This window comes from Nitrosopumilaceae archaeon AB1(1) (genome assembly GCA_033471095.1).
GTDB classification, from domain to species: Archaea; Thermoproteota; Nitrososphaeria; order Nitrososphaerales; family Nitrosopumilaceae; genus Nitrosoabyssus; species Nitrosoabyssus spongiisocia.
In genome coordinates this window covers 1-461,373 of sequence record CP136752.1, presented here as the reverse complement: position 1 = coordinate 461,373, position 461,373 = coordinate 1, and the positions used below count along the sequence as shown (strand labels likewise).

General features: G+C 34.3%; 525 protein-coding genes, 19 tRNA genes and 5 pseudogenes (1 of these 549 only partly in view). 299 read left to right on the top strand and 250 right to left on the bottom strand.

The genetic code is table 11. From position 1 onward, the window contains the following. A protein-coding gene (locus tag R1F52_02745; protein ID WOV93561.1) for a V-type ATPase subunit crosses the window boundary here: on the bottom strand, positions 1 to 604 show its 5' portion. Its footprint begins 428 nt before the window's first position; 604 of the gene's 1,032 nt are visible here — the first part of the coding sequence; its start codon is at positions 602 to 604; its stop codon lies beyond the left edge, outside the window. Between the two features lie 58 nt (positions 605 to 662). Further along, on the bottom strand, positions 663 to 1,295 hold the full coding sequence (locus R1F52_02740) for a hypothetical protein (protein ID WOV93560.1): 633 nt from the start codon (positions 1,293 to 1,295) through the stop codon (positions 663 to 665). A 128-nt stretch (positions 1,296 to 1,423) separates the two neighbouring features. Here R1F52_02740 and R1F52_02735 point away from each other — a divergent pair, with 128 nt between their 5' ends. Continuing rightward, positions 1,424 to 2,992, top strand: a complete 1,569-nt coding sequence (locus R1F52_02735) for an ammonium transporter (protein WOV93559.1) — start codon at positions 1,424 to 1,426, stop codon at positions 2,990 to 2,992. A 154-nt stretch (positions 2,993 to 3,146) separates the two neighbouring features. After that, on the top strand, positions 3,147 to 3,920 hold the full coding sequence (locus R1F52_02730; protein ID WOV93558.1) for a rhodanese-like domain-containing protein: 774 nt from the start codon (positions 3,147 to 3,149) through the stop codon (positions 3,918 to 3,920). Here the strand turns inward: R1F52_02730 and R1F52_02725 are convergent. Continuing rightward, complete coding sequence (locus tag R1F52_02725) at positions 3,913 to 6,018, bottom strand: V-type ATPase 116kDa subunit family protein (protein WOV93557.1); 2,106 nt, start codon at positions 6,016 to 6,018, stop codon at positions 3,913 to 3,915. The genes R1F52_02730 and R1F52_02725 overlap by 8 nt on opposite strands. A 136-nt stretch (positions 6,019 to 6,154) precedes the next feature. Here R1F52_02725 and R1F52_02720 point away from each other — a divergent pair, with 136 nt between their 5' ends. Genes R1F52_02720 through R1F52_02700 form a run of 5 tightly spaced genes read left to right on the top strand, consistent with a single transcriptional unit; the run spans position 6,155 to position 10,669 of the window. Continuing rightward, entirely contained in the window at positions 6,155 to 6,751 is a 597-nt protein-coding gene (locus tag R1F52_02720; protein WOV93556.1) for a V-type ATP synthase subunit E family protein, read from the top strand. A gap of 1 nt (position 6,752) precedes the next feature. Then, on the top strand, positions 6,753 to 8,528 hold the full coding sequence (locus R1F52_02715; protein WOV93555.1) for a V-type ATP synthase subunit A: 1,776 nt from the start codon (positions 6,753 to 6,755) through the stop codon (positions 8,526 to 8,528). Next, the gene (locus tag R1F52_02710) at positions 8,522 to 9,901 is read left to right on the top strand and encodes a V-type ATP synthase subunit B (GenBank protein ID WOV93927.1); all 1,380 of its coding nucleotides are present in this window, start codon (positions 8,522 to 8,524) and stop codon (positions 9,899 to 9,901) included. The genes R1F52_02715 and R1F52_02710 overlap by 7 nt, the downstream gene beginning before the upstream one ends. A gap of 35 nt (positions 9,902 to 9,936) precedes the next feature. Then, positions 9,937 to 10,548 carry a V-type ATP synthase subunit D gene (locus tag R1F52_02705; protein ID WOV93926.1) on the top strand — a complete coding sequence of 204 codons (612 nt, stop codon included), beginning with the start codon at positions 9,937 to 9,939 and terminating at the stop codon, positions 10,546 to 10,548. Next, positions 10,532 to 10,669, top strand: a complete 138-nt coding sequence (locus R1F52_02700) for a hypothetical protein (GenBank protein ID WOV93554.1) — start codon at positions 10,532 to 10,534, stop codon at positions 10,667 to 10,669. The genes R1F52_02705 and R1F52_02700 overlap by 17 nt, the downstream gene beginning before the upstream one ends. 22 nt (positions 10,670 to 10,691) lie before the next feature. Here R1F52_02700 and bluB read toward each other — a convergent pair whose 3' ends face one another. Next, entirely contained in the window at positions 10,692 to 11,399 is a 708-nt protein-coding gene (bluB, locus tag R1F52_02695) for a 5,6-dimethylbenzimidazole synthase (protein WOV93553.1), read from the bottom strand. 535 nt (positions 11,400 to 11,934) lie between these two features. Here bluB and R1F52_02690 point away from each other — a divergent pair. Further along, positions 11,935 to 12,237, top strand: coding sequence for an ATP synthase subunit C (locus tag R1F52_02690; GenBank protein ID WOV93552.1), 303 nt, complete (start codon positions 11,935 to 11,937; stop codon positions 12,235 to 12,237). A gap of 18 nt (positions 12,238 to 12,255) precedes the next feature. On the opposite strand, the gene pyrI is transcribed toward R1F52_02690, so the two are convergent. Beyond that, positions 12,256 to 12,717 carry an aspartate carbamoyltransferase regulatory subunit gene (gene pyrI / locus R1F52_02685; GenBank protein WOV93551.1) on the bottom strand — a complete coding sequence of 154 codons (462 nt, stop codon included), beginning with the start codon at positions 12,715 to 12,717 and terminating at the stop codon, positions 12,256 to 12,258. A 39-nt stretch (positions 12,718 to 12,756) separates the two neighbouring features. On the opposite strand from pyrI, the gene pyrB reads away from it, so the two are divergent. After that, the gene (gene pyrB / locus R1F52_02680; protein ID WOV93550.1) at positions 12,757 to 13,674 is read left to right on the top strand and encodes an aspartate carbamoyltransferase; all 918 of its coding nucleotides are present in this window, start codon (positions 12,757 to 12,759) and stop codon (positions 13,672 to 13,674) included. Here pyrB and R1F52_02675 read toward each other — a convergent pair. Together R1F52_02675 and R1F52_02670 are read right to left on the bottom strand one after the other, a co-directional pair. After that, positions 13,622 to 14,878, bottom strand: coding sequence for a PEFG-CTERM sorting domain-containing protein (locus R1F52_02675; GenBank protein ID WOV93549.1), 1,257 nt, complete (start codon positions 14,876 to 14,878; stop codon positions 13,622 to 13,624). The two genes, pyrB and R1F52_02675, sit on opposite strands and share 53 nt — an antisense overlap. Positions 14,879 to 14,968: 90 nt before the next feature. Further along, positions 14,969 to 15,835 carry an HNH endonuclease gene (locus tag R1F52_02670; GenBank protein WOV93548.1) on the bottom strand — a complete coding sequence of 289 codons (867 nt, stop codon included), beginning with the start codon at positions 15,833 to 15,835 and terminating at the stop codon, positions 14,969 to 14,971. Positions 15,836 to 16,015: 180 nt separating this feature from the next. Here R1F52_02670 and R1F52_02665 point away from each other — a divergent pair, with 180 nt between their 5' ends. Together R1F52_02665 and R1F52_02660 are read left to right on the top strand one after the other, a co-directional pair. Beyond that, positions 16,016 to 16,738: a hypothetical protein gene (locus R1F52_02665; protein ID WOV93547.1), complete on the top strand. Its 723-nt coding sequence runs from the start codon at positions 16,016 to 16,018 to the stop codon at positions 16,736 to 16,738. Between the two features lie 387 nt (positions 16,739 to 17,125). Further along, entirely contained in the window at positions 17,126 to 18,001 is an 876-nt protein-coding gene (locus R1F52_02660) for a Fic family protein (protein WOV93546.1), read from the top strand. Positions 18,002 to 18,060: 59 nt separating this feature from the next. Here the strand turns inward: R1F52_02660 and R1F52_02655 are convergent, their stop codons facing one another. Then, a complete protein-coding gene (locus R1F52_02655; protein ID WOV93545.1) occupies positions 18,061 to 20,832 on the bottom strand; it encodes a CopD family protein in 2,772 nt (923 codons plus the stop codon). A gap of 120 nt (positions 20,833 to 20,952) precedes the next feature. On the opposite strand from R1F52_02655, the gene cysC reads away from it, so the two are divergent. Next, a complete protein-coding gene (gene cysC, locus R1F52_02650) occupies positions 20,953 to 21,462 on the top strand; it encodes an adenylyl-sulfate kinase (protein ID WOV93544.1) in 510 nt (169 codons plus the stop codon). On the opposite strand, the gene R1F52_02645 is transcribed toward cysC, so the two are convergent. Beyond that, positions 21,463 to 21,672, bottom strand: coding sequence for a hypothetical protein (locus R1F52_02645; GenBank protein WOV93543.1), 210 nt, complete (start codon positions 21,670 to 21,672; stop codon positions 21,463 to 21,465). It lies immediately after the preceding gene. A gap of 46 nt (positions 21,673 to 21,718) precedes the next feature. Beyond that, positions 21,719 to 23,038, bottom strand: coding sequence for an ABC transporter substrate-binding protein (locus R1F52_02640; GenBank protein ID WOV93542.1), 1,320 nt, complete (start codon positions 23,036 to 23,038; stop codon positions 21,719 to 21,721). 157 nt (positions 23,039 to 23,195) lie between these two features. Here R1F52_02640 and R1F52_02635 point away from each other — a divergent pair, with 157 nt between their 5' ends. Further along, complete coding sequence (locus R1F52_02635) at positions 23,196 to 24,350, top strand: glycosyltransferase family 2 protein (GenBank protein ID WOV93541.1); 1,155 nt, start codon at positions 23,196 to 23,198, stop codon at positions 24,348 to 24,350. On the opposite strand, the gene R1F52_02630 is transcribed toward R1F52_02635, so the two are convergent. Beyond that, positions 24,347 to 24,790, bottom strand: coding sequence for a hypothetical protein (locus R1F52_02630; GenBank protein WOV93540.1), 444 nt, complete (start codon positions 24,788 to 24,790; stop codon positions 24,347 to 24,349). The genes R1F52_02635 and R1F52_02630 overlap by 4 nt on opposite strands. Positions 24,791 to 24,894: 104 nt before the next feature. Here R1F52_02630 and R1F52_02625 point away from each other — a divergent pair, with 104 nt between their 5' ends. Beyond that, the gene (locus tag R1F52_02625) at positions 24,895 to 25,536 is read left to right on the top strand and encodes a Snf7 family protein (GenBank protein WOV93539.1); all 642 of its coding nucleotides are present in this window, start codon (positions 24,895 to 24,897) and stop codon (positions 25,534 to 25,536) included. Positions 25,537 to 25,600: 64 nt separating this feature from the next. Next, complete coding sequence (locus R1F52_02620; GenBank protein WOV93538.1) at positions 25,601 to 26,308, top strand: 7-carboxy-7-deazaguanine synthase QueE; 708 nt, start codon at positions 25,601 to 25,603, stop codon at positions 26,306 to 26,308. Positions 26,309 to 26,538: 230 nt separating this feature from the next. On the opposite strand, the gene R1F52_02615 is transcribed toward R1F52_02620, so the two are convergent. The 3 genes from R1F52_02615 to R1F52_02605 form a co-directional block, all read right to left on the bottom strand. Further along, on the bottom strand, positions 26,539 to 26,709 hold the full coding sequence (locus tag R1F52_02615; protein WOV93537.1) for a hypothetical protein: 171 nt from the start codon (positions 26,707 to 26,709) through the stop codon (positions 26,539 to 26,541). Positions 26,710 to 26,797: 88 nt separating this feature from the next. Then, the gene (locus R1F52_02610) at positions 26,798 to 27,148 is read right to left on the bottom strand and encodes a nucleotidyltransferase domain-containing protein (protein ID WOV93536.1); all 351 of its coding nucleotides are present in this window, start codon (positions 27,146 to 27,148) and stop codon (positions 26,798 to 26,800) included. Between the two features lie 188 nt (positions 27,149 to 27,336). Next, complete coding sequence (locus R1F52_02605) at positions 27,337 to 27,777, bottom strand: hypothetical protein (GenBank protein WOV93535.1); 441 nt, start codon at positions 27,775 to 27,777, stop codon at positions 27,337 to 27,339. Positions 27,778 to 28,079: 302 nt separating this feature from the next. Between R1F52_02605 and folE the strand changes: the two genes are divergently transcribed. After that, a complete protein-coding gene (gene folE, locus R1F52_02600; protein ID WOV93534.1) occupies positions 28,080 to 28,655 on the top strand; it encodes a GTP cyclohydrolase I FolE in 576 nt (191 codons plus the stop codon). 12 nt (positions 28,656 to 28,667) lie between these two features. On the opposite strand, the gene R1F52_02595 is transcribed toward folE, so the two are convergent. The 7 genes from R1F52_02595 to R1F52_02565 all read right to left on the bottom strand — a co-directional run bounded on the left by R1F52_02595 (position 28,668) and on the right by R1F52_02565 (position 32,738). Further along, on the bottom strand, positions 28,668 to 28,922 hold the full coding sequence (locus tag R1F52_02595; protein ID WOV93533.1) for a hypothetical protein: 255 nt from the start codon (positions 28,920 to 28,922) through the stop codon (positions 28,668 to 28,670). Between the two features lie 3 nt (positions 28,923 to 28,925). Beyond that, positions 28,926 to 29,597: a 7-cyano-7-deazaguanine synthase gene (locus tag R1F52_02590; GenBank protein WOV93532.1), complete on the bottom strand. Its 672-nt coding sequence runs from the start codon at positions 29,595 to 29,597 to the stop codon at positions 28,926 to 28,928. Then, positions 29,594 to 30,502 (bottom strand): homoserine kinase, encoded by a 909-nt coding sequence (locus R1F52_02585; GenBank protein ID WOV93531.1) that lies wholly within the window; start codon positions 30,500 to 30,502, stop codon positions 29,594 to 29,596. The genes R1F52_02590 and R1F52_02585 overlap by 4 nt, the downstream gene beginning before the upstream one ends. Then, positions 30,499 to 31,257: an ATP/GTP-binding protein gene (locus R1F52_02580; protein ID WOV93530.1), complete on the bottom strand. Its 759-nt coding sequence runs from the start codon at positions 31,255 to 31,257 to the stop codon at positions 30,499 to 30,501. Before R1F52_02580 ends, R1F52_02585 begins: the two co-directional genes overlap by 4 nt. Positions 31,258 to 31,383: 126 nt before the next feature. After that, positions 31,384 to 31,617: a phosphoribosyltransferase gene (locus R1F52_02575; GenBank protein ID WOV93529.1), complete on the bottom strand. Its 234-nt coding sequence runs from the start codon at positions 31,615 to 31,617 to the stop codon at positions 31,384 to 31,386. A 33-nt stretch (positions 31,618 to 31,650) separates the two neighbouring features. Next, entirely contained in the window at positions 31,651 to 32,037 is a 387-nt protein-coding gene (locus tag R1F52_02570) for a hypothetical protein (protein WOV93528.1), read from the bottom strand. A gap of 8 nt (positions 32,038 to 32,045) precedes the next feature. Next, on the bottom strand, positions 32,046 to 32,738 hold the full coding sequence (locus R1F52_02565) for a DNA-processing protein DprA (GenBank protein WOV93527.1): 693 nt from the start codon (positions 32,736 to 32,738) through the stop codon (positions 32,046 to 32,048). 171 nt (positions 32,739 to 32,909) lie between these two features. Between R1F52_02565 and R1F52_02560 the strand changes: the two genes are divergently transcribed. Together R1F52_02560 and R1F52_02555 are read left to right on the top strand one after the other, a co-directional pair. Next, a complete protein-coding gene (locus R1F52_02560) occupies positions 32,910 to 33,932 on the top strand; it encodes a lysylphosphatidylglycerol synthase transmembrane domain-containing protein (GenBank protein ID WOV93526.1) in 1,023 nt (340 codons plus the stop codon). A gap of 31 nt (positions 33,933 to 33,963) precedes the next feature. Continuing rightward, entirely contained in the window at positions 33,964 to 34,740 is a 777-nt protein-coding gene (locus R1F52_02555; GenBank protein WOV93525.1) for an SDR family NAD(P)-dependent oxidoreductase, read from the top strand. Position 34,741: 1 nt separating this feature from the next. On the opposite strand, the gene R1F52_02550 is transcribed toward R1F52_02555, so the two are convergent. The 4 genes from R1F52_02550 to R1F52_02535 are packed head-to-tail and all read right to left on the bottom strand — an operon-like array spanning position 34,742 to position 37,897. Beyond that, positions 34,742 to 35,098, bottom strand: coding sequence for a hypothetical protein (locus R1F52_02550; GenBank protein ID WOV93524.1), 357 nt, complete (start codon positions 35,096 to 35,098; stop codon positions 34,742 to 34,744). Positions 35,099 to 35,104: 6 nt separating this feature from the next. Beyond that, complete coding sequence (locus R1F52_02545) at positions 35,105 to 35,512, bottom strand: hypothetical protein (protein WOV93523.1); 408 nt, start codon at positions 35,510 to 35,512, stop codon at positions 35,105 to 35,107. Between the two features lie 42 nt (positions 35,513 to 35,554). Then, the gene (locus tag R1F52_02540) at positions 35,555 to 36,778 is read right to left on the bottom strand and encodes a glycosyltransferase (GenBank protein WOV93522.1); all 1,224 of its coding nucleotides are present in this window, start codon (positions 36,776 to 36,778) and stop codon (positions 35,555 to 35,557) included. A gap of 6 nt (positions 36,779 to 36,784) precedes the next feature. Then, a complete protein-coding gene (locus R1F52_02535; GenBank protein ID WOV93521.1) occupies positions 36,785 to 37,897 on the bottom strand; it encodes a hypothetical protein in 1,113 nt (370 codons plus the stop codon). 74 nt (positions 37,898 to 37,971) lie between these two features. On the opposite strand from R1F52_02535, the gene R1F52_02530 reads away from it, so the two are divergent. From R1F52_02530 to R1F52_02520, 3 genes are read left to right on the top strand one after another with little or no spacing between them, the layout of a single operon-like run. Further along, positions 37,972 to 38,697: a phosphoadenylyl-sulfate reductase gene (locus tag R1F52_02530; GenBank protein WOV93520.1), complete on the top strand. Its 726-nt coding sequence runs from the start codon at positions 37,972 to 37,974 to the stop codon at positions 38,695 to 38,697. After that, the gene (gene sat / locus R1F52_02525; protein ID WOV93519.1) at positions 38,697 to 39,830 is read left to right on the top strand and encodes a sulfate adenylyltransferase; all 1,134 of its coding nucleotides are present in this window, start codon (positions 38,697 to 38,699) and stop codon (positions 39,828 to 39,830) included. The genes R1F52_02530 and sat overlap by 1 nt, the downstream gene beginning before the upstream one ends. A 32-nt stretch (positions 39,831 to 39,862) precedes the next feature. Next, on the top strand, positions 39,863 to 40,522 hold the full coding sequence (locus R1F52_02520) for a hypothetical protein (GenBank protein ID WOV93518.1): 660 nt from the start codon (positions 39,863 to 39,865) through the stop codon (positions 40,520 to 40,522). Here R1F52_02520 and nth read toward each other — a convergent pair. Beyond that, a complete protein-coding gene (gene nth / locus R1F52_02515) occupies positions 40,509 to 41,126 on the bottom strand; it encodes an endonuclease III (GenBank protein WOV93925.1) in 618 nt (205 codons plus the stop codon). The two genes, R1F52_02520 and nth, sit on opposite strands and share 14 nt — an antisense overlap. Positions 41,127 to 41,241: 115 nt before the next feature. Here nth and R1F52_02510 point away from each other — a divergent pair, with 115 nt between their 5' ends. Then, positions 41,242 to 42,399 (top strand): aconitase X catalytic domain-containing protein, encoded by a 1,158-nt coding sequence (locus R1F52_02510; GenBank protein ID WOV93517.1) that lies wholly within the window; start codon positions 41,242 to 41,244, stop codon positions 42,397 to 42,399. A 35-nt stretch (positions 42,400 to 42,434) separates the two neighbouring features. Continuing rightward, complete coding sequence (locus tag R1F52_02505; GenBank protein ID WOV93516.1) at positions 42,435 to 42,782, top strand: DUF126 domain-containing protein; 348 nt, start codon at positions 42,435 to 42,437, stop codon at positions 42,780 to 42,782. A gap of 9 nt (positions 42,783 to 42,791) precedes the next feature. Here R1F52_02505 and R1F52_02500 read toward each other — a convergent pair whose 3' ends face one another. Beyond that, a complete protein-coding gene (locus R1F52_02500; GenBank protein ID WOV93515.1) occupies positions 42,792 to 43,439 on the bottom strand; it encodes a Snf7 family protein in 648 nt (215 codons plus the stop codon). 107 nt (positions 43,440 to 43,546) lie between these two features. On the opposite strand from R1F52_02500, the gene R1F52_02495 reads away from it, so the two are divergent. Next, a complete protein-coding gene (locus R1F52_02495; protein WOV93514.1) occupies positions 43,547 to 44,314 on the top strand; it encodes a glutamate racemase in 768 nt (255 codons plus the stop codon). Here R1F52_02495 and cobM read toward each other — a convergent pair. The 4 genes from cobM to R1F52_02475 are packed head-to-tail and all read right to left on the bottom strand — an operon-like array spanning position 44,280 to position 46,883. Further along, a complete protein-coding gene (cobM, locus tag R1F52_02490; protein WOV93513.1) occupies positions 44,280 to 45,047 on the bottom strand; it encodes a precorrin-4 C(11)-methyltransferase in 768 nt (255 codons plus the stop codon). The two genes, R1F52_02495 and cobM, sit on opposite strands and share 35 nt — an antisense overlap. Then, positions 45,040 to 45,765 (bottom strand): precorrin-2 C(20)-methyltransferase, encoded by a 726-nt coding sequence (cobI, locus tag R1F52_02485; protein ID WOV93512.1) that lies wholly within the window; start codon positions 45,763 to 45,765, stop codon positions 45,040 to 45,042. Before cobI ends, cobM begins: the two co-directional genes overlap by 8 nt. Before the next feature lie 30 nt (positions 45,766 to 45,795). Next, a complete protein-coding gene (cbiT, locus tag R1F52_02480) occupies positions 45,796 to 46,410 on the bottom strand; it encodes a precorrin-6Y C5,15-methyltransferase (decarboxylating) subunit CbiT (protein ID WOV93511.1) in 615 nt (204 codons plus the stop codon). Beyond that, the gene (locus R1F52_02475) at positions 46,407 to 46,883 is read right to left on the bottom strand and encodes a hypothetical protein (GenBank protein ID WOV93510.1); all 477 of its coding nucleotides are present in this window, start codon (positions 46,881 to 46,883) and stop codon (positions 46,407 to 46,409) included. Before R1F52_02475 ends, cbiT begins: the two co-directional genes overlap by 4 nt. A gap of 91 nt (positions 46,884 to 46,974) precedes the next feature. On the opposite strand from R1F52_02475, the gene rqcH reads away from it, so the two are divergent. Further along, on the top strand, positions 46,975 to 48,927 hold the full coding sequence (gene rqcH / locus R1F52_02470) for a ribosome rescue protein RqcH (GenBank protein ID WOV93509.1): 1,953 nt from the start codon (positions 46,975 to 46,977) through the stop codon (positions 48,925 to 48,927). On the opposite strand, the gene glyS is transcribed toward rqcH, so the two are convergent. Continuing rightward, positions 48,911 to 50,368, bottom strand: a complete 1,458-nt coding sequence (gene glyS / locus R1F52_02465) for a glycine--tRNA ligase (GenBank protein WOV93924.1) — start codon at positions 50,366 to 50,368, stop codon at positions 48,911 to 48,913. The genes rqcH and glyS overlap by 17 nt on opposite strands. Before the next feature lie 31 nt (positions 50,369 to 50,399). Next, positions 50,400 to 51,239 (bottom strand): deoxyribonuclease IV, encoded by an 840-nt coding sequence (locus R1F52_02460; protein WOV93508.1) that lies wholly within the window; start codon positions 51,237 to 51,239, stop codon positions 50,400 to 50,402. Positions 51,240 to 51,336: 97 nt separating this feature from the next. Here R1F52_02460 and R1F52_02455 point away from each other — a divergent pair, with 97 nt between their 5' ends. From R1F52_02455 to R1F52_02435, 5 genes are read left to right on the top strand one after another with little or no spacing between them, the layout of a single operon-like run. Next, positions 51,337 to 52,383, top strand: coding sequence for a DNA primase (locus R1F52_02455; GenBank protein ID WOV93507.1), 1,047 nt, complete (start codon positions 51,337 to 51,339; stop codon positions 52,381 to 52,383). 1 nt (position 52,384) lies between these two features. Next, positions 52,385 to 53,503 (top strand): DNA primase small subunit domain-containing protein, encoded by a 1,119-nt coding sequence (locus R1F52_02450; GenBank protein ID WOV93506.1) that lies wholly within the window; start codon positions 52,385 to 52,387, stop codon positions 53,501 to 53,503. A 50-nt stretch (positions 53,504 to 53,553) separates the two neighbouring features. Beyond that, positions 53,554 to 56,406, top strand: coding sequence for a UPF0182 family protein (locus R1F52_02445; protein ID WOV93505.1), 2,853 nt, complete (start codon positions 53,554 to 53,556; stop codon positions 56,404 to 56,406). After that, positions 56,407 to 56,958 carry a gamma-glutamyl-gamma-aminobutyrate hydrolase family protein gene (locus tag R1F52_02440; protein WOV93504.1) on the top strand — a complete coding sequence of 184 codons (552 nt, stop codon included), beginning with the start codon at positions 56,407 to 56,409 and terminating at the stop codon, positions 56,956 to 56,958. 35 nt (positions 56,959 to 56,993) lie between these two features. Then, positions 56,994 to 57,953, top strand: a complete 960-nt coding sequence (locus tag R1F52_02435) for a tetratricopeptide repeat protein (GenBank protein WOV93503.1) — start codon at positions 56,994 to 56,996, stop codon at positions 57,951 to 57,953. 295 nt (positions 57,954 to 58,248) lie between these two features. Here R1F52_02435 and R1F52_02430 read toward each other — a convergent pair whose 3' ends face one another. Both R1F52_02430 and R1F52_02425 read right to left on the bottom strand, forming a co-directional pair. Then, a complete protein-coding gene (locus tag R1F52_02430) occupies positions 58,249 to 58,749 on the bottom strand; it encodes a hypothetical protein (GenBank protein WOV93502.1) in 501 nt (166 codons plus the stop codon). Further along, positions 58,736 to 59,572 carry a hypothetical protein gene (locus R1F52_02425; GenBank protein ID WOV93501.1) on the bottom strand — a complete coding sequence of 279 codons (837 nt, stop codon included), beginning with the start codon at positions 59,570 to 59,572 and terminating at the stop codon, positions 58,736 to 58,738. The genes R1F52_02430 and R1F52_02425 overlap by 14 nt, the downstream gene beginning before the upstream one ends. Before the next feature lie 683 nt (positions 59,573 to 60,255). On the opposite strand from R1F52_02425, the gene R1F52_02420 reads away from it, so the two are divergent. Next, entirely contained in the window at positions 60,256 to 61,338 is a 1,083-nt protein-coding gene (locus R1F52_02420) for a DUF362 domain-containing protein (GenBank protein WOV93500.1), read from the top strand. Here the strand turns inward: R1F52_02420 and R1F52_02415 are convergent. After that, a complete protein-coding gene (locus R1F52_02415; GenBank protein WOV93499.1) occupies positions 61,335 to 61,835 on the bottom strand; it encodes a dual specificity protein phosphatase family protein in 501 nt (166 codons plus the stop codon). The genes R1F52_02420 and R1F52_02415 overlap by 4 nt on opposite strands. Before the next feature lie 127 nt (positions 61,836 to 61,962). Between R1F52_02415 and R1F52_02410 the strand changes: the two genes are divergently transcribed. Further along, positions 61,963 to 62,868, top strand: a complete 906-nt coding sequence (locus R1F52_02410; protein WOV93498.1) for a lysylphosphatidylglycerol synthase transmembrane domain-containing protein — start codon at positions 61,963 to 61,965, stop codon at positions 62,866 to 62,868. A gap of 86 nt (positions 62,869 to 62,954) precedes the next feature. On the opposite strand, the gene R1F52_02405 is transcribed toward R1F52_02410, so the two are convergent. Next, positions 62,955 to 63,830 carry a UbiA prenyltransferase family protein gene (locus R1F52_02405; GenBank protein ID WOV93497.1) on the bottom strand — a complete coding sequence of 292 codons (876 nt, stop codon included), beginning with the start codon at positions 63,828 to 63,830 and terminating at the stop codon, positions 62,955 to 62,957. Positions 63,831 to 64,163: 333 nt separating this feature from the next. On the opposite strand from R1F52_02405, the gene R1F52_02400 reads away from it, so the two are divergent. The 9 genes from R1F52_02400 to infB all read left to right on the top strand — a co-directional run bounded on the left by R1F52_02400 (position 64,164) and on the right by infB (position 71,396). Further along, positions 64,164 to 65,831: a radical SAM protein gene (locus tag R1F52_02400; GenBank protein ID WOV93496.1), complete on the top strand. Its 1,668-nt coding sequence runs from the start codon at positions 64,164 to 64,166 to the stop codon at positions 65,829 to 65,831. A 158-nt stretch (positions 65,832 to 65,989) separates the two neighbouring features. Further along, complete coding sequence (locus R1F52_02395; GenBank protein WOV93495.1) at positions 65,990 to 66,409, top strand: hypothetical protein; 420 nt, start codon at positions 65,990 to 65,992, stop codon at positions 66,407 to 66,409. Next, positions 66,406 to 66,885 (top strand): hypothetical protein, encoded by a 480-nt coding sequence (locus R1F52_02390; GenBank protein ID WOV93494.1) that lies wholly within the window; start codon positions 66,406 to 66,408, stop codon positions 66,883 to 66,885. Before R1F52_02395 ends, R1F52_02390 begins: the two co-directional genes overlap by 4 nt. A gap of 103 nt (positions 66,886 to 66,988) precedes the next feature. Beyond that, the gene (glmM, locus tag R1F52_02385) at positions 66,989 to 68,335 is read left to right on the top strand and encodes a phosphoglucosamine mutase (GenBank protein WOV93493.1); all 1,347 of its coding nucleotides are present in this window, start codon (positions 66,989 to 66,991) and stop codon (positions 68,333 to 68,335) included. A gap of 69 nt (positions 68,336 to 68,404) precedes the next feature. Next, positions 68,405 to 68,785 (top strand): 50S ribosomal protein L7Ae, encoded by a 381-nt coding sequence (rpl7ae, locus tag R1F52_02380; protein ID WOV93492.1) that lies wholly within the window; start codon positions 68,405 to 68,407, stop codon positions 68,783 to 68,785. Then, on the top strand, positions 68,782 to 68,994 hold the full coding sequence (locus R1F52_02375) for a 30S ribosomal protein S28e (GenBank protein ID WOV93491.1): 213 nt from the start codon (positions 68,782 to 68,784) through the stop codon (positions 68,992 to 68,994). The genes rpl7ae and R1F52_02375 overlap by 4 nt, the downstream gene beginning before the upstream one ends. A 4-nt stretch (positions 68,995 to 68,998) precedes the next feature. Then, positions 68,999 to 69,202, top strand: a complete 204-nt coding sequence (locus R1F52_02370; protein WOV93490.1) for a 50S ribosomal protein L24e — start codon at positions 68,999 to 69,001, stop codon at positions 69,200 to 69,202. 1 nt (position 69,203) lies between these two features. Next, positions 69,204 to 69,605, top strand: a complete 402-nt coding sequence (ndk, locus tag R1F52_02365) for a nucleoside-diphosphate kinase (GenBank protein ID WOV93489.1) — start codon at positions 69,204 to 69,206, stop codon at positions 69,603 to 69,605. A gap of 6 nt (positions 69,606 to 69,611) precedes the next feature. After that, positions 69,612 to 71,396 carry a translation initiation factor IF-2 gene (gene infB / locus R1F52_02360; protein ID WOV93488.1) on the top strand — a complete coding sequence of 595 codons (1,785 nt, stop codon included), beginning with the start codon at positions 69,612 to 69,614 and terminating at the stop codon, positions 71,394 to 71,396. A gap of 1 nt (position 71,397) precedes the next feature. On the opposite strand, the gene R1F52_02355 is transcribed toward infB, so the two are convergent. Both R1F52_02355 and R1F52_02350 read right to left on the bottom strand, forming a co-directional pair. Then, a complete protein-coding gene (locus R1F52_02355) occupies positions 71,398 to 71,808 on the bottom strand; it encodes an archease (protein WOV93487.1) in 411 nt (136 codons plus the stop codon). A gap of 119 nt (positions 71,809 to 71,927) precedes the next feature. Continuing rightward, the gene (locus R1F52_02350) at positions 71,928 to 72,794 is read right to left on the bottom strand and encodes an FkbM family methyltransferase (protein WOV93486.1); all 867 of its coding nucleotides are present in this window, start codon (positions 72,792 to 72,794) and stop codon (positions 71,928 to 71,930) included. 238 nt (positions 72,795 to 73,032) lie between these two features. On the opposite strand from R1F52_02350, the gene hisS reads away from it, so the two are divergent. Continuing rightward, entirely contained in the window at positions 73,033 to 74,307 is a 1,275-nt protein-coding gene (hisS, locus tag R1F52_02345; protein WOV93485.1) for a histidine--tRNA ligase, read from the top strand. Here hisS and R1F52_02340 read toward each other — a convergent pair. Further along, positions 74,297 to 74,962 carry a translation initiation factor IF-6 gene (locus R1F52_02340; GenBank protein ID WOV93484.1) on the bottom strand — a complete coding sequence of 222 codons (666 nt, stop codon included), beginning with the start codon at positions 74,960 to 74,962 and terminating at the stop codon, positions 74,297 to 74,299. The genes hisS and R1F52_02340 overlap by 11 nt on opposite strands. 123 nt (positions 74,963 to 75,085) lie before the next feature. Between R1F52_02340 and R1F52_02335 the strand changes: the two genes are divergently transcribed. Next, positions 75,086 to 75,622 (top strand): ferredoxin family protein, encoded by a 537-nt coding sequence (locus tag R1F52_02335; GenBank protein WOV93483.1) that lies wholly within the window; start codon positions 75,086 to 75,088, stop codon positions 75,620 to 75,622. Between the two features lie 81 nt (positions 75,623 to 75,703). Next, a tRNA-Ser gene (locus R1F52_02330) sits at positions 75,704 to 75,787 on the top strand. 31 nt (positions 75,788 to 75,818) lie between these two features. Here R1F52_02330 and R1F52_02325 read toward each other — a convergent pair. From R1F52_02325 to R1F52_02315, 3 genes are all read right to left on the bottom strand, one after another. Then, positions 75,819 to 76,265, bottom strand: coding sequence for a hypothetical protein (locus R1F52_02325; protein WOV93482.1), 447 nt, complete (start codon positions 76,263 to 76,265; stop codon positions 75,819 to 75,821). A 98-nt stretch (positions 76,266 to 76,363) separates the two neighbouring features. Then, on the bottom strand, positions 76,364 to 77,017 hold the full coding sequence (locus R1F52_02320) for a hypothetical protein (protein ID WOV93481.1): 654 nt from the start codon (positions 77,015 to 77,017) through the stop codon (positions 76,364 to 76,366). Between the two features lie 83 nt (positions 77,018 to 77,100). Then, positions 77,101 to 78,057, bottom strand: a complete 957-nt coding sequence (locus tag R1F52_02315) for a replication factor C small subunit (GenBank protein WOV93480.1) — start codon at positions 78,055 to 78,057, stop codon at positions 77,101 to 77,103. Positions 78,058 to 78,162: 105 nt separating this feature from the next. On the opposite strand from R1F52_02315, the gene R1F52_02310 reads away from it, so the two are divergent. Next, on the top strand, positions 78,163 to 78,495 hold the full coding sequence (locus tag R1F52_02310) for a hypothetical protein (GenBank protein ID WOV93479.1): 333 nt from the start codon (positions 78,163 to 78,165) through the stop codon (positions 78,493 to 78,495). 9 nt (positions 78,496 to 78,504) lie between these two features. Beyond that, positions 78,505 to 78,735 (top strand): hypothetical protein, encoded by a 231-nt coding sequence (locus R1F52_02305; GenBank protein ID WOV93478.1) that lies wholly within the window; start codon positions 78,505 to 78,507, stop codon positions 78,733 to 78,735. On the opposite strand, the gene R1F52_02300 is transcribed toward R1F52_02305, so the two are convergent. From R1F52_02300 to R1F52_02285, 4 genes are all read right to left on the bottom strand, one after another. Next, positions 78,728 to 78,961, bottom strand: a complete 234-nt coding sequence (locus tag R1F52_02300) for a hypothetical protein (GenBank protein WOV93477.1) — start codon at positions 78,959 to 78,961, stop codon at positions 78,728 to 78,730. The genes R1F52_02305 and R1F52_02300 overlap by 8 nt on opposite strands. A gap of 4 nt (positions 78,962 to 78,965) precedes the next feature. Then, complete coding sequence (locus R1F52_02295) at positions 78,966 to 79,997, bottom strand: UDP-N-acetylglucosamine-1-phosphate transferase (GenBank protein ID WOV93476.1); 1,032 nt, start codon at positions 79,995 to 79,997, stop codon at positions 78,966 to 78,968. Positions 79,998 to 80,003: 6 nt separating this feature from the next. Next, positions 80,004 to 82,085: a minichromosome maintenance protein MCM gene (locus R1F52_02290; protein ID WOV93475.1), complete on the bottom strand. Its 2,082-nt coding sequence runs from the start codon at positions 82,083 to 82,085 to the stop codon at positions 80,004 to 80,006. Beyond that, on the bottom strand, positions 82,082 to 82,636 hold the full coding sequence (locus R1F52_02285) for a hypothetical protein (protein ID WOV93474.1): 555 nt from the start codon (positions 82,634 to 82,636) through the stop codon (positions 82,082 to 82,084). The genes R1F52_02290 and R1F52_02285 overlap by 4 nt, the downstream gene beginning before the upstream one ends. 107 nt (positions 82,637 to 82,743) lie before the next feature. Here R1F52_02285 and R1F52_02280 point away from each other — a divergent pair. The 3 genes from R1F52_02280 to R1F52_02270 all read left to right on the top strand — a co-directional run bounded on the left by R1F52_02280 (position 82,744) and on the right by R1F52_02270 (position 84,427). Beyond that, positions 82,744 to 82,828 (top strand) — tRNA-Leu (locus R1F52_02280). Between the two features lie 70 nt (positions 82,829 to 82,898). Continuing rightward, the gene (locus R1F52_02275; GenBank protein WOV93473.1) at positions 82,899 to 83,738 is read left to right on the top strand and encodes a formyltetrahydrofolate deformylase; all 840 of its coding nucleotides are present in this window, start codon (positions 82,899 to 82,901) and stop codon (positions 83,736 to 83,738) included. Further along, on the top strand, positions 83,708 to 84,427 hold the full coding sequence (locus R1F52_02270; GenBank protein ID WOV93472.1) for a creatininase family protein: 720 nt from the start codon (positions 83,708 to 83,710) through the stop codon (positions 84,425 to 84,427). Before R1F52_02275 ends, R1F52_02270 begins: the two co-directional genes overlap by 31 nt. A 350-nt stretch (positions 84,428 to 84,777) precedes the next feature. Here the strand turns inward: R1F52_02270 and R1F52_02265 are convergent, their stop codons facing one another. From R1F52_02265 to R1F52_02255, 3 genes are read right to left on the bottom strand one after another with little or no spacing between them, the layout of a single operon-like run. Continuing rightward, entirely contained in the window at positions 84,778 to 85,842 is a 1,065-nt protein-coding gene (locus R1F52_02265; protein ID WOV93471.1) for an SGNH/GDSL hydrolase family protein, read from the bottom strand. Beyond that, the gene (locus tag R1F52_02260; GenBank protein WOV93470.1) at positions 85,843 to 87,546 is read right to left on the bottom strand and encodes a carbamoyltransferase; all 1,704 of its coding nucleotides are present in this window, start codon (positions 87,544 to 87,546) and stop codon (positions 85,843 to 85,845) included. It abuts the gene before it with no gap. Then, positions 87,543 to 87,893, bottom strand: a complete 351-nt coding sequence (locus tag R1F52_02255; GenBank protein WOV93469.1) for a hypothetical protein — start codon at positions 87,891 to 87,893, stop codon at positions 87,543 to 87,545. Before R1F52_02255 ends, R1F52_02260 begins: the two co-directional genes overlap by 4 nt. 480 nt (positions 87,894 to 88,373) lie before the next feature. On the opposite strand from R1F52_02255, the gene R1F52_02250 reads away from it, so the two are divergent. Genes R1F52_02250 through R1F52_02230 form a run of 5 tightly spaced genes read left to right on the top strand, consistent with a single transcriptional unit; the run spans position 88,374 to position 91,082 of the window. Beyond that, complete coding sequence (locus tag R1F52_02250; GenBank protein WOV93468.1) at positions 88,374 to 88,604, top strand: LSM domain-containing protein; 231 nt, start codon at positions 88,374 to 88,376, stop codon at positions 88,602 to 88,604. A gap of 8 nt (positions 88,605 to 88,612) precedes the next feature. After that, positions 88,613 to 88,780 carry a 50S ribosomal protein L37e gene (locus R1F52_02245; protein WOV93467.1) on the top strand — a complete coding sequence of 56 codons (168 nt, stop codon included), beginning with the start codon at positions 88,613 to 88,615 and terminating at the stop codon, positions 88,778 to 88,780. Beyond that, positions 88,781 to 89,542, top strand: coding sequence for a hypothetical protein (locus R1F52_02240; protein ID WOV93466.1), 762 nt, complete (start codon positions 88,781 to 88,783; stop codon positions 89,540 to 89,542). A 2-nt stretch (positions 89,543 to 89,544) separates the two neighbouring features. Further along, entirely contained in the window at positions 89,545 to 90,219 is a 675-nt protein-coding gene (rpiA, locus tag R1F52_02235; protein WOV93465.1) for a ribose-5-phosphate isomerase RpiA, read from the top strand. 26 nt (positions 90,220 to 90,245) lie between these two features. Further along, positions 90,246 to 91,082 (top strand): hypothetical protein, encoded by an 837-nt coding sequence (locus R1F52_02230; protein WOV93464.1) that lies wholly within the window; start codon positions 90,246 to 90,248, stop codon positions 91,080 to 91,082. Positions 91,083 to 91,086: 4 nt separating this feature from the next. Here the strand turns inward: R1F52_02230 and R1F52_02225 are convergent, their stop codons facing one another. The 13 genes from R1F52_02225 to R1F52_02165 form a co-directional block, all read right to left on the bottom strand. Further along, positions 91,087 to 91,557: an amidohydrolase family protein gene (locus tag R1F52_02225; protein WOV93463.1), complete on the bottom strand. Its 471-nt coding sequence runs from the start codon at positions 91,555 to 91,557 to the stop codon at positions 91,087 to 91,089. Between the two features lie 9 nt (positions 91,558 to 91,566). Next, positions 91,567 to 92,484, bottom strand: a complete 918-nt coding sequence (locus R1F52_02220; protein ID WOV93462.1) for a dihydroorotase family protein — start codon at positions 92,482 to 92,484, stop codon at positions 91,567 to 91,569. Then, positions 92,485 to 93,255 carry an imidazole glycerol phosphate synthase subunit HisF gene (gene hisF / locus R1F52_02215; protein ID WOV93461.1) on the bottom strand — a complete coding sequence of 257 codons (771 nt, stop codon included), beginning with the start codon at positions 93,253 to 93,255 and terminating at the stop codon, positions 92,485 to 92,487. It abuts the gene before it with no gap. After that, complete coding sequence (gene hisA, locus R1F52_02210; GenBank protein WOV93460.1) at positions 93,252 to 93,956, bottom strand: 1-(5-phosphoribosyl)-5-[(5-phosphoribosylamino)methylideneamino]imidazole-4-carboxamide isomerase; 705 nt, start codon at positions 93,954 to 93,956, stop codon at positions 93,252 to 93,254. Before hisA ends, hisF begins: the two co-directional genes overlap by 4 nt. After that, positions 93,953 to 94,558: an imidazole glycerol phosphate synthase subunit HisH gene (gene hisH / locus R1F52_02205; GenBank protein ID WOV93459.1), complete on the bottom strand. Its 606-nt coding sequence runs from the start codon at positions 94,556 to 94,558 to the stop codon at positions 93,953 to 93,955. Before hisH ends, hisA begins: the two co-directional genes overlap by 4 nt. Next, complete coding sequence (hisB, locus tag R1F52_02200) at positions 94,558 to 95,145, bottom strand: imidazoleglycerol-phosphate dehydratase HisB (protein WOV93458.1); 588 nt, start codon at positions 95,143 to 95,145, stop codon at positions 94,558 to 94,560. The genes hisH and hisB overlap by 1 nt, the downstream gene beginning before the upstream one ends. 5 nt (positions 95,146 to 95,150) lie before the next feature. After that, positions 95,151 to 96,110: an HAD family hydrolase gene (locus R1F52_02195; GenBank protein ID WOV93457.1), complete on the bottom strand. Its 960-nt coding sequence runs from the start codon at positions 96,108 to 96,110 to the stop codon at positions 95,151 to 95,153. Beyond that, the gene (gene hisC / locus R1F52_02190) at positions 96,107 to 97,171 is read right to left on the bottom strand and encodes a histidinol-phosphate transaminase (protein ID WOV93456.1); all 1,065 of its coding nucleotides are present in this window, start codon (positions 97,169 to 97,171) and stop codon (positions 96,107 to 96,109) included. Before hisC ends, R1F52_02195 begins: the two co-directional genes overlap by 4 nt. Then, positions 97,168 to 98,418 (bottom strand): histidinol dehydrogenase, encoded by a 1,251-nt coding sequence (hisD, locus tag R1F52_02185; protein ID WOV93455.1) that lies wholly within the window; start codon positions 98,416 to 98,418, stop codon positions 97,168 to 97,170. The genes hisC and hisD overlap by 4 nt, the downstream gene beginning before the upstream one ends. After that, positions 98,415 to 99,392, bottom strand: coding sequence for an ATP phosphoribosyltransferase (gene hisG, locus R1F52_02180; GenBank protein WOV93454.1), 978 nt, complete (start codon positions 99,390 to 99,392; stop codon positions 98,415 to 98,417). The genes hisD and hisG overlap by 4 nt, the downstream gene beginning before the upstream one ends. An 84-nt stretch (positions 99,393 to 99,476) precedes the next feature. Next, positions 99,477 to 100,754, bottom strand: coding sequence for a hydroxymethylglutaryl-CoA reductase, degradative (locus R1F52_02175; protein WOV93453.1), 1,278 nt, complete (start codon positions 100,752 to 100,754; stop codon positions 99,477 to 99,479). A gap of 1 nt (position 100,755) precedes the next feature. Then, entirely contained in the window at positions 100,756 to 101,847 is a 1,092-nt protein-coding gene (locus R1F52_02170) for a PQQ-dependent sugar dehydrogenase (protein WOV93452.1), read from the bottom strand. Between the two features lie 112 nt (positions 101,848 to 101,959). Continuing rightward, complete coding sequence (locus R1F52_02165) at positions 101,960 to 102,691, bottom strand: class I SAM-dependent methyltransferase (GenBank protein ID WOV93451.1); 732 nt, start codon at positions 102,689 to 102,691, stop codon at positions 101,960 to 101,962. 1,160 nt (positions 102,692 to 103,851) lie between these two features. On the opposite strand from R1F52_02165, the gene R1F52_02160 reads away from it, so the two are divergent. Further along, positions 103,852 to 103,955 (top strand) — tRNA-Met (locus tag R1F52_02160). Positions 103,956 to 103,963: 8 nt separating this feature from the next. Here the strand turns inward: R1F52_02160 and R1F52_02155 are convergent. After that, complete coding sequence (locus R1F52_02155) at positions 103,964 to 105,295, bottom strand: tRNA(Ile)(2)-agmatinylcytidine synthase (GenBank protein WOV93450.1); 1,332 nt, start codon at positions 105,293 to 105,295, stop codon at positions 103,964 to 103,966. A gap of 81 nt (positions 105,296 to 105,376) precedes the next feature. Here R1F52_02155 and R1F52_02150 point away from each other — a divergent pair, with 81 nt between their 5' ends. Further along, positions 105,377 to 106,372, top strand: a complete 996-nt coding sequence (locus R1F52_02150; GenBank protein WOV93449.1) for a 2-(3-amino-3-carboxypropyl)histidine synthase subunit 1/2 — start codon at positions 105,377 to 105,379, stop codon at positions 106,370 to 106,372. Between the two features lie 63 nt (positions 106,373 to 106,435). Here R1F52_02150 and R1F52_02145 read toward each other — a convergent pair whose 3' ends face one another. Next, positions 106,436 to 107,110 (bottom strand): DM13 domain-containing protein, encoded by a 675-nt coding sequence (locus tag R1F52_02145; GenBank protein WOV93448.1) that lies wholly within the window; start codon positions 107,108 to 107,110, stop codon positions 106,436 to 106,438. 151 nt (positions 107,111 to 107,261) lie between these two features. On the opposite strand from R1F52_02145, the gene R1F52_02140 reads away from it, so the two are divergent. From R1F52_02140 to R1F52_02105, 8 genes are all read left to right on the top strand, one after another. After that, positions 107,262 to 108,506 (top strand): nucleotide sugar dehydrogenase, encoded by a 1,245-nt coding sequence (locus tag R1F52_02140; GenBank protein ID WOV93447.1) that lies wholly within the window; start codon positions 107,262 to 107,264, stop codon positions 108,504 to 108,506. After that, the gene (locus R1F52_02135; GenBank protein WOV93446.1) at positions 108,503 to 109,441 is read left to right on the top strand and encodes an NAD(P)-dependent oxidoreductase; all 939 of its coding nucleotides are present in this window, start codon (positions 108,503 to 108,505) and stop codon (positions 109,439 to 109,441) included. Before R1F52_02140 ends, R1F52_02135 begins: the two co-directional genes overlap by 4 nt. Further along, entirely contained in the window at positions 109,425 to 109,952 is a 528-nt protein-coding gene (locus R1F52_02130) for a DegT/DnrJ/EryC1/StrS family aminotransferase (protein WOV93445.1), read from the top strand. Before R1F52_02135 ends, R1F52_02130 begins: the two co-directional genes overlap by 17 nt. After that, positions 109,930 to 110,460, top strand: coding sequence for a DegT/DnrJ/EryC1/StrS family aminotransferase (locus R1F52_02125; protein ID WOV93444.1), 531 nt, complete (start codon positions 109,930 to 109,932; stop codon positions 110,458 to 110,460). Before R1F52_02130 ends, R1F52_02125 begins: the two co-directional genes overlap by 23 nt. Next, positions 110,441 to 111,214: an NAD+ synthase gene (locus R1F52_02120; protein WOV93923.1), complete on the top strand. Its 774-nt coding sequence runs from the start codon at positions 110,441 to 110,443 to the stop codon at positions 111,212 to 111,214. The genes R1F52_02125 and R1F52_02120 overlap by 20 nt, the downstream gene beginning before the upstream one ends. 85 nt (positions 111,215 to 111,299) lie before the next feature. Continuing rightward, entirely contained in the window at positions 111,300 to 111,551 is a 252-nt protein-coding gene (locus R1F52_02115) for a hypothetical protein (GenBank protein WOV93443.1), read from the top strand. Between the two features lie 293 nt (positions 111,552 to 111,844). After that, positions 111,845 to 112,285: a hypothetical protein gene (locus R1F52_02110; GenBank protein ID WOV93442.1), complete on the top strand. Its 441-nt coding sequence runs from the start codon at positions 111,845 to 111,847 to the stop codon at positions 112,283 to 112,285. Further along, complete coding sequence (locus R1F52_02105) at positions 112,278 to 112,763, top strand: DapH/DapD/GlmU-related protein (protein ID WOV93441.1); 486 nt, start codon at positions 112,278 to 112,280, stop codon at positions 112,761 to 112,763. Before R1F52_02110 ends, R1F52_02105 begins: the two co-directional genes overlap by 8 nt. 3 nt (positions 112,764 to 112,766) lie before the next feature. On the opposite strand, the gene R1F52_02100 is transcribed toward R1F52_02105, so the two are convergent. Further along, positions 112,767 to 113,780: an SIS domain-containing protein gene (locus R1F52_02100; protein WOV93440.1), complete on the bottom strand. Its 1,014-nt coding sequence runs from the start codon at positions 113,778 to 113,780 to the stop codon at positions 112,767 to 112,769. A gap of 349 nt (positions 113,781 to 114,129) precedes the next feature. Here R1F52_02100 and R1F52_02095 point away from each other — a divergent pair, with 349 nt between their 5' ends. Continuing rightward, the gene (locus tag R1F52_02095) at positions 114,130 to 115,110 is read left to right on the top strand and encodes a hypothetical protein (protein WOV93439.1); all 981 of its coding nucleotides are present in this window, start codon (positions 114,130 to 114,132) and stop codon (positions 115,108 to 115,110) included. A gap of 148 nt (positions 115,111 to 115,258) precedes the next feature. Here R1F52_02095 and R1F52_02090 read toward each other — a convergent pair whose 3' ends face one another. Further along, positions 115,259 to 115,507, bottom strand: a complete 249-nt coding sequence (locus tag R1F52_02090; GenBank protein ID WOV93438.1) for a hypothetical protein — start codon at positions 115,505 to 115,507, stop codon at positions 115,259 to 115,261. Between the two features lie 250 nt (positions 115,508 to 115,757). On the opposite strand from R1F52_02090, the gene R1F52_02085 reads away from it, so the two are divergent. From R1F52_02085 to R1F52_02060, 6 genes are all read left to right on the top strand, one after another. After that, positions 115,758 to 116,525 carry an alpha/beta hydrolase family protein gene (locus R1F52_02085; protein ID WOV93437.1) on the top strand — a complete coding sequence of 256 codons (768 nt, stop codon included), beginning with the start codon at positions 115,758 to 115,760 and terminating at the stop codon, positions 116,523 to 116,525. Further along, positions 116,500 to 116,862 carry a hypothetical protein gene (locus tag R1F52_02080; GenBank protein ID WOV93436.1) on the top strand — a complete coding sequence of 121 codons (363 nt, stop codon included), beginning with the start codon at positions 116,500 to 116,502 and terminating at the stop codon, positions 116,860 to 116,862. Before R1F52_02085 ends, R1F52_02080 begins: the two co-directional genes overlap by 26 nt. A gap of 67 nt (positions 116,863 to 116,929) precedes the next feature. Then, positions 116,930 to 117,169, top strand: a complete 240-nt coding sequence (locus R1F52_02075; GenBank protein WOV93435.1) for a hypothetical protein — start codon at positions 116,930 to 116,932, stop codon at positions 117,167 to 117,169. Between the two features lie 23 nt (positions 117,170 to 117,192). Next, the gene (locus tag R1F52_02070; protein ID WOV93434.1) at positions 117,193 to 117,840 is read left to right on the top strand and encodes an SDR family oxidoreductase; all 648 of its coding nucleotides are present in this window, start codon (positions 117,193 to 117,195) and stop codon (positions 117,838 to 117,840) included. 12 nt (positions 117,841 to 117,852) lie between these two features. After that, positions 117,853 to 119,670 (top strand): asparagine synthase (glutamine-hydrolyzing), encoded by a 1,818-nt coding sequence (gene asnB, locus R1F52_02065; GenBank protein WOV93433.1) that lies wholly within the window; start codon positions 117,853 to 117,855, stop codon positions 119,668 to 119,670. Between the two features lie 38 nt (positions 119,671 to 119,708). Further along, positions 119,709 to 120,248: a hypothetical protein gene (locus tag R1F52_02060; GenBank protein WOV93432.1), complete on the top strand. Its 540-nt coding sequence runs from the start codon at positions 119,709 to 119,711 to the stop codon at positions 120,246 to 120,248. A gap of 12 nt (positions 120,249 to 120,260) precedes the next feature. Here the strand turns inward: R1F52_02060 and R1F52_02055 are convergent, their stop codons facing one another. Together R1F52_02055 and R1F52_02050 are read right to left on the bottom strand one after the other, a co-directional pair. Beyond that, positions 120,261 to 121,760: an MBL fold metallo-hydrolase gene (locus R1F52_02055; GenBank protein ID WOV93431.1), complete on the bottom strand. Its 1,500-nt coding sequence runs from the start codon at positions 121,758 to 121,760 to the stop codon at positions 120,261 to 120,263. Between the two features lie 326 nt (positions 121,761 to 122,086). Next, positions 122,087 to 122,161, bottom strand: a tRNA-Val gene (locus R1F52_02050). An 83-nt stretch (positions 122,162 to 122,244) separates the two neighbouring features. Between R1F52_02050 and R1F52_02045 the strand changes: the two genes are divergently transcribed. From R1F52_02045 to R1F52_02030, 4 genes are all read left to right on the top strand, one after another. Continuing rightward, a complete protein-coding gene (locus R1F52_02045) occupies positions 122,245 to 123,549 on the top strand; it encodes an aspartate kinase (protein ID WOV93430.1) in 1,305 nt (434 codons plus the stop codon). Positions 123,550 to 123,746: 197 nt separating this feature from the next. Continuing rightward, a complete protein-coding gene (locus tag R1F52_02040) occupies positions 123,747 to 124,661 on the top strand; it encodes a branched-chain amino acid transaminase (GenBank protein ID WOV93429.1) in 915 nt (304 codons plus the stop codon). A gap of 51 nt (positions 124,662 to 124,712) precedes the next feature. Continuing rightward, a complete protein-coding gene (gene mtnA, locus R1F52_02035; protein ID WOV93428.1) occupies positions 124,713 to 125,759 on the top strand; it encodes an S-methyl-5-thioribose-1-phosphate isomerase in 1,047 nt (348 codons plus the stop codon). Positions 125,760 to 125,795: 36 nt separating this feature from the next. Continuing rightward, entirely contained in the window at positions 125,796 to 126,428 is a 633-nt protein-coding gene (locus R1F52_02030) for a PqqD family peptide modification chaperone (protein ID WOV93427.1), read from the top strand. 2 nt (positions 126,429 to 126,430) lie between these two features. Here the strand turns inward: R1F52_02030 and R1F52_02025 are convergent, their stop codons facing one another. From R1F52_02025 to R1F52_01995, 7 genes are all read right to left on the bottom strand, one after another. After that, the gene (locus tag R1F52_02025; GenBank protein ID WOV93426.1) at positions 126,431 to 126,583 is read right to left on the bottom strand and encodes a hypothetical protein; all 153 of its coding nucleotides are present in this window, start codon (positions 126,581 to 126,583) and stop codon (positions 126,431 to 126,433) included. Positions 126,584 to 126,612: 29 nt separating this feature from the next. Beyond that, positions 126,613 to 126,882, bottom strand: coding sequence for a Trm112 family protein (locus R1F52_02020; protein ID WOV93425.1), 270 nt, complete (start codon positions 126,880 to 126,882; stop codon positions 126,613 to 126,615). Further along, a complete protein-coding gene (locus R1F52_02015) occupies positions 126,879 to 127,817 on the bottom strand; it encodes a Gfo/Idh/MocA family oxidoreductase (GenBank protein WOV93424.1) in 939 nt (312 codons plus the stop codon). The genes R1F52_02020 and R1F52_02015 overlap by 4 nt, the downstream gene beginning before the upstream one ends. A gap of 1 nt (position 127,818) precedes the next feature. Continuing rightward, entirely contained in the window at positions 127,819 to 128,721 is a 903-nt protein-coding gene (locus tag R1F52_02010; GenBank protein WOV93423.1) for a branched-chain amino acid transaminase, read from the bottom strand. Positions 128,722 to 128,748: 27 nt separating this feature from the next. Then, positions 128,749 to 129,357, bottom strand: a complete 609-nt coding sequence (locus tag R1F52_02005; GenBank protein WOV93422.1) for a hypothetical protein — start codon at positions 129,355 to 129,357, stop codon at positions 128,749 to 128,751. A 42-nt stretch (positions 129,358 to 129,399) separates the two neighbouring features. After that, positions 129,400 to 129,473: transfer RNA gene (locus R1F52_02000), tRNA-Pro, on the bottom strand. A 47-nt stretch (positions 129,474 to 129,520) separates the two neighbouring features. Further along, positions 129,521 to 130,366 (bottom strand): FAD-binding oxidoreductase, encoded by an 846-nt coding sequence (locus R1F52_01995; protein WOV93421.1) that lies wholly within the window; start codon positions 130,364 to 130,366, stop codon positions 129,521 to 129,523. A gap of 88 nt (positions 130,367 to 130,454) precedes the next feature. Here R1F52_01995 and R1F52_01990 point away from each other — a divergent pair, with 88 nt between their 5' ends. Both R1F52_01990 and R1F52_01985 read left to right on the top strand, forming a co-directional pair. Then, positions 130,455 to 130,982: an isocitrate lyase/PEP mutase family protein gene (locus R1F52_01990; GenBank protein ID WOV93420.1), complete on the top strand. Its 528-nt coding sequence runs from the start codon at positions 130,455 to 130,457 to the stop codon at positions 130,980 to 130,982. A gap of 51 nt (positions 130,983 to 131,033) precedes the next feature. Then, positions 131,034 to 131,333 (top strand): hypothetical protein, encoded by a 300-nt coding sequence (locus tag R1F52_01985; protein WOV93419.1) that lies wholly within the window; start codon positions 131,034 to 131,036, stop codon positions 131,331 to 131,333. Between the two features lie 19 nt (positions 131,334 to 131,352). Here the strand turns inward: R1F52_01985 and R1F52_01980 are convergent, their stop codons facing one another. Continuing rightward, a complete protein-coding gene (locus tag R1F52_01980; GenBank protein ID WOV93922.1) occupies positions 131,353 to 131,610 on the bottom strand; it encodes a DNA-binding protein in 258 nt (85 codons plus the stop codon). A gap of 185 nt (positions 131,611 to 131,795) precedes the next feature. On the opposite strand from R1F52_01980, the gene R1F52_01975 reads away from it, so the two are divergent. Next, positions 131,796 to 132,347, top strand: a complete 552-nt coding sequence (locus R1F52_01975; GenBank protein ID WOV93418.1) for a HEAT repeat domain-containing protein — start codon at positions 131,796 to 131,798, stop codon at positions 132,345 to 132,347. A 101-nt stretch (positions 132,348 to 132,448) separates the two neighbouring features. On the opposite strand, the gene R1F52_01970 is transcribed toward R1F52_01975, so the two are convergent. The 3 genes from R1F52_01970 to R1F52_01960 form a co-directional block, all read right to left on the bottom strand. Further along, positions 132,449 to 133,219, bottom strand: coding sequence for a DUF3037 domain-containing protein (locus tag R1F52_01970; GenBank protein WOV93417.1), 771 nt, complete (start codon positions 133,217 to 133,219; stop codon positions 132,449 to 132,451). Position 133,220: 1 nt separating this feature from the next. Next, positions 133,221 to 133,979 (bottom strand): HipA family kinase, encoded by a 759-nt coding sequence (locus R1F52_01965; protein WOV93416.1) that lies wholly within the window; start codon positions 133,977 to 133,979, stop codon positions 133,221 to 133,223. Between the two features lie 637 nt (positions 133,980 to 134,616). Next, positions 134,617 to 134,690: transfer RNA gene (locus R1F52_01960), tRNA-Ala, on the bottom strand. A 110-nt stretch (positions 134,691 to 134,800) separates the two neighbouring features. Between R1F52_01960 and R1F52_01955 the strand changes: the two genes are divergently transcribed. The 4 genes from R1F52_01955 to R1F52_01940 are packed head-to-tail and all read left to right on the top strand — an operon-like array spanning position 134,801 to position 138,006. Continuing rightward, positions 134,801 to 136,516, top strand: coding sequence for an FAD-binding protein (locus tag R1F52_01955; GenBank protein WOV93415.1), 1,716 nt, complete (start codon positions 134,801 to 134,803; stop codon positions 136,514 to 136,516). Further along, positions 136,516 to 136,938 carry a succinate dehydrogenase gene (locus R1F52_01950; protein ID WOV93414.1) on the top strand — a complete coding sequence of 141 codons (423 nt, stop codon included), beginning with the start codon at positions 136,516 to 136,518 and terminating at the stop codon, positions 136,936 to 136,938. Before R1F52_01955 ends, R1F52_01950 begins: the two co-directional genes overlap by 1 nt. A 1-nt stretch (position 136,939) precedes the next feature. Then, the gene (locus tag R1F52_01945; protein ID WOV93413.1) at positions 136,940 to 137,284 is read left to right on the top strand and encodes a succinate dehydrogenase; all 345 of its coding nucleotides are present in this window, start codon (positions 136,940 to 136,942) and stop codon (positions 137,282 to 137,284) included. Further along, positions 137,284 to 138,006 (top strand): succinate dehydrogenase/fumarate reductase iron-sulfur subunit, encoded by a 723-nt coding sequence (locus R1F52_01940; GenBank protein ID WOV93412.1) that lies wholly within the window; start codon positions 137,284 to 137,286, stop codon positions 138,004 to 138,006. Before R1F52_01945 ends, R1F52_01940 begins: the two co-directional genes overlap by 1 nt. Here R1F52_01940 and R1F52_01935 read toward each other — a convergent pair. Next, on the bottom strand, positions 138,003 to 138,323 hold the full coding sequence (locus R1F52_01935) for an iron-sulfur cluster assembly protein (GenBank protein ID WOV93411.1): 321 nt from the start codon (positions 138,321 to 138,323) through the stop codon (positions 138,003 to 138,005). The genes R1F52_01940 and R1F52_01935 overlap by 4 nt on opposite strands. 63 nt (positions 138,324 to 138,386) lie before the next feature. On the opposite strand from R1F52_01935, the gene argH reads away from it, so the two are divergent. From argH to rdgB, 3 genes are read left to right on the top strand one after another with little or no spacing between them, the layout of a single operon-like run. Then, positions 138,387 to 139,871, top strand: coding sequence for an argininosuccinate lyase (gene argH, locus R1F52_01930; protein ID WOV93410.1), 1,485 nt, complete (start codon positions 138,387 to 138,389; stop codon positions 139,869 to 139,871). Beyond that, positions 139,868 to 140,482, top strand: coding sequence for a KEOPS complex kinase/ATPase Bud32 (locus tag R1F52_01925; protein WOV93409.1), 615 nt, complete (start codon positions 139,868 to 139,870; stop codon positions 140,480 to 140,482). The genes argH and R1F52_01925 overlap by 4 nt, the downstream gene beginning before the upstream one ends. Then, positions 140,466 to 141,035 carry an RdgB/HAM1 family non-canonical purine NTP pyrophosphatase gene (gene rdgB / locus R1F52_01920; GenBank protein WOV93408.1) on the top strand — a complete coding sequence of 190 codons (570 nt, stop codon included), beginning with the start codon at positions 140,466 to 140,468 and terminating at the stop codon, positions 141,033 to 141,035. The genes R1F52_01925 and rdgB overlap by 17 nt, the downstream gene beginning before the upstream one ends. On the opposite strand, the gene twy1 is transcribed toward rdgB, so the two are convergent. After that, on the bottom strand, positions 140,995 to 142,023 hold the full coding sequence (twy1, locus tag R1F52_01915; protein ID WOV93407.1) for a 4-demethylwyosine synthase TYW1: 1,029 nt from the start codon (positions 142,021 to 142,023) through the stop codon (positions 140,995 to 140,997). The genes rdgB and twy1 overlap by 41 nt on opposite strands. Positions 142,024 to 142,107: 84 nt before the next feature. Here twy1 and dusB point away from each other — a divergent pair, with 84 nt between their 5' ends. Then, positions 142,108 to 143,091, top strand: coding sequence for a tRNA dihydrouridine synthase DusB (dusB, locus tag R1F52_01910; protein WOV93406.1), 984 nt, complete (start codon positions 142,108 to 142,110; stop codon positions 143,089 to 143,091). On the opposite strand, the gene R1F52_01905 is transcribed toward dusB, so the two are convergent. Both R1F52_01905 and R1F52_01900 read right to left on the bottom strand, forming a co-directional pair. Next, entirely contained in the window at positions 143,062 to 144,072 is a 1,011-nt protein-coding gene (locus R1F52_01905; GenBank protein ID WOV93405.1) for a magnesium transporter CorA family protein, read from the bottom strand. The two genes, dusB and R1F52_01905, sit on opposite strands and share 30 nt — an antisense overlap. A 1-nt stretch (position 144,073) precedes the next feature. Further along, entirely contained in the window at positions 144,074 to 144,202 is a 129-nt protein-coding gene (locus tag R1F52_01900; GenBank protein ID WOV93404.1) for a hypothetical protein, read from the bottom strand. Positions 144,203 to 144,288: 86 nt separating this feature from the next. On the opposite strand from R1F52_01900, the gene R1F52_01895 reads away from it, so the two are divergent. Together R1F52_01895 and R1F52_01890 are read left to right on the top strand one after the other, a co-directional pair. After that, positions 144,289 to 144,361, top strand: a tRNA-His gene (locus R1F52_01895). Between the two features lie 67 nt (positions 144,362 to 144,428). Continuing rightward, a complete protein-coding gene (locus R1F52_01890; GenBank protein ID WOV93403.1) occupies positions 144,429 to 145,247 on the top strand; it encodes a class I SAM-dependent methyltransferase in 819 nt (272 codons plus the stop codon). On the opposite strand, the gene R1F52_01885 is transcribed toward R1F52_01890, so the two are convergent. Further along, positions 145,244 to 145,588, bottom strand: a complete 345-nt coding sequence (locus R1F52_01885; protein WOV93402.1) for a hypothetical protein — start codon at positions 145,586 to 145,588, stop codon at positions 145,244 to 145,246. The genes R1F52_01890 and R1F52_01885 overlap by 4 nt on opposite strands. Positions 145,589 to 145,830: 242 nt before the next feature. Here R1F52_01885 and R1F52_01880 point away from each other — a divergent pair, with 242 nt between their 5' ends. The 4 genes from R1F52_01880 to R1F52_01865 all read left to right on the top strand — a co-directional run bounded on the left by R1F52_01880 (position 145,831) and on the right by R1F52_01865 (position 154,753). Then, positions 145,831 to 153,072 (top strand): DUF5011 domain-containing protein, encoded by a 7,242-nt coding sequence (locus R1F52_01880; GenBank protein WOV93401.1) that lies wholly within the window; start codon positions 145,831 to 145,833, stop codon positions 153,070 to 153,072. Then, entirely contained in the window at positions 153,050 to 154,042 is a 993-nt protein-coding gene (locus R1F52_01875) for a hypothetical protein (protein WOV93400.1), read from the top strand. Before R1F52_01880 ends, R1F52_01875 begins: the two co-directional genes overlap by 23 nt. A gap of 55 nt (positions 154,043 to 154,097) precedes the next feature. Beyond that, a complete protein-coding gene (locus tag R1F52_01870) occupies positions 154,098 to 154,292 on the top strand; it encodes a DUF5011 domain-containing protein (GenBank protein WOV93921.1) in 195 nt (64 codons plus the stop codon). 230 nt (positions 154,293 to 154,522) lie between these two features. Beyond that, positions 154,523 to 154,753: a hypothetical protein gene (locus R1F52_01865; GenBank protein ID WOV93399.1), complete on the top strand. Its 231-nt coding sequence runs from the start codon at positions 154,523 to 154,525 to the stop codon at positions 154,751 to 154,753. Between the two features lie 139 nt (positions 154,754 to 154,892). Here R1F52_01865 and R1F52_01860 read toward each other — a convergent pair whose 3' ends face one another. From R1F52_01860 to R1F52_01845, 4 genes are all read right to left on the bottom strand, one after another. After that, complete coding sequence (locus R1F52_01860; GenBank protein ID WOV93398.1) at positions 154,893 to 155,657, bottom strand: class I SAM-dependent methyltransferase; 765 nt, start codon at positions 155,655 to 155,657, stop codon at positions 154,893 to 154,895. A 20-nt stretch (positions 155,658 to 155,677) separates the two neighbouring features. After that, positions 155,678 to 155,953 carry a UPF0147 family protein gene (locus tag R1F52_01855; GenBank protein WOV93397.1) on the bottom strand — a complete coding sequence of 92 codons (276 nt, stop codon included), beginning with the start codon at positions 155,951 to 155,953 and terminating at the stop codon, positions 155,678 to 155,680. Between the two features lie 6 nt (positions 155,954 to 155,959). Continuing rightward, a complete protein-coding gene (locus R1F52_01850) occupies positions 155,960 to 156,316 on the bottom strand; it encodes a non-heme iron oxygenase ferredoxin subunit (protein ID WOV93396.1) in 357 nt (118 codons plus the stop codon). 107 nt (positions 156,317 to 156,423) lie between these two features. Further along, positions 156,424 to 156,498: transfer RNA gene (locus tag R1F52_01845), tRNA-Arg, on the bottom strand. Between the two features lie 43 nt (positions 156,499 to 156,541). Here R1F52_01845 and R1F52_01840 point away from each other — a divergent pair. Further along, positions 156,542 to 157,714, top strand: coding sequence for an aminotransferase class I/II-fold pyridoxal phosphate-dependent enzyme (locus tag R1F52_01840; GenBank protein ID WOV93395.1), 1,173 nt, complete (start codon positions 156,542 to 156,544; stop codon positions 157,712 to 157,714). On the opposite strand, the gene R1F52_01835 is transcribed toward R1F52_01840, so the two are convergent. Genes R1F52_01835 through npdG form a run of 3 tightly spaced genes read right to left on the bottom strand, consistent with a single transcriptional unit; the run spans position 157,711 to position 158,994 of the window. Further along, entirely contained in the window at positions 157,711 to 158,109 is a 399-nt protein-coding gene (locus R1F52_01835) for a pyridoxamine 5'-phosphate oxidase family protein (protein ID WOV93394.1), read from the bottom strand. The two genes, R1F52_01840 and R1F52_01835, sit on opposite strands and share 4 nt — an antisense overlap. Beyond that, positions 158,087 to 158,326 carry a hypothetical protein gene (locus R1F52_01830; GenBank protein ID WOV93393.1) on the bottom strand — a complete coding sequence of 80 codons (240 nt, stop codon included), beginning with the start codon at positions 158,324 to 158,326 and terminating at the stop codon, positions 158,087 to 158,089. Before R1F52_01830 ends, R1F52_01835 begins: the two co-directional genes overlap by 23 nt. 2 nt (positions 158,327 to 158,328) lie before the next feature. Further along, positions 158,329 to 158,994 carry an NADPH-dependent F420 reductase gene (gene npdG, locus R1F52_01825; GenBank protein ID WOV93392.1) on the bottom strand — a complete coding sequence of 222 codons (666 nt, stop codon included), beginning with the start codon at positions 158,992 to 158,994 and terminating at the stop codon, positions 158,329 to 158,331. 53 nt (positions 158,995 to 159,047) lie between these two features. Between npdG and R1F52_01820 the strand changes: the two genes are divergently transcribed. From R1F52_01820 to R1F52_01795, 6 genes and pseudogenes are all read left to right on the top strand, one after another. Beyond that, the gene (locus R1F52_01820; protein WOV93391.1) at positions 159,048 to 159,671 is read left to right on the top strand and encodes a histidine phosphatase family protein; all 624 of its coding nucleotides are present in this window, start codon (positions 159,048 to 159,050) and stop codon (positions 159,669 to 159,671) included. 74 nt (positions 159,672 to 159,745) lie between these two features. Beyond that, positions 159,746 to 160,003 (top strand): heme transporter CcmC, encoded by a 258-nt coding sequence (locus tag R1F52_01815; protein WOV93390.1) that lies wholly within the window; start codon positions 159,746 to 159,748, stop codon positions 160,001 to 160,003. A 3-nt stretch (positions 160,004 to 160,006) separates the two neighbouring features. Continuing rightward, positions 160,007 to 160,438: pseudogene (locus tag R1F52_01810) on the top strand (hypothetical protein). 43 nt (positions 160,439 to 160,481) lie between these two features. Beyond that, positions 160,482 to 162,008 carry a cbb3-type cytochrome c oxidase subunit I gene (locus R1F52_01805; GenBank protein ID WOV93389.1) on the top strand — a complete coding sequence of 509 codons (1,527 nt, stop codon included), beginning with the start codon at positions 160,482 to 160,484 and terminating at the stop codon, positions 162,006 to 162,008. 11 nt (positions 162,009 to 162,019) lie between these two features. Then, positions 162,020 to 162,994: a plastocyanin/azurin family copper-binding protein gene (locus tag R1F52_01800; GenBank protein ID WOV93388.1), complete on the top strand. Its 975-nt coding sequence runs from the start codon at positions 162,020 to 162,022 to the stop codon at positions 162,992 to 162,994. A gap of 51 nt (positions 162,995 to 163,045) precedes the next feature. Beyond that, on the top strand, positions 163,046 to 163,435 hold the full coding sequence (locus R1F52_01795) for a COX15/CtaA family protein (GenBank protein WOV93387.1): 390 nt from the start codon (positions 163,046 to 163,048) through the stop codon (positions 163,433 to 163,435). Here R1F52_01795 and R1F52_01790 read toward each other — a convergent pair. Beyond that, positions 163,406 to 163,936, bottom strand: coding sequence for a hypothetical protein (locus R1F52_01790; GenBank protein WOV93386.1), 531 nt, complete (start codon positions 163,934 to 163,936; stop codon positions 163,406 to 163,408). The genes R1F52_01795 and R1F52_01790 overlap by 30 nt on opposite strands. A 180-nt stretch (positions 163,937 to 164,116) precedes the next feature. Between R1F52_01790 and R1F52_01785 the strand changes: the two genes are divergently transcribed. The 14 genes from R1F52_01785 to R1F52_01720 all read left to right on the top strand — a co-directional run bounded on the left by R1F52_01785 (position 164,117) and on the right by R1F52_01720 (position 179,935). Beyond that, positions 164,117 to 164,257: a hypothetical protein gene (locus tag R1F52_01785; protein ID WOV93385.1), complete on the top strand. Its 141-nt coding sequence runs from the start codon at positions 164,117 to 164,119 to the stop codon at positions 164,255 to 164,257. Beyond that, positions 164,233 to 164,532, top strand: coding sequence for a hypothetical protein (locus tag R1F52_01780; GenBank protein ID WOV93384.1), 300 nt, complete (start codon positions 164,233 to 164,235; stop codon positions 164,530 to 164,532). The genes R1F52_01785 and R1F52_01780 overlap by 25 nt, the downstream gene beginning before the upstream one ends. A gap of 268 nt (positions 164,533 to 164,800) precedes the next feature. Next, complete coding sequence (locus R1F52_01775) at positions 164,801 to 165,751, top strand: DNA double-strand break repair nuclease NurA (protein WOV93383.1); 951 nt, start codon at positions 164,801 to 164,803, stop codon at positions 165,749 to 165,751. Between the two features lie 5 nt (positions 165,752 to 165,756). Then, on the top strand, positions 165,757 to 167,259 hold the full coding sequence (locus tag R1F52_01770; protein WOV93382.1) for a DUF87 domain-containing protein: 1,503 nt from the start codon (positions 165,757 to 165,759) through the stop codon (positions 167,257 to 167,259). Then, positions 167,256 to 168,149 carry a metallophosphoesterase gene (locus R1F52_01765; GenBank protein WOV93381.1) on the top strand — a complete coding sequence of 298 codons (894 nt, stop codon included), beginning with the start codon at positions 167,256 to 167,258 and terminating at the stop codon, positions 168,147 to 168,149. Before R1F52_01770 ends, R1F52_01765 begins: the two co-directional genes overlap by 4 nt. A 126-nt stretch (positions 168,150 to 168,275) precedes the next feature. Beyond that, the gene (locus R1F52_01760) at positions 168,276 to 168,521 is read left to right on the top strand and encodes a hypothetical protein (protein WOV93380.1); all 246 of its coding nucleotides are present in this window, start codon (positions 168,276 to 168,278) and stop codon (positions 168,519 to 168,521) included. Then, complete coding sequence (locus tag R1F52_01755) at positions 168,508 to 171,024, top strand: SMC family ATPase (GenBank protein ID WOV93379.1); 2,517 nt, start codon at positions 168,508 to 168,510, stop codon at positions 171,022 to 171,024. Before R1F52_01760 ends, R1F52_01755 begins: the two co-directional genes overlap by 14 nt. Before the next feature lie 113 nt (positions 171,025 to 171,137). Beyond that, the gene (locus R1F52_01750) at positions 171,138 to 171,740 is read left to right on the top strand and encodes an SRPBCC family protein (GenBank protein WOV93378.1); all 603 of its coding nucleotides are present in this window, start codon (positions 171,138 to 171,140) and stop codon (positions 171,738 to 171,740) included. A 58-nt stretch (positions 171,741 to 171,798) separates the two neighbouring features. Next, positions 171,799 to 171,872: transfer RNA gene (locus R1F52_01745), tRNA-Lys, on the top strand. Positions 171,873 to 172,067: 195 nt separating this feature from the next. Next, complete coding sequence (locus tag R1F52_01740; protein WOV93377.1) at positions 172,068 to 173,027, top strand: Vms1/Ankzf1 family peptidyl-tRNA hydrolase; 960 nt, start codon at positions 172,068 to 172,070, stop codon at positions 173,025 to 173,027. Positions 173,028 to 173,086: 59 nt separating this feature from the next. Then, entirely contained in the window at positions 173,087 to 174,451 is a 1,365-nt protein-coding gene (locus R1F52_01735) for a zinc-dependent metalloprotease family protein (GenBank protein ID WOV93376.1), read from the top strand. A 38-nt stretch (positions 174,452 to 174,489) separates the two neighbouring features. Further along, a complete protein-coding gene (locus tag R1F52_01730; GenBank protein WOV93375.1) occupies positions 174,490 to 179,109 on the top strand; it encodes an FG-GAP-like repeat-containing protein in 4,620 nt (1,539 codons plus the stop codon). A gap of 60 nt (positions 179,110 to 179,169) precedes the next feature. After that, a complete protein-coding gene (locus tag R1F52_01725; protein WOV93374.1) occupies positions 179,170 to 179,592 on the top strand; it encodes a hypothetical protein in 423 nt (140 codons plus the stop codon). Then, positions 179,582 to 179,935: a reverse transcriptase-like protein gene (locus R1F52_01720; protein WOV93373.1), complete on the top strand. Its 354-nt coding sequence runs from the start codon at positions 179,582 to 179,584 to the stop codon at positions 179,933 to 179,935. The genes R1F52_01725 and R1F52_01720 overlap by 11 nt, the downstream gene beginning before the upstream one ends. Position 179,936: 1 nt before the next feature. Here the strand turns inward: R1F52_01720 and R1F52_01715 are convergent, their stop codons facing one another. The 9 genes from R1F52_01715 to R1F52_01675 are packed head-to-tail and all read right to left on the bottom strand — an operon-like array spanning position 179,937 to position 187,902. Continuing rightward, positions 179,937 to 180,797, bottom strand: a complete 861-nt coding sequence (locus R1F52_01715; protein WOV93372.1) for a fumarylacetoacetate hydrolase family protein — start codon at positions 180,795 to 180,797, stop codon at positions 179,937 to 179,939. Between the two features lie 5 nt (positions 180,798 to 180,802). Next, entirely contained in the window at positions 180,803 to 182,512 is a 1,710-nt protein-coding gene (gene gltX, locus R1F52_01710; protein WOV93371.1) for a glutamate--tRNA ligase, read from the bottom strand. Then, a complete protein-coding gene (locus R1F52_01705) occupies positions 182,509 to 183,468 on the bottom strand; it encodes a polyprenyl synthetase family protein (protein WOV93370.1) in 960 nt (319 codons plus the stop codon). The genes gltX and R1F52_01705 overlap by 4 nt, the downstream gene beginning before the upstream one ends. Further along, entirely contained in the window at positions 183,465 to 184,094 is a 630-nt protein-coding gene (locus tag R1F52_01700) for an NUDIX domain-containing protein (GenBank protein WOV93369.1), read from the bottom strand. The genes R1F52_01705 and R1F52_01700 overlap by 4 nt, the downstream gene beginning before the upstream one ends. Next, positions 184,091 to 184,837, bottom strand: a complete 747-nt coding sequence (locus R1F52_01695; GenBank protein ID WOV93368.1) for an isopentenyl phosphate kinase — start codon at positions 184,835 to 184,837, stop codon at positions 184,091 to 184,093. The genes R1F52_01700 and R1F52_01695 overlap by 4 nt, the downstream gene beginning before the upstream one ends. Before the next feature lie 23 nt (positions 184,838 to 184,860). Next, positions 184,861 to 185,793: a mevalonate kinase gene (mvk, locus tag R1F52_01690; protein ID WOV93367.1), complete on the bottom strand. Its 933-nt coding sequence runs from the start codon at positions 185,791 to 185,793 to the stop codon at positions 184,861 to 184,863. After that, complete coding sequence (locus R1F52_01685; protein ID WOV93366.1) at positions 185,790 to 186,425, bottom strand: 30S ribosomal protein S2; 636 nt, start codon at positions 186,423 to 186,425, stop codon at positions 185,790 to 185,792. The genes mvk and R1F52_01685 overlap by 4 nt, the downstream gene beginning before the upstream one ends. A 6-nt stretch (positions 186,426 to 186,431) precedes the next feature. Continuing rightward, positions 186,432 to 187,664, bottom strand: coding sequence for an enolase C-terminal domain-like protein (locus tag R1F52_01680; GenBank protein ID WOV93365.1), 1,233 nt, complete (start codon positions 187,662 to 187,664; stop codon positions 186,432 to 186,434). A 1-nt stretch (position 187,665) separates the two neighbouring features. Further along, positions 187,666 to 187,902, bottom strand: coding sequence for a DNA-directed RNA polymerase subunit N (locus tag R1F52_01675; protein ID WOV93364.1), 237 nt, complete (start codon positions 187,900 to 187,902; stop codon positions 187,666 to 187,668). 51 nt (positions 187,903 to 187,953) lie between these two features. Here R1F52_01675 and R1F52_01670 point away from each other — a divergent pair. Continuing rightward, a tRNA-Leu gene (locus R1F52_01670) sits at positions 187,954 to 188,038 on the top strand. A gap of 38 nt (positions 188,039 to 188,076) precedes the next feature. Here R1F52_01670 and R1F52_01665 read toward each other — a convergent pair. Further along, the gene (locus R1F52_01665) at positions 188,077 to 188,700 is read right to left on the bottom strand and encodes an RNA-binding protein (GenBank protein ID WOV93363.1); all 624 of its coding nucleotides are present in this window, start codon (positions 188,698 to 188,700) and stop codon (positions 188,077 to 188,079) included. A 547-nt stretch (positions 188,701 to 189,247) separates the two neighbouring features. On the opposite strand from R1F52_01665, the gene R1F52_01660 reads away from it, so the two are divergent. From R1F52_01660 to R1F52_01645, 4 genes are all read left to right on the top strand, one after another. Beyond that, positions 189,248 to 189,598 carry a hypothetical protein gene (locus R1F52_01660; GenBank protein WOV93362.1) on the top strand — a complete coding sequence of 117 codons (351 nt, stop codon included), beginning with the start codon at positions 189,248 to 189,250 and terminating at the stop codon, positions 189,596 to 189,598. Positions 189,599 to 189,746: 148 nt separating this feature from the next. Continuing rightward, a complete protein-coding gene (locus R1F52_01655; protein ID WOV93920.1) occupies positions 189,747 to 190,388 on the top strand; it encodes an NAD(P)H-hydrate epimerase in 642 nt (213 codons plus the stop codon). Next, complete coding sequence (locus tag R1F52_01650) at positions 190,385 to 190,990, top strand: MBL fold metallo-hydrolase (GenBank protein WOV93361.1); 606 nt, start codon at positions 190,385 to 190,387, stop codon at positions 190,988 to 190,990. Before R1F52_01655 ends, R1F52_01650 begins: the two co-directional genes overlap by 4 nt. Next, a complete protein-coding gene (locus R1F52_01645) occupies positions 190,983 to 192,050 on the top strand; it encodes a TIGR00303 family protein (GenBank protein WOV93360.1) in 1,068 nt (355 codons plus the stop codon). The genes R1F52_01650 and R1F52_01645 overlap by 8 nt, the downstream gene beginning before the upstream one ends. Here R1F52_01645 and glmS read toward each other — a convergent pair. Together glmS and R1F52_01635 are read right to left on the bottom strand one after the other, a co-directional pair. Then, positions 192,037 to 193,791, bottom strand: coding sequence for a glutamine--fructose-6-phosphate transaminase (isomerizing) (gene glmS / locus R1F52_01640; protein WOV93359.1), 1,755 nt, complete (start codon positions 193,789 to 193,791; stop codon positions 192,037 to 192,039). The two genes, R1F52_01645 and glmS, sit on opposite strands and share 14 nt — an antisense overlap. Positions 193,792 to 193,886: 95 nt before the next feature. Continuing rightward, on the bottom strand, positions 193,887 to 194,360 hold the full coding sequence (locus R1F52_01635) for a redoxin domain-containing protein (GenBank protein ID WOV93358.1): 474 nt from the start codon (positions 194,358 to 194,360) through the stop codon (positions 193,887 to 193,889). A 150-nt stretch (positions 194,361 to 194,510) separates the two neighbouring features. Here R1F52_01635 and R1F52_01630 point away from each other — a divergent pair, with 150 nt between their 5' ends. The 11 genes from R1F52_01630 to R1F52_01580 all read left to right on the top strand — a co-directional run bounded on the left by R1F52_01630 (position 194,511) and on the right by R1F52_01580 (position 204,764). Then, entirely contained in the window at positions 194,511 to 194,843 is a 333-nt protein-coding gene (locus tag R1F52_01630) for an NADH-quinone oxidoreductase subunit A (protein ID WOV93919.1), read from the top strand. A gap of 6 nt (positions 194,844 to 194,849) precedes the next feature. Then, on the top strand, positions 194,850 to 195,365 hold the full coding sequence (nuoB, locus tag R1F52_01625; GenBank protein ID WOV93357.1) for an NADH-quinone oxidoreductase subunit NuoB: 516 nt from the start codon (positions 194,850 to 194,852) through the stop codon (positions 195,363 to 195,365). A 7-nt stretch (positions 195,366 to 195,372) separates the two neighbouring features. Further along, entirely contained in the window at positions 195,373 to 195,939 is a 567-nt protein-coding gene (locus tag R1F52_01620; GenBank protein ID WOV93356.1) for an NADH-quinone oxidoreductase subunit C, read from the top strand. Continuing rightward, positions 195,936 to 197,078: an NADH-quinone oxidoreductase subunit D gene (locus R1F52_01615; GenBank protein ID WOV93355.1), complete on the top strand. Its 1,143-nt coding sequence runs from the start codon at positions 195,936 to 195,938 to the stop codon at positions 197,076 to 197,078. Before R1F52_01620 ends, R1F52_01615 begins: the two co-directional genes overlap by 4 nt. Next, the gene (gene nuoH / locus R1F52_01610; GenBank protein ID WOV93354.1) at positions 197,078 to 198,376 is read left to right on the top strand and encodes an NADH-quinone oxidoreductase subunit NuoH; all 1,299 of its coding nucleotides are present in this window, start codon (positions 197,078 to 197,080) and stop codon (positions 198,374 to 198,376) included. The genes R1F52_01615 and nuoH overlap by 1 nt, the downstream gene beginning before the upstream one ends. Continuing rightward, the gene (locus R1F52_01605) at positions 198,376 to 198,873 is read left to right on the top strand and encodes an NADH-quinone oxidoreductase subunit I (protein WOV93353.1); all 498 of its coding nucleotides are present in this window, start codon (positions 198,376 to 198,378) and stop codon (positions 198,871 to 198,873) included. The genes nuoH and R1F52_01605 overlap by 1 nt, the downstream gene beginning before the upstream one ends. Next, positions 198,866 to 199,378, top strand: coding sequence for an NADH-quinone oxidoreductase subunit J (locus tag R1F52_01600; GenBank protein WOV93352.1), 513 nt, complete (start codon positions 198,866 to 198,868; stop codon positions 199,376 to 199,378). Before R1F52_01605 ends, R1F52_01600 begins: the two co-directional genes overlap by 8 nt. After that, a complete protein-coding gene (gene nuoK, locus R1F52_01595) occupies positions 199,359 to 199,664 on the top strand; it encodes an NADH-quinone oxidoreductase subunit NuoK (GenBank protein ID WOV93351.1) in 306 nt (101 codons plus the stop codon). Before R1F52_01600 ends, nuoK begins: the two co-directional genes overlap by 20 nt. Then, entirely contained in the window at positions 199,664 to 201,205 is a 1,542-nt protein-coding gene (locus R1F52_01590; GenBank protein ID WOV93350.1) for an NADH-quinone oxidoreductase subunit M, read from the top strand. Before nuoK ends, R1F52_01590 begins: the two co-directional genes overlap by 1 nt. Positions 201,206 to 201,207: 2 nt before the next feature. Further along, positions 201,208 to 203,277: an NADH-quinone oxidoreductase subunit L gene (locus R1F52_01585; protein ID WOV93349.1), complete on the top strand. Its 2,070-nt coding sequence runs from the start codon at positions 201,208 to 201,210 to the stop codon at positions 203,275 to 203,277. Between the two features lie 2 nt (positions 203,278 to 203,279). After that, complete coding sequence (locus R1F52_01580; protein ID WOV93348.1) at positions 203,280 to 204,764, top strand: NADH-quinone oxidoreductase subunit N; 1,485 nt, start codon at positions 203,280 to 203,282, stop codon at positions 204,762 to 204,764. Between the two features lie 101 nt (positions 204,765 to 204,865). Here R1F52_01580 and R1F52_01575 read toward each other — a convergent pair whose 3' ends face one another. After that, on the bottom strand, positions 204,866 to 205,603 hold the full coding sequence (locus R1F52_01575) for a polyprenyl synthetase family protein (GenBank protein WOV93347.1): 738 nt from the start codon (positions 205,601 to 205,603) through the stop codon (positions 204,866 to 204,868). 57 nt (positions 205,604 to 205,660) lie between these two features. Next, a tRNA-Glu gene (locus tag R1F52_01570) sits at positions 205,661 to 205,758 on the bottom strand. Positions 205,759 to 205,913: 155 nt separating this feature from the next. On the opposite strand from R1F52_01570, the gene R1F52_01565 reads away from it, so the two are divergent. Continuing rightward, positions 205,914 to 207,002 carry a site-2 protease family protein gene (locus R1F52_01565; protein WOV93346.1) on the top strand — a complete coding sequence of 363 codons (1,089 nt, stop codon included), beginning with the start codon at positions 205,914 to 205,916 and terminating at the stop codon, positions 207,000 to 207,002. Here R1F52_01565 and R1F52_01560 read toward each other — a convergent pair. The 5 genes from R1F52_01560 to R1F52_01540 all read right to left on the bottom strand — a co-directional run bounded on the left by R1F52_01560 (position 206,997) and on the right by R1F52_01540 (position 210,174). Further along, entirely contained in the window at positions 206,997 to 208,073 is a 1,077-nt protein-coding gene (locus R1F52_01560) for a transcriptional regulator (GenBank protein WOV93345.1), read from the bottom strand. The genes R1F52_01565 and R1F52_01560 overlap by 6 nt on opposite strands. Before the next feature lie 682 nt (positions 208,074 to 208,755). Beyond that, positions 208,756 to 208,902: a hypothetical protein gene (locus tag R1F52_01555; GenBank protein ID WOV93344.1), complete on the bottom strand. Its 147-nt coding sequence runs from the start codon at positions 208,900 to 208,902 to the stop codon at positions 208,756 to 208,758. After that, a complete protein-coding gene (locus tag R1F52_01550) occupies positions 208,895 to 209,116 on the bottom strand; it encodes a type II toxin-antitoxin system HicB family antitoxin (protein WOV93343.1) in 222 nt (73 codons plus the stop codon). Before R1F52_01550 ends, R1F52_01555 begins: the two co-directional genes overlap by 8 nt. A gap of 312 nt (positions 209,117 to 209,428) precedes the next feature. Beyond that, positions 209,429 to 209,502, bottom strand: a tRNA-Ile gene (locus R1F52_01545). Between the two features lie 36 nt (positions 209,503 to 209,538). Beyond that, positions 209,539 to 210,174, bottom strand: a complete 636-nt coding sequence (locus R1F52_01540; GenBank protein ID WOV93342.1) for an iron-containing redox enzyme family protein — start codon at positions 210,172 to 210,174, stop codon at positions 209,539 to 209,541. A 126-nt stretch (positions 210,175 to 210,300) separates the two neighbouring features. Here R1F52_01540 and R1F52_01535 point away from each other — a divergent pair, with 126 nt between their 5' ends. Continuing rightward, positions 210,301 to 210,795 carry an N-acetyltransferase gene (locus R1F52_01535; GenBank protein ID WOV93341.1) on the top strand — a complete coding sequence of 165 codons (495 nt, stop codon included), beginning with the start codon at positions 210,301 to 210,303 and terminating at the stop codon, positions 210,793 to 210,795. A 39-nt stretch (positions 210,796 to 210,834) separates the two neighbouring features. Further along, the gene (locus R1F52_01530) at positions 210,835 to 211,056 is read left to right on the top strand and encodes a transcriptional regulator (protein ID WOV93340.1); all 222 of its coding nucleotides are present in this window, start codon (positions 210,835 to 210,837) and stop codon (positions 211,054 to 211,056) included. On the opposite strand, the gene R1F52_01525 is transcribed toward R1F52_01530, so the two are convergent. The 4 genes from R1F52_01525 to R1F52_01510 all read right to left on the bottom strand — a co-directional run bounded on the left by R1F52_01525 (position 211,053) and on the right by R1F52_01510 (position 218,025). Then, on the bottom strand, positions 211,053 to 211,871 hold the full coding sequence (locus R1F52_01525; protein ID WOV93918.1) for a class I SAM-dependent methyltransferase family protein: 819 nt from the start codon (positions 211,869 to 211,871) through the stop codon (positions 211,053 to 211,055). The genes R1F52_01530 and R1F52_01525 overlap by 4 nt on opposite strands. Before the next feature lie 56 nt (positions 211,872 to 211,927). Then, positions 211,928 to 214,048, bottom strand: coding sequence for a DEAD/DEAH box helicase (locus tag R1F52_01520; GenBank protein WOV93339.1), 2,121 nt, complete (start codon positions 214,046 to 214,048; stop codon positions 211,928 to 211,930). Next, positions 214,045 to 216,165 (bottom strand): DEAD/DEAH box helicase, encoded by a 2,121-nt coding sequence (locus R1F52_01515; protein ID WOV93338.1) that lies wholly within the window; start codon positions 216,163 to 216,165, stop codon positions 214,045 to 214,047. The genes R1F52_01520 and R1F52_01515 overlap by 4 nt, the downstream gene beginning before the upstream one ends. 78 nt (positions 216,166 to 216,243) lie before the next feature. Next, the gene (locus tag R1F52_01510; protein WOV93337.1) at positions 216,244 to 218,025 is read right to left on the bottom strand and encodes a ribosome biogenesis/translation initiation ATPase RLI; all 1,782 of its coding nucleotides are present in this window, start codon (positions 218,023 to 218,025) and stop codon (positions 216,244 to 216,246) included. A gap of 124 nt (positions 218,026 to 218,149) precedes the next feature. On the opposite strand from R1F52_01510, the gene R1F52_01505 reads away from it, so the two are divergent. Both R1F52_01505 and R1F52_01500 read left to right on the top strand, forming a co-directional pair. After that, positions 218,150 to 219,202, top strand: a complete 1,053-nt coding sequence (locus R1F52_01505; protein WOV93336.1) for a CFI-box-CTERM domain-containing protein — start codon at positions 218,150 to 218,152, stop codon at positions 219,200 to 219,202. A 56-nt stretch (positions 219,203 to 219,258) separates the two neighbouring features. After that, complete coding sequence (locus R1F52_01500) at positions 219,259 to 219,579, top strand: hypothetical protein (GenBank protein WOV93335.1); 321 nt, start codon at positions 219,259 to 219,261, stop codon at positions 219,577 to 219,579. On the opposite strand, the gene serS is transcribed toward R1F52_01500, so the two are convergent. Genes serS through R1F52_01480 form a run of 4 tightly spaced genes read right to left on the bottom strand, consistent with a single transcriptional unit; the run spans position 219,580 to position 222,896 of the window. Then, positions 219,580 to 220,836 (bottom strand): serine--tRNA ligase, encoded by a 1,257-nt coding sequence (gene serS, locus R1F52_01495; protein ID WOV93334.1) that lies wholly within the window; start codon positions 220,834 to 220,836, stop codon positions 219,580 to 219,582. It lies immediately after the preceding gene. Next, the gene (locus R1F52_01490) at positions 220,836 to 221,075 is read right to left on the bottom strand and encodes a KEOPS complex Pcc1-like subunit (GenBank protein ID WOV93917.1); all 240 of its coding nucleotides are present in this window, start codon (positions 221,073 to 221,075) and stop codon (positions 220,836 to 220,838) included. Before R1F52_01490 ends, serS begins: the two co-directional genes overlap by 1 nt. After that, positions 221,041 to 222,450: a DHH family phosphoesterase gene (locus tag R1F52_01485; protein WOV93333.1), complete on the bottom strand. Its 1,410-nt coding sequence runs from the start codon at positions 222,448 to 222,450 to the stop codon at positions 221,041 to 221,043. Before R1F52_01485 ends, R1F52_01490 begins: the two co-directional genes overlap by 35 nt. Continuing rightward, on the bottom strand, positions 222,450 to 222,896 hold the full coding sequence (locus R1F52_01480) for a 30S ribosomal protein S15 (GenBank protein ID WOV93332.1): 447 nt from the start codon (positions 222,894 to 222,896) through the stop codon (positions 222,450 to 222,452). Before R1F52_01480 ends, R1F52_01485 begins: the two co-directional genes overlap by 1 nt. 510 nt (positions 222,897 to 223,406) lie before the next feature. Between R1F52_01480 and R1F52_01475 the strand changes: the two genes are divergently transcribed. Beyond that, on the top strand, positions 223,407 to 223,742 hold the full coding sequence (locus R1F52_01475; protein WOV93331.1) for a hypothetical protein: 336 nt from the start codon (positions 223,407 to 223,409) through the stop codon (positions 223,740 to 223,742). A gap of 353 nt (positions 223,743 to 224,095) precedes the next feature. Here the strand turns inward: R1F52_01475 and R1F52_01470 are convergent, their stop codons facing one another. From R1F52_01470 to R1F52_01460, 3 genes are all read right to left on the bottom strand, one after another. Next, entirely contained in the window at positions 224,096 to 224,275 is a 180-nt protein-coding gene (locus R1F52_01470) for a hypothetical protein (protein WOV93330.1), read from the bottom strand. A 6-nt stretch (positions 224,276 to 224,281) separates the two neighbouring features. Beyond that, on the bottom strand, positions 224,282 to 224,440 hold the full coding sequence (locus R1F52_01465; GenBank protein ID WOV93329.1) for a hypothetical protein: 159 nt from the start codon (positions 224,438 to 224,440) through the stop codon (positions 224,282 to 224,284). Positions 224,441 to 224,635: 195 nt separating this feature from the next. Further along, a complete protein-coding gene (locus R1F52_01460) occupies positions 224,636 to 224,917 on the bottom strand; it encodes a hypothetical protein (protein WOV93328.1) in 282 nt (93 codons plus the stop codon). Between the two features lie 123 nt (positions 224,918 to 225,040). Between R1F52_01460 and R1F52_01455 the strand changes: the two genes are divergently transcribed. The 8 genes and pseudogenes from R1F52_01455 to R1F52_01420 all read left to right on the top strand — a co-directional run bounded on the left by R1F52_01455 (position 225,041) and on the right by R1F52_01420 (position 234,870). Next, the gene (locus tag R1F52_01455; GenBank protein ID WOV93327.1) at positions 225,041 to 225,463 is read left to right on the top strand and encodes a hypothetical protein; all 423 of its coding nucleotides are present in this window, start codon (positions 225,041 to 225,043) and stop codon (positions 225,461 to 225,463) included. Positions 225,464 to 225,784: 321 nt separating this feature from the next. Continuing rightward, entirely contained in the window at positions 225,785 to 227,206 is a 1,422-nt protein-coding gene (locus R1F52_01450; protein ID WOV93326.1) for a DUF2341 domain-containing protein, read from the top strand. An 81-nt stretch (positions 227,207 to 227,287) separates the two neighbouring features. Beyond that, positions 227,288 to 228,256: a LamG domain-containing protein gene (locus R1F52_01445; GenBank protein WOV93916.1), complete on the top strand. Its 969-nt coding sequence runs from the start codon at positions 227,288 to 227,290 to the stop codon at positions 228,254 to 228,256. Further along, a complete protein-coding gene (locus tag R1F52_01440; protein ID WOV93325.1) occupies positions 228,249 to 229,898 on the top strand; it encodes a DUF2341 domain-containing protein in 1,650 nt (549 codons plus the stop codon). Before R1F52_01445 ends, R1F52_01440 begins: the two co-directional genes overlap by 8 nt. Positions 229,899 to 229,902: 4 nt before the next feature. Beyond that, a complete protein-coding gene (locus R1F52_01435; protein ID WOV93324.1) occupies positions 229,903 to 231,012 on the top strand; it encodes a DUF5011 domain-containing protein in 1,110 nt (369 codons plus the stop codon). A 138-nt stretch (positions 231,013 to 231,150) separates the two neighbouring features. Beyond that, entirely contained in the window at positions 231,151 to 234,189 is a 3,039-nt protein-coding gene (locus tag R1F52_01430) for a DUF2341 domain-containing protein (protein ID WOV93323.1), read from the top strand. 249 nt (positions 234,190 to 234,438) lie between these two features. After that, positions 234,439 to 234,561: pseudogene (locus R1F52_01425) on the top strand (DUF5011 domain-containing protein). Continuing rightward, entirely contained in the window at positions 234,553 to 234,870 is a 318-nt protein-coding gene (locus R1F52_01420) for a DUF5011 domain-containing protein (GenBank protein WOV93915.1), read from the top strand. Before R1F52_01425 ends, R1F52_01420 begins: the two are co-directional and overlap by 9 nt. An 86-nt stretch (positions 234,871 to 234,956) precedes the next feature. On the opposite strand, the gene R1F52_01415 is transcribed toward R1F52_01420, so the two are convergent. Beyond that, the gene (locus tag R1F52_01415) at positions 234,957 to 235,181 is read right to left on the bottom strand and encodes a hypothetical protein (GenBank protein ID WOV93322.1); all 225 of its coding nucleotides are present in this window, start codon (positions 235,179 to 235,181) and stop codon (positions 234,957 to 234,959) included. 67 nt (positions 235,182 to 235,248) lie between these two features. On the opposite strand from R1F52_01415, the gene R1F52_01410 reads away from it, so the two are divergent. The 3 genes from R1F52_01410 to R1F52_01400 all read left to right on the top strand — a co-directional run bounded on the left by R1F52_01410 (position 235,249) and on the right by R1F52_01400 (position 239,336). Further along, entirely contained in the window at positions 235,249 to 238,758 is a 3,510-nt protein-coding gene (locus R1F52_01410) for a DUF5011 domain-containing protein (GenBank protein ID WOV93914.1), read from the top strand. Next, a complete protein-coding gene (locus R1F52_01405) occupies positions 238,709 to 239,068 on the top strand; it encodes a CFI-box-CTERM domain-containing protein (GenBank protein ID WOV93321.1) in 360 nt (119 codons plus the stop codon). The genes R1F52_01410 and R1F52_01405 overlap by 50 nt, the downstream gene beginning before the upstream one ends. Before the next feature lie 79 nt (positions 239,069 to 239,147). Continuing rightward, entirely contained in the window at positions 239,148 to 239,336 is a 189-nt protein-coding gene (locus tag R1F52_01400) for a hypothetical protein (GenBank protein WOV93320.1), read from the top strand. Positions 239,337 to 239,350: 14 nt separating this feature from the next. On the opposite strand, the gene R1F52_01395 is transcribed toward R1F52_01400, so the two are convergent. The 4 genes from R1F52_01395 to R1F52_01380 form a co-directional block, all read right to left on the bottom strand. After that, the gene (locus tag R1F52_01395) at positions 239,351 to 239,542 is read right to left on the bottom strand and encodes a hypothetical protein (GenBank protein WOV93319.1); all 192 of its coding nucleotides are present in this window, start codon (positions 239,540 to 239,542) and stop codon (positions 239,351 to 239,353) included. 60 nt (positions 239,543 to 239,602) lie between these two features. Further along, on the bottom strand, positions 239,603 to 239,812 hold the full coding sequence (locus R1F52_01390; GenBank protein WOV93318.1) for a hypothetical protein: 210 nt from the start codon (positions 239,810 to 239,812) through the stop codon (positions 239,603 to 239,605). 73 nt (positions 239,813 to 239,885) lie between these two features. Next, a complete protein-coding gene (locus R1F52_01385) occupies positions 239,886 to 240,110 on the bottom strand; it encodes a hypothetical protein (GenBank protein WOV93317.1) in 225 nt (74 codons plus the stop codon). An 86-nt stretch (positions 240,111 to 240,196) separates the two neighbouring features. Then, the gene (locus tag R1F52_01380) at positions 240,197 to 240,448 is read right to left on the bottom strand and encodes a hypothetical protein (protein WOV93316.1); all 252 of its coding nucleotides are present in this window, start codon (positions 240,446 to 240,448) and stop codon (positions 240,197 to 240,199) included. Between the two features lie 89 nt (positions 240,449 to 240,537). Here R1F52_01380 and R1F52_01375 point away from each other — a divergent pair, with 89 nt between their 5' ends. Then, positions 240,538 to 240,732: a hypothetical protein gene (locus R1F52_01375; protein WOV93315.1), complete on the top strand. Its 195-nt coding sequence runs from the start codon at positions 240,538 to 240,540 to the stop codon at positions 240,730 to 240,732. A gap of 116 nt (positions 240,733 to 240,848) precedes the next feature. Beyond that, entirely contained in the window at positions 240,849 to 241,148 is a 300-nt protein-coding gene (locus tag R1F52_01370; GenBank protein ID WOV93314.1) for a hypothetical protein, read from the top strand. A 402-nt stretch (positions 241,149 to 241,550) separates the two neighbouring features. On the opposite strand, the gene R1F52_01365 is transcribed toward R1F52_01370, so the two are convergent. Together R1F52_01365 and R1F52_01360 are read right to left on the bottom strand one after the other, a co-directional pair. Continuing rightward, complete coding sequence (locus tag R1F52_01365) at positions 241,551 to 241,739, bottom strand: hypothetical protein (protein ID WOV93313.1); 189 nt, start codon at positions 241,737 to 241,739, stop codon at positions 241,551 to 241,553. Between the two features lie 778 nt (positions 241,740 to 242,517). After that, positions 242,518 to 242,838 carry a hypothetical protein gene (locus R1F52_01360; protein WOV93312.1) on the bottom strand — a complete coding sequence of 107 codons (321 nt, stop codon included), beginning with the start codon at positions 242,836 to 242,838 and terminating at the stop codon, positions 242,518 to 242,520. 133 nt (positions 242,839 to 242,971) lie between these two features. Here R1F52_01360 and R1F52_01355 point away from each other — a divergent pair, with 133 nt between their 5' ends. Further along, positions 242,972 to 243,241 (top strand): hypothetical protein, encoded by a 270-nt coding sequence (locus R1F52_01355; protein ID WOV93311.1) that lies wholly within the window; start codon positions 242,972 to 242,974, stop codon positions 243,239 to 243,241. 67 nt (positions 243,242 to 243,308) lie between these two features. Here R1F52_01355 and R1F52_01350 read toward each other — a convergent pair whose 3' ends face one another. After that, a complete protein-coding gene (locus R1F52_01350) occupies positions 243,309 to 243,824 on the bottom strand; it encodes a hypothetical protein (GenBank protein WOV93310.1) in 516 nt (171 codons plus the stop codon). A gap of 261 nt (positions 243,825 to 244,085) precedes the next feature. Here R1F52_01350 and R1F52_01345 point away from each other — a divergent pair, with 261 nt between their 5' ends. Both R1F52_01345 and R1F52_01340 read left to right on the top strand, forming a co-directional pair. After that, complete coding sequence (locus R1F52_01345; GenBank protein ID WOV93309.1) at positions 244,086 to 244,658, top strand: methane monooxygenase/ammonia monooxygenase subunit B; 573 nt, start codon at positions 244,086 to 244,088, stop codon at positions 244,656 to 244,658. Between the two features lie 343 nt (positions 244,659 to 245,001). Then, positions 245,002 to 245,358, top strand: a complete 357-nt coding sequence (locus tag R1F52_01340) for a hypothetical protein (GenBank protein ID WOV93308.1) — start codon at positions 245,002 to 245,004, stop codon at positions 245,356 to 245,358. A 68-nt stretch (positions 245,359 to 245,426) separates the two neighbouring features. On the opposite strand, the gene R1F52_01335 is transcribed toward R1F52_01340, so the two are convergent. Next, positions 245,427 to 246,155, bottom strand: coding sequence for a hypothetical protein (locus tag R1F52_01335; protein ID WOV93307.1), 729 nt, complete (start codon positions 246,153 to 246,155; stop codon positions 245,427 to 245,429). A 142-nt stretch (positions 246,156 to 246,297) separates the two neighbouring features. On the opposite strand from R1F52_01335, the gene R1F52_01330 reads away from it, so the two are divergent. Further along, positions 246,298 to 246,948, top strand: coding sequence for an ammonia monooxygenase (locus tag R1F52_01330; protein WOV93306.1), 651 nt, complete (start codon positions 246,298 to 246,300; stop codon positions 246,946 to 246,948). A 181-nt stretch (positions 246,949 to 247,129) separates the two neighbouring features. On the opposite strand, the gene R1F52_01325 is transcribed toward R1F52_01330, so the two are convergent. Then, positions 247,130 to 247,203 (bottom strand) — tRNA-Thr (locus R1F52_01325). A gap of 99 nt (positions 247,204 to 247,302) precedes the next feature. Between R1F52_01325 and R1F52_01320 the strand changes: the two genes are divergently transcribed. Further along, positions 247,303 to 247,419, top strand: a tRNA-Leu gene (locus R1F52_01320). 20 nt (positions 247,420 to 247,439) lie between these two features. On the opposite strand, the gene R1F52_01315 is transcribed toward R1F52_01320, so the two are convergent. Further along, positions 247,440 to 247,835: a hypothetical protein gene (locus R1F52_01315; protein WOV93305.1), complete on the bottom strand. Its 396-nt coding sequence runs from the start codon at positions 247,833 to 247,835 to the stop codon at positions 247,440 to 247,442. Positions 247,836 to 248,085: 250 nt separating this feature from the next. On the opposite strand from R1F52_01315, the gene R1F52_01310 reads away from it, so the two are divergent. After that, a complete protein-coding gene (locus R1F52_01310) occupies positions 248,086 to 248,940 on the top strand; it encodes a prohibitin family protein (GenBank protein ID WOV93304.1) in 855 nt (284 codons plus the stop codon). A 207-nt stretch (positions 248,941 to 249,147) separates the two neighbouring features. After that, positions 249,148 to 250,029: a hypothetical protein gene (locus R1F52_01305; GenBank protein ID WOV93303.1), complete on the top strand. Its 882-nt coding sequence runs from the start codon at positions 249,148 to 249,150 to the stop codon at positions 250,027 to 250,029. A 3-nt stretch (positions 250,030 to 250,032) separates the two neighbouring features. Here R1F52_01305 and R1F52_01300 read toward each other — a convergent pair. Together R1F52_01300 and R1F52_01295 are read right to left on the bottom strand one after the other, a co-directional pair. Continuing rightward, positions 250,033 to 250,121: transfer RNA gene (locus R1F52_01300), tRNA-Ile, on the bottom strand. 33 nt (positions 250,122 to 250,154) lie between these two features. After that, the gene (locus R1F52_01295; GenBank protein WOV93302.1) at positions 250,155 to 250,706 is read right to left on the bottom strand and encodes a thioredoxin family protein; all 552 of its coding nucleotides are present in this window, start codon (positions 250,704 to 250,706) and stop codon (positions 250,155 to 250,157) included. 97 nt (positions 250,707 to 250,803) lie between these two features. On the opposite strand from R1F52_01295, the gene R1F52_01290 reads away from it, so the two are divergent. After that, positions 250,804 to 250,926 (top strand) — tRNA-Tyr (locus tag R1F52_01290). 12 nt (positions 250,927 to 250,938) lie between these two features. Here the strand turns inward: R1F52_01290 and R1F52_01285 are convergent. Next, a complete protein-coding gene (locus tag R1F52_01285; GenBank protein ID WOV93301.1) occupies positions 250,939 to 251,988 on the bottom strand; it encodes an alcohol dehydrogenase in 1,050 nt (349 codons plus the stop codon). Positions 251,989 to 252,064: 76 nt separating this feature from the next. Here R1F52_01285 and R1F52_01280 point away from each other — a divergent pair, with 76 nt between their 5' ends. Both R1F52_01280 and R1F52_01275 read left to right on the top strand, forming a co-directional pair. Next, positions 252,065 to 252,730 carry a chromosome segregation protein ScpA gene (locus tag R1F52_01280; GenBank protein WOV93300.1) on the top strand — a complete coding sequence of 222 codons (666 nt, stop codon included), beginning with the start codon at positions 252,065 to 252,067 and terminating at the stop codon, positions 252,728 to 252,730. Positions 252,731 to 252,765: 35 nt separating this feature from the next. Then, positions 252,766 to 253,293 carry an SMC-Scp complex subunit ScpB gene (locus R1F52_01275; GenBank protein ID WOV93299.1) on the top strand — a complete coding sequence of 176 codons (528 nt, stop codon included), beginning with the start codon at positions 252,766 to 252,768 and terminating at the stop codon, positions 253,291 to 253,293. Between the two features lie 10 nt (positions 253,294 to 253,303). Here the strand turns inward: R1F52_01275 and msrB are convergent, their stop codons facing one another. The 3 genes from msrB to R1F52_01260 are packed head-to-tail and all read right to left on the bottom strand — an operon-like array spanning position 253,304 to position 255,626. Then, positions 253,304 to 253,696, bottom strand: coding sequence for a peptide-methionine (R)-S-oxide reductase MsrB (gene msrB / locus R1F52_01270; protein WOV93913.1), 393 nt, complete (start codon positions 253,694 to 253,696; stop codon positions 253,304 to 253,306). 7 nt (positions 253,697 to 253,703) lie between these two features. Then, on the bottom strand, positions 253,704 to 255,314 hold the full coding sequence (locus R1F52_01265) for an FAD-dependent thymidylate synthase (GenBank protein WOV93298.1): 1,611 nt from the start codon (positions 255,312 to 255,314) through the stop codon (positions 253,704 to 253,706). A gap of 15 nt (positions 255,315 to 255,329) precedes the next feature. Beyond that, positions 255,330 to 255,626, bottom strand: a complete 297-nt coding sequence (locus tag R1F52_01260) for a hypothetical protein (protein ID WOV93297.1) — start codon at positions 255,624 to 255,626, stop codon at positions 255,330 to 255,332. Positions 255,627 to 255,746: 120 nt separating this feature from the next. Here R1F52_01260 and R1F52_01255 point away from each other — a divergent pair, with 120 nt between their 5' ends. From R1F52_01255 to lsrF, 4 genes are read left to right on the top strand one after another with little or no spacing between them, the layout of a single operon-like run. Beyond that, positions 255,747 to 256,556: a CdvA-like protein gene (locus R1F52_01255; GenBank protein ID WOV93296.1), complete on the top strand. Its 810-nt coding sequence runs from the start codon at positions 255,747 to 255,749 to the stop codon at positions 256,554 to 256,556. Positions 256,557 to 256,588: 32 nt separating this feature from the next. Further along, positions 256,589 to 256,882, top strand: a complete 294-nt coding sequence (locus R1F52_01250) for a V-type ATP synthase subunit F (protein ID WOV93295.1) — start codon at positions 256,589 to 256,591, stop codon at positions 256,880 to 256,882. A gap of 33 nt (positions 256,883 to 256,915) precedes the next feature. Continuing rightward, positions 256,916 to 257,935, top strand: coding sequence for a zinc-dependent dehydrogenase (locus R1F52_01245; protein WOV93294.1), 1,020 nt, complete (start codon positions 256,916 to 256,918; stop codon positions 257,933 to 257,935). A gap of 49 nt (positions 257,936 to 257,984) precedes the next feature. Next, on the top strand, positions 257,985 to 258,884 hold the full coding sequence (gene lsrF / locus R1F52_01240; GenBank protein ID WOV93293.1) for a 3-hydroxy-5-phosphonooxypentane-2,4-dione thiolase: 900 nt from the start codon (positions 257,985 to 257,987) through the stop codon (positions 258,882 to 258,884). Here lsrF and R1F52_01235 read toward each other — a convergent pair. The 7 genes from R1F52_01235 to R1F52_01205 all read right to left on the bottom strand — a co-directional run bounded on the left by R1F52_01235 (position 258,849) and on the right by R1F52_01205 (position 264,823). Further along, complete coding sequence (locus R1F52_01235; GenBank protein ID WOV93292.1) at positions 258,849 to 260,180, bottom strand: hypothetical protein; 1,332 nt, start codon at positions 260,178 to 260,180, stop codon at positions 258,849 to 258,851. The two genes, lsrF and R1F52_01235, sit on opposite strands and share 36 nt — an antisense overlap. Before the next feature lie 33 nt (positions 260,181 to 260,213). Beyond that, entirely contained in the window at positions 260,214 to 260,852 is a 639-nt protein-coding gene (locus R1F52_01230) for a hypothetical protein (protein ID WOV93291.1), read from the bottom strand. Beyond that, the gene (locus tag R1F52_01225; protein WOV93290.1) at positions 260,824 to 261,705 is read right to left on the bottom strand and encodes a hypothetical protein; all 882 of its coding nucleotides are present in this window, start codon (positions 261,703 to 261,705) and stop codon (positions 260,824 to 260,826) included. Before R1F52_01225 ends, R1F52_01230 begins: the two co-directional genes overlap by 29 nt. 24 nt (positions 261,706 to 261,729) lie before the next feature. Continuing rightward, positions 261,730 to 262,029 carry a hypothetical protein gene (locus R1F52_01220; GenBank protein ID WOV93289.1) on the bottom strand — a complete coding sequence of 100 codons (300 nt, stop codon included), beginning with the start codon at positions 262,027 to 262,029 and terminating at the stop codon, positions 261,730 to 261,732. 116 nt (positions 262,030 to 262,145) lie between these two features. Further along, the gene (locus R1F52_01215) at positions 262,146 to 262,553 is read right to left on the bottom strand and encodes a hypothetical protein (GenBank protein WOV93288.1); all 408 of its coding nucleotides are present in this window, start codon (positions 262,551 to 262,553) and stop codon (positions 262,146 to 262,148) included. Beyond that, complete coding sequence (locus R1F52_01210) at positions 262,553 to 262,939, bottom strand: hypothetical protein (protein WOV93287.1); 387 nt, start codon at positions 262,937 to 262,939, stop codon at positions 262,553 to 262,555. Before R1F52_01210 ends, R1F52_01215 begins: the two co-directional genes overlap by 1 nt. After that, on the bottom strand, positions 262,940 to 264,823 hold the full coding sequence (locus tag R1F52_01205) for an ATP-binding protein (protein ID WOV93286.1): 1,884 nt from the start codon (positions 264,821 to 264,823) through the stop codon (positions 262,940 to 262,942). Positions 264,824 to 264,947: 124 nt separating this feature from the next. On the opposite strand from R1F52_01205, the gene R1F52_01200 reads away from it, so the two are divergent. Beyond that, on the top strand, positions 264,948 to 265,118 hold the full coding sequence (locus R1F52_01200; GenBank protein ID WOV93285.1) for a hypothetical protein: 171 nt from the start codon (positions 264,948 to 264,950) through the stop codon (positions 265,116 to 265,118). A gap of 673 nt (positions 265,119 to 265,791) precedes the next feature. Beyond that, on the top strand, positions 265,792 to 266,001 hold the full coding sequence (locus R1F52_01195) for a hypothetical protein (protein ID WOV93284.1): 210 nt from the start codon (positions 265,792 to 265,794) through the stop codon (positions 265,999 to 266,001). A 274-nt stretch (positions 266,002 to 266,275) separates the two neighbouring features. Here the strand turns inward: R1F52_01195 and R1F52_01190 are convergent, their stop codons facing one another. The 3 genes from R1F52_01190 to R1F52_01180 all read right to left on the bottom strand — a co-directional run bounded on the left by R1F52_01190 (position 266,276) and on the right by R1F52_01180 (position 266,971). Further along, the gene (locus R1F52_01190; GenBank protein ID WOV93283.1) at positions 266,276 to 266,455 is read right to left on the bottom strand and encodes a hypothetical protein; all 180 of its coding nucleotides are present in this window, start codon (positions 266,453 to 266,455) and stop codon (positions 266,276 to 266,278) included. A 6-nt stretch (positions 266,456 to 266,461) separates the two neighbouring features. Further along, positions 266,462 to 266,620 carry a hypothetical protein gene (locus R1F52_01185; GenBank protein ID WOV93282.1) on the bottom strand — a complete coding sequence of 53 codons (159 nt, stop codon included), beginning with the start codon at positions 266,618 to 266,620 and terminating at the stop codon, positions 266,462 to 266,464. A gap of 195 nt (positions 266,621 to 266,815) precedes the next feature. Then, positions 266,816 to 266,971: a hypothetical protein gene (locus R1F52_01180; protein WOV93281.1), complete on the bottom strand. Its 156-nt coding sequence runs from the start codon at positions 266,969 to 266,971 to the stop codon at positions 266,816 to 266,818. Positions 266,972 to 267,439: 468 nt separating this feature from the next. Between R1F52_01180 and R1F52_01175 the strand changes: the two genes are divergently transcribed. The 5 genes and pseudogenes from R1F52_01175 to R1F52_01155 all read left to right on the top strand — a co-directional run bounded on the left by R1F52_01175 (position 267,440) and on the right by R1F52_01155 (position 272,177). Continuing rightward, a complete protein-coding gene (locus tag R1F52_01175; GenBank protein ID WOV93280.1) occupies positions 267,440 to 269,536 on the top strand; it encodes a DUF2341 domain-containing protein in 2,097 nt (698 codons plus the stop codon). Continuing rightward, positions 269,508 to 270,218, top strand: a complete 711-nt coding sequence (locus tag R1F52_01170) for a LamG domain-containing protein (GenBank protein WOV93279.1) — start codon at positions 269,508 to 269,510, stop codon at positions 270,216 to 270,218. Before R1F52_01175 ends, R1F52_01170 begins: the two co-directional genes overlap by 29 nt. Positions 270,219 to 270,254: 36 nt before the next feature. Next, positions 270,255 to 270,365: pseudogene (locus R1F52_01165) on the top strand (DUF5011 domain-containing protein). Further along, entirely contained in the window at positions 270,357 to 270,752 is a 396-nt protein-coding gene (locus R1F52_01160) for a DUF2341 domain-containing protein (GenBank protein ID WOV93278.1), read from the top strand. The pseudogene R1F52_01165 and the gene R1F52_01160 overlap by 9 nt, the downstream one beginning before the upstream one ends. 177 nt (positions 270,753 to 270,929) lie before the next feature. Beyond that, the gene (locus tag R1F52_01155; GenBank protein ID WOV93277.1) at positions 270,930 to 272,177 is read left to right on the top strand and encodes a LamG domain-containing protein; all 1,248 of its coding nucleotides are present in this window, start codon (positions 270,930 to 270,932) and stop codon (positions 272,175 to 272,177) included. On the opposite strand, the gene R1F52_01150 is transcribed toward R1F52_01155, so the two are convergent. Further along, positions 272,160 to 272,309: a hypothetical protein gene (locus R1F52_01150; GenBank protein ID WOV93276.1), complete on the bottom strand. Its 150-nt coding sequence runs from the start codon at positions 272,307 to 272,309 to the stop codon at positions 272,160 to 272,162. The genes R1F52_01155 and R1F52_01150 overlap by 18 nt on opposite strands. Between R1F52_01150 and R1F52_01145 the strand changes: the two genes are divergently transcribed. Together R1F52_01145 and R1F52_01140 are read left to right on the top strand one after the other, a co-directional pair. Beyond that, positions 272,296 to 273,840 carry a LamG domain-containing protein gene (locus tag R1F52_01145; protein ID WOV93275.1) on the top strand — a complete coding sequence of 515 codons (1,545 nt, stop codon included), beginning with the start codon at positions 272,296 to 272,298 and terminating at the stop codon, positions 273,838 to 273,840. The two genes, R1F52_01150 and R1F52_01145, sit on opposite strands and share 14 nt — an antisense overlap. Continuing rightward, the gene (locus R1F52_01140; protein WOV93912.1) at positions 273,821 to 274,075 is read left to right on the top strand and encodes a DUF2341 domain-containing protein; all 255 of its coding nucleotides are present in this window, start codon (positions 273,821 to 273,823) and stop codon (positions 274,073 to 274,075) included. The genes R1F52_01145 and R1F52_01140 overlap by 20 nt, the downstream gene beginning before the upstream one ends. Here the strand turns inward: R1F52_01140 and R1F52_01135 are convergent. Then, positions 274,072 to 274,221, bottom strand: coding sequence for a hypothetical protein (locus R1F52_01135; protein WOV93274.1), 150 nt, complete (start codon positions 274,219 to 274,221; stop codon positions 274,072 to 274,074). The two genes, R1F52_01140 and R1F52_01135, sit on opposite strands and share 4 nt — an antisense overlap. On the opposite strand from R1F52_01135, the gene R1F52_01130 reads away from it, so the two are divergent. The 4 genes from R1F52_01130 to R1F52_01115 are packed head-to-tail and all read left to right on the top strand — an operon-like array spanning position 274,154 to position 283,009. After that, on the top strand, positions 274,154 to 276,046 hold the full coding sequence (locus R1F52_01130) for a DUF5011 domain-containing protein (protein WOV93911.1): 1,893 nt from the start codon (positions 274,154 to 274,156) through the stop codon (positions 276,044 to 276,046). The genes R1F52_01135 and R1F52_01130 overlap by 68 nt on opposite strands. Then, positions 276,027 to 279,065, top strand: a complete 3,039-nt coding sequence (locus R1F52_01125; protein ID WOV93273.1) for a DUF2341 domain-containing protein — start codon at positions 276,027 to 276,029, stop codon at positions 279,063 to 279,065. Before R1F52_01130 ends, R1F52_01125 begins: the two co-directional genes overlap by 20 nt. Next, positions 279,046 to 279,684 carry a DUF2341 domain-containing protein gene (locus R1F52_01120; protein WOV93910.1) on the top strand — a complete coding sequence of 213 codons (639 nt, stop codon included), beginning with the start codon at positions 279,046 to 279,048 and terminating at the stop codon, positions 279,682 to 279,684. Before R1F52_01125 ends, R1F52_01120 begins: the two co-directional genes overlap by 20 nt. After that, on the top strand, positions 279,653 to 283,009 hold the full coding sequence (locus R1F52_01115) for a DUF2341 domain-containing protein (GenBank protein ID WOV93272.1): 3,357 nt from the start codon (positions 279,653 to 279,655) through the stop codon (positions 283,007 to 283,009). The genes R1F52_01120 and R1F52_01115 overlap by 32 nt, the downstream gene beginning before the upstream one ends. A gap of 193 nt (positions 283,010 to 283,202) precedes the next feature. On the opposite strand, the gene R1F52_01110 is transcribed toward R1F52_01115, so the two are convergent. Then, the gene (locus R1F52_01110) at positions 283,203 to 283,331 is read right to left on the bottom strand and encodes a hypothetical protein (GenBank protein ID WOV93271.1); all 129 of its coding nucleotides are present in this window, start codon (positions 283,329 to 283,331) and stop codon (positions 283,203 to 283,205) included. Between R1F52_01110 and R1F52_01105 the strand changes: the two genes are divergently transcribed. The 9 genes from R1F52_01105 (at position 283,291) to R1F52_01065 (ending at position 291,494) form a co-directional block, all read left to right on the top strand. Further along, positions 283,291 to 284,742: a DUF5011 domain-containing protein gene (locus tag R1F52_01105; protein WOV93909.1), complete on the top strand. Its 1,452-nt coding sequence runs from the start codon at positions 283,291 to 283,293 to the stop codon at positions 284,740 to 284,742. The two genes, R1F52_01110 and R1F52_01105, sit on opposite strands and share 41 nt — an antisense overlap. Then, positions 284,717 to 285,343: a DUF5011 domain-containing protein gene (locus tag R1F52_01100; protein WOV93270.1), complete on the top strand. Its 627-nt coding sequence runs from the start codon at positions 284,717 to 284,719 to the stop codon at positions 285,341 to 285,343. The genes R1F52_01105 and R1F52_01100 overlap by 26 nt, the downstream gene beginning before the upstream one ends. Next, positions 285,324 to 285,578, top strand: coding sequence for a DUF5011 domain-containing protein (locus R1F52_01095; GenBank protein ID WOV93269.1), 255 nt, complete (start codon positions 285,324 to 285,326; stop codon positions 285,576 to 285,578). Before R1F52_01100 ends, R1F52_01095 begins: the two co-directional genes overlap by 20 nt. After that, entirely contained in the window at positions 285,559 to 286,038 is a 480-nt protein-coding gene (locus R1F52_01090; GenBank protein ID WOV93268.1) for a DUF5011 domain-containing protein, read from the top strand. The genes R1F52_01095 and R1F52_01090 overlap by 20 nt, the downstream gene beginning before the upstream one ends. After that, entirely contained in the window at positions 286,019 to 286,957 is a 939-nt protein-coding gene (locus R1F52_01085) for a DUF5011 domain-containing protein (GenBank protein WOV93267.1), read from the top strand. Before R1F52_01090 ends, R1F52_01085 begins: the two co-directional genes overlap by 20 nt. Further along, a complete protein-coding gene (locus R1F52_01080; protein WOV93266.1) occupies positions 286,938 to 287,924 on the top strand; it encodes a DUF5011 domain-containing protein in 987 nt (328 codons plus the stop codon). Before R1F52_01085 ends, R1F52_01080 begins: the two co-directional genes overlap by 20 nt. Next, entirely contained in the window at positions 287,857 to 290,298 is a 2,442-nt protein-coding gene (locus R1F52_01075) for a DUF5011 domain-containing protein (protein WOV93265.1), read from the top strand. The genes R1F52_01080 and R1F52_01075 overlap by 68 nt, the downstream gene beginning before the upstream one ends. Next, positions 290,255 to 291,226 (top strand): CFI-box-CTERM domain-containing protein, encoded by a 972-nt coding sequence (locus R1F52_01070; GenBank protein WOV93264.1) that lies wholly within the window; start codon positions 290,255 to 290,257, stop codon positions 291,224 to 291,226. The genes R1F52_01075 and R1F52_01070 overlap by 44 nt, the downstream gene beginning before the upstream one ends. A 79-nt stretch (positions 291,227 to 291,305) precedes the next feature. Beyond that, entirely contained in the window at positions 291,306 to 291,494 is a 189-nt protein-coding gene (locus tag R1F52_01065; protein WOV93263.1) for a hypothetical protein, read from the top strand. A 14-nt stretch (positions 291,495 to 291,508) separates the two neighbouring features. Here the strand turns inward: R1F52_01065 and R1F52_01060 are convergent, their stop codons facing one another. After that, a complete protein-coding gene (locus R1F52_01060) occupies positions 291,509 to 291,700 on the bottom strand; it encodes a hypothetical protein (protein WOV93262.1) in 192 nt (63 codons plus the stop codon). A 343-nt stretch (positions 291,701 to 292,043) separates the two neighbouring features. Further along, positions 292,044 to 292,247: a hypothetical protein gene (locus R1F52_01055; GenBank protein ID WOV93261.1), complete on the bottom strand. Its 204-nt coding sequence runs from the start codon at positions 292,245 to 292,247 to the stop codon at positions 292,044 to 292,046. 529 nt (positions 292,248 to 292,776) lie between these two features. Here R1F52_01055 and R1F52_01050 point away from each other — a divergent pair. Then, complete coding sequence (locus tag R1F52_01050; protein ID WOV93260.1) at positions 292,777 to 293,046, top strand: hypothetical protein; 270 nt, start codon at positions 292,777 to 292,779, stop codon at positions 293,044 to 293,046. Here the strand turns inward: R1F52_01050 and R1F52_01045 are convergent. Continuing rightward, positions 293,043 to 293,300 (bottom strand): hypothetical protein, encoded by a 258-nt coding sequence (locus tag R1F52_01045; GenBank protein WOV93259.1) that lies wholly within the window; start codon positions 293,298 to 293,300, stop codon positions 293,043 to 293,045. The genes R1F52_01050 and R1F52_01045 overlap by 4 nt on opposite strands. Before the next feature lie 150 nt (positions 293,301 to 293,450). Between R1F52_01045 and R1F52_01040 the strand changes: the two genes are divergently transcribed. After that, entirely contained in the window at positions 293,451 to 293,843 is a 393-nt protein-coding gene (locus tag R1F52_01040) for a hypothetical protein (GenBank protein WOV93258.1), read from the top strand. On the opposite strand, the gene truD is transcribed toward R1F52_01040, so the two are convergent. Next, positions 293,840 to 295,021 carry a tRNA pseudouridine(13) synthase TruD gene (truD, locus tag R1F52_01035; GenBank protein ID WOV93257.1) on the bottom strand — a complete coding sequence of 394 codons (1,182 nt, stop codon included), beginning with the start codon at positions 295,019 to 295,021 and terminating at the stop codon, positions 293,840 to 293,842. The two genes, R1F52_01040 and truD, sit on opposite strands and share 4 nt — an antisense overlap. Positions 295,022 to 295,061: 40 nt before the next feature. Further along, positions 295,062 to 296,186 (bottom strand): NAD(P)/FAD-dependent oxidoreductase, encoded by a 1,125-nt coding sequence (locus R1F52_01030; GenBank protein ID WOV93256.1) that lies wholly within the window; start codon positions 296,184 to 296,186, stop codon positions 295,062 to 295,064. A 115-nt stretch (positions 296,187 to 296,301) separates the two neighbouring features. Between R1F52_01030 and pth2 the strand changes: the two genes are divergently transcribed. Continuing rightward, complete coding sequence (gene pth2 / locus R1F52_01025) at positions 296,302 to 296,655, top strand: peptidyl-tRNA hydrolase Pth2 (protein WOV93255.1); 354 nt, start codon at positions 296,302 to 296,304, stop codon at positions 296,653 to 296,655. A gap of 48 nt (positions 296,656 to 296,703) precedes the next feature. After that, entirely contained in the window at positions 296,704 to 298,275 is a 1,572-nt protein-coding gene (locus R1F52_01020; protein ID WOV93254.1) for a lyase, read from the top strand. Between the two features lie 317 nt (positions 298,276 to 298,592). Here the strand turns inward: R1F52_01020 and R1F52_01015 are convergent, their stop codons facing one another. The 6 genes from R1F52_01015 to R1F52_00990 all read right to left on the bottom strand — a co-directional run bounded on the left by R1F52_01015 (position 298,593) and on the right by R1F52_00990 (position 302,360). Continuing rightward, complete coding sequence (locus R1F52_01015; GenBank protein WOV93253.1) at positions 298,593 to 298,916, bottom strand: type II toxin-antitoxin system RelE/ParE family toxin; 324 nt, start codon at positions 298,914 to 298,916, stop codon at positions 298,593 to 298,595. Further along, positions 298,889 to 299,236 (bottom strand): hypothetical protein, encoded by a 348-nt coding sequence (locus R1F52_01010; protein ID WOV93252.1) that lies wholly within the window; start codon positions 299,234 to 299,236, stop codon positions 298,889 to 298,891. The genes R1F52_01015 and R1F52_01010 overlap by 28 nt, the downstream gene beginning before the upstream one ends. Next, complete coding sequence (locus R1F52_01005; protein ID WOV93251.1) at positions 299,236 to 299,727, bottom strand: hypothetical protein; 492 nt, start codon at positions 299,725 to 299,727, stop codon at positions 299,236 to 299,238. The genes R1F52_01010 and R1F52_01005 overlap by 1 nt, the downstream gene beginning before the upstream one ends. 134 nt (positions 299,728 to 299,861) lie before the next feature. Beyond that, positions 299,862 to 300,602, bottom strand: coding sequence for an ABC transporter permease (locus R1F52_01000; GenBank protein ID WOV93250.1), 741 nt, complete (start codon positions 300,600 to 300,602; stop codon positions 299,862 to 299,864). After that, positions 300,526 to 301,368, bottom strand: a complete 843-nt coding sequence (locus R1F52_00995) for an ABC transporter ATP-binding protein (protein ID WOV93249.1) — start codon at positions 301,366 to 301,368, stop codon at positions 300,526 to 300,528. Before R1F52_00995 ends, R1F52_01000 begins: the two co-directional genes overlap by 77 nt. Next, positions 301,365 to 302,360: an ABC transporter substrate-binding protein gene (locus R1F52_00990; GenBank protein ID WOV93248.1), complete on the bottom strand. Its 996-nt coding sequence runs from the start codon at positions 302,358 to 302,360 to the stop codon at positions 301,365 to 301,367. Before R1F52_00990 ends, R1F52_00995 begins: the two co-directional genes overlap by 4 nt. A gap of 96 nt (positions 302,361 to 302,456) precedes the next feature. Here R1F52_00990 and R1F52_00985 point away from each other — a divergent pair, with 96 nt between their 5' ends. The 14 genes from R1F52_00985 to R1F52_00920 all read left to right on the top strand — a co-directional run bounded on the left by R1F52_00985 (position 302,457) and on the right by R1F52_00920 (position 314,069). Further along, positions 302,457 to 303,638 carry an argininosuccinate synthase gene (locus R1F52_00985; protein WOV93247.1) on the top strand — a complete coding sequence of 394 codons (1,182 nt, stop codon included), beginning with the start codon at positions 302,457 to 302,459 and terminating at the stop codon, positions 303,636 to 303,638. Positions 303,639 to 303,646: 8 nt separating this feature from the next. Next, positions 303,647 to 303,811: an alpha-aminoadipate/glutamate carrier protein LysW/ArgW gene (lysW/argW, locus tag R1F52_00980; protein ID WOV93908.1), complete on the top strand. Its 165-nt coding sequence runs from the start codon at positions 303,647 to 303,649 to the stop codon at positions 303,809 to 303,811. Next, positions 303,811 to 304,668, top strand: coding sequence for a lysine biosynthesis protein LysX (lysX, locus tag R1F52_00975; GenBank protein ID WOV93246.1), 858 nt, complete (start codon positions 303,811 to 303,813; stop codon positions 304,666 to 304,668). The genes lysW/argW (R1F52_00980) and lysX (R1F52_00975) overlap by 1 nt, the downstream gene beginning before the upstream one ends. 50 nt (positions 304,669 to 304,718) lie before the next feature. Next, positions 304,719 to 305,765, top strand: a complete 1,047-nt coding sequence (gene argC / locus R1F52_00970; GenBank protein WOV93245.1) for an N-acetyl-gamma-glutamyl-phosphate reductase — start codon at positions 304,719 to 304,721, stop codon at positions 305,763 to 305,765. Beyond that, positions 305,765 to 306,565 (top strand): [LysW]-aminoadipate/[LysW]-glutamate kinase, encoded by an 801-nt coding sequence (locus R1F52_00965; protein WOV93244.1) that lies wholly within the window; start codon positions 305,765 to 305,767, stop codon positions 306,563 to 306,565. Before argC ends, R1F52_00965 begins: the two co-directional genes overlap by 1 nt. Continuing rightward, the gene (locus R1F52_00960) at positions 306,558 to 307,733 is read left to right on the top strand and encodes an acetylornithine/succinylornithine family transaminase (GenBank protein ID WOV93243.1); all 1,176 of its coding nucleotides are present in this window, start codon (positions 306,558 to 306,560) and stop codon (positions 307,731 to 307,733) included. The genes R1F52_00965 and R1F52_00960 overlap by 8 nt, the downstream gene beginning before the upstream one ends. Further along, positions 307,726 to 307,977, top strand: coding sequence for an Lrp/AsnC ligand binding domain-containing protein (locus R1F52_00955; protein ID WOV93242.1), 252 nt, complete (start codon positions 307,726 to 307,728; stop codon positions 307,975 to 307,977). Before R1F52_00960 ends, R1F52_00955 begins: the two co-directional genes overlap by 8 nt. A 91-nt stretch (positions 307,978 to 308,068) precedes the next feature. Further along, a complete protein-coding gene (locus R1F52_00950) occupies positions 308,069 to 308,545 on the top strand; it encodes a hypothetical protein (protein WOV93241.1) in 477 nt (158 codons plus the stop codon). A gap of 512 nt (positions 308,546 to 309,057) precedes the next feature. Continuing rightward, entirely contained in the window at positions 309,058 to 310,209 is a 1,152-nt protein-coding gene (locus tag R1F52_00945; GenBank protein WOV93240.1) for a 2-isopropylmalate synthase, read from the top strand. 30 nt (positions 310,210 to 310,239) lie between these two features. Further along, on the top strand, positions 310,240 to 310,410 hold the full coding sequence (gene lysW/argW / locus R1F52_00940; GenBank protein ID WOV93239.1) for an alpha-aminoadipate/glutamate carrier protein LysW/ArgW: 171 nt from the start codon (positions 310,240 to 310,242) through the stop codon (positions 310,408 to 310,410). Then, complete coding sequence (gene lysX, locus R1F52_00935) at positions 310,407 to 311,246, top strand: lysine biosynthesis protein LysX (protein ID WOV93238.1); 840 nt, start codon at positions 310,407 to 310,409, stop codon at positions 311,244 to 311,246. Before lysW/argW (R1F52_00940) ends, lysX (R1F52_00935) begins: the two co-directional genes overlap by 4 nt. A 3-nt stretch (positions 311,247 to 311,249) precedes the next feature. Continuing rightward, complete coding sequence (locus R1F52_00930; protein ID WOV93237.1) at positions 311,250 to 312,362, top strand: M20/M25/M40 family metallo-hydrolase; 1,113 nt, start codon at positions 311,250 to 311,252, stop codon at positions 312,360 to 312,362. Positions 312,363 to 312,396: 34 nt separating this feature from the next. Continuing rightward, positions 312,397 to 313,434 (top strand): diphthine synthase, encoded by a 1,038-nt coding sequence (gene dph5 / locus R1F52_00925; GenBank protein WOV93907.1) that lies wholly within the window; start codon positions 312,397 to 312,399, stop codon positions 313,432 to 313,434. A 56-nt stretch (positions 313,435 to 313,490) separates the two neighbouring features. Next, positions 313,491 to 314,069 (top strand): adenylyltransferase/cytidyltransferase family protein, encoded by a 579-nt coding sequence (locus R1F52_00920; protein WOV93236.1) that lies wholly within the window; start codon positions 313,491 to 313,493, stop codon positions 314,067 to 314,069. Here the strand turns inward: R1F52_00920 and R1F52_00915 are convergent. Both R1F52_00915 and dnaG read right to left on the bottom strand, forming a co-directional pair. Then, positions 314,066 to 314,734, bottom strand: a complete 669-nt coding sequence (locus tag R1F52_00915) for a DUF120 domain-containing protein (GenBank protein ID WOV93235.1) — start codon at positions 314,732 to 314,734, stop codon at positions 314,066 to 314,068. The two genes, R1F52_00920 and R1F52_00915, sit on opposite strands and share 4 nt — an antisense overlap. Before the next feature lie 5 nt (positions 314,735 to 314,739). Further along, complete coding sequence (gene dnaG, locus R1F52_00910; GenBank protein WOV93234.1) at positions 314,740 to 315,882, bottom strand: DNA primase DnaG; 1,143 nt, start codon at positions 315,880 to 315,882, stop codon at positions 314,740 to 314,742. A gap of 190 nt (positions 315,883 to 316,072) precedes the next feature. On the opposite strand from dnaG, the gene R1F52_00905 reads away from it, so the two are divergent. Next, the gene (locus R1F52_00905) at positions 316,073 to 318,106 is read left to right on the top strand and encodes a sodium-translocating pyrophosphatase (GenBank protein WOV93233.1); all 2,034 of its coding nucleotides are present in this window, start codon (positions 316,073 to 316,075) and stop codon (positions 318,104 to 318,106) included. Between the two features lie 42 nt (positions 318,107 to 318,148). On the opposite strand, the gene R1F52_00900 is transcribed toward R1F52_00905, so the two are convergent. The 3 genes from R1F52_00900 to R1F52_00890 form a co-directional block, all read right to left on the bottom strand. Then, positions 318,149 to 318,406, bottom strand: coding sequence for a DUF2024 family protein (locus R1F52_00900; protein WOV93232.1), 258 nt, complete (start codon positions 318,404 to 318,406; stop codon positions 318,149 to 318,151). 94 nt (positions 318,407 to 318,500) lie between these two features. Beyond that, positions 318,501 to 318,890: a M67 family metallopeptidase gene (locus R1F52_00895; protein WOV93231.1), complete on the bottom strand. Its 390-nt coding sequence runs from the start codon at positions 318,888 to 318,890 to the stop codon at positions 318,501 to 318,503. A gap of 1 nt (position 318,891) precedes the next feature. Further along, the gene (locus R1F52_00890; protein ID WOV93230.1) at positions 318,892 to 320,034 is read right to left on the bottom strand and encodes a plastocyanin/azurin family copper-binding protein; all 1,143 of its coding nucleotides are present in this window, start codon (positions 320,032 to 320,034) and stop codon (positions 318,892 to 318,894) included. 85 nt (positions 320,035 to 320,119) lie between these two features. On the opposite strand from R1F52_00890, the gene R1F52_00885 reads away from it, so the two are divergent. Continuing rightward, the gene (locus tag R1F52_00885) at positions 320,120 to 320,992 is read left to right on the top strand and encodes a heme o synthase (GenBank protein WOV93229.1); all 873 of its coding nucleotides are present in this window, start codon (positions 320,120 to 320,122) and stop codon (positions 320,990 to 320,992) included. Here the strand turns inward: R1F52_00885 and R1F52_00880 are convergent. From R1F52_00880 to R1F52_00860, 5 genes are read right to left on the bottom strand one after another with little or no spacing between them, the layout of a single operon-like run. After that, entirely contained in the window at positions 320,989 to 321,285 is a 297-nt protein-coding gene (locus R1F52_00880) for a hypothetical protein (protein WOV93228.1), read from the bottom strand. The genes R1F52_00885 and R1F52_00880 overlap by 4 nt on opposite strands. Then, positions 321,282 to 323,435: an AAA family ATPase gene (locus R1F52_00875; protein ID WOV93227.1), complete on the bottom strand. Its 2,154-nt coding sequence runs from the start codon at positions 323,433 to 323,435 to the stop codon at positions 321,282 to 321,284. Before R1F52_00875 ends, R1F52_00880 begins: the two co-directional genes overlap by 4 nt. 13 nt (positions 323,436 to 323,448) lie before the next feature. Then, complete coding sequence (locus tag R1F52_00870; GenBank protein ID WOV93226.1) at positions 323,449 to 323,730, bottom strand: elongation factor 1-beta; 282 nt, start codon at positions 323,728 to 323,730, stop codon at positions 323,449 to 323,451. Further along, a complete protein-coding gene (locus tag R1F52_00865; protein WOV93225.1) occupies positions 323,731 to 323,907 on the bottom strand; it encodes a zinc finger domain-containing protein in 177 nt (58 codons plus the stop codon). 47 nt (positions 323,908 to 323,954) lie between these two features. Next, positions 323,955 to 325,286, bottom strand: a complete 1,332-nt coding sequence (locus tag R1F52_00860) for a pyridoxal-phosphate dependent enzyme (protein ID WOV93224.1) — start codon at positions 325,284 to 325,286, stop codon at positions 323,955 to 323,957. An 83-nt stretch (positions 325,287 to 325,369) separates the two neighbouring features. Between R1F52_00860 and R1F52_00855 the strand changes: the two genes are divergently transcribed. Next, positions 325,370 to 325,744, top strand: a complete 375-nt coding sequence (locus R1F52_00855) for a hypothetical protein (protein ID WOV93223.1) — start codon at positions 325,370 to 325,372, stop codon at positions 325,742 to 325,744. A 182-nt stretch (positions 325,745 to 325,926) separates the two neighbouring features. On the opposite strand, the gene R1F52_00850 is transcribed toward R1F52_00855, so the two are convergent. After that, positions 325,927 to 326,235, bottom strand: a complete 309-nt coding sequence (locus tag R1F52_00850; protein ID WOV93222.1) for a hypothetical protein — start codon at positions 326,233 to 326,235, stop codon at positions 325,927 to 325,929. 220 nt (positions 326,236 to 326,455) lie between these two features. Between R1F52_00850 and R1F52_00845 the strand changes: the two genes are divergently transcribed. Next, on the top strand, positions 326,456 to 327,706 hold the full coding sequence (locus R1F52_00845) for a hemolysin family protein (GenBank protein WOV93221.1): 1,251 nt from the start codon (positions 326,456 to 326,458) through the stop codon (positions 327,704 to 327,706). On the opposite strand, the gene R1F52_00840 is transcribed toward R1F52_00845, so the two are convergent. Beyond that, positions 327,699 to 328,751 (bottom strand): type II glyceraldehyde-3-phosphate dehydrogenase, encoded by a 1,053-nt coding sequence (locus tag R1F52_00840; GenBank protein WOV93220.1) that lies wholly within the window; start codon positions 328,749 to 328,751, stop codon positions 327,699 to 327,701. The two genes, R1F52_00845 and R1F52_00840, sit on opposite strands and share 8 nt — an antisense overlap. A 112-nt stretch (positions 328,752 to 328,863) precedes the next feature. On the opposite strand from R1F52_00840, the gene R1F52_00835 reads away from it, so the two are divergent. Together R1F52_00835 and R1F52_00830 are read left to right on the top strand one after the other, a co-directional pair. After that, entirely contained in the window at positions 328,864 to 329,553 is a 690-nt protein-coding gene (locus tag R1F52_00835) for a thioredoxin domain-containing protein (GenBank protein WOV93219.1), read from the top strand. A 42-nt stretch (positions 329,554 to 329,595) separates the two neighbouring features. After that, on the top strand, positions 329,596 to 330,987 hold the full coding sequence (locus R1F52_00830; GenBank protein WOV93218.1) for a hydroxymethylglutaryl-CoA synthase: 1,392 nt from the start codon (positions 329,596 to 329,598) through the stop codon (positions 330,985 to 330,987). A 17-nt stretch (positions 330,988 to 331,004) separates the two neighbouring features. Here R1F52_00830 and bioD read toward each other — a convergent pair whose 3' ends face one another. After that, positions 331,005 to 331,652 carry a dethiobiotin synthase gene (bioD, locus tag R1F52_00825; GenBank protein WOV93217.1) on the bottom strand — a complete coding sequence of 216 codons (648 nt, stop codon included), beginning with the start codon at positions 331,650 to 331,652 and terminating at the stop codon, positions 331,005 to 331,007. Between the two features lie 223 nt (positions 331,653 to 331,875). On the opposite strand from bioD, the gene bioA reads away from it, so the two are divergent. From bioA to R1F52_00810, 3 genes are read left to right on the top strand one after another with little or no spacing between them, the layout of a single operon-like run. Next, entirely contained in the window at positions 331,876 to 333,192 is a 1,317-nt protein-coding gene (gene bioA, locus R1F52_00820) for an adenosylmethionine--8-amino-7-oxononanoate transaminase (protein WOV93216.1), read from the top strand. Positions 333,193 to 333,245: 53 nt separating this feature from the next. Beyond that, positions 333,246 to 334,223 carry a biotin synthase BioB gene (bioB, locus tag R1F52_00815; protein ID WOV93215.1) on the top strand — a complete coding sequence of 326 codons (978 nt, stop codon included), beginning with the start codon at positions 333,246 to 333,248 and terminating at the stop codon, positions 334,221 to 334,223. Beyond that, complete coding sequence (locus R1F52_00810; protein ID WOV93214.1) at positions 334,207 to 335,334, top strand: aminotransferase class I/II-fold pyridoxal phosphate-dependent enzyme; 1,128 nt, start codon at positions 334,207 to 334,209, stop codon at positions 335,332 to 335,334. Before bioB ends, R1F52_00810 begins: the two co-directional genes overlap by 17 nt. A 215-nt stretch (positions 335,335 to 335,549) precedes the next feature. Here the strand turns inward: R1F52_00810 and R1F52_00805 are convergent, their stop codons facing one another. The 3 genes from R1F52_00805 to R1F52_00795 form a co-directional block, all read right to left on the bottom strand. Next, the gene (locus R1F52_00805) at positions 335,550 to 335,675 is read right to left on the bottom strand and encodes a hypothetical protein (protein WOV93213.1); all 126 of its coding nucleotides are present in this window, start codon (positions 335,673 to 335,675) and stop codon (positions 335,550 to 335,552) included. Between the two features lie 72 nt (positions 335,676 to 335,747). Continuing rightward, positions 335,748 to 336,314: a DDE-type integrase/transposase/recombinase gene (locus tag R1F52_00800; protein WOV93212.1), complete on the bottom strand. Its 567-nt coding sequence runs from the start codon at positions 336,312 to 336,314 to the stop codon at positions 335,748 to 335,750. Positions 336,315 to 336,332: 18 nt separating this feature from the next. Continuing rightward, on the bottom strand, positions 336,333 to 336,863 hold the full coding sequence (locus R1F52_00795; GenBank protein WOV93211.1) for a hypothetical protein: 531 nt from the start codon (positions 336,861 to 336,863) through the stop codon (positions 336,333 to 336,335). An 83-nt stretch (positions 336,864 to 336,946) separates the two neighbouring features. Here R1F52_00795 and R1F52_00790 point away from each other — a divergent pair, with 83 nt between their 5' ends. The 11 genes from R1F52_00790 to R1F52_00740 all read left to right on the top strand — a co-directional run bounded on the left by R1F52_00790 (position 336,947) and on the right by R1F52_00740 (position 344,954). Next, on the top strand, positions 336,947 to 337,120 hold the full coding sequence (locus R1F52_00790; GenBank protein ID WOV93210.1) for a hypothetical protein: 174 nt from the start codon (positions 336,947 to 336,949) through the stop codon (positions 337,118 to 337,120). Between the two features lie 78 nt (positions 337,121 to 337,198). Further along, entirely contained in the window at positions 337,199 to 338,110 is a 912-nt protein-coding gene (locus R1F52_00785) for a site-specific DNA-methyltransferase (protein ID WOV93209.1), read from the top strand. Further along, complete coding sequence (locus R1F52_00780; protein WOV93208.1) at positions 338,094 to 339,182, top strand: hypothetical protein; 1,089 nt, start codon at positions 338,094 to 338,096, stop codon at positions 339,180 to 339,182. The genes R1F52_00785 and R1F52_00780 overlap by 17 nt, the downstream gene beginning before the upstream one ends. A 137-nt stretch (positions 339,183 to 339,319) precedes the next feature. Beyond that, positions 339,320 to 339,532: a hypothetical protein gene (locus R1F52_00775; protein WOV93207.1), complete on the top strand. Its 213-nt coding sequence runs from the start codon at positions 339,320 to 339,322 to the stop codon at positions 339,530 to 339,532. 344 nt (positions 339,533 to 339,876) lie between these two features. Further along, positions 339,877 to 340,278: a hypothetical protein gene (locus R1F52_00770; protein ID WOV93206.1), complete on the top strand. Its 402-nt coding sequence runs from the start codon at positions 339,877 to 339,879 to the stop codon at positions 340,276 to 340,278. Positions 340,279 to 340,574: 296 nt separating this feature from the next. After that, positions 340,575 to 341,048: a hypothetical protein gene (locus R1F52_00765; protein WOV93205.1), complete on the top strand. Its 474-nt coding sequence runs from the start codon at positions 340,575 to 340,577 to the stop codon at positions 341,046 to 341,048. Next, positions 341,015 to 341,545 carry a hypothetical protein gene (locus R1F52_00760; GenBank protein ID WOV93204.1) on the top strand — a complete coding sequence of 177 codons (531 nt, stop codon included), beginning with the start codon at positions 341,015 to 341,017 and terminating at the stop codon, positions 341,543 to 341,545. The genes R1F52_00765 and R1F52_00760 overlap by 34 nt, the downstream gene beginning before the upstream one ends. Positions 341,546 to 341,555: 10 nt before the next feature. Continuing rightward, positions 341,556 to 342,050, top strand: coding sequence for a hypothetical protein (locus R1F52_00755; protein WOV93203.1), 495 nt, complete (start codon positions 341,556 to 341,558; stop codon positions 342,048 to 342,050). Positions 342,051 to 342,345: 295 nt separating this feature from the next. Next, on the top strand, positions 342,346 to 343,077 hold the full coding sequence (locus R1F52_00750) for a cytochrome c biogenesis protein CcdA (protein WOV93202.1): 732 nt from the start codon (positions 342,346 to 342,348) through the stop codon (positions 343,075 to 343,077). Continuing rightward, the gene (locus R1F52_00745) at positions 343,074 to 344,219 is read left to right on the top strand and encodes a redoxin domain-containing protein (GenBank protein WOV93201.1); all 1,146 of its coding nucleotides are present in this window, start codon (positions 343,074 to 343,076) and stop codon (positions 344,217 to 344,219) included. The genes R1F52_00750 and R1F52_00745 overlap by 4 nt, the downstream gene beginning before the upstream one ends. A gap of 90 nt (positions 344,220 to 344,309) precedes the next feature. Then, the gene (locus R1F52_00740) at positions 344,310 to 344,954 is read left to right on the top strand and encodes a hypothetical protein (GenBank protein ID WOV93200.1); all 645 of its coding nucleotides are present in this window, start codon (positions 344,310 to 344,312) and stop codon (positions 344,952 to 344,954) included. On the opposite strand, the gene R1F52_00735 is transcribed toward R1F52_00740, so the two are convergent. Next, complete coding sequence (locus R1F52_00735; GenBank protein ID WOV93199.1) at positions 344,951 to 345,280, bottom strand: hypothetical protein; 330 nt, start codon at positions 345,278 to 345,280, stop codon at positions 344,951 to 344,953. The genes R1F52_00740 and R1F52_00735 overlap by 4 nt on opposite strands. 35 nt (positions 345,281 to 345,315) lie before the next feature. Further along, positions 345,316 to 345,636 (bottom strand): hypothetical protein, encoded by a 321-nt coding sequence (locus R1F52_00730; protein ID WOV93198.1) that lies wholly within the window; start codon positions 345,634 to 345,636, stop codon positions 345,316 to 345,318. 100 nt (positions 345,637 to 345,736) lie between these two features. Here R1F52_00730 and R1F52_00725 point away from each other — a divergent pair. Next, a tRNA-Met gene (locus R1F52_00725) sits at positions 345,737 to 345,829 on the top strand. Between the two features lie 44 nt (positions 345,830 to 345,873). Here R1F52_00725 and R1F52_00720 read toward each other — a convergent pair. From R1F52_00720 to R1F52_00705, 4 genes are all read right to left on the bottom strand, one after another. Next, positions 345,874 to 346,239, bottom strand: a complete 366-nt coding sequence (locus tag R1F52_00720; GenBank protein WOV93197.1) for a DUF6659 family protein — start codon at positions 346,237 to 346,239, stop codon at positions 345,874 to 345,876. 59 nt (positions 346,240 to 346,298) lie between these two features. Continuing rightward, a complete protein-coding gene (locus tag R1F52_00715) occupies positions 346,299 to 346,430 on the bottom strand; it encodes a hypothetical protein (GenBank protein ID WOV93196.1) in 132 nt (43 codons plus the stop codon). A gap of 118 nt (positions 346,431 to 346,548) precedes the next feature. Beyond that, on the bottom strand, positions 346,549 to 346,893 hold the full coding sequence (locus R1F52_00710; GenBank protein WOV93195.1) for a hypothetical protein: 345 nt from the start codon (positions 346,891 to 346,893) through the stop codon (positions 346,549 to 346,551). Between the two features lie 202 nt (positions 346,894 to 347,095). Continuing rightward, entirely contained in the window at positions 347,096 to 347,533 is a 438-nt protein-coding gene (locus R1F52_00705; protein WOV93194.1) for a GNAT family N-acetyltransferase, read from the bottom strand. A gap of 264 nt (positions 347,534 to 347,797) precedes the next feature. Here R1F52_00705 and R1F52_00700 point away from each other — a divergent pair, with 264 nt between their 5' ends. Beyond that, the gene (locus tag R1F52_00700) at positions 347,798 to 348,037 is read left to right on the top strand and encodes an Lrp/AsnC ligand binding domain-containing protein (GenBank protein ID WOV93906.1); all 240 of its coding nucleotides are present in this window, start codon (positions 347,798 to 347,800) and stop codon (positions 348,035 to 348,037) included. Positions 348,038 to 348,052: 15 nt separating this feature from the next. On the opposite strand, the gene msrA is transcribed toward R1F52_00700, so the two are convergent. The 3 genes from msrA to R1F52_00685 are packed head-to-tail and all read right to left on the bottom strand — an operon-like array spanning position 348,053 to position 349,753. Beyond that, on the bottom strand, positions 348,053 to 348,511 hold the full coding sequence (msrA, locus tag R1F52_00695) for a peptide-methionine (S)-S-oxide reductase MsrA (protein WOV93193.1): 459 nt from the start codon (positions 348,509 to 348,511) through the stop codon (positions 348,053 to 348,055). 36 nt (positions 348,512 to 348,547) lie between these two features. Next, positions 348,548 to 349,519 carry an NAD(P)/FAD-dependent oxidoreductase gene (locus R1F52_00690; protein ID WOV93192.1) on the bottom strand — a complete coding sequence of 324 codons (972 nt, stop codon included), beginning with the start codon at positions 349,517 to 349,519 and terminating at the stop codon, positions 348,548 to 348,550. A 3-nt stretch (positions 349,520 to 349,522) separates the two neighbouring features. Continuing rightward, entirely contained in the window at positions 349,523 to 349,753 is a 231-nt protein-coding gene (locus R1F52_00685) for an Lrp/AsnC ligand binding domain-containing protein (GenBank protein WOV93191.1), read from the bottom strand. Positions 349,754 to 349,839: 86 nt separating this feature from the next. On the opposite strand from R1F52_00685, the gene R1F52_00680 reads away from it, so the two are divergent. From R1F52_00680 to cysS, 3 genes are read left to right on the top strand one after another with little or no spacing between them, the layout of a single operon-like run. Continuing rightward, positions 349,840 to 350,142, top strand: a complete 303-nt coding sequence (locus R1F52_00680) for a Rieske 2Fe-2S domain-containing protein (GenBank protein ID WOV93190.1) — start codon at positions 349,840 to 349,842, stop codon at positions 350,140 to 350,142. 30 nt (positions 350,143 to 350,172) lie between these two features. Then, entirely contained in the window at positions 350,173 to 350,943 is a 771-nt protein-coding gene (gene nadE, locus R1F52_00675; GenBank protein ID WOV93189.1) for an NAD(+) synthase, read from the top strand. 13 nt (positions 350,944 to 350,956) lie between these two features. Next, entirely contained in the window at positions 350,957 to 352,345 is a 1,389-nt protein-coding gene (cysS, locus tag R1F52_00670; GenBank protein WOV93188.1) for a cysteine--tRNA ligase, read from the top strand. Here cysS and R1F52_00665 read toward each other — a convergent pair. After that, positions 352,342 to 352,683 carry a hypothetical protein gene (locus R1F52_00665; GenBank protein WOV93187.1) on the bottom strand — a complete coding sequence of 114 codons (342 nt, stop codon included), beginning with the start codon at positions 352,681 to 352,683 and terminating at the stop codon, positions 352,342 to 352,344. The genes cysS and R1F52_00665 overlap by 4 nt on opposite strands. Further along, a complete protein-coding gene (locus R1F52_00660) occupies positions 352,684 to 353,094 on the bottom strand; it encodes a CoA-binding protein (protein WOV93186.1) in 411 nt (136 codons plus the stop codon). A gap of 257 nt (positions 353,095 to 353,351) precedes the next feature. On the opposite strand from R1F52_00660, the gene R1F52_00655 reads away from it, so the two are divergent. Both R1F52_00655 and R1F52_00650 read left to right on the top strand, forming a co-directional pair. After that, on the top strand, positions 353,352 to 353,798 hold the full coding sequence (locus tag R1F52_00655) for a hypothetical protein (protein WOV93185.1): 447 nt from the start codon (positions 353,352 to 353,354) through the stop codon (positions 353,796 to 353,798). After that, a complete protein-coding gene (locus R1F52_00650) occupies positions 353,740 to 354,072 on the top strand; it encodes a hypothetical protein (GenBank protein ID WOV93184.1) in 333 nt (110 codons plus the stop codon). Before R1F52_00655 ends, R1F52_00650 begins: the two co-directional genes overlap by 59 nt. 28 nt (positions 354,073 to 354,100) lie before the next feature. Here R1F52_00650 and R1F52_00645 read toward each other — a convergent pair whose 3' ends face one another. The 13 genes from R1F52_00645 to R1F52_00585 form a co-directional block, all read right to left on the bottom strand. Beyond that, on the bottom strand, positions 354,101 to 354,430 hold the full coding sequence (locus R1F52_00645) for a hypothetical protein (protein ID WOV93183.1): 330 nt from the start codon (positions 354,428 to 354,430) through the stop codon (positions 354,101 to 354,103). 151 nt (positions 354,431 to 354,581) lie between these two features. Then, complete coding sequence (locus R1F52_00640) at positions 354,582 to 354,740, bottom strand: hypothetical protein (GenBank protein ID WOV93182.1); 159 nt, start codon at positions 354,738 to 354,740, stop codon at positions 354,582 to 354,584. 147 nt (positions 354,741 to 354,887) lie between these two features. After that, positions 354,888 to 355,061 carry a hypothetical protein gene (locus R1F52_00635; GenBank protein ID WOV93181.1) on the bottom strand — a complete coding sequence of 58 codons (174 nt, stop codon included), beginning with the start codon at positions 355,059 to 355,061 and terminating at the stop codon, positions 354,888 to 354,890. 72 nt (positions 355,062 to 355,133) lie between these two features. Beyond that, the gene (locus R1F52_00630; protein ID WOV93180.1) at positions 355,134 to 358,886 is read right to left on the bottom strand and encodes a hypothetical protein; all 3,753 of its coding nucleotides are present in this window, start codon (positions 358,884 to 358,886) and stop codon (positions 355,134 to 355,136) included. An 83-nt stretch (positions 358,887 to 358,969) separates the two neighbouring features. Next, positions 358,970 to 360,007, bottom strand: a complete 1,038-nt coding sequence (locus tag R1F52_00625) for a hypothetical protein (protein ID WOV93179.1) — start codon at positions 360,005 to 360,007, stop codon at positions 358,970 to 358,972. An 860-nt stretch (positions 360,008 to 360,867) separates the two neighbouring features. Then, entirely contained in the window at positions 360,868 to 361,080 is a 213-nt protein-coding gene (locus R1F52_00620) for a hypothetical protein (GenBank protein ID WOV93178.1), read from the bottom strand. Between the two features lie 880 nt (positions 361,081 to 361,960). Beyond that, positions 361,961 to 362,149: a hypothetical protein gene (locus tag R1F52_00615; GenBank protein WOV93177.1), complete on the bottom strand. Its 189-nt coding sequence runs from the start codon at positions 362,147 to 362,149 to the stop codon at positions 361,961 to 361,963. Between the two features lie 147 nt (positions 362,150 to 362,296). Next, positions 362,297 to 362,470 carry a hypothetical protein gene (locus R1F52_00610; GenBank protein WOV93176.1) on the bottom strand — a complete coding sequence of 58 codons (174 nt, stop codon included), beginning with the start codon at positions 362,468 to 362,470 and terminating at the stop codon, positions 362,297 to 362,299. Between the two features lie 72 nt (positions 362,471 to 362,542). Next, on the bottom strand, positions 362,543 to 364,693 hold the full coding sequence (locus R1F52_00605) for a hypothetical protein (protein ID WOV93175.1): 2,151 nt from the start codon (positions 364,691 to 364,693) through the stop codon (positions 362,543 to 362,545). A 9-nt stretch (positions 364,694 to 364,702) separates the two neighbouring features. Next, complete coding sequence (locus R1F52_00600; GenBank protein ID WOV93174.1) at positions 364,703 to 364,960, bottom strand: hypothetical protein; 258 nt, start codon at positions 364,958 to 364,960, stop codon at positions 364,703 to 364,705. 6 nt (positions 364,961 to 364,966) lie between these two features. Beyond that, positions 364,967 to 365,722 (bottom strand): hypothetical protein, encoded by a 756-nt coding sequence (locus tag R1F52_00595; protein WOV93173.1) that lies wholly within the window; start codon positions 365,720 to 365,722, stop codon positions 364,967 to 364,969. Between the two features lie 83 nt (positions 365,723 to 365,805). Then, positions 365,806 to 366,843, bottom strand: coding sequence for a hypothetical protein (locus R1F52_00590; GenBank protein ID WOV93172.1), 1,038 nt, complete (start codon positions 366,841 to 366,843; stop codon positions 365,806 to 365,808). Positions 366,844 to 367,702: 859 nt separating this feature from the next. Then, a complete protein-coding gene (locus tag R1F52_00585; protein ID WOV93171.1) occupies positions 367,703 to 367,894 on the bottom strand; it encodes a hypothetical protein in 192 nt (63 codons plus the stop codon). Positions 367,895 to 368,587: 693 nt separating this feature from the next. Here R1F52_00585 and R1F52_00580 point away from each other — a divergent pair. The 3 genes from R1F52_00580 to R1F52_00570 are packed head-to-tail and all read left to right on the top strand — an operon-like array spanning position 368,588 to position 370,429. Beyond that, on the top strand, positions 368,588 to 368,929 hold the full coding sequence (locus R1F52_00580) for a ribonuclease H-like domain-containing protein (GenBank protein WOV93170.1): 342 nt from the start codon (positions 368,588 to 368,590) through the stop codon (positions 368,927 to 368,929). Positions 368,930 to 368,972: 43 nt separating this feature from the next. Beyond that, positions 368,973 to 369,482, top strand: a complete 510-nt coding sequence (locus R1F52_00575; GenBank protein ID WOV93169.1) for a hypothetical protein — start codon at positions 368,973 to 368,975, stop codon at positions 369,480 to 369,482. Then, entirely contained in the window at positions 369,479 to 370,429 is a 951-nt protein-coding gene (locus R1F52_00570) for a biotin--[acetyl-CoA-carboxylase] ligase (GenBank protein ID WOV93168.1), read from the top strand. The genes R1F52_00575 and R1F52_00570 overlap by 4 nt, the downstream gene beginning before the upstream one ends. Here R1F52_00570 and R1F52_00565 read toward each other — a convergent pair. Together R1F52_00565 and R1F52_00560 are read right to left on the bottom strand one after the other, a co-directional pair. Then, complete coding sequence (locus R1F52_00565; protein WOV93167.1) at positions 370,419 to 370,703, bottom strand: hypothetical protein; 285 nt, start codon at positions 370,701 to 370,703, stop codon at positions 370,419 to 370,421. The genes R1F52_00570 and R1F52_00565 overlap by 11 nt on opposite strands. Positions 370,704 to 370,745: 42 nt before the next feature. Next, a complete protein-coding gene (locus tag R1F52_00560; protein WOV93166.1) occupies positions 370,746 to 371,573 on the bottom strand; it encodes a coenzyme F420-0:L-glutamate ligase in 828 nt (275 codons plus the stop codon). A gap of 33 nt (positions 371,574 to 371,606) precedes the next feature. On the opposite strand from R1F52_00560, the gene R1F52_00555 reads away from it, so the two are divergent. The 5 genes from R1F52_00555 to leuD (R1F52_00535) are packed head-to-tail and all read left to right on the top strand — an operon-like array spanning position 371,607 to position 375,350. Then, positions 371,607 to 372,560 (top strand): aconitase family protein, encoded by a 954-nt coding sequence (locus tag R1F52_00555; GenBank protein ID WOV93165.1) that lies wholly within the window; start codon positions 371,607 to 371,609, stop codon positions 372,558 to 372,560. Then, positions 372,547 to 372,861, top strand: coding sequence for an aconitase family protein (locus tag R1F52_00550; protein ID WOV93164.1), 315 nt, complete (start codon positions 372,547 to 372,549; stop codon positions 372,859 to 372,861). The genes R1F52_00555 and R1F52_00550 overlap by 14 nt, the downstream gene beginning before the upstream one ends. Before the next feature lie 15 nt (positions 372,862 to 372,876). Continuing rightward, on the top strand, positions 372,877 to 373,353 hold the full coding sequence (gene leuD / locus R1F52_00545) for a 3-isopropylmalate dehydratase small subunit (protein ID WOV93163.1): 477 nt from the start codon (positions 372,877 to 372,879) through the stop codon (positions 373,351 to 373,353). A 3-nt stretch (positions 373,354 to 373,356) separates the two neighbouring features. Beyond that, a complete protein-coding gene (leuC, locus tag R1F52_00540; protein ID WOV93162.1) occupies positions 373,357 to 374,763 on the top strand; it encodes a 3-isopropylmalate dehydratase large subunit in 1,407 nt (468 codons plus the stop codon). Further along, the gene (gene leuD / locus R1F52_00535) at positions 374,760 to 375,350 is read left to right on the top strand and encodes a 3-isopropylmalate dehydratase small subunit (protein ID WOV93161.1); all 591 of its coding nucleotides are present in this window, start codon (positions 374,760 to 374,762) and stop codon (positions 375,348 to 375,350) included. Before leuC ends, leuD (R1F52_00535) begins: the two co-directional genes overlap by 4 nt. Positions 375,351 to 375,501: 151 nt before the next feature. On the opposite strand, the gene R1F52_00530 is transcribed toward leuD (R1F52_00535), so the two are convergent. The 5 genes from R1F52_00530 to R1F52_00510 all read right to left on the bottom strand — a co-directional run bounded on the left by R1F52_00530 (position 375,502) and on the right by R1F52_00510 (position 378,032). Next, a complete protein-coding gene (locus R1F52_00530; protein ID WOV93160.1) occupies positions 375,502 to 376,041 on the bottom strand; it encodes a sugar phosphate nucleotidyltransferase in 540 nt (179 codons plus the stop codon). A 1-nt stretch (position 376,042) separates the two neighbouring features. Next, positions 376,043 to 376,486 (bottom strand): 30S ribosomal protein S9, encoded by a 444-nt coding sequence (gene rpsI, locus R1F52_00525; GenBank protein ID WOV93159.1) that lies wholly within the window; start codon positions 376,484 to 376,486, stop codon positions 376,043 to 376,045. Next, positions 376,486 to 376,947, bottom strand: coding sequence for a 50S ribosomal protein L13 (locus tag R1F52_00520; GenBank protein ID WOV93158.1), 462 nt, complete (start codon positions 376,945 to 376,947; stop codon positions 376,486 to 376,488). The genes rpsI and R1F52_00520 overlap by 1 nt, the downstream gene beginning before the upstream one ends. Then, positions 376,940 to 377,284, bottom strand: a complete 345-nt coding sequence (locus R1F52_00515) for a 50S ribosomal protein L18e (protein WOV93157.1) — start codon at positions 377,282 to 377,284, stop codon at positions 376,940 to 376,942. The genes R1F52_00520 and R1F52_00515 overlap by 8 nt, the downstream gene beginning before the upstream one ends. Before the next feature lie 106 nt (positions 377,285 to 377,390). Beyond that, on the bottom strand, positions 377,391 to 378,032 hold the full coding sequence (locus R1F52_00510; GenBank protein ID WOV93156.1) for a DNA-directed RNA polymerase subunit D: 642 nt from the start codon (positions 378,030 to 378,032) through the stop codon (positions 377,391 to 377,393). Between the two features lie 86 nt (positions 378,033 to 378,118). Here R1F52_00510 and R1F52_00505 point away from each other — a divergent pair, with 86 nt between their 5' ends. The 7 genes from R1F52_00505 to R1F52_00475 are packed head-to-tail and all read left to right on the top strand — an operon-like array spanning position 378,119 to position 381,826. Next, entirely contained in the window at positions 378,119 to 378,808 is a 690-nt protein-coding gene (locus R1F52_00505) for a ribosome assembly factor SBDS (GenBank protein ID WOV93155.1), read from the top strand. After that, positions 378,808 to 379,479 (top strand): exosome complex RNA-binding protein Rrp4, encoded by a 672-nt coding sequence (gene rrp4 / locus R1F52_00500; GenBank protein ID WOV93154.1) that lies wholly within the window; start codon positions 378,808 to 378,810, stop codon positions 379,477 to 379,479. Before R1F52_00505 ends, rrp4 begins: the two co-directional genes overlap by 1 nt. A 1-nt stretch (position 379,480) precedes the next feature. Further along, on the top strand, positions 379,481 to 380,212 hold the full coding sequence (rrp41, locus tag R1F52_00495) for an exosome complex exonuclease Rrp41 (protein ID WOV93153.1): 732 nt from the start codon (positions 379,481 to 379,483) through the stop codon (positions 380,210 to 380,212). After that, the gene (rrp42, locus tag R1F52_00490; protein ID WOV93152.1) at positions 380,209 to 381,015 is read left to right on the top strand and encodes an exosome complex protein Rrp42; all 807 of its coding nucleotides are present in this window, start codon (positions 380,209 to 380,211) and stop codon (positions 381,013 to 381,015) included. The genes rrp41 and rrp42 overlap by 4 nt, the downstream gene beginning before the upstream one ends. Position 381,016: 1 nt before the next feature. Beyond that, the gene (locus tag R1F52_00485; GenBank protein WOV93151.1) at positions 381,017 to 381,226 is read left to right on the top strand and encodes a 50S ribosomal protein L37; all 210 of its coding nucleotides are present in this window, start codon (positions 381,017 to 381,019) and stop codon (positions 381,224 to 381,226) included. After that, entirely contained in the window at positions 381,210 to 381,464 is a 255-nt protein-coding gene (locus R1F52_00480) for a KEOPS complex subunit Pcc1 (GenBank protein ID WOV93150.1), read from the top strand. Before R1F52_00485 ends, R1F52_00480 begins: the two co-directional genes overlap by 17 nt. Then, positions 381,464 to 381,826, top strand: a complete 363-nt coding sequence (locus R1F52_00475; GenBank protein ID WOV93149.1) for a PPOX class F420-dependent oxidoreductase — start codon at positions 381,464 to 381,466, stop codon at positions 381,824 to 381,826. Before R1F52_00480 ends, R1F52_00475 begins: the two co-directional genes overlap by 1 nt. On the opposite strand, the gene R1F52_00470 is transcribed toward R1F52_00475, so the two are convergent. Then, positions 381,819 to 382,523, bottom strand: a complete 705-nt coding sequence (locus tag R1F52_00470; protein WOV93148.1) for a hypothetical protein — start codon at positions 382,521 to 382,523, stop codon at positions 381,819 to 381,821. The genes R1F52_00475 and R1F52_00470 overlap by 8 nt on opposite strands. A 39-nt stretch (positions 382,524 to 382,562) precedes the next feature. After that, positions 382,563 to 383,036, bottom strand: coding sequence for a hypothetical protein (locus tag R1F52_00465; GenBank protein WOV93147.1), 474 nt, complete (start codon positions 383,034 to 383,036; stop codon positions 382,563 to 382,565). A gap of 84 nt (positions 383,037 to 383,120) precedes the next feature. Here R1F52_00465 and R1F52_00460 point away from each other — a divergent pair, with 84 nt between their 5' ends. Genes R1F52_00460 through R1F52_00450 form a run of 3 tightly spaced genes read left to right on the top strand, consistent with a single transcriptional unit; the run spans position 383,121 to position 385,008 of the window. Continuing rightward, positions 383,121 to 383,510: a prefoldin subunit beta gene (locus R1F52_00460; protein WOV93146.1), complete on the top strand. Its 390-nt coding sequence runs from the start codon at positions 383,121 to 383,123 to the stop codon at positions 383,508 to 383,510. A 34-nt stretch (positions 383,511 to 383,544) separates the two neighbouring features. After that, the gene (locus tag R1F52_00455) at positions 383,545 to 384,225 is read left to right on the top strand and encodes an ERCC4 domain-containing protein (protein ID WOV93145.1); all 681 of its coding nucleotides are present in this window, start codon (positions 383,545 to 383,547) and stop codon (positions 384,223 to 384,225) included. A 30-nt stretch (positions 384,226 to 384,255) separates the two neighbouring features. After that, on the top strand, positions 384,256 to 385,008 hold the full coding sequence (locus R1F52_00450; protein ID WOV93144.1) for a rhodanese-like domain-containing protein: 753 nt from the start codon (positions 384,256 to 384,258) through the stop codon (positions 385,006 to 385,008). Here the strand turns inward: R1F52_00450 and R1F52_00445 are convergent. The 4 genes from R1F52_00445 to R1F52_00430 all read right to left on the bottom strand — a co-directional run bounded on the left by R1F52_00445 (position 384,994) and on the right by R1F52_00430 (position 387,233). Further along, positions 384,994 to 385,509 (bottom strand): nucleotide-binding protein, encoded by a 516-nt coding sequence (locus R1F52_00445; protein ID WOV93905.1) that lies wholly within the window; start codon positions 385,507 to 385,509, stop codon positions 384,994 to 384,996. The genes R1F52_00450 and R1F52_00445 overlap by 15 nt on opposite strands. Beyond that, complete coding sequence (locus R1F52_00440) at positions 385,464 to 386,279, bottom strand: NAD(+)/NADH kinase (protein WOV93143.1); 816 nt, start codon at positions 386,277 to 386,279, stop codon at positions 385,464 to 385,466. Before R1F52_00440 ends, R1F52_00445 begins: the two co-directional genes overlap by 46 nt. Positions 386,280 to 386,350: 71 nt before the next feature. After that, a tRNA-Cys gene (locus tag R1F52_00435) sits at positions 386,351 to 386,422 on the bottom strand. A gap of 52 nt (positions 386,423 to 386,474) precedes the next feature. Continuing rightward, entirely contained in the window at positions 386,475 to 387,233 is a 759-nt protein-coding gene (locus R1F52_00430; protein WOV93142.1) for a TatD family hydrolase, read from the bottom strand. An 87-nt stretch (positions 387,234 to 387,320) separates the two neighbouring features. Between R1F52_00430 and R1F52_00425 the strand changes: the two genes are divergently transcribed. From R1F52_00425 to cgi121, 3 genes are all read left to right on the top strand, one after another. Next, positions 387,321 to 387,539, top strand: coding sequence for a histone family protein (locus tag R1F52_00425; GenBank protein ID WOV93141.1), 219 nt, complete (start codon positions 387,321 to 387,323; stop codon positions 387,537 to 387,539). Positions 387,540 to 387,920: 381 nt separating this feature from the next. Beyond that, positions 387,921 to 388,202 (top strand): hypothetical protein, encoded by a 282-nt coding sequence (locus R1F52_00420; GenBank protein WOV93140.1) that lies wholly within the window; start codon positions 387,921 to 387,923, stop codon positions 388,200 to 388,202. Between the two features lie 14 nt (positions 388,203 to 388,216). Further along, on the top strand, positions 388,217 to 388,975 hold the full coding sequence (cgi121, locus tag R1F52_00415; GenBank protein WOV93139.1) for a KEOPS complex subunit Cgi121: 759 nt from the start codon (positions 388,217 to 388,219) through the stop codon (positions 388,973 to 388,975). On the opposite strand, the gene R1F52_00410 is transcribed toward cgi121, so the two are convergent. The 4 genes from R1F52_00410 to R1F52_00395 form a co-directional block, all read right to left on the bottom strand. Next, complete coding sequence (locus R1F52_00410) at positions 388,967 to 389,482, bottom strand: THUMP domain-containing protein (protein ID WOV93138.1); 516 nt, start codon at positions 389,480 to 389,482, stop codon at positions 388,967 to 388,969. The two genes, cgi121 and R1F52_00410, sit on opposite strands and share 9 nt — an antisense overlap. Positions 389,483 to 389,484: 2 nt before the next feature. Further along, positions 389,485 to 390,090, bottom strand: a complete 606-nt coding sequence (locus tag R1F52_00405; GenBank protein ID WOV93137.1) for an L-threonylcarbamoyladenylate synthase — start codon at positions 390,088 to 390,090, stop codon at positions 389,485 to 389,487. 111 nt (positions 390,091 to 390,201) lie between these two features. Then, positions 390,202 to 390,483 (bottom strand): winged helix-turn-helix domain-containing protein, encoded by a 282-nt coding sequence (locus R1F52_00400; GenBank protein ID WOV93136.1) that lies wholly within the window; start codon positions 390,481 to 390,483, stop codon positions 390,202 to 390,204. Between the two features lie 71 nt (positions 390,484 to 390,554). Beyond that, positions 390,555 to 391,193 carry a hypothetical protein gene (locus R1F52_00395; protein ID WOV93135.1) on the bottom strand — a complete coding sequence of 213 codons (639 nt, stop codon included), beginning with the start codon at positions 391,191 to 391,193 and terminating at the stop codon, positions 390,555 to 390,557. Between the two features lie 84 nt (positions 391,194 to 391,277). Here R1F52_00395 and R1F52_00390 point away from each other — a divergent pair, with 84 nt between their 5' ends. Continuing rightward, the gene (locus tag R1F52_00390; protein ID WOV93134.1) at positions 391,278 to 391,739 is read left to right on the top strand and encodes a hypothetical protein; all 462 of its coding nucleotides are present in this window, start codon (positions 391,278 to 391,280) and stop codon (positions 391,737 to 391,739) included. On the opposite strand, the gene R1F52_00385 is transcribed toward R1F52_00390, so the two are convergent. Further along, positions 391,736 to 392,014 carry a Fe(2+)-trafficking protein gene (locus tag R1F52_00385; protein ID WOV93133.1) on the bottom strand — a complete coding sequence of 93 codons (279 nt, stop codon included), beginning with the start codon at positions 392,012 to 392,014 and terminating at the stop codon, positions 391,736 to 391,738. The two genes, R1F52_00390 and R1F52_00385, sit on opposite strands and share 4 nt — an antisense overlap. 106 nt (positions 392,015 to 392,120) lie before the next feature. On the opposite strand from R1F52_00385, the gene R1F52_00380 reads away from it, so the two are divergent. Together R1F52_00380 and R1F52_00375 are read left to right on the top strand one after the other, a co-directional pair. After that, positions 392,121 to 392,330, top strand: coding sequence for a hypothetical protein (locus R1F52_00380; protein ID WOV93132.1), 210 nt, complete (start codon positions 392,121 to 392,123; stop codon positions 392,328 to 392,330). A 52-nt stretch (positions 392,331 to 392,382) separates the two neighbouring features. Continuing rightward, positions 392,383 to 392,838 (top strand): hypothetical protein, encoded by a 456-nt coding sequence (locus R1F52_00375; protein ID WOV93131.1) that lies wholly within the window; start codon positions 392,383 to 392,385, stop codon positions 392,836 to 392,838. A gap of 30 nt (positions 392,839 to 392,868) precedes the next feature. Here the strand turns inward: R1F52_00375 and R1F52_00370 are convergent, their stop codons facing one another. After that, the gene (locus tag R1F52_00370; protein ID WOV93130.1) at positions 392,869 to 393,396 is read right to left on the bottom strand and encodes a DpnII family type II restriction endonuclease; all 528 of its coding nucleotides are present in this window, start codon (positions 393,394 to 393,396) and stop codon (positions 392,869 to 392,871) included. A gap of 6 nt (positions 393,397 to 393,402) precedes the next feature. On the opposite strand from R1F52_00370, the gene R1F52_00365 reads away from it, so the two are divergent. The 7 genes from R1F52_00365 to R1F52_00335 all read left to right on the top strand — a co-directional run bounded on the left by R1F52_00365 (position 393,403) and on the right by R1F52_00335 (position 399,369). Then, complete coding sequence (locus R1F52_00365; protein ID WOV93129.1) at positions 393,403 to 394,251, top strand: Dam family site-specific DNA-(adenine-N6)-methyltransferase; 849 nt, start codon at positions 393,403 to 393,405, stop codon at positions 394,249 to 394,251. A 99-nt stretch (positions 394,252 to 394,350) separates the two neighbouring features. Then, positions 394,351 to 395,019, top strand: coding sequence for a 50S ribosomal protein L1 (locus tag R1F52_00360; GenBank protein ID WOV93128.1), 669 nt, complete (start codon positions 394,351 to 394,353; stop codon positions 395,017 to 395,019). Beyond that, complete coding sequence (gene rplJ / locus R1F52_00355) at positions 395,012 to 395,878, top strand: 50S ribosomal protein L10 (GenBank protein WOV93127.1); 867 nt, start codon at positions 395,012 to 395,014, stop codon at positions 395,876 to 395,878. Before R1F52_00360 ends, rplJ begins: the two co-directional genes overlap by 8 nt. Positions 395,879 to 395,940: 62 nt before the next feature. Beyond that, complete coding sequence (locus R1F52_00350; protein ID WOV93126.1) at positions 395,941 to 397,797, top strand: ABC transporter substrate-binding protein; 1,857 nt, start codon at positions 395,941 to 395,943, stop codon at positions 397,795 to 397,797. Continuing rightward, entirely contained in the window at positions 397,733 to 398,350 is a 618-nt protein-coding gene (locus R1F52_00345; protein WOV93125.1) for a hypothetical protein, read from the top strand. Before R1F52_00350 ends, R1F52_00345 begins: the two co-directional genes overlap by 65 nt. 84 nt (positions 398,351 to 398,434) lie before the next feature. Further along, positions 398,435 to 398,746: a 50S ribosomal protein P1 gene (gene rpl12p / locus R1F52_00340; GenBank protein WOV93124.1), complete on the top strand. Its 312-nt coding sequence runs from the start codon at positions 398,435 to 398,437 to the stop codon at positions 398,744 to 398,746. A gap of 65 nt (positions 398,747 to 398,811) precedes the next feature. Next, a complete protein-coding gene (locus tag R1F52_00335) occupies positions 398,812 to 399,369 on the top strand; it encodes a DUF309 domain-containing protein (protein ID WOV93123.1) in 558 nt (185 codons plus the stop codon). On the opposite strand, the gene R1F52_00330 is transcribed toward R1F52_00335, so the two are convergent. After that, complete coding sequence (locus R1F52_00330; protein WOV93904.1) at positions 399,353 to 400,624, bottom strand: alkaline phosphatase family protein; 1,272 nt, start codon at positions 400,622 to 400,624, stop codon at positions 399,353 to 399,355. The two genes, R1F52_00335 and R1F52_00330, sit on opposite strands and share 17 nt — an antisense overlap. A gap of 93 nt (positions 400,625 to 400,717) precedes the next feature. After that, a complete protein-coding gene (locus tag R1F52_00325; GenBank protein ID WOV93122.1) occupies positions 400,718 to 401,227 on the bottom strand; it encodes a hypothetical protein in 510 nt (169 codons plus the stop codon). Positions 401,228 to 401,372: 145 nt separating this feature from the next. Between R1F52_00325 and R1F52_00320 the strand changes: the two genes are divergently transcribed. From R1F52_00320 to R1F52_00305, 4 genes are all read left to right on the top strand, one after another. Then, positions 401,373 to 402,197 (top strand): class I SAM-dependent methyltransferase, encoded by an 825-nt coding sequence (locus R1F52_00320; protein ID WOV93121.1) that lies wholly within the window; start codon positions 401,373 to 401,375, stop codon positions 402,195 to 402,197. Between the two features lie 170 nt (positions 402,198 to 402,367). Beyond that, on the top strand, positions 402,368 to 405,046 hold the full coding sequence (alaS, locus tag R1F52_00315; protein WOV93120.1) for an alanine--tRNA ligase: 2,679 nt from the start codon (positions 402,368 to 402,370) through the stop codon (positions 405,044 to 405,046). Between the two features lie 6 nt (positions 405,047 to 405,052). Beyond that, on the top strand, positions 405,053 to 407,899 hold the full coding sequence (leuS, locus tag R1F52_00310; protein WOV93119.1) for a leucine--tRNA ligase: 2,847 nt from the start codon (positions 405,053 to 405,055) through the stop codon (positions 407,897 to 407,899). Positions 407,900 to 408,025: 126 nt separating this feature from the next. Then, positions 408,026 to 409,021, top strand: coding sequence for an NAD(P)/FAD-dependent oxidoreductase (locus R1F52_00305; protein ID WOV93118.1), 996 nt, complete (start codon positions 408,026 to 408,028; stop codon positions 409,019 to 409,021). Positions 409,022 to 409,023: 2 nt separating this feature from the next. Here the strand turns inward: R1F52_00305 and R1F52_00300 are convergent, their stop codons facing one another. Together R1F52_00300 and R1F52_00295 are read right to left on the bottom strand one after the other, a co-directional pair. Next, positions 409,024 to 409,452, bottom strand: a complete 429-nt coding sequence (locus tag R1F52_00300) for a YkgJ family cysteine cluster protein (GenBank protein WOV93117.1) — start codon at positions 409,450 to 409,452, stop codon at positions 409,024 to 409,026. 42 nt (positions 409,453 to 409,494) lie between these two features. Further along, positions 409,495 to 409,725, bottom strand: coding sequence for a hypothetical protein (locus tag R1F52_00295; GenBank protein ID WOV93116.1), 231 nt, complete (start codon positions 409,723 to 409,725; stop codon positions 409,495 to 409,497). A 34-nt stretch (positions 409,726 to 409,759) separates the two neighbouring features. Here R1F52_00295 and R1F52_00290 point away from each other — a divergent pair, with 34 nt between their 5' ends. Further along, positions 409,760 to 410,077, top strand: a complete 318-nt coding sequence (locus R1F52_00290) for a hypothetical protein (GenBank protein ID WOV93115.1) — start codon at positions 409,760 to 409,762, stop codon at positions 410,075 to 410,077. Between the two features lies 1 nt (position 410,078). On the opposite strand, the gene R1F52_00285 is transcribed toward R1F52_00290, so the two are convergent. The 3 genes and pseudogenes from R1F52_00285 to argS form a co-directional block, all read right to left on the bottom strand. Next, entirely contained in the window at positions 410,079 to 410,933 is an 855-nt protein-coding gene (locus R1F52_00285) for an NAD(P)H-hydrate dehydratase (protein WOV93114.1), read from the bottom strand. Between the two features lie 2 nt (positions 410,934 to 410,935). Then, positions 410,936 to 411,718: a tRNA (adenine-N1)-methyltransferase gene (locus tag R1F52_00280; GenBank protein WOV93113.1), complete on the bottom strand. Its 783-nt coding sequence runs from the start codon at positions 411,716 to 411,718 to the stop codon at positions 410,936 to 410,938. A gap of 41 nt (positions 411,719 to 411,759) precedes the next feature. Next, a pseudogene (gene argS, locus R1F52_00275) lies at positions 411,760 to 413,613 on the bottom strand (arginine--tRNA ligase). Between the two features lie 110 nt (positions 413,614 to 413,723). Here argS and R1F52_00270 point away from each other — a divergent pair. Next, positions 413,724 to 414,824, top strand: a complete 1,101-nt coding sequence (locus tag R1F52_00270) for a GTP-binding protein (GenBank protein ID WOV93112.1) — start codon at positions 413,724 to 413,726, stop codon at positions 414,822 to 414,824. A 454-nt stretch (positions 414,825 to 415,278) separates the two neighbouring features. On the opposite strand, the gene R1F52_00265 is transcribed toward R1F52_00270, so the two are convergent. From R1F52_00265 to R1F52_00255, 3 genes are all read right to left on the bottom strand, one after another. After that, positions 415,279 to 415,461, bottom strand: coding sequence for a hypothetical protein (locus tag R1F52_00265; GenBank protein WOV93111.1), 183 nt, complete (start codon positions 415,459 to 415,461; stop codon positions 415,279 to 415,281). Between the two features lie 122 nt (positions 415,462 to 415,583). Further along, positions 415,584 to 415,736 (bottom strand): hypothetical protein, encoded by a 153-nt coding sequence (locus R1F52_00260; GenBank protein WOV93110.1) that lies wholly within the window; start codon positions 415,734 to 415,736, stop codon positions 415,584 to 415,586. 27 nt (positions 415,737 to 415,763) lie between these two features. Further along, positions 415,764 to 416,480 carry a collagen-like protein gene (locus R1F52_00255; GenBank protein WOV93109.1) on the bottom strand — a complete coding sequence of 239 codons (717 nt, stop codon included), beginning with the start codon at positions 416,478 to 416,480 and terminating at the stop codon, positions 415,764 to 415,766. A 156-nt stretch (positions 416,481 to 416,636) separates the two neighbouring features. Here R1F52_00255 and R1F52_00250 point away from each other — a divergent pair, with 156 nt between their 5' ends. After that, entirely contained in the window at positions 416,637 to 417,752 is a 1,116-nt protein-coding gene (locus R1F52_00250; GenBank protein WOV93108.1) for a tetratricopeptide repeat protein, read from the top strand. Here the strand turns inward: R1F52_00250 and R1F52_00245 are convergent. Both R1F52_00245 and R1F52_00240 read right to left on the bottom strand, forming a co-directional pair. After that, positions 417,728 to 418,522: a rhodanese-like domain-containing protein gene (locus tag R1F52_00245; GenBank protein ID WOV93107.1), complete on the bottom strand. Its 795-nt coding sequence runs from the start codon at positions 418,520 to 418,522 to the stop codon at positions 417,728 to 417,730. The genes R1F52_00250 and R1F52_00245 overlap by 25 nt on opposite strands. Further along, a complete protein-coding gene (locus R1F52_00240) occupies positions 418,519 to 420,309 on the bottom strand; it encodes a nitrite/sulfite reductase (protein WOV93106.1) in 1,791 nt (596 codons plus the stop codon). The genes R1F52_00245 and R1F52_00240 overlap by 4 nt, the downstream gene beginning before the upstream one ends. 209 nt (positions 420,310 to 420,518) lie before the next feature. On the opposite strand from R1F52_00240, the gene R1F52_00235 reads away from it, so the two are divergent. Next, on the top strand, positions 420,519 to 420,947 hold the full coding sequence (locus R1F52_00235; protein WOV93105.1) for an Lrp/AsnC family transcriptional regulator: 429 nt from the start codon (positions 420,519 to 420,521) through the stop codon (positions 420,945 to 420,947). Here the strand turns inward: R1F52_00235 and R1F52_00230 are convergent. The 3 genes from R1F52_00230 to R1F52_00220 are packed head-to-tail and all read right to left on the bottom strand — an operon-like array spanning position 420,937 to position 422,057. Continuing rightward, a complete protein-coding gene (locus tag R1F52_00230) occupies positions 420,937 to 421,422 on the bottom strand; it encodes a 50S ribosomal protein L11 (GenBank protein ID WOV93104.1) in 486 nt (161 codons plus the stop codon). The two genes, R1F52_00235 and R1F52_00230, sit on opposite strands and share 11 nt — an antisense overlap. Positions 421,423 to 421,459: 37 nt before the next feature. Next, the gene (locus R1F52_00225) at positions 421,460 to 421,909 is read right to left on the bottom strand and encodes a transcription elongation factor Spt5 (protein ID WOV93103.1); all 450 of its coding nucleotides are present in this window, start codon (positions 421,907 to 421,909) and stop codon (positions 421,460 to 421,462) included. 1 nt (position 421,910) lies between these two features. Further along, positions 421,911 to 422,057, bottom strand: a complete 147-nt coding sequence (locus R1F52_00220; GenBank protein ID WOV93903.1) for a protein translocase SEC61 complex subunit gamma — start codon at positions 422,055 to 422,057, stop codon at positions 421,911 to 421,913. A gap of 64 nt (positions 422,058 to 422,121) precedes the next feature. Between R1F52_00220 and R1F52_00215 the strand changes: the two genes are divergently transcribed. Both R1F52_00215 and R1F52_00210 read left to right on the top strand, forming a co-directional pair. Next, positions 422,122 to 422,904, top strand: coding sequence for a D-aminoacyl-tRNA deacylase (locus tag R1F52_00215; protein WOV93102.1), 783 nt, complete (start codon positions 422,122 to 422,124; stop codon positions 422,902 to 422,904). Continuing rightward, positions 422,901 to 423,203 (top strand): MGMT family protein, encoded by a 303-nt coding sequence (locus R1F52_00210; GenBank protein WOV93101.1) that lies wholly within the window; start codon positions 422,901 to 422,903, stop codon positions 423,201 to 423,203. Before R1F52_00215 ends, R1F52_00210 begins: the two co-directional genes overlap by 4 nt. Here the strand turns inward: R1F52_00210 and R1F52_00205 are convergent. Both R1F52_00205 and R1F52_00200 read right to left on the bottom strand, forming a co-directional pair. Beyond that, the gene (locus tag R1F52_00205; GenBank protein ID WOV93100.1) at positions 423,200 to 423,655 is read right to left on the bottom strand and encodes a 50S ribosomal protein L19e; all 456 of its coding nucleotides are present in this window, start codon (positions 423,653 to 423,655) and stop codon (positions 423,200 to 423,202) included. The two genes, R1F52_00210 and R1F52_00205, sit on opposite strands and share 4 nt — an antisense overlap. After that, positions 423,645 to 424,040 (bottom strand): 50S ribosomal protein L32e, encoded by a 396-nt coding sequence (locus R1F52_00200; GenBank protein ID WOV93099.1) that lies wholly within the window; start codon positions 424,038 to 424,040, stop codon positions 423,645 to 423,647. Before R1F52_00200 ends, R1F52_00205 begins: the two co-directional genes overlap by 11 nt. 98 nt (positions 424,041 to 424,138) lie before the next feature. Between R1F52_00200 and pckA the strand changes: the two genes are divergently transcribed. Next, positions 424,139 to 425,725: a phosphoenolpyruvate carboxykinase (ATP) gene (gene pckA, locus R1F52_00195; GenBank protein ID WOV93098.1), complete on the top strand. Its 1,587-nt coding sequence runs from the start codon at positions 424,139 to 424,141 to the stop codon at positions 425,723 to 425,725. Here pckA and R1F52_00190 read toward each other — a convergent pair. Beyond that, positions 425,700 to 427,694 (bottom strand): S8 family serine peptidase, encoded by a 1,995-nt coding sequence (locus R1F52_00190; protein WOV93097.1) that lies wholly within the window; start codon positions 427,692 to 427,694, stop codon positions 425,700 to 425,702. The genes pckA and R1F52_00190 overlap by 26 nt on opposite strands. Before the next feature lie 224 nt (positions 427,695 to 427,918). On the opposite strand from R1F52_00190, the gene R1F52_00185 reads away from it, so the two are divergent. The 15 genes from R1F52_00185 (at position 427,919) to R1F52_00115 (ending at position 438,089) form a co-directional block, all read left to right on the top strand. Then, complete coding sequence (locus tag R1F52_00185) at positions 427,919 to 428,530, top strand: superoxide dismutase (GenBank protein WOV93096.1); 612 nt, start codon at positions 427,919 to 427,921, stop codon at positions 428,528 to 428,530. 91 nt (positions 428,531 to 428,621) lie between these two features. Then, positions 428,622 to 429,026: a prefoldin subunit alpha gene (gene pfdA, locus R1F52_00180; GenBank protein ID WOV93095.1), complete on the top strand. Its 405-nt coding sequence runs from the start codon at positions 428,622 to 428,624 to the stop codon at positions 429,024 to 429,026. A gap of 8 nt (positions 429,027 to 429,034) precedes the next feature. Next, entirely contained in the window at positions 429,035 to 430,330 is a 1,296-nt protein-coding gene (ftsY, locus tag R1F52_00175) for a signal recognition particle-docking protein FtsY (GenBank protein ID WOV93902.1), read from the top strand. 8 nt (positions 430,331 to 430,338) lie between these two features. Further along, on the top strand, positions 430,339 to 431,229 hold the full coding sequence (argF, locus tag R1F52_00170) for an ornithine carbamoyltransferase (protein ID WOV93094.1): 891 nt from the start codon (positions 430,339 to 430,341) through the stop codon (positions 431,227 to 431,229). A gap of 107 nt (positions 431,230 to 431,336) precedes the next feature. Continuing rightward, positions 431,337 to 431,831, top strand: coding sequence for a 50S ribosomal protein L18 (locus tag R1F52_00165; GenBank protein WOV93093.1), 495 nt, complete (start codon positions 431,337 to 431,339; stop codon positions 431,829 to 431,831). Next, positions 431,828 to 432,460 carry a 30S ribosomal protein S5 gene (locus R1F52_00160; GenBank protein ID WOV93092.1) on the top strand — a complete coding sequence of 211 codons (633 nt, stop codon included), beginning with the start codon at positions 431,828 to 431,830 and terminating at the stop codon, positions 432,458 to 432,460. The genes R1F52_00165 and R1F52_00160 overlap by 4 nt, the downstream gene beginning before the upstream one ends. A 7-nt stretch (positions 432,461 to 432,467) precedes the next feature. After that, the gene (locus tag R1F52_00155) at positions 432,468 to 432,935 is read left to right on the top strand and encodes a 50S ribosomal protein L30 (GenBank protein ID WOV93091.1); all 468 of its coding nucleotides are present in this window, start codon (positions 432,468 to 432,470) and stop codon (positions 432,933 to 432,935) included. 1 nt (position 432,936) lies between these two features. Continuing rightward, the gene (locus R1F52_00150; protein WOV93090.1) at positions 432,937 to 433,362 is read left to right on the top strand and encodes an uL15 family ribosomal protein; all 426 of its coding nucleotides are present in this window, start codon (positions 432,937 to 432,939) and stop codon (positions 433,360 to 433,362) included. Beyond that, entirely contained in the window at positions 433,355 to 434,791 is a 1,437-nt protein-coding gene (gene secY, locus R1F52_00145) for a preprotein translocase subunit SecY (GenBank protein ID WOV93089.1), read from the top strand. Before R1F52_00150 ends, secY begins: the two co-directional genes overlap by 8 nt. Next, on the top strand, positions 434,769 to 435,353 hold the full coding sequence (locus R1F52_00140) for an adenylate kinase (protein WOV93088.1): 585 nt from the start codon (positions 434,769 to 434,771) through the stop codon (positions 435,351 to 435,353). Before secY ends, R1F52_00140 begins: the two co-directional genes overlap by 23 nt. Further along, complete coding sequence (locus R1F52_00135; GenBank protein WOV93901.1) at positions 435,353 to 435,961, top strand: EMC3/TMCO1 family protein; 609 nt, start codon at positions 435,353 to 435,355, stop codon at positions 435,959 to 435,961. Before R1F52_00140 ends, R1F52_00135 begins: the two co-directional genes overlap by 1 nt. After that, complete coding sequence (locus tag R1F52_00130; GenBank protein WOV93087.1) at positions 435,958 to 436,518, top strand: cytidylate kinase family protein; 561 nt, start codon at positions 435,958 to 435,960, stop codon at positions 436,516 to 436,518. Before R1F52_00135 ends, R1F52_00130 begins: the two co-directional genes overlap by 4 nt. Further along, complete coding sequence (locus tag R1F52_00125; protein WOV93086.1) at positions 436,515 to 437,534, top strand: RNA-guided pseudouridylation complex pseudouridine synthase subunit Cbf5; 1,020 nt, start codon at positions 436,515 to 436,517, stop codon at positions 437,532 to 437,534. The genes R1F52_00130 and R1F52_00125 overlap by 4 nt, the downstream gene beginning before the upstream one ends. 29 nt (positions 437,535 to 437,563) lie before the next feature. Then, complete coding sequence (locus R1F52_00120; GenBank protein WOV93085.1) at positions 437,564 to 437,950, top strand: hypothetical protein; 387 nt, start codon at positions 437,564 to 437,566, stop codon at positions 437,948 to 437,950. A 39-nt stretch (positions 437,951 to 437,989) separates the two neighbouring features. Then, a tRNA-Ser gene (locus R1F52_00115) sits at positions 437,990 to 438,089 on the top strand. A gap of 23 nt (positions 438,090 to 438,112) precedes the next feature. Here R1F52_00115 and R1F52_00110 read toward each other — a convergent pair. The 3 genes from R1F52_00110 to R1F52_00100 all read right to left on the bottom strand — a co-directional run bounded on the left by R1F52_00110 (position 438,113) and on the right by R1F52_00100 (position 439,722). Further along, on the bottom strand, positions 438,113 to 438,568 hold the full coding sequence (locus R1F52_00110) for a cupin (protein WOV93084.1): 456 nt from the start codon (positions 438,566 to 438,568) through the stop codon (positions 438,113 to 438,115). Positions 438,569 to 438,634: 66 nt separating this feature from the next. Then, positions 438,635 to 439,267, bottom strand: a complete 633-nt coding sequence (locus R1F52_00105; protein WOV93083.1) for a hypothetical protein — start codon at positions 439,265 to 439,267, stop codon at positions 438,635 to 438,637. Then, entirely contained in the window at positions 439,267 to 439,722 is a 456-nt protein-coding gene (locus R1F52_00100) for a hypothetical protein (GenBank protein ID WOV93082.1), read from the bottom strand. Before R1F52_00100 ends, R1F52_00105 begins: the two co-directional genes overlap by 1 nt. Positions 439,723 to 439,774: 52 nt before the next feature. Between R1F52_00100 and R1F52_00095 the strand changes: the two genes are divergently transcribed. Then, positions 439,775 to 441,655: a hypothetical protein gene (locus R1F52_00095; protein ID WOV93081.1), complete on the top strand. Its 1,881-nt coding sequence runs from the start codon at positions 439,775 to 439,777 to the stop codon at positions 441,653 to 441,655. Here the strand turns inward: R1F52_00095 and R1F52_00090 are convergent, their stop codons facing one another. Beyond that, the gene (locus R1F52_00090; GenBank protein WOV93080.1) at positions 441,656 to 441,976 is read right to left on the bottom strand and encodes a hypothetical protein; all 321 of its coding nucleotides are present in this window, start codon (positions 441,974 to 441,976) and stop codon (positions 441,656 to 441,658) included. Between the two features lie 107 nt (positions 441,977 to 442,083). Beyond that, positions 442,084 to 442,251: a hypothetical protein gene (locus R1F52_00085; GenBank protein ID WOV93079.1), complete on the bottom strand. Its 168-nt coding sequence runs from the start codon at positions 442,249 to 442,251 to the stop codon at positions 442,084 to 442,086. Positions 442,252 to 442,332: 81 nt separating this feature from the next. Between R1F52_00085 and R1F52_00080 the strand changes: the two genes are divergently transcribed. The 10 genes and pseudogenes from R1F52_00080 to R1F52_00035 all read left to right on the top strand — a co-directional run bounded on the left by R1F52_00080 (position 442,333) and on the right by R1F52_00035 (position 458,228). Beyond that, complete coding sequence (locus tag R1F52_00080; protein WOV93078.1) at positions 442,333 to 443,412, top strand: DDE-type integrase/transposase/recombinase; 1,080 nt, start codon at positions 442,333 to 442,335, stop codon at positions 443,410 to 443,412. 884 nt (positions 443,413 to 444,296) lie between these two features. Next, complete coding sequence (locus R1F52_00075) at positions 444,297 to 448,799, top strand: DUF2341 domain-containing protein (GenBank protein ID WOV93077.1); 4,503 nt, start codon at positions 444,297 to 444,299, stop codon at positions 448,797 to 448,799. A gap of 100 nt (positions 448,800 to 448,899) precedes the next feature. Beyond that, entirely contained in the window at positions 448,900 to 449,022 is a 123-nt protein-coding gene (locus R1F52_00070) for a hypothetical protein (protein ID WOV93076.1), read from the top strand. After that, on the top strand, positions 449,003 to 449,338 hold the full coding sequence (locus R1F52_00065) for a DUF2341 domain-containing protein (GenBank protein WOV93900.1): 336 nt from the start codon (positions 449,003 to 449,005) through the stop codon (positions 449,336 to 449,338). Before R1F52_00070 ends, R1F52_00065 begins: the two co-directional genes overlap by 20 nt. Next, complete coding sequence (locus R1F52_00060) at positions 449,307 to 451,217, top strand: DUF2341 domain-containing protein (protein WOV93075.1); 1,911 nt, start codon at positions 449,307 to 449,309, stop codon at positions 451,215 to 451,217. The genes R1F52_00065 and R1F52_00060 overlap by 32 nt, the downstream gene beginning before the upstream one ends. Further along, entirely contained in the window at positions 451,186 to 452,115 is a 930-nt protein-coding gene (locus tag R1F52_00055; GenBank protein WOV93074.1) for a LamG-like jellyroll fold domain-containing protein, read from the top strand. Before R1F52_00060 ends, R1F52_00055 begins: the two co-directional genes overlap by 32 nt. A gap of 39 nt (positions 452,116 to 452,154) precedes the next feature. Further along, positions 452,155 to 452,340 (top strand): annotated as a pseudogene (locus R1F52_00050) (DUF5011 domain-containing protein). 303 nt (positions 452,341 to 452,643) lie between these two features. Beyond that, positions 452,644 to 453,948, top strand: a complete 1,305-nt coding sequence (locus R1F52_00045; GenBank protein WOV93073.1) for a DUF5011 domain-containing protein — start codon at positions 452,644 to 452,646, stop codon at positions 453,946 to 453,948. Then, on the top strand, positions 453,929 to 457,960 hold the full coding sequence (locus tag R1F52_00040) for a DUF5011 domain-containing protein (GenBank protein WOV93072.1): 4,032 nt from the start codon (positions 453,929 to 453,931) through the stop codon (positions 457,958 to 457,960). Before R1F52_00045 ends, R1F52_00040 begins: the two co-directional genes overlap by 20 nt. A 79-nt stretch (positions 457,961 to 458,039) precedes the next feature. Next, positions 458,040 to 458,228, top strand: coding sequence for a hypothetical protein (locus tag R1F52_00035; protein ID WOV93071.1), 189 nt, complete (start codon positions 458,040 to 458,042; stop codon positions 458,226 to 458,228). A 14-nt stretch (positions 458,229 to 458,242) separates the two neighbouring features. On the opposite strand, the gene R1F52_00030 is transcribed toward R1F52_00035, so the two are convergent. From R1F52_00030 to R1F52_00020, 3 genes are all read right to left on the bottom strand, one after another. Then, positions 458,243 to 458,434, bottom strand: coding sequence for a hypothetical protein (locus R1F52_00030; protein ID WOV93070.1), 192 nt, complete (start codon positions 458,432 to 458,434; stop codon positions 458,243 to 458,245). A gap of 353 nt (positions 458,435 to 458,787) precedes the next feature. Next, entirely contained in the window at positions 458,788 to 459,000 is a 213-nt protein-coding gene (locus R1F52_00025) for a hypothetical protein (protein WOV93069.1), read from the bottom strand. Positions 459,001 to 459,086: 86 nt separating this feature from the next. Continuing rightward, positions 459,087 to 459,338 (bottom strand): hypothetical protein, encoded by a 252-nt coding sequence (locus R1F52_00020; GenBank protein WOV93068.1) that lies wholly within the window; start codon positions 459,336 to 459,338, stop codon positions 459,087 to 459,089. 89 nt (positions 459,339 to 459,427) lie between these two features. On the opposite strand from R1F52_00020, the gene R1F52_00015 reads away from it, so the two are divergent. Together R1F52_00015 and R1F52_00010 are read left to right on the top strand one after the other, a co-directional pair. Further along, positions 459,428 to 459,628 carry a hypothetical protein gene (locus R1F52_00015; GenBank protein ID WOV93067.1) on the top strand — a complete coding sequence of 67 codons (201 nt, stop codon included), beginning with the start codon at positions 459,428 to 459,430 and terminating at the stop codon, positions 459,626 to 459,628. A 116-nt stretch (positions 459,629 to 459,744) separates the two neighbouring features. Further along, a complete protein-coding gene (locus R1F52_00010; GenBank protein ID WOV93066.1) occupies positions 459,745 to 460,044 on the top strand; it encodes a hypothetical protein in 300 nt (99 codons plus the stop codon). 401 nt (positions 460,045 to 460,445) lie between these two features. Here R1F52_00010 and R1F52_00005 read toward each other — a convergent pair whose 3' ends face one another. After that, the gene (locus R1F52_00005; GenBank protein WOV93065.1) at positions 460,446 to 460,634 is read right to left on the bottom strand and encodes a hypothetical protein; all 189 of its coding nucleotides are present in this window, start codon (positions 460,632 to 460,634) and stop codon (positions 460,446 to 460,448) included. Positions 460,635 to 461,373 lie beyond the last annotated feature (739 nt).

Genomic DNA, 461,373 nt, shown 5'->3' with positions numbered 1-461,373 from the left:
CTACAAGTCTTGTCATGTCTCTGTCTGCAGAATTTCTCAGAGAAGTTGCTAGATGACTAATTATTGTTTTATCAAAATATGTATCAAATATTTGGATATTGTTATTTTCTTGATATAATGCTGCGGCCTTTGCTACATCTTTACCAAATATTGTATCTGAAAGACTAGATACTGTCTCTTCTAGATCCTTAGTTACAAGAGCTTTTACAACCACATCTCGTTGTCTAATTAATTCCTCTGCATGTAAATTTACACGCGATTCAATCTCTTGTTGTGATTTTTGTAATACTCTACCTTTTAAAATTAATTTTAAATTTCTAATAATAAATTTCATAAAATATGCATCTAATACTTTACTATCAGACGTCTTTGCGATGGAATAATGGATATCTGCTAGATGACTTTGTAGTGCATACTCAATCTGCTCAGAATTTGGAGTCTTCTCTAGTCCCTCCATAGCTTGAGAATAGTTTGTATTTCTGATTCTAGTGATTAATTCTTCTAGGTCTCTGGATTCGGCAAATGTCTGCAAATCGTTCTTTGAGAGTAATTTACCTTTCTTACTGTATGCCTTTACTGTTGCAAATAGATGTGAATTTGCCATATGTACAATCCTTACTGCAACGGATTTTAATGTTTATGTGAATAGTGTTAATATTCTGCTAGTTTAGCATTCTACTTAGTTTGTGTCTATCTTCATTAGACATATCTGAGCATCCTTTTATAATTTCTTTACATATCTGAAATATAGAATTCTGAGCCATATCCATAGAATTAAAATCTAAAGGTGATAGTTTTTTAAACTTGCCTGCAAAATATTCTTTAACATACTCTTCAAACATTATAGAGATTAGATTTGGCATATTTTTTGCAATTAGTAATAGAATTTCATCATATTCTGATTTAGACACTTTGAATATTTTCTTCAACAAACTTGACTTGTCTTTCAACTCTCTTAGTGATAGTGCTACTATCATACCATCTAATGTTAATTTGTAATATGATACACCATGTTCTTGCATGGCTTTCGGTCCACGTTTTAGTGGTAATCGTCCTCCTTCCTCTACTAATCCTTGTGGAATTAATACCTCATCTAGATCATGATAGATTCCCGAGTAGACATTCTGCCATGAATTATCCCCCGCTATTATCTGACTGATCTTTCTTCTAGTTGTATCTGGTTTATTTTGGGTTGCAAGAATCGTTACTATCGCCCTCTCCCTCTGCGCCTCTCCAGTTAGGTCATTACTCTTGGTTTTGAAAGTATTAAAGAGAGCAAATTTCTGCTTTTTCATGCTCACATTCTCATAATGTATTTTATAACTTTTATGATACTATCATAATATTGTATATAAAATAACATTGATTTTTTTAAATAATAATATCTTTATGTTTAATACAACCTATTCGTTTTTCTAGAATAATGAGAACAAAAAACCACAAGTATGCTCTATTACTTGTGGCAGCAATAGCCGCAACAGCGACTGGTGCCTTATCACAAGCATATGCCCAGTCCATAGACGACGGACTCGATGGACACGTAAAGGGAACTAGTGGCATCTATACTGGCAATTCAAATGAATGTTGGTATGACGATGGCGAAGGTAACATGCTACCATGTCGAATAGACACTGGTGATACAGCATGGATGCTTACAGCAACATCACTAGTTTTGTTTATGACTCCAGGAGTTGCGTTTTTCTACGGCGGTCTTGCAAGATCCAAAAACTCTATCAACGTAATCGGTATGACATTTGTAATTATGGGTATTATGGCTTGGCAATGGGTTGCTTGGGGTTATTCCTTAGCATTTGGCCCAGTACCAGAAGATAATCCCGCAAATCTTTACATGGGTTCCTTAGACTATGTTGGATTCAACATGGTATCACACTATGCTCCGCTAGGTGAACCAGGCGCCTGTACTGATACATGGTCTGCTGCATATCAAATGCAAGTATTCCCTGAAGATGAAATCTGTAGCGTTAGTTGGCCCGGAACTGTGCCTCATGCACTGTTTGCAGCCTTCCAAGGTACATTCGCAATTATTACACCTGCACTAATTGTAGGTGGACTAATTGACCGAATGAAATTCAGCGCTCTAGTAATCTTTGTCTTATTATGGGGTACCTTTGTGTATGATCCAGTTGCCCATTGGGTATGGGGAGGCGGATATATTGGTGGCGGATCTCTAAATCTCAATCCAAAATTATCACCTTCATACGCACTTGACTTTGCAGGTGGAACTGTTGTACATATTACATCAGGATTCGCAGCATTGGCAGGAGCTCGAGTACTCGGTAGACGACTTGGATACGGCAAAGTTCCTATGGAACCACACAACGTTCCCATGGTTGTACTCGGAGCATCCATTCTTTGGTTTGGATGGTTCGGATTCAACGCTGGTAGCGAAGTTATGGTTGATGGCATTACAGTAAGTGCTTGGGTAGTTACAAATACTGCAGCGGGAGTTGCAGCTACTACTTGGGTGCTTATGAGTTGGGCCTATACTGGAAAACCAAGCATTGTAGGCGCAGCAACAGGTGCTGTCGCCGGCTTGGTGGCAATTACGCCAGCTTCCGGTTGGGTAGGTCCTATGGCCTCTATTATCATAGGTATTGCTGCAGGTACCGTTTGTTATGGGTGCGTTGCATTCAAGAACGCACGCAAATGGGATGATGCACTAGATGTATGGGGAGTACACGGCATGGGTGGACTTACAGGAGCAATCCTGACAGGTACACTTGCCAGTCCTCACATATGGGATACCGGAGACGGTATTGGTGCATGGACAGGAACACCAGAAGGCTATGAACAACAAGCTATCAGCGTTATCGCAGCGTTGATGTCAGTTGCTTATGCATTCGGTGTTACAATTGTGATCTTAAAGATCATGGATGCTGTCTGGCCCGGAGGAATCCGAGTTACACCCAAAGAAGAAGAGATCGGACTCGATCTTGCACAACACGGTGAACGAGCATACGTTAACGAATAAACTTTCTAAATTTTTTCTCTTTTTTTGATACCACTTGAACGGTCGTTGCCACATGTGTATTTTTGATCATCTTCGTTGAGAAATACTGTATTGTATATCTAAACTATAACAATCTAATACATCTTCATATATCAAAAAATTCTATACATAATACATGCTTGAACATCCAATACATCTAACTGATTCTCTAAACAAATCAGATCTATTAATCATAGATACACGTTCCTCAAAAGAGTACGCCAAGGGTCACATACCAAACTCTGTAAATCTAAATCTATTTGCGCATCACTGGATAGATACCACTCCTCAGGGAATAGAGTCATTTAACAGACAACTAGTAAGACTATTCTCCTTTACAGGTTTATCTGGAAAGAGAGTGATATTCTATGATAATGTATCTGGAATGCTAGCATCTCGTGGTCTATGGCTTGCGCAATACATGTCGCATGATAACTCTGCACTACTAGATGGTGGCCTGCAACATTGGATATCATTGGGACTTCCATTAGAGACTAAATTTAATCACTCACAACCTGTACATTTCAAAGGAAAACCAAATGATTCCATCTTAACTGGATACAAGTATATCTTGGATAACTTGGATAAACTATTTCTCATAGATGCTAGAGACAAACAAGAGTATGATGGTATTATTCGAAGAGCGTCTAATCGAGGTCACATACCAAATGCAATAAACGTAGATTGGACAGAAAATCTAAAACTTGATGGAACACTACAAGATAATGATTTCATTAATAATCTCTACGACACTTCAAAGAATACAGAAATTGTAACTTATTGTCATGGGGCATATCGTGCGGCAAATACTTTTGTTACGCTAAAGAAAGCCGGTTATAAAAATGTCAAAGTATATCTTGGTTCTTGGGGAGAGTGGGGAAACATTCCACATCTTCCTGTGTCTATCTAGATTTCCACATTAATTTGGTATAAACTGTTTCTGGTGTAATCTCATTGAATGGTGTAGCACCACCTTCATACCATTTTGTAAAGTATTCATAGAGGTGAAGCCTTAAAGTTTGAATATACACGATTAATCCCTCGATCATCATTATTCCAATGTTTCCACCAACAATTAATACTACAGCTCCAATAGATTCTGCTCCACCTAGAGACTTGAATGCATTATTAACAGTAAGAAGTAATGCGGCGTGCACTAGTAACATGATTCCAATTCGAGCATAACTAATTGTATGTGCAAGGGCTTCAGTAGTCTTGCCAAGTAGTGTCTCCATTACAATACTTGCCGGATTTACTGCTGAATTGTGCTTTTTTGCATGTAATATTCCGCCAACTATCAAAACTACAATAGATCCTATTGCCCCAATCACAGCTATTCTGGTAATTATCCAAACCTTTGCCCAGTCTCCTAGAAATATAGTAACCCACGGAACATTTTCTTGATGGCTCTGTGAATACATACTTATCACATCATAACTAGAACCAATCGCACACATCATAATTGCTACAATGGATATGTATAACGTAATACTTGGAATTCCCTCTACCAATACAGCTAGTTTATCTCCTCTCTTCATCATACCACGTATGCGTAATCCCATTGCAGCTAGTAGATGAATTATTCCAAGGAATAGTGAAACCTTTAGTATGTTAACCACTTGTTCAAAGTTTAATTCTGAAACACTAATTGCACCAACAAGCCATGATACAGAATGCAACGGTCCCCCTTCATGTAACAAATTTTCAAATGGTTGTATATGATCTATATGAAAACCAAATACCTCTCCGGCCCCTACTCCTGATATTGCAGCTGCGGCTCCGGATATTGCAATTAACATTCCCCATGTGGATAATGTTCCCTGACCCTTAAATTTGAACAATAATCCCATACCCATTAATAATAACCCGTGACCTAGATCTGCAAACATGATTCCATAAAATATTGGCCAGACAAGTGCAATCATGGATGTTGGGTCTGGTTCACCGCGTTTTGGTAGCCCCTGACTCTTTGTTATTACCTCAAATGTCTTTACAAATCTTGTATTTTGAAATAGAGTTGGGCGCTTACTCAATTCTTCAGGATTAGTAATCTCCTCAGTTATTGATACCCATTCATCTGTAATTCTCTTGAATTCATTCTCCATATTCTCTGGAATGTATCCTTGAATCACAGCAAAGTTTTTTGTTCCTCCAGGCTTTCGAAGAGTCTCAAGAACATCTTTTACCACACTAGATATTTCATGAAATCTCAACAAATCCCCTCTTACTTTCTTACCCAAAGAGGCAATCTCTTTTGTTAGTGTTTTTTGTTGAGTTGATAATTCTTTTATTTTTGTTTCACAAATTTTGTATGCCTCACTAGGAATTTGTGGCATATCTTGAGGAATTGAAAATGAATTTGTATTAAAATTTTTCAATACTTTAATTATTCTCTCTGATTCATTAATGTCTGATATTATAACAACTGCGCTCTTTTCTTTATTATTCAAATCATATCTATACATTACAACATCTTGTAGAGAATTTTCAATCTCAGAATAATCTTTTGTATTTATTATAAACATATCTGTATAAAAATGACTCATACTAGTTTGATCTATATTTACATCAAGTAATTTTACAGCTTGCAGTCCGGCCTGTATCGTTGTATGCTCTCCCAATGACTGTCTAATCTTATTTAATTTATCCAATTTTTTCTGTACATCTTGAATAAGAGGTAGTTTATTGTGTAGATCATCCAACATATTTTCAATATCCTTCAACTCATAATCTCTTGGTTTAATTGCTACTCCCTTGAACATAATCTCTAAAATTCCAACTCGCAGTGGTATGTCAAGACCTTTTATTACTTGCTCAGCTGATTGATGTAGTTGTTGTGCTCGTAATAGTAAATCATCAATACTCGGTGTTATAGTCTCATTATTCGTATCAATCTTGTGAAACCACTTGAATTCTGCTAGACGTGAAATTACACGTGCAACATCCATTCTGGCTGTTATGATCGTTCCAATCTTTAATTCTCCGACGGTCACTGTAATTGAAACCATTTTATTGATATTTTAAAATCTTTGTATATTGTGAAATTAGTAATTAGACACACCTAATGTCTTGATTTATCATACGCCGAATCACTTACATAAACTCATATATCGTCTATTGTGGGCTGAAATTATTAAGTATATTATGGCTATCAATGAAAAACTAGAACAGAGTATAGACAAGGTAATTCGTACCTACAACACCAAGCTTGTGTCCGAACTACAGTCTACTTTGGACGAAACACAACGAAATTTGGATGACTCTGTCGTCACGCTTGAACAAGAATATGATAAAATTATATCTGATGGAAATAAAGAGGCAGACAAATTGAAGCGCCAACTAGTTGGAAGCTCTGATCTTAAAATCCGTAATCAACAACTTTTACTAATACACGAATCAATAACCAAAGTATTTGATGAGGTTGTATCTAAAATTAAGACTATGCCACACGACTCATCTTATGAATCTCTACTTGTTGCATTAATTAAAGAATCTATTACCATGTTGGGAACTGAAAATATTATAATATCTACCAACGAGAAAGATAAAACCTTGGTTGCTAAAATTTTATCTAACATGTCTGGACCGGAGATGTCTTCAGATAGTATAGTTTGCATGGGAGGTATCCGTGCAAAATCAAAAGATGATACTATGATATTTGATAATACAATTGATGCTAGATTAAAACACATGAATCCTTTAATTAGGAAGAATATTACGGAAAAATTCAGGTTGGAGTAGAATGGTAGCAAAAGGTAGAATTGTGTGGGTAAGTGGACCGGCAGTCAAAGCTGATGGTATGTCTGATGCAAAGATGTATGAAACTGTCTCTGTGGGCGACGCAAAATTAATCGGCGAGGTAATCAAACTAACTGGTGATGTTGCATTTATTCAAGTGTACGAATCTACTAGTGGTCTGAAACCCGGAGAGCCAGTAATAGGAACAGGCAATCCACTCAGCGTACTTTTAGGACCTGGAATTGTAGGACAAATTTATGATGGAATTCAACGACCGCTAAAGGAACTAGCATCAAAATCTGGCTCTTTCATAGGTCGAGGAATCACAACCTCTCCAGTAGACATGACCAAGACATATCATTTCATTCCAACATCAAGTGTTGGTGCAGATGTGAATCCTGGAGATATTATTGGAACAGTACAAGAGACTGAACTTATTGAACACAAAATTATGATACCACCTGATCATATGGGTGGTAAGATTACAAATATTGTACCTGAAGGAGATTACAATCTAGAAACAGAAATTGCCACATGTGAAAAAGATGGAAATAATTCAATAGTAAAGATGTATCATAAATGGCCAGTACGAAAACCACGTCCATATGGTGTTCGTTATGATCCAGTCGTTCCACTAATTACTGGTCAGCGTGTCATTGATACATTTTTCCCACTTGCCAAAGGAGGAACCGGTTCTATTCCAGGAGCATTTGGTACTGGAAAAACTGTAACATTACATCAAATTGCAAAATGGGCAAATTCTCAACTTGTCGTGTATATTGGATGTGGTGAACGTGGAAACGAGATGACAGAAGTGTTGGTAGAATTTCCAGAACTTAAAGATCCAAGAACAGGTAAACCTCTTATGGATAGAACTGTCTTGGTTGCAAATACTAGTAACATGCCCGTAGCTGCGCGTGAGGCTAGCATCTACACTGGTGTCACTATTGCTGAATATTATCGTGATATGGGTTATGATGTTGTACTAGTTGCTGATTCTACAAGTCGTTGGGCAGAGGCCTTGCGTGAAATGAGTGGAAGACTCGAGGAGATGCCAGCTGAGGAAGGTTATCCATCATATCTTGCATCAAGATTAGCAGAATTTTATGAACGAGCTGGACGTATTCGGGCAGTTGGCAGTCCTCAGCGTGATGGCTCTGTTAGTCTTGTAGGAGCTGTATCCCCATCAGGCGGAGACTTTACTGAACCGGTCACTACTCATACCATGAGATTCATCAAAACATTTTGGGCCCTTGATGCCAAACTTGCATACTCTAGACACTATCCTTCAATAAATTGGATGAATAGTTATTCAGGGTATTTAGCAGATGTAGCAAAATGGTGGGGCGAAAACGTAAGTGAAGACTGGCTCTCTGTTCGTTCAGAATTGTATAACATTCTACAACGTGAAGATACATTAAAAGAGATTGTTAGACTATTAGGTCCAGAAGCACTTCCAGATGAAGAAAAACTGATCCTAGAGGTTGCAAGAATGATAAAAATTGGTATACTACAACAAAACTCATTTGACGAGGTAGATACATACTGTAGTCCACAGAAACAGTATAAACTAATGAAATTAATGTTAGAATTTTACAAGAGTGGTCTTCAATCTCTAAAGACTGGTACCTCTCTTGGTGATATTCGTGCAATGTCTGTAATATCTTCATTGTTAAAGGCTAGAATGAGTATCAAAGATGATGAAGTATCTAAACTAGATGAATTACAACAAACCATGACACAACAATTCAAACAAGCAGCGGAGGCAAAAACATCTTGACATCAGGTGGAGTAGAGTATAGCAAGATAGCTGAGATCAAAGGCCCACTTGTAATTGTTGATGATGTACAAAATGCCTCATTCGACGAATTGGTAGAGATTCAGACTAGTGATGGTGAACGCAGACTAGGTAAAGTACTTGAGATTGGGCATGGCAAGGCTATAGTTCAGGTCTTTGAGGGAACAACTGGTCTATCTATCTCTGGGACTAGTGCAAAATTTGTTGGCAGTGTCATGAAGATGCCTGTATCACGTGAATTACTAGGTCGTGTATTCGATGGTCTTGGCAGAGCAAAAGATGATTTACCTGATCCAGTTGCAGATCAATTTGTCGATATTAATGGTGAACCGATGAATCCACAACAACGTGAATATCCCAAGGACTTTATCCAAACCGGTATATCTGTAATTGATGGTATGATTACCCTAGTGCGTGGTCAAAAACTTCCAATCTTTTCTGGCTCTGGAATGTCTCATAATATACTTGCTGCTCAAATTGCACGACAAGCTACAGTAGTAGGTACTGATGAATTTGCAGTCGTATTTGCAGCCATTGGTGTGCAGTTTAGTGAGGCAGAGTATTTCAAAAAGAGTCTTGAAGAGTCTGGTGCTCTGAAGAGAAGTGTACTATTTTTGAATCTAGCAGATGATCCAGCTATTGAGAGAATCATTACACCACGTGTTGCCTTGACAGCAGCTGAATATTTAGCATTTGAGTTGGGAATGCATGTACTAGTAATTCTAACAGATATGACAAACTATGCAGAAGCATTGCGTGAAATTAGTGCTGCACGAGAAGAGGTACCTGGAAGAAAGGGGTATCCTGGATATCTCTATACTGATCTCTCTACAATTTATGAACGTGCAGGAAGACTAGTAGGGAAAAAAGGAAGCGTTACCCAAGTCCCTATACTCTCAATGCCATCTGATGATATCACTCACCCAATTCCAAATCTTACCGGTTACATCACTGAAGGGCAGATTGTGCTTGGCCGTGATCTGTTTAGACAGGGGGTATATCCACCTGTTAACATATTGATGAGTCTGAGCAGACTAATGAAAGACGGTATTGGCGAGGGTAGTACACGAGAGGATCATCAGGAAGTATCCAATCAAAATTATGATGCCTATTCACGAGCACAAGAAGTACGAGCACTTGCAGGAATCGTAGGCAAAGCCGGTCTTACTGACGTTGATCTAAAGTATATGGATGTAGGAGATGTATTTGAGAAGCAATTTCTAACACAAGCAGTAGATGAGAATCGTTCAATCGACGAGACTTTGGCATTATCTTGGAAAGTAGTATCTAACCTGCCAAAAAATGAGCTTACTAAAATTAAAGACAAGTACATTGACAAATACTTTGGTGAATAATATTGTCATTTGGTCAAAACTGAGCTGCGACAAAAATTGAACTATTAAAGTATAAACGTTCAAGTCAAGTTGCAGTTATGGTACAAAAGATTCTAGACGATAAACGTAAAGTATTGTTAAAAAATATTGAAGAGATGATTGATGAGGCATCAAAGGCGCGTGGAGGAATATGGGATCCACTCCAAGACATCTATACTTCTGTAAAAGAGGCATATCTTATTCTTGGTACTACAACTGTAGACTCTACAGCTCAATCTACACAAGCAGTAATGGAGGTAGAATCAAACATGCGTCGTGTAGTAGATGTAAAAATACCAACACTAACTCTAACTGAAAAAAATACAGAATCGATGCCCTACGGTTTTGCAGATACCAACTCGTCTATTGATAGAGCTGCAAAACAAATCAAAACTCTACTTCCAATGATTTGCAAAGCTGCTGAATATGAAAATTCAATATTCAGTTTAGCCAAAGCATTAGAGAAGACACAAAAACTCCTAAACGCACTTGAAAATATTATAATTCCACAATATCAACGACAAATACGCTTCATTTTAGCTACCCTTGAGGAACGTGAGCGTGAAGAATTTGCAAAACTTAAAAAATTGAAAGAAAAAATGGAGCGTAAGCATGAACACCAAGTATGAGATATCAAAGTTGATCGAGGATGCAAAGTCGTCTTTGCAAGATAATTTTAGTCAGTACGAACAATCTCTATCTGATAACTTTGCTGACTTTAAGAAAAAAGTATTTGAAAAGATCGGGTAATTTTTACCCATCTTCATATTAATCACTCTGTGTTTGATTTAATCATATTGTATAGTGAAGACCATTCTGAATCTTCTGTTCTATTCCATTTCTCAAAATTTACTACATCACTTAATTTTAAACGTGGTAACCATCCTGCTTTTTCAAGTTCTGGTTTTTCAGAAAACTCTTCAACAAACCCCAAGCAAAGATAGGCAACTGCTGTTACATGTTGTGGAATGTCTAGTGTATCTTTTAAAATTTGATTATCAAGTATACTGACCCAGCCTAGCCCTAATCCTTCAGCTCTTGCGGCTAACCATAAATTTTGTATGGCACAACAGACACTATAAATTCCAGTTTCAGGAATACTTGATCTTCCAATTACAAATGGTCCAAATCTTGAAGGATCATATGTCACACAAATGTTAATATCTGATTCTAAAATTCCCTCTAATTTCAGTGAAAGATATTTTGATTTTTTCGATTCCTCCTCTACCAACTGTGCTGAGCGTCTCCTCTCTGCATCAAATGATTCTTTGATCTTTTTTCTTGTGTTTGAATCTTTAATCACTATGAAATTCCACGGTTGAGAAAATCCCACAGAAGGAGCATGATGTGCAGCATTTAGAATTTTAGCGATGGTAGCATCTTTGATTTTATCTTTTTTAAATCTAAATCGAACATCACGTCTTAAAAATACTGTCTTGTAGAAAGATTCTTTTTCCTCAGGTGTAAATTCATTACTCATCTTTTCTCTACTATACCTGATTTTATAATATGTTATATACTTTGTAAATTTGTATCTAGTACAAATCTTTCACAAAATATTTTATTTTTCTAAATTTTTATCATCATATTTACTCTGTTACTGTGAAAACTCATCAGAATGATGTCCTCTTATTTTGTATAATAATTATATAATAAATAATGAGATATAAAATCAAAGTATAAAATACAACTAAAACAGATATATATTTTCGTCATGTTGGAAATTGCTAATATACCCTATTGATAAAGAGTATTAGATACTTGGAGGGAAAAGACAGTGATCTAATCAGAATCTATAATCATATATCATAACTGACAAGTATTAAATTCATGAAATGTGTGGAATTTAACAAGTTTTGGGAATAGATTCTGAAATATATTGAATGTATGCACATCTTGGGATGAAAAACTAGTCATGTCTATAAAGCTAATCTACAAAAGTGACTTGTTTTACTATAATACATCACTAATTCTTATCATACTTTAAATATGGATTCTCTAGGCTTTCAAATATAATGAATAAAATTGCTATTTTACTTGCTGTAATGGCATTTTCCTTGACTGGAATTGGCAGTATCGCATATGGACAAGATGATGGTTCTAGTGGCGCCTCTGGTTTGCAACTATTAGGAGCAGGTTTAGCTTTTGGTCTTGCCGCACTTGGTGCAGGTTTAGGTCTTGGCAGTGTAGGTTCTGCAGGTTTAGCTGTAATTAGTGAAAACCCTCAACTTCAATCCAAAGTATTCATCTTTATCGGTATGGTAGAATCAATCGCCATTTATGGTATAGTCATGATGTTTATCATTCTAGGACAATAATTTTTCTTTTTTTTCAATTTAGATATATTTCATATTGTCCATATCTAATATTCTACTACAATAACGGCATTTCAAAATTCGTTTAGATTTTTCTACGACATCCATTACGGGTTTTATCTGTTCTGTACTATTAGTAACACAATCTGGATTTGAACATGCAAATATGTTCTCTATTATATCTGGAATTTCTACTCTATGTTTTTCCACAAGTTTGTAATCTCTAATAATATTGATAGTACATGTTGGAGCAATCACTGCCAACTTGTTTGTCTCATCAGCTTTTAGAAACTGATCTTCAATTTTTATAATATCTTTCTTGCTATGCTTACTACTTGGTACATTCAAAGCTATAGTGATTAGATGACCATTAGAGCCTGTAATATCAAGAGCTGATACAACCTGCAATCCTTTACCTTTAGCCACATGATCAATTACTGTACCCTCCTTTATTCGCCGAACTATAAGATCTGATTCCAGCATGGAATATTGTATATATTATACCATTATATATCATTGAGTATGGTAATTACAAATTTAGTATCCATAAAGGATTTATCAAAAAATGATTTTCAGAAAATATTTTCTGCCACTGAAAAAATACTTGCAATGTCACCAGATCAACGCAGAGAAATAGTACGAGGAAAGACCCTGGGCTATCTATTTTTTGAACCTAGTACTAGAACACGTCTTAGTTTTGAAGCTGCAATGTCACTTTTAGGTGGTACCTCTTTGGGCATTGCTGATATTGACTCTTCATCTGCTCAAAAAGGTGAGAGTCTAGCAGATACCATACGTATGGTATCATTATACTGTGACGTACTAGTTCTTCGACATCCACTTGACGGTTCTAGTAAATTTGCATCCGAGATATCAACAACACCAATAATTAATGCAGGAAGTGGTACTGAGGAACATCCAACACAAGCAATACAAGATCTATTCACTATGCAAAAATTACATAAAAAAATTGATGGGTTAAACATAGGAATCATTGGGGATCTAAAATATGGTAGAACAGTATATTCTCTATTATACGCATTGAGTAATTATAATGTCAATCTTCATCTGATATCCCCTGAATCATTGAAAATTCGCTCAGATTCTATATATGATTTGAATATGTCCTATACTGAATCTACAAGTCTTGAAGAATATGTGGATGATTTAGACGTACTATACGTTACTAGAATACAAAAGGAGAGATTCCCTGATGAAGAAGAGTATCAAAAAGTAAAGGGAAGTTATATCATTGATCTAGAGATGACCAAAAGAATGCAATCTAATGCAACAATTATGCACCCTCTACCAAGAATAGATGAAATATCATTAGATGTGGATTCTAGCCCTCACGCAAAATATTTTTTGCAAGCTGAATATGGTAAATTTACACGGGCTGCATTATTGAGTTTAATCTTGAATGAAAAAATGGTAATCTAATAATTATAATTCCAAGAATAGCAATACCTAGTATGATTATAGCCAGAGGGCCGAATTCTGGAACTACTACTAATCCAAACTCTACACCATTATTCGTTCCTCTGATGTTGTCAACACTAATTCGAATTGGTCCGCTCTGCCCCTCTGCAAATGTGAATTTTTCAAATGAGCCACCCACTATAGCAGAACTAGATTTTTCATAAATGGTTACGTCATTTTGAATAATTTTAAAATCATATGAGGTTTGTCGAAGTGTGTAACCAGTTTGTGGATCTCTGAATGTAAGTATGAATAGTATCTCCTCATTAGGCTCTAAACTCATTGGTGATATTGTGAGATCTACTTGAAATTCTTCGTTCCGTGTGATAGCTGTCAGTGGGAATTGTATCTCCTCATTTCCAGTCAAGGTAAACTCCATGTAACCGGAAAATTTTGATTCCATACCATTCTTTACAACTTGTATATGATCATTTGCTAAAATAAAATGTACTATTCTACAATCCTCTAGTGTAAAATCATCTAAATTAATAGATGATTTAAACAACTCTACACCATTAACCATTCCAGAGTATCCAGGGTGCATAAATTGAGTAAAGTTTTTTGGAAATTGTACTTCAACATGAACGATTGGTATGTGTGATATGGCTCGCTCTTTCCAATTAAATGGCATTCTTATTGTTATGGAATTATCTTCAGGTGAATAACTAATGTCTGTAATTTTATCAAAGTATGATTTTATTGTAAATAATCCATTTGTGGTGTATCCTGCCTTGCTAACATCTAAAGTATGTTTTTTTGTATTGATAATTTTTATATCATTAATTTCAGTGATATTTATTTCAAAATGATATTTGCCGTATCCCAACTCGTCTAATGATATTATATTTTGAGTTTCTTTATTTAGACGTACAATGTCATTACCATTTAAAATCAATGAACCATTAATTTGAAAATTATTTGTAAAAATTTCCATGTCTTGATATATCATATTCATATGAAATAATGCCGATACAGGTATATCGTCTTGATCTATAGAAGTTATAATTCTAGCCGGAACACCAAACTCATCCACAAACACATCTACAGATACCATAACAGATTCCCCATCTAGTGTCTCCGTTGCATAATCCACATCAACTCCATGACCCCAAGCATATGCTTGTGTGAATATGATGACTAGTGCTAGAATGTACAGGCTCTTCATAATTAATTATATATCAAGTCTTTTTATTTGGGTTTTGATCATTTATTATACTTAAATACAAATTATAATTTTCATTGATATAATTCAGCACTATTGACGATTTGGGATTATATTTATACAACAATGAGGTGTAGTTTTATTGCCTGTAGAATCAAAACTTACATGAAATTTATTGACTGTCTTATCTTTTACTAAAATATCTTCCTTTAACAAATCTACCAATTCAAGACATAGATGTCTTTCCGCTGGTATCAAATCAATAAACGTATCCACATGTCTTTTTGGTATTACCATTGAATGTAATTTGATATCTGTATCTATAACATATACAGCTTGAGCCATATTATTTTCTTTTATCGGCTCTGTTATCTTACATAATGTACATTTTACATTTCTATATTTGAGCCTATTATCCCATTTTATAAAATCGGTGTCATCTCGATTCCCTTTTTCTGTATTACATTTGTAGCATAATGCCTGTAGATTATCAATCTTCGTTTTACCACCTCGACTAATTGGGAATATATGATCAACATGAAGTGAGGAATTAAATGTAGATATTCCACAAGCTACACATCTCGTTTTAGACTTTGCGAATACATCATATCTGAGACTTCCACTTACGATTCTATTATCTATATTACGCGCATTAATGATCATAGGATTACCATCAACAAATTCTTGTAGTCTACAATCACAGAGCTCAATCAATCTATTTTTTTCTTTATTGGTAATATGATCATCAAGTAATAGGGTATAGGTTTCTTTTTCATAACTAATTACTTTGTGTCGTTTTAATGTGATGTGTGGCCATCTCTTTGTTATTTTTTTATAATACTCTAATTGTGATTTATCATTATCTAGAAATTTTTTTGCAATGTCTTCTACTGTTGCTTTATTACTGTGTTCTAAAAGGGTCTTTATCATAAGAGGTTGATAAATGTGTGTTAGTTTCATTGTGTTTTTTATAAAATTTTCAAGTGCATTAAAATCCAATATGTTTTATAAATAAGCGTACTGCTTTAATATTTTTTCTGACATATCTTTGATATTGTAAAACTCCAAGCGAATCATATTTTCATGGATTCTTCCATATGCATATAGAATTATTTTTAACATATACTGAGATCTAAATTTGTGACAAAAAACCAAACAAACGTGAATGCTTTGGATTGTACAAAGACAATCATGATAATAGATACAAATATTCTTATGTCCCTATTCCCCAAAAATCATAGATTTTTACATGGTATTGATCCGGGTTCTATCAAACACATAACTTCATCAATATCTAAAGATATGACTCAAAAAGGTGTATTCATAACAGACACAATAAAATTCGAGTTAAAACAAAATTTGAACAAAAAAGATATTCAAATATTTGAAGTTATATGTAAAAATTTTCAAATTCGTACCCTAAAAGATGATAAAAAACATTTGCGAATTGTTAATAAAATATGTGATGATGCATATTGGAAGTCTAAACATAAAACACTTGTAAAAAAGAAAATTAGTAAAACTATCATGGATGCTGAGAATCGAGTTAAAACATCTAAAATAAAGTGTGAATTTTTATTTAAAAAACGGGTAAAACCCAATATCAAATTAGGTAATGAAAAAGAAAATGCAAAGCATGAATATAATTTATCAAAAAAAACACAAAAACATTTGAAAACTCATTTATCTTATGCGTTAATAGGACATAATGATCGTATTATATTATCGACTGCCATCGCTACATCTGATTGTAAGACAATGGTTGAATTTTATACTAGAGATACAGGTTTCTTAGAAGTACAATCAATAATGAGTGAACATTCCATACGTATACGCTGTCCATCCATCAAATATATTCATTAATTATTGGATAGAACTAAAAAATTATTTGACTAGTGTTATATTTAATGAATTATTCAATAAAATTACTTAAATAATTACATAAATTTTATACAACATAATAATCACAATTATAATTGATGTGAATAAAACAATAATAATAGATTTTTAAGTAAAGTGTATAATTTGAAGATCAGTTTTGTTTAAAATATGACTAATGTTAGTATTTGTATGGCAAATCAATATGATGTTGGTGTTATCAATACGTAAATTAATAAATCCAATTCTCATATCTCAAAACATTACAAAAAGAGAGCTTTGATGATTTAATACTGTCCTCATTGTACCTGTTTGTCACCACAAACTCAATAGATTTGTTAATTTTATATTATTGTGGTGACATGATGAATCATGGTAAGTTTGATTAAACGAAAAAATAAAGGACACAATCTCTATTATCTCAAGTATTCATCTAGGAATAATCCTAGACAAAAATATCTAGGTGATAAAATCCCCAAAGACATCGAAACGCAAAAAATGGACTTTGATTTGAAATGTTATAGAGAAGATAAAGTAATTTTGATTGAAAAAATACATAAAAATTATTCTAAATATATCGTAGATGTAGATAAAAAAATTTTAAAAGAGGAAACCCATGCTTTCAAAATAATTCATACTTTTAGTACTCAAAAAATTGAGGGGAGCACTATGACATTCACTCAGACTCGTAAACTCTTAGAGACTGGTTTATCTCCCAAAGATATTCTATTAGAGGATGTTATAGAAGCACAACAGTTTGAAAAATTATTTGATGAAATGTTAAGTCAAGATAATGATATTACTGCACAGTTGATATTGAGATGGCATGATACATTGTTTCAAAAAACCGATACCAATAATGCAGGAGATTTTAGAAGAAACAATGTACAACCGTACTTGGGGAAAACAAAGTATGTTTTATGGCCTGATGTTTCAGAGGAAATGCATGGTTTGATAAAGTGGTATAATAAAGAAAAGAAAATAATGAATTCAGTTGAATTATCAGCAAGATTTCATTTAAGATTTGAATTAATTCATCCATTTATTGATGGAAATGGACGAATTGGAAGGCTATTAATCCTCTTTATTCTAAATAGGAATAATTATCCAATGTTAAATGTTGAACCAAAAGAAAAATACACATACATTAACAAGTTAGAATCTTCATATTTGAAAAAAAACGAGATGATATTTGTAAAATGGTTTATTTCCAAATATCTAAAAGTGAATAAAAAATTTCTAAAATAAATTTTGAGGCAGAGTTGTATTAATACTAAATATTCAGCTAGAGACATTATACAATGAGATTAGGAATCATTTCTAATGATTATCGTCTCTTTATTTTTTCTAAAATCTTGTACACTCTTTGTAAATAAAATGGCACTGCCAAGAATACCTATGGCCATTATTGGAAATGCAATCTCTGAATATCTAATGGTATTATCATCTATTTCAAATGTATCATTTAACTTTTCAATATCTAATGATTCACTTGATGGCAACTCTGTAATCACAATTTTTCCTATCCTGTTTCCTTTTTCTTCAGCAAACCAAACATTTTGTTTGTCATCTGTGATCATAAATTGTACCCATGATTCTTTTGTTGGAATTGCAACTTCTGTCATGACATCATTATATGGATCATACACACCTAGATTATCTGTTATATGTTGAGCAAACCACACATTACGATATTTATCAAATGTCATACCGTTTGCAAGAGCATTATAATCGGTGATTGGTATACGCTGAAATCTCTCCAATGCCACATTGAATCGCACTAGTGAGCCATTGATGTCGTGCTCTGCAATCCAAAAATTCCCATCATTATCTTGTAATATGGCCTCTGGTATACGTAAATCAAAGTCTGGTGTAAACTCTATAATCTCATCTGCCTTTTTATCAATAAATCCAATCTTTCCTACTGATGTACTTGTAAACCAAACTCTATCATTATACTCATCTACTAGTATAGAAAATGGTCCTGATTTTGCAGTAGGAATTGTATATTTTTCAAACTCTTCAGACTCTGTATCGTATCTTAGGATGGTATTTTTATTAATTACAGACACCCAAACATATTTGCCATCAATACCAACAGCAATCGGTACAGATGGCTCTGTTAGGGGTAAGAGTTTGGGAATCTCTATTGTTTGTATCTTGCTTGTATCTATATTCAAAACACCAATTCTACTCATTGGTGGATCTGAAAACCAAACGCTTGTTCCATCAGTTGCTAATAAAATACTAGTTCTTCCATCAAATTCAAACATTTCAAATTCATTTGTACTAGGGGTAAATTTCCACAATCTTGGAGCAGTAGAATCACTCAACCAAAAAGATCCAGCTTTGTCATATACGATATGCTTCGGTCCAGCAGGTAAGGGTAATTCATATTCTATGATCTCAAATTGTAAATCTTGCAGTTGTGGTCTTATCATTAATTTTACATTCATTGCCTCATTTGTCTCTGCTATCCGTTTAGCCTCAATATCTAGATTCCAAAGACCAGAAAATCCAAATATCACACTACTACGATACGTATCCTCATCTAGTTGAATAGTATCTGTAATGATAGGCGATATACCTCTTTGTGGATTTGATATCTTAATTTTAATCTCCTCTAAATCTTCAATCGGGGTACCGTCACGTTCTGTGACAGTAACAGTAATTACATTATTCCCTGGGATAAATGGATAAATTTCATATTTGAATAAAACGTCTCCTGTTAAAATTTTACCATTATACCCATATGATGATTTTACAGTGAAACTTTCAACCTCACCGGCAGGTAATGAACCATTTGTTAATAACGCAACTATGAATAATATTGCAACACCCAAAAATATTTCAATCTTTAATGTTTTTTTCATTCTTTTTACAAGATTATTCTTTAATTTTGGAATGATAAATTGATGATATCCACCAAATGATATAATCATAACACCAATTATGATCTTTGCAATTATTAGTGATCCATATGTTGATCCTACAATTAGTCCTAAATTATCTTCAAGTAGCCATAATAGTATGGGACCGGTAAATATAATCACTGCAATGGATCCTGTAAATAATATGGAAAATCTAGGTATTATCTGCCTGATTAGTTTGTCTATTTGTTCATCTGGTAGTCTTTTGAATACTGGTAGTATGATAAACCCAAAAAACACTAAACCGCCGATCCAAACAGCGGCTATTAGATTATGGATGTAATCCAAAATCATAGCTGATATCTGTTCACTTGCTGCCCCGTGACTAATTAGTGTAGTCGTGGCAATCAGCACTAGCGATGCTCCTAGTATTGGAAAGCAGTGTCTAGTTTTGATTACTTGTTTTCTCTCTATCCAAAACCAAAGCGCAAATAATATCCCTGTAATTATAACACGTACAAGCCATATCATTCCAAAATTAGTTTGTATTGCATTAATTGCAGATGTATCTAGCCGAATTGTCTGCACTGCTAACATGAGTATATCAGAAATTAATACTAGTATTAATCCAAATCCTAAAACCGCAACCATTTTATTTGAAAATATTTTATGTAGTGTATTCTCTTTTTTATCAAATTTTATCATTCTACTAAACGGTACCCAAATCAAAATACTACTAATAATACCACCAAGTATGATAGTCTGTCCAACAAGACCAGGAAATCGAGCACCTGCTTCTGGAAATGATATAACTTCATAATTATTTGATGTGGTTAAAACTTCTTCAGGTATTATTACATTTCCTACGGCAAACACAAATGCGTCATTTACTAAATGTCCATCTATGTTTGAGAGTACTTTACTTGTTACAGTATATACGCCATCTCTTAGTGGAGGAGTAGTGATGATTAGAGCCTTGTCATCTTTGTAATGCATTGAATCTTTATTATCAATCTGATTACCATTACTATCAAAAACTTTTAGTGCACTAAATCCCTCATCAATGGATTCAGAGTATGTAACCGTAATTTGTTTAATCCCACTTGGCACATTAGCCGAATGCGATGGATTCGTATCTTCAGTAAATGGGTGTCCAAACGCAGATGATACTCCTATTATGAGTAGAATAATGAGATAATACATCTTCATTTATGCCAACTATATGACCATCTAATTTATAGTTCCACATATGTTCATGATACCCTTTAAAGCGAATTCCTATTGATGTAAAATCTATAAATCTTTATATCGTTATTTTTGTGATTAATCATGACATTTGTGATATGGATGACTGGTTTACCATGTTCTGGAAAGACTAGTATTGTAAAAAAATTACAAGAGACAATCCCTAATTTCACTATGCTAGATGGTGATGAATTACGTGAGTGGTTTTCACCTAAAGATTTTTCCAAACAAGGTCGTGATGAGCACAATCGTAAAGTGGGACACTTGGCAAAATTATTATTAAAACATAATGTCCCTACTGCCGTATCTCTAGTAAGTCCATACATTGTGAATCGTCAGGATGCCAAAAAAATTATTGATTCAGATAAATTTCAAGAAATCTATATACACTGTTCACTTGAAAAATGTGAAGAACGTGATGTAAAAGGTATGTACAAAAAAGCAAGAAGTGGTGAAATTAAAAATTTCACTGGCATCGATAATCCATACGAGGCCCCATCTAATCCAGATCTTGAAATAGATACTGAAAAACTGACACTAGATGAAAGTGCCAATGCCATAAAACAACATTTAGCATCTAAAAATCTTTTATGATTATGTAGTTAGTTCTGGCTTTAGTGTCCATGCAACTAGTAATATTACAAATGGTACAGTTATTACTCCAATGATTGGTAGTATTGCAAATATACGTTCGCTCTCTATTGCGGAATTTCCAATAATCCATGGTAAAGGTAGTGTTACTGTAAACCATATGCTAGATAAAAGTATAATCAACTCTATTCTATTACGTCTCTTTGACTTCATTGAAATTAGTAACATCCAGCTGTATTAATTTCATAGGTAGATAATACTATGAGATGGAATCGGACAGAGTAATTGATTTATCTTTATAATAATATGTGCCTGCCTTGATCCATTCTGCACCTGAAATTATCCATATATCGAAATTGGCATCTGTCAAATCACCGGCCTCGTTTAGATTTGCATTACCAATTATACCATCATAGCCTTGTGCAACCTGAATTATATTATCTTTGATTACATCTGCATCAGAACTCTGTGTATGTAACATTGTAAGACCTACCAACCAAACAGCATCAAAAGCTCCATAGGCGAAGGCAGTTGGAGACCTGCCAAGTGTATTAATTATATGATTTTCAACCATTGTATACTTTTCACCTTCTGTGGGGGAGATTTGTACAGTTGTAAACTGTACATCGTTAGAAAATTTCAATGCAATATCGTCTTGAATTAATCTATACTCTTTTGCACTTGCATCGGCACCATACCAAGTTACATCACTCAATATATCATGCGCAGAGGCAGATTGCATAAATTGTAAGATTTCGGCAAAACCTAAGAATAAGACACCAACATTCTCTGCACCATACTTGTCAACATTTTTTTGAACCCTATCGGCTAACAAAGAAACAGATATGGAAAACTCTGGAGTTTCAGGATTGTATCGTATTCCTTCATCATCAACAATACCACCCAACTCTTCATAGGCAGCTTTGGTAGTTTTACTCAATCCATCACCCCACGTATCACCTCTCCATACTATAATTATCACATCAACATACTTGTCAAGCAGTGAACCGAGCACAACACCTTGTTTTCTGTCATCTGCAACCATGCGAAATATACTATCATCAGGTATTGCCAAAGAGGGCGCAGTAGAGGATGAACTAATCATTATCATGCCATTAGAGTCAGCATATCCTTTAGAATTTTGTAAATTTGCACTAGTATCTGGACCAATTGAAACTTCAATTCCTTTTGAACGTAGAGCAGTAAGTTTCTCTAAAGCTATAACAGGATTTGTTGCTGAATCCTCTGAAATTAATTTGAGATTCCACAAAGCTCCCATTTCTTCAAGATATTTATTAAATGTGGATACACCAAGCTTTACACTCTCTTTATTCTCCTCACCTATGGAGGAAAAATCACCTGTCAATGCGGTTATGGAACCAATTGTAATTATTCCAGACAATTCTTTAGACTGAGATGTTGAAGAAGTGAAAGTCTCTGTACTAGTTTTTGTAGATACGGTTTCAGGCATCGAGGTAGAATTCTCTGTATCTGGAGATTCAGTAATTAGACCAAATCCTACACCTATGACAACTAGTATGATTGCTATACCTATGCCGATCTTTTGCTTAGAATTCAATTAATTATACTAGAAACCAGCGCTTAAAAAATCTCTTTATATATCGATATATATGATACATGAAAATCTCTTTATTTCCAACTCGAGTAATTTTGAGATTAGACACGGATATACCTGAGCGCTTGAGTTATTAATAAAATCCCTATGCGATAATAATGTGGAATCTCAATTAATTAAAAATAATCCTCAAGTATCAATTATCATTCCTACATATAATGAGTCATTAAACATTCTAAACATATTGGGATCCATCAAAAACATATTGCCAAAAAATATACTAGTTGAAGCTTTGGTGGTTGATGACAATTCACCAGATGGAACTGGACAAATAGTTGAAAAGTACATCAAAGATACACCAAAGACCAATTTTAGTATTGGAGTGTTACATCGTACAGCAAAAATTGGACTCGGTTCTGCAATTATGTCTGGAATTAAACATGCAAGAGGAAATATGTTGGTAATTATGGATGGTGATTTCTCGCATCCACCAGAAATAATTCCTAAAATGATTGATGCGCTGAAAAATTTTGATCTAGTCATAGCATCACGATATATCAAAGGAGGCAAAGTTATTGATTGGCCAATGAAACGTCGTCTAATAAGTAAATTGGGTACAAAAATTGCCAATATTAGTCTTGGAATTCAAACCAAAGATCCCATGTCTGGATTTTTCGCATTTAAAAAACCGATAATAAATGGTTTGAAAATTGATGCTATTGGTTACAAATTATTACTTGAGATACTTGTAAAGTTAAAAGATGTACGAATACAAGAAATTCCATATACATTTCAAAATAGAACAGATGGTTCTAGTAAAATGGATGCATCAACAGTCATTGATTATATGTATTCCATCTGGCGTTTGTACCTGCATAACCGTTCAATTACTGATGAACCACGAAAATCTATTCACTTTGTATCCAAGGTCGGACGATTTTTCACAGTTGGTGCATCAGGTTTACTGTTAAATCTTGTCATATCTACACTATTTGTATCTGGAATTACAGAATTTTGGTACATACACGCAAATCTCGTAGGAATATTCTTTTCAATGACTACGAATTTCTTCTTAAACAAAGTCTGGACATTTAGAGATAGAGATTTTTCACCGCGTCTTGTATTATCTCAATATCTTAAATTTCTATCACTAAGCTCAGTTGGAGCACTTGTACAAATTAGTTTGGTGTATTATCTTGTGGATGTAGTAGACTTTACATACTCTTATGCACTTATTTTAGCTGTACTTACAGCAGCAATGAGCAATTTCATATTAAATAAAAAACTCACATTTAACGAAAAAATTTGGAGTTAATTTGTATCCATCTTGTCTATATTTGAAATAAATACAGAAACCGGTCCTATTGTATCGCCGTGAGGATCAATCACTATATCTAATGTATCATTATTGGACAAATCAAATCTTTTTTCTCCTCTATACTCCCACTTGTAATAATTCTCAATATCTGTAGGAATCTGCACTAGAGTAAATGTCTCTGTAAAGGCAATATCTTCTCCGTTGATATCTATTGTCATCTGCTTTGGACTGCCACCACTTAGAACAAAATATAGTGTGTATCTGCCTGCAACAGCTTTAAAAGATTCTTCAAAGATATCATCTGTGTATAATGTAGGATCTGCTAATCTGGCATGAAATACGGTTCCCTCACGCTCTGGTGACTCTATATTATTTACTACAAATATCCCTATAATCCCTAAAATTGCTAAAGATACAAGAATTATTTTGCCTTTCATGTCTATATTTATACCTGTATTGTATATTCAGCTTAATGAAATTTTACATAACGTTAATGAAATTTTACACAGTTGATTAAAGACACAAATTTTTACGTCTTACCATGACTCAATTTCAGGATAAATGGGTAAAAACATCATCATCTAGTGTAGGTGAGACTATTGTCAACAAGCTAAAGTCACAACCACCATTAAAGCCACAACTTGAGAAAGGTGTCAAGCGTGTTCATGCCCAAGTATCCAAATTAGATAATATGTTAAATAATTTAAAAACACGTGATAAACAAATATTTCAAGATATTATAGATGCAACTCAACACCATGACACAAACAAGAGTCATGTGCTTGCAAATGAATTAGCCGAGGTTCGTAAAGTATCTAAAATTTTAACTAGCGCACGAATGTCACTTGAACAGATAGAATTACGTCTAATAACTGCACATGATCTTGGAGATACCGTAGTTACAATCATGCCAACCGTAGGATTAATGAAAAATCTCCAGTCTTCCATGTCAAAATTCATGCCTGGCGCAGACAAGGAGATTGCTGAGATGGCCGACACTCTGAGTGGTTTAATGTTTGATACGTTTTCAGGTGACACTCAATTTGGTGTTAATGCTAGCACAACTGCTGAATCTGAAAGTATCTTACAAGAGGCCACTGCTGTTGCAGAATCACAATTGGATAATAAATTACCATCAATGCCAGATGCCAATGCATCTGATTATCAGGCAAAGTATGAATAATGTGTTGTATCTTCTCTATCATTGTCCAAAACTAGAATAAAAGCTGTTAAACATTACAAATGAAATGAATGTCAGACTATTTGAGCTCTTTACTTCTATAGAAGGTGAAGGACTTTTTTGTGGTACAAAAACCCTCTTTGTTCGTCTAGCCGGATGTCCATTTACTTGTTTTTACTGTGATACTTTGGATGCACTACCATTAGATTCAGGAAATGAATATTCTATTGAACAGGCACAACATATGATTGATGATTCATTACAATCTGAAACATTTAAAGTAAATTTCACAGGTGGTGATCCACTGGTTCAACATAAGGCTGTTGCAATACTTGCAAAATACGTTCAATCTAAAAATATTAAAACATATTTAGAATCATCATGTTTTGATTCAGAGAAATTTGCACATATTTTACCATTCATTGATTATTCCAAGATAGAATTTAAGACTATAGATTCTGAATTTGTAAAACATGATAATGGTGTCATGATAAATACTGCGCTAAAATGTCTAGAGTTGTCTCTTGCAAGTAAAGCTACCACTTTTATCAAAATTGTAGTTAGTGCGCACACTAGAAAAGAGACAATTAAAGATTTAACTGTCAAGATATTTTCCTTAGATACTGAAAAACTTGTTGGCATCTTTATACAACCTACATTTGGTATTGAAGAACCATCCTTGGAATCACTTGTAGAATTTTATGATATTATTCACCCTTTTTTTTCACAGGTACGTATAATTCCACAATTACACAAATTCATGCATGCCCCATAACTGTAGAATATTTTCTAGTCCTCATAGTGCTTGAATATTGAGAATATGTCTACAGTTCTCAAATTAGTAGTTTCATATAGTTAATCATGGAATTTTCATGATATTTTTTGTTGTATCAATAAATTTAATGGCTTTTTCAATCATATTTTTTATCCGAGTCTCAGATACTGCACCAGTATCATCATATTGAAACTCTGATCTTCGCTCTCTACCTTGATTAAAAGCCTCGATTACTTTGTGATATATTTTTGTTCATAAATACTTGAAAAAGACACTACTGCTACATGGTGTTCAATACCTTTTGGTCTATATCCTTTAGAAAACATTAATGCTCTTCCTACATGAAGTATGGCATTATGTGCAGCAGAATGAGCACATCCCCATTCCTTAATCCTCAACATGTTTTTTGATTATTCAAGGTTATTTTGTGCATTTTTTATTTCATTTTGAATCTGTTCTTTATCAGATTGGAATTTTTCAATTAACCCTTTACTTTGCAAATCGCTTAAATTCATTCTCCTCTCCAATTAACATTATTACAGATGTATGTAATATCTCTCTAATTAATGGAATATTTTTCTTGATTTTTTCTTTCAATTCTTTTTCAGTCCAAAGAATAAAATTAATTTCACGATTTATGTTTCTCTCGATATTTGAAATAATTCTTAGCACATGATCTTCTAATACATCACCAATTATGAGAAGATCAATATCACTTGTTTCTTTCTCTATTCCTTTTGCAAATGATCCATAAATTAATGAATACTTTATTTCTTCTTTTACCAGCTTTTCGGATAATATTTCACTAAATGTTTCATATTTTAAAAATATTCTTTTCATTTCATCAAAAATTATGCTGTTTTTATTTATTTTATAAAATAACATATTATCTTGATGACGTTTTGAGACAAGACCAATTTTTACAAGATTTGTAAGCTCATTTGATACTGCAGAAGAAAGATGTATTCTGCGTGCAATATCATTTTGATGAAATTCTTTTGTTGAATCTAAAAAGAATAATTTTAATATCAGAATTTGGCTTTTACGGAATAGTAAATCAAGAAAACTTTTTTTTGAATAATTTTCTTTACATTTGTGGATTTCTTGTCTAGTATTTTTTTTTGAACAGATTTGAGTGAAGTGGTGTGTTCTGGTTTAACTACCTCTTCAATGTTTTTATTAATTACAATTAAACCAATTCCAAGATTTTGACATGTTTGTTTTATGATCTTTGTAAATGAATTTTTGTGGATTGCAAGATAGGAATAGTTTGCAGCATCTTTGTAATGTAACGCCTGTGAGATTCCTTTCCCTACATCTCCTCTTGAACCTTTTACTTCAACTAGAGCAATTTTGTTATTTTTTATCATTACAGAATCAGCAATTCTGCCTCTAACCTTAATCTCTTTTTTGATGGCCCATCCATTTTTTGTATAATGTTTGTGTATCAAATCTACTTCAGTGTTCATAAAACTCATATTTTCTATTACTTTACAGTTGTTAACTAAATAAAAATACTACTTTGTGTATTACTCACATGTGAATACAAAAAGACAAAATCAGATGACCGACTGAGATAATCAAGAAGCAGAGGGTAGGAACAAGCAAACAAAATCATTACGTCTAAAAAGACCAAATACTCATCTTGCTAATCATGATTTCATTCTTTTGTCCCTAACGATTTTGTGTGAATTTACTATGCTTCTTAATCGTATATGATTCCTGATATCATCTATTAGTTCAAATAACCGTTATTCAACACTATTCATAATTGAATACAGATAAGGTCGAAGGATTAATTCGTGAATTACTAATTGAAATTGGGGAGGATCCAACTAGAGAAGGATTACGTGATACACCAAAACGTATAGCACGCATGTATGGAGAGATCTTTGCTGGATATGATAAAGATTCTGAATTATCTATACAATTCTCCGAGGATTCAGGTACTGTACTTGCCAAAGACATTCAATTCTACTCTATGTGTGAACATCATATGTTACCTTTCTTTGGCAAAGTCCATATCGCATACAATCCACGTGGCACCGTGTTTGGAATCTCCAAACTAGTACGCCTAGTTGAGAAATATGCTCATAGATTACAAATTCAAGAACGATTAACACGAAATATTGCCGATGAATTATGCTCTCTTGGTATTATTGATGTTGCTGTTATCTCAGATGCTGATCATCTTTGTATGAAAATGAGGGGAGTCAAAAATGATGCAAGAATGACTATGAGTACATTTAGAGGAATATATGAAAATAAAATTGATCGCGAAATAATATTATCATTAATTAGACAGGGTTCTAGTCATTCTATGACTTCATTGGAAAATAAAAATTAAATATAACTGAATTTACATTTTAATATTGCCATCACACAATAACGTACACATTCCAAGTGAATCATTTCCGTCATGGATATGGCAGGCAATAGAATTTGGAATATTACTTGCAGCATCGATGTTAATCTCTAGTGCAATTATGGATACTATAACAACTCTGGAACCAGATGTGGAGAATTGGGTATATTTTGGTATGGTTGTAACATTCTTTATTGTTTGGTATGGACTAATACGTGGAATAGTCTTTAAAAAACCAATTTTACACAACAGCTAGTGTGCATACTTGGTTTTATCTACCAACTTTATCTTTGCAAACGCTTTTTTTCTATTTTGACATGATTCACAATTTCCACAATGTATGGTCTTGTTTGCATAACAACTCCATGAATTAAATATCTCATCTTTTAAAATTGCATATCCTTTTTTTAACAACTGACTCTTTGTAAATCCTGCAACGTATGGACTCCAAATTTCTATCTCTTCTCTTAATCCTGATTTTATTCCATCTATCTCACCTAGATTAATGGCATCTTGCATTTTTTTTGTGAACCGTGGTCTGCAATCAGGATACGTTACATCATTCTTGTGTGCACCGTATGCTACCATTTTAGCATTAATACTAAATGCCCATGCTGATGCTATGGATAGAAATATTGCATTTCTTATTGGTACTACAATAGAATAATCAAAAAAAGATGGTATGTTTGATTTAGAATTTGTCAATACATTAGAATTCCCATACAATGATTTCATAAATTGAATATCTGATATTACATGTTTTACTAGTAGTTTCTTTGCCATTCGTTTTGCAACTAGCACCTCACGATTTGCTCGTTGACCATATGTGAATGTAATACCGTATAGATCATATCTTTTTTTGAGTAACGCTGCCATACAGATAGAGTCTACACCGCCACTAAACACGATTACCGCCTTTTTCATTGGATTCTAGCACCAATAGATGGTTTACAGATTATATCATGACTAGTTCCCACTGATGCCATACCATTCTTTATTGCACTGCTAATCCCCTCCAAGTCATCTGCCTCTGTCGCAAATGCAATAACTGCCGGACCTGCACCACTTATTGTAAATCCTAATGCACCTGCTTTCATAGCATTCTTTTTTGAAGCATCAAATCCAGGAATCATGTGTTTTCTTGCTGGCTCTACAATGATATCTTTAACAGAATCTCCAATTAATTTACAGTCTTTTTTTGCAAAACCTGCTACCATTGATGTTGCCTTTGCTAAATTTTCTATTGAATCTGCAAATTTAACATTGTTTGGAATTACATCTCTAGACACTTGGGTTTTCTTTTCTGGTGTGTCTATTTTTGGTATTACAATACATAATCTAAGATCTTTTGGCGGCTCTATCATGATAGTTTTTAACGGTGTAGTATTTTGTACTATTACAAATCCACCTAGTACTGACGCAGCTACATTATCATAATGAATTGTTCCTGCACTTGCTTGTTCTCCAACACCAGCACATTCTATTAATTTATTACTATCAAGTTTTAGATTGAACAATTTATCAAATGCTACTGCCGTAGCTGCAGCAGATGCGGCGCTACTCCCCATTCCATATCCGGCAGGAACTCCTTTTTCTATTTCAATTTCCACATGATTTGATATCTCAAACTTCTCTTTCATGTATTGTATTACCAATCCAGCTGTATTCTTTTCTAAATCAAGTGGTATAGAATCATTCGATTTTATACTACTCACTTTTGCCTCAGATAGAGTAATTTTATCGTAAAATGCGTCTAGTGCTAATCCAAACACATCGAATCCTGGACCTAAATTTGCCGTACTAGATGGTGCATGTACAGTAACGCTCAATCCTCAATCTCCTCTCCCATGTCTAATATTCTACTCAACATACTTTGCACAGTTACCATTCCTTCACTTGTAGCATTAGATACGGGTAGTAATCCTTGTGCAAAACCACCCTGATTCATACTACGAAGTATATTTGAGACTAGAGCAAATGTCTCTCCATCAGTAGTGATACTTAATTCATTTTCCAAGGCAGACATACTAGTTGACCATTTTAAAATATCCTTTAATTTTGTACCAATTATATCAGTTTTTGTCATTACATTTAATGTAGGCAAACCAAGTCTCAGTTTAATTGATGTTGCTAGTAGGGCAATTGATACAAAGTTTACCGGTGTTGTAACTAGTACTCCATCATATATGAATACAGAAACTACTTCTTGATCTATTAGACTTTGAGCTATAAATGATCCACTAGTCCTATAAGCGAACAACTCAATCTGTCCGGGAGTATCTATTATTAAATAATCTGGGTTTACATCAAACACTTCTTTTTTAATATCCTCAATCTTGGATGCAATCAAGTCACTGGCCATGATTAATGATCCGTTTGGACCTAAATCATATTGCTTCATAATTTGTATTAAATCCACATAATCTCGAACATCAACATCACATGTGTATGGTGTAGATTCCACTCCTGGATTTAAATTTAGTATAACTGCAAAGGTACCATTCTTGGTATAGTATTCGTGTAATCTAGATGTGAATAGTGATTTTCCTGCACCGGCAGTTCCTGTCACAAATATTGATTTCAATTCATTTTAACTATCTAGACATTTCATTTATACTCTGCTCAAGGTAATGACATGTCATCCAAATTTATCGTTAAATCTCTATTAATAGCCAAATCTATTACGATTTATCTATTTTTTAAATATGAATTACGGTTTTCTAAATGCATCATTATCTTTAATCGTGATCATTCCGCTACATGGGTTAACAATTTTTTCAAACTCATCTGAATTACTTATTGTTCGCATAAATGCAAATGCTCTAATTTTTGTCGTGGGACATTCAATTTTTATTCTGTTTGCAGCTCCAAGAAAGGTTGAACCACGAGTTACAATATCATCAATTAAAAGAACTTCTTCTAGACAATTTGGAATTTTTTTCATAGACAGAGAATCAAAATGTTTCCTAGGTTTCGGTCAATCCCTAGGTTTACACATTGATGATTTCAAAACTGCAAATTCACGAAATAGACATGTATTGACATTTTTCCCCAAACCATTTTTAATTAATGCATCTGCAAGGCATTTGGATGTCCATAATGTATTCATCTTTGTTAGAGAACTCTTGGGTACTGGAATCAAAATTTGTTTTGGATGAAAATAACTTGCAAACTTGAGAGTATTAATCATATTTTTTATTTTTTGTGTATAATACTCTGATGTTAAAATTTTATTTTGTTTTATTTGAATCGATTTGTTATTTTTAGAATCACTCATCACAGTTCTAGACTCTTTAGCAACACTCGATGTTCCTCGTGGTGAATATGTTAGAAAAGAGCTAAATTCAAGTGTGGTTATATTCATAATTCACTTTATTCAAAGAGTTTACTCATTTTAATATCTGATGGCAGTACCTGAAAAATATCATCTAGTTCATCAAGCTCTATTGCTCCGTATTTCATCATCTCATCTGCCCACTCTGATTTACAATTATTTATAACATTTTTTGTTAAAAATACTAGTCTTCCAAGTCTTAATCCTTCCCAGCCTTGATGTATTGTACCACTTGTTTTACCTGCCTCTACAATTATACTTGCATCAGAGATTAACGCCATTATTTTATTTCGCATTATAAAATTTTGTGGTAATATTGGATGATTGTTTGCAAATTGTGTAATTACTAGATGATTTTTCATAATTTTTTGTTGAAGTTTAAAATTTTTCGCTGGAAATGTTTTATTTAATGGTGTCCCAATTACCGCAATAGTTTTCCCTCCATTATTCATTGCCGTCTCATGAGCAACAGTGTCTATTCCTTCAGCTAATCCACTAACAATTACTACATGTTTTGCAACTAATTTTTTAGTTATATCTCTAGCATATTCAAGTCCTTCTGGTGAGGCTTTTCTAACTCCAATCACTGATACTTTAGGACGTAATAATGCAATATCAGTATCCCCTTTTGTGTATATTTTATCTGGACAAAATTTTTTTTCTGTATCATTAAATCCATGACCTACAAGAAATTCCATAGGCATTGATTCTTCTGACATTATTGATGTCATAATTGTATAATTGACATAACTAGACTTTTAATGTTTTTTCAATTATATGATCCCATCGACTCTTTAATTATGCTGATTTTATATCTAGATTTATTCTAGTTATATAATTTACCTTATTCTATCATATTTTTTGATACCCTCATACTATTATAATATTAATGAAAATTTGCTATGATGCATTGGAGATTCACTGTTATACCTGCAACCACAATTCCTATAATTCTAATTGCTATTCGATTTGATATTGATATAATAGATGTATTTACAATTAGTGCTGTACCAATAGTTTTTGCGGCCAGTTTGCTTTTCTTAAAATTAGTAATATCTGGATTAAAGTTTAGCTATATTGTACGATCCAATTTAGGTAAATTTGATTCTATTTGGAGAATGACTGGGGTACGAATTGGAAGTGAATTTATAAAATTTACAACTCCAATGTTTATAGGAGCTGAATTTGTAGTCATTTATTGGTTACACAAAAAAAATGTACCAACACCCAAGGCTCTTTGGATTGCTATACTTGATATTGTTACAGAGGTTTTAGCTGGTGGTGTATTATCAATAGCTGCAGGACTGTTTGCATTATACAGTGGAGCTTATCTAATTGCTACTGTGATTCTTGCTACTAGTATTTCCATTACAACTCTTTGGGTAGTTTTATTCTTTTTATCTTCCACGCATACATTCCAGCTTCCTGGTGTGTTTGCGTTTATACTACGAAAGACTCTGAAAACAAAAAGTGAAAAATACATTAAAGAGACCAACAAATGGATGTCAGACGTCTGTCATATGAGTAGAGATAATCTACATAAATCTAGTTCGAAAAAAATCTTTGTTAACAGCTTTTTCATGTCTCTTGCTGCGTGGATCTGTTACGGTTTGTCATTTTTAATTATTGCAGTAGGAATTGGATATGACGTATCTATATTTGACTCAATAATGTCAGTAATGGGTGCCAACGCAATCGCAAATCTACCTATAACTGTGGGTGGATCTGGACTTGTAGAATTTGGTGTCATTGCATATCTGAACGATCTGAATCCTTTTGATCCACAAATCGCTGAAAATGCAGCAGGATGGAATGCTGTAGTTGCTTGGCGTATTGCTACATACTATATCCCAATTGCTATAACTTGGTTATTTTTGATGAAACTTGCTCTTGTGCGATATAATAAACCGTCCAACATAACATAGTATTTTTAGTCTTTTGTGTATATGATTAGTATTGGATTTCGCAGGAAAAGTTGTTGTGATCACAGGAGCCTCTACAGGTATTGGCAGAGCTGCTGCCATTAATTTTTCACACCGTGGAGCTAATCTTGTACTTGTATCTAGAAATAAAGATGCATTAGAGAAGGTCAAACCAAATTTGAGTGATACTGCAGATGTACTTTTGATACCGTGTGATGTATCTGATAATAATCAGGTAATAGACATGGCCAAGAAAACATTGAAGCATTTTGGTAGAATTGATATTCTAGTAAATAACGCAGGATTTGCAATTTTATCCACCATTACTAATCAAAAGATTTCTGATATTGAATCTCAAATGAAAACCAATTATTTTGGGATGATTTATTGTATTAAACAATTTCTCCCTGTAATGTTAGAGAGGAATTCTGGACATATTGTAAATGTGGCCTCTGTAGCTGGAAGTTTTGGGTTGGCTCAGATTGCACCTTACTGCGCTTCCAAATATGCCATGTTGGGATTCTCTGAAGGACTTAAACAGGAATTATACAACACAAATGTAGATGTTACAGTAGTTAGTCCTATGATGACAAAAACTAACTTTTTTGATCATCCTTCCTTTGTTAATATGCATAAATATTCTCCAATGACTTTAACACCAGAGCAAGTTGCGCGTGTAATAATTCGAGCGTCTGGTTCATCTAGACTCGAAATTATAGTTCCATCTTATGTTAGAATAGTAATTTGGTTAAAGCAGACCTTTCCATTTATCATTAATCCAATCATACATCATATAATGATGCGTAAATAATTCACTCTTTGATTTCGGTAATGGTTTTAGCCTTAAATTGATATATAGAATTCATAATAATCTCTTGACTTTGTAAATATTCTATTACTTTTTCACTCAAAGGCGCTCTGTATATCTCAATATTAATTTTATACATATTTTCTTTCTCCATGTCTTTTATTTTGATCTTGCCTGGTATGTCAACAGTGATAATATGTCTTCCATCATCAGTAGGTTTGTCTAGTTGAAAATCTATTTTTTTATCAGACTCATATATCTCTAAAATACGTCCTGTTGAGATAATTTCTTTTGGTTTTCCAAATTTTACATTCTGTATCTCAGATTCTACCCACTGTGGCATTTGATCTTTTTTAGTCATATCTATTCAATTTTTTGCTTTTTCGGTTTTGCTCTTATTCCACCAACTGAGATAATCATACTGATGATCTTCACGTGTACGCTCTCTTCTACCAATTTTCTCTCTAATATCGCTTACCTGCTCTCTTGTTGCGTAAAGACCACATCTTTTACACATAAAGTGTTTGGTTGATATATCTAATTTCATTGGAAATTCTATCTCATCGAAGAATTTAGTTAAATCCACTTCTTCTTCTGCATCTGCATATTTTGCAATAATTTTTTTTCTTTCGCGTGCTACACATTCAGGACAATTTGGCAATTTAATTTTAACCGTTTTTTTGGCATAAAAGCCTTTACTATTGAAATTAGATTTGCTAAAATTTACGTCTAGTATGCGGATTATATCTTCATCCCTCTCGGTCAGTTCGCCCATCGAACTACCCGCATACTAGACACATATCTCTACAAAAATATACTATTTGTCTTTTAACATTTCTTCCATTATGGCAACAGTAGTTTTTGCTCCTTCACTAACAAAGTTTTTTGAAAATTCTTTCACTCTTGCCTCATAATCTACAAAATTTTTATGAATTCTAGACACAGCTTGTATAATATTTCTTTCATTCTGTGCCATAATTCCTAATCCTTTGCTCTCTGCCCATAGTAACTGATTTGTATGTTCATCATACAAGGGAACACCAATTATTGGTTTGGCGTTTATTCCCAACACTTCACCCATAATTGTATGGGATCCATTAACAACTACATACTTTGCATTACTCAATACAGTGTCTTTCTCATTCTCACTCAGGAAACCTATGTCAATTTGAACCCACTCTATCTTTCTCTCCCATGCATATTCTATACTATATCTATTCCCATCCATTCCCAACACTGAATTAATGTTAGGATCTGGTACTGCATGTGAAATTAATCGTTTTTCTTTCTTCATTTCATCGCTATGAAACACTCTCTCATATCTTTCTCCTGTGTACTCATTTGTAGACTTGTTTCCAGTTCGTACCCAATATCCAAAATCTACTCCCATGACTAATTTTTCTAAAATTGTAAATTCTGTATCACTCCTCTGTGTTTTTTGAGCAAAATGCCCCGAATATACCACATTTTTTTCTACATCCTTTGAGAAATTCAAATTATATTCACATATTGTATATGGAGGAGGTGAATCTGCAACAATAATTTTAGTAGCCTTTGCAATCTGTTTTGAAATATAATACATACTTGGATATAGGTACATTCTAGATCTCCATAATCTAGTTCTAAACTGATTTGTAATGAATAAACTTGGTATATCACGTTTCTGTGCTAGTATGTTGGAGCCTATATCTCCATCATTTATCACAATATCAAATTTTTCTTTATTGTAAAACTGTGCCTCTTTTTTTAGGTATGTCGAAATCTGTTTTACTAGTGGTGGTCTCCCTTTAACAGGTAGTAAAAAATTTAGTAATGATTTTGGCACACTAGGTCCTGTTTTACCATCTATGGGAGTTGGCATGGTAATTGTATGTATATTCTCGCTATTTTGTGGAAATTTTTCAAGAATTTTCTTACAAATCTCCTCTCCACTATAGTAATGTATGTCAATATCTTCCCTTTGTCTTAATATGTGATCTACTTTACTCATTCTAGAATAATGTCCATTTCCCCATGTGTAGATAAATTGTCCAACTTTCATGAATAATCAAACCTTGTTCTGTGCATTCATGATATTCAAAATATCATGTACATTATTTGGACCAATCTTTATATCTATTTTTTGCATCTTCTCATACGTTTTTCTATAAGTTATCTTGATCCTCTTTGATGGGAATTTCATCTCAAATGATTTTTGTATAGCAGAAATATATTTTTCCAATCCAAATTTACCTGCATGACTAATCTCCTCTAATCCAAAAGAAGGGATATGCGCATACAATTTACTCTTGTGTATTTTCTCTATCATATCATCATTAAACCATACGGGAAGTGCCATGTTTAATGGGGCCGATATTCTATCGCAGTGATATGATTTGGCCATGGCAATCTGAATATCTATCATTTTGGAAATGCTCTCTAGTTTACCTGTAGCGCTATCTGGATATTTTATTTTATAATATTGAACAATAATGTTGTTATTCAGCATTCTTGGTAAAATTTTGTCAAGCAGTTTAGTTTGATGTATCATCTCTGATTCGGTTCTATACCCTACTATTACTTTTACTTTAAATCCCTGTCTTATTGTTTCAAGACAATCTAGTGCTGAAAGTGAATCATAAATACCACACACCGTCATACCTTTCTGAGATTCAAGAGGCATTCCACCAAAACTTGTATCTGTAAATATGCAAATGTATGTATTTGATTTAGAGATAAATAATTCTAATTGTTTTGTGTGATTCCTATGTGTGCCAGGTTTAGCTCCAGATTTGTATAATTTTTCTACAAGTCTTGATGTAATGCTTAATTGTATATCACTTGCAGTATATCCAATGGGTTTACCCTCTATTTTGACGTAAAATTTATCTTGAGATAATATCAATTTTTCCCAAATTTTACTTGCATCTGTTACAATCTCTCCTAATCTAATACCAGTTTTTTTAGCAATTGCAATTTTATCAATTCCAAACAATAAATTTATCGCCGAAGATCCAAGTACTGGATCTTTGAGTGTAACTATAATTACATCTCCATCTATGGCAATTTTACTGAATTTTTGATTTTGATTTTTTAAAATTATCGCAATATTTTTCTTGAGTTGTAATAAATTCTTTTTAGCAAATACAGATGGAAATACTACCACTAAAGATTCTATCATACGTTTTATACCATACTGTTCTTTATAATTTGAATTCTAGTAATCAATATAAGAGATATGAAATAATTTAACATATGAGTAAATTCACTCAAGATGAACTAGATAAAATAGCAACAACGTTGCATACCCCTCAGGAAATACTTGAATGGACATCAGAGAATCTTCATCCCAAAGTCACTAAAGCGTCTAGTTTCGGAGCCGAGGATGCTGTACTAATCGATATGATGATAAAAATTAATCCGGAATTTCGTTTCTTTACACTTGATACTGGTAGACTTCATCAAGAGACGTATGATATGATGAGTCTAGTTCAAAAAAAATATAATCTAAAACTTGAAGTATTATTCCCTGATGCTACTGATGTAGAAGATATGGTAAATAAATATGGTCTAAATCTATTTTATGACAATGTTGATAACCGTGTTTTGTGTTGTCAGGTGCGCAAAGTTTATCCTCTTAATCGAATCTTGCCCACTTTGGATGGTTGGATAACTGGATTAAGAAATGATCAAACAGACAATCGCTCTTCGACACGTATATTGGAGATTGATTCCCAACATAATGACATCATTAAGATTAACCCACTTTTACATTGGACTTGGGACGATGTTTGGAAATACATTAAAGACAATGATGTTCCATACAATAAACTATTAGATATGGGGTATTCGAGCATTGGTTGTGAACCGTGTACACGACCTATCAAAAAAGGTGAGAATAACAGAGCAGGTAGATGGTGGTGGGAGCAAGACTCCAATAAAGAATGTGGACTACACATGCAACACTCTGGAGGTAAATAATGACTAGCATAAAACCTAATGGCGGTACTCTGATTAATCGTATGTCATCCACAAATCCATCTGGATTGGAGACATGTGAAATTAGTATTGGAGTTGCAAATGATTTGGAAAACATTGCAGATGGTATCTTTAGTCCTCTAGAAGGATTTCTAACTGAAAATGATTTTCACAGTGTAGTTGATAAGGGTAGATTATCTAACGACTTGCCATGGACAATACCAATTGTACTTGATATGGATAAAGGAACTGCAGATAGACTAAAAGATGCAGGCGACACACTACTTGTCGATCCAGAAAATACAAATTCTGCGATATTACATACCGAACAAGTATTCCAATTTGACAAAAAAAGTATGGCACTTGGTGTATTTGGTACAGAGGATCCTGCACATCCGGGTGTAGCCAAAGTATTAACCATGAATGATTATTTGGTAGGTGGAAAAATTGATTATCTGAATCGGCCTAAAGAGACTATTTTGCGCAGTAATCGAATGACACCTATACAAACTAGAAAAATATTTGAAGATGCAGGATGGAAAAGTATAGTTGCATTTCAAACTAGAAACCCACCTCATGTGGCACATGAGATGCTACAAAAAACTTCCATCACAACTCGTGACGGTGTATTTATCAATCCTCTAATTGGAAAGAAAAAATCCGGTGATTTTACTGATGAAGTAATTATAAAATCATATGAGACTATGATTAAACATTATTATCCTGAACATAGATGCAAGATGGCCACCCTTCATACCGAAATGCGATATGCTGGCCCAAAAGAGGCTATACACCATGCGATCTTGCGTCAAAATTATGGTTGTACGCATATAATCATAGGACGCGATCATGCCGGTGTTGGTAAATTTTATAATCCATTTATGGCACATAAAATATTTAATGATTATACTGATCTAGATATTACTCCTATCTTTTTCCCTGCATTTTTTTATTGCAAAAAATGCCTTACATTTGCAAATCACAAAACATGTCCTCATGATGATGATTCCAAAGTGCAGATAAGTGGAACACAACTCAGAGAGATGATTCAACAAGGTGATTCACCATCTGAATATATCTTGAGACCAGAAGTATCCCAAGTCATACTTGACAATCCTCACCCATTTGTAGATTAGATTTTTATTGATTTTGTAATGTGTGTATTATATTGAAAAAATACCTACTCGTATCATTTGTATTATCTTTCATTGTTCTTCCAGTGTATGGTCAGACAAATCCGTCACTCATAATTGAAGAATATGAGCCACAATGGTACGACTTTAATGTAGTTGGTAGAGATGCGCTTAGAGTGCCAGTAGATAATATTCATGGAATCAGCTGGCAAGTTACCATTATCAATAATTTATTATACATTGATCCAGATGGTAGTGCTGTTTTAAAATTATATGATAAAAACGATCCAAACAAGTTTATCGAGATTGGAATGGGCGCAGATCCTACTGAAAAATTCTGGATTGCAGTTTGGCTTGAGAAAACTGGTTATGTTGTTGTGTATAATGATCTTGAACATGGTTGGAAACCTGGAGCTAAAATCTTAATCTCATATTCAGAGGTTGCAGGTCTTACAGTAAATAATGGGGAGAGAATTGTTGTAAGTAATTTAAATATAGACAGTTTTATAATATCGCAATATTCTGTTCATGGATTGGAATCTACCAATGATCCACCTATTGTAAACTCTGGCTCTATGCTCTTTGAGATAGTCTCCGGTGATCCCACTGCCAATCCTTTGCAATTATACCCATATTATCTTGCAGTTGCAATTGGAATTGTTGTTGCAATTCTTCTAATCACTAAGAAGCGGTAATGGTAGAATAGTATTTACAGTTTTTTCTCAATCTACACACACCGCACATGGGTGATATGGGTTTACAAATATTTTGACCATACATAACAAATGTATCATTAATTTCCATCCAATATTTTTTTTGTACCGTTCTCATCAATTCAAATTCTGTATCTTCAGGAGTCTTTGTATCTACCAGTCCTAATCTGTTTGAAATCCTATGCACATGGATATCAACTGGTATTGCAGGTTTTTCAAATGCATAGACCAAAACACAGTTGGCAGTTTTTCTTCCAACTCCTGGTAATTCTATTAATTTCTCCAAACTCTCTGGAACTTTATTCTTGTATTGTGAATGAATAATCGAGGCTACTTTGATTATTCTATCTGCCTTTACATGATAGAATCCTATAGATTGTATTAATTTCTCAACATCTCTCAACTTTGCTTCAGATAATGCTTTAGGGGTTTTGTATACTTTGAATAGTTTTTTCACAACTTTTGCAGTATTTTCATCCTTTGTTCTAGCCGATAGAATTGTTCCAATAAGAATACTAAATGGTCCAGTTTCTGCCTCATGTAGTTCTCTGAGGGCTGTCATTCTTGGAGGTTTGACCTCATTCATGGTCTTTCTCATATCATTTATAATCTTTTTCAACTATTTTGTATAATTAATCACTCTATTCTAACATTGCTTTTTTCATATAAAGTATTATAGTTGTTGTAAATAATTTTGGTTAATGCAACTTACTCAACAAGAGGAAAAAGCTCTAGCAGGTGAAGAGGGAGAAGCATTAGCAACTGCATATAGAATTCTTGTAGCCTCTGGAGAAGCTACAGATGCTGAATATTTATCTCCAGTAAAATGGGTGCATCTGTCTGGTGTAAATTATAATACAATAGGTGATTCGGGGGAATCTTTTCTACGTCAAATAAGCCAAGATGCTCATGTTCGTGTACAAACTACTCTAAACCCAATGGGTTTTGATATCAATTCTGTATCTAAATTTAATCTTGGAGATAATTTTATTCAAAAACAACAGAGCATTCGTGATTCCTATGAACGCATGGGAGTTATTCCAACATTTTCATGTATTCCATATGAAATATTTGATCTACCTGAAAAAGGAACTCAGGTTGCATTTGCAGAAAGTAACGCTGCAATTTATGCAAATTCTGTAGCGAATTTAAAAACAAACAAAGAAAGTGCGTTTACGGCGCGAGCTAGTGCTCTTACTGGAAAAAGTCCATACTCTAGTCTTAGAACTGAAGAGGATGCTCCCTCTACGCCTATACACATGGATGTGAGTAATCCTGATGAATTAGACTTTGGCATGCTTGGATATTTTGCTGGCAAGATGGCCAAGACTGAATCTGTTTCATTATCTGGAATTAATATGCCTGACATGCGTAAGTGTAAATCTTTGTGTGGTGGAATGGGTACATCTGGTACATGTGCAAAATTTAATATTTCCAAAGACAGTCCTTCTAACACAATTCATTTTGATAAAAAAGAATCACAAAATATTCATGATGAATTAAACACTTCTGACGATGGTGATATAATAACACTTGGTAGTCCACAATTGGGACTGCCAGAATTAAGTGATCTAACATCTATGTTGAAAAATAAATCATTTACAAAACCTTGTATAATCTTTTGTCCTAAAACAATACAAGATAAAGCCGAATCTCTTGGATATGTCAACAAAATTCAACATGCTGGGGCAGAAATATTTTATGATTGTTGTATATGTCTAACACCATTAATTGATAAAGCACAAATTGATGGGGTGATTACTAACAGTGTCAAAGGCGCATATTATCTAAATAAATCCACAGGCGTCAAGGTAAATTTGAAAAATCTCTCTAGTATTATTGGAGATGAAACAAAATAAAGGTTATAGTTCATGGAAAAGTCTCCGGTTCTGTCTTGAAATCAAATACGCCAATAAATTTTCTCGGGCTAGTTGACAAGTCTACTGGTATGATAAATGATGATACCCATGAACTGAATGGTAAGACTATTAAAAATTCAATTTTGGTTTTTCCTGGTGGACGGGGAAGTAGTGTGGGTGCCTATACAATATATTCACTATTTTCCAATAAATCCTCACCAAAAGCTATGATCTGTCTTGATGCTGATTCTACAGTAGTATCGGGCTGTGCAATAGGGAATATTCCTCTAGTAATCATTTCTAAAGAATTATTCGACACGCTGTATAGTGGTGATATAGTCGATATAGACACTGGGCAAAGTGAAAAAATAAAAAAAAGATAAATCAAAAATCTATTCAAAAATGTTAGTCTGTGTTGGAACTTCTGTTGTAGAGGGAACAGATGGAAACTTGTCTCCAATTTGCTGCTCTGCGACCGCTGCGGCCTCTTGAAGGATTTTACTTGTCTCTTCATTTGAAACATCTGACTCCATATCACTAAACGCATCACCGGCTAGAGAATCTGTCATTAAGCCATTTAGAGTTTGTGTCATATTATTCAACTCGGAATCTGCCTCTGGCATGAATTTTCCTAGTGAACTCTTTAGACCTTTCATCGTGGCCATTGCTGGACCTATGGTTACCATAGCTTCGCCTAAATCATGTACAGTCGTTAATCTTGTCTGTACTTGTTCTAGGGACATTCTAGCATTACCTAGTACCTTAACAACTTTACGACTTTCAGCAAGTTCATTTGATAAAACTCTGCTGGCTTCCGTATCATGTTGTTGCATGGCTGTGACGATTCTCTGAAATAGCTGTGCATCTTTTTCTGAAAGTTTTGATAGCATACTATCCATTTTGGATATTTGCATCTGTAGCTTGCTAACCGCGTTTTGTATGCGTGGTTTTAATGCGCCTTGTGGTTTTACAGACTCTTTGAGTCGAGACGTAATGCCTGGACTTGCGGGTTTGTCCCACGAGCTTGTAAAATTCGTCATGACAACAATTTCTGAAATTTACACTTAATATCAGGTGTATATTTAGATACACTTTGGATTAAATTTCAGCTAACAAACTCTAAATGAGATGTATTACATCATTATTTGTGCCTAAAATAGTCGTATTTGACTCTGGTCTAGGTTCATTATCGATCATTAATGGTCTTCAGAGTGTGATGTATGCTGAAATAGTCTATTTTGCTGATCAAAAGCACTTTCCATACGGTACAAAATCTCGTCATAAATTACACTCGCTGATGAATCATACCATCTTGATGCTTCAAGATATGTTTACACCAGACGTTATCATTATTGGCTCCAACACTCCAAGTTTGTTATTTCCAGATATTTTATGTGATAATATTCATGGAGTATTACCTCCAATTATTAATGCTGATGAATCATCCAAGACAAAGAATATTGCTATCATGGCTACACACTCAGTTATTAATGGAGTGGAAATTAAAGAATTTCTGAATAATTTTAAATTAAACTCTACTGTACAATTAATTGATGCATCTGTTCTGATTGATCTTGTAGAATCTGGTGATTTTCTTTATGATATTACTAAATGTAAAAAAATAATTCATGATACAATTCATGATATAATTACTAGTAATAATATTGATGTTGTGACATTATCCAGCACTCATCTTCCATTTTTATCGACATTATTACATGAAATATTTCCAAATGTTATTTTTCTTGATCCTGCAATTACTATTGCACAAAAAATAAAAAAACAATATGGTAATTCTGTAAATGCAACACTTGATATTTACACTTCTGGTGATCCTAAATCATTTGATAAAATATTATCCGGTCTAGGTGTGAAAACAACTAGTTCTTTTCTGCCTTTCGATATCCGTGACTGAAATTTTTATCATAAAGTTTTGCATATTCATACGTCTCTGGCTCAATCACATCTCCAATTATGATTATGGCAGTTCGTGTAATCTTTTGCTCCCACACTTTCTTGACGATATCCTCTAGCGTACCACGTATCACTTTTTCATCACTCCAACTTGCCCTATATACCACTCCGACAGGCGTGGTTTTTTTGTATCCTCCCTTTATGACATTTTCAACTATATCTTTCAACAGGTGAATACTAAGATAGAATACCATAGTGGCCCCATGTTCTGCAAAACTTGCTATGCTCTCTTTTTTNGGAACTGCGGTTCTTGATTCTGCTCTTGTGATTATTATGCTCTGAGTCACACCTGGTAGTGTCATTTGTATACCTAGTGCAGCTGCCGATGCAAGAAAAGATGTCACTCCTGGAATTATTACACAATTGATAGATTTTTCTTTTAATTTATCCATCTGTTCTCTAATTACTCCATAAATTGTTGGATCACCATCGTGTAGACGTACAGTAATACCTTTTTTTGAACTATTTAATAAAATTTCAAAAATCTCTTCACGTATCATACCTGCTGCATCATGTATGGTAGCGTTTACACACATACCTAGTATCTCTTTTGGAATGAGTGATCCTGAAAAAACTACAGTGTCTGCTGCCTCTAAAATTTTCTTCCCCTTTATTGTAATCAGGTCTGGATCCCCCGGTCCACAACCTACAAAATACACTGTTGGACTAGCCATCTCTTTTTATAACCATGATGGAGAAATAATTACTAGTCATTCCCTTTGTGGCCTCTCCCAATGTTAATTTTTTTATAAATTCATTCTTTGTATCTAGATCTTGTCCTATCGCCATTGTTGATTTATCGGAGAATCCTACTTCTCGAAGTATCTCTATTACCTGATCAAAGTATCTTCCATCTTTTAGAAACACCATTGTGTCTGAATTTCTAGCCAGTTCTTTTACCTGACTCAAATCATAACATGATGGCACTACTGTAAATTTTTCTGCACCCTCAGCAAGACTAACTCCGACTTTGGAGGTGAATGTGAATATAGATACTAGTCCCGGAACAACATCCACCATAACATCTGGATACCTAGATTCTAATTCGCGGTGCATATAGATCCACGTGCTATACAGATACGGATCTCCTACTGTAACATAGACTACTTTTTTCCCCGACATTGCATATTTTGCCATCTCATCTGCATTCTTTTTCCAACTCTCATGCAGTTTATCTACATCTTTTGTCATTGGAAATATCAATCTAACAATTTCTGGTCTCTTTTCTAATTCTTCTATTATTGGTGTGATAATTGATAAAACAATACTGGGTCTGCTCTGCTTTGATGCAGGACATAAAATAATATCTGCATTTTTTATCTCCTTTACTGCTTTAACTGTGAGTAGATCAGGATTTCCCGGCCCACATCCAATTGCAACTATTTTATTCATAATTTAATACATATCCGAGCATATTAAAATCTAGGTAGATTTTTTTGTATATGTCGCAGATATCACCGTAACTGGATTTCTTGCAAGCATCATGGTCCCAGTGGTGGTTTTTCTACTCTTTGATATGGTGATTTGTGTAATGTCAATATTGGTAAATCCTGATTTATCTATTATACTGAGGACTTCAAATAACGTCTCAATTAAAATAGTTGCAATAACAATCCTTCCATTTTCCACCAACTTTTTTTCACATAATTTAATAATTTTACCAGTGCTACCTCCTGTGCCCCCTATTATTATGGCGTTAGCATTTGGTAAATTTGGAATCTCATCTTCTGCTTCTGCGTGTATAACTGTACAATTATTCACACCAAAATGTTCTAAATTTTTTTTTGTTAATTGTATGGCATTTGGATCATGATCTATACAATACACTTTACCTATATCTCCAATTTGTAGTGCAGCCTCAATTCCCACTGAACCACTACCACACCCAACATCGAATACTGTATCCCCTGTAGATAATCTTGCCTTTGAAATTTGTATTGTACGAACCTCTTCTTTTGTAATTGGAACTTTATCTGCTCTCTCAAACATCTCATCTGGAATTCCTAAAGTAGAATAATTCCAAGTATGTTTACTCATATGTCAACTGTGCCAAACGAGGTACTCTCATTCAAATTGATTAATGTATATGATAAAATCCATGTGAACAAATAGATAAAAACAAAACTTCCTATTCCTGTAGTGATTAATTTTTTACGATTAGCTTTTGGTAATTCAATAAGCATTAATTTTCCCACAACTATTGTACCGAGGAATACTGAAATCATAAATATTATAGATGCCCAACGACGTTCCTCACCGGTTATGGGTTCAAATATTATAGTAGCTACGGTTCCTGCAGTTGCTGCAACTATAATTCGTAACCAAAATAATTTATCTATTCGTCTCTTTGTTTCGTCGTCCATCACTCTTGTTGGTTCTTTTGGGGGCTCTGCTGCAGATATCGTTGGTGAATCTATCTCTGGTTTTACCGGTTCTGGCACAGATTCCTTCACATCTTTAGCCGGTTCTGGCATAGCTTCAAATTTTTTGGGTTTTTTGTGTTTAGCCAATGGTAATTAGTTGTGTTAAACTACTTGATTTAAAATCTTTGTAAGCATTTTATACGTTAATACTATATCTGCGTATATTTTGTAAATAACCATGGCTCTATCTGGTCTTGAAATTAAATATTTGATCCAAGAGATATCAAAGCAAGTTGATAATTATTACCTCAGTAACATATACGGGATATCTCGAAGTAGTATTCTTTTCAAATTACATCATCCTGAAAAAGACAATCTTTTTCTTGTCTTATCTACATTTGGAATATGGCTTACTACTGTTCGCATAGATTCTGTAGATAAAAATAGATTGGTAAAACGATTAAGAAGTGATCTTTTACGTTTTCGTCTAACTGAGATCAAACAAATTGGTGCAGAACGTATTGCATATTTAACATTTAGTGGATTTGATAAAAAATTTACTATNTGTAGTGAGCTTTTCAGTAGCGGAAACATAATACTGTGTAACGAGGATATGAAAATTCTTGCGTTATTACATAGTATAGAGACTCGTCATAGAACTCTCAAAGTCGGTCTACAGTATACGCCGCCACCAGAAAATAGTATGGATGTGTCCAAACTTACCGAAGATGATTTGCGTGCCATACTTGCTCAAGATATGTCCTGTGCTAAATGGATAGGACGAAATCTAGGATTCAGTAGTAGATATGTAGAGTATATTTGTGCCAAAGCTAAAGTAGATACAAAATTATCTGGAAATCAGCTCGATGAATCTGCCATCCTGCGATTATACGATGTTATCCGAGTAATTACTAATGACGTCATAAACGGAAATCATCAACCAGCATTGGTAAAATCTGGTGATAAGATGGAGGCAAATCCTATTCCACTACATCATGATTCTGATGCTATTATTACTCCTAAATCTTCATTTATGGAGTGTCTTGATTCTATGTTTACTGCATCTATCATGGACGAAGGTCGTGATTTACAATCTAGCAATGTAGATAAAAAAATTGAAGAGTTGAACTCTCAATTAGATGAACAAAAACAGGCAATTAAAGACGTTGAGGAGAAATCTGCTATAATTACAAATGTGGCTAATATTATAATGACCATGCCGTCTAAGAATATTACTACGCTTGATGATCCACGTTGCATGTCTATACTCTCAGCCTTTAATTTTTCAATAATAACTGAAAAAGGAAAATCTTTAATAAAAATAGACCAAAAAACAATTCCATTTATACGTGATTCATCACTACAAGCTACTGCATCTTCATTATATGATGAAGCAAAACGTCAATTTCGTGCAATTGCTTCCATACGTCGTCGTCAAGATAATACTATATCTAAATTAGATGAACTTGAAAGAGAAACAACTAATCTTAGAAGTTCAATAACAATGTCTGCAGTTAGGAAAAAAAGTTGGTATGAAAGATATCGTTGGTTTTATACATCCGATCACTTGTTATCTATAGGAGGTCGTGATTCATCATCAAATTCTGCAATTGTACGTAAACATTTGAAAAATGATGATCTTGCATTTCATGCAGAGATACACGGCTCCCCATTTTTTATTCTAAAACGCGGTATAGGTGCAAAATCTACTAGTCTAGACGAAACTGCGTATGCAACTGTCTGCTTTAGTAGAGCGTGGAAAGAAGGATTGTATGGTTGTAAGGCTTATTGGGTTAATCACGATCAAGTCAAAAAAAGCGCACCTAGCGGGCAGTCAATGCCACGAGGCTCATACATGATTGAGGGAAAACGTAATTTTGTGCGTGTATCAGACTTGCGTCTTGCTGTAGGATTGGTGTATAATGATGGAACAGCAGTAGTGACATGTGGGCCAGTAGAGCCTATTCGTGTTAATTGTGCGTATTATGCTGTAATCGAGCCTACGGGTTCATACATGCCTGATCTTGCAAAAAAACTAAAAATTGAATTTGCCAAGATGGATGAAGAAATCATTCAAAATATAACAGTAGATGATCTTGTTCGTGTTTTACCCACTGGGAATAGTCATATAACAGAATCTGGTAAAGGATTACGTATGGACATGTTGATAAATCCTAACTTGGATACTTGACTAGATCATTTATCACTGAATATAGATCTTTGATATTAATTCTTTTTTGTTCCATAGTGTCTCTTTCACGTATAGTTACTGTTGAATCTTCAAGTGTCTGATGATCTATCGTTATTGCTAAAGGTGCACCAACCTCATCAAGTCTTCTATATCTTCGTCCGATTGCGCCAGAATGATCTAAAAACATATCGAAATCTTTTCGTAGTGTAGCGTAAATTTCATCAGTTTTTTCTGCCAATCCATCTTTCTTTACAAGTGATAATATTCCTGCATGTATAGGTGCTAGATATGGTTTTAATCTCAACACAGTTCTATCATTTTCTTCTTCTCTTTCTAATGAATGTTCTAGAATTGTGTACAAACTGCAATCAATGCCCATCGANATCTCAAACACATGTGGTAATACTTTGATTTCATCATCCATTACCTCAAATTTTTCTTTACTTTGTTTGGCATGACTATCAAGATCATAATCTGCTCTATAGTTACACGCTACAAGTTCCAACCATCCCGTACTTGTTTCTACTTCAAAATCAAACGCAACTTTGGCATAAAATGCCTTTTCCCTCTCACCGAGCTTTCGAAATCTGCTTTTCTCCATAGATATGCCTGTTTTCTCATAAAATTCTGATAATATGCCTAGATAGTATCCTACAATTTTATTTGGCACTAAACCTGATTCAACTGCTTCCCTGCATGTCATTTTTTTCAATCCATCATCTGTCTGTATCCGTAAAATTACATCTTGTACCTCATCGAATTTTTTAACATCATCGAGCTTGTCTTTATTACAAAATATCTCAATCTCTGCTTGATAAAATTCACGCATTCTCAAAAGACTTTGTCTTGGTGCAATTTCATTTCTAAAACTTTTTCCAACTTGTGCTATTCCTAGTGGTAACTTTCCTCGCATAGATTTGAATAATCTTGGGAAATCTACAAAAATAGATTGACATGTCTCTGGTCTAAGATATGCCTCTTCCCCATCGGGTCCAATTCTTAACTCAAACATCATGTTGAATCTTTTTGCATCTCCAAGATTTCCTTTACATTTGCATGTCAAGTTTTCTTTTTTTATTATATCATCAAATTCACTTAAATCTGCATTTTCAGGTAATTCCTTTCCAATCTGTTCTGAGATAAATTTATCTACACGATATGTAGCATGACATTTTTCACACTTTACAATTGGATCTGCAAATCCTTTCAAATGACCTGATGCTTCAAAAACTGATTTTGACATTATTTGTGATCCGTCGATCTCTAACATTTTATCACGTCTTACTAATTCTCTGCGCCATAATTGAATAAATTTATTTTTAAAAGCAACCCCTGATGGACCATACTCCCAAAAGCCAGCTGTAGAATCTCCATAAATTTCACAACTAGGAAAATAAAACCCTCTCTCAAGTGCCAACTTTACAACATGGTCATAATCCATCATTATATCACTAGAAAATACTCATAAATTCTTATGCCAATGATTTTGCAATTTTTATATTCTCAAAATCATCTCTAATTTCATTAATTGGCGTCTCTAAAATTATGGGGAGTTTGTTCTTATCTGCATATTTTACCACTGTTTTCATACCCTCTAATCCTATCTTTCCCAAACCTACATGATCATGACAATCTAGATTCAATCCCATCTCACCTTTAGAGTCATTCAGATGTACTACCTTTAATGAATCACTTCCAACAGTATCATTAATAATTCCAAATGTATCCTTGACTGCTTTTGCACTGGTCAAATCATATCCTGCAGCAAATGTATGACATGTATCCATACATATACCAAATCTATCTATGGGTTGTAATTGTTTTAAAATTTCTTGCAACTGTACAAATTTTGATCCAACCGAATTTTTTTGTCCACTNGTATTTTCTAATAATATTGTTACTTTTTTCTTATCCTTGACAGCACTTTTGAATGCCATTACTAGACGTTTTATTCCTGCTGCCTCACCACTACCTAAATGACTTCCTAGGTGTGTAACTAAATATGGAATTCCCAATATATCACATCGCTCTACTTCACTTGTTAATGTAGCAACTGATTTCTTGTATGGTTCATCATTTGGTGATGCCAAATTTGGCAAGTAGGGCATATGAACTACTAGACCACTATTTTCAATATTTGAATTTTCTAATTTTGTTTTAAAATTTGTAATTGTTTCTTTATCTAAATTTTTTGCATGCCATCCTCTAGGATTTCTTGTGAATATTTGAAATGCTGAACACTTTCTCTCAACAGCGTTATCTACTGCTGCTGCTACAGAACCTGATATTGACACGTGACATCCAATTTGCATGATAATATTTACTCTAGCAATAATTTAAACCTGAATTATTGTGTTTGAATTTAAGAAATACGAATTATATAACTTGTGTATATGGTATTTTTGAGGTATGAATTATCAAATTAAACTTGCACGAAATGATCTTGCAAAATTCCCATTTTTAGCAGATGCGGGTTTAATTATAAAACAATTTGGATTTAATTTGGAAGATTTTGAAAGTGATCCTGATTTAAAGCCTGTTGTAGAAAAAGCATATGATAGAATTGTAACTGCCGCTCGTGGAAAATCATATCCAATAATCACTGGAGATGTTAATGATCAAATATTATTAAATGAGGTATTTTCATTTCTTATAGCAGCAATTCTCTTACATGTTAGTAAGGCTCATACTCTTGTAAGACGATTTTCTCTTGCTGAAGCACAGAGAGCAGAAAAGTATTTAGAAAATGATCTAACTGCAACATCTATTCTTACTGAACAAACAAGAGAGGTATCAGAGAATATGCGTATAATGTATATTCTAGAAAATACATTTTCTCTAACTGTTGAATATCAAAATCATAATTTTACCACTTCTGTCCCAAACTATCTCAAACGCGCTGTAAAATTTCATGAAAGAGAATGGAAACTTGTTAATCGCACTGTGCGAAATGGTCAGGTAATCTTAACGCCACATGAAATTATTCGACTTTTGCGCTCTGAGACTCAAAAATTAATTACGGAAAAAATTTTGTCTATGAAATTACCAAACAAAATAGACGGATTTGTACCTTATGTCAACAAATTACAAGTGCTGGCAAGGGAATTAACTCCAAAGACTATGATTGTTACAGGAGAATATCCTCCATGTATTAAACATGCAATTGAAGTTTTAGAAAAGGGGGAAAACCTCTCACATTCTGGACGATTCATGATTGCAACTTTTTTGTTATCACGTGGAAAAAGTGTAGAGGAGATTGCACCATTATTCAAAAATGCTCCAGACTATAATGAGAAGACAACAATGTATCAATTAAGACATCTATCTGGAGATGCTAGTAGCACAAAATATCTATGTCCATCTTGTGAAAAAATAAAGATGAAAGATATGTGTTTTAAAATTGATAAATGTAATGATATAATTAATCCTATACAATTTGGGAGGAAATTGGCATAATATGAATAATGTTGAATTTCTCACAGAATCTTTTAAAAAATATTACTTTGATAATATTAATTCAATTCATGTTTTACCTGATTCATCAAAACGTGAATTTGGTTATCAAAAATTTGGTTCTGGTATGATTAGACATCTTGAAGTTAAAAATGATAATGATCTACGTGTATTTCTTATGCAAAATAACCCTGCTGATGTATATTGCTCAAACGCCTACTATTCATTTCCAACTGCAGATATGAAAGATAAGGACTTTCAAGGAGCAGATTTAATCTTTGACATAGATGCAAAGGATCTGAATCTACCGTGTCGTAGGCAACATACTTGTGCAATTTGTCAAGATTGTAAGCACGTATATCAAGATGAATTGGTATGTACTGAGTGTAAATCTGCTAAATCCTCTACAATTTCTATTGCATGTAAAGATTGTATTTGTGCAGCTAAAGATGAAACTAGAAAATTACTCAATCTCTTACATAATGATCTAGGAATTGACAGAAAAGATATTCAAGTCTATTTTTCTGGTAATGAGGGTTTTCACGTACATGCATATGATGTATCATATAAAAAAATGGAATCCAAAGAACGTGGTGATTTAGTAGACTACATTATGTTTCGTGGATTTACACCTGATTCCTTTGGTTTTAAAAAATCTAATCCGAAAAAATCTAATTTTCCTGATCCAGGAGAAAAAGATTGGTCAGAGCGAGTTGCAAAGTATTTGTTTTCATCTAAAAAAGAGAAATCTAAAATCTCTAAGCAATTAATCAAAGACGGATACAACTCTCTTCAAAAGAAATTTGATTATTTAACTCATGAAATTGGAATTAAAATTGATGCAAATGTAACATCTGACATACATAGAATTTTCCGATTCCCTAATTCATTGAATAGTAAAAGTGGACTAGTAAAATCTAGATGTGATGATTTAATCAATTTTGATCCCTACAAAGATGCATGTCTGATTAATGATGATAAAGTCTCTGTACGTGCAAATTGTCCAATATCGTTTAAACTCAATGGTAAAACATTTGGTCCATACAAACAACAAATTATTGATATACCACGATATGCGGCCGTATATCTAATTTGTAAAGACCTCGGTACGATAAATAATTAGTAAATAGACTGCTAAGACATTAATTGTCATTTTACGGCGTTTAGTTACTTTTGTATAGAGAGACTACTGGTGAGCCTAGCGCACCTACAAATATGGGAAGATACGTAAAAATCGCCATAATCTTTGGCATAGCTCTTGCCACATTCAGCGTGGTTGGTAATCAGGCTGTTATGATTTTTATGAATATAGTAGAGTTTGATGATACTTTCACTAAACCTGTTTGGTATGCTATACTATCATCCCTGGTACTTGCATCTATATCATTAATTCGTGTAAATGGTCTAACTCGTTCATCAATATTTTGGTATGTAGTTTACTCTGGTATATCACTTTTAAACAAACCTCCTACCGAGCCAATAACAAATTATTTAGAAAGATTTTCAGATTTCAAATTAACTAAAATTCAATTTATAATTTGGCAAATAACCAAGGTGCTGCTATTTGGAGCATTTTTCTCTAACATTATGTTTGGTTTTGCAACTATGGAAATTTTAAATGGATACGATTTAGGTTTTGATCAGCTACCTACTCTATTTACCATTCCATTTGTAACAATACCTACTGATTCTGCATTTGCTACAGAAAATCTAATTCCAATTATACCGGTATTAATAATTCTCATGTCTCCGTTACTTGCAGCAATAGGTTTACGTATAATTCTATTTGTGGGAGCACACACCATAATCTCTGTAGTAACATCATATGTGTATGATACCTCTGAAGGTAGACCTCGTTATCTCAGCTACCTATCTCTACTAGAGCTTTTAATTGGAGTTGGTGTTTTATGGACATGTTTTAACATGTTTTTCACCTCACAAATTGACTATAATACTAAATATATTATCGGCGGTACTCTGATAATTGGAATTGTATTCGTTGCATTTTCAATAATTGATAGAGTTCGAGCTCGTGTATTGACTCACATACTTAATCGTGATGTGTATGTTAGATTTGCTATAATTTTATTAATTTCACTAATTATGATAGGTTTTGTATCTGTGAATAATAGTATCGCCGATGCCAAAAAAATTGAATATCTTGGACCATACACTGCACAACAAATAGGAGTTAATAATTATCTGGGAGAATTAAAAACCGTAGACAGCACACTTCATAATATTACAATACAATCTATATCCCCTAATGCTATTCCATCTTACATTGCTGATAATCAGGATGTTCTAGATGTAATACGAGTCTGGGATTGGGAAGCTGCATTTGCTAAATTAAAACCTGAAATTGGTTTGATTCCATATGTAGATTTTGAGGACAATGATATCTTACGATTTAACGATACCTTATACTGGACTGCATCGATGAAACCTATACTTCCACCATCTGTTAGTCTTGATAATGCATGGTATAACGAACATCTAGTATACACTCATGTGCCAAATGGTTTTCTCACACTAGAGGCGTCTAGTGGTCAAATTGTAGATAGTGCTGAATTCTTTCCACAAAGAACCATCTATTATGGTGAAGGAGGTTTACTTGATGAGACATGGTCTGCATATCCAACAACTCGTGGGGATACAAGTGCAGAACTTGGAGGAGTATTTTATTCCGGTATTGGAGGTATAGATGTCCCTCCACCACTAAGTTATATCTTTGAGCCCAACTTTCTTTTGTCATTCCCAACCGAATCTGTCCATATAATGAGATACAAGGACATCAACGATCGTATGTCTGCTCTTTATCCATACTTTTTGTATAATCTATTTGGCAAAGAACTAGATAGCATACCAGTAACTGATGGAGAAAATTCATACTGGTTGGTTCCTCTTATTGTAGGATTCGATACACGTAATGTTCCATGGTCTGTAGGAAATCCATATCTTCGTCTAGTCGGTTATGCTCTAATAGATACGTATGATGGTGATATCAGCTTGCTGAAGACTGGTGATGATTTCTTTAGTGAAATGTTTGCTAGTCAGTATGAAGACAAATTTATAGAAATTCCAACATGGCTTGAAGAACAAATTCGATATCCAACTGAATTATTCAACTGGAAGACAGAGATGTATAATATCTATCACGTCGATAACGTAGAGACATTCATCCAAGCAAACGAGTTTTATGAAATCCCAGCAGGTTTGGATACCTATTACATTGAAACAAAACCACCGGGCTTTGATAATATTGAATTCCTTGGACTTTTGTCTCTAGAACTTCGTGGTTCACAGGGTAGAAACTTGGCCGGCTACATGGTCGTAGAAAATGATTTATCAACTCTTGGTGACATGCATTTTTATGAAATAGCACTAAATTCTACTATTAAATTAATTGGTCCTACTGCTGTCCGTGAAGCACTAGACAGAGATCCAGACTTTGCACAACTAAAAACACTATTGAGAAATCCACGAATTGGCGATAACATTTTGTACAGAGTTGGAGAACAAGATGTGTATTTCATTCCAGTATACACTGCAGGAGCCGGTGGTGTAGTAGCACAGCTTGGAACAATTGCAGCGGTGGGAGCATCATTTACCGGTGAATATTATGTTGGTCTTGGAGATACTCAGGAAGAGGCATTCAGGGCTTATCTGCAGAAATTGACCGGTGTAACATCCGTCGATGCATCTGATCCTGATGGAACACAAAATACAAGGGAAGATCGTATCTCCACTCTACTCACTCTATTCACTGATGCAGGTATTGACGTACTGCAACCTACGACCATAAACATTCCTGTATCCTTCCAAGAGGATTCAATCATCTTTTATGGTTCAGCAGAATTAGAGGTGACTAGTGATATCGTACTCAACTTTATAGATACATTTGTCGAACCACGTTCTACACAGATCTATATGTGGGAAGAAGATACTAGAACCAATTTTGGTACTCTGTTGCTGAAAAATAACATTCTAGAGTTGCACTACATATCTATCGACGTTGGAAGCTAGATGACATTACTAGTTGTAGATAATGATTCAGTATATTTTGATAATTTGATAGATTTTTTAAAAAATCAAAACATCATACATACTGTATTGCAACCTAGTAACATTGATCCAACTTGTTTGGATTCGTATAATTCTATAATCTTATCTGGACGTAGAAATTATAATAGACAAAATAATTTAATAAATTCAAAATTAATCAAACATGCCATATCCTCTGATGTATCATTATTTGGAATATGTTATGGTGCTGAGATATTAGCATTGACAGTAGGTGGAACGTTACGAAAGTGTAAATCTCCAAGACGTGGAAATTATACTGTAGAAATCATAAAACCAAATAATTTATGCAATGGTACCATTCATGTTTTACAAAGTCACTCTTATGAGATAGGCACACTTCCCTCATCTATTATTCCATTGGCAAAATCTACCGACTGTTCATTTGAAATTATACAATACAAAGATCGTCCCATATTCGGTACACAGTTCCATCCGGAATCTACTAATGACGGTCACGCAATTTTGAAATCTTTTTTAAAAATGACTCTTTGATACCATTTAATTATGTATAATTTGTCTAGCCCTGTATGGATTCAGCAGAACATGAATTAATACTGCCACCTGTAAATCAAGACAATATTTGTCTGCCATTATCTATCAATACGGTATCAAAGTATTGGAATGTTGACATACCGCTCTCTGAGGCACTAAATATTGCAAAAAAATACCCAAATATGCGAGGCAGTATTCTTGCTGAAGGAATAGTTCTTGCCACTAAACACGGTCTGTCTAGTTGTATCATTAATTCATCCATGTCTGAACTTAAACAATTCATTGATTCTGGAATTCCACCGATTGTAATCCTACCTGGAATTGATAATGTTGTACAACATGCATCTGTACTGTCTGGGTATAATAGTTTAGATAATACCATTACTCATCACATTCCATCATCTGAATCTACTGATAAATTTTATGTGGGTGTTATTCCTGAATCACAATTTTCAAATTTATGGAATGAAGATGGACAAATTTGTATATTGATTGCCCCCTCTGAGATACTTGATACAATTACCAAAAAAAAATCCAATGATAAATCAAACCAATTGTGTTTTTTATCTGAGAAAAAAAATCTGCTTGGAGAGAATGATGAATCTATATCGCTTTTAAAAGAGGCTCTAGTAATTAATCCCAAAAATATAACTGCAATGTCCTTGTATGCTGCATTATTAAATGAGAAAAACTCTTTTGAGTGTATAGAATTTTATGAAAAAAGTATTTCATTGAATAATCGTTATTATTTGGGTTATCGTGGACTGGGTAATTATTATCTAAAAGCAGGTCAATATGATACATCTGAAAAATACTACACCAGTGCTATAGAAATTAATCCATTTAGATTTGGACCCATTTATAAAAACCGAGGCCTAGTACGGTATCATCAATCCAACATCTCTGGTGCTAAAGAGGATTTTGAAAACTATCTAAAGTATACACCTTCTGCCACAGATAGGCAGAATATTATCAAAGAATTGAAAAATATGTAGATTATCACATTTCATAATTAGGATGATTTCGTTTTAAATATTAAATACTAATCAAGATATTCATATTAATCGTAACATCCAAATTTTATTCCTAACGCGTTGAAATACAAATTGTGTAACTGAAATGTTTTAGCAATACGTAACTACATACTTGAAGATACACTACAAGTCAAATGGGTGGAAAACAAAATCACTAATCACAAATATGTATAAAAATTTTTCAAAGAATGTAACCTTGTCCATAAATCCTTGCAATTACAATATTTAAGCAAATTCTTACCTTTAGTATTCAACATTAACTAAAGCAAAATGGTGTATCGTGATTTATGATATAATATTTATCATCTTTTACTAGTCTTACTGAAGTTTCATAACATTCCTCTGTTAAATCATACAATTGTATTATCACTTCCCATTGTGTTCTAGTGAATGTCAATTGTAATTCTTTTAAATTCATATCACGGCTTGCAGTTGGATATCCATAAATTAATTTTGTATAAATATCATCATTTAATACAAGATAAGCTTCATCTACCTCTTTGCCATCTATTGTTCCTGTACCACGTAACTTTAACTGATGTTCATCATTTGCAAGTAGCAATATTTGATTGAAATTTTTATTATTTATGTTTATATCTTTTGATATCACTTGCGTACACTCTGTGGCACAAATACTTGACAACCTAAATGATATACTTCCTGCCCCTAATTTTGTCTCTGTGAGGTTATTCCATGCGTTCGCGTTCAATAATGGTACAGGTGCATTGTTCACAAATATTTTATCATCTACAAACAAACTTCAGCTTGCTGTTTTCTAACATCTCTGTAAGTAATGGATGAGTTTGTACACCATTACATGTTTTATTGAGATTTTGATTTAATAGACATTCTTGATGGTGAGTTGTGAATACATTGTGCCTAGGTCCATATATTTCCCAAGTTGCATATCCGACCATTATTACAGTATACGCGCATAACATTACAGCAAGTATAATTACACAAACATAAAACAATCTTCTTCTCTTGTAATAAAGTGATAATAATACCATAGATAAAATGAGTATTGCAAATATTTGTAACAAAAATGGAAATGGGGTATAACGATGACTAGCTCCGATATAAATTCGTCCTAGTGTAATAACACCAATTGACAAACCTGAAAACAATGCAATCTGTATCCATGGAAGAAAAGCCTGACGTGGAATTTTCTTTTGTATAATCATGTAAATGATTCCTATGCCACTAATGAACAATACTATAGTGCCTATTATGGTCGACGAAGATGTGTTAAAAATTGTTATGGGTGATATTACACTCAATGCTGTCACATCAGTAAAAAATTTAACAAAATTCAATGAAAATATTGTATCCCAGTAAACTATATTTTGAAAATTACCAAATTCATAGTTGTAAAAATAGAGACCAAAACAAGCTATTCCTGCAAGTACCCAAATCAATACTGATCTTATGCGTCTTTGGTAAAATAATGCAATTGGTCCTATCAACCAAACTAGCAAACCTGGAGTTTGCGTGAAAGATGCAAGAAATCCAAATAATATAGCTGAGATAAAGTGATTTTCTACTTGGTTTGTTGATGTAATAGATTGAAAGTGTTGCAAAAGTTACTGTTATAGGGAAAAAAATAGCAGTCAGTCCCCATAATATCACAGTCATATGTCCTGCATTAAACGTCAAAATTGATATGGGAATTATTGCCCATGTTAATTTCTCATCAATGTTTTTCAGTAATTTATAACATACTAGAATTAATACGACATATGCTGTCAATCCAATAAAAGATTCTATAATAATATTCCATGAGAATAATATTACATTTAGCATCATCAATAATTGTGGTACAATTGGTCTTTGATCATACAACTGTTCCAAGAAATTCCATTCAAAGACTGAATTTTCTGTATTGACAGATACTACGAATGGTATGAATAATATTTCATCATACATAGGTACATTAACTGCAAAACTTAATAAAACAAAACCAGAATGAATTGTTAAACCAGTTATAACACCAAAAATTATTAAATTTTTAATATTGATTCTATTTGAGAGTACATTCCGCACCTTATTCATAGATGCGTTTTTACATTATGTCTTATAAATGAATATTTGTTGATCAAAAATTAAAAAAATAATTTATGTTTGAGAAATAATAGTTAATCTTAATTTTATAAATACATATTCGTTCATTAATTTTGAAAATAATATAGTTGAATGATTATAGTTGGTAATGTATTCCTAAATGGACATAAATTTTTATATTGTCAATTTTTATAATATGGATATGACTATAGAAACTAATTTGTCTCAGAAATCTGTGGTTGGAATTGCAAAGACTACTCCTTCTAGTGTATTGAAAGATTATTCTGATTTGTTACATTCTGTAAATTATCAAGATCATATTGCTAAAAATAAAAAAATTATTTTGAAACTCAATCTTTCTTGGACTCTATATTTTCCTGCATGTTCAACACAACCTTGGCAATTAGAAGGTGTTCTTGATACACTGGTAAAAGATGGTTATACTGACATTTTAGCTGTTGAAAATAAGACAGTTGTAACAAATCCGATAAAGGGAGTTATTAATAACAAATGGAAATCTATTTTAGATAAATATGGTGTAGAATTTGTTCCACTAAATGAGACAGAATGGGTTGAATATAAACCAAAAAATAAATTGCTTGTATTAGATAAAATATTTCAACCAATTGAGATTCCTAAATTATTTTTAGATAGTAATGTGATACATCTACCCACATTAAAAACACATGGTCATACAACAATGACTGGAGCTATGAAGAACGCGTTTGGTGGGTTATTACGCGAAGCCAGACATCATTGTCATAAGCATATTCATGAAGTATTGGTTGATCTACTCACTATTCAAAAAGATGTTCTAGCAGGACTTTATGCAGTAATGGATGGTGCAATATATGGTGATGGAGCTGGACCGAGAACAATGTTTCCTAAAGAGGCAAATTTGTTACTTGCAAGTAATGATATGGTTTCTATTGATAGTGTTGCATCTAAAATAATGGGATTTGATCCTAAATCAATTAAAAAATTAAAATTGGCACATGAAATGGGACTTGGAAATTCCGATCTGAATTCTGTACAAATTAAAGGATTGAATCATAATGACATAAATCTAAATTGTACTACTAGTAGAAGTCCTGTAATTTACTTTGATCAATTATTTAGGAAAAGTAAAATTGAAAAATTATTATTTAAAACTTGGTTTTTTAATTTCTGTATACTAGGATTTGAATCTTATCATGATTGGTTTTGGTATCCTACTGTAGGTAAGAAGAGAATCAAAGAATTTAATAAAACATCATGGGGTAAACTATTTGAGAAATATGATTAATAATTTTCTGAAAATTTTTTTATAAATTTGAGTTGATTTTCATTCAAGTATGTGTATGGACGTAATTTTTTTATCTTTACTATTACATCATTCATTACCATATCTTGTGATATCAAATATAATATAGCGATTAGTGGTCCACGTCCTCGACCTAGATTACAATGAATGAAAACGTTTCTTTTTGCGTTGATCTCTTTTTTAATCCAAGTTGTAGCATCTTTAGCTTCTTCCAATGTTGGTATTCCACGATCAAGTACTTTGACATTCAAGTAATTCATAGAGTATTTTTCTAATTCATATTTGTCATCTGTATTCTCCAATCTCATATCAACAATAGATTTTATTCCACATGAGTGGAGATATTTAATCTTACATACGCCTCCTACTGCAAGCTCTGGTAGAATGAATGACACATCTGCTCGTTTTGAACATGCCATAATTCTACGATGTAATCGAACTCTAGCTGCACCTGTAATATGTTCAAATTTACCAAACATAATATGATATTGATTGAATCTAATTTATGTCAATTTTTTATAATATACATTAGATAATTCTATTCATTTTTAATATAACCTTTACACTTCATACAGTATACAGATGTTTGGCAAAAAAACCTTTCTTATGATAATCATATCTATTGCTGTTTATACTATCTATATTTTAGCATCTGATATTCCTAAACTATATGATGAGTTTTCAAACTTTGACACAATAATTTTATTTCCAGCTCTTGCATTGATATTTTTTGCATATGTGATTCGTGGAGTTCGATATAAACTACTTCTTAACGAAATTAACATTGATATGTCTATGAAACAATCTATGATACTTTTTTTTACAGGTCTAAGTTTAGGTATGACTCCTGGCAAATTTGGTGAAGTTATAAAATCCACATATCTAAAAAAATTATACAACCATCCAATATCTAAAACCGCCCCAGTAGTATTCATTGAACGATACTATGATCTAGTGGGTATTGTCGCAATTGCTCTTATTAGTATATGGACTGTAGATGTTGACAAAACTTTTCTTATCGTAGCATCTGCACTGATGTTTATATTTCTCATAATTGGAAAACAAGAAAAACTAGTTACATGGATACTTGTTCAATTCAAATCTATCTCATTTTTCAAAAAAATTTCTGAGAAATTATTAGAAATGTATAATATTATTCATGATTTGTTAAATGTTAAGATTTATGCAAAGAGCTTTTTACTTAGTGTTGTAGCATGGATGGTTGAATCATATGGTGTATATCTAATTTTTCAAGGATTTGGAATTGACTTGTCATTTTTACTTGTTATAACAATTTTCATTGTATCCTCAATTATTGGGGCACTATCATTTTTACCTGGTGGAATAGGAGTCACTGAAATAGGAATGACAGGGTTGTTGATTTTAAATGGAGTTGAACAGACACAGGCAATTGGTGTGACACTATTAACTAGATTGTCTACACTTTGGTATAGTGTAATTCTAGGATTAATTGCGATGAGATTTATGTTTAAAAATCCCATACTTGAGTAAAACTTTGATCTGCTATTTTGTATATCATAATAATTAAATTGAATTTTATATCATACACATTCTAGAATCAAAACATACATCAAAATTTAAAATATTTTAAATGGTGTATATAGTAAAATGATAACCATTCCTAGGAATAATAGTATAAATCCTGCTAGTATTTTATTGTGCGCGATTAGATCATTCAACTCCTTACCTTTGTAGCCATATTTGAATATGAATCGTGTATAATATATCAAGATGAAAATTAGTAATGGAGCAGTAAGCACTAAACGTCTATCCTCTGCAACGATTGGACCAATTATTGTATATACTAAATATGTTATTATGATTAAAACAACAATGATAATCATTGAAATATTTAACATTTTTTCAGAATATTTTTTTAATGTTTGTCTATGATGTGATGCATTTTTTAAAAAACTAATTTCACTTTTTCGTTTACTGAATGCAAGTAAAAGAGTTAAAAGGAATATTCCGATAACAATATATCTTGATATTTCTGCCTCTATTATTATCAGTCCTGCTATTGTTCGAATTATATAATTTATAGCAATCATAAATACATCTACAAATATTATGTGCTTCAGTATGCTAGAATAAACTAACATACTTGCAATCAATGCCATATTTATTAACAATAATTCCAATCCAAAAATACTAGATACTAAACATGATGCTACTAGTAGACATATGGCATAAACAATTGCGTTCTTTCTAGAAACTTTACCTGATGCAATTGGTCTATTCTTTTTTATTGAATGTAGTTGATTTCTTTTGTAATCTAACACATCATTAATTACATAAGCTCCGCTAGAGCTAATACATAGAATCACAAATCCAATAATATTCAATGAAACATAATTTACGTCAAAAAGGTTTAATGTGAAAATCAAAGGTGTAAATACAAGAAAATTTTTATACCATTGTTTGGGTCTTAAGAGTTTGAAATAAACTTTCATTAGTACAATTATGTTAATAAGTCATATATCTGTGTAGGCTCTTGGAAATATACAATATCTTTTACATATGTGATGTTACTAATTTGAAGAAATTTGAACATATTGATTCTACATAATATAAAAACTGAATTAGCATCTTTCAAGTCATTTTTTATAGTAATTGTTTGATTAGTGATTTAATTTTTTATTTATGGTAAGGAAAAGCGTAATGGAAAATGTGTGGAAAATAGGTCTGAAAATAAGATTCCATCAACTAATTATCACAAATTCACTATTCCAACGGTGTTTAGTTGGAGATCTATTATATATAATCCCGTTTTAATTTTGATTAGTATGTCATTAATTCAGATATCTGGTCAAAAATCTAAAAACAAAGGAGCAAAATCTACCATACGATTCACACAAAGTATCTGCCCTGATTGTAACATGATTCTAGACGCTGAGATTTTTGAGAGAAATAGCCAAGTATTCATGACAAAAACTTGTCCTGCTCATGGTGAATGTGAAGAACTCTATTTTGGCTCTTATGACATGTATAACAAATTTAGTACATACTGGGTAGATGGTAAAGGTGCTCACGCTCCAAATGTTACTATAGAGAAATGTTCTTGTCCAAATAACTGTGGTCTATGTTCAAACCACTTGTCACATAGTGGTTTGGCAAATATGATTGTGACAAATAGATGTGATTCTACATGTTGGTATTGCTTTTTTTATGTAAAGAAAGGTCTTGAAGGTGCATACATGTATGAACCAGAACATGATCAAGTTCGTGCAATGATGAAGACACTTAGGGCAGAACGTCCTATACCCGGAAATTCTATTCAGATTACTGGTGGTGAACCAATGTTGCGCAATGATATTGCTGATATTATTAAAATTATGAAAGAAGAAGGTGTTGATCATATACAGATGAACACAAATGGTATTCGCCATGCTATGGATCCAGAAGCTGCTCGTGATGTACGACTTGCTGGCTGTAATAATCTCTATCTTAGTTTTGATGGTGTTACTGCAAGAACAAACCCAAAAAATCACTGGGAGATTCCTTATGCACTTGATAGTTGCAGAAAAACAGGCACCACTGTAGTATTTGTTCCCACTGTAATCAAATCAATTAATGATCATGAACTTGGTGGTATTATTCGATATGCTCAGAAAAACATGGATGTGGTGCATGCCGTAAACTTTCAACCTGTCTCCCTTACTGGTCGAATGGGTAAAAGTGAACGTGAGAAATATCGTATCACTGTTCCTGATTGTATTCAACGCATTGAAGAGCAGACAAATGGTGAAGTTACTTCTGATGATTGGTTCCCAGTTCCAAGTTGTATGCCACTAACTGATGTTATAGAAGCATTCTCTAGTAAACCAAAGTATGAATTATCTATTCACTTTGCATGCGGTGCAGGAACATATGTCTTTGAAGATGCAGATACCAAAAAATTTGTTCCAATTACCAAATTTTGTGATATTCAAGGTATGCTCGAATTATTTGAGGACAAGGCCGAAGAGATTCATTCTGGTAAAAATAAATACTTTACAATGTTAGAGGTTGTCAGAAAATTATCTAGTTTTGTAGAAAAGAAAAAGCAACCTGCAGGTCTTGATTTGGCAAAGATGTTTGGTAATATTTTGATGAAGAAATCATTTGATTCTATTGGTTCTTGGCATGTAAAGGGACTATTCCTTGGTATGATGCATTTCCAAGACAAGTATAATGAAGATCTAGAGCGTCTACAAAGATGTGATATTCACTATTTAACACCAGATTTGAGAATCATTCCATTCTGTGCATTTAATGTGATTCCAGAATGGTATCGTGACAGAATACAGAAAAAATACTCAATTACAGTCGAGGAATGGGAAGAGCGTGAAGGCGTCAAACTCGAAGATGGATTGTATCGTGGTCTTATGAGACGTGGCGCAGGCGACGAACTTGCAGCCGGCTGTGCAAAGAGCCAAATGTTCCATGATGCATCTCAATCTCTATCACAATAATCATTTCATTCTTTTCTAATGTGTTTCATTTTTGATGAAATCATTATACCCTAATCATAAAAATTGATTTATACTCCAAAACTATTCAATTGATCATGGGCTATACAAACAAAGGCATTAGAGTATTTTCCTATTTTAAAAAGGGTTATCATTCATATATGTTACTGCTAGTCGGACTACTCAATGTCCTAACTAGTACATATTTTCTCTTAATTGATCAAGTTTCAATTTTAGGAAATATTTTTACGAGTTTTGAATTATATGTTGTAATAATAATAGGAATTGGTTTCCCTACACTAATCCTAGTAGGTTGGACACATTTTAGAAGAAGTGGATTATATTCACAAGATTTAGTTACTTACATGAAAAATCACCCTTATTTCTATAAATATCGTTTTGGTCATGATTGTCTAGTTGGAGATATTCATTACACATTATATCAACTAAATTTAAAAATTGCAAATAAAGAAAAACTAACTCCAGATGAAATTAATAATATTAAATCCCTAGAGCAAAGAATTGAAAATTTACTCAAGGGTGGACATGAAGGTAATCCTCCACGAGGTGTGATTCGATGAGAATACGTATTTTTCGTTTCATGCAATATTTTAGAGTAGCATATAGTGAATATTTTATCTTCATAATTGGATTATTTAACATGTTGACCTTGACATATTATCTTGCAATTCAAAATTATCCATCCCTACTCTTAATTTTTCCAAATTTTACATACTATGTTATAATTGCAATATCTATTATTGTACCAGTATTAATTATAATTGGATATATACATATGAATAAATCAAATGCTCTTTCATCTGAAATTGAAGTTTATGAAGAATCTAATCCATTTGCGTACAAGTTACCACCAGGTATTTTTACTGAATGTTTATTTCCACTATATCTAAATCTGTTAAAACTAACACGTGCTTCATTAACAAATGGAACAGCAGATATAGATAAAAAACATATAGATGAACTGTCTTCCAAACTTGATCAATTACGAAATGGTAATCCCATACCTAAACCAAAAGATTGGGATAAATGGCTATAATTTACTCAAAAACTTACTCTTTAAATTAATATTTTCACTCTGTTTTATCTTTTTAATTAATAATTATAGTAAAGAACAAATTTGCTGATACATTGATAATATTATGGCTAAATTATTTGGTACTAATGGTGTTCGTGGTGTATTTGGTACTGAATTCACTCTTGATCTTGCCCGTGATCTAACATATTCATTGGCAACATATTTTGAAGACGGTCCAATACTTGTTGGTTATGATGGTCGCATATCAAGTACAAAGATAGCATCTACAATTCGTGACGCACTGAATAATGTGGGTCTAGACTGCATGGATGCTGGTCTAGTTCCCACTCCATGTTTAGAATTTGCTGTAAAAAAATTAGGATACAAAGGAGGTATCATGATAACTGCCTCACACAATCCACCAGAGTATAATGGCATAAAACCTGCAGATCATGATGGAATTGAACTTTCAAGAAAAAATGAATTGATAGTTGAAGAAAATTATTTTACAAAAAACTGGCCTGTGCACGCTGAATCTGGTAAAGTAGAGAAAGAGAATCGAGCAATTGATGTCTATATTGATGGCATATTGTCCCAAATTGACTCTGAATTAATTAAAAAGAAAAATTTTACTGTTGTTCTTGATTTAGGCAATGGAGCTCAGGCTGTTGCTGCTCCAATACTGTGTGAGAGATTAAATTGTGATATAATTACTATAAATGGAAAAATAGATGGAAATTTTCCAGGACGTGCATCTGAACCTACCCCTGAAAACCTTGATGAATTATCATCCTCTGTATTGGAAAATAATGCGTCTTTGGGAATTGCGTTTGATGGTGATGGTGATCGAAGTGTCTTTTGTGATGATGAAGGAAATATTGTATCTGGTGATCGTTCTGCATTACTTTTATCAAAATATATTTTGCAATCTAACCCAAATTCTATAATCGTTACTGGTATTAATTCTACAAATGTTATAGATACAATTGCAGCTGAAAATAATTCTACCGTAGTTCGAACAATTATTGGTAGTGTTGTAGTTTCTAGAAAAATGGCAGAATTAAATGCTATAGTTGGTTTTGAAGAAAATGGTGGATTCATGTATGGTAGACATAATATGGTACGTGATGGTTCCATGACTCTAGCTCTAATGTTGGATTTGTTAGCAAAAGATAACGACTCTTTATCTATTCATATAGGGAACTTGCTCCCTTCATTTACTACAAAAACCAAAATAAAATGTTCTTTTAAAGATGCGACTAGAATTATAAAATTACTTGTTGAAGAATATCCTGATTCTGATACTAGTGATGGTATCAAAATTACACTAGGAACACAAGAATGGGTTATGATTCGCCCTAGTGGAACAGAACCAATTTTGCGAATTTATGCCGAAAGTACAAATCATACTAAATTGAATGAAATCATTATTCGTTTTACTGATAAAATTAATTCACTGATCATTTCTTAATTGTTGCCAACATATTTAAGACGAATATCAAAGAGATTCAGAATGGAGATTACACAGTTGTGATTAGATATGGTAAAAGGATATTATGTAAAATTTGAAACACCACAAGATCTAGTTAGTCCTATCTTGGAAGCAGTTCGCATAGCTGCTACTACTGGTAAAGTAAAGAAAGGAACTAATGAAACTACAAAGGCTATTGAGCGTGGACTTTCTAAACTAGTTGTAATTGCCGAAGATGTAGAACCACCAGAAGTTGTTTCTCATCTTCCAATGATCTGTGATGAACAAGGAATGGCATATGCATTTGTTCCAAGTCAGCAAGAATTAGGTGAATCTCTTGGTATTAATATAAAATCTGCCGCAGCTGCAATATTAGATTCTGGTGATGCCCAACATATTATTGATAAAGTTGTAGAATCTGTATCAAAGATCAAAGGTGGAACTAGTTGAGTAGTAGTAGTGAAGAAATTATTCCCGCTCAAGTTACTCAAATTGTTGGACGAACTGGAATTGCTGGTGAAGTTATTCAAGTACGCGTAAAGATACTTGAAGGTAAAGATAAAGGCAGAATACTTACGAGAAATGTTAAAGGCTCTTTACGTATGTCTGATACATTGATGTTACGCGAAACAGAACGAGAAGCAAAAAAAATAAAGTGATATTTTGAGCCTTTTAGTAAAATCCTGTAGTTTTTGTAATAGACCTGTAACCAAAGGTTCAGGTATAATGTTTGCCAAAAATGATGGTACCCTACTCTGGTTTTGCTCTGCTAAATGTAAAAAAAACTCCCTAGAGTTGAAGCGAGATCCTAGGAAATTGAAATGGACTCTAAAGTACGTCAAAGGCGGAATTAGGACTAGAAAATAACATGCTTGAACAGACCCTGTTCATCATAAAACCTGACGGTGTAAAGAGAAATCTAACTGGTGAAATTTTAGTGAGATTTGAGAAAAAGGGTTATGAAATTGTTAAACTTCGAATGTTTACATTCACTACTGACTATGCCAAAAACTTTTACTCTGTTCATAGTGATAAACCATTTTTTAATGAACTTGTAACATTCATTACATCTGGTAGAGTTGTAGCTGCAGTTATTCAAGGTCATAATGCTATTGCCACTACACGATTAATGATTGGCAACACAAAATCTTTTGAAGCCGCTCCTGGCTCCATTCGTGGAGATTTTGGCACAGGTTTCACTGATAATATCATTCACGCTTCAGATTCACTAGAAAGTTTTAAAAAGGAATTGGAGGTTGTGTTTACGTGATCAAATTTGGCAATTCGACAACCCATTGTAACAGTTTTAGGACATGTAGACTCTGGCAAAACATCCATACTTGATTATATTAGAGATTCTGGAATTCAAAAACGTGAAGCAGGTGGAATTACTCAACATATAGGCGCAAGTTTCCTTCCAACTGAAACTATAAAAAAAATCTGTGGCTCTATGTTTGATAAGATGGAAGAGAATTCCAAAGTAAATATTCCTGGAATTTTAGTAATTGATACACCAGGACATGAAGTTTTTAAAAATCTAAGAACTCGTGGAGGCTTGGCAGCTGATATTGCAATCCTTGTGGTAGATACAAACAGAGGTTTTCAACCTCAGACTAATGAGAGCCTGAAAATTTTAGAGAGTAGAAAAGTTCCATTTGTAGTTGCTTTAAACAAGGTAGATCAAATACCTGGATGGCAACCCACTGATACTCCTAATATTACTACTAGCATCAAGGCTCAACCTACATCTATTCAGACTACACTCGATGAGCAGATATACGGGGTAGTTGGAACACTATCTGTTTTAGGATATAAATCCGAAGCGTTTTATCGAGTTCAAAATTTTTCAGAGGAAGTATCCATCGTTCCAGTTAGTGCAAAGACTGGAGTTGGAATTCCAGAATTATTAGTAGTACTAGTTGGATTGGCCAGACAATTTCTACAAAAACGACTAGATCAGAGTAAAAAGAGAACTAGAGGTATCGTCTTGGAGGTAAATGATGAGGTTGGTCTTGGTACTACTGCAAATATTATACTAATTGATGGTATTTTACATAAAGACGATATGCTTGTTTTTTCTAAACGGGATGATGTAATTTCTATAAAACCTAAAGCAATACTATTACCTAAACCATTAGATGAAATGCGTGACATACGAGATAAACTCAAATCTGTTGATCAAGTTGTAGCAGCAGCTGGAGTGAAAATTGTATCACCTGATCTTGATGGTGTTCTACCTGGCAGTACAGTATATGTTTCAACTAATTCTGATGAATCACAGCAAGCCAAAAAAGAACTTTTAGCTGAATTAAAATCAATATTTATTGAAACAGAAGTAGATGGAATAATTTTAAAATGTGATACCATTGGTTCATTGGAAGCTATTGTATCTATGTTGCAACGTGAAAAAATTCCAATTGCAAAAGCTGACATTGGTAATGTTACACACAATGATGTCATGCAGGCAAAAGCAATCAAGGGAAATGATCGACATCTAGGTGTTATTATGGCATTTAATGTAAAAATTCTTCTTGACGCACAAAAACATGCAGATGAATCTCATATACGTATTTTTGAAGACAAAATAATCTACAGTCTTATAGATTCATACACACAGTGGGCTCAAGACGACGCAAGAAATGTAGAGGATTCCATATTTTCTGAAATCCCACCATTATCCAAATTCACATTCCTTAAAGGCTATCAATTTAGAAATAATGATCCTGCAGTATTTGGAATCCGAGTTGATGTAGGTACATTAAAGCAAAAAACCTCATTTATGAATAAGACAGGCAAAAGAATTGGAACTGTACATCAATTACAAGAAAAGAAAAAAAATATTGATACCGTAAAGACTGGTGGAGAGGCTGCGTGTTCTGTACAAGGTGTCACCATCGGCCGTCAAGTACACGAAGAAGATGTCTATTATTCTCTTCCTACATCCAATGAGGCAAAACAATTACTCAATAAATTTTCTCACAAATTAACGCCACCTGAATTAGAATTGCTATATGAAATAGTTGAAATACAAAGGAAGAGCAATGCTGCATATGGTTATTAAATTATAAATCTAATAGAAATTTCATATATGTAGAGCCATTATTTGTTATAGACATCTCATGAAATGTAGGAGCTTTGATTTCAATTTTAAAATTATGTTTTTCTATGTCTAATGATTCTCCATGTATAATTGCCGTAATCTTTTTTTCTTGATACGTAACATCAGTTATCTTTGATATAGCAAAACCCTTTGTTATTATGTTAAAAATTATCTCTTCCAACCAATTATATAATAATTCTTGATCATCTGTCCCTGTTACTATTATTGATTCTGTACTGTTAGTGTCTACAGATTTTGATTCGATCATAATCTCCACTGTAGCCATTCCAGCAAACATGAATGCCTCATTCATGTCTTTAGCTGTTACCTCAACTATGGCATCGGTTGCATGATCTAAAAACGTATAACCCAATTTTCAATGAATAGTCAAATGCCATACTAATATGCCTTAATGTTATATTATAGTTACTTGACTAGTCTTTTGATATTATAATTATAACATTACTATCAAAAGTGAATAATTGTTTAATGTTATTCTTGTATATCTGTACGACTACATAATAAATTCGTAGTTTTTACACAACTATCTATAATTTGATCTACATTCATAGGTTTAATTTTTTGCGCTGATTCATAAATAACATAAATCTTGAATCCTAAATCATCTATGAAAGCTAACTGATCTTTTGGTAACATTCCAGCTTTTTTTATTGACTCTGGATTAAACTCTACAAATAACACAACATCCTTATTTTCTGTCAATATGTTGCTCATACCTCGTAAAGTATCTAATTCTGCTCCTTCTACATCCATTTTGATAACATTAATTTTATTAATAGATTTTTTGTTGTAATAATCGTCCAATTTTATGATTGGAACCGTCACAGATCTGTTTGTAGAGATTGTATTCTCATACAAAGTATGCATACTTTGATTATCTGACAGATATAATTTTATTTCTCCATTTTTGTTTCCAACTGCCATATTTTCTATTATTACATTATTACAATTATTTACTTTTATATTTTTTTTTAAGATCTCAAAATTATCCATGCTTGGTTCAAATGAAAAAACTTTGCCAGAATCCCCAACTAACTTTGACATAATTAATGTAAAATATCCTATATTTGCCCCTAAATCTAATACATAATCTGATTCTTTAATCCATTTTGATAATAATTCTGTCTCAAATGGCTCATGCGAACCATGAATGGAAAGACGAAGAGAATCATTTTGATCCAAGTATATCTTATTCTCTCCGATCATTACGAAATCGCTAGATGAATGCTTGACTATGGCTTTATGAATATTTTGTAATGGTTCTATAGATGCAATTCTTGAATGTGCAACCTTTTTAATAATTCGACCATATATACGTAGAAATACCCCATTACTCAATGTAAATAATTCAAAGTAATTCTTTAATATATTCATTGTTTTGTTGTGTCTTGATGTGTTATTTCAGCTCATATTATTGAAACTTGGCATTTACTTATTCGATATTTATACAATAGTGGGTCTTCATAATTTTTCCATATTGGAAAATTAGTTAAAATTTGTTAACAAAGATGTTATGGAATCATTATTTGTATATGTGCAAAGTCTAAATTACAAGTTTGTTTACTCACAAGGTATAATGGAATTACCTAGAGGTATGAAAGATTTTGGATCTGAAGAAATTAAAAAGATTGAATTTGTAAGAGAACGTTTTTTGGAGACATGTCGTATATTTGGATTTGAGTTTATGGAGCCATCACCAATAGAATTGTTGTCTGTTTTAGAGGCAAAAAGTGGTAGCGCAATACGTGATGATATCTATTATTTTCAAGACAAAGCACAAAGAGACATTGCTCTACGCTTTGACTTTACCGTTGGTCTAACTAGATTTATTGCGTCACAGAAATCTATGCGATTACCGGCCAAACTTGCCTCGTTTGGTGGTGTTTGGAGATATGATGAACCACAAAAAGGCAGATATCGATTTTTTCATCAGTGGAATATTGAATTGTATGGTAAATCAAATCTAGAATATGACTCTGAGACTATTGAATTTACGTCACGATTATTTGATTCACTTGGTATGAAAGATGTAATTATTAATATTAGTCATCGTCGTCTAGCTGAATCTATGATTCATTCCATCTTTGACTCTGCTGATGGTATAGTCATTTCAGATATGTTGAGAGCAATCGATAAAATTGGTAAAAAAAGTAGAAAGGAAATTACTGATGAATTTGTTGATAAAGGATATGACTCTACCAATATTGAGAAATTACTAGATTTTTCCCTGATCTCTGGCAGTCCAGATGAAATTAGTAAACTAATTGATACTACAAAGCTTGAATCATGGGTGAGAATCTTGGACATTTGGAATTCTCTTGAAAACAGAAATGTGCGTAATGCTCGCATTAATTTTGGAATTGTTCGTGGATTGGATTACTACACCGGAACAGTCTTTGAAGTGATTGATCCTAAATCCAATCTTGGTTCACTAGCAGGAGGTGGGCGATACGATTCCCTTCCTAGTGCATTTAGACGTGATGATCTTGGGGCAGTAGGTGTTGCAGGAGGAGTTGAGCGTACAATACTTGCAATGGATAATCAATCTATTCTAAATATTAGCCGAAATGTGCCTATTCGTGTTGTATATGTGGATAATACTGTATTCAAGCATGCCATACACATAACCTCACAACTACGCAGTGCCAAAATTCCCACAGTCATGGATCTTACTGATCGTGCGTTCAAGAAACAATTTACGGCTGCAAAAGAGTCTCTATTTGTAGTAATTGTAGGTCCTAAAGAATATGAAAATAATCAAGTAAAGATCAAAAATATGAAAAATGAAAAAGAAGAATTAATTAATATTGATTCTTTGACACAGCGTATAACTACTCTACTTAGTTCATAAATGCACCAGTGAGTGTCATAATTTCAGTTCCACTAGTAACTGAACCCACTACAATTGATTTGTTGTTTGCCAATATTCCTGATGATAAATATGGCACACCACCATTTATCGTACACTCTACCAACTCCACCTTCATAAAATCTTGAATCTCTTTCTTGTCATCAATATTTGTATTCATACTAATAACACCATTTTTTGCTGTAGCGATTAGCATGACACCTGTTTGGTTATATCCTGCAATTTTTTTTTGTAATACTTCAACACCAAGAACATTTTTTATAATCTCCAACTCATTTTTTTCAAACATTGGGGATACAATAACTGCTTTGTCATTAATGGCTATTAAATTTCCCAAAGCAGTAATCTTGCTATCTAGTATACCTACATTTAATTTTAATTCTTTTTTGAAAAAATCATACTCTCTTTGATTAATCGTTCCAGGTAAAAGTATTCCATTGTTATTTAATACCATAAGTGGTCCTAAAAGGCGCGTATCTGCAACAGTCGTATGATAATATTCTACATTCAAATATTTTGCTAATTTTTCTGCCTTTGTCTTTGCCATACCGTTTGGAATAAATATATAATCGTCATTTACTTTGGTGTATACTCCAATATTTGGGCTTTTATACACATCGTATTTTGTAATATCCATGCGACTACTTATCATAAAACGTTATTAACGTACGGATCACAAACGAGCAATCATACTCAATAATTTGTTTAGTTTCAACTAATTTTATTTAGATTTAAATACTGATATGTAATTTAGTGAAATATGCCAATAGCAGAAAATTTCCCAGAAGGTCTAAAACCTACTGGCAAAATTCTTCATTCCGATGGAGAAAATTTCCATTTCGTATGGGGTCCTGGCAGAAGTGATGCAGAAGCATTCTCAAATCAAGAATGTATAGACGCATACAAAGCTAGGGGAGAAGAACAAGTTCCTCTCGGTGTCAGTGGTACTATGGTTGCTGTTGATTGGGATTCTTGTGTTGCTGATGGTGCTTGTATAGAATCATGTCCAGTACAAGTATTTCAATGGTACAGAACTGAAAAAGATATATCAAACATCGAAGCTACAACTGCAACATTTGATGGTACTGGTAGCTCTGAAAAAGAAGAACGTAAAGACTATACTGACAAGGCTGATCCAATACGAGAACATGATTGTATTTGGTGCATGGCCTGTGTGTCTGTATGTCCTCCACAAGCAATCATCGTCAATCAATCCAATCTAGAAGCACATGAAAAAGCAGCCGGAACATTTGTAAAAATGGAATCTGGTTCTGAAAACCCACACTCACACGATTAGATCAATTATTTTTTCATTTTTTCTCTTTTTCTAATTATATTGCGCTCAACAATTTTTAACAGGCATTATACAACATACTCTGCAGAGGTCGCCTAACTCGGTAGGGCGCGGGCCTTGAGAGCCTGTGTTCGCAAGAACACGGGGGTTCAAATCCCTCTCTCTGCGTTTTTCAATATGTGAATTTTCTATCTAAACCTTAGATTTCTGATAATTGACTACGTATATGATCACGTAAATCTATAAAATCTGAATATTCGTAAAAGAATAATATTTTCTGTTCTGCAATTGTTTTACCACTAGGTTTGTCTTTCAAGACAAACGCTGTCCATGATTCTGCAATATCTTCTTCTACATGCGTTGATGCGTATTCACTCACAAATCTATCTTTATACTTTAGATAAAAGATATCAAATTGTTCAAAGTATTCTTCATCATCTGTTATTGTTTGTAAATTGTTCCATTCTGGTAGTATGTCAATCCAAAATTCTTGATAAAATAAATTAATATACGAATCGATATTTGCACAACCATCTTCTATTAGAGCTCTCTTTGGACATTCTCTTATCTTTATCTCATATAACCTATCGAGTTTTTCTTCATCCCTCTCATCTTGATGCCATAATTTCACAAGTTCTAAATCCACATCAATCTGATCAGAACCGAGTGTGAGTATATGTCCAAATTCATGAATCGATGTTATAATTGTCTCCTTGTAATCAAAATTCTCTGTTGGATATGAATCTAAAATATCAAATAATAGATACCATTGTGTGGTATCATTCGATCTCTCTCTACACCTCCGCCTTGCTCTCCGACTCCATCTGTAGTTAGATAAAATAGACTCGTATCTCTATATGAGCTTGGAATTAATTTTGTAAATACATTCCAAATTCTCAAATGTTTTACTGTATCTTCTTGCAGATATATTAAATTCTCAGGTATATTTGGTGATTTTTTATGTAAAATATTATCTCCTATTACATCATAAAATATAATCTCATAACCATTCTCTGTGGGACCTTTAATGTACCCCTCATCTGATTCATCTGGCTCTCTTAATCCATATTCCCATATCTCAATTGCCATTTTTTTGACTTTATTTTTTAAATCTTCATCACTTGATTGTACAATTTCTTGATCCGATGTTTGTACTAGTTTAATTTCCCATCCTCTTTGAATTAGTATATCTACGGTACTTGACTTTATACATGCTGGAATGTCATTATAGCGTATTATAAGATTCAATCCTTCATTACATGTAACATCTTGAGCAAATATTCTATCTGTGATCTGTTTTAACGGTGATATATTTGATTGTTCAACATTTAACATTTCTGCAGAGGCATCTGAAAATCCAATTACTCCAATTATTATTGAAATTAATATAAAAACCATATACATAATATTACATTTTCCTATTAACCTATAAAATTCATCGTGTTGTATGTATAATTAATTTGATTTATGACACAAGTGATTTAATTCTCAATGTTTGATAATTCAGATAATAATGCAGATAACTGTATTTCGGCATTTGCACCAACAAGAATTCGATAATCATATTTTGCTATAATCTGTATCACTTTGCTCAAATTTTCTAATTCCATTTTGTTTGCTGCCTGATTGATATATTTAAGAAAATCTGCTTCAGACATACCTTGTAACTTGATTAATTCGATCATCTCTGTACGTGCTGTGCTAACATCCCCCTTGATGGCTTTGGCTAGTATGCCTTCGACATCTTGTGATTTTGCCAAACCTGAGATTGCTTTGACATTATCTACCGTTACATCACCAGAACTTGATACGGTTTGTAAAATATTGATAGAATGACGTAGATCACCTTTTGCATGTTCATAAATCGTATTTAATCCCTCTTCATCAACTTTGATTTTTTCAGATTTTGCAATGGTTTTCAAATGTGCGGTTAGTTCTTTCTTTGATATTCCTGAAAATTTGAATGCAGAACATCTGCTTTGTATGGGACCAATTATCTTTGATACATTATTTGCAATTAAAATAAATCTACAGTATTTTGCAGTATCTTCAATTATTCTTCGTAACGCTGTTTGAGCATCAGATGTCATTTCATCAGCTTCGTCTAAAATAATTATTTTAAATGGAACATCTGCGCCCATACTTACAAATCTCGAGAATTTTTTTACACGTTCTCTAACCATTCCTATGCCACGTTCATCAGATGCGTTTAATTCCAATACGTTATTTTTTCTATTTTTTCCTAAAATATGATGTGTGAGACATAGTGCTGTAGTTGTCTTTCCTACTCCTGCAGAACCTGAGAAAAGTAAATGTGGCATCTCTGATTGATTTTTTAACAAGGCCTCAATGCTTTTAATAATCTCTGTCTGTCCTACTATATCTGATAATTTAGTTGGACGGTATTTTTCAACCCACATAATATCTGTCATTGACATAATTTTTTAAATCACGATCATCTAAATAAATCCTATATCTTGAAACTTCTAATTTTATTTATGTTAATAATAACACTTTTAAAAAATAACTATATCTTATGATATATGCTCATTGTACGAGATACTCGTTTTTTTGAAGAAGATTTTATAGACACAGAATCTAATATTAAAATTGGTAAAGATACTAAATTAGAGCCAAATTCTATAATTTATAACAATTGTAGTATAGGCAAAAGTTGTATTATGGGAGCAGGTGCTATCTTAAGACCAGATACACAGATTGATGATCATAGTATATTCGGCCCGTTGTCTATAACTGAACCTGGTGTAAGAATTGGATCTTGGACTACAATTCACGCACAGTGTCATATTACTGCTGATGCAACTATTGGTGATTGTGTATTTATAACTCCATTTTTTATTGTAGCAAATACGTGAACTATAAGTTTGGGTAAATTTGGTTATCCAAATTCAACAAATGATGTTCGTCTTCCATTAGTAATAAAAAATGGTGTGCGTATAGGTGTTTCTGTAACAGTTGCTCCTGGTGTTACAATTGGTGAGAATAGTTTGATTGACATGAGATGTACTCTAACCAAAGATATTCCTCCAAATTCTCATGTACGTGCAGATAAGAGCATTATTGGGAAAGTTATTGGTAAAATAAATCCTACGTAAATTTTATTGCATTCTTCAATATCTTATTTTTCATTTTTTGTAGTAGAGCAACCCACCCAAAAATTATTAATGTTATTACAACTCCTTTGATTACAAGTACTATTATCTCATTTATACTATTTTCTACTAGTACATCTATGAAATAAATAATACTCACAACTGTACCTCCGCCTATAATTATAAGAAACCAAAATATTATTAAAAAACCATACAATACATTACTCAAAATTTTACACCCCATTATTTCCTATGATGGATATCTCTGAATTTATCATCAGGGCTGTAACGACAGATAAAATTCCAGAAACAAGCGTTAGCTTCACCACTTGAATCACAATTTCTTTCTCTGTTAATGGTTTTTTTGCAACCAATAGACGTACGAGTGATATTGCAGCTTTTACGCTTTTAGTTGATTTTATTTTAAAATCATCAGTCATCTCGGTTGGTCTTGCCCCAATTTGACGATGTTCAACTATTCGTTTCGCACTTGATAAAAACAAGAATGAGTTGATCACTGCTGGAAGTAGTGCAATTATTGCTATAATCTCTACATTTCCAACTATTGCCAATGTTCCATACATTACACCAAATACAAGCGCTCCGGAATCTCCAGGGAATATTCTAGTNGGAAATTTATGATATTTGTAAAATGCAATGGACACAAAAAGTAGTGGTAGTACTACAAACGCCATCTCATAATTTTCTACAATTATTAACCCAATTATTAAAACTATACTTGCAATTACCATAAAAATACTTGATAAACCATTCATTACATCTATGGAATTGAGTGTATTTCCTAGCAAAGATATGGTTAATGGTATTACAGCAAGATACAACCAAGAAATTTCAAGATTGCCAAAGAGTGGAAATGCTATACTAGTATCATATGTTCCTAGAATAATGATTGGAATTGATGATACAGCTAGAGCCAATGGTTTAAACCAACCACTCATAATTTTTACATCATCTATAATTCCAACAATAAATGCAAAGGTTGTTGTGAATATTACTGCAAGTATTTCTGTGGTACCCAAAAATGCATACAGTGTAATCTCTGCACCTAATATCCCTGCTAATAAAACCGGACCTCCAGGGTGACTTACTTTAGCACCCCCTTTACGATGTCTATCATCTACTACCCAATTCATTTTCTCCAAGAATTTAATCCAAATTGGAGTTAGAGCAAATACAATAAAAAATGCAATTACAGATGTTAACACTCCAATGAAAAGCCATTCAAATAGATCTTTTTCTTGCATGACTCATCATGTGATGTTGTAATGACCTGTTTTAGATTCATATATTGATGCTTCTGCTTTCATTTTTCTAATGTATATGTGTGCATCACTTTCATTGAATTTCTCACTATTTACCAATTCTTTGATCAATTTACCTTCCTCAACTGCTATTTTGCTCTCTCCTTCTAATGACTTTAAGATATCCATGAATAGCTGCATCTTTGAGACTTCACTTCTAGGTTTTCCTTGCAAAACCCCCAAATCTACTTTACCCGTATTTACATCCACACCTGCATCTTGCAACATACTTTGCATCAAAAAGACTGCACGTTCTGCGTCTTCCTCCTCTACTCTATCTCTCAAACAGAGTCTAGCACGTGCTGTAGCTAACCGAAGTAATCCCTCCAGCTGTCTTGGTGTAACTGTAATCATATCGTCAGAATCCACATTTCTCATTTGCATGTAATAATCTAGTATCTTGGTCTCTGCACCTTCTGTAAGTATTGGATTAATTCGTTTTGCAAACGCTAGGTATTTTGTTAAAATATCAACATCTACCGGTGCTCGTCCACCTATTCCACTAGGAGTGTGTAGTTTTATGATGTGCTTCGCTATCATTCTATCTCTTTCTTTTGATGGTATGTCTCTGACTACAAATATCAGATCAAATCTAGTTAGTAATGGAATGGGTAGATTCACATTCTCTGTTATATTCTTGAATGGATCATATTTACCATACATGGGATTTGCAGCAGCTAAAATGGATGTACGTGCATTAAGAGTTGCAACAATTCCTCCTTTGGCTATACTTGCAGATTGTTGTTCCATGACTTCGTGTAACGCACTTCTATCCTCTGGCTTCATTTTATCAAATTCATCAATACATACGAGTCCCTGATCTCCCAGTACCACAGCTCCTGCCTCCAACATCATTATTCCTGATTTATCTCGAACAACGGCAGCCGTCAAACCTGCAGCGGTAAATCCTCTACCTGAAGTGTATAATCCCCTAGGGGCAATTCTCGCACAAAATTTGAGCATCTCACTTTTAGCCGTTCCTGGATCACCGACTAAAAATATGTTGATATCTCCACGTATCTTTGCTCCATCTGCTAATACTCTTTGCGTGGATCCAACGATTAGTAATAATATGGATTCCTTGATTAATGAATGTCCCTGTATATGTGGTGCAAATGACTCTACAAGTCTTTTATAGATATCCGAATTATTACCTAGTGTACGAATTATTTTTTCTTCTTCTGGTGAACTAGTCTCTCTCTCTGATCTTCTTGATGATTTTACACCACGACCTCCCAAGAACTCAATATTATTTCCATCAATTCGTAATCTGTACACGGCACTGTTTGTTTTCCCTATTCCTGAAATTGGTTCTTGTTCTATACGTACTATGCCAGTTAAAATAACACGATCGCCGGGTCTAGCATTATCTACAAGATCCTGCTTTATTGTAATATCAATATACTGTGGTAACTGTCCTGGTGGTAAATCTTCTGGCAATTCTTGAAGACGAAGCATCTGAAAATCTATAAATTTACTATGTTCTGGATTAGGTTCTAAATCACGATGTGAACAATTTGGATCTGAACATTTTGCAGGTACATTTACACTCATACCTTTTTGTATGTAAATCTGTGTAATGTGATCATCAGGACAGGTGTAAACCATCTCTTTTGCTAATGGTTTTACCTCCGATGCTCTAACAACCATTCCAGAGACACTAGTCATATTGCTTATAACATCAGAATTTATCTGTCTCAAACTACGCTGAAGAGGATAATTTACAATACGTATACGAATATCGTCCTTGATTTGCTCAGCATATTCTACAAATCTCATCTGCAAAATCTCTTTTACGGCCTTTGCAAATCCTGTTAACATCATATCTGGACTAGCATTAAATCTTGACTCAATATCAGGGCGTAATATGAGATCATCATAATCAATGGTTATAAATTTAGAATTCTTTGACATCATTTGATCAATTTGTTCAACGTATTTGTAGAGATTATCTTCTTTGAATTCAACTAGGAATTCTTTGACCATATCTTTTACTCCTTCCTCATTAAATTGTATCTCTGCCATTGTCATTCTTTATCACCAATAACAAATTTTGTAAATTCTTGACTAATATTATACAGGTTATTGTAAAATATCTTTTCTTCCACTGTTAATTTAGCAGTGATTTTAGCTGTTAGGCGAGATGAATCTGCTATATGAATTATTTTTCCATGACGTTTACGTACAAGTGAATTTAGTAAACTTTCAATTTTCTCTTTATCTTTTCTAGGAATTTTTTTTATAAAAGTTTTAATCTTGATGTAAAAATTTGGCTCGAGTGTAGATAATTCAAATTCATTTTGTAAATTTTCTTTTCCCACCGCTTGAGTTAATTCTTTTTCAATACTCCTATCTTGTATCTGTATCAATTCTGATTTTTCTAAAACATTGGCAACCCAACGTGGTATACTGAGCACGTCTCCTCTCTTTCCTTTAATCGTTATTTTGGGTAGTGTAACATCTACATCTTGCTGAAATGTAACTCTAATCTCATCTAGATCTAACGCTATGGAATGAACCTTTTGTATATTCTCAATATCCACATTTAGTATAGTCAAGAAAGATATTAAACGACTAGGCATATTTTAACTGACCACTTGTGAATGAATCTAAACTGAATATTAGACCATTATTATCGTATAATTATATACTAGCAACCATTAAGTTTATGATCAATTCAAATCTTGTTGCGGGAGTCGCCCAGCCTGGTCAAAGGCGCAGGGTTTAGGTCCCTGTCTTTCAGGAGTTCGTGGGTTCGAATCCCATCTCCCGCATAATCAATAAAATCATTTCCTCAAACTTGACGTTTAAGCATTAATAGGGTTATGAATAATAAAAAACACCATGAAAAAAATGACGATAGGTATTGTAGTAGTAGGAAAAGATAAAGAAGGATTAGTTGCCTCTTTTACTAATTTCATATTTCAAAATAACGGTAATATTGAAAGTCTGAATCAAAATGTAATTAATTCTCTTTTTGGTATGCATATGGAGACATCTTTTACCAAACTTGATATTAAAAAATTTAATACTGATTTAAAGTCTATTGCAAAAAAATATAATGTAGATGCTTACACACATCATGAAATAGGTTCTAAAAAAAATATTGCGATATTTGTAACTAAAGAATCTCATTGTTTGAGTATAATATTGAATTCACGTAAATCACTTCGAGGTATCATCAAAGTTATTGTTGGAACAGATCCAACACTAAAGTCAATGGCTAATAAAGCTAAAATTCCATTTGTACTAGTTGAAGACAAAAATCAAGAAAAAGCAGAATCTAAACTTATTACTATATGTAAAAAATATAATATTGATCTTATCGTACTTGCACGTTATATGCGAATACTAAGCTCAAATTTTGTATGGCGATATCCCAATAGAATAATTAACATACATCCTTCTCTATTACCGGCGTTCTCTGGAGCCTTTGCATATGCTCAAGCTTATGAGAGGGGGGCAAAAATTATTGGTGTTACATCTCATTATGTCACTGAAAATTTAAATCAAGGTCCTATAATAGCACAGGAATCTTTCAAGGTGGATCCTAAACATTCTCTCACCATTCTAAAAAATAAAGGTCAAAAATTAGAGGCGAAGACTCTATTGCATGCCGTGAAACTGCATCTGAATAATAAATTAGATGTACGTTGGCGAAAAGTACACCTGAAAATAAAGTGAGCATTGTGGATATTTTAGATCAATTCGATCCCTTGCTACGTAAAAATCTAAAAAATAATAAACATACTGCATTGATACCCATAGGTTCTATTGAACAACACGGATCACATCTACCTGTATCTACAGATTTAGATATTGTAAATGCAATTGCAAAAAGACTTGCTACAAAAATGAAATTTATACTTTTACCAAGTGTGTCATATGGTATATCTTTTGAGCATAAACCATTTTTTAATCTCAGTATTCGAAATTCTACCATGCAATCTTTATTATTGGATATTTGTAATTCGCTTTTGGAAAATAATATAAAAAAAATCATAATACTTAATGGACATCATGGAAATCAAGATGCTTTAAAAAAACTGGAGAGAAAAATAAATAAAAAACATGTATCTATTTTTTCATATTGGCATTTTATGAATGATACATTTGATCATGCAGGGCTGATTGAGACATCCCTCATGCTTGCAATATCAAAGAATGTAAAAATGAATTTGGCAAAACCTGGTCTGCTTTTAGATGGTATGACAAAAAAAGAAATTCTACAATTATCTAAAAAAGCGGAATTATCCTTTCCTAGCGTGACCCCAAATGGAGTTTGGGGAGATCCTACAAAGGCTACGGCAACTAGGGGGAAACAATTGTTGGCAGAAATTGTAAATAATCTTGCAAAAGAATGTAAGATGTAACTATAAATAATTACCGAAAATTTATTTTTATTGATTGTGTTTTAAACTGTTGAGATTATATTAGTTTGTTGATACTTGGATTTTATTTACATCTTAATATTATGTAGTTCTCAGTTTAATATTCTAGTCCAATTTATTTTATAAAAAATTTATTCATTCTGTCATTTTTAGCTTTATTCAATTAGTAAGTATACTTAAAATTCTTTAATAGTGTCATTAAATTCTCCAAGCGTGTTTCTGAGTTATAAGTTGAGATTTTTTTATTAGCGTTATCGATCCTTTTTGTTATGTCGTACTCCATCTTAGAAGTCATATCTTTTCTAGGTGAATAACAATTTTAACATATTAATTCAGGACAACATATCTGCTGTTACTACTGGATAAATTATTTTAAAAATTTGGTCTGCTATTATTTCATTTCCAAAATCAATTGTATGTCCATCATCATAATAAATTGTTACCCCATCCATACCTGCAAATGCGTTTCTTAAATCATATATCTTATCACACGGATAATATTTTGATGAATTTAGATTTAATGCCAACATAGAATCTCTTAGATCTGTATTTATTGATTCAAATTGTGAGATAGTACGGTTACTAGTTCCAATTATTGGCTGTAAAATATTGATTGTTTGGAAATTATTTTGTGTACCTATCTTACATACTTCGGACCAATTTTCGTATAGTCCGTTCTGTGTTTCTTGAAGATTAATTTTTACTTGTGTATTTGTTATATACAATTCCCTTATGTAACTACCAATTCCTACACCAGTTCTGTAATCTAATTTTGCCATTAATGCGACAATGCCGGTATTGGGTTTATTATTACCAAATAAAAGTACACGTTCATCATATGTCAAATTATTCTGAACTAGTAAATCATTCCATCCATCATACATGATTATTATATTTGGGGAATATTTTAGAATATAATTTTCTAAATAATATCGTTCATCATAAGAAGTTGCACCAGAAATACCCGCATTGATCACTATGATATCTACTCCTGTATCATCAAATTTTTTTTCAAGTAAACTAGGAATTGTGAAATTATCTCCTGATGCACCAGAACCGAATGCTGTAGATCCGCCCAAAAAGAACACCTTGTAATCATCATCGTTAAAATTAAATTCTGCTCCTCTATATCCTTCTGAATTTATGTTAACATAACTACCTTGCAAAGGTATGAGACGTCGTATATTGTCTGAATAATCAAACTTAAATGTATAATTTTGACAAAGTTCTTCTAGCTCAGAACGTGTATAATTTTTGAATAATTCATGGTTCGTAAAGTTACAATCATACGCATACGTATCCATATAACGTATCACGCCCTCTACAATCACTAAAACAATAAGTATTAGAAAAATAAAAAATAATGTCTGTTTTTTATATGAAATTTGTACTGACAATTATTTCGTCACCAAATTATTTCCTAAAACTAGATAATCCATATCTGTCTTTACAATCATCTGGTATGCTTGTTGTGGAGTATTAACTATGGGTTCTCCCATTACATTCATAGACGTGTTTATAATTACTGGTACATTAGTAATCTTATAAAACTCATTAATTAGATCATAATATAATGGGTTTGTGAATTTAGATACAGTTTGTAACCTTCCTGTGCCATCAACATGAGTTACAGCAGGAATATCATCTGGTTTTTTTACAGGCGCCACCATCAACATATATGGACTAGGTCGATCTATGTCAAAATAACTCGAAACATATTCTTCTAGAATTGATGGCGCAAAGGGCCTAAAAGATTCTCTATGCTTTATCTTTTCATTTAAAATATCTTTCATATCTGCACGTCTAGGATCTGCTAGTATACTACGATTTCCAAGTGCTCTTGGTCCCCACTCCATCTTTCCATTATACCATCCTACAATATTTCCATCTGCAATTAGATTTGCAGTTTTTATGAGTAATTCCTGCCTATCAAATGTCTCATATATTATATTTTCCAAATCTAAAAACTGTCTTATTTTTTGATTATCAAAAGATGGACCAACATATACATTTTCTTGGATTTGTTTATGGATTTCGTCTACAACTCTGAAATTTTTTTTATTAGTATAGTACAAATACTGTGCACAACCTACTGCACTACCAGCATCACCTGGAGATGGTGGGATATGAACATTATCAAATTCGGATTCATACAATACTTTATAATTCGCAACTCCATTAAGAGCTACTCCACCACCCAGACATAGATTCGGTAACTTTGTCTTTTGGTAAACATGATTCGCCATCTTTAATATGATGTCTTCTAGTACTTTTTGTGCACTAGCACCTATATCCAAATGAATCTGTTGTACTATTTCATTTTTTTTACGTGGTAAAATTTCAAATAGCTTTGCAAATGAATCGTTGGTCATAATCTTATCATATGTAAATGCAAAATAGTTCATATTCAGATGTATGCTTCCATCATCTTTCACATCTACAAGGTTATTCAAAATCTGATCATAGTATTTTGGTTTACCATATGACGCCAAACCCATAAGCTTGTATTCTCCTTCATTTACTTGAAATCCTAGAAAATATGTGAATGCTGAGTAAAATAATCCCAATGAATGGGGCCATCTGAGATCATTTGTAAGAGTTATTGTATTATTATGTGCACTACCCAATGAAGTTGTACTCCATTCCCCAACACCATCTATCGTAAGAATAGCTGCTTCAGTAAATGGAGATGTAAAAAATGTATGTGCTGCATGTGACATATGATGTTCTATAAATGCAATATTTCCTTTAAATTCTGGTAATGTTTTTTTAATTTCATACTTTATCCATAATCTTTTGTGAAGCCATTTAGGAATTGTGTCTAAAAAACTGTATAATCCTCTAGGAGCAACTGCAATATAATTATCTAATAATCGTTCAAATTTTAAAATAGGTTTATCATAAAATGCAATAGAATTTATGTGATTTGATGTAATTCCTGATTCATCTAGACACCATTGAATGGCTAATTTTGGAAAATCATCATCAAATTTTTTACGTGAAAATCGTTCTTCTTCTACTGCCGCTATTACATGCCCATCTTTGAGTAGTGCAGCGACTGAATTATGGTAATAACAAGATATACCAAGGATATATGTCAATACTGTTTCTCTATAGTTTTCTGCTTATCCATATTTAACCAATATGAATTTTGTTGTTTTTTCAATCGTAATAAATCAATTCTTAAAATCTTAAAAAATATTCCATAAATAGAAATTAATCCTATAAATAACATTCCGAGAAATATTTTTGTGTTGATATCTGCAAATATATTTAATCCTCTTGAGATTTTTGGTGCGAATATCTGAGTTAGTATCATAGCACTAACTATAAAAACAATAAATATTTCAATTGTGAAATATCCTATAGATTGTGTTAATACGAAAAACCAAAATGATGATCCTATTGTTACGGCAAGCGCCTTGAATCTTTTAGATGAGGTTTGCATATTATATCGGATAAATAAATGCGGCTAAACCAGATTGTGCCAGTGCGGTAACTCCTATTAGTATAATGAGACAAATAATTATTGGAAACATATAAAATTTTCTTCTATATATAAATAATTCAAAAATTTCTTTAATTGTTGAAAGTTTTGTAAACTGTGTTTTCCATGATGATTTTTTCTGCATATTTTTTAAAACTATGCACTATATTTAATATGTGTCATTTTGAAAACATGGAATCTTCTCTTAAAGCAATCTGAAGAATTGCTAGACGAATATAAATAAAGTCTTGAAACTATTATCGTACGTGGTGATAACGTCATTATGATATCTCCACCACCTGTGTAGGTGTTTGTATGGTAAAAGGCGCAAGGGTAGATATCCTACAAAAGAGTGTAAATTTGTTTTCGTTGATTGACATTTTCATCATATCAATGATATTTTAATATAGAAGGTTTTGAATCCATGAGTAAGTGAGATAGATGTCTGTAGATATGGCTGTAAAAATACTTGATGAGAGTATAAACAAAATTGTACTGATAAAGCTAAAGGGTAACAAGGTTATTCGTGGAAACTTGCAAGGATTCAATCAACACATGAATCTTCTCTTAGAGCAATCCGAGGAATTACTAAATGATGATAAAACAAATAGTCTTGGAACCATTATTGTACGTGGTGATAACGTCATTATGATATCCCCACCCCCTGCGTAGGTGTTTGTATGGTAAAAGGTACAACCTCTATGGGCGGTTTTACAAAAAAACATGTTCATATAAGATGTAGACGTTGCGGTAAAAATTCTTTTCATTTACGTCATGGTAGATGCGCAAGTTGTGGATTTCCAGATTCAAAGATTAGAAAATATTCTTGGATCAAATGGTATACTTAGATGCAAGAAATTGCTATAGTACTAGGTGTCCTTGGTGGTATCTTATCTGCACTATTTCTAAAACAATTTACTACATATAAAATAGAAAATAATTCTAAAATGATTTCCTTTGATTGTGAAATTCATTCAGTAGAAATTGAAAGAAATATTCTGACCAAAGCCATAAAACGTATACAAGATGATACTCAATTTGAACCTGATTTACGTGAAAAGCTATTATTCAAATATGAACTCGAGCTTGGTGTAGTACAAAACAAAATCGAAACTCTAAAGTCATCAAGTAGAAATACTAGTGATAAAGTTCCTGATAGTGAAATAATTACAATTTTAGAAGATAAACTCTCTAGTATAAACAAAAAATTACATGAATTATCAACAAAGATTGAACCACCCACTGATGATATCAGTATTAATCTTGATGATGAAAAAACAACACCCACTATATCCACACCTCAATCAAAATCTATGATATCAACTCCATCTGAGATTCTGTCACATGCTCCTCTGATATCTTCACCAATAGCTGCTCCAATGCAACATGATACAAATAACTCTGAAACTTTAGATGCTAAACCGCTTTACGAGAATATTGATCCACCAACATTGCCTACAAATTTTGGGGCGCTACCTAGTGAATCGACTTTGGTTGATACTGATTCTACAACATCTGCTATTGATACAAATGATAATCTTGATCTGAATGAAATCAAAAATCAAATTCTACAAACAATATCTAAATTAGAAAAATCAGAGGTGGACTAGAATTGTATGATGATGCAATCTGTGCTATGGCAAAAGATGCATTAAAGTTTGTCAAAGATGGACAAACACTTGGTCTTGGCAGTGGACGCGCGGCTACAGCATTTGTAAAGGCACTCTCCAAACACATCAAAAAGCAAAATATCCGTATTGTAGGTATTCCAACATCATTACAAATTCGTATGGTTGCAGAGGATGGTAATATTCCATTGATTGATGCATCTCAAACTGAGAGAATAGATTTTGTCTTTGATGGAGCAGATCAAATTGATTCTAAAAAAACTTTGATCAAAGGAGGAGGTGGTGCACTATTATATGAAAATGTGTTAATCAGTATGGCTAAAAAAGTTGTAATTATGGCAGATGCATCTAAATTTGTAACACATCTGAATATCCCGGTTCCAGTAGAGGTGTACCCTTCTGCACGAAATAGTGTTACTCTCTTTGTAAAGCGTCTTGGTGGTAATCCTAGTATTCGTTTGCTTGAGCGTGGTTATCCATTCATAACAGAAAATGGTAATATTATACTTGATTGCAACTTTAAAACCATTAAACAACCATCACTTCTTGCTAGAAAAATTATTCGCCCAGCTGGTGTAATGGAAGTTGGCATCTTTGAGAGAAAACCTGATATCATATACAAGGCAAATAAACATGGTAAATTTTCTATAATTAGTTAACTTGTGAAATATTAACATATGTTAAAATGAACAACTATACAAGTGACTTAGTAAATGGTTTATCTAAATTAAAAACAGAATTCTCCAAACGATTTCAAAATACAAGCCATCTACCTGAACCTTTACCACTTGGTAAATCCTCTCTCCTGCCATTTGATACATTACACCTTGACATTTTGCATAAATTTGCACACAGTAATCCAATTTATCATAATTCGTTTGAATCATCAATTTCTGATATTTCATGTATGATCTATGAAGGGGATATCAATCATTATTGGTTAGACAGCATAAAACATGATACTAGCTATGCTCCATTTTATCCCACATGGATGTTATCTGCATTGATTTTAGCGCTAGAGTGTAAAAAGATGGGATCCAAACAAGTGATTGATGTTGGCTCTGGTGATGGAAGAATTGCTTACTGTTCTCAAGCAATAGGTATGAAATCTTTTGGGCTTGAAATTGATGAAAGTTTGATCTTATTACAAAATTCTCTAGCTGAAGATACTGATATATCGTTTACCTCTATTCAGGCAGATGCAACTACATTTGATTACTCTAAACTTGAATTGTCAAAACCAGTATTTTTTCTATCTGGATTACCCGAAGTAGGTGAGATGTTAGCAAATAGTGTTATAGGTACAATACTAGAAGATCCAAATTTAAAAAAATCATGTACATTTGTACACACTGGAACATTCGCAATAAAGCAATACTCTGAAGACGATTCCAAATGGGGATGGGGGAAAGTTTTAGATAAATTCAATCTAGATGTAAAACAAACTATTGTATTGCCAACTCATTGGACCCTTGATCAAGAAAAAGATACACCATTTATTTTCTCAAGTCCAAATGTGTAATAATTTACAAATCTATGTGTTTTCGTGGCACAAATTGTCCAGTACCTTTCTCACCCACAACTTCAAAATTCTCACTNACTATACCTCCTCGTAAAATGGTCATTACAGGCCATCCGACAATTTCCATTCCCTCATAAACTGAGTAATCTGAATATGCTCCAAACATATCTTTGTGTATTTTTTTAGTCATTTTCATATCCACTAAAACAAAATCAGCATCAAATCCTTCTTGAATGATTCCCTTGTTTGGATACATTCCAAATATTTTCGCAGCATTTGTACTTGTTATATTGACTAATTGTTCAATTGTAATTCTGTTCTGATTCACTCCTCTACCTAAGAGTATTGGCAGAGCTGTACCTATTCCTGGAAATCCTGCAAGTGCACTCCATATGTCTTTACCATCAAGTTTTAGTTTTAACTGATTTGCTACATAATCTGTTCCAATTGTATCTATTATTCCTGTAGATAACAATCTCCAAACTTAATCTCTGTCCTCACTACTTCTTATAGGTGGCATAACTTTGGGCAGATACCCTGCTTGTTCCTCATGAACTAGAGTCAAATAGTGAGGACATGTCTCAACATGAATAATTGTGCCACTTTGCCTTTCTATTTTGATCTGCTTTAAAGCTGCAGAAGAACCAATATGTACAAAATACAATACACAACCAAACTCTCGTGCTATTCTTGATACCATTTCAATTGCTTTAACTTCATACTTGGGTGCTCTACTATCTGACCATGCTCTCAGACCGTCCAAATTTTTCTCCCTCGATGTTTTTATACCACACGCACACGACTCATAATCTTCTGCATGAATTAATACTGGACAATTTAATGATGCGGCCATTTTGATTGTACCTCTGATAATTTCCTCTCCTACCTCTACATTCGTTTCATGTAATGTAGATTCATTGGGTTGCAGATCCATATACACATGACCTACTTCTCCTCCTAGATTCATGTATAATTTGAAAGATGTTATGCCTTGTTTTACACAATAATTCATCTCTTCAATCTGTGTTTCATTAAAGATTGATGCATGTATTGCATAATCTACATAATGTGATTTTGCACTTGTGTCTAGATGAGCTTGTAATAATTCTTTGAATGATCCTTCTAATCTTAACATTCTCATCATAGTTGTAACCCCTCCAATTGCTGCTGCATGTGATTCAGATGTTGCCGCTACATCTATGGGTGAATAGACTCCATAGTGTACATGTGTATCAATCATTCCTGGAATTACAACTTTACCTGTTCCGTCTATTTTTTTATTACACTGAGGAGTATCTGAGGAAATTTGTACAATTTTACCATCATTAATTACAATATTTTTCTCTAAAACGCCTAATGGTGTAACTATACGTGCATTACTAATTATTATATTATGTGTCATTTACATCCGCACTGAAATATTATTTTCCTCTAGTTTTTTCTTTACGTTTGGTATAGCAAATGAGTCATAATGGAATATGGATGCTGCAAGAGCAGCGTCTGCACTAGTTTTCATAAACAAGTCTACAATATCATCAGGTTTACCACAACCCCCTGATGCAATCACAGGAATATTTACCGCATCTACAATTTTCTTTGTCAATTCTATGTCATATCCCTTTTTTGTACCATCCATATCTATACTAGTAAGTAATATTTCTCCTGCACCATACTCTTGTACATCTTTGGCCCATTGTATAGCATCAACACCTGTCTCTTTTTTGCCTCCATAGATGTAAACTTGGTACCATGATTTATTATCGGTAATAATTTTTTTTGCATCGATTGCAACTACAACACATTGTCGTCCAAAGAGATTCATCAATTCTGTTATAATTTTATGATTTTTGATGGCCCCAGTATTGATACCAACCTTGTCTGCACCAGCTAGTAATATGTCACGAGCATGCTGTAATGTGTTAACACCGCCACCTACTGTAAATGGTATGTCAATTACTTGTGCAATATCTGATACTAGATTAATTGTTGTGGCACGTTTCTCTTCTGAAGCTGTAATGTCTAAGAAAACGAGTTCATCTGCACCATTATCACTATATTTTTTTGCCAATTCTACAGGATTACCTGCATCTTTGATATCTTCAAAGTTTATTCCCTTTACAACTCGGCCATTTGATATGTCAAGGCAAGGTATTATTCTCTTAGTTAATGTCATATTTGTTTGGCCTCACTGACTGTGAATTTTTTTTCATATATTGCCTTTCCAAGTATTATTGCATCTGCTCCTGTATCTTTTACATTTTTAACGTCTTGTAGTGATGACACCCCGCCACTAGCAATTATGTTTGCTATTTTATTGGAGCATAATTCCTTCAAGACATTTACATCAGGTCCTTGCATTGTACCGTCAAGTTCTACATTTGTTAGTAAAAATTCTGTAAATCCCAAAGTAATGAAATTATTTATGGCGGATTCTATAGTGATATCGCTGTCTTTCTGCCATCCATGAGTCACAATTTTTTCTTGTACGTAATCAGCAGATATTACAATTTTTTCATTTTGATATATCTCCAACAACTCTACAACACTTTTTTGATCCATAAATGCAAGTGTTCCAATTACACAACGTGATGCAAATTCTAAAACATCTGTGATCATTTTTCTATTCCGTAACCCACCTGCTACTTGTATCGGTGTATCTATTTCATGACATATTTTTTTAATTATATCGTAATTGTTTCTTAATCCTAGTGTTGCATCTAGATCAACAATATGTATGGAATCTGCACCCTGTGACTCCCATTCTTTGGCAACTTCCATTGGATTGCTACTGTATATGGTTTTTTTTGTAGCATCCCCTTTGAATAATCTTACAACTTGTCCATTCATCAAATCTATTGCTGGAATGATTTTCATTGTTTACATACCTTGATAAAATTCTCAATCATCTGCATACCATTTTTGCTAGACTTTTCTGGATGAAATTGTGTACCAAAAAAATTGTCCTTTTCAACCACCGCTGGAATTTCATTATTATAATTAGCAACTGCCATGATCTGACTAGAATCATCTGCATGCGCTGTATATGAATGAGTAAAGTAGACATACGAATTATTCTCCACTCCTTCAAGTAATCGCCCAGATTTTTTTATTATTAGATTATTCCATCCCATGTGTGGAATTTTACCCTCTTTTGGTAATAGTATCACTTTACCATTCATTACTCCTAGACCCATTTGACTACCTTCTTGACTGCTCTCAAAAAATATCTCCATTCCAAGACAGATTCCCAGTATTGGAATTTTTCCATGTGTGATGAGTTCTAGAGAATTACTAGAACACTTGTTGATGTTTATCATCGCCGGATCAAAACTCCCAACTCCAGGTAGTAATAATCCTGAGTGATTATTAATTTCGTCTAGACTAGTTATTACATCTATGATAATGCCACACCTCTCAAATGAAGTTTTTAAACTAAAGATATTGCCTGACCCATAGTCTAATATGGCTAACTTCATTACATTGCGCCCTTGGTACTGGGAATTCCTTTCTGTTTACTATCTTTTGATGTTGCAAATCTTAATGCAACTGCGATTGATTTGATTACAGCTTCAATCTTGTGATGGTCATTCGTTCCATATTGCAACGTAACGTGAATACACGCATTGATATTTTGCAATAGTGAATATACAAAATGCTCAAGATTTTCTCTTGATATCCCTTCTATATCTGCACGTTTTAATTTGATATCAATGACACTGTATGATCTTTTAACTAGATCAATTGTAGCTTCTGCAAGTGATTCATCCATGGGAATTGACGCGTGACCGAATCTAATAATTCCTGAACGTGTTCCTAATGCTTTGTCTATTGCCATACCGATTCCTATGCCAACATCTTCAATTAGATGATGATTTATACCATCCCTTGATTTTGCATCTACCGTCAAATTCATCATTGCGTGCTTTCCTAGTGATGTAATCATGTGATCAAGAAAACTAACTCCAGTATTCACTTTGGTCTGACCTGAACCGTCTAAATTCACTTCTACCTTTACAATAGTCTCCTTTGTCTTTCGTTCAATCTTTCCAATACGTCTTGCCATCAACATTACTTGGGTTGGGCAGAATTTAATATCTTTGGAAGTAGATTTATTGAATCTAGTATTATCGTAGCTCCACTCTTCTTGAATAATTCTAGTCTTTCCTCCCTTTGCTCTTGATGTGTATTTCCTATTATTCCACAAAATGTAGTCTTGAATCCTCTACTAGTTGCGTCTTTGGACATTATCAACTCCTCCATAGAGTCACCAACAAATACACAATGACTTGACTGCATTTTAGTTATTGCCCGTATTAGTGATTCAGGATTTGGTTTTGCAAGATTACGCGATTCGTCCTCTAGAAATATAGATGCGTCTAGATTAATTTTATCCATAAATTCATCCAAGGAATATCGAACAGAATTTAATCCACGTCCTGTAACCATTACAATTTTTTCATTAAATATTTTTTGTAAAAATGTAACTGTATCCTTATTTAGAATAATTTCATCTTTTTTAATTAAACCCTCATCTGTGAATCGTGATTCTTTGTTAAAAAATTTCTTGTATAATATTTTTCCATAAAATAATTCGTCAAATATTGATTTGATAATATTATTTTTATCATTAAAATAATTAATCTCTTTTTTTAATATTTCTGTTTCTGGGTATTTTTCCAATATGTAAGATTCTGCTGATATTATTCCGGTACGATTTGAATTTTTAATTACTTGCCAGATGAAATTTTCATTTCCTTTATACAGTGATAAAATTATAGCATATGCCAAATCAATTTCATCATTAAATCCACCTGTTGCTTTGAATCCTGCTATGACTTTTGGTGTTATACTGGGAATCTGTGTCTCTGTATATTTTTTTAAAATAAATGATACTGTTTGATTAATTGTGGCATCATATGATTCTCTGATATCTACCAATACTCCATCACAGTCTAATGCTATAGCATCAAAGTCTAATTTTATAGTGTCATCTAGGTATATTCCATCTGATATCTGTTGCAGAGTCATTCTAAAAGATTACGTATTGCTAACAAAAACTTGGAGTTCATCTCTTTTGTGCCTATAGTTACTCGTAGACAATTAGCAAGACTGTCTAAATCAAATTTACGAACAGATATTCCTTGCTCCATAAGAGCATCATAGATTCTTTTAGCCGAATCGCCTGCATCAAATAACACGAAATTGGCTTGTGAATTATACACCTTGAAGAAATCATATTGTTTTAAATTTTGAATTACTCGTTCTCTTTCTTGTTGTATTATATTTATAGATGCATTTACGACATCTGTTTTTTTTAGTGCATGTATGCCTGCTTTGATACTAATTGTACTTAGTGGGTATGGGTACTGTATAACTCTTGTAAATGTATCTGTAAATGTTTTGTTTGCTATTAGATATCCTAGTCTTAGACCAGCAAGTCCAAAAGCTTTCGAGAATGTTTTAACCACAATGAGATTTTTATGCTCATTTACCAAATCTATGATTGAATATTTACTAAATTCACTATATGCCTCGTCAATTATTATTAGACCTGAAAATTGTTTAATTAATTTTTCCAATTCATCACGTTCAAATTGAAATCCTGTTGGATTATTTGGTGTGTCAAGATAAAGAATTTTTGCTTTACTAGCTTGTGCAATAAACTGTTTTATTTCTAATACCATGTTATCATTAAAATCTATTGGTATAGTTGGTATAGAATATAATTTACATCTATCTTCAAAGAAAGTAAATGTTGGTCTTGATAGTAATACTGGTGTATCCTTTGATGCAAAATTTGTCAAGATTAAATCTAGTATCTGATCCGAACCATTCCCAAGCCCAATCATAGATTCATCTATGTTTAGATATTCTGCTATTGCCTGTGTCAATTGTTGAGCATCATTCAATGGGTATTGTCGTATATCCGATCCCTTTTTTGCAGCAGATATTATTTCATTTTGGAATTCATAGTTTATTACAAAATTCTCATTCGAATCCATCTTTGTCGAATCTGTATGAATTGATGGTTTCTGATATCCACTTAAAGACGCATATTTTTTTAGCTTTTCTTCAAACCAATCTGTCATAGACGTAATCTCACAGCCTCTAAATGATTTGGAAGTCCCTCTTTTGTTGTTAATACCTTGATATCTTTATAGATATTTTTTAGTACAGGTCTTGTTGATTTTACTACAGTGTGTAATTTTAAAAAATCCAATACTGATAAGGAACCACGTGTCTTGCCAAATTGATTCGTCGGTAAAATATGATTTGAACCAAGCAAATAATCACTTGCAGATGATGGGGTATCTCTTCCAACTAGGACTAATCCTGGTGTAACTATGAGTTTTACAAATCTATCTGGTGATTTTGTCAATATTTCAAGGTGTTCTGGAGCCAATTCATTTGCTAGATTGATCATCTCTTTATCATTTTTACAACATATAATGAATCCATTATTCTTCAAACTAGCCTGTACTATATCACTGCGTAGTGTTTTAATATTCTTTATTATGCTCTGAACTTTTTTTGCCAACTTTTCTGATGTTGTTAATAGAAAACAACATGTATCTTTACTATGCTCAGCTTGAGATATTAGATTTACAGCTACTAATTTTGGATCCGATGTTGAATCAGCAATTATTCCTAATTCAGTTGGTCCTGCATACATATCAATAGACGTAATACTACTAGATTCAATCTTTGCCATACTGACATATTTTCCTCCAGGTCCTATGATTTTGTCTACCTTGGGTATTGATTTTGTGCCTATAGACATTGCAGCTATTGCCTGTGCTCCTCCAACTTTGTATATCTCATCTACCTTGCAAATATCTGCAGCAACCAGTACTAGTGGATTTATTCGACCTGTCTTATCTGTAGGAGTGGATACTATGATTCGTTTTACCCCTGCTACTTTTGCAGGTACTACTCCCATTATTAGCGAACTAGGATACAGTGCAAGACCTCCTGGTACATAACAACCCACACTGGATATGGGTTTGAATGATCTCTTGATTCTCACACCTTTGTTTGAAATTTCTATATTATTCAGAGCACGCATTGTTTGTCTTTCAGTATTCTCCAAAGTTTTTTTAGCATGTCTTACAGCTCTTAATTGATTTGAAGATATATTTTCATAAGCTGATTTAATCTCTCTTGAAGTAATTTTGAAAGATTTAGTGTTTACATTTGAGAATTTTTTTTCATACTTTCTTACAGCGACATCTCCACGTTTTTGTATATCATTAATAATGGATATTATGTTTTTTCTTGAATTAGTATCAATTGTCTTTTGTAATGGAATATTTTTTGCAGAAATAATTCTAATCAATTTTTCTTCGTCCCATGCACTCTGTCTAGTTCAAGAATCTGTTTAGGCTCTTGAATTACCAACCCTTGTGCAAGTTTACGTAATTTTGGAACCATCTTGTAAAATTCAAATCTAGGCACAATCGTGTTTATCCCATACCACCCTTTCTGACTCAGGGGACTAATAGTTGGTCTCTTTAATGATGGCAATTGCGTTAAAACCTTTTTAAGATTTTTCTCCTGCACATTTAGGTATATGTGATAGTGTTTTCTTCCTAGAATTGCACCCTTTAACAGTGTGGTGACATCTTGAATTTTTTCATTTTTTCTTTTATCGCGAATAGAATTTTTATTTACAATTAGCTGTGCCGATGACTCTAATATTTTTTCAGAAATCTGTAATTTGTTTTGTCTTAGTGTAGTTCCTGTTTCTGTCACATCAATTATTGCATCAACATCAGTTGGTGGCTTGGCTTCAGTTGCACCAAATGATAAATGAATTTGCACATTTTTGTTCTTTCCTAATCTTACCCACGGTGTTATGATTGTAGGATTTTTAGAACCATAAAGTTTTTTGTATGATTTTAATGATTTTATAAATTTTGAAGATGTGGTAAGATATTCTGATGATATTCGTAAGATTTTTTTCTTTTTTGCATATTGTAAAATCATTGCATCTAAATTTTTAAATCTAAAACTATCTGGAAATGCAACGACCAGATTTATTTTTCCATATTCTAAATCTAACAATGAAGTGACATTAGCCTTTGCCTCATCAATCCAATCATTCCCTGTTATTCCTATATCATACAAACCCTCTGCAACTAAAGTTGGAATTTCCTGAGGGCGAAGCATCTTGACAACAATTTCAGGATCGTCTAAAAATACATTGTATGTTCTATCTTTTCGTACTACACGCGTCCATGATTCCTCTAAGAGTTTGAATGTGGCCTTTTCTAGACTTCCCTTTGGAATAGCAAATTTTATCGTGACCATTTTCATACTTTCTACATTAATCATATAATTTAATCATTATACATAATCGTAGATTAACTACTGAATAATTCATCTAATATATGATCAATTCTTGTTTGAATCCAATTTGGCATAAATTTCCTTGGCTCTTCTTATCGATATATTATTCTCTTTGACCATTTGCTCTACTATACCATCAATCTCTTCAGATTTGGCGCCTACAGAACATGCGATATTTCTTGCATGTAATCTCATATGACCTTTCTGTATCCCATCTGTCACTAGTGCACGCATTGCTGAAAAATTTTGAACCAATCCCACTGCGACCATAACACAGGCAAGCTCTTTTCCTGATTCAACTCCTAAAATATTCATACATATGCGTGCTATAGGATGTACTTTTGTTATTCCTCCAATGATTCCTACTGATAATGGAATTACTAACTTGCCAACTAAATTACCATCTTTATCTTTTGACCACTCTGTCAAAGATGTGTATTTGCCATTTTTAGATGCATATGCATTTGCCGCTGCCTCTATTGCTCTATTGTCTTGACCAACTGCATTTGCAACTGCAATTAACCCATTCATTATTCCTTTGTTGTGTGTAACTGCTCTATATGGATCATATTTTGCAAACTTGGCTGCCAAAATCATATCATTTACAACATCTTCCCCGACGGCATTTTTATCGAATACTGCTGTAGCATGAGCCATTCTGTTGGTAGAATAATTGGAAAGAATTCGTAGTAAAACTCTACCACCTGTTAACTTTTCTATCATTGGAGCGATGACTTCACACATGGTATTAGTAACGTTGGCACCCATTGCATCTGCCACATCTACCATTATCTCTACAATTAACATGGGATCTGTATCTGTAGATAATACTCTGCACTGTATACTCTTAGCCCCTTTGTTCATACTAGAGAGCGTGGTACTCTTTGAATTCGCAAGTTGTAAAATTTCACTATTTGACTCTGTAATTTCTTGAATCGCTTTATCAATCTCTTTTGAATCTAAATCTACCACTTGAATTTGACCTATGCTATACGCAGAGTCTACGCTAGCAGTTATTCCTCCCTTTATTCTAGAGATTTTTGCTCCACTAGATGCGGCAGCTACAACTGAAGGTTCCTCTATGACCATGGGAATTAGATAGTCTTTATCATTTATTTTGAAATTCGTTGCAATACCTAATGGTAAAGCAAATGTACCTATTACATTTTCAACCATTTTATCTGCATTATCAAATGTAATTCCACCAGTATTTTCATTTAATATTTCAATTTCATCATCAGAAAGTTTTGAAAAATTTTGAATTATTTCTAGTCGCTCATCATAATCTTTTTCAAAGAATTTAGATATACGTGAATCACTCATATCATTTCATTATCCGTATTAGCATATCATCCGAATTCGAAGGAAATCCTTTCCCATCGGTATTTGATGTAATGACATATAGATATCCATTTGGTCCAACTGCAACATCTCTGATTCTACCTACTCCGCTTAGTATGCTTTTTGGTACCACAACATCTTGACTCATATCTAACTTGTAAAGATTTGTAGAACGTAATGATGCCATGATCAACATACCGTCTAGTTCTAATTTATCATCATTGTAAAACGTTATTCCCCCTGGTTCAATTCCAGGATCAAAACATATGCGTGCTTTTACATATAATTCTGTACCATCACATTCTGTTTCTGGCCAACCATAATTCTTGCCTGAATTAATTATATTAATTTCGTCATTTTTCTCTGGTCCAAGATCTGCTATGAATAAAACTCCAGATGAATTCCATGTAATACCTTGAGGATTTCTGTGTCCTAGTGAGAATACTGGTGAATTAGGAAACGGATTATCATCTGGTATTGTACCATCATGATTTATTCGAAGTATTTTCCCCTCCAATGATGATACATCTTGTGCATTATGTGAAGAATCTGATGTGATTCCAGTAGATATGTATAATTTATCATCTGGTCCAAACTCTAAATCTCCACCGTTGTTGAATCTAGAGCCAGGTATACCATCTAGAATTGTAACTACATCAAGTACTGTATTGTTTGATATTTGTAATCTTGATACCTTATTCCAAAAGACCTCTCCATCATAATATGTATAGTATACATAAATTAAATTATTTTCCATAAAATTTGGATGTGTTGTTATTCCTAACAATCCACCATTAAATACATCTGCAACACGAAATGTTGCTAATGGTTTTTCTAGTAATGTATCATTTTGAATTATTCTTATTTTACCATCTTTCTCAGTTACAAAAATCTGTTCATTCCCAAACGCAATTGATCTAGGTTGATTTAAATTTGTAGCTAATATTTGGATTGCACTATCATTTGTGTTTATTAATGGTTCTGGTAAAGGTAAGGGATTTGTGGGTGATGATAAGATTACAATTGATGCAATGATTGCACCTATGATTCCTACTATCTGAATTTTTTTAATCACATAATTATCTAAACATAATGTTATTTATGTGCAATTTGTTTATATTTTTGTAACATATTAAAGATTTGAAATACTAATACTCTATTGATGAATTTTATCAAATTATTATTATTTATTTTTTTAGGATTACTGTAAATTCAAATGGATCGCTTTTACGTCCCTCTTTGAACGTATCATAATACAAGACTTCATCACCATGCTCATCTAGAAACTCTTGTAAATATTTTCCGTCATTCCAGTCAGGTCTATCGAGCACAAAAACACCTCCATTTTTTATACTATTCCAAGAAGCATGTCCTTCGTGCTTTTGTACTTCATATGTGTGCCCTTGCAATGCCATAAATACCTCTACACTTCCTGTCTGTTTCAATACTTGTGGTAGTATCCTTTGTGCATCGCCTTTTATTTTAGTCCATCTCGATTTCAATATATTGAGTGATACCAACGGTCCTATCCGTGCCATAGTTTTACCATTAAATCCCCAAAATTCTTTAATATCAATAGACCATAGATGACCCTGTTTGTTTTTCTCCAATGCGGATAAAATCATATATGTAAATCCTCCTTTCTCAATTCCTGTCTCAATTATTTTGTCTGGTTTACTTATTCTGCATATAAGATATATCATGGCATGGCATGGAAGATATAAATCAAGATGTTTGTCATATTGTTCCTGCTCTTCTGACATCTTTGATATTAACGGTCTTGATTGTTTGATAATATCCTCCATGGACATTTTTCCTTCACTATGTTCCAAAGAAGATAGAAATTCATCCACCTTCATCTTAGCATCATCTAGTAATCTTGTGTATTGTGTTAGAAAGTCACGCGCATCATCTGTCATAAGTGATTCTTTACTGTATTTTAATAAAATATGTCTCCAACCGTTTTTTAAAATACCCAATAATAATTTGTATTACACAGCATATATCTATTTTTGCATTATCACATTGTTCAAAATTTATCTGTTTTAACAGTGTTCAATTAAAACAATAGAATTTGACTTATAATAACTGTTATTTGTATAATCTGAATTGAACCGCATTATGCAGACATGGAAGTTTTGAATAGCATATTGTTTTGTGGAGGGAAGACGAATTAGACAAATTATCAAACCGTATAATTGTACGAATACAGTCCCAATACTCAAAAGTGCAGACCATAAAACAAAACCAATATCCCAACAAAATGTCAAAACAATATTAGATAAATGTACGAAATATAGTTTTGGCGCAAATGTAATTGTAGCAAGATTACAATTAAAGAGAAAGTCAATAAGTATAGAATTATACGCAAAGTCATAAATGAATCAACCATTACAAAATCTTCTAAAAGAAAGTCTAGTCAACGCAAATGGGTACGATACGAACGTCTCTACTCTAATGTATCGTGGCACACTAATTGGCATATTTTGTCAATTCCATGTCTAAACAGATTTATTTTTATAGCATATTTGTATGATGCATCTATATGTATTACTGGTTTTGATGTCTTCAAAGAAGTAACTTCGATTAATACTATAATTACATTGAATGTTGCAGTTTAAAGATTTGGAATTTCTGCATAAATTATAACTGCTTATGATACACAATTTACAGTAGCACATAAAAGAAAAGATCCTAAAAAATCAAAGCTCATTAAATTTCAAACAAAGTTAAACAACTTGAAATTAATCATTTGATATGTCGTGTCAAACATCTTTAAACAAATGGTAAGATTAAAAAATTCTCTGTCTCAGTTAACTTAGAGATATGGAATTACAAAACCATGGAAGAATATATTAAATATTATAATAAAGATTGATTGCAAAATTCTTTAGATGTGGAGTCTAGTGAGACTCCTAGAATTGTATTTGAGAAATAATATACAAGTAGTGTGGTTAGAAAAAATTCTGAATGGATCAAGGATGATTTCTACGACCAACTAGGAGTAAAATGATTTTAGTCATTCACAACAGTATATTATTTGATAAAGTGTATATACTAATTTGTTGGTCTTTAATTCAGCGGGGTGGGGAAGTCAGACTATATGGACTAAGTCATCCCGGCGGGCTCATAATCCTCCAATGAGAAACCCGCAGATCAGTAGTCCAAATCTACTCCCCGCTATTTTGTTTTTATTGAAATTTTCTAAACCACGGTATCGTATTGATTGCAATCTCTGTGTTATTAGTAATTCCTAGGCGCTCTTGAGGACGTGTGAGATGTCGTTGTGCAGACAGAATTGGTAAGTATAATTTGGATTCAACAGTTCGTAAAATTTTATGATTAATTTTATGAATGGTGTTTGATCTTTTACCACATTTTGAGCATTCAAAATACTGTCCTCTGCCCTTTGATTTCATACTCTTATTACATGTATAACAAAATGGATTTTTCATAGTTGTTTTATTTTGTAGATGTAATATATCAATAAATTCTACATTCAATACATTTGAATATCTTTTTGTTGCTCTGCGAATTCCTCCACCAAGAGATACTCTGTCCCCCTTGATCAATTTCAGCACTACTCTCTGCACCATACCTGTCTCTTTATACACAGCACAATCCACATCCCCTTTTGTAGTCTTTACAGTAAAGAATGCGTGACCTCCATTGTATTGAATTGGATCTGACGTAATCTCGCCACTAATTACTCCAGAGGTAAATGGTTTAATCATATCTGGCTCAATCTCATTCCTCAGATGATCACCGGTTCCCTGATTCGATTTGAAGATCATATAACCGTCTAGATCTTCTTTTACCTTGATTAATTGGGATGCGTCTAGTAAGCTACTTGTATCCTCACCACGAATTCCATAAAATACAGGGTCTGGACCATGTGGTGAAATCATAATTTTATCTGCTTGTAAATCAAAACTATTGTACGTGTTTGGAATGAATCGTTGGATATTTTTTACATCATCTTTTGATATATATCGGGTTGTGCCAAATTTTGATTTTTTTCGATAAGCAAGCATCTCAAATGTATAATCATTAAATTCATACCCCACAGCCCCTAACGAACCAATCAAGCCCTGACCATTCCCAATGTGAAATGTGTCAATATTGGATTCTGAGACGATTCTTTTTGCTTGTCTTCTTGGTATTAATTGGTATAAAGATAATCTACTAAATTTTTTAATCTTCTCTGTTATTATTCCAGTATGAAAAATAATTGCTGGATTTGCACCATGCTCTACATCTGAGAATTTTTCAATCAACGAGATACAAGTCTTCTTTACCCAATCTAAATCTCTAGTTTCTATCTTCAATCCTACTGCTCCATTACCCCTAGTCTTCCATGGTATATTGGGATTAAAACGTAGTAAATTTGGCAACTCTATAATTTTTGTATTTTTATTTTTTTCAAGCTTGTCTACCATCTTAAATGCTAGATATGTCGTACACATTCCTACTGTAGAATCTGTATCATCAAATCCAATATTAACTGTAATTCCATCTTTCAATTTTGAATAATCACCTATCTTAATTTTTAAGATTACTCTAATTAAAATCAGCTTTAAATTCAAAATTACTATGGATATACCATGATAATCATAGATGAAAATAAGATGTATGAAAAAATAACTCAACTCAAACCAATGTCTGTAGCATTGAATGGTCCGGACGGAATTCTACCTCAGGTGCAGCAAGCATCCATGAATATAATGAAAAAATTCAATATTCCTGCATATGTATTGGCAGATACTACTTGGGGTTCTTGTGATTTGAATACCAAAGGTGCAGAAACTTTGAGTGCTGATATTCTATTCAATATTGGTCATACAATAAGCATGGAGAGTCTTGGGAAAAATATATTTATGATAAATGCGTATGACGATATATCCTTTGATACTGTAGCTGTAAAATGTGCAAAACAATTACCCAATTCAACTATATCATTAATAACCGACAGTCAACATTTGACTGAAATAGATAAAGTAAAAAACATACTTGAACAATATGGATTAACTGTACTGATTGGTAAAGGAAAAGGTGAACTAAATGACGGTCAAGTATTTGGTTGTGAATTTTATCCTGCCACGGCTAATAAAACAAAATGTGATGCAAATGTATTTTTAGGACAGAGTAATTTTCATGCAGCCGGTCTTGCACTATCTACAGGACTACCTACATATGTTTTAAATCCATACTTTAACGAGGTTCGAGAAGTTACAGAGTTTGCACAAAAATTAAANGAAAAAGTTACGCTTTCAATATACAAGGCTGCCGACTGTGATGTCTTTGGAGTCATATTGGGACTGCGAGATGGTCAATTATCAAAGACAACTGCATTGAAATTTAAGATAGAACTGGAAAAAGCAGGAAAAACTGCCTATCTATTTGCCTTGACTGATATCACTAATGATAAATTGAATAATTTGAGTGGAATTGAGGCATTCATTCAAGTGGCATGCCCACGAATATCCATCGACAATCAATTCAACAAACCTGTTCTATCCACTCCTCAGGGTAACGCAATGCTCAAAGTATTGAATAATGAGGACATTGGTGAATACCTCCAAATTCCACATTGGTTATGACTACAAATTATCTAATTAATTGTCAATGGTCAATTCTGCATGTCCAAATAATACTCTGAATGGTTAACACCATACAAGTACATTATCATATTTTTCTAAATCTATATCTCCAGAAATTTCATAGTTTTGATTTCCTTGTGTGGCTCTTAATGATCCAAGATCTATATAGTCATTATCTGATCTATCTGTGGATAAATAAACATGTAAAGCCGGTCCATTTGCAGATTTAAAATTTTCAAATCGAACAATCTTACTACCATCATCTAATTTCAGTACCTTGACATCTCCTTTTACATCATGTATACCATCTCCTACACCAACAAACGTGCCCTTGTATGATTTGATCATCTCTTCAGTCATGGTGTCATCTAGTAATTCCTCTGTGACCATTTCACCATATTTTTCTTCAACCTGTTTTATTAGATCATCTTTTACAATTCCTGCATTCTTAATCATATCATCCATCTCTACTAATAGTGAATTTAACACCGCACGTTTATCATCAGTTTTTTCTAATTCCTTATCTATCTGCTCGAACAGAGTATCTAATTTTTTCTTCATCTCATCAGTTTTATCAGAAATTAATGTGGTATCTTGAACCTTCTCTATACTAGATAAAACATTATCTGGCAATGGTTCATCAATACTTGTCTCTATAAATAATGGACTTAATGTATATACTCCAATTGGAATTGCTACCAATACTATTAAAATTCCAATCAAACGAGTTGTTCTCATAGTTGAAAATAGCCACATTTAGTTATAATATGTTGTGCCGTCATTATTACTAGTCATGGTAATATTCAGGTTTTCATCTTTATTTATATATGAATTATGACTAGATTATATTTTATAAATATAAATTGTGTTTAGAATATGTCCTAGTATAATGAATATTGGCTTTGTAGGTCTAGGCAAGTTAGGGCTACCATCAGCATTAGCAGTTGAATCCAAAGGACATACCGTGGTCGGCTTTGATATAAATCCTAATGTAAAAAAATACATTGCAGAAAAATCTATACCGTACTTGGAAAAATCTGTTCCTGATTTACTTCAAAATACAAAGATTCAAGTTTTATCTCTTGACGAAGTTTTAAAAAAATCAGAATTAATTTTTGTAGCAGTACAAACACCACACGTCCAATGTATGAAGGAATTACTAAACTTCCATCAACTACAGTCTGATTTTAATTATGATTTTCTTAAAAATGTATGTACAAATATTTCAACTGAATTAGATAAAATAAATGAAGATCGTACTGTGATTGTAATATCCACCGTACTTCCTGGAACAATAGAGCGCGAAATAAAACCTATCCTTAGCAAACATGTCAAACTATGCTATAATCCTTTCTTTATAGCAATGGGCACTACTGTTTATGACTTTTTAAATCCTGAAATTGTTTTATTTGGGATTGATGATCTAGAAGCTCTTGAAAAAGCTAAAACATTTTATCGTACTATTACAGATGCCCCATTTAAAGAAATGAGAATTGTAAATGCCGAACTGGTCAAAGTAAATTATAATACATTCATTACTATGAAAATAAACTTTGCAAATAACCTCATGGAGGTTTGTCATAAAATGCGTGAATCAGGTGCTGATGTAGATGTAGTTTATGATGCCTTGAAAGATTGTACAAGAAGAATAATAAGCCCAATGTACATGAAAGGAGGAATGCCTGATAGTGGTGGATGTCATCCACGTGATAATATAGCCTTGGCTGATTTTGCTCGCAAGAAAAACCTTTCAAATGATCTATATACTGAACAAATGCAGATACGTGAAAGACATATTGCTTGGTTTGCTGATATGTTAAAACAATATGATCTACCAAAAGCTATTCTGGGCAAATCATACAAACCCGAAATAAATCTTACCGTAGGAAGCTCTGCCATTCGTCTATATAATGAATTTAAAGATCAAGGGTTGGAAATTGAAATGTGGGATCCTCATCTTGATGGTGAAACTCCTCCTTCTGAATTATTCAATTCTCCACATGTGTATTTTATTGGTACAAACCATAAAGCATTTACAAAGTTAAAATTTCCAGCTAAAAGTATTGTGATAAATCCTTTCAGATACATTCCAAAACAAGATGGTGTTGAAATAATTGGACTTGGTAGTGCATGAATATACTAATTACAGGCGGTTTAGGTTATGTTGGTTCAACACTTGTTTCACATTTATTGAAAAAATCACATCATAGAATTATCGTAATTGATAGAATGGATTATAGTTTAAATCGAGACTGGTACTTCAATACTCTGTATAATGATCGTGTAAAAATAGTAAAGGGTGATTTTAGATCGGTGGATCTATTATATCCTTTAATTAAGGAATGTGATGTGGTAATAAATTTGGCCGCACTTGTGGGTGAACCCATATGTGAAAAAAAACCTGATGAGGCCATAATTACTAATGAAGTAATGGTAAAAATAATCGGCCAAATGTGTAATATTGAATCTAAAAAACTCATATTTCTCTCTACTTGTTCCAACTATGGACAAAGTTCAACACCTGTATCTGAAACATCCACTCTACTCCCTGTTTCATTATATGCAATAACCAAAGTAAACGCAGAAAAATACATACGTAAACATGTACATGGAGCTATAATTTTACGTTGTGCAACTGCATATGGTATATCTCCTGGTAGAATGCGTTGGGATCTTTTACTAAATGACTTTGTAAAGACTGCAGTTTTTGAAAAAAATATGGATGTATTTGGAGCACAAGCATACAGACCATTATGCCATGTTGAGGATATTTCAGAAGCTATACGTCTTGTAATAGATTATGACACATCTGATAAAACCACTGTATTCAATGTAGGCTCTAGTGAGCAAAACTATACTAAAAAAGAGATTGCAAATACTATAGCAAAAATCACTGGAGTTAAAATCACTTTTACAGATACTGAAGAAAAAAGAAATTACATGGTGGATTTCTCCAAAATTAAAAAAACATTAAAATTTGTTCCTATTCATACACTCAAAGATGGTATAAAAACTATGTCTAGTGCTTTGAAAAAAAAAGAGATTGATGTTATTGGATCAAACGTCTGATACACAACAAAACGAGGTTATACCACAATTTATTCCAGTTTGGGGAAAAGAAGAAAACGATGCAGTACAACGTGTTATGGATTCAGATTATCTTAATGAACATAAAACTGTGCGAGAATTTGAGAAGAAATTTACTGAATTTGTTGACTCTAAATATTGTGTTACATGTATGAATGGAACAACTGCATTATACATGGCGGTTTTATCTGTTAAAGAAAGACTAGATAAGATACGAATACCAGATTATTATTCAATATTTCTGCACAATTCATGTGTCCAAGCTGGATTAGATATGACGATATCTCCTGTAGAATCTAATGGTTGTATGAAACCGGAAACACAAAGTGATATTGTCGTAAATACTAATGGAAGAACACTGGGTACTACCCTAATTGAAGATAATTCACAGCATGTTTCACATCACTCGCCAAATTGTGTAAGTACATACAGTTTCGCTTCTACCAAACATCTTACATTAGGAGGTCAAGGTGGAGCTGATATGTTGCGATGATAAAGAAATCTTTGATAGATTATCTAAACTCAAAGATTTAGGTAGAAATGATAGGCAGCAATTAAAACCCATGTCTGATAAATTTGAAGAATGGGGTTTCAATTCTAAAGTTACAGAACTACAAGCAGCATTTGGACTAGCTCAATTGGAACGTGTTCCAACTAGATTGAATAGATTAAAAACTATGGCTTCTATGTACAAGGAGATGCTATCAAAATGTAAAGAAGTGGAATTTTTTGATGATGATGCTCAATGGCATCTGGATATACGTGTTCCAGATCCGCAAAAAATTATTGATAGAATGAAAAAAAGTAAAATTCATTGTAAACGATATATGACTCCATTACATATGCAGCCAGTTGCAAGTACCTTAAAACATGATGGAGATCTTCATATGACTAAATATCTATTTGAACATGGTATGTATCTACCATCTACTACAACAATAACTGATAAACAGATGCACCGTATAGGAGAACGATTAGTTGATGCAATCAGAACAGTATGATCAAATAACAGAAGAAATCTGTAAATTTTTAGTATCCCAAGTAGATACAACCAATTCTAAGGGAATTGTATTTGGTCTTAGTGGTGGTATAGATTCCACTGTTACTGCCTTTTTGTGTAAACGTGCTTTGGGCGCAGAAAAATGTCTTGCAATTTTATTACCACATACTGATATAACACCTGATAGTGAAACCACAGATGCTGTTGAGGTTGCTAAAGATCTTGGTATACCATACAAAATTTGTAATATAACTTCTATCTTAGATCAGTACAAATCTGATGTGGACTTGAACGCTGATAAACTCGCTACTGGAAATTTGCTAGCTAGAATAAGATCATCCATAATTTATTATCATTCAAACGCTATGAATTATCTTGTAGCTGGTACTGATGATAAGAGTGAGTATCTTATAGGATATTTTACAAAGTATGGAGATGGGGCATCTGACATACTTCCAATTAAAAATCTCTACAAAACACAAGTTCAAGAATTGGGAAAACATTTGGGAGTTCCATCCAAGTTGGTAGATAAAATACCTGGTCCACATTTGTGGAAAGATCATGATTCTCAAACAGAACTTGGAATTACATATGATGTAATAGATATGATACTTCAAAGTCATTTTGATAAAAACATGACAACTGAGGCTATTGTATCAGAGTATGGTATTGAACAAGAGTCTGTTAACAAAATACTATCGCTCTATAAAAAATCACAACATAAACGTGAATTACAACCTTCATGTGACATTTGAATATTTTTAATATAAATAATTTCATAATGTTTTTAATGTAAATAAATTACTCATACACTATATATTGACGTATATGTATCATTTCATGATGTCATCCAACAATGATTTCACTATAGCTGTTGCTGTCGCATTTACAGATAAAGAAAAACAATTTCTTGAGAAATCAATAAAATCTGCTATCAAGTTAAACCCTGGAGAGCTATTATTCGGTGTTGATAAGGGAGTAGATCCTGAATCATTATCTAAAATAAAAGAAATATGTTCAGCTAATAATTTTGATCGTTGGACTATTGTAGAAGTAGAAAAAAGTAATGAATGGAATTTTCAGCTCAGCTAATGTAGTGTGGCATTGTTATAAACAAGCAAAATTTGATAAAATTTTATGTTATGATATTGATACTGAACTTAGATCTAATGTTATGTTGGGCTATGATCAAGTCGGAAAAGGTAATTTAGCATGTGTCAGTTTTACAAAAAAACTGTTAATACGATCTGTATCTGACATGATTCGTTATATATTTTATAGATTTTACATAATGCGTAATTCTTTTGTGTTTTCTGGAATATATTGGATATATCGACCATATTTTTTTAAAAATGTTATCTTGAAAGACTATATGAAGATTGTTAATGGTATTGATTCTTTTCCTTATAGATGCAATTTTAAAGGGAAAAACACACAAGCTATTAACACGTAAAGAGATTGGTTCTAATTCGTTTGATCTACAAAATAATGATTACCCTTGGCGTCAGTTTCAAATTGGAATTTGGTATGGAGCAAATAGATCTAATTTACTTGAATATATTACAAAGAAGTGTAAGGAGACTAACTCTGAACCATCTCTTATAAAAAAAGTCGTCTACTCTCATCCTACATTGTTAGTTCTGCTGATGTATTTCCTCAATCAGCATCCTTATTCTTGGAAAGGCTATCGTTGGGCCTGTAAAAATAAAGATCACGATGCAGTTATATCCGCTACCAAAGTTAATTTATCCGAATGGGAACTACTCGGCGGTAAATATGTTGAACACTTGAGAGATTGGAAACGAGAAGGAACAGGATATGCATAAAGAATTTGGAAAATACAATGATGTTGATCCATCTGCCAAAATTGGTAACGGTACACGATTATCAGGTTGGACATTTATAGGGAAAAATGTCAAAATTGGAAAAAATTGTGTAATTGGTAATCACTGTGAAATTAATTCTGGTGTTCAGATTGGCGATGGTACATTATTGAACTCTTTTTGTTATCTCAGTAGTGATACTATAGTTGGTGATCACTGTATATTTGGTGTTCATACTAGTACTGCTGACGAAAAGTATATGACCCCTGATACAAAAAAAATAACCAAACAGAGATGTACAATAGGAAATCATTGCAAAATTGGAGGTCATGCAATATTGGTAGCATGTACTATTGGTAACTGGGTTAGTATTGGAAGTGGCGCCGTTGTATTAGAACCAAAAATTAAACCTAAAGAAGTATGGGCTGGTGTTCCTGCTAGAAAGATTCGAGATATAAAACCATTTGAAATGGAATTATAACATTCATTTTAATAATTTTTTAATATGATTAATGGATTCGATGGGGTATGGATCCATACCTGACATAATAGCGCCATAAATCGTACAATAGTCTAATTTGTATATTGTTGATATAGTCTTAGATAAAATATTATTTCCAGATACGATTTCTTCTCTATATTCAACATTGTGAATTTGCAAAATTTCTTTTACCATATTCCATCTCTCTATTGTCTTGTGATGATCATCAGTTCCACGTAATAAAATTGGCATTACATCTGTTTTTTCTTCCCATGCCATTATCTGGTTATGGCATGATTCTATAACATTTTCAATATATGCGTGTTTTTTCATATTTTCATGTATAGAATTTTTGAATCTTGTAGTTATTGCTTTCAAACCTGCAGGATAGTAAATGAATGGAACTTTTGATATCCAGGATGCCAAGTTGATGGCAGGATTTTGATCTGTGAGATTATTTGAAGATATTTTCTCTCTCATATTTGATAACGCATTTAATGAATCTATGATAACTTTTTCATCAATTGATAATGTAGAATGTAATGCTTTTAGTTCTATGTATAGCGTAGATGGTAATGACGATCTTGGATTCTCATACATTGGGAGTTGTACATGCTCTATATCATTCTTTTTTGCAAATTCTTCAAGTTTTCCACCACTNGAAAAAGTTATTCTTTTACAATCATAGTTTAGTGAATCTTTTACAGCAATGAGTGTCTCCTCTGTATTTCCAGATATACTTGTACCAACAATTAATGTTTCCTTGTTGATTGTTTTTGGTAAAGTATAGCCTTTTACCACGGTTATGTGCATGGAAGTCTGTGACAAAATTGATTGAAAAATATCAGCTGCAGTCCCTGAACCTCCCATACCAACAAAGATCACATTATTTATATCACTAAAATCTACGTGATCTGAATTATTCCTATATGCGTCTTTAGCAATTTGTGTCCAATTATCATAAACTTTGTGCATTTCATGTTTGTCATATTTTTGTAAGTCTTTTTCATTTATCAATATTGGGAATTCTTAATGGTACCCTATTAATATTATCTAATATGTAAATTATTGATTAGTTTTTTTAAAATGTCTATTAATAATGTTAGAATTTAATTTTATGATTATCTATAATTTTGAAATAATTTTATCAAAAATTCCTTAGTATTAAAATACAATTCTCTAATTATGTATGTTATACCTATTAATGCTTTGTGAGAATTCGATTTGCTTCGGAATCTTCCGGTCTTTATTTACGAATCGATCCACTTTATCATCTCAACTTCTAGTGATATGGTAATCTTGTGCTTCATAATGGTAAAAAGTATGACCTAGTGTGATTTAAATAAGATTGGCAAAATTTTATTGTATGAAAACTGCATTACTACAAAGATATTACAAAATAATTATTACATTTAGTATTATTGCAGTAATTTTGACAGCCGTGGTTCTGAATAGTCCGGACAAAATAGCTAGAATTACAGCACATATCACAAATGACATGGGTGCTCTGGGAAATCTAATCTATGACATTGGAAGAGACAGTATTAAACACGAACTAAATGACATTGACAATTATCGGATGTTTCCACAGGAGTATCTTGAATCAGACTATTCCAACATTCCAATACCATACGAGTCTGCAACCGTCAATGATGTAATGCTATTATATTCCAAGGTTCATGATACCTATGAATTAAACAAATACACTACAAAGTCATTTGACTTTGAAAATATCATATTTTATGAGGCATTGCCGCTAACCAAACCTGCAAATAAGACTGTCTTTATTATTCCCGGATCGGGTCATTCGGGAGCACGCGATGTCATGGGCATTGATTCCAAATGGGGAGAGCGTTATTACCATGACAATATAGGCATTAAATTAGTGAATAACGGATATGCCGTATATACCATTGAATTGAGGGGTTGGGGAGAGCGTGAACATGATGTTGGAATAGTGTGTGATAATAATTACAGATACGGAAAGATAGTCTGTTCTGCCCGTGTATTTGAAGATACCCTATGCTATATTGGTATTGATGTGCAGGTTATCAGACAGAATGAAATAACACAGATACTCAAATGGATCAACGGTCTTGAACATACTGGAATAGTTATAATGAGCGGATTATCTGAGGGTGGGAATCACGTATATGCCCAATTACAAAAGAATTCGCCATATATGGATGGCGTGATAATAGAAACGGCAAGCGAGACAATTCCGCCAGAGATGCGACCATATAGCAAAAATGCAGATCAGAAATCATGTTATAAGCAGGAACGAGCTGATTTTGAGCCAATAGATATAATGTTGTCAATCGCGAATGCGGGGGGGATATACAGCTGATGATGTAATTACAAATACGTCAAAGAATTTGATTGAGGATGTGTATAAATCTCATAATTCGACAAACAAGCTTGTCTATAACGTTCATTTAGAGCACAAATATGATCTTATTCCGACTTTGGAATTTTTAGATGGCGTGAAATAGAGGTTATTTAGATTTTCCCCCTAATTCGTCAAGCCTTTCACATATACGCTTAATTGTTTCTGATTCTGGAATAATATTGGTAGAAGGATTTCTATCATCAAATCCGAGAATATTTTTCAGTTGTATAATTTGATCTAAATCGTATGTAAGGGCGGCTCTTGTCCAGTCTATGATGTTGTTAACTCCCTCTTTTGTAACAGGCCTATCGTCTCCACCTGTTTTTGGGTAGGTGTGATTGGGTTTCCCAGCCATTTAAGCACGATCATGTTTGCCTCACTTATAGTCATACCCAGTATTTGGGTTATATGCTATATAATTTTGATTTTCGAGGAGGAATGTTGCCGAACTCCTGATAACTTGACAGAACCTTTTTTTTTTAGGAATATTCTTATAATCATTTTTTGTAATATAGTACATGTCTACACATTCACAAAAAATAAATTACAAGAAAGGTTTTTGGATCATCTTTGCCATTTTCTCTATAACTGTGATTTTAGCCCTCGTGATATTACAAGAATTTGATAAATCTCCAACATATATTTTTAGTCGAGTATTTGATACAACTCAAGATTTCTATCCTGCTCGTGCTGTAGATATTCCAGAATATTATTATGCTGATGTTGATATATTGCAACATGCATATTCAAAACATGTGAAAACCTTAGATGACTTTTACATATGGAAAAATGGGTCTATATTGGATCAATATAGTTCGTATCCAACTACACATGAAGTGTCATCTGTTGCTACTTTAATAGATAGTAAAAACCGTACTGGTTATACACTAAACAAGTACATAATGCCTTCTTTGAATCCTGACATCATCATATTTTATGAAATAATCCCAGATGATAATAATAAGATACATAATGCCATATTTGTTATTCCTGGCTCTGGAAATCAAGGAGCTCGTGATGTGTTGGGTGAGCCATCGCCGATCTCTGGATACTATTATCATGATAATATTGGACAACATCTAGTCAAGGAAGGTTATGTAGTTTATACGATGGAATTACGAGGTTATGGGGAGCGTGTAATAGATGTCGGTTCTGCATGTGATTTTAAACCCGTATTTGACGCTCTAATAACCTGTGAAGGTCTTGCACTCAGAAATGCCATTTCATTATATGGTAAATCTATAGACACATTTCACAACAATGATTTAACACAGGTTTTGGCATACATTGATTCACGTGAATATATTGACAAGATAGTCTGTTTCTGGATTGTCTTTAGGAGCAGGTTTGGCAGTTTATCAAACTATTATTAATAATGATATAATCAGCGCAGCAGTAATAGCAAGCGGTACAGGAAGTTCCGTAAATTTTCCTACATCTGTCGAAGCTACTGCTGATGGTCCACTCTTATGTTGTGACAATACTGATATTATAGCAACAATAGCTCCCAAACCAATGTATGTTTCCTTTGGACAAAAAGAACAAGGATTACTTGGATGGGAAGCACAAACTGGATACACAGGTAGTTTTTTGAATGATGTTTATGCTCTACATGATGCGAAAAATAATTTTTATTATCATGTTCATGATTCCGCACATGTATATCACATCCCAACTGTGATTGATTTTCTTTCTAAACATATGAAATAACGTGTTTCTGATTTGATAAGATGGTATACTCATTAAATATAAATAACTAATTCTAGCCTGTTTTACCATGAACCCTGGAATTGGATTGATGAAACGACGGTTAGAGAAAGAGAAAGATGCAATATCTTTGGCAACTGCGCAATTTGCAAAACAGTATAAATTTGATATATCGAGTATAAAATTTCTAGAAGCAAAATATGACTCTGACGCTGGTGACTGGTATGTCGCTTTGGGATGTAATGATACCAGAGTAGTTGTAAAGATGGATTCTGTATTGGGAATCGTAACTGAGACAAAAGAGATTTAATTCTAGTCCTAACAACAATCATCATGACGAACGCTATTGTAATGGGTGGTTCTAAAGGAATTGGCAAAGCAATAGCTGTTGGACTGCGTGAAATTGGTTGTAATGTAATTGCCACATCTAGAAAAGATATAGATACATCTGATCTATCCAGTGTTGAAAAATTTACCAAAGAGCATCCTAGTATAGATATTTTAATATTAAATACAGGTGGNACCCCCACTAAAGAATTTGCAGACGTTACCATCCAAGAATGGAACAAATATCATAATCAACTATTTTTAGGATTTTGTATGATTTTAAAAAATATTAAAATTAATGATAATGGTTACATTTTTTTAATTTCATCTAGTGTGATTAAAGAGCCCAATCCCAAATTGATACTATCGAGTACATACAGACTTGCCTTTACTAGTGTATTTCAGATTTTAAGTAAAGTTTATGCAAAGAGAAATATCAACTGTATCAATATAGCCCCTGGTCTTATTGATACTGATAGAACTAGAGAACTACTTTCAGATATATTTGAATATGAAAAGACACTTCCAATGGGTAGGATGGGCAAACCTGAAGAGATTGGAAATTTTGTAAAAAATATAGTTAAAGATGAAATCAAATATTTGTCTGGCACTGTTGTAAATTTTGATGGAGCTGACTCTGCTCTCACATTTTGAGATGATTATATAATGTGTGGAATAACTGGTTTTCTAGGACTTGATGATTCAGGTCTACTCAAAGGTATGTGTGATGTAATATCACACAGAGGACCAGACGATAAGGGCTATTATACTGATGGTGTCATTGGTTTGGGAAATAGACGCCTTAGTATAATCGACATCCAAGGTGGTAAGCAACCAATTCATAACGAGACTGAGGATGTATGGACTGTCTACAATGGAGAGTTGTATAATTTTCTAGAGCGAAAGCAGGAATTGGAGAGCCTTGGACATCGATTCTACACAAATGTAGACACTGAGGTTCTTGTGCATGCGTATGAAGAGTATGGTGAAGAATTTGTAAAAAAACTCAATGGTATGTTTTCTATAGCAATTTGGGATACCAAGAAGAAGAAATTATTTTTATATAGAGATCACGTTGGAATCAAACCATTATANCTATTATTACAACAAGAAATCAAATATCTTTTTTTCGCATCAGAAATTAAATCTTTACTCAAATATGATGAATACACACCAAGGGTGAGTAAAACTGCATTACACAACTATCTAAGCTTTAGATATACATTATTTGATGAGACGCTATTTTCTGATATCTTTAAACTAGAACCTGGTCATTATATCACCTTGGACCAAAACGGTATGGACATAAAACAGTGGTGGGATATGTCTTTTTCTGATTCTGGAACAATAAATGATCTAGAACAAGCGCTTGTCAAATCAGTAAAGGGTCAATTAATATCTGATGTTCCACTAGGATTATTCCTTTCTGGAGGTATTGACTCTACTTCTATTGCCATTACCATGAATGAATTAAATTATGACATCAAAAGTTTTACAATTGGTTTTCCACAAGATGGAGAATCTGTGGAGGCCAAACAAACATCTGAATTACTAAATACGGATCATCATGAAATATTTCTTGACGAGGAAGATTATACACTACTTCCAGATATGACATATTATAATGATGAGCCGGTAGGTGATGTAACATCGCTGGCAATGTATAGACTATCTGAAGAGGCCACAAAACATGTCAAAGTTGTGCTAAATGGTACAGGCGGCGATGAATTGTTGGGCGGTTACATTACACACAAAATAGGAATGGTAAATCAAAAAGTTCAATTCATTCCATCCCCACTTCGAAATGTTGCCAAAATAGTTGGACACTTACCTGGCAAGGAGCGAGCAAACAAAGCTATTGTTCATGGTTTGACATCAAAATCTCCACTTGTAGCATCACTCAAGGTACAAGAGATTATTAATGAAGATGAGAAATCTAAACTCTGTTTATCTACACCTGATATCAATAGTGTAGATATCATATCTCAGCGTGTATCTAGTAAGGCTAGTGGTTTGAATCTCTTGTTATATTCTGATACCAAGACCTTTCTAGTTGATGACTTGTTGCATACTACCGACAAGATGACTATGGCTCATGGATTAGAAGGTCGTGTGCCATTCCTAGATATGAATATGATAAATGCTGCCACTAGTTTACCAACAAATCTGAAAATTCATGGTACCACTGAAAAATATGCCCTTCGAAAAATTATGGAGAGAAAAACACCTGCTGCAAAACGCAAGAAAAACCCATTTAAAATGCCAATAAACACATTTTTCAAAAAAGGTATTAATGAAATTGCATCTAATTTATTATGTGAGAAAAATATAAAACAAAATGGATATTTTGATCCTACTGTAGTGAATAATATAATGCAAAGACACGCATCTGGTGAGAAATTTTATAGTTACAAGTTGTTTAATATACTGTCATTTATCATATGGCATAAAATATTCATAGAGAATGAAAAACTAAAACTCTAGATAATAATAAACTAATATAGATGTCTGGTATCATTTGTATGATGAATACTCTATCATTTATCAAAACCTTACTAATTCAACCTCGTTATGCTATGATTGCTGCTATCTCCAGTGTGGGATTTGGACTCTTACACTACTTTTTGTCACTATCTTTACTGAATCAACACCTTGATCTAGTATTTGGTAGTATGCCGATTTACATAATTACATCGCTTGTTTTATCTTGCTTGGTCGCCATTCTAGCTGGAATTAATGTGAGCGCAGCCATATTTCGTCTTAAATCAAATGCAGGAATGAAACGAACTGGTAGTTCCTTTCTAAGTGGTATATTTGCAGTTTATACACCCGGTTGCCCTGCATGTATGACTCCAATTGCAGTTGTATTTGGAACAGTTGGTGGACTACTTGCTTTACCATTACAGGGATTGGAGTTTAAATTTATCAGCATTGGAGCTCTATTGTTTTCAATATACTGGATTTCTAGAAAGATGAATACTTGTACCACCAAGTCTAATTCTGCTGAAAAATGTAATTGTGCAAAACTCCCACAAGATACGAAAACATCAAATTCTATTTAATCAATATTTAAATTACATCTGTATAGTTTCATGTATTTTTACTTTTTGTACATTATTATGTAATGAATCAAACATAGATTCATTTTCTGTATGTATGGGAATTATTTTTTTAGAATTGGCCCCATCAATTATTTTTTTTATCTGATCGGCAGTGCCGTGTCCAGATACATGTTCTGTTTTCCAATCTTTACCTTTTGTTAATAGTTTAAAATGAACCAACCATCTCTTGACTCTTTCATGATCCAATGCCATTTCCTCATTAAATGGTTCTGTTGATGAACGAATATACCTCGAGTGCTCTTTTGGCTTAATGTCAATCAACTCTTTCAACTCAAAATCAGAACAATAAAAGACATATTTTTTTTGATTCTCAGATACTTCTTTGTAATCTATGTAATTTGGATAATCTAAAAATAATCTCTCCCAATTATTATAATCTGCTAATTGAACTTCCTCTGTCCAATAGTCTGCATCCTTTGTTAATAATCCCCATTTTTTTCTTGAAACGTATACTTTGATGTTAGAATCAGTAGGCGATGGGAAAAGATTACTATTTGTTGAAGATTCCTTGAACAACTTTAACAGATATGCCTGTTTTGTATTTATGACCATTTGGCAATCTGTACTCTTGACAGCATTATAAAATGACAAAAATCTATCCAAATCTCTTATTGGATATGTGCATATCACAAGTTGTTCTGCATCACTAATCATCTCTTGTACATCTGTCTCTACTTTGAATTCTGTAATTGATGGTTTAGTGTTGTTTATTCGAGTACCCTCACACAACAAATAATCTATATCATTTTTTCCACACTTGTCTACAAAATTTTGGCTCTCCTGTGGTCGTCTACCATGAAATCTTATATCTGCAGTATATCCAATGGTTCCAGATGACGTATGAATAATAAATCCACAAACTCCTGGTAATGAATGATCAATTGCTACGGGCTCAACCTCTATGGAATCAATCTTAAATTTTTTGGAATCAGATATTATACGAATGTCTCTTTTAATCTCCTCTCTATTTTTATCATTATTCGCTCTACTCTTTCCCCCCTTTGTATTATCATAAATTTTGAAATTCTCCTTGTATGTGATATATTGCTCACCACCCCCCATATCTTGAAATCCTTGCATGATTGATTTACTAGCTTCTGTACAGTAAATTGGAATATCTGGTCTTAGGTGATGAATATACGCACAATAATCTACATGAGCATGTGTTAATAATACTCCATCAATACTTGTCTCTTGATCATGATTGCCGTATTCCATATGTTTTGAATAATCTTTTCTATAGATTCCTTTGATTTTTGGTAATAAATCAAACTCAAACAAATCTCCCATACCTGATAATATTCTTGGTTGAGTAAATTCTGCGAAATATTGATTCACTTTACCCATCTGCATACCAAAATCTAGGAAAATTCTTGTTCCCTTGTCTTCTACTAGGAATTTATTTCCTCCAATTTCATGTATGCCTCCGTGAAATGTTAAACTAGTGAACAATTTCTTATATCATACATGATTAAAAACTATTTGCAAAATGTTCTATAATGTAAAAATTTGAATTTTTAAATTCATTAATTACGAGTTATTATATTCTACAGATAGTTATGTTAAAAGAGAAAATTAGTAAATAATCTCATCATAAATTTCATGTATGAATCAGGTTTAATATAATAAAAAAGAACGAGAATTCGCTATTTACAATTTTACAACCAATGAAGATTTTGAACCTTGATACATGTTTATTTTAGTGTGTAGTTTAATACTATAAAACCCATTTAGATAATTCAACATCTATTGTGATGTCATTAACTCTATGAATCTAATGGGCCCACGGGGATTTGAACCCCGGATCTTCGCCGTGTAAGGGCGACGTCATAACCGATCTGGACTATGAGCCCAAACAATTTTTTGTCAAAATCCATTTAAACCTTGAGTTGAATAACACACAATCATTTTTAATTGAATTGTATCGTAATAAAATATGGAATCATTAATAGTAGCAAAATTTGGTGGGAGTACTTTGGGAATAGAGGGGAAATTTATACCAAAAATTGTCAATCGTATACAAAATTTCACTTCTACTTCGAAAGTAATCTCTGTCTTCTCTGCACCTCTGATGATACATAATGGTACAAAGAAATCCATCACAGACGTAATTTTAGATATGGGGAATGATACTGCTACAGGTACTAACTTTGATCTAAATCCAATTTGGTCAATATATGAAAAAATTTTATCATATTCTAATAGTCGTCATGATGCATGTGATGATATACTAAAATCATACATGGCAAAAACACAAGATACATTTTCACAAATCAAAACAAAACAAGAATTTCATGGTAAACTCAAATCTCAAGCACTTGCATATTCAGGTGAATTACTAATTGGGAATCTAATGAATGAGATCTTGTGTGCAAATAATGTATCGTCTACTGCAATATCGCTTGAAGATTGGCCAATCATTACAGATTATAATACTGAATATACGAATTTACTCCGCACCGAGTCATTCAAACAGGCTAGCATTCTGCAGAATCATTTGATTACTCATGATGTCTTGACCATGGGTGGATTCATTGGCAAGTCTCTTGATGGTACCATTACAACCTTTGAGAGAGGAGGCTCTGATCGAACAGCAACCATTCTTGCACTCATGCTTGAAGACAAATTTGATACACGATTGAATTTTGAAAAAGATAATCCTGTACTGTCTACGGATCCACACATAGTAAGTGATAATCTAAGTATAATCTCCAACATGTCGTATAATGAGGCACGAATTGCATCCATGTTTGGAATGAAAATCTTAAATCCAATAGCAATCAAAGAAATTCTAACCTCCAAGTCTTCATTACCAATTACAATTACTGACATGAATAATCCAACACGTATTACCCATATACAACAAAAATCAATTCCTGCTGATAACCCATTAAAAGTCATTGCTGCCAAACATAATTGTGTAATCTTACGCATAAGTCATGATTTGTCTTACAAATTGATACAATCATTAACTCAAGAGAAACAATATAGTGAATTTATTATACTTTCACCATTTACTAATGATGTAGATACATTTGCAAGAATTTTATTCTTGGATGCAGATTATGTAAAATTACACAAAGACTATTTTATCAACTTTGACTCATCTGTATCCTTGACATTTAATAGAGCTGTGCTTACACTTGTGGGTGATGATATGTCTAAAATAAAACAGATTGTATCTCGAATCACTACACAAATTGGCAATGCTGGACTGAATATTCTAAACATGGATGCNTAAGAAGAGACATCTCGTATAATAATAATTTTTAATGATACTGATGATGATATAGAGAAAGCAATACGAGTAGTACACAAGGAACGAAATAATATCTCCTTGTAAGGTATTCGGCAAATCTACCTCTGTACCTTAGTCCTATAATGAATCATTATTCTAAACTAGATTTATTTAAATTAGCATTATTGTGTGATATCATTATGAAAGAAATTGGTAAAATATGGATGAATGGTAAACTAGTTCCTTTCAAGGATGCCAAAGTTCATGTATTGACTCATGCTTTACACTATTCTACTGCCGTATTTGAAGGACTTCGATGCTATAATACTAAACACGGTCCGGCAATATTTCGAATGCCCGAACATGTAGATAGGTTCTTCACATCTGCAAAATTATATTCTATGAAGATACGTTTTACAAAAAAACGAATCACTAATGGAATATTGTCTACTGTGCGCTCTACCAAATTTAAAGAGTGCTACATACGTCCATTAGCATATTATGGTTATGGTCATATGGGTCTTACACCATTATCTAACAGTGTAGATGTATCCATCACTTGTTGGCCATGGAAGATGGGAGAGTCAAGTGCAGGTAGAGTAAAGGGGGCTAGATGTAAAACCTCTAGTTGGTTACGTATCGACTCTGCATTTCAGCCTATGCATGCAAAAGCATCATCAAATTATGGAAATGCTGCACTTGCACGTGTAGAGGCATTAAATGAAGGATACGATGAAGCAATTATGTTAAATCGTTATGGAAAAGTTGTAGAGGGTAACGCAGAGAATATTTTTATAATTAAAGATGGAGTAATTGGTACACCACCATTAAATTCTGGAGCTCTTGAGGGTATAACTAGAGATAGTGTAATACAACTAATTGAAGAGAACGATGGATTTGTAATTGAGACAAATATTGAACGTGATAATCTATATTCAGCTGATGAAATATTCATGACTGGAACTGCAGCAGAAGTAAAGTCTGTAACTAGAGTGGACAAAGTAATCATTGGAAATGGAAAAATTGGTAAATTGACCAAATTATTGCAAAAATCTTACATGGATGTAGTATGTGGCCGTGATGACCGATTTACAAGTTGGCTGCATAAAATATAATCTAATGCTCTACTAGATATTTTAAATATTCGTTAATTGATTCATTTCTCATTGGCTGAAAATAATGCACTAGTGAGAACAGTAGATTGGAAAGATAACAAAGTAATCATGATTGATCAAACCAAACTTCCGACTGAATTAATTCTTGTGGAATATTCTAATTACAATCAAGTGGCCGATGCCATACGTAATCTTGTTGTCAGAGGAGCGCCTGCCATTGGTGTGTCTGGAGCATTTGGACTTGCTCTTGCGGCATTGAGTAGTAATGCTACAACAAAAGACGATATGTTGAGTAATCTAGAGGTTGCAAGAAAAATTTTATTTGAAACACGACCAACCGCTGTAAATCTTGGTTGGGGTTTAGATAAAATAATTCAAGTTGCAAAGAAAGCACAAACTGTTTCTGATATTATTCATGATGTAATCGAGGCATCCAAACAGATGGCATCTGATGATATTATGATAAATAAATCAATGGGGAAACATGGTTCTACACTCATTAGTAATAATGATACTATCATGACTCATTGTAATGCAGGAGCTTTGGCAACTGTGGGATATGGTACTGCTCTTGGGGTAATCCGTTCTGCAAATGAATCTGGAAAAAATATCAAAGTAATTGCAACTGAAACTCGTCCTGTTCAGCAAGGTTCAAGACTTACTGCTTTTGAATTACATCATGATGGAATTGATGTAAATCTAATTCCAGACACTGCCGTCGGTTATGTCATGGCAAATAAACTAGTAAACAAAGTAGTCGTCGGTGCAGATCGTGTATTACGTACAGGTCATATATTTAATAAAATTGGCACATATCAAGTTGCTATAATTGCCAAACAGCATGACATACCATTTTACGCTGCAGCTCCTCTATCTTCATTTGATTTAGACAATACGTTTGAAGATATAGTCATTGAGCAGCGCTCAAAATCTGAAGTTACCCATATTGGAGGTAAACAAACAGCTCCTGATGGAATAGGTGTGATAAATCCTGCATTTGATATGACTCCTCCAGAACTAATTACTGGAATAATCACTGAAAATGGTATAACTACTTCACCATTTGAACAGACTATTCCAAAATTATTTAATGAATAATAAAACGTTTTTATTGATTTTATGTTGATTTTAGATATGGTTAGTAAAGATGCAATTCGAGATTCACTAAAACAGTGCATGGATCCTGAAGTTCCTATGAGTATTGTAGATATGGGTCTTATCTATGGAATTGATGTATCTGATAATAATGATGTATCCATTACTATGACTATGACAACTCAAGGTTGTCCTCTACATGAAACTTTGGTACAAGATGTAACACGTTATGCAAAAAAAGTAGATGGTGTAAATAATGTAAAGGTGGATATAGTTTGGGATCCGCCTTGGTCAATGGATAAAATGTCTGAGGAAGGAAAAGCCATGCTGAAAACTATGGGTTCTGGAACATCAACACCTGCACCGATAAACTATGAAACTGCAATGCCACAAGGAGTAGGAAAATTGGTGCAACAAGAAGATGGCTCCTTGGTATTAGCTAATGAACATGATCAAGGGTTCATGGTAAATGACGCACTTGTGAATTTTTGGAAATTCTGTAATGGCAAGAGAAAAATCACTGAACTAGTTGAATTATTTGCAAAAGAGACAAATCGTGAACGTGGCCAAGTTGAAAAAGAGGTTTTACAACTAATCAATCAATTACGTGAAGGTGGTTTAATTTCAATTGAAGGTATGCAAGACAGCCCAAATGTTGAATTTAAAAAATAATTCTATTTATGTAAACATGTACATTTTAACAACTTTGTATCAAACGTACAGTCGTGTGGACCTGTAGAATTTGCATTTGTTGGTATCATACTCATACATTCATCATGTCTGTTTTTTTTACAAAACCAACATATGCTAGACTCTTCATTATTCATAGATTGTATTCATGTCTGTATCTTTTAAACTATAAGTGCCATGGATGACCTGATTTGGAAATCTTTGTAGGTAGTTTATTTTTATTTTTCTCAAGAAATTCTAATTCCTGTTTTTTATCTCTCAATTCATCAGGTAATAATATTGGTATACCTTGTATGATTGGGTAAAATCTACAACACTTGTTACAATGTAATACACCTTCTACTATGCCATCTCCATTCATTTCAATCTCATACATCTCTAGTGGCGAATATTTATCCATGGGACATGCAAGAATATCTAGCAGAGTTTTTTTCATGTCAACTCCAAATAAATCGGTATTCCTTTTTGACTTGACAGTAGAGCAGCTTCGGCGATATGTGTTATATTTACTGCCTGTTGTGGTTTTACAATCAGTTCACTTTTACCATCAACTGCCTCTATAAAATTTTGAATCTCTAAAAGTAATGGCTCTGCCTTTTCTCTTTGTGGTATCTCTGTTGAATCATTTTTTTTAATTTGTATTTCTTGTGTCAGAAAATCCGATACAGTTACAATATCTTTGAATACAGCGCTGAATGTTCTTACCTTTACTGGAGTAATCCAATTTGATGTAATTATAGCAGTTTTGTTGTTCTCAAATCCTAGTATGATATTTGTGTATACCTCTTGGTCATACTCTAATTTACCGGCTCGTGCAAATACCATATTTGGCATACTATCAAAAAGCCACGTTGCCGTATCAATATCGTGAACTGAAGTATCATAAATTATGCCAACATCCTTTATGTGTGGTGGCATCTTGCTCTCTCTGTGAAATTCTAACATTATGGGTTCTCCATATTTTTTAGATTTAATTAAATCCTTAATTGTACCTACAGCAGGATTAAATCTCTCTATATATCCACATGTCAATAATACATTATTCTTTTGTGCCAACTCTAATAATATCTGTCCATCTTTAGAATTATACGTTAGAGGTTTTTCTACAAATACATGTTTTTTAGCTTTCAGTAGTGTGGCTGTAATGTCTGCATGTGTTTTTGTAGGAGTGCATACAAATGCTGCATCAAATTCTTCTTTCTCTATTATATCATTAATGGAATTATACCCTCTAACTGAATATTCTTTTTCCACTTTGGCTATTCTATCATTATCAGTATCACACACTGCTACAAGTGAATTCATTTGAGATAATATTCTTGTATGATTTTTACCNCATCCTCCTGTTCCAATTTGAATTATTCTAGCCATTCTAGTACACCTTGGTTAACCATTTTGAATATTTTTTATCTCTATTAGATGTGATGTCCATATATCGTGACATAATTTTACGAGTCATAATTCCTATTCTACCATGTGATATTTTTCTTTTATCTATACTGATTATTGGCACTATCTCAGTAGCTGTACCAGTTATGAATATTTCATCGGCTGTAAACAATTGTCTCTTTGCTATGGTATCGTGTTTTACATTTAATTTCATCTTTTTTGCAATTTCAAAGACGGTCTTTTTTGTAATTCCATCAAGGGCAGATGATATTTTTGGTGTGATTAAATTATTATTTTTTAGAATAAATATATTCTCGCCAGGGGCTTCACTAACATTTCCTTTCATGTCTAGTAATAATGCCTCGTCAAAATTTTTACTCCTCGCATCATTTGTAGCTATAATTGAATTCAAATAATTTCCACCCATCTTAGCTTGCATAGGCGTACTCTTGTTTGAAAATTTTCTCCATTGTGATATACCCATATTTATCCCATTTTTATTAAAAATATCATCAAACGTCAGTGTGAATATGCATACATGTGTAGGTGCACCTCTAATGTGTAACTGTATTCCGTGATTCCCAACAAAACAGACGGGTCTGATGTAGCATGAGTGTTTAATTTTATTTTTTTTACATAAATTAATAATAGCATCTTTTAATATTTTTTCTGAATACTGTGTTTTGAGGTTATAGTATCGTAATGTCTCTTTGAATCTTTTAATATGATTGTCTAATCTGAATATGTATAAATTCTCACCATTCCAGTAGGCCCTTATTCCCTCAAATGCAGAGGTACCATAATGTATGGCATGAGTGGTAATTGGTACCGTGGCTTTATTTATAGACATGAATTTTTTATCAAACCAAACTATATCATTTTTCAATACTGTTGTGTCCCTTGAGCGTTATATTTATGCATACCAATATCCTTCCTTTGGAAATTTCATGCCCATGATTCTTGTGGTTTGATCATCCTGTATTGCAAATTTTTCCAATACCTGCCAATTTTTTAAAATTATTTCTCTAACCTTGTCTGAAACATCACTTTCCCAATCTGTATTTTTTTTCTCTAAAATTGATGCGTACATTTTTTCTTTTGTTGAACTAGCTGATATTTCTTTACGCTTACCTATCTTTGGATGTAAATTATACGCTTTGAGCATATACCCTTCAACTTTGTCACCAGTGTATGTAAAATAATTATGATTCATACCCTGTCTAATTCTTCTTCGCAGATTCCATGAAAATGGTGATAAAAGTGGTGGCATATACTTGAAGTATGGTGCATTAAAAGTATAATTTTCTGACACACTTATTGTATCTCCAAATACTGATTCTAACATCTCTTTGCGCATCTGAAAACTAAATGGAAAACTGCGACTATTAATTTCTATATTTTTTCTACAAAATATTACGGGCATTATTACTATACTGTTATCGTCATTTTTCATCTCCCGTATAATCTCTTCATGAGCTTTTGTTAGTGGGTTCATGTGTGCTAGATATATGCCATATCTCATAATATCTTTCATTGATTATTACTTTTTAAAAATTTAATTATATGGGGATGACGGGAGTTGAACCCATGATTTCCAGCACCCGAGGCTGGCAGCATACCAAACTAACCTACATCCCCATAATTGAATCATAAATTCGTGAATATTACTATTTTTAGAGATAATTCTATCCGTAGGATTCGAATTTTACCTCAAAACTACCGTCTTTACGTTTTTCTCGTTCAGTTACGAATCCCTTGGGTCTTAAAAAATCCAAAGCTCCATCAATGGTACCTTGCCATCCACAAATGTAAAATATTGTATTATCTGCTGTGATCTTTTCTCCAATTATTGATTCTAAAGCTGACTCTTTGTTACCTTTAGGTCGTAGAAATGTCTCTACTCTTCCGGTTTGACCAGACCATGATTTGTTTGACCATTCTTGAGGTCTGCTAATTGTAGATTTATATGTAAAATTCCAAATATTTTTTCCACGATTCATACTATCTGTCTCTAATTTTGTAAATAGTTCCTTGTATGTCAATTCATCTACATAACTTGCACCATGTAATACAATAATTTCTCTCTTGTCTCCAATGTCGTGCAAATGTTGCGCAAAACTAACAAATGGTGCAATACCTGTTCCACCACCAATACAAACAATTCTTCTTTCATCTTTTTTCCCATTTGGTAATGTATTACTTATCTCAAGAGCTTTCCCTGTAGGTTTGATCCATGTCAATTCATCACCTTCCCTTGAATTAAACAACTGAGTTGTGAATCTTCCTGGTAGTGGTTTTTTTACCCATCTGATTACTAGTTCTATAAAATTTTTATTTTCTGGATGTGATGCTATAGAATATGCCCTTCGTACTATTTTATTATTTTCAGTCTGGATTTGTAATCCTAATGTTATGAATTGACCAGCTTTATACTCTGGAACAACTCCATCATTTGGTATCACTCTGAATATACCTAAATCTTCTTTCAAATTTTGAATATAAGTTAATGTACACTTGTTTTCATTAATCACAAGTTAAAAAAATAAATCAACTATTAAATATCTTATGTTTATTCAAAATTATCATGTGTAATTTTCAAATAATTTTTTCATTTATGAGGTGTTATATCTGAATAAGAAGAGCATAAAGAGTATTCTCAAATCCAAAAAATCTCTTTTGATGCCAGGTATTTATGACTCTCTTGGAGCACGACTAGCACAAATTTCTGGTTTTGAGGGAATATTTCAGACTGGTTTTGGAACATCTGCCTCATTGTTTGGATTGCCTGATTATGGATTTATTGATGCCAATGATACTATTTCTAACGCTAGGCGCATATGCGCTGCCACTTCAATTCCGGTATTGGTAGATGCAGATACTGGTTATGGTAATGCGTTAAGTGTATGGAATTTAGTGAAAAAATTAGAGAACGCAGGATCTGCAGGTATGTTTTTAGAAGATCAAAAATGGCCAAAACGTTGTGGTCATATGGCAGGTAAACAAGTTGTACCTGAAGAAGAATATTTAGAAAAACTCGGTGCTGCTCTTGATGCACGTTCTAGCAAAAACTTTTTTATTGTGTCTAGAACTGATTCACGAATCTCTGAAGGATTGGACGGTGCAATTGAACGTGGAATACAAAANTAGAAAAGTGGGGCAGATGCAATCTTTATCGAAGCTCCTCAATCTCTAGATGAAATGAAAAAAATTGGTAGATCAATAAATGCTCCTCTGGTAGCAAATATGATCGAAGGTGGTCGTACACCACTAAGTTCTGCCAATACATTGACTAAAATGGGATTTAATGTAATATTATATCCATTATCTATCTTATTTGCAAACACTCAAGCAACTTTGAGTGTATTGTCTGAGCTTAAAAAAACTGGTCATACTGGTAAAACACCACTTGTAGATTTTGATCAATTTAATAAAATTGTTGATTTACCTAAATTCAAAAAGCTTGAAACCAAATATGGCAAATTAAATAATAAAAATTAAAAAAATACAAAAACGGTATCTAGGAATTTCTTTTTACTTCGATCTCTATTGTAGAGACATTTCTAGTCTTGCCGTCATTTGATTCTAGTGTTTCAGAACCGATTTTAATCTGTCCTATGCTGTATCCAGAACTATCTGTGGTTTTACGAGATATGATCTGAGCCACATCTACTGCACGTGCTATGCTCATTCCTCTTGCCTTTATATGCACTACTGGTGTGTTTGCAAGTTGTATGAGTGCAGATGTAACATATGCCATAAGTGGTTTCTTACCGATGAATACTGTATCACGATTTTCTGTTCTATTCTCAGTTCTATTCTGTGTATTTTCTGTTCTATTCTCTGTATTCTCAGATGATTCCATTCCGGATTGTTCTGTATCTGTATTCATGTCTGCCATTAATTCATTACGCCGCTTTGGTTAATTTAAATCTAATACGCTCATTAATTGTATTAATAATAATGACTGATCCTGTTCAAATTTTATCTGGTGGTTCCTCTGATGACAAAATTACCTTGATATCTACACTAATTGATACTGAGAATACTGATATTCAAAATTTAATGATATCGTGTCTTGATGACTCTGATATTCGTGTACGAGGTGAAGCTTTTTGTTCATTAATGGTAAATTCACATGATATCTCTATTCCCCTTCTTGAAGGTTTGAAATCTAATTCTAAAAACATCAAATCTGCATGTGTTCTATTATTTGGTAATCGAAATGATTCTAGATTTATCCTACAGATACAATCACTAGTATCTGATTCTAATTCTGAAGTACGTAGTTGTGCTCTAGGCGCACTAGGACGATTAGAATCCAATGATATAATTCCAATACTAGTTAATTCTTTTAATGATGTTGATATTAACACAAGAAAAAGCGCAGTCTGGTCTTGCAAATTGTTACAATATACTCCAACATCAGATGAAATGATTACTCTATCACAAGATGCAGATTCTGATATGTTGAATATTCTAAAAAATATTAATGAACCAACTGCATTAATATAAAATTAAGTAACATTCTAACTATCATATTGAAAACTAACTATTGTTCTAACAAAAACTAAGAAACTTGCTTGTTAAATGTGATATTAATCATAGAATTTTAATTACACAGACATGTATAATTTCTTAATTTTTTCTATATGATTATCCATATCTTTCAATTCGACTATTTCCCACGATGCATTCTCTAATTTTTCTTTTGCAAAATTAAAGCACTCTAACATTTCATCATCTTTTTTTGGTGTTTCTACAATCATACTTGCAGATATATTTTTATTCTCATGTTGTGCTTCTTCCAAAGCTCTAGCTCTATACAATGATTCTTTCAAAATTGTTTTTTTCTCTTTATAATTGAATCCGTGAATTAGATTTTCTCTGTCAGATGTAACTATGCCAAAATCTACCGAAAATTTCCACATTTTTCTTCCTATTGTATACTTAGTGCGTATAAGTTCCGGATTAAAAGTACTATTGAGTTTCTCTTTAATCGTATCTAACATTTTTATATTTGATTTAGGTGTTTGCGTTTCTCTTTGTTTTGCAATGCTAATGTATTGGTTAAAAATATTATTTGCTGCATCATGAATGTTCTGATCCTTTGTTGCCCTACGTGACGTAAATTGCAATTTATTCGATATACCTGATAATTCTTCTAATTCAATTTTTACTGTTTTTTTTCCATCTAATTTTGATATTATATGATTTATCATTTTTGTGTTAAATGAACCAACTTCATGTTTAACAGTATCAAGTTCAACAAATTTTCCAAAGCTCTCATTTGATTTATTATCTGTTATTACAACTCCTATGTTGACTGGCTCATTTCTTATAGTATTTGGTACAAATCGTGCGATTGTAAAATTATAAGTATTCATTTTAAATCCCATCAGCAAATAAATGTCCATTCCTTTCATCTATTGCATTAATTATCTTTAATGAATCTCTATTCGTGAGTTCATTTTTTAACACTGTGGAATGATTCATGTTGACATCAGAATATCTTATGTTCTCATAAATAATATCGATTCTATATGGTGTGACATTTTCTGATATATCTTCTGCACTATTTCGTATATCCCTGATATTCACATATTTAGTTTGCCATTGTATTTTTTGTGCAACATATGGTAATTTACCATCACATATTTCGAAACAGCGACCATGATCAATTAACACATACTTGTATGATGCTTTATTCGATTCACTAGTAGGTATAATCATGATGTTTCTACCATGTCTATCCGTATTGTGGATAAACACATCAAATACAATAAATTTTGATACTTCTGATAAATTAATTATATCTGATGATTCTTCATAGTCTACTAAATTATAAGCATCCTCTATAAACAAAGTGGCAAAATATTTTCCTGGGAGTATACCTCTTTTACGAATCTCATCTGCGTTATCTATGAAATCAGCATCCAATTTCATAATGTATGGTTCTAATACTGAAATCTTTAGATTTTTTGCCAAGCATGATCCTAAATATTCATTGAAATTTGAATTGGGTTCATGACATGGTGGAAATTTTACAGCATATATTTTTCCATTAGTAGCCTCTATTCTATGTGGGGTAGTAACGCTTTCACACTCTAATTTACCATGATCACTCTTTGCATAAACTAATTCCATTATACTATATAGCCAACTTCTGTTATATGTCTTATGATAAATCTTGTAATTTCTGCTGTATATTTACTATATCTTACAGAACAGTTTTGTGCACGTTTATCATGTAATAGTTTAACTTTAACAATTTTTAAATTCTGATGTATAAAAGTGAACATTTCTTTCATAATCATTATAAAAAAATAACAAATATCACGATCCACGTATTACACTTTGGTATTACAACACAAAATTCTCAAAATTAAATCATGACCTGTATGATTATAGCAAGTAATAGAATTCAATTTATAGATGTTATACAAAAATTGTATATTTTACATAAATCTGTGAAACAAAAGAGCGAATTAAAATAACAAATTTAAAAATTTAATTCTCTAGTTATAGTTATAAAATTGGGTTGTGAATAGAAACTAGTAAGATGTGAGAACTTATAAGTTAGATATGACGAGTTATGTTCATACCGTCAGGGTTGTCCTGCAGGACAGAAAAGTCTGAAGTGGGAATAGCAACGCTGACACTTTTAATTAATCATAAACAGATATACGATTTTATAATTTTCACATTTTATTCTCGTTATTAATGATTCATCTTTGTAAAGTCCATGAATGATGGATAGTGAAGAAATTGAATTCACAATAAATGGACCGGGAGGGATTTGAACCCTCGATCTCACCCATGCCAAGGGCGTATCCTACCAGTCTAGACGACCGGCCCAGCACATCAGATTAATCTCTGAATAGATACAATTCACTATATATCGTTTTTAATGTTTGGTAATTATCAGCTTTAAACATATTTATCTAATTTCTAAAATATATGATATCATGGTACAAACAATTGATTATGATTTATTGATTGTAGGCTCTGGTCTAGCAGGACTTCGAGCTGGAATTGAGGCGGCAAGAGTGAATCGTACTATGAAGATCGCAGTAATCTCAAAAGTCCAAGTCATGCGTTCTCACTCTGTGTCTGCAGAAGGAGGTACTGCCGAGGACCTATTCCCCGAAGAGGGAGATACGATAGAGTCTCACATTTATGATACAGTAAAGGGTAGTGATTTTTTAGCTGATCAAGATGTTGCTGAGCGCTTGTGTAATGAAATGCCACATGAAATATATCAACTTGAACACTGGGGAATGCCTTGGTCTAGAAGAAAAGATGGTCGTATTGGTCAAAGAAACTTTGGAGGATATAGTTATCCAAGAGTGACATACGCATCAGATAAGGTAGGATTCTTTGAGATGCAAACATTATACGATACTTGTCAAAAATTTGACAACATTGAATATCTAAATGAATGGTATGTCACATCTATCATTCATGACGGTCAAACTTTTATGGGTGTTACTGCAATCGAGTTGTCAAATGGAACATTTTATGCCATACGTGCCAAGGCACTCATCATAGCTACTGGCGGTGCTGGACGAATTTACAGTTATTCTACATATGCGTTATCGTCAACTCCTGATGGAATTGATATGGCGTATAGAGCAGGACTTGCACTGAAAGATATGGAGTTTGTTCAATTTCATCCAACTGGAATTCTGCCCTCTGGAATACTAATAACTGAAGGTGCACGAGGTGAGGGAGCATATCTTTTGAATAAAGATAATGAGAGATTTATGAAAAAATATGCCGCATCCAAGATGGAGCTTGCACCTAGAGATATCGTTTCACGAGCTATAATGTCCGAGATTAAAGAGGGTCGTGGATTTACACATGAAACTGGCGTCTCTTGTATGCAGTTAGACTTGAGGCATATTGGAGATTCGGTCATTAAAGAGAAACTTGGAGCCATACGTGAGATATCATTAAAATTTTCTGGCATAAATCCATCACAAGAACCACTAGAGGTACGTCCCGTGTGTCACTATATGATGGGTGGAATACACTCTAACATTGATGGCGCAACTGAACTGCAAGGTGTATGGACGGCCGGCGAGGCATCTTGTAATAGTACTCATGGCTCTAATCGCCTTGGCGCAAATTCTACATCTGAATGTCTTGTCTGGGGAAAAATCACTGGTAAATCAGCAGCTGAATATATTGAAAAAGGCGTTCCTGCAAAACAATGGCCACATAATTTAGTTGCAAATGAAGAAAAGAGAATTTATGATGGGATTTTTCGTGGTAGTGGAGATGTTAATCCATACGAAATTCGACAACAACTTACTGATACATTAAACGACAAGGCATATGTATATAGAAATGGTAATGATTTAATTCAAGGTCTCAAACATATCCGTGAATTGTACAAAGAGACATGGAAACATGTTGATGATTCTGCAAAAGAGTATAATACAAATTTTGTTCATGTTATGGAGCTTGATTCTATGTTTAGAGTAGCTGAAGTAGTTTTACTTGGGGCCATTAATAGAAAAGAATCTCGTGGAGCACATGCTAGAACTGACTATCCAAGTAGAGATGATGCCAACTTTCTGCATCACACACTTGCATATTACAATCCTGCAGACGAGCCACTAATGAAAAAGCATCCGGTCACGATAACAACATATCAGCCTGTGGAGAGAAAATACTGATGACTAATAACGCAGGAATCAAGGGAATGGCAAATCCAAGACGATATGGTATAGAACGTGTTGCGTATTGGATGATGCGACTATCCGGTCTTGGGCTCCTAGGATATTTTGTGGCGCATATTTACGAGACTAGTAATATTTTACGTGGTCGGGCAGGTTGGGATTCTGTACTTGCAATGACACAGACAGTAGAGGGTCACATATTTCTTACAGTAATAATTGGAATGTGTGTGTTTCACACTGTTAATGGAATTCGTGTAATGTTGGGTCATTCTGGATTTGGTGTTGGCACACCGGCAAGACCAGACTATCCCTATACTCCACAATCGCAAAATGCAAGACACAAAATTGGAATTTACTCATCTATTGTACTGGCATGTGCAGCTATGGTTTATGGTTTGACGGTACTATTCGGTGAGTGATATGAGAGAGAGTACTATAATAAAGATACACTACATAACTGCACTAGCAGCTGTGGCCCTTGTGGGAGTTCACATCTTATTTCGAGTGACTCAGGGATTTTCACAATCATTAGAATATGAAAATGTAATTGCAAATTATAAATTTCTTCCTTATGCTGGCCTGTTGGAACTTATCCTTATACTAATATCCATACATGGTTTTAATGGTCTGCGTGTGATTCTCATTGAACTCAAACAAGGACCCAAATATGAAAAAGCAGTATCCATTGGATGTTTAGCTGCAATGCTTGGTGTTATTGCATATGGTTCTAGAACTATATTACTCGTTAGCATGGGGATAGTATAATGTCAGAAATGATTACTCTATCTGTATCTAGATTTAATCGTGCAGAGAATAAACCTAATAGTTTTGATGAATTTTCTATCCAATACAAGCCTTGGACAACTGTTCTTGATGTACTCTTGGATGCTAAACAGAATCATGATCACTCTATAGGTGTAAGATATTCTTGCAGACAAGCCTCATGTGGTTCATGTGGTATGATGATTAATGGGAAACCGCGTCTAGCCTGCTTTACTAAAATCTCTGAATTAGACTCTGATGTAGTCAAAGTTGAACCAATGCAAAACTATCCTGTTATTAGAGATTTAGCTGTTGATTTTGAGCAAACGTTTGAGAAACATCGTAAAATAAAACCCTATATCATTGGTGAAGATGCTGACATCTCTGTTGGCACTAAAGAGTCTCTCCAGTCACCAGAACAAGTAGAAGAGTATATCCAATTTGCAAATTGTATAAAATGTGGTCTGTGCAATTCTGCATGCCCTACCATGGCAACTGATTCTACATTTCTTGGTCCACAGGCATTAGCACAAGCGTATAGATACATGGCAGACACTAGGGATTCTGGAAAAGATGATAGACTAAAAGTATTAGATGACTCTCATGGGATTTGGAGATGTCATTTTGCAGGTTCCTGTAGTCAAGTATGTCCTAAAGGAGTGGATCCGGCTATGGGGATTCAATTTCTTCGAGGATATATGCTTGGTATAAAGAAACGTATCTAAGACTTTTTTGGTTTTGGGCTATTATTTACCTGATTATTGATCTGTTCTGCCATAAAATGATTTGACACATTTACCTGTACATCATCAACACCATCAATGTTTAACAGGTTGTCATGCACGTCCTGACAAATTTTAAATCCAAACACCGCTGGACAAAATGGACTGGTAAGATGTAAATCTACTTTGACATCCTTTTCGTTAATGTCTACCTCATCTATCAGTTCTAGATCAGTTATTGATGTGTTTATTTCTGGATCTACAATTTTAGATAATTCATCAAATATCTTTACACGTAATTGTTTTACTTCTTGACTCATGATTTAACTCATTCAGACCTATATATGAGCATTTTATAAATCAAATTAATGTATCGTGCTCGTATGCTTCGAGGTATAGAGAAGAACGCATTAAATTATGTCTCTTCTTTATCTGATGATCTCAATATAGCACATTATGATATACTTGGCAGTAAGGCACATGTAATCATGCTCTATGAGCAGAATCTCCTTACAAAGGTAGATTTGAAGAAAATTTTATCTGCCCTTAATGGCATTACAAATAGTCATTTAACAAATAATACTGATTCTGAAGACATCCACGAATTAATTGAATATCTAGTGATAAAACGTGCCGGCTCTAGCAGTGGCGGAAAGATGCATACTGCAAGATTTAGAAATGATCAAGTGTCTTTGGATATTAGATTAAAGATACGAGATGATGCCAACATCCGAGCTGACTGTATTGCTAATTTGATAAAGATTCTACTTGGATTGGCAAAATTACACACAAAAACAATTTTCCCATTATACACTCATATGCAAAAGGCACAGGTAGGCGTGTTCTCGCACTATCTTTTAGCTCAAGTTGATATACTATTTCGTGATCTTGATAGACTACTTGGTGTTTACTCTAGAATTAATAAAAATCCCTTGGGGGCCGGACCAATTGGAGGCACTAGTTTACCAATAAATCGTAAATCTGTTTCTACCATGCTTGGATTTGATGGAATTGTTGAAAATTCTATTGATGCTACAAGTAGTCGAGACGTTGCAGTAGAATTTGTCTCTGTATCTAGTATACTTATGAGTAATCTGAGTAGAATTGCAGAAGACATTGTACTTTGGTCATCTGATGAGTTTTCATTTGTAGAGTTGTCTGATAATTTTTCATCACCGTCTAGTGTAATGCCACAGAAAAAAAATCCTGACATTTTAGAGCTGACTCGTGGTAAAGCTGCAAAAACATTTGGTCTACTACTTGCTGTATTGAGTACAACCAAGGGTCTTGCAACTGGATATAGTCGCGATCTACAAGAAATGAAATCATCTATCTTTGATGCATCACAAATCTCTATAGGCGCGTTAACCATACTTGCTTTTGTATTTCAAACTATACACATAAACAAAAAAAATATGAATGATGCTGCTACATCTGGTCATCTAGTGGCACTGGATCTTGCCGAGCAACTAGTCACTAGAGGAATTCCATTTCGTACTGCTCACCAAATATCTGGTAAATTGGTAGGTCTTGCTCATTCTAAGAGAGTATCCTTACATCAGTTAACAGCATCACAAATATCCAAGGCTACTAGTTCTCCAAATCCTAAAGTTATATTATCAATAATGAAAAATTTGACCCCTACAGAATCTGCCAGGATACGAATCTCACAGGGTTCAGCAGGTTTTAAAAATCAATCTAGCATGATTAATCAAAGAAAGAAAATGCTTGATAAATATAATAAAATTATAAATCAGCAGACCAAACTAGTTACCAACGCTGTTGCCAAATTGTCTAGTAGATCATCAATTCTTGCAAGAAATACAGGTCAAAACAAAAATAACAAATCATCTAACAGAAAGCATTGAGACTATTCTTCAAGGGAGCAGAAGGCGATTTATACTATACAACCTGGAATGGCAAAAAAGCCATTCTCAAGATGCGCAAGGCCAAAAAATATCGCAACAAGTATCTGGATTTTAAAATACGTAAACAACGTACATTGCGCGAAGCTGCAATATTATCACACGTCAAATCCTTGGGCATATATGCTCCTCTAGTGTATCTTGTATCCCCACTTGATTATACAATTATTATTCAATACATATCTGGCTCGAGATTGTTTGATTTACCTGATTTAACTTTGATTAAACACTGTAAAGATATTGGACGTATTGTTGGCACACTACATAGTAATTCCATCACTCATGGTGATTTTACGACCAGTAATTTTATTCTAAATAAAGATAAAATATTTGCAATTGATTTTGGACTTGCGACTAAAACTCATCGCTCCAATGATCATGCCATTGATCTGCGTATATTCAAAGAAATACTTGCCAGTTCACATACGAGAATTATGGAAAAAGCCTGGAAACGATTTTTGTCCGGATATTCCTCCACATCAACATCTATGGACAAAGTTTTGAATCAATTATTAATCATTGAGGGTCGTGGAAGGTATGCAACAGTCGTTTGATATAATATTTGCAACATCTAACAAGTTTAAATTTGCAGAGGCGAAGATCATCTTGTCTAAATATGATATACGACTTGGTCGTAAACGAATAACACTACAAGAGATACAATCTGACAATTCCAACGAAATTGCCAAACAAAAAGCATTATTTGCGTATGATAAATTATCAAATCCTGTTGTAATAGAGGATGACGGTCTATTTGTAGACTCGTTGAATGGGTTTCCTGGTCCCTACTCTAAATATGTCTATTCTACCATAGGGAATAAAGGAATTTTGAAATTATTACATGGTAAAAATCGTAAAGCGTCATTTAGATTTGTTGTTGGATATTGTAATAATGGGAAAACTGTTAAATTATTTCGCTCTGTCGAGCATGGGCATATATCTATGAAAGAGTCTCGCGGTGGCTGGGGTTATGATCCAATATTCATACCCGTTGGTAAAAATAAAACATATTCGCAGATTGATAAAAACGAAATATCACACAGATACATGGCGTTTAGATCTTTTGCTAAGTGGTTTGTGCGTATGCGGCAATCCAGCGATTTGTGACTTTTTTTATATTTTGTAATACAACTATTCTTGATATTTCACTTTCATCCATTACTGCATAATCTGAACTATTTTGTACAATTTGGGATGCAAAATCACGTACTTCTTCCATGAATAACATATCTTCATGCTCCAATCTACCTGTAGATCTTCCTATGTGCATATATGATTTCAATTCTATGAAATTTGCTTGAGAATTATTCAATAGATGAGCAAACGGCTCTATCATCTCTTTATCTGTGTTAAAATTGCGAATCAATGTGATGCGTAAAACTGTGCGTGTATCCAGACTTTTCAACATGTCACACGTCTCATTCCATCTCTCCCATGAATCCTCATATCGTGGTCTGTTAATTTTCATAAACGTATCTTTATCTGGCGCATTACATGAAAGGTATAGTTGTGTTGGCATGGCGTCTTCATCTTGTAATCTTTGTATCATGTCTGGTTCCTGTCCATTTGTAACTAGAAATATTGATTTGGTAGCCTCTAGTGATTTCAAATATTTTATCAGAGCTGGTAATTTTGGATACATTGTAGGTTCACCTGATAATGATATTGCATAATGACTTGGTAAAAGTGATTCATCTATTAATTTTTTATCACATTTCTCATTACCATAATGTCCAACGATTAATTTTCTTCTCTCTTCCATAAGTTTTATCATTATAACTTCTGGTTCTGCAACTTGTTCTGGATTCATTTTCATGGAATCGTAAAACTCCATTGGTCTCCAACAATATACACATCTATTTTCACAATGCATTCCAGCTGGTGAAAACTCCATGCATTGATGTGTTGATATTCCATAAAATTTATGTTTGTAACAATTACCTTCTCCCCTAAATGCTTTTTTTGTCCAATGGCATAATCCTACTGTGGAATGATCTGCAACTCCATACTTTGCTTTTTTAAGTTGATTTACAATACTAGATTTTATCTGAATTAATTCTTCTTCTTCAGATATGATCTCTCCGGAACAACTCATATTAATTATGATGAGTCATCATTGTATAATGTATGTTTTGATGAATAATCTACACTATTATTGGTAGATTGGTGTTTTTATATAATGTCACTACCACGATTTACAGGACGTGCGTTCCTCGCTCCTATGGCAGGAGTCAGCGATCCTGCTTTACGATTATTATGCAAAAAGATGGGAGCGTCACTAGTAGTAACTGAACTTACAAGTATTCATGGTATAATCCATCAATATGAAAAATTCCATGATATACAGAAATTTTTACAATTCTCTGATAAAGAACGTCCAATATCTGTTCAACTATTCGGCTCTGATGTTGAATCTCTTGCAAAGGCTACCAAAATTGTATCACCACATTTTGATATTATAGATTATAACATGGGTTGCCCTGCACCCCACATTACTCAACAGATGGCCGGCGGCTGCCTACTACAAGAATCAAGTCTTACTAGAAAAATTCTAGAAACACTTGTATCGTCCACTGACAGACCAATCACTCTCAAAATGCGTACGGGTGTGAATAGTAGTAATGATCATCTGTTTTTAGAAATTGCTCAAATAGCACAAGATGCAGGTGTATCAATGTTGACACTACATCCACGTACAGTAAGTCAGAAATATTCTGGTAAAGCAAATTGGGATATGATAAAAGAACTTAAAGAATCTGTTAAAATTCCAATTGTTGGTAATGGTGATATATGCACACCAGAAGATGCCAAACAAATGATACAATACACAAAGTGTGATTATGTCATGATTGGCAGAGGCGCAATGAGCAATCCTTTCATATTTCAACAAATAAACGATTATCTAGAGACCGGTACATATTTGAAATATGATTCTAACAATCAATTATCTGCATTTTTTGAATATCTTGAATATGCCGCTATTTACAATATTAAATTATCATTAATCAAAGGTCATGCAATGCGTTTTACTAGAGGGCTACCGAATGCAACCCAAACAAGATTCAACATTAGTAAAACAAAAACACTAGATGCCCTAAAGAATGTGATGAATGTATCTAGGTCTAATATTTCTCTATATCCAACCTGCCTTTCTAAAGTATAACAGCATAAATCCTGCAGGGATTGTTGAAGTCATTATTACTAGTACAAATGTCGTATACTCGCCTAAAATTCCCAACTCTGCACCGACTCCTGGTATTGGTACATTCATACCATAAAATGTACCTAGTATGGTAGCAGGTATGCCTAGTGTGAATATCATCGTGAGTATGGCAAGTACTCTATTTGTCTTCTCTGTACCAAGAGTGAAATCTGTATCTTTGTAGATTTCCATCGTCTCTTTAGCCTCTTCGAGGGACTCAAGTACCTTGTCTATATGATCAATTATATCATCAAAGTATAGTGTTAAATCACTCTGGTTATCATCGGTATATTTTTTTACGTTATATGCAATTTCTTGTATAAATCTCTTTAATGGATGCACAATTCTTTTCAGTGTACTAATATCTCGTCGTAGAACAAGAATATCACGCGCAGCAGACTGTGCCTCACTAAATACAATCTCTTCAATCTCTTCAAGATTGCCCAACACTCTTCTCATAGCATGTAATAAATCATCTACCAAAACATCTAAGATTTTATACAATAAAGGCCATGGTGTATCTCCCAACAATATCGATTTTTCTTTCATTTTTGTTTCATTCTCACACATACGTGCAACATTTTTTATCTGTTCTAAATCACCATTATGTACTGTGATTAGAAAATTTCTTCCCGCAAATATTGCTAATTGATTGTGTCTTGGCAAATTTTTTTTTGGTGTGATTGGAGGTAAATGTAATATCGCAAAGAAATGATCATCGTAATGATCAAGCTTTGCCAATTCTGATTTTGTGATACAATCCTCCACATTCAATTCGTTTAAATTGTATTTCTTACTAATTTCTTCCAAATCCTCTTTATTCGGATTTTGCATATCTGTCCAAATAAATTCCTGTCCTGAAATAGTGTGTATTATCTTTGGTGGCGTATCATGTGATGCTCTGTGATGTCTTAGCCTATGTGTAAAGAATTCCCGTTTCAAATCATGTATAATGAATATGATTCAAATTTAACCTATGTGATTCTATTTGAACGGTATGAGGTAATTCAGCTCCGGCCCACGTTAGAATTACGGTTACAGCCATAGCAATCCACCAGCCCTTTGATTTCATATGCATATTTACTATTGACTAATAATAAATCTAAAGATTGTGTCATAGGTTAGATTAATACTAGTTTGTCTAATGGTGTATAATGTGGCCCGCGTAGTATAGTGGTAGTATAGAGGATTGTGGATCCTTTGGCAGGAGTTCGATTCCCCTCGCAGGCCTCTTAATTGTCTGCTGAGTATAATCACACCATATAAGATTTAAAATTCAAATATTTAGAGTAATTGATATGCTAGGTCTTGATGTTTTGTTTTGGATTTTACGAAGAAATGAACTTGATACCATACATCTCTACAATTATCTATCCGATGTTATGTGTTTATCCACTGGCAGTACAATGCTGAATTTTGGATACTGGGATGATCACTCTACTACACCACTAGAAGCACAAAGATCCTTGTGCAAAATTTTTGCACAACATACATCATTGAAACCAAATCAGCATATTGTAGATATAGGAAGTGGATTTGGTGTTCCAGTCAGTATTTGGAATAATTTACAAACATCATTACAGATACACTGTGTTGATATTAACGTATCAGAATTAAAACATACTAGTAATTCATTTAATCAAATAAATGCTACATCTACTTTATTGCCTTTCTCTAGCGAATCGGTGGATCATGTGTTTGCATTTGAATCTGCTCAACACTTTAAACCTCTGAATAATTTCTTTTCAGAATCTTATCGAATATTGAAGAATGATGGTATGTTATCTATTGCAATACCTGTAACCGTTGATGTAAATTTTTGTAAAATGGGAATATTGTCTTTCACATGGCTGTCTGAACACTATACAAAACAACATTTACTTCAACTAGTACAAGATAATAATTTTAAAATTATAGATTCATTTGATATTGGTAATTACGTCTATACTCCAATGTCTGATTATTATTTAAAAAATGAAAAACAACTGTGGAATGATATAAAATCTAAATATCCTTGGTATCTGAAACCAATATTGTCCACTTCTATGAAAAAGATGAAAAATTTGTATAGAGATGGAAGCATTGACTATGTCTTGTTATACTGCAAAAAAATCTAAAATATACCAAATTTACTACTTTCCATCTTTTCTTTTAATTCAATCTTTAATCTAGGTACATCTCCAATCATGTTTTTCATCCATGTCAAAAATTTTTCATCTGTGCCTTTGCCTTTTAATCTCTGGAAATCATCACCCATTTGTTGCATCAATCTTTGTACTAGAGAAATGCTAACCCCAACTACAAAAAAATGCCATCCAAACGCAAATTCTGAATCTGTAATTACAAATCTATCCTCCCCATGTGTCATCTCTTGTGCATGAGTTAGTACTGTTTTGATTTTATTTGATGCATTTTCATAGTCTGTTGTAGACACATTGACATATACGGCAGATTCCATTGTTTAATTATTTGTATAATCATGGTTAAAAATCTAATCTATATTATCATGCGTAAGTGAGTAGCACTGATTATCTATTTTGATGATACGATACACAATATGTGATGATATACATATTATATATTCACGTTAGTATTTACTTTATTTGTAAATTTTACAAAAATTTTGGATTTATATGTGTAATATCTGCAATTATGCCAGTATTATTTTATACTTAAATAGTTTAATTTGCGTCTAATTTCATGTCTCATCTATGCACACTTGGTTTAATATTCACTATACTTTTGTTTGGTATATCATATGCAAATGCCTCAGAGACTATTCCTTTCGTTTCTACTTTTGCAGGTACTGATACACGTGGTGATATTGATGACTCTGCATTAAACTCTACGTTTAATAATATCTATGATATAGAACTTGATACTAATGGAGATATGTATGTTGCAGATTTCTCTAATAGAAAGATCCGAATCATATATTCCAACGGTACTGTATCTACTTATGTAGATGGTAGGGCATTAGATGCATCTTTTACTCCATATGGAATAAAACTTGGTCATAGTGGAAATCTATATGTTACAGATTATCGTAACCATAAAATTCTAATCATACATTCCAACGGTACTGTATCTACTTATGCAGGTACCGGTGTTAGTGGAAGTCTTGACGGACCTGCATTAAATGCCACATTCAACCACCCGCGTGGACTGGAACTTGACTCTAGTGGAAATCTATATGTTACAGACACCGGTAACCATAAAATCCGAATCATATATTCCAACGGTACTGTATCTACCTATGCAGGTACCGGTGTTAGTGGAAGTCTTGATGGACCTGCATTAAATGCCACATTCCGCTACCCGTTTGGACTAGAACTTGACTCTAGTGGGAACCTATATGCTGCAGATTTTAGTAACCATAAAATCCGAATCATATATTCCAACGGTACTGTATCTACTTTTGCAGGTACCGGTGGTCATGGAAGTCTTGATGGACCTGCATTAAATGCCACATTCCACTACCCGATTGGACTAGAACTTGACTCTAGTGGAAATCTATATGTTACAGACACCGGTAACAATAAAATCCGAATCATATATTCCAACGGTACTGTATCTACTTTTGCAGGTACCGGTGCTCGTGGAAGTCTTGATGGACCTGCATTAAATGCCACATTCCGCTACCCGTTTGGACTAGAACTTGACTCTAGTGGGAACCTATATGTTTCCACCTACACCAATATACGAAAAATAACTACCAACTCGCTTCCTCCTTCACCTCTACCAATAATCACTCTTATCGGTGACAATCCGCAAATAATAGAGCGAGGCTTAAACTATACTGAACTTGGGGCTACCACAAATGATAATTCAATTATTACTATAAATGACTCATCTGTAGACACCAACACACTTGGCAACTATACTGTGATCTATTATACAATAGGTGATTCTGGGAATATTGAGTCTCTGGTAAATAGAACTGTAATCATTCGAGATTTGCCTATTCTGTATACACTTTTACTTAATGATACATTTGATTCTACACTCGATGATTGGCAATTCTTTGGTGTTACAGGATATCAAGCAACTCATAGCTCTGAGCATGGTGGTTCTGCATATATGTTTGGTAAGGCTGTGAATAAAGTGGTAGGAATTGAAAAAAATATTACTATCCCATATGCATCATCTGAAAATTTTGTATTAGATGGTGATTCCTTACTTTCATTTGATTTTAGAGCAAAATCAACTCATACTGGTTCTTCAGTAACAAATTCAAGAATTGCAGTATACGATTCTCTCACGAATGAGCTCTTATATTATGAATATTTTGTTCGTGGCAATTATTTTGACACAGAATGGAGATCATTTAATATCAATCTTGATTCATATGTGGCTGACCATAATTCCATAACTATCAAGTTACTACTTCGTGATGCTTGGTATGAACGATACGAACACCAAAATTGGTTTGATAATATACTATTAGAGGTCATGCCTGATAACAATGAACCCGTAATTACTCTATTAGGAAATAATCCTCAAAACACAAGTCTCGGATACGGCTATGTGGAATTAGGTGCTATGACTGATGATGGTTCTCCAATAGTAATAAACAATACTGAATTTATAGATGCCATAGGAACCTATTCAATTTATTATGATTCTACAGATTTGGTAGGAAATAATGCCACTCAGGTAGTTAGAACAGTAAATGTGGTAGATACCATTACACTATATCATTATACTTTTACCTCTACAACTGAAGATTGGGAACATATTGGAAGTTCCAGCTTTACAACATCTCATGATTCAGAACATGGTGGCTCTCTACATATTTATGAGAATAAAATAGATGTATATAGTACTCACAATTTTGGATCTCAAAAAACAATTAATATATCTGAGGCAAGTGATGTACTGGTATTATCTTTTGATTATAAAATAGAGGCAAATCCGGGTAACGATATTATATCCCTTACAATATATGATTCTGTTACTTTCGATTCATTATATTCAACTATTGTTACCTCTGGAGTACCAGAGACTGGTTGGAGATTATTTTCCCAAGACATCTATCCCTATGTAAACAATTCTGATAGTATTATAATATCTCTCTCTATAGTAAATGGTCTTAATATTTATAGTCTACATCCACATGGTTGGTTTGATAATATCAAACTCGATACTGTATATGTTGAGTCTGTTATAGATACTACTCCTCCAATAATCACTCTTATCGGTGACAATCCGCAAATAATAGGGCGAGGCTTAAACTATACTGAACTTGGTGCTACCACAAATGATAATTCAATTATTACTATAAATGACTCATCTGTAGATACCAACACACTTGGCAACTATACTGTGATCTATTATACAATAGGTGATTCTGGGAATATTGAGTCTCTGGTAAATAGAACTGTAATCATTCGAGATCTGCCTATTCTGTATACACTTTTACTTAATGATACATTTGATTCTACACTCGATGATTGGCAATTCTTTGGTGATACAGGATATCAAGCAATTCATAGCTCTGAGCATGGTGGTTCTGCACATGTTTTTGGTGAAGATGTGTATACAATGGCAGGAATTGAAAAAAATATTACTATCCCATATGCATCATCTGAAAATTTTGTATTATATAATGATCTCTTACTTTCACTTGATTTTAGAGTAAAAGCAACTATTACTGATTCTTCAGTAACAAATTCAAGAATTGCAGTATATGATTCTCTCACGAATGAGCTCTTATATGTTGAATATCTTGTTCGTGGAAAATATCTTGACACAGAATGGAGATCATTTAATATCAATCTTGATTCATATGTGGCTGACCACAATTCTATAACTATCAAGTTATTATTTCATGATTCTTGGCTTTTACAACACAGACAGCAAAATTGGTTTGATAATATACTATTAGAGGTCATGCCTGATATCAGTGAACCCGTAATTACTCTATTCGGAAATAATCCTCAAAACACAAGTCTCGGATACGGCTATGTGGAATTAGGTGCTATGACTGATGATGGTTCTCCAATAGTAATAAACAATACTGAATTTATAGATGCCATAGGAACCTATTCAATTTATTATGATTCTACAGATTTGGTAGGAAATGATGCCACTCAGGTAGTTAGAACAGTAAATGTGGTAGATACCATTACACTATATCATTATACTTTTACCTCTACAACTGAAGATTGGGAACATATTGGAAGTTCCAGCTTTACAACATCTCATGATTCAGAACATGGCGGCTCTCTACATATTTATGAGAATACAATAACATTTAATTCTAGCAATTTTGGATCTCAAAAAACAATTAATATATCTGAGGCAAGTGATGTACTGGTATTATCTTTTGATTATAAAATAGAGGCAAATCCGGGTAACGATATTATATCCCTTACAATATATGATTCTGTTACTTTCGATTCATTATATTCAACTATTGTTACCTCTGGAGTACCAGAGACTGGTTGGAGATTATTTTCCCAAGACATCTATCCCTATGTAAACAATTCTGATAGTATTATAATATCTCTCTCTATAAAAAATGGTTTTAATATTTATAATCAAAATCTAAATGGTTGGTTTGATAATATCAAACTCGATACTGTATATGTTGAGCCTGTTATAGATACTACTCCACTAATAATCACTCTTATCGGTGACAATCCGCAAATAATAGGGCGAGGCTTAAACTATACTGAACTTGGGGCTACCACAAATGATAATTCTATTATTACTATAAATGACTCATCTGTAGATACCAACACACTTGGCAACTATACTGTGATCTATTATACAATAGGTGATTCTGGGAATATTGAGTCTCTGGTAAATAGAACTGTAATCATTCGAGATCTGCCTATTCTGTATACACTTTTACTTAATGATACATTTGATTCTACACTCGATGATTGGCAATTCTTTGGTGATACAGGATATCAAGCAATTCATAGCTCTGAGCATGGTGGTTCTGCACATGTTTTTGGTGAAGATGTGTATACAATGGCAGGAATTGAAAAAAATATTACTATCCCATATGCATCATCTGAAAATTTTGTATTATATAATGATCTCTTACTTTCACTTGATTTTAGAGTAAAAGCAACTATTACTGATTCTTCAGTAACAAATTCAAGAATTGCAGTATATGATTCTCTCACGAATGAGCTCTTATATGTTGAATATCTTGTTCATGGAAAATATCTTGACACAGAATGGAGATCATTTGATATCAATCTTGATTCATATGTGGCTGACCACAATTCTATAACTATCAAGTTATTATTTCATGATTCTTGGCTTTTACAACACAGACAGCAAAATTGGTTTGATAATATACTATTAGAGGTCATGCCTGATAACAGTGAACCCGTAATTACTCTATTCGGAAATAATCCTCAAAACACAAGTCTCGGATACGGCTATGTGGAATTAGGTGCTATGACTGATGATGGTTCTCCAATAGTAATAAACAATACTGAATTTATAGATGCCATAGGAACCTATTCAATTTATTATGATTCTACAGATTTGGTAGGAAATGATGCCACTCAGGTAGTTAGAACAGTAAATGTGGTAGATACCATTACACTATATCATTATACTTTTACCTCTACAACTGAAGATTGGGAACATATTGGAAGTTCCAGCTTTACAACATCTCATGATTCAGAACATGGCGGCTCTCTACATATTTATGAGAATACAATAACATTTAATTCTAGCAATTTTGGATCTCAAAAAACAATTAATATATCTGAGGCAAGTGATGTACTGGTATTATCTTTTGATTATAAAATAGAGGCAAATCCGGGTAACGATATTATATCCCTTACAATATATGATTCTGTTACTTTCGATTCATTATATTCAACTATTGTTACCTCTGGAGTACCAGAGACTGGTTGGAGATTATTTTCCCAAGACATCTATCCCTATGTAAACAATTCTGATAGTATTATAATATCTCTCTCTATAAAAAATGGTTTTAATATTTATAATCAAAATCTAAATGGTTGGTTTGATAATATCAAACTCGATACTGTATATGTTGAGCCTGTTATAGATACTACTCCACTAATAATCACTCTTATCGGTGACAATCCGCAAATAATAGGGCGAGGCTTAAACTATACTGAACTTGGTGCTACCACAAATGATAATTCAATTATTACTATAAATGACTCATCTGTAGATACCAACACACTTGGCAACTATACTGTGATCTATTATACAATAGGTGATTCTGGGAATATTGAGTCTCTGGTAAATAGAACTGTAATCATTCGAGATTTGCCTATTCTGTATACACTTTTACTTAATGATACATTTGATTCTACACTCGATGATTGGCAATTCTTTGGTGATACAGGATATCAAGCAATTCATAGCTCTGAGCATGGTGGTTCTGCACATGTTTTTGGTGAAGATGTGTATACAATGGCAGGAATTGAAAAAAATATTACTATCCCATATGCATCATCTGAAAATTTTGTATTATATAATGATCTCTTACTTTCACTTGATTTTAGAGTAAAAGCAACTATTACTGATTCTTCAGTAACAAATTCAAGAATTGCAGTATATGATTCTCTCACGAATGAGCTCTTATATGTTGAATATCTTGTTCATGGAAAATATCTTGACACAGAATGGAGATCATTTGATATCAATCTTGATTCATATGTGGCTGACCACAATTCTATAACTATCAAGTTATTATTTCATGATTCTTGGCTTTTACAACACAGACAGCAAAATTGGTTTGATAATATACTATTAGAGGTCGTGCCTGATAACAGTGAACCCGTAATTACTCTATTCGGAAATAATCCTCAAAACACAAGTCTCGGATACGGCTATGTGGAATTAGGTGCTATGACTGATGATGGTTCTCCAATAGTAATAAACAATACTGAATTTATAGATGCCATAGGAACCTATTCAATTTATTATGATTCTACAGATTTGGTAGGAAATGATGCCACTCAGGTAGTTAGAACAGTAAATGTGGTAGATACCATTACACTATATCATTATACTTTTACCTCTACAACTGAAGATTGGGAACATATTGGAAGTTCCAGCTTTACAACATCTCATGATTCAGAACATGGCGGCTCTCTACATATTTATGAGAATACAATAACATTTAATTCTAGCAATTTTGGATCTCAAAAAACAATTAATATATCTGAGGCAAGTGATGTACTGGTATTATCTTTTGATTATAAAATAGAGGCAAATCCGGGTAACGATATTATATCCCTTACAATATATGATTCTGTTACTTTCGATTCATTATATTCAACTATTGTTACCTCTGGAGTACCAGAGACTGGTTGGAGATTATTTTCCCAAGACATCTATCCCTATGTAAACAATTCTGATAGTATTATAATATCTCTCTCTATAAGAAATGGTTTTAATATTTATAATCAAAATCTAAATGGTTGGTTTGATAATATCAAACTCGATACTGTATATGTTGAGCCTGTTATAGATACTACTCCACCAATAATCACTCTTATCGGTAACAATCCGCAAATAATAGAGCAAGGCTTAAACTATACTGAACTTGGTGCTACCACAAATGATAATTCTATTATTACTATAAATGACTCATCTGTAGATACCAACACACTTGGCAACTATACTGTGATCTATTATACAATAGGTGATTCTGGGAATATTGAGTCTCTGGTAAATAGAACTGTAATCATTCGAGATCTGCCTATTCTGTATACACTTTTACTTAATGATACATTTGATTCTACACTCGATGATTGGCAATTCTTTGGTGATACAGGATATCAAGCAATTCATAGCTCTGAGCATGGTGGTTCTGCACATGTTTTTGGTGAAGATGTGTATACAATGGCAGGAATTGAAAAAAATATTACTATCCCATATGCATCATCTGAAAATTTTGTATTATATAATGATTCTCTTACTTTCACTTGATTTTAGAGTAAAAGCAACTATTACTGATTCTTCAGTAACAAATTCAAGAATTGCAGTATATGATTCTCTCACGAATGAGCTCTTATATGTTGAATATCTTGTTCATGGAAAATATCTTGACACAGAATGGAGATCATTTAATATCAATCTTGATTCATATGTGGCTGACCACAATTCTATAACTATCAAGTTATTATTTCATGATTCTTGGCTTTTACAACACAGACAGCAAAATTGGTTTGATAATATACTATTAGAGGTCATGCCTGATATCAGTGAACCCGTAATTACTCTATTCGGAAATAATCCTCAAAACACAAGTCTCGGATACGGCTATGTGGAATTAGGTGCTATGACTGATGATGGTTCTCCAATAGTAATAAACAATACTGAATTTATAGATGCCATAGGAACCTATTCAATTTATTATGATTCTACAGATTTGGTAGGAAATGATGCCACTCAGGTAGTTAGAACAGTAAATGTGGTAGATACCATTACACTATATCATTATACTTTTACCTCTACAACTGAAGATTGGGAACATATTGGAAGTTCCAGCTTTACAACATCTCATGATTCAGAACATGGCGGCTCTCTACATATTTATGAGAATACAATAACATTTAATTCTAGCAATTTTGGATCTCAAAAAACAATTAATATATCTGAGGCAAGTGATGTACTGGTATTATCTTTTGATTATAAAATAGAGGCAAATCCGGGTAACGATATTATATCCCTTACAATATATGATTCTGTTACTTTCGATTCATTATATTCAACTATTGTTACCTCTGGAGTACCAGAGACTGGTTGGAGATTATTTTCCCAAGACATCTATCCCTATGTAAACAATTCTGATAGTATTATAATATCTCTCTCTATAAGAAATGGTTTTAATATTTATAATCAAAATCTAAATGGTTGGTTTGATAATATCAAACTCGATACTGTATATGTTGAGTAAGTCTGTTATAGATACTACTCCATCAATAATCACTCTTGTTGGTGTTAATTCATAAATTCTAATTCTTGGAACAAGTTATGTAGAATTGGTGGCTACCACAGATGACAATTCTCCAGTAATTTCAAATAGTCAAGAATTCACCAATGCAGTGGGTAGTTATACGATATACTACTCTGCTACAGACTCTTATGGTAATACCGCTATTCCGGTCTCTAGGACAGTTTACGTAATAGATACGAATCTTAGTTAAATTTTAATCTCTCTTGATTCATTATCTGCTTGGAATATAATTTCCAATGGTGGAGATGGATGGACTGCCAACTCTGATGGATTTCATACTTCATAGATGGAATGAGAAAAGTCAAATCATACCAATTTCATCATCTTTAAAACAGATATATTCAAATTCGACTTTACATTTGTTTTATCTAAAGAATATTCAAAGACATACTGTGGATTTGGTGATAAGTATATCTTACCATGAAACTTTTAGATTCTGCCGGTTCTGTAATACAAGCAAATTCCACAGGAGTTATTGATATTGGTGGAGAATGTACTTGGTCTAGAGATTGGAAGACGGCTACTTTATCTCTGTCTGCAAATATTGATTCTGTATCTAGTGTCTATGTTGAACATGGTAGTGTTTCTGGAGAATATTGGGCTGGCCACTATGGTCCAAGTATGAGAGGAACATCTTTCACACATTCTTGATTTTCTTATACATTTGTATATTTTTAATTTCCACATACTATTCATCATTCTAAATTCCAAATTATGAAAATTCATCATTTGAAATGATTACCTAGTTGATTAATATTGAAAACTGATTATTATGACTATTTATGATGTGTCATTTATCATTCAATAAATGCTCTACCTCAATTCCAAAATGCTCCTCTAATATTCTCATGTATGTCTTTATTGGTAATGGAATTTCTTTTCCACATGCTACTCCCATATTCCGTGCATTGATCCAAATGTTAATAGTTTGTAATATGGTTAGAAATCTATCATTTTCAGAATTTATGGGCTCTATTGCATGTGTGTATAGTTCTGCGTTTTCCCATGCTGTTACAAAATCTATACAATCTACTCCAAATATTGCCTTGACTTGATCTTTAATGTCTGTCATTTTTTTAAATGGTGTCTTGCATATTATGTATGGGAATTTTACCATATCTGGCAAACAATTAGGAAGTGGTCCCCAAATTGTGATTATTCTACAATTGTCTAGTTTTTCAAATTTCTGCATCATGTCTGTAATGATTTTATCGTCTGTAAACCAAAACAAAATTACTGCTCCTTGTATAATGTCTACTGTTCTTATGTCATTACATTCTAGTGTTACGTCTGCTAGACTTACTTTTTGCAATTTTTCCTGTGCCTGTTTTATCTTGTTTTGATCCGAATCTACTCCAATGACTCTTTTCACATTAAATTTCTCCAACGCAATTTTCAATCCACTACCATCTCCACACCCCAAGTGATAGAATGTGTCCTCTTTACTCAAACCTGCAAACGTAAACATCTCCTCAAATGAATGATCTGGTAATTGTATGTCATTTCCAGACATTACTGTCTGTGGTAGCGATTTTAGATACTCTTCAATCTTCAAGTGTATTCTGTCTTGTCATCTTAAACCTGTTCCCTTATGGACTCTAGCTTTGAGACTGCTTGCCATAATGTCACTCTGATGTGTGATGGGATGTTTGGATCTTGTGTTATATCATCCAATGAACTCACTGCATTTGCCGCACATACTGATATAGAATATTTATTCTCTTTCAACTCTGTAATCATATCTGTAATATTTTTTCTCACTGTTTTAGGAGTTGTATAATTTGAAGCTATTTGATTTAAAATTCCTAGCGCCTCCTCTAATATTTTTTTATTGGTTTCATCATCTGCCATGTTTAATCATTCCTCTAAATTTACAAATACATGTCCATCTTTAATTTCAGTTTTGTAAAAACCAAGATCATTAATTTTTGCTGGGAATTTTTTTAATTTCCCATCAGAACAATCAAATTCTGCACCGTGCCAACCACAAGTTATGATACCGTCTTGTAATTTTCCCTCTGACAGACTTGAACCTGCATGGGTACATGTATCATTTATGGCATAAAACGTTCCATCTTTATTTATAATTAATATTTCTCTTTGTTCATGTGTTATTTTGTGCATTGTACCTGCAGCGATATCATCTACTAAACCTGCATCAATGCTAATCATTATAATATTAGCCCAAGCGTCATTCTTAATAATTTTTGTCATGCTCCTGACTTTAATCACTCATTTTACGGTCATTTGAGGATGATACTAATCATATCTTTATTCGTCTCTGAATTTCTCTATTATCCTTGTTGTCCGGTATGTCTAGAAGGGCTCGGAGGGCTTCGATCCCTCGACCTAGCGGTTCGAAGCCGCTCGCACTATCCAGACTGTGCTACGAGTCCAAACAAGTAGAATTTTAACAGGTCTAAATATCTGTCTAAAATAATGAAGATCTCAAGTAAAGTAATGAATGTAGAATACGCTATACGTGATATTGTATTAAAAGCTAGACTCTTAGAACAACAAGGAAAAACAGTACACTACTTTAACATCGGAGATCCTGCACAATATGGTTTTCAACCCCCAGAGAACGTACGTCAAGCTTTCATTAATGCAATAAATAATAATGAAAATTACTATTGTCCTTCTGAGGGTATTCCTGAATTACGATTTGCAATTGCCAAAAAAGAACATGCAAAGGGACTTGATATCACTCTAGATGATATCCAAGTTACAGCAGGTGTATCTGAAGGACTAGATATGCTAAGCTCTACTCTTGTTGAAGATGGTGATGAAGTTTTGTTGCCAGGTCCCTACTATCCACCATATGCATCATACATACGATTACATGGAGGAATTCCAATAGAGTATAAAGTAGATTTGGAAACATCCAAACCTGATCTTGATGATATTCGTTCCAAAATTACTTCCAAGACTATTGCACTATTCATAATTAATCCAAACAATCCTACTGGCGCAGTATTTAGTGAACAGTCATTATATGATTCTGTATCAATTGCCAATGAACATGATTTGTATATTGTGTGTGATGAAATTTATGATCAAATTGTATTTGACAAATTTTCAGGCATAGGCAAGGTTGCTAAAGACTCTCCGGTGATCGTTTTAAATGGCTTCTCCAAAGTTCATCTCATGACAGGATGGCGATTGGGCTATATTGCATTCAACGGGGCCTCTCCAAAATTAGATCTAGTCAAAGAGCATTTGCCAAAACTTGCCCGTGTACGACTATGCACTACCACACCTGTTCAATATGCAGCAATTGAATCTTTAAATGGTCCACAAGAATATATCAAAACTTTTGTAGCAGAATTAAAAATACGTAGAGATTTGGTAGTAAAAAGATTTAATGAAATTCCAAATTTGTCTTGTCCAAATCCAAGTGGCGCATTTTATGTATTTCCAAAAATTATAAACAACAAGTATAAAACTGATTATGCCTTTGTCCTAGAGTTATTAAACAAAGAAGGAATACTCACTGTTCATGGCTCCGGTTTTGGAGAGACATACGGTAAAGATCATTTTAGATTTGTATATCTGGCAGACATTGAAAAATTAAATTTTGCCCTTGATAAAATTAATCATTTCATGTCTTAATAAGACCATGACGAAGATGCTCTTTCACTTACTTGTATGATACAATCTGTATCTTTTAATAATTTTTGTGCCGCTTCATTTTCTAATGAATTATAGTATCTATCTAGTATCTCTTTTGCGATTTTCTCTACTATTTTTTTCTGTGTAATAATTTCAGCGTATCCTGTAATCATCACCCCGTTGATGTCAGGGGAATTAATTCCAACATCAATCAGTAGGCATACATTTGGATTTTTCATTATATTATGTACCTTTTTTGTACGTGTATTTGTCCCAATGTGAAACAAATTAGAGGTAAATCTATACCACACAGGCACAATGTGAGGAGTTTCATCCCTGCCAACCGTGGCTAATCTTAGAACCTTTTGTTCTTTAAGAAATTTGTCTTTGTCCATTTTTTGTAAATCCTATTCCAATTAATATTGCTCCAAATATGATCATTCCTATTGAGATTTTTTCATTAGTAATTTCACTGGAAAATAAAAAATCTATTACAAAATCATATCCCCAAATGAATAGTTCTCTGACTAGAGTAATCAGCGCCATTATTATGAATAATGAACCAATAGCTGTGTACCAATTTCTTCCTCTACGGTAGTATGTTTCACTCATGATTATATTATTTTGATACCAGGATTTTTCAATTTATTTTTAATCATCGCATTCAAAAGTAGAGGTGTAGAGACTTCTACCATATATGCAAAATCTCCTGTTCCAATATAGATAAATCTCAATCCTTTAATCTCATTTATTAATCCATTAATGACATCTAGATTTGATTTATCTCCACACACAAAGATATCATAATTCAACTCCATGCTTGGATCTGCAAGTTTTTTCTCTGAAATTACATGAAATGCAGATACGAGTTTAGATGAATCCTTCATATATTTTTCAACCATCTTGTGTGCAGATGGTTTATTTTCCTTGAATGGTATAAACTCAAAGCCAATATCTGTTTTTATCATTGGTACAATTGGTGATACAACTAGGCAATCATCCTTTATACTTCCAAGTAAATTAGAGCATACAGCATCGATATTCTCATAAGGTATTGACAGTATCAAAACATCGCTATTCTTTGCAACGTAATTATTATCGTTTCCACTAATATCGCAAATATCTCCAAACATTTCCTTGGCCGCACGACTATACTCGTCTGCTACACTTGTGGCTCTAGATGAATCACGTGAACCAATGAGTATATCATGATTGGAGCACCATCTATACGCAAAACCTTTTCCCATTCCCCCTGTTCCGCCGATGATACCAATTTTCATATAACTGAATTTGGATAATCTTATTATTATCTCTATTTGANAATTTCAGCTACTTGAGACAAATAATATTTCTGCGTCACGGTCAGGCTTATAATAATACTAAGCGCATACTCACTGGCCGAACCGCTGGTATTTCTTTAACAGATGTTGGAAGAGAACAGGTATCTTTTGTCACTAAAACTCTACAATCCATGAATGTGTCTGCAGTTTACTCTAGTCCAATACAACGAACACAGGAGACGAGCAAGATAGTATGTGAACATAACTCTCTTACCTTTACAACAGATGATCGATTAATTGAACTTGATATGGGTCAATTTACTGGAAAACCTTACGATGAGATCTTTACAAAACATGGGAATGTTTTTCTACGATTTTACAATAACAATCCTGAAGTTGGTGAATACGGTGTTGAAACATTCAAACAAGTAAAAACTAGAATTGATGATTTACTAAATGAAAAAATCAAACAACATCCCTCTGGTAATCTATTATTTGTCACTCATATGGATCCCATAAAGACTATGATCTTCAGTACGATGAAACCTTCTGCTCAATCCTTGTATGAATTAATACTGGGAAATGCATCTCTGTCAATCTTTAACGAAGAGAATGGAGATGTATTCGCTTCTGCTATTAATGTAATGAATGAATCTAGATATTCTGATATATTGTGATATGATTAGTGTCTTTACCTAACATGCATTCTCCAAACTCTTAAATATATTTAAAATTTGTAGGCAAATAAGTAATGAATTTAAAGATGATATGTTTCGTACTTGCACTTTTAATAATTACCCCTACTATTCACAGTGTTTTTGCTGCCAGTGATGAACCAGGCCAATACTTGGATAGACGTGTAGAAATTTGGAATTTATTCTTTAGAATGATGACTATCGCATTTGTTATTGGCTCAGTTATATCCGGTACTTTGATTTGGCTGATATATCGATTCAGAGAATCACACCCAAAGGCTACTCCAACAAAATACGAAGAGATGGGTGAATAATAGTTGAGTGGACATTCCAATTGGCCTGAATGGGTGTATATCGGAGTCGTAGTAGCACTTTTAGTCTATGTAGGTGCTGAAGCTTGGAATGTAGAGAGACTAATTGAGCATATACCACAAGATGCCAAAGTAATCAAAGTTACAGGTTAACAATGGTTTTGGACTTTTGAGCATGAAGACGGTACCAAAGAGATAGGAGAACTTCATGTCGAGGTTGGCAAAGCTTACAAGTTTGAAATTACTTCAACAGATGTTATTCATTCCTTTAATATTCACGACTATGTAGTTTTACTAGACGCCGTACCTGGTAGAGTTAATACTGTATGGTTTGCCCCCGTCGAGGCAGGTGAACATGATATACAGTGCAGAGAGTATTGTGGCTTAATTCACTATAATATGCGTGGTAAATTGATTGTGGAGGATCCATCGTCTTGAATATATATTTAAGATTATTTGTGTTTAAAATGGAGAGTTTGAAATGGTTCTAGAATTACAACGCCCACGTCCAATATGGCAAATTATGTTCTCTACACATCATACCGATATAGGCCTGCTCTACATGATATCCTCAATAGCATTCTTTTTCATAGGTGGAGCTTTGGCCTTGGCTCTTCGTATAGAGTTGTTCTCTCCTGGTGCTCAAATCATCGCCGATTCTATGACCTTCAATCGTATGTTTACTGTTCACGGTACAGTTATGATATTCTTATTTTTGATTCCATTTGCAGCCGGTATTGGTAATTATCTAATTCCAATCATGGTCAGATACAAAGATATGGCATATCCAAAATTGAACGCAATTGCATTTTGGATGATTCCACCTGCAGCGGTGTTAATTCTTTTAGGATTTGCTGATTTTGGTTGGTATGCTAGTCCACCATATTCTGTGATTAGTTCACCTGCTCCTGCAGCAGACATGTGGATATTTGGACTTAAAATTCTTGGTATCTCATCAATTTTAGGTTCCATAAACTTTGTTGTAACAATTATGAAATGTAAACACCCCGACATGCCTCTTAGTAAAGCTCCATTATTTGTGTGGTCCATTCTATCAACATCATTAATTATTCTAGTTGCAATTCCAACATTTGCCGCAGCTCTGCTCATGTTACTTACAGATAGACTTGGAGTAAGCGGATTCTTCAATCCCGCACTAGGTGGAAATCCGATTGCATATGCACATTTGTTTTGGTTTACATTCCACCCAGAGGTCTATGTATTGGTGTTACCTGCAATTGGTTTTATGTATGAAATTATACCTCGATTTTCACGAAAGCCAATATTCAGTCACAGCTCTGGCGTATTTGCATTTGTACTACTCAGTATTGTAGCGTTTGCGTCTTGGGCCCATCACATGTATGCTACAGGACTCTCATTTACAGAAAAAACAGTATTCATGGTAGGAACCTTGGCAGCTGTACCTGCATCTGCCATGCACGTCTTTAACTTTTTGGCTACCATGTGGGGTGGCAGAATCAAATTTGCAGCACCCATGATGTGGTCTATTGGAGGAATTGCACTCTTTTTCTCTGCTGGTGCAGGTGGAGTTGTTAATAGTGCCATGCCACTAGACTTTGTAACTCATGACTCGTATTGGGTAGTGGGACACTTTCACCTATTTGTAATGGGCACTATAACTTTTGCCTCATTTGGTTTTTCGTATTACATGTTTCCATACATCACTGGTAGAATGTATCATGAAGGCTTGGCCAAAGCACACTTTGTTTTATCTCTTGTAGGAGCAGTAATGGTATTCTTTACACAACATGTTTTAGGATTGTATGGCATGCCACGACGCGTCTACGATTATCCTCCTATACCTGAATGGATAGCAATGAATCAGATAGCAACAATTGGTGCAATTTTATTGGCTGCCGGCACTGCGCTTTGGTTGGGTAATATGATATATAGTTCTGGTAAAGGTAAACATGCGAATATTGACGACCCATGGGGATTGGGAGGCAAATATTATTATCCATTTGCTGCCAAGAATCCACATCATTAGGTGATTATGTCATGACTCAAGAAACAAACACTGAAACAATCTATAGGACTACCCCTGGACGAACCACAAAGATGATGGTAATAATGTTGGGTCTTTGTCTTATCGGTGGAGTGATATTCATTGGTATGTGGGATTATTGGATATCTATTCCAGCACAAGGCAGTCTATTACCAAAAGAATCTACGACTTCAGATTCAGCCGGATCATCCCCTGCTGTTCAGACAGGAAAACTCATACCAATAACATTATCTTTTATAGAAAGTGATGACTTTTTGAAACTTGCATTCAATGCTCTTCCAGGAGAAGATGATAATAATCCTACAATTTATGCGAATGTCGGTGATAAAATAGAATTTACTGTTGATAACGCAGGAAGATCATTTCATTCATTTGGTGTAACTAGAGATGATTCTGGATTTGACAATATTTTTGACTCGAGCGCGATTGGTTCTGTTACAAATGCACTAAAGCCTGGAGAAGATGGGACTTCAAATTTTGTACCAGGTGAATCTGGTACCTATTATTACATTTGTACTGTTCCGGGTCATCGTGAACAAGGAATGGTAGGGGAGATTATTGTAACAGAATCTACATCTAAACCCATACAAGCAGCACCTCCTACGGGAGTTGAGCGTGAATTTGATCTAAACTTTGTAGAGAGTGATGACTTTTTGAAACTTGCATTCAATGCTCTTCCGGGAGAAGAAGGTAATAATCCTGATATTGTCGTATCCTCTGGTGATGAGGTAACGATTAATACAAGAAATGATGGTATATCTTTTCATGCTTTTGGTGTGGTAAATGATCCTGATGATATATCAAGTATCGTGTGGAATTCTGATATTGGATCAGTTGTAAATTCTATAAAACCTAGTGAAAGTGGCTCTGTTACATTTACCGCTGGAGCACCTGGTACCTATTATTACATTTGTACTGTTCCAGGTCACGCGCAACAAGGCATGAAGGGAACATTTACAGTGACATAGATCCGCGTAAAGTACCTAGCTTTAGCATCTTTGATTGTTTTGTATAGTCTCATGTTTATTGGTGGATACATCTCTGCTGCCGGACTTGGTCTGGTCTGTCCTGATTGGCCTCTGTGTCCAAATGGTATATTTCCAGGTGATGATTTTTTCATTGAATGGGTTCATAGATTAATTGCCGTATCTGTTGGTACTATGATCATTGCAACAAATGTATTTGTGTGGAAACATCAAGATTCAGAAAAGTATATCAAATTTACTAGCACTTTTGCATCTGTTTTAGTATTGACACAGATTGGTCTTGGAGCTCTTGTAATTGATTTGAAACTAGCGGCAATCTTGGTAGCCATTCATTTTGGTATTGGGATTTTACTATTCTCTATGGTGCTTCTCACAACACTCTTTGGATTTAGATTATCGCGTAAATCTAGTACTACTATTTGATCTATTTTTCTGCCATTTTGATAGATATATGTATAATAGCACTGCTAATAGCATGAGACTTCCGGTTATTATTGCTGCAAAAAAGATATATCCAAATGGTGATTGTGTACTGAGATTAAACGAATAGGTGATGATTTCTCCATTATTTCCCGCATCATGCAAATCTACCTCAAATATGTGATTTCCTGATATTTCAAAAATATAATCAAATTCTACATGTGCTCCATCAATAGAGTATGGTCCTATTGTATCAATTTGTTGGTTATTGTAAAATATTCGTATTCCGATAATAAATTTCTCCACCTCTTCATAATCTTTGTCTGTTATTCTGATTACAATTTGTGATGTCTCTCCAATATTGGGAAATTCTGGTAGTGTACCTATCTGAACCCTGTTGTTCCCTATGCTCTGCTCTGCAGAGTTGAATAAAGAGTGTGCATCTACATTTGGTATTTGTATCAACGCTACTACTATTATTAATAATGTTAGAATCCTTATCATGATGTCATCAAAATTCTAAATCTTTATACTATTTTATCTCTTTTCAACTTTGTTGTGTGGTATACAAGGATTCGTAATATCCATTCTTACAAGAATAAACACCAATCCACCATGATCTGCCTTTTCTACTTGATGCGAATAAATCATTAATTTTAAATAGGTCTCTAACATATACATTACATGGAAGACAAAATGTGGAGCGATACTGAACGTATTTCTATGGAACAATTTAAAAAAGATATTCATAATAATGCTAAACCTGACAAAAAGTTCAACAGTGTCGAAGAGGGTTTAAAATGGATGAAAGAAATACGAAAATAATATGGAAGATAATCTATTACCCAAACGAGTTTGATCCTAAATCCGATAAAACACAAACATTTAATGATAATTTTGCGTCTATAAGCGAAGATGATGCTGATTTTTGTAATTCTATCATTAGCAGCGTTTACGTTCTTGTTACGGATTTTTCTCAAAAAAATATAAAATTTTGTGATATGCACTTTGTAAAGTATATGAGTAAATATCAATTATCAATTTGGATAGATGTGAATAATGAAACATTTAATGTTAAATTTATAAAATATGAACCTTGAAAGAGATTTAGTAGCTTACAATATCTATCAATATTTTCAACTGGATTTATTTTCCATATATTTTCAACTGGATTTATTTTCCATAAATTTTCACTAAACTTGTAAAATGAATCAAATTATTGATCAACTTGACTATATGATCATAGCATAAACTGTGTCTTGTCTAATACAAAACTGATAAAATTACAGTTTATGGCGCTTGATATATTGACAAGATGGTACCACAACAATCATGAATATGTACAGTTAACTCGATGAGATCATTTCTATGTCTAAAAATGATACTACAAGTCCACTACCATGGCTATCTGACGAACTTGATACTCTACAAGATTTCTCCGAGCCAAATATCATGCTACGATTTAGTAATATAGAGAAATCATATAATCTAATTGGCGGTACCAAAAGATATGTATCTGCAATAGATTCTTCCTCTATAATACTTGGTAAGACATCTACCTCGATAATGTTTGCTGTAAAATCTACCATAGTATTTCCTGATCGAGTAGAAAGATTTGGTCCTTTGACATTTTGTATCTCAGAGGATAATAAACAAAATTGGTATGATCATTTTATAAAAAAAATATTTCGACTTACAAAACAATACTATGCCCCTCCTTTCTTTCGAATGCACAATACAATCCGTGAATTTTTAGAGCGTATGACTCAACTATATGTAGCAAATCATGTGTCTAACTCTATAATTCTGTGGGATGGTTCCCTTGGTACCGGAAAAACACGCTTTATAGTTCCTGATGAACTATTGACCAAACTATTGTGCACAGCTAAACAAAAGAGTAATAGTGTCATCGCTGTATCAAAAACCACTAATATGTTACTATCTTCTGGACAACCTCTATTATCAAAATTAGATCATATGTCAGGTCCAATAGCGATTGATCTAACAAATCAGATGCCGACCTCTGAAGCTGCCGGATATGATATACTTGGCAGTACATTTGCAACTAAATTTACACAAAGGGGTACTCCTTTTCGAGTTGATATTGACGAGTCTAGTTCTCCTGACACATTGAGTGATTTGACCTCTAGCATATCATTTATTCACGGATATCCAGTACCCTTGCGTAATGCTCATGTATATGCCAAAATTGTTCCTACTATTGCACTTGCATGTCAAAAGATGCTTGTATCTAAATCAAAGACCCCTCTAGTAAAATCGCCAAATCTTCATAAGACATTACTGTTTCCGTATGGGTAGTTACTTTGCAAATTTACAAGATAAAAGGTGATAGGATACTCTTGATACACGGCTCTCAAGAGAGTGTAGAGGTAGGTCAGAATCTCAAGATTTGGGATGAAGAAAAAAAACGTGGTGTTTTAGTACAGATAATTGAAACACAACTGACAGACATTCCTGGAATGCTTGAGGATTTAATACGAAATGAGAGTATACCGAGTGATAAAATAACTACAAACATGCCAGATGATCTTGGTCAATATATTAACGATGTTCGAGATACTAAAATTATAATCACAAAGATTCGTAAAGAGATCTCTAATGATGATGTAATTTCTTGGACTGGTTGGATACCTGATAGGCGCTCAAGCGTGGAACCAATTAATGATGAATGGCTTATGACCAAACTTGATATTGGAAAAAACTACCCAATTCATGTAGGTAATACCATATCTGATCAAACTCCTCTGAATCTAAGTGCATACGACATTCAAGAGGGTGGAACATGTGTAATTATTGGTAAAAAAGGTACAGGGAAATCACATGCAGCCAAGATCATCTTAAAGGGATTACTGAATCATGGAGCAAAATGTATTGTATTTGATATCAATGCTGAATACTCTCAACTAGATAAATCCTCAACAGACTCTAAAATTAATAATTTGAATCCTGGATATAATTTACAATTCTTGCTAGAGTATATTGGCTTGGATGTGATTAGTGATGTATTGCGCAAATCTCTGAAAAGCTCACAACCATCATTATATGAATTGTCTAGAGCATGGAAGGGATTAAAACGTAATAACACTCCAATCACACTTGACACAATATTGTCATCACTTGATAGTATGGATGTACGTGGTGGTGTGAATAAAGCAATACTACACGCCCTTGAGAGGCGCTTTGAGGGACTAAAGAAGACAAATTTAATCACCGACGAGGCTGATCGTGCAACTACACTTGAGAATGAATTGAGAAAGATTCCAAATGGTGGTGCACTAGTCTTTAATTTACGTGGCAGATCCTCTGAGACTGTAAATATAGTAGTCTCTACAATACTTACCAAATTATCCAACCTACTAGAACATGACATCAATCATGATCCGGTATTTCTTTTTGCCGAAGAGGCTCACATGTACATTGGTGAAACTGATTGGGATAATATCATCACTCGTATGCGTCACTTGGGAACCTTTCAATTTTATATTACCAACACTCCATCCACGCTGCCAGAAACACTAATTCGTCAGACTGATAATTTGTTCTTGTTTAATTTACAAAATGATGAAGACTTTGCATACATGACAAAAGCGATAAGACTTGATCGTGAAACCACCACCGCGATAGGTAAAACACTACCGCCTGGGACATGTCTTGTGATTGGAAATGCGACTAGAGAATTTCCATTTGTGATTAAAACTGTAAAGCTAGATGATGCAGCAGGTGAGACTCGTAGATTCTTCTACAAAGATGACTCTCAAAAACCAAAATCTAATACAAAACCTAAACATGGAGAATTTTCACTTTGATAATAGCGCACGTCTCTGATACACATTTGGGGCGACGTGTATCGTCTAGTCGTCGTGGAATAATTAATAATGAAACAAGGGTGATTGAATCTGATTTTTATGATTCATGGGAACAATTCATAGATCTAGTAATTGAGGAATCACCTGATATTATTTTACACAGTGGTGATTTCTTTGATACGCCTGATGGAAATGATCGTAATCCTCCACCAGAGTATGCACGAAGAGTAGCTGCCAAATCTTTTAAGAGATTAGAGAGATTTGGCATTCCATTTGTAATAATTGATGGTAATCATGGTAGATACACAGAGTATCGAAGTTCTACTTTGAGTAGTTTTGATGATACTATATCAAATTTTTTTCTTTTCTCTCACTATGATCTTCGTGATGCCATTAGGGAACAAAGACCACTGTATCGTGATTTTCAAGATCTAAACTTACGTGTTATAGCACATCCTGCATTAGATCTTCGAACAATGCACTCCCTTGGCATTGAACAATTCTATCATGATTGGATAAAGATACAAACCTCTAGTATATCCCCTGATATGATTAATGTGGGAATTGCTCATGGTGCAGAGAGATTCGATACGTTGAGTCCTGAATTTCTCAAGGGAAATTTTCATTATATTGCACTTGGTGATATACACACAATGGAGCAGGTATCAAAACATGCTTGGTACTCTGGCTCCACTGAAAGATGGGTCTTGGACGAATATGATCGTGAACATGGATATCTTTTGGTAAATGTTGAGAAAGAAAAAGCATACCCGAGTATAAGTAGGCGATTTTTAAAACTTGATAGAAAAATCTTAAGTGAACATATCAAACTTGAACAAAATTATACAGACACAGTCATCCAATCTCGAGTTGATGATATCTATCGTTGACATGGATTAAATGAGCAGTACAATCCTAAAACCGCTGCACGAGTTCGAATTATTCTAGATGGAGAATTTAAATTTGGATTTAATTTTGAACTAGGACGTGTTGAATCATATCTGAGAGCTAAATCCTTGGATTCGAATTCTGTAAATGTGGCAGAATTTATCCTTCAAAAACCTAAATCTGTAAAGGAATCGGCTGATAGTTTGAATGACCCTATTGGAAATATTGAATATCTAATTGCCGACCCTGAAAAAGAATTTCATGAATATATCACTACTAGAAGACAAGATACTCTAAATGATGAAAAACTAGATCCCAAACTATTATCAAAAATCTTTGCAGAAACTTTGGTGGATAATTTTGAAGATACTTAAAGTCGAAATTAATAATTTTAAATCTTTTGACAAAGTAACCCTGCCTGAATCAGGTTACCTACGAGATGGTCTCTTTTTAATTAGAGGTGATAATTCTATGGGAAAAACTAGTTTTATGGAAGCAATGTTGTGGTGTATACTTGGAGATAAAATCATTTCTGGTCATAAAAGTTTGTTTGTTCGTCAAGGACAATCAAGTTGCAGAGTAGATGTAACGTTTGAACTTGAAGATAACATCTACAAGGTTGTGCGAAAAATCATATCTAGAAAGAGTAAAAAATCAAATTCCGATTTAGAATATCCTGTTGATGCAAGTCTTTCAAAGCAGAATGGTGATACATTTTCTATTATGTATAATGGTGTAAGGAGAGTTAATAGTGAGATTCAAAATCTTTTAGGACTTAGTGATGAGGATATCCTGAAAACAGTCTATGTAAAACAGAAAGAAGTTGATAGTTTGGCTACTGCAGAACCTGCAAAGCTACGTACACTAGTTACATCTTTGTTTGGATTGGAAGCATTTGATGATATAATTAAACGACTCAAAGATAGAATTATCAACATTACTGAATCCATAAATAACTTGTCTAGGGACGTTGGCCGTCTTGATATAGAACAAAATGAACTCGGCAAGCAAAAACATCGGGTAACAGAAATACAAGCAAATCTTGATGAAATTAACAAGCAGGTTGCTGAATCCAAACATCTCAAATCACAACTTTTTGACCTTGAGCGACTACGAATAATTACTCATAATGTGGGAATTATTGATGACATTAGTAACAAACTGCAGATACACGAAGAGAAGATTAAATCTCAAAGGGCACAGACACAAAACAGACAATCTAGAATTGAATCACTTGAGAGTGAAATTTCAACCCTAGATGAGGAAATTACTACCATAAATGATTTAGTAAATAGTTTGATGGATGAGAACAAGCTGCGTCACATTGATGATATAAATAATGACATCCTAAACATTACAGAACAAATTATTAATCAACGCAAGAAAATTAATGTGGAACTGGAATCTTTGAGTTCTGAATATATCTTACAATTAATAAAACAAATGCACACTAAAATTACTACATTAACTAAAGAACAATCACTCATGAATGAAACATTAAATCAATTAAGACAAACACATACTGAGGAGAAACTTCTTGTATCTATGAAACACGAAAGTCTAGATTATATTAAAAATCATGAAAAATGTCCTGTCTGTGAACGTGATATGATGGGGGAGAATTCTACTTTTGCTAAAATCAAATCTTCACATGAATCACACAAATCTAAAACATTAAAATTGAATGATGAAATTATTCAGTTGGAAAAACAAATCGATACCATTAATCTAGATATTTCTGATAAAAATAATATACGTGATTCACTAGATAGATTAACTGAACCAATAGATACACTTGAGCAAAAAAAATCTAATCTGCATTCGACTCTTGAATCATATGACGTTGATACGATTGATGCTCTGCTCTCAAAGATTGGAAATATCTCAATCTCTGAGGCCATAGATCAAAGACGTAAATCTGAGAACAAATTGAGTGTTAAACAAGAATTAATTCAGGCAAAACGTCAAAATTTAGAGGAGGAACGCTCCCAATCTACTAGTGGAAGGACAGACATTGAAGAGTTGGAGTTAGAAAAGACACAATTAAATGATCAAAAGGTATCTGCAAATAAGGATATTCTCAAACAACTCAAACCATATTCTAGTCTTGATGAATTATTAAAACAGTTCTCTTGCTCTAGTATAGCAGAACTTGAAAATAATCACAAAATCTATGATGCCAAAATATCAGAGCAGACCAAACAAAAAACATCTACTAAAAATCAACTAGATGAGACACTTGTAGATTTTGTAGATAGAGAAGATTGTATAAAATCACTGGTCTTACAAAAAAAGAAACTTGAAAATTCTAAAAACAAATTACGCCATATGAAATTTTTAAAGGGTGAAATTAACGGATTCCTTTCTATTCATGTGATAGAAGGTAAAATTGTAGAAATTTTAAAGGAAGCTACAAATCATTATCTATTACCATTTAGTAATAGAAGATATCGTGTTCATGAATTTCGCTCCATTTCTAAACGTGTTAAAGATATGGAATCACATGGTTTAGAGATTACTCTATTTGATGAACATGATAATATGATGAGAACAAAGACACAGATAAGCGGTGGTGATGAAACTGCATTAGGTCTTGCACTGAGACTTGCAATATCTAAAATCATGGGTCGTATACGACCATTTAAAAATTCTGAAACTCATCCTCCTCTAGTAAATATGATACTTCTTGATGAGCCAATGGGAAGTCTTGATGTTCATAGACGACGTGAACTGATGAATATACTAGTCTCAGATGCAAGTTTCAGTCAGATATTCCTCATTACTCATACTGATATTGATGTTGGGGACTCTCATAGCATTCAGGTATCTAGCACTAATCGAGATAAACAACTTGAATTTACCCCTATGCAGGTGTGATTCTATCATTAATCACTAGTATCCTCTAGTGGCATATTCTTTTAATAATATGATATAGAGTAATTACATCTCTGAATAAACCCTTAAATTATGATCCTAAAATTTGTCCAATATTGACAAATATCACTAAATCAATAGATATTAAATCTCCAATTGATACTGTTTTTACCTACTTTGCACGTCCTGAGCACGTATCTGATCAGATGACAGACAAGGGTATTGGCATGACTGTAATTCCAATGGATATTAAAGAAGGTATGGGCGTTGGTACAACATTTAGAATAATTGGTGATTTTAGTGGTAAACGTCTAGAATGGGATTGTGAAACTACAGAGTTTATTCGTGAAGAAAAAATCTCTGCAAAAATGATTGAAGGTCCATTTAAGAAATGGTCGATAACCACATCATTTACACCACTAAGTGAAAATCTTACCAAAGTTAGTATGAGTGTGGATTATGAAATGCCATTTGGTCTTTTAGGTAGTATTGCAGACAAGGCAAAGTTTGCAAAATCTGCTGCACGTGGTATGGAAACTGCTCTGTTTAAGGTTCGTGGTCTATTGGAAGGTAATGGTTCCATTCCAGTATACATCACACTAGATTCTTATCAAAAACTATTATCTGAAAAGAAAAAGATGAATAATGTACCAGTATCAGTTGTACTTAATTCGATCTTGGACAATTATGCCAAAGTTAAAGTAGAACCATCTGCATAACATATATTTTTAATTTTTCTACATACGAATAATAATCACTCTTCATTTGATAATTTGTGGGTCTATAGCGCAGCCAGGTAGCGCACCGGACTCTTAATCCGGCTGTCGAGGGTCCGAATCCCTCTAGACCCGCCTCAATTATTAATTTGAAATTCTGTTATAGACAACTATACACTTGACACCATTATCTGGAATATTCCTTTATACTATATCGTATTACAATGTGTATTGAAGAGATCAAATACGAATCAAATATCTCCAAATGAGTGGTATAAGCTAAACAGCTTTGTACGGGATCTGAGGTCTGTGAAGACCCGCTGTATCTCTGTGTATTATCCACACAGACATGAGGCAGAGATTGTATCTTTACTAAAAAAAACAAAACGTGATGTAGTAGCTGAGAAGATAGAGTCACTCATTGAAAAAAAGATTATAAAACTTCAAAAAGAATTAGAAAGTGAAACACAACTAGTTAACACTCTGTGCGTATTTGGATGGATGGATAAAGATACAGTAAAAATCAAATATGTTACTGTCTCTAAAAAATTACCATACATCTACATGTTGAGTAAAAAACCATACGTAAAACCTTTCAAAGATATCCTAAAGGTGGACTATAAAGTAATGGTTGTGATCGTGGATAGTAAATCTGCGCGGCTAACTTTACTACAAGGAAATAAAGTAATAGATGAGACTAGAACTTCAATACACTTGATTGGAAGGCATAGAAAAGGTGGACAGAGTCAGGGAAGATTCTTGAGAGCTAGGCAAACCAAGATTCATGTCTTTTTTAAAAAGGTAGCAAAGAAAGTACTAGAGATATACTCTGATGATGTAGATATCATATTTCTAGGTGGAAATGGTCAGGCAAAGATGAAGTTTCACGATGAGCTTGATCCCAAAATTATGAAAAAGTGTAGATTTGTGGATACGATATCACTTTCCACACCACCAGTAGAGATTCATAAAAAACTCATACCTAGTCTATACACGTATAGGAAAAAATATGTCACAATAATGCTTGAACAATTTGAGAAAAAGGTAAAGAGTGGCAAAACAGCTAGAAAAAACCCTGTAATTAAAAGAGCACTTGCTAAAGGAGCCGTTGAAACATTATTTGTCTCCGCTCAATATCGTTCAAACCCACAATATTTGGATATACTCAAGATGTTGGAGATGGCCGAAAACACCTCTGCTAGAGTTGAGTTTGTAGTAGCACCTAATCTTGTTAAAAGACTCCAATTATATGATTCAGTACTAGCCACACTAAGATATCGTTTTAAGTAAAGTGTTTTTATCTATTAATAGTAATATAGTATAAATTAAAACACTGTGAATCATTTGTATTGCCTACTTTGTATATCCTGACATACACAATAACAATACTCTTACTTGTTGGATTTTTCGGACTCGTTTTATCTGACAGTGCTTATGCTGTTCCATTAGATAATCACACCGTTACTAAATTATCCCCTGATACTATTGGTGGTTACTTTAACATACTTGAGAAACTTTACATCAACGGCTCTACCTCTTACGAATATCATTTATTTGTTGAAGGAAATAAATCTCATACACAACAAATCCCTTATACTCTAGAATTTAGTTTGCCGCCAACTGATCTATTTGATATGTCAGGTAATTACGTTACAGTTGTTTTGAAGACCAACCCTGATAATTCTTCACAATTGTTGCAAGCCAAGTCTATGTCCCTTGATACTATTCTCTCCAAACCTGCATCTCTTACGATAGATGGAAGCAGACTAACTACAACTCAATTAGATCATGTTACACTATTCACTAAATTTGCTAATACTACAACTCCATCTAATGATGCATCTTGGTACGAATCTCTCTTTTATAACCAATCTACTTCCTTGTATAATTATTTTGTACATCATTCATACAATAAAACACTTTTAAAAAATAATGGTATAATAGATTGGTTTAACACAACTTTACCGAATACTAAATCTTATGATACATCCTTTGAAATACCAATTCTTTACAATACTATAATAAATGAATACTTTTCAAGAAATCTAACACTATATGGTGCTGATAATATAAAATATAATGATCGCTCTGAAAAACTATATTACAATAATACACATGATGACATTGATGTAATAACTATAATCACCAACGATGTTTTTGAAACGGGTATTGGTGGCATTGCATATCTTAGTCCAAGACAAATATGTGATAGTTCTAATGTATGCGGTTTTGTTTTTATAAATATTAATACTCATGTTTCTCTTCAACGAGGCTCTTTGGGTCAATTTTCTGTTGTTGCACATGAGCTTGGTCATAATTTAAATTGGCGACATTCGCCACCACCATTACCACTACGAACATATGATGATCCGTGGTCTTTAATGAGTGATTCATATACTACAACTGGCACTGTTGGCATAATTGGTTTTAACAAATATCAATCCAATTGGATTGAACACTCTGATGTTCGCATAGTTTTGAATAATAATCTTGACACATTCAAGTTGACATACCTTGGTGAGAATACAATTGTAAATGATACCTACAAACTTGCAATCATTCCGTTTGGGACAAATGGTGAATATTATACACTTGAAGCTAGAACGCCATCTGTATTTGACAAAACGCCTTTTAATACTACTGGATTAGTTTTGTATAGTTACAATCCCTTTGGACAAATTAATACTGATGATTCTACATCCCCATATCTTTAGTTCCAGTTACCTCTTTTCCTCTTGCTAGTTTATGGTATTTGGGACAATCTCAATCATATAATGGTGTTAGAAATATTACAATTACTAATGTAAATATTACTGCTGATTATATCGAAGTCGAAATTACCAATTCTGAATTATATCCTCTTCTTACTACTATAAACACGATAACAACAATTGATAATAATAATATCTCTCTTTCTGATTTTGATAGATTTGGCTCTTCCATTGCATATGGTAATATTAATAATGATTCTGCACTAGATTTAGTGATAGGATCGCCATATAGTGATGTAGGTGGATCTAATTCTGGTTCAATACATGTTGTTTTATCTCAATCACAATCTAATACATTTGCAATAGATTCCACTGTCACAATTGATAGTAGTAGTATATTTAGTTCTGCGAATTCTTCATTATTTGGAGATTCTATAGTGAACATAGGTGATATTGATGGTAATGGTATTGACGAATTTTTAGTTGGTTCCCCTGAATTTAACGTTACAGGAGCTGCCCATATTCTTTTTTTCAACAAGGATGCTAGTATTAATCATACAGTGACTATTAATAATGATACTATGAATGGACCCAATCTGTCTCGTAATGATTATTTTGGTGGAGCTGTTGCAAATATTGGTGATCTAAATAATGATGGATTCTCTGATCCTGTTATTGGAGCTGATGAAACCTCTGGACTTGGAGCACTGTATGTCTTTTTTATGAATGGTAGTAGTATACTTTCTAATTATAGAATTGATAATAGTACTGTTAACACATTAGATCTTAGTATTAATGGTTATTTTGGTTCATCAGTAACTACAATGGGTGATCTCAATCAAGATGGAATTGTTGATCTGGCAGTCGGCTCTGTTAATGATGGTACTGCAGTACCTAACTCTGGGTCAGTCTATATTCTATTTATGAATAATAATGGATTTGTCAAATCCACTGCTAAAATCACTGATTCCACCCCTAATGGTCCTCAATTGTCCTTTAGTGACTGGTTTGGACGTTCTTTAGTGAATGTTGGTGATCTAAATGGTGATGGTATAAATGATTTAGCCGTTGGAGCAGTAAATAGCATAATAATAGCTAATTCTTTTGATTTATCTGGAATTGTATATGTCTTATTTTTAGACACTGATGGAAGTGTGAAATCCTCTACAATATTATCTCCATCTCACACTCATGAAGAATATTCTCACTTTGGTAAATCCATGGCTATTTTGAATATTGATAATACTGGTGTAGAAATTGCTATAGGTGCAAATGGAGGTGATATTGGTGGTATGAGTAGAGGCTCTGTCTACATATTGAATATAACAAAAATCCCTTTTCTTAAATCTACAATTACATTATCTTCAAATGTAACCTCTAATTCACTTGTACAACTAATCATTACATTCGATAAACAACCATTTGGATTTGATCAATCAGATATTTTAATCACAAATGGAATGATCAACTCTTTTATTAAACTCAATGATACTACATTTGCTGTTGACATTTTACCAATATCAATTAATGATGCCGTATTTTTACATGTAATTGAAAATAGTTCAACTGATGGTGATGGATACAATAACATTGAATCAAATAATTTTACAATAACTTATGATACGATTCCACCTATTGCAACCTTGACATTAAATTTTTCCAACATTGTCAACAAATCCTATGTGGATATAATAGTTAATTTTTCTAAACCTGTATTTAATTTTACAAATTCATCTATTTCAATTATCAATGCAAATATTACAAATATTACCACCATAAATTCTCAACAATTCGTTCTAACAATTTTACCATCTAGTACTGGTAATGTCTATGTTTTTATCATCGCAAATTCTACCACATCTCGTTTTGGAGTCACAAATAACGCATCAAATATAGTTACTTTCTTTCATGATTCAGAACCACCAACCATTGATAATGTGATTCTTGATGAGGGAATTGGTGTATTGAGTATTACCTTTAGTGAAACATTAACTCCGTTTGTGAATCAATCTAGATTATTCATTAGTGAATTTAATTCATCAAATCAGATATCATTATCCAATACTAATACTAGTATTGTAAATTCAACATTGACATTCTACTTGAATGAGACTCGGCGACAGAATATAATTTCACTTGATACTCCACAATTGGATCTATTGAGTGCTACAGTGCAAGACCTAACGGGAAATTTTATCAATACAATATTAGATTATAATTTCACTCTAATAATTCCAGATACTATATCACCTGTTGTAATTATTAATACCACATCGACAAATTTTACTAGCAACTATCCAATTACACTTGATATATTATTCAGTGAGACTTTGTCTAATTCTACTTTTATGCCAACAGTACTAAATGCAACTTTTGAATTTATCTCAAACACTACACTATCTCTAACTCCAACTATACGTAATGGAACTATTATGGTAGTGATTCCGGCAGGCATTGTTCAAGATACATCGAACAATTCTAATCTTGAATATGTATTTACTATAATTTATGTCGCTAGTGTGATTCCTAGTATAACTAGCCCATCGAATCCTTCTTCCAACTCTACCACTTGGTTTGTCTCTTCATCTGATAATGCTGTAAATACTACTTGGCAGTGGTTTACCACAGATATAAATAACAATTGTGCATTTGTATCGTCAAATAATATCAATCAATATGATGAAAATTCTGTATTGATATTTACATCCAATACACTCAATACTCAAAAAGTTTGTTTCTCTCTTACTGATGATAATAATCTAACCACATTTCATGAATCCGAGTCGATTATTCCTAGTCCAAATATCATAATAAACACAAATAATTCTATAATACTGTCAGAGACTGATTCATTTTTAGACATTCAGGTAAGACCAGACACCATAAATCATACGATTCAATATAATACATCTGCCCAAAACACTACTCTTGCCGGTTTTAATTTCATATCTAATGTATCTGACACTGTAAATACTTTGGTTGGTTTAAGTCTATTTTCATCTACCAATGTGACTGTCCCTTCTAGTTTTTGGAATGGAACTTTTAATCTTCCAAAGATTGTGGATGTAATAATTCCTAGTATTACCTCTAATGTTACTATAAATAATATAATAAATACAACCACATTGACCTTTGCAGATATATTTGCAGTCAGTATGGGGGCAGATTCCAGCACACTTAATTTCTCACAACCTGTAAAACTTGTATTCAACACTACTGCTCAAAATTTAAGCGTATTTAATCAACAATCAAATCAAAATCCACAATTAATTAATCACGTCTGTCAATCAAACGATATCAATTCTGTACATACATTTCTAACTACCAATCAAATTCAAGAGTGTTATATTTTATCTAATACTGGGATTACAATATGGACTCTACATGCTACTAATTTTGGATATTATACACTAGTATCTGATACATTACTTACAACAATACCTCAAATTACACCTACTCCTGCCACATCTGCCATTCCTATATCTAGTAGTGGTGGAGGCGGAGGCGGAGGCGGAGGTGGCGGTGGTAGTAGTAGTGCAAATGTGTTAAATTCTGGTATCACTGGAGATTTTAGTATTTACAAAGTGACATGGGATATAATAGATAATAATCGAATATTACAAATATTTACAAAACAGGATTCAAATATCTTGCCTAGTGTATCTGTTCGTAGTTCTAGTTTGGGTGTTCAAAGTGCAACACTAGTATCTGGTAAGATCGGTGATTCTACTCTTACATTTGAGGTATCCCTTGATCTTAAAGATATTTTTGTCTCAATCACGGCTGATAATGTGGTTGGCAGACAAGTATTGAGTATAAGAAAAACAATCACACTCACTGAAAACCCTGATGAAATAATCTTTGATAATCCTCCTACCAAATTACCATCTCCTCCTACCAAATTACCATCTCCTCCTGCCAAATTACCATCTCCTCCTGCACCTCCAATCATATCTCAATCTAAACCAATCATGATTAAAAATTCCTCTTCTACTCTGATTGATGACTTTGTTGACACACTAATCATTAAGAAAGGTAATATCGTTCTATCTGATATCACATCACGAAAATCATTGTATGATAATTTTGCATTAGTTTATCATGGAATATCTGATCAATATGTCACAACTCTTTTGATACAGTCTGATAATCGTATTATAGCATTGCTTCAGATATCCCACACTGATGAGCTAATAAATTCTGCAAGAGCTGTATCTTTGGTTGATAGTATCACCATACAATCATCTAATCACGCACTAAAATCCATAGATGGACCTACTAGTATTGATGTGTCCTCTGGTCTAGACTCTAATCCTCTCAAGATGCGACATCAGGATGATACCTCGAAACTCATACTGTCTGATCCAATATCTGAATTTTTAGATTCTATTACTATACATAATTTAAACACTCAGAAGCAACCTACAAAATATTTTATTTTACAAAATTATATCATCACAGATAATACATTTACCATAATTGGATTCTCTGATAGAACAGATACGAATGATTCCAATAATGATGTTAATATCATTTTTGAATTTGTATCTAACAATGATTCCATAAATAGAGTTCGAGCAGTTCAATTGGGTGGTGATAAAATTATGATTAATGATGTACCTTTGGACTCAACTCCTGAATTAAATGTTACATACCCATAACTTGAATAATGATATATCTAAATTTTAATCATGAATAATAGATACGTGCGTTATATTCGTTTGAACCAAAATATTTTTTTTGGATTCATTGCATCATTTATCGTATCTGCTCTAGTCACACAACTATTTTCAGAATCATCTAGTGAACTTAATGCAACTATCGCACTAGTTGCTGATTTTATTGTATACTATACTGTCTTTGTAACCTTGCATTGGTATGTGAATAAAAAATTATACTATACATCTAATGGTACCATTAATAGACAGAAATTTTATAAAGATATTACCGGTACTATCCTATCTCTTGGTATCGGAGAGGTAGCATACGCTGCTACGCGATGGTATCTACAACACTATCTTCTAACTATGGGTGTAGAGCCTTATCATACGTCCATCTTTGCACAGCTAATTGCCACGGTAATCTACTTTGGGATAGTTAATCTTATAATTTGGGCTAGTAAAATCTACAAACATGAAAACTGAGATATATGTAGATGGTTCTGGTGGTAACAATTCTGGGTATGGATATTATGTTAAAAGTACTGGTGATACCTTTTATGAAAAAAAACCTGGCATTACAAATAACGACGCAGAATACATGGCTATAATATCTGCACTAGAAAAATTTCACGGTGTCGACAATCTTGTAATTTATAGTGATTCTAAAAATACTATTTACCAACTAAATCATGATTATGCAATTAATGCTCCGAATCTACGATTACTTGCACAAAAAGCTTGGTCTCTAATTGCTACATGTAAAAATATTGAATTAAAATGGATACCGCGCAAAGAAAATCTTGCAGGTAAAATGTTGGGTAGTTGATTTAAATTATTTTTACTATATTCTCTAGTATTCCTAAATCTTGAATCTCCATTCTAATTTTATCACCGTGTTTTAAAAATTCTACATTTGGATTATTCAATGCAACTCCTGTTGGAGTACCTGTAGATATGATATCTCCTCTCTCCAAAGTCATCACTTGACTTAGTTTAGATATCATATCGTATGTTTTGATATGTGCTTTGCTTGTGGAAGAGTTTTGCCTAATGTCTCCATTCACAAACGTCTTCATACTCAACATATCTGGATCTATAATTTCATCTGCCGTTGTAATGTATGGACCACAAGGGGCAAATGTATCGAAACCTTTACCACGTGTAAACTGCCCATCGCCAAATTGAATTTCTCTAGAGGATGCATCATTCATTATCGTATATCCAAATATTACCTCCTTTGCTCTGATGGCATCGATGCTCTTGCACATCTCCCCAATTATCACTCCAAGTTCAATCTCATAATCTAATTTTCTGGCAAATTTTGGACATACTAAATCTGAATTTGTACCCGTGAGTGTGGTTTTAGGTTTTATCACTATGGCAGGATCATCTGGTGGTATCATATTTTGATCAGATGCATGATCTGTGTAATTAAATGCAACACAAATAATTTTTGAAGGGTTTGCAATAGGGGCAAGTATTGTGTATTTGTCTAATCTAGTCTTCTCTGTTATATCTGAAATCTTGTCTTTAATTTCATTGTACCAACCATCAAACATAAAGTCCTTTATATTATCTGGAATTGGTATTCCTGTCTCATCTACTATCTGACTCTTTGTTAAGATATAATCCCCAACTACTATCCCATACGTCTCTAGTTTGTCATTTTTTATTCTACAAATTTTCATAAAAATCACTTGTGTGTAAAAATCACTTGATTCTGAGAATCTTTTCTACAATAACCAAATCTTACAAATTGAATTTCAGAACCCTCCTCTAAATTAAGAAACTCTGGTTCTGTATATGCGTATTTCTCCTCCAAACTATCCTCATTAAATGAATCATTAATGAATAATATCTTTGGAATGATTACTTTGATCTTGTGGCTATTCATCTTTGGAACCCATTGTACCTTGATCACAGACGAGTCTTTTGTATCCCCTACATACTCTGCTGTCACATGATCTGATATCTTGTTTATACTAATGTTGCCTAATCCGATTAGTCGTATCTGTGTACCTGGGGCTATATTTTGTAAATCCTCTTTTGCAAGATATACCTGCCCACCAACCTCTACTGTACGTTTTCCCATGTCGCCGGTTGGGTGATTTGAAATCTCTATTTTTTCTGGAGAGCCACTAATTTTTATCAACACCGGCTCTGTAACCATGAATAGTCTAATACTTGTCTTATCTACGTGCTTGCGATTAAACGACTCTAGTGCGTCAAATGGTGCTAATGTGTCAGCTTTAGTCAGTCCAAGTGATGCTATGAACTTTCTTATTCCCTCTGGTCTCATACCACGTCTTCGAAGTGCCTCTAGTGTGGGTAGACGTGGATCATCATACCAAGATACCTTTCCGTCCTCAATTAGTGGTCTTAGAATGCGTTTTGATACGGGCATTCCATCAAACTCGAGTCTAGAAAATTCGGACATTATTGGTTTGCGCATCTCTAGTATGTCTAAAATTGTATAGTATAATTCATTTCGAAGCTCATACTCTTTGGTTCTAAATGCATGTGTTATACCATCTGCACTATCCTCTATTGCAACTGCAAAATCATAACTTGGCCAAACCCTATACTTGTCTCCAACAAGTGGGTGTTTCTCATCAACTATTCTAAATAGTACGGGATCTCGCATTACAGTATTATCCGAATTCATATCTCCCCTGAATCGAACTATTCCTTTACCTGGCTTGATCTTGGTAAACATCATATCCCAATCTTCTAAATCTTGATCTCTTTTACTACATTTACAAGCTATACGATTCATTCTATTATTTTTAATATTTTCTTGTTTGCAAGTACACACATAAGCCCGATTCAATTCCATCATATTTTTACCCTTCTCATACATCAATTCCATATCGTCTGACGTATTCTTTACTGAATTATATTTGATGTTGAGCCAATCTAATCCTACTTTGATCGCAGCGTAATATTCTAATCGTTCGGCCCGTGGATTTGTGTCATCAAATCGTAAAATTAATTTTCCATTATACATTTTAGCATACTCTTCATTAATTATTGCCGCCTTTGCATGTCCAATGTGTGGATAACCATTTGGTTCAGGTGGGAATCGTGTAACTACTTTGCCATCTATAGCATTCTCTAATGGTGCTAGTAGAGGTTTTTGAGGAGAGTGTGTTTTTTTTGATTTTTCCAGCAATTCTGGAAATAGTCTTTGCACATCGAATCTCTGTGATTCTTTAGTGGAATTATTCACTTTTTGAACCACACTTGCAATCTCTGGCATAATTTCTTTAATTTTACCTCTCATCTCTGGCATCTGTCCGAGAATTTTTGCTAGTATTATTTTCTCACTAGTCTTACCATCATGTTCTAGTGCATTTTGTAGTGCTAATTTTTGAATTTCGCCTGTTAAATCATCTGTGGTCATTTACTTCTCTCTACTATAAAATCTAAAAGTGACAAAAGGTCTGCATGAGACTTGCCTGAATAGGAATTTAATGATCTCTTTGCTCTATTTGCATATTGATTTGCAGTTTTTCTAACTTGTTCTTCTACACCTAGATGTATAATTGTCTGTACAGCCTTGCTTATCATTATTTTACTTGCTTTTTTATTTCCAAATGCCTTTAGAATAGTTTTTTTATCATTTCCCTTTGCCATTCTTATTGCAAGTACAATTGGTAGTGATTTTTTACCCTCACGTAGATCATTTCCTACAGGTTTTTTTGTTATTTTAGAATCCCCTACAACTCCAATCAAATCATCTGTAATTTGAAATGCAATTCCTAGATTTTTCCCAAATGAGGCAAGATTTTTTACATCATTACTCTTTGCATTTGCACAAATAGCACCCATTGCACAAGACGCCTCAAACAATGCAGATGTTTTTTTCTGGATCATTATTATATACTCTTTTTGTGATGGAATTTTTTTATATTCTGCCATTTGAATATCCAGCATTTGCCCTTCACAAACCTCAATACACGCACGTGCCAAGACTCGAACTAGACTAGTTGACATATTTACGGTTAAATTTTTGTGAGAAATCACCTCAAATGCTTTAGAGTATAAAACATCTCCAGATAATATGGCAACTGGCATTCCAAATTTGTTGTGTACCGTAGGCACACCATGACGCAGTTCATCATTGTCCATCATATCATCATGAATTAGAGTAAAATTGTGTATCATCTCTATGGCAGTAGCTGCATACATTGCATTATTTGTACGACCGCCAAGCATCTTACAACTATCTAGTACCATGTGAGGTCTCAAACGCTTTCCTCCGTGTTCTATTAAATGAGATGCAGCTGCATACAAATCCTTTGGTCTTCCACCAAGTGAAGACAAGATATTTTTATTAATGGTATCATTACTCTTCATACCAATCTCCACTTTTCATCTGCAAGATGAATCTTTGTAGCATTATATATTATATCAAGAGTATCTTTCATCAACCATCCATCTAGTTTATGCTTTGTAATGATTTGTGGATTTACTTTTGGTAAAAGGTATAATGCTATTAACATCCATGGACAAAATTCTTTTGAGGATTGTTTTAATTCTTGTATTAATTGTTCAGCAGATATCCATCTTGTCTCACTGATTTCTTTCTCTACAAGACTCAACGGTATCTGTGAATCTATTTGTCCAACTAGTGTACCACATATTTCATTTTCCGAGCCAACATCCTTGTAAGGCACGTGATATTCAAACTTGAAGGCGTAATCCACATCGCACTTTATTCCAACCTCTTCGGGCATTCTACGTACAGCTGCATCCGAATATCCTTCATCTTTTCTTGGATGACTTGCAAATGTTCCATCCCAGCAATTGGGCCAAAGCATCTTTCCCCCATCTCTTTTTCCAAGAAGCAGACGAGAAGATTCATCAAATATGAGGGCTGTAAATGCCCTGTGTAATTTACCATTTGGAAGATGGCATTTTACCTTCTCCTCCATACCAACAGGCTCATCTTTTTTATTTACAAGTATTAAATACTCTGTCATTTTTTACCCTCAAATTTTGTACCCACAAATTTTTTACCATTAATTACATCCAATATTCTTTGTGGTTTATTCCCATTAATAAAAAATGTATCATATTTCATTTTAGAGATTTTTTTCGCTTCTGCTACTTTTCGCACCATTCCACCTGTTACATCTTTTGGGTTATCTGTAATGATACCTTTTGTATCATTTTTTACAACACTGAATATTTTTTTTGTCTTCAAATCTGAGTATAGGCCATCTACGTTTGTTGTGAATATTACTAGTCTTGGTTTTAGAATTTTGGCAAATATACTCATAATGACATCGCCTGATAGGATATAATATCTATTTTTATCATACAATAGCGCGTCACCGTATGTCATCGGTATCATCTTTGGAGTGTATTGTAGAATTTCTTTGATCTTTGATACTATTGGTTTATTTCCAATCATAAACACACTTGGCGGAATAGAGTATATTGGAAGTTTTGATTTTATGAATGATTTTGTAATGGTATCATTTAGTGAAATCATAGATTCTCTTACACGTGCAACTCCGATACTTTTTGTAGTTGATGGTTTTGTATGCATGTTATACTTTACAGACCAATAATGTCCAAATGAACCCCCACCGTGAATTATTATTACTGGTTCTGAAATCTTGGAAATTGTTTTGCCTAAATTATCAACAACTTTACGACGGACAGTGATTGGTCTATTTTTATCAGTAATTATCGAGCCACCTAGTTTGAGTAGAATCATGAATGAATCTGCTGTATAGTCAGTTAAATATTATCCAGTCCCTTTGTAGTTATTTTTGTAGAAAAACACTCAAAGCTGTTCTTCTCTAAAATCTCCATGGTCTGCCTTACATTAGTTTGATCTGTAATAGCTATGATACATCCGCCCTTGCCTGCACCTGTGATTTTTGCACCATATGATTCTCTTTCTGCAAGCCTAATCATGTGGTCTAGTGTATCATTTGATACTCCTATCTCTTGGAGACATTCTTGATTCTCTGACATACATCTTCCTACTTTGTGAATATCTGCATCTATTATTCCATTTTTTGCTTCTTGAATTATTTTTGCCTCTCTTTTACATAAATTTGAAAATTTGGTGGCATCTTGTTTGGCGAATTCTGCAACATGATTCACCACATCGTTTGTAGAGTGTGTTTCATTAGAGTTTGCAATTACCAGAGAAAAATTCAATCGTGAATCAATTTTGGTATGTGTCTTATCATAATCTATTATTCCTCCAATAGCAGATATTGTAGTATCTGCCCCTGACACACTTGAGAATATTGTCTTCTCTGCCTGTACTGCCAAGTCTATTACTTTTTGTATACTAGATTTATCAAATAGATTCAATACTGCTCTTGCCGCTGCTACAAAACATGCCGAAGATGAGCCTAAACCTACACCTGCCGGTATCGGCGAGTCTATATCCATGGAGACTCCGCCCTCGAATCCATTTATTTTTAATACATGTTTTACAATGTAGAGTAGTGGTTTGAATTTATTATCTATAGAATCATCTAAACTTGTTGTAATTGTACCAATATTGGACTTGATCTTTAAATCTTTTTCCTTGATCGTCTCACATCTGACTGTAATTCTCTTGTCAATTGCACATAAAATTGCACTTGTATCATACATGACAAAATGCTCACCAAATAATATTGTTTTACACGGAGCCGATGCTACAGATTTCACACACTAGCAACATCCGGGCTTTGCAGTTCGGTAGTCTTTGTCTCAAAACTGTCTATATCCTCTTCCATGGTATCATCTTCAGTCATCTTACCTTGAAGGATCAAGATCTCTCGTACTAGATACCAATATGTTGCAGCCAGAGCTTTTCTGCCTTTGTTATTAGCCGGTATTATTACATCAAGGTTAGATGTTAAATTGTCAGTGTTTGCAATACCAATAACAGGTATTCCTGCATTTGTAGCTTCCCTAATTGCTTGTAGATTTGTCAATGGATCTGATATGACTACTAGTTTGGGTTCGATGTAATATGGAAGTGCAGGGTTTGTAAGAGTACCTGGCATGAATCTTCCTAACATCTTTACTGTACCAATAATATCACATAATTTCTCAATTGGTTTTTCTGGATAACTACTTCCAGAACAGACAATGACATTTTTAGGCTCCATTCTATTGATGAATTTAGCTGCCGCTTTGATTCTTCCAATGGTGATGTCGATATCCATGGTATATGTTCCATCAGTCTCTGTTTTGATAATGAATGGTTTCATAAACTTGGTTTTTACCCTTGTACCAATCTGTACACCGGACGCTACAAGCTTTTTCTTCATATCCTCAGCGCTATTCTCACTCATTAGATTTTACAACTCCGTCATGCCACATATTAAATCATGCTCTGATAGACGTAATAACTCATTAATTTTAGCCATTCTCTCCCCACCTACTATACCTATTTTGAGCATCTTCGAGCCTGTGGCCACTCCGATATGAGATATGTGGTAATCGTTAGATTCCCCAGATTTATGAGATGTGATTATCTTGATATTATTGGCATCTGCTTCTTTTGCAAATTGCATAGCATCATACAGACTACCGGCCTGATTGACTTTTAGTATAACTGCGTTACATGCTTTGATTGCAACTGCCTTTGTTAGTGTGTCTCTACTTGTAGTAATTAAATCATCTCCTACGATTAGTACATTAGGAAATTGTTTTGTAATTTCTGCCATGTCTTCAAATGCTTCCTCATGAACAGCGTCTTCTGCATAAATCAATTTGTATTTTTTTATAATTTCAGATACATACTCTATCTGTTCGCCTGAATCATTTTCAAATCCCTGACGTTCATAATTATATTTTAATTTTTTCTGATCCCACTGTGTGGATGCTGCAAAATCAACTCCAAGTGAGACATCTTTGCCCAGTGTGAATCCCAAACTCTCACATGCAGATACAGATACTTCCAACGCCGCATCATTATCAAGACGTGGGGCCCATCCTCCCTCGTCTCCGCGCCCATTTGTAAAATATGGTTCCTTTTTCTGTAAAATATTTCTCAACTCATTATGGACAGAAATATTCGTCTCTACTGCTTCTTTGATTGTATTTGCACCTATGGCACATACTAGAATCTCTTGAATATCTGGCGTACCTGGTCCTGCATGAACTCCTCCTCCTAGTATATTTCCAAGTGGACGTGGAAAAGTGAAATTTGATCTATCTGATAATGTTTTGTAGAGTGGCTCATTTATTGCTCTGCTTGCAGCTTCGGCACATGCTATGCTTGTAGCAAATGCTATCCCGCCCCCTAAATTTGAATAATTTGCAGAGTCATCTATCTCATGTAGTGCATTGTAAATTATTTTTGGATTTCCAGCTTCTATTCCAATAAATTTCTGCTCATTCTCATGCAATATTTTAATTGCCTGTTCTGGTCCATTAGGAAATGATACAACCTCGTGAATTCCAACACTTGCACCTGAAGGCGCACATACACGACCCAAATTATTATCTGCTATTACATCTACCTCTACAGTCTTACTCCCTCTACTATTATACAATACTCTACCCCTAACTGAGGTAATTTTTGGCAATTTATTCGATCTCTGCTTCTATTTCCAGTCGTCTTCTTTCAACTGCTTCATAGAATGGAATGATTTGTTGAATTGTCTCAACTGTTGTTAATAACATCCTTCTACAACAATATCTGTCCATACCAAGTGAATCTAAAACTTTTGCCGGATTTTCATTTGCTGCAATTTTTTTCTTATAGTCTTCATACTTATCTGCTAACATATTTCCACAGGTAAAACATCTTACTGGAACTAACACTATTCAAAAATCAACCAAGGATTATAAAAACCATTCATGTTCAGTAATTTTGCGGGTGTCGCCCAGCCTGGCCAAAGGCGCTAGCTTGAGGGGCTAGTCTCTCAGGAGTTCGTGGGTTCAAATCCCATCGCCCGCATAATTTAATGATGTGAAATCGTGATTTTATTTTGGGAATTACTGATTCATTAATTTGGATTTCACTATATCTGACAATAATTTTGTTCTTCTGATATCTTCAGTTAGTGTAGCCCTTACGTTCTCTACTAGTATTCTATTTACATCTAATTTTCTTCTTGCCTCGCGTAAAATTTTATCTTGTGCTGCAAATGGGTATAGGTGTAAATAGAGATCCTCCATTAGTTCAAACACACGTGATGCCTCTTTTACTTTATCTTTTCTGATTTTATCATAAACTAATCTCTTACATTCTCCGATGCAATCTAATAATCCCAAAACATATGACTCTTCTGAAACATTTAATGATTTTATAGATGGAATGTTCTTTTTTTGCACGATACATAGCAACGCAGATGCTTCTACCAATTCTTGTTCCGGCATCTGGAGGTATTTATTTAAACCTCCTTTACTTTTTTTCCTATATTTTTCTAATAATTTTGTAGCTTTGTTGATTTTTACTTTGGCCGTTCGTATGTCTTCTTTATGTATTGATATTATTGCTTGACTTGCCAAGGTAACAATATCTCTAGTATTCCTAATTAAAAATTCTCTAGCATCAAGTTTTGTATCTAATGATTTTGAAATTTTATCTAATGATGCCTTTGCATCTACAAGTGACATACTACACTATTGATAATCTAATTTAAATCCGTTTGTCTTGACAATTCTGTCAATGTGCAGTAACTCTATCGGATTATCATACACGAATTCCTCATAATATTCTAGAATTCCTTTGCAAATTCTACAACACGAGAGAAAATTATTCATGTTAGAACATATCATAAATTAACTATAATCTCATATCCAAATTTTTTATCCATGAAATCAAGGATTGAAATTTAGTAATGAATTGAAATGTCATCATTGATATATTCATTAAAATAAAATCAACTTTGATTACTATTGCTAATATTTTTTTATGCATTGACGCTACAATATCTACTAAAACATATTAATAATATGATGTTAATAATATTAGTGTGCCTAATACATCTAAACATAATAAATTTTGTACGATCCAATTTAATATTAAAAGTGAAAGAGTAAAAGCACTTGGCTTTCTAATAAAAAGTAACATAGAATTTGATGTTGATTCTGAAAATGTTTTCGGGCTTGATAAAAAAAATTGCCAAAAATTAGAAAAAAAGAAAATTAACTATATTCATATTTGATAATAATTATATTAAACAATTTTATCAGAGTAGAGTTTTTACTTCCACACTTTTATAATGTAAACAAAAAAGGGCAACGAAAAGAAATTCCTGATGAAAAATTTGATCAAGTGAATGAAAATTTAACAAAAAACATAGGGGGGTATTCAATTGATTCATCACCCATACTAGGAAATTGGAGAGATCACAAAAATAGAGTCATAAAAGATCAAAGCAGTGTGTATTGGGTTTTGTGTAATAATACAAAACATAACAAACAATTTTTTCAAAAATTTAAAAAAATATTACAAAAGTCATTCAGACAAGATGAAATTATGATGTTTTATGCAGAAATACATCGATTCTGATTTTGATAAATATCAGAGATGCACTGTTCCAAACCTGAGTATTTTTATTAAATACCATAAATTTAGAACTGTCATTAACACAACCATCAATAATATTCTAGAATTCCTTTGCATAAACCTATTATTTTAGATGTATAGTATGATAAATGTGGAAATTACAATCAATCAAATGTTGCAGATTGAAAATCGTGGTCATCAGATGGGATTTTTAAAAAAATTTATGATGGAAAATGCCGGAGCTGCTGCTTCACGACATTTACTTAATCGTTTTGTAGATATATCATCTAAACATATTGTAATATTTGTCGGTAATGGAAATAACGGTGGTGATGGAATGGTTGTCGCAAGACACATGGCAGGTCTTGGCGCCAAGGTGGATTTGATATTACTAGATAATCCTGAATCCATTAAAACTGATGAGGCAAATTGGAATTGGAACTTGCTCACAAAGATGAATTCTGTAAACAAATTGAATAGCATTGATCAAATTAATGGTGAACCCGATGCGATCGTAGATGCAATTTTAGGTACTGGATTTACCGGTACTATTAGGGAGCCGTACCGTGCAGCAGTTCAATTCATCAATGACTCACGTGCCTTTAAGTTATCTGTGGATATTCCCACAGGTCTTGATCTTAGTGCAGATGATGTGGATCTAGTTGTACGACCTGATGTTACAGTAACATTTCATAAAGTCAAAATAGGTATGAAGAAATTTGAAAATATATGTGGCAGATTGGTATTGGAGAGAATAGGAATACCTCCAGAAGCTGAACAAGATATCCTATGATTATTCATCAACTACCAGTAGGCTCAATGCAGAATTTTACCTATCTCTTATACGATGACACAAAACAATCTATTGTGATTGATCCATCGTGGGATCTTGATAAAATTCATATATTGTTAAAAGAGCATGATTTATCTTTACGATATATAGTAAATACTCATCATCATCATGATCATACTGTGGGAAATGGCTCTCTTGCCCAATCCACAGGAGCTCAGATTATACAACATTCTGCATCTGAGATGAAGAATGACATTGTTGTATCTGATTCTGATATGATAGAATTTGGTAACTCTGCCCTCAAAGTCTTACACACACCAGGACACTCTAAAGACAGCATGTGTCTTGTTGATAAGACTAGCATATTCTCTGGTGATACTTTGTTTGTCGGTAGTTGTGGAAGAGTTGATCTCTCTGGTGGAGATGCTACAGAACTGTATCATAGCTTGTTTGATGTATTGTATAACCTGGATGATAATCTGATGATGTACCCTGGACATGATTATGGCACAAAGAAACAATCCACTTTATTAGAACAAAAAAAATTAAATCCTGTATTTCAAAAACAATCTCTAGAAGATTTTCTGATGTTATTTGCTTGATGACTCTATTATTCTACATACAATGCAAGATGCAGGAGAAAAATTTACAGATTCAATCATTGGTAAAGATTTTCTCTTTACCCTTGTGTTATCTTTTACAAAAACATGTGAAATTCCCGGTATCACTGTTGCCGGAGCTCAACCTGCAGTTTTAAAATTTACAGCCGCAGGAGATGCAGAGTATATCCATTATGGAAAATGTAAAAGTATTGATACAATACCTATGACCCCTGATGGAAAACCCACACCTGCGCTTTTAACTAGAGCATCACTTCTTGCATCCAAAATGCCATATCAATTCGTTGATGCAGGATGTCTAATTTCTCCCCAATCCCCGCTTGTGCGTACGGGTCTACCACCTACAAATAACATTGATAAAACTAATGCATCAACACGGCAAGATGTCTTGAATGCTGTTGATGCAGGCAAGAGACTTGGACAAAAAATTATACCACAAAACTATCTTGTTATAGGAGAATCCATGCCAGGGGGTACAACTAGTGCCCTTGCAGTACTGTGTGGTATGAATAAAGATGCCAAGGTGAGTTCAAGCATGCCGCAGAATCCTATATCTTTGAAAGAATCTGTTGTGGCACACGCACTTGATCGAATCACTTCCTCAGACAATCCATACGATATAGTCTCCAAAGTCGGTGATCTCTTTATACCATTTACAGCAGGTATGTTGTGTGAAGCGTCTAGAAGAATGCCAGTATTGTTGGCAGGTGGAACACAAATGGCAGCTGTATTGGTATTTGCAGATTTTTTAAAATTTGATAAAAACAAAACCGCGTTGGGCACTACCAAATACATCATAGATGATAAATCTGCAAATCTGATATCTATGTTGGATGATCTTCAAGTTCCATTATTAGCCATAAATCCACAATTGGATAAATCATCTTTTATTGGATTGCAATCATATGCTCGGGGATTTGTTAAAGAAGGTGCNAGGAGTGGTGGTACAATGATTGCAAGTATGTTATCTACTAGTATGTCTAGTATGGATTTGTTAAAGTTTATTGATGATGAATATACGCGCCTGTCTACTTTACCGTAACTGATTTTGCCAAATTACGTGGATAATCTGGATCTATGTCTTTCTCTATTGATAAATAGTATGCAAAGAGTTGAATTGGAATAATCTCTATCAATGGAAATACAGATTCTAAAACTGTGGGAATTTTTATCCAGTAATCATACATATTGTCATTTTTGTCAGAGATACCTATGACTTTGGCCCCCCGTGTTTTAATCTCTGAAATACTAGTTTTTGTTTCCTCATATGTTGAATCTGATGGATTAATCACCATAACAAAACTTCTCGAGTCAATCAATGCAAGTGGCCCATGTTTGAGTTCTCCTCCTGCCATGCCTTCTGCATGTACATAGGTGAGCTCTTTGATCTTTAATGCCGCCTCTAACGCCATTGGGTAATTAATACCTCTACCAAGTATGTAAATATCAGATATCTCTTTTAGATCCTTGACAATCTCTTTAATCTGTGAATGATCATCTAAGATTTCTTGTATAGTCTTGGATATTTTTTCAAAATCAATGTCAATACAATCTTTGCACAACTTGTTTGCAATTTTATATGCGATTACCATTTGTGCACTGAAACTCTTTGTTGCAGCTACGCCAATCTCTGGTCCACAGTTCATTCTGATATTTAATGTTGATTCACGCATCAACTCAGATGGTACTGAGTTTATAATACTTAATATCTTCATACCAGATTTTTTTGCAACAGATACAGCTTTTAACACATCTGCACTCTCACCACTCTGTGACATGGCAATTAACAGCGAATCTGAATTCATCATGTATGATTCAACTATAAATTCACTTGAAAGTATGGGATCGATCTTAATTTTTGCGAATTTTGCTAGAATAATCTTTGTTATTAAAGCGGCGTGAAAACTTGTACCACTTCCAGTTATGTAGATATTTTTTGCCGAACTAATCATAGATGCAGCTTGATTCATAACTGTGTCATCATCTCCTGCCTGTAAATTTTTTTGAGGTTGTTCGGTTATCTCTTTGAATGTGAATGAGGCGTATTCTCCTTTATCTACATCTGAAAATTCTTTTGCGACCTTTACTATTTCATGTTTTATGCTAGTACCATCAAACGTAATTACATTCAAACCATTTTTATCGATTATTGTTACAGATTTGTTATCGACATAAATTACATCATTGGTATTTTCAATAAAACCCAACACGTCACTAGACAAAAAATATTCTTCTTTTCCGATTCCAATTATTAGCGATTTGTTATCACGAACCGCAACAAGCGTTCCATCTTCAAATAGGGCAATGAATGCATACTCTCCGGTTAATTCCCCTACTGTCTCTAGTATAGCATTTTTTACATCCTTGCATGAGTCATAGTGTTTTTGGAGTAAATTTGAGATTACCTCAGTATCTGTTTGACTTTGAAATGTATATCCGTCCTTTTCCAACTGTTCCTTTAAAACAGAATAATTTTCAATTATTCCATTATGTACAATAGCAATTTTTCCAGAATTACTATAGTGCGGATGTGCATTTATCTCAGTTACTGCCCCATGTGTTGCCCATCTCGTATGTCCAATCCCAACATTACCTTCTAACGTATCTAATCCAACTGTTTTGTTTACCTCGTCTACTCTACCCGTACCTTTTTTCATCTCTATTGTATCTGATTTTGTAGCTACGCCAACACTGTCATATCCACGATACTCCATTCTACGTAATCCTTTTACTATTATTGGTGACGCCCCCTCTTTTCCACTATAGCCAATGATTGAACACATGATTAATCTAAATCCATTATGTCTATAAATTCATCTCTACGTTTTCATACATTATTCATGTATGGTGAATAATGTACAAACAAATTTGTAATGCATTATGCAGATTTATTCAAATGTTCTTTAATTTTTTGATAGTCTGGCTCTACTAGAGGATCATCTGTTATCCACTTGAATGTTATTGTTCCATTTTCGTCTAAAATAAAAATGGAACGCTTGGCTGCATTGTAATTTTTTATATGAAGTAAATCTGGTAACAACACGTCATATGCTCGTATCGTGTCACTAGTATAGTCACTTAGTATTGGATATGTGATGTGATTTTTTTCTGCAAATGCCTTGTTTGCAAATGGTCCGTCATTACTTAGTGCGACAACTTGTGCTCCCAAATTTGCCAACTCATCTTTTGAATCTCTAAATTTACACAATTCAGTTTCACATACTGGGGAGCTGGCGACTACAAAGAATGACAAGATGATCTTTTTACCTAAAAACTCTGATAATTTTCTCATCTTCGACTGTGTATCTACAAGCTCAAAATCAGGTGCTTTATCTCCAACATTTATGCTCAATACACTCAACACGTAATATATCAATATTAATGAAGTGTATGTGAGAAATGATTAATTGTAACAAAAGTTACATAGCTTTTTATAACAAATTGGAAATTTGATAATAAATTGGTTGGCGAACTGTCTGCAAGTTATAGTCCTATCGTCCTAATGTTTGGTTTTGCACTTTTAGCCGTCAGCCCTGCACTCCTAATCTCACGTATGATAGCCCCCCGTCGTCATAGTAACCCTGTAAAATTTTTACCCATGGAATGTGGTCAGGTTCCATCCGGAGTTGGTAGAACTCATTTTATGATGCAATATTATGCATACGTACTCATGTTTGTTGTCTTTGATGTAATGGCTATATTCCTCTATGCATGGGGAAGTTCATTGCTGAATTTACCACCTAGTGCCACTCTTCCAATACTTGGATTCTTAGCCATCATGTTTGGAGCAATGGCATTTGCTTTACATTTATCTAAGAAAAAAAATATATGGTGATGAATAATGGTTGAAAATTTAATTACTCCACATAATGTAAATGCCTTCGTAGGTAAACTTGGAGATATTCTAATCAAGGCGATTGGCGAACCTCTAGGTTATGCAATTAACTGGGGTAGATTGTGGTCTCTTTGGCCTGTTCATATAGAAACGGCATGTTGTAGTGTAGAGTTTGGCGCCGCATCTGGTCCTAAATATGATGTTGAGCGTTTTGGAATTATTGAGGCATTCGGTTCACTACGTCAATGTGATCTAGTTGTTGTTCAAGGTACGATTACAAGAAAGATGGCCCCTCGACTTCGACTTGTTTATGATCAAATGCCTGAACCAAAGTATGTAATTGCAATGGGGGCATGTGCGATAACCGGTGGATTGTACTTTGACTCGTATAATGTTCTTCCAGGTATAGATGGAATTTTGCCTGTAGATGTTTATGTACCTGGTTGTCCTCCAAGACCTGAAACATTAATTCAAGGCTGTATGCTACTACAAGAAAAGATCAAAAGGATGAAGGTTCGGTAATTTAGTCATGAGCTCTACTGATCCGACCATCAAAACCCCTGACACCGTGGATTCAAAAGACTCTGCCACACCTAGTGTTAGTGTGCCTGAGTTTGAAGGCTCGATAGCCAATAAAATAACTGAAAAGTTCAAAGATGCAAAAATTCAATTTGTAATTCTAAAAAGAATTCGTGTAAATGTGGCTCTTGACTCTGTATTGGATGTTGCAACTTTTATTCGTGACGAGTTGGGATTTGATCACGCCGAATCAGTTACTGGTGTAGATTATCCCGAAGATAAAGAGATTGAAGTGATTTATCATTTGGGATCTTATACAAATTCTGATCTTGCCGGACAAGTATTGACTCTTGCAACACGTGTACCAAGAGAGGACATACCTGATCCTGGAAATGACTCTACTAGGATGCCAAGTCTACGAGATGTATTTTATAGTGTAGAATTTCATGAGCGAGAATGCTTTGAGATGCTTGGTGTATATTTCACCTCACATCCAGATAACAGAAGACTACTTTTACCCGAAGATTGGGCTGATCTACCTCCTATGAGAAAAGATTTCAGGATAAAGGGCCGATGACACTAAAACAATTACCTCCTGGTCTGCAGATCGAATCATCAGAACAAGATGATCGCATTATGACATTAAATATCGGTCCTCAGCATCCGGGTTCAGGACACATGAGATTAATCATTCGTGTTGATGGTGATTATATTGTATCTTGTGATCCGGATCCTGGTTATGTACATCGTGGTGAGGAAAAAATGGCAGAGTATAGAAATTATATCACAAATATTCCACATCTTGAACGACCAGTGATTCACGATTCATGTAACGTATTGTATCCCTATTGTTTGGCAGTGGAAGATATCCTGGGATTAGAAGTTCCTGAAAGGACTCAATATATCCGTGTAATTGCCTCAGAGCTGAATAGATGTGTATACATACTATACTGGCTTGCAATTTATGGAATTTTTCTTGGGCACTCTACCATGTTTATGTGGCCAGCAGGTGATCGTGAATTACTCATTGACTTGTTAGAAAAGATGACCGGAGCACGAGTCACACATGCATATTTTGTTCCAGGTGGAGTTCGTAATGATCTTCCGGCCAACTTTGAAGATGCATGTCTGCGTCAAATAACATATTTTGAGAAACGTATCAGAGAGTATGGTGCAATATTTTATGACAATCCAATTCTAAAGGCCAGAACAATGGACACTGGTATTTTGTCTCGTACTGATGCCATACGACTTGGAACTACCGGCTCAGTATTACGTGCAAGTGGTGTTGATTTTGATCTAAGAAAGAAAGAACCATATGATGTTTATAGTGAATTAGATTTTCAGACGCAGGTAATGAAAGCCGGTGACTCTTATGCTCGCTCCAAGGTACCTTGGCTTGACATGTTGGAGAGTTGCAATATAATTAAAGATGCACTATCCAAAATGCCAAAATCCGGTTCTGTACGACTAAAGTTAAAACCTAATCTCAAAGGTGGAGATGTTGAATCTTACAGACGAGTAGAGTCTGGACGTGGCTCACTAGGCGCATTTGTCGTATCTAAAAGTAAACCTGAACCATACCGTGTAAAGTTGAGTGTTCCCTCTTTTAGAAATTTAATCTGTATACCATATTTGTTGCAAGGTGAAAAATTAGGTAATATGCCTGCCGTTTATTGGAGTCTTAATTACTGGCCTGTGGAAGCTGATCGATAATGTCTGTTATTGCACCAAAATTTCGACTAGGGTATTTTTTAAAATCGATATTAGATAATGTATTTTGGATAATTGTACTTTTAACATTAATTGGTATTCCAATCATTCAAATTTCACTATTTTACATTGATCTGCCTCTTATAGATGGTGAAATTCTAACTCCTTTTTTGGCACTTACTTGGTTGGCTGATCCATCTCGAACTCTGCCAATTCTAAAAGCTATCATGACAAGTGATTTTTTTAGAATCACAGCATTTCCTGGATTTGGATTTGCAGCCTTGTTGGCCGCTAGTACAATATTTGCAGAAAGAAAGATACTTGCAAAGTTACAACTTCGTGTAGGACCATTTTATTGTGGCAAGGTAGAAGGCATTCTACAACTTGCCGGAGATGGTCTTAAACTAATATCTAAAGAGATTATTATACCTGCCAAAGCAGACAAGCCAATATTTTGGACAGCACCATTACTTTTTGTCGCAACAGCAGCAGCTTTTGTATCCCTAATTCCTGTAGCTCCTGGTTGGGTGGTAGCAGATGTTGAGGTTGGTCTATTGGCCGTATTTGCGGTAATTGGATTTTTCCCAATAATTACTGTTTTATCTGCATGGTCTGCAAACAGCAAATTTCCATTTATTGGTGGTATACGTGCACTACACCAAATGGTCTCATTTGAGATTCCATTAATATTGTCTTTGCTAGGAGTAGTAATTCTTACCGGCACACTTAATCTGTCCGAGATTGTTCAAAGTCAAACTGCAATACCGTGGATTGTATTTCTTCCCATTGGTGCAATTGTATTTTTTATAACTATTCTCGCNAGAGTGGAGAGAATACCATTTGATTTACCAGAAGCAGAAAGTGAGATCGTAGCAGGCTGGCTTACCGAACTCTCTGGAATGATGTATGGTTTAGTTCAGCTCGGAACATATCTTAAACTCTATGCGTTTGCAGCTCTTTTTGTAGTATTGTTCTTGGGTGGTTGGAACGGACCTGTATTTTGGCAACCACTTCCAGAACAACTACTACTTGAAGGTGAGACCATAGGTCCAATAACAGTACTAGTTCCAGGATTGCCACTGGTGTCTGCTGAAATGATAAGTGGTGTCTTTTGGTTTGTCTTAAAAACAGTCGGTGTCATATTCTTTATCATACTTCCAAGAGGTGTATTTCCAAGAATTCGAATTGATATGTTATTACATATAGGTTGGTACAAATTAATCGCACTTTGCTTTGTAAATATCTTTATAGCTCTTGGATTGATTTACGCTGGAGTAGTAGGGCCGGGAGGAATATTCTAATGGGAACAGCAACTGGAATCATAAAGGCATTAAATTCTGGCATCAAGCACTTGGCAGTTAGACGATTCACTCTTCGATATCCTGAACAAAAATTAAAGTTTGCCGGAGACGGATATCAATTTGATCCTACCTCTGGAGTGGGTATTGCAGGTCTCAAAGGACGCCATATGTTATTTCATGATCATTGTACCGGATGTCAGTTATGCTCTATTGCGTGTGAAGGAGTTGCAGAGGCAATCTCTATGGTAAAGGTTCCTACTGAATGGAAACACAATAAAAAAGCAATTATGCCACAAATTGATTATGGTAAATGTGTATTTTGTGGTTTATGTGTAGACGCATGTCCATTTTATGCCTTGTATATGACAAATGATTACGAATTATCTTCATTCACTAAAGAGGGTCTGATATACACTCCTGCACAACTACAAGTAAAACCAAATGTACAACAAGACGCAGAGATTCAAATTGATGATCGAGGAGCTACACATGGCTGATGCAGTTTTTATTGCTCTATCTATCATTACTATCGGATCTGCTATAGCTTCCCTTGAGATGCGTTCACTAATTTATGGTGCTATTGCTCTAATGGGAGCACTTGGTGGCGTTGCGGGATTTTTTTTACTACTAGATTCACCATTTGTGGCAATGTTTCAACTAGCAGTATACGTAGGCTCTATTGCGGTTTTGATTCTATTTACTGTAATGCTAGTAAAAAGAGAATTGATATTTCAAAAAATTGAAGATAAACGTAGACGCTATGTCGGTATAGCACTATTATTAATTGTGATATTTTCTTTAGGTTCTATTGTTTTAAACTCTGGTCTGGAAACAGTAACTACAACAAGTGATCCTGTAGATTTTAGAAGCATAGGTAGTGACTTTTTAATTTATTATTGGCCCGCACTGATTCTGATGGCATTAATACTGTCTGGTTCCATAGTAGGAGCTTTGGTACTGGCAAAGAGGGATGAAATAACTAATGAGCAACGAACTAGTTGAATTTGTACTTGTATCTATAACTCTGCTAGGTATAGGTATTTACGGTTTAGCAGTAAAAAGAAATGCCTTACGTATGTTGTTTGCAGTTGAGATTATAATTAATGCGGCAAATCTAAATCTAGTTGCATTTGCAAGATTTTTGCCACACAGTGGTGGACAGACTTTGGCGTTATTCTCCATTGCTATTGCAGTTGCAGAAGTTGCAGTCGGTTTGTCATTAATTATAGTTGCGTATAGAATGTACAAGAATGTAGATATTGCTGACTTTAGGAGCTTGAAGGGATAATGGAGTATGTTCTTTTACAGGCTGTATTTTTACCACTGCTTTTATCTCCGATAGCATACATTCTTGCACGCAAGGTAAGTGTAAATGCATCTATGTGGTTTACTTTTGGTCTATTGTTGTATTGTACCATTAATATCATATTCACTGTAATAGAGGGTCCATACGAAGAGCATTATCCTTGGACTTCACTATTCGGTGAATTTGGATTTCTGCTAGATGGTCTAGCATCTCCCTTTGCTATCATGATTTATGTCTTGTGTACCATTTTGGTACCCTACTCAAAACCATACATGACGCATAAATTCCATGATACCTACAAGGAATTATACGAATCTGCTGAATCTGGAGCACAGAAACTTGTTTTGAATAGAGAGACATTTGTGAGAAATCAATTTGGAGTCTATTTTGCACTCTTTTTGGTGTTCTCTATGGGCATGCTTGGAACAGTCCTCTCAACTAACTTGATTGAATTTTATGTCTTCTTTGAGGTAATGCTAATCCCTGCCTTTTTTCTTATAGCATTTTGGGGTGATGGTCCACGTCGTAGAATATCATTAATGTTTCTATTTTGGACTCATGCTGGTGCCGTGGTATTACTGCTAGGATTTTTAGCAATAGGATTGTCATTGGGAAGCTTTGATTTTGTAGATATTAATGAATCAGAAATTCCTAGTGATATTGCACTGCTTGCTGCTGTGGCCATTCTTGTTGGTCTTGGTGTTAAACTTGCAGCATTTATGTTTCATATTTGGCTTCCTTATGTACACGGCTCTGCACCAACACCAATTAGTGCTTTATTATCCCCCGCCATGATTGGTATAGGGGCTTATGGAATATTTCGTCTCATAGTAGAATTTCTTCCCGGACAGTTTTCAGAACTGGCAATATGGTTACACGTGTGGGGTTTGGCCACGATGATTTATGGAGGTGCCATGGCTTTGATGCAAGATGATCTAAAGCGTCTACTTGCGTACTCGAGTATTAGTCAGATGGGTTATATTCTGTTTGGTATTGGTACATACTCTGTGCTAGGCATGGCCGGTGCGGAGATGATGTATATCACACACGCGTTAGGTAAAGGGTTACTCTTCATGACTGCAGGAATTTTAATTTACAAAGTTGGCACGCGTAGTCTATCCAAACTCGGTGGGCTTGCAAGTAAGATGCCAATAACAGCAGTCTGTGCTGTAATTGGTGTGCTGACCATTGCCGGTATCCCACCCACAAGTGGTTTTATGGGTGAGTGGATATTATTCTATGGTGCTATAGAGACTGCTATAGATGAAGGCTCTACTTTGAGAATGGTCACATTTGGATTGGGTCTTGTGGCAACTGTACTTACAATGTCGTATTTACTGTGGATGCTAAAGCGTGTCTTTTTTGGCAAATTACCTGAGACTTTGGTACACGCAAAAGATCCAGGTTGGCACATGACCGCGCCCATGATTGTTCTGGCCGGCTTTAGCATAGTACTTGGCATATATCCAGATATCTTTTACAATCAAATTATTCCATACATGTCCGGAGTGTTGGGTGCATAGATATGGTTGAGAATATGTTTGAATTCGGTTTTAGTGCATATCATGCATGGCTAATTTGGATACTGCCATTTGTAGCAGCCCTGATAATTCCTGCTATTGCTCGTGGATCTACAAAGACTACTGGTTATACAGCAGTTGCATTTGCACTTGCAAGCGCATTGTTTGCCGCCTCGCTACTTCCCGGAGCACTAGGAGGTAATGAAATTCATGATCAGACTTCTTGGATATCTGCTATCGGACTGAAAGCAGGTGTACTTGCAGATCCACTAGCAGTAATTATGGCAAATGTAGTTGCTTGGATATCTTTTCTGATTACGATATATAGTGTTGGGTATATGAAGGGCAATCGTTCCTTGGCACGCTTTTGGTTCTGGATGATGTTCTTTATTGGTTCAATGCAACTCATAGTCTTATCTGATAATTTATTGCAGATGTTCTTTGGATGGGAAGGTGTAGGACTTGCATCTTACGCTTTGATTAGCTTTTGGTATAGAGACAAAAAGAAAGATCATGTAGGACGTATTGGTTATACTACCTTGGGACTTGCAAGTTACTACTCCCCAACACATGCAGGAATGAAGGCATTTGTGATGACCAAGGTTGGTGATATAATGATGTTGGCAGGAATGTTTTTAATTTTTGCATATGCAAATACCTTTGGATTCAGAGAATTAGTTGAGGATACAACTTGGGCTGTACACATGTCAGCTGAAGGACTACTAGTTCCAGCTGCCATCTTACTTTTTGGTGGTGCTATTGGTAAATCTGCACAATTTCCACTAAACGAGTGGCTCCTTGAGGCAATGACCGGTCCGACTGCCGTATCTGCTCTGATTCATGCTGCAACCATGGTAAAGGCCGGTGTCTTTCTAGTTGCCAGACTAGGTCCAATATTCTTTGCACTAGGGGCCGCAGGTATTTTAGCAGATCAGTTCTTTGAGATTATTGCATGGGTGGGGGCGTTTACGGCTCTGCTACTAGCTACTCAAGCAGTTGTCAATCCTGAAATTAAAAAAGTATTGGCCTACTCTACTGGATCTCAGATTGGTTATATGATGATGGCTTTGGGTATTGCAGGACTCTCTGAACAATTCGTAGATGGATACACTGCAGGTTTCTTCCATTTAATCTCTCATGCCCTATTCAAAGCGTCTTTGTTCATGGCAGCCGGTTCCATTTTACATGTAGTAGGTTCTAGATTTATGACAGATATGGGTGGGTTACGAAAACATATGAAAAAGACTTATGCGTTTATGTGGGCAGCCGGTCTTGCTTTGATGGGGGCTCCATTTATTACAACTGGTTTTTGGAGCAAGGATGCAATATTTGCAGCAGTATATGAATCTGGAAATACTTGGGCACTACCAATATTCATCATAGCTGTACTGACGGCTGTAATTACGGCATTTTATACAACGAGAATGATTGGTTTGGTATTTTATGGTAAGAAAAGTAAACACATTGAAAAGATGGAACGCGAAGGTCATCACTTACATGAAGTATCTGCAACAATGTGGGTACCATATGGCATATTGGCAGTATTGACAATTGGTATTGGTGTTATGGGATTGTATGCAGAAGAAGGTATACATGAATTATTTGGTGTTTATCTTGAAAACTCATTTGGTATTCATACATCTCATGATACTGTAGAGTCTATGCTTCCTGGATTCCTATCTGGTCTGAATCCTGTTGCACTTGGAGCGTCAATTGCAGCATTTGCCATAGGATTTAGTCTTGGTTACATATTTTACATTGGTAGATGGGTAAATCCTGCCACAGTTGTAAATTCCAATATTGTTTTTTACGCTTTATACAAATTGATGTTAAATCGTTGGTACCTTAATGCTATGATATACTGGGGCTTTGTTGTAACTCCGCTATGGCTTGCTCGTGCTGTGTGGAGATACTTTGAAACTACTGCTATTGACACTGGCATGAATGTTGGTCTACAAAAGGCCGTTGGTTGGAGTGCACGTGTTGTTCAAGGAACTCAAACTGGTGTATCACAATCATATCTGTTTGTATTTGGAGCTGGACTCTTGTTTGTAATATTGGTGTTGTTGATTTAGTCATGATAGAAGTTTCCTCTACCCCAATTATTTTGATCATTCTACTGGGAACCGTAGGTGTTATTTTACCACTGATTAGTCTTGCTAGAAACGATAGAGGCTCCTCATTGTATGGTGCAATATCTGTCGGCGTTCTTTTAATATCAATTGGTTTTGTTTTATACCGTGTTCTAACTGGTAGCGTTGATAACGCTCAACTGTTCTCAGCAAATGTACTCTCCGATGATCTCTTTGGGGCATTCTTTGCAGTAGCCATGTTGATCGTGGCAATAATGACAACTGTCGGTTCTATTAGATATATACAAAAACACACTAGCAACTCTGCGGTATACTATTCCTTGATACTGTTATCCTCAATCGGAATGGTCCTCATTGCCTATTCTACCGATCTTGTTATGCTATTTGTTGCGTGGGAGCTGATGAGTATACCCACCTATATTTTAGCAGGCTTTGCCAAAAAGAATCCACAATCTAACGAAGGTGCTCTAAAGTACTTTTTATTCGGAGCATTATCTTCTGCTATAATCGTATATGGTATATCTATAGCATATGGTCTTACCGGTTCTACAAATATTCAAGTTGTAATCGAAGGATTTTCAAATCTTGATGCTAGCATGCTGCCTCTGGGATTGCTTGCTGTTGGTATGTTTATCGCCGGTTTTGGATTCAAGATGGGTCTGGTGCCTTTTCACATGTGGTTACCTGACACTTACGAGGGCTCTCCATCACCGATTGCATCACTGCTTGCAGCAGGAACTAAAAAGGCTGGATTTGCAGTGACTATACGAGTCGTGGTATTAGGTACTATAGCGTTGAGCCTAGATTGGACATTTGCGCTTGGCGTTATTGCAATTATGACTATGATAGTAGGTAACGTTGCTGCAATAATGCAAAAGAGTCTATCTAGAATGCTTGCATACTCTAGTATTGGTCATGCCGGATACATCTTAATTGGATTGTCAGTTTCCGTATTTACTCCAACTGGTTTACACGGCTCACTACTACACATCATGAATCATGCTGTAATGAAAGGAGCTGCCTTTATTGCAATTGCAGGAATTGTTTTAGCAGTTGGAAGTACACATATTGACAAATTAAAGGGACTTGGAAGACGTATGCCTTTAGTCTCTTTGGGACTTGTAATCTCACTATTGGCACTTGCCGGTGTCCCACCTTTGAATGGATTTTGGAGTAAACTGTTATTGTTTGGCTCTGCCATAGATGCAGGTACCGTAGTGCCATGGGCTTATTGGCTTGCAATTGTAGGGGTGTTGACTAGTGCCATGTCTCTTGCATACTATGGTTGGGTTATACGTAAAATGTACTTTGAGGGTGAAACTGCAAAACGTATCAAAGAGCCACGCTCTGTTGTTGTAGTCATGATATTCTCTATAATATTTATTGTAGGTTTTGGTGTATATCCTGAACCATTACTTCAATTTGCAGGTATGGCATCCCCTGTCCTGACAGGTACAACTATCCCTTGAGCATTGTAAAATCTATCAAACTCTCTAATCCCACTTTGGCCTGAGACTCTTTAATTGAATTTAGATTATTCTTTGCCTTTTGTGCATACTCTTTGAGTAGTTCATCCATCTTGTTGAATATGTCTCTGGGATATTGTACTATTCTTAATCATCAGATTTAGCAACTTGTCTTCATTTTTCCAATCATGCAGATCATCGCGTATCTGATATGCTATTCCAATGTTTTTACCATACTCTGCTAGTGCCATAACCTCTTTTTCTGTTCCATTTGAAATTATTCCTCCTAATTTGGCAGCAACCTCAAATGCTGTAGCTGTTTTGTAATGCATTACTTTGATGTAATCGGAAAATGTAACATCCTCACTAGTCTCCAATCTACTCTCAATCATTTCCCCCTCACTCATCAACATAGCAGTTGTTGACAGTTCCATTGTTATTCTTGCATTATCTAATTTGGATGCTATACCTAAAATCAATCCAAGTACATAATCTCCAGTTAAGATACTTGTATTATATCCAAATTTAATATGGAATGGATCTCTATACCTACGCTCAATCTCTTCGTCAATTATATCATCATGAATTACCGATTCGGTATGGAGAAACTCTACGGCACACGCTGCAACATATGCGTTATCATCTACTTTTGATATACACTCTGCTGCTAGAATTAGAATTAATGGTCGTATTCGTTTACCATTTGCAAGTGCATATTTGAGTGGTTCTGTAAATTCAAATCCACTATACACATCTAGCTGCTCCTCAAGGTGTATATTGATTTTATCTATATATTCACGATGTGATTTTATTAAAGGATTGAGTTCTTTGTTTGATGTCAAGCGTAAATCTATTTTTTTGTAATTTACATCTAATTAAAACTTGATGATTAAATCATTTGGTGCTCCCGCCGGGACTTTCATCAGAGGACTGATTTTGAACCCGGGATCACTGCCTTGAAAGGGCAGTATGCTTGACCGGACTACACCACAGGAGCCCAATTGCAATGTTTAGCGTTATACTTAAAACCCTTTGGAAGATTTAATAAAAAATAATCATATAGTTTCAAATCGTAAAATTACAATCTAAATTTCAAAATTCCCCACGCTGATTAATGATAAACCAATTAATCCCCATATTGTTTAGTAATACATGAGCGACTCTTCAAGAGAAGAAATTGTCTCTCTAGTTGATAACACATTTGATGTTGTCCATCTAGAGTATACCCCATCACTACTCTTATTTCAATTGTCAGACGACGTTAATTATAAATCAAAATTTATTCAACTATGCCATATTTTGGATAAAAAAAATTTAATTGCAAAACTTGAACGTGCACCCGATTCCACTAATTTATACTTGCAAATTTTTAAAACACCTCCTATAAAATCTAAAAAAATTTCCAGAGCTTGGATTCAGAGAATTTTATTCATCATTGTAGTTACATTTGTGATGATTGATGGGTATAGTCGTTCCATGATTCCAATTCAAGCCGGTTTTGGGAGTGACCCTATACAGATGGCAATACTATACACAATAACTATGTTGGGAATTCTTGGAACTCATGAAGCCGGACATCTTATTGCAGCAAAGTTTCACAAAGTAAAATCATCGTGGCCATACTTTATACCTGGAATTCCAATCTATGGATTTCCTACATTTGGTGCATTTATTCGTACACGAGGAGTGATAATTAATCGTAATATATTATTCGATATTGCGATATCCGGTCCTATAACTGGTTTCATCGTTATAGTGTTGGTGACCTTTTCTGGTGTGTATTTGTTGCCTACTCATGATCAAATTTTACAGCAACAAGTCCCAATTCCTATAGATAGTTCACAGGGAACTCCTCTATTAATTATGGGAGTTTTGGCTCTCACTGGTAGAGAGAGTAACATTGTGTGGATTAGTGTATCGCCAATATTATTTGCTGCCTGGTTTGGATGTCTACTTACATTTCTAAATTTATTACCTGCATGGCAATTAGATGGCGGTCATATGGCGCGAACTATTCTTAGTGGCAAACTACATCAATATGCTACCTATGCGAGTGCGGGAATATTATTCCTGCTTGGGTATTATGTGATGGCCATGATGGTGATACTTTTCAATACACGTCGAAATGACTCTGTGACTCTTGATGATGTAACTAGACTGTCTAAGAATAGGTACCTCTTATTCATACTAGTCGGTATTATGGGGATTTTGTGTGTGCCTTTTCCTGTATGGTTGTTATAGTAAAATTCGTGCACCATCAGATATTACTGATATCTTTCGGTTTTGACCATAATTTGATAAAATATGTTCTGTCGCATATCTGATCCCATCAAATGGTATAATCTCTAAACTTTTGGTATATAATTCAGGTAGGATTGATATCAAACCAATTTTTATCCTCTTTTGCTCTTCTTGGAGATAAAATAAATTTTCCAATCCGTCAATGTACCCTTCGGTTCTCTTTAAATCATTAATGTCTAGTCTCTTCTCTACAAACTGCTGCAGTGCAAGTGAGCCCAATCCTCTACCAGACTCTCCGGTCAATATTAATAATCCATCATCTTGAACTGCCCCTGAGCAATTCCATATTGTCTGTAGAGATTTATTCAGTGTATCATTACTTGAATATTTTCCTGTACTACTTATGATAATTTGTGTCGGGTCAATCTTTTTTGTTATTATTTTAGCATAGTTGGGTAAAATATCCATTGATGAGGGATGTCCTACATGAATTCCAACTATTCCTTTATCAGTAGATGTAATCTCTATTGAGGATATCTCAAATTCATCCATGAATTTTTTTATAGTATGTGCAGAAGAATTGATTTTGCCCGGTGTTGGTCGATTATTTGATCTCTTGTTGAATATTTCTTTCATTATGTCTTTACCATATTTTTTAACCAGTCTGCTAGATACTGTTTCAAAGCCCAATAGCCCATCAAGTTCAGTTTCAGCAACAAATACTAGATTTGATTGTATCTCGTCTGAATTTGTAAATTCTAATACCAAACTGCCTTCTGGTAATGAATTTTTTAACATAACAACTTCATTTCTATTTGTAAATACCTTTGGTATTGGAACAGATTTTTCTTCACATTTAGTAAATATTGTATTAATTATTTTATGTATCATACTTGTATTATTCAATACTGCTATCTCAAATGGTTTGGATATATCTAGAGAATCTAGTTTCTCTTTAATGGTAGAGTCGTCTAGAATATTGGATTCTACCTTTATCTCTTGTTCGAGATTTTCTGCCTTTATGTCTAGTATGGTATTGGTGCTACCATAATTTAACCAAATTTCTGGCATGAATTATCTTGATTCTTAAATGATAAAAACCCAACGTGAAATGATAGACAGCTCAGTCAAATGCCTTTTCATCATTATATCTCTGACATAACTCTGATTCCTCATCAGCTGCAATCTATTTTAGATATGGGGTGTATTTTGTGTATCCCTTTGATATTATGATGTGTTGATTAATTCATTTATTCATGTTGTATAATGATAAATCTGAAGGGATGCATCACGATATCGTATATGGTACATGACAAAAATACAGATGAACGGCCATTGAGGGGGACTATCAATCCTTTATGTCTTTTTTTATATGTAAATAATTTTAAATTTTATTGAAAAATATGATTATGTGTATGGATAAAAATATTTTCCAAAATTATACAAAATAACTGCATTGATATTGTGACATAATTTAGATGATCAATTATATTTTAAACATATTTTTTAAAAATTCTGCAAAATTAAAATCATTGAAATCTTGGTCTTCTGTCTTGATTATGAATATATCGTTAATAATGTCAGATTAAGTTATCATGGACTTGTTTTCATAATCTATTTCATTATTATTTGAATACAACTGTGAAATTTCATGGAATATGAATTATTTTACAAGTCCTTTATTGTAATTACTCACAAACACATCTTTGTCAATTTCAGACTTTATTTAATACTCTTAATTGTAATCCGATCTTTAGCCTTTTAGTTTTGCAGGAATAGTTTTTGAAATATGATCACATCTTAATGTAACATGACTTTCTTTCCTAGATGATACAGAGAATCCTTTTTTAATCAAATATTTTACCATTATATTTCCAGTAATTCTTGGAATTTTATTCATTACGTTTTTGAACAATCAGCATATCAAAGTCACTAGTATTTCCAGTGTCTTCTAATGCAAGTTTTACTGCCTCTTTCATATTTTTTTTAATTTCATCATAGGTTTCACCATCTGAAAATGCGTTTAATTCATCACACACTCCTACAAAACCACCATCAATATCATCTGAAGTTATTACAACAGTGTATTTTTTCCCCTGTACTGTAGAACTCATGGTACAATATTGTAACACAAAGTATTAAACGTATATTCAATTTTATACGTAAAATTACACACAGATAAGATCAAATTATTATATCTTGTATCCACTCTGCTAAAGATTGACTCAATTTTAGTCACGATTCGTTTTGTTTGTTTAGTGATGAGATTAGAATGTTAATTCCAAATAACTCGTTTTTATTTATTGCTTTAAAAACACTTTAGAGCCATAAAGTCATAGTTGTAGGACCAAACTAAAAACATTGACCAATATTTAGTGTGATGTTGTAGTAAATTGATAATGACAACATTCATCATGATATACTGATGGGCCCGAAGGGCTTCGATCCCGTGGCTCACCGATTATGAGTCGGTTACTCTACCAAGCTGAGTTACGGGCCCACACAATAATTTGTATATATTATGATGTATAAAATGTTAACAGTATGTGTCCTTGCACGCATCTAAAAGTAAATGTTGTGCGTCTAGTGATTTATTTGCTACTTGTAACATTTGTTTTTCATCCACCACTCTCTCTAGAGGTTTCCTCCATGATGCTACATGTCTGATATCTGCCTCTGTATGTAATTTAAAATATTCTGTAGCATGATCTGATGTTATATCATAAAATTCTTTCAAACCTTCCAATTTTACCTCGCTTATGTGTGGAATCTCTTTCTCAAATGTGTACATTGCACATACCCCACTCTCAAAACTTGTGTCAACTAAATCATTCAATATTGTCACGGCCTGTCTAGTTTTGTCTGTTCCTGTATAATGATTCAACTCATTTTGATCAACTCCAAGTGATGATGCAAAATGTATCCAAGGCTCAATATGTTCTACCTCCTCTAACATATTTTCGTGTAATTCACTAGCTAGTGATTCGTCTGCTTGATTAATTAGTGGTTTCATAAATTCTGGTACTGCTTTTACCAACTGAAAGTATTCTTTTGAATAACCTGCAAGTGATTCTAGTTTCAATTCTCCAGCTGACCACATTTCATAAAATGGGTGCTCTAGTATGGTTCTTTTTTGTATTAAATCATTAATTTGCTGTATTAATTCACTCATGCTACAAGTCAAAAACACTGCTAAAAATATCTTTGCTGAAATAGATTTATCATTATTAATGATTAATTAATAATCATATGTCAGTAATTCAATTATTAATAAATAATACCATTTATATCACAAAATATGCAGATAAACACTCTTGGAGATGTGCAGATACGAAATTGTGAACCCGCAAATCTGATACCTGTGATGGAGATTAATCTCAAAACATTACCAGAGCACTACTCTGACTATTTTTATGAGACACTGCTTCGTGAATTACCAGAGGCTTTTCTAGTGGCAGAGATTAGCAAAAATATTATTGGTTATATGATGTGTAAGACTGAATATGGATTTTCAAATTTCAAAAAACTAGGATTTATAAAAAAAGGTCATATGGTTTCTGTTGCTGTTTTACCTGAGTATAGAAAAAAAGGAATTGGAAAATCCATAATTGCCGAATCCATACAAAGAATACGTAAAGTAGGGTGTGCAGAATTTTATCTTGAAGTTCGCTCTAGTAATTTTGCAGCTGTAAAAATGTATGAATCTCTTGGATTTTCCATACGTCAACGACTCAATGCGTATTATCGTGATGGTGAGGGTGCATATATGATGTCCATTGATCTCAAACCATGATTTTTATGACTGCTCAAATAAAACAAAATCGAATTTAAAATGACTCGTCGTAAAACTGGTGGATTATTTCTCTTTGTATTGTGTATATTGGGATTTTTTGTTTACGCATATCTACTAATGTTATCTCCCTGGAGTCCTATTATTCTACAACTCTCAATGTTGATGATTGTAGGTGGTGTTTTGGGTATTATATCGTGGATAGGATATATGATGGCAACTACGAAATCCTCTCCAAGCTCAATCATAACTGATGATGATTAAAGAACTTTGGCATCTACCACCGTCTGATAGTATCGTGGACCTATTGCTCTGACTATTCTTGAATAAATAATTTTAAATCTCTTGCCTACCTTGGTATAGTGTTCCTCTGATAACTTTGCTGCATCCATCTTTGCGTCTGAATGTATGTGTGAATAGTAGTGAATGATGCCATTCTTCTTCAAAGTGTGATAAGCTGCATCTAAAAACTCGTCTGATCTTTCTGGTAATAGCATCAACGTACGATCTCCGGTCTTTTCTAATTTTTGAATAACATCAGATGCATCTCCCTGTATGGGTATTACTTTACCTTTGAGTTTGTTTATACCAATACTCTTTTTGCACAATTCTATTGCGTATGGATTAATGTCTATACTATACACTGTACATGGTATATTTTTTGCCATAATTATTGAAAACATTCCAACTCCTGCAAACATGTTTACTATTGTATCATTTTCTTCAACTAAATTTGCAATCCGTAATCTCTCAGAAGATAATCTTGGTGAAAAAAACGCCTTCTCTACATCTATGATAAATCTACAGCCCGATTCTCTATATTCTGTCTCTGTATTATCTGTCCCTGCAAGTATATCTAGACTCCTTGTTCTAAATTCTCCACTAACATCTGAGGATTGATGAAATACAGAACGAGCAATTTTTACTCTATCTAGTAATGTCTCTCCAATCAATTTTTTTTTATGAATTAACGAATCTGGAATTCGTACAATAATGATCTCACCGATTTGATCAAACGCAGAGTACAACTCTTTTACTTCATTTTGTGTCAAGATTCCCGTGAGGGCATCTTTTAGCATACGGGCCATGATATCACATCAATTTACTTTTTATATAAATTGGAGTTGATGATTCCCTAGAGTAATTTTTGAGCATTACTAATAATATCAGTTACCAAATCAGTTTTTTTATTCCCCAATGCCTTTGCAATTGTATCTGAATTTGTAGTTGCCAACTGTGACATTGTCTCAATACCGTGATTGTATAATCGTCTAGCCCGGACTCGTCCTACCTGTTTTACACTTGTAAGTTCTAGCAGTTCTGCTTTTACTCCATATTTTACTCGTTTCCTCAGTCTCTGTACATCGCTGAACCATTTGCTCTTTTCAAATTTAGCAATTGCTGCCATCCATACAAAATATGTATCCATTCTTTGTTGATACCAATACAGATCACCTTCTTGCACTCTGTGTGTCTCCTCTATCTCCTTTAGCGGTATTTCTTTTATCCATTGTATGATGGAGTGATAAATCCTCTCAATGTTATACTCTTCAGGATGATGCTGCGCCTTTTCCCATTCTTCGGCAAATACTGAGTTTGGCGGATCTGATTCATCTGATACAAACAATGAAGATCTAATTAATATTCTCTCCACTTCATGATTCTTTGGCGATGCCCTGAGCCATTCTCTAATGTGTACTGCAGATGCAGGTTCCATCATGTATTGATAAATGATATAGCCGAATGCTGTTGGTCTATACCTGTGCTCTTTCTCTTTAATTACATCTTTTTCTAGCAAATACTCTATGGCCTCTATTACGCGTTCTTCTAGATTGTTATTTTCATCTTGTATCTTTGCTAACGTATTATTGAAAAACTCTAAAATATTTGTAGCAGTCATGCCATCATTTTTCACTACTGAGTCACCAGGGGACCATCTGGAATTACTATCCCCTGCTGCTACACAGCAGAGCGTAAAGAATTTTACATCGTTTAATAATTTTGAGTCTATATCTTCAGGTGTACCATCTACATAATTTGTAAATACATCTTCTGATTTATGACCACTATCTGGTATAATTATTGACTCCCCTATGATATCATACTTGGGCCTGCCAGCTCTGCCACACATTTGTTTGTAATTTAGAATGGTGATATATGATTCTGGATTGCCATATGTTATATAATTAGAAATTATTATTCGTCTAGCTGGAAGATTTACTCCTGCTGCAAGTGTAGGTGTAGCTGCTATTGCTAAAATATTTCGATTTCTAAACTCATCTTCTACCATCTTTCTGCATTTCTCATTTAATCCTGCGTGATGAAATGCAGCACCTGTTTTTATCAATTTTGCAAGTGTTTGTGTTAAATTTGACACCTCTTCATCTGCAAGAAGTGATTTTGAAATGTCAGCTAGTCTGTCTAATTTTTTTTTATCTAATTGTAATCCTGCCGATATGCTCTTGGCAATACCTACACATGCTTTTCTTGTACCGCCGAATACTATTGTCTGCCCTGACTCTTTGATGGTATCCAGAGTTAATGTTGTGGCATTTTTTTCATCTGTCTTTTCAAATTCTATCTTTGTCTCATCATTGAATTTTATAAAATTCTCATACAGTACTCCTTCCTTTAATTTTACTGGTCGCCAATCACTAGACACAAGTTTGGCGTTTAACCATCTAGAAATTACACTCGCATTGCCAATAGTGGCACTAAGACCAATAATTCGTGGTGAGGGTCTTTTATTTTTCAATATTGTAAGAATCATCTCTAGATTAGGTCCACGCTGATCGTCATCTAGTACATGAATCTCATCGACAACTATCAGCCCTATGTTATCTGTCCACTCTTTTTTTAATAATATGGCTATCACTAGCGACTCGTTTGTCATTACACGAATGTTGGCATCTTTCATGTCTCTCTCAACACTACTAGTTCTCATACCAATAGTGATATCTTTCATCTCCTCCATCTCTTTTAATTCTCGATATTTTTCTGTCGTCAATGCTTTTAGAGGTGTGATGTATACAACAGTTCTTTTACTTGTTTCTAGATGTTTTATGATTCCAAGTATTGCTGCCAGTGTTTTTCCACTAGCCGTTGGTATGACAAGTAACATATTTTGAACTCCAAGTAATCCTGCCTCAATACATTTGATCTGTGATGGGTATAGTGTTGTAAAATCTCTCTTTTTGAAAAATGTTTTAGCGACATCTGGTATGTCTAAATCTGAAATATTCATTATTTTTCTCATGATTGTCTTTTTGCATCATTTATAATTTGAACAATTAGTTTACTTTGTTTTTGGTTTAATATACGTGAAATAATCTCTGGTTTGGTCGATGCAAGTTTTACTGTTGTTTTGATATTTTTAGTGTATAGTCGTCTAGCTCTTACTCGCCCTATTTGTTTTACTGATACTAAATCCAACAACTCTTCTTTTACTCCATAGTTGATCCTCTTTCGTAATTTTGTAGAATCTGCAGACCACTCACTCTTGTAAAACTCTGCAATACTTGTGGTCCAAGATAGAAATCTATCAATACTACGATTATACCAATACAGATACCCTTCTTGCATTCCAAAATCACTCTCAATTTCCTTTAGAGTTTTCTCTTGAATCCATGCCAACATTGAGTGATAAATCTTCTCAACTCCATATTCTGATACATAACTTTCTACTATATCCCACGACTCCTCAAAGTCTTCCTCAACCAATTTAACTCCTTGAACAAATGCGCTCATACGCAAAATCAATCTCTCAATCTCATGATCTTTTTTAGATACATTTAACCAATTTTTTATTGCAATTGCTATACTTGGCTCCATGATATTACGATTAACAATTCTACCAAATTCTGTTGGTTTGTACAACTTTTCTTCACGTGCTATAAGATCATTATCATTTAGATAACTTATTGCATTCTTTACACCTTGATCAAACATATTTTTTTTATACTGCTGTCTTGCTAATGTCTGATCAAAGAATTGTATAATTTCTTGTTCTGTCATTCCTTTATTTTCTTGAATTAATTTACCCGGTTTCCATTGAGTGTTCTTTCCAATAACGATACACACTAGTGTGTGAAATGCCAATCTTTTTCCAAGTTTTGATTGAATGTTTTCAGGTTTACCACGTACATAATTCTCATAAATATCTGTTGGATCATCTTTTGGCGATGGAATAATTATTGATTCTCCAATGGTATCATACTTGGGTCTACCAGCTCTGCCACACATCTGTTTGTACTCTAATACACTAATGTTAGTAATGGGACGCCCATATCTGATATAACTAGTAATTATTATCCTTCTTGCTGGCATATTTACGCCAGCTGCAAGGGTAGGTGTTGATGCAATGATTTGAATATTTCTATTGCGAAATTCATCTTCTACTATTTTTCTGCATCTGTCATTAAGTCCTGCATGATGAAATGCAGAACCAAATTTTACACATTGTGATAGTTTTTCTATTAAATCTGTGGTGTCTTCTGTATCTAGTATCTTTTTTGATATGCTGACTAGTTTTGCTTTCTGTTTAGCATTCACGTGTATAATCTCTGCGGCCTTTAGAGCTGCACTTACTGAATGTTTTCTGGTACCGGCAAATATTATTGACTGTCCCCCCTCCTCTACAGTCTGAACCGCCAGTCTTGATGCTGTGGTAATTTTTACATTAGATGTGGGGTTAAATTCCAAATTATTTCCGTCATTAAATTGTATTATTTTGTCATTCAGTACACCTTCACGAAGTTTTACAGGTCTCCAATCACTAGATACATACTTTGCGTTTAACCATTTGGCCACTGTCTTTGGATTTCCAACAGTTGCACTGAGTGCTAGTATTCTAGGGGACGGTTTTCTTTTCATTAATGTTACAAGTGCCATCTCTAAATCAGGTCCACGTGTAGGATCATGAATTGTGTGCACTTCATCGGCAACCACAAATCTGATTCGTCGTGTCCATGGAGCATCTAAAATTAAAGATGCCATTAGAGATTCATTAGTCACTATTCTGATATTTGCGTTAGTTGTTCTCTTTGCCTGCCCACCGGCCTGCATACCTACATGAATCTTGATATGTCTCATACTCTCAAATTCTTTGAATTCTTTGTATTTTTCTGCAGTAAGTGCATTTAGTGGTGTAAGGTATACTGCTATTCCATCTCCACCATCTTCAAAATATTTTATCATTGCAAGTGTAGCAGCTAGTGTTTTACCACTTGCCGTAGGTATTGCAAGTAGCATATTTTCATTTTCTAGCAAACCTGCTTTTACACAATCTGCTTGTGGTGGATATAATTCTGTGAATCCACTTTGGGTTAGATATTTTTTAAATTCTTTTGATATGTCCAATTCTGCTATTTGCAATACTATTCTACATTAACACTTTATTATAAAATCATCTTGTAATGTATGGTTATGTTTTGGTTTACAGTTTTTCCCTATTTATTTATAATAATAATTTTTACGGGTTTTTTGTTCCTTGTCTAGCCTACTAAGAGATTTATTTATGCGTGGCCTCAAGCTCTTTTCATCACGCCTAAACGTTATATCTAGTGATTGTAAAAATTCATTCATTCCTTTAGACTTTGGCATGGGTGATGTAGAGTGCCCATTTAGACCAGTGACTCCTTTGAAGATTATGATACTATCTGATATGAGATCCATTAGTTGTAAATCATGATCAATTACAATTGCCGATCTACCAAATGAACGAACAAATTTTTGCAAAAATTTAGCGACGGCAATACGATTTTCAACATCTAAAAATGCTGATGGTTCATCTAATGCGTAAATGTCAACTTTCTGTAAAAGACATGTTGAAATGGCAACCTTTTGTAATTCACCACCTGAAAGATTTTTCAACGATTTATTATACAATTTTTTCATTCTTAATGGTTCAAGAATCTGTTCTTCCTCAATACTTCCCTCCACATGTCCATCGTTGGCGCGATCCAATACTGATACAACTTCTATGTCAGTATCATTGTTCAAATACTGCGGCTTGTATGCGATCTTTATTTTCTTAGATACCATGCCCACATCTGGTCTCTCAATACCGGTTAACATCTTCATCATGGTTGTTTTTCCTAAAGCGTTTCCTCCCATTATTCCTAATACCTCTCCCTTGTGCAGACTGCCAGGTTCAATGGTTACGGAAAATGACTGATATCTTTTTTCAAGTTTTGGATATGTGATTACTTTGGTCTCAGATCGTATACTATCTGTAGATGTTGATGCATCAAAACGAAATGCTTTATCTCTGAATCTAACATTTTCTGCTGGAAGATATCCATCTAAAAATACATTTATTCCAACTTTGGACGACATCATTCCTGACACAATTCCGTATGCTGCCGGTTCCCCATACAATACCTCGATATAGTCTGAAAGATAATCCAACATGGTAAGATCATGTTCTACAACCATGACACTTTTACCAATATCTGCCAATCCTTGTATTGTCTGTGCCACACCTGTTCTCTGATAGATGTCAATATACGAAGATGGTTCATCAAAAAAGTAAAAATCTACATCCTTGGAGGCTGCTACTGCGATTGCAATTCTTTGTAATTCCCCACCACTAATTTCTTTTAGATCTTTATTTATGGAATTTTCCAAACCCAATTGTTTAATCATTTGACCAGATACACCGCGTTCGTCATATTTTTCAATCAGCTCTTTACCTGTTCCCTTGTACACATTTGCGATATTTACTACCTGTTGTGGTTTTATTGATGCACGAATATTACCATTTTTTATAGATTCAAAATGTCTCTTTAATTCTGTCCCTGAATAATATTGTAAAACCTCATCCCATTGTGGAGGATCGTCGTATCTTCCTAAATTTGGCATTATACTACCAGATAAAATATTAACCACAGTACTCTTTCCCATTCCGTTTCTGCCCAACAGTCCTACGACCTCTCCTTTTTTTGGGGTAGGTATTTTGTACAACCTAAATGAATTTGGACCGTACTGGTGTATTTTATCAGTTTTTAATTCTGTCGCTAGATTTACTATTGTGATTGCATCAAATGGACAGACTTTTACACAGATTCCACACCCATTGCAGATATTTTCATCAATTTGAGCTTTTTTNGTCTCCTCATTTAGTACAATACACTCTGAACCTGATTTATTTACTGGACAGTATTTTATGCATTCTAGTCCACATTTTCTAGGCTGGCACAGTTCTTTGTCTAATACAGATACTCTGTGAGTCATTATATCACTTGACAGTCATATATGCCACTAAAAATTGTATGTGAATTTTAGTTTAGAATTATTTGTTAATGTGTTGAATTTTATTCAGTAAATGTATAAATAACATATCTGTGAAATTTTTGATATGATGAAATTAATCCCTACTATATCTGTCGTACTTTTGGGTATAGTATTTTTGTCATATGGTGTATCTGCATCCGATGCTCAGCCACCACCTACTTGTGGCGCCAATGAGGTCATTGAAAATAATCAATGTGTATCTGTATTTATCAAAAACGCTACATCTTCCTTGTCTATTTCAACTAATGCTTCTGCCTATACTGTAGGGGAAAGCATAGCGCTAACAGGCTCTATTGAATCCTATGATGGGACATTTGATATCACTGTTCGTGTATTTGATCCCAAAAATAATATTGTTAACATTGAGCAACTACGACCTGATCCATCAGGTAAGTTTTCTGCTATAATTCAAACTGGTACTTTTTGGAAATCTGAGGGAGACTATAAAATGATTGCAAATTATGGACCATACACAACAGCAGAAACTTTATTTCAATTTTTAAATCCAACATGTAATTCTGATGAAATAATTCAAAATGGACAATGTGTAACAGTACCAACACCCCAACCAACTCCTGTGGTCGAAACTGTCCCCAAACCAGAACCTAAAACTATTCCTGAACCCGAACCGGAACCTGTAACCCAATCTGTACAATGTGGTGCAGGTACTGTAATGAAAGACAATCAATGTGTTCCAGAACCTACTGAAGAGGATAAAACTAAACCAGGTGGATGTCTAGTTGCAACTGCTGCATATGGAACTGAATTTTCCTCACAAGTTCAAATGTTGCGTGAACTTCGTGACAACACATTGTTGGAAACTACTACTGGCAGTTCATTTATGACAGAATTTAACAAAATCTATTATTCATTTTCTCCTGCAGTTGCAGACTTGGAACGTTCCAATCCAATACTGAAAAATACAATTCAAATCATACTCACACCAATGCTATCTTCTCTTAGTTTGCTAGATGTAGTTCAATCCGACTCTGACTCTCAAATTTTAACCGTAGGTGTGGGTATAATTATTCTGAATATTCTACTTTACATTGGAGCGCCCATATTTATCATTTATAATATACGAAAGATACAAACTCCTAGATTGGCAAAAATATAGGATTTATTCATAGAGTCATATCTAGATTATTATATCGTATCTGCTAAATTTATTTGATGAAAATACAACACATAGAATTTGATGATATAGTGGATTTTTTCTCATATATGACGGCTGTATCTCCACCAATGAAAAATATGATGCCTATTATGTTACACAAGGATTATCTGATGGCAGTTATTCCACTTGGAACTACTGATGACACATTTCTTGCAATTTACACAAAGAGTTCTATTGAATCCGGTATCTATGAATTTGATATAAATTCCAAAGTCTATAAAAAAGTAACTAGTGTTGAACGTGCCGATAAAATCTACTTTATTGTTTTATCTCCAAAGTTAGACACAATAGCTCAAGCTGTACTAGACAGTATGTAATCATATCTGTTTTTTATTCATATATTTTTGTAATACCTGTGGTATGTCTATGTGTTTATCTTTTGTTTGGAAATTTTCAAGAATTGCAACTAGTAATCTAGATGTTGCAGCAAGTGTTCCATTTAATGTGTGCAAGTATTGTGTATCTTCATTCGATTTATCTCTGAATCTAATTTTAAGACGTCTTGCTTGATACTCTAAACAATTAGAACACGAAACCACTTCACGATATGCGTCTTGTCCTGCCATCCATGCTTCTAGGTCATATGTTTTTGCAGAAATTTTCCCCATATCCCCACTTGATAATAACACAACTCTGTATGGTAACTCTAAACTTTGATAAAAATCCTCTACGATCTGTAACATTCTTTCATGTTCTTTCCACGAGTCTTCTGGTCTTGAGAATACAAATTGTTCAATTTTGTCAAACTGATGTACCCTGAATATCCCTTTTTGATCCCTACCATGTGCTCCTGCTTCTTTTCTGAAACATGGACTTGTACCTGCATATCTTAGTGGCAACTCTTTGCCCTCTAGTATTTCATCTGCATGCATAGCTGCCATAGCGTGCTCTGAGGTCCCAATCAGGTATAAATCTTCTTCTTGAATTTTATAAATTACATCTTCAAAATCTTCCGCAATAACTGCACCCTCCATTGAATTACGATTAATCATGTATGGAGGTTGTATGGGTGTATATTGTCTGCCTTGTAGAAAATCTAATGAATACTTTATGATTGCTTGATTTAACAAAACTAGATCTCCTTTTAGAAAATAAAATCTTGCACCTGATATTTTGGCAGCTCGTACTAAATCCACCCAACCAGAATTTACGGCCATATCCACATGATCTGCTGGTTTATCTGTTCTGGGTTTTCCCCATTTTTTAATCTCCATATTTGCAGTATCATCTGCTCCAATAGGTACTGACTCGTGAATTAAATTCGGTATTGCGTATACTAGAGTATTGTATGTTTTATTATTTACTACCTCTTCTTTTTCTATCCTGTCTAATTCTTGATTTAACTTTTGTAGCTTTGTAATTGATTCTGATGTGTCTTGCCCACTCTTTTTTCTCTCAGATATGTCTAGGGCAATCTGATTTTTCTCCTTTCTCAAATCTCCAACCGTTTGAATCAATTCCCTACGTCTCTTGTCTGCAGTTATCAATTTTTGCAGATCAAATTCTATATTTCTATCTGTGAGCATTTGACGAATCTTGTCTGGTTTGTCTCGTATTATACTGGGATCCAACATTATTTCATCACACCTAAAGCAACTTGTATGTGCCCTAGCACTTCATCAACACTACCTATCAAATTTTTCATACCTTTTGAACTTTTAAATATTATTACTAGTTTGTCATTAATATTTTTTATATCCATGCTAGATCCCTTTGGGAATTTTACATTATCTGGCTCTAAAACCTGTATTATTGTACAGGCATCTTTGCTCTGTATATTATCCACTACTATCTCTATCTTGCATTCCAACATGATTCTCAAGATACTCTGCAAAGTCTCTAGTCTTCTCTTTTAAGATTCTAGCACTAGCAGCTGTACTGTGACCTCCACCAGAGCCTCCAACCTCACTAATTCCTTTTACAAATAATTCTTGTAGATTTGTGTCTAGTGTACAATTTACTGGTTTTCTTGCAGAAAATTTTACTGTCCCCTCTTTGCTATCTGTCCATAACATTATGATTTTACTGTAATTTTTATGAGATCCAGTTAATAATGCGGATATCACCCCTGTGAGACTATCTGGAACTATACCTTCACCATTTATCATCACATATGTATCTGAATTATTGATTCTCCAGCGCTCATTACTTAACATCTGTACACAATTTTGTATAGTGGAATTATACTCTTGAAGAATCTTTATTGTTTCTTGGTATAATTTGCCTCTATCCCCCATACAAACTGCGATGCCTGCTCCTGCACCTCTGATCTTACCACACGCGTTAAGCATAGTTGCAAATTCTCGAGCGTCATAGAGTGGTTCGTTTGTAATTTCATGTGTTAGAGTATACGCATTTCCTTCTAGATGTCCTTTGATATTCGTATTTGGGGAGAATTTTGCTAAAACATCTATGAATTTTTCTTTCTCTTCTAGGCTTAATTCAGATGGTTTTCTCCATCTACTTTTATCTTTCAGCATAATTCCTGTAGACTCGATTACTGTTACACATGCGCTCTTGTTCCACACAAGTCCTTCTATGAATGGTTGAGTTGTAAGTGATAATGCATCAGCAAGTGGCAACGAATTACTTTTTGCAAGTAAGAGATCCATCTTTGTTTGTATTGTATGGTTTTTTTCTGCCATAGCGACAATCTCTTGATTCATTCCATCCAATGATTTTTTTTGACCTACATCTTGTCTATCTCCTAATGCAGCTACTACAGCAATATGTGCCAGATCCTCGTTTGTATCGTCAATCTCTTTTGCAAGTAGATATGCCATTCCTCCTGCACAAATTTCCTTGCTACCATCCATTCCCATCTTCCATGAATTAATCAATCTAGAGTCGTCCTTTTCTGTTTTCGGTACTGGGTGATGATCTATGATAAACCATTTTTTATCTAATTTAGAACTCATCTCTGAACTAAATTCGCTTGCCATATCTGTTATGATGTGTAATTTGTGATTACCTTTCGCTAAATTATTTATCGTGTCTGTTGTAAATTGATTTGCCACTCTGATTGTATATGATGCACCCATACGCTGTAACATTTTTGCAATAATACTTCCTGATACTATACCGTCACAGTCATTATGTGTAGTTATTAAAATTGATTTTTCATCTTTTATAACATCTTTTATTTCATCACGCATATGTGATGCCGCATCGCTAATTCCTTTGTTCATTACTCTAATTGAGCAATTACTGATTTATATTTCCAATTTTCTGGTATACGACCTTGTCTCTTATAATATGTTGAAAGTCTGTGTACTTTGGCCTCTACAAGTTCTAGAGATCTCACATTTCTATTATCTCCCTTGTTGTTTTTTAGATGTTTTTGTAAACCTATTGCTTTCGTTACCATATTGTCTAGGTCTTCTGGCATTTCTGATTTTAGATTATTCTCCTCTAATATTGTTGACATTGATTTCTTTGTAATTTTGACAAGTGGTATTGCATGTTGATCTCTTAATTTTATACCAATTTGACTGGGCTTCATTCCTTCTTTTGCATATTTGATTATCAGCTCCTCTATTCCTTTTGTATCCGGTATACTCCATGATGGCATTTCTATTGTTAATGGCCGTGTGGAGTGTGATTTTCCATGTCTGTGAGTGTGTACTCTTCCCATACATTTGTTAGATGTTGTTTGGAATTAAATCTTGCGAAAAATGGTTCTGTTGCAACATCAGGTGTTACTCATAAATCAATGAATTATAATTGTTATTATAAAAACAGTGAATTATGCCACAAATGTGTTCACAAATTGTAACGAATCAATAATGTATTTCCTTGTTCTGATGGCGGTCCTGATACAATCTTGGAATTATATTTTTTGCTTTTCATAACACTGCAACAGTTAGACATACTAGGGGACTCGCTCAGATGCCCATCTGCGATTTTATACGTCTCTTGCGTATATCTCTATTTGTGACATTCCGTTCTGCCTTGCTATTTTCAATACAAAATCTAATTTTCTTTGATAATCTTTAGCATTAGGTGTCAATGATTGAACGTGTTGAATCATTGTTTAAAACATTTGGTCATATGTTCTGTTGCATCTTTAGGATTTAATCGTAAACAATATTTAATAGAAATGCCTCCATCTATGGGCATCACAACAAATGATTGGAGTTTGAGTATGAGATATAATTCTCATTCTGAAGAATATTGTTGGAAAATGAAGAATTATGAAGAAGCGTTGATGAGATTATTCATAAATTTATTTAATGATACTAGTGGATATGGATGTGATCTCGCTGAAATTGAAAAATATATTGCTGATCATTTTGAAAAAAGTTTTAAACCTGTTACATCTGAAAATCATCCTTTCATATTAACTGCACTAGAATTACTATTAAAAGATAATAAATTAGAATGTAATCCTGTTGATCCTAAAAAGAAGTATTATAGAATTCCAATCATATCTAAGTTCAAGTATGAGTGTGATGTATGTAAGATTCGATTCTATATTTGAACCTGACATGCTTGATCCTAGTTCCTTTGCAAATCTAAACTGTAAAAATTGTGGTAAAGATATAGGGAATATTACATAGTTTCATAATCATGCAAACTTGCACTCTGTATCAAAGTATTCCACTTGTTATGACCCTTGACAGTTATCTTTGCTCTCTTAGATGGTCTCTTATTGTCAATATCACTATACTTTTTGGCATAATTGTAATACACTGTCACACCATTAATAATCAGACTATCTTCTCTTCAATCCTCTAAACACTTTCTTACGATCACGAATCTCACCATTTAGACGTTCCATCATATTTAATCATGTTGTGTTTCTCTGCCAAATACTCTTCTTGACGATTTACTCTATGATGGTAATCCATCTGTGATAAAATGCTTGGGTGTTTTATTACCAGTAGTCAATTTAGTCAGTTTCAACAAATAATCTGCATTGTGCTGAAATTTAGTATCGGCCATGTCTTTAGCTAAACCAAAACGAGTGTCATTATTCATAGATGCAAATAGATATTTTGACTTACCTGACACCTTTATTCATACTTTATCAGCACGAATCCAATTGCCAACACGTGGTATAATCTCATCTAGATATCTAGTTAACATTACAGGGTATTTGGCAATCCAGCGATTCATAGTAGAACGATTCACATCAGTATCAAACTCATAATGTGTTGAAATATCTCCAACTGACATACCTGAATAGTACATTTGTAATGCACCTGTAATTATTTTTGAATTAGATTGTTTACCCTCAAATTCAAAATTTGATGTAAAGCGTTTATTATAATCTAAACATTTGAATCATTGTATCTTTCCTTGTTTGCTATTCCTCATACCATCTTTTTTGATATTACCTGAATTACAGTATTTACACAGATTCAGTCTAGTCTATTCCATTATTCTAAAATTATTATTCGTATATCCTCTATTTGTAATCACTATACATTTGACTAATTGTATATGTTTGCAATCTGCTCTTCGAATTGTGTGATTTTTACACACATACACAAGTCCTTTACCTGTATAAGATTCAAAAACTTGCAAATGGTTAATCACAGTACCGCTTACAATATCAGTATGATTAATTATTACACATCTTCCATCATTATTCATATTTGAAATATATCCTCCCTGAAATAATTTAATATTTACACTTTTGATTATTTGCATAATGTTTAGGTGAATTACTAGATATAATCAAAAACGCTTTCATCATAAATCAAAACAGGCTTTGAGGGTAAATCGAATGGAACATAATAGAGAAGAGAGGAGATGGAATTGGTCCACTTACATATGAAAATTACAGTGAAACTAGACCTAATACAAAAAGTAAACAGGAAAATGATGATTCATGAATTCTATTCTTTAATGTATGGGGATGTGAATTCTAACTTGGAGGCAGTATTGAAATTCAGATACAAAGGAGTAGTAGTGTATGCAGAACGACTATTTTTTTCTACAAAAAAAGGATGTGATATATTCAAGAGATTATTTTTCAACTACTACAAACAATTTAGTATATATTCGAATAATCCCATCAAGGAAAATAATGTCGCCTCTTTTGTGTATGGTGGTACAAAAATCATAGGTGATAATTTCAAGAATGGTTATACCGCTTTGGTTAGAATTAGATATCCTGAATCGACAGTGAATAGTTTTTTAATTAAAATTCTGAATGAGAATAATTTTGGATGTTTGCCTAGTCAGAGTATATAATGTCAAATGGAGGCTGAATTTCCTACTAAAGCCAAAGTAGAAAAAATTTTAAAAAACTGATGAATAGTCTATATGTGGATGATTCTAAACAAGGGGAAATAAAACGAATACGTAAATCTGAGAAAATAGAAAAGATGTGTAAACGAGATGAATTGCGTAAACCAGCACTTGGTAAAAGTGCAGTTAATTTTTAAAAATTATAAATATTTTATTAAAGTTCAAAAAAGAAGTTATGTGTATAACACCCAAAGTTGCAACAGAGCCCTGTCTATTGACCACTAGACAAACAATTATAAGTTATTATTTATTTTTTAATAAATATTGCATAATTCCTATCATTCATCTGTGATGATTCTCTCTTTAACTGCTATTATCGTTCTCTCTGCCACTTTGCTCTTTCCACTAGATTCAGCTTTTGGACAAATTGCATCTACTAATATTGATGGTGATACGATAATTATATCTCATAGTGATGGTCGTCCTTTGTCATACAAAAATTCAGTTAATGTGACTATTCTAAATTCAGTTTTTACGTTTAATCCTCCCAACTATAACATAATTAATTATTCTAATGCTGACACTAATACTGTCTCCATAGTTGTATCTCCGTCCATACTTCCTACTACTAGTCTTAGTCTATCTTATGCTCATCGCCCTCTAAATCTGATACAAGTTCAATTTGATAATTTCCCCGGTAGTCTTGCCTCCTTTAATGTTAGTGTAACAAATAATGTAGTTCTGTCTCCTCCTAGTTTTAGTAGCGCGTATACTGATACAACTGGTAGCCATATTACTGTTGTATTTTCTGAAAATATTGCAGTAGGTAGTACTACATTCCTTAGCGACTTTGCTATAATTAATTCATCTGCTTCTGTGAATAGTATAACTAGTAATAATGCAACTTCTATAATTCTTTCACTAAACTCTGCCCTATCTTTTGGCGACTCTCCACTTTTATCATACAACGATACGGGCACAAATATCACTAATAGTCTACACCCTACTTTATCACTTGCAAACTTTACAAATCAACCAATCACTAATAATGTTCTATCACATCCAATCTTTGTTAACGCCTATACAAACCAGCAAGGTGACATCATTACTGTCAACTTTGATAGAGAAATCACTCTTATCAGTACCACTTCTCCAACTGACTTTACAGTAAATATTTTAGGTATTGCTACAACTGGTATAACTAGACATAATGACACTGCAATCAATCTAACACTAGACTCTAGTATTTCATTCACATCACTCACATCATCATTAACACTATCATATAATCAAACAACTAGTAATATTACAGATGCAAATAATTTATCACTTGCAAACTTTACAAATCAACCAATCACTAATAATGTTCCATTTTTTGATTTACCTTCCTTGTGGGATACTAGACAGAAAATTACTATTAACAGTAACCAAATAACTACAACTCTTCAAAACTTTACCCTTCTAGTAAGTATCTCTGATTCTGCTTTGAGCCGTTCAAGTGTTCTACCTAACGGAGCTGATATTATTTTCACTAACAGTGATGGATTTACTATATTAGAGCATGAAATTGAGTCATTTACTAATAATGCTACTACCGGTACTCTAGTAGCTTGGGTTCGTCTACCTACTTTGAGCAATACCAGTGATACTGTACTCTACATGTATTATAATGTCTCATCAGCGGCAACTATTATACATGATAATGTTTGGGATTCAGACTATGAAATAATTTATCACATGGATTAATCCACTTTTGGTGCACAATCTACCCTAGACTCATCAGGGAATGATTGTCATGCAACACCACTATTTGTAAACGATAATGTCATTGATGTCTTTGACCCTGATAATTTAGTATCTGCACAAATTGGTAATGGACTAAACTTTGATGGAGTAAACAGATTAGAAGGAGATTATCTTGATCTTCCCAACTTGGAAGGTAGTCTATTCAACAATACAGGCTTTACCATCTCGGCATGGGCAAATATTGATACCTTTAAAGCATGGTCTAGAATCGCTGAGTTTACCGCTTTTGAAAATCGAGACGGTATTTTCCTTACTAATCCTGGAACTACACATGGAACTACCCCGAATTTGTGGTATGAAGTGCTCCAGTTTGCCAACCAAGAGCGTGTCATAGCTTATAATGTTTTGCAGACAGGTCAATGGGCATACCTTACAGTTGTACATGAATCATTAGGTAACGCAACTATTTATCACAATGGTATCTCAATTATTAGTGCTGCTGTGCATGCACCTAATGATGTGACGAGAACATCAAACTATATCGGAAAATCCTATTGGCCAGCTTATGAATACTTTGATGGTAAATTCGATGAATTCCGACTATCCTCTACTGCTCGCTCTGCAGACTGGATTGCAACAGAGTATGCAAATCAAAACTCTCCTTCTACTTTCTTTACTATATCTGCACCTGAAGATAGAAATGTAGCGATATCTTCTGCTAGTACCAACATACAAGGTGATAACATTATAATTACTTTTAGTGAAAACATTACCTATTCGGTTATTCCTACTACTGACTTTACTCTTAATGGAACATCTACTACAATAGATAGTATAACATCAAACTCCTCTTCAATTACTCTGAATTTAAGCAGAAAGTTCTTGGCAAATGCAACCATCGCTATCTCATATACTAAAACTAGTGGTGAAATAAACTCTACTCAAAATACTGACATAACACTAGAAAGCTTTGTGAATCAACCTGTGAATAATAACGTTCCAAAAACACCACCTGTTATTACTAGTGCAGTCTACCAACAACTTGGGTAATCTAATTACTCTAACATTTGATGAGACTATAATACTATCAAACCCAGTACCATCAGACTTTGCCTTCAACACTACATATTCTATAAATATAACTGGAGTTACCAAGACTAGTAATAATATAGTTGATATGACAACAACCAGTATTTTAACAAATGAAACCATTGGAATGAATTACTCTAGATCTGTGACATCAAATGGAATCACAGATACAAACGGCACTTATCTTGAAGATTTTGTCAATATCGTTGTAGCAAATAATATTATCCAAACACCACCTGTTATTACTAGTGCTTCCACTGATTTAATTGGAAGTGTTATCACTCTGACATTTAATGAATCTGTCACACTGAATAATCCATCACCTTCTGACTTTACTTTTAACAAAACTAGTTTTACTGCTTCCGGTTTCACTTCTACTAGTAGTAATGTAATTGATCTAAGTATTAACGGTATAATACCTAGTGGACAAAACTTTACACTATCTTACAACAATACTGGTGATATCCGTACTACCATTAATGATCAAAACGGTACTGCCCTAGCATTTGTTAATGGCCTACTTGTTCATAATCTTATACTTCCATATTTGGAGTTTACATCATTCAATACTAGTACCTTTGGTGACTCGATAATTCTTACCTTTGCTAATAATATTACTCTGACTGGTGTATCTGAATCAAACTTTACGATAACTACCAATGGTACTACCACTATTCCTTCAAGCATTACTGCAATTGCTAACACTCTAGTTCTTAATCTTATCGACAATATCTTGTTTAATCAAACCGTTGCTCTAACATATGTACAGGGATCAGGTGTGATAAATGATACTGTACCATTGGTGCTAAATCCCTTTTCATTACTAACTATAAACAATAATGTTATCGCTGGTAACTTACAATCTGATTGGAATACTAGACAGAAAATTACTATTAATAGTAACCAAATAACTACAACTCTTCAAAACTTTACCCTTCTAGTAAGTATCTCTGATTCTACTTTGAGCGATTCAGCTGTTCTACCTAACGGTGCTGATATTATTTTCACTGGCAGTGATGGATTTACTATATTAGAGCATGAAATTGAGTCATTTACTAATGATGCTACTACCGGTACTCTAGTAGCTTGGGTTCGTCTACCTACTTTGAGCAGTACCAGTGATACCATACTCTACATGTATTATAATGTCTCATCAGCGGCAACTATTATACATGATAATGTTTGGGATTCAGACTATGAAATAATTTATCACATGGATCAATCCACTTTTGGTGCACAATCTACCCTAGACTCATCAGGGAATGATTGTCATGCAACACAACTATATACAGGCTTTGAACGCACTGTGCCTGATTCAGTATCTGCACAAATTGGTAATGGACTAAACTTTGATGGAAGCAGTTTAGGACTTGAAGGAATTTATCTTGATCTTCCAAACTTGGCAAGTAGTCTATTCTACAATACAGACTTTACCATCTCGGCATGGGCAAATATTAATGCCTTTAGAAGTTGGGCTAAAATCGTTGATTTTGGCAATGGTCAGGATGATAACAATATTCTAATTGCTACCCCTGTAAATACCGCGAATTTGATATATAGTATGCGACAGGGTAACAACCCTCAGAATATCACAGCTGAGTAATGTTTTGCAGACAGATCAATGGGCATACTATACAGTTGTACATGAATCATCAGGTACAGCAACTATCTACAAAAATGGTATCTCAATTAATAGTAGTTTTGTGCATACATCTGATGATGTGATTAGAACATCAAACTATATCGGAAGATCCAATTGGCTAGTTGATGATTACTTTAATGGCATACTCGATGAATTCCGACTATCATCTACTGCTCGCTCTGCAGACTGGATTGCAACAGAGTATGCAAATCAAAACTCACCTTCTACTTTCTTTACTATATCTGCACCTGAAGATAGAAATGTAGCGATATCTTCTGCTAGTACCAACATACAAGGTGATAACATTATAATTACTTTTAGTGAAAACATTACCTATTCGGTTATTCCTACTACTGACTTTACTCTTACTGGTACATCTGCTACAATATCTGGAGTTATATCTGATTTCTCTTCAATTACTCTGAATTTAAGCGAAAATCTCTTGGTAAATGAAATCATCACTATCTCATATACTAAAACTAGTGGTGGAATAAACTCTATTCAAAATATCAAAACAACACTAGAAAACTTTGTGAATCAACCTGTAATTAACAACATTCCGGATACTACTCCCCCAGTAATCACACTGAATGGTAATGATGTCGTTTATGTAGAACTTGGCTCATCCTACTCTGAGCAAAACGCCATTACTGATGATAACTCTCCTATCGTTATTCGTGGTGACACTGTAGATACAAATACTTTAGGCAATTACACCATCACATACCACTCTACTGATTCATCAGGTAATGATGCCACCCAAGTTAATAGAACTGTAATTGTTCGTGACACTACTCCCCCAGTAATCACACTGAATGGTAATAATGTCGTTTATGTAGAACTTGGCTCATCCTACTCTGAGCAAAACGCCATTACTGATGATAACTCTCCTATCGTTATTCGTGGTGACACTGTAGATACAAATACTGTAGGCAATTACACCATCACATACCACTCTGTTGATTCATCAGGTAATGATGCCACCCAAGTTAATAGAACTATAGTTGTTCGTGACACTACTCCCCCAGTAATCACACTGAATGGTAATAATATCGTTTATGTAAAACTTGGCTAATCCTACTCTGAGCAAAACGCCATTACTGATGATGGCTCTCCTATCGTTATTCGTGGTGACACTGTAGATACAAATACTGCGGCCAATTACACCATCACATACCACTCTGTTGATTCATCAGGTAATGATGCCATCCAAGTGAATAGAACTATAGTTGTTCAACAAATACTAGGTGCCTCTTGGGACACAAGACTACAGATCACTATAAATTCATCTCAAGTAATTGGAAATCATGAAAATTTCACAGTTTTAATATCAATAAATGATATAAATCTCAATTCTACAACTGTTCAATCTGCTGGACAAGATATAAGATTCACTACTACTGATGGCAATACCCTCTTAGAGCATGAAATTGAGTCATTTACTAATGATGCTACTACCGGTACCCTAGTAGCTTGGGTTCGTCTACCTACTTTGAGCAATACCAGTGATACCATACTCTACATGTATTATAATGTCTCAACAGCGTCATCCATTCCATATCCTAATGTTTGGGATTCAGACTATGAGATAATTTATCACATGGATCAATCCACTTTTACTGCAAACTCTACCCTAGACTCATCAGGGAATAATCGTCATGCAACACCACTATCTACAGGCTCTACTGACTTTAATTCTAGTGATTTAGTATCTGCACAAATTGGTAATGGATTAAACCTTGATGGAGTAGACGACTCCCACGGAGATTATCTTGATCTTCCAGACTTGGAAGGTAGTCTATTTAACAATACAGACTTTACCATCTCGGCATGGGCAAATATTGATGTCCTTAGAAATTGGGCTAGAATCGTTGATTTTGGCAAGGGTCAGGATGATAACAATATTCTAATTGCTGCCCATCGCACTAACCCGGATTTGAGATATGATATGCGACAGGGTACCAGCTCTGATGGTGTCACAGCTAGTGATATTTTGCAGACAGGTCAATGGGCATACTTTACAGTTGTACATGAATCATCAGGTACAGCAACTATCTACAAAAATGGCACCTCAATTACTAGTGATGCTGTGCATACATCTCTTAATGAGAGTAGAGCATCAAACTATATCGGAAGATCCAATTGGGGAACTGATTCCTACTTTGATGGCAAATTCGATGAATTCCGACTATCATCTACTGCTCGCTCTGCAGACTGGATTGCAACAGAGTATGCAAATCAAAACTCTCCTTCTACTTTCTTTACTATATCTGCACCTGAAGATAGAAGTGTAGCGATATCTTTTGCTATTACCAACACACAAGGTGATAACATTATAATTACTTTTAATAAAAACATTATCTATTCGGTTATTCCTACCACTGACTTTACTCTTACTGGTACATCTGCTACAATAGATAGTATAACATCAAACTCCTCTTCAATTACTCTGAATTTAAGCGGAAATCTTTTGGCAAATGAAACCATTACTATCTCATATACTAAAACTAGTGGTGGAATAAACTCTACTCAAAGTACAGACATAACACTAGAAAACTTTGTGAATCAACCTGTAATTAACAACATTCCAGATACTACTCCCCCTGTAATCACACTGAATGGTAATGATGTCGTTTATGTAGAACTTGGCTCATCCTACTCTGAGCAGAACGCCACTACTGATGATGACTCTCCTATCGTTATTCGTGGTGATACTGTAGATACAAATACTATAGGCAATTACACCATCACATACCACTCTGTTGATTCATCAGGCAATAATGCCACCCAAGTTAATAGAACTATAGTTGTTCGTGACACTACTCCCCCAGTAATCACACTGAATGGCAATAGTACCATAACACTATTTGTTGGCGATGCATATAATGAACAAAACGCCACTACTGATGATGGCTCTCCTATCGTTATTCGTGGTGACACTGTAGATACAAATACTATGGGCAATTACACCATCACATACCACTCTGCTGATCCATCAGGCAATAATGCCACCCAAGTTAATAGAACTGTAATAATTTCTGATGCACCAGATGATACTCCCCCAGTAATCACACTAATTGGTAATGCTACTGTTTATGTAGAACTTGACTCATCCTACTCTGAGCAAAACGCCACTACTGATGATAACTCTCCAGTAACAATTGGTGGTGACACTGTAAATTCATCTCTCGTGGGAAATTATACCGTCACCTATGACTCTGTTGATTCAGCAGGAAATAATGCCACCCAAGTGAATAGGCTTGTAATTGTTAGTGACACTACTCCCCCAGTAATCACACTGAATGGCAATAGTACCATAACACTATTTGTTGGCGATGCATATAATGAACAAAACGCCACTACTGATGATGGCTCTCCTATCGTTATTCGTGGTGACACTGTAGATACAAATACTGAAGGCAATTACACCATCACATACAACTCTGCTGATCCATCAGGCAATAATGCCACCCAAGTTGTTAGAACTGTAATAATTTCTGTACCAGATACTATTCCCCCAGTAATCACACTGAATGGTAATGATGTCGTTTATGTAGAACTTGGCTCATCCTACTCTGAGCAAAACGCCACTACTGATGATGACTCTCCTATCGTTATTCGTGGTGATACTGTAGATACAAATACTATAGGCAATTACACCATCACATACCACTCTGTTGATTCATCAGGCAATAATGCCACCCAAGTTAATAGAACTATAGTTGTTCGTGACACTACTCCCCCAGTAATCACACTGAATGGTGCTAGTACAATAACACTAAGCAAAAACTCTACATATAATGAACAAAACGCCACTACTGATGATGGCTCTCCTATCGTTATTCGTGGTGATACTGTAGATACAAATACTATAGGCAATTACACCATCACATACAACTCTGTTGATCCATCAGGCAATAATGCCACCCAAGTTGTTAGAACTGTAATAATTTTTGATGGACCAGACATTATTCCCCCAGTAATCACACTAATTGGTAATGCTACTGTTTATGTAGAACTTGGCTCATCCTACTCTGAGCAAAACGCCACTACTGGTGATGGCTCTCCTATCGTTATTCGTGGTGACACTGTAGATACAAATACTGTAGGTAATTACACCGTCACATACCACTCTACTGATTCATCAGGCAATAATGCCACCCAAGTAAATAGAACTATAGTTGTTCGTGACACTACTCCCCCAGTAATCACACTGAATGGTAATAATGTCGTTTATGTAGAACTTGGCTAATCCTACTCTGAGCAAAACGCCACTACTGATGATGACTCTCCTATCGTTATTCGTGGTGACACTGTAGATACAAATACTGTAGACAATTACACCGTCACATACCACTCTACTGATTCATCAGGCAATAATGCCACCCAAGTTAATAGAACTGTAATTGTTCGTGACACTACTCCCCCAGTAATCACACTGAATGGTAATAATGTCGTTTATGTAGAACTTGGCTAATCCTACTCTGAGCAAAACGCCACGACTAATGACAACTCTCCAGTAACAATTGGTGGTGACACTGTAAATTCATCTCTAGTGGGAAATTATACCGTCACCTATGACTCTGTTGATTCAGCAGGAAATAATGCCACCCAAGTGAATAGAACTATAGTTGTTCGTGACACTACTCCCCCAGTAATCACACTGAATGGCAATAGTACCATAACACTATTTGTTGGCGCTACATATAATGAGCAAAACGCCACTACTGATGATGACTCTCCAGTAACAATTGGTGGTGACACTGTAGATGCAAATACTGAAGGCAATTACACCATCACATACAACTCTGCTGATCCATCAGGCAATAATGCCACCCAAGTTGTTAGAACTGTAATAATTTCTGTACCAGATACTATTCCCCCAGTAATCACACTGAATGGTAATGATGTCGTTTATGTAGAACTTGGCTAATCCTACTCTGAGCAAAACGCCACTACTGATGATGACTCTCCTATCATTATTCGTGGTGATACTGTAGATACAAATACTATAGGCAATTACACCATCACATACCACTCTGTTGATTCATCAGGCAATAATGCCACCCAAGTTAATAGAACTATAGTTGTTCGTGACACTACTCCCCCAGTAATCACACTGAATGGCAATAGTACCATAACACTATTTGTTGGCGATGCATATAATGAACAAAACGCCACTACTGATGATGACTCTCCAGTAACAATTGGTGGTGACACTGTAGATGCAAATACTGAAGGCAATTACACCATCACATACAACTCTGCTGATCCATCAGGCAATAATGCCACCCAAGTTGTTAGAACTGTAATAATTTCTGATGCACCAGATGATACTCCCCCAGTAATCACACTAATTGGTAATGCTACTGTTTATGTAGAACTTGACTCATCCTACTCTGAGCAAAACGCCACTACTGATGATAACTCTCCAGTAACAATTGGTGGTGACACTGTAAATTCATCTCTCGTGGGAAATTATACCGTCACCTATGACTCTGTTGATTCAGCAGGAAATAATGCCACCCAAGTGAATAGGCTTGTAATTGTTAGTGACACTACTCCCCCAGTAATCACACTGAATGGCAATAGTACCATAACACTATTTGTTGGCGCTACATATAATGAGCAAAACGCCACTACTGATGATGACTCTCCAGTAACAATTGGTGGTGACGCTGTAGATGCAAATACTGAAGGCAATTACACCATCACATACAACTCTGTTGATTCAGCAGGAAATAATGCCACCCAAGTTGTTAGAACTGTAATAATTTCTGATACACCAGATAATACTCCCCCAGTAATCACACTGAATGGTAATGATACCGTTTATGTAGAACTTGACTCATCCTACTCTGAGCAAAACGCCACTACTGATGATGATTCTCTAGTAATAATTGGTGGTGACACTGTAAATTCATCTCTAGTGGGAAATTATACCGTCACCTATAACTCTGTTGATTCAGCAGGAAATAATGCCACCCAAGTGAATAGGCTTGTAATTGTTCGTGACACTACTCCCCCAGTAATCACACTGAATGGCAATAGTACCATAACACTATTTGTTGGCGCTACATATAATGAGCAAAACGCCACTACTGATGATGACTCTCCAGTAACAATTGGTGGTGACACTGTAGATACAAATACTGAAGGCAATTACACCATCACATACAACTCTGTTGATTCAGCAGGAAATAATGCCACCCAAGTTGTTAGAACTGTAATAATTTCTGATACACCAGATAATACTCCCCCAGTAATCACACTAAATGGTAATGCTACTGTTTATGTAGAACTTGACTCATCCTACTCTGAGCAAAACGCCACTACTGATGATGGCTCTCCAGTAACAATTGGTGGTGACACTGTAAATTCATCTCTCGTGGGAAATTATACCGTCACCTATGACTCTGTTGATTCAGCAGGAAATAATGCCACCCAAGTGAATAGGCTTGTAATTGTTAGTGACACTACTCCCCCAGTAATCACACTGAATGGCAATAGTACCATAACACTATTTGTTGGCGCTACATATAATGAGCAAAACGCCACTACTGATGATGACTCTCCAGTAACAATTGGTGGTGACACTGTAGATACAAATACTGAAGGCAATTACACCATCACATACAACTCTGTTGATTCAGCAGGAAATAATGCCACCCAAGTTGTTAGAACTGTAATAATTTCTGATACACCAGATAATACTCCCCCAGTAATCACACTAAATGGTAATGCTACTGTTTATGTAGAACTTGACTCATCCTACTCTGAGCAAAACGCCACTACTGATGATGGCTCTCCAGTAACAATTGGTGGTGACACTGTAAATTCATCTCTCGTGGGAAATTATACCGTCACCTATGACTCTGTTGATTCAGCAGGAAATAATGCCACCCAAGTGAATAGGCTTGTAATTGTTAGTGACACTACTCCCCCAGTAATCACACTGAATGGCAATAGTACCATAACACTATTTGTTGGCGCTACATATAATGAGCAAAACGCCACTACTGATGATGGCTCTCCTATCGTTATTCGTGGTGACACTGTAGATACAAATACTGTAGGCAATTACACCATCACATACCACTCTGTTGATTCATCAGGCAATAATGCCATCCAAGTTAATAGAATTGTAATAATTACTGGTTCATCTGACACTACTCCCCCAACAGTCGTTGGTACTCCAGTATATGATGCTCAAACACACACCCTATCCATTACATTTAGTGAAAATGTAAGTATAACTAATCCATCACAATTGCTTATAGGATTCGTTTTCCCTTCTAATATTAATTATACAAACAATCCTACTCTGGTTCTAACTTTTAACAGCACAGCCACCGAATCTATATTTAACGTTTTTATCGGGTCAGTTGATGGTCCTCAAGTGGCTATTAACGCAAATTCTATTGTAGATGCTGCAAATAATGGTATACTTACTAATAACTCATCATTCAGTGTCCAAAACATCATTTCATCAGACGATCAGGTATTATCTCCTGCCACTATTCATGTGGACGCACCATTAATTCTCACACCTGAACATCAAAATGTTACTATCAATTATGTCGCCTCTACTTCCAACACTACTAATATCACTGCAGGATTAAGTGCCAAACTTGTATCTACTAATGTCATTACAGTCATGATACCTACTAGTACTATTATTACTCATGATGGTACTTGGGATTCGCAATTCCTTGCACCACGTACTGCTACTATTACTGTACCCTCTACAACTGTAGGTCAGACTACTACTAGTCATGTAACGGTTACAGCTATAACTTTGGGAGATGTAACAATTGATCTCAACCTAGGTGATACAGTTGCGTCTATTGTATTTGAAAATCAAGGTGGAAATAATTATAATATATATTATGTAAATACTATTGGCTCTACACCAACCCAGATATCATCCTGTGGTACTAGTAATATCGCAGAAATTAATACTCTTTTAACCACTACTTCCACAAACGAATGTTTTGTAGATGACAACACTCATGTAACAATTCACACCACTCACCTATCCACCTATGCTCTAATATCTTCCACCAGTACCACTAGTACTCAAGTACCTGCACCTATTCCATTTACTAGTAGTGGTGGTGGCAGTAGCTCAGGAGGCGGCGCAGGTCGTATATTCACTGGTGGTCAAGCCCCAATAATTGCAGAGGCTATTATTCACAAAGTATCTTGGGAAGTAGCTGATGATAAAAAACTAGTTGAAATTATTGCTAGCCCATCATCTGATGGTGCTTTTGTTACTATTAGTAGTTCCAAACTAGGGGTAATTGCAACTCAACTCTCCCTAACACAGCCCTACTCTGACAGAGTCGTCTATTTGGGTCTAGTGTCTTCTGATGAACGCTTTGTATCTGTAAAGGCTAGTGTATACTCTAATACTTTCTTTACAAGTGAACAAAAATTAGTAGATGTTTCTCAACCCACCGGTTCCATCACTTTTGATTCTACACTACCTGTTGCATCTACCGGTACCATAAAGGATGATAAAACCATAATGGACGATAAAACCATAGTGGATAATGATACTATGATGGATGATGATACTATGATGGACAATAAAACCATAAAGGATGATAAAACCATAAAGGATGATAAAACCATAAAGGATGATAAAACCATAAAGGATGATAAAACCATAAAGGATGATAAAACCATAAAGGATGATAAAACCATGATAAATGATGACTCTACTACCACTACTGGTGAAGGTGGTTGTCTAATCGCAACAGCAGTATATGGAACTGAGACTTTCACAACAAGTACAAATGCTCAGAGAGATACGTGATACAACTTTAATGACTAGTCTACCTGGAATATCCTTCATAACATCATTCAACCAAATCTATTACACCTTTTCACCTGTAATTGCAGATGCTGAGCGTGAAAACCCTCTACTGCGTGAAATAATTCAGACTATTCTATATCCTCTACTCTCTAGTGTCTCTATAATGACGATGGTAGATGACTCGGAGAATAGTGTGTTGGCTTTGGGATTACTTGTAATTGCTATCAACTTGCTAATTTATGTTGGTCTACCAACATTGGCATTTGTTTATCTACATAAAAAAATTAAATCTGTCAAACTCGTATCTTAAATTCTTTACATAAAATCATTTCACTCAAATCTAATTTTGACCACAATGATGTGATGGAAAAAAATTAAATATTTGATATATGCAATATGACGAATCTGATACTATTAATTTAAAAACTCAATCTGAGATATTTGCCGACTATTTATGTGACATATCTGTAAAATCCACACCAAATAAACTTGGTACTAGTGGCAATGAGTTAATTGTTAATAATCATAGTAAAGGCTCTATTGCAAATTCGGGTGCTATTCATGGAGCGATACTATAATCTCTATTTTAATTTTATTTCTTTTGATTCTTCTTGGATTTATCACTATTTCTTGTAATCAACATATATGAACCATAAATTAATAATCCTGCTAGAAGAATATAAAATCCATATCTGCCAAGATAATGTGTAAAAGATAGATCTGCTTGATTGATATACGCAATCAAAATATTAATCGTGAGATATACAATCAATAAAACATCCATGTTATTTTGTCTCCGTTTTTATCCAGTGTATAAAAAAGAATCTCAAATACATTTTATTCACTACTTGTCAATAATATCAGATATCTTATTTGCCAAATCACCGTATTTGTTATTATATGTTGAACGTTGTGTTAAAAGATCATCAAAATAATTACTCAAATGAGCATTATGAGCATTGGTATCTTTTAAATAATTATTTTCTAATACGATCATATACTGTAAAATTTCATCATAACGATCCCATTGATCATTTGTAGAGTATCTTGTCAAAAGAGTGTTTAATAGACTATATACTCTTCATTATACTCTGTGGTGATTTCAGCATATATCTTATTGAACTGTCTCAAAGTTTATCACGTTCTAAGGTTGTGACATTTGCGTAAGATTCTAACTGTATCAATTCATTGTTTAGTTTCTGTACTTCTTTCATCTTGTTTAATAATTCGACACTTTTGTCATAAAGACCAACATATTCATTAATACTGGGAATATTTGAAATAGATAGTGTACCTCCTAGAGCAATTATATTTTTATTCCCTTTGGAGATGCCAATGCCTGATACAATCAAACCGAATATGAATTGCCAAACCCTATCATAATCAATTCATTTGCCATATTATGTTAATTTTGTTTTTATCTTATTCCTATCTTTCACTAAGAATTCCTACTCTTCAATCTGACAATCCTTTTTTGTATCTGTTTAATCTCCTCATTGATCTCTACTTTTTGTCTCTCAGCATCTTTTTTCTGACCAACGAGTATCTTCAGTTGCATACTATACGCCTTAATCATTGTAGTGTCATTAGCAGGACCACAATAATCATTCTTTACCCTTTGAGTATCTTTATCATAATGAGAAAGATAGATGTATTTTTTCTTATTCTGTATCTTTTCCAATATTTGCATACTGGCTCTAATACGATTCATATTATAAGTCTATTATACAATTAGTTAATACCATAGATTCATATAATAATATACTATTAATCCATAGTATGAATCAACGTAAACAAAAAGCAAAAGTAATGATGCAAACAGTAGGCAACTTTGCACAAGTGGACACCAACAAATTTGAAATAAAATCTCAAACAAATCCAAACAAACTATACAATGTAAGCAGAACAGGTCAAGGACTTGTGTGTGTAAAAATCACACAATTCGAAGAGCAGATTGCAAGCATATACAATTAGTCAAATGTATAGTGATTACAAATAGAGGATATGCGAATAATAATTTTAGAATAATGGAATAGACTAGACTGAATCTGTGTGAATACTGTAATTCAGGTAATATCAAAAAAGATGGTATGAGGAACAACAAACAAGGAAAAATACAACGATTCAAATGTTTATATTGTAATAAACGCTTTACATCAAATTTTGAATTTGAGGGTAAACAATCTGATTCAAAAATAATTACAGGTGCATTACAAATGTACTATTCAGGTATGTCAGTTGGAGATATTTCAACACATTATGAGTTTGATACTGATGTGAATCATTCTACTATGAATCGATGGATTGCCAAATACCCTGTAATGTTAACTAGATACCTAGATGAAATCATACCACGTGTTGGCAATTGGGTTCGTGCTGATAAAGTATGAATAAAGGTGTCAGGTAAGTCAAAATATCTATTTGCATCTATGAATAATGACACTCGTTTTTGAGTTAGCTGAAAGACATGGCCGATACTAAATTTCAGCACAATGCAGATTATTTGTTGAAACTGACTAAATTGATTACTGGGAATAAAACACCCAAGTATTTTATCACAGATGGATTACCATCATAGGGTAAATCGTCAAGAAGAGTATTTGGCAGAGAAACACAATATGATTAAATATGATGGAGCGTCTAAATGGTGAGATTCGTGATCGTAAGAAAGTGTTTAGAGGATTGAAGAGAAGATAGTCTGATTATTAATGGTGTGACAGTGTATTACAATTATGCCAAAAAGTATAGTGATATTGACAATAAGAGACCATCTAAGAGAGCAAAGATAACTGTCAAGGGTCATAACAAGTGGAATACTTTGATACAGAGTGCAAGTTTGCATGATTATGATACCATCTAATTTTTGGGGCAAAATTTTCAATTAAACCTTTCATTGCATTATGACATTTCTTCATATCCTTGTTAATAGAGTCAGACTCTAATTGCTCAATATTGCATTCACTACATTTATCATCATTCATATAGATTTTGTCATGTTTGCCACATAATTTTCCATTTAATTCTAACGTTGGATCTAATCTAAGTCATTCAACATTAAACATACTCAAATAATGAAACATTTTACTGTGATTTATAATAAAATCGGCAAGGTGCACTTTATCAGATATGTCCTAAAATTAATTCATCGCTCATTGGTCTTATCCCAATTAGGATAAAAACATAATAATTTCAATTTGTTAAATTGTCAGTATAGACATTTAATTGCTTGAATATATACTCATATTGTGATGACACCTGTTCATTGTAGGTTATAGCAGTATCTTTCAATCCCTCAGTTGCCTGCTCATATTTATCACGAGATAAAGTTTACTGTTTTAATAAAAAATTGGTAAAGTATCCTGCTTTCTTGTGATGATTAAGAAAATGTTTCATCCAGTAATCTTTTGTAATATCTTTTTTCTCAAAATTGGAATTACATAAATGTGCACATTAGATGATTATTCATGGGATAAACATGCTAATGAAATTGCTGACTGATATTCAAATTTATCACATAGTATGTCGCTATGATTCATTAAAGATTTTGCATATTTTGCACTATATCTAACACCATTCCATATATTTTTATGAGAAATATGGATTTTAGAATCATCGGGCACGATTATTTTTAAATAATTCATATATTTAGATCGGTAATGATGTTTTTAGTATTAAATTATTAGAACCATTAATAACACCCGAATTTGCAATAGAGCCTGAAAAATTACTAGATTGATATATAAAAATAAGGTTGTGCTCTTAGCCACGGCCTTGAGCGTAGTATTTGCCTGAACGTGCTTTGACAAAAAAGGCACCTGCTATACCACCGAATATCACTGCGGATATTGCAGTTGCTCCTAATACACCGTCTGCTGAAAGATATGGTGTGCCAGAACCAGTTGCAGGATTGTCTTCTGCTGTTTGTACTTTGAGTCTTGCTAGTGCTAAAGATTCTTCGATAGTTCCTTTACCTGTAGAGCCATCACTGCCAACATTGCCCAAATATTGAGCGTAGACTGGAGTAACGGTTCCCACTATGAGAACTATCGCTATTAGTGAAGCAATTATTATGGATTTCATAGGTTTACAATTAGACTGTTTAGCTAAGGGTATTTAACTTTTGTTTTATCATATATATCAAAATTTAACGATAAATCCACCATTCGCTTTATACAGTAATGTATATATNCATCAAGTATTACTCAAAAAAATAATGATTCCTATATTTGGTGTCCTACTTAGTGTACTGTCAGCAGTTACTGGTCAGCTAGGACCAAGTTATGATCCGCTATTTTATGATGTAATGATTTACATCTTTGGAACTATCATGTTTACTGTATTCCTTTTAGCTGTGATCGCATATTGGTTGCGTGTTCATGGTTGGGCTTACAAAGACACACGTGAGAAATGGGTTGATGAATTAGATTGCCACTTTGAAAGAGAAGGCATCGGTTTAATCCCAGACAACGGAAAATACTGGTAATATTTTCCAATTATCTCTTTTTATTATTTTATAATATTATAATCTCTGTAAATTTTTATTTGTTATTTTAACTAGGTGGTAGAAAGTCTCTATCCTTTGCTTCATCATATGCTTTTGAGGTAAACTCTGCTGTGTATTCAAATCCTTCTTGAAACGGTGCATTGATAAATTTATCTGATACTTCACCGTTGACTAGAATTTGTGACTTTGATTGATCCATATCTCTAATTGGAAAATCCCATATCCAAAAGAAATGTCCAATTTCAAAATCATATTTTTCCGTCCATGCAACATGAATTATTCCATCTGCAGAATCTGTAAACATTACTCTTTTACACTCGTCCTGTCCAATACCACTTGGAATATCTGCTTTTTGTCCATCTACATAAAGCAACAAACTTGCTGATAATCTATATGGTGTTTCTATTCCATCAATACAACTTTTGAGTGGATCGTTCTTTGACAATTCCCCTTGGATCAGACTACTTGCAAGACCAACCCCTATTGCAATTACAGTTGTAGTTGCAAGAAATTTTAGGGTTTTTCGACGTTTTGCTGGATCTCCCATACCTGGCCAAATCATATACCTTCCCTCTGATTATTCTTCATAAAGTCTTTGCTATGTATCTTGGACGTCTCTGTTTTATGTCAAATTATGTCTGTATTCTTTAAATGAATCATTTATTTTAAAAAATTTATTATCAATAAGTAACAGTATGAATGAGATCTTTGTAAGGTAAATTAACACAGTTCTGTTAGATACTTGTGTGTGTGTCTTTTATAGTAAAATCCAATTCTAACAAAAAGTATATAACGACTATCGTATTGTGAACAATTAGTGGTAATGATGACCGACAAAAGAATATTAGTAATTGGACTAAGTGTGATTCTTGCTCTAGGTACTGTTGGATTCAATTGGGTTGAATCTATTTTGCCTACCGCAGATGCACATGGTGTACAAGCACAACTGCAAAGTCGTTTTGTTAGAATTGAGGATGAAACATTTAATCGACAATCACTCCAAACAGGTGAGCAACTTACTATACAAGGAAAGTTTGTTAGTCTTGTGGAACGTGATTTGAGAGCATGGAATTCTATTTTCTCCGAATCGACTAATGCAGGTAATCGCTGGGAGATTCTAGCACGTGATCCTCCTGGAAATGTATTTAATCTCCCAGGTAATGGTATTGTTGATTATAAAATTACTGCCAAAGCACTTGAAGCTGGTGTTTATCACGTACATACACAGCTCAATGTTGCAAATGTAGGTCCCGGATTAGGTCCAGGACAAACTGTTATTGTAGATGGTGAAAATATCATCAAACCAATACCCTACACAAACATTGCATATCAGTCAATAATAATTGGCGTTGGATATGTAATCACATTTGCGACAAGACCTTGGCAAGTAATCTAGACTAACCGATTCATCTTTTTTCATTTTTTAATATTTTTCACTAACCCATACTCTATATTATATAATTTATACAAATAATGGTTCACTGTCTTTACAAATTATATTCTGCATTCTATGACGGTGATTAATTTCTATGTGGTGAATGATATTTACTATTAATAAATAATATTCTTAAAATTTATCATATATCGTAATTGAATGTTATATTTGTCATCCAGAGTCGTCTTTATACTATATCATCATATGTGACATCTACGATACCTATGACTAGGTAAGTCATACCTCCTATCTATAATATCATGTAAGAAAGGTTTAAAACAAGACAATTTTATCATAAATTGAAATGACTCTTCCAAAAGGTTTCGGTTCAAGCGGTGGCTCTAGCAACGCTGATGTAGAAAAGATGATTGGTAAACGTGTTGAAAACATGACTGGCATTATTACACTATCATACATCGCTGCATGGTTGGCTACTTTTGGTGGTACTGCTGCAGGGTACTTTTACTATCCTTGGGCATATCCTACCCCTAGTGGACATTATGCATTCATCGTTTTGACGATAATAGAATCAATTGGATACTTGTTCTGTGTTAAAGTCGTAGAAGAAGGTTCAAACAAAAACAGCAATGTTTTGATTGCAGGTGTACTTGCATCAACAGCCGTGCTTACAGTTTTGATAGCCATCTATGTTGGCGTCTAGACGTATATTTTTTCCATCTTTTTCTTTATTTTAATTTTATTTTAATGTGTATAACTTGTCTGTAGAGATCAACGAATGTATTTTTCTTGTAATTGACTTGTACACGAATCCAGTTTTTCATATGTTGTATTAATCTCCTCTAGTAATGATTTTACTATTTCTTCTCGATTAAATCCTCCTAATTCTGCTATGAATTTTCCTCGTTCAAAACCTTCTAGTGTGGTAAGATCCATACCATAATAATTTATAAATTCTTTTTCTGCGTGATCTAATAAAATTAAAAATGCCAAGTATTCTTGTATAGTAGTTACATTTTGACAAACTTGTAGGTATGAATTTGGCCAATTACCTACATTGTTTAGACCTGGTAATCTCTCTCTGATTTCTTTGGTTTGAATTTGGTCAAATTTAGATTGCAAATCATTTGGTCTATCTATTACTATTTGATATTTAATCAGTGCGTTTAGAGTTTCTGGAGGTATCTGTGAATCTTGTTCTTTTATTATCAAATTTGATAATATTCCTTTTTGTGGTGTAGATTTTACTTGAGATGTTTTAGGTGATGATGCTTGAAATGTTGGAGATGATGTCTGTATTTGTTGTGTATTTTGACCTGTCGCTGTAGGGCCAGATAACACTCTGTCCTGCGATGAGTGTATGCTCATTACTTGTTGTCTAATCTCATCTAACGTCTGAGAATTTGATGTGCTGGGACTGATAATATTCAACGAAAATATTGCTATTGTGATTATTATCATTATACATATGCTACTGACTATGATAAATTTTCTATTCATTATTTAATGAATATTTGATAACCTTTGAATATATAATAAACGTAGGATATTGTCGAATTTTTCGATATATATTAGATTAATACTTTAAATATTCCTAGTGTGAACTATAATTTTATATAGTCTTGATTATTTCAACATAGTAATGGTTTGGCTCAGACGTTGTACCCACTATTTGTTCATAATTGTAGTTGCTGTAAACTCTACATTGTTGACAATTAATGCAGGGGATTACATATTTTATACTGATTGGGCTTGGACATCATTTGTTGTATTTTCAATATCTCAAACATTGATGCTTTCTGTAGGTGCTGCTTACTATCTTACATTTACGGGAGTTCCAGGTACTGCTACGTATTATGCTCTGATAATGACTGTGTATACTTGGGTTGCCAAGGGTGCATGGTTTGCATTAGGTTATCCCTATGACTTTATTGTTACACCTGTATGGTTACCATCAGCGATGTTAATTGATTTGGCATATTGGGCTACAAAGAAAAACAAACACTCATTGATTCTGTTTGGAGGTGTACTCTGTGGTATGTCTTTGCCGTTATTCAACATGGTAAATTTAATCACAGTTGCAGATCCGCTAGAAACAGCATTCAAATATCCACGACCAACACTTCCACCTTACATGACACCGATTGAGCCGCAGGTAGGTAAATTCTACAATAGTCCTGTGGCGCTTGGTGCTGGAGCTGGAGCTGTACTTGCATGTACGTTTATGGCTCTAGGTTGTAAGCTGACTACATGGACGTATAGATGGATGGCCGCTTGGTCTAAATGGGATTAGTATATCCTTTTTTTTCTTTTTTTGTTTTCTAGGATCCTATGATCCTAAATTTTTGTTGCCGCATGTATAATATCTAATAATTTGTAAATATCCATAAAGATCTACATGTGAATATTATACGAATGATACTAATCTACTCTGGTCCTTTTGGGTATGTAATGCCTAGATTGGGAAAATCTAAAGCTTCGAGCGGGATCCGGACCCGCGACCTTTACCTTACCAAGGTAACGCTCTACCAGGCTGAGCTATCGAAGCACGATTTTATGACGATTAAAATCCTTATAACTCTAATTCTTTTGAACAAGTTCCCAAAAACCAAAGTTTTAATCTTGTTTAAAGTATATAAAATATGTTGGAGGAGTAGTCAAGCCTGGCCAAAGAGAACGTTAGTTCTTGGACACGCGGGACTTAAAATCATATATGGGTGATCCCGTCTCTAGGAGTTCGTGGGTTCGAATCCCACCTCCTCCATTTAAAATAAAAATAATACTCTAGGAAAATTTATTGTTTATCTTTACACCTTTTGCACTCAAGGCTTTGTATACAGTTGGAAGTCCAAATGCAAAGCCAACATGACTACAATTTTTGTTTTCACATAACAGACAAAATAGTTTACCATTTTGCAAGGCTACCTCTGCAACTCTTTTTTTCATGTTATCTTTAATCAATATACAATCATCTAATACAGAAATTTCTTCTAACATTGGTGCATATTTTGCAAAAATCACATCTGACTGCATTCTATCCTCAATCATGTATGTGATGTAGCCTGAAAAACTATTGATACCACGTTTTGTTAAATCAGCTCTATTGCTGTCATAAGTGGTATGAAATCTTTTGTATGCTTCCTCTGATATGGTGATTGATTTAAATCCGGTTTTTGGCATCTTACCGTATATTATGGTACTCTACTATATATTACTTTAATCTCTATACATTATTCCAAACTAGTTGCTTTTTAAAAAGATGTTAAATTTGAAACTTGCAAATGTGAATGACAATCATGATGATTCAAGCTCCAACATCCTTTTCTTTACACTAGTTTGAAAAGACGTGTATTTTAAATAGTGTAGATTATATGACACTTAAAATTGAAACAATTGTTGATTAATAAAATAAACATGGAGATTATATCCATTGTCTAACGAAGTGCCCATCAATATCAATGGTAAAGCTACTGCAAAAGTGGCTATCATATTTATTGCAATAATTGTAATTGCTGGTATATTATTTTCATCAATACAAATTGTAGAGGCTGGGCACAGAGGTGTATTGTTACATTTTGGTGCTGTTGATCTAACTCAACCACCTTTAACTGAAGGACTGCACTTTGTAATTCCAGTATCTGACCAAATAATACCTATAGAGGTCAGGACATTAAAATTTGTTGTAGCCTCTTCAGCTGCAAGTAAAGACTTGCAAACTGTAACTACTGAGATTACTGTAAACTATCATCCAAATGCCGAATTTGTACATACATTGTATAAAGAAGTGGGATTGAATTACAGAGATCGTGTTATTGCTCCTGCTGTAGAAGAATCTGTGAAACAAGTAACTGCAAAGTATAATGCTGAAGAATTAATCACTAAAAGACAGCTTGTAAAAGATGATATTGAATCTACTATTACTGAGCGTTTGTCAACCTATCACATCAAAACTGACGTGATTAGTATTACCGACTTTCAATTCTCAGCACTATTCTCACAAGCGATTGAATCCAAAGTAGAAGCCGAACAAAAAGCACTAAAAGCAGAGAACGACCTTTTACGTATTGAAGTAGAAGCTAGACAAACTGTTGCTAGTGCTATTGGTATTGCAGAGGCGAATATAGCAGAAGCCAAAGGTGAAGCAGAAGCAATTGAGATTATTAATAGTGCACTTGCCACAAATCCCAATTATCTCCAATGGTTGAAAACACAAAAATGGGATGGCGTATTGCCACTTGTAGTGAGTGATGATGCAACTCCATTTATTCAGATACCAACACGATAATTTCTAGACTATTCTAAACTCGATACTTTTTGGTGTGTTCAATTGGCATTTTTTGTGTGATAAATCAACCTAAAATCATTTTATGACATTTTTCTCAGTAAACACGACTGAAAGATGTTGAGTTGGAGCAGTAAGTATACTTCTAGCATGCATACTTGTCGTATATTCTGTGAATTGTTTTATTACTATCTCATATCAAAATTAAACATGGCTCGAGGCTATGAATTAGATGATATTCGACGAAAAATAATTGATTTATTACAGACCATCCCTTCAGGTCTATCCGGTGTTGAGGTCGCTAAGAGACTTGACATGAATAGAATAACTACTGTAAAATATCTAAGTATGCTTTCGACTGAAGGTATGATAGTACAACGAAATGTTGGAAATGTTACCATATGGTTATCTGCACCTGGAATAACAAATTTTGATTTCCCAGTCGACTATCAAAAAGATGTACCTTATTTCAGAGATCATGTATTAAATTGTTCATTTGATGATGTGAGGGGATTGATAAAAAGTTGTGTACACGAAGGTGCAAGTATATTGAATATAATGACTGAAATTATTATTCCGTGTTCAGAGACAATTAAAACACTAGCCCTTGATGGTAAAATTGGTTATACTGAAGAGGCATTATTTGTAAATATGATCATAGATTCAATAAAGATGACAGAACAGTCTCTACCTAATACTGATGTGAATAAAAATATCTGTCTTCTTGCTACTGATACCTTTGGGTTAATTCTTGCTGAATCATCTGCTACCGTTTTACGTTCCATGGGTTGGAATGTATTCTTGATAGGTGATATCTCCTCTGAACTTTTGTTAGAGTTGGATCTTCGTAAATTACTATCTAACATATGGTCACAGCGTCAGGGTATAATGATCATATCTGGATTTTCTGATGATGATGACGGTTTGGTCTTTCTTGATAAGATAGTAAATTCTACAAGAACTGAAGCATGGAGTGATGTTCGATTTACAGTGTGTAGTTCTGCGAATCAGCATAAACCAAAGGCAGATCTAGTTGTAGAATCGTTGGGTTCCTTGATTCAGTGGATAGATACTATTTCTTTAAATAAATAATGATGGGCCGAATGAGATTCGGACTCACGACCTTTCGATATCTGAATGATATTTATCAGTCGAACGCTCTAGCCAGTCTGAGTGACCGGCCCACTAGAAATTTTTAACGCATAGTTGTTTTAAATCTATTCTTTCCATTTTATGGAACATCCAATTGATGGATCAAAATCTTTTTCTATAGATTTTCCATCTAAAAATTTTATAATATTATCAATCATAGTTTTTTCCGTGGCTATATCCTCTGGTTTCATTGCGTTATCAATCTTACCATGAAATATTAATTTAAAATCTTTATCAAACAAGAATGGATTTGGTGTACACGTAGCTCCATATTTCTTTGCAATATCTTGTGATTCATCAACTAGGTAATCGAATTGCATTTCTTTTTCTATAGCAACTGTCTTCATACTCTCAAAACTATCATCAGGATATTTTACTGAATCATTACTGTTAATTCCAATCACATTGACATCTTGTTCGAATCGTGTGTGTATTTCTTTGATTGCCTCCACTTTGGCTTTTACAAATGGGCAATGATTACACATAAAGATGATTAATGTTGCCCTTTTATCCGCATAGTCTTTCAAAGAGTGTTTGTGATTATCGATACCCACAAGTTCAAAATCTGGAGCCATATCTCCGGTCTTTAATGATATTTGTGATTCCATCACTGCCATGATTAATAGTAGAAAAATATCATTATAAAATTCTTATCAAAACATAATTTTTCATACTGGTAACAGTTTTTAACTAACCATATCAAAATTAATTTGTCCCAAGCTCAGCTCAGCCTGGTAGAGCTTCCGGCTGTAGTTGTCGGCCAATGGCTGACGGAAATAACAGCCTATCAGGCATACAGAAACCGGGTTGTCGAAGGTTCAATTCCTTCGCTTGGGATTACATTTTTTTTTATGGATTAATCACTGCACGACCAATAATCTTTCGATCTTTAAGATCATTGAGTGCTGTATTTACCTCATTCAAACTATATCTTTTTGATATCAATGGCTTTACTACACCCTTCTTTGCCAAATCAAGTAATTTTATCATGTCCTCATAACTTCCAGTATATGCCCCTTGTATTGTAATTGACTTTAATGGTATCGTTACTAGTGACAGATCCACTGATCCACCGAATAATCCCACCAAGACTAAATTACCACGTTTACGTAATAATGCTAATCCCATCTTTACAGTAGGCGGTCCATTAACAAAGTCGATGATACTGTCAACCCCCTTGTTATTAGTAATATTCATAATTTCTTTTATTGCATCACTCTCTTTGGAATTAATTACAACATCAGCACCGACATTCTTTGCAATCTCTAATTTTTCATTACTGAGATCTACACAAATAATCTTTGCGCTACTTGTTGCTTTGGCAATTTGTATACCCATCAGACCTAAACCACCTGCTCCTATGATGATGATGACTTTTGGTTTATTGACACATGCTTTTTTAATCGCAGTATATGCTGTAAGTCCAGAACAGGCAAGAGAAGTTGCCTCTTCCAAATCTAATCCAGATAATTTAGCCAGATGTTTATAGTGTGACACATTAATGTATTGGGCATATCCGCCATTTTGAAACACACCGAGTGATTTTGGATTTTCACACAAATTTGTATCACCTGATTTACATGTAGGACAATCATCATCACCGAGCCATGGATATATCAACACCTTTTCCCCTATTGAGAATCCTACAACATCTGCTCCAACTTTTTCTATCACTCCTGTAATTTCATGTCCGGGTATAACGGGAAATTTTACACCTCTATCTGTAACTTTCATAAATCCATCTCCAGTGTCATATCCACCCTCCCATAGGTGCAGATCACTGTGGCATACGCCAACTGCTTTTATCTTTACCAAAACTTGAGTTCCTGTGGGGTCTTGAACCGTCACATCACTAATTACTAGTGGTTCATTAGGCAAAACTATTCGAGCTGCTTTCACAAGTGTTGTTTTTTTTAATTATAATATAATTTAATCCAACAAACTCCATAAATATTATTCATGATTCCATTAAATCATGACCGATGAGCCTACAGCTGCTAATATATCACAGGAGCCAGTAAATGTACTATTCAATCCTTCTAAAATAAACAAAAGCAATGTTTGGGAGATTGATTTAATCCATATTTTAGATATTCTTCTTGATATCTTGAAGAAAACTGGAAAAAATAAAGATCTACGAGTGGCCGGAATGGCAGCTCTCTCATCATCACTGATTTATCGTATGAAGGTAGAGAGTATATTTGCCCTTCAGAAAATTGCAACTGAGCAATCTTCTGATTCTAGAAAACGTACAGATGTAAACATCCCACTTCTTGATATACCATATCGACATGAATCAACATATCCTGTAACACTTGATGAATTATTAGAGTTGTTAGAAAACTTGATTGGGACGATAACTAATCCACGTACAAACAATAGAGGACTTAATATTCAACCTATAGATCCACCTGATTTCAAACAATATTTCAGCACTCTTGAAAATATTATTCAACAATATGAAGATTTGGTAATTACCAAAGTATCTAAAAAAGGCACTATATTATTTTCTAAAATTGTATCTGATTTAGATGTTACAGATTCCATTCGTTGTTTTTTTGCAATTCTCTTTCTTGCTCGTGATGTGAAAGTTGATCTAGAACAAAAAAATAGTGATATACTAGTTTCTCTAATAACATGATTTATTTTTATAAGGAATAACATATGTGATTAATAATGGTAAAATTAACTGATAAAATCCCGATTCTGATTAGACTTGAAGTTGCTCTCTATTCTGCAGGACGACCATTATCACTTGACGAATTGATAAAAGCGTCTGGCAGTGACTCGAAACCCAAAGTATTAGAACAATTAGAAATTCTAATGAAAAAAACAAAATCTGCATTCAAGGGGTTGGAGATTACGCGTTTGCCAGATCGTACATATGTCTTCCAAGTAAAGGCTCAGTACGGTACACTAGTTCGTAAATTTGCGACAAAACCAATTCTGCCAAAAGCCACGCTCAAGACTCTATCATATATTGCATACATGCAACCAATATCCTCAAAACAACTCGTTGAGACTAGAGGCGGTTCTGTATATTCACATCTGAAAGATCTACTCAGTCTAGATTATATCACATATCAAAGTGTTGGTAGAATAAAGATCTATGCGACAACTGATAGATTTCAAAAATATTTTGGTCTTGACGGTGATCTTGCTAATCTAAAAGAACAGTTGTTCAAAAAAAGACGTACTAGTTGAGAGAGAGAGATTACCTATCTTCAAGTTTCAGTGATGCTGAATTTATACAATATCTAAGTCCTGTTGGATTCGGTCCATCATCAAATACATGTCCGAGATGCGCTCCACATCTATTACAATTTACCTCTGTTCGAACCATCCCTGCACTAGTATCTGATATGTTCTCTATGGTATCCTCTGAGGTTGGTTTGAAAAAGCTAGGCCAACCGGTACCTGAATCAAATTTTGTTTGTGAATCAAATAATTCTAGACCACAACATTTGCAACGATACATGCCATCATCTTTACAATCATTATATTTTCCTGAAAATGGTGCTTCTGTACCTTTATTGAAACAAACATCAAAATCTTCCAAACTCAGTTCCTTCTTCCATTCTTCTTTTGACTTTGTTATCTTTTCCATACCTCTATCACTTTTTTGTACTATTTTTTCTTTTCTGCTCAAATCGTTTTTCTGACTCTAATCTTTCCAAATCTACATCTTCCAAGTTTACAAATTTTATAATTTTACCTAATATTGGATGTTTTGATATTATCTGTCTAAACATTTGCTGAGCTACCCTGCGATACTCTGGATGTCCTTGAGGCGTACTTCGTAACTCTATCATGTGACACGCTTCCCTCAAATTCATTTTAATCATATAATGATAATTGTATGCAAAATTCACTACATACTGTGCCTGTATTGGCATACTCTTTTTCATTTTATTATATACGTGTCTGGTGTTATTCATACACTCTACAAACTCTGATTTCAGCCCCGCTCCAATTACTTCTTGGGGTGTAAAGTAATCATGATCACATGTCAAGTTTTGTCGCTGTAATGTGAGTGCCCTGTGTCTGTGTAAATCTCGAAATACTCCATAGTCACTTTGAATATCAAATGTATATTCTACTAATTCAAACGCACGTGGTGGTCTGTATCTGCGGTTTTTACGTAACGCAATATGCTGATTTATTATTTTTTTCTTTGTAACAAGGCTGAGTTTCTTTACATGTTTTAAAATAGAATCATATGATGTTCCATTTGCCCCTTGATACATAATACCAGTGATTAAATCATTCATTGCTATGGATTCATTTACATATTTTACAAGCTTTACCATTTGCCCCATTTGTTTATCTGATTTTGGATTTGATTTCTTTGATATTATTTTGATATTTTTGTGATATTTTTGTAAATCTCTTCCAAATGAGTCATCTGATCTTTGAATGAATGCGCCTATTGATTTATTTAATTCGCGTTTAATTTCAACTGCAATTTCTCTCTCCTCTTCTAGTCGAGAACTGAACAAGACGGTGAGCAAATACTCAAACGCTCTTCCATTTCCTGCAACACCAACATTTGTCAAAGTTGAGGCTGGCAGTAATACTCTCAAAGTATCATACATCTTGGCCTTTATCGTTCTCAAATAGGCTCGCTGTGCTGCATCTGCCCCCTCTGAATCTAATTTGCCAAATAATACCTGTTTTTTTGAATTATTGGCAAAATACTGTCTCTCTATAGGGTATACCTCTCTTATGTAGTGAGTGATCGGATCAATTAGGCGTGAGTATGTCTCAAAACTATCATTGCACGCATCTAGATAATCGTCAGCATATCTGGATTTTAAAATTCTCGGATCTCTGTAAAATGCAAATTTTGAATTTATTTTTTTATTCCAGGGAACGTATCGTGAAGATTTCTCTAAATACGACAACCCCACTCTTCTGTCCTCAATTGTTTTCACTGCGATATTTGAAATTCCCTCTATTGCAATATGTGCAAAACCCAATTCTGCAATAGAATCATCTCCATACTGACCTAAAACTTTTTTATAAAATACCTCTCCTCTTTTTTTTGTATTTATAAATTCGTTTAAAAATACTCGTCGCATACTGTGTGTTGTTCTACTGTATCTAGACATCAGTGCGCCTCTATCTGCTTGCTCTGGTGTATCTAGGCAGAATACTTTCTTGTCTACATTGGAAAAATGTTTTTTTAAAATTTTTTCTTCCTTGACTGAAAACTCTCTACCCAACTATTAATTACACCTTTATGTTGATTTAGTTTCATTTGATTTTATTTGAATTAAATCTGGAGAAGATTGTTTTTGCATACCTTTTGATTGCCAGCGTAACAATACTTCTTTAAATGCATCTGCATCTTCGTGACTTTCTGTATACATTAGCATTGTAACCCATCTGCCCTTTCCTGCATTTCCTCCAACAGAATTCATCCAAAAATCACTAGGTAGTGTCTTTAGTATTTTATTGTCAGGGTCTCGACACACATCCACCCATCTTTTTGCAATAAATTGTAGTATCTGCTCCAACTGGTCTTTTTCAATCATGATTCCAAGTTGTATATCTGGGCTTTAAATTTTAAAGGAAATTGGTGTTAAAGTTTACTAACAAAAATTGAAAAGTTTGCTAACAACGTTTTAGATATATCCGTTACACTATATCTAACCATGAATAACATAGATACAGAAATCATTGGCAAGAATGTCAAAGATATGTATGGAACTTTTATGGGAAATATAGTCGGTACAATTACCGATATTTCTGGCTCCCCTGAGACAATTGGTATTGACTGTGGCTCTGAGGGTCTAAAACAGATACCATTTGAGCAATTAGTTTTTCAAGATGATAATGCTATATTCATTCCAAAATGGAGACTTGATTCTCAACGATACTTGAAACAAAAAGTTCTTACACTTCGTAAAATGCGTACAATGCTAGAGACTGCTAGAATTGAGGGTAGTGAAGAGGATACTGCAATTATATATAATACGTATAGTTCACATTTGGATACATTAAACTCTAATGATTCGGAAATTCGTGCTAGACTTGAATCTAGAATTCAGGAATTGTTATCACAGATGAATATGGTAAAACGTTTTAGTTTTGATGCCAAAGTACAAGTAAAGGGTGGAGAAATCTCACAATCTACATTTGATTCTATACAAAGACATACAAATGTTCTTACACAGCACATATCTCATGAAACTACAGAGATTGAAACCATACAACGAAGAATGGATGCACTAGACTTGGAAGGTGAACAAATTACAAATGATAACCATACACCTCCTCCTCCAACTGAACACTTTGATGATTTCCAAGCAATACAAGATAAACTACCAACCCCCGAAGTGTCCTCTAACGTTACTGTCACATCTGATGATTTAGGTTATAATATGTCACTGCCCAATAATGAGAATTCAGATGTTAAAAAAGACGACGATTGGTTGTCTAGAATGGAAGCTCAGCAGATATAACAATTTAAATTAGTATATTGAATAATTAATTCATGAAGGTTGTCACTGTTGGCAGCAAGGAATTTGTAACTAGTTTTCAACTTGCTGGCGTATCTGGTACCATATCTGACACACCTCAGGACGCACTTGAAAAAATTGAAGAGTTGACAGATGATGCTAATATTGGACTTGTACTTGTTGGCGACGATCTCTCAGAGCCCATTGAGGATCAATTAACTGACCTGCGTTCTAAGAAATCGACTCTTGTGTTCTCACTGCCTGCAGTAGGAAGTATAAAAACAGAAATTGATTATAGAGTTATGCTGAAAAAAATTCTTGGCGTCTAGATGTTTTTATAACTGTAAGATGAATTGATCTTTGTGAAAGCTGTATTTGCTAAAGATGGTTTTACTCAAGTCAGTAGCGTGAATGATCCCATCTTGAATAGTGGCGACATATTAGTTGAGTTGAAATCATGTGGAATCTGTGGTTCTGATATAGAAAAAATTTTTGGGAAATATGGTAAAACCTCTATGCGTCTTGGACATGAACCAGCAGGAGTTGTAATTGCAGTTGGAGATGATGTTAAAAATCTCAAAGTAGGTGATCGTGTATTTACTCATCATCATGTGGCATGTCTATCTTGTCATTTGTGTAAAAATGGTTCTGAGACATTGTGTGAAAAATACTCTTCTAGTAACTTGGAGCCATGTGGATTATCTGAGAAATATGTCGTTCCAAAATGGAATGTTGATAATGGTGGTGTTTTAAAATTACCTGATTCAATGAGTTTTGATGAAGCTGCATTGATTGAACCGCTTGGTTGTTGTATCAGAGCATGGAATAAAATTACTCATAATATTGATTTAGTTGGAATATTTGGTGTTGGGCCTACTGGTTTAATGCATGCAATGCTAGCACAAGACCGTGGATGCAAGCGTATGTTTTGTCTTGATACTAGTGATTTTAGGTTAAATTTCATCAAAAAATTTGTAAGCGCAGATACCATAAATGCTACTGATCCTGACCGATTAGATAAAATTCATGCCTCATGTCCTATGGGACTTGATTTGAGTTTAGTTGCCACATCTAGCATGCAGGCACTCTCTGATGCAATATCTGCCACACGCAAAGGTGGCACAGTTATGATGTTTGGAGTGCCAAGCAAGGGTGCCATGCTGAATATTGATATGAGTGAATTTTATTCCAAAGAGATTACTTTGCTTACAAGTTATGCTGCATCGGATGTTGACACAAAACAGGCTTTGGAATTAATTAATAGTGGTTTTAGAGTCAAAGATATCATAACTCATAGGTTTAATCTAAATGATTCAAATGATGCATTTACCAAAGCCAAGCAGGGCTCAGATTCCATGAAGATAATAATTTATCATAGCTAGTTTGATTTTTCTAACAAACTCTTATCAAGGGGAATGAATAATTTTACATATGGACTGGGGTCTGAAAAATAGAATATCTAAAATTATCTCCCCTGGTGATAATAGAGCATTAATGTTGGCCGTAGATTATGGTTATTTTTTAGGTCCTACTGAAAAGCTTGAAGTTCCACGAGATACTATAGTGCCAATCATAGGTCATTGTGATTCTCTTATGATTACACGAGGTGTTTTGAGAACCTCAGTTGATCCTGAATTTAATATTCCAATTGTATTGCGTGTTTCTGGTGGTTCTAGTATAATAGGCGAAGATTTCTCACATGAAGATATTACTGTAAGTATTAAAGAGGCAATTCGATTAAATGCCACTGCTCTTGCAATGTCTATATTTGTAGGTTCAAAATATGAATATCAAACCATTACTAATCTAGGCAAGTTGGTCAATGAAGCTGAAGAGTATGGGCTTCCTGTATTGGCAGTTACAGCCGTAGGAAAAGATATGGGCAGAGACGCTCGTTATCTTTCTTTGGCCTGTAGAATTGCAGCAGAACAAGGGGCTCATATTGTAAAGACGTATCATTGTGAAGATTTTCCTAGTGTAGCAGATTCGTGTCCTGTACCGCTAATCATTGCAGGTGGTAAAAAATTACCAGAGCGTGATGCCCTTGTTATGACGCATCAGGCACTACAAGATGGAGTTGTTGGTGTAGATATGGGCAGAAACATTTGGCAATCTGATAATCCTATTCCTATGATTAGCGCCGTACGCTCTATTGTACATGGTGAGGCAGATGTTGAAAAAGCGTATACCACTTTTCAGAATTTATGCAAGCGTCAAAGCAGACCATCAGATAAACCTGCAATGTCTTCTCATGATACCAAATCACACGAAGGAGGTTCACTGTGCAGTATGACTTCAGGTTTGGGTAATATCAGCATCAAGACTGGCTAAATATTTTTCACCAAGTCGAATCTCTAACGGAATAGGTCTAGGTACGTTAATTTCAAGACCAATATTTATAATCTCAATACATTTTTTCTCAATATTTTTATCATTAATTATTAGTGTGCAACACTGTGCAATTAGGTGCCTGAGATATTGCCGTTTTGTCATATTTGCTAATTTTATATTTAATCCTGACATACTTGTTTCATATTTGTACAAGTGTGATAACTGTAATTTCATATTTTTTACATCTGTAAATAATCTTGGATGTTGATACTCATACCCTAGCGCAATCTTTTTTGAATTAAAATCACACATCTCAATTATTCTACTCTTCTCAGAATTTACATTATCCAGATTTACATTTTTTTGTATAATACTTAATTTTTCACATACAAAATTTAACAACTGCGATTTTATACCTCTGTGCATACTAGAAATTACCATTTCATTTATTCTAGAATTATTATTTACAAATGTGGTATTGTTCCAATTTTGATATTTGGATAATATTGTATAATCCTGTGTTCGTGTAAACATATCTCTATACTCTATGTTTAAAATTTTGCAAAGTAGTTCATATTCAATCTCTGATATTTTTATCTTCAAATTTGTAAATGACTCCATTTTGTATCTAGTTGATTCTGTTGTATAGTATAGAGTTTTATCCAAAAACATCTCCCTTACCATTTTCTGTGTTATTTGATTATCTAGTATGGTGCATAATATCACTTGTATGTAACCACCGGTATAGTGTGTAGTCTGTATACAGGGAAAATTATGTTTGAAATAAACCTGACTGGCACTCTTGTAGACTCCATCCATTTCTAGTAGATTGTACAGACTGGTCTCTTTGCTATTTCGTGGAATACATTGATTCCCAATAAATTCGGGGTTTAATGACACGTAGATGTCATGTTGAGCATCATACCAACAGTCGTTGTATGTGTATTCGTCTGGAATTCCAAGTGGTATATCTTTGTGTCTGGGCACATTTTTTGGAATTTTGTATTGCATCATGGCATTTCTTATATCTGATTCTGCTATAGCGTTTGCAATCTTTGTCATTTTAAATTGCAGATTAATTTTCTTTTCATTTTTTAATATTGTAAGATTCAAAAACCAATGACCTAATATTTTTGATTTTGTCGCGCTTACATGACTAATGTATACTAATTCTTCAGCTAGTGTAATTCCTTCACCATATTTTTCAAATATTATATACTGTTTTGTAATGAATAGTTTACCCTTGCCATTTTTTGACTCTTCAACATCAAATGATGAAATTATGTCTTTTATCATATTTTGAAACTCTTCTCCTCCTCTGCTATACTTTCAGATCTCAATACTGGCATCTTGTAAATTTTTTCTAGCAATGCGTCGTCTTTCACTATCGTGAAAATAAATATCTTTATCCCTTAAGATATGATTTGCTATGTGATTTGTCGTGTTTGGATCTTTTAGCATTTGATTAATTTTTTCATGATCTGTAGACTCTGGACTTTCTGGTGTGGATTCGGACCATAATTTTACTTCGCCTCCACACGCATCTGATAAATTTTTCAGTGCGATCAAACGACTATCTGTTTGTATAGATACTGGTGTAGAATCATCAAACTCTTCTTTTGCAGTATTTACTCTTCTAGCCGGTGCATATTCATCCATCTTGGCAGAATCTCTTGTAACATCTTCCTCATAGTTGGGGCTATGTGATGGCATCCAATCTTCCTCGGACTCCTCTGTATCATTGTCTTTTTGTAGTGCTGATTTAATTGCGCCTATTCCACCTGAAGTTACAGCAGAGCCGACAGTAGCAAACGTTGGATTTAGCACATCTTTGTCAAATGCCCTTTGTGTCTGTGATACAAGTGAACCTAATAGTGGTGAGAATACTATTGGAATTGTTAAAACTAGGAAAATTACACCCACTCCCATAAACCATTCTTCAAGTGGTGGATTCTTGTGCAGACACAAAATATGTTCCTGCAATTGGAAATACTATGGCAGCAAATAATGATGCGATTACTAGTCCGGTGAATGAATTGTATAGTGATTTAGTAATCCACTTGAACCATGGTAACATGTCTAAAATGTATATGATTGGAAACATTACTAATAAAATTAGTAATAGTATGAATTTCACTGAATATACGATAAACATTGAAATTAATACCGATATTACTAGAATAGATTTTCCTAGAATGAATACAAAATCTGTCAAAACTGTTTGAACTAATAATCCTGGATTTAACACTTTGGAAAACCATTCATCCCAATCAAGTAATTTTTTTACGGAATCAAATTCTATTGCATTTCCAACTTTGGAGAATACAATCGTTGGATAATAATATGGATCAGATGGATTTGCTGGATTAAATAAAAATATGGTAAGATTATGTATTGATATTGCTATTAGATCCCAAATTACTGGTAGTGCGATAAATAAAGGAATTACAATAATAGTCTTTATCAAAATATTTTTTGCTGTATCCTTTTGTATTAATCCTAAATCCTCAAAGGGTAATCCAATAAATCCAATCAAAATTACAAACAATAATCCTGTCAGAGCAACAACTAGTATTGTATCGTACAACACAACCAATTCTGTCTTTTGTGGTGTTGTATCTGATAGATTCTCTAGTGGATACGATACGGTACCATCCTGATTGACTGTGTGATTGTAAAATATGGGCATCTTTGATATTAAATTTACTGTAATACTTGGGGCAAATTGTACTGCAAGTGAACCAATAGCAATTACTGCCAGACAGATCAAAGCAATAGCCCACAGCATAGTAAGCTCAAACAGTGCATTCCTACTCTGCATAATAATAGTAGATTATTTTCTCATTTAACGTAAATTCGGTATTTTGATTATGCCATTATTTTGAGTGATTAATACTAAATTCTCTGTAGTGGTTACATTGTAAATTCGAACAACACCTATTTTACCTGGAGATATAGTTGTTGATGGTGTCCCATCAAGTAAAATTAGATCAAAATCTCTTTTTAATTCTACATCTGAATTGACTCTTTCGATTGTAATGTCTGTTCTCCCGGTATTTAGAATTTCAAACTGTATTACTCCATTTGTAAATATAATATTGCTGGTTGTAAATGATTCTTGTATCTGTCTTATATTTTGCTCCAACTTTGATTCAGTGAAATCATGAATCAGTGTTAAATCTTCTACGACTAGTGTAAAAGTTAGACCTACTGATGTTGTAATAATTCCTGTAATTATAACAAATGATAAAATTTGATTTATTATAACACCTCTGGATTGAATATAATGATTACATCTTTATCATTCCGTATAGAGTGTAATTCACAATGTATAGAATCCTGATTGGTGTAATTTGGGGTTGTGAGTATTTGGGTAGTCTTGAATGTTGTATTTGGTAACTGACTATACTCTAATTGTATGATACTGAACTCTGCCCCCATCCAACACTGTACTGCACTGTGGTGTATTGTGGAATCATACCCATTTAGAATATTCATATTCAGTACACCAAAGCTGACTTTTGATTCTTCAAATCTTACAATATTACTATCAATATGAACACCTAATGTTATCTGTGTGTATTCTGTACCATCTATTACAGATACTAGTAGAGGAATCGTGCTAAATAATATTCCAACAAATATCACTCTAATTATAACATGTTCCATTAAATCACCGTATCTTGTATTGCAGTATTTTTGCCAGATTGGACTACAACTTGTAAATAATAATTTGTATCTTGGGAGAAATTTCCATTAAATATGGCAACAAATGATTCTCTCTCTATGATATTTACATTAAACGTCTGATTATGTTTATTGTGATTATTGTCTATGATGTATATTGTTACTGTATCTATTGACATACCTCCAATATTTGATATGTCCAGTATGATTCGTATTTGATCTTCCATTAAGAATATGGATTGTTCATTTAGAATGATAAAGTCTACATTACTCACAATTCCATGAATATCTGAAATGTACGAGCTGAATATTCCTAGTCCCCCGACCCCAATTACCACAAATAATAATTTTACAATAATTGACTCCAATTATAACAGCTCCTCTACTTTGCTTGTTGTGAAAAACACCTCTTTCTCCTGTTTGCTAAGTGTCACATTTACTGGAACTCTATATTTTGATGTAAGGAGGAGTAATCTACCTTGTGTAGAGCCTCCAAGCATATCAACTTCTGATCTTGACAGATTCAATTTGTCTGATACCAAATCTATGGATGATTTTTCCATTATTCCAAAAATCTTTGTTTCTATATGTGCGATGAAATTTGGTTTTGGATCAGTCGTATCCTTTTGTATAAGATCATCTGGTTCTTGAGTTATCAAAATGAGCCAAATGTTATACTTTCTACCACTACGTAGCATATTTTCAATATACGGTCGCATTCGAGATAATGCGAAAAGCATCCATGCCTCATCGATCACGATAAATTTGATGGAATCTTTCTCACCTTGTCTCTTTAATGTACCAATTCGATTCCATAGTTTACGCAGAATGATAATTAACATCATCCAAGTATGTCTATCTTTTGGATCAAGACCTCTCATTGAGAAGATGGTCTTTGTATCGAATTCCAGTTCTCCTTTGAAATATTCTGCAAGAGGACCGTTTACTAAATCTTGTACATACCCCTTTGCTACATCTGAGAGTGACTTGTAAAATTCCTCAAGTGATTTGACCTCTGATTTTGCCATAAATTCTTTGGCCACTACATTAGATGGTTCAGATACACTAATCAACATATTAGCCGCATCAGTACTTGACATTGTCTTGAATGGATCAAGTCCTATGGAACTTGTAGATGTCAACTCTATGGGTTTTAAATTTAGATAATGTGCAATATTTGCATATTCACCTGACGGATTTAGAATATATTTTTCTGCGGTTGGAAATTTCACTTCCAATTCTGCTATTATTTTTTTAGCAAGTGTTGACTTACCACTACCAGTTTTGCCAGTAATGCACATATTTTTATTTATTCTACGCAGCCAATCAAAAAATATAGGCATTCCAGTGATATCATTAATTCCTAAAAACAATCCATATGGTAATTCTAAAACATCTGCCGATACAAAAGGGTAAAATATTCCGAGTGATCCTCTATTGAAAAAAATTGGAACACCCGTATTTTTATACAACATTGAAGCTTGTATCCCTCCTATGGAATCGAACCACCCCTCAAAGTTTCTCTGCTCAGACTTGAATTCAGAGACTTTTTCCTTCAGGCTCTTCATATTTTTTGCAGTGATTAGTACATTTACTGTGCACTCAAACAACTGTGTCTTACTTGTTGCTAATAGGGTGGATATTGTTGATACCATTTTGTGTTTCTGACGTAAAACTTGCTTTCTTAACGCATTCTCGGCAAATACCCCTTCCATAGAATTTACATATTTTTTGGCAGATTTCTCATCAAGAGGCTTTAGTGATACAGTAATCATATCACAGTGCTCAAATATATCAAATATCCATCCGTCTGGTTGAATTTTACGTAAATCATACATTGTGAAACATTTTCCAACTATGATCTCTTTTGAATTTGTTGATTGTAGTTTGAGATGTCTCGTCTTCTCTGTTACAAGTGAGAAAAAATGTGGTGCTAAAATATGATCAAAATCAAATTCAAATCTACGTAAAATTCTAGACATATCAAATCCACTTGCCATGTATATACGTGGAACTAGTATGTCCGTTGTCTCCTGTTCACTATCCTTGTATATTGGAATTCCAAGTGATTTACGTACAATTCTAATTAAAATTGTATGATTATTTGGTACATTTGAGAGAAGTTTTAGAAATAATTGTATTTTATAATACTGCTCATTCGGCGGCAAACTATCAAAGTTGCCCGGTTTTAGTAAATAATAAAATCTAAATTCATCTGTAACCTCTATTATCTTTGTATCATCCTCCTTCATTGCAGGTCTAGTTATTTATTTTACTATTTAACAAATGAAATTATTACCAATACTAGTATGTGACTAAATACCATGTGTTCTTTATTTCATATTGTTTAAGTAATATGATAAATTTAGTGTGTTTGTGAGTGATGTATCGTGTCCAATATGTGGGGTAACACAAAAGGACAAACCACTCAAAGAATGGAAATACTCTGATACTGTGGTTCGTAGATTCAAGTGTGACTGTGGTAAAATGTTCAACATCTATACAGGCAAAAACAAGACCTGGACCATACCTAAATCAAAACTATAACATTAGAACATGTTTTCAGGCTCTATTGCAAATTCGGGTGTTATTAATGGTTCTAATAATTTAATACTAAAAACATCATTACCGATCTAAATATATGAATTATTTAAAAATAATCGTGTCCGATGATTCTAAAATCCATATTTCTCATAAAAATATATGGAATGGTGTTAGATATAGTGCAAAATATGCAAAATCTTTAATGAATCATAACGACATACTATGTGATAAATTTGAATATCAGTCAGCAATTTCATTAGCATGTTTATCCCATGAATAATCATATAATGTGCACATTATGTAATTTCCATTTTGAGAAAAAAGATATTACAAAAGATTACTGGATGAAACATTTTCTTAATCATCACAAGAAAACAGGATACTTTACCAATTTTTTATTAAAACAGCAAACTTTATCTCGTGATAAATATGAGCAGGCAACTGAGGGAGTGAAAGATACTGCTATAACCTACAATGAACAGGTGTCATCACAATATGAGGATATATTCAAGCAATTAAATGTCTATACTGACAATTTTAACAAATTGAAATTATTATGTTTTTATCCTAATTGGGATAAGACCAATGAGCGATGAATTAATTTTAGGATATATCTGATAAATAGCACCTTGCCGATTTTATTATAAATCACAGTACAATGTTTCATTATTTGAGTATGTTTAATGTTGAACGACTTGGATTAAATCCAACGTTAGAATTAAATAGAAAATTATGTGGCAAACATGACAAAATCTATATGAATGCTGATAAATGTAGTGAATGCGATATTGAGCAATTAGAGTCTGACTCTATTAACAAGGATATGAAGAAATGTCATAATGCAATGAAAGGTTTAATTGAAAATTTTGCCCCAAAAATTAGATAGTATCATAATCATGCAAACTTACACTCTGTATCAAAGTATTCCACTTGTTACGACCCTTGACAGTTATCTTTGCTCTCTTAGATGGTCTCTTATCGTCAATACCACTATACTTTTTGGCATAATTGTAATACACTGTCACACCATTAATAATCGGACTATCTTCTCTTCAATCCTCTAAACACTTTCTTACGATCACGAATCTCACCATTTAGACGTTCCATCATATTTAATCATATTGTGTTTCTCTGCCAAATACTCTTCTTGACGATTTACCCTATGATGGTAATCCATCTGTGATAAAATACTTGGGTGTTTTATTCCCAGTAATCAATTTAGTCAGTTTCAACAAATAATCTGCGTTGTGCTGAAATTTAGTATCGACCATGTCTTTAGCTAACTCAAAACGAGTGTCATTATTCATAGATGCAAATAGATATTTTGGCTTACCTGACACCTTTATTCATACTTTATCAGCACGAATCCAATTGCCAACACGTGGTATGATTTCATCTAGATATCTAGTTAACATTACAGGGTATTTGGCAATCCATCGATTCATAGTAGAATGATTCACATCAGTATCAAACTCATAATGTGTTGAAATATCTCCAACTGACATACCTGAATAGTACATTTGTAATGCACCTGTAATTATTTTTGAATCAGATTGTTTACCCTCAAATTCAAAATTTGATGTAAAGCGTTTATTACAATATAAACATTTGAATCATTGTATTTTTCCTTGTTTGTTGTTCCTCATACCATCTTTTTTGATATTACCTGAATTACAGTATTTACACAGATTCAGTCTAGTCTATTCCATTATTCTAAAATTATTATTTGTATATCCTCTATTTGTAATCATTATACATTTGACTAATTGTATATGCTTGCAATCTGCTCTTCGAATTGTGTGATTTTTACACACATACACAAGTCCTTGACCTGTATAAGATTCAAAAACTTGCAAATGATTAATCACAGTAGCGCTTACAATATCAGTATGATAATTTCAAGAATGGATGCTGCTTTGGTTAGAATTAGATATCCTGAATCGACAGTGAATAGTTTTTTAATTAAAATTCTGAATGAGAATAATTTTGGATGTTTGCCTAGTCAGAGTATATAATGTCAAATGGAGGCTGAATTTCCTACTAAAGCCAAAGTAGAAAAAATTTTAAAAAATTGATAAAGAGGCCATATGTGGATGATTCTAAACAAGGAGAAATAAAACGAATACGTAAATCTGAGAAAATAGAGAAGATGCGTAAACGAGATGAATTGCGTAAACCAGCACTTGGTAAAAGTGCAGTTAATTTTTAGAAATTATAGATATTTTATTAAAGTTCAAAAAAGAAGTTATGTATATAACACCTGAAGTTGCAACAGAGTCCATTAAACAAACAATTATAAGCCATTTTATTATTTTTGTTAAATATTGCATAATGTCTATAATTCATATGTGATGACTCTCTCTTTAACTGCTATTATCGTTCTCTCTGTCACTTTGCTCTTTCCACTAGATTCTGCTTTTGGACAAATTCTAAGTACTAATACTGATGGTACTAGGATACTTTGGGCTCAAGATCCTGATCATGATCCTAATTCCCAATATGGTAATCATGCACCCCAATTTACCGATTCAGCTACTTTGCCTCTTGTGAAGTCATCTTTTACTTTTACTAATATTCTTCTAAACATAACTGCTTTCGGTAATGATGGACCATCCGGTATCTACCTAGTTGTATCTCCACCCATATCTTCCAACGCCGCTGAGTTTAGAATGATTTACAATAGGGTTGGCAATCTAGTTATATTTACTTTTTCTGGTATAGAGCTTACGCCCACTTCTGATGTTATTGCACGAAACTATGTCCTAGGTCCCCCTCTTATTTTTAGTAGCGCATATACTGACACAACTGGTAGAAATATCACTGTTGTATTTTCTGATAATATTACAGTAGGTAGTACTACATTCCTTAGCGACTTTGCTATAATTAATTCATCCACTTCTGTGAATAGTATAACTAGTAATAATGCAACTTCTATAATTCTTTCACTAAACTCTGCCCTATCTTTTGACGACTCTCCACTTTTATCATACAACGATACAGGCACAAATATTACTAGTGTAAGCACTGGTCTATCACTTGCAAACTTTACAAATCAACCAATCACTAATAATGTTCCATCACCTCCAAACTTTGTTAACGCCTATACAAACCAGCGAGGTGACAACATTACTGTCAACTTTGATAAAGTAATCACTCTTACCAATACCACTTCTCCAACTGACTTTGCAGTAAATATTTCAGGTATTGCTACAACTAGTATAACTAGACATAATGACACTGCCATCAATCTAACACTAGACTCTAACATTCCGCTTGCATTACCATTAACACTATCATATAGTCAAACAACTAGTAATATTACAAACGTGAATGATTTATCACTTGCAAACTTTACAAATCAACCAATCACTAATAATGTTCCAACACCTCCAAACTTTGTTAACGCCTATACAAACCAGCGAGGTGACAACATAATTGTCAACTTTGATAAAGTAGTCACTCTTACCAATACCACTTCTCCAACTGACTTTGCAGTAAATATTTCAGGTATTGCTACTAGTATAACTAGACATAATGACACTGCCATCAATCTAACACTAGACTCTAACATTCCACCTGTATTACCATTAACACTATCATATAATCAAACAACTAGTAATATTACAAACGTAAATGATTTATCACTTGCAAACTTTACAAATCAACCAATCACTAATAATGTTCAATTTTTTGATCTACCTTCCTTGTGGGATACTAGACAGAAAATTACTATTAACAGTAACCAAATAACTACAACTCTTCAAAACTTTACCCTTCTAGTAAGTATCTCTGATTCTGCTTTGAACAATTCAGCTGTTCTACCTAACGGAGCTGATATTATTTTCACTAGCAGTGATGGATTTACTATATTACAGCATGAAATTGAGTCATTCACTAATAATGCTACTACCGGTACCCTAGTAGCTTGGGTTCGTCTACCTACTTTGAGCAATACCAGTGATACTATACTCTACATGTATTATAATGTCTCAATAGCGGCAACTATTATACATGATAATGTTTGGGATTCAGACTATGAAATAATTTATCACATGGATCAATCCACTTTTGGTGCACAATCTACACTAGACTCATCAGGGAATGATTGCCATGCAACACCACGGACTGCAGGTAGTGGTATCTTTTTACCTGATAATTTAGTATCTGCACAAATTGGTAATGGACTAAACTTTGATGGAGTAGACAACAACGGAAATTATCTTGATCTTCCAGACTTGGAAGGTAGTCTATTTCACAATACAGACTTTACCATCTCGGCATGGGCAAATATTGATGTCCTTAAAAATTGGGCTAGAATCGTTGATTTTGGCAATGGTCAGGATAATAACAATATTCTAATTGCTACCCCTCCATCTAGCATGAATTTGATATATGATGTGCGACGGGGTACCGAGCTCTGATGGTATCACAGCTAGTGATGTTTTGCAGACAGGTCAATGGGCATACTTTACAGTTGTACATGAATCATCAGGTACAGCAACTATCTACAAAAATGGCGCCTCAATTACTAGTGATACCGTACATACATCTCTTGATGTGAATAGAGCATCAAACTATATCGGAAGATCCAATTGGGCAAATAATCAATACTTTGATGGCAAATTCGATGAATTCCGACTATCCTCTACTGCTCGCTCTGCAGACTGGATTGCAACAGAGTATGCAAATCAAAACTCTCCTTCTACATTCTTTACTATATCTGCACCTGAAGATAGACGTGTGGTGATAACTTCTGCTATTACCAACACACAAGGTGGTAACATTATAATTACTTTTAGTGAAAACATTACCTATTCGGTTATTCCTACTACTGACTTTGCTCTTAATGGAACATCTGCTACAATAGATAGTATAACATCAAACTCCTCTTCAATTACTCTGAATTTAAGCAGAAAGTTCTTGGAAAATGCAACCATCGTTATCTCATATACTAAAACTAGTGGTGGAATAAACTCTACTCAAAATACAGACATAACACTAGAAAACTTTGTGAATCAACCTGTAATTAATAGCGTTCCAGATACCACTCCGCCAATCATTACACTGAATGGTGATGCTACTATTTATGTAAAACTTGGCTAATCCTACTCTGAGCAAAACGCCACTACTGATGATGGCTCTCCTATCGTTATTCGTGATGACACTGTAGATACAAATACTGTAGGCAATTACACCATCACATACAACTCTGCTGATTCAGCAGGCAATAATGCCATCCAAGTGAATAGAACTGTAGTTGTTCAACAAATACTAGGTGCCTCTTGGGACACAAGACTACAGATCACTATAGATTCATCTCAAGTAATTGGAAATCATGAAAATTTCACAGTTTTAATATCAATAAATGATACAAATTTCAATTCTACAACTGTTCAATCTGCTGGACAAGATATAAGATTCACTACTACTGATGGCAATACCCTCTTAGAGCATGAAATTGAATCATTTACTAATAATGCTACTACCGGTACTCTGGTAGCTTGGGTTCGTCTACCTACTTTGAGCAATACCAGTGATACCATACTCTACATGTATTATAATGTCTCAACAGCGTCATCTATTCCATATCCTAATGTTTGGGATTCAGACTATGAAATAATTTATCACATGGATTAATCCACTTTTGGTGCAAACTCTACTCTAGACTCATCAGGGAATGATTGTCATGCAACACCACTATCTACAGACTCTACTGACTTTAATTCTAGTGATTTAGTATCTGCACAAATTGGTAATGGACTAAACTTTGATGGAGTAGACGACTCCAACGGAGATTATCTTGATCTTCCAGACTTGGCAAGTAGTCTATTCTACAATACAGACTTTACCATCTCGGCATGGGCAAATATTGATGTCTTTAAACTTTCTTCTAGATTCGTTGATTTTGGCAATGGTCATGAACAAGACAATATTATATTTACTCACCTTAGGCAAATCGATCGTTTGAGATATCAAATACACAATGCTGATAACGTCCAGAGTTTAACAACTCCACGTATTTTGAGTCTAGGTCAATGGGCATACCTTACAGTTGTACATGAATCATCAGGTACAGCAACTATTTATCACAATGGCACCTCAGTTGTTAGTGCTCTGCTTACACCTAATGATGTGAATAGAACATCAAACTATATCGGAAGAGCCAATAATCCAGCTCATCACTACTTTGATGGCAAATTCGATGAATTCCGACTATCCTCTACTGCTCGCTCTGCAGACTGGATTGCAACAGAGTATGCAAATCAAAACTCTCCCTCTACTTTCTTTACTATATCTGCACCTGAAGATAGACGTGTGGTGATATCTTTTGCTATTACCAACACACAAGGTGATAACATTATAATTACTTTTAATGAAAACATTACCTATTCGGTTATTCCTACTACTGACTTTACTCTTACTGGTACATCTGCTACAATAGATAGTATAACATCAAACTCCTCTTCAATTACTCTGAATTTAAGCGGAAATCTCTTGGCAAATGAAATCATCACTATCTCATATACTAAAACTAGTGGTGGAATAAACTCTACTCAAAGTACAGACATAACACTAGAAAACTTTGTGAATCAACCAATCACTAATAATGTTCTACCACCTCCAATTTTTGTTAGTGCTTATACAAACCAGCAAGGTGACATCATTACTGTCAACTTTGATAAAGGAATCACTCTTACCAATACCACTTCTCCAACTGACTTTGCAGTAAATATTTTAGGTATTGATACAACTAGTATAACTAGACATAATGACACTGCAATCAATCTAACACTAGACTCTAGTATTTCACTCACATCATCATTAACACTATCATATAATCAAACAACTAGTAATATCACAAACGTAAATGATTTATCACTTGCAAACTTTACAAATCAACCAATCACTAATAATGTTCCATTTTTTGATTTACCTTCCTTGTGGAATACTAGACAGAAAATTACTATTAACAGTAACCAAATAACTACAACTCTTCAAAACTTTACCCTTCTAGTAAGTATCTCTGATTCTGCTTTGAGCAATTCAGTCTGTTCTACCTAACGGAGCTGATATTATTTTCACTAGCAGTGATGGATTTACTATATTACAGCATGAAATTGAGTCATTTACTAATGATGCTACTACCGGTACCCTAGTAGCTTGGGTTCGTCTACCTACTTTGAGCAGTACCAATGATACCATACTCTACATGTATTATAATGTCTCATCAGCGGCAACTATTACACATGATAATGTTTGGGATTCAGACTATGAAATAATTTATCACATGGATCAATCCACTTTTGGTGCACAATCTACACTAGACTCATCAGGGAATGATTGTCATGCAACACCACTATCTACAGGCGCTGTTGACTTTAATTCTAATGATTTAGTATCTGCACAAATTGGTAATGGACTAAACTTTGATGGAGTAGACAAAAACAACGGAGATTATCTTGATCTTCCAGACTTGGCAGGTAGTCTATTTCACAATACAGACTTTACCATCTCGGTATGGGCAAATATTGATGCCTCTAAAAATTGGGCTAGAATCATTGATTTTGGCAATGGTCAGGATGATAACAATATTCTAATTGCTGCCCCTAGAACTAGCACGGATTTGAGATATGATATGCGACAGGATACCAGCCCTGCTGGTATCACAGCTAGTAATGTTTTGCAGATAGGTCAATGGGCATACTTTACAGTTGTACATGAATCATCAGGTACAGCAACTATCTACAAAAATGGCGCCTCAATTACTAGTGATACCGTACATACATCTCTTAATGAGAGTAGAGCATCAAACTATATCGGAAGATCCAATTGGGAAAGTAATTCCTACTTTGATGGCAAATTCGATGAATTCCGACTATCCTCTACTGCTCGCTCTGCAGACTGGATTGCAACAGAGTATGCAAATCAAAACTCACCTTCTACTTTCTTTACTATATCTGCACCTGAAGATAGACGTGTAGCGATAACTTCTGCTATTACCAACACACAAGGTGATAACATTATAATTACTTTTAATAAAAACATTATCTATTCGGTTATTCCTACTACTGACTTTGCTCTTACTGGTACATCTGCTACAATAGATAGTATAACATCAAACTCCTCTTCAATTACTCTGAATTTAAGCAGAAATCTCTTGTTAAATGAAACCATAACTATTTCATATACTAAAACTAGTGGTGGAATAAACTCTACTCAAAGTATCAAAACAACACTGGAAAACTTTGTGAATCAACCAATCACTAATAATGTTCCATTACCTCCAATCTTTGTTAACGCCTATACAAACCAGCAAGGTGATATCATTACTGTCAACTTTGATAAAGGAATCATTCTTACCAATACCACTTCTCCAACTGACTTTGCAGTAAATATTTTAGGTATTGCTACAACTAGTATAACTAGACATAATTACACTGCCATCAATCTAACACTAGACTCTAACATTCCACCTGTATTACCATTAACACTATCATATAATCAAACAACTAGTAATATTACAAACGTGAATGATTTATCACTTGCAAACTTTACAAATCAACCAATCACTAATAATGTTCAATTTTTTGATTTATCTTCCTTGTGGGATACTAGACAGAAAATTACTATTAACAGTAACCAAATAACTACAACTCTTCAAAACTTTACCCTTCTAGTAAGTATCTCTGATTCTGCTTTGAACAATTCAGTCTGTTCTACCTAACGGAGCTGATATTATTTTCACTAGCAGTGATGGATTTACTATATTACAGCATGAAATTGAGTCATTTACTAATAATGCTACTACCGGTACTCTAGTAGCTTGGGTTCGCCTACCTACTTTGAGCAATACCAGTGATACTATACTCTACATGTATTATAATGTCTCAATAGCGGCAACTATTATACATGATAATGTTTGGGATTCAGACTATGAAATAATTTATCACATGGATTAATCCACTTTTGGTGCACAATCTACACTAGACTCATCAGGGAATGATTGCCATGCAACACCACGGACTGCAGATAGTGGTATCTTTTTACCTGTTGATTTAGTATCTGCACAAATTGGTAATGGACTAAACTTTGATGGAGTAGACAACAACAACGGAGATTATCTTGATCTTCCAGACTTGGAAGGTAGTCTATTCAACAATACAGACTTTACCATCTCGGCATGGGCAAATATTGATGTCCTTAAAAGTTGGGCTAGAATCGTTGATTTTGGCAATGGTCAGGATGATAACAATATTCTAATTGCTGCCCCTGGCATTAACCCGCATTTGAGATATGATGTGCGACAGGGTATCGACTCTGATGGTGTCACAGTGAATCGTGTTTTGCAGACAGGTCAATGGGCACACTTTACAGTTGTACATGAATCATCAGGTACAGCAACTATTTATCACAATGGTACCTCAATTAATAGTAGTTCTGTGCATACATCTTATGATGTGAATAGAACATCAAACTATATCGGAAGATCCAATTGGGCAAATGATCAATACTTTGATGGCAAATTCGATGAATTCCGACTATCCTCTACTGCTCGCTCTGCAGACTGGATTGCAACAGAGTATGCAAATCAAAACTCTCCTTCTACTTTCTTTACTATATCTGCACCTGAAGATAGAAGTGTAGTGATAACTTCTGCTATTACCAACATACAAGGTGATAACATTATAATTACTTTTAATGAAAACATTACCTATTCGGCCACTATAACTGACTTTGCTCTTAATGGAACATCTGCTACAATAGATAGTATAACATCAAACTCCTCTTCAATTACTCTGAATTTAAGAGGAAATCTCTTGACAAATGAAACCATCACTATCTCATATACTAAAACTAGTGGTGAAATAAACTCTACTCAAAATACAGACATAACACTAGAAAACTTTGTGAATCAACCTGTAATTAACAACATTCCAGATACTATTGCCCCAGTCATCACACTGAATGGTGCTAGTACAATAACACTAAGCAAAAACTCTACATATAATGAACAAAACGCCACTACTGATGATGGCTCTCCTATCGTCATTGGTGGTGACACTGTAAATACAGATACTGTAGGCAATTACACCATCACATACAACTCTGTTGATTCATCAGGCAATAATGCCACCCAAGTTGTTAGAACTGTAATAATTTCTGATGCACCAGATGATACTCCCCCAGTAATCACACTAAATGGTAATAATGTCGTTTATGTAGAACTTGGCTCATCCTACTCTGAGCAAAACGCCACTACTGGTGATGGTTCTCTAGTAACAATTGGTGGTGACACTGTAAATTCATCTCTCGTGGGAAATTATACCGTCACCTATGACTCTGTTGATTCAGCAGGAAATAATGCCACCCAAGTGAATAGGCTTGTAATTGTTAGTGACACTATTCCCCCAGTAATCACACTGAATGGTAATAATATCGTTTATGTAGAACTTGGCTCATCCTACTCTGAGCAAAACGCCACTACTGATGATAACTCTCCAGTAACAATTGGTGGTGACACTGTAAATTCATCTCTCAAGGGAAATTATACCGTCACATACAACTCTGTTGATTCAGCAGGAAATAATGCCACCCAAGTGAATAGGCTTGTAATTGTTAGTGACACTATTCCCCCAGTAATCACACTGAATGGCAATAGTACCATAACACTATTTGTTGGCGCTACATATAATGAGCAAAACGCCACTACTGATGATAACTCTCCAGTAACAATTGGTGGTGACACTGTAAATTCATCTCTCAAGGGAAATTATACCGTCACATACAACTCTGTTGATTCAGCAGGAAATAATGCCACCCAAGTTGTTAGAACTGTAATAATTTCTGATGCACCAGATGATACTCCCCCAGTAATCACACTAATTGGTAATGCTACTGTTTATGTAGAACTTGACTCATTCCTACTCTGAGCAAAACGCCACTACTGATGATAACTCTCCAGTAACAATTGGTGGTGACACTGTAAATTCATCTCTCAAGGGAAATTATACCGTCACATACAACTCTGTTGATTCAGCAGGAAATAATGCCACCCAAGTGAATAGGCTTGTAATTGTTAGTGACACTATTCCCCCAGTAATCACACTGAATGGCAATAGTACCATAACACTATTTGTTGGCGCTACATATAATGAGCAAAACGCCACTACTGATGATAACTCTCCAGTAACAATTGGTGGTGACACTGTAAATTCATCTCTCAAGGGAAATTATACCGTCACCTATGACTCTGTTGATTCAGCAGGAAATAATGCCACCCAAGTTGTTAGAACTGTAATAATTTCTGATGCACCAGATAATACTCCCCCAGTAATCACACTAATTGGTAATGCTACTGTTTATGTAGAACTTGGCTCATCCTACTCTGAGCAAAACGCCACTACTGATGATGGCTCTCCTATCGTCATTGGTGGTGACACTGTAGATACAAATACTGTAGGCAATTACACCATCACATACAACTCTGCTGATTCATCAGGCAATGATGCCATCCAAGTGGATAGAACTGTAGTTGTTCAACAAATACTAGGTGCCTCTTGGGACACAAGACTACAGATCACTATAGATTCATCTCAAGTAATTGGAAATCATGAAAATTTCACAGTTTTAATATCAATAAATGATACAAATCTCAATTCTACAACTGTTCAATCTGCTGGACAAGATATAAGATTCACTACTACTGATGGCAATACCCTCTTAGAGCATGAAATTGAATCATTTACTAATGATGCTACTACCGGTACTCTAGTAGCTTGGGTTCGTCTACCTACTTTGAGCAATACCAGTGATACCATACTCTACATGTATTATAATGTCTCAACAGCGTCATCTATTCCATATCCTAATGTTTGGGATTCAGACTATGAGATAATTTATCACATGGATCAATCCACTTTTACTGCAAACTCTACCCTAGACTCATCAGGGAATAATCGTCATGCAACACCACTATCTACAGGCTCTACTGACTTTAATTCTAGTGATTTAGTATCTGCACAAATTGGTAATGGATTAAACCTTGATGGAGTAGACGGCTCCCACGGAGATTATCTTGATCTTCCAGACTTGGAAGGTAGTCTATTTAACAATACAGACTTTACCATCTCGGCATGGGCAAATATTGATGTCCTTAAAAATTGGGCTAGAATCGTTGATTTTGGCAAGGGTCAGGATGATAACAATATTCTAATTGCTGCCCATCGCACTAACCCGCATTTGAGATATGATATGCGACAGGGTACCAGCTCTGATGGTGTCACAGCTAGTGATATTTTGCAGACAGGTCAATGGGCATACTTTACAGTTGTACATGAATCATCAGGTACAGCAACTATCTACAAAAATGGCACCTCAATTACTAGTGATGCTGTGCATACATCTCTTAATGAGAGTAGAGCATCAAACTATATCGGAAGATCCAATTGGGGAACTGATTCCTACTTTGATGGCAAATTCGATGAATTCCGACTATCATCTACTGCTCGCTCTGCAGACTGGATTGCAACAGAGTATGCAAATCAAAACTCTCCTTCTACTTTCTTTACTATATCTGCACCTGAAGATAGAAGTGTAGTGATAACTTCTGCTATTACCAACACACAAGGTGATAACATTATAATTACTTTTAATGAAAACATTATCTATTCGGTTATTCCTACTACTGACTTTACTCTTACTGGTACATCTGCTACAATAGATAGTATAACATCAAACTCCTCTTCAATTACTCTGAATTTAAGCGAAAATCTCTTGTCAAATGAAATCATCACTATCTCATATAATAAAACTAGTGGTGGAATAAACTCTATTCAAAGTATAGACATAACACTAGAAAACTTTGTGAATCAACCAATCACTAATAATGTTCCATCACTTCCAATTTTTGTTAGTGCTTATACAAACCAGCAAGGTGACAACATTACTGTCAACTTTGATAAAGGAATCACTCTTATCAGTACCACTTCTCCAACTGACTTTGCAGTAAATATTTTAGGTATTGCCACAACTAGTATAACTAGACATAATGACACTGCCATCAATCTAACACTAGACTCTAACATTCCACCTGTATTGCCATTAACATTATCATATAATCAAACAACTAGTAGTATTACAAACGTAAATAATTTATCACTTGCAAACTTTACAAATCAACCAATCACTAATAATGTTCTACCACCCCCAATCTTTGTTAACGCCTATACAAACCAGCAAGGTGACATCATTACTGTCAACTTTGATAGAGAAATCACTCTTACCAATACCACTTCTCCAACTGACTTTGCAGTAAATATTTTAGGTATTGCCACAACTAGTATAACTAGACATAATGACACTGCCATCAATCTAACACTAGACTCTAGTATTTCACCCACATCATCATTAACATTATCATATAATCAAACAACTAGTAATATTACAAACGTAAATAATTTATCACTTGCAAACTTTACAAATCAACCAATCACTAATAATGTTCCATTACCTCCAATCTTTGTTAACGCCTATACAAACCAGCGAGGTGACAACATAATTGTCAACTTTGATAAAGTAGTCACTCTTACCAATACCACTTCTCCAACTGACTTTGCAGTAAATATTTCAGGTATTGCTACTAGTATAACTAGACATAATGACACTGCCATCAATCTAACACTAGACTCTAACATTCCACCTGTATTACGATTAACACTATCATATAATCAAACAACTAGTAATATTACAAACGTAAATGATTTATCACTTGCAAACTTTACAAATCAACCAATCACTAATAATGTTCAATTTTTTGATTTACCTTCCTTGTGGGATACTAGACAGAAAATTACTATTAATAGTAACCAAATAACTACAACTCTTCAAAACTTTACCCTTCTAGTAAGTATCTCTGATTCTGCTTTGAACAATTCAGTCTGTTCTACCTAACGGAGCTGATATTATTTTCACTAGCAGTGATGGATTTACTATATTACAGCATGAAATTGAGTCATTTACTAATAATGCTACTACCGGTACTCTAGTAGCTTGGGTTCGCCTACCTACTTTGAGCAATACCAGTGATACTATACTCTACATGTATTATAATGTCTCAATAGCGGCAACTATTATACATGATAATGTTTGGGATTCGGACTATGAAATAATTTATCACATGAATCAATCCACTTTTACTGCAAACTCTACCCTAGACTCATCAGGAAATGATCGTCACGCAACACCGCTATCTACAGGCACTGCTGACTTTAATTCTAGTGATTTAGTATCTGCACAAATTGGTAATGGACTAGACTTTGATGGAGAAAACAGCGACGCCGACGGAGTTTATCTTGATCTTCCAGACTTGGCAAGTAATCTATTCTACAATACAGACTTTACCTTCTCGGTATGGATAAATATTGATGTCGTTAGATTTCTTGGTAGAATCGTTGATTTTGCCGATGGTGATGGAAGAAACAATATTCAAATTGGCACCAATCCATATTTTGATAAATTAATATATGTAATGGTAAGGAATGAGACATCTGGGGGTGTCTCAGCTGAGTAATGTTTCGCAGACAGGTCAATGGGCATACTTTACAGTTGTACATGAATCATCAGGTACAGCAACTATCTACAAAAATGGCACCTCAATTATTAGTGGTGCTGTACATACATCTAATGATGTGAATAGAACATCAAACTATATTGGAAGATCTAATTCCGGGTCTAATAGATACTTTGATGCCCAATTCGATGAATTCCGACTATCCTCTACTGCTCGCTCTGCAGACTGGATTGCAACAGAGTATGCAAATCAAAACTCTCCTTCTACTTTCTTTACTATATCTGCACCTGAAGATAGACGTGTAGCGATATCTTCTGCTATTATCAACATACAAGGTGATAACATTATAATTACTTTTAGTGAAAACATTACCTATTCGGTTATTCCTACTACTGACTTTACTCTTAATGGAACATCTACTACAATAGATAGTATAACATCAAACTCCTCTTCAATTACTCTGAATTTAAGCGGAAATCTCTTGTCAAATGAAACCATCACTATCTCATATACTAAAACTAGTGGTGAAATAAACTCTACTCAAAATACAGACATAACACTAGAAAACTTTGTGAATCAACATGTGAATAATAACGTTCCAAAAACACTACCTGTTATTACTAGTGCAGCTACCAACAACTTGGGTAATATAATTACTCTAACATTTGATGAGACTATAATACTATCAAACCCAGTACCATCAGACTTTGCCTTCAACACTACATATTCTATAAATATAACTGGATTTACCAAGACTAGTAATAATATAGTTGATATGGCAACAACCAGTATTTTAACAAATGAAACCATTGGAATGAATTACTCTAAATCTGTGACATCAAATGGAATCACAGATACAAACGGCACTCATCTTGCAGACTTTGTCAATATCGTTGTAGCAAATAATATTCCACAAACACCACCTGTTATTACTAGTGCTTCCACTAATCTACTTGGAAGTGTTATCACTCTGACATTTAATGAATCTGTCACACTGAATAATCCATCGCCTTCTGACTTTACTTTCAACAAAACTGGTTTTACTGTTTCCGGTTTTAATTCTACTAGTAGTAATGTAATTGATCTAAGTATTAACGGTATAATACCTAGTGGACAAAACTTTACACTATCTTACAACAATACTGGTGGTACCAGTACTACCATTAATGATCAAAACGGTACTGCCCTAGCATTTGTTAATGGCTCACTTGTTCATAATCTTATACTTCCATATTTGGAGTTTACATCAGTCAATACTAGTACCTCTGGTGACTCGATAATTCTTACCTTTGATAATAATATTACTCTGACTGGTGTATCTGAATCAAACTTTACGATAACTACCAATGGTACTACCACTATTCCTTCAAGCATTACTACAATTGCTAACACTCTGGTTCTTAATCTAAATAATAATATCCTGTTTAATCAAACCACTCTCCTATCATATGTACAGGGATCAGGTGTGATAAATGATACTGTACCATTGGTGGTAGGTTCCTTCTCATTACTACCTGTAAACAATAATGTTCTAGCTGATATCTTTTCTGTTCACTCTATATACACAAACAAACTTGGTGACTCTATTCTTCTTTTTCTCTCTCACAATCTAGTCTCATTTAATTTCATCACTACAGACTTTACTCTTAATGAAACTAGTATTGGTATAGTTTCGGTAACCGCATCTGATGATACCATTACTTTAACACTAAACTCTACAATAGACCTTGGTCAAAGCGTCAGCCTGAGTTTTAGTGCAGCGTCATCAACCACACTCAATTACCAAAACACCGCTCTATCTAGTTTCCAAGATGTATCTGTGATTAATGATGTCTTTTCTGATCTCCTGCAATCTGATTGGAATACTAGACAGAAAATTACTATTAATAGTAACCAAATAACTACAACTCTTCAAAACTTTACCCTTCTAGTAAGCATCTCTGATTCTGCTTTGAGCAATTCATCTGTTCTACCTAACGGTGCTGATATTATTTTCACAAGCAGTGATGGATTTACTATATTACGGCATGAAATTGAGTCATTTACTAATAATATCACTACCGGTACCCTAGTAGCTTGGGTTCGTCTACCTACTTTGAGCAGTACCGGTGATACCATACTCTACATGTATTATAATGTCTCAACAGCGTCACCTATTCCGTATCCTGATGTTTGGGATTCAGACTATGAAATAATTTATCACATGGATCAATCCACTTTTGGTGCACAATCTACACTAGACTCATCAGGGAATGATTGTCATGCAACACCACGATCTACAATCTCTACTCCCTTTGAATCTAATGATTTAGTATCTGCACAAATTGGTAATGGACTAAACTTTGATGGAGTAGACGACATCAACGGAGATTATCTTGATCTTCCAGACTTGGCAAGTAGTCTATTTTTCAATACAGACTTTACCATCTCGGCATGGGCAAATATTGATGCCCTTAAAAGATGGGCTAGAATCGTTGATTTTGGCAATGGTGATAGACGAGACAATATTCTATTTTCTACCTATGCATCTACTGCGAATTTGACATATAATATGCTACAGGGTGCCACCACTCAGAGTATCATATCTAATAGTGTTTTGCAGACAGGTCAATGGGCATACTTTACAGTTGTACATGAATCATCAGGTACAGCAACTATCTACAAAAATGGCGCCTCAATTACTAGTGGTGCTGTACATACATCTCTTAATGAGAGTAGAGCATCAAACTATATCGGAAAATCCAATTTGGCAAATGATCAATACTTTGATGGCAAATTCGATGAATTCCGACTATCATCTACTGCTCGCTCTGCAGACTGGATTGCAACAGAGTATGCAAATCAAAACTCTCCTTCTACTTTCTTTACTATATCTGCACCTGAAGATAGAAGTGTAGTAATAACTTCTGCTATTACCAACACACAAGGTGATAACATTATAATTACTTTTAATGAAAACATTATCTATTCGGTTATTCCTACTACAGACTTTACTCTTACTGGTACATCTGCTACAATAGATAGCATAACATCAAACTCCTCTTCAATTACTCTGAATTTAAGCAGAAATCTCTTGGCAAATGAAATCATCACTATCTCATATACTAAAACTAGTGGTGAAATAAACTCTACTCAAAATACAGACATAACACTAGAAAACTTTGTGAATCAACCTGTAATTAACAACATTTTAGATATTACTCCCCCAGTAATCACACTGAATGGCAATAATACCGTTTATGTAGAACTTGACTCATCCTACTCTGAGCAAAACGCCACTACTGATGACAACTCTCCAGTAACATTATTGGTGGTGACACTGTAGATTCAAATACTCTCAAGGGAAATTATACCGTCACCTATGACTCTGTTGATTCAGCAGGAAATGATGCTATTCAGGTAACTAGAACTATAGTTGTTCGTATATCTGCACCTGAAGATAGAAGTATAGTAATAACTTCTGCTATTACCGATACAGCTGGTTCTATTATTACAATTACTTTTAGTGAAAACATTAACTATTCGACTTTTCCTACTACTGACTTTACTCTTACTAGTAGATCTGCTGGTATATTTCTAATTACTTTTGACTCTTCCTCTGTTACTCTGATTATAAACGGAACTCTCTTTGCAAATGAAATCATCACTATCTCATATAATAAAACTAGTGGTGGAATACACTCTACTCAAAGTACAGACATAACACTAGAAAACTTTGTAAACCAATCTGTAATTAACAACATTTCAGATACTATTCCCCCAGTAATCACACTAATTGGTAATGCTACTGTTTATGTAGAACTTGACTCATCCTACTCTGAGCAAAACGCCACTACTGATGATAACTCTCCAGTAACAATTGGTGGTGACACTGTAAATTCATCTCTCAAGGGAAATTATACCGTCACCTATGACTCTGTTGATTCAGCAGGAAATAATGCCACCCAAGTGAATAGGCTTGTAATTGTTAGTGACACTATTCCCCCAGTAATCACACTGAATGGCAATAGTACCATAACACTATTTGTTGGCGCTACATATAATGAGCAAAACGCCACTACTGATGATAACTCTCCAGTAACAATTGGTGGTGACACTGTAAATTCATCTCTCCAGGGAAATTATATCGTCACATACAACTCTGTTGATTCAGCAGGAAATAATGCCACCCAAGTTGTTAGAACTGTAATAATTTCTGATGCACCAGATAATACTCCCCCAGTAATCACACTAATTGGTAATGCTACTGTTTATGTAGAACTTGACTCATCCTACTCTGAGCAAAACGCCACTACTGATGATAACTCTCCAGTAACAATTGGTGGTGACACTGTAAATTCATCTCTCAAGGGAAATTATACCGTCACCTATGACTCTGTTGATTCAGCAGGAAATAATGCCACCCAAGTGAATAGGCTTGTAATTGTTAGTGACACTATTCCCCCAGTAATCACACTGAATGGCAATAGTACCATAACACTATTTGTTGGCGCTACATATAATGAGCAAAACGCCACTACTGATGATAACTCTCCAGTAACAATTGGTGGTGACACTGTAAATTCATCTCTCCAGGGAAATTATATCGTCACATACAACTCTGTTGATTCAGCAGGAAATAATGCCACCCAAGTTGTTAGAACTGTAATAATTTCTGATGCACCAGATGATACTCCCCCAGTAATCACACTAATTGGTAATGCTACTGTTTATGTAGAACTTGACTCATCCTACTCTGAGCAAAACGCCACTACTGATGATAACTCTCCAGTAACAATTGGTGGTGACACTGTAAATTCATCTCTCAAGGGAAATTATACCGTCACCTATGACTCTGTTGATTCAGCAGGAAATAATGCCACCCAAGTGAATAGGCTTGTAATTGTTAGTGACACTATTCCCCCAGTAATCACACTGAATGGCAATAGTACCATAACACTATTTGTTGGCGCTACATATAATGAGCAAAACGCCACTACTGATGATGACTCTCCAGTAACAATTGGTGGTGACACTGTAAATTCATCTCTCCATGGGAAATTATACCGTCACCTATGACTCTGTTGATTCAGCAGGAAATAATGCCACCCAAGTTGTTAGAACTGTGATAATTTCTGATGCACCAGATAATACTCCCCCAGTAATCACACTAATTGGTAATGCTACTGTTTATGTAGAACTTGACTCATCCTACTCTGAGCAAAACGCCACTACTGATGATAACTCTCCAGTAACAATTGGTGGTGACACTGTAAATTCATCTCTCGTGGGAAATTATACCGTCACCTATGACTCTGTTGATTCAGCAGGAAATAATGCCACCCAAGTGAATAGGCTTGTAATTGTTAGTGACACTATTCCCCCAGTAATCACACTGAATGGCAATAGTACCATAACACTATTTGTTGGCGCTACATATAATGAGCAAAACGCCACTACTGATGATGACTCTCCAGTAACAATTGGTGGTGACACTGTAAATTCATCTCTCATGGGAAATTATACCGTCACCTATGACTCTGTTGATTCAGCAGGAAATAATGCCACCCAAGTTGTTAGAACTGTAATAATTTCTGATGCACCAGATAATACTCCCCCAGTAATCACACTAATTGGTAATGCTACTGTTTATGTAGAACTTGACTCATTCCTACTCTGAGCAAAACGCCACTACTGATGATGGTTCTCTAGTAACAATTGGTGGTGACACTGTAAATTCATCTCTCGTGGGAAATTATACCGTCACCTATGACTCTGTTGATTCAGCAGGAAATAATGCCACCCAAGTTGTTAGAACTGTAATAATTTCTGATGCACCAGATGATACTCCCCCAGTAATCACACTAATTGGTAATGCTACTGTTTATGTAGAACTTGACTCATTCCTACTCTGAGCAAAACGCCACTACTGATGATAACTCTCCAGTAACAATTGGTGGTGACACTGTAAATTCATCTCTCAAGGGAAATTATACCGTCACCTATGACTCTGTTGATTCAGCAGGAAATAATGCCACCCAAGTGAATAGGCTTGTAATTGTTAGTGACACTATTCCCCCAGTAATCACACTGAATGGCAATAGTACCATAACACTATTTGTTGGCGCTACATATAATGAGCAAAACGCCACTACTGATGATGACTCTCCAGTAACAATTGGTGGTGACACTGTAAATTCATCTCTCATGGGAAATTATACCGTCACCTATGACTCTGTTGATTCAGCAGGAAATAATGCCACCCAAGTTGTTAGAACTGTGATAATTTCTGATGCACCAGATAATACTCCCCCAGTAATCACACTAATTGGTAATGCTACTGTTTATGTAGAACTTGACTCATTCCTACTCTGAGCAAAACGCCACTACTGATGATAACTCTCCAGTAACAATTGGTGGTGACACTGTAAATTCATCTCTCGTGGGAAATTATACCGTCACCTATGACTCTGTTGATTCAGCAGGAAATAATGCCACCCAAGTGAATAGGCTTGTAATTGTTAGTGACACTATTCCCCCAGTAATCACACTGAATGGCAATAGTACCATAACACTATTTGTTGGCGCTACATATAATGAGCAAAACGCCACTACTGATGATGACTCTCCAGTAACAATTGGTGGTGACACTGTAAATTCATCTCTCATGGGAAATTATACCGTCACCTATGACTCTGTTGATTCAGCAGGAAATAATGCCACCCAAGTTGTTAGAACTGTAATAATTTCTGATGCACCAGATAATACTCCCCCAGTAATCACACTAATTGGTAATGCTACTGTTTATGTAGAACTTGACTCATCCTACTCTGAGCAAAACGCCACTACTGATGATGGTTCTCTAGTAACAATTGGTGGTGACACTGTAAATTCATCTCTCGTGGGAAATTATACCGTCACCTATGACTCTGTTGATTCAGCAGGAAATAATGCCACCCAAGTGAATAGGCTTGTAATTGTTAGTGACACTATTCCCCCAGTAATCACACTGAATGGCAATAGTACCATAACACTATTTGTTGGCGCTACATATAATGAGCAAAACGCCACTACTGATGATGACTCTCCAGTAACAATTGGTGGTGACACTGTAAATTCATCTCTCATGGGAAATTATACCGTCACCTATGACTCTGTTGATTCAGCAGGAAATAATGCCACCCAAGTTGTTAGAACTGTGATAATTTCTGATGCACCAGATAATACTCCCCCAGTAATCACACTAATTGGTAATGCTACTGTTTATGTAGAACTTGACTCATTCCTACTCTGAGCAAAACGCCACTACTGATGATAACTCTCTAGTAACAATTGGTGGTGACACTGTAAATTCATCTCTCGTGGGAAATTATACCGTCACCTATGACTCTGTTGATTCAGCAGGAAATAATGCCACCCAAGTGAATAGGCTTGTAATTGTTAGTGACACTATTCCCCCAGTAATCACACTGAATGGCAATAGTACCATAACACTATTTGTTGGCGCTACATATAATGAGCAAAACGCCACTACTGATGATGACTCTCCAGTAACAATTGGTGGTGACACTGTAAATTCATCTCTCATGGGAAATTATACCGTCACCTATGACTCTGTTGATTCAGCAGGAAATAATGCCACCCAAGTTGTTAGAACTGTGATAATTTCTGATACACCAGATAATACTCCCCCAGTAATCACACTAATTGGTAATGCTACTGTTTATGTAGAACTTGACTCATCCTACTCTGAGCAAAACGCCACTACTGATGATAACTCTCCAGTAACAATTGGTGGTGACACTGTAAATTCATCTCTCGTGGGAAATTATACCGTCACCTATGACTCTGTTGATTCAGCAGGAAATAATGCCACCCAAGTGAATAGGCTTGTAATTGTTAGTGACACTATTCCCCCAGTAATCACACTGAATGGCAATAGTATCATAACACTATTTGTTGGCGCTACATATAATGAGCAAAACGCCACTACTGATGATGACTCTCCAGTAACAATTGGTGGTGACACTGTAAATTCATCTCTCATGGGAAATTATACCGTCACCTATGACTCTGTTGATTCAGCAGGAAATAATGCCACCCAAGTTGTTAGAACTGTGATAATTTCTGATACACCAGATAATACTCCCCCAGTAATCACACTAATTGGTAATGCTACTGTTTATGTAGAACTTGACTCATCCTACTCTGAGCAAAACGCCACTACTGATGATAACTCTACTAGTAACAATTGGTGGTGACACTGTAAATTCATCTCTCGTGGGAAATTATACCGTCACCTATGACTCTGTTGATTCAGCAGGAAATAATGCCACCCAAGTGAATAGGCTTGTAATTGTTAGTGACACTATTCCCCCAGTAATCACACTGAATGGCAATAGTACCATAACACTATTTGTTGGCGCTACATATAATGAGCAAAACGCCACTACTGATGATGACTCTCCAGTAACAATTGGTGGTGACACTGTAAATTCATCTCTCATGGGAAATTATACCGTCACCTATGACTCTGTTGATTCAGCAGGAAATAATGCCACCCAAGTTGTTAGAACTGTGATAATTTCTGATGCACCAGATAATACTCCCCCAGTAATCACACTAATTGGTAATGCTACTGTTTATGTAGAACTTGACTCATCCTACTCTGAGCAAAACGCCACTACTGATGATGGCTCTCCAGTAACAATTGGTGGTGACACTGTAAATTCATCTCTCGTGGGAAATTATACCGTCACCTATGACTCTGTTGATTCAGCAGGAAATAATGCCACCCAAGTGAATAGGCTTGTAATTGTTAGTGACACTACTCCCCCAGTAATCACACTGAATGGCAATAGTACCATAACACTATTTGTTGGCGCTACATATAATGAGCAAAACGCCACTACTGATGATGGTTCTCTAGTAACAATTGGTGGTGACACTGTAAATTCATCTCTCGTGGGAAATTATACCGTCACCTATGACTCTGTTGATTCAGCAGGAAATAATGCCACCCAAGTGAATAGAACTATAGTTGTTCGTGACACTACTCCACCAACAGTCGTTGGTACCCCGATTTATAATACTGTGACAAACACTCTAACCATTACATTTAGTGAAAATGTAACTATAACTGACTCATTAGAATTTGTTTTATCTGGTTCCAATAACTTTTCTGGTGTTATTAATTATACAAACAATCCTACTTTGGTTGTAACTTATCCTTCGGCTGTATCCCGATCTTACATTATAAATCAAGCAACTCTTAGCAATAATTTGACTCTTACTGGACTTGGCATCACAGATGCTGCAAATAATAGTCTAGTTGCTGTGATACTGGGATATACCACCTTATATTCACCAATCATTACACTGGATGGTAATGCTACTATTTACGTAGAGCAAGGCACATCCTACTCTGAACTGGGAGCTGCCACTCATGATGGCTCTACAATAGTCATTGGCGGTGACACTGTAAATCCTGATACCTTGGGCAACTATACCATCACATACGACTCTACGAATTCGGTAGGAGATGCTATCCAAGTGAATAGAACTGTAATTGTTCGTGACACTATTGCCCCAACAGTCGTTGGTACTCCAGTATATGATGCTCAAACACACACTCTATCCATTACATTTAGTGAAAATGTAAGTATAACTAATCCATCACAATTGCTTATAGGATTCGTTTTCCCTTCTAATGTTAATTATACAAACAATCCTACTCTGGTTCTAACTTTTAACAGCACAGCCACCGAATCTATATTTAACGTTTTTATCGAGTCAGTTGATGGTACTCGGGTAACTATTAATGCAAATTCAATTGTAGATACTGCAAATAATGGTATACTTACTAATAACCCATCATTCAGTGTCCAAAACATCATTTCATCAGACGATCAGGTATTATCTCCTGCCACTATTCATGTGGACGCACCATTAATTCTCACACCTGAACATCAAAATGTTACTATCAATTATGTCGCTACTACTTTAAACACTACTAATATCACTGCAGGATTAACTGCCAAACTTGTATCTACTAATGTCATTACAGTCATGATACCTACTAGTACTATTATTACTCATGATGGTACTTGGGATTCGCAATTCCTTGCACCACGTACTGCTACTATTACTATACCCTCTACAACTGTAGGTCAGACTACTACTAGTCATGTAACGATTACAGTTATAACTTTGGGAGATGTAACAATTGATCTCAACCTAGGTGATACAGTTGCGTCTATTGTATTTGAAAATCAAGGTGGAAATAATCATAATATATATTATGTAAATACTATTGGCTCTACACCAACCCAGATATCATCCTGTGGTACTAGTAATATCGCAGAAATTAATACTCTTTTAACCACTACTTCCACAAACGAATGTTTTGTAGATGACAACACTCATGTAACAATTTACACCACTCACCTATCCACCTATGCTCTAACATCTTCCACCGGTGCCACTAGTACTCAAGTACCTGCACCTATTCCATTTACTAGTAGTGGTGATGGCAGTAGCTCAGGAGGCGGCGGCGCAGGTCGTATATTCACTGGTGGTCAAGCCCCAATAATTGCAGAGGCTATTATTCACAAAGTATCTTGGGAAGTCAGCTGATGATAAAAAACTAGTTGAAATTATTGCTAGCCCATCCTCTGATGATGCTTTTGTTACTATTAGTAGTTCCAAACTAGGGGTAATTGCAACTCAACTCTCCCTAACACAGCCCTACTCTGACAGAGTCGTCTATTTGGGTCTAGTGTCTTCTGATGAACGCTTTGTATCTGTAAAGGCTAGCGTATACTCTAATACTTTCTTTACAAGTGAACAAAAATTAGTAGATATTTCTCAACCCACCGGTTCCATCACTTTTGATTCTACACTACCTGTTGCATCTACCGGTACCATAAAGGATGATAAAACCATAATGGACGATAAAACCATAGTGGATAATGATACTATGATGGATAATGATACCATGATGGATAATGATACCATGATGGATAATGATACCATGATGGATAATGATACCATGATGGATGATGATACTATGATGGACAATAAAACAATAATGGACAATAAAACCATAATGGACAATAAAACCATAATGGACAATAAAACCATGAAGGATGATAACTCTACTACTACCACTACTGAAGGTGGTTGTCTAATCGCAACAGCAGTATATGGAACTGAGCTTTCACAACAAGTACAAATGCTCAGAGAGATACGTGATACAACTTTAATGACTAGTCTACCTGGAATATCATTTATAACATCATTCAACCAAATCTATTACACCTTTTCACCTATAATTGCAGATGCTGAGCGTGAAAACCCTCTACTGCGTGAAATAATTCAGACTATTCTATATCCTCTACTCTCTAGTGTCTCTATAATGACGATGGCAGATGACTCGGAGAATAGTGTGTTGGCTTTGGGATTACTTGTAATTGCTATCAACTTGCTAATTTATGTTGGTCTACCAACATTGGCATTTGTTTATCTACATAAAAAAATTAAATCTGTCAAACTCGTATCTTAAATTCCTTACATAAAATCATTTCACTCAAACCTAATTTTGACCACAATGATGTGATGGAAAAAAATTAAATATTTGATATATGCAATATGACGAATCTGATACTATTAATTTAAAAACTCAATCTGAGATATTTGCCGACTATTTATGTGACATATCTGTAAAATCCACACCAAATAAACTTGGTACTAGTGGCAATGAGTTAATTGTTAATAATCATAGTAAAGACTCTATTGCAAATTCGGGTGCTATTCATGGAGCGATACTATAATCTCTATTTTAATTTTATTTCTTTTGATTCTTCTTGGATTTATCACTATTTCTTGTAATCAACATATATGAACCATAAATTAATAATCCTGCTAGAAGAATATAAAATCCATATCTGCCAAGATAATGTGTAAAAGATAGATCTGCTTGATTGATATACGCAATCAAAATATTAATCGTGAGATATACAATCAATAAAACATCCATGTTATTTTGTCTCCGTTTTTATCCAGTGTATAAAAAAGAATCTCAAATACATTTTATTCACTACTTGTCAATAATATCAGATATCTTATTTGCCAAATCACCGTATTTGTTATTATATGTTGAACGTTATGTTAAAAGATCATCAAAATAATTACTCAAATGAGCATTATGAGCATTGGTATCTTTTAAATAATTATTTTCTAATACGGTCATATACTGTAAAATTTCATCATAACGATCCCATTTATTATTTGTAGAGTATCTTGTCAAAAGAGTGTTTAATAGACTATATACTCTTCATTATACTCTGTGGTGATTTCAGCATATATCTTATTGAACTGTCTCAAAGTTTATCACGTTCTAAGGTTGCGACATTTGCGTAAGATTCTAACTGTATCAATTCATTGTTTAGTTTCTGTACTTCTTTCATCTTGTTTAATAATTCGACACTTTTGTCATAAAGACCAACATATTCATTAATACTGGGAATATTTGAAATAGATAGTGTGGTCAAAGCCACAGATCCCAAACTTATGATGATGGCCATAATTGATATACCAATAATTTTAGAGTTTGACAATTTATCGAATATTATGAACGAATGACGCTAGGCAGAACGGAGTGTCACAAATAGAAATACACGCAAGAGACTTGTATAAAATCGCAAATGGGCATCTGAGCGAGTCCCCTAGTATGCCTAACTGTTGCAGTGTTATGAAAAGCAAAAAATATAATTCTAAGATTGTATCAGGACTGCCATTAACAAGGAAATACATTATTGATTCGTTGCAATTTGTGAACACATTTGTGGTATAATTTACTGTTTTTATAATAACAATTATAATTCATTGATTTATGAGTAACACCCAAAGTTGCAACAGAACATATTTTCAAAATGGCTAAATGTAGCCTAGATTATATTTTTTTATGAACTGTGACAATTGTAATCACACCTCTGATATTCACAACACCTCTGAACCTGGTGCATCTCTCTTAAAACTAGGTAAATGTATGATCCCTGGATGTCAGTGCAAAGAGTATGTTGACTCTATCCAATTAATAGATGAGGAATTGTCATGACTGAGATTAAACCATGTAATGATGATAAACTTCAACTTCACAGCGAAAGTGATGAAATGCAAAAACAACTAGATGCACTAAAATCTAAAATTAATGCTCTAGAGGCATCTTCTGAAGATAACTGGCAACGTAACGTCACAAAAACACTTCTTGTATTAGTAGATCAACAATCACACACTCTAAAAGAATTTAACCATTTAAAAAAAGCTATATATTTTCTTACACTTCATATATTCAAAGTTGAAAATATGGTTAGAAAATCTTAATTCTCGTTACAAACTGGTTTAAACTTGTTTATTATTCTATCTACTAGACGCTTCCTTGCATTCTCATCTGATTTCCACATGGGATATATTGCAAGATAAATTTCATCTGATATCCCTCCATGTGTATGCCAACAATCTGATTCTAAATCTTTCGTGAAAAAATCTTTCTTTTGAGTTCCAGCAGTTTGGTCGGTGTATATTATGTGGAATTTTTCATCTTTTTTTGAGAGTATCAGATATACCACCTCTTCCATCGGTGGTCCCCACTCTGAGATTTTTATCGGACCCAGAAACTCATATTGAAATATCTGAAACGCCATAACTATACAAAATACTCATCTGTGTTTAATTTTTAATCTTCCCTTTTGAAAGGATTAAATTCTACTTGAATGAATTTTTACTCATTGAGCGACGAAAATCCACATAATTATCGTGCTGTGGGCATATCTATGTTCATGGTGGCATTTTCACTTGCTACTATTGGAATTCTTAGCTTATTTGTTGCAGATGATGTCTTGTATGGAGATAGCATAAAGAGACAAAAAGTATTAGAATTTGAAAATTGTAAAGCCGTTGATTTTGTTTCTGAATCCTGTGTAAAATTCAAAAATGGTATTCAATTTTCACAATGTCTAAAAAATAATGATCTTGAAAGTCCAGAATGTTTTACATATAGAACATGGGTAGAGTCTAAAATATTTGAAGAGTGTAAATCTAATCGAGATAATACTAGTCCTGAGTGTAAACAATTCGGCAATAGAGTGTTTGCAAATCTCATGCCAGATAAAGAAACTTAAAATCCTGACTCTAGTGGATTTTCAGGTTTCATAATCTCTCGTAAAAGTATAGTTGCAAATGAACCTCTTGTTAACATAAATGATATGATATTATTAGTTACTGTAAAATTTTGATGCATGATTAGTGCCTCTCTGAACCCTCCCTCATTACCTGCCTCTTGTATCTGTTTTGTGAAAAAATCGGCTGGTTTAATATTCTCTTCTTGTAAAACCTCTGATATTATTTCATGAAATCTTGTCTTTTTGTAATAGGAATATCCGACAAATGGAATTGCAAGTTTATCATCTGCTTTAAAATTATATTTTCCAATTTTTCCATCTGAATTAAAACAGACATCTCCATCTTTGGCCTCCAATGATATCTCATCTTTGTATATTCTACTCAGTGTCTTGTTGAATAGAAAGGATTGATAGGCTTGAACAAAAAATCTCCTCATAGATACTGGTATATTGCGTAATGCCACAAGATAATCTCCACACTCTGTCATTTTTCGATAAATCATCCTCTCTAAATCCATGCCCTTTGGAATCTCCTCATACGATATACTATTCTCTGCTAATCTCTGTCTTGTTTTATTATTCTCTGTTGTATCATATTCTGATGTAGCCCCTAAAAGTGTCTCCACTGCCAATTGAAAATCTCCTTGTATGATGGCTTTGCCGATTTTGTGGCTAACCGGTCTCTTTGATCCAAATCTTTGATATCCATAAAAATTTAAAATTATTTCATCATTCAAACTTGCAATATCTGATTTAATATCGTTGATCTTTATAGTAAATTGATTTCCTATCATATCTTTTTTTGAAAATGGTTTATTTACAAATCCAATTTGTGATATGCTTACCTTGTCTGTGTTTACTAATTTATTTCCAGTTTGTGTTCTTGTTGTACAGACATATTGTTCTGTCATTGCGTGTGCATCTTTGAGACCAAGTGCTTTTAGATTCATACCAGTCTTATTTCTAACTAAATTCAAAGCGTGTGTTGTATCTATCCCATTTTTTTTCAAATTATATACTGTGTATTTGCCTTTTGAGTTTATATCCTCTAGAATAGATTTAGATAATAATTCTACAACTTGAAAATCTTCATTTTTCTCCTTTATACGACCGCCACAACCTACAAAATTAGTACTATACACATCCATGCCAATCTCTTGATCTATTTTAGGAAGCATAACAGTATAGTAGAGACCTATCTGATTAAATCATTTCTATTTATTTTAATAATTTTTTAAATTCACTACCAAGTAACATCTGTGCAATCTTGAAAGTTCCTTTTACACCTAGCATCTTGATCAGCATTCCACTATGAAAGTCAAAATCTTCACTTTTTGCCATATCTTGTATCATTTCAGGTGATATTGCAGAAAATAGTGAATCTATGGTGGAATTATCAAGTTTTTCTAGGATTTTTCTCCCCAAAAACTGCTTTTCAAATTCTGCACCAAACATCTTGTGCCATTGTATTTTATATTGATTCAACTCTTCACTATTTTGAGATTTTAAAAATTTATCAATTGCATTTCCTGCTAGTATGCCTCCCATCCCTGCTGAATATATGCCTCCTGCAGTTGTAGGTTTTGTCTGTCCAGCTGCATCACCTATTGTTATTACATTATTAGTAACAAATTGCTTGATTGGACCTTTGATCCAAATAGGTGCAAATATTTTTCTCATGATTGAATATTTACCTCTACTCTCCATGAATTTCTCTACTGTCTTCTCTGCATTAATTTTTTTACCTGCAATGCCAACCTTGCCAACATGTTTTCCAATGGGAATAACCCATGCAAAGAACCCAGGATATAATTTTTGATCGAGATAAATTTCTACAGTTTCGCCATCAATCCAATCCGCATACACCTGATATTGTGCAGAAGATAAAAATCCCTCTCTGTCGTTGTTTGCTAGTGCCTGTATGCCTCTAGCATCAACCATACATTTACACTCAAAATCTTCCTGACTGGTATGTACTATATTATTTGAAAATTTTAAAAATTTATTTCCAACCATAATCTCTGCGCCATTCTCTTGTGCCTGAATTGCTACTTGTTTATCAAGTTCTCTGCAATCAATTTGGAGTATATTTTGTGCCATAGAATTTATCTCCAAATTTTTCCCACTAGGTGCATACAATCTAGCTTTATTCACTCTACTGGCGCTCCTTTGTATAGGAACATCAATGGAATCCAATCCTTTCCTACTAACAAGACCTCCACAATGCTCTGGTGTTCCAATCTCATGATCTTCTTCTACAACTAATACTGAATGATTTTTTGCAATCTCTCTTGCACATAGTAGCCCTGCAATACTGCCACCTACCACTATTACATCATACATGATTATTACAGTATCGTGTAATTATTTATTGTATTCGTGTTGTCAATTCTACAATTATGAAACAACTTTGTCAAATTTGATATGCTTTTAATTATGATGTAACTCATTAATACTCATGGCTGATTTCAAACAAGTGATTGCTGTTCGTACTGATCTAGGTATGGGCAAAGGTAAGATTGCCGCTCAAGTAGGTCATGCATGTGTAATGGCTGCCGATAAAGCCAGACGTAATTATTCTGATTGGTATGATTCGTGGTGGCCATCTCAAGTGAAAATAGTAGTTCGAGCATCTGGTATCTCTGATATTATTAAACTCAAGCGATCTGCTGCAGAAATGGATATTCCGTGGGCTGAGGTATCTGATGCAGGGCATACTCAGCTTGAACCGGGTACAGTAACGTGCATCTGTTTGGGACCAGCAGATGGGAACAGAATTGACGATATAACTGGCGATATGCGTCTTTTATAGAATTAATCATTGGAATAAAATATTAACGTCTATTATCATTTTGTTTTTGTGAAAAAACGAACAAAAGGAATTTTAGCATTTGCATTTTTTGGTGGTCTAATGTTGACATCAGGAGTTGTGATAGGTATACCAGGATTAATTCCAGAGCCTGATGATTCTATTGGTGACGGTGTATCTGGAGATCCTAATAGTTATTCTATTGATGAGCAGATTCGCTTTTGTGAATCTAGTACGGCAAAGACCACCCCCTATATTACAGAATATAAAATATCAACTTGGTGTGTTCAACCTTTGGCAATATTTGTGGATGACTCCTCTAATGTGTGGTTTACACAAACAAATACTGGTGGACTGGGAATGTTTGATCCTAAAACTGAAACGTTTACTGATTATCCAAATCCACAGTGGACTTCTGATTCACGTTCGATGATGTGGGGTATAGATTCATCCTCTGATGGAAACATTTGGTTCACCGATGATAGTTTTGATTCTATTTGGCAATTTGATCCTGTTATGAATACTTATACTATGATCCCATTCCCTGTTGAGACTCGTTCCTTACCACAAAAATTAAGCATAATAAACTCTTCAATTATTATTAATGATTTTACAGGTGCTAAATTAGCTCTATTGGATATAGCAGATGCAAAATCCATGGATACTGAATACTCTCTACTTCCGTCTCCTGTAGAAAATTCCTTTACTAGTGATGTTGCTCTTGACTCTAATGGTTCTCTTTGGTTTACAAACTGGGTATTTCAAAAAGGTGGTGTACTCTCCAACATACCTTTCGACTCATTCCGTGATGATTTAGATTCTGTATTGACCAATAGTTCTAAGGCATATCCTTTTCCCCCTGGTCTGACCACGCCAAATGGATTGGTGGCAGATAAAAATGACAATATTTGGATTGTAGATACATCTAGTAACTTTTTCTTTAAATTTGATCCCATCAAAGAGACTTTTACTAGATATGTTACATCAATTCCCACTGTATCTACGTATGGTAATGTTACTGGCGTAATTGTTAATCCTGTTTCTAGACCTTATTGGATAGATGTTACTGATGATAACCTTCTTGTATTCAATGAGCAAACTGCAAATCGTATAGGCGTATTTGATCCTGAATCTGAGGTTCTAGTCGAGTATCTGATACCCTCGATGAATCCATTTTGGGCTGATTGTCAAATAATGAAAAATTGTGGATTGGCTCAAGTATTTGACTTTGCTATAGATGGAGATTTAATATGGTTTACAGAATGGGTTGAAAATAATATCGGTGTTGTAGATACGTCAATACCACTACCTTACACGTTAAACTTCAATGATACAGATGTCGTCATTCCACGTGGAACAGTAGGAACTGTATCTGCCACGCTTGAAAAAGTTGCAGATCAAACAGGTGGTACAGTATCTCCAACATCCAACATATTCTCTCCGTTATCTGATATTGTCATTATACCATTTGGTTCTGATCCAGAAGATGCTGCTTTACGAAATACCATAAATTATAATATAGTTGTATCTGATACTGCTCTTATCGGCAAACACAGAGTACTACTAGGTGGAGATGCAGGTAATGTGTCTGTATCACAATTTATTACAATAACTGTTACATAATTTGTGGTGTGGAAATTAGTTACATATAACATAGATTTACAATTCTTCAAAATTCAAAACTGAGTACTAGATACAGTCAAAATGTTAATTCAGACTAGTATACTGTATAGTAATAAGATCAATGAATCTGTATGGTGATAGTTTCTAGATTTTTAATGTTGAGTGGTTTCAATGAATATTCATCACACATAACACACTCTAATTTCAGAATCAATCCATATTGTACTTGGCCACAGATAATTTAACACTATGAATGTCTTGCTATCTTAACAAAACTTGAATAACACCCAAAGTTGCAACAGAATCTTTCTTCAAGATTAAACTTTTAATAATTCTAAATATTGTTTCATATTGTCATAAATATTTCTTCTGTGACCTATTGCTAATATGATGATTATATCTTTTTTTTCTTTAATGTATAATATTCGAAAATCAAATTTCTTGATAGAGATGGAATATATTTTCTCAAGGTCACCCTTTAATTTTTTTCCAAGATTTGGATTTTTCTTTAGAGATTCAAACCTGACTCTTATCTCTGATAATAATTTAGGGTCATGTTTTTTCATTTTCTTTAGTGTTTTTTCAACATTTTTGTGTAGTTTGATCTCAAAAATTAGACCGTGTCTTTTACCTTGTTCCATGATACCAGATTCCCTTTTTTTACATCATCCATACGAGATTTGATCTCTTCTCTCATTTTTGGATCTAGCATAATTTCTAATGTTTCCATATCTTCATCAGATATTGTTATTTTGGCAATTTTTGCTTTTTGAAATACATTTTTGTGTACTTTTTCAATATTGATTTGATGCTTATCTCCATATGTTGTATCTGTCAGCATAAAAAATAGTGCTGCATCGTCACTACTCAATGATTTACGTACTGTGTGATATTTACTCGAAACTGTTTTCTTTATCTCTTTTTGTGGAAATGTGATTTTTTCTTTTAATTTTAACGACATTATATCAATTTCTCCATTTTTAATTCACTCCATGCATCTTCACACTGTTTTTTTGTAAAGTTGAGTTGTTTTTTCTTCACTTTATTCAATATTTCAGATTTTTTCATATCTGTGTGTATTTTTTTCAAAAAATGAATTGATGCAAGAATTTCAATTCGATCTGGATCATTTTTTTTATTAGCCATAAATTTTAAAAATTCTTGAAATCGTTTTTGCGATGATTTTTTTTCAAATGATCCCTGGTGTATATTTTCATAAATATTCTCTAATTCAAAACCATTTCTTGCCAATCGTGAACAATACGGTCCACGTAAATACCATGAAAAATTATATCCAATGTAAAGTCCAAATACTTGTAAAAGATATATTGTTTTTTGAAGTGTCAATCTGCCCTTAAACGTAGTTGTATCAAAATTATCTATATTTTGTAGAATCATGCCAAGTCTGAAAACGTCTAAATTCTGATGAGTCGATTTTATCCCTTCATTCATTTATGCATTTTTCGTTGCTCATTTTTCTATATAAATTACAAGCTGAATATAATCATATTTCAATAATTTTTAATCGGTAAATATTCATTTTATGAATGATTCTCCACATATTCCATTTGCAACTCGGTATGGAATTATCGCAATCCCCATCTAATCATTACTTTGTTCTCTAATCTTTTGAATATAGCACCGTCCATCAACATTCCAATTCCCATAATTACAATCATTATGGCAATAATTTCAGAGACATCATTCAACTGTCTTCCTGCATTGAGTATGAAACCGAGTCCCAAAAATGAAAATAGTATCTCTGCTCCAATTACTCCTCTCCACGCAAATGCCCAACCCTGTTTAAAACCTGATATCATGTAAGGAAATGCTGCAGGTAGTAGCACACTTGTTATTAATTTACTACCATGTGCTCCCATGTTTTTTCCCGCTTCAATATAATGGGGATTAATATTTTTCACTCCAGTGTATGTGTTTATGGTAACTGCAAATATTGCCCCGATGGTAGTAACAAATATGATCCCTCCATCTGTCAGTCCAAACCACAGTATTGCTAGTGGTACCCAAGCAATGGATGGTATTGATTGTAATCCTAAAACCAATGATCCGATAGTTTGATTGATGGTATCTACACGCGCCATTAATACTCCGAGAACTATGCCACCGGATATTGCAATTGATAATCCTATGGCTAGTCTTGCTAGACTAGTACCAATTCCATAAAATAAACTGCCATCTGATGCCATGTATGCCAAATCCTCGATAATGTCTAGCGGTGATGGAAATACATTACTTGCCCATACATTCGAGTATGCTACTGCCTGCCATATGATGACTAGCGCTAAAAAGAATACTACTTTTTTCATCCACACATTCATGATTTGTCCTCTTCCTTTTTACCAAGTTCTGCCAAGATTTTTTTTGAAGTTCTACCAATTTCTCATCCTGCGCTGATCGTGGATAGTCATGACTCACATCTATTATTCTCTTAATCTGGGATGGCCTACCACTAAATACTGCAATTTTTGTTCCCAACATGGTTGCCTCTATGACACTATGTGTCACAAATATGATTGTCTTTCTAGTCTTACTCCATATGGCCTGCATCTCTTTAATTAGTAAATCTCTAGTAAACGCATCAAGGGATGCAAACGGTTCATCCATGAGTAGTATGGCCGGATCCATAGCAAGGGCTCTGGCAATTGCCACGCGTTGTTTCATACCCGTTGATAATTGATATGTAAATGAATCTACAAATTTATCTAATTGCATCATATCAAGATATCTCTTGGATATTTTATGGCGCTCATCAACTGGTATATTTGCCATCTTTAATCCAAATTCTACATTATCTCTGACACTTAGCCATGGGAATAATGCCCCTTCCTGAAACACCATGATTCTTTCCGATCCTGGTCTTGTAACTTCTTTACCATTGAATATGACACTACCTTCATCGGGTTTTTCAAATCCAACCAGTATTCTCAAAAATGTAGATTTTCCACATCCTGATGGTCCCACCAAACATACGAAATCCCCTTCATTAATGTCTAAATCTATTCCATCAAGAACTTTGAGATTGTACTTGTGTACAAAGCTTTTTGATATATTTTTTGCTTGTAGAATACTCATGGGAGTTTCCCCTCCCAGAATATTTCTTCTAGACTGTACCCATCACGTCCTAGATAACCCAACTCATCTGCACGTTGTGCAAATGTAATTATGGATTCTTTATTTAATTCAGATGTAATCTCCAAATTGTTCATGGCCTCATCAATGATGTAATCTGGAATTGTCTTTCCATATGTCTTGTACATGAATGAATGAAATATCTCTTTTGCCTCTAGGGGATTCTCATTTATCCATGATACTATTTCTTCATGCACCTGTACCCATCTTTTTATGATATCCTCATTCTTCTCAATATACTCTGATTTTCCAACTAGAACTACAGATGCAAATCTCTCATCTGACCATAATGTTTCTTCTCTGAATACTCTAGTCCCATTCAATTCTTTCACTAGTATGGTAGCCCATGGCTCAGGAACCCATGCAGCATCAATATCGCCCTTTGCAAATAGAGTGTAGGTATCTGGATTTGCCACGTTGTGTATTGTCACAGTTCCGCCAAATCTCATACCTTTCAGACCATTCTCTTTCAAGTTGTGACGTAACGATATGTCTTGTGTATTACCAAGTTGTGGACTGGATACTTTTTTCCCATCCAAATCTGTTATGCCCTTGATTGATTCGTCAATTCCTACTAGACTTGTTCCACCGCTAGCAGATCCTGTTATTATTCTCAACTTACCATCTGATTTGACATATCCATTAATTGCAGGACCGGGTCCCACATATGCCAAGTCTATTGAATTAGCAAAGAGTGATTCAATTGCTTGCGGTCCACTATCAAATAAATACACGTCAACATCTACAATATCACTTAATGCTTCACTGAATAATCCCTGCTCTAATCCGACGATCGGAACTAGGTGACCAATATTTGCAAAATATGCAATCCGTAGTTTATCATTACTCTCCTGTCCACTTTGTAATGTGGCAATTAGCACACCTATAATCACTAATCCGACTATACCTATTATTCCATATGTTATGTTTTTCAATGTAAATTCATTATTACTTATATGTAAATAATGATTGAATTTTAGCTTAACCTACTAGTAATAAAAGATAAATGATTATACATCATCTCTCTAATCATGAAAGGCAAGGCTGTGCTGGCATTCTCTGGAGGTCTTGATACATCTGTAGTAGTACGCTATCTACAAGAGGAGCATAATCTTGATGTAATTACCGTGACAGTAGATGTTGGACAGGGTGATGATTTTAAAAAAATTGCCGCAAAGGCTAAAAAATTGGGTGTGACTAAACACTATACCATTAATGCTCAAAGAGAATTTGTTGTTGATTTTATTCATCCTGCAATAAAGGCAAATGCATTATATCAAAACAAGTATTGTCTTGCAACGGCCCTTGCCCGTCCCCTTATTGCTGGAAAAGTATTACACATTGCTAAAAAAGAACGAGCCACCACATTAGCTCACGGATGCTCTGGTAAAGGCAATGATCAGGTACGTTTTGATATTACGTTACGCTCAGGCTCCAACCTTCCAATCATTGCCCCAATACGTGATAAAAATTTGAGTCGAGATGAAGAGTTGAAATTTGCAAAGAAGAATGGTATAAAGATTGACGCTGTTGCAAAACGTTTCAGCATTGATCAGAATTTGTGGGGTAGAGCAATAGAGGGTGGTGTTCTTGAAGATGCGTATGCCGAACCACCTCAAAGTGCATTTGAGTGGACAAACATTAATGGTAAATCTTCTCCAGTCTATGTAGAGATTAAATTCAAACAAGGAATTCCAATATCAATTAATGGTAAAAAGGATATAATATCTATGATTACTCTATTAAACAAACTAACTGGCGCATCTGGTGTTGGAATTGTAGATCATATAGAGGATAGAATAGTTGGAATAAAATCACGTGAAGTGTATGAGACTCCTGCTGCTACCTGTCTTATAGAGGCACACTCTGATCTTGAGAAAGCGGTGCACACTAGACATCAGAATAAATTCAAGCAACTAGTAGATAGCGAATGGGCTTGGCTTGCCTACTCGGGACTTTGGCAGGATCCTTTAAAGAGTAGTCTAGACGCTTTTATAGAAAAATCTCAAAATATGGTCACCGGTACTGTTCGATTGCGACTCCACAAAGGTAGTATTCGAGTTGTAGGTCGTAAATCCCCCTATCTTCTGTATAATAGACGTGAGGCTACATACGGTAAAGACTCTACATTTGATCAACGGCTTGCTACTGGATTTGTGTCGCTATGGGGTCTTGAAACAACAGAAGCTAATAAATTACAATCAAAAATGTGAATAAAAATATGAACTGTCCTGAATGTGATGCTATAATTGGTATACCTGATGATGCTGCTCAAGGTGAGATTGTGTCTTGCTCTGACTGTGGGGCAGATTATGAACTGACAAAGAAAGACTCTGGTATGGATCTTAAACCGGCAGAAAATGTAGGCGAAGACTGGGGGGAATAATGCCCAAAGTTGGCATAATCTATGATCGCATGCGATCTGAGGAAAAAATGCTAAAACAGGCAACGATTGATTTAGGATGTGATGTGTCACTAGTTGATGCAAAAGATGTATCATTTAACACTGACAGCAAATCAGATTCATATGATCTTGGTGATATAATTTTAGAGAGGTGTGTAAGTTATTTTCGTGGATTACACTTTACATCAATGCTAAATTTTATGAATCTACCAGTAATTAATGATTTCAGAACAGCACAAAATTGTGGTAACAAAATGTTTATGACATTAATGTTGAAAAAAGCAAATATTCCTACACCAAAAACATATTTTTCATTTACAGGAGATACTGCGTCAAAATTAATCTCTGAGGTTGGATTCCCTCTTGTCCTAAAACCTGTGGTTGGTAGTTGGGGTAGAGGAATTGTTTTATTAAATGATATTGATGCTGTTGATGCTGTCTTTGAGATGAGAGAACTTGTAGATGGCGTATATGATAGAATATTCTACCTTCAAGAATTTATTAAACGCCCACCTCGTGATATCCGTGTAATTACCATTAATCATACGCCGATCACTGCCATGTATCGTGAGTCTTCTGAAGGATTCAAGACTAATTTGGCCATTGGTGCAGAACCGAAATTATGTCAAATTACCCCCGAGATTGAAGAGATTGCATCAAAGGCATCCGAAGCTATGGGTGGTGGAATATTAGGTGTGGATATAATGGAGGATGAAAAGAGGGGTCTGCTAGTCCATGAGGTGAATAATACGACAGAATTCAAGGGATTAGCAAAGGTATCACCGGTCAATATTCCTCAGAAAATGATTCAGTATGCCTTGGATTATCTAAAAAGGTAATAGTAGAGTACATTCTTATCAATTAAATTAGATGCCCTGAAATTTACTACATGAAAGTAGGAATAGTTGGTGCGTCAGGGTATGTCGGTGGTGAAACCCTAAGACTCCTTGTAAATCATCCACATGTAGAAATTGCAGCCGTCACATCTAGACAACACGCAGGTGAATATCTACACCGTGTTCAACCTAGTCTTCGGGGATTTACAGATTTAAAATTTACCGAATACAATGCCGATAAACTTGCAGACAGTTGTGATCTTGTATTCACTGCTGTACCACATGGGGCTGCAGTTCATATTGTGAAAGAATTGTATGATCTTGGTGTCAAGATTATTGATTTATCTGCTGATTACCGATTACACGAGGCATCTGATTATGATAAATGGTATGGTTGGAAGCATGAACAACCTGATTATTTGAGTAAATCCACATTTGGTGTTCCAGAGTTGCATCGTGACGAAATAAAAAAATCTCAACTCGTATCATGTCCTGGTTGTATGGCAGTTACGTCCATTCTTGCACTTGCACCACTAATAAAACATGATATAATAGATCGTGATCATATTATAGTTGATTCTAAAATTGGATCATCTGGTGCAGGATCTGGCGCTGGCACATCTCATGCAATGAGAGCTGGTGTGATTCGACCTTACAAACCTGCAAAACATCGACATACCGGTGAGATTGAACAAGAACTCAGCGAAATTGCCGGTAGTAAAATTTCTGTATCTATGAGCCCACACGCAGTTGATGTGGTAAGAGGAATATTATGTACCAATCATACATTTCTTAATAAAAAAATCACTGAAAAAGACATTTGGAAGATATATCGTGAGGCATATGGTGACGAATTTTTTGTACGTCTCATTCGTGATAAAAAAGGAGCCTACAAATTTCCAGATCCTAAATTTCTAGTAGGCTCTAACTTTTGTGATGTTGGGTTTGATATTGACGAGGATAATAATAGACTCATTGCCCTATCTGCCTCAGATAATCTGATGAAGGGTGCTGCCGGCTCTGCGATACAAAACATGAATTTGATGTTGGGCTTTGATGAACTAGAAGGTTTAAGATATACGCCATTAACACCTGTCTGATGATAATCATAAAGATAGGTGGTAGTATAGTGGATGGTCTACACTCCTCTACAATACAAGATATTGCTAAATTTGCAAAGAATGGTTTAGTGATTGTTCATGGCGGAGGTAAAGATGTGAGTAGCATGTGTGAAAAACTCGGTAAAGAACCTAAATTTGTCACATCACCGAGTGGAATTCGCAGCAGATACACGGACAAAGAAACTATACAAATATTTACAATGGTCATGGCCGGTAAAATCAACACAAGTATTGTACAGCAGTTACAGCAACACGGTATCAATGCAATAGGTCTGTGTGGAGCAGACGCTAATTTTTTACGTGCTGATCGTAAAAAGAAATTACTAATTATGAATGAAAATAATCGTAGACAAGCAATTGATGGTGGTTATACTGGAAAGATCAAATCTGTTAATGACTCATTTTTACATTCACTACTAGACATGGGTCTAGTTCCTGTAATATCCCCACTTGCACTAAGTGAAGATCATGAATTTCTAAATGTTGATGGGGATAGGGCAGCTGCGTCTGTTGCAGGGGCAATGCATGCAGATACAGTACTATTCATTACTAATGTGGATGGTCTACTCATGGAGGATAAACTAGTCTCTCATCTTACTTTACAAGAGGCTAAAGATATTCGTCCTAAGATTGGACCTGGAATGGAAAAAAAGATACTTGCCTCTACTGAAGCACTTGATATGGGAGTGAGGAGAGTTATAATTGCCAATGGAACACGAGAGAATCCGATATCATGTGCAATTAATCATGAAAAGTGTACGGTGATTAGTAATGACTGAAGATCAATACATGGGGGAGCTGTATCAGAGATTTCCTGTTGTTGTTGAAAAGGCCCTTGGAGCAACTGTTTGGGATGAGTCTGGTAATCAGTATATCGATTGTATGGGAGGATATGGTGTAGCGCTTGTGGGACATCGAAATCCACGTGTTGTACAGGCTAAAAAGAATCAATTAGACAAAGTAATTACTGTACACAGTTCGTTGTATAATAAAACTCGTGAAGAATTTCTCAAAACATTAATAGATATAGCGCCTACTGGTCTGACACAAGTTCATTTGAATAATAGCGGTGCCGAATCTATAGAGGCTGCTATAAAGTTTGCAAGAAAATTTACAAAAAAGATTGGAATGATTGCAATGAATGGCTCGTATCATGGGAAAACACTTGGAGCGTTATCTCTTACCTTTGCTCCAAAATATCGTAAATCGTTTGCCCCATTGGTTGATAAAGTAGATTTTGTGCCCTTTGGAGATGCTGATGCATTGCGCTCTGCCATTACACCTGATACGGGATTTGTCATCATAGAGCCAATTCAAGGGGAGAGTGGAATACACGTATCCCCTGATGGGTTTTTACAACAAGCAAGAGAGATTTGTAATGAAACTAGTACTCTGTTGATATTTGATGAGATCCAGGCAGGGCTTGGCCGTACAGGTAAACTTTGGGCATGTGATCATTGGGGTGTGACACCAGACATACTATGTCTTGCAAAGGGAATTGCCGGTGGTATACCAATGGGGGCAACCCTTGTACGTCCTGATATTTTATCTGTAATGAGTAAGGGAGATCACTCCTCTACCTTTGGTGGTAACCCAATCTCCTGTGCTGCAGGAACAGCTGCGATTCAAGCACTAACACAAGATGGATTAATTATTAATGCACAAAATATGGGAATTATATTTATGGATGGTTTGAAGAAACTTGCACAAAAGCATTCGATAATTAGAGAGATCAGAGGTAAAGGTCTTATGATTGGGGTTGAATTAAAATTTGATGTACGAGATATCTTGATGGAAGGTATCAAACATAATCTTCTATTGTTATATTCGGGTAGAAACGTATTACGATTTCTCCCACCGTTAGTAATTAATGAAAAAGAGATTAATACTGTTCTTGACACATTGGATATATTGTTGAGCAATGAGGAGAAGAGGAGAAATGTCTGATACACATCAAACTAGCGCACTTGCGTTAATCTCTACTACTCCCTCTGCTAACACTCGAGACGTTGCACAATTGATATCTAATATTACTCATGTGACAAAGGTACATGAAATTACAGGCAAATTTGATATTGCCATATTCATCACTGCAGATAATATTTATCACATAAATGAGGCGATCGATAAATTACGTAAAATACCAACCGTGGCAAATACTGATACAATGATAATCCTCAGTACGATATAGAGTATATATCATATCTCAACGATATCTCAATTAGTAATGATCAAAGTACTATTGACACATGAATCATATTATAATCCTTTGATGAATCTATGTGAATAATTCTAAATTACTAATTGGTATGGATGTATCTGGAAATCCTTCCACAGGCGATTGTAGTTATCTTGGATTGGTAATGGGAACTATTGAAAGTATTACTAGTTTATCAAAACAATTACCTGAAAAAATAGAACATTTAGCACTAATACGTAATTCATGCCAAAAGGAGAAAATTAGAAATTTATTACAATTTGATGGAAAAAACAGAGTTGCGTTTTGTTTTAAACTCCATAAATCTGAAGTGCTTAGTGAGATTAAGAAATACACTAGACATAAAAAAACAAATGATAAAAAATTATATGACATTTTTGAAAAGACAGTAGCAGGTCACATTAAAAAATACGTTGAACCTTTTTCATTTGTTCATAAATTATCTGTTACTGAATTAGACATTCAATGTGATGGTGACTGTAACCAATTTGTAAAAAAAGGCGGTTGGAAAATAAAAAAAAAGGTTCAGCATATAAAATAGCTGATTGTGTCGCTTGGTTTAATAATGCACAACAACCAATAGTTAGCTGTAAAGAAATCAATTTAATCGATAAAATTAAAGAAAATATGTTAAAGTCATTAAAAATTTAGTATCGTTGCCCACATCATCTCCAAGTCCTACAACTCATCAACGGGTTCTCGTATATTCACATTAACCTTGAAGGTTCAAACAACGACAATTATTACTGGATACAACAGTATTTAATCTAATCTATGGTTTAATAATAATCTGTAACCGAAAGAAGTGATTGTTAAAGATCTAACTAATGATTTAGGGGAAAAACTAGCCAAAACAATACAACTAATAAAATAAAGATGTAATCTTGGGCACGAGCTGACTGTCACCACAAAGTAGCCACACGCTCACCCGAGGACACATTAATCATACGATGATGTGATTAAAAAACTCGATTAACCGATATGATGTGTTTGTCATATACGTAGCCGGCCAATTCTCGTAATTTCAATATAGGAGTATAATCACTCTTAATTATGGACCCAAATCACTATGCAGATCTATACAATGGACATAGAGATTCCAAAATTCGTGTACTGGATAGTACATTGCGTGAAGGAGAACAACACCCCGGAGTGTCATTTACAAACGCTCAACGAATTCAGATTGCATGGATGCTAGATAATTTTGGTGTAGATCAGATTGAGATTTCTCCAGTAATATCTACAGATCATAAAGAGTCTACGAAAAAAATTCTTCAACAGGGATTACGTGCGGATATTGTTTCACACGGTCGTGCACTGCGTGAAGACATTAATGTATCATTAGATTGTGATGCAAAATGGTGTGCAGCTTATCTTGGAGTATCTGATATTCATCTAAATGATAAACTACGAATAACAAAGGATGTGGCACTTGAGAGAGCCGTTGATACTGTCCAGTATGCAAAGGATCATGGATTAAAGATTAGATTTACAGTTGAAGATGGAAGTAGAGCTGAACCAGAATTTCTTATTAAAATGTGCAAGGCACTTGAAAAAGCCGGTGTTGATAGAATTAGTCTACCTGATACTGTTGGAATTATGAGACCACGTGGTATGTACAACTTTGTCAAATCAGTACGTGATCAAATATCCATACCACTTGATGTACATGTACACAACGACATGGGTCTTGCACTTGCCAATGCGTTTGCAGCGTGCGATGCTGGTGCTGATCAGATTCATACTTGTATAGATGGCCTCGGTGAGAGAACAGGCATTCCATCACTTGCCGAAGTGGCTGTGGTATTGACATATCTGTACAAGACACCGAATGATTTTCGACTAGACATGCTTCAAGACCTATCTAGAATCATAGAATCATACACTACTATACAACCATATGACTCTAAACCCATAGTGGGATCTTCTGCATACAAGCACAAGGCAGGAACACACCTTGCAGCAATATTGAGAAACCCTTCTGCGTATGAACCAGTACCACCTAGATCTGTTGGGAATCAACGCAGGATTGTATTTGGCGAACTTGCTGGAAAGACGGGGGCAGCATACCTCATATCACTACTCGGACTTGATGCTAATAGTGAGGCGGCGATCAAGGTTGCAGCAGGTCTTAAAAAACTCCGTATGGGTGATCTAATAGAGGTACCACTTGCCGATGACATTGAAAAAAAATTTGAGCAATAAATAAAAAGGTAGTACATCTCAACATTAATCATGACAAATTGTGCCGAGTGTGATGGAGTAATTGAAATACCCTCAAATGCTCTTGCAGGTGAAATCGTTACTTGTTCTGAATGTGGTGCAAGTTTTGAGATTGCAAAATCGTCAGACAGCGGTGTTGAGTTGAAATCAGCACAAACTGTTGGCGAGGACTGGGGACAGTGATTAATCTTACACTATTATACGATTCTATAAGATGGGAAGAAAAATCTCTCTTTAATGCAGCAAAAAAACTTGATATTAATATGAATATGTTAGACTGTAAAGACTTGTCTATTGATTTAGAATCAAATGATACTCTTGGGACAGTTTTACAAAGATGTGTAAGTTATTATAGAAATATACACTCTACTGCAGCACTTGAGGGAATAGGAACACGAACAATTAATTCACTAAACACTGGAATTTTTGCAGGCAATAAATTATACACACATATGCTTTTGAGAAAATTCAATGTTCCGACACCACGAGCAACTGTCTCATTCTCCAAAGATTCAGCACTGCAAGTATTGAAAAATGATGGTTATCCTAAAATCATAAAACCCACAGTTGGAAGTTGGGGTAGAATGGTGTCTAAAATTAATGATTTGGATTCGGCTATGGGGATACTAGAGGGGCGCGAATCAATGTACCCAATTTATCAAATTCACTATATGGAAGAGTTTGTTAAACGTCCACCTCGTGATATTCGTGCAATAGTAGTAGGTGACAGAGTAGTAGCTGCCATTTATCGTAACTCTGGCTCTGGCTGGAAGACCAACATGGCACTTGGTGGTGTTGCAGAACCGTGTAAGGTTAATGATGAAATGCAAGAAATATGTATTAGAGCCAAAGATGCCGTTGAAGGGGAGATTGTAGGTGTGGATTTGATGGAAAGTGATGGTGGTCTAGTGGTTCATGAGATTAATAATACCACCGAGTTTAAAAATACAGTACGAGTCTGTGATGTTGATATCCCAACTCAGATTATTCAATACGTATTAGATATTGCTAGACGATGAGAATTGACTATTATAATTACTCCAAAATATGCAACTAAAATCTTAGAAAAGGCCGTCTGCCTTTACACTCCGTCATTACATGAACTTCCTATGGCACAGTATCTGGAGGATTTATGTGATGACATGGGTTTTGAAAATATTCACATAGATGATGTGGGAAATTTAATAGCAACAAAAGGTTCTGGCTCTCCTCGTATTCTACTGTGTGGTCATATGGATACAGTTCCTGGAAAAATAAATGTACGACAAGAAGGTGATTTTCTCTACGGTCGTGGCTCTTCTGATGCAAAGGCACCACTTATGGCAATGCTGTGTGCTGCAAATTCTGCTGTACTCAATGGTGGTACTGTAATATTTGCAGGAGTAGTTGATGAAGAAGGAAATGCACTTGGAATAAAAAATCTTGTAAAACAAGACTTGAAGATAGATTATGCAATATTTGGAGAACCTAGTGGATTGAATCAAATCACAATTGGATACAAGGGTAGATTTGCAATTAAATTAACCACATCCTCGAAGGATAGTTGTCATGCAACTGCCCCTTGGCTTACAACTAACGCAATACAAGAATCAATGATTCATGCTGAAAATATAAAAAAAGCACTAGAGTCTGGACAAGAGGATAAATCCAAAGGCATGCTCCTTACTGCTACAATTACTGAAATTGTGGGTGGTACTAGTCATAATGTCACTCCACAAGAGTGTAATGTTACCATTGATATTCGAATTCCAATAGGTAAAAGTTGTAAAACTGTTAATGATATAATCGACAAATACATCTCTACCATTAATGATGCCTCTACAAGTGTATCGTACTCTATACTTGATGAAACTGAACCGTTTGAGACAAACACAGACTCTGTTCTGATTCGAGCAATGAATCTTGGTATCTTTCATGTGTTGAAAAAACGTCCATCTCTGATAAGAAAAACAGGAACCGGAGATATGAACATATTGGGAAATGTACTTGAAATACCTGTAGTCACTTATGGACCTGGCGACTCTCACTCTTCTCATACTATTGATGAACGAGTATCCATTTCACAATATATCAAGGGAATCGAAGTTTTGAGTGCAATTCTTAAAAAAATAAAGATGGTACATGATAAATCATGATTAATTATATGACATATTTTAAGAATGGTGATTTATCATACTGTGGTTTGTAGGTCTTGGCACATCACCGCCCGATTCAATTCCACTAGCTGCTGTGAATATTGCATCTAGTGTTGATATTCTTTATCTTGAACAATTTACTAGCCCCTTTGGAGATATGAACATACAAGATATCGAATCTCTTGGATACAAATGTATCAAAATTGCCAAACGATGGCAAGTGGAGGATGGTACTGAAATATTAAAAAATGCAAAAGAGCAGACGGTTGTCTTGGCAGCCTATGGGGATCCATATATTGCAACTACACACATTGAATTACGCTCAAGGGCAATCAAAGAAGGTATTGAGACTAGAACCATTCATGCTGCATCTGCCTTGACCTCATTAATTGGTGAGTGTGGATTGCACTATTACAAAGTTGGACGTACAACAACCATCATGGGTGGGAAAAACACAACAACCACTCCATATTATACAACCCAAAAAAATATGCTCGAGTCAAATCACACCATTCTACTGTTAGAGTATAATCAAGATCAAGATTTTTTTCTTGATCCAAAACAAGCACTTGAAATGCTGCTTAATGAAGAGAAAGAGCAGATACGAAATGTCTTCAATTCCGATACGTGCATAATTGTTGCATCACGAGTAGGTCAGGTGGAGCAAAAAATCATTGTGGGGGATTTATCTCACATGCTTGATGTAGATTTTGGTAAACCACCACACACTGTTATAATACCTGGTAGCATGCATTTTACAGAGTCTGACGCACTAGAATTATTTGCAGATTGTTTAGATGAGCCAAAAGACAACTCTTCTAGAGTCAAGAAAATATCTCATCAAATGCTGACTAAATACATCCCAATGGTAAACTGTGCACTAGATGACATTACATCACATTACATCAATACTGAATTTAAAACTGTTCTTGAGAATGCAAAATTGTATGTAAAAGATGCTGAAAATTTTTTAGAGATGGGTCGTGATGAAGTTGCAATACTTAGTATAGGTTATGCTGATGGTCTGGTAGATGCACTTCGTATGGGCAAAGGCATGGAGCCACGCATGTGATGATACATTTCATAATTTGTATATGAATTTAAAGAGGTGTTTATACATTAATAATTATGAATTCTAGTATCAAAGATGTTTTAAAAACATTATACATTGATGATATAACTGACACAAAATCAAATGTATCATCACAGTCTACAAGAGAGTTGGTTCAATCTGGATTGTTATCTGATGGTGGGACTATAACTGAATCTGGAAGAAAACAATTTGATGTAGTTCTTGCCGGTGGAGTCTTTGATATCATACATCCGGGACATATTCTAACTCTAAATACTGCCAAGACCTATGGTGATCTCTTGATTGTTGTTGTTGCAACCGATAAAATTGCGGAAAAAATGAAAAAGAAATCACCACTTCATTCACAATCCCAGCGCCAAAATTTGGTAAACTCTCTAGTAATGGTGGATGTCTGTCTTGCAGGTAATGAGTCTGATATCTTTAAAACAGTAGACCTAGTATCACCTCAAACCATAGTATTAGGTTATGATCAACTACATCAAGAACAATTTATCATCGATGGATGTAAAAATATCAATCTTGATTGCAAGGTAGTACGTCTAGAGTCATCATTACCTAATCTGTCTAGCTCTGATATTCGTGAAACCTATGGCACATCCATACATGGAATCTAATTTGTCTTTATTGTAATTACTACTTTGGCCCCATTCTTGAGTTTCGCTTTTTTACGAATTTCCACCTTTGCTATTATTTCCACTATGGAATTATCGTGATGGGTTCGTTCAAGTATTACCAAATGACAGGGTATATCTTTCAATTTTGCAGGATAACATTTTACCCAGCCATACGTTCTATTTTTATCTGCAAAACCATTAATCGTGATCTCTTTCATATCTGATATCATAGATAACAATGTCTTGTCACTAGTATTTTTTAATTTGATATTTAATGTACCTGGAAATGGAATGTACTCTATTTTTTTCTTAAATTGTTTTGTATAACCACTCATTGACATATAATGAGCTCCCTCACCAACACCTGTTACTATTTCTCCATGTAATTTAATTATAGTATGGTTCTGTAAACTTTTTTTTAAAACCTCTGTTATTTTTTTTACTTCTTCATACCCCTTTGCAGTTATCATTATACCGTGCTTTCTACTAACTATTGTCCGTTTTATCAATCCAGATTTTTCCATATCTATCAACTCTTTTGATATAGACTGTTGAGATTTCTCCATAATCTTTGCAAGATCAGATGTCGTAACTGGAACAAAAGCATATCTTGCGCCCATTTTTAACAACTGTGATATGGTAAAAATTTGATGAATTTTTGTCATTATAATTAGGAAATTCCCAATTCTGCAAATGTCTTATAGACGACACCTTCAACTGGTCTTATTAATTTCGCAATACGTTTTCCTATGATATATTTTATCTCTATACTTTTGGCACTATCTACTAGTCTTTGTGTAATGATTCCATCTAGTATCAAATATGTAATTCCTGATTGACTGTTTAGTTTTTCTACCAGTTCGCTTATGGGCACTTTGAATATCTCCTTCTCAGAGTCATCTAGAGCCACTGCCTCTAATGTCTCATTGATTTTAGAATATACTGCAGTTCCAACAGTTGACAACATTTTATCTGCGTCACTGTCTAGTTTAACGCCATTCGTGCCGTTTAATTTGTCTGATACTGGTCGTAATATTTCATCTATTCTCTGAGGGGTCAACTCTTCTACCTCTACACCTTCGTCTGCCCTCAACTCTACATCGATATGCACAACAGATTTCAATTCTTTTAAAATAAAACCTCCAGCGCGATCACCGTCTAAGAATGCAACAACTTTTTCTTTCTCAATACACAGATCCTTTATAGATTCATCAATTGTTGCGCCTTGAATTGCAAGTGTGTTGTTGTATCCAGCTCTGAGTAGATTAATAATATCTGCTCTACCTTCGACTAGAATTAACCATTGAGAATCTAGTGCTCCAGAACCACATGGTAATTTAAATCTACCATAAGATTCCACTTTACCTGCATTTCCTTCATGTACATCTTTGAGCATAGTGTCTCCTTCACTAACTGTTTTTGTAGACCAACGTTGTTTGATTTCTTTTGCACGTTTTACAATATCATCTTTCTTGGCAGCACGTACATCTTCTATCGTATCTAATCTAAACGTACAATCAAATGGTCCTACTTTATCAATACTCTCTACTGCGGCGGCAATTAATGCACATGTGTCAATATCTGTACTCATAGGTAATAGAGATGTACCTGATGTTGTGTCTGATGTACTTGATGTGTGCACTTCAATACGTCCAATCTTTGATAAACGTTGCAGCTCATTTAAGTTCATTTCTGGACCCAACAGACCTTCTGTCTGTCCAAAAACGGCGCCTATGATATCTGTGCGCTCGACAAGCCCATCAACTTTGAATGATAATTTGACATGATATTTGACAATTCCAGATTGAGGCATAAGCTATTCAACTCCTTAATTAACATAATTAAATTTTAATTTGGTTGTATATGTGCTTTACGTTGTTTTTTTGATTTTATGATGAATATATGATACTAAATCTCATAATTTACATATTTATCCACATGTCTTTTTTGATGACCCTTATTCCATAATTTATATTCTGTACATATAGGGCTCAATTCATATTATGATTTTAGAAGAGATTTTGCCTATCGTTGCTGGAATTGTTTCCATTTTAGCAGCAGCTCTGTTTGCTGGGTGGGTAATCAAACAGCAAGCTGGAACAAAAGAGATGATGGATATATCTAACGCCGTAAAAGAAGGAGCAGCAGCATTTCTAAAACGTGAAATGAAAATAATTATACCGATATCTATAGCATTATCTGTAATAATTGGAATATTAATTGGATATTCTAACGGAATTGCATTTGCAGTAGGAGTTGCATTATCTGCCATTGCCGGTGTCATATCATTAAAAATTACAGTAAAGGCTGCTGTCCGAACTGCAAACTCTACTTCGGGTGGAATTGGTAAAACTTTTGCTGAAGCTTTTCGTGGAGGTGCAACCGTAGGACTTGCAGTTCCTGCTATGGCGTTACTTGCAATTACAATTCTATTTCTAATATTTCGTGATCCACTTGCGATTGCTGGTATTGGAATTGGAGTTAGCTTGATCGCATTATTCATTAGAATTGGTGGTGGTATATTTACAAAAGCAGCTGATATGGGAGCTGATTTAGTTGGTAAAGTTGAGGCAAATATTCCAGAAGATGATCCTAGAAATCCAGCTACAATTGCAGATAATGTGGGGGATAACGTAGGCGATGCAGCTGGTATGGGATCGGATATTTACGAATCATATATCGTTACAGTATTGGCATCGCTCCTAATTGCAGCACTAATTCAAGTACCTGAAAATATTTTATACCCTGTTCTAATCGGTGCCTCTGGGGCCATTGCCTCAATCATTGGTGTTGCTAGCGTCGGCTCCAAAAATATCAAAGATGTGATGAAACCACTAAATCGTTCATTTTACATATCTGCCAGTATTGCCATTGTTCTGAATTTTATATTCATGTGGGTGTTTTTGGGTAATACCCCAATCGCATATGCTTTATTTGGCTCTACTGTAATTGGTGTAATTCTAGTTCCAGTGATTCAAAAAATTACAGACTATTACACAAATCATAAATTCGGTCCTGTCAAAGAAATAGCAGATTCTGCTAAATGGGGATATGCATCTTTGACACTCACGGGAATTACAAAAGGCATGCAATCTACAGGTCCATTTATGATCGTACTTGTAACTGCTATAATTATTTCATTTTACATATCTTCTTCTGCATCTCCTGATCCAAATCAAGCACTACTTTATGGTATATTTGGTACATCTTTAACTGCAATGGCAATGTTGAGTCTAGCAGGTATTGTACTTAGCATAGATGCGTTCGGTCCAATTGCAGATAACGCTGGAGGTATTGTAGAGATGACTGGAATGGGTGAGGAGAATAGAAAAATTACCGATGAAATTGATGCAGTTGGAAATACTACCAAAGCAGTAACCAAAGGATTTGCAATTGCAAGCGCAGGACTGGCAACTCTTGCAATGATTCAGGCATTCCAATTTGAGGCCAAAGAGGTATTTCATATGGCGTTTGATTATAGTCTTACAAATCCTGCAGTAATCGTAGGTCTACTTGTTGGTGGATTACTTCCATTTGTGATTACTGGTCAATTAATAAGCGGTGTATCAAAGTCTGCCTCTAAAATGGTAGATGAGGTACGCCGTCAATTCAAGGCAGATCCGGGAATTCTAGAGGGAACATCAAAACCAGATTATGCAAAATGTGTTGATATTGCAACTGTCGCATCTCTAAAAGAACTGTGGAAATCTGCAAGTATTGTAATTGCGGCCCCTATTGTTCTTGGCGTTTTCTTAGGTCCTTCTGCAGTTGCCGGTCTTTTGATGGGTGCAGTTGTCACTGGCATCTTTTTGGCATATCATCTTGCAAATACTGGCGGCGCGTGGGATAATGCTAAGAAATTAGTAGAAATGAAAGGCGACAAAGGTACTGAGGAACACAAGGTAACTGTTGTTGGTGATATAATTGGAGATCCTTACAAAGATACAGCTGGACCTGCTCTTAATACTGTAATTAAATTATTAAATACAGTTGCTCTAGTTTTCGTATCTGCATTTATCGCAGTTGTATCACTGTAAAATTATTAAATAAAAAATAAAAAAAAATTGGATGTGCTATCTCTAAGGACAGCCTTCCATCTTTTGGATGAAGTATCCGTCTTTCTCAATGGCCTGCTCTACTGGTTCTGGAGCGCCTTGTGAATGACAGAATTGGCACTCGTTAGTAGTCACAGTAGCATTGTTCTCATTTACTGATGTTAACCACTGTTTTGCATACTCTATTGCTTTGTCATGATCTTTCTCTTTTGTAATCACGTCAAAATGCATAGTATGACCATCTTGTGCTTTTACATAGGTGTCGTACACATGTATTTCCATAATTTTCATTAAATATTCGTATATTTAAAACAAGATATGATATAATTTAGAATATACTGTGACGTATTGTACTTATTTAACTATAAATTTATTATTACACAACTGGTATTTCTTTAATTTCATCATCTAGAGTGAATGCTTTAATTTTTTTATCTAATCCTGAATATATTGCCCATACAATTGGATTGATAATCATGAATTTTTTGTCGGTTAGTGATGGATAAGCCTCAGAAATTGGATGTGAATGAAATATTCCAATTATTTGTAAATTTCTTTTTTCTGCTTCCTTGTACCCATAAAGTAATTCATCATTTGGTATCACAAAACTTGTAGGTGACTCATTTTCATTTGATGTTTCAAATATATCGTATGTCACTATTTTATCATCTTCATGTTTGCCAAATAGCATGGATGATACTTCGTTCGGTTTACTACGTTCGGCATATTCTACCAACGTCTTGTAAAATTTACCTAGTACTAACAAATTATTCTGCCGTTACAGAGCCTAACATCCATGGGTGAAGCACACAATAATATGGATAATATCCTGCATCATCAAATGTGTATTCAAATGATTCACTTGATCCTATGATACTAGAATCAAATATTCCATCATGTCCTGATTCTACCATCCCAGATGTTACAGTATGAATTGTTATGTCATTATTTGTCCATGTTATTGTATCTCCTGTATCGATTGTGATTTCCTCAGGATCATAAAATATTTTATCTGATCCAGGAATTCCTGCTCCTTGAGGAATTGAAATTTCTAATATCTTCTCTTCCATCATCATACTCTCATTATTCATCATCTCAGTCGTAGTTGCTTCAGAATCATCTACGATTGCAAATGCTGATTCCATCCATGGATGCAATGTACAAAAATAGGAAACAGAATCGGGTAAATCTGTAGTATCTAATTGATATGTATCTCCACTACTCAAAAGCCCCGAATCAAATGTATCGCCTAAATCATCAAAACTTGTAGCTGTATGAGCTGCTGCATCCTCATTAATCCACTCTATAATTTCACCTCTTGTAACTTTTGTATCCTCATCTGGTAAGTAATCTGGATTTCCATTAATTGCTGCCCCTTCTAATATTGCAATTGAAAATATTGGAGTATCTGATACTATTTTTATCTCCTCTTTAACCTCTTCAATTACTGTTGAAACAAGATATGGTTCTGGACCTGAAAAACCAAATCCAATATATGCCAACACTCCTGCACCTACTGCAAGTAAAAATATTGTTGCAATTGGTTTCATATACTCTTTATGTTTTGTACCTACATATGCAATGACTATTGATGGTATTGCAATAACTAACATCACACCTGCGAATGTAATAACAGAGTCGATTGTATTTGATGTGAGTGAAACAGCTGCAAAGGAAAGTGATATTGCAGCAACAACTAGTACCGTAGCCTTTGCTCTATTGCTTGTAGATACACCACCTTCCATTATTCCAGCGGCTAAAATTATAAGCCCAATGAATAATGTAAGTCCAGTTAATGCATGCATTCCATCTATGAATGTGTGTGCCAAACCCGAATATGATGTTATTATGCCAGTTAGACCTATTCCAGTCAGTCCCATACCTGGCATCATTAGATCCCAATTACTCATTTATCATGGCGTCTAGATTGATATACTTAATTCTTTGTAAGTCAATACGAATACATTAATTTCCTAGTCCTGACCTGTGATGTAGTTGACAATTAAAGAGATCTTACTTGTATCAAAGCCACGTATTGTAGTACTACTCGTATTTACCGCCGTTGCGTCCATGTATACTGCAGGTACTCTTGCCGGTCAGGAGATAGACTACCTGACAATGCTACATCTGATTATTGTTGGCATCTTGGCATCTGCAGGTTCTAGCGCACTGAATCATTATTACGATCGTGATATTGATTCTAAGATGACTCGTACAAGCACACGACCAATTCCGAGTGGAACCATATCCCCTAATATCGTCTTGATTTATGGTGTTGTAGTAAGTTGTGTATCTGTAATCTATGCGTATATAACATTAAATGAATTGTCTACATTTTTTGTTGCACTTGGAATATTCTTTTATGTAATTATCTATACTATGTGGTTGAAAAGGAATAGTACTACAAATATTGTAATTGGTGGATTTGCCGGTAGCGCCGCATCAATGGCAGGGTGGGCAGCTGCAACTGGTTCAATTGATCTACTAGGATTTTTAGTAGGATTTTTGGTATTTGTTTGGACGCCATCCCACTTTTGGTGTCTTGCAATGAAAATGAATGATGATTATACTCAAGTTAATGTTCCAATGCTGCCTGTTGTGATTGGTATGCAACGAACTTCAAAATATATTTTAGCAAACACAATAATTTTATTACCATACTCATTAATTTTATATTCATTTGGTCTTGGTTTAATTTACACCATTATTGCAGCTGTTTCTGGTGGATTGATGCTTGTCTATCACTATAAATTAACAAAAACACCTACATCTGAATTTGCGTGGCAAGCGTATAAAATTACAGCTCCGTATTTGACTATAATATTCTTAGCTCTAGTACTTGATGCAACTTTTCATATACGAATTTAGTCTACTGCGCCTGGGAAACTAACTTCATACTCTTTAATTTGTGTCTCTTTGTTTTGTTCTTCAATTTTGTCAATCTCTTCCTTCTCTACTATTACCTCTATTCTCCTTGTATCCTTTGCAAGCCATGTAACAGAGATGGTTCCTAGTATTTCTAGTTCTAATAATAATTTCTCTAATCTATCACTTGTTATCTCTGGATTTGTTTTTACAAGTAATTTTTGTAACTCTACATTGGTAAGTGACTCCTTGTTTTTAATATATTCAAATACAATATTTCTAAATGGTATTGTCAACTATACAGCCCCTTATTTTTATCATCGATGTTAATACTAGATAATCCTTGCTGAATATCTTCATAAGATTTTATCATTTCCTTACTAACAGATGGTCTAATCTTTGCCAAAGACTCGTTGAAATCATCGTGCGTTATAGTGTGATTATCTCTGTGTATTGAGTGAATTACCACACTTCGACAGATTATGGACAAATCTCCACCCGTGTACCCATATGTCCTCTGTGCAATTTCTTCCAAATTTACATCATTTGATAACTTAAATTTTTTAACTAGGATTTTTAAAATACCCAATCTTTCATTTTGATTTGGAGGAGGAACATACAAGGATATGTCCAATCTTCCTGCAGCACATACTGATGAGTCTATCATATCTGGTCTATTTGTAATTCCTATAACGCATACTTGTGGAATTGAATTTTGTATCTGAGATATAATCTGACTTGATAATGTATTAACATGTTCTCTTTTTCCTGCAATAATTTCAAATTCATCAAAAATTATAATACATGGAGTTGATGATTTTGCTTTGAGAAATATTTTTTTAATCGCCTTCTCTGATTCACCCTCCCACCTAGACAACATATCTGCTCCGTGAACATAAATGATGCTTGCTTTACATTCTGTTGCAAGAGCTTGAGCTAAAAGTGATTTACCGCATCCTGTGGGACCATACAATAATATCCCTTTTGGAGGTTTTATTCCTATTTCATCAAATCTATGTGGATCATTTATAGCCAAAACAAAATTTTCTTTTAACTGTTTTTTTATTTTTTCTAATCCTACAATGTTATCCCAAATAATTTTTGGCTGTTCTATGTAAAATTCTCTCATGGTTGCCGGTACAATCTTTTGCATCGCTTCGTAAAAATCACTTCGTTTAATTACCATGGATTGTAACACTGATGAGGGAATTTTACTAGATATTGGAGTGTTTTTTGGTAAATATCTCTTTATGGCAACTACCGCCGCCTCTCTGCATAATAATTTAATGTCTGCGCCTGTATATCCTATAAGATCTGATGCAAGTGATTTTATTTTTATTTCAGATTTAAGTGGCATACCGCGTGTGTAAATTTGTAATATTGCAGTACGACTCTCTATATTTGGAACCGGAATTTCTATCTCTTTATCAAATCTGCCTGGACGACGTAATGCTGGATTTATACTATCTGGTCTATTTGTCGCACCTAAAACTATGACATTTCCTCTATCTGTAACACCATCCATTAGAGCAAGTAGTTGTCCTACTATTCTTTTCTCTACTTCTCCCTGTGCGCTTTCTCTTCGTGGAGCAATTGCGTCGATCTCATCTATGAATATTATACTAGGTGAATTTTCTTTTGCCTCTTTGAAAATTTCACGTAATTTAGCTTCTGTTTCACCATAATATTTGTTTAATATTTCTGGGCCATTAATTATATACATATTGGCATATGATTCACTTGCTAAAACTTTTACAATAAGTGTTTTACCACATCCTGGGGGACCATACAATAATATCCCTGCTTGAGCTTCTATCCCTAAACTTCTGAATAATTCTGGATGTCTAAGTGGCATCTCTACAATATCTCTCATTGTAGAGACTTCCTCTTCCAACCCTCCAATCTCATCATACATTATGTGAGTTTTTGTATCTTGTGTGATGTTCTCTAATATGCTAAGTTTGGTAAATTCGTTAATGGTTACAACTCCATCTGGCGTCGTCTTGCCTATCTTGAACTCTATACTGTTTCCTAGAATTACTACTGAAATCTCATCTCCTTTGATTAATGGCATATTCTTTATTCTATTCTTTACAAAATCTGTGAATTCATAATCACTATTCATTTTTTCATATATTGGGATTATTTCAATACTTGCCGCATTCTGTGATTTGCAGCTAGTAATCGTGATATGATCATACAATGATGTGCCTATATTTTTTCTACTCTGTCCATCCATACGTACAACCTCCACTAATTTATCATCCTCATCTGCTGGCCAAACTACAGCACAACTTGTCTTGTCACCTACAATCTTTACCAAATCACCTGCCTTTACTTGTATAGTTTTCATATCTTTTTCATCAATTCTTATTCGTTTTTTCCCAACATCACGTGGCTTTGCTTCTATAATCTTGACTTTAAGGGATGCTCTAACGTCATCCAAAACTGTCACACACCTATTTCATATCTACTGACATTCGACTCATGTTTAATATTTCTAATTCACTTACATGTTCTGTTTTACGTATAGCATCTTCAAGTGCATCACTTTGCCCTTCCTTATCTTCTAAAACAAACTGGGCCTTTACAAAATATAATCCAAATGCAAGAGGTTCTTTTTCTGTTGCTCTCAAAGTTATATTATCTGGTAGATTTAATTTCACATTCTCTATAATCTTATCCAAATCTGCTTCAGCGCTGTCTGGAAGTATTTTTACAATTATTAATAATTTTGCCATCTACGGTCCACCAAATCCACATGATTCACAAGTATACTGACCTGCAGATTCTCTACAACTTTGACATCTCCAAAGTAAACTAAATCCGCATGAAGGACAATCAAATTTTACACATTTATCATTTGGCATTATGTGCCTTTTACAACAACTACATTTTGGAAGTTCTACAGACGACATTATACTTTACACCAAAAGCAATCTGAATTTATAGTTTAGTGTGTGCCTCATTTTTTTGGTGGTAGTGCAAATCTATTTGTAGACGCATTATGATAATCCACGGCTAGCATGGATTCTTTTTGCCTTCCAGTAAGAATTCCAACCACAACGTCATCTTTTTTTATAATTTCTTCACTGACCAGCTTGCGAATCCCTGCCGGTACTGCCCCCGATGCCATTTCGCAGTCAAATCCGTTCAAACCTACTATGGACATACCATCTAACATCTGTGAATCTGTTACTGTAGTTACCACCCCATTGGTAAATTCTAATGCCCTTAGCCCTTTGAGGATATTTGCAGGTCTGCCAATCTGTATTGCGGTCGCTTTAGTATTTGGCCTTATATTCTCTGAATCTAATTTTTTATAATAATTATTCAAAATATCCAAATTTGGTTTCCCCCTGTTCCAACGCATTGGTTCATCGTACTTTCCATTATACAAATCTGATACTGTTTTTGCTCCTTCTGCATTAATTACTGCAATACGTGGTATTTTTTTTATCCATCCCCATTCATACAACTCCATTAAACATTTGCCACAACTAGATGTATTTCCCATAACTCCACCTGGATAAACTACCCAATCTGGCGTTTCCCATTTTAGAGCCTCTAGAAATCTATAAAGAATTGTTTTTTGCCCCTCTATTCTAAATGGATTTATAGAATTTACTGTATACCCATTATTATTTTTTGAATTTTCCAACGATTTTGTTAAAGCATCGTCAAAATTCCCATCTACTTGTATTAACTGCGCTCCGAATTGATAAGCTTGACTGAGTTTTCCAGGAGCAATCTGACCTGTTGGAATATACACATCACAATCTATATTCTCATTTGCAGCATACATACTAGCTGCTGCAGATGTATTTCCTGTGGATGCGCATATGATCTTTTTTGCATGTACTATTTTTGCATGAGTTACGGCAGTTGCCATGCCGTTATCCTTGAATGAACCACTAGGATTATACCCCTCTGGTTGCAACCAAATATTCTTTGTATTCATTCCAATAAACTCTGCGACTTTGGACATGTGGTATGGTTTTGATTGTCTACCCTCTGCGCCATCTAGGGATACTAAATATTTTGAACACTCTGCATAATCATTCGTGTCTATTTGACAAAAATTCAATAATTCTCTGAATCGCCATACGCCACTTTCATTATATATTATTCCCTGTGAATTACGTCTAGCATAAAACATCTCTTTTAGATTTGTGTTTGGTGCCTCTTTGTATATGACATCTAACAAGTGTCCTCTCTTACACTCTACTCTGTTCTCTTCGATAGGATATTCTAGACTGCATGATGGTGATATGCATCTTGTATGTGCTTTTTGCATATTTTAGTGATAAATTTGACTAATTTAAGGATAAAAAAGTTTACAATTTAATATCTGTCTCATGATCATCTCATTACATAGATATGCCTACTCATCATGAATATCTTCTGAATATTCTACAACAAATTATAGATTCTGTAACTTTACTTGAGAGTTTACCTGATAAACCAGGTGATCTTGATATCATAAAACGAGAACATGCCAAAATAGTAGGTCTCATGATTAGTATCTCACATCGTATGAATGATTCACAATATACTGAATATCTGCAATTATTAGACATGTTGAAATTATTTACTAGTAGCTTTGATTTTAGCCGAGAAATTAATACCATGTCTGAATTGTATTCTGATGATCCGCATAGACTACATAACATAAGATTTAAAATATTAGATGCGTTAAACACTAATAATTTAATTGAGTTGATAAAAAAAACATTAAGAGATTTGTCAAACTAGTTTTTTTACTTTTTTCCAGATCTCACATGAAAATTCATACAACAACTGCACTGTTTCTCCGTGCAATCTTTTTCACTATGATGTCCACATATTCCACATTCGCAACTTTTTTCCATTTCATATATTATGTGTCTAATCTATATAACTATATTTCTAATCTTGTCAACTAAACAATAATAATTTTATTTTTTTGAGGTTTTTCTCTTTTTTGATACTGGTTTTGTCTCTTTTTTCCCCTCTTCGGATTTATCCACCATTATGATAACTTCTTGAATGAATCCATCTAGGTCCTCACCTGATACTTGTGGTTCTGCGGCTGCAGAAATACCCTGTATGGTATTTGAAATTTCTGTGCTCACCTGCTCAAAGCTNTCTGTATCTTCATAAGCTGTAGAGTATAAATTCTTGAGTTGTTTTATCTGCTCTATGATCGGATCTGTGAGGATAACTCTGAATTTTTTACCATTGACTAGTATTTCATCTGTAATCATGAGTAATCAAAATCTTTGATGATTTTAAGGTTTTCGTGTCGTAGATCTGAATGTGTATATAAATAGATCACACAAATTTAATTTTAGACTAGTTTAGAGGTAAAAATGACAATATAATCATTCATGACACTTGAGAGATTTTTAAGTGTGAATGATGTATACATATTGAATAATGGATGCATATCCTACATAATTTTGAACAATGTACTTGGGTGACTGAATGGTAGATTTATGGATATCTCTAGTCTCACTGACAATTTTAATTGGTCTATCTGGATTCTTCAGTGGTCTTGAAGTTGCTCTAGTTGGAATTCATAAATCCAAAGTTTTACAATTGTATAAAGATAAAGTCAAAGGCTCAAAGGCACTGTACCATCTAAAATCTAATCCTGGATGGATGATGACTAGTGTAAATCTAGGAAATAACCTAGTAAATGTAGCATCCGCTGCACTTGCAACTAGTGTTGCTATTGAATTATTTGGAAATGATGGTCTTGGTATAGTGATTGGAATGATGACATTTCTGATCCTAGTGTTTGGAGAAATTACACCTAAAACATATTGCAATGCAAATGCAACTAGAATTGCTTTACGATTTAGCCCTGTGCTACTAATATTTAGTTACTCTTTATACCCAATTGTAAAATTATTTGAGGTGATAACTCGTGGTGTCGTTCGTCTTACTGGAAGTAACTACTTACCTCCACCTCTTACAGAGGATGAAATTAAAGATGTAGTTGATCAGGGATTGGAGGAGAATGTTATTGAAGAACATGAACGTGAATTAGTTCATGGAGCTCTGAATTTTGATGAAGTGGTTATACGAGCAGTGATGACACCTAGGACAAAGATGTTTACACTACCAAGTAAGATGTTACTTTTTGAGGCTCTATCTGAGATTAACAAACAAGGATTCTCTAGAATTCCTATTCATGGCAAAACCCAAGATGAAATTATAGGAATTGTACATGTTCGAGACGTATTGAAATTATTAGAGCATGATGATAATATGAAGGATCTTGAATCTATATCTAGAAAACCCATATTTGTTTCTCAGGAGAAAATGCTGAGTAATTTATTTCGTGAGATGCAGGGACGCCAAAGTCATATGGCTATTGTTTTAGATGAATTTGGTGGAGTAGAGGGTCTAGTTACTCTAGAGGATTTATTGGAGGAGATTGTAGGTGATATTGAAGATGAAAGTGATGCAAAAAGAGATTTGCAATTTCAAACTCTTGATAAAAACACAATTATTGTAAATGGTGATGTAGAATTAGATGTCATAAATGAATTTTTTAAATCAAATATTCCTAAAGGTGATGATTACTCTACGTTAAATGGATTATTACATGAAAAACTTCATGATATACCACAAGAGGGTAATAAAGTAGAAATTAACTCACTTAAAATTATTGTTGAAAAGGTTGAGAATAATCGTACCGAGCAAATTAGAATTGAGCGTGTTAACTAGTTTTTGCAAAATGTTTCTCTAACATTCTCTTCTTCTCATCCATGTGGAATAACGACTCTGTGTATTTAGTAGCTTGCTGACGTGTCTTACCAAATAACATAGCTTGCATTAAAATATGATTCTCAGGTATTACAATTCCAGTTTGATCATCTGAATACATCAATTGTAGTGTGTCTTGAGCACAAGACAACATATTTGCATGTATGTGGATCATATTTGTATCTGAAAAGCTAAATTTCATACTTTGAGCATACTCTCTGACATCTCTAGTTCCGTTTGCTGTCCACAGTACGGCTACACCATACTCGTCTTTGAATATGTCTAGAAATTCATCAAATTTAGGGGTAATATTCTGAAATCTGATATCCATGATGTGCAAATGCATCTGTCTAGTTGGCACTTTGATTGCACGCAGAAAAAGTGGTATGTCTTGATTGATAGTAGCTTTTACATCATCTTGATGATGTGGATTTACAGTCCACTCTATTGTATCTGGTATCTCTTTTTCTGTCTGCTCTAAATCTGCCCAACGTCTTACAAGAGTAACGTCAAATCTTTTAATAAATTCATTATATTTTTCTTGTATTGGTTTTAGCACTCTGCCCATACCTGTGACATTGCAGCTACCTTGCATAACATGATCTGCATTCAAGGCTGAATCATAATTTGTTCTGGAATTGAACAGAGTTTGAGATACTGAATTGTCTCCTTGAATTGTCTCTCCGCCTTGATATATGACACGACATTCTTCAGAATCATAAAGATTTTTTTTATTTTCATATCCCATTCCACTAGGAGATGCGTCTATCACTAAATCAGATTCTCTAACAGCTTGCCTTATGGTTCCAGCAATTTTTTTTCCCACAAATTTTTCCGTTCTGTCTTCAGGTACATACACATCAAATCCACGAGAATTGGCAACATCTACACGCTTATCTGCCGAATATTTTCCTACACCAATTAACGTAACCTCTGGATCATCTGCAATGAATGAGGCTATGCGACTCCCTATGGAGCCATATCCATTTACAAATATTTTCTTCATGTATTGTTGTGAATAGTCATATCTATTAATTATTCTAAATTCTTGTACGATAATTTATAAATTTAAAATTAAATTTAACAAAACATCTAAATGCACTGTGTAAAGTCTTGTCATGATGATACATGGTCCATCTTTGGCACTAGGTGGAGGAATTTCTACTGTTGCCATTATTTTTGTAATGTTTGTATTATCTCCTACAACACCAGATCTGCAAATCATATCTGAACCAAAATCTGATACTTCTTTTAGTGTACGCTCGTTTCTTGAAAGTGCATCCCCTATATTGGGAAGTTCAGATGCTTCAATTTTATTGATTGAATTTGGAGACTATCAATGTTTTTACTGTAACAAGTTTTATCATGAAGTTGAAGAATTATTAATTCAACAATATGTAGAAACTGGAAAAATACAAATCGTGTTCAAAGATTACATAATTATTGGTCAAGATTCTGCTACAGCTGCACATGCCACATATTGCGCCCAGAATCAAAAAAAATATTGGGAATTTCACAATACTCTATATGATAACTGGACTGGGGAGAATAATGGTTGGGCATCATACTCTAATATTGTGGGATTTGCAAAATCTTTAGATTTGGATGTACCCACATTTGAAGAGTGTATGACCTCTAGCAAATATCAAACCAGATTAATTGCCAATCAAAACGATGCTCAAAGTCTTGATCTTTCAGGCACTCCTGCATTTCTTCTTGTAGGTAAAAATAACGATATACGGCTTGTACCTGGATTTTATTCATATAATGATTTTTCCGCTATAATTGATACTGAATTGTCAAAATAAATCTGCTATAAGTTTTATATCAAAATAAATCTTATAACAAATATGGTAGCCGGTCTTGATGATATCTCAATATTCATCCCTCGATTATGTATAGATTCAAAAGATTTTGCGTCATTTCGAAATTTAGACCCTGACAAGCTTGAAAAGGGTCTTGGTGTATCTCAGATGGCAATAGTTGATTCTAATCAGGATCCGGCGTGCATGGCAGCAAATGCATGTTTACGTATTTTACAAAAAAACAATCTAAAGCCATCTGATATTGGCAGATTATACATATCTACAGAATCTTCATTTGATGAATCAAAGGCGATGAATTCGTATGTGATTGGAATGTTGGAACAGATTTATGGTAAAAATTCTTTTGGGCACTGCGGTGGTGTTGAGACCAAGTTTGCTTGTGTAAGTGGATCTTATGCTCTATATGATAATACCAATTGGATTCGTGCCGGAGAGGCCGGTGATCAATACGCTATCGTGGTAGTATCTGATATTGCAAAATATGATATGGGTTCTAGTGGTGAGATGACTCAAGGAGCTGGCTCTGTTGCTATGTTGTTAAACAATACTCCCCGTTTGTTAGAATTTGATCCACGTGTAACTGCTACATCAATTACAGACGAATATGATTTTTACAGACCATTTGGAAAAGAGACTCCAATTGTTCATGGTCAATACTCTAGTTTGTTATATCTTATACAGATACGTAACGCACTAGAAATTTATAAAAAACGTGTGCATGAAACCGGTCTCTATGCTGTTGGAGATGATGAATCTATTTTAAATCATATTGATTATCTATGCATGCATCTTCCATATGCTAATATGGGCAAAAAAGCATTAGCGTATCTATTAAGACACGAATGGCGTAATCTCCCTTTGTGGCTAAATCTGATAAAAAAAATAGGCATGGAAGAGCCTACAATGTTAAAACAAGGAACTATAGAATCCATTTTACATGATACTGAATTTATGAAACAGGATCATGAATTTACAAAACGGTTTATGGCCACTGATGAGTATACGAATTTGTATGAATCCAAGATGGCAAGTTCTCTAATTGCCTCCTCGATGATTGGTAATCTATACACTGCCTCATTATATCTGGGATTTCGTAGTTGTCTTGAATTTGAATTCAAAAAGAACATTGATCTTGTGGGGAAGCGTATCGGCTTTTGCTCATATGGTAGTGGAAGTTCTGCCATGATATTCTCCGGTCTAATACAAGATGATTACAAGCAAGTTGTATCAAAGATGAATCTATTAGAAGAACTCGGTCAGCGCGTAAAGTTGAATTTACAAGATTATGAATCCTTGCATGAAAACAAACGAACTCTTGATGATCCTGTACTTGATGGCAAGAATGAATTCATCTTGGTTGATATTAATAATAGTGTAGAATCTAGGGGCGAGCGTAGATATGTATTTGCGTCATAATTGAGACAGCATATTTTTCACTCTTTTGCCACATTTGTAAACTTTGTATCATCAAGCCATGGTACAATCCCAATCACTTTCTTTCGTGTAATCTCTTCTAAATCACTCTTCAACTCATACGGTTCATAACCCATTTTATCATTTTGTGATATTATAATTCCTAAAACATCTAGTTCATACTCTGCACACATCCTACATGTCATTATACTATGATTAAGACTCCCAATTTTATTTCCAACCGTTATTATCACTTTAGATTTCATATCTCTTATCAAATCTGCAACATAATATTTCTCCAATATTGGTGTCATGATCCCACCCATTCCCTCAATTAGTAAGATTTCATATCTCTGTTTGAGATTCTCAAACTCTCTCATTACTAATGACACATCTGGCTTTGTTCCCAATTTTTTACACGCAGTGTATGGTGATGCAGGGATTTCATAATACTGAGGACATACAGAATCGAGCAAGTCCGTTGATCGTGCAGCATCCATTAATATTTTCATATCCGATGTTGGATCTGTTTTTGATGTCGTTCCAGCAGCAAATGGTTTCATTACTCCTACGTCCATACCATCATTTATCATCAGATTGGCGATTCCTGCTGTGACCATAGTTTTTCCTACTGCCGTATCCGAACCTGTGATGAAATATGTTGACATTATACATCGTGATAATACTGACATCGTTTAAGTCTTAGTTGTATACTGAATGTGGTTTTTTTCGGTAAATTATAATTATTTTTTCAATTGAAACATATCTGCATATTGAATTTGATTTATTCCACATAATTCATTATGTTTTATAAGTATATTCTAACATCTGACTTTTCTGATTCATATCTGTTCTAACAACAATAATTAAAGATAAAGAAAATTTTATACTATGGAATCGAAAATATGGCATCCCAACACTCAGATGACAGAATGGAATAATTTTCCTCAGATAGTTTCTGCTAAAGGTGTATATCTTATAGACTCTGATGGAAAAAAACTTTTTGATGCTGTAGCATCTATGTGGTGTAATGTATGGGGACACTCTAAACCTGAGTTAATTCAGGCAATTATTCAACAATCTAAAAATTTACAACACGCCCCATTGTTCAATTTAAATCATAAACCTGCTATACAATTGGCACAAAATTTACTACATCATCTACCTGGCATGGATCGTATCTTTTACTCTGATAATGGTTCTAGTGGTATGGAGATTGCCATAAAAATGGCTATACAGTATTGGAGTAATATCAATGAACCCAAATCGCAGATTGCATCACTGGAGAATGGCTACCATGGAGATACGTTTGGAGCCATGTCAGTTGGGTATGTACCGCAGTTTTTTTCACAATTTAAACGTCAACTATTCTCTGTGCATAGACTACCTGTACCTAATAGGTATCGTACCCCTAAAAGATACTCGCACTCTGATCATCTGCAATACTGTCTTGAAAAAGCTGAACGTTTATTTTCAAAAAATGACAAAATTGCAGCTCTGGTAATGGAGAGTGGCACACAAGTTGCAGGTGGCGTTGTTATTTACCCAAAAAATTTTCAGCATAATCTGATGAAAATATGTAAAAAGTATAATACGCTACTAGTTCTTGACGAGGTTGCCACTGGTCTTGGCCGTCTTGGTTCTATGATACAATACGTGAATCAAAATAGTAGACCTGACATTGTAACTTTTGGTAAAATGCTCACAGGTGGCTATATGACACGAGCTGCGACGGCATCTAGTAAAAAAATCTATGATTCTTTTTCTGGAGAATATGCAGAAAATAAGCATTTGTTTCACGGACACACATTTACAGGAAATCCGATTGCGACATCATTGGCACTTGCAAATCTCAAATTATATAAAAAACACAAATTAATTCAAAAAATACAAAAAACATCCAGAGTATTTACAAAACACATTGATGAATTATTAAAGCTAAATCTGGTGGGTGATGTAAGACACAAGGGTATGTTGGTTGGCATTGAGTTGGTAACAAATAAAAAAACAAAGTCTTCCCCTGTACCTAAAATGTCAATAAATAGAATCATCTTTGAGCAAGGTAGAAAAAATGGATTATATCTACGAACACTTGGAAATATTGTGATGCTCGTGCCCCCTCTGATTATAAGCGAGGCACAAATCAACATGCTGGTTTCTAAAACCATATCTACAATTAAATCTGCAACACCACTACTCAAATCCTAATTATTCCGTATAAACTCAAAGAATTATTTAGAAGTATATTCTAAGACTTGTAGTTGAACAATTCAGAGTTTATTCTTTCTTGCAAGAGACAAATCCTTGATGGTGATTCTATCTCTACTAGTGATGTAAAAAAACTCTATTCTCTTTCAACTGAGCATACGTCTGAATTAGCACAGGCAGCTAATGAAATCACAAGACAATTTCATGGTACATTGGTAGATTTGGAACAGATTGATAATATCAAAAAGAATGCTTGTAGTGAAGATTGTACCTTTTGCTCCCAGTCTGCATTTTATAATACTGGAATTGATTCCTATCGACTACCCCTGCCTGAAGAAATTGTGAGTCGTGCTCAAAAGGCAAAAGATGAAGGGGCCGTATCTTATTGTTTAGTTGCAGCATGGCGTGAACCATCTGCCGATGATTTTGAACAAGTTTGTGAAATCATACAACAGATTAATGATTTAGTTGGAATAAAAGTTGACTGTAGTCTGGGCTTTCTAACATCATCGCAGGCAGAACGACTTGTAGAATTGGGGATTCATCGATATAATCATAATTTGGAGACATGTCAATCAAAATTCCCTGATATCTGTACTACCCATTCGTATGATGACAGATTGAATACATTACGCATAGCACGACATGCAGGCTTACAACTATGCACAGGAGGGATAATAGGAATGAATGAGACTGACGCACAACGATTAGAGCTTGCGATGGAATTAGGATCTTTGGCACCTGAAGAGGTAACATTGAATATTCTTGTTCCAATTCCAGGTACACCATTAGAAATTAACTCTGATTTATCTGAATTGGATATAGTGAGAATATTTGCTATTCTTCGATTTTTATTGCCAACATCCATCATAAAGATATCTGGTGGACGAGAGACTCGAATCTCAAATGGTGGAGAACATCTCTTATTGAGTGGAGCTAATGGAATTATAACATCTGGGTATCTTACAATGGGTGGTAACTCTTCACTCAAAGATAAAGAGATGATTGAAAAAATTGGTCTTAAAGTCTAGAGAATCATTCCAAGATGTATTGCATGATATTCATGCTAATGGTCTTTACAGATTCATGTATCCTGCACGATACAATAAACAATTTATCTATATTCATAAAAAAAAATTATTAAATTTATGTTCTAATGACTATCTTGGAATTGAAACCTCACTTAAATTATCATCGAATCAATCTAGTTCTAGATTATTATCTGGAAATGATTCTATGTTTAGTAAATTAGAAAAACGACTTGCCACTCATAAATCAAAACAGAGTTCTCTAGTATTCCCAACTGGCTATATGGCAAATTTAGGACTTGCCGGCTCTATAATACAGCACAATGATTTAGTAATTAGTGATTCATTAAATCATGCTAGTATCATTGATACGTGTAAACTAGCTGGGGCCAAAGTATCAATATATCAACATAATGACATGAATAATTTACAAACAAAACTAAAATCTAAAGCAAGAAAATTCATTATTACTGAAGGTGTATTCAGTATGGATGGTGATATGGCCAATCTTAAACAAATTACCGAACTTGCGCAAAAGTATGATGCTATGGTAATTCTAGATGACGCACATGGCGATTTTGTAATGGGAAGTGATGGACGTGGAACATCTAATTTACTTGGTGTATCTAGAAAAGTGGATATTTTAACTAGCAGTCTGAGTAAAGCACTTGGCTCATTTGGTGGATATATTGCATCAACAAATGATCTAATTGATTTGTGTATAAATAAATCAAAATCATTCATCTATACCTCTGCACTACCATCTATTCACATCCAAGACTCTTTGCTTCGAATAAATTCTGATAGATTTAAACGATTGAAAATTTTGAAAAAAAATACAAAATATATTCAAAAGGGTTTGATACAATGTGGATTTGATTTATCATCATCTACCCATATTTTGCCAATTATGATTGGAGATGAGAAAATCTCCATGCAATTTAGTAAATACATGTTTGATCGTAATGTATTTGCTCAAGCTGTACGTTATCCAACTGTACAACTAAACAGTGCTAGAATTCGTATGTCGATAACAGCACGTCTCAATCTTAAAGATATGGATAAAATTCTAAATGTTGTGGAATCGGCAGGCAAAAAATTTAAATTAATTTAATCATCTTGCCATATCAAAGCCACCGAGTCCCGGTGCACCTGCTATAACTGCCATTGTAAGAACACATCCAAGTATTATACCGACAACTATGAATCGTTTATTCATAATTAATCATAAATTTATCATTAAATAAATTAGATCATGAAAGGTTCTGTAAACCCTTAGGCGCATATGCTCAATATGAATCTCTCTGAAATCTTAAAAACTAAGGAATATCATAATTCATAAAATGGATTTGGGTTACATCTGCTACAACGAACCCAACAAGGATGAATGGTAAACGTACTAGTTTTGATGCTGTCCTTTGTATCATACCACACTTTGGCACAAATTTGTCTCATAAACCTAGTTGCTATTTTACGATATAAACTAAAAATCTGATTTAATAAAATCACTCGTATATTTTATGGTGTCTATTCCCAAGTATACAAACTTGTGTTTTGTATCAAAGTTTGCCATTTGTTAACACCCTCAACTTTGATCTTTGATACTTCTGCTGGAGTCAATCCACCAAGTCCAATGTGTTTTTTTGTATAATTGTAAAAGACTTGATAGCCTCCAATAATTGGAGTGTCTTTTTTCTTAAGACATCTAAATGCTAACTCACGATCACGAAACGTACCATTAAATCTCTCCATCACATTATTGTTACTATCATCTTTTAGATGGATGTGTGGGTGATGTTGAGTATCTTTACCAAATATTTTTTTAGATGCTTTAGCGTATGCAACTAATCCATCAGTTGTAAAATGTTTAGGAGATTTACTNATTGCTTTTTTTGTACGAATCAAAAGATCGTCTGCCTTGTGTTGTTTTTTTGTATCTGCTACATCATAAGCGAGAAAATACCGAGTGTCGTTATCTATGGATGCAAACAAGTATTTTTTCTGACCATCTATTTTTAGCCATACTTCATCTGCTCTTACCCATGTGCGATTACAGGTTCTAGGGATTATTTCTTTTAGATATTTTTGAGTCATTTGTGAATATTTGCTTATCTATTTGTAAACTGCCATATGAGATATTTTGATACCCATCATCTCATAATGATTTGCAATATCTCTAACTGACATACCTGTAAAATACATCTGCATAGCACCAGTAATTATAGAGTGGTGAACCTGAGTTTTTTCAAACCCAAAGTTTGTAGTAAAGAGTCTTGTACATTCTAAACATTGGTATTTTTGGAGTTTACCATATTTGTTAGTTCTAAATCCACGTTTGCGTATATTACCTGAACTACAATATTTACAAAGGTTAAGTTTGGAACGTTCCATTATTTTAAATTCGTTATTAACATAACATCTATTCTGTTTTATTATATTGAGAATAACATGAATGTGTTTACAGTCACTTTTGTGGTATTGATTATCAGGACATTCACACACAAGTTTTTGACATGTACGAGGAACAACATAATATTTACCTGGTGTTGTCATTGATTTTACTTTGAATGTGTTAGTACTAGTTTGCATAACCGTGTTGGGTGTTTCCAACATTGTTTTTGCTTGTTGTTTGCGCTGATTCATACACTATGTTATCCTATTGGTTAATATTAACATTACCGTATCCTATTGGTTAGATTTAAATTATAAACGATTAACACAATATTATGACTAGATGGAAAAAAGATGAAACAAAATTTAACGTCAAATTACAATATCATGATACACGAGGATGTATGGTGATTGTTCCCAAACCAATTTTAGAAGAACTAAATGAGCCTAAGACTATTGTTTTTGAGATCAAGAAGAATGGTAGTATATCCGTGAATAAAGCAGACTAAAAAAATTTACAGAATATTATGTATTTCTTTATAAATAATCATATAAAGTTAAAAAGTAGTAAATACTAAAAAAAAGTATTGGGTCAAAAACGCTTACATTCTAAACAAGTTCTACATGTGAGTGGACAAACTGTTTACTTTAATAATTCTGAATCATTAGACTTCATCGAAGATGAGTCAGTAGATTTCATTATGACTAGTCCACCATATTGGAACTTGAAAGATTATGGTCATAAGAATCAAATAGGTTCAAGTGACTATGAGACATATTTGGGAAGACTAAACAATGTTTGGAATGAATGTTATCGAATTGCAAAACCAAATGCAATCTTTGTATTAAATGTTGGAAATAGGAGACATAATAAACAATTTATTCCAATCGGTTATGACATATATGGCAGAATGAAAGATTGGAAATTGTGGGATTCTTTGATTTGGTATATCCCAAATGCATTACCACAACCTAGATCTTACATAGAACGATTATTTGATAATAAGTATGAATTATTATTGATATTTACAAAAGATGGTGGGAATAGTGATTATACGTTTCATAAACCACGTGTAGAAAATAAATACAAGCATGTAGATCCTCGTAAGAACAAAATGAATCCGCGAGGTAGATGTTTAGGTAATATACTACGAATCCCTGCATATAGACCTCCTAATGTTAAAACAATGAATTATCATATTGCATCATATCCTGACGAGTTAGTATCTATAATGTTAGAAACAATGACTAATGAATGCGATGTTGTATTTGATCCTTTTTTAGGTTCAGGTACTACATTAAAAATTTCAAGAGCAATGAATAGAAAGGGAATAGGGGTTGAACTCAATTCTGATTTTAGAGATACAATACGAAATAAAATTTGCGAACCTTTTAAAATACCTGATTGGAAAACGTTGGATATAATACATTCTACAACTATGGATACTGGAAATAATCCACGAAGACGTATGGCTACATCGAATGGAATTAACTCTTAAATTGACAAATGCTGAAACCTTACAAAAAGAATTTTTTGATCATGTATGGGAACATACAAAAGATGAGTTTCTTAACTCATTCATATATCGTGCTAAATTGACAGTTGAGAATAAAATTACACTAAAAAAAATTATTTGTATATTGTGTAAGAATAAAGATTCTAAAATTGCGTGTAATAAAATTTATAAAATTCTTGAAGAAGAAAAAGATACTGATTTAGTTTCGATAATACTACAGTTAATTGGCTCTACTAGAAATAAGATACTTACTGATTTACGCTCTATGCTTCAGAGTAATAAGTCCATTAAAGTCCCAACTAAATCTTCTAAATTATCTTCAGATTCTAAAATACTCCCATATGCTGAAAAATATTTAACAGATAATATGAGAAGGGTGTTTGCTGAAATAATTGACAAAAATTGTGAAGTGGATGATAAAATGTTAGATGTAATACTAGAAACCTTGAATCAGGCAACATGGCCTGGTTTTATACGACAGGAACGTGCAAAGCGTTTAGGACACTATGCTGAAAAAAGCTTAGCTGTACAACTTCTTAAACTGAATATACCATTTGAACCACAACAAAAAGCAATAAAACCAATTTCAAAAGATATTACAATTAGAAAAATTTCCTATGATTTTGTAATTCCAAATGCTAGTCATCCTAAAATTTGTTTTAAATCTACTGTGCATACTTCAAACATAGGTCAGTATGGTGAATCAAAAGATTCATTAGAGATACAAGAAGCAAAAAATAGTTGGAATGATGTAAAAGATATAGAAAGACCTAAAATAATGGCTTTGATTGATGGTGTGGGCTTTAAAAGTAATATCTCAGGTTTGAAAGATATTTTAAATATTGCAGATGAATTTTGTCAATTCAAAACATTTTGGAAAGTAATAATAATTTTTGAGTATTTAACTGAAGTAGCGAGTAAATCTAAAATATGGTTACCTGATCCTATTAACCATAAAGAATTTTTAGAGAAATATGATTCAAATTTAGTTGATGAAATACCTGATGGGGCTATTGATGTAGGAGAGGCAAAAATTTTAAAATTAGATCAGTAACCTTGTAATTAGATATTGGCGTATACTATATGATTGAATATATGATATACAGTTAATAGATTGTTGTTAATAATTTTAAATATTAATGCAAATTCAAAGAGTCTTAACCAGATCTGAAATAAATTATGGTGTCATAAGTGTATATCGAGAATCAATCTGAAAACTTTTACAGTTTACTGCCTGAATTTTTTACCATTATACTAGATGGTAAATCTATACCAAAAAGATGTGTATCTAAACGTAGAATATCAATGATGAGAGAGTTAGATAAATTTCAAGCAGGGCAATTAATTACACTGACAATAATTAATGATAATTTAATTGTAGATTCAGGTTTGTCAAATTTGTAATTTAAAATCAATGTATGCATGTCTTAGCATTTATTTCAATCATCATCTATTCAAGTAATCACATCTGAGAATTCATCTTTACAATATGATTTTAAAAAGAGAAATGACAATATAATCTATGAGACAAATTTATGCTAAAGTTTGGTATGACTCTAAAGATCATGTCAGAACTAATAAATTCATCATGCGACCTAGTTGGATTCGTTGTTGTAGATGATGTCAATACGAATTATTTTTTAACTGACTGAGCGTCAGTTTTTTTAGTTTACATTATTTCAGATGATATGACTTACATCCAACACATTTTACGAAATGTTTATACCACATACAAAATTAATTACATCATGACATTTCCAATAGCCGATGTAAAAGCCAAATTTAGTGACAAATACCAACTACCATCTAAAGATCATAAGGGTGTGTATATACCAGATACAAATCCTAAGAAACTTGTTGTGTGGTATCTATTCATAAATTGGAATCGTGCATACTCAATAAATGAAATCATATACAATATCACTAAAAAAGAAATCTTTGATAGCTTAATTTATAAATTATTTCCAGTTCATGTGATTTACCCAATAGATGTAAATGATAAATATTTAAAAACGCCAGATGGGAATGAACTAAACGGAAAAAAAATTTTAGATGCAATAGATGAATTGGTAAAGAAAAAAATAGTTGTAACATTTACACATAATAGCACCGAATATGTGATTGCACTCTCGACATATCTTTATCAATAATTTGATACCCTGTGAAAAATTTCAAAGATTTAATGATGTCTCACAGGAATCAGCAAGTCCATCTAACTTGCCAATACGGAAATCTGTACGCACATTGATATTTATGATGATCATCCGATTCAAAATTTTCAGGCTTTGCCAGAGATATATAAAAATTTTTAATTTTTTAACACTTCAATTTATTAATACCTATTCGTACAGCCATTTATTGTATATATACGATTATAACATACTGTATAGTACGGTACAATATGGCATATATTATTGTAACGTATCTGTTTATAGGTGTATGAAATTTGGATAAACAACCAATAGATTTAGGATTTATTCTTAAGCAATTTCCAAACTTTGACTTTTCTATGAAAACTCTTGATGATCGTATAAAATTACAAAAATTTATTTATTTATTACAAACATTTGACATCTATTTGGGATATGATTTTTCATGGTATATACACGGTCCTTATTGTTCAACGCTATCAACATGCGGATTTGCACTAACCGAGTTTTATGATACAATACCTGATAAAAAAACACAATTTGTAAACAAAGAATCTCAAGATAAATTTGAAATTTTTCAGCAATTCATACAAGGTCGTGAAACAGACATGACATTTTTAGAAATTGCTGCGTCTTTACATTATCAAAAACATGTTAAGAAATTGTCTGATGAGGATGCAATTAAAAAAGTAGAGCAAAAAAGAGAAAGTTTTACCGCGAAACAATGTAAAGAAGTATGGGATTTGTTGAAAACATGGAACCTATTATAGTGACGAAATCCCCAGATTCTATATCTGGCGCCCTCCCACTTGTTGGATCTTATCCATCACACACTCCTGTGATGATGGGAGCCTGTAGTCCCAATCCAAATAATACTGAATATATTGTAGATTTTACGAAAAGATTGCTGGACATTACCAGTTCTTTATTGAACTTGTATACAGAGTATGAACAACTTATGAAATATAGTGCATCTGATACTATGTTTAAAGATCAACTCAGCGCAATTATACTAAAAACTTTGAACGTATTTGGTTCGTATTTGAAAGTAGATGAAAACAATGAAGAAATGAAAAGTAAGAACTACCATGCTATTGCATCATATCATTTGATTCTTGATGCTTTAGGTGGAAGTGATAAAAATAGTGTCCTTGCTTACAATGATACTCCTTCATTTATGCCACGAGAAAAACACCCCAAAATCGAAAAACTAGAAATAGATGAAAAATTCGTATCTAATTTATGTACTAAATTAAGAAACTCCTGATGTGGTTTTGATGGTATATCTATTTTCCCCTTTTCTAATTTGTGTGTGTGTATCATTAGTTTTTATAATTTCAATTGTCTTTTTTGATGATATACATCCGTATTGGAATTTTATAGGAATTCTCACTACTGGTTTAGTTACTTTAGGAATATATAATTATACAAAATCTAACGATTTGAAAGAAAAAAACTATAAAAATGCGTGTCAGTTACATGATGAAGTAAAAGATTTTTCTAAGAAATTTGGTTTCAATTATGTTTCCAGTAAATCTAAAAATAATATTATTATGTTAAAGGAGCATACAGCGGCATATGATAGTTTAAAATCTTCAAACGAGATATCCAATATCGATATATCACTCCAAAGAAAATTAATTAGTTTTTATGACGACATTGAGAAAAAAGAATATGACACTGCACAACTAAAAATCAGTGATATTATAGAAAAATTATGTGAGTTTATAAATAAAAATAAACCACGATGCATTCTTTGTATACAATATTAACCCACAATATATAATATTGTGAATAGAGTGAACAGATAAAAAGATTTTAAAGCATACGATTCTTAGTTGTAATATTTTAAAGATCCACATTGTATCTAAGTATTAAAAAATTTATAGAATATTTAACCACACTATGTAATCATTTCTGAGATTTTAGAGAAGATCCATATCGTGCCTATGCGCTTGAGAGTTCACAGAACCTCATGAAATGTATTCATTTTTGAATTTTATAATATATTATACATCAAATTATGGTATGATCTTCATTTAAATTACTAAGTAATAATATTGAGTTATGGCCGAGATAACAATTGTTATTGCAATTCTTGCTGGATTGGGATCTTTTGTTGCACCGTGTATTTTACCTATGATTCCTGCATTTCTTGCCTATATCTCAGGTACTACTGTATCAGATCTAACTACAAAGAATGGCTCAACAGTAATGGTGAATCGATCACGTGTTGTATTAAATTCGGTATTCTTTGTTTTAGGATTCGCCGTGGTTTTCTCCGCATTAGGTGTTTTTATTAATAGTATTTTAGGTGGTGCAGCAGATGAAGTATTAACAGGACTCAATTATATCGGTGGTATAATTATAATTGGCTTTGGTGTTTTTTTAATTCTTGCCAACAAATTTCGATCTTTGAATATAGAAAAAAAATTTCTCCCCACTAATTCAAAATCAAGTTATCCAATGTCATTTATATTTGGACTTGCGTTTGCTGCAGGTTGGACTCCGTGCGTAGGACCAATTTTAGGTACAATACTTACTCTTGCAGCTACGACTCCATCTCTTTCATTTTATCTTTTATTGGCATATTCCTTAGGATTGGGCATACCATTCATTTTGATGGGTATATTCTTTTCACGTGCAACACGAGTAATTCGTTCTATGACCAAACATCTCAAATATTATTCCTTTATTCTTGGAGGATTCATTATACTTTTAGGCATTCTTGTATTTACAAACCAACTTGCATATATTGCAAATTTCCCACTCTTGAATGAATTGGTGCTGTTGGGTTGAAATCTGAAATTCGTACTGCTGTTATAATGGGAATTGTTATAGTAGGCGTTATAGCTGCACTTGGTGTATCTTTTTCCTACTTGGACCAAAATACTCAACCTCAATATCAAAATTCAAACACTACTACATTACAGGGTACGACTACAGACTTGTCTAACGTTGTGGCGTTAATTGATAAATCTAGGTACAAACAGGCACCTGATTTAGTTGGCATTGCAGGCTATATCAATACCTCTCCTGAAGAACTAGCCGCTGCCATTGAGGGCAAGGTGGTGTTGTATGATATTTGGACATACAGCTGTATCAATTGTATACGTACACTACCATTCATCACTGCATGGGATGAAAAATATGTAGATGATGGATTGTTAATAATTGGTATACACAGTCCAGAATTTGAATTTGAAAAAGATCTATCTAATGTTCAAACTGCAGTTGATAAACACTCTATAAATTATCCTGTAATATTAGATAATGACAAGGAAATTTGGGAAGCGTTTGAAAATAGATATTGGCCACGCAAGTATCTTGCAGATCATGAAGGATACATCAGATACGATCATATTGGTGAAGGCTCTTATGATGAAACTGAACTTGAAATTCAAAAATTATTAAAAGAGCGCTCAGAATCTCTGGGTGTTAAATTTGTGTCTGCAGATACTACTGTTGATGTTACAGAATTTACCCATTCTTTTCAAAGAGTAACTCCAGAGCTATATTTTGGATATGGCTTTACTCGTGGTAATTTTGGAAATGAAAATGGATTTTTGCCTGGACAAGATGTAGTGTATGTACTACCAAAAGATGACAAGTATTATAAAAACAAGTTTTACATTCAAGGTACATGGAACAATATGCACGATTCTATGAGACTTGTATCTGATTCTGGATATGTTGTATTGCCATTCGTTGCCAAAGAAGTGAATATCGTAGCTGCAAATAACGCAAATTTGGAAATCTCACTTGACGGTGAGATCATATCTGCTGAACGTGCCGGTAAACATGTTGACTCTGATGGAATTGTTCGTGTATCTGATTCTGATTTATATAATTTAGTTAGTACTGATGATACTGAATCTCATCTGTTAGTAATCAAAGTAGATACGCCTGACTTTGAGATCTTTACATTTACCTTTGGATAAGTTGTCTTCCTGAAATCTGTAACCCTAGTGACACAGGGCAGAGTTACACGCCTGTTTTAAAGTAATTTGATAAAATACTATTGTAAATCTATGTTAGGTAATAGTTGGAATAAAATGTCATCTGTGAGTGTATCTCAAAAAGTTCTAAATAGGGTAAAACCTGCCGTTCCCCTTAAATCCAAATTAGAAAATGCCCATAACCATTTGATGCAACCAATTAGCAAATTAACTCAAATTGAGAAAAAATTGAAAAGTAAAGATTCTTTTATACTACAAAAAATTGTTAATGCACAACGTACACATAATGTATTATATGCAAAAGGTTATGCTGCAGAATTAGTAGAAATTCGTAAAATGCATTCAATGGTAAGTAAGGCACGTCTATCTATGGAACAGATTGATTTTAGACTGAAAACTGTTTCAGAACTAGGTGATGTCGTAGTTACCCTAAGTCCATGTATGTCCATCATTAAAGATCTAAGTATGTCACTAGGTGGAATAATGCCAGAGATGAATGGTGTTATGCAAAATCTATCATCTACACTAGGTGATGTGATGAATGATACTTCATTAAATTCATCCGATGCTATGTTGCCTTCTGTAAATAGTAATTCTGATGCAGCAAATATTCTACAAGAGGTAAGTCAATTAATAGAAGGTAATGCAAAGTCAAACATTCCTGAAATACCTAATAATCTTACAACTCCTGCAAACAAAACCATGGTTCAAATTTAGCCACGTTTTGTAATTAATATTTTTTTGATTCGTGATATAGTGGGATAACTGTATCCTTTTTCCCTATAATTGACAATCATGATTTTCCAATTGTTTAATCTCCATACTGCTTGCTCTGATGTGATTCCCTCAATTTCTTTCTGTACAATACTTTTTCTTCCCATGTTTAGCACTCCTGCATCTTTTGCATCCCAACGATTTTTTGCAAATTTGAGTCCTGCCAAAATATCTTTTACTGGCATACTGTTTAGATATTTTTGAATTTCTTTAATCTGTGCCTTGGTAATCTCTTGTTCCTTATCCAGTGTAAATTTTATGGATTCCATATTTTTCTCTACAACCTAGTCATATATGACAATGATTATTCGTTTTCATCGTGTCCAACTATATGTTTCATACAAAAATACAGATCATTCATGTGACAATAGTATTTTGCACTTTCTTTACATGTATTGCATGGTATGTACATGTTATCTTCTGGTAGCTTGGAGTGAAATATTTTGCGATGTGGGATGGATGGATTTTTATAAATTCTAGTCATTTGGGCAAAATACTTTGATTCTTCTGTTATGAGGGGGATGTTGTTTATAATTTTATTTTCAATCTCCATCCAAGTTTTTTCATCACCAATTTTGCTCATATGCATTTTTCTAATAATGTCTATTACTCGTCTAGATTTCAATATGTTGATTATAAAACTGCAATATATTATTCTGTATTTGTTTAGTGTATAATTACATCTACGAATCATTTAATTTATAATCAAATATGTGAAATTTTGTGCCGGAGTAGCTCAGCCTGGCCTAGAGTGCCAGTCCTCATAAAGGGTAATACTCATAATCTGGAGGTCGTGGGTTCGAAACCCACCTCCGGCATATCCTATCTTTTTTAAAATTTATTGAACTGTATACTTTGAGATTTAATTGTAACCACTAAATGTAGATACTACCACACCTGCTATTTCCTCAATATTCACTGTAGGTTCTGCAGATATTAGTAAAATAACCTTTGTTATTGGAAATGGAAAACTAACTAGTACCAACTTGTCTCTTCGTGCTGCTAGATAATTTATTGGTCCCAAACTATGATCATATTCTTTTCTTATTGATACCATGGATACGAATTCCATAAACGAGTCTAATTTCTTTTTATCCTCTTCTAGAGGAATTATATTTTTTTTAAATCCACCTGCTAATATTTTTCCATTTTCATCTATTACTCCTGCGAATCTGATCTTTTTCTGTTTTAAAATTTCTTGACACTTGGGTTCATACGACTCATCCATGTTATAATATAGTTGTATATTTTGGAATAAAAATCTAACCGTTGTTTTATATTTAATTTTCAGGGTAACCCTTCTAAATCATCTATGCAATGTCTATGTACCCACTTTCCTGTAGGATCTTTTCCAATTTCTTTACCCTTTTCTATTTGATCTCCACACGAAATACAAACTGTAGCAAATCTTGCTTTCATACATAATTTTTTGTACCTCATAATAATAATTCTATGATTGATTGTGTTTATACCTCAGATTAGCTAGTGATTAACTCTACACTCTAAATAGTCTAAAAATAGTTAGTTGGTAAAATTTTTATAATCTACGTACTTTGCGCACAATTTTCATGTGATCAAAAGAATTTGAAGTCGTTATGAATAGTAGGTGATTTTTTCCAGCTGGCATTGTGATTCTTTTTACCTTTTCATAGTGTGCTAAAACATATCTACACTGACCGATTTTTCTAGCGAGTGCTTTTCGGGCTCTCCATTGTCTAGCTGCATTTCGTAGTGATGTCTTGCTGTCATCTGCGCCCAAAAGTATTTTGATGGATTTTGGACGTGCACTGTACACTATTTTGCCATTCATATCACAAACTGTAACAACGCGAACGCCTTTACCAGTCTTTAGAACTTTAGATGCGATTTCTTGAACTTGCATAAGTTATGATTTGTATAATATTTGATAAAGGTTTCTATGATACAGTGTATGTTATTTAAAATTATTCTATATTTCATAAATCCAAATTTTTCTCTTATATTGTATGTTTTGTGCTAAATGATAAATTACAAATATTCCTAAACCTTTACCATGTATCATATTGAATTCTAGTTTACATATTTACAAATGTGAATTTGCTTTATCATAGATGATTATATCTGATGGCACTTCCATGTATCTTAAAATTATTTTTTTGATATAGGGGAATTACCTCATCTGCACAATCTAATACAGTTTGAAAACATTTCATTTTTTTTGAATACTCTATTGCCCTTTTACATAATTCTGTGGCAACTCCTTTGTTCTGAAATGATTTATGTACTGATACATCTTCTATGTGACTTGATTTACCACAATTATTAGTTAATTTTTGTTCGATTAATAATGTTAATGTGCCAACTATTTGATCATTATTCACTGCTACAAATACATGATAATTTTCATCAATGTTTATTTTTTTAAATATTTTTTTTGCAATTTTTATATTCATATTTTTTACATCTGATAATGATTGCAAGGTATCAAAAAATCCTTTTGATAAATCATCTTCATTTAATTTACGTATTATAAATTCATGCATGGTGTATTCATTTACAATTACTAGTATACTTGTATTTAATTTTTTATAAATTTAATTTTTAGGATATTTTTATTTTATGTATATTTTTATCACATACTCTACACTTTTTTTAAATACCCAATTCTGATATATTTTTTGAATATTAGAATTTGTTAATGGTGAAAATCATGATATTTATTAATATGTGAAATTATTGGTTTTATGTTGAATCATGAGTTCATTTGTTTTTAATTGTTATATATGATAAAATACCACAACAAAGTAATGGCGTCTGCATATGTATTGATAAATTGTGAGCTGGGCTCTGAGGAACTTGTAATTGCTCAACTAAAAAAGCTGGATACCGTTAAAGAAGTTCATGGCACATTTGGTGCATATGATATACTTGTAAAAGTTGAATCTAAAGAGGTCAGTCTATTGCGTGAAGCAATTACATGGCAGATTCGTAAAATTGACAAAATACGTTCAACACTTACCCTTATGGGCATTGAAGGTCAAGGTTAAATTCACATTCTATTTTTAACGATTAATCCCACATTTTTTAAAATATTTTTGATGATAATCTTCTGCAGGATAAAACTGTGTAGCTTTGGTAATTTCTGTGACTATTTGATTTGTAAATTTTTTAGAATCATTCATCTGATTCTTTGATTTTTCTGCTAACGTCCTTTGTTCTTCATCATGGTAAAATATCGCGGATTTATATTGATTGCCCACATCCGGACCTTGTCTATTTAGTGTGGTGGGATCATGATTATTCCAAAACACATCCAATAATTCTTGAAATGTTACCTTGCTTTGATCATAATCAACTTGAACTACCTCTGCATGACCTGTATTATTTCTACATACATCTTCATAACTGGGGTTATCTAATGTGCCACCAAGGTATCCTACCATGGTATCGGTCACTCCTGGTATTTTGCTAAATAGATCTTCTACGTGCCAAAAACACCCTGCTCCAAATACTACTTTCATAATTAATAATAATTGTAGTGAAATTAAAACTTTTAATTAATAGTGGAATACGGTATCCCCAATCTGTTTCTTCCAATCTGAGCGTATGCCTGGTCTGCCCTTTAATCTTTCTATATAGTTGAATGCGGATATTCCAGCGGCGGCTCCGTCTCCACACGCAGCGACAATCTGTTTATATGGAATATCTGTGGCATCGCCGGCTGCAAATATTGCTGGATGTAATGTTTTTCCACCTGCTGTTACTTCAATTTCTCCCTTTGAATTCAACCCTACCAGATTTTTGACAAAATCTAGATTAATCTTTGATCCCATTTCTACGAATAACCCATCGACATCAAGTTCTTTCTGTGTACCTGATGAATCTTCTAGTTTAATCTGCTGTAAATTTCCAGATCCTGATATTGATATTATGCTGGAACTTGGAATTAATTCTACATTTTCTTTCTTCTCCAGTGATGCTATGAGATCTTTATCTCCTCCTAGCCGACCTCCTTTGAATATTACATATACCTTGTTTGCCATTCGTGATAACAGTACTGCTGATTCTAACAGGTATGCTCCAACTCCTACGGATGCTGTGACTCTACCTTGATAAAATGGTGCATCGCATTTGGTACAATAATGTACCCCTTTGTTTGCAAATTTACTTTCGTCCTCTACTCCTAAATTATTTGGAATTTTTCCCGGAGCTATTACAACTGCTTTTGCTATGTGTTCACCTCTTTCAGTTTTTACTACTAATCCTTTCTCTGACTCTTCTATGTTTGTGACTGTATCATAACTCAACTCTCCATTGAATGTGAGATATTGACTTTCTAATGTTTTTGCAAGTAGTGGACCACTAGACATGATGGTACCAGGATAATTTTCAAGTTTTGGAATTAGATTCATTTGACCACCTAGATCCTTTGAAATTAATAGACAAGATGCCTTTTGTCTGGCAATGAATATTCCTGCAGACAAACCTGCTGGTCCTGCGCCAATCACAATTATTTCATATTCTGCCAATTTCTACTCTATTGTGATTAGTGAAGTCATATTGTTGATTCCTTTGATATTGTGTATATCGCCATCAATTGCAGTCTTTAATTCTTGCATATTCTCTGATTGCAAAATTGCCAATAAATCATATATGCCATATATCGTCTTTACGCTCTTTGCACATGATATTTTTTCCAATTCACTAATTATTGCCTTTTGACTCTTGTAATCTACGTTTAGTAACACGTATGCCTCATTCATTATAATATGACTAGTATGGGCAATTAAAAAACTTATCACGACTAATTCATAGAATCTAAATATGTCCATATTTATGATTAGATATAATGGCATGGAGACGAATTGCATCTACCGATGATGTTCAAGCCGGTCATGGCAAAGAATTTAACATTGATGATAAACGTATTGCGTTATTTAATCAAGATGGATATTATGCCATGGATGGGATATGTCCTCATCAAGATGGATCCATCGCTCCTGGAGAACTTGATGGAGATGTGGTAGAATGTCCTTTACATGCTTGGCATTTTAATTTTAAGACTGGAGAATTGCAAGATTATGTCAAAGGTGTCAAACTCACTACCTATAAAACAAAGGTTGAAAATAATGAAATCTACATTGATATGTGATAATTTTTTATATGTTTGATGAATTTATTCATGAACCAATTTATTTTAGACAAGGTATCACATTTAGATTGTGAACAATTTATTCAACGTAACTGTGAATTTACACAAAAATTTCTTACTGCAACAAACTCTTCTGGAATAATATTGTCCCTTGATGGTAAACTTGATTCTGCTATACTATTATTCTTGTTTAGAAAATTTATGACTAAAAAAATTAAAGTATTGATATTTACAACCAATTCTACAGTTTCATCTGATACAAGTGATGCGCAATCTTTGGCAACGGATTTAAAAATTCCATATGAAATAATTGATACCACTTTTATAAAAAATGCATATCAGAAAATCACCCAATCCTCAATTAACACTAGTGATATTCCAATACAAATTCAAATCACTTTATTGTATCACTTTGCATACACGTTAAATTATCTTGTAGTAAATACTTGTAATTATAGTGACTATCTTACTAACAATGTTATACAGTCTATGAATAATATTGCAGATATTCTACCCTTGCATAGATTATACCAAAGTCAAATTATGCGACTAGGAGAATTTCTAGGCATACCACAAAATATTCTTGAAAAATCAGATATGCCAAATTTACCATCTCGGTCTACTCTTAATCATAAAGTTGGTCCGACGTATGAGGAACTTGACTCTATACTATACTGTTTAGAGTCTAATCTAGATTCTTCAGAGATATATTCGTGTACTGAAATTCCTGATTACCTTATATCTTACATTAAAACATTATATGAAAATAATAAACACAAGGGACAGCAGAGTTTTAAATAGGAAATGACTAGTAATGAAAATCTATGATACTCTGACAAATCAAAATGTCGTATCTTCTACCTCGACAGTATCCATCTATGTGTGTGGGGTAACTGTTTATGATGATTCCCATGTGGGACATATGAGGACAATAATTGTATTTGATGTATTGCGTAGGTATCTTGAATCTATGGATATTACCGTTACGTTAGTACAAAATTTTACAGATGTTGATGATAAAATCATTCAACGAGCTATTGATGAATCTACTACACCAAAACAAATTGCAAAGAAATACATTAATGAATTTTTATCTTGCTCAGATAAATTAAATATAAAACGCGCATCACAGTATCCGGTTGCTACAGAACACATATCTGAAATACAAGATATGATATCACAATTAATGGAAAAAGAAATTGCCTATTCGACTGAAACTGGTGTATATTATAATGTGGGTAAATTTCTCAACTATGGTAAATTATCTGGCAAACATATTGATGAATTAGAGGCGGGGGCACGTATAGGGATAGACTCGTCAAAGAATAATCCTCTGGATTTTGCTCTGTGGAAGTTTTCTAATACTGAACCTAACTGGTCTAGTCCGTGGGGTTGTGGTAGACCTGGTTGGCATATTGAATGCTCTGCAATGAGTCTAAAGTATTTAGGAAATAACTTTGACATACATGGAGGTGGACGTGATTTGATATTTCCACATCACGAAAATGAGATTGCACAGAGTGAATCTTGTACTGACAAACCTACGGCTAAATGTTGGATGCATGTGGGAATGGTAACACTTGATGGTGAAAAAATGTCTAAATCCCTTGGTAATACAAAAACTGCACGTCAAGTTATTCATGATTGGGGCTCTAACGTGACAAGATTATTTTGTCTGTCTGGACATTATGCAAAACCCATAGATTATACACCAAAAATGTTGCTAGAGTGTACAACAAAATGGAGGCAGATTGAATCTGCGTATCATGAATGTCTTCAGACAGAATTATCTATCTCTGAGACATTAAATGATACCGTTTCACAGATAAAACAAGCTTTTGACTCTGCAATAAACGATAATCTCAACACTCATCTTGCATTATCTGCTCTCTTTCAACTTGGAGATGTGGTAAATAATGCAGCTGCTTCATCAACTCTGTCAAAAAATGATGCAAAAAATGCTATCACATTGTTTCATTATATCCTAAATATATTGGGATTAAAACTAATTTCTGTCACATCAACTGAGAGACAAGAGATTCAAAAGCTCATGGATATGCGTATTATTTATAGAAAAGAGAAGAAATTTGCTGAGGCAGACTCTGTAAGAGATAAAATTACATCTATGAATGTAGATTTTTTAGATTACAACTCTGGCACTATATGGATAAAACGTGAATCAATTTTTAGTGAGAAGGCCTAACTCTTTGCTACACGATTAATTGCATCTTGTGTTTTTGACAACAACCAATTTATCTCTTCAATCTGATCTTTGTTCAATTTTCCATTCCACTCTCCCAATACGGTTTCGGTAATTTGAGTACAGTGATATAAAATATCCCAGTATGGATGATGTTCTGCTGTTGCACATGCAAGTTCCATAATTTCATCTGATCCTAATTTTGCTCTCTTGACTGGTGTGGCTTTGTCGTTTAAGATTTGCACAACTCCTGAATCCTCGTGCTGTTTTACTCTAACATCTATATCGTTATATTTTTTACAAAACTGTTTCAACTGATCTAGAAATTGTTCATCTGTCAATTACGTCAAACGCCTATGTTCGGCAAGCATACATCTGTTAAACACAATATCTATGCCTGCCTTCTTTGCCAAATCTTCAGCCTCTTTATTGTGAATTCCCTCTTGTAACCAAATTACTTTGGGTTTTTTGCTAATTGCCTTCTCTACTATTGGTAAAACATCTTCTGAGGGACGAAATACATCTATGATGTCTATCTCTGTATCAATCTCAGTTACATCTTGAAGGCATTTTTTACCTAGAATTTCTTGTGCAGTTGGATTTATTGGAGTGATGCTAAAGCCATTCTCTGAAAGATATTTTGGTACATAGTGGGCTGCTTTTTCTGGATTTTTAGACATGCCAACTACTGCCACCCTCTTTAATCCTAATATGCCTCGTATCTGCTCATCTGTGTGTGGATCTTCTTCCATGAATTGATCAATGGATACTAGATTTTATATTTTTGTAATGTGACATTTATTCTACTGTGAATTATAATTAATTATTTTTCATAATACATGATATTTTAAATCATATTTTCAAAATATCCATGTACAATTGAATTTCACTGATGACAAAATGTGGAAATTCTAATTACTAAAATTATTGATATGGTGAATTGTACAATGATTTATAGAATTCATAATATTATACCAAAAGATTATTTATGATAATATCAATTACTTATGTGCATAAAACTTCAGACTCTTCCACAGAACCATCTATGACAGACAAAGAGGGTGTTTTAATTTTAATAGATAGGTTGGGAACAAAAGATATTTGGAAAAATGATCCTATCGATGTAGCAGCTACTTGGGATACATTACTTCTTGTGTTTGAAGAACAAATATACAATATATTAGACAAAAAAATCTATACAGTTAATTTTCGTGTATTTTCAGACACCATTTGTATTACCGTGTTTGGAGATACCAAAGAGTCGTCTGTTGTTAATGTTGGTAAATTTTTGATTGTATTTATGATTAACAGTTTGTATCGAGGAATAAATTTTCGTGGATGTATAAGTTATGGCCGAATAATACAAACCAAAAACTCAATATTGGGTCCAGCTATAGATGAGGCAGCTCGAATATTACAATTTACAACAATGGATTGGCATTTCAGCATCACCTAGTGTTTATAACATACTTGATAAAACAGACTCTTCTAAATTTGATTTATACGGTAATAAAATATATGTAAAATATGATATACCTTTAAAAACTTGTATAGAAAAAAGCGGTTGGGCTATTAATTGGCCAGCATATCCACTCATGGTGCAAGAAGCATCGACTAAAACAGATTACTTTCATAACCTTATAAAAGATAATTTAAAAAAGGCGCGTACAATCTCTATTACTCTTAAATGGCGTAATACTTTGGATTTTTTTACATTCTGTAAGAAATGATACCTTGATTTTTAGTTTAGTACTATAATTATCTAGTGTTAGTACTTTCTTTTCTCAAATTTTCATATTTGATTTTAGCTTCCAATTTTTTAATTTGATATTGGTATCGTTCATAAGTTAAATATTTCAGATTCGGTTTATGTTTTTCAACCGATTTCTCTAAATATTTTATATTGTCCGGAGAACAGGTAATCTCTATTCCATCAAAACCCTTAAATTTGATTTCAATTTTTTTGTTAGTATTTTTCTTTTCTTTATTTGCATATTCCTCTATTTTTTCAGCTGCTTTTTCTTCACTGAGTATATTTGGATTATCATTCTCAGTTCTTATTTTTTCTATAATTTTTTCAAAAGACAATATTAGTTAATTACACTCTAAACATTATAAACATTACCTTGTTTAATGTAATTTTCGCTTTAACACTGAAATTTAATCACAGATTTAGAGTGATTTTTATCTGATGATGTGTGTATCATCTATGATCTTTATACTAATTCCTTTAAAAATATCAAAAAATTAATTTTAGAAATTGTCTTGCAAGTCTTATTCGAATTCTTCGAGTATCCAAGTCTAACTCTACACCAACTACACCAAATGGGTCGTTGGTTCTTCCTGGATCACCACAAATTATTCGAATCGTACTAGCCTTTCGCTCCCCTATTGACATTAATTTTTTCACTCTTTGTGATACTTCTTTTGGGCATCAGGTATTGTAGAAGTAATTACAGTTATAGTAATTATTTTAACAATCCAATAAGATATCCAACCATCATCCCAATTCCAAAACTGCCAAATAATGCAATGTATACTGATTTTAGGATATCGCCCATAGTTTTCTCTTCTCTCCAGTTGGATCATATCTGAGATACATCAAATCAAGTAGTATCATAGAGTACAATACTGATGTCTGTTGTGGTGTGGCATCATCAAGTACAATCTCCTCATATGATTTTATAATCTCATCTAATTTGTCTAGGAATATATCCATGGTAAATTATAATATGAAGATAGTATTAAGTTGTGGTTAGCTGGTGTGCTAAAATGTTACAAAATATCATAATCAATTAGCTATTCTGATATAGTCTAGACCTGTATCTTCACTACTACTGCTCTGCAAAGATGTGATTTTTATCTTAAAGTTGTCATCCAAATATCTTGTGATGTTTATAGATTCATCTTCCCATTCATCAGTATCTTCATTGTTATCTGCACCCCACTTTGCAATTTCAGTCCAGGTATTTCCATTATACACCTCAATGGATAGATATTCACCACCATCCAATGAACTATCCACAAATCTTGATACCTCTAGTGTTGCAGATGAATAAGATGACAAGTCTATTGTATCACTGGTTAGCATGCAAGAGTTGTCACAATTTTTTGAAGAAATAAAATTACCTCCGTTTGGTGGTAAATCCTCATACCAAGAAGATACTACATTCCATCTGTTATCACCAGACTTGCTCCAATTTGTTAAGTCATCAAAGTTCTCATCAAATGGTGAGGATGATGTTGTTGTAGTACTTTCAGAAGATCCGGTGATAGTAACATTATCTATCTTGACAATATCATCATAGTATGACGATACACCTGTAAATTTTAGTTTGAATGTACTTGATTGATATGATGATATGTCTAGTGTTTCAGTGTGCCAAATAGAGTCATCTTTGTTATTATTTTGAGAGTAAAATGCAAGTTGAGTATATGATGCGCCATCATCAGTAGATACTGAAACTTTAAGTCCTTCATTTCTATCAACTCCTGTATCTATGTATCTATCAAAGCCAAGTGTTACAGCTTGGCTTGCATCAATAGTAATTGACTCCATGTAACAATTTCTGTCACAATCATCAGAAGATGCAACATATCCAGTAGTATCAGATACTAACTCCCAATCTTCATCATCTCCTGTTAGTGTCCAGTTTGTAAACGAATTAAATTCATCACTAAATATTACGACATCTGTTGTAGGAGGTGTAATTGGACCAGTTAAATGATTCAAATTAAACAAAGGAATAAGACTGGTATATCCCAATGCATTCCAATCATCTTTAAATTCGTTCATATTTTTTGCAATGTAATTTGGTCCACTTGGTGCAGTATCTGTACTAAATGCATTCCATAAATTTTGTGTTTGGCCATCTATACAATCATAAGATGAACGAGAACTCCTTTCATCTACTATATCATGAATATCCCAAAGTGCAGCAGTTACCCAACCTTCAACAGAATATCCGTTTCTAGTTGGAAATTTTACTCCATTATTTGTTCCAGACTCAGAATTTATAGCATCATTTGTAACAAATGTGGTATGTTCAGAACTATCAGATGTTAATAGTCCTACAAAAGTTGCCCATCCTTCACTCCATGCACATTGAGGGTTTGTTGTTATATGGTCACCATGTGTACCGATAATTCCTGCACAAGATGGAACTCTACCTTGATCACCCTTTACATTTTTGTAAGTCTTATCTTGAATAAAATGTCCTACTTCATGAGAGATTGCTACAGGATGGTCAACTATACTTCGTATGAATTCACCATTAGTGGGATGATAATAATCTGTAAGAGATATTAGATTTGATTGATACATTAATCGAAATTCAGTTGTGGTGATTGGATCATACAAAACTTGTAATTGTGTATTAGTTCTAAACCCCAAATCATGGAATGTTTCTAGTGTTTCATTTATCGTACCAAATACTTTGTAAGATTTTAAAAAATTTTCATTATCAATATCAATTCTTTCATCACTTACAAAATTCACAAGAATTGAGGATACGTTCTCCCTTGGTTCAGAATAAATAATTGTTTCTTCCGGCATATTCAAATTATCAAACATCAACACACCACTATTTTTTAAAGGTAAACCCACCATAATATCAGGGGTTGTACCATCATTATCTGGATCAGTTGGTGAAACCCTCATTAAAAAATAACCACGACTATTCAAATCATCACAAGCTTCATCATTACTATTGTATTCAGTTAGAGGAGTTGGGTCTTCATTAGGTAGTAGTAAATTTTTATCATATGCACATACTTCAAATTCACCTTCAGGTACTACAAAGTCACCAGAATCATTTTCAATTAAGACTTGGCCTTGTACAATGAATTGTTGAAAACTTTGTCCATATGCTTCTGGTAGTATCCAGTTTAATGTTGGAAGAATAAAGTTAGCATTACTGTACTGTGGGTATTTCTCTAGGAATTCATCTACGAGTTCAGATGAGAATATAGAGTAATAAAATTCTTCGATAGTTTCAAAACCAAAATCTTCTACTATTTCATCAATTTCATCAGCTTCTGCAAGTAAAATCAAAGATTCTATTGAATCAACAGATGGTGTGTTCGTTGAATCATTACCAATAGAAATAGGAGGATATGATGAAGTAATACGTCCAGGATAAGGTGGTTGTGGTTCTCCTTCAGGACCAAAGTTTGGAACTACTAGAGTTTTAGAAATTTCATATCTATCTGGGCTTATTTGATTAAGATAATATTTATCTAAAATAACATCAAGTGCCATTTGAAATTCATTGTTTGGATAATTAACAGTGCTGTTTAGGATAAATGAGTAAGTTATAGTTTTTGGCCCTTCAAGATTATAGAATAATCCAATAGTAGAAAAGGTAGTATGTCTATCCCATTCAGAATCACGACCAACACTATAACTAATAAAATCAAGGTCATCTTTATTTTGTAATTCAAATTCTTCTGGGAAATATGTAATTAATTTTACACCAGAATGAACATCGTCAAGATATACATTGGGACCATTATCTTGTATTCGTGTATCAATTGATCCATCATCTTCATCAATCTCAACAAAACTGTAATTAATATTAATATCAAATGCATCGCCTACTGTAACGTATTTTGGCATGTCAATGTTATAATGTGGATATGTATGTGCAATACCTGGACCACTAGATCCAAAAGTTTCTAATTCACTAGAAAATCTTTCAATAGAGGGATTAGAGTCATCTGGGTCTGGATATTCTTTTTGAACCAACTCCTCGATTTCTTCATCACTCATTTTCATTACATCCTTTAGGAAAGTACGATATCCTTCTTCAGTAGAAGGAGTGATTGTAGTTGTACCATTACCACCAAAAGGAAGTCCATCAAGTGGTGGACATGGCTGACCATAACATAATTCTATTTGTTCTTGTTGAGGTGGTGTTCGTTGTGGTCTCATTTCAGGATGTAAATTTAGATAGTCTTCTTTGAGTAGAGTTTCATTTTCTCCTACATGTACTTGAATATATGTAGAGGTTATTGCACCACCACCAGTGATATTACCCATACCTTCTGAAACTGCTCTGATAGTTGCAGACAAGGAAATGTTTTCATTAGGATTACTTGTATCTATAGGACTTCTAATTATTTGATATATTCTATTTTCAAATTCAGAAGTAATAACATTATCTTGGCCTACAAACTCAAAATTATCACTAATTGATATGGACCGATAAAATTGTTCTGGAACTCCATCAATTGCATATTGATTGGCTAGAACTTGAAGAACTATATTATTTCCTTGAGTATAATTCATTTTAATTTCAGCAGTCTCACCTATTTTTGGTAGATTAGATATTGTAAAATCAAGTTCTCCACCATATATTGATGGTATTCCTATATTCTCAGATTCACCATGTAATGGAAAGTCATATTGTATAGTTGATATGTCAATATTTTCTGCCTCTACTCTATCAGAGACAGAAATTGATTCCTCTAAGAAAATAAACGTTGTTGCGCCAATTACAGTTAGTGCCATTGCTGCAATGAATACTAGTTTATTTTTTTGCATTATAATACTTTGAAGATACTTTTCTATATAGCTGATCCAAAATGCTTAAAGCCAATAATTAATTTAATTAGATTTTTGATTTATCACCATTCTATATCATCATCATCTTCAACGTAATGATCATCCTCATCATCATCCTCTACATTCCATTCGCCCCATGATCCATCCCCTCTGTTCTGGTCTGCCATCATTCCAAATATTGAATCCTGGCCTATGGTAAATTTACATAAATACTCTTGATTGGGATCTTCTTTGGAGGAGGCAATCATGTCTTCTATTTGTGCTTTGGTAAACAGGTTGCCTTCTGCCTCCCAAATATCATATACCATCATAACAAAGTCTTGAGGGTCTTTGAATATTTTATAAAACATTTTGATTGGGCCTTTGGGAGTAGATACCAAAAACAAATCAGAACCGTTACTTCTCACAATTGGCATGATACTGTTAAAGACTGGTGTGTCATCAACTAGCTTCCATTTTGCTGCCTCATCCATGAATATGCATTTGTATTTGGTATCCCCTGTGAGTGCTTCCTCACTAGCTGGAAATGCCTCAACAACTGTGTCATTTACTAGTTTGATATCCCTGCCTTTTAGTGGTCCTTCTAATACTGGTTTGATATTTGCAAATAGTCTGTAAAATCGTCTAAGGTCTTTTCGTGCCAGATTACCATTGGTGGCTGCCATGATTCCAACGTTAACTCCTGCATATCTAGAAAAACAATGGTCCTGAATTACTCTTGGTACAATTTCTGTAAATCCCATCTGACGTCCTTTGTTAAGATGGAATTTATGGGCTAATCTCAACCAGTCAGACTTTTCCACACCTTCTGGCTGGGAGACTGTATCATTTACTTTATTAAAAAAATCCACCTGAAATGGTGTCAGTGGTTCTGATAGTCCAGTTCCTGGATGTTGTGGTAGGCCAACTACATGTGTTAAACAACAATAATCTTCATGGTAATTTTCTTTGGTATGATGTAAGGTATTATTACCACACCAGAACTGTAATGTACTTAATTTATCACATAGTGCATTACCTCCAAGTATAACAGATGATTCAATTTCATCTATTTTTTCAGACTCTAAGAGTGGGTATATTGATATCTTCTTTTTAACCAATGGTAAAATTATTTATCATTAAAGGAACTAAAGAATAAAATCATTTTATTTTTATAAATGGGTATCAAAGTAAAGCGGGTTTCTCATACCGTCGGGTTAACATTGGGCAAGGATGTACCAAATATCCCCGTAGGGTTAACACTCTACTCCGTACACTCCCTCTGCAAATGATAATCCTTGTTGGTTGCGCCAACAACGCAACCTAACAAACACCGTTCCACTTTAGGGAGATAGACCCCCCGAGGGCAACTTCGGTATCCCCTAGTAAACTGGTAAAACAGTATAGAAACCAGGCATTGGTTTTCTCAGAGCCCGCCTCAGAGAGATTTATGCCTCGCGCCCGCTAGGCACCCAAAAATTCAACATAAGGATTATAGAGCGACAGATAGTATTTGATTACCAAGTACCACCCGTCTCTTCCTATGGGGACAGTGAAAGAATACTCAGGCATATTATCCTTCACTGCTCACATTCATCTAACAGAACAAGTATGAATCAACGGGTATTGGCATCACCTTCATGTGTAGTTTTTTTGAAAAATTACCAATAAACAGGTAAGAGACACACATGAAAGGGATGTCCATCCTATCCTTCTGTACTCCATGTTTTTTTTAAGTGGGGTAATAGAGGGATTGAGTTTGGATGGAGGTGGACACCGTCATCATGTGTATCCAGCCCCCCCATGTTTGCGCCTCTTACTTTTGAGCTTATTCAAAAACACAGAAAACAATCAGCTGTTTTTTCGATGGGTAAAAGTAAACGCACAGCACCCCCATAATTGTGGAGATACTGTGCGTTTTTTTAGTATCATTGAGATACTAGGGAGAGAGCGACAACAGTCCGCGTGCCATGCATTTCCATCAAAAAAAGAAAGTCTTTGTTTTGTCCAACTTCTCCTTGTCCATTCCGGTGGAACTCGCTAGGGAGTTGGACAAAAATTGCCCACTTGAAGAGAGAAAAGTAATTTCTCCAAGTGGCACACGTTCGAAGTCATTTTGATCAAAATGACTTTGAAATAATGTTGGAAGAGTAGGAGCACGTAATCTCTCCAAGTGGCAGACTTTTGAATTCATTTTGATCATTCCAACGAATGATGAAACGAATCCATTTGGTGGAAATGAATGAGCGTCCAATCAAGGAGTATAGATTCACGTCCTTAATCTCCACATATGGGGCCGAGGTTCACGTCTTTATACTCTACGAGCAGCCCCGGCACTCCATTCATTTCATCAATACATCTGAAAAATGAATGCAGAAAAAACAAACTGCATCCATAAAAAGAGAATTGTATGTAGATGGGTTTGGCGATATGAATGCGTTAAAATTAATGCAGCAAGCAAGCGCGCAAAAGCGAAATTAGAGTGATAACCTATGAAGCGAGCTCTTGGCAGAGCTTTGTTGATGAATAGGGGTTTTCCTCCCGAACTTTTAAAAAATAATTTATATTAAAACATAGCGTAAAATTTTCAATAAATGATTAATTACTAGTGTATAGTATAGAAAATTGAGAATTGGCCATTAATGGTCACATAAGTTAGTTCATCGTTTTGAGGCAGTATTCGTTTAAACTGGAACACAATCTTTAATGCACAATACGTGTCATTAGTGTGGCCATTCTCCGTTTCATTATCAGTATAGTAATAATTAAACAAACCTAGAGTGAAAAATGGTTTATCTTAAAAGGGAAGTATGCTAAATACTTTTTGGGAAATGGTTAAAGCCATAATTGTTTAATAATAATAGATTTGACTAGTTATTATTTAGATATAGAGACAACGGGTTTAGATGAAGTTAAGGATAAAATTATTACAATACAGTGGGCAGAATTAGAAAGAAATACAGGGAAACTAATTGGAGATATACATATTCTAAAAGAATGGGAATCAGATGAAAAAACCATGTTAGATCAGTTTATGCAACAAACAAATATTGTTAGTAGTTATGATTTTGATTTTATACCGGTAGGATATAATTTGAAGTTTGAGCATAAATTAATTTTAGAAATTGTCTTGCAAGTCTTATTCGAATTCTTCGAGTATCCAAGTCTAACTCTACACCAACTACACCAAATGGGTCGTTGGTTCTTCCTGGATCACCACAAATTATTCGAATCGTACTAGCCTTTCGCTCCCCTATTGACATTAATTTTTTCACTCTTTGTGATACTTCTTTTGGGCATCAGGTATTGTAGAAGTAATTACAGTTATAGTAATTATTTTAACAATCCAATAAGATATCCAACCATCATCCCAATTCCAAAACTGCCAAATAATGCAATGTATACTGATTTTAGGATATCGCCCATAGTTTTCTCTTCTCTCCAGTTGGATCATATCTGAGATACATCAAATCAAGTAGTATCATAGAGTACAATACTGATGTCTGTTGTGGTGTGGCATCATCAAGTACAATCTCCTCATATGATTTTATAATCTCATCTAATTTGTCTAGGAATATATCCATGGTAAATTATAATATGAAGATAGTATTAAGTTGTGGTTAGCTGGTGTGCTAAAATGTTACAAAATATCATAATCAATTAGCTATTCTGATATAGTCTAGACCTGTATCTTCACTACTACTGCTCTGCAAAGATGTGATTTTTATCTTAAAGTTGTCATCCAAATATCTTGTGATGTTTATAGATTCATCTTCCCATTCATCAGTATCTTCATTGTTATCTGCACCCCACTTTGCAATTTCAGTCCAGGTATTTCCATTATACACCTCAATGGATAGATATTCACCTCTATCCAAGGATTTATCCACAAATCTTGATACCTCTAGTGTTGCAGATGAATAAGATGACAAGTCTATTGTATCACTGGTTAGTATGCAAGAGTTGTCACAATTTTTTGAAGAAATAAAATTACCTCCGTTTGGTGGTAAATCCTCATACCAAGAAGATACTACATTCCATCTGTTATCACCAGACTTGCTCCAATTTGTTAAGTCATCAAAGTTCTCATCAAATGATGAGGATGATGTTGTAGTACTTTCAGAAGATCCGGTGATAGTAACATTATCTATCTTGACAATATCATCATAGTATGACGATACACCTGTAAATTTTAGTTTGAATGTACTTGATTGATATGATGATATGTCTAGTGTTTCAGTGTGCCAAATAGAGTCATCTTTGTTATTATTTTGAGAGTAAAATGCAAGTTGAGTATATGATGCGCCATCATCAGTAGATACTGAAACTTTAAGTCCTTCATTTCTATCAACTCCTGTATCTATGTATCTATCAAAGCCAAGTGTTACAGCTTGGCTTGCATCAATAGTAATTGACTCCATGTAACAATTTCTGTCACAATCATCAGAAGATGCAACATATCCTGTAGTACCAGTTTGGCTACCTCGTTTTAACTCCCAATCCTCATCATCTCCAGTTAAGGTCCAGTTAGATAGTGTACCTTCAAAGTCATCAGAAAATATCGTACTGCCTGTTGGTGTTACAGTGGTTTCAGAAATTAAATTATTCAAACTAAACACATTATCTAGACTAGAATAACCATTATCATTCCAATCATTTTTAAATTCTAAAATTGAGGATGCAGGATAAGTATTTTCAGTTGATTCTTTTACATCAGTAAATGCAATCCATAATTTTGATTTTTGCTCATTCATATCATCTCCACTCTCTAAGGAATCATCATAAATATCCCATAATGCAGATGCAACCCAACCCTCGTTTGCAGTTCCCAAGTTTAAGGAATTTGTTGGAAATGATGTTCCTCCAGTTCCGTCTGGTGATGTATTATATTTTGCATTCTCGATGTTAATTGATTGTAAGTATGATGAAAATTTTAAAACAGGATCATTATACACTACAGCAGACATAAAATGTGCAAACCCTTCTGTCCATGCACATTCATTACTTGATATTCTATTTACTCCATGGTCATCACATCCAGTACCTAACGGTAAATCTGTGTTATAATCTAAACCATAAACTGAGTGATGTATTTTATGTGTGTATTCATGCATAATTGTATTAGGAGATTTAGCATCGTCAATAAAATGATTGTAAGTTGGAACAACCCTATGATTAAGTATGATTGTATTTGTTTCATGGTCGAAGAATGTTGATTTTATTAATCTTTCATCACCCCATTCTACAGTCACAAAAGGCACAGAATAACCAAAATATTCATTTATTTTATCATATCCATAATTTAATTCATCATAGATCAAGTAAGCTGTTGAAATTTTTTCCCTTGGAAATCCAGAATAGTTATCAGGACTAGTTGAAGGATAATGCAATCCCATATATCCTGAATTGCCTGACACGTTTGATTTTTGTTTAGCTGTAAAAAAAACCTGATTGATATTAATCCTATCTGAATTTTTAATTGTGAAATTATCATTCTCTAAAGAAAAAATAACTTTAACATCAGGTTGACTGTTACGATTATCCATATCTATATTTGGCACTGTTAAAGAATAATACCCTCTACTATTAGTGGTAGAACAAATTTCTTGGTTGTTGAATTGTTGTGCATATGCAGGAAGAACCGAATTATATTCTAATACACAAACTTTTACATTTTGTGCAGATGTTAAACGTTCATTCTCATCATTTAAATAAAAATATCCTCGTACGCTAATATCATCACTAGCTGCATATGCATAAGGAAGTAAAAAGTAAGAAAATATATTTTCGAAACTCTGTCCTATCAAGTCAGGATATTAAGTAAAAAATTCATCGATAAACTCAAAGGTGTATGATTCATTAAATAGATAATCCACAATATTGGAAATATTATTATCCATGATATATTGTGCAGTTTCAGGAATATCCTCTATAGTTTTACCATTACTATTCTCAAATTCAAATTGTCTCGCTTTTTCAAGATCTTCTAATTCATCTGCAGTTGGTTCAGGATAATAATACTCATCAAATGTTTTTCCAGTTGCATCCATCTCTGCAAGTGCGTATTCATGCATTCTGTCTTAATCAGCTAATCTAACTGCATCGGGATTAGGAGGGCTCTGCATACCACTAGGTACAAATGGAGAATCAGAAATGTTTATCGTCCCTAGTGGACTTTCCTGCAGATACAAATCAAAATTATTACCAAATCCTATAGTAACTCCTATAACATGAAAATATTGTAAATCAAGTAAACTGTCGATTTGATATGTTAGGGTTTTACTGTGAGGACCCACTTCATCATAAATCATTGGTTGTTCGTAAAAATTGTAATTATTACCCCAACCAAGCTGATATCCTGTAGAATTACCAGTCATTGCAAAGTCAGAATTATTTATAAAATCAGTTCCACTAAATACACTTGTTTGAAGCTCAGTATCATGAGCGTATGAAACAAGTTCGTTGTCATATTGAGATGCAGTTTCTGATATTTCAAGTTCGCCTGTATCGTCATCTATTACATACTCACCTGTATTTTCATCTATTTCATATTCTACCCATGTCCAATGTGCAGTTACATCAAATGGAGTTCCCTTTTGTACCTGTGTTGGAAAATCTAGTGAAACCTTTGGCCATAATATATGACTACCTGTATTATAATGACCACTTTTAGTTGTCATGGTTATTGTTTTAATTGAGATTTCATTTACAGTTTCGGTATTTTCTGTCTCCATTCTATCAGAGACAGAAATTGATTCCTCTAAGAAAATAAACGTTGTTGCGCCAATTACAGTTAGTGCCATTGCTGCAATGAATACTAGTTTATTTTTTTGCATTATAATACTTTGAAGATACTTTTCTATATAGCTGATCCAAAATGCTTAAAGCCAATAATTAATTTAATTAGATTTTTGATTTATCACCATTCTATATCATCATCATCTTCAACGTAATGATCATCCTCATCATCATCCTCTACATTCCATTCGCCCCATGATCCATCCCCTCTGTTCTGGTCTGCCATCATTCCAAATATTGAATCCTGGCCTATGGTAAATTTACATAAATACTCTTGATTGGGATCTTCTTTGGAGGAGGCAATCATGTCTTCTATTTGTGCTTTGGTAAACAGGTTGCCTTCTGCCTCCCAAATATCATATACCATCATAACAAAGTCTTGAGGGTCTTTGAATATTTTATAAAACATTTTGATTGGGCCTTTGGGAGTAGATACCAAAAACAAATCAGAACCGTTACTTCTCACAATTGGCATGATACTGTTAAAGACTGGTGTGTCATCAACTAGCTTCCATTTTGCTGCCTCATCCATGAATATGCATTTGTATTTGGTATCCCCTGTGAGTGCTTCCTCACTAGCTGGAAATGCCTCAACAACTGTGTCATTTACTAGTTTGATATCCCTGCCTTTTAGTGGTCCTTCTAATACTGGTTTGATATTTGCAAATAGTCTGTAAAATCGTCTAAGGTCTTTTCGTGCCAGATTACCATTGGTGGCTGCCATGATTCCAACGTTAGCTCCTGCATATCTAGAAAAACAATAGTACTGAATTACTCTTAGTACAATTTCTGTAAATCCCATCTGACGTCCTTTGTTAAGATGGAATTTATGGGCTAATCTCAACCAGTCAGACTTTTCCACACCTTCTGGCTGGGAGACTGTATCATTTACTTTATTAAAAAAATCCACCTGAAATGGTGTCAGTGGTTCTGATAGTCCAGTTCCTGGATGTTGTGGTAGGCCAACTACATGTGTTAAACAACAATAATCTTCATGGTAATTTTCTTTGGTATGATGTAAGGTATTATTACCACACCAGAACTGTAATGTACTTAATTTATCACATAGTGCATTACCTCCAAGTATAACAGATGATTCAATTTCATCTATTTTTTCAGACTCTAAGAGTGGGTATATTGATATCTTCTTTTTAACCAATGGTAAAATTATTTATCATTAAAGGAACTAAAGAATAAAATCATTTTATTTTTATAAATGGGTATCAAAGTAAAGCGGGTTTCTCATACCGTCGGGTTAACATTGGGCAAGGATGTACCAAATATCCCCGTAGGGTTAACACTCTACTCCGTACACTCCCTCTGCAAATGATAATCCTTGTTGGTTGCGCCAACAACGCAACCTAACAAACACCGTTCCACTTTAGGGAGATAGACCCCCCGAGGGCAACTTCGGTATCCCCTAGTAAACTGGTAAAACAGTATAGAAACCAGGCATTGGTTTTCTCAGAGCCCGCCTCAGAGAGATTTATGCCTCGCGCCCGCTAGGCACCCAAAAATTCAACATAAGGATTATAGAGCGACAGATAGTATTTGATTACCAAGTACCACCCGTCTCTTCCTATGGGGACAGTGAAAGAATACTCAGGCATATTATCCTTCACTGCTCACATTCATCTAACAGAACAAGTATGAATCAACGGGTATTGGCATCACCTTCATGTGTAGTTTTTTTGAAAAATTACCAATAAACAGGTAAGAGACACACATGAAAGGGATGTCCATCCTATCCTTCTGTACTCCATGTTTTTTTTAAGTGGGGTAATAGAGGGATTGAGTTTGGATGGAGGTGGACACCGTCATCATGTGTATCCAGCCCCCCATGTTTGCGCCTCTTACTTTTGAGCTTATTCAAAAACACAGAAAACAATCAGCTGTTTTTTCGATGGGTAAAAGTAAACGCACAGCACCCCCATAATTGTGGAGATACTGTGCGTTTTTTTAGTATCATTGAGATACTAGGGAGAGAGCGACAACAGTCCGCGTGCCATGCATTTCCATCAAAAAAAGAAAGTCTTTGTTTTGTCCAACTTCTCCTTGTCCATTCCGGTGGAACTCGCTAGGGAGTTGGACAAAAATTGCCCACTTGAAGAGAGAAAAGTAATTTCTCCAAGTGGCACACGTTCGAAGTCATTTTGATCAAAATGACTTTGAAATAATGTTGGAAGAGTAGGAGCACGTAATCTCTCCAAGTGGCAGACTTGAATTCATTTTGATCATTCCAACGAATGATGAAACGAATCCATTTGGTGGAAATGAATGAGCGTCCAATCAAGGAGTATAGATTCACGTCCTTAATCTCCACATATGGGGCCCGAGGTTCACGTCTTTATACTCTACGAGCAGCCCAGGCACTCCATTCATTTCATCAATACATCTGAAAAATGAATGCAGAAAAAACAAACTGCATCCATAAAAAGAGAATTGTATGTAGATGGGTTTGGCGATATGAATGCGTTAAAATTAATGCAGCAAGCAAGCGCGCAAAAGCGAAATTAGAGTGATAACCTATGAAGCGAGCTCTTGGCAGAGCTTTGTTGATGAATAGGGGTTTTCCTCCCCGAACTTTTAAAAAATAATTTATATTAAAACATAGCGTAAAATTTTCAATAAATGATTAATTACTAGTGTATAGTATAGAAAATTGAGAATTGGCCATTAATGGTCACATAAGTTAGTTCATCGTTTTGAGGCAGTATTCGTTTAAACTGGAACACAATCTTTAATGCACAATACGTGTCATTAGTGTGGCCATTCTCCGTTTCATTATCAGTATAGTAATAATTAAACAAACCTAGAGTGAAAAATGGTTTATCTTAAAAGGGAAGTATGCTAAATACTTTTTGGGAAATGGTTAAAGCCATAATTGTTTAATAATAATAGATTTGACTAGTTATTATTTAGATATAGAGACAACGGGTTTAGATGAAGTTAAGGATAAAATTATTACAATACAGTGGGCAGAATTAGAAAGAAATACAGGGAAACTAATTGGAGATATACATATTCTAAAAGAATGGGAATCAGATGAAAAAACCATGTTAGATCAGTTTATGCAACAAACAAATATTGTTAGTAGTTATGATTTTGATTTTATACCGGTAGGATATAATTTGAAGTTTGAGCATAAATTTATTTTAGAAAAATTATATTTTATTGAATTTAATCACATTATCAATCCTCCATATTATTTAATATTTAATTTTAAATCAAATTTGATAAGTTAATGTACAAACTAACATTTTTAACATCATGATATATCTATAAATCGTGAATGATGATACTATAGAAATTACTGTTTTAGGAGCAATTAAGCGTGGATGTAAGAAATTTAATAAAATTAAAAACATGACTAAATTACCGTCTACCGATATCAATTCTGCCCTTGAGCGCCTTGAGAAAAATCATATGATCAGAGTTGAAGAAAAGAGTGGTTGGTTGGGTAAAAAAATTGAAATCACTACAACTAGACGCGGTGATGATGAATTGGATGTAAAAATACAAGTAATGGAACAAAATTGGAGCAAAATGGCAACTGCCTATGAATCTGGTAATAAGAAAGATGTTCGACAATTTATGGATAGTAATCGTTCTATTCTACCAACGATGTTATTTTTTGGAATCATTGACATGGTGATGTTTTCAATGATGTTCAGTATGATTGGTTCAACAATGACAGACTATATCCCAACTGAAAGTATTCCTGATGGTTATGGCGGAGATGGAATAGACGATGGTGGTATGGACGATAGCAGATTTGACTTTGATATTGGTTTTTGATTCACACATCTTTTAGCCAATTAGGAAAATTTGTCAATCTTTTAAAAAAGAATTCTGAAGATACTGTTAAACCCAATGTTGATTTACTAAATTTGAAATCCTCTGAAATTGAGAATAACGTAAAAACCTTAAAGGCGTTGGGGTATGATATAACTGATAATCTTACACTAGTGTCAATCCCTGATGATTTGTTACCGTGGGAGGTTCAAAATAATCTTAATACTCGTTTGATGGGAAATAGAATTTACTATATGGATGAGGTAAAATCTACTCAAGATATAGCCATAGAGATGGCAACAAACCCTCTTGAGAATGGCACCGTAATAATTGCTAAAACTCAAACACATAGTCGTGGAAGACAAGACAAACAATGGATATCTCCACCGGGTGGAATTTGGATGTCTATAATTATAAAACCAAATTTTGAGCCGATTAATAGCACACTTGTACCGGCGTGTATTTCTCTAGCTATTGCAAATGCAATACAAAGTATCATTGGGATTTCTGTAAATTTGAAATGGCCAAATGATATTATGATTGGTGATAAAAAAGTTGCAGGTATTCTAATCGATTCAGTCATGGCACAAGAAATAATCTCCTATATGGTAATTGGCATAGGAATTAATCTTAATGTAAATGCCAAAGAGATATCAAAGAATATGTCTGAATCGGTAGACGTTGCTAGTCTTAATTACTCTGGAAGTCGTATAGAATTTATTCAAAGTATACTGCGTAATATAGAGTTCACATTTAACATGATTGGTAAAGATCATGATAAAATCATAAATGATTGGACTGGTCTTTCTTCTACCATAGGTAAGATGGTTACTGTTACCACTTTACAATCTACTATAACTGGTAAGGCATTACGACTTGACCCTGATGGGGCACTAGTAATATCAAATGATTCTATACATAGAGTTTTGTCCGGTAGCCTTACCTTTTAGACTGTTTTTTCTTTCGTACAGTCTGTAGTAGTGTGACTAGTTCTTTTTGCATTTTTATCATACTCTTTAGTGTATTCTCTAATCCTCTGGTGTATTTCATATATTCATTCAACATTTTTTCATTAATGTCTAGTCTCTTTATCAATGATTCGTTGTTCCGCAAGAGATTTGTGTTATTTATCATCTCTGGGCTATCTGTAATCTTGGGGAGTTTTTCAATATCCTTTTTTAATTTTAAAATATTTTGCCACATAATTTTCACATCATCATTCATAACCTGATGTGTATGTTTAACATCTTAAATATTTCCACATTATTATACATTAATGCTATGTGACAAGCTTTTCACATAAATACATTGATCGTATGGTATGGTCATCTCATCAGGATAAATTTTTCTATCTGTCATTGTAACGTTTGAGCCTCTAATCAGAACTACTGGAACAGATTCATCCCCCTCGCCCATTACATGATTTGCGCTGGTAGCAAGACTATCTGCAGTGGCCTGCAATGTGACACGTAATGGTTTTTTTTCTAAATCCATTGTCGCACGCTTATCCTTAATTGGTTCCATACCTGCACATGCTATTGCAACACTACATGTTCCGACCCTGGCAGGTAGTAATCTGCTATCTGATATAATTATCCCGATTAATTTCAAAGATTCTAAAAATATTTTTTTTCTAATTTGTTGTGCAATTACATATGGTTCTTTTGGGTATAGAATAAAACTATTCAATCCATTTGATCCGTCAACTCCTGCATTTGGGGCCATTATATCGTCTGATGTGGCCAACGCAAATCCTGCTACACCTCCATGAATTTTATCTGCTTCACGTATTACCACCTCTGCTATATCTAAACTCATTTGCAACTTTGTTGCCAAATCATATCCCAATTTTGATCTCTTTACTTTTTTATCAATTAATCTTCCTTGCGAATATGAAACAAATTTACTAGATACTACTAGTATATCCCCTGTCTGAATATCCTCTCTCACAGAGTCATAAATTATACCTGACAAGTCAAAATGTTGTTTTTGCTTTGAAATCTTGATAGGACGTATTATTAATTCTGGCATTATATAATTATGTGATGCATTCTTTTTGTTTGTTTTGAATTCCTTGAAACTAGACTCGCACATAAGATTTTAATTCCTAGTATATCATTTTTATTTATGAATATTACAGAAAAAATTCTTGCTAGAGCATCAGGCAAGACTAGTGTATCTCCAGATGATGTCATATTTGCAAATGTAGACAAAGTCATGTTACACGATGTATCTGGACCTGGTGTGATCAAAGTATTTGATAAACTATCCAAACAAGGAATTGATGTCTCTAAACTTCACTCCCCTGACAAAGTTTGGGTGGCCGAAGATCACTTTGTTCCTAGTGCCGAAAAAATATCTGCTGAAAATATTAACAAATTATCAAAATTTACTAAACAATATGGAATAAAGAAACACTTCAAGTATGGTCTAGGCCAACATGGTATTTGTCATACTCTGTCACATGAAGAAGCACTAGTTTTACCTGGTGAAGTGTATGTTGGTGGTGACTCTCACACAAATACAACTGGAGCTCTTGGAGCATTTGCATGTGGATTAGGTCACACTGACATTGCATATGTATTGTTGAATGGTAATATATGGTTCAAGGTTCCAGAAACTATTCTGATCAATCTTGATGGAGAATTACCACCTTTTGTTATGGCTAAAGATTTTATTCTTAAAATTATTGGTGATCATGGTACTGATTGCGGAACCTACAAGACACTACAATTTGGTGGTAGCGGTATAGATGTAATGTCTGTGGAAGAGAGACTTACCCTTACAAATATGACTACAGAGGCAGGTGCTAAAAATGGCATAGTGGAATCTGATCAAAAGACTGTAGATTATCTCACACAACACGGAGCTACTAATGTGAAGACGCTTCATTCAGATGATGACGCACAATACTCTAAAGTGATTGATTATGATGCGTCTACCATGGAGCCTATTGTAGCAAAACCATTCTCTCCGGCAAATACCACTCCTGTGCGTGAGGCTCCTAACGTTGAGTTGGACAAAGCATACATTGGTTCGTGCACTGGTGCAAAATTCGAAGATCTGGTTGCCGTCAGCTAAAATCTTAAAGGGCAGAACTGTAAAAATTCGTACACAAATTCTTCCAGCTGCAATATCTATCTATCAGAGGGCTTTGGATAAAGGTCTAATACAACTTTTTTTGAGCGCTGGGGCCACAATCGGTCCTCCAACGTGTGGAGCGTGCTGTGGAGCGCATATGGGGGTATTGGGAAAAGACGAAATTTGCATTAGTACGACAAACAGAAACTTTCCTGGCAGAATGGGGGATATTGATTCACAGACATATCTTGCATCACCTCTTGTCAGCTGCTGCCTCTGCCATTACTGGAAAAATTACTGATCCGAGGGATTTTCTTTGAATGGAAAAGTGGTAAAATATGATCGTGATAATATCGACACTGATGTTATCATACCTGGTACATATCTGAAGATTCATGATTATGCTGAACTTGCAACACATGCTATGGAAGGTTTAGATCCTGATTTTCATTCTAAAAAAGCTACATTTGTGGTGGCAGGTAAAAACTTTGGTTGTGGTTCTAGTCGAGAGCACGCTCCAATAACTCTGTCTCATAGTGGAATAAAGGCAGTTATCGCCGTATCTTTTGCTAGAATTTTTTATCGAAATAGTGTAGATGGAGCATTTCTACTCCCGATAGAGATTGATGCTAATACATACAATTCTATTTCCGACGGTGATGAAATTGCTATAAATTTAGATGAGAACAAATTAACAAACACTACTCAAAACACTACTCATTCTATAAAACCATTTCCTGAAATTATACAAAAAATTATTACTGCCGGTGGACTCTTTCATCTCAAGGTATGATTTATGGCTCAAACATTATTTGAAAAAATTTGGTCATCACACGTTATAGTTGATGGTAAAGATGATCCCTCTTTATTATACATTGATCGTCATCTAATTCATGAAGTAACCTCTCCACAGGCGTTTGATGGATTACGTGTGAATAATAGAAAAGTGCGTCAACCTGATCTTACCATAGCTACTATGGATCATAATGTTCCTACTAGCCCTCTGACAATAGTAGATGATACTTCTAAATCTCAGATTAAAGCTCTATCTAAAAACTGTAAAGATTTCGGAATTAGACTATTTGATATGGATAGTGCTCAACAGGGAATTGTACATATTATTGGTCCTGAATTGGGTATAACTCTGCCCGGTACCACCATTGTATGTGGTGATAGCCATACATCTACACATGGTGCATTTGGCTCTCTTGCATTCGGTATTGGTACTAGTGATGTAGAACACGTACTTGGCTCTCAAACATTATGGATGAATAAATTATTATCATTTGAGATATCTGTAACTGGAAAAAGACAACACCCGCATGCTGTAACTGCCAAAGATATCATACTGAGCATAATACGTGATATTGGAACCCAAGGAGGGATGGGACATGTTATAGAATATCGGGGTGACACAATACAAGAGTTGTCAATGGAGCAACGTATGACTATCTGTAATATGTCTATTGAGGGTGGTGCAAGGGCTGGACTAATTGCACCAGATGAAACTACATTCGCTTATATTAAAAATAGAATGTTTACACCTGAAAATTATGATGAATTAGTTGAACAGTGGTCTGACACATTATACACCGATGCTAACGCATCGTTTGCAAAAAGTCATACAGTTCACGCTGATAGACTTGAACCACAAGTAAGTTGGGGTACCAATCCTGGTATGACATGTGATGTGACAGATAGAGTTCCAAATCCTAAAGAATATGCTCAGGGTGATGAAGGCAAATTAAAGAATGCACAACAGGCCCTTCAGTATATGGATCTGCAACCTGAAACTCTAATCACTGACATCGCTATTGATAGAGTATTTTTGGGATCTTGTACTAATGCACGATTGGAAGATCTAATAGAGGCATCCAAAGTGGTTAAGGGCAATAAAATTGCGCCTAGCGTAAAGGCAATGGTAGTTCCTGGCTCTCAGAGTGTAAAACGAGAGGCTGAAAAGTTGGGTCTGGATAAAATATTCTTGGATGCAGGATTTGAATGGAGAGGTGCTGGATGTAGTATGTGTCTAGGCATGAATCCTGATATTTTAAAGCCGGGAGAGCGTTGTGCAAGTACATCAAATCGTAACTTTGAGGGAAGACAAGGCTACAAGGGACGTACCCACCTTGTCAGTCCTGTAATGGCCGCTGCTGCTGCCATTGAGGGTCATTTTGTAGATACACGGAAGATTATACCATGAAACCGTTTAAAGTAATTACTAGTTTTACTACTCCATTGAATAAAACTAATGTGGACACTGATCAAATAATCCCTAAACAATTTTTAAAATTAATTACCAAATCTGGCTTTGGTGATTTTCTATTTTATGATTGGAGATATGAAAATGGCTCTCCTATACAAAATTTTGTATTAAATGATCCAAAGTATAAAGATTCTAAAGTTTTAGTATCTGGTGAAAATTTTGGGTGTGGGTCTAGTCGTGAACATGCTGTTTGGTCTCTTTTGGACTATGGTTTTAATGTAGTTCTTGCTCCTTCTTTTGCTGATATCTTTCAGAGTAATTGTATTAAAAATGGTCTAGTTCCAATATCCCTTCCTGATGATACTATCCACTGGCTACTTGAAACAACAAGACAGGTAAAAGTTAATCTAGAAAATCAAATGATTCGTGCTGATGATAAAGATATTTCATTTGAATTTAATTCATTTCAAAAGAATGTTTTACTGAGGGGGCTAGATGATATCTCTCAGACTTTAAACTATGAGAAAGAAATCACTCAATTTGAGAAAAACTCTAAGACTCCATCGATTGTACAATCTGTTTAACTATTTTTGGATTTCTATCTAGTACGGTAGGGGATTCTATATCCAACCATAGGGTCTGTCTAATATTGTATGCACAAATTTGTCGTGTACTGGACAATTTTTGTAATATGTCATAAGATAGATTCACGCTAGGATTATCTACCTCTCTTATTCACTGTAAAATCTTTTCATTTAGTATGTATATCCCTAGACACTCATTCATTGGAAGACTGATCTTTGGTTTTTCGACAAACTCTACAATTATGTCATTTTCCACCTTTGCAAATCCCGTCTCTTCTCTCTTTTCATCTCGTGTTGCAATACAAGCTATACAATTATTTTTTCTGTATAATTTTATCATGGCGTCTAAATCTATGGCACATAAATTGTCTACAAACCATAAAATAAAATCCTCCTCTTTCTTTATGGATTTGACATGAATTAAATCCCCTGCTGTACCGCTATCTGTATCTTGTACAAATGTAATCTTTGGCATATTTTTTAATGATTCTATATGATGTTTGATTTGACCGCCAAGTTTTTTATAATCTGCGATAATAATAATCTCATCAATAATTTTAAATGAATTTACATATTCGACTATTCTCTCTACAAGTGGTTTATCTAAAATTGGAATCATAGCTTTTGATATATAACTTGTAAATGGTCTGCCACGCGTTCCATGCCCACCGGCTAAGATAATGATTTTCACTTTAACGATATGATTTTTGCTTTCTGCGTCTGGCGCCAGGTCCGCCGAACTTTTTAGGTTCTTTGCGTCTAGCATCTCCACTGATCAAATATTTATCATATGCAAGTATCTTCTCTTTAATCTCCTTTCGAGTAGCTTTGTCTAGTGGGTGGCTAGTTGGATCTTGTTTATTTTTTGTCCAACCGGTAAGTGCTCTGGATATGGCAGTAGCTGCAGCTCCGGACTGTCCCATAAATCCACCGCCACTTACCTTTACAACAACATCTATTTTTTGACGAATATTACCAATCAACTCAAAAGGAATTAGTATTAATTCTCTAGCAGTTATGTGCTCTACCATCTCTACTGGTATGTTGTTTATTCTTACCACGCCTGATCCCTTTGTGATTAAGGCATGTGCATGTGCCGATTTTCTAGTGGCGTAATAGAGTTGTTTCTTGTCCATTATACAGTCCACCCTATAGTTAGTCCCAGCTCTTCCATAGTAGTATATGCAGATGTTCTTCTTGTAATCATCGCCTTTTTGAATTGCAATCTTTTGATCGAACGTAACTCCTTTGGTGATCCGATATATGCTCTTAATCTTTTGTGAGCTTCACGACCAGATGTTTTTTTCCTTGGCAGCATACCTCGAATCATTCGACTGATTATGGTATCCGGGCGTCTTGGATGAAATGGTCCGTGCTTTGGATTTAATATACTGGAAATTTCTAAAAATTCTCTATACTCTCTGATTATACTCTTTCTAGCGCCACTGATCATTATTTTTTCACAATTAATTATTGATACTCTGTTTCCTTCTAACAGTAATTTGCTTACCATAGAAGATAATCTTCCTGCAATGTGATCGGTACCGTCTACCACTATGTGATCTGGATTTAATGATTTTGTATTTTCTTTATCCAAGTATGATCACTCCTGTACCAGTTGGTTTCTCTTTTATGATGTTTGAAAATTCAACAATCTTACCTCCTGCATCTAATACCTTTTGAGCAGCGGTATTAGATATTGCAAATGAGCAGAGTGTAATTTTATAATCCAATAGACCAACCCCTAACACCTTTCCGGGAAATACTATAGTATCTCCATCTTTACTAAATTTTGCAATTTGTTTTATGTTGGTTACTTTGTGTGCTACTCTGGATTTTGTCACACATTTTGCTATCTTTGTCCAAATTGGCGCCTTGTTTGCAGTTCCTGCAGCCTTTAATTCCTTGATTAGACTCGTTGGATATTTACTCATATATCGAGTAAATCATATTACCCAAATATAATATATGCACTACATTGTATCTATTTTGAAAAACTATGCCTCAATTCCTCTATTTTATATAATAAAACTTTGATTTTTATACATTCAATTCTTTTACTTTGCTTTTAAATTCTTTCATCTTTTCACCAAGTTCTTCAACGGCTTTATTAATCACCATTTCTGGGCTTAGTGCTCCTGTACCCTCAACTATTAACACATATTCCTCTGGGTTGTCTCCTGGAATTAACACTGCTATGTTTGACGAATTCCATTTAGCATGCTCTGTACCTCTTCCGAGTCTTGCGTATGCTTCTATGTGAATACTTTGACCAGGTGCCAAAATTGCGATTGGAATTCCTTGGGATGTTGGCTTTACATCTGTATCTTCTGATATTAATTCATCAGACATTACAGTATATGTCTCATTTCTACTGTCAGCCTGTAATACCAACATGACTCTGCAGTTTATACAACCAATCTCACTATTACATTTACAAGCATGGGGCTCTGCAAATCTTGTGAGATTAGTCTTTAATGGTATCATGCCTAATCTGTGAGCGAGATCTTCATCTGTCATTACTGTGAAATTTTTAATTACATCGATCGAGTCTATTGCCATTATTGGTACCTGATTCAAACAGATACGTCTAAGGGCATTAGCATATTGAATTGGTACACCTTTTATACTGACCCACAGTCTATTGTTTTTCTTCTCAATAACTTTTACTTCTACTACCAATACCAATTTAAGTTTTATTATGAATATAAACCTATGATTTTTACTATTAATATAGATTAATATCCATAATTTATTTAGTTTAGTGTATGGCAGATAAGGTTAGCGTAGTACGATTTACTCATGCCGGAGAGAAATTTGAGATTTTGGTAAAACCAGATCCTGCTTTGGATTTTAAAACTGGTAAGATATCTGATCTGTCTAAGGTATTGATCTCTGATGAAATTTATTCTGATTCTAGCAAGGGCACTAGGGTATCTGGAGAGAAATTACAAAAAGCGTTTCAAACCCAAAACGCATCTGAGATTGCCAATATAATTATGAATAAAGGCTCTTTGAATCTTACTACTGATCAGCGTAGACATATGGTAAATGAAAAACGTAAACAGATAATTGATCATATCGCCAAAACCTATGTTGATCCTAGAACTAAATTACCTCATCCGCCTTTGAGGATTGATCAGGCTATAAAAGATGCTAGAATTTCGATAGATCCAGATGTCAAAGCTGAGGAACAAGTCAAGGATATAGTAGAAGGACTTCGTTCTATAATCGCATTAAAATCAGAAAATTTGGAACTAGACATACTCATTCCTGCACAATATGCTTCAAAATCATACTCTGTGCTAAAATCTGTTGGTACTCTGAAAAACGAAGAATGGCAGACAAATGGTTCTCTTAAAGCGATACTAGAAATACCAGCCGCTGTAAGACCTACTGTGATAGATAAACTAGGTTCTGTTACTAAAGGAACAGCGTCAGTTGAGGTGCGTCAATAATGTCTGATAGACAACAAGTCATACCCGGTGAAGTCATTACAAATCAGGCTTTACGTCTAGAATCAAATGTGCAATTCCATGGTAATGACATCATATCTACAATAACTGGCTACTCTGAAATCGCTGATAGTGGTGTTCGAGTTCTTCCACTTACTGGTAAATACATGCCAAATATTGATGATCTGATTGTAGGTAAGGTTGTATCTCACACATCTCTTTCTTGGGAGGTTGATATCAATTCGTGTTACTCTGGAGTATTACCTGCTCAGGATGTATTCGGTAGAGATTATAACGCACATGCTGATGAATTAAATGTAAAACTTGCTAAAGGTGATATGATAGCAGCTAGAATTGTAAACTTTGATAGAACACGTGATCCTCTAATTACTGTCGCAGATCGTGATTTGGGTAAGATTGATTCAGGACTATTAGTTCCAATCACATCAGGAAAGATTCCAAAATTAATTGGAAGAAGTGGTTCCATGATACAGTTAATTGAAGATATAACAAAATCAGTGCTCACAGTAGGACAGAATGGTTTGATTGTGGTAAGTAATGATGATTCCGTTGGATTATTAAAGGCGGTAAAGGCTGTTGAAATGGTGAATAAAGAGGCACATATTGCTAACCTGACTGACAGGGTAGAAAAAATGTTGAAATCGAGTGATTAGAATGGGTGGAAGAAAAAGTACAATGGTATTGTTGGACGATAAAGGTCTACGTTGCGATGGTAGAAAAATTGACGAACCACGTAAGGTCACCATCAAAGCAGGAGTGTTGAAGAATGCAGATGGTTCAGCGTATATTGAATTTGGAGATAATAAAATTTTAGCAGGAGTGTATGGCCCTAGAGATGTGCATCCAAAACACCTCTCTAATGTTGATACTGGAATTCTTCGATGTAGATATCACATGACTCCATTTTCAGTTCCAGAACGTAAAAGACCTGCACCTTCTAGACGTGAGATTGAGATCTCTAAAGTAATTAAAGAGGCATTAATTCCAGCTGTGATTTTAGATGCATTTCCACGAACGGTTGTTGATGTATTTATCGAAGTTTTACAAGCAGATGGTGGTTCTAGATGCGCTGCCCTTGATGCTGCTGCAGCAGCTCTTGCTGATGCAGGAATACCAATGCGTGACTTGGTATGTGCATGTGCTGTAGGTAAAGTGGAAGATACTATAGTTTTAGATATTAATAATGAAGAGGATCAAGCAGGTCAAGCAGACATGCCAGTTGGATACATGCCAAATCTTGACAAAATAACACTTTTACAACTAGACGGAGTTCTTACACCTGAAGAATATTCAAAGTGTATCTCCACTGCAATTGATGGTTGTAAACAAGTTTATGAGATTCAAAAACAAGCTCTTCATGATAGATTTTTTGGTAGTGAATTATGACCCATACAACAATAATTGATAATTTGAAACGTAAACATATTCTGACACTTTTAGATAATGGTACTCGCTCTGATGGTAGGGCATTGGATCAACCTCGTGAATTAAAAATAGAGCCAGGTGTTATTCCAAAAGCAGAAGGTTCTGCACGTGTATTCCTTGGTGATACTCAGGTAGTCACTGGAGTAAAAGTTCAACCCGATAGACCATACCCAGACGCCGGTGATCGTGGTATGTTGATGTGTACTGCAGAGATTCTTCCTCTTGCTCATCCTGATGCTGAACCTGGACCACCAAATGAAAAAATTATAGAGATAGCTCGAGTCGTAGACAGAGGAATTCGTGAAAGTCATATGATTGATTTATCCCAATTAGTAATTGAGCAAAACAAATCTGTAGTTGGCGTCTTTACTGATAATAGTGTGATAGATGACTGTGGGAATTTATTCGATGCATGTTCTTTTGCATCTGTTGCTGCTCTGAATAATACCAAACTTCCAAAATGGGAGATGAAGGATGATGCTCCAACCTTGGTCGAAGGTGATGTGTCTAAACTACCAATACTTACAACACCAATATCTGTAACCATGGTTAGAATTGATGATCATATTATTGTAGATCCTGATGCAGATGAATGGCTCTGTCTTGATGCACGTGTAACAATTACTAGTGATTCTGATGGAAACATTTGTGCACTACAAAAAGGTGGTAATGGTGGATTTACTATGGAGCAATTGATACATTGTGGTGAATTAGCTACGTCTATTGGGAAAAATATTAGAAAAATTTTACAGGATGCTGCATAATATGGCAAAGAAAAAATCACTCAAAGGTCTTGGCGCTCGATATGGTATCAAACTTCGTAAACAATATACCAAAGTCCATATGTTATTAAAAGAAAAACGATACTGCCCTGCCTGTGGCTCTGCAAAATTTAGCAGAGAATCTGTTGGTATATGGTCTTGTCCAAAATGTGGTTGTAAAATAACTGGTACAGCTTATGACGTTAAACTTTAAAGTTGATATCTCTATTAATACCAGAGCTTATTCAAAATCCATCTCTGATTCCTTAAAGACTGATGAAAAATACTATCTTGAAAATCCAACAAAAACAAATATCTCTCATACTGGTGATACGGTACATATTGGCATAACCTCTAATCATCTACCGCATATGAGAGCTAGTGTTAATTCAATTCTTAGACTGGCTCAGGTAAGTTTTGATACTTTAGAGTCTACAAAAGGTGTGTTTTGATGGGAAGATTTGATTACCTAAAAGGTTTTGATTGTATATCCCTCGAGTCTACTCGTAAAGACAATACCCCTGTACAAACTACTGTATGGTTTGTTGTGCTGAATGACAAATTGTATGTCACCACTAAAAGTGGCACGGGTAAAGTTAAAAGAATACAACATACGTCTGCTGTACGATTTATGCCTTGTACCTCCAAAGGCATCTCCAAGGGTGAATGGGATAGTGGAAATGCAATATTTGTTACAGGCGCTATTGTGGATAAAATTATTTCTTTGCGTAAGAAAAAATATGGTTTTCGAGCTCGTCTAGCTGGAATGATGTCATCTTTCAAAGGTGAAACCATTGTTATTGTTATTACTTAATTTGATGTGTATCATTATACCAGTTTATCGACTCTTGTAGTTTTTCTTTTGAAATTAATCCATTCTCTGTAATTTTTTTATACATCTGAGGATACACAAATTCTTTTTTTGAATACTCTAATATTTTATCAAAATTTCCCTCAAAATAATCTGTTATAGCACCTGATCCCTGAGTCTCTTTTGTAGGAAGTTGATATGCATGTGCAAGCACATCGTGCTTTAATCCCCTAGACGTAAAATTATTCAGAGGTAAATGCATCTGTAGAAAATCAATAAACATAGGTCTGCTTATCAGACGTTGATAAATGAATTTTTTCTCAAATATCTCCTTTTTTATCATTCTGTTGTATAGGAAAAATATGTCAAAACTTAGTATATTGTGCCCAATTATGTGTAGCCTGTCCTTACTTGAACCATATGATAAATCAGACAAGATGTCAAAAAACTTTCTTAATATTGTCTTCTCGTCACTTTCCCATTCCTTTAGCCTAAAAATATGGGCATCATTTATCTGATATGTAATCAACATTACCTTTCCCTCTAATGGATTCAGTGCCCCTCTTTGAGACAACCAGTATAATTCCTTCTCCTCTGAATTTCTTGTTAGCTCTCCGGATTCTACTCTTCTTTGTGAATCCAGATATAATTCTGGTTTTATGTCAGGTATTGTTTCTATATCTATAAAGAGATTTGGCATATTGAAATAATTATATAATCTAAATTAAATCTTGCATATCTAGGCAAATTTTTCAACGCTTGTATTTACTTTGATGTTAACTGCCTGTCCACTATTAATTATAAAGAATGGCTGTCCAAACTGATCAAATTTATCCATCACTCTTATAAATTCATTCACTACAAGTTTAACTTTTACAATTGTTCCATTTTTGATAATCTCATATGCGTTCCATGGTTCACTATTTGTTATCGGTTCTATCTCTTGCATCATATCTTTGGTAATTTGTTGTGGATTTGGAAGAGGTAATGTTGGAGTACCACATTCTCTATTTGGTGCAAATACTACAAAATGATTTTGAAATTGCATTTTATAGTTTGGTTTATCTGAATTGGTAGTAGAGATAGTATCTTGCTGTATTCTAGTTATGAAAGTTCTACCTCTAATTATTATGTCATTTTTAAATTCATATTGATTCCAATCCTCTTTGATTACTCTGAACTCAATATTTTCTTTACCCGTCAAATCACTCATTATACAATATTATACGTATCCAAATTTTAAGATCGCGTTTTCATACTAGATAGGAATATAAGAATATGCTGATTTTCTCTATTTATGTCAAATCCTCAGATCCCACCATGGCTACAAGAACAGATTATGAAATTTCAACAATCTCAGCAAAATCTACAGCACATCTTGATGCAAAAGCAAGAATTACAAAGACAGACAAGTGAATCGAAACATGCCCTTGAGGAGTTGGAAAAGGCAAGTGATACTGACACTGTCTATAAACGCGCCGGCTCTATAATGATAAAATCCAAAAAATCTATTCTTATCTCTGACTTGGGAGAGATTCAGGAACTTGCAAAGACAAAATCTGCGGTGCTAGAAAAACAAGAAACTCAACTTAAAACATCACTGCAAGAACAAGAGACCAAAATTAATGAAATGATTACAAAAACTCAATCTCAACCCGGTACTACCAATCTTAATCCTCCAAAATAACAAAACATTTTAAACTAAATCATTATCTCATTTCATGAGTTTATCCAAATTACGTATTGTAGTTGATGATCGAGAAAGAAAAAGTAGGATCCCTAATCTTTTGAAAGCTATTGGAATAACTGTTACTATGAAGACACTTTCTGTAGGAGATTATGTTGTAGCACCAGAGGTTGTAATTGAAAGAAAAAGTATACGTGATTTAATCGCCTCTGTATTTGATGGTAGACTGTTTGATCAGTGTAACAGATTAAAAAAATACTATAAACATCCAGTTTTACTAGTTGAAGGCGATGTAATTGAGATTGAAGATATGACTGAAAACCCCTTAATTTTCTACGGTGCTCTATCTTCTGTAATTTTAGAATACAATATCCCTGTACTTCACACCCCTACAGCTGAGCATACAGTAAAATTATTGGTCGCTATGTGTTCGAGAAAAGAAAATTCCAAGGGACCATTAATTAAAAAGATCAAAAAATCAAACAATATTCAACAACAACAATTGTCAGTATTATCTAGTTTACCCGGAGTGGGCGAAAAGATAGTGATTCGTATGTTGGAGAAGATGCACACTCCACTCAATGTTCTCAATGCAACTAGTGTTGATCTTGGTAAAATTCAAGGCTTGGGTACTGCAAGAGCTAAAAAAATACACAGTATGTTACATAAGCAAAATAAACATGAAATTATAAATGATCAATCAAAACTTGATTAGATACAAATAGTTGTTATTGTTATACATTGTATGCTTGTAACTATTCCTTGGCTCAAGGAGAATTATAAATCTCCCAATACGATTCTTTTAGACACACGTCCTGCATTTGTGTATAAAAATGGACATATCTCTAATGCGCATTCTTTTCCTGTCGATAAAGTATTGACTCCAAATCAGTTTGGTGCACACCTAGTGGCCGATTCCAAAGTAATCGCATCGTCACTTTCTGCTTTGGGGGTTGATACTTTAAAGACCATAATACTATACGGTGATGCCCAAAATCCTTCTTTGACTAGAGTTGCATGGACACTAGAGTATCTAGGACTTGAAAATATCAATTTATTAGATACAAGCGCAAATCAACTTGAAAAATATGATATCCCACTTGTCAGAGAAGTTCCTACACCAACTCCTGCAGAATTTGTACCTGTAGTGAAACCAAATCTACGAATAACAACTGACACATTACAGCAATCTCACACTGACTATTCTCTTCTTGATGCTAGATCTCCTCAAGAGTACATGTCTGCACATCTTCCCAATGCATTATCTTTTCCATTTGAGAGAGGTGTTGGTACGGATGGATGTATATTTTTAAACACAGATAATTTGAAAAAAATCTATCAAAATATTCCAACGAATAAAAAAATTATTTGCTATTGTGCACACGGTCATCGCGCGTCCAATTTATTTTATCAGTTGAGAGAATCTGGATTCACAAATGTATTAGTTTATGATGGCTCTATAATTGATTGGCATGGTCATAAACTACCTCTTGAGTAATTTTCTATTCAAGATTCCACCACATCTATCACAGTTTGTTACACCATTGAAATTCACTTTACATCTTGGACAATAATATATCCATTTACCTACATGCTTTATCCCCTTTGTCATGATTGGTATGACATTAATTTTCATTGTTTTTGCAACATTAGACATTGCAAAATCATCTGTAATTAATTCACCATTTAGATTTTTACACAGAGCTAAAACCGATATGTCTTGTTTTGATAATTTTGTTATATCATTTGTTTGCCTTGCTAAATCTTTTACAATTTTAATATCTTGCTCATCTGCTTCTGCTATCTTTAATCTACCTGTATCAATTAATACCTGTGTCATATCATATTTTCCTTTAATGTGTTGGATTTCATCTAGTATCTGCGGTGTGGTATAACTTGTTGTCTCTGAGGTAAATGGCAGTCCTGAATAAAATGCACTGGCATCTAGTACCTCTAGAAACCAAGGCGATTCATCTGCCTTAGACCTTGCTTTTTTAATCTAACAAAAACTGCCCGTTTTTTGTAGAATTTTACAGTAATTGTCTGATCAAATTCTGATGATTTAATCACTTGTGCATCCATTACAATATTACACCCATGAGAGCAATTAATCTCAATCTTATCATCTGGAACTACGATTGACGCTAATCTATACACGGGGGCCACAGGTGTAATTATCAACACATCTAGACTCTCATGTAGAATTGGGCCTCCTAGTGAGAATGAATGCCCTGTAAATCCACTAGGGGTTGCAATTATCACACCGTCCATCTTTTGCTTTACAGTATCATTTTGAAATTTGATCTCAAATTCTGCAGTCTTTGTTAGATTTTTTCTATTAATATATATCTCATTTAATGCAGGTGGAAACTCTTCCCCGTTACACGATGCTACTAGACGTATTCTTTTATCCAACCAAATTTTGTCTGCTATAATCTGATTAATAGCATCATCGATCTGCTCAATTTTGATTTCAGATAATATACCTCTATTCCCACCAACATTTATTGTCAATACTGGTGTCTCTTCACTCAAATATCGAAATACACGCAGTGTAGTGCCGTCTCCTCCTAGTGTAACTGCAAGATTTAATTTTATATTTGCAATATCTTTAATTGATTTTAATTTTTTTGCTCCATTCACATCTATTGGTGATATTGTGAATACATTAGATTTTTTTTTTAGAAATTTTTCAGCAACCTTTTTTGCAACATCTTCTGATTCTTCTGAACCCACTTTACTAATTATAGCAACATTATTGATCTTCAAACTATTATCCGTATATTCATTTATATAAAAATCATGTTAAAACAATACACAATTCTTAATGTAATTACTAAAGGTGAGGAAGGGAGTCGAACCCTCTTAAATGGGTTTTGCAGACCCACACATCACCGTTCTGCCACCTCACCACACAACTATTTGTCATAAACAACAATTAAATCATTAGATTATTTTATAGTTTTAAATATTATTTATGTCAAGATATGTTTTAGAATTTTTCTCTAGTAGTAGTGTCATATCTTCGAAATTCTTTTTTAATATCTTGGAAGCACAATGAATTACACTTGGAATAAATGTGATATCTGCCACCTTGCCCTCAAAACATCTTGAAAATCTAACTGGACCATCAGTTTCCACTAAAACCTGCTCCTCATTGCTTTTTGCAAGTAACGTTTGTTTGTCGTTAGCATAAATCATTACCGGACCAAATGATACAAAACACCCCATATCCATAATTACTCTTAATTGTTTACTGTTCCCATCAAACCAATGTATGAGTGTTTTTCTAGTATTATATGATTTTAAAATATCTACCACTTCATCTAATGCCTTTCGTGAGTGTATTGATACAGGTAGGTTTGATTTTTCTGCCATTTCTAATTGTTTTGTGAATAGATTCTTTTGTTCTTTTGTCACTCCGCCCTTAAATGTACCATCAAGACCAATCTCTCCAATCCCATGAATCTCTTTGATATGATTTAATACAAATTCTTTGATATCTTCCAATTCTACATTTGTAAATTCTGGGTGAATTCCTACAAATGAAATAATATTGTTATTTTTTTCAGCTAGGCGTACAGTAGCCTCTGATGTGGTCAAATCTGTAGATACACAACATGCTTTGATGTGTAGTCGAGTCATACTTGATAGTATTGATTTTATGTATGGTGTGTATAATGGATCTGATAAATGAATGTGCGTATCAAAAAACCAAGTCATTAACGTACCATTCCTATTTACAACTAATCATTCTATACAATAAGGTTTTACCCCAAGTTTTTTAACCCTGATTATTCAATTATAATTATGGCATCTGATTTTAGTATATTACCAATGTTCAGAATTTTAAAAAAGGCCGGTGCTAATCGTGTGAGTGATGAGGCTACTGATGAATTACGCAATGTAATAGATGAGGTGTCTGCAAATGTGGCAAAACGTACTGTGGAACTTGCAACTCATGCAGGAAGAAAAACAGTAAAGGCAGAAGATGTCAAAATCGCATTCAAGCAACTTTTAAAATCTTAATTTCCATATATTGTATATGAAAATTTTATACGATTGTTGGAAATATAAAAATTTCAACCTTGCAAAATTCACCAATATGTAAATGACCATTACAAGATGACAAGATCACCTACACACTCAACGAATACAATACTCTTTGATTATTGTATACTGAATATGATGTGTCATCTGTTTACAGTATTAATTCTTGTAAAATTGATATTTATTTTCTATAACATTCAAGATATGGATACCTTACATCATTAATAATTAGTACACTTTGGCAGTTATATGTGTCTAGTCTACCCTGTGAATTTTTGATGGATTTACTCAACTGATTATATCATTTATATTTTTCATGTGTGTATAGGTATAAAAAACCCATGATCTCTATTTTGTCTATTGGACAGAATAAAAAAAATATCTCTTGAGGTGTTAGCAGAGCACAAGGATAAATTTGGTACTGATTTTGCTGACAATAAAATTGCTCTTGGGGAGATATCTATTGTGCGCTCTAAGGAACTTCGCAACAAACTTGCCGGATATATCACTAGAATGATACGACGTGAAAAAGAGCAACTGGAATTTAAACAAAAACAAGAATCTGAACAAGAGTCTATGAATCAGGTTGAAGAAGTATCTACTAGTGAATTTAAAAATGCAGATAAACCTGCAGATGATTGAATTATTGTTCAATTATGATCACCGTAAAATTATATGGTAATCTGAAACAATTATTACAAAAAGATTCTATTGTAGTTGATCTTGATGGTAAAACAATTCGTGATTTAATTGAATATTTGGCGAATCATACCGATGATAAATTTGATGGTAAAAATATCATAATTGCGGTAAATGGTACTGACTCTAATGCTTTAGATGGGATGTCTACTATACTACAAGCAGATGATACAGCTAGTATAATTCCTATAATCCATGGCGGCTCTAATTTATCACTTACAATTTTAAATCACAATGTACGTTTATTTCCAATATCTAAAAATCACAAGCTTGATGCTGATTTTATAACTAATATACGAAGACAGTATCCTAGACTTGTAATACAGGGAATATCTGCACAGTATATTCTCGGATTTACTCATATGAAAAAAATTATCACGATATCTTTACACATGAAAAAAAATAAAGCGTTATTGTCAAAAAAACTAGAAACCGACATTCTAATGCGCTTTGCCCTAAATAACCAAATAACTCAATCATTGAAACTTGCAGGTCTGTCTAGTGAATTTGATTTTATACTCATAATTGTAGGAAATAAAATTGATATATCACGACTGAATCGTAGCATAAAAAATTACATCACCTCCACTCCAAAATTTAGTACTATTACAACTATGAAACATAAATTTGCCATATCAAAAAAACACATTGATGCAATTCAATCAACAAACCCTGTTGAGGATATATTGGTAGAGAAGGCCAGTATTTTACTCTGATACAGATTGTCTAGATTTATCAAGACTGAATATATCCCCTGGACGAATCAATGCAATTCCTGTGGTGTCTTTTATAATCTCCACCAATATTATAACATCAGGATGTTCTAGCGATACAGAATTACTGATATTATCTGCTATCTTTGTAATTATTTCTGTGATGGGTATGTCACATTCTCTCTTTTCTACTGTTATTCTATATTTTTGATTCTCATCCATCTCTTTTTCTAATGTTTTTGCAATTTCTGCAATCTCATCGAGATTTGTAGATATGACATGATGTATTGGTATCATTCTGAGACAATATCTTACCGACCAAGGCTCATCGGCAAATATTTTTTTCAATCCTCTTATGATCTCGACTGGATCACAACTACTATTTACGAATAAAATTCCAGACATCTCTGTAATGATTACATCTATCTCTTTACACTCTGTCTGTTTTAGAATTTCTGTAATCTCTTTTTTAGCATCTTTTTCAAAATGTCGTGCACACGTAATAATCAAATTCAAAATAAATCTAAAATCTCCTTTTTTGTTATTGCCCCTTCCCTATGAATTATTACTCTCTCATCTGTAATCTCTACTACTGTAGACTCGGCCATCTCTTTCAATACTCCACCATCTAGTAAAATATCATACCCTGCAAACTTTTCAAGACACTCATCTGGATTTATGAATGGTTTTTGCTCTGAAAAATTTGCACTGGTGCCAATAATTAGTCCTAAATTACCTAGCATCTTTAACAGACATTTATTATTAGGTATCCGTACCCCTATCTTACCATTATGTGATAATTTTCCCAATCGTTCATCTTGATTTTCAAGTATCATGGTTATTTTACCTGGCCAAAATTTTCGTGCAAGCATCAAGGTGCTTTTATCAAATTTTACAATTCTCTCTAATCTCTTGATATTGTCTGCTAAAATTGGCATGGGTTTTTTTAAATCTCTATTCTTTATCTTATAAATTCTATTTATTGTTTCTTCGTTGTATGGATCCCCTCCAATTCCATATACTGTATCTGTGGGAAATACGACAACTTTACCATTTCTTACAGCATTTGTAAAAATATCTGTTCCTTTCTCATCACATTTTACTTTTTTTATTGTCAATGATGGAATAAATTATAACGCTCTAATTTGTTTGTTGTCTGTGTGTGAATGGAAAGACATTGATGGTGAAGATAATGACTTTGAAGATGACTTTGAAGATAATTTAGATGATTAAATTACCAAACCTAGATTAAAAACTGATTTACAAAATATATCATATTCTTCAAGATATGCTTTACCATTTTCTGTAATTCTATATCTTTGTGATCCATCTGCGCTATATGTCTCTACAAGACTACGCTCTACCAGTGTATTCAATATGTTTGTTAATCTAGAGTGAGCAATGTTTGTCTCTCTCATTACATCCCCTAGTGTTCTACTTCTAACTGTCTCTTTGGCAACGCTATATAGTATGTCTCCAATGATTTGTATGTGCGTTCTATGATTTGACATATTGAATCATTGATATAATTTGGTATATTTGGTAAACACAAAAGAATTTGACAACTTGGATAACCCTTACTTCACATATCACTAGGAGTGAATTTGCTTCGTGTGAGTGTAATCCTACCTATAGGTATGAATATGCAGATTAATCCGAAGATTTGAATCATTATGGATATGTAGTATAACACTGATTTGGGAAATACGACAGAGTACCAACCTAAAAATTCTCCTGTTGCAAGTAGACCCAAACCAATTGCAATAATTAGTGTGCCTTTCTTCTGTGCCGTAGCATATGTCATTATGGTCTCAATTGCCGCATATATCAAAAGTATGAATGCGATGGAACGTAATAGATGTTCAACATGAATTAATGCTATGAATAGTGGCATAATTGCTATTGTTCTAAATTGTCTTGTCTTTGGGAAAAATGATTTTATTGTATGTGAAAATGCTAAAAAGAAATAACCTATTGTCTGAAATATTACTCCGACTACCTCTATTCCCCTATTAATAGAGCCTACTTTGAATATAAAGTCTTCTAGTGTATATCCGACCCAAATCATGAAAAATCCTGTAGATATGGAAAAAAATGCAATTGAGAGTCTAAATAATATTGGACTGTTTGTATGTCTATACCCTATTAATGTCATGATTCCAATTGTTACTCCTACTAATCCACCTAGCATGTTTAAAATATTTTCTAGTAGAAATTGCAATGTTTATTTTATACTCTTTGTTGTTATTAAATTGAAGTTTTTAATATGATATACAGTTTAATACTATTTTGAATAAATGAAATTATGACTGATCCTGAATTTAGTAAGAATATTATCACAACTTTGGCAAATCTTCAATCTTTTCTTCGTAAACCAATGCTAACTATGCGTATGAAAGAATTTTTCACCATGTCTGATTCTGAGTGCTCTGATATTGTGTCTAGTGCCATGTCTGTAGGATGTACTATTCCTTTTCATACATTTAGTAGTTTATTCAAAACTTGGCTTGAAGTATCTGCTACACTACCGGAGAATCAACGTCACGATATATTTTCAAGATATGTATTTGAGATATGCAAACGTCCTGATGTTGCAATCAATTTTAATTATGATGGTTTGCTTGGGGTTTTTTTGTCACTAACTAAACAAGAACAAAATATTCTATCTAAAACTTTTAAAAATATTGTAAACACATTAAATGAATCTCAAAAAAAGATCCTAATTCAACTTGCTCCTGAATCTATATTTCGTATGATTGGGCTTTAACCTGATGGTTCTTCTGGATTTCTATTATCCTCATTACCATAATCTATGATATCCCCTTCTGGTGATAATACACCAACGAATACTTTTTCATGTTTTTTAATTACTTTACGGTGATCTGACATTGACATATCTAATCGCATTTCATTAATTACCATTACTTTGTATTCTTTCCACTCTTCCCAACACTTGTTACAGCATGGGTATTTCTCAGTTATAGGATTCAATTCATCAGAATCTGGTATGTCTGATTTACATTTGGTACACACTCGTGCCATAAATTTACAGATTTAACCATGTTTTTATTTCTATTTGTGAATAATTTGAAAACTCTCAGATTTGTGAATATAAAGTAATATTAAAAACAACAACCCTTGCAAATTTATGAAGATAGTATGTGCGAAATGCAAAAAAGATGCACAATTAGAATCCGATTTTAGTATGGTTACATGCGCTAACTGCGATACTCGTATGTCGTATGGTGATTATGTAAAATACATTGCACACAATGACCCAAAATACTCTGACATTCTATCTGATTATTCTGGAAGTACTGAAGGTGAGCATGCCGGCAGCCTTGAGGACTGGGAATAAAGTATGTGTTCTATAAAAATTTATTTTACTACCAAACATATTGTATATTAACATGACACCATTCCGTTTTATCTTTTTGTATGTTATAATCATACTTCCTCTATTATTCATATCTATTCTAACACATGAATTGGGACATATCATCGCATGTGTTGCTGATGGTAGTGACTATACCTTGAATCTGGATAATTTTCCAATTGAATTTGCAAGTGTTTTCTGCCCTGACATAATTTATAAAAATATTTTTTACCTATGGGGAGGATCTTTCTCGTTTATTCTATTCGCTATTCCATTACTATTCAAAAAAATTCGTCAAAATATTTTACTAAAGGCGATACTATTTAGCATATTATCTCTCCAATTACTTACTGCGATTGCTGAAACATTTTTTCATACCGCTTATATTCTGTCTATCCCATTGTTACAATTTCTTCTAATATTACCACTATTCCCTATTCTGATATATTTTCTAACCAAATGTATCAGAGATTGCAAGGTTGAAAGATAATTCAGAACCATAAAAATATGAAAAATCTAACTAAATATTATCATTATTTGTCCATTTTAGAAATTCTACTATATTCATGACTTGTAGTTTATCATTTTGTTGTTTACGTAACCACTCCTCTGCCCCTTTTTTGTATCCTCCACCATCAATTACAATTAGTGTCTTGTATGGGAGTTTGTTTATGTTTTCAACTAGATATGGATATTTCTCATCCACACTACCTGCTGTCTGCTGCCATTTACTCTCTATGACTAGACAATGTGGGTGTTTTTTCGGGTGATATAATATAAAATCGCAAAATAATTTTGTATTGTAAATACTATCCCCTATGTGAACTTGTCTTGAATAAATTGGTGCATCTGCTTTCATATATGTCGTCAAAAATTGGGTTCTATCGATTTTTGTATAGTTTGTTAATGTAGATTCAATTGTATTTTCTAATTTTCCGCCTGTTTTGTTTGCTCTAGAGCCACTATTCATAATTATTTGTATCTGACTGTTATATTTATGAAACACGCCAATAATACACACCCTTATTTTTAGTAATATTATAATCATGATATAATGTCTATATCTTCTAATTCTGATATTCTGCAACCTATTGTCAAGTGGGCAGGTGGTAAAAGACAGATAATATCAGAGTTGGATAAACAGATTCCGTCAAAATATGATTGTTATTTTGAACCATTTTTGGGTGGNTGGAGTCTACTATTCCATATTTTATCAACAAATCCTAAACAAAAATGCCATCTATTTGATTTGAATAAAGATCTAATCACAACTTATCAAGTAATACGTAATCGTATAGGACTTTTAATAAAATCTTTGACAAATCATTATACATCTTACTCCAAGGATCCCAAAAATTATTATTATAAAATACGAGACTTGTACCCCGTCGGTAAGATAGAAATTGCATCTAAATTTTTATTTTTAAACAAGACTTGCTATAATGGTTTATACCGTGTAAATTCTGATGGTCACTTTAATGTACCATTTGGAAGATACAAAAATCCAAATATAATTAATGAAATTATGTTGAGAAAAATTAATCGTGCATTACGTTCTCCAAATATTCAAATTAATTGTAATGACTTTACTAAAATTTCAAAACTTACACGAGCAAATGATTTCATCTATTTTGATCCTCCCTACTTTCCAATCAAGAAATCATCATTTACTAGTTATACTGAACAAAATTTCAACACGGAAAATTTTGATCGCCTAGTTAACTTGTGCGATTCACTAGATAAAAAAAATTGCAAGGTATTATTATCAAATTCTAATGTATCTTATGTATCCAACGCGTTTTCCAAAAAATGGAAAAAACGTGTAATCAGGGTCAATCGTTTCATTAATAGTGACTCTGCTAGGCGGTTGGGTCATACTGAATTATTGATTCAAAATTATTAATCTTCAACTAAATTTGTAAAGACTTTGATCATGTCATAATCCCCAAACTCAATAAATCACTACTAAACGATTTTAAGTGAGTTATAAAGTTAAATTTTATTGATAACTGAACAACAACTTGTCACTGTGATAGATGAGGTAAAATCTAGCATGAAAAAAAGAAAATTTACCCAGACATTAGAATTAATCATGGTATTCAAAGATATTGATGTAAAAAAGGGATTTGCAATTAATGATATTCTTGAATTACCAAAACAATCTAAATCCCCTGCACTTGTGTGTGTGATGGCATCCGGTGATATGAGTTTAAAAGCACGTGATGCAAAGGCCGACAAAGTACTTAATGAAGAAGAACTAGTCAAATTTGAATCTAACAAACGTGAATCTCGTAAATTTATAAATAAATATGATTTTTTTCTTGCCGATACTAAACTAATGCCTACTGTGGGAAAAATATTGGGTCAATTGATGGGACCTAGAGGTAAGATGCCTACCCCAGTACCGTTTAATGCATCCATAGAGTCTCTTCTAAAGAGATTTCGTTCATCGATTAGAATTCGTGTGAGAACATCACTCTCTTTATCTTGTAAATTTGGTGATGAGTCTATGGACACTGGGGATCTTGCTGCCAACGCACTTGTTATAATTAATTCTGTTATACGAAAACTACCAAATGCTGAACGTAATATGAGAAAAATTCTGATTAAAGCTAGTATGAGTAAGGCCATTAAATTAGAAGTTGTGCAGAGGAAAAAATCACATGTATGAAAATAGATTTGATTATCCATCTAAAAAATCTATGATGGCTCAACAAGTAGAAAAACTTGCCGCAGAATATGATACTGTGGCTCTAATTAGAATGGAAAAGGTTCGTTCGTCTCAACTTTTGCCTCTACGTAAAAAATTACTCTCTGAGGTACAGATGTTAAGTATAAAGGTCAGAATAGCCAAAATCGCTCTGAAGAAATCTGGTATTACTAATGTAGAAAAGATGCTTGATACTCTAAAGGGGCAATGTTTACTCATGTTTACGAATATGTCTCCATTCAAACTCAATGTTCTGTTGGGTAAGAACAAAGTTATGCTATTTGCAAGNAGAGGGGATGTTTCAAGTATTGATGTAAAAGTTCCTGCAAAGAATACTGGAATTGCGCCCGGTCCAATGCTTACTGAATTCAAAGAAGCGAAAATTCCAACAAAGATAAATCAAGGTACTATATGGATTACAAAAGATACTATTCCTGCAAAAAAAGGTGATATTATTAATGCTAAACTTGCGCCACTACTCAGTAAATTAGATATAAAGACTGTAGAGGCCGGTATTTTACTAAACGCCGCACTTGAACGAGGATTGCAGTATACTCAGGATGATTTATTTGTAGACATTGACAAATTTAGAGAACACTTTACTCTATTTCATCAAGAGGCTGTCTCTTTATCCATCAAAGCAGGATACATTACTGATGATAATATTCATTTTATTTTATCAGAGGCTGCACAGTCGTCTATGTCTTTGGCATTAGAGTCTGGTTATATCACTGCTGAAACCATCAAACATTTGTTACAGAAATCTCATGGATCAGCTCTTGGTGTGTCTTTAAAGACTTTAGATTATACCGCAAATTAGAAATTTACTCATAATTTTACTCTAAAGATTTTTTACCTCCAAACATTTGCCTTGTTTTATTCATGAGTTTAAATTATCAAAAAATTGTTATTCTTGTCATTGGTATACTAATTGGATTCGGTATTGCCTCAGCTATTAACTATACCAATGATTCATCTACACCAGTTGAGACTTTTACATCAAATACTTCTGTTGTAACAATAGGCATGATCACATCGCTTACCGGTGATCTCTCTTTCTTAGGGTTAGAGACTGCAGAGGCTGCTAAATTGGCTGTTGATGATTTTAATAAATATCTAAAAGACACTGATGCATCTTGGCGTCTAGTTCTAGTCATAGAAGACTCTGCAACTAGTCCATCTCAGTCTTTGGAGAAATTGACTTCTCTTTACTCTGAAGGAATAGATGTTCTAGTCGGCGTTCCTACTAGTGCAGGTTTGAAAAATATGGCAGTGTATGCCGAATCCAATAATATATTTTTATTCAGTTGTTGCTCCAATGCCGTCACTCTTAGTATACCAGATGATAATATCTTTCGTCTAACAGTTGATGCTACCACTCAGGCATCAGCAATATCGTCTGTTTTAGATAAAGATGGAATTACAGTAATGATTCCTATGTGGCGTGGTGATGCATGGGGTGACTCTTTGAGTAAAACTACCTCTAATTATTTCAAAGAATTGGGTGGCATTGTAGATGAAGGTATACGATACAATCCAGAATCACCCGAATTTTCTACCTCTGTATCTTTATTGGCTGAAAAGACACAAGAGTATGTCTCTGAGTATGGTAAAGATAATGTAGGAATAGTTGTGTATTCTTTTGAAGAACTTTTATTATTTTTACAGACATCCTCAGAATATGATATATTAAATGATGTAAAATGGTATGACACAGGTACAATTGCACAATCTGCAATATTAATTCAAGATGATATAACACGTGAATTTGCAACTCAAACTCAATTATTATCAATACTTGCCGGCTCCTCATCTAATTCTATAAACAAACATGTACAATCAAATCTATTTGATAAATTGGGACAGAATCCATCCACTTACGCTCATGCCACTTATGACTCTGTTTGGCTAGTCGGACTTACTATACTGGACTCTGGTTCTAGTGATGTTGATACCATAAAGACAAATCTTCCACAAATAGCAAGTACATACGTCGGTTCTATTGGATATACTAATCTGAATAATAATGATGATCTTGCTCAAGCAGATCATGATTTATGGAGAGTAGTTGATGGACAATGGACACTTTGGGGAGTGCATGATGGAACCGATAATAATTTACAATCTACACCTACACGATCTCCAGTATTGACAAGTGCGATTCCCTCAGAGGTATTGATAGGGGCGATTCTTCCACTCACTGGGGATTTGACTGCCGTAGGTCAAGAATTGCTAGTGGGAACAAGACTTGCAATTGATGATTTCAATAATTACCTGAAAGAATCTGGCGAGACTTGGCACTTGACCTTAATAGTTGAAGACTCTGCAACCAACCCTGCCCAATCACTTGAAAAATTGACCACATTATACTCTAGAGGGGCCAATGTTGTAGTTGGCGTTCCAACTAGTGCAGGTTTAAGGAATATGGCAGGATATGCCGAATCCAATAACGTACTTTTACTCAGTTGTTGCTCCAATGCCGATACTCTTGCAATTGCAAATGATAATATCTTTCGTATGACCGTCGATGCCTCACATCAGGGACCTGCAATGGTCGCTGTCCTGAATCATGATGCTGTCAAAGTACTCATTCCTGTGTGGCGTGGTGATGCGTGGGGTGACTCTTTGAATAAATACACATCTGAATTTTTTACAGCTCGTGGAGGAATAACCGATGAGGGTATACGGTACAACCCTGAATCTCCAGAGTTTTCCACATCTGTATCTTTATTCAGCTAAAAAAACACAAGAGTATGTCTCTGAATATGGTGCAGACAATGTTGGTATTGTTTTTTTTGGATTTGCAGAACTCTTACCTTTAATGCAATCTGCATCTGCACATGACATACTAGATGACGTAAAATGGTATGATGCAAGTCCAAACGCGCAGTCTATTGCTCTAATTCAAGATCCGATTACTAAAGAATTTGTAACCAATACCAGACTTGTTTCAGTAATTGTAGGTGTTTCAGATAATGATGTCAAACGTAATGTAAAATCTACTCTGTTCGATACACTTGGATACAATCCAATTACTTACACGTATGGGATCTATGACTCTGTATGGCTTATTGGTCTTACAATACAAAATACCCAAAGCACCGATGTTGATATTTTGACTAGTAATCTACATGATACGGCATATGCCCACATGGGTTCTCTTGGAAGTATAACATTAAATGACGCCGGTGATCTTGCTCAGGCAAATTATGATCTATGGGCAGTCATTGATGGAGACTGGATACTGTGGGGTACATATGACACTCCTAGTGATACAGTGATACAAAATTAATCTCTCACAATGGGGTCGTTATCCTGTAATTATCCATCAAAGTGGATATAATTTTATATTATGTCATTTTGATAAATCAATATCATGGAATACGTGTATGCTGCTCTAATGTTACATAAACTCAAAAAAGATGTTACCGAAGAGAATCTTACCTCTGTTGTAAAAGCATCTGGCTCAGATGTGAATGAGGCACAAGTAAAGGCACTAGTTGCCGCTCTTGCTGATGTTAATATTGATGAAGCAGTCAAAGCCGCTCCTGTTGCCGCTGTAGCTCCAACTGCTGCAGCACCAGCAACTGAAGGTGAGGCGTCTAAAGAAAAACCAAAAGAAGAAAAGAAAGCAGATGGCAAATCTGAAGAACAAGCTATGGAAGGCCTGTCAGCACTATTTGGTTAAAATTTTAAATATACTTTTTTTTATTTCTACTATTCCTTTAACTATGTGGTGTATCATATTTTAACATGGAAAGATACATGCTACATCTTGTAAATAAAACTTTTACTCCGCAAGATACTCTTTCACTTTTACAAATGGCGCGCAAGTTAAATCCCCATCCTGGTATTATGATTCGAGATTGCCGTGTTGCCAGTAAATGTTTAGAGTTTGATGTATCAATACCTGATGGTACCATAGAGTCATTAATTATTGGTCTAAAATCAATTGGTTCTTTGGATAACTCGAGGTTAATTATTGAATGCGATATGGAAAAGGACTCGGCTATACAAGATGCAAAATATTATTTCAATAATGAGAGATTTTGGGAATGCCATGAAGCACTAGAATGGGTATGGAATCATTCCACTGGTATAGAGAAGACAACAGTTCAAGGGATAATTCTAGTCGCAGCCGCTTTTGTTCATTATCAAAAGGCAGAAAATGATATTTGTATCTCTATATTTAATAGAGCATTAGAAAAATTTGTAAATTCTCCAGTTATTTATGAGGGCATTAACATAGATGTTATGAAGAAACTGGTCACAAACATGATACATTCTGAAATATCTACTTTTCAGATTTGATTAGTTTTATTGCCGTCTCTAATACTTGTACACCGCGTAAAAGCCCAATTGAGCCCTTCTCTCCGTCGCATTCTGTATATCTTGTTGTATTATCATTAGTGACATTATTTCCTGATACTAGCAGTGGAACCGGATCATCGCTATGTCCTTTATTGATACATGGTGTACTGTGATCTGCTGATACCACAACATTGGTATTATTCATATCTAATTTTTGCAACAAAACCCCAAAAAATCTTTTGTCAATCTCTTCGATATTCTTTAATTTACCAATTGCATCACCATCGTGCCCAAACTCATCTGGTCCCTTTATGTGAATATAGATAGCATTTTGCTCTCTCATTGCATATGCGGCCGTTTGGGCTTTTGCCTCATAGTCTGTAAGACCACCGCTCTCATACATCTTCATATCTAGTATCTTTGATATTCCAATTTCAACTGGCATATCTACAATAGATGAGAATTTCATACTATATTTGGTGTTTATCGGAGTTGCCGTTGGATACATATTTCCTGCATCGCGTAATAGGATACAGTCTAANTCCTTTTTCCCTGATTCTCTTCGATTTAAATTTATTTCACTATTTGACATTATGCGTAATGATTCAGAATTAAATTCATTAATCACTGTCGCTGTGAATTTTGCATCTTCTGTATCTTCCTCTGAGTTGCATTTACTAATTTTGATATCATCATGTGTCGTCTTTGCAATACCCATGCCATCAACTCGGGCGTATGCTGGATCTGTATTTGATATATTTGATGATAATCTTCTATTGTTGGTACGAAATCGCACTACCACTCTGTGCCCTATTGTAGGCACAACTGAAACTGTGGTGTTTGGATCTGAGAATTTAATGTTTGATTCAATCTCTTTTGCAATTGTATCTGCGTCTTGTCGTTCAATGTGTCTTCCTGCGCGTCTATCTGTTATAAAATTTTGATTATTCAATGTTGCAAAATTACCACGTAATGCAAAATCTCCATCTTTAAAGTCAATTCCGACCCCCACAGATTCTACCACGCCACGACCTACATACTCGGATTTTTGAAAATTATACCCCAACATGTTGAATACTGCAATATCTGACTCTGGTGCAATTCCCTCTCCGACAGAAATTACTCTACCCATACTTCCATTACTAACTAGTTTGTCTAGATTTGGAGTATGTGCTCCCTGCAGAGGGGTGGTATTGTCTATACTTGGATGTGGCAAGTCGCCTACTCCATCAAGTAATACATAAACCAAACGCATATCCATATTATTAGAAATTATTCATCACTTCTATTATGATGATATCATATATTTTATTAAATCTTGATACCATTATATCATGAATACGATACACTAGGTTAAAATTTTCAGACTTCTACATACAGCGTATAGATTACGTTTCAGGTTCTTATCATACAACTTGTCCATCTTAATTCGAAGTAGACGTTTATTCTCATCACGTTCATCTCCTGGTGGGAGGGATAACACATTGTTTAAGAATTCTGGTAATGCTTCTCTTATCCAACCTTCTAGTATTGCGTATATTGCAGGGGGGATAAAAGTAACCCTTTGTTTATCTAAATTTACAATTCCTGTATAATTTTCATACTCTACTCTGTAGATGAATGCTAGTATACAATTCTCTGGAGTTGGGTTCTCTAAAATTTCTCTAGAACGTATACCTGTCTTACCTTGATCCAGCTTATTTTTCAATCCAACCGGGTTGACCAAAATACCATTTACTCCCAAATCTTGTCCCTTTATCCCTGTAATGGTGCCAAAAATGATGTTAGAGTAGGATTTGTCCTCTACTGCAAAAAATACATGAGATCCTTCTCTGGCGTTATCTTTCTTTTCAAACATAATGTGTGAATAAATTCATTCTATTTATTGATTATTTATATTAATCATGGAATTGACATCACATTTACTATCAAATTTGTATTCTACTAATCATGATTACGTACAAATTAAATCCTAAAATATGCCAAAAATTTGTAAATTTATCATGTATGATATTCAAGATACCTCTTTGCTAGTTACAATACTTCAAGGCAATACCATTCACACGACTCCTGCATGTAAAAAATACCAATCCCTTGTCAACTTAACACCTGGTAAATCTCTGGCCAAAAAATACACTGATTATTCAGATGTATTTGAACAGATTGTAAAGAATCGCAAGTATTGTGTATCTAGACTGGCCCTCCAATACGCAAAACCCAATACCCAATTTGTTATTCTAGCTGCAGGCATAGATGCTCTTTCATTATACCTTGCATCTAAAAGACATGATATCGTCTTATTTGAGACTGACATTAATCTTATGAAGGAAAAAACCAAATTACTTTACAAATCTTCTCCTAAACTATCCAAATTAATTCATTGTATAACTGCAGATATTGCAAAACCAAAATTATTTCATAAAAAACTTGTACAACATGGTTTTGACCCAACACTTCCAACTGTGATTGTTGCAGAAGGAATATCATACTATATTACAAAAAATATATTCTGGAATACCATAAAAACACTCACACATCCTAAACTGGAAAATAAACTAATCTTCGAGCACTCCATACCTGTACGATACGTTCATCCCTCAACTAGATATCTGCTAAGATTTGGATTCGGTACAATTACTAAAAATGTAGACGTTCAACCGTTCACATATTATTCTCATCATACGATTAATGCTGAGGTTAAAAAAATTGGAGGTAATGTCATTAATCATCATACTATGAAGAGCATTGAAAAGTGTAGATTTGGAAAAAATGTGAAATTCACGCACAATAATGATATTGGTATTGAAATTTGTAGTGCAACTATCTGATAAATTCATTTCATAATTATCCTCCATTATGTATCATAATTATTCACTATTTTTTTTAAATATTCAGTGATTAATCATACCAATGATATAATACATTTCAAACTCACCTCACTGAACATTATAATATCTAATCAAACTAATTTATTAAATACTGAATTTTATCATACATCATGAATAAAAGTGAAATTCTTGCAAAGTTCTCATCGGATCCTGATCGATATTATTCAGTAAAATTATTTGCCGAACAAGGATTTGAGAGACGTGCATGTGTCACTTGTGGTCGTTACTTTTGGACGTGTGATGCCAATATATCCAAATGTCCTGATGATATCTCTGATCCCTATTCCTTCATCGGTGATCCTCCATCTACCAAGCGTTTAGATTATCTTGATGCATGGAAAGAGATCGAATCATTCTTTGTAAAAAATAATCATACATCTGTGAATAGATATCCTGTAGTGTGCAGATGGCGTGATAATCTATACTTTACTATTGCATCGATTGTAAATTTCCAACGAATTATGGGAGGCAAGGTATCATTTGAATTTCCTGCAAACCCATTAATTATCCCTCAACCATGTTTGAGATTCAAAGATTTAGAGAATGTTGGTGTGACTGGAAGGCACTTTTCTAGCTTTTGTATGATTGGTCAGTGCAGTATATCGAATTCTTCTGGATATTGGAAAGATGAGTGCATCAATCTTGATTATAATTTATTGTCTACTCATCTCGGAATTCCTAAAGAAAAAATTGTTTTTGTTGAAGATGTTTGGGAAGGTGGTGGCTCTTTTGGTTCATCATTGGAATATTTTGTTGGAGGATTGGAACTAGGTAACGCTGTATTTACAGAATTCCAAGGAACACTTGATAATCCTATACTGTTAGAGAATAGAATAATAGACATGGGTGCAGGTCTTGAGCGCTTTGCATGGCTTACATCTGGTACCCCTACTGCTTATGATTGCTGCTTTGGTCCTGTACTTGAAATAATGATGCAGAATTTGGGTATTGATCCCAACCCTGACATTCTAAAACGATATTATACAGAGGTTGCAACACGATTAGACAAAGACATTCAACTTGCAAAAAGTGACTCTATATCAGCTGCAGGACTTGACAACAAACAATTCAATGATTTCATATCTCCAATGGAATCTATTTATTTAATTGCAAATCATATTCGTACACTCATATTTGCAATTGCAGATGGGGCGTTGCCAAGTAATGTGGGTGGTGGATATAATCTTCGTATGATGTTACGTAGAATAGTCACTACTATTCACAAAATTTCACTTACCACAACTTTGGATGATATGATAGACTCTCAAATTGATTATCTAGGACAGATTTACCCTGAATTGAAAACCAGACGTGATGATATTAAAAAAATCATATCCATTGAGACTAGTAGATATGCTGATTCTAAATCTAGAATCGAGAAGACTGCCCAGACACTACGAGGCAAGACACTAGGCATTGATGACATGATTCGTCTCTATGAATCAGATGGTATTACACCTGAATATTTGATGGAGATGAAAGTACTCGATGCTATACCATCAACATTTTATACCAAACTCTCTGGCCTACATCAATCCAACAAACCTAAAACTTTTTCTAGTATTTCAATACGTACCACACAAAATACTCAATTATTATTTTATGGTGATGATCCGATGACATTTGATGCTACTGTACTTGAAACAGTAGATGATTTTATCATCTTAGATAAAACCTCATTTTATGCTCGAGGTGGTGGACAGGAACCGGATAAAGGAACAATCTCTGAATTAAAAGTTGTAGATGTAGTAAAGAGTGGTGGCATCATACTCCATAAAGTAAATGGGGATTTGCCCAAAGTGGGAAGTGTGGTAAATTGTATTGTAGATGAACAGAATCGTCTTGATACGTCTAGACATCATACCAGTACTCACATTTTGAATTCTGCATGCAGAAATGTTTTAGGCTCTTGGGTGTGGCAACACTCTGCATTCAAAGTTGGAAGGTATGCTCGACTAGACATTACTCATCACTCTGCGTTAAATCATGATGAAATGTATAAAATTGAACATGTGGTAAACGAAACTATTCAGAAAAATCTTCCAGTACTTGTCTCAGAGTATGAACGTGGAGGCGCAGAGCAAAAATATGGTTTTGGAATTTATCAGGGAGGAGTTGTTCCAGTCAGTAAGGTGCGTATCGTAGAGATTGAAAATTTTGACGTTGAGGCATGTGGGGGAACACACGTGAATAATACTGGAGAGATTGGTCTTATGAAGATTACAAAGACTGAACGTATCCAAGATGGTGTAGTTCGAATTGAATTTGTGGCAGGAAGACACGCAATTTCTTATATACAAAAACAGGATCATGATATAATTACAATGGCACAACATCTAGACTCACACAAGACCAAAATTCTAGATTCTTTTAGAAAATCTCTAACAAGATTAGAATCTACAAAAAAGAATATAAAAATAATCACACAAAACACAAATCAAAGTATGGCAAAACAGATAATTTCTGAATCTAAGAGATTTGATAATGTTGGTCTGCACATCACAACAAACTCTGAACTTGATTCTGATTATTTCATATCTTTAGGTCAAGAAGTCATTAAACAAGATCCAACTATGATTTATTGTGTATTTCTAGTTGGTGATACTGTTCAGATTATAATCTATTCTGGTAATGATACATCATTTAGTGCTAATGATTTAATGAAAAAAATCTCTACTATACTAAATGGCTCCGGCGGTGGCAATGATCAATTTGCTCAAGGTGGAGGTCGCGACTCTTCTAAAATTAATAACGCTATAACATCACTGGAGGAAATACTCTCAAAGTGATGTATCATGACAGTAAATTGGACTCTGATTGAAAACAAGTGGAGAGAGATATGGTGTGAAAACTCTGTTGATGAATCTACCCCTGACTCACGAGAGAAGAAATTCATCACCGTGGCATATCCGTATCCAAACTCTCCTCAGCATATCGGTCATGGCCGAACGTATACTATTGCAGATATCAGTGCACGATTTTATAGAATGCGTGGCTACAATGTGCTATTTCCGATGGGTTTTCACTATACCGGTACCCCGATACTTGGCATGGCCAGTAGAATTGAGGACAACGATGAAAAGTTGATAGAGGCGTTAGATACGTTATACGGTGTTCCAAAAGATGTCATAAAGACATTTGTAGATCCGGTAAAAATTGCAGATTACTTTCATGCAGAGATTAAGCAGGGTATGATTGAGATGGGGTATTCCATTGATTGGAGACGTGAATTTACTACCATTGATCCTGCATACAAAAAATTCATTTCTTGGCAGATTGAATCACTACGTGATCAAGGATACATAGAACAAGGATCACATCCTGTGGGTTGGTGTCCTAGAGATGAAAATCCTGTATCTCAACATGATACTTTGGGTGATGTGGAGCCTAGCTTTACTGAATATCTCCTTGCAGATTTGAGACTAGATGATAATACCATGATTCCTGCAGCTACACTCAGACCTGAAACGATTTATGGCGTAACAAATTTGTGGGTAAATCCAGACATTAATTATAAAATTGTAATGGTGGATGACTCTAAATGGATAGTGAGCAAAGAATGTGCACACAAGTTGTCATTTTTGGATCATACCGTTGAGATCATAGGTGACATATCAGGCAAAGATCTCATAGGAAAATCTATTCGTGTTTCCGCAATAAATAAAACGGTTCCAATACTACCTGCATCCTTTGTTAATAGCACTACTGGAACCGGTATTGTAATGTCTGTACCTGCACACGCCCCTTATGATTTACAGGCATTGTTGGATCTGCAAGGGGACAAAAACTCTGATGTATCTGAATTGGCACGTAACATAACTCCAATTAGAATAATCAAGACTGGTGAGGGTGAAAACATGGTAGAACAGGTTTTAGAAAAATTCAACATCTCTTCGCAAGCAGATCCTGCAATGGAATCTGCCACAAAGCAGGTATACAATACCGAATTCAATGACGGAGTGATGCTAGGTAATACTGACACACTTGTTGGTATGTCTGTCAAACAGGCTAGAGACGAATCATATAATCTGCAAAATTGTGGGAAATTTCTAGAGATGACAAATGCTCCAGTACAATGCAGATGTGGCACTGAATGTGTTGTAAAGGTATTGAACAATCAGTGGTTTTTGAATTATGGTGATAAAGATTGGAAAAAAATTGGCAAAGAATGCTTTGATAGTTTGGATATTAAACCCAAAGAAATGCGACAAGAGTTTGATCATGTTTTGGATTGGATTCAACAACGAGCATGTGCACGTCAACACGGTTTGGGAACCGTACTGCCTTGGGATAAAGACTGGATTGTAGAGAGTCTAACAGATTCTGTAATTTACATGTCGTATTATCTTATTGTAAGATTTGTAAACTCGGGAGATATCGACCCTGAAAGATTGAATAATGCTTTTTTTGATTATACACTACTTGGTAAAGGAGATCCAAACACTATATCTTCATCTATTGGTGTTGATGTTGAAAAACTACATGAAATACGTTCTGAATTTGAATACTTTTATCCTGTGGATGCTCGACACTCTGGCAGAGATCTAGTACCGAATCATCTCTTGTTTTTTGTTCTGAATCATATTGCAATATTTCCAAAAAAATACTGGCCACGTAGTATTGTGATTAATGGCTCAGTATTGATGAATGGGAAAAAAATGTCCAAATCCATGGGGAATATCATACCATTACGTGGTGCGATCACAAAATATGGTGCAGATCCTATTCGACTTGCAATTATTGGCTCCGCTGAACTATTACAAGATGCTGATTTTGATTCAGAGTCTATCCAATCAATTCAGAATAGACTGGGCTCTATTTTGGAGCATTGTGGTACTGTCGATGAAAAGACTCACACCTTACAACAAGAGGATAGGTGGATATTAGCACGTCTACACACTTTGATTGTACAGGTCACCGATGAGATTGAAAACATGCGTCTTAGAGAAGCGTTACATAATATTTTATTTAATTTTGAAAAAGATTTGATTTGGTACAAGAAACGTGTTGCACTGAAAAAACGGACAGACACATCTGGTATATTTTATGATATTTTATCTAACCGTGTACAGTTGTTAGCTCCATTTGCTCCATTTGTAGCAGAAGAGATGTGGCAAAAATTAAAAAACACTGCTAGTGTATTTACTAGTAGCTGGCCAACCTCTGAACGTTTTGATTCAAGGGATTCATATGCTGAAGATTTGTTGCGAGATATAGTGGCAGACATTGAAAAGATTCTTCGTGTAACAAAGATAAAACCCAAGCAAATAATACTCTACACTGCAAGCCCATTGAAATACAATGTCTATAAAGAGGTATTATCTATGACATTAAAACACATCTTGCCTAAAGATATAATGAAGACTCTGTTTAATGATTTAAAATTTGTGGATATTAAAAAAGATCCGGATTTTGTAAAAAAGACAACCAGTGAAATTTTCTCAAAATCCCCTGAACAGGTATATCTTGAAAATACCATTAATGTGGATGAGAAAAAGATGTTGCAGACACAACTAGAATCTTTTGAAGATGAATATAATGCCAAAATTCTAGTGTATTGTGAATCTGACAAAGGCATTCATGATCCAAATGACAAGGCACGATTTGCACGTCCACATAAACCTGCAATATTTGTAGAATGATTTTTTATAATATTTATTTTTAAATTATCTTGTTTTCTCTTTTAAATATTTAACTTGTTAATCATACTGGTTTCTATGGTTTATTAAATACCTACCAAATTACTTTCATTATGAGAATCAGCTATTGTGGGTATTGGTGTAGCTGGCAGTTATCTCCTGTCATTATTAAAAAAAGAACATGATGTTGTAGGGTTTGAGAGAATGGATGAGGTCTCTCATGATTCCATATGTGCGTGGGGTACATCAAAGAATACAATGCAAGAACTGTGTTCTGCTGTGGATATTGATTTTAACAAGTTTATCATTCATGATGGAAAAAATATCTATATTGATATGACAGACAAACAACGTTTTGATATAAAATTGAAAGGAATATGTACATATGATAAAATCGGTCTTATTCAGCAGATGGCAAAAGGTTGTAAAATTCACTATTCCACTATTCCAAAATTAAAAGACTTGGAATCTGATTTTGATTTGATCGTAGATGCTACTGGATTTCATAGAAATTATCTTCCAAAAATTAAAAATGATTTTTATCTTCCTACATTTCAATACAAGGTATATTATGAACATGGTGTTCCATTGGATGATTTTTACATAAGACCATTTTCTGGGATGTCTGGATATTTGTGGTATTTTCCACTAGGTGATAAATGGGCACACATTGGAGCTGGTGATTATAAAAAACAACATGTTGTGGAGACTAAACGATTTTTTGAAAAATATGGTGGTACAATACACAAAACAGTTGGTAGACCAATTCGTCTTGCCACACCAGATAGGTGTACTCCCTTTAATCATGGCAAAGTAGTAGGAGTTGGTGAGTCTATAGGTACTGTATATCCACTACTCGGAGAGGGCATAATTCCTAGCATGTATTGTGCAAAATTTTTCGTAAATAATCTTACAGATATGAATGCGTATAGAAAAGATGTCTTGAATTACTTTGCCATATATAGCAAAGTGTACGATTTTATCACTGCCAAGATGTGTGGTAAATTTAACATGTTAAAACAGATGCCATCATTACTTGCAATATTTAGATACATGAAAAAAAATGAAGATAGATTTGGTATGGAGATTCATCTCAAGGATCTCTGGCGTGTATCTCAAGCATGATTCTAGTTTATACTTGCAAATCCATCTCTTAATGTCTGTTCATACTTTGTGTTATAATCATAAATGATTTTAGAATACTCTTTCAGAATTTCATCCATTGGGGATATTTCATGTGATGTGTAAAAACCTGGACAGTCTCCTGTAAATTGAAATGATGCGTGAACACGTGCGGTTCCAGATTCATTCTCTGTCCAAGAGAAAAATGGATACATATAACAAACCATTGGACGATTAGGGTGGATACCGCATCCTCCTTTTTCATCTAAAAATCTACATGATATGTGAGTTCCATCTTCCTGTAATGTTTCGTTTTCTTTGCGCTTTAGATTTATTCCTGTGATTGTAATATCTTGACCGGATGGTGACTGCTCTTTCCATGTTGCCATGAGTGTCTCTTTTTTAATAAAATCTGCTGTATTTTTATATTTCAAACCACTTCCGATTGTAATTAAATCACTAGATGTTAGTGGCAGTCAACCCTGTCTGTCACAACAATTGTTACAATCTGGCCAAAAACATTTCCACAGTATGTATGCTGATTCTTTTACAAGTTTGGGTATGTGAAATATCACACTATCTATCTTTATTGTATGATCCACAACATCTGTAATTTCTCCCAACATAAATTTACTAATTACAGGCTCTATGACCCAATCTTGTTTCTTTAATAATTCCAATGCTTCTTTAATATCGGTGTGGCTCAAGTATTCAGTTATATCTAAAATTATCTCACTATTAATGTTGATTAAAGGAAAGTATGCTACAGCTACACACATACGAAGATTTGTTTGGGCAGAAATTGTATGGCCTCTAATTATACAACAACAAGATCTCTTCTTTACTATTCCACAATATCAAAATATGCGTGATAAAAAATGCCAAGAACTGAAAATCTCTATTGTTGAGGTGTCTAGAGGATTACTATCTCTAATGAATAAGGGAATAATATACAAAGAGAAAAATTTGTACTATATTCATTACAAATTAATTCCATACTTGAGATTAAATGCTCAATGTAGTTATGCTACTGCCATTTATGAGACTCGTGTGAGATGATTTATACTGTTTTGTCGAATTTCTTCATGATTGATGGTATGGCGTCAATTAGATCTGTTGCAACCAAATGATTTCCTATTTTATCTTGAACACTAAATCCGACAACTCCGTTAAAGTATGCTCCACATACACCTGCATCTAGCGCATTTGTAGTTTTTGCGTATAATCCTCCTATGATTCCTGCCAAGACATCTCCTGTTCCGCCCACTGTCATTGCCGGAATAATCTTTTCAAATTGATATGTATTTGTACCATCTGATATTATATCTGTATTTGACTTTAGTACAATAACTGCATCATACTGTTTGGCACATTCTTGTACCATCATACTTTTCTTTGTGACATCTTGAGGAACCTCTTTGCCAAATACTCTGTAAAATTCTCCTGAATGTGGTGTAAGTATGACCTTCATACCTGCAATTATATCTAAAATCTCCGGTACTAGAGCGCCGGCGTCTAGTACGATTCTTGTCCCTCTTTGATTTAATGCCTTGAGTAATGCTAAAAGTGCTCTACGATCAAATGTGTTCATTCCATTACCAATTACTGCACAGTCAATTTTTTTTGGAATAGATTTTATCAATTTGTTTGTAGCACCTCTAGTAAGTTTGCCATCAGCTAGTGGAATAACAATCAAGTTGGGCGAGTATGCACGCACTGGTATTGCATGAATCTTGGGTATGGCAGTATATACCAAATCTACACCTGTTCTCAAAGCTGCCATGGATGTTAACACAGGGGCTCCATGATACACAAAACTTCCACCAACTACCAACACCGAACCATTATCGCCCTTTCTTGAAGATGTCTCTCTTGCAGGCATCATTTTCTCTACTATCTCTTCTGTGATCTGCATAATCATACCTCAAAGTATGCCTTTCTAGCATGAGCCAGATATGTCGTGTGACCAATACCATCAAACGAATGTCTAGTTTTCCCNTCTCTGGCCTCTATTCTACGAAGTATGTGCTCTGTGCACTCGATGTCTGTAAATTCATTCTCTACAAACCCTGCTGATGTCTTTTCAAGTTGATTCATTGTTGGACAAATTGTTACAACTTGTCCGCCACCCTTTAACATCTCTCGAACTTGAGGTAGGACCGTCCAGGGGTCTCCTAGATTAACTATTGTAAGATCTGCATCCTTGATTGGAACTTTTTTTACTTGTTTTATGTCTAGTTTTTTCATTGTGATATATTTTGTCATACCTGCTTTGAGTATGTTTTTAGTTGCAATGTCCATGAAATCTTGATTCACATCAAATGTATACACATGACCACGAGACTTTACGATACTAGCTAGAAATATTGTTAGCGCACCACTACCGGTCCCAATCTCTACTACCTTCTGTCCACTCTGTAATCCACAACGTGCAATGATATATCCTATATCTTTTGGGTATACGATTTGTGTTCCATGTTGTATCTTCATGATATAATCAAATGTTGTAGGTTTGAACAGATACACATACTTTGATTTATTTGTTAAAACTCTAGAGCCATATTCTTTACCAATTGCATCAGCATGTTGAATCACTCCAATATGCGTGTGTAGTTGGTCTTTTCTATTTATTCGCACCAACCATTTTTTTGAATTATTAAAAAAGAATAATACATAATCTTTATTCTTAATTTCATTCATTATAAACAGCAGACTGAATCATGATAAAAATCTAGACATATTTACATTCTGTCAGGTACCGGTATGCCTAGTAGGTATAGTGATGATAAAAGTGTCTTCTGAAATGACTCTACTAGGTACAATCTGGAGACTCGGATGGACTAATCTTTTTCGTCTATAATTCTTACATGTTCATAAAATGAATTGAATGCAACTGCAAGTGTGTGGCAATATTTTGCAATGATTTTCGGTGACAGGTTTCTTGTAGCATCTGATACATGCATCTTGAATTTTGAGATTTCAATTATTAATGAACGTTCATGTTTATCTGTTAGATTATTCAATGACGAATCGTTTGATTTGTTTTTAGATTTTTCTAATATTCTGTTTGCTCTTGTGTGGGAATATTGTATGTATGCTGCCGTATCTCCGTGTAAATTTAATGATTCGTCTAGATCAAAAATTATTTTCCTATCTAAATCTTGTTTTATCATTTCATAACGTAATGCCCCCGTTGCTAAATCATTTGCAATATTTTGTACTTGATTCTCTTTTAAATCAGGGTTTCTCTTTTGTGTCTCTTGTAGTGTTTTTTTGTACAAAGTATCTAGTACCGTGTCTGCGTTAATGTATGTGCCTTTTCTACCTGACATTTGTACATTTCTGCTCGTATCAATACCCAATTGTTTTGCAGTTGTACTACTCAGTGTTACAACCTCGTATCCCAAATACGTGTATGTGATGGTGTTGTTAATTTTGCTCATTAATTTTGTAATCATATCTTGTAACTGCGACTGTCTATTGTCTATGATTGTAATGATTTGTTTGCCTGTAAAATCTCTCTTCTCTCCTTCATCCCCTAGTATCGTCTGCCACAAAACTCTGTCATTATACTGTGTGCTGTATTGTACATACCTGAAAGGATTTGTGATTAAACCCATTTTCCACATGGCGTATGGTATATCTTTAGCAAAATAGGTAGCAATACCGTTACTTCGCACTACTATTTTGTCATAATCTCCGTCTCTGTGTATCCAGCAACCTGCATTCTCCCCTTCTTTTTCTTGAATGATGGTACCATCCGTTTTTAATCTCTCAAATATCTCTGACCACATTCCGGATTGAATAATTTGTGATTCAAAGTTGAGACAATCATATGTGACGCCAAGTCTCCAACACGTCTTTATCTGCTGCTCTAGAATTTTCTTTGTAATCTCATTTGCAAATTTTGCAGTGTCTGATTTTACATCATCCATCTCTTCTAGTATCTTGTCTCTCTTTATTTTTAATTCTGGTTTTGTTTCATACTGTTTGGTTGTATTTACATATACCGTATCTCCACAATAGTGATCAAATTTCTCATTTTTAGAATCTTGTGAAAATTTTAGTTCCTTGAACCCAAGTATTATGTCTGCAACTTGAAGCCCAGAATCATCTATGTAATTTAGCACATGTACTTTGTTTCCGGCCTTGATCAATATACGTGAAATTACATCACCAATAATCATGTTGCGTACATGTCCAATGTGTATTGCCTTGTTTGGATTTACACTAGTATGCTCAATTGTTATAATTTTCCCTTCATTGCCATTTGCGTAATCATTTTTCATAGATTTTTTCAACGTCTCGCCTGCAAACTTTTCCATATTTATTGTAAAATTCAAATATCCGCTAGGATTAGCCACAACCTTGCACATCCCATCTTTGAATTTTGTCTCATACTCTTTTGCCAATATTATAGCGATATCTTTGGGAGATTTTTTCATCTCTTTTGCAAGCAGAAACGCAACATTACACACAATATCTCCAAATCCTTCCTTTGTCGGCTCTACCGTATATGGTGCTTTGATCTTCAAATAATCTAATAATTCAGATATGTTAGAGTCGAGTCGCTCAAGTACTATCTCAAATGTCAAAAAACTCCCCTCTAGTTTTTCTATAAATTATTGAAATCATACATCTTACAACTTGTATTATATGAGTAGGTGTATAATATAGTATCTAGAATTAATTTTGAGGCACTAATTTGGGTATACCTGAAAAGATCAAATCGATTCAAGACGAAATGGCAAAAACGCAGATCAATAAAGCAACTGAACATCATTTAGGATTACTTCGAGCAAAGATTTCAAAATTGAAACATGAACAAGAATTTGCTTCTAAAAAAACTACAAAATCCGATGGTTTTGATATACGAAGATTTGGTGATGCGACAGTAGTATTCATTGGTCTTCCAAGTGTTGGTAAATCCACACTTCTAAATAGACTCACTGGAGCAAAATCCGCAATTGGCGCATTTCAATTTACCACCTTGACTGTTGTACCTGGCATGATGAAGTTCAAGGGTGCAAATATTCAATTACTTGATTTACCCGGAATCATCAAGGGGGCGTCATCTGGTAAAGGATTGGGAAGACGTATCTTATCTGTTGCAAGAAGTGCAAATCTAGTGTTGTTGGTACTTGATGTATTTCAACCACATCATGAACGTGTATTGATTAACGAATTATACAATATTGGATTACGTTTAAATCAAAAACCACCAAACATTGTGGTCGAGAAGACATCTACCGGCGGTATTGCCATAACTCAACAAACCAAACTGACAAAAACTACTGAAAAGATGGTCAAAGACATATTGCACATTTATGGTATTACGAGCGCCAGAGTGGTGATTCGTGAGGATATAATATCAGATCAATTGGTTGATTTTATAACAGGCAATAAAACATATGCACAATCTCTTACCTTGATGAATAAAATTGATCTAGTCGATAAACAGTTTCTGGCAAAATTAAAAAAAACATCACCTGGTATGTTGTATCTCTCTGCTGACTCGGATAAAAATGTAGAATCACTTAAAACTTTGATCTATGATAAATTAAAATTTATTAGAATTTATCTGCGCCCTAAAGGAGGTGAAGTCGATTACGTTGAACCATTAATTGTAATGAGAAATTCTACCGTTTTAGATATTTGTAACAAGTTACATCGTAAACTGAAGAAAGATTTTAGATATGGTATGGTTTGGGGAAAGAGTGTAAAGTTTGGAGGTCAACGTGTAGGGTTAACCCATATCTTGCTTGATGAAGATGTGTTGACTGTAATTAAAAAACGTGGGTTGTAATCTAATATAATAAACTTAATAATTTGATCTGCTCATCTGTTGTGATTACGTTCTTCTCTACTAGTATCTTTAACAGATTTTGAAATAGTTTTTTCTCATTTTGTGTATTGCCACTCTGTGTTGCACCACCTGTCCCTGTCGGTCCTGGTAGGCCCGGGGGTCCTGGCGAACCTGTAGGTCCTATTGGACCTGTGGGTCCCTGTGGACCTAATGATCCTTGAATTCCTGGTAGCCCCGCCTTGCCGTCCTGTCCTGGTTTACCCTTGGAGCCTTGTTCACCTTGAATACCTTGAATGCCCTGTGGGCCCTTGGAGCCTATCTCTCCTACTGATCCCTGTATGCCACGTTCACCTTGAATACCTTGAGATCCTGTAGATCCTTTTTCACCTTTTATACCTTGTAATCCTCTCTCGCCGGTAGGACCCTGTGGGCCCTTGGAACCTCTCTCGCCTGGTTAACCTGGAATTCCACGCTCACCTTTCTCACCGGCTGATCCCTGAACACCTTGTAATCCTCTCTCTCCAATTGGACCAATCTGTCCTGTAGTTCCTTTCTCTCCAACAGATCCTTTCGATCCTCTCTCTCCGGCAGGTCCCTGAACACCAATTATTCCTTTCTCTCCAACAGATCCTTTCAATCCTCTATCTCCAACAGGTCCCTGAACACCAATTGATCCCTTTTCTCCAACAGCGCCTTTTTCACCTTGTAATCCAACTAGACCTTTATCTCCTGTAACACCCTTGGAACCTATCTCTCCTGCTAATCCCTGTGTTCCTTTAAATCCTTTCTCACCAGAAATTCCTGTTGCTCCTTTCTCACCAATCTGTCCTGCTGGTCCTTGTAATCCTTTACTACCAACTGATCCTGTAATACCTTTCTCACCTCTCTGACCAATCTCTCCTTTCTCTCCAACAGGTCCCTTCTCTCCAACAAATCCTCTCAGACCATCAAATCCACGATCTCCTTTTTCTCCTGATGAACCTGTTGCCCCTTTCTCTCCAACATGTCCGGTAATACCTCGCGGTCCCTTCTCTCCTGCAAATCCTTTATCTCCAACAAGTCCTCTCTCTCCTCTCTTCCAACAGGTCCCTTCTCTCCGGTCGGTCCCCGTACTCCAACGAATCCTCTCTCTCCAACAGGTCCACTCAGACCAACAGACCCTTTTGAACCATCAGGTCCCCGTACTCCAACTTCACCTTTATCTCCTACCTGTCCTCTCTCACCTCTGATTCCTTTCTCTGTACTTTGCATATCTGTGCGTTCTGCACCTTTGGAATCTTTCTTTGAAACATTCATTTTGGATTTTCCTGTTATATTTTCATCACTGGCAAGTTTTTTTGTTGATTTATTTTGTTCAGACGACTTTATAGTATGTGAGAATATTGATGTCTCTTCTGATAATACATCGTGTACAGCAACCCAAACTACTTCTTGATTAAACACACTTGATGGTAACGGCGATTCTTTACTACCTAGAATCTTTGTAAATGTGCCTCTTGTTATCTCCAAACTATATTCTTTTGACCATAATGCTTTTGTTTTTGAGTGAATTTCTTCCTTTGTTGGTTTAGTCAAATATATGGAAATGGTAACTTCGTATATTGCTGAATCTCCAAATGGAGCTTTCCCAGATACTTCAATTTGAGATGCGACCACTATTTTTTAAGTTATATACAAGTATTTCAATTAAGCGCTATTCTCCACACATACAACTAGATTTAGTCTACTGTTGTTTTATCTGATCTACAAATTTCTATATTTTTATTCATAATGGAAACTAGAGTATTTATCTATGGTGTGATAATGGATTTTATGAAAAAACCCTTTTCATCGTCCACTGAAAAAGATAAAGACGTCACTAGTCTTACTGATTCAGATTATAACAAGAAAAAACTATTCAAAAAAGGCATTAATTATATGGCAGATGAAAAACTAGAAGAGGCATCTGCCATCTTTGAACAAGCACTTCGTATAGATCCTAATAATGTAGAGGTGCTTCTCAAGCTTGGATATGCTCGATTTCATCTAAATGATTATGAAGGTTCACTTCGTGCTTATGATCAAATATTGGACATAGATGTAACAAATGCAGAAGCTTGGAATCTAAAATCACTTATTCATTATGAGCAGAAAAAATATTTGAAAGCATTAGACTGTGCTGAAAAATCTATAGAATCTGATCCTACATTTGATATGGCATGGTACAATAAAGCATGCTATCTGTCTTTGCTAACTCATATTCCAGAGTCGCTTGATGCGCTAAAACGTTCTATAGAGATTGATGTAAAGAACGCGCGTAAAGCAGTAAAGGATAGAGATTTTAAAAATGTCAGAGTCGAAGACGGTTTTAAGAGAATTATTGAAGTTGTGGTGTTGGAATCTGTTAGACAAGGTTATCATACCATTGGTGCTATTGTGTGGACGACATTTTTAGACAAAATTGATGTAGAGACTTCACTTCAAAAATTGATAGAAAAAGGAATTATAGTTGTACATGAAAAACGTCAAGGGTTAAGTAGGATACCCACTTATGATTTAATTCCATCCATCTCTACAAAAATTGGTGCGAAAAAAAACACAATGAAACTCATACACGATAAACCTATTTTATCTGATGATATTCTTGAAGATTTGAGTGCTATGATTCAACAAACAAAAGAGACAGTACGGTATGGTAATGTGGATGATGTGATTGAAAAATTCGGTGATTTTGTAAATCCTAAAAAACATGGTTCACAGATGATCGAGCATTTCTTTGAGGAACATCGTGAAATTAGATTGTGGATAATTCGTCTAACTGATCATGGTAAAGATTATTTGGATGACAACTCTGAAAAAATACTAGACACTTTGGATAATATCGACGCTATTTTGACAAAAAAACTACGTAGTAAAACTACCTTTTACTCTGCAGATAAATCCCAATAATTTGCGTCTTGTTGTTTTTCTGTAGGTCTCTTTGTCTCTTTCCATTCTTTAAACGATCGTACGTATAATTTGACATTTGGGTGCTCTATGGTCTTCAAAGCATAATATGCTAGCCCTGAAAGTGTTCCGACACTACCACAATATGTAATTAGTTTAGATTTTTTCTTTATTCCTCTACTCTCAAATAATTTTGTCATCTCTGCTGGTGATTTTAAAATATTATCCAGTGTTGCAAGCATTCTATATGGTATATTGATTGCGCCAGGTATGTGTTGCTCTAAATAATTTAATCTCTCGCGGTTGTCTATTAGTACCGTATCTTCATTTTCCTTGTCTGTGTCTACTTGTTCAATTGTGGCAAGTATCTCTTTACGCAGATTCAATGATATGGGTTCAGTTGGTTTTACTTTTGTCTCCTCTGAACTCATCTCTAATTTCATATTCTTCCATCGTGAATATGTTACATCTAAAAGTGATACTGAATCATATCCTAAATACTCTAGTGTCCATGCAATACGCGATGCTAGAGCTCCAAATGTGTCATCATAAACAGTAATTGGTGATTCGTTACTAATTCCTAATTTTGTTAGTATATTTCCAATTTTTTGTGGATCATCATTCTTCAATATCTCTGCCAATGGTAAGTTTATCGCATTCTGGATGTGATCCATTTTGTAATCTGTTTCTCTTCGTGTGTCAATCACTTGAACGCTTTTATCAGATAGACTTGAGCGCAGTGTGTCGATATTTGTAGTAGTATTGTTTTTCACGCAGCGCACTCACCTTTACCAGTCTTTGTATGATAACTTGTATCTGCTCCATAGTCTGCATAAAATTCCTCATCCTCTTCTTTGGTAGGGGGAACTGCCAGAGGCTCTAGCATTTTTTTGATATCTTTGACAGTACGTATGGTGACATTAGTAGGAGTCGATTCCTGTACTATGGAATCGATCCAATCTACAAACATTTGATTATCTGTTCTCTGTGCGCGAAATGCCTCGATAATTTGTAATATGGCAGAAATTACTCGTTTTGCTGGAATTCTCATACAACTTGTGCCTAGTGCTGTGTGCTCATCGAATCTTCCACCAAGAGACATTTGATAAACAGCATACATATTATGATTAATTTTACTACCTCCACCATAAAATCCTACAGTTGCAATTTCATGTTGTCCGCAAGAATTTGGACAGCCACTAATTTTAATTGATGCGTTCTTTAAGAGAGGTTCTGCATCTAATTTTAATTCTAAAAATTTTCTCTGAATCTCTTTGGCTAACCTATGTGAATTTGTTAGTGCTAAATTACAGGATGTGGTTCCAGAACATCCAATAGGGGATGCCATAGTAAGAGCTCCTGTTTTTGCAAGACCTGCACTCATTAATTCTTTATACATTGAAGATAACTGACTCTCATGTATCCAACGTATACACATATCTTGTGTAAATCCAACTCTAACATTACCTTCTGCTGAATATTTTTCACAAATATCTGCAAATAACCTCAATTGTGTTGCAGTGATGTCTCCTGCCTCTAAGGTTATAAATGCCGTATGGAATCCGTTTTGTTTCTGTTTAACCGTATTGGTGTTTTTCCATCTTGTAAATTCTATATCATCTGGTTGCTCTGAGGATACAAGCATGGGGTCAAAACTATTTTTCATATCTATGATATCTAATTTTGTGATTACAGATTGTGTTGCTCTGACAACTGCTCTCTCTTTTAGAACAAGATTTTGAAATACTTCCCATCCCATATCGTCCACCAAATACCTCATTCTATTCCTAGCCATATTTTTTCTGTTTCCAAGTCTATCGAATATGCGTATTACTGCAATAGATGTGTACAAAATATCTTCCTCTGGAGTAAATTCTTCCAATTGGTGTCCTACAAATGATTTATTTCCCAAACCTCCACCTAGGAATATTTTAAATCCCCTGTGCTTTCCGTCAGAATCACTCATTATTACAGGAACTAGTCCAACATCTACCATTCGTATCATGCCGTGTTTTTCACAACAGGTAAAATTAAATTTGAATTTACGTGGAAGATTTTGATTTAACGTATTTCGTAACATAAATTTTGCAGTTGCAATAGCATACGGTGTGGCATCAAACTCTTCATTTGGACATACACCTGAGAGGGGACTACACATTACATTACGCACTGTATTACCACATGCCTCACGTGAAGTCAAACCAACTTGTGCAAGTCCTTTCATAATTTCTGATACATCTTCTAAAACTATCCAATGTAATTGTAGATTTTCTCTTGTGGATACATGAGCACTGCCTATAGAATATGCCTCAGATAATTCTGCGATTTTTCTTAATTGTACTGGGTACGCTTCTCCTGCTGGTACTTTTATTCGTACCATGGCATAATCATCGGTCATTCTAGTACCATATGCCCCATGTTGTAATCTAAAACGTCTAAAGTTGGCTGCATCATACTTGCCCTGCCTGAATAATTTTACTGTGTGTGCAAAATTATCTGCCTCTTCCATTCTGGCCCAATTTGTTGTAGGGTTTGTTTTCTTGATAGAAACACTATTCATATCATACACAATTCATGATCTTTGTTTATTAAGTTTTGGAGATTTCGTCTTTCTCTCTTCCCCAATTACTAATCCATATGTAAAAAATATTGATTATTGGTAGATCTTGTGTAATTTTTATATATATTATATCGAATATACTTGAAAACTTATAACAGTATTGATATGATAAAAAATCGAATAAATTGCATAATTGTGATGAACTTGATTTGAAAATTCTTTCCGAACTTGATAATAATAGCTCTATTTCTGTTCCAATACTATCGAAAAAACTCGGTGTGCATTCATCAATTTCATATAATAGAATAAAAAAACTAACTAATAATGGTATAATTGAAAAATTCACTATTGATGTAAATGAGAGCAAACTGGGTCTTGCTGTCAAAGCCCATATTGGCATAAAACGTGATTCGATTCACAAAGAATTAATTCATAATCAACTACTCAAAATACCTGAAATCGTATCTCTTTGTGAAGTTACTGGTAGATTTGATATTTTACTATATATCCACACTACAAATTTAAAAAACTTACACGCATTAGTTATTAACAAAATTGGTAAAATACATGGTATATCTAATACTGAAACTTTTGTAGAGTTACAAAAAACACAAAATAATAAACGTTTTATTCGCTAAAATTCGAATCCCATTTTCCATCTGAAATTTCTTTTGTAATTTCTTTTGGAGATTTACCTTCTACTTTAATACCCAAACTCAAACATGTTCCGACAATTGTTTTTGAAATTGATTTTAATGATGTAGCATATGATGTTTCAGATTTTGCTTTTGCTACCTTGACAATATTCTCCATCTTGATATCCCCTACCCATTCTGAGCCTGATGTTCCTGATCCTTTTTGAATTCCAACCTCTTTTAAAATTAAAGCAGATGTCGATGGTATACCTACCTCTATATCCCATTTTTTTGTGTCTGTGTCTATTGTTACTGTTATTGGTACTTTCATACCCTCGAAATCCTTTGTTTTTTCATTAATGGCGTTAATTACCTCCATGATGTTAACTCCCAAGGGACCTAGTGCAGGACCTAGTGGTGGACCTGAAGATGCTTTAGCACCAGTTACCAATGATGAAATTTTCTGAAGTTCTGCCAATATTGTTATACCTTTTACAATAGTGATTTATTCCTTCCTATACTTCTGTATCTGGTTTTAGATGATTTGCATCAACAGTAATTGGAAGTTGATATGCTGCATCCAAAAGTAATACTGTTGCCTCTTCTTTTTCTACATCAACTCTTGATACTGTTGCTTTCATACCCTTGAATGGTCCACCAATTATTTTCACTGTGCTATCTGCTTGAAGCTGTGTGATTAAAGACTTTTTTACCAAATACCCTTCTACATCTTTGAAATCTAATTCTCCTCTGATTTGTCCTCGTATGTGTCGTATGTCTTGTGTAGCTTCAAATACTGTGTCTGGACCTGATGCCTCTATCACAACATATCCTTTTAGGTTATCTACCATTAGTACTGATGCAATATTTATTTTATTTGCACGAACTTTGGCCTCTAGTGTATTCATTACAATTTTTTCTTGACCCCCTGTTGTGCGAATAGCGTACAGATGTGATTCTACCATTTCAATACCCTAATGTCAATGTTGAAAAAACAAATTGTATAATAAAACCTATAGTGCCGATACACCCAATTCCAAGTAAGACCAGTCTCAAATGTTGGGTATAGTTATCCTTGTCTGGCTTTTTTGCAAGTTTTAAAGTATTTATCATATTTCGTAATGTTCTTTCTGGATTCAATAATGAAACATAATAACCTGTCTTTATATTTATTTTTATGAATTTATTGGTAGCATACAAAGATGATCCTGCTGGGTATAACATGGCCAAATCACTTGCCACTGATATGACCCTTGATGATGGTATTTACACCAATGAGTGGTTTGATTTGGCAATTATTTCCACACCCACCATATCTGCTGACTGGCTTGAAACTAAATATGACTATGACTATGACGGATACATATTTCTCTCAAAACATGCTGCAGCATCTGGTGTTTTGTCTCTTACTTGTCATAGTACTGGTAATTTTGCAGATGCCAATGTTGGCGGAAATCCCAAACAAGTTGCTGTTCCCTATCCATCATTTCAAAAAGAATATTTTAAAAATTTATGGAATATGCGTGAACAGTTTTCAAAATTTCAAATTACACTAGAGACCACACACCACGGTCCAACTGCGCTTAGTAAACCAGTTTTATTTGTAGAGATTGGCACTACTGAGAAAGAATGGAACGATGTTACCTTGTGCAGTGAAATTGCAAACATCGTACAGTCAACATTAAAAAATACTATTTCAATTACACCGGTGGGAATTTGTTTTGGTGGAACTCATTATCCTAAAAAATTTACAAAACAAATTTTAGAAAGTGAATATGCTCTTGGTACTATAATACCGAAACATGCTCTTGAATTTTTAGATGAATCTTTATTCAAACATATTATTAATCAAAACAAAGATGCGACTGTTGCCTTTTTAGATTGGAGTGGACTTGGAACACAAAAACGTAGAATAAATGATATGCTAACAACTACAAACTTGGAGATTATAAAATTATGAATTTTGAAGAACGTGTATATAAAAAATTATTGTCTATACCATCTGGCAGCATCACCACATATGGTCAACTTGCCAGAGAGATGGGTCTTGTAAATGGTCAGCGATTAATTGGTAGAATCATGAGCAGAAACCCATATCCGGGGATAGTTCCATGTCACAGAGTGGTGTGCTTTGATGGAAAAATTGGTGGGTATTCCATGGGTGGAGAATCTGTAAAGGCAACAATGTTGCAGAGAGAGGGGATTAGTATTAAGAATGGTAAAATATCTGACTTTGAAAAGTATTTATATAAATTCTAAGATTGTCTGCCTGCAATAGTCTCGTCGATGAGTGTGTGCAGATGTGCTTTATTTCGTACGGTATCCCCGCCTATCTTTTTATATAATTTCCAAAATTCGTCATTCTTGATCTCTTTTCTATCTTTGAATACTTTGAGTAATTTTCGAAGGGATCTTACCTTTATGATGTGTTTGATCTTTTTACCCTCTCGTGCACCTTTTCTACCTTTTTTGGAACCCTGACCTGCACCTCTCTTGATCTTTTGCAGGTGTTTAATCTTAGCACGTGTCCTTGATGTGCCTTTTATGGGAGAAAAAGTAATTGTATTTGCAGTAATGAGGCTACGTATATTGCCTCTAGTAATTGCATCTGTTATGTCATCTAGATGTTCTATATGAAATCGTACTCTGTGTATTCCTTTGCCAGTAATACGTGAAACTAGTCTTTTCTTTGCATGAAGATTAACTACCAATGTGAACCCTCGCATTAAACACTTTGAACTTTAATTCTGTTGATTTTGATAAAATTGTTAATCGTTTTTTAATCCCCACACTATGTCCAATTCTAATTCCATCCTTGGCCGGATCTAATTTCTCTAGATCATTTACATTATGCACTAAATTATCCACAAAACCCGATGGGTGTAATCCACGCGCCTCTTTAGGTCCCTTGTAACCTATTTTGACAATTCCAGGACGTCCACGACTCTTTTGCTTACGCTGATGGTTATCAACCCCTTTGGGCTTTCTCCATGTGGATTCTAATCTCTTATACCTCCAACTCTCTGGTCTCTTGAATTCTGGTCTGTGCTCTGCAACTATTCTTCTCTTCTCTAATGTTGCTTTGTTAATTGGCATACTCAAATATACAAATTTTTTATATAAATAGTTTGATTATTGCTAAATTTTCTCGCTTTTCCAAAGCGCTAATAAGGATTCTAAATTATATACATCATATGCAAGACGATTCTACTAGTAATGTGCAATCTAATCTGTCCAAACTAGGATTTATGGACATTATCATACATAGAAACCTGTCTTCTGAGGAGTTGATTAGACTGGCAGTCGAGAACAAGGAAGGTGATATCTCCTCCATGGGTGCACTCACTGTCAAAACTGGAAAGTATACTGGTCGTTCACCACATGACAGATTTATTGTTGAGGATCCAATAACTGCAGATACTGTAGACTGGGGTAAGATTAATCATAAATTCTCCACTGCCCACTTTGATCAGATCTTTAACAAAATGTTAGATTTTGCAAAAAATAAAAATTTGTATGTATTTGATGGCTATGTAGGATCTGATAAAGATAATAGACTTGCTATACGTGTGATTAATGATCATCCGTGGCAAAATCTTTTTGCTCAAAATATTTTTGTGCACCCTGACAAAAATAATACACCAAATGATACAGAGTTTACATTATTATGTCTAAATGGTTTTACTGCAGATCCAAACATTGATGGCACAAATTCAGATGTATTCATTTTAATAAATTTTACAAAGAAACTTGTACTGATTGGAGGTACAAGATATGCCGGTGAGATGAAAAAATCAATGTTTTCTGTTATGAATTTTCTGCTACCACAAAAAAATATCTTTCCTATGCATTGTTCTGCTAATATGGATGAAAAAGGAAACACTGCGTTATTCTTTGGTCTATCTGGTACTGGTAAGACTACTCTTTCAGCTGATCCGAATAGACATCTTATTGGTGATGATGAACATGGGTGGTCTGATATTGGAATCCAAAATTTTGAAGGTGGTTGTTATGCAAAATGTATCAATTTGAAGAAAAAAAATGAACCGCAGATCTGGAATGCTATACGCTCCGGTTCTGTCTTGGAGAATGTTACTCTGGATGAATCCGGGATCCCTAATTTTGATGACAACTCCCTGACTGAGAATACACGTGTGGTATATCCACTGAGTTTTATCCCAAATGCTGTTATTCCTAGCCTTGGTAATCATCCAAAAGTGATCATATTTCTTACCGCCGACGCATTGGGAATTTTGCCCCCCGTATCCAAACTTACCATGCAAGGGGCAATGTATCATTTTATCTCTGGATATACTAGTAAACTTGCTGGAACTGAGAGGGGGATTAAGGAGCCAAAGGCCGTCTTCTCTGAATGTTTTGGTGCACCATTCATGCCACGACCTGCAGCAGTATATGCAAAGATGTTGGGTGAGAAAATCAACAAACATAATACATCTGTTTATCTAATTAATACTGGTTGGTCCGGTGGACCATTTGGTATTGGAAAACGTATTGAATTAAAGTTTAGTAGATTTATGGTTACTAATGCTCTTGAGGGAAAATTTGATAATGTATCTTTTAATCATAATGATCTTCTAAATCTTGATATTCCAACTTTTTGTGATGGTGTACCGAGTGAAATTTTAAATCCAAGAAATATTTGGACGAATAAAAATCATTATGATGCTTCTGCAAAAAACCTTGCAAAAATGTTTGTAAATAATTTTGTTCACTTTAAAGATGTATCTGATGATATTATTGCTGCCGGTCCGTCTTTATAGTTCTAATAATTATAATTGTCACTATGGACATAAATGCAATTATTATAAATAATGTTCTTGGTGGAATGATGTTGATATCATATTGATTCCCTACTTGTTGTATATTTAAAACATCAAATGCGTCTCCTACAACTCTCTCAGATTCAAGTATCTTTGCACTAATCTGATAATTACCAGTTGTAGTAGTTGTAATACTTGTGCCCTTTTCTGGAGTTATGGATTTAGTATGTGTCTGTATTCCATCGAATATGCTAATTTTTGCATAAGACCAATATCCATTATATGCTAGTGAAATATTTAACGTGTTATTCTCATACTCTGTTATTATGGTTCCACGATTCATGTGTACTAGTACTGGAATTCTGTATGTAGAGTCTTTCTGATGTATAGTGATGACGCCATAAAATTTTCCAAAATTATCTTTTTTTGATTTAGCTGTTATACTATTTGATTTATCTGAATATTCTAATTTTATAGAATCATTAATTTTAATATCTATGCTGTCTGGTTCAATATCCAATGCAACACTCTGAGATAATTTTTTGTTTGATAAATGAAATACTATCTGTGACATTGTTGAATTGACATCACTATTCAATGCTGATGTTACGTTTAATCTTCCAGAACCAAATGCTTCATGTGAGTTTATTCTTAATATACCTACTAGTGGATTTGCACTAGTAGTTAGAATCGTTTTAATCTGAGCTGGATTTTGATTTGGATTTTTTTCTAATAGTAATGCAGCTGCACCTGTAACATGTGGAGCTGCAAAACTTGTACCACTCAATATTGCATACTCGTTATTAATTGATGTAGTGTTTATGAATACTCCTGGAGCGACTAGATCTGGTTTTATATAAAATTCAGATACTGGTCCACGTGAACTGAAATACACTACATAATCTGAATCATAAATAATATTCAACTCTGCTGAATCAAAACTATTTAATAATTCTCTCACCTCTATTCCGTCATCCCCGTCCATTGAAAATGCTGGTATGTGTGGGGTGTAGTCTTCTTTGTTCAATTCATGAACCAACTCTCCTAGGTATATGCCTGAATCATTATTGTACACAATTATTGCAGACGCGCCGGCATCGGCGGCATTTTTTTCTTTGATTGAAAAGAAGATTTTTTCACCATCTATATCACTTCCACGTTTGGCCAGAATAATTGAATTATTTGCCGTTATTCCCTTATAATTAATCACTTTAGAGTATTCTGCATACACTACTCTCTCATTAATACTACCTGCACTAATTGGGGCGTCTTTCATTGGCAGTAATTGAAATTCTTTATCTGCTATTTGTAATGTGGCCACTATGCTAGAACTAAGATTATTGTATGTGGCACCTACTGTGATGGACTCTGATGTTTTTCCTGGACTTCCTATTGTAAATTCATTAGGACCGTCATTACCTGCAGCAGTAATTACCACTATGCCTTTTTTCACCGCCTGTCTTACTGCTTCATCTATTTTATTATTCGTTTGATTAACTCCAAGACTGATATTAATAATGTCTACATTTTCCTCTATTGCTTTTTGTATTGCTTTTTCAATTAATTCTGAAGATACTGATTCCCCATCACTTGAAACCCTATATGCTATGATCTTCACTTTGGGCGCCACGCCTTTTAAAATTCCGTCTGCGGCAATTATACCTGCAACACCTGTTCCATGACCATTTGTATCCATCGGATCATTGTCATTGTCTACAAAATCAAAACCTCCAATCACTTTACCATCTTTTCCAAATCCGATCAAATCTGGATGAGTATAATCTACGCCAGTATCTATAACTGCAACTATGATTCCACTACCATCATTTTGTACTCTTACCTGTTCAGTCACTCCTACTTGTGGAACACTTGTATCCAGATAGGTACGTATACTGGATTCATCGTTATTTGATGACACTAGTGTTATACTAATTATTAATATTATAACACTAGTAATGATTATTCTCACACAAAATAATTTTTTCTGTAGAATAAAATCTAATACCCTGTTGTACATTTTGAATCATAATCGGATTCTTCTTTAAATAATTAAATACATATATCTACTATTAATCGTCTTTGTTCTATACTTGTACGTGAATATCTGTAGTGTTTCTATATTTTATTTTAAAAATTAGTATATCTTAATTTGTAGTCAAAATGAATAAATTACCTCGTGGTTTTAAATCATTAATGAAATACACACTTCCTGATATGCCCTATGCATACGATGCATTAGAACCTCATATTGATGCTCAAACTATGGAGATTCATCACACTAAACATCATCAGACATACACTGACAAATTAAACGCTGCTCTTGAAAAATGCTCTGATGTACAAGGTGACATTGTAGAAATTCTAGGTAATCTAAATTCAGTACCTGCCGAACAACGCGGTGCCATCAACTTTAACGGTGGTGGTTTTGATAATCACCGTTTGTTTTGGAATAGCATGAAACCTAATGGTGGTGGTAAACCCGGCGGTGCAATTGCAGACGCCATAAATTCTTCATTTGGAGATTTCACTAGTTTTAAAGAAAAATTTTCCTCCACTACAACTGTAATTCAAGGCAGTGGTTGGGGTTGGTTGATCTTTAACCCTTCATCAAAAAAGGTAGAGTACAAATCAATGCCGAATCAAACTAGTCCTAGAACCGAAGGTCTAATTCCACTACTTGGTTGTGATGTTTGGGAACATGCATACTATCTAAAGTATCAAAACAAAAGACCAGTATACATTGAATCTTGGTGGAATACCATAAACTGGGATGAGGTAAATACTCGTCTATCACAGACACAATAACATTACTTTTTTTTTATTATTTATTATATCTGTATTATTACAGTACCATTTTTGTTATGATTTATAATATTGTTTATTTTCTAGTACATACATGAGCGAACGTGGTCAACAACTTGCACAAGAATTACAGATGATGGAGTCTTATTATTCTGATATTCTCAAACAAGAATCTATGCTAAGTACCACATTAAAGTATGTGGCAGATTCAATAGACTCGTTACGCGCATTTGATATGCCTGAATTGGAAGTATTTGCCCCATTAGGACCTGGGATACATGTAAAGGCAAAGATCAAACAAGATGATAAAATTTTAGTAGATGTAGGTACTGGCATGGCCATTGAAAAGGATCGTGATGCTGCCTTGTCATATCTTGAAATGAGAATAAAAACACTCACAGTTGGATTACGTGAAGTTACTACAAAAAAACAATCTGTTGTAGATAGCATGGAAAATATGCGGCACGAGGCAGCAAACCTTGCTACTCAGAAAAGTTAGTGAATAAAATGTTTGATGCCCTACGCGGTTCTTTTTCCAAAACCATTAAAAAAATTTCGCAAAAAGAATTAAATGAAAAAGACATCAATGAGATTTTAACTGAATTAGAATTTTCACTTTTAGAATCTGACGTGGCCCTACCTGTAATCGATTCCATTAAAGAGAATTTGAAAAAACATCTAACTGGAACAATGGTGGACAAAAAAGAGATTGCACAATTCATAAAAACTTCATTAATTCAAGATATATCCTCTTATTTTGATGCATCTGGCACAATCGATATTTTCGAACAGATTGAATCTAAAAAAGCGGTAGGTAAACCATACATTATATTATTTGTAGGAATAAATGGTACTGGAAAGACCACTACCCTTGCAAAATTTGCACATATGTTGTCAAAGAAACAATATTCCGTAGTTCTTTCTGCTGCAGATACCTTTAGAGCAGGAGCGATAGAACAATTACGTGAACACTCGAACCGTTTGGGTCTCAAACTAATAGCACAAAATTATGGTTCTGATCCGGCAGCTGTAGCTAAAGATGCCATCTTGTATGCACAATCGCACAAAACTGATTGTGTTCTTATTGACACAGCTGGTCGTATGCAAACAAGTACAAATCTTATGGATCAAATAGCAAAAATTACAAAGGTTGTATCCCCTGACCTTAAAATTTTTGTTGGAGATTCATTGGCAGGAAATGATACTGTTAGTCAAGCAAAAACTTTTCATGAATCTACACAATTTGATTGCTCTGTACTTACAAAATGTGATGCTGATTCACGTGGAGGCGCAGCTCTGTCTATTGTTCATACTACGTCTACTCCAATTATTTATCTTGGTGTGGGACAAGAATATGATAATCTAGCGCCATTTGATAAACAAGTATTCATTGATACTGTATTTGCCGATGATCCTAAAATCACGCTTGGGGATTCTATGGAACAATCTAAACAAATTGAGCAACATGTAAAACCAACTGATGTCTCTGAGAAATTACAATCCGTTTCTGTTTCTGAATCTGCAGATAAAATACCAGATTCTGAAATAACACCTACTAGTAATGAATATTTGTCTAAAGATACAACAACAACAAAAACTCCAAACCCTGATGATCCTTTTGCTGGTTTGGATACATCTGACATTAATCATTATGTTGATCTACACAGCATTTCTCCACCAGAAAATGATGCCCAAGCTAGAGAATTGGCTACTAATATTAGAAAATGGCTTGATGAAAAGGAGAAATCTAGAGATGACTCTAAAAAGGAAAAGCGTTCTTTATTTAATAGGTTCAAGCGATGACACTAAATATGCACTCTCTACTAACACTAAACGAATTAGATTCGGATTCTATAATGGAGTTGATTAAACTTGGTATAAAAATTAAAAAAGATCCAAATTCATTTGCTGATACATTACAAGGGAAAACTCTTGCTATGATATTTGAAAAACCATCTACTAGAACACGTATAAGCTTTGAGGCTGGAATGTTTCAACTTGGTGGACATGCACTAATTCTGTCCTCTGATCAAATGCAGATGTCTAGGGGGGAATCTATTGAAGACACTGCAAAAACATTATCTGGATATGTGGATTGTGTGATGGCTAGAGTATATGATCATAATATTTTGAATATATTATCTGCAAATTCTACTGTACCGGTAATTAATGGACTGTCAAATTCATTTCATCCGTGTCAAATATTAGCAAATATTATGACAATTTATGAAATCAAAGGAAAACTCGATGGACTTAAACTTGCTTGGATTGGTGATGGAAATAATGTATGCAACTCTCTAATTTATGGGTGTGTCAAATCTAATGTTAATATTGCAGTTGCAACACCACCTGATTTTAAACCCAATCAAAATGTAATTAATGATGCCAAAAAATTAGGATCCATAACTTTGACTGATGATCCCAGTCTAGCTATAACTGATGCAGATGTAGTAATGACTGATACATTCACATCAATTCATGATGATGCAGATAAGTTGAGTAAATTTCTTCCAACGTTTCAGATAAATGATAATCTATTCAAACTATCCAAGAGCGATTCTATCTTTTTACACTGTCTTCCGGCAAAACGTGATCAAGAGGTAACATCCTCTGTTATTGATGGTCCTCAATCAGTTATATGGCAAGAAGCTGAAAATCGTCTGCATGCCCAAAAAGCACTATTGGTATCTATACTTACATGATATGTTGATTTATGACACCTCTTGTACCATCATACATCACATGTAAATAAACTGGAATGGAATTGTTGTAAAATTAACAAATTACGTTTATAAGAGCAATTTTGAATATGCCATTATATATGGTATATGCACAGATATTACACCGCATTCGAAACGAAAAGACGAATTATAAAAAACGTCGTGGCATGCTTATGGGCAGACATAATTTTATTTCTGTATTTATATCTAATCAAAATACCCAAGTTCAAATATTAAAACCTGAGATTGCTGGAGACAAAGTATTGGCGTCTTCTCACTCACGATACCTTGTAGACAAAGGTTGGAAAGGTTCATGTAAAAATATTCCTGCAGCATACTTGACAGGATACATTGCAGGTAAAAAGGCTCTTGCCGCAGGTGTATCGAATGCTATTTTGTATAGTGGTACACGCTCATATACACAAAGAATGGCAGCATCTCTGAAAGGAATTATTGACGCCGGTATAGCCGTTAATGCAGACTCGGAAACATTTCCTTCTCAGGATAGAATTGATGGAAAACATCTTACTGTAAAAAATAATGTCGGTGATTTTAAAAATATTATAGATGGAGATATCAAATGAATCGTCCACCTCGTAGAACAGAAAGAAAACCATTTGTTGAACCTCCTTGGATACCAAGAACTGTTTTAGGTCACAAAGTTAATCGTGGTGAGATTACTTCTATGGAAAACATTCTTGAAAATGGTTTGAGAATTCAGGAATCTGGCATCGTTAAAAAACTACTACCTGACTTGAAAAGTGAAGTATTTGATGTAGTTATGATCCAAAAAATGACTCCAAATGGTCAATCCACTAGGTTCAAAGCCCTTGTAGTTGCAGGGAATGAAAATGGCTGGCTTGGTATTGGAATGGGTAAATCAAAACAAGTACGTATTGCTATAGAAAAAGCAACAAATGCTGCATACTTGAATGTCTCTCCGATAAAGATGGGCTGTGGTAGTTGGGAGTGTCGTTGTGATCAACAACACTCTGTACCGTTTAAAGTTCGGGGTCGTGGTGGTAGTGTTACTATAGAAATTATCCCTGCACCAAGAGGACTCGGTCTAGTCGCTGGCGGTAAAATTAAGCGCCTATTGGAACTTGCCGGTCTTAAAGATGCTTGGACTACAGCTAAAGGCTCTACTACTACCATGAATTCTACATCACAGGCTATATTACACTGTTTGAAACAGACATTTAGTCAGGGTTGATTTGTAAATGGCACAAGCGTATCTAGTAGTGAGAATTCGAGGGCAAGCAGATGTTCCATATTGGGCACATACCACGATGAATCTATTAAAACTTGAAAAAAAATTCCGTGCAACTATTCTTCCAATTAAAGATAACACACTTGGCATGTTAGATAAAGTCAAACATTATGTCTCTTGGATTGAATTAGACGAGTCTCTTGCAAAAGAATTGTTGGAGAAGAAGGCAAGAAAATCTGGCTATGTTAAAGTTACAGATGCTGATCTAAAAGAATTGGGCTTTTCAAGCTTTGACGAACTTGCAAAATCTTTATCCTCTGGTGAATCAGTATTGTCTAAACTCAAACCATTAAAACCATGGTTTGCACTTGCTCCACCACGTAAGGGCTTTAAGAAGAGTAGCAAAAAATTATATGGTCAAAAAGGTATTTTGGGGCATAATAAAGACCTCGATGAACTAGTTAGGAGAATGATTTGACTTGGTAACACGTCTACGTAAGACCCGAAAATTCCGCGGTTCTAGAACTCACGGGTGGGGTCAAGTCGCTCAACACCGTGCTAGTGGTCACAAAGGTGGACTTGGAATGTCTGGTCTACTCAAACACCATTTTAGTACCATGCTCAAAGAAGATCCAAATCACTTTGGACATAGTACTACCAAACCCCCTCACTCTAATAATGTAAAAAAATGGATCAGTGTACGTGAATTAGATGATCTATATGTAAAATATGGTGTAGAACAAGATGGTAAAAAAGTGATAAATCTCCAAAGTCTTGGATTTGAAAAACTACTTGGTGGTGGCAGTACAAACAATGCGTATACGGTCAAGATTAAACGCTTTACAAAATCTGCCTCTGAAAAAGTTAAAGGTGCAGGCGGCGAGGTTTTAACCAAAGATGGCTGAAGGTACTCTTACCTCAGTTATCCGTAAAGTTGTAGCAAAGGCTGAACCATATCTGCCACAAGTTCCAAAACCAAAAAAAAAATTATCACTCCAAGTACGTCTAATGTGGTGTGGTTTAGCACTACTCATCTATATGGTGATGGGTCAGACTCCTCTGTTTGGAGCGACAACACCTGATTTTGACTTTCTAGCATTTGCTAGAGTAATTTTTGCCTCACAACAAGGCACTCTTGTAGAATTGGGTATTGGACCTATAGTCACTGCAGGACTACTCATGCAACTACTTCGAGGTTCAGATATTCTAAAATTTGATTTCAAAAAGCCTGAAGAGAGGGGCATATTTCAAACTGCTACTAAACTTGTGACATACATTGTGATTGTCGTAGAATCTATAGTGTATGGTATTGCCGTATATGGACCTGGTATTGCAGATCCTACGATTCTATACATCTTGGTTGCGCAATTGATGGCGTCTGCTGTCATAATTATGTTCCTTGATGAATTACTTCAAAAAGGTTGGGGCATTGGCAGTGGAATTAGTCTATTTATTATGGCCGGCGTAGCCCAACAGATTCTGTGGAGTATGTTCAGTCCTCTACCTGCCGGTGATGGCGGTACTATTGGAATAATTCCATATTTGGGTCAATGGATCACAGGCGGAGGTGGGCAATTTTTAGATGTACTATTCAGATCAAATCAACTGCCTAGCATATTTGGACTGTGTCTTACAGGTGGCATTTTACTCATTTTAATATACACTCAAGGTATTAAAATTGAAATTCCAATTGTGTCTACAAAGTATAGAGGATTTTCTGCCACATTTCCTATCAAACTCATGTATGTCTCCAACATTCCTGTCATCCTTGCATCTGCACTCACGGCAAACGCTGTTTTTATAGGACAAATATTTTGGGCCAACTTTAACCCAAGTAATACTAATGTCTTTATGAATATTATTGGTCAATTTGATCCTACTAGTCCTTCTACGCCTATAGGCGGATTAATTTACTATGTAACACCACCGCGTGGTCTTGACTTGGTGGCACTAGACCCACTACGTGGAGTCTTGTATGTCATATTCATTACTTGTGTTGTAGTGGTGTTTGGTAAACTCTGGGTAGAGCTTGGGGGATTATCTCCAAAGAGTGCTGCTAAAAATCTACTTGATGCTGATGTACAAGTACCTGGATTCAGACAATCGAATCAACCAATTGAGACACTACTGAATCGTTACATTCCGTCTGTGACTATTATTGGCTCTGTCATTCTTGGAGTTCTTGCCGGCGTATCTGATATCTTGGGTGTATTTGGTACTGGTATTGGAATTTTACTAATGGTGGATATTTTGATAAATTACTACAACCAGCTTGTACGTGAACAAGTTGAAGTGGTTATGCCTCGTTTAGGTGCTCTACTTGGCAGAAAGTAAGAAAATTGTCATTGTTGGAATTCCAGGTGTGGGAAAAACCACTTTGGTCGAAGAAATTCGTATTGCACTTTCTAAAGATTATGATACATCCGTGTGTAGTTTTGGTACTATGATGTTAGATACTGCAAAATCAATCGGGATAACTAATAGAGATGAATTACGAAAACTTGATATTTTAAAACAACGTGAGTTACAAAATATGGTTGCTCAAAAATTAGCAGATATGACTAATGATTTTGTGATTATAGACACACATGCTTTCGTTAAAACACCTGTGGGGTTTTATCCTGGTCTACCTGAATCCATATTGCACATAATAATGCCACATCATTTTGTATCTGTATCTGCAAAACCTGAGGAGATCTATAACCGAAGAATGAAGGATAATACCCGAAATCGTGATGTTGTGTCCCTAAATTTTATAAAACGCGAACTTGCCATGCAAGATGCTATGATATCTAGTTGTTCTGTATTGGCAGGATCTCCAATACATACGGTTTTAAACTCTGAAGGTAATTTGATTGCCACCGTAAATGAAATCATTGAGGCGATAACACATTGATGGATATTTTACCATTATTTATGGACGTAATATTACAAGGTGATCTATTTGGTGTGAGCGAAGGTCCACTTGGAAGTGCTGATCCTATAATAAAGGGTACTATTCCATCACTGCTTGGAATACTTGGATTTGCTCTACTGTTAAATTTATTTAATTCTGGCATTAGGAAAAAAATGATTGATCAAGATAAACTAAAGAGAATCATGCGTGAAACTAAAGCATGGCAAAAAGAAAGAATGGCTGCATTCCGATCTAAAAATACTGCAAAACAAGCAGAGTTGAATAAAAAATCATCCTATATGAGCAAACTCAACATGGAGATGATGCAGATGAATATGCGTCCAATGATGATAACTTTTATTCCACTTATCTTGATATTTTATTTTGTATTGCCACCATTATTTTCTTACACTGTTGCACTCTCTCCAATACCACTTAATGTAATACCTGGTGACTTTTTCCAACTTACATGTACACTAGAAAATGTTGATGGTACTATTTGTGCCCAAGAGAACGAAGTCTACTTTTGGGCATGGTACTTTTTATGCTCAATCGCATTTAGCGGCATGATCCTAAAATTAACAAAAACCTCTATGGATTTTAATTGACAAAATCTATCATTGTATCTGGACCTCCCGCCGTGGGCAAAACAACAGTTGCACTAGGTTTGGCACAAGAATTTGCTTTAAATTATGTGAGCGGTGGTGATATACTCAAAAATTTAGCCAAAGAGAAAGGATTTGATCCAACCGGTAATGATTGGTGGGATACTAAACCTGGTATGGAGTTTTTAAAACAGCGTACCTTGAATTCTGATTTTGACATACATGTTGATGAACAATTAAAAAAAATATTTGATAAAAATAATGCTGTTCTTACTAGCTATACACTTCCATGGCTTGTAAATGGGGGTGTAAAAATTTGGTTGGAGGGCTCACACCCAAACAGTGCCAAACGTATGCAGGTGCGTGATAATATTTCTGCTGAAAATGCCATGGAAATTACAAAAACCCGATATGACCAAAATAAAATCTTGTATAAAAAATTATACAATTTTGATTTTGGTATGGATGAAACCATCTTTGATATAATTTTGAATACTGATAATCTTGACGCAAAACAGGTTTTGACTAATATTATAAATCAGGTAAGGGATATGCTTTGATACTTTCTCATTTAAAGAATCTTACCGTTATTGATGAAGATCTGACAGATGATTCGTTTGGAAGTTATATAGATAAACGAAGTGTTGAACAATTATTCAATTACGGTTTAATCTTATTAGATAAACCACCGGGTCCTACAAGTCATGAGACTGTTGCATGGACAAAGCGCATTTTAAATTTACCAAAAATTGGTCATAGTGGAACATTAGATCCTGCAGTATCTGGTGTATTGCCCTTGGGTCTTGGTAATGCTACAAAGGCACTTGGTGTATTGCTTTTGGGTCCAAAGGAATACTATGCTCTTGGTCGAATACATTCATTTCTTGATGGTAAGAAATTGGATGATGCTCTCTCAAATTTTCGTGGACCAATTTATCAAAAACCACCACAACGCTCCTCTGTACTACGACAAACTCGTGTGCGTACCATACATGAATTGGAACTGTTGGAGCAAAAAGAACGTCTATTATTATTAAGAGTATTATGTGAGTCTGGTACATACATTCGTAAATTATACTATGATCTTGGAGAGGTGTTAGGTAATGGCTCTACCATGATTGAATTGAGACGAAGCCGTGTCCATCAATTCTCTGAATCCGATCATCTTGTTACTTTGTATGAATTGACAGATGCATATAATGAATGGAAAGATAATCAAAATGACACAAAATTGAGGCAAATAATTCGTCCCATAGAACAAGTATTTAGCGAAATGAAATCTGTTATTATTCGTGATTCTGCTGTTGGAGCGTTATGCCATGGAGCACAACTTGCAATTCCCGGAGTACTTCAAGTATCTAAAGATCTCAAAAAGGGTGATTTTGTTGCAGTATATACTCAAAAAAATGAGATTGTGGCCATTGCCGAAGCACAATTGAATCCTGAAGAAATTAAAAATATGGTAAAGGGACAGGCATTCATTACAAAGAGAATAATTATGGATGTGGACGTCTATCCAAAAAGATGGTCTAGTAAAACACCAAGGAGTGATTTATCTTCTTCCCCCAAAGTTTGATAATTTTTATTATTTTAGGTGCCGGTACTATGACGGGATTTGGTCTTTTACTTGATTTGTACAACACTGGCGAGCCTGTATATGTGGAAGGTTCGTCTTTAACACTGGTCTCTGATAAAACCGATTATACACGTGAGGAACCAATAACACTATTACTAATCAATACTGGCACTGTGCCATTAAAATTTGTAAATTCATACAGTATCAAGGTAAGTGGTCTTGTTGGAATTATACAATACGAATCCCCAAAAAATGATACTACATACACTCTGGAGCCTCGAGAAGAATTTACATTTGTGTGGGATCAAATTCGTACTGATGGTAATTTTATAACTAGTGGTACATATCGAGTTACATCTAGTGCAACTGCTAATGACATAGCATTAGAGCGCTCTGTAATTATCAACATAACCTAATATAATCAGAATCAATAATCTTTTTGATCGTAAGATCGTGCCGGGGTCGCCTAGCCTGGTAGGGCGCGCGCCTGGAAATAATTACCATAAAGCGCGTTCTCGCAAGGGAACGAGAGTTCAAATCTCTCTCCCGGCGCCATTAATTATTTATAATACATTATATTATTTTACAATCTTTGTAATTTTGAGATTATCCGTTTCATACCATGTGGTCTTGACGTTTCTGCCTTTGTTGTGTAGATTTATAGCAATATGTGAAAAATCAGTTTTATTAGTGGTGGAACCATGAGTGTGCAATGTATTTGCAGGTATGCGTATAATATCACCCTTTTTCAAAATGACTTTGCTTATTCGTTTGATCTTGAATTGTTTGTCATTGTTGGTTTTTTTAAAATACTCTACGCTACCTTGCCCATCCATTCCCAAAAGTATTTGATCACCTGTATGTTTATGCAGTTTGGTCCTTGATAGTTTTGATGCTGTTTTAAATGTCACAAAATACATTACCTGATTTGGTGTACCAATTTTAGCAGTGATATCACGTAAAATTACATCCCCTGTAAAGTATTTCTTTATTTTCATTCCTTTAATTCTTGAAATGTTGATCTTTTTATTCAATTTTTCAATTTGATTTATCTATTATAATTATCTTTGTGATAAATACTGGTATATTCTGTGTAGAACTTATTCTTTATAGATTTGTATGGTTCCCTCTATGATTGGTTTTGTGATATTTTCTGCTATGATTTTTAAATATCTAATACCATAATCAATTGGTAAAAAATAAACTGCGATTTCACCATTTTTATCTGATATGTTTGATCCTACAATTATTCCATCAATGTAAATTTCTACTTTTGTATCTTCAAGTGTAAATCCATTTTTTCTCAACGTGGCTGAAAATGAAACTAATTCTTCACCAATATCTTTGATTGGGCAACGTACGATATGTTTCCTTACGCCTTGATTTGTATCTGTGGATTTTGTTATTGTTATCTTTGCTTTATTTTTTTTATTTTTTGTTTTTTTCAAATTCAATGAGGACTTTCTAATTTTAAACATAACCAAATGATAACACCTCTCCTCAAATGACATAATTTTCTGCTTTTGAATTCCTAAAAATGCACCAATAGATATGGAAAGAATTGCCAATGGAACGTTCATCATATGTAAGAAAATTGCTGGCAGTGCAAGACAAAAAGTAATTATAAAAAAATACTGTCTAGATGTGGTGAGACCTAGAATGGGTATGATTTGAGTTGGTTCATTAAAACTCCATCGTCGTTTTCTAAAAAAATTAACAGACGTGGATCCCATTATCTTACACGAACAATTCTCTCTATCTGCTCATTTCCATTGTCCAGTGTGTCTATGTTGATTTTTATTCTTACCTTCTGCCCAATATCTGGTATACTAGTGCCAAATTGTGTGGCATTCATTGCTGCATCAAAACCTGATTGTTGTCCTGGCAAAAGAACCTTGCTTCCTTGAGATATACTAATTGTCGTGCCATCATGATACACTGTAAAATTATACGAGCTGATTGTAACAGTTCCTATATTTTTCAATACGCCTGACAGGTAAAGTGTATCGTCAATTCTGGATATCGATATATCATTTACATCTGCTTTTATCAATGTGGTTATATTTCCAACAAGTCCTGTGAACCATGCTCCTGCAAGTCCTGATGCTCCAAGTGCAATTATGATGAATAGTATGGCAAGAATTGGTTTCTCTAATGCATTCTTTTTATGATTAATTATACTCTTCATTATTATACATATCTCATTTTTGCATTTAAAGACAAATTGACAATACACATCGATGAATGCTCGGATCATACCAATTCTGATATTATTAGGATTGATGTGGTTTGGAATATTCACAAAAATCATAGACTCAATTTTAATTGGTATTGCAGGTATGTGCTTTATTATATTTTATTCAAAATTTAACTTCCACAAACATGTGTTTAATTTATCTAATCTTCAATCACATGATTTTAAATTTCAACCTCTATCTGAATTACAAAATGTATTTGCTGAATTGATTCGAATTTTAGAGCCTATACGCTCAACTAGTCTACTGAAACGTACTGAATCAATATTGGAACAAGATATTCATCGTGGCATAATTTCCTCTGGTACCGTTGGTAACCCTCGTCAGAAAAGCATAACAAATGTAACTTTGATGATTATTAGTCTGATAATTTGTGTTCCTAGCAGTATTGTTCTTATACTTTTAATTAATAATAATTGGTTTATTGGAATTTTATTAATTCCTGTGGTGTTTTTGTTGTGGAATAAAACTCAATTATATCTAAAAACTTTGGAGAGAAAAACACTAATCGAGTATGAATTGCCATTCTTTCTTACATACTGTGCAATAATGGAAGGTGTCGGTATTCCTCTGTATAATGCCATGTTAAATTTACATTCACACAAATCTAATCTATTCAAAATTATTAATAATGAAGTTGCTATGATAAAACGATATGCCATAACTTGGAAACATAGTTATGTTGAAACTTTTATTCATGTGGCACAAAATCATCCGAATAAAGTGTATAGTAATTTTTTATTCGACTATGTTCATGTTGTAACGAATGGTACTGATACTACTATGTTCCTTAATGGTCTGACTGATAGACTATATGGTAATTTAGAATCAAAAATGAAGAGATATGTTGATGTTGCACGATTGTATGCAGAAGTAATCATGATAGTTTTTCTTGTAATGCCTATATTTATAATGACATTTGGATTTATTGGTGCATCACACGTACAAAATATAATCATATTTGTTATCTTACTATTTCCAATTATTGCAGTATTTTTTCTTTTACTCATAGATGGTAGTCAGCAAAAAATAGATGATAATGTTTCGTTTTCTAATGTTTCTTTTCTACTCGGAGCATTATTATTTTTTGTATTTATTTTACTTGATGTATCCATTTGGTTTTCACTTGGTTCAGGCATACTTGTCTGTTCATCTTTAAACGCAATCGTGGTACATAGACAATTTCGATTATTACGAGACATGGATGATTGTATTGTAAATATGGTACATTTGATTTCGAAAAATCAAATAGTTGGCATAACAATCTCTGAATCTATCAGGCAAATGAATACTAGTAATTTTACAAATAACACCGCACAACAATTGATACGATTAATTCATTCTTGTATCATGCGTGGTAAGGAGATTAGTGAAATTGCTCAAAGACTACAAACACGACCGTGGCTTTCGATATTTCTGTTATTCATTTTAGGTAACATACAACGTTATGAAGGTGGTCATAGTGGCACTTTGCGCCGTATGGAGCTTTTTGCTGAACGCTTTCATCAAACACGTAAGCACAATGAATCTGCAATACGAGGACATTTAATTTTTATTTACATAGGACTTGGGATGCTTTTATTTGTAAAATTAATTCTACTTGAAATTGCTAAACCTGAAATTTTTGATCCTGGCACATTCATGACATTTGGATTTAATCTTGATTTATCTAGAATAACTGACGACTTGAATAAATTATTTAATTTAATGATTATACTATCTGTTACTCTTGCTAGCATATCTATCAGTAAAATTTGCTATCATACGGTAAAACATACTATGAATTTATCTTTCACAATGATTATTGTACTTGTGATATTGTCTGCAGAACCTATTCTGCAAGATATCATTGGTAAAATATTTTGACTAGTTTTTTCTAGCCTTACTATCTAGTAATTTTTTAAGTTCTATGTTTTCTTGCTGTAGTTTTTTATTTTCTGCTGAAAGTGACGCTAACGTTCTCTCTTTATTATCTAGTGGGTGTTTTGAAGGAATTATATTTGAACTTGTAATTTCTAGTAATTTATCTGCTTTATTTACAAATTGTTTAGTGGGATCATCAATTTGAAATTGTTTAATTTTACGCCATGGGGGCTGTACACCAGGAGGCAATCGTAACGAACCTATCCCGACTTCAACTGTTTCGTCTATCTTTGGAAATGCATCTTGCCTTCGTAATGAATTCATAATTGTACAAAGAATTTTGGAGTATTTTTATTTTGTTATTATTGGTTCTGTATCTTATGGGTTGGTATTCATAAAAATTAATCATTACACAAAATCTAGTCATTTTATCATACAGTAGACACTTCTATTTTTTTACCCTTAACTTTGAATTTAATACTTTTAGGTTCTTTGAGAATTTTAGCTATGGGTTTAGGTATTGATGTTTGGAAGCCTCTAACATCATTATAATTTACGCTAACAATAAATTCAGTTGCATCTTTTTTCCATTTTGGCATATCATATATTGGTTAATAGATTATTTATATCTACGGATATATTATAATTGTATAAATCAAAGACAACAACAAGCAATGGAAATGATAAAACCAAATCATCATGCTGAAATGTACGAATTAGGTAAATTTAGAGTGAGATCACAAAAAGATTACAACAAATGGTACAATGTTAATTCAACTGGTAATGATTTAAAATGCTCATGCTACGATAATAAGTTTAGACATTCTGATTGTAAACATATTCATGTTATCAAGACTAGAATAATGAAAAACAGTTTTTCAAAGAAATTCAAAATAATGAGCAGAGATGATTTTAAAATCTGTAAATTTTGTGATTCAGATAATATCACTAAATATGGATTTAAAAAAACAAAAAGTGGAAATAACCAACGATTCAAATGTTTAGAATGTAATAAAATATTCACTACAAACTATGGCTTTGAATCTATGCGATATGATGGTGTTATAATTACAAGTGCTTTACAGATGTATTTTTCAGGCATGAGTGTTAGAAAAATATCTGATCACTTTGAGATGTTGGGAACTGGTGTATCTCATGTATCAATTTACAAATGGATATGCAAATACTCTAAATCCATATCTGAATATTTGACAAATATAACGCCTGATTATCTACTNTGGTTTAGGGCAGATGAAGTATGGCTAAATATCAAAGGAAAACAAAATTATCTATTTGCTAGTATCTGTGATGATACTAGGTTCTTTATCGCTAAGGATATAGCAGATACTAAATTTCAACATAATGCAGATCATCTATTAGAAATGACTAAACAAGTTGCAGGTAATAAAAACCCTAAACATTTCATTACAGATAGACTACTAGCATACATGAAATCAAGTAAGAAAATATTTGGTAAAGATACTTTACATACTAGACACATTCACTTGAAAGGGGATAAACAAAATAATAAAATGGAACGATTTAATGGTTCATTTAGAGATAGAGAACAAGCATTTAGAGGTCTTAAAAAACAAGTTAGTTCTATTATAGATGGATATTATATTTACTACAATTTTACTAGAAAACATCTAGCATTAAACGGGTCAACTCCTAGTGAATCAGCAGGTATTGTTATTGATGGTAAGAATAAATGGAAAATACTATCTCAAAATGCTAGTTTGAACCAATATGATGATTAAGCAAGGGATATTCCTTTACATCTACATTTTTTACATTTACCATCTATACTTGTAGCATTAAGTTTAGTTGTGATTTTATGGTTAGCCCATGTATGACCACATCTTTCATTGGTCATTTTTGATGATTATATTCTCATATTGTCACCTCCTTTAAACATTCAGATAACATTTTGTTTGCTTTTTTACTAAGATAGTATGAACTTACAGGGGTAAAACGAACTCCTAATCATTTACAATTTATTGGATGATAATTTTTTTTATCTAAACGAGTATAAACTTTTTCATATCTTGTTGCTTGTGTTGTATGGAGTCCTAATTTTATTTTAGAAATTATTTTTTCAACAGTAGAATTAGTGGGTATTTTTAATGGAATAGTGTCTCAAATCGTGCATTATTATTAGATGATAAATATTTACGTAAATATTCACATTCAATTGATAATATTTTAAGAGCAAGTGGTAATTGAAAAATTGGGTATTGAAGTCTATGTGAAAAAATCACAGTAGTATGACCAGCATTTTTTATTGGTATGAGATACCCTCGTTTATCATAAGATGAAAAAAATGCAGTAGGTTTAACATTTCTAATTTCAAAAAATTCACGTCTTTTTTTAGCAGATTGTGAACCTATATTTTTTATCTTCTTACCTGCAAGAATTACATGAGCATAATCTGATGATAATCACAATCTTGGATTATCTACTTCAATAAAAGACTGAAGACATTTTAAAACTGATGTCTTAACCATTATCAAAAAGATAAATTTATTTATATAAGCATTGGTGTCTAATAATAGTTAATTTAACAAAAATAATGTAACATATAATTCACACCGATTCATAGGATAGCATAACTTTATAAGTTATTTTTTTATTTTGCTAAATATTGCATAATGTCTATAATTCATATGTGATGACTCTCTCTTTAACTGCTATTATCGTTCTCTCTGCCACTTTGCTCTTTCCACTAGATTCTGCTTTTGGACAAATTCTAAGTACTAATACTGATGGTACTAGGATACTTTGGGCTCAAGATCCTGATCATGATCCTAATTCCCAATATGGTAATCATGCACCCCAATTTACCGATTCAGCTACTTTGCCTCTTGTGAAGTCATCTTTTACTTTTACTAATATTCTTCTAAACATAACTGCTTTCGGTAATGATGGACCATCCGGTATCTACCTAGTTGTATCTCCACCCATATCTTCCAACGCCGCTGAGTTTAGAATGATTTACAATAGGGTTGGCAATCTAGTTATATTTACTTTTTCTGATATAGAGCTTACGCCCACTTCTGATGTTATTGTACGAAACTATGTCCTAGGTCCCCCTCTTATTTTTAGTAGCGCATATACTGACACAACTGGTAGAAATATCACTGTTGTATTTTCTGATAATATTACAGTAGGTAGTACTACATTCCTTAGCGACTTTGCTATAATTAATTCATCCACTTCTGTGAATAGTATAACTAGTAATAATGCAACTTCTATAATTCTTTCACTAAACTCTACCCTATCTTTTGACGACTCTCCACTTTTATCATACAACGATACAGGCACAAATATTACTAGTGTAAGCACTGGTCTATCACTTGCAAACTTTACAAATCAACCAATCACTAATAATGTTCCATCACCTCCAAACTTTGTTAACGCCTATACAAACCAGCGAGGTGACAACATTACTGTCAACTTTGATAAAGTAATCACTCTTACCAATACCACTTCTCCAACTGACTTTGCAGTAAATATTTCAGGTATTGCTACAACTAGTATAACTAGACATAATGACACTGCCATCAATCTAACACTAGACTCTAACATTCCGCTTGCATTACCATTAACACTATCATATAGTCAAACAACTAGTAATATTACAAACGTGAATGATTTATCACTTGCAAACTTTACAAATCAACCAATCACTAATAATGTTCCAACACCTCCAAACTTTGTTAACGCCTATACAAACCAGCGAGGTGACAACATAATTGTCAACTTTGATAAAGTAGTCACTCTTACCAATACCACTTCTCCAACTGACTTTGCAGTAAGTATTTCAGGTATTGCTACTAGTATAACTAGACATAATGACACTGCAATCAATCTAGCACTAGACTCTAACATTCCACCTGTATTACGATTAACACTATCATATAATCAAACAACTAGTAGTATTACAAACGTGAATGATTTATCACTTGCAAACTTTACAAATCAACCAATCACTAATAATGTTCAATTTTTTGATTTACCTTCCTTGTGGGATACTAGACAGAAAATTACTATTAACAGTAACCAAATAACTACAACTCTTCAAAACTTTACCCTTCTAGTAAGTATCTCTGATTCTGCTTTGAACAATTCAGCTGTTCTACCTAACGGAGTCGATATTATTTTCACTAGCAGTGATGGATTTACTATATTACAGCATGAAATTGAGTCATTCACTAATAATGCTACTACCGGTACCCTAGTAGCTTGGGTTCGTCTACCTACTTTGAGCAATACCAGTGATACTATACTCTACATGTATTATAATGTCTCAATAGCGGCAACTATTATACATGATAATGTTTGGGATTCAGACTATGAAATAATTTATCACATGGATCAATCCACTTTTGGTGCACAATCTACACTAGACTCATCAGGGAATGATTGCCATGCAACACCACGGACTGCAGGTAGTGGTATCTTTTTACCTGATGATTTAGTATCTGCACAAATTGGTAATGGACTAAACTTTGATGGAGTAGACAACAACAACGGAGATTATCTTGATCTTCCAGACTTGGAAGGTAGTCTATTTCACAATACAGACTTTACCATCTCGGCATGGGCAAATATTGATGTCCTTAAAAGTTGGGCTAGAATCGTTGATTTTGGCAATGGTCAGGATAATAACAATATTCTAATTGCTACCCCTCCATCTAGCACGGATTTGAGATATGATATGCGACAGGGTACCAGCTCTGATGGTATCACAGCTAGTGATGTTTTGCAGACAGGTCAATGGGCATACTTTACAGTTGTACATGAATCATCAGGTATAGCAACTATCTACAAAAATGGCACCTCAATTACTAGTGGTTCTGTACATACATCTCTTAATGAGAATAGAGCATCAAACTATATCGGAAGGTCCAATTGGGCAAGTGATTCCTACTTTGATGGCAAATTCGATGAATTCCGACTATCCTCTACTGCTCGCTCTGCAGACTGGATTGCAACAGAGTATGCAAATCAAAACTCTCCTTCTACATTCTTTACTATATCTGCACCTGAAGATAGACGTGTGGTGATAACTTCTGCTATTACCAACACACAAGGTGATAAAATTATAATTACTTTTAATGAAAACATTACCTATTCGGTTATTCCTACTACTGACTTTGCTCTTAATGGAACATCTGCTACAATATCTGGAATTATATCTGATTCCTCTTCAATTACTCTGAATTTAAGCGGAAATCTCTTGACAAATGAAACCATCACTATCTCATATACTAAAACTAGTGGTGGAATAAACTCTACTCAAAATACAGACATAACACTAGAAAACCTTGTGAATCAATCTGTAATTAACAACATTTTAGATACTATTCCCCCAGTAATCACACTGAATGGTGATGCTACTATTTATGTAAAACTTGGCTCATCCTACTCTGAGCAAAACGCCACTACTGATGATGGCTCTCCTATCGTTATTCGTGATGACACTGTAGACACAAATACTGTAGGCAATTACACCATCACATACAACTCTGCTGATTCAGCAGGCAATAATGCCATCCAAGTGAATAGAACTGTAGTTGTTCAACAAATACTAGGTGCCTCTTGGGACACAAGACTACAGATCACTATAGATTCATCTCAAGTAATTGGAAATCATGAAAATTTCACAGTTTTAATATCAATAAATGATACAAATTTCAATTCTACAACTGTTCAATCTGCTGGACAAGATATAAGATTCACTACTACTGATGGCAATACCCTCTTAGAGCATGAAATTGAATCATTTACTAATAATGCTACTACCGGTACCCTAGTAGCTTGGGTTCGTCTACCTACTTTGAGCAATACCAGTGATACCATACTCTACATGTATTATAATGTCTCAACAGCGTCATCTATTCCATATCCTGATGTTTGGGATTCAGACTATGAAATAATTTATCACATGGATCAATCCACTTTTGGTGCAAACTCTACTCTAGACTCATCAGGGAATGATTGTCATGCAACACCACAAGACATATCTTCTGTAATCACTGGACAAATAAGCAGTGGTCTAAACTTTAACACTACAAGTGATTACCTTGCTTTACCTTCCATACCTGCAAATCTCTTCTCTGGTACTTCATTTACTATCTCTGTCTGGGCAAACTATGACAACTTTACTTCATATGGACGTATAGTGGACTTTGGAAGTGGATCACCAAATAACAATATTGTACTTGCAAATGATTATACCGCTAGTGGTATTCATTTTGTAGTACACAATGGTACGAATTTTTTTGGTATGTCTGTTAATTCAGCTGATAATATTTTATCCACAAATCAATGGGGTCATATCACAATAACATTTGATCCTACTTTAACACCTAATACTTTTATCTACAAAGATGGTCAGCAAGTTAAAAACGGATCTGCAGACAACCCCAATTCTGTAGATTGTACTGCTAATCGTATTGGTAGTAATCAAAACAATGGAGAACAATATGTTGGACAACTAGATGAATTCCGACTATCCTCTACTGCTCGCTCTGCAGACTGGATTGCAACAGAGTATGCAAATCAAAACTCTCCCTCTACTTTCTTTACTATATCTGCACCTGAAGATAGACGTGTGGTGATATCTTTTGCTATTACCAACACACAAGGTGATAACATTATAATTACTTTTAATGAAAACATTACCTATTCGGTTATTCCTACTACTGACTTTACTCTTACTGGTACATCTGCTACAATAGATAGTATAACATCAAACTCCTCTTCAATTACTCTGAATTTAAGCGGAAATCTCTTGGCAAATGAAATCATCACTATCTCATATACTAAAACTAGTGGTGGAATAAACTCTACTCAAAGTACAGACATAACACTAGAAAACTTTGTGAATCAACCAATCACTAATAATGTTCTACCACCTCCAATTTTTGTTAGTGCTTATACAAACCAGCAAGGTGACATCATTACTGTCAACTTTGATAAAGGAATCACTCTTACCAATACCACTTCTCCAACTGACTTTGCAGTAAATATTTTAGGTATTGATACAACTAGTATAACTAGACATAATGACACTGCAATCAATCTAACACTAGACTCTAGCATATTCATCACTCACATCATCATTAACACTATCATATAATCAAACAACTAGTAATATCACAAACGTAAATGATTTATCACTTGCAAACTTTATAAATCAACCAATCACTATTAATGTTCCATTTTTTGATCTACCTTCCTTGTGGGATACTAGACAGAAAATTACTATTAACAGTAACCAAATAACTACAACTCTTCAAAACTTTACCCTTCTAGTAAGTATCTCTGATTCTGCTTTGAACAATTCAGTCTGTTCTACCTAACGGAGCTGATATTATTTTCACTAGCAGTGATGGATTTACTATATTACAGCATGAAATTGAGTCATTTACTAATGATGCTACTACCGGTACTCTAGTATCTTGGGTTCGCCTACCTACTTTGAGCAGTACCAATGATACCATACTCTACATGTATTATAATGTCTCATCAGCGGCAACTATTATACATGATAATGTTTGGGATTCAGACTATGAAATAATTTATCACATGGATCAATCCACTTTTATTGCAAACTCTACCCTAGACTCATCAGGGAATGATTGTCATGCAACACCACTATCTGACAGGCTCTACTGACTTTAATTCTAATGATTTAGTATCTGCACAAATTGGTAATGGACTAAACTTTGATGGAGTAGACAACAACACCGGAGATTATCTTGATCTTCCAGACTTGGAAGGTAGTCTATTCAACAATACAGATTTTACCATCTCGGCATGGGCAAATATTGATGCCTTTAAAAGTTGGGCTAGAATCGTTGATTTTGGCAATGGTCATGAACAAGCCAATATTATATTTCGTGCCGTTCAAACTATATCGCATTTGGAATATCAAATACACAATGCTGATAACGTCCAGAAGGTAGCAGCTATAGATGTTTTGCAGATAGGTCAATGGGCATACCTTACAGTTGTACATGAATCATCAGGTGCAGCAACTATCTACAAAGATGGCACCTCACATGATAGTCGTTCTCTGCATACATCTAATGATGTGAATAGAACATCAAACTATATTGGAAGAGCCAATAATCCAGATCATTTCTACTTTGATGGCAAATTCGATGAATTCCGACTATCATCTACTGCTCGCTCTGCAGACTGGATTGCAACAGAGTATGCAAATCAAAACTCACCTTCTACTTTCTTTACTATATCTGCACCTGAAGATAGACGTGTAGTGATAACTTCTGCTATTACCAACACACAAGGTGATAATATTATAATTACTTTTAATGAAAACATTATCTATTCGGTTATTCCTACTACTGACTTTACTCTTACTGGTACATCTGCTACAATATCTGGAATTATATCTGATTCCTCTTCAATTACTCTGAATTTAAGCAGAAATCTCTTGTCAAATGAAATCATCACTATCTCATATACTAAAACTAGTGGTGGAATAAACTCTACTCAAAATACAGACATAACACTAGAAAGCTTTGTGAATCAACCTGTAATTAACAACATTTTAGATACTATTGCTCCAGTCATCACACTGAATGGTGCTAGTACAATAACACTAAGCATAAACTCTACATATAATGAGCAAAACGCCACTACTGATGATGGTTCTCCTATCGTCATTGGTGGTGACACTGTAGATACAAATACTGTAGGCAATTACACCATCACATACAACTCTGTTGATTCATCAGGTAATGATGCCATCCAAGTGAATAGAACTGTAGTTGTTCAACAAACACTAGACACCTCTTGGAACACAAGACTACAGATCACTATAGATTCATCTCAAGTAATTGGAAATCATGAAAATTTCACAGTTTTAATATCAATAAATGATACAAATCTCAATTCTACAACTGTTCAATCTGCTGGACAAGATATAAGATTCACTACTACTGATGGCACTACTCTCTTAGAGCATGAAATTGAATCATTTACTAATAATGCTACTACCGGTACCCTAGTAGCTTGGGTTCGTCTACCTACTTTGAGCAGTACCAGTGATACCATACTCTACATGTATTATAATGTCTCAACAGCGTCATCTATTCCATATCCTGATGTTTGGGATTCAGACTATGTAATAATTTATCACATGGATCAATCCACTTTTGGTGCACAATCTACACTAGACTCATCAGGGAATGATTGTCACGCAACACCACTATCTACAGGCTCTACTGACTTTAATTCTAGTGATTTAGTATCTGCACAAATTGGTAATGGACTAAACTTTGATGGAGTAGACAACAACCACGGAGATTATCTTGATCTTCCAGACTTGGCAAGTAGTCTATTCTACAATACAGACTTTACCATCTCGGCATGGGCAAATATTGATGTCCTTAAAAATTGGGCTAGAATCGTTGATTTTGGCAAGGGTCAGGCAAATCACAATATTCTATTTGCTACCCCTCCAGGTACCACGAATTTAAGATATGAAATGCTACGGAATGACAGTTCTTTGGGTGTCACAGCTGAGTAATGTTTCGCAGACAGGTCAATGGGCATACTTTACAGTTGTACATGAATCATCAGGTACCGCAACTATCTACAAAAATGGCACCTCAATTGATAGTGGTTCTGTGCATACATCTCTTAATGTGAATAGAGTATCAAACTATATCGGAAGATCCAATTGGGAAGGTGATTCCTACTTTGATGGCAAATTCGATGAATTCCGACTATCATCTACTGCTCGCTCTGCAGACTGGATTGCAACAGAGTATGCAAATCAAAATTCTCCTTCTACTTTCTTTACTATATCTGCACCTGAAGATAGAAGTGTAGTGATAACTTCTGCTATTACCAACACACAAGGTGATAACATTATAATTACTTTTAATGAAAACATTATCTATTCGGTTATTCCTACTACAGACTTTACTCTTACTGGTACATCTGCTACAATAGATGGCATAACATCAAACTCCTCTTCAATTACTCTGAATTTAAGCAGAAATCTCTTGTCAAATGAAATCATCACTATTTCATATACTAAAACTAGTGGTGGAATAAACTCTATTCAAAGTACAGACATAACACTAGAAAACTTTGTGAATCAACCTGTAATTAACAACATTCCAGATACTACTCCCCCAGTAATCACACTGAATGGTGCTAGTACAATAACACTAAGCATAAACTCTACATATAATGAGCAAAACGCCACTACTGATGATGGCTCTCCTATCGTTATTCGTGGTGACACTGTAGATACAAATACTGAAGGCAATTACACCATCACATACCACTCTACTGATTCATCAGGCAATAATGCCACCCAAGTTAATAGAATTGTAATAATTTCTGATGCACTAGATAATACTCCCCCAGTAATCACACTGAATGGTAATAATGTCGTTTATGTAGAACTTGGCTAATCCTACTCTGAGCAAAACGCCACTACTGATGATGGTTCTCTAGTAACAATTGGTGGTGACACTGTAAATTCATCTCTAGTGGGAAATTATACCGTCACCTATGACTCTGTTGATTCAGTAGGAAATAATGCCACCCAAGTGAATAGAACTATAGTTGTTCATGACACTACTCCCCCAGTAATCACACTGAATGGTAATAATATCGTTTATGTAGAACTTGGCTAATCCTACTCTGAGCAAAACGCCACTACTGATGATGACTCTCCTATCGTTATTCGTGGTGACACTGTAGACACAAATACTGAAGGCAATTACACCATCACATACCACTCTACTGATTCATCAGGCAATAATGCCACCCAAGTTAATAGAACTGTAATTGTTCGTGACACTACTCCCCCAGTAATCACACTGAATGGTAATAATGTCGTTTATGTAGAACTTGACTCATCCTACTCTGAGCAAAACGCCACTACTGATGATGGCTCTCCAGTAACAATTGGTGGTGACAATGTAAATTCATCTCTCGTGGGAAATTATACCGTCACCTATGACTCTGTTGATTCAGCAGGAAATAATGCCACCCAAGTGAATAGAACTATAGTTGTTCGTGACACTACTCCCCCAGTAATCACACTGAATGGTGCTAGTACAATAACACTAAGCATAAACTCTACATATAATGAGCAAAACGCCACTACTGATGATGGCTCTCCTATCGTTATTCGTGGTGACACTGTAGATACAAATACTGTAGGCAATTACACCATCACATACCACTCTACTGATTCATCAGGCAATAATGCCACCCAAGTTAATAGAACTGTAATAATTTCTGTACCAGATACTACTCCCCCAGTAATCACACTGAATGGTAATAATGTCGTTTATGTAGAACTTGACTCATCCTACTCTGAGCAAAACGCCACTACTGATGATGGCTCTCCAGTAACAATTGGTGGTGACACTGTAAATTCATCTCTCAAGGGAAATTATACCGTCACCTATGACTCTGTTGATTCAGCAGGAAATAATGCCACCCAAGTGAATAGAACTATAGTTGTTCGTGACACTACTCCCCCAGTAATCACACTGAATGGTGCTAGTACAATAACACTAAGCATAAACTCTACATATAATGAGCAAAACGCCACTACTGATGATGGCTCTCCAGTAACAATTGGTGGTGACACTGTAAATTCATCTCTCAAGGGAAATTATACCGTCACATACAACTCTGTTGATTCATCAGGCAATAATGCCACCCAAGTTAATAGAACTGTAATAATTTCTGTACCAGATACTACTCCCCCAGTAATCACACTAATTGGTAATGCTACTGTTTATGTAGAACTTGACTCATCCTACTCTGAGCAAAACGCCACGACTAATGATAACTCTCCAGTAACAATTGGTGGTGACACTGTAAATTCATCTCTCGTGGGAAATTATACCGTCACATATGACTCTGTTGATTCAGCAGGAAATAATGCCACCCAAGTGAATAGGCTTGTAATTGTTAGTGACACTATTCCCCCAGTAATCACACTGAATGGCAATAGTACCATAACACTATTTGTTGGCGCTACATATAATGAGCAAAACGCCACTACTGATGATAACTCTCCAGTAACAATTGGTGGTGACACTGTAAATTCATCTCTCAAGGGAAATTATATCGTCACATACAACTCTGTTGATTCAGCAGGAAATAATGCCACCCAAGTTGATAGAACTGTAATAATTTCTAGTACACCAGATGATACTCCCCCAGTAATCACACTAATTGGTAATGCTACTGTTTATGTAGAACTTGACTCATTCCTACTCTGAGCAAAACGCCACTACTGATGATGACTCTCCAGTAACAATTGGTGGTGACACTGTAAATTCATCTCTCGTGGGAAATTATACCGTCACATATGACTCTGTTGATTCAGCAGGAAATAATGCCACCCAAGTGAATAGGCTTGTAATTGTTAGTGACACTATTCCCCCAGTAATCACACTGAATGGCAATAGTACCATAACACTATTTGTTGGCGCTACATATAATGAGCAAAACGCCACTACTGATGATGGTTCTCCAGTAACAATTGGTGGTGACACTGTAGATACAAATACTGAAGGCAATTACACCATCACATACAACTCTGCTGATTCATCAGGCAATAATGCCACCCAAGTTGATAGAACTGTAATAATTTCTAATGCATCAGATACTACTCCCCCAGTAATCACACTAATTGGTAATGCTACTGTTTATGTAGAACTTGACTCATCCTACTCTGAGCAAAACGCCACTACTGATGATGGCTCTCTAGTAACAATTGGTGGTGACACTGTAAATTCATCTCTCGTGGGAAATTATACCGTCACCTATGACTCTACTGATTCAGCAGGAAATGATGCCACCCAAGTGAATAGGCTTGTAATTGTTCGTGACACTATTCCCCCAGTAATCACACTGAATGGTGCTAGTACAATAACACTAAGCATAAACTCTACATATAATGAGCAAAACGCCACTACTGATGATGGCTCTCCTATCGTTATTGGTGGTGACACTGTAAATACAGATACTGAAGGCAATTACACCATCACATACAACTCTGCTGATTCATCAGGCAATAATGCCACCCAAGTTAATAGAATTGTAATAATTTCTGATGCACCAGATGATACTCCCCCAGTAATCACACTAATTGGTAATGCTACTGTTTATGTAGAACTTGGCTCATCCTACTCTGAGCAAAACGCCACTACTGATGATGGTTCTCTAGTAACAATTGGTGGTGACACTGTAAATTCATCTCTCGTGGGAAATTATACCGTCACCTATGACTCTACTGATTCATCAGGAAATGATGCCACCCAAGTGAATAGGCTTGTAATTGTTCGTGACACTACTCCCCCAGTAATCACACTGAATGGCAATAGTATCATAACACTATTTGTTGGCGCTACATATAATGAGCAAAACGCCACTACTGATGATGGTTCTCCTATCGTTATTCGTGGTGACACTGTAGATACAAATACTGAAGGCAATTACACCATCACATACCACTCTACTGATTCATCAGGCAATAATGCCACCCAAGTTAATAGAACTGTAATAATTTCTGTACCAGATACTACTCCCCCAGTAATCACACTGAATGGTAATAATATCGTTTATGTAGAACTTGGCTCATCCTATTCTGAGCAAAACGCCACTACTGATGATGGTTCTCCTATCGTTATTCGTGGTGACACTGTAGATACAAATACTGAAGGCAATTACACCATCACATACCACTCTACTGATTCATCAGGCAATAATGCCACCCAAGTGAATAGAACTATAGTTGTTCGTGACACTACTCCACCAACAGTCGTTGGTACCCCGATTTATAATACTGTGACAAACACTCTAACCATTACATTTAGTGAAAATGTAACTATAACTGACTCATTAGAATTTGTTTTATCTGGTTCCAATAACTCTTTTGGTGTTATTAATTATACAAACAATCCTACTTTGGTTGTAACTTATCCTTCGGCTGTATCCCGATCTTACATTATAAATCAAGCAACTCTTAGCAATAATTTGACTCTTACTGGACTTGGCATCACAGATGCTGCAAATAATAGTCTAGTTGCTGTGATACTGGAATATACCACCTTATATTCACCAATCATCACACTGGATGGTAATGCTACTATTTACGTAGAGCAAGGCACATCCTACTCTGAACTGGGAGCTGCCACTCATGATGGCTCTACAATAGTCATTGGCGGTGACACTGTAAATCCTGATACCTTGGGCAACTATACCATCACATACGACTCTACGAATTCGGTAGGAGATGCTATCCAAGTGAATAGAACTGTAATTGTTCGTGACACTATTGCCCCAACAGTCGTTGGTACTCCAGTATATGATGCTCAAACACACACTCTATCCATTACATTTAGTGAAAATGTAAGTATAACTAATCCATCACAATTGCTTATAGGATTCGTTTTCCCTTCTAATATTAATTATACAAACAATCCTACTCTGGTTCTAACTTTTAACAGCACAGCCACCGAATCTATATTTAACGTTTTTATCGAGTCAGTTGATGGTACTCGGGTAACTATTAATGCAAATTCAATTGTAGATACTGCAAATAATGGTATACTTACTAATAACCCATCATTCAGTGTCCAAAACATCATTTCATCAGACGATCAGGTATTATCTCCTGCCACTATTCATGTGGACGCACCATTAATTCTCACACCTGAACATCAAAATGTTACTATCAATTATGTCGCTACTACTTTAAACACTACTAATATCACTGCAGGATTAACTGCCAAACTTGTATCTACTAATGTCATTACAGTCATGATACCTACTAGTACTATTATTACTCATGATGGTACTTGGGATTCGCAATTCCTTGCACCACGTACTGCTACTATTACTATACCCTCTACAACTGTAGGTCAGACTACTACTAGTCATGTAACGATTACAGCTATAACTTTGGGAGATGTAACAATTGATCTCAACCTAGGTGATACAGTTGCGTCTATTGTATTTGAAAATCAAGGTGGAAATAATCATAATATATATTATGTAAATACTATTGGCTCTACACCAACCCAGATATTATCCTGTGGTACTAGTAATATCGCAGAAATTAATACTCTTTTAACCACTACTTCCACAAACGAATGTTTTGTAGATGACAACACTCATGTAGCAATTTACACCACTCACCTATCCACCTTTGCTCTAACATCTTCCACCAGTACCACTAGTACTCAAGCACCTGCACCTATTCCATTTACTAGTAGTGGTGGTGGCAGTAGCTCAGGAGGAGGAGGTGGCAGCGCAAATCGTATATTCACTGGTGGTCAAGCCCCAATAATTGTAGAGGCTATTATTCACAAAGTATCTTGGGAAGTCACTGATGATAAAAAACTAGTTGAAATTATTGCTAGCCCATCATCTGATGATGCTTTTGTTACTATTAGTAGTTCCAAACTAGGGGTAATTGCAACTCAACTCTCCCTAACACAGCCCTACTCTGATAGAGCCGTCTATTTGGGTCTAGTGTCTTCTGATGAACGCTTAGTATCTGTAAAGGCTAGCGTATACTCTAATACTTTCTTTACAAGTGAAAAAAAATTAGTAGATGTTTCTCAACCCACAGGTTCCATCACTTTTGATTCTACATTACCTGTTGCATCTACCGGTACCATAATGGACAATAAAACCATAATGGACAATAAAACCATAAAGGATGATAAAACCATAAAGGATGATAAAACCATAAAGGATGATAAAACCATAAAGGATGATAAAACCATAAAGGATGATAAAACCATAAAGGATGATAAAACCATAAAGGATGATAAAACCATAAAGGATGATAAAACCATAAAGGATGATGACTCTACTACCACTCCTCCTGGTGAAGGTGGTTGTCTAATCGCAACAGCAGTATATGGAACTGAGCTTTCACAACAAGTACAAATGCTCAGAGAGATACGTGATACAACTTTAATGACTAGTCTACCTGGAATATCATTTATAACATCATTCAACCAAATCTATTACACCTTTTCACCTGTAATTGCAGATGCTGAGCGTGAAAACCCTCTACTGCGTGAAATAATTCAGACTATTCTGTATCCTCTACTCTCTAGTGTCTCTATAATGACGATGGCAGATGACTCGGAGAATAGTGTGTTGGCTTTGGGATTACTTGTAATTGCTATCAACTTGCTAATTTATGTTGGTCTACCAACATTGGCATTTGTTTATCTACATAAAAAAATTAAATCTGTCAAACTCGTATCTTAAATTCCTTACATAAAATCATTTCACTCAAACCTAATTTTGACCACAATGATGTGATGGAAAAAAATTAAATATTTGATATATGCAATATGACGAATCTGATACTATTAATTTAAAAACTCAATCTGAGATATTTGCCGACTATTTATGTGACATATCTGTAAAATCCACACCAAATAAACTTGGTACTAGTGGCAATGAGTTAATTGTTAATAATCATAGTAAAGACTCTATTGCAAATTCGGGTGCTATTCATGGAGCGATACTATAATCTCTATTTTAATTTTATTTCTTTTGATTCTTCTTGGATTTATCACTATTTCTTGTAATCAACATATATGAACCATAAATTAATAATCCTGCTAGAAGAATATAAAATCCATATCTGCCAAGATAATGTGTAAAAGATAGATCTGTTTGATTGATATACGCAATCAAAATATTAATCGTGAGATATACAATCAATAAAACATCCATGTTATTTTGTCTCCGTTTTTATCCAGTGTATAAAAAAGAATCTCAAATACATTTTATTCACTACTTGTCAATAATATCAGATATCTTATTTGCCAAATCACCGTATTTGTTATTATATGTTGAACGTTATGTTAAAAGATCATCAAAATAATTACTCAAATGAGCATTATGAGCATTGGTATCTTTTAAATAATTATTTTCTAATACGGTCATATACTGTAAAATTTCATCATAACGATCCCATTGATTATTTGTAGAGTATCTTGTCAAAAGAGTGTTTAATAGACTATATACTCTTCATTATACTCTGTGGTGATTTCAGCATATATCTTATTGAACTGTCTCAAAGTTTATCACGTTAAGGTTGCGACATTTGCGTAAGATTCTAACTGTATCAATTCATTGTTTAGTTTCTGTACTTCTTTCATCTTGTTTAATAATTCGACACTTTTGTCATAAAGACCAACATATTCATTAATACTGGGAATATTTGAAATAGATAGTGTACCTCCTAGAGCAATTATATTTTTATTCCCTTTGAAGATGCCAATGCCTGATACAATCAAACCGAATATGAATTGCCAAACCCTATCATAATCAATTCATTTGCCATATTATGTTAATTTTGTTTTTATCTTATTCTTATCTTTCACTAAGAATTCCTACTCTTCAATCTGGCAATCCTTTTTTGTATCTGTTTAATCTCCTCATTGATCTCTACTTTTTGTCTCTCAACATCTTTTTTCTGACCAACGAGTATCTTCAGTTGCATACTATACGCCTTAATCATTGTAGTGTCATTAGCAGGACCACAATAATCATTCTTTACCCTTTGAGTATCTTTATCATAATGAGAAAGATAGATGTATTTTTTCTTATTCTGTATCTTTTCCAATATTTGCATACTGGCTCTAATACGATTCATATTATAAGTCTATTATACAATTAGTTAATACCATAGATTCATATAATAATATACTATTAATCCATAGTATGAATCAATGTAAACAAAAAGCAAAAGTAATGATGCAAACAGTAGGCAACTTTGCACAAGTGGACACCAACAAATTTGAAATAAAATCTCAAACAAATCCAAACAAACTATACAATGTAAGCAGAACGGGTCAAGGACTTGTGTATGTGTGTGTAAAAATCACACAATTCGAAGAGCAGATTGCAAGCATATACAATTAGTCAAATGTATAATGATTACAAATAGAGGATATGCGAATAATAATTTTAGAATAATGGAATAGACTAGACTGAATCTGTGTAAATACTGTAATTCAGGTAATATCAAAAAAGATGGTATGAGGAACAACAAACAAGGAAAAATACAACGATTCAAATGTTTATATTGTAATAAACGCTTTACATCAAATTTTGAATTTGAGGGTAAACAATCTAATTCAAAAATAATTACAGGTGCATTACAAATGTACTATTCAGGTATGTCAGTTGGAGATATTTCAACACATTATGAGTTTGATACTGATGTGAATCATTCTACTATGAATCGCTGGATTGCCAAATACCCTGTAATGTTAACTAGATATCTAGATGAGATTATACCACGTGTTGGCAATTGGATTCGTGCTGATAAAGTATGAATAAAGGTGTCAGGTAAGTCAAAATATCTATTTGCATCTATGAATAATGACACTCGTTTTGGTTTAGCTGAAAGACATGGCCGATACTAAATTTCAGCACAATGCAGATTATTTGTTGAAACTGACTAAATTGATTACTGGGAATAAAACACCCAAGCATTTTATCACAGATGGATTACCATCATAGAGTAAATCGTCAAGAAGAGTATTTGGCAGAGAAACACAACATGATTAAATATGATGGAACGTCTAAATGGTGAGATTCGTGATTGTAAGAAAGTGTTTAGAGGATTGAAGAGAAGATAGTCTGATTATTAATGGTGTGACAGTGTATTACAATTATGCCAAAAAGTATAGTGATATTGACAATAAGAGACCATCTAAGAGAGCAAAGATAACTGTCAAGGGTCATAACAAGTGGAATACTTTGATACAGAGTGCAAGTTTGCATGATTATGATACCATCTAATTTTTGGGGCAAAATTTTCAATTAAACCTTTCATTGCATTATGACATTTCTTCATATCCTTGTTAATAGAGTTAGACTCTAATTGCTCAATATTGCATTCACTACATTTATCATCATTCATATAGATTTTGTCATGTTTGCCACATAATTTTCCATTTAATTCTAACGTTGGATCTAATCTAACGAGTCATTCAACATTAAACATACTCAAATAATGAAACATTTTACTGTGATTTATAATAAAATCGGCAAGGTGCTATTTATCAGATATATCCTAAAATTAATTCATCGCTCATTGGTCTTATCCCAATTAGGATAAAAACATAATAATTTCAATTTGTTAAAATTGTCAGTATAGACATTTAATTGCTTGAATATATCCTCATATTGTGATGACACCTGTTCATTGTAGGTTATAGCAGTATCTTTCAATCCCTCAGTTGCCTGCTCATATTTATCACGAGATAAAGTTTACTGTTTTAATAAAAAATTGGTAAAGTATCCTGCTTTCTTGTGATGATTAAGAAAATGTTTCATCCAGTAATCTTTTGTAATATCTTTTTTCTCAAAATGGAAATTACATAATGTGCACATTATATGATTATTCATGGGATAAACATGCTAATGAAATTGCTGACTGATATTCAAATTTATCACATAGTATGTCGTTATGATTCATTAAAGATTTTGCATATTTTGCACTATATCTAACACCATTCCATATATTTTTATGAGAAATATGGATTTTAGAATCATCGGACACGATTATTTTTAAATAATTCATATATTTAGATCGGTAATGATGTTTTTAGTATTAAATTATTAGAACCATTAATAACACCCGAATTTGCAATAGAGCC

Excerpts from the sequence above, each read along its gene's own strand:
- R1F52_00650 (WOV93184.1), top strand. The coding sequence starts at position 353,740 with ATGAGGCAGCTCGAATATTACAATTTACAACAATGGATTGGCATTTCA.
- R1F52_01525 (WOV93918.1), bottom strand. The coding sequence starts at position 211,871 with ATGCTAAAAGATGCCCTCACGGGAATCTTGACACAAAATGAAGTAAAA.
- R1F52_00165 (WOV93093.1), top strand. The coding sequence starts at position 431,337 with ATGCCATTATATATGGTATATGCACAGATATTACACCGCATTCGAAAC.
- glmM (WOV93493.1), top strand. The coding sequence starts at position 66,989 with ATGGCTAAATTATTTGGTACTAATGGTGTTCGTGGTGTATTTGGTACT.
- R1F52_02670 (WOV93548.1), bottom strand. The coding sequence starts at position 15,835 with ATGAAACTAACACACATTTATCAACCTCTTATGATAAAGACCCTTTTA.
- R1F52_02415 (WOV93499.1), bottom strand. The coding sequence starts at position 61,835 with ATGTTTGGTAAATTTGAACATATTACAGGTGCAGCTAGAGTTCGATTA.
- R1F52_00385 (WOV93133.1), bottom strand. The coding sequence starts at position 392,014 with ATGGCACGAGTGTGTACCAAATGTAAATCAGACATACCAGATTCTGAT.
- R1F52_02175 (WOV93453.1), bottom strand. The coding sequence starts at position 100,754 with ATGAGTGATTCACGTATATCTAAATTCTTTGAAAAAGATTATGATGAG.
- sat (WOV93519.1), top strand. The coding sequence starts at position 38,697 with ATGACTAGCATAAAACCTAATGGCGGTACTCTGATTAATCGTATGTCA.
- R1F52_01560 (WOV93345.1), bottom strand. The coding sequence starts at position 208,073 with ATGCCAGAAATTTGGTTAAATTATGGTAGCACCAATACCATACTAGAC.
- R1F52_02690 (WOV93552.1), top strand. The coding sequence starts at position 11,935 with ATGAATAAAATTGCTATTTTACTTGCTGTAATGGCATTTTCCTTGACT.
- R1F52_00565 (WOV93167.1), bottom strand. The coding sequence starts at position 370,703 with ATGAATGATGATGTGAAAATTATGTGGCAAAATATTTTAAAATTAAAA.
- R1F52_00870 (WOV93226.1), bottom strand. The coding sequence starts at position 323,730 with ATGGCAAAATTATTAATAATTGTAAAAATACTTCCAGACAGCGCTGAA.
- R1F52_00855 (WOV93223.1), top strand. The coding sequence starts at position 325,370 with ATGCCTACTCATCATGAATATCTTCTGAATATTCTACAACAAATTATA.
- R1F52_02025 (WOV93426.1), bottom strand. The coding sequence starts at position 126,583 with ATGAATAATGAAGAGTCTAGCATATGTTGGTTTTGTAAAAAAAACAGA.
- cysC (WOV93544.1), top strand. The coding sequence starts at position 20,953 with ATGACATTTGTGATATGGATGACTGGTTTACCATGTTCTGGAAAGACT.
- R1F52_01955 (WOV93415.1), top strand. The coding sequence starts at position 134,801 with ATGGTACAAACAATTGATTATGATTTATTGATTGTAGGCTCTGGTCTA.
- R1F52_00035 (WOV93071.1), top strand. The coding sequence starts at position 458,040 with ATGCAATATGACGAATCTGATACTATTAATTTAAAAACTCAATCTGAG.
- R1F52_00705 (WOV93194.1), bottom strand. The coding sequence starts at position 347,533 with ATGCATGAATTTATAATACGTAAATTAAATGAAGATGATTTATCAAAA.
- R1F52_01055 (WOV93261.1), bottom strand. The coding sequence starts at position 292,247 with ATGGCCATCATCATAAGTTTGGGATCTGTGGCTTTGACCACACTATCT.
- R1F52_00240 (WOV93106.1), bottom strand. The coding sequence starts at position 420,309 with ATGAATAGTGTTTCTATCAAGAAAACAAACCCTACAACAAATTGGGCC.
- leuC (WOV93162.1), top strand. The coding sequence starts at position 373,357 with ATGGCTCAAACATTATTTGAAAAAATTTGGTCATCACACGTTATAGTT.
- R1F52_01880 (WOV93401.1), top strand. The coding sequence starts at position 145,831 with ATGTCTCATCTATGCACACTTGGTTTAATATTCACTATACTTTTGTTT.
- R1F52_01330 (WOV93306.1), top strand. The coding sequence starts at position 246,298 with ATGGTTTGGCTCAGACGTTGTACCCACTATTTGTTCATAATTGTAGTT.
- R1F52_00830 (WOV93218.1), top strand. The coding sequence starts at position 329,596 with ATGGTAGCCGGTCTTGATGATATCTCAATATTCATCCCTCGATTATGT.
- R1F52_01060 (WOV93262.1), bottom strand. The coding sequence starts at position 291,700 with ATGGATGTTTTATTGATTGTATATCTCACGATTAATATTTTGATTGCG.
- R1F52_00350 (WOV93126.1), top strand. The coding sequence starts at position 395,941 with ATGAGTTTAAATTATCAAAAAATTGTTATTCTTGTCATTGGTATACTA.
- R1F52_02510 (WOV93517.1), top strand. The coding sequence starts at position 41,242 with ATGCAACTTACTCAACAAGAGGAAAAAGCTCTAGCAGGTGAAGAGGGA.
- R1F52_01030 (WOV93256.1), bottom strand. The coding sequence starts at position 296,186 with ATGTATGATGTAATAGTGGTAGGTGGCAGTATTGCAGGGCTACTATGT.
- R1F52_02620 (WOV93538.1), top strand. The coding sequence starts at position 25,601 with ATGAATGTCAGACTATTTGAGCTCTTTACTTCTATAGAAGGTGAAGGA.
- R1F52_02455 (WOV93507.1), top strand. The coding sequence starts at position 51,337 with ATGAATTATCAAATTAAACTTGCACGAAATGATCTTGCAAAATTCCCA.
- R1F52_01370 (WOV93314.1), top strand. The coding sequence starts at position 240,849 with ATGAGGAACAACAAACAAGGAAAAATACAACGATTCAAATGTTTATAT.
- R1F52_00155 (WOV93091.1), top strand. The coding sequence starts at position 432,468 with ATGGCACAAGCGTATCTAGTAGTGAGAATTCGAGGGCAAGCAGATGTT.
- hisH (WOV93459.1), bottom strand. The coding sequence starts at position 94,558 with ATGAAGTTAGCCATATTAGACTATGGGTCAGGCAATATCTTTAGTTTA.
- bioA (WOV93216.1), top strand. The coding sequence starts at position 331,876 with ATGGAATCGAAAATATGGCATCCCAACACTCAGATGACAGAATGGAAT.
- glmS (WOV93359.1), bottom strand. The coding sequence starts at position 193,791 with ATGTGTTCAATCATTGGCTATAGTGGAAAAGAGGGGGCGTCACCAATA.
- R1F52_00965 (WOV93244.1), top strand. The coding sequence starts at position 305,765 with ATGATAATCATAAAGATAGGTGGTAGTATAGTGGATGGTCTACACTCC.
- R1F52_00390 (WOV93134.1), top strand. The coding sequence starts at position 391,278 with ATGACTGATCCTGAATTTAGTAAGAATATTATCACAACTTTGGCAAAT.
- R1F52_02165 (WOV93451.1), bottom strand. The coding sequence starts at position 102,691 with ATGACAGATGATGCGCGTGACTTTCTAACACAATACACAAGATTACTA.
- hisS (WOV93485.1), top strand. The coding sequence starts at position 73,033 with ATGGAATTACCTAGAGGTATGAAAGATTTTGGATCTGAAGAAATTAAA.
- R1F52_02230 (WOV93464.1), top strand. The coding sequence starts at position 90,246 with ATGAACAACTATACAAGTGACTTAGTAAATGGTTTATCTAAATTAAAA.
- rrp42 (WOV93152.1), top strand. The coding sequence starts at position 380,209 with ATGACCCATACAACAATAATTGATAATTTGAAACGTAAACATATTCTG.
- R1F52_02560 (WOV93526.1), top strand. The coding sequence starts at position 32,910 with ATGATGCATTGGAGATTCACTGTTATACCTGCAACCACAATTCCTATA.
- R1F52_02105 (WOV93441.1), top strand. The coding sequence starts at position 112,278 with ATGCATAAAGAATTTGGAAAATACAATGATGTTGATCCATCTGCCAAA.
- R1F52_02630 (WOV93540.1), bottom strand. The coding sequence starts at position 24,790 with ATGAAAGGCAAAATAATTCTTGTATCTTTAGCAATTTTAGGGATTATA.
- R1F52_01460 (WOV93328.1), bottom strand. The coding sequence starts at position 224,917 with ATGCAAATAATCAAAAGTGTAAATATTAAATTATTTCAGGGAGGATAT.
- R1F52_02275 (WOV93473.1), top strand. The coding sequence starts at position 82,899 with ATGAAAAAAATGACGATAGGTATTGTAGTAGTAGGAAAAGATAAAGAA.
- R1F52_00375 (WOV93131.1), top strand. The coding sequence starts at position 392,383 with ATGACACCATTCCGTTTTATCTTTTTGTATGTTATAATCATACTTCCT.
- R1F52_00380 (WOV93132.1), top strand. The coding sequence starts at position 392,121 with ATGAAGATAGTATGTGCGAAATGCAAAAAAGATGCACAATTAGAATCC.
- R1F52_02435 (WOV93503.1), top strand. The coding sequence starts at position 56,994 with ATGGATTCAGCAGAACATGAATTAATACTGCCACCTGTAAATCAAGAC.
- argF (WOV93094.1), top strand. The coding sequence starts at position 430,339 with ATGCACTCTCTACTAACACTAAACGAATTAGATTCGGATTCTATAATG.
- R1F52_00900 (WOV93232.1), bottom strand. The coding sequence starts at position 318,406 with ATGGAAATACATGTGTACGACACCTATGTAAAAGCACAAGATGGTCAT.
- R1F52_02255 (WOV93469.1), bottom strand. The coding sequence starts at position 87,893 with ATGCAAACCTCATCTAAAAGATTCAAGGCGCTTGCCGTAACAATAGGA.
- R1F52_02655 (WOV93545.1), bottom strand. The coding sequence starts at position 20,832 with ATGAAGATGTATTATCTCATTATTCTACTCATAATAGGAGTATCATCT.
- R1F52_01465 (WOV93329.1), bottom strand. The coding sequence starts at position 224,440 with ATGTCAGTTGGAGATATTTCAACACATTATGAGTTTGATACTGATGTG.
- R1F52_02645 (WOV93543.1), bottom strand. The coding sequence starts at position 21,672 with ATGAAGTCAAAGAGACGTAATAGAATAGAGTTGATTATACTTTTATCT.
- R1F52_00780 (WOV93208.1), top strand. The coding sequence starts at position 338,094 with ATGGAATTAACTCTTAAATTGACAAATGCTGAAACCTTACAAAAAGAA.
- R1F52_00325 (WOV93122.1), bottom strand. The coding sequence starts at position 401,227 with ATGTTTGAAAAGAAAGATAACGCCAGAGAAGGATCTCATGTATTTTTT.
- R1F52_00890 (WOV93230.1), bottom strand. The coding sequence starts at position 320,034 with ATGAGTAATTGGGATCTAATGATGCCAGGTATGGGACTGACTGGAATA.
- R1F52_00805 (WOV93213.1), bottom strand. The coding sequence starts at position 335,675 with ATGAGACAAATTTGTGCCAAAGTGTGGTATGATACAAAGGACAGCATC.
- R1F52_01065 (WOV93263.1), top strand. The coding sequence starts at position 291,306 with ATGCAATATGACGAATCTGATACTATTAATTTAAAAACTCAATCTGAG.
- R1F52_00905 (WOV93233.1), top strand. The coding sequence starts at position 316,073 with ATGATTTTAGAAGAGATTTTGCCTATCGTTGCTGGAATTGTTTCCATT.
- lysX (WOV93246.1), top strand. The coding sequence starts at position 303,811 with ATGCCCAAAGTTGGCATAATCTATGATCGCATGCGATCTGAGGAAAAA.
- R1F52_00465 (WOV93147.1), bottom strand. The coding sequence starts at position 383,036 with ATGAGTGATTTGACGGGTAAAGAAAATATTGAGTTCAGAGTAATCAAA.
- R1F52_01115 (WOV93272.1), top strand. The coding sequence starts at position 279,653 with ATGAGACATCTGGGGGTGTCTCAGCTGAGTAATGTTTCGCAGACAGGT.
- R1F52_01360 (WOV93312.1), bottom strand. The coding sequence starts at position 242,838 with ATGAAATCCATAATAATTGCTTCACTAATAGCGATAGTTCTCATAGTG.
- R1F52_01455 (WOV93327.1), top strand. The coding sequence starts at position 225,041 with ATGAAAATTACAGTGAAACTAGACCTAATACAAAAAGTAAACAGGAAA.
- R1F52_01885 (WOV93402.1), bottom strand. The coding sequence starts at position 145,588 with ATGGAATCTGCCGTATATGTCAATGTGTCTACAACAGACTATGAAAAT.
- R1F52_00005 (WOV93065.1), bottom strand. The coding sequence starts at position 460,634 with ATGAATGATGATAAATGTAGTGAATGCAATATTGAGCAATTAGAGTCT.
- R1F52_02310 (WOV93479.1), top strand. The coding sequence starts at position 78,163 with ATGCTCATTGTACGAGATACTCGTTTTTTTGAAGAAGATTTTATAGAC.
- R1F52_02725 (WOV93557.1), bottom strand. The coding sequence starts at position 6,018 with ATGGTTTCAATTACAGTGACCGTCGGAGAATTAAAGATTGGAACGATC.
- R1F52_02440 (WOV93504.1), top strand. The coding sequence starts at position 56,407 with ATGACATTACTAGTTGTAGATAATGATTCAGTATATTTTGATAATTTG.
- R1F52_01780 (WOV93384.1), top strand. The coding sequence starts at position 164,233 with ATGGATGAAAGAAATACGAAAATAATATGGAAGATAATCTATTACCCA.
- R1F52_01565 (WOV93346.1), top strand. The coding sequence starts at position 205,914 with ATGAGCGACTCTTCAAGAGAAGAAATTGTCTCTCTAGTTGATAACACA.
- R1F52_00595 (WOV93173.1), bottom strand. The coding sequence starts at position 365,722 with ATGCAAAAAAATAAACTAGTATTCATTGCAGCAATGGCACTAACTGTA.
- R1F52_01875 (WOV93400.1), top strand. The coding sequence starts at position 153,050 with ATGATTCTCTTACTTTCACTTGATTTTAGAGTAAAAGCAACTATTACT.
- R1F52_02660 (WOV93546.1), top strand. The coding sequence starts at position 17,126 with ATGGTAAGTTTGATTAAACGAAAAAATAAAGGACACAATCTCTATTAT.
- R1F52_02740 (WOV93560.1), bottom strand. The coding sequence starts at position 1,295 with ATGAAAAAGCAGAAATTTGCTCTCTTTAATACTTTCAAAACCAAGAGT.
- R1F52_00030 (WOV93070.1), bottom strand. The coding sequence starts at position 458,434 with ATGGATGTTTTATTGATTGTATATCTCACGATTAATATTTTGATTGCG.
- R1F52_02145 (WOV93448.1), bottom strand. The coding sequence starts at position 107,110 with ATGAGAACAACTCGTTTGATTGGAATTTTAATAGTATTGGTAGCAATT.
- R1F52_02590 (WOV93532.1), bottom strand. The coding sequence starts at position 29,597 with ATGAAAAAGGCGGTAATCGTGTTTAGTGGCGGTGTAGACTCTATCTGT.
- R1F52_00750 (WOV93202.1), top strand. The coding sequence starts at position 342,346 with ATGGCCGAGATAACAATTGTTATTGCAATTCTTGCTGGATTGGGATCT.
- R1F52_01615 (WOV93355.1), top strand. The coding sequence starts at position 195,936 with ATGACACTAAAACAATTACCTCCTGGTCTGCAGATCGAATCATCAGAA.
- rpl12p (WOV93124.1), top strand. The coding sequence starts at position 398,435 with ATGGAATACGTGTATGCTGCTCTAATGTTACATAAACTCAAAAAAGAT.
- R1F52_01865 (WOV93399.1), top strand. The coding sequence starts at position 154,523 with ATGAAACTTTTAGATTCTGCCGGTTCTGTAATACAAGCAAATTCCACA.
- R1F52_00620 (WOV93178.1), bottom strand. The coding sequence starts at position 361,080 with ATGAATTCAAAAGTCTGCCACTTGGAGAGATTACGTGCTCCTACTCTT.
- R1F52_01815 (WOV93390.1), top strand. The coding sequence starts at position 159,746 with ATGAATTTAAAGATGATATGTTTCGTACTTGCACTTTTAATAATTACC.
- R1F52_01275 (WOV93299.1), top strand. The coding sequence starts at position 252,766 with ATGGTAAAATTAACTGATAAAATCCCGATTCTGATTAGACTTGAAGTT.
- hisB (WOV93458.1), bottom strand. The coding sequence starts at position 95,145 with ATGGCAAGACGTATTGGAAAGATTGAACGAAAGACAAAGGAGACTATT.
- R1F52_00995 (WOV93249.1), bottom strand. The coding sequence starts at position 301,368 with ATGAGTATTCTACAAGCAAAAAATATATCAAAAAGCTTTGTACACAAG.
- R1F52_02730 (WOV93558.1), top strand. The coding sequence starts at position 3,147 with ATGCTTGAACATCCAATACATCTAACTGATTCTCTAAACAAATCAGAT.
- R1F52_01185 (WOV93282.1), bottom strand. The coding sequence starts at position 266,620 with ATGTCAGTTGGAGATATTTCAACACATTATGAGTTTGATACTGATGTG.
- R1F52_00715 (WOV93196.1), bottom strand. The coding sequence starts at position 346,430 with ATGAAAGCAAGATTTGCTACAGTTTGTATTTCGTGTGGAGATCAAATA.
- R1F52_01795 (WOV93387.1), top strand. The coding sequence starts at position 163,046 with ATGTTTATTGGTGGATACATCTCTGCTGCCGGACTTGGTCTGGTCTGT.
- R1F52_02060 (WOV93432.1), top strand. The coding sequence starts at position 119,709 with ATGATGAATACTCTATCATTTATCAAAACCTTACTAATTCAACCTCGT.
- R1F52_00485 (WOV93151.1), top strand. The coding sequence starts at position 381,017 with ATGGCAAAGAAAAAATCACTCAAAGGTCTTGGCGCTCGATATGGTATC.
- pyrB (WOV93550.1), top strand. The coding sequence starts at position 12,757 with ATGGTAATTACAAATTTAGTATCCATAAAGGATTTATCAAAAAATGAT.
- R1F52_00120 (WOV93085.1), top strand. The coding sequence starts at position 437,564 with ATGACGGGATTTGGTCTTTTACTTGATTTGTACAACACTGGCGAGCCT.
- R1F52_00560 (WOV93166.1), bottom strand. The coding sequence starts at position 371,573 with ATGTGCGAGTCTAGTTTCAAGGAATTCAAAACAAACAAAAAGAATGCA.
- R1F52_00225 (WOV93103.1), bottom strand. The coding sequence starts at position 421,909 with ATGGTAGAATCACATCTGTACGCTATTCGCACAACAGGGGGTCAAGAA.
- R1F52_00555 (WOV93165.1), top strand. The coding sequence starts at position 371,607 with ATGAATATTACAGAAAAAATTCTTGCTAGAGCATCAGGCAAGACTAGT.
- R1F52_02090 (WOV93438.1), bottom strand. The coding sequence starts at position 115,507 with ATGGCTGGGAAACCCAATCACACCTACCCAAAAACAGGTGGAGACGAT.
- R1F52_01225 (WOV93290.1), bottom strand. The coding sequence starts at position 261,705 with ATGCAGAGTAGGAATGCACTGTTTGAGCTTACTATGCTGTGGGCTATT.
- R1F52_00640 (WOV93182.1), bottom strand. The coding sequence starts at position 354,740 with ATGTCAATAGGGGAGCGAAAGGCTAGTACGATTCGAATAATTTGTGGT.
- R1F52_02315 (WOV93480.1), bottom strand. The coding sequence starts at position 78,057 with ATGTCAATGACAGATATTATGTGGGTTGAAAAATACCGTCCAACTAAA.
- R1F52_02245 (WOV93467.1), top strand. The coding sequence starts at position 88,613 with ATGGTAAAAGGTACAACCTCTATGGGCGGTTTTACAAAAAAACATGTT.
- R1F52_01205 (WOV93286.1), bottom strand. The coding sequence starts at position 264,823 with ATGAAGGAGGATGATACAAAGATAATAGAGGTTACAGATGAATTTAGA.
- R1F52_00610 (WOV93176.1), bottom strand. The coding sequence starts at position 362,470 with ATGGATATATTCCTAGACAAATTAGATGAGATTATAAAATCATATGAG.
- R1F52_02530 (WOV93520.1), top strand. The coding sequence starts at position 37,972 with ATGAGTAAATTCACTCAAGATGAACTAGATAAAATAGCAACAACGTTG.
- lsrF (WOV93293.1), top strand. The coding sequence starts at position 257,985 with ATGGACTGGGGTCTGAAAAATAGAATATCTAAAATTATCTCCCCTGGT.
- R1F52_02005 (WOV93422.1), bottom strand. The coding sequence starts at position 129,357 with ATGAGATATGGCATATATCTAGCACACATGAACCCACTAACAAAAGCT.
- R1F52_00680 (WOV93190.1), top strand. The coding sequence starts at position 349,840 with ATGGCATGGAGACGAATTGCATCTACCGATGATGTTCAAGCCGGTCAT.
- R1F52_01490 (WOV93917.1), bottom strand. The coding sequence starts at position 221,075 with ATGTTGGAATGCAAGATAGAGATAGTAGTGGATAATATACAGAGCAAA.
- R1F52_01630 (WOV93919.1), top strand. The coding sequence starts at position 194,511 with ATGTTTGGTTTTGCACTTTTAGCCGTCAGCCCTGCACTCCTAATCTCA.
- rdgB (WOV93408.1), top strand. The coding sequence starts at position 140,466 with ATGCAACAGTCGTTTGATATAATATTTGCAACATCTAACAAGTTTAAA.
- R1F52_01805 (WOV93389.1), top strand. The coding sequence starts at position 160,482 with ATGGTTCTAGAATTACAACGCCCACGTCCAATATGGCAAATTATGTTC.
- R1F52_00105 (WOV93083.1), bottom strand. The coding sequence starts at position 439,267 with ATGGGATCCACGTCTGTTAATTTTTTTAGAAAACGACGATGGAGTTTT.
- R1F52_00860 (WOV93224.1), bottom strand. The coding sequence starts at position 325,286 with ATGCAAAAAGCACATACAAGATGCATATCACCATCATGCAGTCTAGAA.
- R1F52_00285 (WOV93114.1), bottom strand. The coding sequence starts at position 410,933 with ATGCAGATCACAGAAGAGATAGTAGAGAAAATGATGCCTGCAAGAGAG.
- R1F52_01605 (WOV93353.1), top strand. The coding sequence starts at position 198,376 with ATGGGAACAGCAACTGGAATCATAAAGGCATTAAATTCTGGCATCAAG.
- R1F52_02390 (WOV93494.1), top strand. The coding sequence starts at position 66,406 with ATGAGAATACGTATTTTTCGTTTCATGCAATATTTTAGAGTAGCATAT.
- R1F52_01555 (WOV93344.1), bottom strand. The coding sequence starts at position 208,902 with ATGAATAAAATTCCAAGAATTACTGGAAATATAATGGTAAAATATTTG.
- R1F52_01600 (WOV93352.1), top strand. The coding sequence starts at position 198,866 with ATGGCTGATGCAGTTTTTATTGCTCTATCTATCATTACTATCGGATCT.
- R1F52_02565 (WOV93527.1), bottom strand. The coding sequence starts at position 32,738 with ATGACATCAATAATGTCAGAAGAATCAATGCCTATGGAATTTCTTGTA.
- R1F52_01405 (WOV93321.1), top strand. The coding sequence starts at position 238,709 with ATGGAACTGAGACTTTCACAACAAGTACAAATGCTCAGAGAGATACGT.
- twy1 (WOV93407.1), bottom strand. The coding sequence starts at position 142,023 with ATGAGTTGTTCCGGAGAGATCATATCTGAAGAAGAAGAATTAATTCAG.
- R1F52_00700 (WOV93906.1), top strand. The coding sequence starts at position 347,798 with ATGGCGTCTGCATATGTATTGATAAATTGTGAGCTGGGCTCTGAGGAA.
- R1F52_00795 (WOV93211.1), bottom strand. The coding sequence starts at position 336,863 with ATGAATCAGCGCAAACAACAAGCAAAAACAATGTTGGAAACACCCAAC.
- R1F52_01835 (WOV93394.1), bottom strand. The coding sequence starts at position 158,109 with ATGGACAAAGACAAATTTCTTAAAGAACAAAAGGTTCTAAGATTAGCC.
- R1F52_01720 (WOV93373.1), top strand. The coding sequence starts at position 179,582 with ATGAAAACTGAGATATATGTAGATGGTTCTGGTGGTAACAATTCTGGG.
- ftsY (WOV93902.1), top strand. The coding sequence starts at position 429,035 with ATGTTTGATGCCCTACGCGGTTCTTTTTCCAAAACCATTAAAAAAATT.
- R1F52_02450 (WOV93506.1), top strand. The coding sequence starts at position 52,385 with ATGAATAATGTTGAATTTCTCACAGAATCTTTTAAAAAATATTACTTT.
- R1F52_00185 (WOV93096.1), top strand. The coding sequence starts at position 427,919 with ATGAAATACACACTTCCTGATATGCCCTATGCATACGATGCATTAGAA.
- R1F52_02615 (WOV93537.1), bottom strand. The coding sequence starts at position 26,709 with ATGTTGAGGATTAAGGAATGGGGATGTGCTCATTCTGCTGCACATAAT.
- R1F52_00945 (WOV93240.1), top strand. The coding sequence starts at position 309,058 with ATGGACCCAAATCACTATGCAGATCTATACAATGGACATAGAGATTCC.
- R1F52_02420 (WOV93500.1), top strand. The coding sequence starts at position 60,256 with ATGACTATAGAAACTAATTTGTCTCAGAAATCTGTGGTTGGAATTGCA.
- R1F52_01305 (WOV93303.1), top strand. The coding sequence starts at position 249,148 with ATGGCTCGAGGCTATGAATTAGATGATATTCGACGAAAAATAATTGAT.
- bluB (WOV93553.1), bottom strand. The coding sequence starts at position 11,399 with ATGAGTAATGAATTTACACCTGAGGAAAAAGAATCTTTCTACAAGACA.
- lysW/argW (WOV93908.1), top strand. The coding sequence starts at position 303,647 with ATGAACTGTCCTGAATGTGATGCTATAATTGGTATACCTGATGATGCT.
- bioD (WOV93217.1), bottom strand. The coding sequence starts at position 331,652 with ATGTCAACATATTTCATCACAGGTTCGGATACGGCAGTAGGAAAAACT.
- R1F52_02395 (WOV93495.1), top strand. The coding sequence starts at position 65,990 with ATGTTACTGCTAGTCGGACTACTCAATGTCCTAACTAGTACATATTTT.
- R1F52_02570 (WOV93528.1), bottom strand. The coding sequence starts at position 32,037 with ATGAATATAACCACACTTGAATTTAGCTCTTTTCTAACATATTCACCA.
- R1F52_01790 (WOV93386.1), bottom strand. The coding sequence starts at position 163,936 with ATGATAAGGATTCTAACATTATTAATAATAGTAGTAGCGTTGATACAA.
- R1F52_00215 (WOV93102.1), top strand. The coding sequence starts at position 422,122 with ATGAATTTATTGGTAGCATACAAAGATGATCCTGCTGGGTATAACATG.
- R1F52_00290 (WOV93115.1), top strand. The coding sequence starts at position 409,760 with ATGTTGATTAAAGGAAAGTATGCTACAGCTACACACATACGAAGATTT.
- R1F52_00710 (WOV93195.1), bottom strand. The coding sequence starts at position 346,893 with ATGCAAGTTCAAGAAATCGCATCTAAAGTTCTAAAGACTGGTAAAGGC.
- R1F52_01985 (WOV93419.1), top strand. The coding sequence starts at position 131,034 with ATGAAAAAAATTGGTAGATCAATAAATGCTCCTCTGGTAGCAAATATG.
- R1F52_02285 (WOV93474.1), bottom strand. The coding sequence starts at position 82,636 with ATGCCTAGTCGTTTAATATCTTTCTTGACTATACTAAATGTGGATATT.
- R1F52_01620 (WOV93356.1), top strand. The coding sequence starts at position 195,373 with ATGAGCTCTACTGATCCGACCATCAAAACCCCTGACACCGTGGATTCA.
- R1F52_00740 (WOV93200.1), top strand. The coding sequence starts at position 344,310 with ATGTTAGGTAATAGTTGGAATAAAATGTCATCTGTGAGTGTATCTCAA.
- R1F52_01365 (WOV93313.1), bottom strand. The coding sequence starts at position 241,739 with ATGAATGATGATAAATGTAGTGAATGCAATATTGAGCAATTAGAGTCT.
- alaS (WOV93120.1), top strand. The coding sequence starts at position 402,368 with ATGAATAAAAGTGAAATTCTTGCAAAGTTCTCATCGGATCCTGATCGA.
- cbiT (WOV93511.1), bottom strand. The coding sequence starts at position 46,410 with ATGAGTAAACATACTTGGAATTATTCTACTTTAGGAATTCCAGATGAG.
- R1F52_00840 (WOV93220.1), bottom strand. The coding sequence starts at position 328,751 with ATGAAGAAAATATTTGTAAATGGATATGGCTCCATAGGGAGTCGCATA.
- R1F52_00865 (WOV93225.1), bottom strand. The coding sequence starts at position 323,907 with ATGTCGTCTGTAGAACTTCCAAAATGTAGTTGTTGTAAAAGGCACATA.
- R1F52_01335 (WOV93307.1), bottom strand. The coding sequence starts at position 246,155 with ATGAATAGAAAATTTATCATAGTCAGTAGCATATGTATAATGATAATA.
- R1F52_01005 (WOV93251.1), bottom strand. The coding sequence starts at position 299,727 with ATGAATGAAGGGATAAAATCGACTCATCAGAATTTAGACGTTTTCAGA.
- R1F52_00460 (WOV93146.1), top strand. The coding sequence starts at position 383,121 with ATGTCAAATCCTCAGATCCCACCATGGCTACAAGAACAGATTATGAAA.
- R1F52_02290 (WOV93475.1), bottom strand. The coding sequence starts at position 82,085 with ATGACAATGGCAGAGATACAATTTAATGAGGAAGGAGTAAAAGATATG.
- R1F52_00055 (WOV93074.1), top strand. The coding sequence starts at position 451,186 with ATGACAGTTCTTTGGGTGTCACAGCTGAGTAATGTTTCGCAGACAGGT.
- R1F52_00430 (WOV93142.1), bottom strand. The coding sequence starts at position 387,233 with ATGACTTGGTTTTTTGATACGCACATTCATTTATCAGATCCATTATAC.
- R1F52_02550 (WOV93524.1), bottom strand. The coding sequence starts at position 35,098 with ATGACTAAAAAAGATCAAATGCCACAGTGGGTAGAATCTGAGATACAG.
- R1F52_00760 (WOV93204.1), top strand. The coding sequence starts at position 341,015 with ATGGGATTTGTTGAAAACATGGAACCTATTATAGTGACGAAATCCCCA.
- R1F52_01475 (WOV93331.1), top strand. The coding sequence starts at position 223,407 with ATGAGATATAATTCTCATTCTGAAGAATATTGTTGGAAAATGAAGAAT.
- R1F52_01380 (WOV93316.1), bottom strand. The coding sequence starts at position 240,448 with ATGCAAATATTGGAAAAGATACAGAATAAGAAAAAATACATCTATCTT.
- R1F52_01685 (WOV93366.1), bottom strand. The coding sequence starts at position 186,425 with ATGAGTGAGAATAGCGCTGAGGATATGAAGAAAAAGCTTGTAGCGTCC.
- nuoB (WOV93357.1), top strand. The coding sequence starts at position 194,850 with ATGGTTGAAAATTTAATTACTCCACATAATGTAAATGCCTTCGTAGGT.
- R1F52_02030 (WOV93427.1), top strand. The coding sequence starts at position 125,796 with ATGGTTAGTAAAGATGCAATTCGAGATTCACTAAAACAGTGCATGGAT.
- rpl7ae (WOV93492.1), top strand. The coding sequence starts at position 68,405 with ATGGTAAAAGGATATTATGTAAAATTTGAAACACCACAAGATCTAGTT.
- R1F52_01375 (WOV93315.1), top strand. The coding sequence starts at position 240,538 with ATGAATCAACGTAAACAAAAAGCAAAAGTAATGATGCAAACAGTAGGC.
- R1F52_01170 (WOV93279.1), top strand. The coding sequence starts at position 269,508 with ATGATGTGCGACGGGGTACCGAGCTCTGATGGTATCACAGCTAGTGAT.
- R1F52_01975 (WOV93418.1), top strand. The coding sequence starts at position 131,796 with ATGACTGATCCTGTTCAAATTTTATCTGGTGGTTCCTCTGATGACAAA.
- R1F52_01260 (WOV93297.1), bottom strand. The coding sequence starts at position 255,626 with ATGATTGAAAAAGACCAGTTGGAGCAGATACTACAATTTATTGCAAAA.
- R1F52_02410 (WOV93498.1), top strand. The coding sequence starts at position 61,963 with ATGATAATCATATCTATTGCTGTTTATACTATCTATATTTTAGCATCT.
- R1F52_02120 (WOV93923.1), top strand. The coding sequence starts at position 110,441 with ATGCAATCAGAACAGTATGATCAAATAACAGAAGAAATCTGTAAATTT.
- ndk (WOV93489.1), top strand. The coding sequence starts at position 69,204 with ATGCTTGAACAGACCCTGTTCATCATAAAACCTGACGGTGTAAAGAGA.
- hisC (WOV93456.1), bottom strand. The coding sequence starts at position 97,171 with ATGACAGATTGGTTTGAAGAAAAGCTAAAAAAATATGCGTCTTTAAGT.
- lysW/argW (WOV93239.1), top strand. The coding sequence starts at position 310,240 with ATGACAAATTGTGCCGAGTGTGATGGAGTAATTGAAATACCCTCAAAT.
- dusB (WOV93406.1), top strand. The coding sequence starts at position 142,108 with ATGTCACTACCACGATTTACAGGACGTGCGTTCCTCGCTCCTATGGCA.
- R1F52_01535 (WOV93341.1), top strand. The coding sequence starts at position 210,301 with ATGCAGATAAACACTCTTGGAGATGTGCAGATACGAAATTGTGAACCC.
- R1F52_01715 (WOV93372.1), bottom strand. The coding sequence starts at position 180,797 with ATGAAAATTTGTAGAATAAAAAATGACAAACTAGAGACGTATGGGATA.
- R1F52_00160 (WOV93092.1), top strand. The coding sequence starts at position 431,828 with ATGAATCGTCCACCTCGTAGAACAGAAAGAAAACCATTTGTTGAACCT.
- R1F52_01775 (WOV93383.1), top strand. The coding sequence starts at position 164,801 with ATGTCTAAAAATGATACTACAAGTCCACTACCATGGCTATCTGACGAA.
- R1F52_01590 (WOV93350.1), top strand. The coding sequence starts at position 199,664 with ATGGAGTATGTTCTTTTACAGGCTGTATTTTTACCACTGCTTTTATCT.
- npdG (WOV93392.1), bottom strand. The coding sequence starts at position 158,994 with ATGAAAATTGGTATCATCGGCGGAACAGGGGGAATGGGAAAAGGTTTT.
- R1F52_02700 (WOV93554.1), top strand. The coding sequence starts at position 10,532 with ATGAACACCAAGTATGAGATATCAAAGTTGATCGAGGATGCAAAGTCG.
- nuoK (WOV93351.1), top strand. The coding sequence starts at position 199,359 with ATGAGCAACGAACTAGTTGAATTTGTACTTGTATCTATAACTCTGCTA.
- R1F52_00200 (WOV93099.1), bottom strand. The coding sequence starts at position 424,040 with ATGCCAATTAACAAAGCAACATTAGAGAAGAGAAGAATAGTTGCAGAG.
- R1F52_02540 (WOV93522.1), bottom strand. The coding sequence starts at position 36,778 with ATGAAAGTTGGACAATTTATCTACACATGGGGAAATGGACATTATTCT.
- R1F52_02040 (WOV93429.1), top strand. The coding sequence starts at position 123,747 with ATGAAAGAAATTGGTAAAATATGGATGAATGGTAAACTAGTTCCTTTC.
- R1F52_02250 (WOV93468.1), top strand. The coding sequence starts at position 88,374 with ATGTCTGTAGATATGGCTGTAAAAATACTTGATGAGAGTATAAACAAA.
- R1F52_00635 (WOV93181.1), bottom strand. The coding sequence starts at position 355,061 with ATGGATATATTCCTAGACAAATTAGATGAGATTATAAAATCATATGAG.
- R1F52_01395 (WOV93319.1), bottom strand. The coding sequence starts at position 239,542 with ATGGATGTTTTATTGATTGTATATCTCACGATTAATATTTTGATTGCG.
- msrB (WOV93913.1), bottom strand. The coding sequence starts at position 253,696 with ATGGAAAAGATAACAAAGTCAAAAGAAGAATGGAAGAAGGAACTGAGT.
- R1F52_00720 (WOV93197.1), bottom strand. The coding sequence starts at position 346,239 with ATGGATGAGTCGTATGAACCCAAGTGTCAAGAAATTTTAAAACAGAAA.
- R1F52_01100 (WOV93270.1), top strand. The coding sequence starts at position 284,717 with ATGGGAAATTATACCGTCACCTATGACTCTGTTGATTCAGCAGGAAAT.
- R1F52_02575 (WOV93529.1), bottom strand. The coding sequence starts at position 31,617 with ATGAAAAAAATTCCAAATTGTCTAGAAGAAGTTCTTTTAATTGATGAT.
- R1F52_02715 (WOV93555.1), top strand. The coding sequence starts at position 6,753 with ATGGTAGCAAAAGGTAGAATTGTGTGGGTAAGTGGACCGGCAGTCAAA.
- R1F52_01950 (WOV93414.1), top strand. The coding sequence starts at position 136,516 with ATGACTAATAACGCAGGAATCAAGGGAATGGCAAATCCAAGACGATAT.
- R1F52_02610 (WOV93536.1), bottom strand. The coding sequence starts at position 27,148 with ATGAAAAGAATATTTTTAAAATATGAAACATTTAGTGAAATATTATCC.
- cobI (WOV93512.1), bottom strand. The coding sequence starts at position 45,765 with ATGAATAAAATAGTTGCAATTGGATGTGGGCCGGGAAATCCTGATCTA.
- R1F52_01855 (WOV93397.1), bottom strand. The coding sequence starts at position 155,953 with ATGGCAGATGATGAAACCAATAAAAAAATATTAGAGGAGGCGCTAGGA.
- R1F52_00095 (WOV93081.1), top strand. The coding sequence starts at position 439,775 with ATGAATGCTCGGATCATACCAATTCTGATATTATTAGGATTGATGTGG.
- R1F52_01850 (WOV93396.1), bottom strand. The coding sequence starts at position 156,316 with ATGACAAAAATTATTAAGAATGACGCTTGGGCTAATATTATAATGATT.
- R1F52_01585 (WOV93349.1), top strand. The coding sequence starts at position 201,208 with ATGGTTGAGAATATGTTTGAATTCGGTTTTAGTGCATATCATGCATGG.
- msrA (WOV93193.1), bottom strand. The coding sequence starts at position 348,511 with ATGAAAGTAGTATTTGGAGCAGGGTGTTTTTGGCACGTAGAAGATCTA.
- R1F52_00100 (WOV93082.1), bottom strand. The coding sequence starts at position 439,722 with ATGAAGAGTATAATTAATCATAAAAAGAATGCATTAGAGAAACCAATT.
- R1F52_01505 (WOV93336.1), top strand. The coding sequence starts at position 218,150 with ATGATGAAATTAATCCCTACTATATCTGTCGTACTTTTGGGTATAGTA.
- pth2 (WOV93255.1), top strand. The coding sequence starts at position 296,302 with ATGGCTGATTTCAAACAAGTGATTGCTGTTCGTACTGATCTAGGTATG.
- R1F52_00735 (WOV93199.1), bottom strand. The coding sequence starts at position 345,280 with ATGGAATCCATAAAATTTACACTGGATAAGGAACAAGAGATTACCAAG.
- R1F52_01935 (WOV93411.1), bottom strand. The coding sequence starts at position 138,323 with ATGAGTCAAGAAGTAAAACAATTACGTGTAAAGATATTTGATGAATTA.
- R1F52_01015 (WOV93253.1), bottom strand. The coding sequence starts at position 298,916 with ATGGAACAAGGTAAAAGACACGGTCTAATTTTTGAGATCAAACTACAC.
- R1F52_00250 (WOV93108.1), top strand. The coding sequence starts at position 416,637 with ATGAAAAAACCCTTTTCATCGTCCACTGAAAAAGATAAAGACGTCACT.
- R1F52_01480 (WOV93332.1), bottom strand. The coding sequence starts at position 222,896 with ATGGGAAGAGTACACACTCACAGACATGGAAAATCACACTCCACACGG.
- nadE (WOV93189.1), top strand. The coding sequence starts at position 350,173 with ATGAACCAATTTATTTTAGACAAGGTATCACATTTAGATTGTGAACAA.
- R1F52_00010 (WOV93066.1), top strand. The coding sequence starts at position 459,745 with ATGAGGAACAACAAACAAGGAAAAATACAACGATTCAAATGTTTATAT.
- R1F52_01315 (WOV93305.1), bottom strand. The coding sequence starts at position 247,835 with ATGCCAAAAACCGGATTTAAATCAATCACCATATCAGAGGAAGCATAC.
- pfdA (WOV93095.1), top strand. The coding sequence starts at position 428,622 with ATGAGCGAACGTGGTCAACAACTTGCACAAGAATTACAGATGATGGAG.
- nth (WOV93925.1), bottom strand. The coding sequence starts at position 41,126 with ATGAATGAGGTCAAACCTCCAAGAATGACAGCCCTCAGAGAACTACAT.
- R1F52_02405 (WOV93497.1), bottom strand. The coding sequence starts at position 63,830 with ATGAAAGTTTATTTCAAACTCTTAAGACCCAAACAATGGTATAAAAAT.
- R1F52_01530 (WOV93340.1), top strand. The coding sequence starts at position 210,835 with ATGACTCGTCGTAAAACTGGTGGATTATTTCTCTTTGTATTGTGTATA.
- hisF (WOV93461.1), bottom strand. The coding sequence starts at position 93,255 with ATGACATTAACTAAGAGAATAATACCTTGCCTTGACATATCAAATGGC.
- R1F52_00345 (WOV93125.1), top strand. The coding sequence starts at position 397,733 with ATGAGGGTATACGGTACAACCCTGAATCTCCAGAGTTTTCCACATCTG.
- cysS (WOV93188.1), top strand. The coding sequence starts at position 350,957 with ATGAAAATCTATGATACTCTGACAAATCAAAATGTCGTATCTTCTACC.
- R1F52_00020 (WOV93068.1), bottom strand. The coding sequence starts at position 459,338 with ATGCAAATATTGGAAAAGATACAGAATAAGAAAAAATACATCTATCTT.
- R1F52_00450 (WOV93144.1), top strand. The coding sequence starts at position 384,256 with ATGCTTGTAACTATTCCTTGGCTCAAGGAGAATTATAAATCTCCCAAT.
- R1F52_00915 (WOV93235.1), bottom strand. The coding sequence starts at position 314,734 with ATGACAAAAATTCATCAAATTTTTACCATATCACAGTTGTTAAAAATG.
- R1F52_01345 (WOV93309.1), top strand. The coding sequence starts at position 244,086 with ATGATGACCGACAAAAGAATATTAGTAATTGGACTAAGTGTGATTCTT.
- R1F52_02240 (WOV93466.1), top strand. The coding sequence starts at position 88,781 with ATGCAAGAAATTGCTATAGTACTAGGTGTCCTTGGTGGTATCTTATCT.
- R1F52_02625 (WOV93539.1), top strand. The coding sequence starts at position 24,895 with ATGACTCAATTTCAGGATAAATGGGTAAAAACATCATCATCTAGTGTA.
- R1F52_01000 (WOV93250.1), bottom strand. The coding sequence starts at position 300,602 with ATGAAAAAAGTAGTATTCTTTTTAGCGCTAGTCATCATATGGCAGGCA.
- hisA (WOV93460.1), bottom strand. The coding sequence starts at position 93,956 with ATGAAAATCATTCCAGCAATAGATTTGATGAATGGACAAGTTGTAAGA.
- R1F52_00685 (WOV93191.1), bottom strand. The coding sequence starts at position 349,753 with ATGAATGAGGCATACGTGTTACTAAACGTAGATTACAAGAGTCAAAAG.
- R1F52_00770 (WOV93206.1), top strand. The coding sequence starts at position 339,877 with ATGACATTTCCAATAGCCGATGTAAAAGCCAAATTTAGTGACAAATAC.
- R1F52_01255 (WOV93296.1), top strand. The coding sequence starts at position 255,747 with ATGAATAACATAGATACAGAAATCATTGGCAAGAATGTCAAAGATATG.
- leuS (WOV93119.1), top strand. The coding sequence starts at position 405,053 with ATGACAGTAAATTGGACTCTGATTGAAAACAAGTGGAGAGAGATATGG.
- R1F52_02110 (WOV93442.1), top strand. The coding sequence starts at position 111,845 with ATGGTATTGATTCTTTTCCTTATAGATGCAATTTTAAAGGGAAAAACA.
- R1F52_02335 (WOV93483.1), top strand. The coding sequence starts at position 75,086 with ATGCCAATAGCAGAAAATTTCCCAGAAGGTCTAAAACCTACTGGCAAA.
- R1F52_02135 (WOV93446.1), top strand. The coding sequence starts at position 108,503 with ATGAATATACTAATTACAGGCGGTTTAGGTTATGTTGGTTCAACACTT.
- R1F52_02500 (WOV93515.1), bottom strand. The coding sequence starts at position 43,439 with ATGACGAATTTTACAAGCTCGTGGGACAAACCCGCAAGTCCAGGCATT.
- R1F52_01900 (WOV93404.1), bottom strand. The coding sequence starts at position 144,202 with ATGAAATCAAAGGGCTGGTGGATTGCTATGGCTGTAACCGTAATTCTA.
- R1F52_00600 (WOV93174.1), bottom strand. The coding sequence starts at position 364,960 with ATGCATGAATACGCACTTGCAGAGATGGATGCAACTGGAAAAACATTT.
- R1F52_02020 (WOV93425.1), bottom strand. The coding sequence starts at position 126,882 with ATGAAAAAAACTCTGCTAGATATTCTTGCATGTCCCATGGATAAATAT.
- R1F52_01965 (WOV93416.1), bottom strand. The coding sequence starts at position 133,979 with ATGGAATTAGTTTATGCAAAGAGTGATCATGGTAAATTAGAGTGTGAA.
- R1F52_01010 (WOV93252.1), bottom strand. The coding sequence starts at position 299,236 with ATGTCGTTAAAATTAAAAGAAAAAATCACATTTCCACAAAAAGAGATA.
- R1F52_02115 (WOV93443.1), top strand. The coding sequence starts at position 111,300 with ATGATGTCATCCAACAATGATTTCACTATAGCTGTTGCTGTCGCATTT.
- R1F52_02675 (WOV93549.1), bottom strand. The coding sequence starts at position 14,878 with ATGAAGAGCCTGTACATTCTAGCACTAGTCATCATATTCACACAAGCA.
- R1F52_01045 (WOV93259.1), bottom strand. The coding sequence starts at position 293,300 with ATGGAAGAGGTGGTATATCTGATACTCTCAAAAAAAGATGAAAAATTC.
- R1F52_02095 (WOV93439.1), top strand. The coding sequence starts at position 114,130 with ATGAAAACTGCATTACTACAAAGATATTACAAAATAATTATTACATTT.
- R1F52_00755 (WOV93203.1), top strand. The coding sequence starts at position 341,556 with ATGGTATATCTATTTTCCCCTTTTCTAATTTGTGTGTGTGTATCATTA.
- R1F52_02340 (WOV93484.1), bottom strand. The coding sequence starts at position 74,962 with ATGGATATTACAAAATACGATGTGTATAAAAGCCCAAATATTGGAGTA.
- R1F52_01485 (WOV93333.1), bottom strand. The coding sequence starts at position 222,450 with ATGAACAAAGGAATTAGCGATGCGGCATCACATATGCGTGATGAAATA.
- R1F52_01945 (WOV93413.1), top strand. The coding sequence starts at position 136,940 with ATGAGAGAGAGTACTATAATAAAGATACACTACATAACTGCACTAGCA.
- R1F52_01580 (WOV93348.1), top strand. The coding sequence starts at position 203,280 with ATGATAGAAGTTTCCTCTACCCCAATTATTTTGATCATTCTACTGGGA.
- R1F52_00660 (WOV93186.1), bottom strand. The coding sequence starts at position 353,094 with ATGGAAGAAGATCCACACACAGATGAGCAGATACGAGGCATATTAGGA.
- argH (WOV93410.1), top strand. The coding sequence starts at position 138,387 with ATGCTTCGAGGTATAGAGAAGAACGCATTAAATTATGTCTCTTCTTTA.
- R1F52_01665 (WOV93363.1), bottom strand. The coding sequence starts at position 188,700 with ATGTCACTTGTAGATGCAAAGGCATCATTAGATAAAATTTCAAAATCA.
- R1F52_01550 (WOV93343.1), bottom strand. The coding sequence starts at position 209,116 with ATGAGTTCTACAGTACAGGGGAAAAAATACACTGTTGTAATAACTTCA.
- R1F52_00320 (WOV93121.1), top strand. The coding sequence starts at position 401,373 with ATGTATGATATTCAAGATACCTCTTTGCTAGTTACAATACTTCAAGGC.
- R1F52_01195 (WOV93284.1), top strand. The coding sequence starts at position 265,792 with ATGTTTAATGTTGAACGACTTGGATTAAATCCAACGTTAGAATTAAAT.
- R1F52_01650 (WOV93361.1), top strand. The coding sequence starts at position 190,385 with ATGATTATTCATCAACTACCAGTAGGCTCAATGCAGAATTTTACCTAT.
- dnaG (WOV93234.1), bottom strand. The coding sequence starts at position 315,882 with ATGCCTCAATCTGGAATTGTCAAATATCATGTCAAATTATCATTCAAA.
- R1F52_00515 (WOV93157.1), bottom strand. The coding sequence starts at position 377,284 with ATGAGTAAATATCCAACGAGTCTAATCAAGGAATTAAAGGCTGCAGGA.
- R1F52_00455 (WOV93145.1), top strand. The coding sequence starts at position 383,545 with ATGAGTTTATCCAAATTACGTATTGTAGTTGATGATCGAGAAAGAAAA.
- R1F52_01830 (WOV93393.1), bottom strand. The coding sequence starts at position 158,326 with ATGAGTGAAACATACTACCGTAGAGGAAGAAATTGGTACACAGCTATT.
- R1F52_00090 (WOV93080.1), bottom strand. The coding sequence starts at position 441,976 with ATGAATTCATTACGAAGGCAAGATGCATTTCCAAAGATAGACGAAACA.
- R1F52_00135 (WOV93901.1), top strand. The coding sequence starts at position 435,353 with ATGGATATTTTACCATTATTTATGGACGTAATATTACAAGGTGATCTA.
- R1F52_00470 (WOV93148.1), bottom strand. The coding sequence starts at position 382,523 with ATGCCAAATCTCTTTATAGATATAGAAACAATACCTGACATAAAACCA.
- R1F52_01400 (WOV93320.1), top strand. The coding sequence starts at position 239,148 with ATGCAATATGACGAATCTGATACTATTAATTTAAAAACTCAATCTGAG.
- R1F52_00370 (WOV93130.1), bottom strand. The coding sequence starts at position 393,396 with ATGATTATAATATTACTAAAAATAAGGGTGTGTATTATTGGCGTGTTT.
- R1F52_00505 (WOV93155.1), top strand. The coding sequence starts at position 378,119 with ATGGCAGATAAGGTTAGCGTAGTACGATTTACTCATGCCGGAGAGAAA.
- R1F52_01970 (WOV93417.1), bottom strand. The coding sequence starts at position 133,219 with ATGAATACTTATAATTTTACAATCGCACGATTTGTACCAAATACTATA.
- R1F52_00015 (WOV93067.1), top strand. The coding sequence starts at position 459,428 with ATGAATCAATGTAAACAAAAAGCAAAAGTAATGATGCAAACAGTAGGC.
- R1F52_00835 (WOV93219.1), top strand. The coding sequence starts at position 328,864 with ATGATGATACATGGTCCATCTTTGGCACTAGGTGGAGGAATTTCTACT.
- rpsI (WOV93159.1), bottom strand. The coding sequence starts at position 376,486 with ATGGACAAGAAACAACTCTATTACGCCACTAGAAAATCGGCACATGCA.
- R1F52_02605 (WOV93535.1), bottom strand. The coding sequence starts at position 27,777 with ATGAACACTGAAGTAGATTTGATACACAAACATTATACAAAAAATGGA.
- R1F52_01785 (WOV93385.1), top strand. The coding sequence starts at position 164,117 with ATGGAAGACAAAATGTGGAGCGATACTGAACGTATTTCTATGGAACAA.
- R1F52_00400 (WOV93136.1), bottom strand. The coding sequence starts at position 390,483 with ATGTCAAATCATAGAACGCACATACAAATCATTGGAGACATACTATAT.
- R1F52_02545 (WOV93523.1), bottom strand. The coding sequence starts at position 35,512 with ATGGGCGAACTGACCGAGAGGGATGAAGATATAATCCGCATACTAGAC.
- R1F52_01295 (WOV93302.1), bottom strand. The coding sequence starts at position 250,706 with ATGGCAGTGATGGAATCACAAATATCATTAAAGACCGGAGATATGGCT.
- R1F52_01800 (WOV93388.1), top strand. The coding sequence starts at position 162,020 with ATGACTCAAGAAACAAACACTGAAACAATCTATAGGACTACCCCTGGA.
- R1F52_01705 (WOV93370.1), bottom strand. The coding sequence starts at position 183,468 with ATGAAGAGTAATGATACCATTAATAAAAATATCTTGTCTTCACTTGGT.
- R1F52_00630 (WOV93180.1), bottom strand. The coding sequence starts at position 358,886 with ATGCAAAAAAATAAACTAGTATTCATTGCAGCAATGGCACTAACTGTA.
- R1F52_00920 (WOV93236.1), top strand. The coding sequence starts at position 313,491 with ATGAATTCTAGTATCAAAGATGTTTTAAAAACATTATACATTGATGAT.
- truD (WOV93257.1), bottom strand. The coding sequence starts at position 295,021 with ATGCTTCCTAAAATAGATCAAGAGATTGGCATGGATGTGTATAGTACT.
- R1F52_01350 (WOV93310.1), bottom strand. The coding sequence starts at position 243,824 with ATGATTTGGCCAGGTATGGGAGATCCAGCAAAACGTCGAAAAACCCTA.
- R1F52_00480 (WOV93150.1), top strand. The coding sequence starts at position 381,210 with ATGACGTTAAACTTTAAAGTTGATATCTCTATTAATACCAGAGCTTAT.
- R1F52_01215 (WOV93288.1), bottom strand. The coding sequence starts at position 262,553 with ATGGAACATGTTATAATTAGAGTGATATTTGTTGGAATATTATTTAGC.
- R1F52_02535 (WOV93521.1), bottom strand. The coding sequence starts at position 37,897 with ATGATAGAATCTTTAGTGGTAGTATTTCCATCTGTATTTGCTAAAAAG.
- R1F52_01250 (WOV93295.1), top strand. The coding sequence starts at position 256,589 with ATGAAGGTTGTCACTGTTGGCAGCAAGGAATTTGTAACTAGTTTTCAA.
- R1F52_00615 (WOV93177.1), bottom strand. The coding sequence starts at position 362,149 with ATGTCAATAGGGGAGCGAAAGGCTAGTACGATTCGAATAATTTGTGGT.
- R1F52_00060 (WOV93075.1), top strand. The coding sequence starts at position 449,307 with ATGCAACACCACTATCTGACAGGCTCTACTGACTTTAATTCTAATGAT.
- pckA (WOV93098.1), top strand. The coding sequence starts at position 424,139 with ATGCAAGACGATTCTACTAGTAATGTGCAATCTAATCTGTCCAAACTA.
- R1F52_01235 (WOV93292.1), bottom strand. The coding sequence starts at position 260,180 with ATGATAAAAGACATAATTTCATCATTTGATGTTGAAGAGTCAAAAAAT.
- gltX (WOV93371.1), bottom strand. The coding sequence starts at position 182,512 with ATGACCACAGATGATTTAACAGGCGAAATTCAAAAATTAGCACTACAA.
- R1F52_02220 (WOV93462.1), bottom strand. The coding sequence starts at position 92,484 with ATGACACATAATATAATAATTAGTAATGCACGTATAGTTACACCATTA.
- serS (WOV93334.1), bottom strand. The coding sequence starts at position 220,836 with ATGTTGGATCCCAGTATAATACGAGACAAACCAGACAAGATTCGTCAA.
- rrp4 (WOV93154.1), top strand. The coding sequence starts at position 378,808 with ATGTCTGATAGACAACAAGTCATACCCGGTGAAGTCATTACAAATCAG.
- R1F52_01695 (WOV93368.1), bottom strand. The coding sequence starts at position 184,837 with ATGATTCTACTCAAACTAGGTGGCTCGATAATTACTGATAAAAATAGA.
- R1F52_00960 (WOV93243.1), top strand. The coding sequence starts at position 306,558 with ATGACTGAAGATCAATACATGGGGGAGCTGTATCAGAGATTTCCTGTT.
- R1F52_01840 (WOV93395.1), top strand. The coding sequence starts at position 156,542 with ATGAAGATCTCAAGTAAAGTAATGAATGTAGAATACGCTATACGTGAT.
- R1F52_00845 (WOV93221.1), top strand. The coding sequence starts at position 326,456 with ATGGTAGATTTATGGATATCTCTAGTCTCACTGACAATTTTAATTGGT.
- cgi121 (WOV93139.1), top strand. The coding sequence starts at position 388,217 with ATGATCACCGTAAAATTATATGGTAATCTGAAACAATTATTACAAAAA.
- argC (WOV93245.1), top strand. The coding sequence starts at position 304,719 with ATGAAAGTAGGAATAGTTGGTGCGTCAGGGTATGTCGGTGGTGAAACC.
- R1F52_01280 (WOV93300.1), top strand. The coding sequence starts at position 252,065 with ATGACCGATGAGCCTACAGCTGCTAATATATCACAGGAGCCAGTAAAT.
- R1F52_02735 (WOV93559.1), top strand. The coding sequence starts at position 1,424 with ATGAGAACAAAAAACCACAAGTATGCTCTATTACTTGTGGCAGCAATA.
- R1F52_00985 (WOV93247.1), top strand. The coding sequence starts at position 302,457 with ATGAAAGGCAAGGCTGTGCTGGCATTCTCTGGAGGTCTTGATACATCT.
- R1F52_00210 (WOV93101.1), top strand. The coding sequence starts at position 422,901 with ATGAATTTTGAAGAACGTGTATATAAAAAATTATTGTCTATACCATCT.
- R1F52_01340 (WOV93308.1), top strand. The coding sequence starts at position 245,002 with ATGACTCTTCCAAAAGGTTTCGGTTCAAGCGGTGGCTCTAGCAACGCT.
- R1F52_01940 (WOV93412.1), top strand. The coding sequence starts at position 137,284 with ATGTCAGAAATGATTACTCTATCTGTATCTAGATTTAATCGTGCAGAG.
- R1F52_01050 (WOV93260.1), top strand. The coding sequence starts at position 292,777 with ATGACTGAGATTAAACCATGTAATGATGATAAACTTCAACTTCACAGC.
- R1F52_02075 (WOV93435.1), top strand. The coding sequence starts at position 116,930 with ATGAACCCTGGAATTGGATTGATGAAACGACGGTTAGAGAAAGAGAAA.
- R1F52_00335 (WOV93123.1), top strand. The coding sequence starts at position 398,812 with ATGGAAAGATACATGCTACATCTTGTAAATAAAACTTTTACTCCGCAA.
- R1F52_01520 (WOV93339.1), bottom strand. The coding sequence starts at position 214,048 with ATGAGAAAAATAATGAATATTTCAGATTTAGACATACCAGATGTCGCT.
- R1F52_01890 (WOV93403.1), top strand. The coding sequence starts at position 144,429 with ATGCTAGGTCTTGATGTTTTGTTTTGGATTTTACGAAGAAATGAACTT.
- hisG (WOV93454.1), bottom strand. The coding sequence starts at position 99,392 with ATGGTCACGATAAAATTTGCTATTCCAAAGGGAAGTCTAGAAAAGGCC.
- R1F52_01700 (WOV93369.1), bottom strand. The coding sequence starts at position 184,094 with ATGACAGAGTATTTAATACTTGTAAATAAAAAAGATGAGCCTGTTGGT.
- leuD (WOV93161.1), top strand. The coding sequence starts at position 374,760 with ATGAAACCGTTTAAAGTAATTACTAGTTTTACTACTCCATTGAATAAA.
- R1F52_00790 (WOV93210.1), top strand. The coding sequence starts at position 336,947 with ATGACTAGATGGAAAAAAGATGAAACAAAATTTAACGTCAAATTACAA.
- R1F52_00425 (WOV93141.1), top strand. The coding sequence starts at position 387,321 with ATGGCATCTGATTTTAGTATATTACCAATGTTCAGAATTTTAAAAAAG.
- R1F52_01355 (WOV93311.1), top strand. The coding sequence starts at position 242,972 with ATGATTCCTATATTTGGTGTCCTACTTAGTGTACTGTCAGCAGTTACT.
- R1F52_02400 (WOV93496.1), top strand. The coding sequence starts at position 64,164 with ATGTCATTAATTCAGATATCTGGTCAAAAATCTAAAAACAAAGGAGCA.
- R1F52_00220 (WOV93903.1), bottom strand. The coding sequence starts at position 422,057 with ATGATAAATACTTTAAAACTTGCAAAAAAGCCAGACAAGGATAACTAT.
- R1F52_00955 (WOV93242.1), top strand. The coding sequence starts at position 307,726 with ATGTCTGATACACATCAAACTAGCGCACTTGCGTTAATCTCTACTACT.
- R1F52_02140 (WOV93447.1), top strand. The coding sequence starts at position 107,262 with ATGAATATTGGCTTTGTAGGTCTAGGCAAGTTAGGGCTACCATCAGCA.
- R1F52_00085 (WOV93079.1), bottom strand. The coding sequence starts at position 442,251 with ATGCCAAAATGGAAAAAAGATGCAACTGAATTTATTGTTAGCGTAAAT.
- rrp41 (WOV93153.1), top strand. The coding sequence starts at position 379,481 with ATGGGTGGAAGAAAAAGTACAATGGTATTGTTGGACGATAAAGGTCTA.
- pyrI (WOV93551.1), bottom strand. The coding sequence starts at position 12,717 with ATGCTGGAATCAGATCTTATAGTTCGGCGAATAAAGGAGGGTACAGTA.
- R1F52_00475 (WOV93149.1), top strand. The coding sequence starts at position 381,464 with ATGGGAAGATTTGATTACCTAAAAGGTTTTGATTGTATATCCCTCGAG.
- secY (WOV93089.1), top strand. The coding sequence starts at position 433,355 with ATGGCTGAAGGTACTCTTACCTCAGTTATCCGTAAAGTTGTAGCAAAG.
- R1F52_02720 (WOV93556.1), top strand. The coding sequence starts at position 6,155 with ATGGCTATCAATGAAAAACTAGAACAGAGTATAGACAAGGTAATTCGT.
- R1F52_01540 (WOV93342.1), bottom strand. The coding sequence starts at position 210,174 with ATGAGTGAATTAATACAGCAAATTAATGATTTAATACAAAAAAGAACC.
- R1F52_01500 (WOV93335.1), top strand. The coding sequence starts at position 219,259 with ATGAAAATACAACACATAGAATTTGATGATATAGTGGATTTTTTCTCA.
- R1F52_02195 (WOV93457.1), bottom strand. The coding sequence starts at position 96,110 with ATGACTCTGCAACAGATATCAGATGGAATATACCTAGATGACACTATA.
- R1F52_02320 (WOV93481.1), bottom strand. The coding sequence starts at position 77,017 with ATGGTTTTTATATTAATTTCAATAATAATTGGAGTAATTGGATTTTCA.